Raw genomic sequence first — 449,327 nt, 5'->3', positions numbered from 1 at the left:
GACGACCTGCTCGGCGGCCTGGTCGCCGGTGGCCGGCTGACCGACGAGGAACTGGCCGTCATCGGCGGCATCCTGATGGGCGCCGGGTTCGAGACCACCGCGAACATGCTCGCCCTGGGCGCCTTCGCGCTGATGAGCCACCCCGACCAGCTCGCCGTCCTGCGCGCCGACCCGAGCGTCACCGACAAGGCCGTCGAGGAGCTGCTGCGCTACCTGAGCATCATCCCCGGCACGATCCGGACCGCGCTTGAGGACGTCGAGCTGGCCGGACAGCTGATCAAGGCCGGCCAGACGGTCACCGTCTCGATCCCGGCGGCCAACCGCGACCCGGAGCACTTTCCCGACCCCGACACGTTCGACCTGCGCAAGCCGACCGCCGGGCACGTGGCCTTCGGCCACGGCATCCACCAGTGCCTGGGCCAGCAGCTGGCACGCGTCGAAATGCAGGTCGGGATCCCCGCGCTGTTCGAGCGGTTCCCGACGTTGCGCCTGGCCGTACCGCCGGAGGAGGTGCCGCTCCGCACCGACATGCTGATCTACGGCGTGCACCGGCTCCCGGTCACCTGGGACGGGGCGTAACCGCTGCGACTCACCGCGGACCGGGAACGCCCGACCGGGCCAGGCCGTGTTTCACACGCTTCCAACCTTGATCGCCGGCTGCTGACGATCGGTGGGGTTCCCGCTGTTCACCTGGGCGATCAGGGGAGGATCAGATGGGTGTCGCCGAACTCGTGCCAGAGATAGCCCTCCCTGAGCGCCTCCGCGTAGGACGCGGAGAGCAGCTCGCCTCCGGCGATGGCGGACAGCATCAGCAGGTGGCTGGAGCGCGGCTCGTGCAGGCCGGTGACCATGCCGTGCACCGCCCGCACCCCGGTCGCGGGGGTCACCAGGTGGGAGGTCCAGCCCTGTGCCGCCCGGACACGGCCGTCGGGCAGGGCGGCCGTCTCCAGCGCCCGAACCACGGTCGTGCCCACCGCGATCACCCGGCCGCCGGACTCACGCGTGAACTCGACCTGCCGCGCGGTCGCCTCGGGCACCTCGAACCGCTCCGGGTAGGGCGGCTCGTCCTTCTCCGGGGAGGCCACCCCGGTGTGCAGGGTGATCGGCGCGATGCCGACTCCGTGCGAGACCAGCCGGGTCACCAGCCCGGTGGTGAACGGCCGCCCCGCGCTGGGCATCTCCGCGCTGCCGTACCGGATCCCGAACACGGTCTGGTAGTCGGCCGGCGGCCAGTCCCGCTTCACATAGGAGTAGCGGATCGGCATGCCGTACCGCCGTAGGTAGGAGGGGACCTCGCGGTCCAGCCGGGCACGCCACAGGCGCGGGGTCTCCCGTTCCAGCAGGTGCAGTGTGGCCCCGCCGGGTAACGGCAGCCATTCTCCGGGCACGCCCCCCGCGTAGGGCTCGCCGGCCGGGTCCGGGTCCGGGTCCGTTCCGGGCGCCTGCCGTTTCACGGTGCCGGCCGTGCTCGTCCCGGACTCCCGCGGGTTCCGCGCGTCCTGCGCGGCGTCCCCGCCTTCGGGTCCGGTTCGGCGTCCGGTCCGGTGGCGCAGTTCCACCAGCCAGGTTCCGTCCTCGCGCTCCGTGGAGAAGTGCACCGCCAGCCGGTCGAGCCGGACGGCGGCCGGAAGCGTGGCCGAGTTGTTGACCACCAGCAGGTCACCCGGCTGGAGCAGGCCGGGAAGATCGGCGAACGTGTGGTGGCCGATCCGCCCGGTGCCGTTGTACGAGACCAGGAGCCGCACCCCGTCGCGGGCCAGCCCCCGCGCCTCCGGCGGCTCGTGTGCCTCCAGGTCGTGCGGGAGGACGAACCCCGATGCCATCACGTCCGGTACGAGCGCGCTCACGGGTGGCTCACCCGGCCGCTCACCGGACGCTCCTCGATCAACCGCCGCAGGGTGGGCACGACCGTCTCCGCTCCCGGGGCGGAGGCCGCGTCCCCGGCGCCGATCGCGTCGGCCAGCATCGCCGTGTTCATCTCGCCCGGGTCGACCCACCAGACCGCGACCCCGGGCTCCTCGACGGCCAGCACGTTGGAGAGCTGGTCGAGGGCCGCCTTGGTCGCCCCGTACCCGCCCCACCCCTCGTAGGCCTGCGCGGCCGCGTCCGAGGAGATGTTGACGACTGCGCCCCGACGCTCCCTCAGCGTGGGCAGGAAGGCCTGGACCAGCGCCAGCGGGGCCAGCACGTTGACCCTGAACAGGTCCTCCAGCACGTCGAGCGGGTAGCCGGCCAGGGGTGGAAGCGGAACCGCGCCCAGCCCGGAGGCGTTGTTGACCAGCAGGTCCAGCCCCCCGTGGTCCCGTACGGCATGCGCCAGCCGGTCCCGGTGGGCCGGGTCCGCGACGTCTCCGGGGAGGGCGAGGGCGCCGAGTGCGTCGGCGACGGGTTCCAATGTGTCCGCGCCCCGCGCGGTGAGGAGCAGCCGCCAGCCGTCCGCGGCCAGGGAACGGGCCAGCGCCAGGCCGAGCCCTCGGGAGGCGCCGGTGATGAGTGCGGTTTTCGTCATACCCTCGACGGTAGGAACCAGCTGCCCCGCGCACATCGGTCGCAGGGCCCGGCCCCGGCTGGGCTGTTGGACCTAGGGCGCTGGACGGATCCGTCCGGTGCGCGCGGCGCCTAGGGTTTTTCATTGACGTCCTCCCTACGGCTGAAGCCCGGGGTCTCCCCGCTCAAGGAGATTCGATGAACGAAGACCGGGACGCCGTCCTGCAGGCCGTGAGCTCGGCCGTTCTCGCGGTGACCAGGCACCTGTCGGTCCGGGAGGTGCTCCAGGTCATCGTGCGGTCGGCGGGGCAGCTGCTGGACGCCCGCTACGCCGCACTCGGCGTGCCCGACGAGGAGGGGGCGTTCGCCGAGTTCGTCGCCGAGGGCATCTCGGCTGAGGAGTGGGAGGCGATCGGGCCGACGCCCCGCCAGCACGGCATGCTCGGCGCGATGCTGCGCGAGGGCGCGCCGGTCCGGCTGCCCGACATCCGCAGGGACGCGAGGTTCGAATACTGGCCGCGCGCCCATCCGGTGCTCAAGGACTTCCTCGGAGTCCCCGTCCTCGACGGTGACGAGGTGCTCGGCATCCTCTTCCTGTCCAACAAGCGGACCCCCGGCGGGTTCACCGAGGCCGACCAGCGGCTGCTCACCATGTTCGCCGCGCACGCCGCGATCGCGCTCACCAACGCCCGCCTCTACGAGCGCGGCCGGGAGCTGGCGTTGGTCGAGGAACGCACCCGCATGGCGCGGGAACTGCACGACGCGGTGACCCAGAAGCTGTTCTCGCTCCGGCTCACCGCGCAGGCCGCGGCCTCGCTGGTGCCCCGCGACCCCGCTCGGGCGCTGGCGGAGATCGAGCGGGTGGAACGGCTGGCGGGGGAGGCCCTGGCCGAGCTCCGCGCGGTGATCGTGGAGCTCCGCCCGGCCGAACTCGGCCGCCACGGACTGGCCGAGACGCTCCGCAAGCACGTGCGCCTGCTGGACCGGCTGCACCCGGCCTCGTTCACGTTCGACGAGTCCCCGGTGTGCGCGCTCGAACCGGCCACCGAGGTGGTCGTGCTGCGGGTGGCCCAGGAGGCGCTGCACAACGCCTCGCGGCACTCGGCGGCGCGGGCCGTCGGGGTGTGGCTGGGCTGCCGGGGAGACCGGGTGATCCTGGAGGTGCGCGATGACGGGGCCGGGTTCGACGTGACCGCGGCCACCGGGCGGGGACTGGGCATCCCGTCGATGCAGGACAGGGCGCAGGCCCTGGGCGGGAGCGTGTCGGTGACCTCGGAGCCGGGCCGTGGGACCCTGGTGCGGATGGAGGTGCCCACGTGATCCGCGTGCTGATCGCCGACGACCATCCGGTCGTCCGGCAGGGTCTGCGCACCTTCCTGAACCTGCAGGACGACGTCGACGTGGTCGGGGAGGCGGCCGACGGCGCCGAAGCGGTGGACCTCGTCGCGTCGCTCGCTCCCGACGTGCTGCTGCTCGACCTGAAGATGCCGGTCCTCGACGGCCTGGGCACGCTGGTCCGGCTGGGTGAGCGAGGCCTGCGCCCGCGCGTGCTGGTGCTGACCTCGGTCAGTGATCGGGAGGACGTCGCCCCGGCGATGCGGGCCGGCGCGTCCGGATTCCTCTACAAGGACATCGATCCGGCCGCACTCGTCCAGGCCGTCCGCGCGGTCCACAGCGGTCAGGTGCTGCTCGCCCCCGAGGCCGCCGAGGCGATGCTGTCCGGCCCCGTCCCCCCTCCCGCGGCGGCCGGGGCGGGCAGACATGTGGCACCGCTGACCGACCGGGAGCGCGAGGTGCTCACCCTGATCGCCTCGGGCCGGTCCAACCGCGAGATCGCCCGGGAGCTGGCGGTGGCGGAGAAGACCGTGAAGACCCATGTCTCCAATGTGCTGATGAAGCTGGGTGTGCAGGACAGGACCCAGGCGGCCCTCTACGCGGTACGGCACGGCCTGGCCTGAAGGGGACGCCATCGCGTAGCGGGTCGTCGCGCAGGTCCCGAGGTCACGGGCCTTCCTGGCCTGAGCGGGACGCCATCGCGTAGTGGGTCGTCGCGCGGCTCCCGATGTCACGGGACTTCCTCCTCCGGCGGTCGCCGGAGGGCCGGTCGCCGCGTCAGACGAGCTCGGTGATGGCGTGGTGGGCGGCTACCCGTGCCCGCCGTACCGCGCGGTCGAGATCGCGCAGGGCGTCACTCCGGGTGGTGATCTGGACCGAGGTGAGGCCCCGGTCGTCGGCGACCTGGAGCACCGCGGCGAGCCGGGCGGCGAGGGCGGCGACCCGGTGGGCGCGGGCCGGGTAGCCGGGGGCCAGGCCGTCGTCGACGGCTTGCACCCGCCGATGGCCCTGGGCCGGGCCCTCCACGGCGAGCAGGGCGTCGGTGGCGGCGCGCATCGTGAGCGTCAGGGTGTGCTCGGCCTCGGACAGGGAGGGGATGTCCGGAGCACTGAGGCCTGCCTCTGACACGCTCCAACGCACCCCGGCGTACGATGACCCGCGGCGGTCCCGCACGGGGACCAGGCCGAGGCACCTGCCCGGGAGCACGGCTATCGCCGCCTGTCCGGCCTCGATGGCCGCGGAGTTGAAGGAGGGCGGGCCGGTGAGTCCGAGCGGGTCGCCCGGGACGGGGAGGGCCAGGCGCAGGGATTTCATGCCCTCGACCCGCAGGTCGGCGAGGAAGGCACGGAGGGGCAGGTCGCCGGTCTCCCCGGCGACGAGTTGCGGGCCGGCCAGCCGCTCCACGCGGTCGCCGGCCTCGTCGAGGCCGGCCTGGCCGGTGAGCCAGGCGTTGCCCCAGCAGACCAGGGTGGCCGAGATCGGTGAATCAAGGTGCACCGATCCACGATATGCGCTTGTCCTGCAATAGGTTTTGTTCGAGCGATTAATGAGGAGGCGTAGGGGATGGGCGGTCAGGTGCTTCGGCTACAGGACGTCACCGTTCGCAGGGATGGGGCGGTCCTGCTGCGAGACATCGACTGGACCGTTCACGAGGACGAGCGGTGGGTCGTCATCGGCCCCAACGGTGCGGGAAAGACGACGCTGCTGCAGGTCGTCGGGGCGATGCTGTTCCCCTCCGAGGGCATCGTGGAGATCCTGGACGAGCGGCTCGGTCAGAGTGACGTGTTCGAGCTGCGATCCCGCGTCGGGCTCGCCAGCGCCGCGTTGGCCGAGAAGGTGCCGCCGGAGGAGAAGGTCATCGACCTGGTGCTCACCGCCTCCTACGCGATTCTGGGCCGTTGGACGGAGGAGTACGACTCGGACGACGTCACCCGCGCCGTCGAGTTGATCGACCAGTTCGGCGCCGCCCACCTGATCCGGCGCCGGTTCAACACGCTGTCGGAGGGCGAGCGCAAGCGGGTGCAGATCGCCCGGGCGCTCATGCCGGACCCCGAGCTGCTGCTGCTGGACGAGCCCGCCGCCGGGCTTGACCTGGGTGGCAGGGAGGATCTCGTCCGCCGCCTGTCGACGTTCGCGCACGATCCCAAGGCACCGACGATGGTGCTGGTCACCCACCATGTGGAGGAGGTGCCCAGCGGATTCACCCACGCGTTGCTGCTCCGGCACGGCTCGGTGGTCGCCCAGGGGGAGATCGACCAGGTGATGACCGCCGACAACCTGTCCCGGACCTTTGACATCCCCCTCAACCTGGAACGGGGACCCGACGGCCGCTGGTACGCACGGGCGAACCATCTCTGAGAGCCGAGGTCCGGCGGCCGTCCGGGCGGCGGCGGCCGGCCACGCCGTTCCGGTGGCCACCGTCGGCCTGGAATCGGCGCCGCGCGGCTGAGCCGCGGGTGCGGGGGTGTCGGGGACACCCCCGCCGCCGGTCGGGGTGCGCTCCTCTCCTAACATCCGGTGAGTGCCGTGCACCGTCGACGGGCGCGAGCCGGATGAACGAGAGGGGCGTCATGACGCCGTGGGAGATTATTGCGATCTTCGTGGCCGGAGTCGCGGCCGGGGGCATCAACGCGGTCGTCGGCTCGGGGTCGCTGATCACCTTCCCGACGATGGTGGCGCTGGGGATCCCGCCGATCGTCGCCAACGTCTCCAACAACATCGGGCTGGTGCCCGGGTCGCTGACCGGCGCGCTGGGTTACCGAGCCGAGCTCGGCGGTCAGCGTGACCGGCTGATCCGGCTGGGGGCCGCCTCGGTCGCGGGCTCCCTCATCGGCGGTGTGCTGCTGCTCTTCCTTCCCGGCGACACCTTCGACGTGGTGGTGCCGATCCTGATCGGTCTGGCCTGTGTGCTGGTGGTGATCCAGCCCCGGCTCAACAGGTGGCTGAGCGCCCGCAGAGAGGACCAGCACCCCCACGGCGGACCGTGGCTGTGGGTCGGGGTGTTCGCCGCCGGGATCTACGGGGGCTACTTCGGCGCGGCCCAAGGGGTGCTGCTCATCGGCCTGCTCGGCAGTTTCCTCGACGACGACCTGCAGCGGGTGAACGCCGCCAAGAACGTGCTCTCGCTGCTCGTCAACGGCACCGCCGCGATCCTGTTCATCGCGGTCGCGGAGGTGGACTGGCGGGCGGTGGCGATGGTGGCGCTGGGCGCCACGATCGGTGGTTTCCTCGGGGCGAAGGTCGGCCGGAAACTGCCCGCGCCCGTTCTTCGGGGCTTCATCGTATGTATCGGCATCCTGGCGATAGTCAAACTGGTGTACGGATGAAATCAGCCACTTATGGGCATAAAACAGTTATGAAGGGCGACAAGGTAGAGATCGTCATCGACGCGGGCGAAAGTTCGCGTACCTACGAAGTCGTCGCCACCAAGGCGGGCCGCCGGGTCGAAGTGGTCAACAGCCGGGGTGGCGTGGTCGAGGTGAGCGAGGTGACCCGCAGCGGTACGGCCGTACGCACCGCACGGTTCATGTCCAGCCGTATCCTCGCCCTGGTCGAGCACCCGGCCGACGGCAAGCCCGACTAGGTCGAGGGCCCCGCTGAGCGTCCGGACGCCGAGCCGCTGTGCTCACCTGCCGAGGCGTCCGGTCGCCCAGCCCGTTCAGCTCTGGGAGGGGCGGACCTGGAGCACGCCGTCACCGCGCACCCGGGTCTCGAAGGACGGCTGCGGAGCCGTGGCGGGGCCGTGCGCGACCGTTCCGTCCGACAGTCGGAACGTGCTCCCGTGCCAGGGGCACACCACGCAGGCGGAGCCGTTCTCGGAGACCAGGCGTCCTTGGTGCAGCGGTCCCGCCAGGTGGGAGCAGCCGTCGGCGAGCACGGTGACCTCATCGCCTCTGCGTAGTACGAAGAGGTCGATGTAGCCGAGCCGCCGGGTCACCGGGCGACCGTCCGGCAGGCCGCCGACCTCGCACAGGTTGTGCCAGCCCAGAGGGACCAGGTGGGTGACCGACTCGGCGTGGTTGGCCCCGGCCGCCTGCCGGTAGGCCAGATGTCCGCCGAGGTAGCCGCCCAGGCCCGCGGCGCTCAGCCCGGCGAACGACAGCAGTCTGCCGCGCCGCTCGTCTCCGGCGAGCCGGAAGGCCAGCGAGCCGGCGTAGAGCCCGAGGGCGGTCAGGTTGGTGATCGCGTGCACGAATCCGACCCGCTGCTGCTCCCTGTGGAGCACCGACCAGTCGGTGACGCCCGCCGCCGCCGCGGGGGCGGCGCTGGCGATCCCGCCGAAGAGCAGCGCGCGCGAGGCACGTGGATCCGCGCGGATCGTGTCGAGCACCGCCACCGCCGCCCAGAGGCCCAGGCTGATGTTGGCGATCGGTGGATGCATGGGTTTACCGAGGGGCACCCCGTGCAGCAGGTCGCGCAGCCGTCCCGGCCTCAGCCGCCGGCGCACGGCCCTGCTTATCACCTGGATCTGCCGGTCCATGCCGGTCGACCGCTCGATCCGGTCGGTGAGGTCTACCGGACCCATCAGGCGTCCGAAGGTCCGACGTCCTGTTTTCACTGTTTCCTTCACTCTCGCCCCCTTTTCGACCCATAGGGACTTACCCGGTAACGGGGTTATGCACGCGCCAAATGCCCCCGGCTGACGGAGAGTTCGATGATTTCGGTGGCGTAGGCGCCCAGTGTCGCCGACCCCTCCTCGATGATTTTCACCTTCTCCAGCACCTGTGGGGCCGTCACCTTGTAGAGCGACCAGGTGCCGCCCTCGTTGTGGTGGTTGGCCATGATCGGCGCGATCCTGTCCAGGGCCTTGGCGAACCTGGCCTCCGGAGTCTCACGCTCCTCGAACTCGTCCCACAGCGCGCGCAGCCGCGTCGCCTGGTCCGCCGGGAGCAGCCCGAAGATCCGGTCGGCGGCCTTGCGCTCGATCCCGAGCTGGGCCTCGACGGCGTGGGTGTCGTAGATGAAGGTGTCTCCGGCATCGATCTCGACGATGTCGTGGACGAGCAGCATCGCGACGACCTTGTCCAGGTCGGTGCCCGGCGGGGCGTGCTCGGCCAAGACCATCGCCAGCATGCCCACGTACCACGAATGCTCGGCGTCGTTCTCCCGCCGCGACCCGTCCATCAGGGTGTTGCGGCGGACGATGCGTCTGAGCTTGTCTATCTCCATGGCGAAGGCGAGCTGAGCGTGCAGACGGTCCTGTTCTGGAGGGGTGGTCACCTGCGCAAGCCTAATGCGCGTCGATCCCCATTTTCCGAACGATCATGTGATCATGCCGGACTGAGCGTGACCGGAACCCCGTTGAACACGGCGTTTCCGGAGGGGATATCGATCACGGTCTCGTCTGTCAGCGTGTTCGCGTTGACTCCGGCGTGTCCCGCCGCGACGCGTTGGACGGTCCCGGCGTGTCCCCACCCGTGGGGCAGGCTCACCACCCCCGGCATGATCGTTTCAGTGGGCTCCAGCGGGACGACGAGCTCCCCGCCGGCCGAGCGCACCAGCGCGCGCTCGCCGAGCCCGAGCCTGGCCACGTCGCCCGGGTTGATCTGCAGCGTGCACCGGTTGCTCCCGCCGACCAGCGGCTCCACGTTGTGCAGCCAGCTGTTGTTGGAGCGCAGGTGGCGCCGCCCGATCAGGACGAGCTCCGTGGGCCGTGCGGCCGGCCGCTCCCGCAGCCGTGCGAGGTCGGCGACCAGCGGGTGCGGAGCCAGCTCCACCCGTCCCGAGGCCGTGCACAGCACCTCTGCCAGCCGCGGCCGCAGCGCGCCCAGGTCGATCCCGTTCGGATGGGAGCGCAGCCCGGCCAGTGACAGATCGTAAGGACCGAGCTTGAGCATGGCGTCCAGCCGCCGCTCGGCCCCGGTGGCCCCGTCCAGCGAGGCGCGTAGCTCGGCCACATCCCGGCCCTCGACCGGCGAGCCGGGTGTCCCGACGGCCCTGCGGAGCATCCGGTCGATGATCAGTTCGTCGAGCGGGGCCGGGTCGGCGTCGGCTCCCTGCCCGGAGGCGATCATCGTCAGCCGCGCCAGGATCTCGGCCTCGGAGGGCCGCCCCGGCTCCAGCGGCAGGACCGGCGGGGAGAACCTCGCGTAGTTGCGCACCGCGAAGGAGAGCAGCGAGAAGTCGTAGTGCGGCGTCTGCAGCACGCGCGGCGGCGGCAGGATGACGTTCGCGTGCCTGGTCGTCTCGTTCAGGTACGGGTCCACGCAGACCATGAACGCAAGGTCGCGGAAGGCCCGGTCCAGGCGGGGACCGCCCGGCGCGGACAGCACCGGGTTGCCCGCCACCGTGACCAACGCCCTGACCTGCCCCGCGCCCGGGGTCTCGATCTCGTCGGCGAGAGTGGCCACCGGTAGCTCGCCGTTCGCCTCCGGCAGCGCGCGGACCCGGCTGTGCCAACGCCCCGCGGCGTACGGCTTGCGCCTGCGACCGGTCTCGACGGCGGGTTTGGCGAACATGACCCCGCCGGGCCGGTCGAGGTTGCCCGTCAGGACGTTGACCACGTCGACCAGCCACTGCGCGACGGTGCCGAACTCGGCGGTGCAGGTGCCGATGCGGGCGTAGACGGCGGCCGTGGGAGCCGCGGCCAGTTCGCGGGCCAGCCGTACGATCTCCTCGGCGGGCACACCGCACATCCGCGCCATGGCCTGCGGGGTGAACTCCTTGGCCAGCCGCCGGACCTCCTCCAGGCCGTCGACCTCGACGCCGACCGCGGTGAGGTCCTCCGCGAAGAGGGTGTGCACGACGCCGAGCAGCAGGTAGGCGTCGGTGCCGGGCCGTACGAACAGGTGCTCGTCGGCCAGGGCGGCGGTCCTGGTGCGGCGCGGGTCGACGACCACGAGCCTGCCGCCCCGCCTGCGCAGCGCCTTGAGGCGGCCGGCGAAGTCGGGGGCGGTGCAGAGCGAGCCGTTGGACTCCAGCGGGTTCGCACCGAGCATCAGCAGGTAGTCCGTGCGGTCCAGGTCGGGCACCGGGATGGCCATCGGATCGCCGAACATGAGACCGCAGGAGACGTGTTTCGGCATCTGGTCGGCGGTGCTGGCGGAGAACACGTTGCGGGTGCCGAGCGCCCTGATCAACGGCCCGCCGTACAGGGCTCCGGCCATGGAGTGGGCGTTCGGGTTGCCGAGGTAGACGGCCACGGACTGGCGGCCGTGGGTGTCGACGACGTCCCGGAGCCCCTGGTCGACCAGCCTGAACGCCTCATCCCAGGTGGCCTCGCGCCACTCGTCGCCGACGCGGACCATCGGGACGCGCAGCCGGTCGGGGTCCTCGTCGAGGCGGCCCAGACTCGCCCCCTTGGGACAGATGAACCCCTTGGAGAACGGGTCGTCCGGATCGCCCTTGACCGAGGTGACGTGCCCGTCACCGTCCAAGGTGAGCCGCAGGCCGCAGACGGCCTCGCAGAGGGGACAGGTCCGGTGCGCGGTCACCATCGGCACTCCCTGAGTTCGGTGGGTGAACTCATCATGGTCGTGGACCGGGGCGAAGGGAAGACCCGGCGCGGGAGACGGCCGAGACGCCGGCGTCACGGCCGGGCGGCGAGGCCCGTCCGGCGGGATGACGCGTCCTGCCCGCGCGGGACGGTCGGAGGCGGAGCTGATCACCCTGGAGGCCGACCTACGCGTCCCGCCCGCGCGCGAGGCGGTCGTCGCGGGGGTCACGCGGCGACGCCGCCGTCCACCTCCTCTTCGGGAACGGGTGCCAGGGCGAGTGCGGGAGCGGCGATCCGCTCGGCTCTGAGCAGGTCGAAACGGGGCTCGCGGTAGTGCCGGGCGCCGAACCCGGTCCTGGTCACGGTCCAGCCGAGCCGGTAGGCCCACTCGTCCTGATCCATGCAGAGTTCTCGGTCGGCGGTGTAGGTCAGATCGGCGACGAAGGCCCTGATTCCGTGGAGTGCGTAGGTACCGTGGAAGGACATAGGAGTCTCCTGTCGCGGCTCTGATGCGGAGTCCTTGGGCCGGCCGGGTCGCCTGCCGCCGACCCGCTCTCTCTGCGTCCGACCTCTCTGCGCCCGACCGGGCGCCCTTGGTCCGGGTGGCACCGAAGCGAGGTTTCGTGTCGCCGGCCGGTTCTCCGGCTCCCCCGTTCTGCTCCGGCGGGTGAAGACGGCGCCTTTGCCGATCGGATGCGCGCCCGTGCACCCCGCGCACGGTCCGTCGAGAATCCTCAGAACCACCCTCGGATGATCGCCGGTGGTCTCCCCGATCTTCCGGGAACCTTCCTGTTCCGATAGTCGCTCAGGAAAGATTTCCCTGCAAGGCTTGCCGTAAGGAAAACAGCAATAATCTTGCCCGGATGCACTGCAATGATCTGTGTAATTTGCACTACCATTTGTATGGGTTCCTGGTGGGGCCATACCGGCCCACCCGCCATGCTGTGCGGAGGTCGTGATGCCGGAACGTGGCAGTCCAGCGCTCCGTCGACGCCGACTGGGCATGGAACTGCGCCGGCTGCGTGAAGGCCTGGGCATGACGGGTGACGAGGTGTCCGACCGTCTCGGCTGGTCGACCGCCAAGATCAGCCGGATCGAGAACGCCAAGACGCTGGCCGGCCAGGTCGACGTCGAGGCGCTCGTCGAGCTTTACGGGGTCGACGGAGCCCTCCGGGGGGTCCTGGTCGCACTGCGGGACGACGCCGCCCAGAAGGGGTGGTGGGAGAAATATCGCAATTCCATTCCCGACGAATACATCACTCTCATCGGGATGGAGGCGGAAGCCACCGTGGTACGGAACTGGGAACCCCAGGTCGTGCCCGGCCTTCTGCAAACCGAGGAATATGTCCGATCGGTCGTTCAGGCGAACCAGCATGCCAGCCAGGTTCCGCCGAGCTGGCTTCAGAACCTGGTCAAGATCCGGATGACACGGCAGCGCACGCTGCTCCACGAATCCGACCCGCTGACCCACGTGAGCGTGTTCCACGAATCCGTGCTGAGGAACCAGTACGGCGATGCCCGCGTCATGCGGGATCAGCTCGGCTACCTGATCGAGGTCTCCGGGCTGCAGCACGTGGAGTTGAGAATCCTTCCCCAGGATGTTCCGCCTCCGGTGTCCACCGGGGCGTTCGTGCACCTGAAGTTTCCCGACTTCCCCGACGTGGTCTACACCGAGTCTCTCTTCGGCGGGCGATTCGTGGAGGACGCGGAAATGGTCTACGGGTATGAGCTGGCTTTCGGGCACCTGATGGAACGGGCTCTCGACGAAGTGGCGTCACAGGAACTGATCAGAGAGACGATCACATACTGGAACAAGTAGCGGCGGGCTGTCGCCCGTCGTTGTCACCGTCATTTTCGGAAAGAATGATGAACGCGAACAATCACAATGATGTGATGTGGAAGAAGAGCGCGCGAAGCGCCACCAACGGCAACTGCGTCGAGGTGGCGGCGCTGGACGGCGGGCAGGTAGGGGTCCGTGACAGCAAGCACCGCTCCGGTCCGGTCCTCGTCTTCACCCCCGACGAGTGGAACGCCTTCGTCGGGGGGGTGAAGGACGGGGAGTTCGACCTGTAGCAGAAGCGGCCCTGGCACTCAGGTAAGAGGACAAGAGCCGCCCCGCCGGGATTGCTGCGTTTTCATGCTCCTGCCCACCGGGTGGATTGACGGCCCACCGGTGGAACAGGGCAGAATCATTGCACGCCGGGGAGGCGCCCAGGCCACGGTGTCCTATCTCGCCATGTCCAATATCTTGCACGCTTTGCATCACCCCTTCATCCTTGAGGTGCCTTATGGTCCCCCGTGGGAGAAGAGGTGAGTTATGTCGGATATCGAGCTGTCCGGCGTGGTGTGGCGGAAGAGTCGGCGGAGTGCGGTCAACGGTAACTGCGTCGAGGTGGCCCGCCTGTCGGGGTGGGTGTTCGCGGTCAGGGACAGTAAGGACAGGACGGGACCGGTGTTGATCTTCGACGGTTCCGGGTGGGCCGCGTTCGTCGCCGGGGTGAAAGGGGGAGATTTCGATCTCTGAGTGGCTGTCCTTCGGGGCGGGGGCTTGCCCAATGGCGGGTCAGGCCCCTTTCGCGTCTCTGGAGACAGCCCTGCGGCCCGCACCTTCGGTGAGAAGACGTGGGCCGTACGGCGGATATGACTACTCGGCGGCGATGCCGAGTCCCTGGGCGACACCCTGGCCCAGGTCCTTGTGGATGTTGGTCCAGTACGCCACGACGCGCTTCTTCATCTCGGCCGTGACCTCCGGGGCGGAGGCGTGGCCGACGACGTTGCTCACCAGATGGGCGCGGTCGGTGTCGGACAGGACGTTCTCCCACAGGGCGCGGGGCTGGCCGTAGTCGTCGTCCTCGCGGTGCAGGGTGTAGGCGGAGCGGATGATCTCGCCGCTCACCTGGTAGTTCTCACCCTCGTACCGCGACCCGTCGGCAACGGGGCCACCTGCGGTGTTCGGCGCGTAGACCGGGTCGGCGGGGTTGTTGAAGGCCATCTGGCCGTCCTTGTTGTAGCTGTGGACGGGCGACAGCGGAGCGTTGATCGGCAGCTGCAGGTAGTTGGTGCCGATGCGGTAGCGGTGGGCGTCGGGGTAGGAGAACAGGCGGCCCTGGAGCATCTTGTCCGGGGACGGCCCGATGCCCGGCACCAGGTTGGCGGGTTCGAAGCTGGACTGCTCCACCTCGGCGAAGTAGTTGGCCGGGTTCCGGTTCAGGGTGAACCTGCCGATCGTGATCTCGGGGTAGTCGGAGTGCGGCCACACCTTGGTCAGGTCGAACGGGTTGAACCGGTAGCCGGCGGCGTCCTCGAACGGCATGACCTGCACGTTCACCGTCCAGGACGGGTGGTCGCCGGCCGCGATCGCGGTGTGCAGGTCACGGATGTGGTAGTCCGCGTCCTGCGCGATGACCGCACCGGCCTCGGCGTCGGTGAAGTTCTGGACGCCCTGATCGGTCTTGAAGTGGTATTTGACCCAGAACTTTTCGCCGGCCGCGTTGTACCAGAGGAAGGTGTGCGACCCGAAGCCGTGCATGTGGCGCCAGGACGCCGGGGTGCCGCGATCGGTCATCAGGAAGGTGACCTGGTGGGCGCTCTCCGGAGAGTTCGTCCAGAAGTCCCACTGCATGTTGTGGTCGCGCAGGTTGGTGTCCGCGCGGCGCTTCTGGCTGTGGATGAAGTCGGAGAACTTCTGCGGGTCGCGGATGAAGAAGATCGGCGTGTTGTTGCCGACGAGGTCGTAGTTGCCCTGCTCGGTGTAGAACTTGATCGCGAAGCCGCGCGGGTCGCGCTGGGTGTCCGGGCTGCCGAGCTCGCCGGCCACCGAGGAGAAGCGCAGGAAGAGCGGGGTCTCCTGGCCCTTCTGGAACAGTCCGGCCTTGGTGAACTGGCTGACGTCCTCGGTGATCTGGAGGATGCCGTGCGCGCCGCCGCCCTTGGCGTGGACCACCCGCTCGGGCACGCGCTCCCGGTTGAAGTGGGCCATCTTCTGGATCAGGTAATGGTCCTGCAGCAGCAGGGGCCCATTGGGGCCGACCGACTGCGAGTGCTCGTCGCTCGGAGCGGGGATGCCCGCGTCGGTCGTGGTGGTGGGCCTGGTGCTCATAGCTGGTCCTCCAAGGGTTCTCTTCGGAGAGCGTCTTCGGAACGGCAACCGGGACACGCGCCCCAGTAGATGACGTCGGCCTGGTCGACCAGGTATCCGGCGTCCGACACGGGGTCGAGACAGGGGGTGTGCCCGACGGCGCAGTCGACGTCCGTGACCTTCCCGCACCGCCGGCAGACGAGGTGGTGGTGGTTGTCACCGACCCGCGTCTCGTATCGGGCGGGACTGCCTGCGGGTTCGATCCGCCGGAGCAGTCCGCCGCGGTGCATGGCGTGCAGGGAGTCGTACACGGCCTGCAGGGAGACGTGACCGACCCGGTCCCGCACGCCGCGGTGCACGGCGTCCACATCCAGGTGGTCGCCCTCCCGCACGGTCTGCATGATCGCCAGGCGGGCCGCGGTCACTCGCAGGCCTGCTTCGCGGAGTCGGTCCTCGTCTTCCATGACCACACGCTATGTCCTAAACCAGAATGATTCAACTAAACAAGTCATCCAACTTTGGGGGAATTGGAGATTCAACGGCCAGGTTGTGCCACTTGCGGCGGTTCAGGTGTCATCCTCGGATACCGATGGACACGTATATCGCCCGCCGCCTCGGTGTGGCCGCCGCTACCGCCCTTTCCTTCCTGCTCCTGGCGGCCTGCGCGGCGGCCAAATCCTCCACCCCGGAGAAGACACCGGATGTCGCGGAGAAGCCCACCGCCACCGGTGACGCCGAACCCACCCCCGAGCGAAAGCCGTACACCTTCTCCTTCGGAGGTGACGTGCACTTCGAGGGGGTGCTCCGGACCCGGCTGGACGCCGACCCGCGGACCGCGCTCGGCCCGATCGCCAAGGTGCTCAGCCGTTCCGACCTCGCGATGGTCAACCTGGAGACCGCGATCACCACGGGCGGCTCCCGGGCCCCCGGCAAGCAGTACGCCTTCCGGGCCCCCGCCACCGCGCTGACCGCGCTCAAGGCGGCCGGGGTGGACGTCGCCTCGATGGCCAACAACCACGGCATGGACTACATGGAGAGCGGGCTGGCCGACTCGCTGGCCGCGATCAAGCGCGCGAGGTTCCCGGTCGTGGGCGTGGGCGGGAACGAGGCCCAGGCATACCGGCCGTGGCGGACGACGGTGAACGGCAACCGCGTCGCCGTCATCGGAGCGACCCAGGTGATGGACGCCGAGTTCATCCAGCCCTGGACGGCCTCCGGTGACAAGGGAGGGCTGGCCTCGGCCAAGAACGAGGCGCGGCTGATCCAGGAGGTGCGCAGGGCGCGGAAGAACTCCGACACGGTGATCGTCCACCTGCACTGGGGGACCGAGCTGCAGAAGTGCCCGAACGAGGCCCAGCGCGCCCTGGCGCCCAAGCTGATCGCGGCCGGAGCCGACGTCGTCGTGGGAGGCCACGCGCACATCCTGCTCGGCGGCGGCTACCTGAAGAACGGCTACGTCAACTACGGCATGGGCAACTTCGTCTTCTACAACTGGGGCCCGGAGACGGGCAGGACGGGCGTGCTCACCCTGACGATCAACGGTCGCAAGGTGCTCAAGCAGCAGTGGACCCCGGCCACCATCCAGGGCGGGGTGCCGATCCCGCTCACCGGGGCCAGCCGGCAGCAGGCCCTCGCCGGCTGGAAGGAACTGCGCGGCTGCACCGGACTGGCAGCCACGCCCGGCTAGGACGGTCGTGTCCGGCCAGCTAATGTTCAGCAAGTCCGTCCGGCAGGAGGCCGCCATGAGATGGGTCATATCCGGTGACGTACGGCTGGCATTGTCCGAGGAGGGTGACCCGGCCGCTCCCACGGTGCTGCTGGTGCACGGCTATCCCGACACGCACCGGGTCTGGGACGAGGTCGCCGGCCTGCTGGCGGACCGCTTCCACGTGGTCCGCTACGACGTCCGCGGCGCCGGGCGTTCCAGCGCTCCACGCGACGGGCGGGACTACACCTACGACCACCTGGCCGCCGACATGGCGGCCGTCCTCGACGCCGTGGGCAAGCCGCGCGCGCACCTGGTGGGGCACGACTGGGGCTCGGTCCAGGCATGGGAACTGCTCGGCAGGCCGGAGATCAGGGAGCGGATCGCCTCCTTCACCTCCTTCGGCGGCCCCGGGATGGATCAGGCCGCCCACTTCATGCGGGACGGCAGCCGGAGCGAGGTCGCCGGGCAGCTCCTGCGGTCCTGGTACATCGGGGCCTTCCAGCTCCCGGTGGTCCCCGAACTGGCCTGGCGCACCGTGATGCCGCGCGTCCTGGCGCGGACCATGCGGGTCTCCGGCGGGATCACCCCGCGTCCCGGACATCCCGCGGAGACCCTCGTCAAGGACGGGGTGAACGGTCTCGCCCTGTACCGGTCGAACATGCTCACCACCCGCCGCACGCCCCGGCCCGAGCCGATCGTCGAGACTCCGGTCCAGCTCATCGAGCCCACCCGGGACTCCTTCGTCTCCCCCGGGCTCCTGGCCTCCCTGCGCCGATGGGCGCCGGCGATGTGGCACCGGCGGATCCCCGCCGGGCACTGGGCGCAGCGCAGCCACCCCGGGACACTCGCCAGGATGATCACCGAGTTCGCCGAACACGTCGAGGGCGCGCCGCCGTCAAGGGAGCTGCGCCGCGCCCGGACGGGCGGGCACGGGCCGTACGCCGACCGGCTGGTGGTGGTCACGGGGGCGGGCAGCGGGATCGGGCGGGCCACCGCGCGGGCGTTCGCCGCGCACGGAGCCGAGGTGGTCTGTTCCGACATCGACCTCGCCGCCGCCCGGCGCACCGCCGACGGCATCTCCGGCACCTGGGGTACGGCGCACGCCTACCGGGTCGACGTCGCGGACGCCGCGGAGATGGAGCGTTTCGCCCGGACGGTCAGGGACGAGCACGGTGTGCCCGACATCGTGGTCAACAACGCGGGGATCGCGGTCGCCGGCCCGTTCCTGGACCACTCGGTCGAGGACTGGCGGCGGACCCTCGACGTGAATCTGTGGGGCGTCATTCACGGCTGCCGGCTGTTCGCCTCCCAGATGGCCGAGCGCGGCGAGGGCGGCCACATCGTGAACGTCGCCTCGCTCGCCGCGTTCGCCCCCAGCCGGTCGCTGCCCGCCTACTCGGTGTCGAAGGCCGCGGTGAAGATGCTCAGCGACTGCCTGCGGGCGGAACTGGCCGGGGACGGGATCGGCGTCACCGCGATCTGTCCCGGCTTCGTCTCCACGGCGATCGCGGGCAACGCGACCTACGTGGGCGGCGGCACGTCACCGGAGGCCCGGGCGGGTGCGGCCGCCGGCGCGCAGGCGGCGCTGACCAGGCGCGCGTACCCGCCGGAACGGGTGGCCGCGCACATTCTGCGGGCCGTCCACCGCAACCAGCCGGTCGTCGCCGTGAACGCCGAGGGAAAGATCGGTTACGCGCTCTCGCGGATCTCCCCGGCGGTCCTGCGGCGCCTGGCCAGGCTCTCCGGTGCGGGAGAAATCTCGCGATTGCTGAATAAGGACTGACCAGGAGGGGGTCATGCGGGCAAGATGAGAGGGTGCCCCCCCTGCCTGTCGAGGACCCCGACGAAGTCTTGCTGCGGCGTCAGCCCACCCAGCGGCGGAGCGCGCGGCGTGTCGAGAAGATGCTCGACGCGTGTGCCGACCTGTTGGACGAGGTCGGTTACGATGCGCTGTCCACCACCCGGATCGCCGAACGCGCCGGTGTCGCGATCGGTTCGGTCTACCAGTTCTTCCCTGACAAACGGGCCATCACCCAGGCGGTGACCCGGCGTCACGTGGAACGCTTCGTCTCCCGGATCGGGAGACGCTTCCTCTGGGAGGACTACGCCGGCTGGTGGGACGCGGTCGACGCGATCATCGACGAGTACGTGGAGATGCACAGGACCGTCCCCGGGTTCCGGTCCCTGCACTTCGGTGACGTGGTCGATCTCAACCTGCTCGATGGGATGTCCGACAACAACGCGGTGGTCGCGGGCCGGTTGCGCGGGCTCCTTCTCCAGGAGTACGGCCTGACCGACAGCGAGGAGCTCGACCTGGCCATCCTCGTGGCCGTCGAAGCCGGAGACGCGGTGCTCAAACTGGCCTTCCGGCGGGATCCCGGCGGTGCCCCGGAGATCGTGGCCGAGGCCAAACGACTGATCCGGGGCTATCTGAACCGTCAGTTCACCGGATCCTCCGCCTGACCGGGCTCCACGCGGTCCACCCCCCGATCGAGTCCGGGACCGCCGGTCTCCGGCTCCCCGTGGTCTACTCGCCGGTCGAGTCTGGGACCGCCGGTCTCCGACTCGGCGCCGGGACCGGTCTCCTGGCCGAAGGCCGGGTGATCCGCCTCCCGGTCGAGGCCGGGCCGGGCGAACCCCGAGGGAATCCGCCGGAGCGGGCCGATGGGGGGTGCCGCCTCCTGCTCGATCATGATCTTCCCAGGGCCGGTGTCCCGCTCCGGATGCGCCAGCCGGGCCCGCCCGCGTCCGGCCTCGGCCGGGGCGTAACGGCTCCCGATCCTCCGGCCCGGTCCGGCCGCCTCGGGGTCGGGTGGCAGGGGTTCGATCCGCAGCCCCTCGGTCGGCGGGGACGTGGCCGGGGGAGCCTCAGGTGGCAGTGGCTGGACCGGAACGGGGATGAGCGCGGCGGGTGTGCGCGCCTTCTTCCGCTTGGAATGGGAGCGCGAAGGGACCTGACAGGGCAACGCCGGTACGGCGATCGCCCGGATCTGCGGCTCCCTGGAGACCTGCGCGAGAAGCTGCTCATCGCGGAGCCGGCCCTCCAAGGAAACAAGATCGCGATAGGCCCGCTGGACGGCGTCCATCCTGGCGGACAGATATCCGGCCGACCCCGGAACGAGCACGGAGAGACCCACGAGGAACGTCAGTGTGAAGGCGGTCTGCTTGGACATGCCCATCGCAGCTCCTCCGAACAGTAGCGTCCCAATAGCAGGAGTCGCCTGTCATATGCCCGTTTTCCTGCAGAAACACGCGTAGCGTAGCCAATCGTTTACGTGCGGTTGCACAAGGAATACCTGCCGTTGTGCAGGCGGATTCGAGCGCCGCTCGGTACTCTCGCGATGTGGCGCATGTGACACATGAGCAAGTTGAGCGGTTGCTCGAGCAGACCCTTCTGGCTGACGATCATGAAGACCTCGCCCGGCGGCTGGAAGCGCTGGTAGAGGCATACGTGTCCGGTGATATCTCACGGGCGGCGATCCTCGTGCTCGCCGCGGAGGAGTGGCGGCAGTCCGGACAGCCCGGCCGCGCTCTTGACTGCTTCCAACGCGCGGTGGACGACGGCGGCGAGGTGAGCATCGACCCGCGGGCCGGCATCGCCGACACTCTCTTCGAGCTCGAACAGCCCGACGACGGGCGAGCGGTCATCGAGGCGATCCGGGCCGACGGCGGTGTCGCTCCCGCCACCGCACTCACGCTGGCCGAGACCCTGGTCGCCTACGGAGACCTGCGGGAGGCCCACTACTGGGCGACCGAGGGAGCTCAGGGGGCGGTGAAGGGCAGCGGGGAGCATACCGCGCTGCTCCGCACCCGCTACCGGATCCGGGTGGACCTGGGTCTCCCTGAAGACGAGCTCGACGCCCAACTCGACGCGTCCCACTGATCGCGACCTTCCGGAAGCCGGACCCGACGCCCGGTGGGACACGCTCACCGGCCCCGACGCCCGGTGAGCGTGTCCCACCGGTCCCGGGCTTCTGGAAGACGGGTCGCCGCCCGATCCGGCGTGACCCGGGCCGAAGGGCCGCGCTGATCACGAAGGGCCGCGCTGATCAGGGAGGCCCGCGCTGATCACGAAGAGTCGCGCCGATCACGAAGGGCCGCGCTGATGCGGTCAGAGTGCCCGTGGCGGCCGGAACGACCGGAGCGGTCGGGATGGACGGAACGGACGGGCGCCGTCGTGGGCGGGGTGGGCACCCCGGTGCCCGCTGCGACGCCTGTCGTGTCGGCGAAGCCGACCACCCCCGAAGCCTGAGCGAGTCCCGGCAGCCCGGCGATCCGTGCCAGCCGGTCCGCGGTGACCACAGCCGCACCGCCGGTCACCCCACCGGCCGAACGGCCGGCCGGGCCATGGGCCACCCGGCCGGAGCGGGTTCTGTCACAGACGGCCGTCGCGGACCCGGGCGCCCCCGCCGGGTCACGCACCTGGCAGGGCACGGTGGAGGCGGACGCCGAAGCGGTCACCACCCAACTCACGCCGGCGGTGAGCGCCGCCACCGCGAGAAGTCCCCGGATGTTCCGTGATGTGTTCGACATTCACGCCCCCCTGTTGTTTTCGGTAGCTTGTCGACTGCCGAACGTAACAGCGGGGGCTTGCCCGGGTAAGGGCTTGACCCAATGCCGGTCAAGCCCTTACCCGGGTGGGTCGGTCAGGCCTTCACCGGCCCGATCTCCAGGGTGTCGTTCGCCTTGTCGAGATCCACCAGGACCTCGTCGCCGTCCCGGACCTCGCCGGAGAGCACCTCCTTGGCCAGTTTGTCACCGATGGCCGACTGGACCAGTCGCCGGAGCGGCCGCGCGCCGTACATCGGGTCGTAGCCCGTCAGCGCCAGCCAGTCGCGTGCCGCCGGGGTCACGGTCAGGGTGAGCCGCCGGTCGGCCAGCCTCCTGGCCAGGTGCGTCACCTGCAGATCCACGATCCTGGACAGCTCCTCCACACCGAGCGCGTCGAACAGGATCACGTCGTCGAGCCGGTTGAGGAACTCCGGCTTGAAGGAGGCTCTGACCGCGTCCATCACGGCCTTCTGCTGAGCGTCCCGCTCCAGGTTCGGGTTCACCAGGAACTGCGAGCCGATGTTGGAGGTGAGGATCAGGATCACATTGCGGAAGTCGACGGTCCGGCCCTGCCCGTCGGTGAGCCGTCCGTCGTCCAGCACCTGGAGCAGGATGTCGAAGACCTCCGGATGGGCCTTCTCGACCTCGTCCAGCAGCACCACGGTGTACGGCCTGCGCCGCACGGCCTCGGTGAGCTGACCGCCCTCCTCGTAGCCGATATAGCCGGGAGGGGCCCCCACCAGACGCGCCACGCTGTGCTTCTCGCCGTACTCGCTCATGTCGATGCGGACCATCGCCCGCTCGTCGTCGAACAGGAAGTCGGCCAGCGACTTGGCCAGCTCGGTCTTGCCGACACCGGTGGGGCCGAGGAACAGGAAGCTGCCGGTCGGCCGGTCGGGGTCGGAGATGCCCGCCCGTGCTCGCCGTACGGCGTCGGAGACCGCCTGGACGGCCTGCCGCTGGCCGATCAGACGGGTGCCGAGCTCTTCCTCCATCCGCAGCAGCTTGGTGGTCTCGCCCTCAAGCAGACGCCCTGCGGGGATGCCGGTCCACGAGGAGATGACCTGGGCGATGTCATCCGGGCCGACCTCCTCCTTGACCATCGGGTCGTCGGGCTGGGCGGCGGTACTGGCCTCGGCGAGCTGGGCCTCCAGCTTGGGCACTTCGGCGTACATCAGCCGTGAGGCCGCCTCGAAGTCGCCGTCACGCTGAGCTCGTTCGGCGGCGCCACGCAGTTCGTCGAGCTTCTTCTTGAGGTCGCCGACCCGGTTGAGCCCCGCCTTCTCCCGCTCCCAGCGCCCGACCAGGCCGTTGAGGTCCTCTTGGCGGTCGGCGAGTTCCTTGCGGAGCCGCTCCAACCGCTGGAGGCTGCCCTGGTCGGTCTCCTTGGAGAGCGCCAGCTCCTCCATCTTCATCCGGTCCACGTTCCGCTGGAGCTGGTCGATCTCCACCGGGCGGGAGTCGATCTCCATGCGGAGCCGGGAGGCGGCCTCGTCGACAAGGTCGATCGCCTTGTCCGGCAGGAACCGGGAGGTGATGTAGCGGTCGGAGAGCGCGGCGGCGGCCACGAGCGCGCTGTCGGCGATCTGGACCTGGTGGTGCGCTTCGTAGCGGCCCTTGAGGCCCCGCAGGATCGCGATGGTGTCCTCGACCGTGGGCTCGCCCACGTAGACCTGCTGGAAGCGCCGCTCCAGCGCGGGGTCCTTCTCGATGCGCTCGCGGTATTCGTCCAGCGTGGTCGCGCCGATCATCCGCAGTTCGCCGCGGGCGAGCATGGGCTTGAGCATGTTGCCCGCGTCCATCGCGCCCTCGGCGGCTCCGGCGCCGACCATGGTGTGCAGCTCGTCGATGAAGGTGACGACCTGGCCGTCACTCTCCTTGATCTCGCCGAGTACGGCCTTGAGCCGCTCCTCGAACTCGCCCCGGTATTTCGCGCCGGCGACCATCGCGCTCAGGTCGAGTGCCACCAGGCGCTTGTCGCGCAGGCTGGAGGGCACGTCGCCGGCGACGATCCGCTGGGCCAGCCCCTCCACCACGGCGGTCTTGCCGACGCCGGGCTCGCCGATGAGCACCGGGTTGTTCTTGGTCCGGCGGCTGAGCACCTGGATGACCCTGCGGATCTCCGCGTCACGGCCGATCACCGGATCGAGTTTGCCCGCCCTGGCCCGCTCGGTCAGGTCGACGCCGTACTTCTCCAGCGCCTGGTAGGTGTCCTCGGGGGTCTCGCTGGTCACCCGGGCGTGCCCGCGCACCTTCTCGAAGGCGTCGAGCAGGGCGCTGGGGGTGGCTCCGCGTGACCTGAGCAGTTCGGCGACCGGGCCGCCGTCGGCGGCGAGGCCGACGAGCAGATGCTCGGTCGAGACGTATTCGTCCTCAAGCTGGCGGGCCCGCTGCGCCGCGGTGTTCAGCACGGTGAGCAACTGCCGGGAGCTCGACGGGGCGCCGACCGTCGCGCCCTGCGCCTTGGGCAGGGCCGCGAGTTGCTGCTCGGCCTCGGTGCGCACCTGCTTCCAGTCCGCGCCGACGGCCTCCAGAAGAGGTACGGCGGTGCCACCGCTCTGGCCGAGCAGCGAAGTGAACAGGTGCGCCGGTGCGACCTCGGGGTTGCCCTCGGCCGCGGCGCGCCTGATGGCGGAGGAGACCGCCTCCTGGCTCTTCTGGGTGAGCTTGTAGTCCATGCTTGTCTGCCCTCACTGCGTTCAGCGGCTGGGGCGCCGGTGACCGGTGCCCTCACTGGTCGCGGGTCGGCCCGGCTCTCGTGCCCCGCGAGTGAAGATCACTGGCGTGCCCCCGCGTATCGACTGCGACGTTCCGCGTCGCGGATCGCCCCCCGGCCTCCGTGAAGTCAGGCGGGTGGCAGTTGGTACTGGATCAGTGCACGAATCATGGTCATCTCCGAGCGCAGGCGGTGGTTCTCGTCGCGCAGCCGGAGAGCCTCGGTCTCCAGCACCAGGATGCGCTTGATGCCCGCGAGGTTGATGCCCTCCTCCTGGGAGAGCCGCTGAACCTCGCGGAGCATCACGATGTCGCGGGTGGAGTACAGCCGCCCGCGACCCGACGTGCGCCCCGGGCTGACCAGCCCGAGGCGGTCGTACTGCCGCAGGGTCTGCGGGTGCAGGCCCGACAGCTGGGCGGCTACCGAGATCACGTAGACGGGAGTGTCGTCCGACAGATCGAAGTAGTTGGCTTCCATGGCTACTCGCTTCTGGCCTGTTGGATGAGGTCGGCCCGCGGGTCACCGCCTGCCATGGCGTCGCGGAACTCCTCCAGCGCGTTTCTTGCCTTGTCCTCGAGCTGCTGGGGCACCAGGACCTCGACCGTGGCGAGCAGGTCGCCCTTGGTGCCGTCCTTGCGGGCCACGCCCCTGCCCCGCACCCGGAAGGTGCGGCCGTTCGGAGTGCCTTCGGGGATGCGCAGCGTGACCGGCAGCCCCTTGAGGATCGGCACCTTGATCTCGGCGCCGAGCGCGGCCTCGGTGAAGGTGACCGGCACGGTGATCGTCAGGTTCTCGCCGGTCCGGCCGAAGACCGGGTGCGGTTTCACGTGAATCTGGACGTACAGGTCACCGGCCGGGCCGCCGTTCTCACCGGGCGCCCCCTTGGCCTTGAGCTTGATGCGCTGGCCGTCACCGACCCCGGCCGGGATGCGCGCCTGGATCGTGCGGGTGCTCTTGCCCCGCCCGCTCCCCTCGCACACCGGGCACGGGTCGTCCACCAGCAGGCCGCGGCCCTTGCAGTCACGGCACGGTTCGGAGAAGGCGAAGTTGCCCAGGTTGCGGCTGGCCGCGCCGGTGCCCTCACAGGTCGGGCAGACCCGCGGGGTGGTCCCGGCCTTGGCGCCGGTGCCGCCGCACGCCGTACACGCCGACGAGCTGGTGAGGCGGAGTGAGACGGTGGCGCCGTCCACGGCCTCACCGAACGAGAGCGTGACCTCCGACTCGATGTCCTGGCCGCGCCGCGCCCTGGTGGTCGTCCCGCCGGCGCGGGGCGTGCCGGCGCCCCGGTTGAACAGGCCGCCGAAGATATCGCCGATGCGTTCCCCGGCGCCCCCCTGGTGCTGTTGCTGCTGGGTGCCGCCGAACAGGTCTCCCAGGTCGAAGGGGAACCCGCCCCCGCGGGGGGCGCCCCCGCCCCCCGCGTAACCGCCGAGCCCCGATCCGAACAGCGTCCGCGCCTCGTCGTACTCCTTGCGGCGCTTGGTGTCGGACAGGACGTCGTAGGCCTCGGAGACGTCCTTGAACTTGGCCGTGTTGGCCGAGGTCGCCGAGTCTCCGGGGTTGGCGTCCGGGTGGTACTGCCTGGCCAGTTTCCGGTATGCCTTCTTGATCTCTTCGGCGGTGGCGGTCTTGGGCACACCAAGGACGGCGTAGTAGTCCTTCTCCAGGTAGTCCTTGGTGCTCATCTGTCTTCCTTCTCAGATATGGGGGGTATCAGTTGTCGTCCGACGCGGGCTCTTCGGGCTCGGCGACCGCGACCCGCGCGGGACGGAGCACGCGCTCGCCGAGCCGGTAGCCGGACTGCAGGATCTCCACGCAGGTCGGTTCGGTGACGTCGGGGGAGTAGCTGTGCAGGAGCGCCTCGTGCACGGTCGGGTCGAAAGGCTCGCCCTTGGTGCCGAAGGTGCTCAGTCCCAGCTTCCCGGTGGCCGCCTCCAGCGACTCGCTCACCTTGGCGAAGCCGCCGGTGAGCTCGCCGTGGTCGCGGGCCCGGCCGATGTCGTCGAGGACGGGCAGCAGCTCGGCCAGCACGCCGGCCACCGCCTGCTCCTTGACCGCGACCCGGTCCCGCTCGACCCGCTTGCGGTAGTTGGAGTATTCGGCCTGGAGACGCTGCAGGTCCGCGGTGCGCTCGGCGAGCTGGGTGGCCAGCTCGACCGAGGCGAGGTCGGCCGCCGGAGCAGGCTGTTCGGCCTGCTCCGGTGCCGGTTCACGCACCTCGCCCGTCTCCGGGTCGATTTTGCGGTTGTCGCGGATCACCGGCTCCTCCCCGGAACCGTTCTCGCGCGTGTTCACGCTCGCGCTCCCCTCGGCTTCGCGGTCGTCACTTCTTGCCGTCTTCGCGCTTCGGCTCGTCGTCCACGATCTCGGCGTCGACCACGTCCTCGTCGCTCTTCGCGCCCGAGGTGTCCTCGGCGCCGGGAGCGCCGGAGGCGTCGGCCGGGGCCTCGGAGGCCTGCGACTGGGCGTAGATCGCCGAACCCATCTTCTGGCTGACGGTGGCGAGCTTCTCGGCGCCGGTGCGGATCTCGGCCGAGTCGGTGCCTTCGAGCGCCTTCTTGAGCTCGGCCAGGGCCTCGTTGACCTCGGTCTTGATGTCGTCCGGGACCTTCTCGGCGTTCTCGCCGAGGAACTTCTCGGTCTGGTAGACGAGCGAGTCGGCGTTGTTGCGCGTCTCGGCGTCCTCGCGGCGCTGCTTGTCCTCTTCGGCGTAGGACTCGGCCTCGCGCATCATGCGCTCGATGTCGTCCTTCGGCAGCGCGGAGCCGCCGGTGATCGTCATCGTCTGCTCCTTGCCGGTGCCGAGGTCCTTGGCGGAGACGTTGACGATGCCGTTGGCGTCGATGTCGAAGGTGACCTCGATCTGCGGGATGCCGCGCGGCGCCGGGGCGATGCCGGTCAGCTCGAAGGTGGCCAGCTTCTTGTTGTAGGCCGCGATCTCGCGCTCGCCCTGGTAGACCTGGATCTGCACGGACGGCTGGTTGTCCTCGGCCGTGGTGAAGACCTCGGAGCGCTTGGTCGGGATCGTGGTGTTGCGATCAATGATCTTGGTGAAGATGCCGCCCTTGGTCTCGATGCCCAGCGACAGCGGGGTCACGTCGAGCAGCAGGACGTCCTTGACCTCGCCCTTGAGCACACCGGCCTGGAGGGCGGCGCCGATGGCGACGACCTCGTCCGGGTTGACGCCCTTGTTGGGCTCCTTGCCGCCGGTCAGCTCCTTGACGAGCTCGGCGACCGCGGGCATGCGGGTCGAGCCGCCGACGAGCACCACGTGGGCGATGTCGGAGACCTTGATGCCGGCGTCCTTGATGACCTGGTTGAACGGGCCCTTGGTCCGCTCCAGGAGGTCGGCGGTGATCCGCTGGAACTCGGAGCGGGTGAGCTTCTCCTCCAGGTGGAGGGGGCCCTCGGCCGAGGCGGTGATGTAGGGCAGGTTGATGGAGGTCTCCGACTGGCTGGAGAGCTCGATCTTGGCCTTCTCCGCGGCCTCACGCAGGCGCTGGAGGGCCATCTTGTCCTTGGTCAGGTCCACGCCGTGGGCGTTCTTGAACCGGGTGGCGAGCTCGTCGACGACGCGCTGGTCCCAGTCGTCACCACCGAGGTGGTTGTCACCGCTGGTGGCCTTGACCTCGACGAAGCCGTGGCCGTCCTCCTGGCCGACGTCGAGCAGGGACACGTCGAAGGTGCCGCCGCCGAGGTCGAAGACGAGGATGGTCTCGTCCTTCTCCTTGTCCAGGCCGTAGGCGAGCGCGGCCGCGGTGGGCTCGTTGATGATGCGCAGCACGTTGAGGCCGGCGATGGTGCCGGCTTCCTGGGTCGCCTGACGCTGGGCGTCGTTGAAGTAGGCCGGGACGGTGATCACCGCGTCGGTGATCTTCTCACCCAGGTAGGCCTCGGCGTCCTGCTTGAGCTTCTGCAGGACGAAGGCGCTGATCTGCTGCGGGGAGAACTTCTTGCCGTCGATCTCGACGGACCAGTTGGTGCCCATCTCGCGCTTGACCGAGCGGATCGTGCGGTCCACGTTGGTGACGGCCTGCCGCTTGGCGACCTCACCGACGAGAACCTCGCCGTTCTTCGCGAAGGCGACGACGGACGGCGTGGTCCGCGAGCCTTGGGCGTTGGCGATGACGGTGGGCTCACCGCCCTCGAGGATCGAGACGACGGAGTTGGTCGTCCCCAGGTCGATACCTACCGCACGTGCCATGAGTACGTCCTTGTAGTCAAAGTTGAGTCGGTCGGACTCATATTGGAACCTCGCCTGACGTTTGTCAAACGACTTGAGCCTATGTCGCTCAACCCTGGGGTGCGTGAAAGCATTCCCGCCCTTCGGGAAACAAGGGATGTTCCCTGTCCCCCATCGAAGGAGGACGAGAAGAGATACGAGCCCGGCTGGGCGGCCCGCACGCACGCGGTCACGTTCTGGGTCTTCCCGCCCGACGCGCCGATCCTGAAGGGACCCGAATCGCGCGACCGCCGGGCGAAGGTCTGCGACGGGCGATACGTGCTCGACAGCCCCGAGAACGCCGACCGGCTGGCCGCCATGCTGGGCAGCAGGCCGGGAGCCTGGTCCGTCGCCGTCTACGACGCCCCGGCCGGTTAGCGGGCGCCGTCGACGACCTTGCGGCCGCCGAGGGGGGCCTTGAGCTTGACGGTCGTCACCTTCTGGACGGCGATGGCGATGCAGATGGGATTCTTGACCTTGCTGCTCGTGCCCTCCCAGAGGGTGACGGTCACCTGCTTGGCGGTCTCGCGGACGGTGACCCGGTCGAGGACGTGGCAGGGCTCCACCCCCGACCACCAGGTGACCCGGAGGCTCCGGCCGTCCTTGGACGGCTTCGCCGAGAGCCACCGCACCTTGCGGGGCTTGTCGGTGTGGCCCTGGGGCCTGGTCGGCTTGGGGACGCCGCCCGTGGGCTCGGTCCGGGGCGCCACGGTGTGGCTCACCGGCTGGGAGGGGTTGCCGGCGGTCGCCGAGCCGGTGCCCGCCGGGCCGGCGGTCGTGGCGCCGGGTTCGGCGCCGCAGCCCAGCGCCAGCAGCAGGGTCCCGGTCAGCAGCGGAATCGCGATCATACGCATAATTCTGACAACGGATCGGGGTCCGGGCCGGTTCAATGCATCCGGACGTCGCGCTGCATGACCTCGGTCATGACCGCTGAAACCGTGGCGAAGTCATCGTCGACGTGGAGCACGGTGAGACCGTGGTGGACGGCGGTGGCACACAGCAGAAGGTCGATCGGACCCGCAGCGCGATGCTGACCTTTCAGCGTGAGTTTGTACTGCGCGTTCTCGACCCAGCGCCACGCGGTCTTCGGGACGGTGGCGTACTGGCAGAGGTCATTGAGCTCCGCCTCCAGTTCGTCACGGTGCGCGGGACCGGTCGCCGAGTAGAGGAACTCCGTTCGGGTGGGTTCGCAGATGTTCAGCGCTCTCGTGACGATCCGGTCGGCCCACGCCTCCTGTGTCTCCGGCGTGCGTATCAGGTGCCACAACGCGGAGGTGTCGATGAGGTAGCGGGTCAAGAGAAGGCTTCCTTCCGAGCTCGCTTGGCGCCTTCATGAGCTGCGATCGCCTCGTCGAACTCGCCTCGGGCCGCACGGGCGGAGAGCTTCTCGAGTGCCTCGATGCGCTTGACGCGCGCCACGTACTCCCGCAGGGCGGCGTTCACCGTGTCTTTCTTGGTGGTAGTGCCCAGCATCCGCATGGCTTCGGCGAGGGCCTCGTCGTCAAGGTCGATCTGAGTGACGCTCATGTCGTACCTCCAATGTTGATAACCCCTAGATGTAGCATACATCGCCACCATGGCGCGGTTCCGGTCCGATTCCTTGAACGACCTCCTCGGAAGAGGAGGCGGATAGGCTGCGGGAAGCTTCCACTGTCCTGACTCCGAGGTGCTCATATGATCGCGATTCTGGGAACCGGCAAGATGGGCGAGGCCCTGCTGTCGGGGCTGCTCCGGGCCGGGTTCAGGCCGAGCGACGTGCTGGTGACCGCCCGGCGGGCCGAGCGGGCCGAGGCCCTCAGGGAGCAGTACGGCGTGCGGGCGGTGTCCAACGCCGAGGCGGCCAAGAGCGCCGAGACGATCATCCTGGCGGTCAAGCCGCAGGACATGGGGTCCCTGCTGGGCGAGATCGCGGCGCATCTCCCGGCCGACCGCCTGGTGATCTCGGCGGCGGCGGGGATCACGACCTCCTTCGTGGAGTCGCGCCTCGGCGCGGACGTCCCGGTGGTCCGGGTCATGTCCAACACGCCGGTGCTGGTGGACGAGGCGATGAGCGTGATCTCGGCGGGCGCGCACGCCTCGGAGGAGCACCTCAAACGCGCCGAGGGCCTGCTCCGGCCGGTCGGCAAGGTGCTGCGCATCCCCGAGTCGCAGCAGGACGCCGCCACCGCCCTGTCCGGCAGCGGTCCCGCCTACTTCTTCTACCTGGTCGAGGCCATGGTCGACGCCGGCATCCTGCTGGGCATGCCCCGCGCCGCCGCCCTCGACATGGTCACCCAGTCGATCGTCGGCGCGGCCATCATGCTCCGGGACTCCGGAGAGCATCCGGTGATCCTGCGCGAGGCCGTCACCTCTCCGGGCGGCACCACCATCGCGGCCATCGCCGAGTTGGAGCGGCACAGCGTCCGCGCCGCCTTCCTGGCGGCGATCGAGGCCGCCAGAGACCGCAGCCGTCAGCTCGCCGGCGGCTGACCGCGTCCCCGCCGCCGCGGCCGCTTCGCTGATCAAGGATTGATGCGAAGAAATTCGGATATTTCGCTCAGATGAAAACTGCCTTCTCCTCTGTGACGACCGTGTAAACCCTCTTCCATATACGTGCGGTAACGTCGGCCGAGGTGGGGAGATCATCGGCGAGCGCGCCGCGCCGCGATCAGACAGGGAGGGCCTATGAGCCGGTCCGTGCGGGTCGTCTGGGACGACGCGCTCACCTCGTACGACTTCGGGCCCGGACATCCGCTCGCGCCCGTGCGGGTCGCGCTGACCATGGCGCTGGCACGGGAGCTCGGCGTGCTGGACGCGGTGGAGGTGGTCGGCTGCGCCCCCGCCTCCGACGACGAACTGGCGCTGGTCCACAACCGTGACTACATCGAGGCCGTCAAGCGGGTCTCCGCGAGCGGGCGGCCCGATCTGGCCCACGGACTCGGCACCGAGGACAATCCCGCCTTCGTCGGGGTGCACGAGGCGTCCGCCCTCATCACCGGAGCGAGCATCGCCGCAGCCCGCGCGGTCTGGACCGGCGAGGCGGAGCACGCGGTGAACGTCGCGGGGGGCCTGCACCATGCGATGGCCGCCGCGGCGAGCGGGTTCTGCGTCTACAACGACCCTGCGGCCGCGATCGGCTGGCTGCTGTCCCAGGGAGCCTCCAGAGTCGCCTACGTGGACGTGGACGTCCATCACGGCGACGGCGTGCAGGCGCTGTTCTACGACGACCCCAGGGTCCTCACCATCAGCCTGCACGAGAGCCCCCGCACCCTCTTCCCGGGCACGGGTTTCCCCGGGGAACTGGGAGCGGAGGGCACCGCGGTCAATGTGGCGCTGCCCGCCGGATGCGGCGACAGCGGCTGGCTGAGGGCCTTCCACGCGGTGGTGCCGCCGCTGCTGCGGGAGTTCGCCCCCGAGATCCTGGTCACCCAGCACGGCTGTGACAGTCACGCGCTCGACCCGCTGGCCCACCTGATGCTCAGCCTGGACGGCCAGCGCGCCGCCTACGCCGCGCTGCACGGGCTGGCCCATGAGACCGCGGGCGGCCGGTGGGTGGTCACCGGTGGTGGGGGATACGAGCTGGTGCAGGTGGTGCCCCGGGCGTGGACCCATCTGATCGCCGAGGTCTCCGGGCACCCGCTCGATCCGGCCACCGCCACCCCGCAGGAATGGCGACGGTTGGTCAGGGAGCGGACCGGGCAGACACCGCCGTTGACCTTGACCGATGGGAGAGATCCGGAATTTAGTGATTTCTCCGCCGGTTATGATCCAGCAGACCCGATCGACCGGGCCATCATGGCGACCCGGAAGGCCGCGTTCCCCCTTCACGGGCTGGACCCCCTCCCGTGACCCGAGAGACCGCGCCGACGAGCCGGACCGAGAGGCGGGGAACGGACGGACGAGTGACGAGGGAGATCACAGGGTGGAAGTGCCGGAGCCGCGACGCGCGGTGCCGCCGTTGACGCGGGACGACCTCCGTGAGCACCTGGTCCGCACCCGGATCGCCGGTGAGGTGGCGACCAGCCGGGAGAACAACCTGGACCACTACAGGTCGCTGGCCAACCGGGACCCGCACTACATGTTCGGGCTGGTCCCGCGGGGCCAGTGGTCCTATCACGACGTGCTGGAGCTGATGGCCAAGTCCGCCGGGGTCGTGGCCGATCCGGACCATCGTGAGGGCCAGGACACCATCGACCCGGACCGCACGATCGACGCCGTCGAGGCGATGGGTGACACCATCGCCGGCGTGCTCCGGTCCGGCGGCGCCCGGATCCTCTTCGCCACCGGACACCCCACCGGCCTGCTCACCGTCCACATGGCCCTGGCGCGGCTCGCCCGCGAGTGCGGCGCGACCCTGATGGCCCCCGCCGAGGGCTGGTCCTACTGGAGCGCCGGGTTCGGCCGTAAGCGTGAGATCCGCTACATGGACGACGTAGCCATGCTGGCCGACCGGGGCGCCTTCGTGCACACGCACGATCCGGCTCCGATGCGGGCCATGCTCGACGAACTCGGTGACGACCGGCCCGATCTGGTGATCGCCGACCACGGCTGGGCCGGTGCCGCGGGTGAGGCGGGCATTCTCACGGTCGGGTTCGCCGACAGCAACGATCCGGCGCTCTTCGTGGGAGAGGCGGAGGACAAGATCGCTGTGACCGTCCCGCTCGATGACAACGTGCTACCCAGATATTACGATCCGCTGACGGGTCATCTGGTCGAGAGGGTCGTACGGGCCCTCTGAGACGGGGGATGCACAAAATGGGTCATCCCTATACGGGCTTTTCGCGCCTGCATTCCGCGCTGCGCGCCGACCGTTTGCCAACTTTTTGATGCTTGTGGGCGACTCTAATAAGAGATGGTTGGTCCGTTCCAAGATCAAGATGAGGGGTGCGTTCCGGCTGCTGGCCAGCGAGTTTCTCCGTTTCGCTGACGTATAGCAACAGAGGCTGAGAAAATAGGGGGTTTGCGCACTCGGAGTCCCGACTTACGCTGACGGCAGTACACGTGCGTGAGCAATGGCACCAGTGGGGATAACCCGGAAACACGTGCGGAAGAGGCGTCCGATGGGTGCAGGCGAAAGACCTCTCAGTGAGGTGAAGTTCCTGACCGTGGCAGAAGTGGCCACAGTCATGAGGGTGTCCAAGATGACTGTCTACCGACTCGTGCATTCGGGCGAGCTGCCGGCCATCCGGGTCGGTCGATCCTTCCGAGTGCCGGAACAGGCGGTGCATGACTATCTCAGGGATGCCTACATCGAGGCGGGTTGAAGCGATCGAGCCCGGCGCGACCAGCGGACGGACCGGTGAGAAACGGGTCGGCCGCGGGATCGGCGCGGAGCGGTGAGTGACCGATCCGTCCGAGTTTCCCGGTCATACCGGCATGCGGCGAGCTCCTGCTTCACCGAGGTAGCGGCGTGGTCGTCACGCCGTGAGTTCCAGTACCCGGGATCCCCCCAGGGGGAGATCTACCGTGGATCGCCGGTAGTCTGTTGAGCCGGTGTGTTGTTCGCGCACCGGTTTGACAATCTCGGCTACCAGCTACCTGGGGGTCCCGTGGGCTCTGTGATCAAGAAGCGTCGTAAGCGCATGGCGAAGAAGAAGCACCGCAAGCTTCTGAAGAAGACCCGCATCCAGCGGCGTAACAAGAAGTAGTAACGCGGATCTGCGAGGCGCCGATGACCCACACCGTGCTTGTCACCGGGGTCTCGCGCCACATCGGCGCCCGAGTGGCGAGCGTTCTCGCGGCTGACCCGGACATCGACCGGGTCATCGGAGTAGACACGGTGCCGCCGCCCTCGCTCTCACGTGATGGCGGCGTCCCTCTCGGCCGGACGGAGTTCGTCCGCGTCGATCTGCGCAGCCCCGACATCGCCCAGGTGATCGCGGCCGCCGACATCGACACAGTGGTTCACATGAGCCTGGTGAGCGCTCCCCCGCGGGGTGGTGGCCGGACTCTCATGAAAGAGCACAACGTCATCGGCACCATGCAACTGCTCGGTGCCTGTCAGCGGTCCGCGACGGTCCGCCGTGTCGTGGTCCGCTCCACCACCGCGGTGTACGGCTCGTCTCCACGCGATCCTGCGGTCTTCGACGAGGACGCCGAGCCGGGCGAGCCGCCGGCCCGGGGATATGCCAAGGACGCCTCGGAGGTCGAGGGTTACGTCCGCGGTTTCGCCAGACGGCGCCGGGACGTGGTCGTGTCGACGCTCAGATTCGCCAATTTCATGGGGCCCGGTGTCGACTCACCGCTGACCCGTTACTTCACCCAGCCCGTCCTGCCGACCGTGTTCGGCTTCGATCCCCGGCTGCAGTTCGTCCATGAGGACGACGCGGTCGAGGTGCTCAGGCGGATGGCGATGGAGGATCACCCCGGCACGTTCAACGTGGCCGGAGACGGCGTGCTGCTGCTTTCACAGTGCGCCCGCAGAGCGGGCCTGCTCTCCCTGCCCGTGCCCTCGGCCGCGTTCCGTCTTCTCGGGGACCTCGCCCGGGGCGCCGGACTGGTCGACTTCTCTCCTGAGCAGCTCCGCCTGATGTGCCATGGCCGCGTTGTGGACACCACCCGGCTGACCGGCCGTCTCGGCTGGAAGCCCGCCTACTCGACCTCCGCTGCCTTCGAGGATTTCGTCCGCGCACGGGATCTGGCCGGTGGACTCCCGATCGCCATGATGGACCTGATGACCCGCGGAGCGGCGGGATGACGGATCAGGACGGTGAGCACGGCCTCGCCGAACTGCTCGCCTTCCTGCGCCGTCGCGTCACGGGGCGGTACGAGGTCGACGAGTTCGGCTTCGACCCCGAACTCACCGACAAGGTGCTGCTCGAACTGATCCGCCCGCTGTATCGGCACTGGTTCCGCGTGGAGACCGTCGGCATGCACAACGTGCCCGGTGACTCCGGCGCCCTCGTCGTGGCCAACCATTCGGGCACCCTTCCACTGGACGGGCTCATGCTTCAGGTGGCGCTGCACGACGATCATCCCGAGCACCGGGCGGTCCGCCTGCTGGGCGCCGATCTGGTCTACCGGCTTCCACTGCTCGGTCACCTGTCCCGTAAGACCGGTCACACGCTGGCCTGTCGGGACGACGCCGACCGCCTGCTCCGTGGGGGCGAGTTGGTCGGCGTCTTCCCCGAGGGTTTCAAGGGGGTCGGCAAGCCGTTCTCCGAACGCTACAAGCTGCAGCGGTTCGGACGCGGGGGCTTCGTCGCCTCCGCCATCCGCGCCGGAGTGCCGATCGTTCCCTGTGCCATCGTGGGCGCCGAGGAGATCTATCCCAAGATCGGCGATTTACGTCTCCTGGCAAGGGCACTCGGCCTGCCGTACCTGCCGGTCACCCCGCTGTTCCCCTGGCTCGGTCCTCTCGGCCTGGTGCCGCTGCCGTCGAAGTGGATGATCGGTTTCGGTGAGCCCATCCGCACCGACCAGTTCGATCCCGCGGAGGCGGACGATCCCATGCTGGTCTTCAACCTCACCGACCAGGTCCGCGAGGTCATCCAGCAGCAGCTGAACAGTCTCCGCCTCCGACGTGGCCACGCCTTCCCGCCGCTCTTCTGACCGCCGGCCCGCTGCCCCGGGCGGCTATCTGGAGCGGTAGAGGCGCCGGAGGGCGATGGCGGCCGCCACACCCCCGGCGACGGCACCGGCGCCCGCGGCGATGGGCAGGGCGATCATGGTGGCCTTACGGCCGGTGCGGAAATCCTTGACGTCCCACTTGCTCTCCCGGGCGTAGTCGCGTAACTCGGCGTCGGGATTGATGGCGACGGCGTGGCCGACCAGGGAGAGCAGCGGCAGGTCGTTGGCCGAGTCGCTGTAGGCGAAACAGCGGGAAAGGTCCAGCCCCTCCCTGCGGGCCAGGGCCCGGACCGCCTCCGCCTTGGCGGGGCCGTGAAGCAGGTCCCCGACCAGGCGTCCGGTGTAGACGCCGTCCACGGTCTCGGAGACGGTGCCGAGCGCGCCGGTCAGGCCGAGACGCTGGGCGATCACGCGGGCCAGCTCCACGGGGGTCGCGGTGACCAGCCAGACCCGCTGCCCCGCGTCCAGGTGGCCCTGGGCGAGGGCACGGGTACCCGGCCAGATCCGGTCCGCCATGGCCTCGTCGAAGATCTCCTCGCCGAGCCGGACGATGTCCTCCACCCTGCTGCCCGCCACGAACGCCAGCGCGGTCTCCCTGGCCTGGGCGATGTGCTCGGGGTTCTCGTCGCCGCGGACCCGGAACACCGCCTGGCCGAGCGCGAACTTGAGCAGGTCCTTGGTGGTGAACAGGCCGCGCGAGGCCAGGCCCCGGGCGAAGTGGTAGATCGAGGCCCCGCGCATCATGGTGTTGTCGACGTCGAAGAAGGCGGCCGCGGCCGGGTCGGGGTCGGCCATCGGCATCGCGACGGCCGCCGCGGCCGCCACGTCCCCGGCCATCTCCGCGTTCTCAGCTGTCTCCGCGTCGTCCCGCCTTCGTATCAGCCGCCTCATAGCACCTCAGCTTAACCGGCGCAGGCGGGTGAAATCGGGTTACATCGCGTGGGCAGGCGGCGGTGTCCCGCAAGTGACGGGTGACCCCTATCCGGGCGGGGCCAGGCCGTCGATGTAGTTGAGGTAGTCGTGGGCCCGGCGTTGCTCTTCCACGTCCATCTTGGGGAGCATCCCCTCGATCTGGTGGCGCTGCTTCTGGACGAAACGCTTGAGTTGGCCGGCGCTCTTCGCGTCGCTTTTCGCGTCGCGGCGTCTCACCCGGGTGAGAGAGGTGACCGCGGAGCGGGTGGTGTCCTCCATGGCCTGGAGGGTCTCCTTGATCAGGTAGTTCTCGCGCCGGGTGGAACCGAGGAGCTCCTCGACCTCGTGGGCGCGGGTCTCCGCGTAGTCGAAGGAGCGGCCCGCACGCTCGGCGTCGTCGGTGCTCAGGTGGAACAGCGTGCTCTCGGCGGCGCGCTTGAGCGGGTAGAGCGTGTCCCCGGGCGTCGACCGGTAGGTCGCCAGCCCCGCCATGACCGTCGTGGCCGCCAGGCTCAGGCTGAGGAGCTGCGGCAACAGGATCAGGCGGAACCTCGGGCGGGGCCTCGGCCGGGTCCGGGCCGCCTGCCCGATGGGAGGATCCTCCTGCTCGGACGCGTCCATGAGGCGTTCGCGGAGCTCGGAGCGGAACTCCGGACGGGGGTTGCCGCCCATCCGGATGCCGAGCATCGACACACGATTCTGGATGCGCGCCTGCGATCTCCGTGAGATTCCGGGCAGCCACTTACCCATGAACGCTCCCTGCCGCCCCCAGATCATGACCCATCGGTGTCATCTGCCTAACGATGGCTCGGCGCGCCGGGTTACGCGCCAGATCGTCATCGGCATACCGGTCGAGTTCAGCCGAGGTCCGCGGGGAGGGCTCGGGCGAGAGCCCGGATCGCCCGGAACTGCAGCGCTTTGATCGCTCCACTCTTCTTGCCCATGATGAGCGCGGTCTCCGCCAGCGACATGCCGTGCAGGAACCGGAGGACCACGCACTCCTGCTGCTCGGCGCCGAGGCTTCTGACGGCGCTGAGAATCCGGTCGTTGACCATCGCCGCGACGACGGCGTTCTCCGGGATGTTGGCACCGTCGAGCGGTGTGTCGATCACCTCGGCCGTCGAGACCTCAAGACGGTATCTGCCGGATTTGAAGTGATCGGTGATCAGATTCCTGGCGATGGTCACCAGCCAGGCTCCGAAATCGCGCCCCTGCCAGGTGAAGTCGGCGATTCGGCGGAGCGCGCGGAGGAAGGTCTCGCTGGTGAGGTCCTCGGCCAGCGGATGGGAACCGACCCGGAAGTAGACGTAGCGGTAGACGAGGTCGAGATAGCGGTCGTAGAGCGTGCCGAATGCGTCCGCGTCCCCGGTTTTGGCGCGTAGAACGAGCCTCCGGAGATCCTCCGAGGCGTCCTCGCGTGGGGCGAGCTCGTTTCTGCGGACAGGCTGGGCCACCCCCGAAGCGTTGGGGAGAGGCCCGGCGAACGGCCACGTGTCTGGCATCCGGTATCCCTGTGGGGGGAGGGGGTGCAGCGTGCTCGATCACTCTAGAAATGAACCTGAAATTCCACAATCTACTTCGTAATGTCGTGACTACCGGTAATCGGCCGATAGCGTAGGAGGCCGGTCGTTTCTACCGGGCTGAGAGGGCGCCTACCAGTCCGGCTACCGGTTAAGGGGCAATGTCCGGCAGCATTGGAGCCACCATGGAAGTCCTCGTCGCTGTCATCGCGTTTGCCGGAGCGTTGCTCGCAGCCATAGCCACAGTCGCCCTAGTCAGCCGGCTCCGCGATGAGCCCAAGGGGTGGCTGATCGCCTGGAGCATTACGACGGCGGCGCTGTGCCTGTCACTCGCAGTAGTCGCCACCGGCTATTTAATCGGTTTTGGGTCAGTAACATTCCGTGTTTATCAGGTGACCGGTTCGTTGCTGGCCCCTCTATGGCTGGCCGTCGGGATCGTCCAGCTCGTGGCGCGCAGGCCCGGTGCCAGGTTCGCCTCCTGGCTGCTGGGCATCGCCCTCACCATCGTCGCCATAGTGATCATGGTTGTCGACCCGCTCCAGGAAGCACCGTTCACCAAGGCCCTCCCGCTCGCCCGCGACCAATGGGGACTGGCGCCGTCCTACGTGCTCTGGGCCACCCACGCGACCGTCGCGCTCATCCTGCTGGGCGGTATCGCCTTCGCGGTCGTGCGCTGGCGCGATGGCGACGACTACGACGCCGACAACATGCACGCCCTTCTGGCGCTCGGTCCGACGGGCCTGGCCCTGGTCGGAGCCATGAGCTTCACGGTGCCGGGGATGTTCGCCGCGTTGCTCCTCTGCGTGACCGCCGCCGCGGTCTGGTACGTCGTGCTCCGCCCGCTCGCGCCCTACGAGGACGACGACGAGGAGGAGGACGAGAAGGACTGGGAGGAGGAGCGCGGGCCGGTGGGCCGCCGCGCGGTCTCCGAGCCGCCCCGGGACGTGCAGGTCGCAGGGCGGCGTGCCCTGCCCGAGGAGTCTCCGCGCCGTTCGGGCCTCGGTGATCTGGTGGCCGAGTACCGGGCGGGAGAGCGGGACGTCGACTACGCGGCGCGCATGCAGCAACAGCCCGCCCCCCCGGGCGACCCGTTCGGCGGCCCCGCCACCGGCACCTTCATGGCAGGCGAGTACGGCATGCCGTCCGCCGACCAGCCCGTCGGCGGTAGCGAATACACCCGGGTGCCTCCCGGCACCGGCCAGTTCGGCATGCCGCCCACCAACCAGCCGACCGGCGAGTACGACATTCCGGTCAACGAGTACGGCAGGCCCGCTTCCGGCACCGGCGAGTACGGCAGGCCCGCCGATCCCGCCGCTCCCGCCGGTCCCAGTACCGGCGAGTTCGCCCTGCCCGACGCGGCATACAGGGCGCAGGGCGGCGGCAGCCTCCAGCCCATGCCCGCCGACCAGGCGTTCGGCAGCTCGGCCGGATACGGCCAGGACTTCGAGCGGCGGCACGGAGCCCCGGCACACGGACGGCCCCCGGGTCCGGGGGCCGGTGGCGTCTCCGGTCACGGTCAGGCTCCCGACCTAGGGGCCGGCCCTCCCGTGACCGGTGCCCTGTATCCGGGCGCGGCCGAACAGGGTGGATCCTCCCGCCCGTCGCCGAGCATCTTCGGCCTACTGACGGTCTTCACCCTGATCGACGGCACCGGGGAGTTGTTCGACCGGCTGGCCGAGGAGACGGTCGAGGCCGTCCGGCGTGCCGAGCCCGACACGCTGGTCTACGTGTGTCACTCGGTGAAGTCCGCCCCGCTCCAGCGCATCATCTACGAGCTCTACCGTGACGAGGTCGCCTACACCGACCACCAGCGCCAGCCGCATGTGGAGCGTTTTGTCGGCGAACGGCAGACCATGGTGCTCGCCACCAACGTGATCGAGCTCAAGGTGAACGCCGCGAAGGTGGTGCCGCTCCCGATGACCTTCAGGATCTGAGCGCGGCGCGGAGACGGTTCTCGTCGACGCGCCAGAAGTCGTGCTGGACCCCGTCGACGAGGGTGACCGGGATCATCTCCCCATATGCGGCCTGGTCATCCTCCGAGAGAGTGATGTCGCGTTCGTCCCAGGGGACGCCCAGTTCCGTGGCGACCCGGTCGATCACCTTCCGCGCGTCGTCGCACAGGTGACAGCCGGGCTTTCCGAGCAATGTGATGTGGTGATCCTGCGGTGCCATGCCCGTCACGGTAGCCGAGTCGCGGGCATGCGCAGGTGGGCTCCCTCGCCACTGTCTTCCCCCTAATCGCACGAAATCGATTGAGATCCGAGCGATTTACGCTTCTCATGGCAGATAGGTGTCCCACCGCAGGCCCGGGAGGGATCGCCATCCCCTCGGCCCCCACTTTGTGCACCGGTTCACAAAGGGACTAACCTGAAAGACAGTGGCCTCACCTCGTCATCCGTCGCGTCCGGGCCGCGCCGGCCGCCTGTCCCCCTGGAGCTTCGGCACGTGATTCGCCGTCTGTCCCAAGCTCGTGAACGTGGCATCCCCGAGGCGACCGTCGCCCGGCTGCCGCTCTATCTGCGAGCGCTGAACGGCATGGCCGAACGGAGTCTGGCCACCGTGAGCTCGGAGGATCTGGCGGTCGCCGCCGGAGTCAACTCCGCCAAACTCCGTAAGGACCTGTCCCATCTGGGCTCCTACGGCACCCGCGGGGTCGGCTACGACGTCGAATACCTCATCTACCAGATCTCCCGCGAGCTGGGCCTGACCCAGGACTGGGCCGTCGCCATCGTGGGAGTGGGTAACCTCGGTCGTGCACTGGCCAACTACGGCGGCTTCGTCTCCCGCGGATTCCGGGTCGCCGCTCTTCTGGATGCCGACCCTGAAGTTGTGGGCGACCATATCGCGGGATTGAATGTGGAGCACATCGACGAGTTGGAAGCCGTGATAAGGCGGCGGGGAGTGTCGATCGTGGTGCTCGCGACACCGGCGGCGGCGGCCCAGCAGGTGGCCGACCGGGTCATCGCCGTAGGGGTCACCAGCATCCTGAACTTCGCCCCCGTCGTGCTCACCGTGCCAGAAGGCGTCGATATCCGTAAAGTCGACCTATCTATTGAATTGCAGATCCTTGCGTTCCATGAGCAGCGCAAAACGGATCGGATGACTGGGGGGCCCGCGATGGCCGAGGAGTGGCCCGAGGCGGTGGACCTGTGAGCGAGCACAAGCGAGCCCGGGGACGCCACGTTTTCCGCAAGGGCGCGGGAGATCGGGCCTTTTCACGTCAGTGGCGGACAGGGGAGGGCCGATGAGCGTTCTCGTTGTCGGCCTCAGCCACCGCACGGCCCCGGTGGCCCTGCTGGAGCGGGTCTCCGTCTCCGGTGACGCGCTGGTCAAGTTGCTCCACGACGTCCAGCAGGACGACTGCGTCGCCGAGGTGATGGCCGTCTCGACCTGCAACCGGGTCGAGGTCTACGCCGAGGTGGACCGTTTCCACGCGGCGGTGACCGCCGTCTCCGAGCGGCTCAGCGTCCACTCGGGCGTCCCTTTGGAGCAGTTGTCGAACCATCTCTACGTGCACTACGAGGACCGGGCCGTCGAGCACCTGTTCTCGGTCGGTTCGGGGCTCGACTCGATGGTGCTGGGCGAGGGGCAGATCCTCGGTCAGGTCCGCTCCGCGCTCAAGCTCGCCCAGGAGCAGGGCACTCTCGGCCCGATTCTCAACGAGCTGGTCCAGCAGGCGTTGCGGGTGGGCAAGCGCTCTCACAGCGAGACCGGCATCGACCGGGCCGGAGCATCCCTCGTGGGCGTGGGACTCACTCTCGCCGAGCGCGCCCTCGGCCCGATCCAGGGCAGGCGCGCCCTGGTGGTCGGCGCGGGCTCGATGAGCGCCCTGTCGGCCGCGACCCTGCAGCGCGCGGGTGTGACCGACATCGTGGTGGTCAACCGGACCCACGACCGTGCGGTACGGCTGGCCCAGACGGTGGGCGGCCGGGCCGCCGAGTTCGGCGACCTGGCCCGTGAGCTGGCCGAGGCCGACCTGGTCATCTCGTGCACCGGGGCCACCGATGTGGTCATCACCGCCGACATGGTGGTGGCCAGGGAGATGTTCCTGCTGGATCTCGCCCTGCCGCACGACGTGGACCCCGCCGTACGGCGGCTGCCCGGCGTCACCCTCGTCGACCTGGAGTCGATGCAGGACGGCGCGATCGACGTCGAGACCGACGACGGCGGGCGCGCCGAGGCGGTCACCGCCGTACGCGGGATCGTCGCCGACGAGGTGGCGGCCTACCTGTCGGCCGAACGGGCCGCGCGGGTGACGCCGACCGTGGTCGCACTGCGGAGCAAGGCGGCGGACGTGGTCGAGGCGGAGCTCGAACGGCTCGTCGCCCGGCTCCCGGAGCTCGAAGGCCGGGCCCGGAACGAGGTCACGCAGACAATCAGGCGTGTGGTCGACAAACTCCTCCATGAGCCCACCGTGCGTGTCAAACAGCTCGCTGAGTCTCCGGCAGGCGATCATTATGCAGAGGCGTTGCGCGAGCTGTTCAACCTGAACCCGAAGGTCCCCCGTGCGGTGAGAAGCATCGAGAAGGTCGACATGGACACGGGCAAGGAGGTGGGCAGGTGAGCAGCGTCTCCCCTCCGCTCAGGCTGGGCACCCGGCGGAGCCTCATGGCGACGACCCAGTCAGGGCTGGTCGCCACGAGGCTCACCGAGCTGACCGGCCGGGCTGTCGAGCTCGTCGGCGTCACCACCTTCGGCGACGTGACCAAGGCCAGCCTCACCCAGCTCGGTGGGACAGGCGTCTTCGTCAGCGCGCTGCGCGACAAGCTGATCGAGGGAGCGATCGACTTCGCCGTCCACTCGCTCAAGGACCTCCCCACCGTCCAGGATCCGCGTGTGGTCATCGCGGCGATCCCGCCGCGCGACGACCCCAGGGACGCACTGGTGAGTACGGCGAAGCTCATCGACCTGCCGGCCGGTGCCAAGGTCGGCACGGGGTCGCCCCGTCGGATCGCCCAGCTCAGAGTGCTCCGCCCCGACCTCGACTACGTCCCCATCCGCGGCAACGCCGACACCCGGATCGGCAAGGTCGCCTCCGGCGAACTGCAGGGCGTCGTCCTGGCCGCGGCCGGACTCGGACGGCTGGGCCGGGTGGCCGAGATCTCCCAGATCTTCGAAGTGGAGGAGATGCTTCCGGCTCCCGGTCAGGGCGCGCTGGCCGTGGAGTGCCGGGCCGACCGGGACGACCTCATCGCCTTCCTGAGCGTGCTCGACGACGCCCGGACACGCGCCGCGGTGACCGCCGAACGCGCGGTGCTCAACGCCCTGGAGGCGGGGTGCGCGGCTCCGGTTGGTGCATACTCGGCCGATGACGGGCAAAATCTTATTCTGACCGCCGCTGTCGTCGCCGTCGACGGCAGACGGGCGGTGCGCAAGTCCACCGCCGGGACCCTTTCGGCGCCCATGGATCTCGGACGCGACCTCGCGGCCGAGATGATCGCCGAAGGGGCAGGCACGTTGATAGGGGAGCAAGCACCTTGAGCTCCGGAAGTACCACCTTCGAGCACCCCGCCGGGTCCGTCGCCTTCGTGGGCGCGGGGCCCGGTGACGAGGGCCTGCTCACCCTCCGTGGCGCCGAACTGCTCTCAAAAGCCGATGTCGTCGTTCTCGACCAGGAGGCGTACGGCGCGCTGCTGCGCCACTGCCGGCAGGACGTCGAGATCGTCGAAGCGGCCGAGGAGGACACCGTCTCGCTGAGGGCCGTCACGGCGGCCAAGGGCGGGCGTGACGTCGTGCGGCTCTGTGCCGGCGATCCGATGTTCTTCTCCTCGATCACCGACGAGGTCGCGGCCTGTGCCAAGGCGGAGGTGGACTTCGAGATCGTGCCGGGTGTCCCCCCGGCGACCGCGGTGCTCACCTACGCGGGCATCCCCGCGGCGGTGGCCGTACCGGAGTTCCGGGTCGTGGACGCGACCCAGGTGGACGACTGGGCGACCCACGCGGCGAGCGCCGGCACTCTGGTGATCTACAACGGAGTCTCCTGCGCCGTGGCGATCGGCAAGGCGCTCATCGCCGCAGGCCGTCCTGACTCGACGCCGGTCGCGATCAGCAGCGCGGGAACCACGACCGAGCAGTACACCGTGGTGACCACGCTCGGCCGGATGGCGCCCGACCTCAAGCACGCCGGGCTGACCGAGCCCGCGCTGATCGTGGTCGGTGCCGCCGTCGGCATGCGTGACCGGCTGTCGTGGTTCGAGACCAAGCCGCTGTTCGGCTGGCGGGTGCTCGTGCCCAGGACCAAGGAGCAGTCGGCCAGCCTGGTCGAGCAGCTGCGTTCCTACGGCGCGGTGCCCGAAGAGGTCCCCACGATCTCCGTCGAGCCGCCGCGCACCCCGCAGCAGATGGACAGGGCGATCAAGGGCCTGGTCACCGGCCGTTACGAGTGGGTGGCGTTCACCAGCGCGAACGCGGTGAAGGCCGTGCGCGAGAAGTTCGAGGAGTACGGCCTGGACGCCCGCGCGTTCGCCGGGCTCAAGGTCGCCGCCGTGGGTGAGGCCACCGCACGGGCGCTGGTGCAGTTCGGGGTCAAACCCGACCTGATGCCCGCCGAGGAGCAGTCGTCGGAGGGGCTGCTGGCCGAGTGGCCACCGTACGACTCGATGCTCGACCCGATCAACCGGGTGCTGCTGCCCCGCGCCGACATCGCGACCGAGACGCTGGTCGCGGGGCTGACCGAGCTCGGCTGGGAGTGTGACGACGTGACGGCCTACCGGACGGTCCGTGCGGCGCCGCCGCCCGCGCCGATCCGGGAGGCCATCAAGGGCGGCGGGTTCGACGCGGTGCTGTTCACCTCGTCGAGCACCGTGCGCAACCTGGTGGGCATCGCGGGCAAGCCCCACAACGTCACGGTCATCGCCGTCATCGGCCCCCAGACCGCCAAGACGGCCGAGGAGTTCGGGCTCCGCGTCGACGTGATGGCCGACAAACCGTCGACTTCGGCTCTCGCGGCCGTGCTGGCCGAGTATGGTGCCAGACAGCGGCAGGCCGCGCTCGTGGCCGGAGACGTCCCTCGCAGGCCCTCCCAGACCCGTCGAGGCGCCCGGCGCCGCGCCAAGTAACCTGGAACTGTCGGGACCGTCCGGCGAACGAGGCGGCCGCGACGGTTCCCGCGAGCTCAGTGAGCACATCCGAACAGGTCCCCCGGTCTCCGATCCCCTGTGGCCGGGGAGAGGGAGAGAGCCCATGACCGCCCAGTTCCCCGTCGCCCGTCCGCGCAGGCTCCGCCGTACGGCGGCGATGCGCCGGATGGTCGCCGGCACCAGGTTGCATCCGGCGGAGCTGGTGCTGCCGATGTTCGTCAAGGAGGGCATCGGCGAACCGCATCCGATCGGCTCGATGCCCGGGGTGTTCCAGCACACCCGTGACTCGTTGCGCAAGGCGGCCCACGAGGCGGCCGAGGCCGGGGTCGGCGGGTTGATCCTGTTCGGCGTACCCGCGGTGAAGGACGCCCGCGGGTCGGGGGCCGACGCCCCGGACGGGATCGTCCAGCAGGCCGTGGCCGACCTGGTCTCCGATGTGGGAGACGCGATGGTCGTGATGACCGATACGTGCCTGGACGAGTTCACCGACCATGGGCACTGCGGCATCCTGACGCCCGGCGGCGAGGTCGACAACGACGCCACCCTGGAGCGTTACGCGGCCGCCGCGGTCGCCCAGGCCCGAGCCGGGTCGCAGGTCATCGCGCCCAGCGGCATGATGGACGGCCAGGTCGCCGCCATCCGTGCGGCACTGGACGGCGACGGCTTCGAGCAGATCCCGATCCTGGCCTACTCGGCGAAGTACGCCTCGGCCTTCTACGGGCCGTTCCGCGAGGCGGCCGAGTGCGCGCCGCAGTTCGGTGACCGCAACGCCTACCAGCAGGACGGGGCGGGGCCGGTCGGCGAGGCGCTGCGTGAGGTCCGGCTGGACCTCGACGAGGGTGCCGACGCCGTGATGGTCAAGCCCGCACTGGCCTACCTCGACATCCTGCGCCAGGTCCGCGACGCGGTGGATGTGCCGGTGGCCGCCTACCAGGTCAGCGGTGAGTACGCCATGGTCGAGGCCGCGGCGGCGAACGGCTGGGTCGACCGGGACCGAGTGATCATGGAGTCACTGATCGCGATCCGCCGCGCCGGAGCCGACATGATCCTCACCTACTGGGCGACGGAGGTGGCGAGGAAACTCCAGTGAGACCAGCGGCACATGCCGAGAACTGGGGGTTTGCCGCTTACTCCGGTGGCCGGTGCGTTAGAGTGCGAATACCGGTGCGGATGTGTCCCAGGTGACGTGAACCCTGGCTGTCTGACTTCTCTTGCTGACCAGAATGTGGATACGTCATCGCATCCGGGGGCACCCGGGATGGGCAGACGACGGAGGACACAATGGTGGGGGTACCGCTGACTCGTCGTGGCAGACGACGCACTCATCCGAAGCAGACGATCGGGTCCGTGCTGGAGTACGCCGCTCTGGGCTGGGCGAGCTGTCCGGGGGCGCGGCCGCTGCAGAGCGGTTCCCGCGCCTGTTCCTGTGACCGGGTGGGCTGTCCCGACCCGGGCGCGCATCCGCTCTCACGGGCCTGGCAGATGCAGGCCACCACCGACCCCGCCGTGCTCACCCGCTGGTGGCAGCACGAGCCCGAGGCGAATGTGATCCTCCCCACCGGCCGGGTCTTCGACGTCTTCGACGTACCGGCCGCCGCGGGGCTCACCGCCCTCGCGAGCATGGACGCCGCCGGAGCGGCAACGGGCCCGGTCGCCGCCAACGGCGACCGGGTCCTCTTCTATGTGGCCACCCGCAACGTCGCCGAGGACGAGGACGAATGGTGGTCCTGCCCCCTCGACGTCGGCCCCTCGGCCATCGACGAGATGCCCGGCCTGCGCTGGCACTGCCGTGACAGCTACGTCCTCGCCCCGCCTTCGGTCCTGCCGTCCGGCCGGGTCGGCTCATGGCTCCGCCCCCCGGACGGCCGTCCGCTGCCCGACCCGCTCCGGGTCCTCGACCGGCTCGCCGACCTCTGCGACTAGTCAGGAGCAGGCGGCCACGATGATCTTCGGCGTTCTCGGCCTCTCGCTCTCGGACGCGGCGTCCACCGAGTCGTAGGAGCGGACGAGCGTGCGGGGCGGCTCCGGAGGCCTGCGCGCCCGCAAGGGTCTCGGCCGGTAGGCCGCCGGCGACGGCGGGGCCTGTCGCTTCCGTGGCTACCCTGGAGGGCGTGAGCCGTACTGAGAATTCCGAGGACCTGTTCGCCCGTGCACGTGAGATCGTCCCGGGAGGCGTGAACTCCCCGGTCCGTGCCTTCGGCGCCGTCGGTGGCACCCCCCGTTTCATGGCGTCGGGCCAGGGGCCCTACATCACCGACGTGGACGGCAACCGCTATGTGGACCTGGTCTGCTCCTGGGGGCCGATGATCCTCGGCCACCGGCACCCGGCCGTCATCGAGGCGTTGCAGGAGGCCCTCGCGGCGGGCACCTCGTTCGGTACCGCGACGCCCGGCGAGGTCGAGCTCGCCGAGGAGATCGTCGCCCTGGTAGACCCGGTGGAGAAGGTCCGCCTGGTCAGCTCGGGCACCGAGGCCACCATGTCCGCCGTACGGCTGGCCCGTGGCTTCACCGGCCGGTCCAAGGTCGTCAAGTTCGCCGGCTGCTACCACGGCCACGTTGACGCCCTGCTCGCCTCGGCCGGATCCGGCCTGGTCACCTTCGGCCTGCCCGACACCCCCGGCGTGACCGGCGCGTCGGCGGCCGACACCGTGGTCCTTCCGTACAACTCGGTCGAGGCCGTGACCGAGGCGTTCCAGACCTTCGGCGCCGAGATCGCCTGTGTGATCACCGAGGCCTGCCCGGCCAACATGGGCGTCGTCCCGCCGCTGGACGGGTTCAACGCCACCCTGCGCGAGCTCTGCACCGCACACGGCGCCCTGCTCATCGTCGACGAGGTGCTCACCGGCTTCCGGGTCTCGGAGTCCGGATGGTACGGGCTCGACCCGGTGGACGCCGACCTGATGACCTTCGGCAAGGTCATGGGCGGCGGTCTGCCCGCCGCCGCGTTCGGCGGCCGCGCCGACGTGATGGCCCACCTCGCCCCCGAGGGCCCGGTCTACCAGGCCGGCACCCTGTCCGGAAATCCACTGGCCTGCGCCGCCGGTCTGGCCACCCTGCGTGCCTGCGACGACGACGTCTACGACCGGATCGACGCCGCGGCCCTGATCATCGGCCGTGCCGCCGCCGACGCCCTGGCCGCCGCCGGTGTGCCGCACCGTCTGCAGCGCGCGGGCAGCCTGTTCTCCGTCTTCTTCACCGAGGACCAGGTCACCGACTTCGCCGGTGCCCAGAAGCAGAACACCGCGGCCTACCGGGCGTTCTTCCACGCCATGCTCGACCAGGGCGTCTACCTGCCTCCGTCGGCCTACGAGGCCTGGTTCCTGTCGGCCGCCCACGACGACGAGGCGCTGTCCCGCATCGCCGAGGCTCTCCCGCTCGCCGCCAAGGCCGCGGCGCAGGCGTCCTCCTAGCGGGGCAGCCTGTCCAGGTCGACATCGATGGGGAAAGGGACCGGGACGGTCAACCGTCCGTGGTGGATGCCGGTGAGGCCGTAGGCGCCGGTGGCGGGATCGAGCTCGTAGACGTAGACGACGGGGCTGCCGTCGTTGTTCTCGACCCGCCAGAAGTGCACGATCCCGGCCTCGGCGTAGCGGAACGGCTTGGTCTTGCGGTCGCGGTCCTCCGACTCCGGCGAGACCACCTCGACGACCAGGTGGACCTCGGCGGGGGTGTAGAACGTCCGCTCGTCGTCATCGGCCGCCACCGTGTCGATGACGACGACGTCGGGGCAGGGGCGCATCCGGTGCCCGAGCTTGACGTCCATCTCCATCACGGCCGTGACATGTTCGGGGATCTGGGCGTTCAACGCAACCCGGAGGCCGAACAGTATGCGCTCATGGAAGCGCTTCTGGGGGGACATGAAGACGAGAGCTCCATCGATCAGTTCGACGTGCTTGAAGAAGTCGGGTTCGCCGTTCGGTCCCTCTGCCGGAAGGCGATCGAGGTCGTCGGCGGTCCATCCCCACGGGGGTGGAGACGGCCAGTAGTCGAGTGCGCTACTCACGTCGGTCACTTTAATGTCTTCTCCGTCACCCGATGTGTTCATTCGCATCATCTCCGTTGCCATCAACTCATTCTCTCTCGCTTCCCCCCTTGGCGGCAGGGGTAGCCCGGTCCTGTCGGAGTGGGCGACGAGTTCATGTGAACAGATTGTTTGCTTTAATCTGTTGACAACAATTCATTTAAGAAGGCATGCTGGTCGTATGAGTACCGAAGCCGACCAGCCGTCCGATCCCTTCACCCCTCCCGACCCGGGCAAGGCGCGGGCGCACCGGGTGTACGCGTCCCTCTTCCGGATCGCCGAAAGGCACGCGGCCACCGGGGAGCAGCGTGCCCGGCAGGTCCACCCGGACGTTCTCGGTCCGCACGAGGCCATCAGGCTCGTGTCGCTCCTCGCGGGGGGTGGCGCGCTCCTGGAGGACGGTGAACCGGAGGTGGACAACGCCGACATCACCGCGGCTCTGACTCTCATCCCGCTGGCCCGTGGAGAGATGGACCAGTTGGAGGCGAGTCTCCTGCTGATGGCGCGGGGGCGTGGGCTCACCTGGCAGGAGATCGCGTTCGGCCTGGGGCTGGGCACGTCCCAGGCCGCCCGGCAGCGCTACGAACGGCTGGCGGGTCGCGTGGGTGCGGAGTAGTCGTAGAGCATTGCTCCGGGGGATTTGCACTGCGGTGGGTGTTCCGGGAGGGTGTCCATGCGCGCTGCTGTGGGGTGTTCGGGGGCCTGTCGCCGTTCGCGCTGCGGTGGGTGGGTGTTCCGGCCGGCCGTCGCAGTCGCCGTCTCGTTTTTCAGGCCTCCGGCCTGGCGGGCGCGGTGGTTACGGTTTTTTATAAGCCGGCCGGAACACCCACCCACCTCCGCGCCAGACGACCCCGCCGTACGGCGTGCAGACCGCAGTTGCTCACTCTCCGACCGCCCATGGATCTCATTGACGCTGAAGCAATCCGCGCGGGACGGTTCATGGTTACCCGCCGTAGCTGACGCGTTCCTCTCCGACCAGTGCAGGGCTGAGCGCCGTGCCGATCTGGGAGACGAGCATCAGTTGCCCGCCTAGTGCGGGGACTCGACAGAACTTGGCGAACAGTTCGGGCCACCGCCCGTCTGATCACCGAGGACTGGGTGGTCACTACGCTCTGCATCGAACGCGGCGGTGCTGTTCTCTCGGGCTTGCACTGCCACGTCGTTCTCGTCGTTCTCGAAGTCCTCGTTCAGATACCAGGGAGCAAGTAACCCGCCGGTAGGTTTTGACGGTTCAGATTCGCCGTTTCCCGACGTCGGCGGACGGGAGGGCTTTGGCTGCCAGAGCGGTGAGCAGGAGCAGCACGGCTCTGATGGTGGTGAGGCCCGCTCAGGCAGACGGTGTGGCGGGCGGTGCGGGCCGGTCGGCCGATGCGCACGCCAGGCAACGTTCGCCTGGCCCGTCGCCAGACAAGCCCGCGGAGGTCGTTCAGGGCCTGCGGCCGCGGAAGGTGCGGCGCAGGTCGTTCACCCAGGCGTCGGGGTTCTCCCAGGGAATGAAGTGGCCACCGTGGTCGTGGGCATTGACGTTGACGTGGTTGAACCAGTCGGCCTGCGGGCCGGTCTTGAACGCCTGGACGCGCTCGGTGGCGGTATGGATGCCGGGCGGGTTCTCGTACGTGACGAAGGTGAGGCCGACCGGGGCCTGCACGACCGGGGTGCGGTCGTGGGCGGGAGCCCAGGGGTAGCGGTTGGCGTTGGCGTAGTAGCGCATCGACGTGGCGATGGAGTTGTTCACCCAGTAGATCGTGGCGTGGGTGATCAGGTCGTCCTTGGTGAAGACGGATTCGACGTCGCCGCCGTTGTCGCTCCAGGCGTTCCAGCGCTCCAGTAGCCAGGCGAGCAGTCCGGCGGGTGAGTCGCTCAGCCCGTGGGCCAGGGTGGCGCCGTCGAGCATGTGCACGGTGAGGTGGCATGCCGAGCGGTGGTCCAGCTCGATGATCCGGGCGCGGATATCGGCGGGCTGGTCGTCGGTGAGGGGCCGATTCCGGGCGAAGTCCCAGGCCCGGGGTCCGGTGAAGAAGTCGAGCGGCAGCCCGGAGCCGATGTGGATGCCGTACAGCTCGTCGGCGTACTTGTGGCCGAGCTGGCTGGAGATGATCCCGCCGATGTCGCAGCCCCCGGCGGCGTACTTCTCGTACCCCAGGGTCTCGGTCATCAGGGTGTGCCAGAGGTCGGAGACCTTCCAGAAGTTGACGTCCGGAAAGCCGGTGAGCGGGCCGGGGAAACCGAAGCCGGGCAGCGACGGCACGATGACGTCGAAGGCGTCGGCGGGGTCACCGCCGAACGCGGCCGGGTCGGCGAGTGGGTCGATCACCTTCGACCAGTGCCAGAACGTCCACGGCCAGCCGTGGGTGAGGATCAACGGGATCGGACGGGGACCACGGCCGGGCTTGCGCATGAAGTGCACTGGGACACCGGCGACGCTCACCTGGTAGTGCTCGTAGGCGTTGATGGCGGCCTCGGCCTTGCGCCAGTCGTAGCCGTCCCGCCAGTAGGTGACCAGCTCACGGAGATAGCTGTCCGGGACGCCGTAGGACCAGTCCCCATTCCCCTCGTCCAGTGGCGGACGGGTCGATGTGAGACGCACGCGCAGGTCATCGAGGACCTCGTCGGATACATGGATCGGGGTGGGTTCCAGGGGGAAGGCGTGCGGGGTGGCCATGGCGTGGTCCTTACTGGGCAGGGGGAAACGGTGTCGTCGGCCTGTTGGGCGCCTATCGGGCGGTTGGGCGGCGAGCTGGGCCAATCAAGGGGTGCGGGCGGCGACGCGGCGAGTGCCTGCCTATGGTGCGGGTCGAGCCGGCCAACCAGGGCGCCAGACGTCCGATGCGCTCCTTTCGCCGCGACCCGACCACAACACGGCATTCGCTGTCTACAACATCTGCTCGACATACCAGAATTGGGCAGAGCGAATCAGCGCCGGGCCCTGCCAGCCCCGGTAGACCGTGAAATTCTGGCAGAACCCGCCGCCATGCGCTGTCGCCGCCCATCGACCCAGCCAACCCTGCACTGGTCGGAGAGGAACGCGTCAGCTACGGCGACCGGCCTGAACGGCCCCGCGCAGGTTGCTTCAGCGTCAGCGAGATCCATGGGCGGTCGGAGAGTGAGCGGCTACGGTCCGCACGCCGTACGGCGGGGCCGTCTGGCGCGGAGGTGGGTGGGTGTTCCGGCCGGCTTATAAAAAAGCGTAACCAGCGCGCCCGTCAGGCCGGAGGCCTGAAAAACGAGACGGTGACTGCGACGGCCGGCCGGAACACCCACCCACCGCAGCGCGCACGGCCACTTACCTTTCCGGAACACCCGCCCACCGCAGCGCGAACAGCGGCAGGTCCCGAAACACCCACCGCAGCGCGAACGGCCATCCACCCCTCTGGGACACCCGGCAGCAACACGAACAAGCCAGGCAATGATAGTTCAGTAAAAACGAGACTTTCCTGCCTATCTCGTTTAGAATCGCTTACATGTTGGACCTCAACCGTCTCAAAGCCCTGCATGCCGTATCCGTTTACGGGTCGGTCGGCGCGGCTGCCGACGCTCTCATGGTGACCCCGTCCGCAGTCTCGCAACAGCTTGCCAAACTGGAGCGGGAGACCGGCGCGACGCTGCTGGAGCGTAACGGGCGCGGGGTGCGGCTGACCGACGCGGCCGGGTTGCTCGCCGACCACGCCGAGCGCATTCTCGCGCTGGTGGAGACCGCCGAAGCCGACTTCGAGGCGTTGCGCGGGGAGGTGGTGGGGCGGTTGAGCATCGCGGCCTTTCCCACGGCGGCCCGGGGGCTGCTGCCCGTGGCGCTGAGCCATATGCGCGAGCGCCATCCCGACCTCCGGCTTGAGTTGTTCGAGCGGGAGCCTGAGCGGCAGGTCCGCGAGGTGGCCAGGGGAGAGCTCGACCTCGCGGTGATCCAGGACTGGGTGAACCGGCCGATGGCCCTCCCCGAAGGGCTGTCGCGGGCGTTGCTCTTCGACGACATCGCGGATGTGATCTTGCTTGAGTCCCATCCGCTGGCGTCCCGGACGGAGATCGAGCTGTCCGAGCTGTCCGGGGAGCGGTGGATCAGCTCCTCGCCCGGCACGGTCTGCCACGACTGGTTGGTTTATACGCTGCGTTCGGCCGGGTTGGAGCCCGACATCACCTGCAGGGCGGACGAGTATCCGACCCAGCTCGCCCTCGTCGCGGCCGGACAGGGATGCGCCATCATCCCCCGTCTCGGCCGCGACTTCGTCCCCGCGGGAGTGCGGATCATCCCGATTCTGCCGCGCCCGATCCGCAAGATCTACGCGCTCTGGCGGAGTGACGCGGCCCGCCGTCCGGCGATCCGGGCCGCCGTCGACGCGCTCAAGGTGGCCTCGGCCGTCCACCGGCCGCTCTAGGAACGGTTCCGAGGGTCTTCTGACCGGTGCACAGACCAGCGGAAGCCGGCCGCGCCGGGCCGCCGACGACTCCACCGGCCGGGTGACCGCCCGGGAACCACTGCCCATCCCCTAAAGTCGGGCAAATGCCCCCGACCCCCTCCCGGCTGGCCTGGCTGGACGCCCTGCGAGGACCCGCCGCGCTGGCCGTCGCGCTGCACCACTCCGGTTGGACCTTCCTTCCGGGCGTCTGGGCCGAGGTGGACCGCAGGATCGACGTCGGCACCTGGGGCGTCTTCGTGTTCTTCCTGGTCAGCGGATACATCATCCCGGCATCCCTGGAGCGCCGCGGTGACCTGCGGGTCTTCTGGATCGGCCGGGCCTTCCGTCTCCTGCCCCTGCTGCTCACCGCACTCGTCCTGGCGCTTTTCCTCTCGTACGGCGGCGCGTTCGCCCTCCACCCTGGACTGGGCGTGCGCCCCCTCCCTCTCGTCGTCCTCGGGAACGTGACGATGGTGCAGGAACTGCTCGGTGTGCCCGCCGTCATCGACGTGATGTGGACGCTCTCCTACGAGATGGCGTTCTACCTGCTGGCGGTCGGGCTGTTCACCACACGGCAGGCGCACCGGTCGGCCACGACCGCGATCGTCCTGGCGCTGGCGGCCGTACCCCTCGGGCTGCTGATGCCGGGCGCGACCATCAAGGGCCGCGCCGACCTGGTCGCCGCGCTCCTCGGTGCCGCGGTCGTGGTGGTCATCGCCGTGTCGGCGGGGGCACGCGGCCGGGCGCGCACGGCCGCCGCGGTGACGGGCGGTCTTCTCAGCCTGGCGCTGGTGATCCTGGGCAGCCGGATCGGCGCGTGGCAGGGTCTGACCGTCCTGGCCATGATGTTCGCCGGTACGGCCGTGTACCGGGCCGAACAGGGGACGATCCGGTGGCGTACCGCCGTCGGCGCCGTGCTGACGGTCCTGGCCTGCGGGGTCTTCGCCAAGGACGATCCCGGCTGGGCGCCGGCGATCCTGCTGGCCGCCGGTGCCTTCGCGGCCGCGTTCATGCTGCGGCACAGGCCGTTCCCCCGGTGGCTCGCCCACCTCGGGGTGATCAGCTTCTCCCTCTATCTGCTCCACCCGCTCCTGCTGCGGGTGAGTCCGAACCTTCCGCTGTTCTTCCTCGTCCTGGTGCCGCTCTGCTACCTGACCCACCGCCTGATCGAGGCACCCGCCCAGCGCCTCGGCAGGCGGCTGACCGGGCCACCCCCACGCGCGAGGCCCGGTACCGATCGGTAGGCTTGCGGCACCATGGCTGAGACCACCGTCGTTCACCTCCTGCGTCACGGTGAGGTGCACAATCCCGCGAACGTCCTGTACGGCAGGCTGCCCGGCTACCACCTTTCGGAGACCGGCAGGCAGATGGCCGAGACGGTCGCCAAGTCGGTCGCGGGGCGCGACGTCGTCGCCCTTTTCTCCTCCCCGCTGGAGCGGGCGCAGGAGACCGCGGCCCCGCTCGCCGCGACCTTCGGCCTGGAGGTCACGCTCGAGGAGCGTCTCATCGAGGCGGAGAACATCTTCGAGGGCGTCTCGGTCGGCAACGGCGACGGGGTCTTCCGCAGCCCGCGCCGCTACCGCTACCTGTGGAACCCGATGCGTCCCTCCTGGGGCGAGCCCTACGTCGACGTGGTCCGGCGGATGAAAGGCGCGATCGACACCGCTCGTGAGACGGCACGCGGCCATGAGGCGATCATGGTCAGCCACCAGCTCCCGATCTGGATCATCCGGCTCGCCGCCGAGGGCAGACGGCTCCCGCACGATCCCCGCCGCAGGCAGTGCGGTCTCGCCAGTCTCACCAGCTTCTCCTTCGAGGGAAACCGGCTGACCAGCGTGGGATACAGCGAGCCGGCGGGCGCGCTCGCCAAGCGCCCCACTGTGCCGGGCGCGTGACTCCGCCGGTAGAGTGACTGCTCTACCGGTTGTAGTACAGGGAGACGCTGCCTCACATGCGCGCACAATCCTTCGCCGCTGCCGTGCTGCTCTTGACCGTGGCCGGATGCGCCGGCAACCAGGGGACGCAACCGCAGTCGGGGGACACCCGCTTCGTGGCCGGCGACGGCAGGATCACCCTGTTCGAGGCCGCCGACCGCAGGCCCGCCCCCTCCGTCGAGGGGGAGACCCTCGACGGAGGCGCGGCGACGCTCGCCGCGCACAAGGGCAAGGTCGTCGTGCTGAACTTCTGGGCCTCCTGGTGCGCGCCCTGCCGGGCCGAGGCCCCGGTGCTCAAGGACATCGCGGCCAAGACCAAGGCCGACGGCGTGGAGTTTCTCGGCATCGACTTCAAGGATCGCAAGGCCGACGCGCTCGCTTTCGAGCGCAGCCAGCAGTCCGGCTATCCCAGCATCTTCGACCAGCCGGGCAAGGTCGCGCTCTCCTTCCAGGGAACGGTCCCCCCGGCGGCCATCCCGTCGACGCTGATCATCGACCGCCAGGGCCGGATCGCCGCCCGGGCGCTCGGCGCGGTCAAGTACAACGACCTGCTCAGCACCATCACCAAGGTCGGCGATGAGCGCTGATCTGGTGAGTACGGTGGCGAGCGGGTCGCTCGTCCTCGCGCTGCCGATCGCGGTGGCGGCCGGTCTGGTCTCCTTCCTGTCGCCCTGCGTCCTGCCGCTGGTCCCCGGTTACCTGTCGTATGTGACCGGGATGAGCGCCGACCCCAGGCGCGGGCGCATGGTCGCGGGCATCGCGCTGTTCGTTCTCGGCTTCGCCGTGGTCTTCGTGGCCGGCGGAGCGATCTTCGGCGGGCTCGGCGCGGCGCTGCTCGGCAACGCCGAGATCATCACGCGGGTGCTGGGCGCGCTCACCGTCGTCCTCGGGCTGGCCTTCATCGGTGTCATCCCCGGCTTGCAACGCGACTTCCGCATCCATCGCGTCCCGGCGGCCGGTCTTGCCGGGGCGCCGCTGCTCGGCGTGGTGTTCGGCCTCGGCTGGACACCCTGTATCGGCCCGACCCTCGGGGTCGTGCTCACCCTCGGTCTCACCGAGGGCAGCGCCGGGCGTGGCGCGCTGCTGGCCTTCGCCTACGCGCTCGGTCTCGGCCTGCCGTTCCTGCTGGCCGGTCTGGCGTACCGCAAGGCCCTGCAGACCTTCAAGGCGGTCCGCCGCCATTCGCAGCTGATCACCCGGGTGGGCGGGGCCATGCTGGTCGCGGTCGGCCTGCTGCTCGTCACCGGGCTCTGGGGAGAGCTCATCGTGACCATGCAGGGGTGGATCGGCGGATTCGAGCCGGTGATCTGATGGAGAGTGCCGAGCAGACCGCGAAGGAGCGAGCGGTGAGCGGAACCAGTCCGGAGCCGGTGAGCGACCAGGCGGGCGTCGCCGTGGACCCGGCCCTGGCCGAGAAGTCCGCCCCACGACCCGCGAAGCTCGGGCCGGTGGGGTGGGCGCGCTGGTTCTGGCGCACGCTGACTTCGATGAAGACCGCGCTGATCCTGCTGTTCCTGTTCGCGCTGGGCTCGGTCCCGGGATCGATCTGGCCGCAGCGCGGCGTCTCCGACGGCAAGGTCGCACAGTATTTCAGCGACGACCCGCAGCTCGCCGAGTGGCTGGACCGGTTCTGGCTGTTCGACGTGTTCAGGGCGCCGTGGTTCGCCGCCATCTACCTGCTGCTGTTCGTCTCCCTTGTCGGCTGCGTGCTCCCGCGCACCGCCGCTCACCTGCGTGAGCTGCGCAGGAAGCCGCCCGCGCCGCCGCGCAACCTGGTCCGGCTGCCGCAGAACGCTTCGTTCGACGGCGATCTGACCGTCGAGGAGGCGGCGGCCCGGCTGCGCGCGAAGCGGTTCCGGGTGACCACGGGCCCGGACTGGGTCGCAGCCGAGAAGGGCTACCTGCGCGAGACCGGCAACCTGGTGTTCCACGTCGCGCTGCTCGGGCTGCTGGTCGCGGTCGGGATGGGCACGCTGTTCGGTTACCGCGGCAACGTGCTGGTCGTGGAGGGTGACGGATTCGCCAACACGGTCGCCGCCTATGACCGCTACATGCCCGGTCAGCAGGTGAGTGCCGAGTCGCTGGAGCCGTTCTCCTTCACCGTCGACGATTTCCAGGCCACCTACATCGCCAGGGGCGAGCGGCAGGGACAGCCCTTGGACTTCGGAGCGAAGCTCAAGGTCACCGACGCCCCCGGGGCGCGGGAGCGCGACTACGAGCTCAAGGTCAACGAGCCGCTGGACGTCAACGGCACGCTGACCTATCTGATCGACCACGGGTACGCGCCCACCTTCAAGATCACGGATGGCAAGGGGCAGGTCGCCTTCGACGGTCCGGTGCCGTGCCTGGTCGCCCAGCCGGCCACCTTCACCTCCGAATGCGTGATCAAGGTGCCGGACGCCCAGCCGCAGCAACTCGGTCTCCTCGTGGCCTTCCTGCCGACCACCGTGCCGATGAACGGCCAGTGGGTGTCGGTCTTCCCCGGCGCGGCCAACCCCACCGCCCAGGTGTACGGCGCGTTCGCCGGAGACCTGGGCCTGAAGAGCGGCCGGCCCCAGTCGGTCTACGAACTCGACCCGGCGAGCCTGAAGAAGATGAAGCCGCTGGTCATGAAGGCCGACCCGCTGGCGGTGGGCAAGAAGCTCGACCTGCCGAACGGCACGGGGTCGATCGAGTTCACCGGGGTCAAGGAGTGGATCGCCCTCCAGATCACCTACGATCCGGGCCGGGTGCCCGCGTTCGTGTCCGCCGCCCTGGCCGTCCTCGGCCTCGTGCTCTCCCTGACCGTTCGACGCCGCAGGGTATGGGTACGGCTGAAGCCCCGGGCGGGACAGGAGCCGGACGGCGCCACGCCGCAGACGGAAGAACGTGACGGGCACGACCGTCGGCACATCGAGGTGGGCGGTCTCACACGTACCGAAGGAAGCGATTTCAGCGAGGAGTTCGACGAGATCGTCTCCGCTTTGAACACAGGAGAGAAGGATGACCGCTGAGGTCAATGCCGGCCTCGCCACGCTGAGCGATCAGCTCACCCTGGCGACGGTGCTGCTCTATGTCTTCGCAATGATCGGTTACGCCCTCGACCTCGGCTTCGGCAGGTCGAAGGCCAAGGTCGGCGCGCAGGCCAGGCGCGCGCTGGTCACGGCCGGCGCTGGTACGGCCGCCGCCCCGCCCGCCCCGGCGGAGGGGGGCCCGAGCGCCGCGGAGAAGGTGCCTCCGGCCTGGACGAGATGGGCCGGACCGGTCGCGGTCGGTCTGACCTGGATCGGCTGGGCCGCGCACCTGTCGGCCATCCTCACCCGGGGACTGGCCGTGGGCCGGTGGCCGTGGGGCAACATGTACGAGTTCGTGGTCGCGATGTGCTTCGCGGCGGTGAGCGCGTTCCTGTTCATGACCGTCCGTTACGGGACCCGTTTCCTCGGGGCGTTCGTCACGGTCGCGGCGGCTCTCGGGCTGGGCTTCGCCGTACGGTATCTGCACGTGCAGGCCGGTCCGGTGGTGCCCGCGCTCAACTCCTACTGGGTCGCGATCCACGTCACGGCGGCGATCATCGCCAGCGGCCTGTTCATCATGGCCGGTGTCTCCGGCATCCTCTACCTGGTCAGGAAGGACACCGCCGTCCGCCTGCCGTCGCGGGCGGATCTGGAGCGGGTGGCGCACCGGGCCATTGTGATCGGCTTCCCGATCTGGACCTTCGCCGTCATCGCGGGCGCGCTCTGGGCCGACAAGGCCTGGGGCCGTTACTGGGGCTGGGACCCCAAGGAGATCTGGGCCTTCATCACCTGGATCGCCTACGCCGCCTATCTGCACGCCCGGGCCACCGCGGGCTTCAAGGGCCGGGCCGCCATGATCGTGCAGCTCATCGCCTTCGGCTGCCTGATGTTCAACCTGGTCGGGGTGAACATCTTCCTCGGCGGCCTGCACTCCTACGCCGAGGTCCCCTGAGCACCGGGGACCTCCGTGAGGCGGGGGCCGCTTCCGCGTGCCCCCGCCTACTCCTCGTCGCGCAGCCGCCGGTCGAGGTCCTTGAGGAAGTCGGGGTCGTCGTCGGGGCCCTTGGGCGCCGGGGGGCGCGGGCGCGGCCGCCCTTCCCCGGGTGGGAACGTGCGGGCCTCGTAGGGGCCGGTGGGCCGGCCGAGCAGGAGCCAGAACAGGCCGCCGACGGGCGGCAGCAGCACAATGATGATCACCCACAGCAGTTTGGGCAGATTCCTCGCCTGCTCGTCCGGCGTGGTGATGACGTCGAACAAGCAGTAAAGCCAGAAGGCGAGCAGTGCCAGCGCGACAAGCAGGGGCATGCCCGAACTGTAAGCCATTCCAAGCGAGGGCGTGCCAAGGCACCCGTTCCGGGTGACGGGGGGAGGCCCACGTCGTACGGTGGGACCTGTTGCCACTTCCCCCGGGGGCGTGATGGCGAGTTCAGCGGACAAAGGCCGTCATCGACGGCGCTGGTGGCAGCGTGGTCCGGCCCAGCACACGGAGAGTGCCGTCAGAGATGCGCCGCGTGAGGTCCCGGCCGATCCCGAACGACGGTCCGGTGCCGTGACAGCCCCTGTGGTGGACCGCCCGCAGTACACCTGGCAGGACTTCGAGCTGGAGGACGAGCCTCTTCGGGCTCAGCCCAACGCCCCGGACCTCCCTGCGCTGGGCGACGGCCTGCGGCACTGCGGCAGCCTTGAGCGCATCCTGCACCGCCAGTGGGACTCCTGGCAGGGTCCGCCGTCTCCCGAGGTCGTACGGGCGGTGGAGAGCCTCGCCCGGCTGCCGGAGAGGCTGAAGGACAAGCTGGCCGAGGGCCTCGACGGCATCTACGTCGGCGCGGGCGGGGTGCCGGATTTGGACGACATGGGCTACCTGCGCGGGGTGCCGCTGCCGTCGGGCCGGGCCACCTGGGACATCTGCGCCGGGGCGTACGGCGACCGCAAGGTCGTGGTGGGAGACCGCCCCTCGCCCACCCCCGACGTGATGATGCACGAGATGGGGCACGCCCTGGACGACGTGGACGCGCCCCACGGCGACTGGGTCTCCGACTCCCCGGAGTTCGCCGCCCTCTACGACCAGTGCGTCCCCATCCTGGCCTCGTGCTTCCACCGGCAGCCGGGGGAGCTGGGGCGCAGGGAGTTCTTCGCCGACGCGTTCGCCGCCATCGCCTCCCGGCAGCGCCCCGCTCTGGTGGACATGCTCGGCGGCGACACGCGGATGGCGCTCAATGTCATGTTGTTCTTCAACCGGCGTTACGGAATCTAGGTGATCTGGGATGTACGTCATCCGGCTCGCTGACGGGACTCTGCGTGTGCCGCAGAGCCTGTCCAGCGATGACGGGCGTCTGATCGGCAACGCGTATGTGGAGCTCTCACCGGGGGATCCGGACTACGACCGCTGGTTGCCCGAGGCACTCACCGAGGAGGAGTCGGCGCGCCGTCGGCGGCGCTGGGTGGAGGAGAACGACGAGCTGGAGCGGGAGTTCCTGGCCTTCAAGGCCGAGCAGGACAGCTAGCGCGGCGACTCGGTCGCGGGGAGGCCACCGGCCGCGAAATCGGAGACGGTCGCTACGACTCCACGGTGACCCTGCGGCTTCCGGGTAAGGCGCGCAGGATCACCAGTGGTGTGACGTCATAAGTCGTCAAACGCGCGGGGACTCGCCTGCCGGCCGTTCGGCCGTCAAGACGTCCTCTCCACGCAGAAGGGCGTGCACTTCCGACTCGCGGAAACGCCGATGCCCTCCGGGGGTACGGATGCTGCTGATACGGCCTGCCGCGGCCCAGCGTGTAACCGTTTTTGGGTCGACCCGGAAGAGGGCGGCAACCTCTCCGGGCGTCAGCAGACGCTCGCTGCTACTCTCCACAATCTCTCCCCCTCGCATCCCGCTTCCTGCCAGCGGGCGGACAGGTAACCAGTGTGCCGAGCGAAGCCTGATTTATCCGTGCTTTTGAACAAAGATCACGGGTTGTTATCGACTGACTGCCCGATTGTTATATGATAGAGCCTCTTTGAGGCTCTCGTGGCTGTTTCTTTACGAAACTGATCTGTTGGGCACACTAGCATTACTCGCGCTTGGTGCGAAGAGCGTTGGCTCCGACTTCATGCCGCACTCATACGGGCAGAGTGACGTAACCTCGACGCTGTGCATCCCGTCTTCGTTTACACCGCGTCCCGGCTGGGCCTTCTGGCCGTGACCATCGGTGTCCTCTATCTTCTCGGCCTGCGTCAGCCGCTGATCCTGCTGGTCGCGGCATTCCTGATCAGCGGCGTGGCCAGTTACGTCCTGCTGTCCAAGCAGCGTGACGCGGTGAGCGCGCGGATCGCCAAGAAACGGGAGTGATCACGGCATCGGGAACATGCCGACTCGGGCATGGTACTCGCGGCCCAGCTGTGTTGTGTCACTACCAACGAGTAGCCCACCGGGATGGGCCAGGAATGCCTTGACGCCGATTCCGCGCTCCCTTGTCGGATTCCACTTCAGGGCCTTCCCGGTCTGCGGATGGATCGCCCCGATGCCGGGCCGTTCCACCGCGCCCGGTCCGGCCGAATCGTGCCCGAGGGGGTTGTCCAGCCAGCGCTGGTGGCCGCCCACGTAGACCGCCGCGCCGGTGACCGTCACCGAGTAGAGGGAGTCGCCGCCGGTGTGGTTCACCCATGTCGGCCGCACCTCTCCCCTGGTGCGGGTCTCGAAGCGTGCGGCGGTGTCGCACATCTTTCCGCTTCGCGCGCGACCGCCGGTCGTGACGACCGCGAAGTAGGACCCGTCGGGGGCGAAGTCCAGCCCCCGCACATAGCTGGGGAAGACGTCCATGCACTTGCCCGCGTAGGCGTCCGTCCGCCAGTCGGCGACCTTCGCCGGAAGGACGCCGACGTCGACCAGGCCGAGCTGGGGGCGCGACCGCCCGTCGAGGGTGGTGAAGTTGCCGTCGACCGCCAGCCGATCCCCGGCGAGGGCCATCGCCTGGATCCTGACCCGGTTCCCCCGGGGCGTGCCCGGTGTGATTGCGAAGCCCGGGTCGGCAACGCCGGTGGCGGCGTCCAGCCGGGCGAGGGCCGGGCGGGAGACGCGGCCCACCGCGGTGAAGTCGCCGCCCACATAGAGATGGGAGTCGCGCCGGACCAGGCTGGTGACCACCCCGCCGTGGACCTGGGCGTCGAAGCCGCGCACCTGGGCCCCGTCGGACAGCCGAAGCCGGGCCAGTCCACGGGTCCTCGCGTAGCCGATCGCCGCGAACTCGCCGCCGGCGTAGACGGTGCCGTCGGCTCCTGCGGCCAGAGCGTTGACCGGGCGGTCGAGGGACGGTTCGAAGCCGGGCACGATCCGCCCGGTGGCCAGGTCGTAGGCGAAGATGTTGTCGCGTTTCAGGGTGGTCGCGCTCCCGGCGTCGCGGACCTCGCCGAACGATCCGCCGACCACTACCGTGCCGCCCACCAGGGCGATGGCGTTGACGATCCCGTCGAGCACATGGGGGGTGGTGTTCACCGGGTCGGCCGAGACGATCTTGCCGTGCCCCGTGGTGCCGGCGGCTGCGACTCCGGCGGGGACCAGCATCAGGGCCGCGACCAGCGCGGAAGTAGGTCTGGCAAACATTCGGCAATTTTTAGCAGACTCTTGGTAATTGAGAGACTACTTTCCGTGGATTGTCCGAGCAGGCCTAGGCTTGTCCCCATGACGCGCGCTTCGCTGGACAAGCAACCGCATGAGGTCGCCGCGATGTTCGATCGCACGGCCCGGCGATATGACCTGGTCAATGACGTGATCTCGCTCGGGCAGGTCCGGCTGTGGCGCAAGGCGACCGCGGCGGCCGTCGACGCGGGGCCCGGTGAGCTGGTCCTGGACCTGGGAGCGGGGACCGGCACCTCCACCGATGCCTTCACCGCACTGGGTGCCCGTGCGATCGCCTCGGACTTCTCGCTCGGGATGCTGCGCACCGGCGTGCGCCGGCGAGGCGGCTCCGGCCTCTCCGGCGGCGGGGTGCGGGGCGTCAGTTTCATCGCCGGAGACGCGCTGAGGCTGCCCTTCGCCGACGGGGTCTTCGACGCGGTGACGATCTCGACCGCGCTGCGCAACGTCCAGGACACCGGCCAGGCCCTGCGCGAGATGTTCCGGGTCGCCAAGCCGGGGGCGCGCTTGGTGATCCTCGAGTTCTCCCATCCGACGGCCAGGTCCTTCGACCTCGTATACTCGCAGTACCTCATGAAGCTGATGCCGCAGGCCGCCAAGCTGGTCGGTTCCAACGACGACTCCTACGAGTACCTGGCGGAGTCGATCAGGGCGTGGCCGGACCAGGCCGCACTGGCGAAGATCATCCAGGGGGCGGGCTGGGAGCGGGTCGCCTGGCGCAACCTCGCCTTCGGCATCGTGGCGCTTCATCGTGCGTATAAGCCCGCATAGAAGATTCGTCGGCGATAGCCGTACCCGACTGACACTTCGCCTCGCAAAGGGGTTAGACTTCGGGCCGACAAGTTTGTGAAGACCTTCACAAAGGAACGAAGGGCCCCTCAACCCCGAGGCCGTCAAAGCTTGTAGGACAGGACAGGTCCCGTGACCGTGCCAGCCGCCATACAGCGGAATGTCGCTGAGGCTGACGCCGACGTCATCGTCGTCGGCGCCGGGCCCGCCGGTTCGACAACCGCTTTCCATCTCGCACAGGCCGGGCTCGACGTCCTGCTGCTCGAGAAGACCACGTTCCCCCGCGAGAAGGTGTGCGGCGACGGGCTGACGCCCCGAGCGGTCAAGCAGCTCATCGCCATGGGGATCGACATCGACGCTCCCGGCTGGGTCAGGAACAAGGGCCTGCGCGTGGTCGGCGGCGGAATGCGCTTCGAGCTCGACTGGCCCGAACTCTCCAACTATCCGGACTTCGGGCTGGTCCGCACCCGGCAGGACTTCGACGAGATCCTCGCCGACAACGCGGTGCGCGGCGGAGTCCGCCTGCTGCAGGGCGTCAACGTCACCGCCCCGATCCTCGACGACCGCAGCGGCCACATCGTGGGCGTGGTCGCGAAGAAGGACGGCGAGGAGGTCTCCTACCGGTCCCGTCTGGTGGTCGCCGCCGACGGCAACTCCACCCGGATCTCCCTGGCGATGGGGCTGCACAAGCGCGAGGACCGCCCGATGGGCGTCGCCGTCCGGACCTACTTCGAGAGTCCGCGGCACGACGACGACTACCTGGAGACCTGGCTGGAGTTGTGGGACGGCGACACCCTGCTGCCCGGCTACGGCTGGATCTTCGGGGTCGGCGACGGCACGTCCAACGTGGGCCTGGGCCTGCTGAACACCTCCGAGTCCTTCAAGGGCATGGACTACCGCGACCTGCTCAAGCGCTGGGTCAAGGGCATGCCCCCGGAGTGGGGCTACGTCGAGGAGAACATGACGGGCCCGATCAGGGGCGCGGCGCTGCCGATGGCCTTCAACCGCCAGCCGCACTACACGCGGGGCCTGGTGCTGGTCGGCGACGCGGGCGGCATGATCAACCCGTTCAACGGGGAGGGCATCGCCTACGCGATGGAGACCGGCCACATCGCGGCCGAGAGCATCGTCCAGGCGCTGGCCAGGACGACCCCCGCGCAGCGGGAGCGCGTGCTGCGCGCATATCCTCAGACGTTGAAGGACGCCTATGGTGGCTATTTCACCCTGGGCAGGGGCTTCGTGGAGCTCATCGGGCACCGCGGCGTGATGGACTTCTTCACCCGGCACGCACTGCCGCACCCCGGCCTGATGCGTTTCGCGCTCAAGCTTCTTGCTAACCTCACCGACCGGCGAGGCGACGCGTCAGACCGCATCATCAATGCTCTGTCGAAGGTCGCGCCACCGGCATGATCGCATCAGACGTCCTCGCACCTGGAACAGAGCGATGATCCCCCTGCATAAACTTGCACGACAAAACAACGTGATGAGCTACGCGCCGGCGCGCGTGGAGATGGGAGAGGAGGCGTAGCGATGGAGCTGTACGCACCCATCCTGGTGCTCGCCGTTCTCGCGGCGGGATTTGCGATCTTCTCAGTGACGATCGCGCCCTTCACCGGTCCCAGGCGCTGGAACCGCGCGAAACTCGACGCCTACGAATGCGGTATCGAGCCGACACCTCAACCTGTCGGCGGTGGTCGCTTCCCGCTGAAGTACATGATCACCGCGATGCTCTTCATCGTGTTCGACATCGAGATCATCTTCCTCTACCCGTGGGCGGTCTCGTTCGACCAGCTCGGCATGTTCGGGTTGGTCGAGATGGTGCTGTTCATCGTCACCGTGCTCGTGGCCTACGCGTACGTGTGGCGCCGCAAGGGTCTGGACTGGGACTAGATATGGGACTTGAAGAGAAACTTCCGAGCGGGTTCATGCTCAGCACGGTCGAGCAGGTCGCCGGTTGGGCGCGTAAGAACTCCGTGTGGCCGGCGACCTTCGGTCTCGCCTGCTGCGCCATCGAGCTCATGTCCACCGGCGGTCCCAAGCACGACCTGGCGCGCTTCGGCATGGAGCGCGCCTCGGCGTCTCCGCGCCAGGCCGATCTGATGATCGTGGCGGGCCGGCTGTCCCAGAAGATGGCCCCGGTGCTGCGCCAGATCTACGACCAGATGGCCGAGCCCAAGTGGGTCATCGCCATGGGCGTCTGCGCCTCCAGCGGCGGCATGTTCAACAACTACGCCATCGTGCAGGGCGTGGACCACGTCGTTCCCGTCGACATCTACCTCCCCGGCTGCCCGCCGCGGCCCGAGATGCTCATCGACGCGATCGTGAAGCTGCACGACAAGATCCAGAACACGAAGTTCGGCGCGCATCGTGCCAAGCAGATCGACGAGCTCGAACTGCAGGCGCTGCGGACACTGCCGCTGATCGACCAGGGAACCGCCAAATGAGAAGCGGTGAACGGCTGATGAGCCGGCGCGGACCCGACGCGGTGAGCGCAGCGGTCCGCGAGGTAAGAGTGGCCCGCGCAGCGGATGAGGAGCGGTGAGCGACTGATGACTGCGGACAATCTCCCCGAGGTTCCGGAGGAGCCGATCGCCCATCTGGGGATGTTCGGCGCCTCAGGATCCGGTGACACCTCCGGTTACGGAGGCCTGGTCGTACGGCGCAAGCCCCAGCTGTCCTCCGCCCGCCCCTACGGCGGTTACTTCGACGTCGTCGCCGACGAGCTGGAGCGGGCACTGGGCGGCGATCTCGGCGACGCGGTCGAGCGCGTGGTCGTGGACCGCGGCGAGCTGACCTTCCACGTCAAGCGCGAACGCCTGCTGGAGGTCGCCAGGATCCTGCGCGACGACCCGGCCCTGCGTTTCGAGCTCTCGCTCGGCGTCTCCGGCGTGCACTATCCCCACCTGGAGGGTGAGGAGCTGCGCGCGGTGATCCACCTGTGCTCGATCACGCACAACCGGCGCCTGCGCGTCGAGGTGTCCTGCCCCGACGCCGACCCGCACATTCCCTCCACCGTTCCGGTCTACCCGACCCACGACTGGCACGAGCGGGAAACCTGGGACTTCTTCGGGATCGTCTTCGACGGCCACCCGGCGCTGACCCGCATCATGATGCCCGACGACTGGGATGGTCACCCTCAGCGCAAGGACTACCCGCTGGGCGGCATCCCGGTCGAATACCGCGGCGCCCAGGTTCCCGCGCCGGACGAGAGGAGGTCGTACAAGTGACCGCTCCCCATGAGGAAGCAACCGAAGGCAAGGTCTACACCGTCTCCGGCAACGACTGGACGGAGCTGGTCGAGACCCTCTCCGGCCAGCAGGACGAGCAGCTCGTCATCAACATGGGCCCGCAGCACCCGTCCACGCACGGCGTGCTCCGCCTGATCCTGAACCTGGACGGCGAGACGGTCACCGAGGCCCGCACGGTCATCGGCTACCTGCACACCGGCATCGAGAAGAACATCGAGTTCCGGACGTGGACCCAGGGGACGACGTTCGTCACCCGGATGGACTACCTCGCGCCGATCTTCAACGAGACCGCCTACTGCATGGGCGTCGAGAAGCTGCTCGGCATCACCGACCGGGTCCCCGAGCGGGCCCAGGCCATCCGCGTGATGATGATGGAGCTCACCCGCATCTCCTCGCACATGGTGGCCATCGGCACCTTCGGCATGGAGCTGGGCGCGACCACGCCGTTCCTCTTCGGGTCCCGCGAGCGCGAGATGGTGCTCGACGTGATGGAGTACATCACCGGCCTGCGGATGAACATGGCCTACATCCGGCCCGGCGGCGTCTCGGTCGACCTCCCGGCCGGCGCCGTGGACAAGGTCGGCGAGCTGCTCAAGGTCATGCCGGGGCGTATCAAGGACATGCGCAAGATGCTCGACGCGAACCCGGTCTACCTGGCCCGCACCAAGGACGTCGCCTACCTCGACCTCACCGGCTGCATGGCGCTGGGGGTCACCGGCCCGATGCTGCGGGCCGCGGGCCTGCCCTGGGACCTGCGCAAGTCGCAGCCCTACTGCGGGTACGAGACCTACGACTTCGACGTCCCGACCGAGAAGACCGCCGACGTCTACGGCCGCTACCTCGTGCGCATGGCCGAGATGGAGGAGTCGCTCAAGATCATCGAGCAGGCTCTGGACCGTCTGTCCGGGCCGCTCAAGGGCGGCCGGGTGATGGTGGACGACAAGAAGATCGGCTGGCCCGCGCAGCTCGCGCTCGGCCCCGACGGTCTCGGTAACTCGCCCGACCACATCGCGCACATCATGAGCGGTTCGATGGAAGCGCTGATCCACCACTTCAAGCTGGTGACCGAGGGCTTCCGGGTGCCGGCCGGGCAGGCCTTCGCCTCGGTCGAGTCGCCCCGCGGCGAGCTCGGCGCCCACGTGGTCAGCGACGGCGGCACCCGGCCCTACCGGGTGCACTTCCGCGACCCGTCCTTCACGAACCTGCAGGCCATGCCCGCGACGTGCGAGGGCGGCATGGTCGCCGACGTCATCTCGGCAGTGGCTTCGATCGACCCTGTCATGGGAGGTGTGGACCGGTGAGCGGCGAGCCGACGAGTGAGCGCAGTGGCCGGCCGAGGAACGAGGCCGTCCGCGTAGCGAATGAGGAGGGGAGCGCGACCATGAGCACGGGCTATACACCGGAAGTCCGGGAGCGTCTGGAACGAGACGCCAAGGAGATCATCGGCCGCTATCCCAAGCCCCGGTCGGCGCTGCTGCCCCTGCTGCACCTGGTGCAGTCGGAGGACGGCTACGTCTCCGACGACGGCCAGGAGTTCTGCGCCGAGATGCTCGGCCTGAGCAAGGCCGAGGTCGTGGGCGTGTCGACCTTCTACACGATGTACAAGCGCAAGCCGATGGGCGACTACCACGTCGGCGTGTGCATCAACACGCTGTGCGCGGTCATGGGCGGCGACCAGATCTGGGACGAGCTGTCGGAGCACGTCGGCGTCGGCCACGACGAGGCGACCCCGGACGGGAAGGTCTCGCTGGAGCGGCTCGAGTGCAACGCCGCCTGCGACTTCGCCCCGGTGATGATGGTCAACTGGGAGTTCTTCGACAACCAGACCCCCGACTCGGCCAAGCAGCTCGTCGACGACCTGCGGGACGGCAAGGAGATCTCGCCGACCCGCGGGCCCAAGAGGCTCTGCACCTTCAAGGAGGCCTCGCGGGTGCTGTCCGGTCTGCCCGACGGTCTGGCCGGTGACGGCCCCTCGGCGAACGGTCCCTCCCTCGAAGGACTCAAGGTCGCTAAGGCCAACGGATGGAAGGCCCCAGAGGCACCATGACGACTCTCACTCCGGTCCTCACCGCGAACTGGGACCAGCCCAACTCCTTCACCCTGGAGGGCTACGGCGACTACGCGGCGGCCAGGAAGGCGCTGGGCATGGATCCCGACGCCGTCATCCAGGCCGTCAAGGACTCGGGCCTGCGCGGCCGTGGCGGCGCGGGCTTCCCCACCGGCATGAAGTGGGGCTTCATCCCCCAGGGCGACGGCAAGCCGCACTACCTGGTGGTCAACGCCGACGAGTCCGAGCCGGGCACCTGCAAGGACATCCCGCTCATGATGGCCAACCCGCACGCGCTGGTCGAGGGCATCATCATCACCTCGTACGCGATCCGTGCCAGCCACGCCTTCATCTACGTCCGCGGCGAGGTGCTGCACGTCATCCGCCGCCTGCAGGCGGCCGTGGCCGAGGCCTACGAGGCGGGCCTGCTCGGCAAGGACCTCTTCGGTTCCGGCTTCGACCTGGAGCTCGTGGTCCACAGCGGGGCGGGCGCCTACATCTGCGGCGAGGAGACGGCGCTGCTGGACTCGCTGGAGGGCTATCGCGGCCAACCTCGGCTCAAGCCTCCCTTCCCGGCCGTGGCGGGCCTCTACGCCTCGCCCACCGTCGTGAACAACGTCGAGTCCGTGGCCAGCGTTCCCTCGATCATCTCCAACGGGGCCGACTGGTTCGCGGGGATGGGCACCGAGAAGTCCAAGGGTTTCGGCATCTTCTCGCTGAGCGGCCACGTCACCCGTCCCGGCCAGTACGAGGCTCCGCTCGGCATCACACTGCGCGAGCTGCTCGACATGGCGGGCGGGATCCGCGAGGGGCACCGGATCAAGTTCTGGACCCCGGGCGGATCGAGCACCCCGATCTTCACCGACGAGCACCTGGACGTCCCGCTCGACTTCGAGTCGGTTGGCGCCAAGGGCTCCATGCTCGGCACCCGGGCGCTGCAGATCTTCGACGAGACCACCTGCGTGGTCCGCGCCGTACTGCGGTGGACCGAGTTCTACGCGCACGAGTCCTGCGGCAAGTGCACTCCCTGCCGGGAGGGCACCTACTGGCTCAAGCAGGTGCTCAAGCGGCTGGAGAAGGGTCAGGGCACCGAGGAGGACCTGACCACGATCACCGACATCGCCGACAACATCCTGGGCCGCTCCTTCTGCGCCCTGGGCGACGGTGCCACCAGCCCCATCCACTCCTCGGTGAAATACTTCCGCGACGAATACCTCAAGCACTTCGAGATCGGCGGCTGCCCGTTCGATCACGCTCCGTCCACGGTGTGGGGGGACAAGTGAGCGAGGCAACCAGCAAGCACAGCACCGTCTCGGTCCCGGGGCCGACGGAGGAGGCGCCATGACCGTCGAAGCGACGACACCGGCCCAGGTGCCGGTAGATCTGGTGACCGTCACGATCGACGGTTTCCAGGTGAGCGTCCCGAAGGGCACGTTGATCATCCGGGCCGCCGAGCTGCTCGGAATCCAGATCCCCCGGTTCTGCGACCACCCGCTGCTGGAGCCGGCCGCCAACTGCCGCCAGTGCCTGGTGGACATCACCGACGCGGGCAACGGCCGGGGCTTCCCGAAGCCGCAGCCCTCCTGCGCCATCGAGGTCGCTCCGGGCATGGTCATCCAGACCCAGCTCACCTCCCCGGTCGCGGAGAAGGCCCAGCGCGGGGTGATGGAGCTGCTGCTCCTGAACCACCCGCTGGACTGCCCGGTCTGCGACAAGGGCGGCGAGTGCCCGCTGCAGAACCAGGCCATGTCCAACGGCCAGGGCGAGAGCCGCTTCGAGGAGAAGAAGCGCACCTTCGAGAAGCCGGTCGCGCTCTCCACCGAGGTGCTGCTCGACCGCGAGCGCTGCGTCCAGTGCGCCCGCTGCATCCGCTTCTCCGATGAGATCGCCGGAGACCCGCTCATCGACTTCTTCGAGCGCGGGGCCAAGGAGCAGGTCGGCGCCGCCAACGGGCAGCCGTTCGAGTCCTACTTCTCCGGCAACACCATCCAGATCTGCCCGGTGGGCGCGCTGACCGGCGCCGCCTACCGGTTCCAGGCCCGTCCGTTCGACCTGGTCTCCACGCCCAGCGCGTGCGAGCACTGCGCCAGCGGCTGCTCGCTCCGCACCGACCACCGCCGCGGCAAGGTCACCCGGCGGCTGGCCGGGGACGACCCGGAGGTCAACGAGGAGTGGAACTGCGACAAGGGCCGCTGGGCCTTCAGCTACGCGACCCAGCCCGACCGGCTGAAGACCCCCCTCGTCCGTGACGAGGAGGGCCACCTGGTGCCGGCCTCCTGGCCCGAGGCGCTCGCCGCCGCGGCCAAGGGCCTGGCCGCCGCCCGCGGCAGCGCCGGTGTGCTCGTCGGCGGTCGGGTCACCGTCGAAGAGGCCTATGGCTACGCCAAGTTCGCCCGGATCGCGCTCGGCACCAACGACGTCGACTTCCGGTCCAGGCCGCACTCCGCGGAGGAGGCGCAGTTCCTGGCGCACGCCGTCGCGGGCAAGGGCATCGAGATCCGCTACCGCGACCTGGAGAAGGCTCCGGCCGTGCTCCTGGTGGGCTTCGAGCCCGAGGACGAGTCGCCGATCGTCTTCCTGCGCCTGCGCAAGGCGTGGCGGAAGAAGGGCCTGAAGGTCTTCTCGATCGCGCCGTTCGCCACCGAGTCGCTGGCCAAGATGGGCGGCACGCTGGTACGCACGCTGCCCGGCGCCGAGGCCGCGGCGGTCGAGGATCTGATCTCCGGCGTCTCGCCGCTCTCCGAGGCGGTCAGGCAGCCGGGCACGATCATCCTCGCCGGTGAGCGGCTCGCCACGGCTCCGGGCGCACTGTCCGCGCTGGTACGGCTGGCCGAGGCCGGCGGCGCCCGCCTGGCCTGGGTCCCGCGCCGGGCCGGTGAGCGCGGCGCGATCGAGGCCGGAGCGCTGCCGAACCTGCTGCCGATCGGCCGTCCGGCCGCCGACGAGACCGCCCGCGCCGAAGTGGCCAGGGCATGGAACGTCGCCTCGCTTCCCGATACACCGGGCCGCGACACCTCCGCCATCCTGGCGGCGGCGCTGAACGGGGAGCTCGACGCCCTCGTCGTCGCCGGTGTCGACCCCTACGACCTGGCCGACCCCGAGGCCGCCCTGGCGGCCCTGGAGAACACCCCGTTCATCGTGAGCCTGGAGCAGCGCGCCAGCGCGGTCACCGACCGCGCCGACGTGGTGCTGCCGGTCGCCACGGTGACCGAGAAGGCCGGAACGTTCGTCAACTGGGAGGGCCGCGGCCGTACGTTCGCGGAGGCGCTCCCGGTCCCCGGGATCATGAGCGACCTGCGGGCCGTCTCCGCCATCGCCGACCACATGGACGTGCACCTCGGTCTGCCGGACCCGGCCGCCGCCCGCCGCGAGCTCAGCTCGATCGGCGCGTGGCGCGGTTCCCGGGCCGCGGCCCCGACCGCGCGCGGCCGGGCGACCGCCGCCCCGAAGGCGGGCGAGGCGGTCCTGGCCACCTGGCACCTGCTGCTCGACGACGGTCGCCTGCAGGACGGCGAGCCGTACCTCGCGGGCACGTCCCGGACGTCCGAGGCCCTGATCTCGGCCGCCACCGCGGCCGAGTCCGGGGTCGTCGACGGCGACAAGGTCACCATCACCACGGGGCAGGGCTCGCTGAGCCTGCCGGTCCGGATCGCCGACCTGCCCGACAGGGTGGTCTGGCTGCCGGCGAACTCCGCGGGCCGCTCGGTGACCCGCGACCTGTGCGCCACGGCCGGGGACATCGTCAGGATCGGGAGTGTCCTCGCGAGCGGACCCGACGCAATGAGCGCAGTGGCCGGCGAGACGGCGTCTCCGGAGCGAGCCTCCGGCCCGGCGGCCGCCCACGACGCGAACGAGGAACGGTGAGCGACCAATGAATGCCCGGACTCTTCTAGCGGCGGCCGATCCGACCCTTGCCGACTTCGGCAAGGACCCCGTCTGGATCAGCATCATCAAGGCCGTCGTCATCTTCGCCGTCCTGATGCTGGGCGTGCTCTTCGGCGTGTGGTTCGAGCGCAAGCTCATCTCCCGCATGCAGAACCGCTACGGTCCCAACCGGGCCGGTAAGTTCGGCCTGCTCCAGTCGGTGGCCGACGGCCTGAAGATGGGGCTCAAGGAAGACCTGATGCCGCGGACCGTGGACAAGGTGATCTACTTCATCGCCCCGGTCGTCCTCGCGGTCCCCGCCTTCCTGGCCTTCTCCGTCATCCCGATGGGGCCGATCGTCTCGATGTTCGGCGTCAAGACGCCGCTGCAGCTCACCGACCTGCCGGTCGCCGTGCTGCTGGTGCTGGCGATGGCCTCGATCGGCGTGTACGGCATCGTGCTCGCGGGCTGGGGCTCGCGCTCTCCGTACACGATCCTGGGCGGCCTGCGGGCCAGTGCGCAGGTGGTCTCCTACGAGATCGCGATGGGCCTGTCGTTCGTGGGCGTGTTCCTGTACGCCGGGACGCTGTCCACCTCGGAGATCGTGGCCGCTCAGGCGAACGGCAGCACGCTCACGCTGGGCGGCCTCAGCATCCCGATGCCCTCGTGGTACATGATCCTGCTGATCCCGTCCTTCCTGATCTACATCGTCACGATGCTGGGCGAGACCAACCGGGTCCCCTTCGACCTGCCCGAGGGCGAGGGCGAGCTGGTCGGCGGCTTCCAGACCGAGTACTCCAACTCGCTGAAGTTCGCCGTCATCATGCTCGCCGAGTACGTCAACGTCTTCGTGGTGTCCGCCGTGTCGATCACCCTGTTCATGGGCGGCTGGCGGGCCCCGTGGCCGATCTCCATGTGGGACGGGGCGAACACCGGCTGGTGGCCGCTGCTGTGGTTCTTCCTGAAGATGGTGCTGGTCTTCTCCTTCTTCGTCTGGTGCCGCGCCTCGCTGCCGCGCGTCCGCTACGACCAGCTCATGGCCCTGGGATGGAAGGTCCTCATCCCGCTCAACCTGGGCTGGATCCTGCTGGTCGCCACCGTCAGGGCCATGCAGACGGACGGCGCCAACCGGTCGTTGGTGATGATCCTGGCCGCGCTCGTGCTCGTCGGCTGCATCGTCATCTGGTGGCGTTTCGACAGCGTGCTGCAGAAGCGCAAGGACGAAAAGGCCGCTCAGGTCCAAGCCGAGTTCGAGCGGCTCGACGCCGAGCCGGCCGCGGGTGGTTTCCCTGTGCCGCCGCTCGACCTGCCGCACTACCACGGGGTAGAGCGCAAGGAGGTTCCCAGTGGGACTAACTGATTGGCTGAACCCCGTCAAGGGGTTCGGCGTGACCTTCCACACCATGTTCAAGAAGGTCGAGACGGTCAACTACCCTGAGGAGAAGCGGCCCACGGCTCCGCGCTTCCACGGCCGGCACCAGCTCAACCGCTGGCCCGACGGCCTGGAGAAGTGCGTCGGCTGTGAGCTCTGCGCCTGGGCGTGTCCGGCCGACGCGATCTTCGTCGAAGGTGCGGACAACACCGACGAGGAGCGGTTCTCGCCGGGTGAGCGATACGGGCGCACGTACCAGATCAACTATCTGCGGTGCATCCTGTGCGGCCTCTGCATCGAGGCCTGCCCCACCCGCGCGCTGACCATGACCAACGAGTACGAGCTCGCCGACTCAAGCCGCGAGAGCCTCATCTACACCAAGGAGATGCTCCTCGCGCCGCTCGGTCCCGGCATGGAGGTCCCTCCGCACGCGATGCGGCTGGGCGAGACCGAAGAGGACTACTACCGGCTGGGACGTAACAATGGGTGAGACCATCACGTTCTGGGTGCTGGCGGTCGTCTCGGTGGCGGCCGCCCTCGGGCTCGTCTTCAGCCGCAAGGCCGTCTATTCGGCCCTCATGCTGGGTGTCGTCATGCTGTCCCTCGCGGTGCTCTACGCCGTCCAGGACGCGCCCTTCCTCGCCGCGGTGCAGATCATCGTCTACACCGGCGCGGTCATGATGCTCTTCCTGTTCGTCCTGATGCTCGTCGGCGTGGACTCCGCCGACTCGCTGGTGGAGACGATCAAGGGGCAGCGCTTCTGGGCGGCCGTCGCGGGCCTGGGCTTCGCCGCCCTGCTGGCCCTGGGCGTCGGCAACACGGTGTTCACCCCGGCGGTGGGCATGGACGGCGCCGTGAAGGGGGCGGGCGGCAACGTTCCGGCTCTGGCGCAGCTCATCTTCACCAGGCACGTCTTCGCCTTCGAGGTCACCTCGGCGCTGCTGATCACCGCCGCGCTCGGTGCGATGGTCCTGGCCCACCGTGAGCGGACCCAGCCCAAGGCCACCCAGCGCGACCTGGCCCGCGCCCGGTTCACCGGTCCGCAGCCGTCGCCGCTGCCCGGCCCGGGCACCTACGCCCTGCACAACGCGATCGACATGCCGGCCCTGCTGCCCGACGGCTCGGTCTCGGTCAAGTCGATCAACCGGGTGCTCGCCCGGCACGAGATCGAGGACGGTTTCGCGCCCACCGACCCGGCGAAGGCGGCACTCATCAGGCAGGTCCTGGACAAGGACACCGCGCAGGATGAGGAGCCCGACCTGGCCGACAAGCCCGTCCAGGCCAAGGACGCGCTTCAGCAGGAGGACAGCAAGTGACCACTCACTACCTGGTGCTCTCCGCGCTGCTGTTCGCGATCGGCGCCGTCGGCGTGCTGGTGCGACGCAACGCGATCGTGGTGTTCATGTGCGTGGAGCTCATGCTCAACGCCTGCAACCTCGCGTTCGTCACCTTCGCCAGGCAGCACGGCAACCTGGACGGCCAGCTCATCGCGTTCTTCGTGATGGTGGTGGCCGCGGCGGAGGTCGTTATCGGCCTTGCCATCATCGTGATGATCTTCCGAACCCGCAGGTCCGCGTCGGTGGACGACGCCAACCTGCTGAAGTACTAAGAGGTGGCCGGTGCAATCTCCTGTTGAGATCGTCCCGCACTCCGGTGGAGTGATCGGGGTCTCCTGGCTGATGATCGCGCTGCCGCTGCTCGGTGCCGCGATCCTGTTGCTGTTCGGACGCCGTACCGACCGCTGGGGTCACTTCCTCGGTGTCGCCATGGTGGTGGCCTCCTTCGTGGTGGCCGTTCTCTCCTTCTTGGAGATGCTCGGCCTGCCCGAGGACCAACGTCGCCAGGCGGTCGATCTCTCCGAGCGTTTCATCTTCATCCCCGGCGTCGTCGACATGAACCTGCTGATCGACCCGCTGTCGATCAGCTTCGCGCTGCTGATCACCGGTGTGGGATCGCTGATCCACATCTACTCGATCGGCTACATGTCGCACGACCCCGACCGGCGCCGGTTCTTCGCCTACCTGAACCTGTTCGTCGCGGCGATGCTCCTGCTGGTGCTGTCCGACAACTACGTCGGCCTGTTCGTCGGCTGGGAGGGCGTGGGTCTCGCGTCCTACCTGCTGATCGGGTTCTGGCAGTTCAAGCCCACCGCGGCGGCGGCCGCCAAGAAGGCGTTCATCGTCAACCGGGTCGGCGACTTCGGCCTGCTGATCGCGATCTTCACGGTCTGGACGACGTTCGGCTCGGTCGCCTTCAAGGAGGTCTTCCCGCTCGCGGGCGAGGCCCCCAACGGCACGATGACCGCCATCGGCCTGCTGCTGCTCCTCGGTGCCTGCGGCAAGTCGGCCCAGCTCCCGCTGCAGTCGTGGCTGCTGGACGCGATGGAGGGCCCGACCCCGGTCTCGGCCCTCATCCACGCCGCGACCATGGTCACCGCCGGTGTCTACCTGGTCGTCCGCTCCGGCGCGTTCTTCGAGGTCGCCCCGACCGCGCAGCTCGTCGTGACGATCGTCGGCGTGGCCACGCTGCTCGCGGGTGCGATCATCGGTTGCGCCAAGGACGACATCAAGAAGGGCCTGGCCGGCTCGACGATGTCGCAGATCGGCTACATGATGCTCGCCGCGGGCATCGGCCCGGCGGGTTACGCCTTCGCCATCGCGCACCTGATCACGCACGGCTTCTTCAAGGCCAACATGTTCCTCGGTGCCGGCTCCGTCATGCACGCCATGAACGACGAGGTCGACATGCGCCGGTACGGCGGGCTGTTCCCGGTGATGAAGGTCACCGCGATCACCTTCATCGTCGGCTACCTGGCGATCATCGGCTTCCCGCTGCTGTCCGGTTACTTCACCAAGGACGGCATCATCGAGACGGCCATGGAGCACAACGAGATCCTGGGCTGGCTCGCGGTCGTGGGCGCCGGCATCACCGGCTTCTACATGTCGCGGATGATCTTCATGACCTTCTTCGGCAAGAAGCGCTGGGCCGACGACGCGCACCCGCACGAGTCGCCCTCGGTCATGACCGTGCCGCTGATCATCCTGTCCATCGGCTCGGTCTTCCTGGGCGCCTTCCTGATCCTGGGCAACCGGTTCATGAAGTTCCTCGCCCCGGCCGTCGGCCTGCCCGAGGAGCTGCCCGGCTTCCACGCCTTCAGCGTCCCCGGTCTGGCCACGCTCGCCCTGGTCGCGGTCGGCGTCGTCTTCGCCTGGTTCCGGTACGGCTCCGCCGAGGTGCCCCAGGTCGCCCCCCGCGGCTCGTTCCTCACCACGTTCGCCCGTCGTGACCTGTACGGCGACGCCCTGAACGAGACGCTGTTCATGCGCCCCGGCCAGTGGCTGGCCCGGATCGCGGTGTTCGTGGACAACCGCGGCATCGACGGCCTGGTCAACGGGCTGGCCGCGGGGATCGGCGGGACCTCCGGACGGCTGCGTCGCATCCAGACCGGCTACGTGCGGTCCTACGCGTTGTCCATCCTCTTCGGTGCCGCCGTGGTCGTTGGCGCGCTGCTCTACGTAGGGAACATGTGATGCCCTGGCTCTCGATCCTGATGGCCGTGCCCGTGCTGGGCGCGGTCGGGGTCTCCCTCACCAAGAGTGACAAGCTCGCCAAGCAGGCGGCCCTGGTGGTCTCGCTGGTCGTGCTGGTACTGACCGGTGTGGTGGCGGCCCAGTTCAACCCCACCTCGGCGACGCGCTTCCAGTTCGCCGAGGTCTACGACTGGATTCCCCGGTTCGGCGTGCACTACGGCGTCGGCGTGGACGGCATCGCCCTGGTGCTGATCGCGCTGTCGGTGGTGCTCGTGCCGATCGTGATCCTGGCCTCCTGGCACGACGCCGACGGCACCGGGGCCGCGGCCCCGCCCAAGCGGTCGGTGAAGACCTACTTCGCGCTGCTGCTGGTGCTGGAAGCGATGATGATCGGCGTCTTCGCGGCGACCGACGTCTTCCTCTTCTACGTCTTCTTCGAAGCCATGCTGATCCCGATGTACTTCATGATCGGATCGTACGGCGGCGCCCAGCGGTCCTACGCGGCTGTGAAGTTCCTGCTCTACTCGCTGTTCGGCGGGCTGCTCATGCTGGTCGCGGTGATCGCGCTCTACGTGATCGCCGAAAAGGGCACGTTCATGTTCCCCGAGCTGATCGGGGTCATCCAGGACCCGACCACGCAGAAGTGGCTGTTCCTCGGCTTCTTCGTCGCGTTCGCGGTCAAGGCGCCGCTCTGGCCGTTCCACACCTGGCTGCCCGACGCGGCCGCGCAGGCCCCGGCCGGCGCCGCGGTGCTGCTGGTCGGCGTGCTGGACAAGGTCGGAACCTACGGCATGCTCCGCTTCTGCCTGGAGCTGTTCCCGGACGCGGCGAAGTTCTTCACCCCGCTGGTGATCGTCCTGGCGGTCGTGGGCATCGTCTACGGCGCGATCGTGGCGATCGGCCAGACCGACATCAAGCGCCTGATCGCCTACACCTCCATCTCGCACTTCGGCTTCATCGCGCTGGGCGTCTTCGCGATGACCTCGCACGGAGGCGCGGGCGCCACGCTCTACATGGTCAACCACGGCTTCTCGACCGGTGCGCTGTTCCTGATCGCCGGATTCCTGATCTACCGCCGGGGTTCCAGCCAGATAGCCGACTACGGCGGCGTGCAGAAGGTCGCTCCGCTCCTCGCCGGCACCTTCCTGATCGCCGGACTGTCGGGCCTCTCCCTGCCGGGCCTGTCCTCGTTCGTCAGCGAGTTCATGGTCCTGATGGGCACCTACGAGCGCTACGCGGTCCCGGCGATCATCGCCACCAGCGGTGTGGTCCTGGCGGCCGTCTACATCCTGTGGATGTACCAGCGGACGATGAACGGCCCGACAGCCGAGTCGGTCAAGGGCTTCACCGACCTGAACGCGCGGGAGCGGTGGGTGGTGGCACCGCTGGTCGCGGTGATCATCGCCCTCGGCTTCTTCCCCGCGCCGGTGCTCAACGTGATCAACCCGGCGGTGGACCAGACTCTGTCCAACGTCCACGTGAGCCAGTTCACCCCAGCCGTCGCTGACAAGAAGGGGGCCGGGCAGTGAACGGCACCATCCAAGCTCCGACGATCGAATACGCGCTGCTCTCCCCGATGCTGGTGGTGTTCGGCGCGGCGATCATCGGTGTGCTGGTCGAGGCGTTCGCGCCCCGCTACCTGCGCAAGTCGATCCATGTGCCGCTCACGCTGCTGGCGTTGGTCGGCGCGTTCGTCACGACCATCCTGACGGCCGCGAACGGCCTGCCGGACAAGGCCGCCGCCATGGGCGCGGTCGCGGTCGACGGACCCTCCCTGTTCATCTGGGGCATCATCCTCATCCTGGCCTTCGTCAGTGTGCTGCTGGTCAACGACGACGAGCAGTTCGTCGCGCAGGCGGCGGCCGTACCGGGGAGCGCCGACGAGGAGGAGGCGGTCCGCAACGGGTACGTCCAGACCGAGGTCTACCCGCTGCTGCTCTTCGCGGTCGGCGGCATGCTGCTCTTCGCCGCGGCCAACGACCTGCTGGTCATGTTCGTCGCCCTTGAGGTCATGTCCCTGCCGCTGTACCTGCTCTGCGGCCTGGCCCGCCGTCGCCGCCTGCTCTCGCAGGAGGCCTCGGTCAAATACTTCCTGCTGGGCGCGTTCTCCTCGGCCTTCTTCCTGTACGGCATGGCCCTGGTGTACGGCTACGCCGGTTCGGTCGACCTGAAGGCCATCTCCGACGCGCTCAGCACGGTCACCGGCCAGGACACGCTGCTGTACATCGGCGTCGCGATGCTCGGTGTCGGCCTGCTGTTCAAGATCGGTGCCGCGCCGTTCCAGGCGTGGAAGCCCGACGTCTACCAGGGCGCGCCCACCGCCGTCACCGCCCTGATGGCCTCCACCGTGCTGGTGGCTGCCTTCGGCGCCGTGCTCCGGGTCTTCTGGGTCGCCCTGGGCGGCCTGGAGTGGAACTGGCAGCCGGTCATGTGGGGCGTCGCGATCCTGACCATGATCGTCGGTGCGATCCTGGCCATCACCCAGACCGACATCAAGCGCATGCTGGCCTACTCCTCGGTCGCGCACGCGGGCTTCCTGCTCACCGGCGTGATCGCGATCGGCACCTTCGCGCAGAACACCCAGTCGCTGTCGGCCATCCTGTTCTACCTGGCCGCGTACGGCTTCACCACGGTCGGCGCCTTCGCGATCGTCACGATGGTCCGCGACGCGGGTGGCGAGGCCGGGCATCTGTCCCGGTGGGCCGGGCTCGGCAAGCGGTCCCCGGTGCTGGCCGGCATCTTCGCCTTCTTCCTGCTGGCCTTCGCGGGTATCCCGCTGACCAGCGGCTTCTTCGGGAAGTACGCCGTGTTCGCCGCCGCGGTCTCCGGAGGGGCGCTGCCGCTGGTCATCGTGGGTGTGGTGAGCTCGGCGATCGCCGCGTTCTTCTACGTCCGCGTGATCGTGCTGATGTTCTTCAACGAGCCGGCCGCCGACGGTCCGACCATCGCCGCACCCACCGTGGGCACCTCAGCTGTGGTCGCCCTCGCGGCAGCGGCTACCGTAGTGCTGGGGGTTTTCCCGCAGCCGGTGCTCGATCTGGCGGACCAGGCTGCGTCCGCGCTGTTCATTCGTTAGAGGAGTAAGGCTTCATGGCTGCGCCACCGGTTGTTGACCTGCCGTTCGTCGACGAGCGGTTGGCGCAGGACGTCGCCAGTGGACTGGCCGAGGTGGAGAAGTTGCTCCGGACCTCGGTGGAGAGCGAGGACGCCTTCGTCACGGAGGCGTCCAAGCACCTCATCGATGCGGGCGGCAAGCGGTTCCGCGCCATGCTCGTGCTGCTCGCCGCCCAGTTCGGCTCGCCGGACGCCGCCGGAGTGGTTCCCGGGGCGGTGGTCATCGAACTGACCCACCTGGCGACGCTCTACCACGACGACGTCATGGACGAGGCCCCGGTGCGCCGGGGCTCCCCGTCGGCCAACGCCCGCTGGGGTAACACCGTGGCCATCCTGACCGGCGACTACCTGTTCGCCCAGGCCTCGGAGATCCTCGCCGAACTCGGCGCCGACATCATCCGGATCCAGGCCCAGACGTTCTCCCGCCTGGTCCGGGGGCAGATCCGCGAGACCATCGGGCCCCGCCCCGACGAGGACCTCGTGGCCCACTACATCGATGTCCTGGCCGACAAGACCGGCTCCCTGATCGCCACCTCCGGCCGGTTCGGTGCCCTGCTGAGCGGCGCCTCGCCCGAGGTCGTCAACCGGCTGACCCGCGCCTGCGAGGCCATCGGCGTCGGCTGGCAGCTCGGCGACGACCTGCTGGACGTCGCCTCCGACTCGGTTGAGTCCGGCAAGACGCCCGGCACCGATCTGCGTGAGGGCATCCGGACCCTGCCGGTGCTGTACGCCCTGTCATCCGACGCGCCGCAGGACGCCCGCCTGCGCGAGCTGCTGGCCGGACCGGTGGCCGAGGACGACATCGACGAGGCCCTCCGGCTGCTGCGCGCGAACCCGGCCATGGCACGCGCCCGCGCCGAGCTGGACGCCTGGATGGACCGCGCCCGTGCGGACCTGTCGGGCCTTCCCGACATTCCCGCCCGTGCCGCCTACCTCGCACTCTGCGACTACGTCGTCGAGCGCTCCGGCTGAGCTCGCCTCTGCACGTCACAAGCGTCGTGCGGCCCTTACAGCCCCGGAGAGAGCGACTGCCCGCCTCCCTGCCCGCGGAGGCGGCAGCCCGGCCCCGACCGGTCCGAACGGGTAAACCATAACAGGGCCGGGCCGCTCTCATCCGGTAAACGTGACAGTCCGTACGCCCAGTGTGACGGAGCCCTCCGTGCTAGACGGCCACGGTCTCCAGTGCCGTACGGCGGGCCCGGTGGGCGGCGCGGAGACTGTCCCAGGTGAAGACCGAAAGGGCCAGCCAGACGATGGCGAACCCGGTCCAGCGGCTGGACGGCATGTCCTCGTGGATGACGAACACGCCGACGAGGAACTGCAGCACGGGGGCGATGTACTGGAGCAGTCCGATCGTGGTGAGCGGCACCCGGAGCGCCGCGGAGGTGAAGCAGAGCAGCGGAATGGCCGTGATCACACCGCTGCCGGCCAGCAGGAGGGCGTGGCCCGCACTGATGCTCCCGAAGGTCCCGGTGCCCTGTCCTTGCAGGTAGAGCAGGTAGCCGAGGGCGGGCAGCAGCAGCACCAGCGTCTCGATGGTCATGCTCTCCGCAGCGCCGACCTGTGCGATCTTCTTGATCAACCCGTAGGTGCCGAAGGTGACCGCCAGGACCAGCGCGATCCACGGCGGCCGGCCGTAGTCGACGGTGAGGACGACCACGGCCAGGGCGCCCAGTCCGACCGCGCCCCACTGCCACGGGCGTAGGCGCTCCTTGAGGAGGAAGACGCCGAAGAGCACGCTGACCAGGGGGTTGATGAAGTAGCCGAGGGCGCTCTCGACCACATGCCCGCTGTTCACGGCGTAGATGTAGACGCCCCAGTTGACCGTGACGATCACTGCGGCCAGGGCGAGGAGGCCGAGCTTCTTCGGGGTGCGCAGCAGCTCACGGAACCAGGACCAGTGACGCCGTACCGCGAGAATGGCGACGACGGCGACCAGGGACCACGCGATGCGGTGGGCCAGGATCTCCCAGGCGGTCGAGGGCTTCAGGAGCGGCCAGTACAGCGGGAAGAGGCCCCACATGGTGTAGGCGGCGATGCCGTACAGGACTCCACGGCGCGATTCAGGCATGTAGCTTATTTTGACTGCTTACCTTATTTAATACAATTTAGCAGTTCTTTCGCAATTGTTAAGCATTGCTTACGGGAACATCGGGGCTCCTCCGATGGTTTCCACTGGCAGAAAGCTCGCAGAGGAGGTCCGCAATGGGCTGGCTGTTCGGCACGGACAAGACTTCCATGGTGTCTCCGGAGAACGCGCTTCCGGGCCGCTCCACCCGTATGGCGGTGCCCGCCCGTCATGCGGTGCTCGACGCCCCGCTGGCTCCGCCGTACCCCGAGGGGAGCGAGATCGCCGACTTCGGCCTCGGCTGCTTCTGGGGTGCCGAGCGCATTTTCTGGCAGACCCCCGGCGTGGTGTCCACCTCGGTCGGCTACGAGGGCGGTCACACCCGGAATCCGACCTACGAAGAGGTCTGCACCGGCCAGACCGGACACACCGAGGCCGTCCGGGTGGTCTTCGATCCGTCCAAGGTGTCCTACGAGGAGCTGCTCCGCGTCTTCTGGGAGGCTCACAACCCCACCCAGGGCATGCGTCAGGGCAACGACGTAGGCACCCAGTACCGCTCGGCGGTCTACTTCCACTCGCCGGAGCAGGAGAAGTCCGCCCTGGCCTCACGTGACACCTACCAGAAGGTGCTCAACGAGGCCGGCCACGGCCAGATCACCACCGAGATCGCCCCGGCCGGGGACTACTTCTTCGCGGAGGAGTATCACCAGCAGTACCTTTTCAAGAATCCCGGGGGCTACTGTGGGATCGGCGGGACCGGCGTCTCGTGCCCGGTTGGCCTGACCTCCGGCGACGCGTAGACCTGCGGGTTTAACTAGATCCTGGCCCTTGATCACCCGGAGCATCCGGTGTCGATCTTGGGCCAGAGCCGTTTTCGGCGACAAGTATCACTACAGGGTTAAAGCGGTCCGCCTACGGCGGCCCGCGTCGCGCGCCGGTCGGCCCGCCGGCCGGGCTGCGGCTCTTCGGCCGGTCCCGGCCGGCGCCGTCCGCGCCTCAGCGAAGACGGGCCGCCAGACGATCGATGACTACCACGATCCAAGGCAACGAGCAGGTGCGTTGACGACAACTGTGACGACAACGTCCACCACCACAGGCGGTCACCGACAGCCGTTCAGCACCCTCTGACCTCGCCTCGAAGGGGCCCAACAGGGTGATTGGTCCACCTGAAAATTTGTGCCGGGCCGTTGCTCAGCCGTGGGCGGGGCCGAGGTCGTGGATCGTCTGGGCGAGTGCTCGGATCAGGTCGGTTTCGGCCTCGGTCTGCCATATCAGGGCGTAGGTCAGGCGTGGCATGTCCGGCATGGGTAGCCACTGCAGGTGCGCCATCGCCCAATATCGGGTGACGTGGGCGGGGAAGTTGTGGACGATCTCGCCGGTGCTGACCAGGTTGATCAGCTCGTCGGGGTTGGCGATGGGTTCGATCCGTTCGATGGTCTGGCCACGCGGGGTGTGGAAGGGGAGGTAGCTGTTCTCCCAATAGTCCGGCATGTGGGGGGCGGTGGCGTGTCGGAAGCCGCCGAGCGCTTCCAGGGGTATGGAGGACCGGCCGGCCAATTCGTGCTCGGCGGAGACGGCGAGGACTCGTGGGTCGGTGAACAGGATCGGGCCCACGGTGAGATCGGGTTCTTCCACGGGTAGCCAGGCGATCAGTACGTCCATGTCGCCGTCGCGGAGCCCGGCGAACGGGTCGATGAAGGGGGTGCGGCGCAACTGCAGCTCCCATTGCGGGTGCCGGTCGCGGAATGCCCGCCAGTAGGGATGCAGGTCGGGGACGTTGAAGGGCAGCATGCCCACCCGCAGCCGTGCGTTGATACCGCGGGATGCCATCCGGGCGCGTTCGAGGCTTTCGCGTAGGCCCGCGTAAACCGGGAGCAGGTCGTCGCGCAACTGTCGGCCGACCGGGGTCAGGCGGACCTGGCGGCGGTTGGAGCGGTCGAACAACGGGGTCCCGATGCGGCGTTCCTGCTGGCTGATCGCCTGGCTGACCCGCGCCTGGGACACGTGGAGCCGGGCGGCCGTTCGGCCGAAGTGCAGCTCCTCGGCCAGGGTCAGAAAGATCTCGATGTCCCTAAGTTCCATGTTGTTCCTAGTTGCGTTATAAGCGCCAAGTTATCGGATCGCTCGGAATCTCACGTTGATGCTGGCACGCCGCCACTCCACAGTAGGAGACGTCCAAAACCGCACGTGGTGGCCCCGTCGAAGGAGTTGGCCGTGAGCGACACGCTCGACATGACGGCGATGTATGCGATGCATGACGCGCTGCGCCGGGAAGCCGAGCACCTGGCCAGAGTCACCACCCGGGTCGGCGCCGACCCGGGCGCCGTCCTGCGCACAGCCGCCGGCTGGGAGCTGTTCAAGACCTCCCTGCACATCCACCACACCGCTGAGGACGACGTGCTGTGGCCCATGCTGCGCCAGATCCTGGCCGACCGGCCAGCCGATCTGACGCTGCTGGAGGCGATGGAGGCGGAACACGCCGCCATCGACCAGGTCATCGAGGCGATCGATGAGGTACTGGCCGCGTCCGAGGACGGGTTGGACCGGCTCGGGGATCTCACCGATTCCCTGGTCACCGGCCTCACCGGACACCTCAGGCACGAGGAGGACCAGGCGCTTCCGCTGATTCAGGCGGCCGTCACCCAGGAGCAGTGGAATCGCTTCGGGTGGATCCACGCCCAGCGGATCGGTCCCGCCGTACCCAGAATCCTGCCGTGGCTCCTGGACGGCGCGAGCGACCAGACCGTCGCCGCAATGCTGGCGCGACTCACCGAACCGGCGCGCCAGGCCTACCAGCACCAGTGGCGACCCGCCTATGCGGCCCTCGACCGCTGGCATCAACGGAAGGAACGATCATCACCGGCGGCATCGGTCAGGTTTGAAGAAGCACCGGTCGGGCCGCCGCTTCTACCGTTAAGTGACACACGCGCCGGGGTGGCGTCCGGGCCCTGCCTGGATGCCCGGCCGGGCACATGACCACCCATGCACCACATAACCATATCTGTAAAGGAATAAGACATGAAGGCACACGTCAGCTCGATCCTTCTGGGCGTCCGGGACATGGATCGGGCCAAGCAGTTCTACACCGAGGGGCTCGGCTGGAAGATCCAGAGCGACTTCGGTATCTCGGTGTTCTTCGAATCGGACGGCGCCTCGCCCGTCGGCTTCTACAGCCGTGAAGGCCTGGCCGCTCAGGTGGGTACGGACCAGGAAGGCAGCGGCTTCAGCGGACTGGTCCTGACCTACGTCGTCCGCAGCGAGACGCGGGTCGACGAGGTCATGGCGGAGGCCGAGAAGGCCGGCGCCACGATCCTCAAGCCCGCCGGCGCTCTGCCGTGGGGCGGGTACGGCGGCACCTTCGCCGACCCGGACGGCTACATCTGGAGCCTCGGCTACAGCGCCGAGGGCACCGACCAGCCCTACGCGGAGTAGCCGCGAACTTTGTCACACAGCCGTCCGGGATGGTGGGGCGCGTTGTCGCTACCGTCCCGGATGGCTGTGACCCCGAGTGCCGGTGAACCGGCAGGACGAACAGGAGAAGATCATGAAATTTCGAGCCCACGTTGAGCCACCTGAGCCCATGCGGGGCTTAGAAGTTCCGTCCGAGGTGGTAGCAGCGCTCGGCGGGGGCCCGCGGCCGCACGCGACGATCACAGTCAACGGGCACTCCTGGAAGAGTCGGATCGCCCTCCTGCGTGGCCGCCACCTGCTCGGTCTCAGCAATGCCAACCGGCGGGCCGCAGGTGTTGCGATCGGCGACGAGGTCGAGGTCGAATTGGAGCTCGACACCGAGCCGCGCGTCGTCGTCGAGCCAGAGGACTTCGGACAGGCTCTGGACGCCGACCCCGTCACCCGCGCTGCGTACGACGCTCTCGCGTACAGCCACAAACGTGAGCATGTACGCGCCATCGAGGGCGCGAAGAAGCCCGAGACGCGCCGGCAGCGTATCGAGAAGGCTATCGCCACCCTGCGGGGCTGACCCCCGAAGTCAAGACTCCGGCGGCAATGCAATCACCGACATCCCCTGCATCGGCAAGCGATACCTGAAGGCAGCGCCGAACGAGGAGGTCACCGCCGACCAGGTGCGCGGTGTTCCGGAGCCGGTGGCGGAGATGGTGAGCGGTGCGGTCGGTGAGTATGAGGAGAAGACCAGCCTCGAAGCGGTCTGCGCCCGGGACGCCGACAAGCTCGAACGTTGCCACCGGTCGAAGTCCGGCATGGCTGCGCGCTGTACGGCGGCGAGCACGTCAGGGGAGAAGGAGGGGCCGTTGCTCATGCGGCATCCCTCCCGCCGTTCTCCGGGATGGCGTCGGAGTCTGCCACTGGTTCGCGATCGAATGCAGCGAGCACCCACTGACCAGATCCGTGATGGCCTGCCGTACGAGAGGCGCTTCCCGAGGATCGAGCCTGTGCCATGGGGACATCCACAGGAATTGTTGCCTGAGTGAGAGGCCTACCACCAGCAGTACCTTTTCAAGAACCCCGGGGGCTACTGCGGGATCGGGGGCACCAACGTCAAGCCGGGTGACCCGTCCGAGTGATCCTGTCCGACCGGGCCAACGACCGCAGGGGAGTAGGCTCAACATCAGGAAGAATTGCTACTTCGAGTAGTAAACTAGTCGTATGAGCACGCCTGAGCGGGACTTCGGGCCGGGGGACGGTCCGGCGGCCAAGGTGAGCGTCTCCCTGCGCTCGGGGAACATCCGGGCGGTCAGGGAACGTGTTGGAGCGCGCGGATTCTCCGCGTACGTGGATGCGGCGGTGGAACGTCAGATTGAGCGTGATCTGCTGGAGGAGGCACTGCAGGCGAACGAGGCAGCCTCAGGGCCGATCCCGCAGGCGTTTCGCGATGAGGCGGCTGAGCTGTTCCGCAGCGTGAAGTCCGCGCCCGAGTTTCTGGAGGAGGATGGGTGGCGCACGCACGAAGCAAGCTGAGTGCGGGCACCGTCGTCCTGGACTGCGAGGGGCTCGTCAAGTGGTGTGAGGCCAACCAGCGGGTGACCGCGATCGTACGGGAGGCGCAGGACAACGACTTCCGGGTCGTCGTCAGCGCGATGACGCAGATCGAGGCTCAAGATGTACGCGTGAAAAGTGATCGCCTCAGGTGGTATCTGTCGCGGCTGAGGATCGAACCGGTGACCGAGGAGATCTGTTCGCGTGCGATCGAGTTGCTGCGTGGCAGTCGGCTTCACGGCCATAAGTACGCCATCGACGCTGTCGTAGCCGCTACGGCGCTCCGTGCGGTGAAGCCGGTTCTCATCCTCACCTCCGACGAAGACGACATGAGCAAGCTCTGCGGGAAAACCGTCAAGATCGTCGGGCTTTGAGGGCCACCTGGCAGTGCACGATGGGCGGCACCGGCGTCTCATGTCCGATCGGCCTGACCTCCGGCGACGCGTAGACCTGCGGAGATGGTCGAATCCTGGTCCAGGACCGCCCGGCTCGCCCGGTGTCGGTCTTGGACCTGAGTCGTTTCCGGCGACAAGTTTCATCCCTGGGGCAAAGCGGCCCGCTGCTACGGAAGAGTCATATCGACGGCGTTGCGCGTCGCGAGCCGTACCCAGTCGGCGAATCGTGGGCCGTACTCGTTCATGGCCGGCCAGGTGATGTCGTCGGCGTGGTCAGGCGGGGCGAGCCCGAAGTTCTGGTTCAGCCATGCGAGATACTCCTGGCGCCCTGGGCGGCGGTCCTCCGGGTCCTCCGGCTCGCAGGCGAGCAACCGGAACAACTCTCGCAGGCCACGCGCGTCGACACGGAGGTCGCCCTCGTCGCCGAAGAAGATGACGGGCAGGGTGGCGAGGTCAGTGCGGTCGTCGCAGCGCCACAGCGCATAGTACGAACCGGAACTGGTGGCATAGGCGAAGTAAATCAGCCGGTCCAGGTACTCCGGATCCGCCATTCCGCAGAACCAGTCGAGGTCGTCGTCGTAGTCGAACAGCTCGAAGCCTGCAGCGAAGTACTGTCCCGCGAGCCGCTCCTGCAGTTCCTTGAGCAAGTTCAGCTCGGGGATGGGTGAGTACGCGTCGCTCATGGAGCCTCCACCGGAAAGGGTCAGGTCGGGTGAGGACCATAACCGCCGGCTGTGACATCCGTGCCTCGGCAGCGGATCGAGGAGTTTCGTGAGCGTGTCTCCGGTCTGGAGTCGCGGTTGAAGACCTGAGGTGAAGGCGAATGTGTCGTACCCCTGTGCTCTGATGATCCTCATGGGCTACCGGGAGAGCCTGGCGAGGGTCGAAGCGCAGTGTATCGAGCAGCTCGGCGAACACCTGAGCAGGCACCTCGCCGCCCTCGCACGACCGGGTTTCGGCCTGTACGACTCCGGACACGACGTCGACGCTCGGCGAGTCCTGTCCGCTGGATCCAGCGTGACGAGGGTGAGCCCGGTCTCGGCTGGACTCTCCCACGGTGGGAGGCCTCATGCTGCTTCCGGTGGCCGATCATGAAGGTGTCAGGGACGGGGACGGTGTGACCGTTCGCCGCGTCAACGTGAGGAGAGCCACGCATGACCATCGTGGAGGACGTCGAGGCCCGCGGCATGCAGCACTGCGAGACGACGGCACTGGGGGTGCTGTTGCGGCATGAGGGACTTGATCTGTCCGAGCCCATGCTGTTCGGGCTGGGCTCGGGCCTGTCCTTCATCTATTGGGACAGCAAGGCCATGGCGTTCCCCTTTCTCGGAGGCCGCGTCAAGCCTTTCGACCTCACCAGGAACCTGGCCGCCAGGCTGGGGCTGACGTTGACGGTCGAGGAGACCACCTCACCGCGCAAGGCGTGGGAGAACGTGGCCGCCCCCATCGACGCCGGTCGGCCGGTCGGCCTCCAGCTCGACTGCTACCACCTGGACTATTTCCGCTCCAAGGTGCACTTCGGCGGTCATGTCGTCGCCATGTACGGCTACGACGAGCACGACGTCCACCTTGTGGACACCGACCAGCAGGGAGGAGCGGTGCGCACCAGCCGGGCCGGCCTCGCCATGGCGCGGGCCGAACGCGGCCCGATGACCGCCAGGAACCGATCCTTCACCATCACCCTGCCGGCTCACCCGCTTTCCTGGCAGGACCAGATCATCCCCGCCATCAGAGACTGCGCCGACGCCTTCCTCGCCGCTCCCATCGCGAACCTGGGCCACCGCGGCATCGAGAAAGCCGGCAAACAGGTGCCCAACTGGCTGCTGCGCGCCGGCGATCCGCAGCAGGACCTGCCGCAGGCCGCCCTCCTCATGGAGAAGGGCGGCACCGGCGGTGCCTTGTTTCGCGCCCTCTATCGCGACTTCCTCGACGAGTGCACCCGGTTGGTCGACGACGGCAACCTCCGCGCCGGTCACCGGCTGTACGCCGATGCCGCCATCCTGTGGACGGACGTGTCCACCTTGATCGCGAAGGCTGGGGAGAGCGGCGACGCGGGGTACCTCGAACAGGCCGGCGTCATCCTCCACGATCTTTCGCGCATCGAGAAGGACGCCATGCAGGTGCTGCGTCAGTTGTAGCTCAAAGGGACAGCCGGCTGTACGGGTGTCGAGTTCCCGACGGCACCGAAGAGTTCTGCGGCCTTACGCTCTACACCGGCAGCGCTGAACCGCCGTCGGACCCACGGCCGGAGCCTGACAGGCATGCAACGGGCACGCGACGGGCGTTCAGTCGGCCTCGCGCATCGCCTTCGCGATCTCGTCGGGCGCAAGGCGGCGGGAACCGACGTAATAGAGTACGGATCCCGCCGGCAACCGGGTCTGCCAGCTGGGGTTGACCAGCAGCCTGTCACCGGCGCGCGCGGCGAGCATCGTGGCGCCGTACCGCCGGCCGAGTGAGGTCTGGCAGCGGTCGACCGACACCGGGCCCAGGGATTCCGGCAACCGCACCGAGAAGGTGTCGGCGCCCCCGTGGGTCATCAGTTGTGTGTAGATCTCGGTGATACCGGGATCCTTCAACTCCTCGGTGATCATGTGAGGATTGTGCCACTGGACACAGCGCGTGGCCTCGTTGACATAGCGCAGCTGCCGGGCCCTGCCGATGTCACGCAACGCGACGACGAGATGAGCGCCCTCGGCGACGTGGTCGGCGGTGACCGCGACCGCCAGGGCCTCGTTGTCGTCGCGAGCATCGACCAGCACGCTGTACGACCGCTGCACGCCGGCCCGGCGCAGCACGTCGTCGTCGGTCAGATCGCCGCGCACGAACGTGACGTCACGGTCGGGCATCGGATGTGTCAGCACGTCGTCCCAGGCACACAGCACGATGCGGCTTGAACCGTCGGCGGTCAGCTCGTCCACCATCTGCTCGGTCCGTCCCGGTGTGTAGCCGAGCAGCACGATGTGGTTCGAGGCCTGCACCGTGATGGCGCCCTGCATGCGTCGTCCCTTCGCTTGTTCCAGCGCCTTGGCCAGCCGGGCGAACACCGCCGTCAGCGTCGCGATGCCGCCGACGATGACGTACGCGCCGACGGCGTGGCCCGCGGCCGACTCCGGATACAGGTCGCCATATCCGACGGTCGCGGCGGTGACCACGAAATACCACCAGTAGTTGGCCGCCTCGACGATCGCGCTGTCCGCAGGCTCCGCGAGGATCATCAGGGGCCAGCTCGTGACGAATACCAGGCTGAAGACGAGAACCGGGGTCCACCACGTTCCCAGCGTCGCGATTCGGGTCAGTAAGCGAGCCAGTAGGATCAGCACGCTTCCTCCTGTTCGGCACGCTTCGGTGCGGCCACCCTAACCGGACAAACCAGCTAAAGCATCACGCATAGCACTATCCGGGTGAAGAAGGAATGCCTAGCTGCCTGGCGGTGCTCAGTCCGCAGGAAGCCGTCGGAGCTGGAGGCTCGCGGATCATCTGACGCCGACCGCGGGGCGGCACCAGCGTCAAGCCAGTGGCCCGTCACGCAACCTTGACGGGCTGGACTACGTCACCCCGGACGGCGAGCGCGAGGGCCGTGGACCGGCGATTTGCAAAGCCCGGCAAGCAGGTCTTGAAGAACCTCGGCGACGACGACTGGAATGGCACCGCGTGAACCAGGGCAGACCATCCACACGGGGAGCCGGCGACGCTGGCGGAAAGAATCGCGATCTTCATCAAGCCGAAAAACGCTTCATCGCATGCTTCTCCGACGGAGGCTGGATGCCTACCAACTGGTGGAAGCGAGGATTCTCGATGGCAAAGTTCATGGACGTCCACAGCGGCTTCGTCGGCGTCACCGAAGAACAGCTGCGAGAGGCGCACGAGCGTGATCTGGCGATCGAGGGGGGCGAGGACGTGCACTTCGAACGCGCATGGCTCGACCCGGAGTCGGGCAAGGTCTTCTGCCTGTCGTCCGGTCCGTCGAAGGAAGCGGTGCTGCGAGTGCACGACAAGGCCGGTCACCCCACGACGGAGATCTACGAGCTGCCGATCGAGGTCGAGTAGCCGCTGTGCCGCGGTGTCGTTGAGGCGGCACAGCATGGGCGGCGGCCTGGCGCGCGGCCGGCTGGACTCGAACGCACCGTTCCGACGCAGGTGTGCTGGTAGATCGGTGCTTTCCAGGTCGGCTGGCGTAGACTCCGGCTATGACCGCTGCTCCTGAAGAGTACGAGGACATGCATCGGCTGGTTGATCGGCTGACGCCGGACCAGCTTCATGAGGTGCGCGCGCACACCCTGCGTCTCGTCCACTCCAATGAGGGAGAGTCGGGCCAGGAGTGGCCGCCGGCCTGGTTCGGGTCGGTGACCACCGAGCAGGACGACATCGCGGAACGCGCTGAGGAGATCCTGCGCCAAGGGTATGGTCGCGAAGTGTGATCGTCGTTGACACCGGCCCCATTGTTGCCGCTGCCATCCGGAATGACCGTAAACACGATGTCTGCGTTGAGGTGTTCAACCAGCTCCGTAAAGAGCGACGTGAGCTGCTTGTTCCGGCCTTTGTGGCCGGCGAGGTCTCCTACATGCTCGGCAAGATCGGCGGAGCCAAGGTGGAGGCCGGCTTCCTGCGCTCGCTGACGTCTGGGGTCTTTCACCTGGTCGAACTCACAGATGATGATCTCGACCGCATCGCCGACCTGGTGGAGCGCTATTCAGATCTTCCGCTCGGATCGGCTGACGCCTCGGTGGTCGCCGTCGCCGAGCGTCTTCGAATCACCGAGGTGTTCACCCTGGACACCAGGGACTTTTCCGTGGTCCGGCCTGCGCACGTCGCCGCCTTTACGCTGGTACCCGGTTGACCTCCCTACGTCATCGGCCACATCACGTTGGTAGGCACCAACGTCAAGCTAGGTGACCCGTCCGAGTGGAGCGCCTGCCAGCCGGGCTTGGGGCCCACTGAGGGATAGTTCTTCGCGTGCCCCCATAGGCTGCGCCGATCTTTCGGACGTAGGTCGTTTCACTGCGTCGGCCTGGGCGCGGTTCGGCGATTGCTGTTCTGTATAGTTGCCTATATAGTTTTTGTATGACTGTTCTCCATGCTGTGACCGAGCTCACGGTCACTGAGGCCGCGCAGCGCGGGGTGGCTCGTCTGGTAGCCGACGCGGAGCAGGGGGCGGATCTGGTGGTGACCCGTCGGCATCAGCCGGTCGCGGCGGTCGTGAGCATGCGGCGTCTCAACGAGATGGAAGAGGCTGCAGCCGATCTGCGTGACCTGGCGCTGGTTCTCGTACGGGCGGCGACCGACAGCGGCCGGCGAACGCCGATCGACGATGTCCTTTCCGCTTTCGGGCATACCCGTGAGTCGCTAGCCGCGCTCCCGGATGACGACGAGTAACGGTGTCCGACGTCGTATTCACCGACCCGGCCATTGACGATCTCCGCAGGATCGGTCCGGACGCCGTACCCAAGGTCCTGAAAAAGATCCTTCTGCTGCTGGAGAACGCCGAGGCCGGTTACCCGCTCGGTGGGGAACTGACCGGATTCCGCAAACTTGTCGTCGGCCGGAACACCTGGCGAGTCGTCTACCGGATCACCGACGACAAAGCGGTCGAGATCTGCGAGATCTGGGCGGTCGGTGAGAGGGCCGACGCGGAGGTCTACGCCGAGGCCAAAGCGCGAGTCCAGGCGGCTGGCGGTTCGCGTCCCGATGTCGTTCGCCTCGGTGAGGTCATCGACCGTCTCGGAGCTCTGACCGATCACATCCACATCGGCGAGGTCCCCGCACGGGAGCCGGTTCCTGATTGGCTCGCCAGTCGGTTAATCTACACGGTCGGCATGGCCCGTGAGGATGTGGCGGCACTCGACTTGGAGGAAGCCGTCGATCTCTGGACGGAGTTTCGGGCGGGGTCGCGTTAGCCGTAGTCGCCGTTCACGGGCTGGAACCGCGCGTGGCGAGAATCGTTCGGGGTTGGGTTACTGCGGCCTCGGTGGCACCAACGTCAAGCCAGGTGACCCATCTCAGTGGGGCACCTGCCAGGCAGGTCTGGTCACGACCGAGGAGTAGCACCGAGCTTCGCTTGCATCTTTCGCGCCCGGCTTCTGGGCGCGAACCGTGTCCGTCCGCGCGACTTCGTCGTCGCCCTTCGGACGACCGGAATCGAACACTCCGTGGCAGGCGCCGGTCTCGACGCGGCTGACTTCCAGCCTGGTGTCCGACGAGGCTGAGGACCTCTTTCGGGGAGCGGTCGAGAGTGCTGGAGCCTCCGGGCGACGGTCGGCCTGCTCGGAGATCTCGTTCGCCCGTCGGGCATGGAGCCCATGCGGTCGGCAGGAGGCTCAGCGGCTTCGATGCTTTGTCCTCCTTGGCCGCGACATCGGATCACCGGGCAAGTTGTTCGGTTCGCTTTTTTTGTTTGAAGCGAACAAAGTAGATTGATTTTGTTCGGTACATTTATATCGACTCAGCCGAACAAAATCATGGGGGGGCCGGTGTCAGGACCGGGCAGGCCGTCCAGGGCGACTGTGTATCAGCGCCTCGACGAGGCCGTTCGAGAGCTTCGTGACCGCTTGGGCGGACTGCCTTCGCCCGCTGAGGCAGAGGACATCTGGTCTGACATCTGGCACCAGGAGGCGTACAACAGCACTGCGATCGAGGGCAACACGCTCGTGTTGCAAGAGGTGGAGAAGCTTCTTGAGGAGGGCAGGGCGGTAGGCGCGAAGCCTCTCAGGGACTACATGGAGGTGAGAGGGTACGGCGACGCTGCGAAGTGGGTGTATGGGCAGGCGCTGGAGCCGGGAGACTGGCAGAACGGAGATCTCACCACGCTCCAGGAAATTCGTCAGATACACCACACCGCTATGTCGCTCGTGTGGGCTGTGGATCCCCATCCACATGCCACCCCCGCCGAAGGCCCGGGGAACTTCCGGCAGCATGAGATCGCCAAATTCCCGGGAGGTATGAAGCCGCCGTCATGGCCGGAAGTCGACTCCCAGATGCGGGACTGGGTAAAGATCGTCGATGACCTTCGCAGCGAGTCCGAGGAGCCTCTCCCTGAACGCTTGGCCCACGTTCACAGCCGGTTCGAACAGATACACCCGTTCCTCGACGGCAACGGACGGACGGGCCGTTTGGTGCTCAACTTGGTACTTGGCAGGATTGGATATCCACCGGCGATCATCTACAAGCGCGACCGCGACAAGTACCTTCAGGCGATGCGCCGAGCCGACAATGACGAGTTCGGCCCGTTGGGTGAACTCATCGCACGCAGCGTGACGACGAATCTGTATCGCTTCGTCATGCCGGCGGTGGCCGGTCCGGTCAAGCTTGTCCCCCTGCCTGCTCTCGCGACACGCGACGTCACCGAAAACGCCCTCCGGGTGGCAGCCGCACGGGGGCGCCTTCGTGCGGTCAAGGGCGATGACGGCATGTGGCGCAGCAGCAAGAAGTGGGTAAACGACTACCTCAAGTCAAGGCACCGCAGGTCGTGATGCATCTGCCATGGATGAAAAGTAGTCTGAGTGGCAAGGCCGCACCAACAGCCTCTCTTCTACCTCAATGGTTACTGGGGCATTGGCGGCACCAGCGTCAAGCTAGGTGACCCATCAGAGTGGGCCGCCTGCCAGACGGGCTTGGTCTCCGGGGAGGAGTAATCCTCTAGGTCGCGCTTGTACGGCTCACACTTACGTTCCAGGTGTGAGCCGTCTTGCTGTTGGGCGTGGTCGAGCTGTTGATCTCCCGCGTCCCGGACGGAATCACCGCTTCATAGCGTTCCTGCACCCCCTTCATTACGAGTCGACGGTAGGAGCATGGTCGAGGGCTTGTGCGGCTGCTCGGGAGGGTGCCGGCGTACGAGGCGACCCGGTGCTGTGTGACGACGTTGCTGTACTTGTGCGCTGTACAGCAGAAAACAGCAACCGTCATGACCGGTGGCAACCCGACCCGGACCGCAGGGCCGCCAGGCCCGAGGACCGGAAGCGGGGCGGCAGAGGCTTTCGACACCCGCATTAGACAACGGCGCTCCTGTGGTCCGGCGTACTGGGTGACCTGCGGGGATGCTAAGCATCGATAGATGCCATACCTTGATCATCTCGCGTATGTCCCACACCTGGAGGTTATCGGGAGGGGCAGCCCTAGCTTTGTGCTGCACGTGCAGCAGCCACTCGAAACGGGAGATCTTCTTCACAATGAGTGCTCAGTACGCATGGTCTGAACGCTTCCCTGCACGGCATCCGGTGACCGAGGGTTCTGGTCACCCGGCGGTCAGTCCACTGGGCGATCTGTATCCTCCGGCTACCGAAGCAGAGGTCCGCCGACTTGAAGAGCGGCTGGGCGTGGAGCTGCCGCCGAGTTACCGGCAGTTTCTCCTGTTCGCCAACGGGTGGGGCAGCGACGATGACTGCCGCCTGCTGCGCATCGAGGAAGTCGGCTGGCTCCGTGATGTCGATCCCTCGATCGCCGAGAGCTGGTCAGAACCCAAGCCCGAGAACTCATGGAGCGTGCCCGACGAGCTCTACTTCGTCTACGGACACGAGCAAGTCTCCGGAAACATGAGAGGGGAGTATGTAGCTAACACCCTTCTGGCCGGGTATTGGGACGATGGAGTCGCTCTCCTCAACACCCACGTCAAAACTCCTGAAGGTGAGTGGGAAGCCTGGTATCTCGCGCCATGGCTGGCTGGCGCTAGGCGCTACAGGTCCTTCTGGGACCTCGCAATGGACGAGCTGAGAATGAGATACCCGAGTTGATGTCCCATTCGTCGTTGAGCTTCGCCGACTCGGGTCCTTCGTGGTGGTGGTCATGCGCGTGGGCGGCGCCGGCCGCGACCGGCCGAAGAGCCGCAGCGCGGCCAGCGACCGCCCCGACGCGCGGCGAGACGCCGCAGGCGGATCGCCTTTAAAGACGTAGAGAAAGTTCTCATTCAGTCGGGTGCTGACTGTGCTGAGCTGGCCTTATGTGGCGTTGTGGTTGAGGCCGGAGTATCGGTTGATGCTTGACACTTCAGGCCGTGCGCCTCGCCAGTGGTCCTCGGGGCTGCTGGGCTATTCGGCGGTGTCCTGGTCGCCGTCGGGTTGGCCGGCGAAACTGCCGAGTCCTCGGACGGTGTAGATGGAGCCCTCGGCGCGGAGCGCCTTCATCACCTTGTGGGCGGTCATGCGGGCGATGCCGAACTCCTGCATCAGGTCGTTCTCGCTGGGGACGCGTGAGCCGGGGCGGTAGGTGCCGGAGGCGATGCGCTCGCGGATGATGTCCGCCACCTGCTGCCACCTGGGCTGATCCTCGCGCCATTCGATCATGAGACCACTGTAGGAACCTCTGCTCGACCATCGGTCTCTGGATGGCTCTACAGTGCCCTATAGACATCCATGAACCGCCTTCTCTACGCTCGACCCATGACAACGACGGGATACGACCTCGATGCGCTCCGTGTGACGTTCCCCCGCTGGGCGATCTTCCGCAGCGACGCAGGAACGTTCTACGCCACCAGACGCGGAGTCGCGCTCAGCGCAGCAGAAATCAACGCCGGGATTCAGCAGACAGTCTGCGCCGATGACCTCGACGGCCTCGTCACCGCGCTCCAAGAGCAGGACGCCTGGCGGTGAGACCATGACCAACCGCTCTCCTGACATCGGGACGTATCACGGGGTCCATCCCGCCGCCCCGCAAGCAGACTACGAACGGCTCATGTGGCGCGACTGCGCGCCGCGCGCCGACCGAGTGCGGATTCGCGAACACACCTGTGAGTGCCGGACGGTCGTCTACGAACTCTGCCAAGCGGGCGGGCTGCTGTTCATCCGGCGCACGTATCGCTCCGATGCCGTGCTCGTACACGAGAGCGAGTGGTTGCGGACCGCCGAAGGAGAGCGGCTGTGGCTACGGGTCCTGCTCGGCCAGGCACGCTGACCAGTCCAAACGGCCATGACCTGGGTGGCCGAAGCGGCCGGACAGGCGTCGGGACGGGTCGGCGGTCGTCGGCTGACTCCGGCAACGCGTGTGTAAGCACTCGTGTAGATCACATCCAGCTGGCGGTGTAAAAGCCCGGCTAGATCAGCGTGATACCGAATCTCCCTTGCTCGCGGTGAACTTGCGGCATCCCGAAAAGCGATCCGACGCCTCGGGAGAGCAGGGGAGACCGCCGTGAACGTAGCCACCGGAGACACGCGGTGGCCTGCTGACGAGTATCTCCGGTCGTGGAGTCGTCGTCCCATCCGGCGGCCGTCATGAATGACGAGATGCGGGCGCGGGTCGCCGCCTCCCGCGCCGCACAAGGACTACCACCGATCGTGGAAGACCTGGCCGTGATCGAACGCGTCGCCGCCGTCTTCCGCCTCGTCGATGTCTCTGAGCCGCCTGCCGTGCCGGAGGCGGCGGCTTAGGCAATCCAGTCGAAACTGAACCGGTCGGGGTCCCAGCGCTTGCGCGGGTTGGCCGGTCCGACCGCGACCGTGCGAACGGCTGAGGCGATGATCGCCCGTTGCTGGGAGACGTTCATCGCCTCCCAGCGGCTCAGCATCTCCCCGGCCGTGCCGATAAAGCCCAGCAGCGGCGACGTGCGCGACATGCGGGCCAGTTGGGCGCGGGACCTCTCCAACCGCGCGTCGATCGGGGCGCGGGCGGCCATCCACTCCTTACGGCTGATCTCCCGTGCCGCCCACGCCTGGGCCAGCTCCTCCAACTGCTCCTCATCCGCTCGCACCTCCTCGGCCAGGCCGTCATCGTCTCCGGCCTGGTGCCGTACCCGCTTGGCCAACTCGGGAGAGTCCAGCGCGGTCAGCACCATGTCCCGCACATGCTCATCAGTGCGGACGGCGTTGGTGGCCACCCCACCGCAGGCCGCGGTGCCCGGCACGTTCGGGCATACGTAGCGCGGCACGCCGGAGCGCGGGCGGCCGTTCATCCGCCACCCGCATCGGCCGCACCGCAGGATCCCGGACAGCAGATAGGTCCGTCCGGTGGCGGCCTGGGCGCGGAAGTCACGGGCCGGATCGCTCAACAGGCTGCGCAGCCGATCCGAATCGGTGGCACTGATGATCGCGGGCCAGACGGCGTCGGCCACGATCTCACCCAGCAGCGGGCGCGTGGTCTTAGCAGCGCTACGGGGTGTGTGCTCGCGTCGTCCGCTGATCCGTGCTGAGGCCAGCAGCCGGCGCAACGTCGTCGGGACCCAGTGACCTCCGGCCGGAGTCGTGACCTCACGTGCGCGGAAGTCCCGGCACACGCTCGACAGCGACTCCCCGGCGAGCAAGCGCCGGGCGGCCTCCCGGATCACCTCGGCCTCCTCGCCGATGACCGTGATGCGGTCCTCGGCGTAGCCGTACGGGCGCATCCCACCGCCGGAGACCTTCCCCGCTTCGGCGCTCTGACGACGCTGACGCTTCTGCCGTTCGGCCTTGTGCTCGGCCTCATGCCGAGCGGCGGCCCCGAGCATCCGGGCGATCAGACGCCCGGTCGGGGTGGCGAGGTCGATCTCCCCGGTGACGGTGGCCAACTCGACGCCGCGCCGGTCGGCCAGATCGATCACGTCTTCCAGCTCGCGCGGGGAGCGGGTCAGCCGGTCGACATGCCAGCAGACGATGGCATCGATAGCTCCGCCTTCGATGTCGGCCAACAAGCGCTTCCACGCGGGACGCGGGGCTCCCGAGTAGGCGCTGACGTCGTTGTCGGGGTAGACGTCCACGACAGTCCACCCTTTGCGTTCGATCAGGGCTCGGCAGTCGGCCTCCTGGCGGGCGACGCCCAACCCTGCGCCCTCGCGGTCCTGGCTGATCCGGCAGTAAATCGCGGCTCGTCGCATGGGTCACATAGATACACGTTGGTAGGCACCGGGGTCTCGTGACCGGTCGGTCTGATCGCGGGCGAGGCGTAACGCCGCCGGAGACCATGGCGATGGAGCCGTCGACCCCTCTCCGATCTCCCATGAACCCCGCCGGCAGTCGACTCGAAGAAGTCCGCGAGCTTTCACCCGTCGAGGAAGTCCGCCTCCGGTCCGGGGAACACGCATTCCGGTGGATCTCAGAGCGTCCACATGACCGCGGTCTCATACGAGTAGGTGGTTCGTCCTGCGAAAATGGACCGTCATGAGGACGCTCTATCCACCGACTGAGCCGTACGACTCCGGTCTGCTCGATGTCGGCGACGGTAACCAGATCTATTGGGAAGTCTCCGGCAGCCCCGAGGGCAAGCCCGTGGTCATGGTGCACGGGGGGCCCGGTGGCGGCTGCACCCCCGGCCACCGCCGCCAGTTCGACCCGCAGGCGTACCGCATCGTGCTGTTCGACCAGCGCAACTGCGGGCGCAGCAGGCCACATGCCAGCGACCCGGCCGTGTCGCTGGAGCACAACACGACGTGGCATCTCGTCGCCGATATGGAGCGGCTGCGTGAGCACCTGGGCATCGACCGCTGGATGGTGTTCGGCGGGTCGTGGGGGAGCACGCTGTCGCTCGCGTACGCGCAGACCCACCCTGACAGGGTCACTGAACTCGTGCTGCGCGGCATCTTCATGCTGCGGCCCTTCGAGCTCCGGTGGTTCTACCAGGAAGGGGCGTCGCTGATCTTCCCTGATGTCTGGGAGAGCTATGTCGCACCGATTCCGGAGGAGGAGCGCAAAGATCTGATCGCCGCGTTCCACGCTCGGCTCAACGACCCGGATCCGGAGGTACGGCTGCCCGCGGCACGCGCATGGAGTGTCTGGGAGGGCTCGACCATCACCCTGCGGCCGGACCCCGAGATCGTTGCCACCCATTCCGACGATGACTACGCGGTCGCCTTCGCCAGGATCGAAAGCCACTACTTCCGCAACGGCGGGTTCTTCGAGGAGGAGCAGCTCATCCGGGACGTCGGCAAGGTCCGGCACATTCCCTGTGTCATCGTGCAGGGCCGGTACGACGTGTGTACTCCGGCCAGGACCGCCTGGGATCTTCATCGTGCCTGGCCGGAAGCCGAATTCCACATCGTCGACGACGCGGGGCACGCCTACTCGGAGCCCGGCATCCTTGATCGCCTCATCGAGACAACCGATCGCTTCGCCTTTCGCCGGAACTGACCCGGAACCGACCCGGAACCGATCGGCCTCGCCTTCTCGGTCCGATCGGACGGTACGCCTTCCCGGGACAGAGGAGGTCACTGCATCGAGGCGAGGAGTTTCTCCGTGATCTCGGCCAGGCGGCGGGCGTCGCCCGGGTCGAAGGTCTTCAACGTGAGAGGGACGGGTCTGCCACGGTCGATCGCCGTGAGCGGCTCGTGGGGAGGATGGTCGAGCAGCCGGCTCATCGGGGGAACGACCTGGTCGATCGAGCGGGCTGCGAGCTTGGCGAACAACGTGATGAAGCCCCTGAGCGGCTGGGGGAACTGGGAAAAATCCCCGTTGTCGGTGAAACCGGGGTGGTACATCACATATTTAATATTTCCGCCCGTCTTCTCGGTGAAGGCCACGCCCAGCAGATCGTTGGCCCGGCCGCCCTGGAGCTGGCCGCGCATCATGCTGTAACGGCGTTCCAGCTGCATGTCGTCCCACACGACCGCGCCTGCGGTGTTCCCCGCCCCTGCCACGTTGAGGATGACGGGGGCCGGGCTCGCCTCCAGCGCCTCTCGCAGGCCGTACCCGAGCAGGTAGCGGCTCAGGTAGTAGAGCGAGAAGGTGAACTCCAGCCCTTCGGCCGTCTCCTGCCGCTTGGGGCTCTGCCGGTTGGCGGTCAGAATCAGGGCGTCAACCACGGGATGCCCCGCTGTCACGTGCTCGATGACCCGCATATTCTCCGCGATCGAACTGAGGTCGGCTCGCAGGAAGTGAAGGCGGTCTCCCGCTCCCATCCGCTCGGCCTCCTCGCGTAGCCGGGCGCCTCTGGTCGCATTGCTGCCGATGGCCACCACCACGTCTCCCCGTCGCAGACGGTCCAGGGCCATCCCCTTCCCCATACCGTTGGTGGCGCCCGCGATGACGATGGTCTTGGACATGTGTCCCCCCGTGAGTGACTGTGTGACCTCATCATCGATAACCTTCGGGGAGCCGCGTAAGGAGGCACTTTGATGTCGGGTGCGCACACCGATGTGCCCAGCATGCTGGTGTACGATCTGCCGCTTCCGGTGACGGCGCAAGAGCATGGGGCATGTACGGTCACCGACGTGCTGCGCAGAGTGGGCGACAAATGGAGCGTGCTCATCGTGGTGCTGCTCGGCCGTGGCCCCCGCCGGTTCAACGAACTCCACCGGATGATCGAGGAGATCAGCCAGCGGATGCTCACCCGTACTCTGCGCGGTCTCGAACGCGACGGACTGGTCATGCGCACCGTTCACCCCACGGTTCCGCCGAGCGTCGAATACGCCCTCACCGACCTGGGGATGACGCTCCTGGGCCCGCTGTCGGCCGTCGCGGACTGGGCGGTCGACCACGGCGCCGACATCGCATCGGCCCGAGCCGGTTACGACACCGCGGAACAGCGGTAACCCACCGGCCGCGGTCCGGTCTTTCCGACGTGGACAGCTCAGGTTCCGGGAGCGGCTCCCAGGGTGCGGACGCAGCTGAGCGTCAGGACGTTCCGCCTCGCGTGTGGACTCAGCTGGGTGTCAGGACGTTCCGCCTCCTGGCGAAAGCACGCCCTGAGCGGGGGAACGGCCGAGCATGGCGAGGATCCGGTCGAAGCGGTCCGCGTCATCGGGGATGGTCAGCATCGGCTGGAACGCGGCCCCCGGCCTGCGGCGGCGCTCGTCATCCGGGATCGCCAGGGCGATAGGCCAGGCGGCCTCCACCAGTTCCGGCGCCGCGGTGAACCCGACGCCGAGCGACCGGGCGACGTCCCAGCCGTGCACCAGGTAGTCGATGAAGTGGAAGCCGATGGCCTGTGGCGCGGGGAAGGTCAGGCCCCTGCCGAACTCGGGCAGCGCGAACTCGCGATCCAGCACACCGTCTTCCGCGAACGCCGTCATCACGCGTTCGGCGGACCTGACATAGGCCGAGACGGCATCGCCGCCGAGCGGCGGAACCCGCCACGCCGCCAGGTCGGCCCCGTCTCCCCTGGCCGCGGCGGCGAAGCCGTGGTGCTGGGCGGTCATGTGGCCGAGCAGGTCGGCCAGTGTCCAGCCGGCACACGGCGTCGGCCGGCCGAGGTCCTCGGCCGTCGCCTTGGCGACCAGGTCCACACTCGTGCGCACCACACGCCTGTCCAGTTCCCGGATGTCCATGAACAACCTCTCAGATTGATAAGCTCACGCATATAGTCTACGACTGCATATCATCTGTCAATACGTATAGGGTGACGTCGTGACCGACCGTCCCGACCTGGCCGCGATGATCAGTCCGCTGAGCCGGGCGTTGATCGAGGCTGAGCTCCCCGTGCTGCGGGAGCACGGCCTGTCGATGTGGGCCTACTCGGTCCTGCTGGCGTTGGACGAACGGCCGCTGCGGACCCAGGCCGCACTCGCGGAGTCCATCGGCGCGGACAAGACCCGCATCATCGGGTTCCTCGACGATCTTCAGCAGAAAGGTCTCATCGAACGGGTCCCCGACCCCGCCGATCGACGTGCCCGGGTCCTGTCGCTGACCGCCGAGGGCCGCCGGGTACGCGACTCCGCGCAGGCGGGCATCCGGCGCAATGAGGAACGCCTGCTGGCGCGTCTTCCCGACGAGGACCGGCACGGTTTCCTGCGTGCCCTGCAGATGCTCGCCGCCCTGCCCCACGAAGAGATCGCGGGACCCCGGCAGGCGTGACGCCGTAGGAGGAGGGCGGCCACCATATGATCCGCTGAACGCGAGGCCCGTGATCGGGTGGGGCGGGTGAAACCCGGCGCGTCCGCCTTCCCAGGGCTATTCGCGGGCGCCGACGACGTCGGCGGGCCGGCCCCTGAGGGCGAAACGGGCGGGCACGATGGTCGCTGCGAGGGCGAGCGCGCCCGCTGCGGCGATCACCGCGAGGTAGGTGAGCGGCGGGATGTGCGGCTGGACGGAGCCTGTCATGCCGAGGCTGAACGCGGCCAGCGTCACCAGGGAGATCACCGTGCCGAGGCTTACCGCGATCAGCACGGCGGTCAGGGTCTCCAGCCACAGCATCCGCAGGATCTGACGCCGGGTGGTGCCGACAAGGCGGAGCAGGGCGAACTCACGGGAGCGGTCCGAGGTGGACATGGCCAGCGTGTTGACCACGGCGATCGCGGTGAAGGCGATGATCAGGCCCATCGCCACGTAGTTCACCTCGGCGTTGGGCGCGCTCACCTCGGCGGCCTGCGCTTGGTCGAGGATCGCGACGCCGGGGGCGGCGCGTTCGACGGCCCCGCGCGGCACGGAGGGGGCGGAGACCAGGAGGGTGCCGAGCGGGTTGTCCACGTGCCCGGCGACCAGGTCGTGGGGGAGGGTGAGCTCGCCGAACCCGAGGCCCCTGGAGTAGACCGCGGCCACCCTGACCGCGGCGGGAGTGCCGTCGCCGAGTGTGAGGTCGACCCGGCTGCCCACCGACACGTCCAGCCGGGCAGCCGCCGTGTCACTGACCGCGATCACCTCCCCGCCGAAGTCCCGGAACGAGCCCGAGGTGACTCCGAGATCGAGGGTGCGGTCGAGCCCCGCCGGGGTGACGGCCTGCGCGCCGTACTTCTCAAGCCCGATCCTGACGGAGGTGCGCAGTACCTCGGTCACCGCCACGACCCCGGGCACCTTCCGCACAACGGCGGCGGTGACACCGGAGACTCGCGGCCCGAGCACGTAGTCGGCCCTGCCGCCCTCGGCCGCCTGCTGCCCGGCGGCATACCCCATCGTGGTCTGTACGAACAGGATCGTGCAGGTCATCGCCAGCATCAAGCTGAGCGGGGTGATGACGGAGGCGAGCCGCCGAGACCCGGCACGCAGGTTCGCGGCGGCCAGGTGGCCGCCCACCCGCGAAACGCGCAGCGGCACGCTCAGCACCGCGATCGCCGCCTGTGCGAGGACCGGGCCGAGTAGAGCCACGGCGACCGTCCACACCAGTGCGGTCAGCATGGTGACCGGGCTGGACGCGGCCTCGGTAGACAGCGCCGACAGCACAAGGGTCAGTGCGACGCCGGCACCGGTGAAGACCAGTCCCGCGACCAACCGGCCCCACGGCAGGCGCGCGGCCGGCAGCGCCGCGTCGCCGAGCGCCTCCACCGGCCGGATGCGCGCCGTACGGCGGGCCGAGACGCGCGCCGCCGCCCATGCCGCCACCACGGTGGCCAGCAGGGCCGCGAAGATCGGGAACGGGCTGACGGCCAGCGTGAGGTTCTCCGGCATTGCGCCCAGGGCGACGAAGCGGGAACGCAGCCAGAAGCCCAGGCCGACGCCCACGGCGGAGCCGATGACGCCGGCCGCCAGGCTGACCATGAGAGCCTCGCCGCCGAGCAGCCCGCGGATCTGCCGGGGCGTCGCGGCGACGGCCCGCAGCAGGGCGAGTTCGCGCTGGCGCTGCTGGATGGAGAGCGCGAACGTCCCCACCACGACGAGGATGGCGACAAGCAGTGACGTGCCGCCCAGGGCGCCGCCGAGGCTGATCAACTTCACCCGCGACTTCTCCACGTCGAGGAACTCGATCGTGCCGCGCTCGTCGCCGCGGTAGGCGACCGTACCGTCGACGGAGATGTCCACCTGGGGGAAGACGCCGATGGCACTGACCATCCCGGGCCTGTCGGCCAGTCGCCGGGCTTCCTGTGTCGAGAAGAACAGGCTGCCCAGTGTCTTGTCGGTCACCCCGACCACCCGGTAGCGGCGCGGGGCGGCCGTGGACCGGACCGTGATGAGTGTTCCCGGTTTCAGCCCGCTGCTCGCCTCCGCCACGATCTCGTCGTCGGCCTGGGGCGCACGCCCCTCGACCAGCGTGTAGGGAGTGAGCGCGGCCGACTCCCAGCCGTGACCGGTGAGCTCGCCGTGCGCTGTGTAGGCGGGGAAGGTCACCTCGGTGACAACCTTCTCCACCCCGGGCGTCCGCCGGAGCCGCTCGGCGACGGACACACTGATCCAGGCGCGTTCCGACAGCGGTTTGGCCTTCGTCTTGATCTTCTCCGCCGACTTGCGGACGGTCTGGCGAACGGACTGGTCGGCCGCGACGACCACGGGGGTGCCCGCGTAGCGTTGGGGTGCCACCTTCCCGCGCAGCCCGGTCTCCAGCAGCATGCCGCAGGCGCACACCAGGGCGGCGGCGCAGAGCAGGGCGACGAACGCGCCCGCGAACCCGGCCTTACGGTGCCGCAACGTCTTCAGGGCAAGCCAGATCATCACACCCACGCTCCAAGCCGGGTCATCCGCTCGGCGACCTTCTCCGAGGTCGGTGTGGTCATCGAGTCCACGATCCGGCCGTCGGCCAGGTACAGGACGGTGTCGGCGTAGGAGGCGGCCACCGGGTCGTGCGTCACCATCACGACCGTCTGGCCCATCCCGTCCACCACCTCGCGCAGCAGGGTCAGCACGTCACGTGCGGTCATCGTGTCGAGCGCGCCGGTCGGTTCGTCACCGAACACCACCTCGGGCCTGGTCACCAGGGCCCTGGCGATCGCCACGCGCTGCTGCTGGCCGCCGGAGAGCTGAGCCGGGCGGTGCCCGGTGCGTCCTTCGAGACCGACCCTGGACACGATCTCCGCCAGCCACGTCCGGTCGATGTCGGCGGCCGCCAGCCGCAGCGGCAGCGTGATGTTCTCAAGGACCGTCAGCGACGAAACCAGGTTGAACGCCTGGAACACGAACCCGATCCGCTGCCTGCGCAGTTCGGTCAGCCGGGTCTCGTTCATGCCGTCCAGCGCGGTGCCACCAAGCTGGACGGAGCCCGACGAAGGCACGTCCAGCCCCGCCGCGCAGTGCAGGAACGTACTCTTTCCCGAGCCCGACGGGCCCATCACGGCGGTGAAGCTCCCCCGGGGTATGCCCACCGTGACCTCGCGCAGGGCCGCCACCGCTCCCTGGCCCTTCCCGTAGACCTTGCTCACCGCGTCCAATCGCACCACGTCTGTCATGTCTTCGAGTCTGCTGATCTGCTGTTTCGCCGACCAGAGACGTGATCATCGGTCGGGCATGACATCATCATGATTCGGACACTGGTAGACATGTCACCGTGATCCGTGTGCTTCTGGCTGAAGATCAGCACATCATCAGGGGTGCCCTCGTCGCACTGCTCGGACTCGAAGCGGACCTGGAAATCGTCGCCGCCGTGGAGTCCGGTGACGCCGTGGTGCCGGCCGCACTGGCCGAGCGTCCGGATGTGGCGGTGCTCGACATCGACATGCCCGGCACGCTCGACGGGCTCGCCGCCGCGGCCGAGCTCCGCGCCCGACTGCCCGTCTGCCGCACGCTCATGCTGACCGGGTACGGCAAACCGGGTCACCTACGTCGCGCGCTCACCGCCGGAGTGGACGGATTCCTACTGAAGACCGCGCCGCCCGACGACCTGATCGCGGCGATCCGCAAGGTGGCCAGGGGCGAGCGCGTGCTGGATCCGTCGCTGGCGGTCACCGCCTGGGACCTGGCGGACAATCCGCTGACGGCCCGTGAGGTCGAGGTGTTGCGCCTCGCGGGCGAGGGGGCGGACGCGGCCGAGATCGCGGGCACGCTGTTCGTGACGGCCGGTACGGCCCGCAACTACCTTACCGCCGTGGTCGCCAAGCTCAATGCCCGTAACCGGACGGACGCGGTGCGGATCGCCCGGGAAGCGGGCTGGATCTAGGAGCCGGTCACCGGGCGATCCCGGCGCCGGGCCGGCGGGCCGGTGGGCTCGGCTCGCCGAGGCTCCCAGCCGGGACGTGGGCGTCGAGCTCGAACCAGCCGTGCTTCGCTCCGGCGCTCATCAGGCCGCCGAGGGACGTCAGCCGCGTGGTGAGGTTTCCGATGCCGGACGAGCCCCGGCGCCCCTCCGGTGAACGCACGCCGTCGTTGCGTACGCGCAGCCGTACCCCGCCCGCCTCCGGCAGCGTCTCGATGACGCAGCGGCGGGCGGCGCTGTGCCGCAGGACGTTGGTCACCGCCTCCCTGAGCACGATGCTCAGCACGGTCTCGACCTCGGGGGGAAGCGCGTCGTGGGCCAGCCCCAGGGAGACCTCGATCCCCGCGGCGGTGAGCACCGAGTGGGCGGATTCGGCTTCGGCGGTGAGGGAGAGGTCGTGGTGCTCACCGGAGACGGCCCGTAGGTCGGCCTCGGCCTGGGCGGTCATGGCGAGGACGTCGAGGAGTTCGGCGCGGGCGCGCTCCGGGTCGAGACGGCGGGCCAGCTCGCATTTGAGCAGGATCGCGGCGAGGCTGTGGCCGAGCAGGTCGTGCAGATCCCGAGCGGCGCGCAGTCGCTCCTCCAGTACCGCCGAACGGGCCAGCTCCTCCCTGGCGTTCTGGAGCCCCTTGACGAGCTGGGCCAGGCGGACGAGGCCGTAGACGACCAGTCCGGTGACCAGCGTGCTCACCGTGAAGTTGACCGTGTCGGGAAGCGGCAGGCCGAGGGCGGAGCCGATCACGGCGATGCTCGCCATCACGCAGGCGACGAGCGGCCAGGCGATCGTCGCGGGGAAGGCGAGGAGGATCGGGCCCGCGAGAAAACCCGCGACTCCGAGCCACGCTCGGCCGAACGCGAGAATCGGCAGGTAGGCGAGGAGGGCCATCAGTGCCAGCGCCCACATGTGACGGCCGGTGACCAGTCGCAGTTGCATAACGACGATGACCGCGAGGCAGACGACCGCCGGCACCACGTTTCCCGGCACGTACAGGAGGGCCTTGACGCTGAATCCCATGACGACGGAGGTCAGCAGGGCGACGGAGACGGTGTAGGCGGCCTGGCCGCCGTGGCGGAACGCCTGCCATCCCCGCACGCCGGCTCGCCCGTCCGGCGGCGGGACGGGCGCGAGCCGTGCCTCCGGATGGACGGGAAGGGTGACGGTGACCGTGTGGTGTCCGCCGGGAGTGAGGCCGGTGGCGAGGACGCCACCGGCGTCGGCCACCTGGCGGGGGAGGTCGCCCAGGCCGTCGTCGGCGGCGGTACGCGCGCCGTCGTTCGTGACGCGCAGGCTCATCCGGCCGTCCGCCTCCTCCGTCTCGATCACGCAGGTCCCGGCCGTGCCTCGCCGCACGATCTCCGTCACCGACTCCCGCAGCACGGTGGCGAGCAGCGCGCCTGCGAGACCCAGCGGCTCGGTGTGGCCGACACGCACCTCCGCCACGACTCCCGCGCTCGACAGCATCGCGCGAGCGGTCGTGATCTCGGGGGCCAGTGACATCGCTCGGTATCCCGCCGAGGCGGTACGGGCGTCAGCCAGCGCGGCGCGGGCCGTGCTCACGACCTCGCCGATCACTTCGGCGGCACGCGGCGGCTCGGTGAGGGCGAGCTCCGTGCCACGGGCGATCACGGCCAGTCCACGGCCGAGACCGTCGTTCAGCTCGGCGGCGATCCGCAGTCGCTCCTCCGCGACGGCGGCCATCGCCAGCGCCAGCCGGGTGGCGTGCGCCTCGTCGACACGTTCGGTCAGGCGGGTCAGGCCGTAGATCACGAGTGAACCCAGGATCATGCTGATCGTGACGTCCACGGTGTCGAACGCGTCACCCGAGCGCACGAAATCGAGCACCGCCGCACTGACCGCTACCAACGGCGCCAGCGTCCATAGGCGCGTGAGCAGCAATGAGCCACCGAGGAAGCCGAGGATGCCGACGGAGGTGCCGTAACAGAGCACCGCCGCATAACCGGCACAGGCCTGTACGGCGAGCAGCGGCATCCCTCTGAACCGGCTCAGGGAGGGCATCACCCAGACGAGCTGCAGGCCGAGCACCAGCAGGCTCGTCATGAAGCTGGGCGGTATGGCCAGCAGATAGACGATCGTGAAAGCCGCAAGCACCACGACGACGATTCCCCGCGCGCGGCGAGGTATCGGAAAACGCGACAAATCAACCCCCTGGTCGAGATCAGGGGCAAGCCTAGGCGAGCCGCGCAGCGCGAGACTCCACCCCACCTGGTCATCGCCGCCGATGAGGCGGGCCTTCTGGACCAGGGCGGCCCGCAGCGCCCACATCCGCGCCGACCTGGGAGCGGAGCGCAGTGGACACGGCGGAACGGCGCGCCATGGGCTCCTGCCGGGGAGAAGACCGGGTTATTCGAGGCAGCGGCGGAGCAGTCGCAGTCCGTCCTCGATCCGCTCCGGGGGAATCGCCCCGTAGCCGAGGACCAGCCCGGCCCGGTCGGGCCGGCCCGCGTAGAAACGCGACAGCGGGTAGGCGGCGACGCCGGCCGCGCGGAGCCGCCGGACCAGCGTCGCCGTATCGAGGGGTTCCGCCTCCGGGAGAAGGGCGCTCAGGTGGATCCCCGCTGTGGAGGGGATCGGTCGCAGCCAGCCGTCCTGACGGGTGAGCAGGTCGGTGATGCGCCGGTGCCTGTCCTGATACTCGTTACGCATCCTGCGGATGTGCCTGACGAACAGGCCCTCGTCGACGAAGCGGGCGAGCGCGGCCTGTGCCGGGAGCGAGGCGTGCCAGTCGGAGAGATACTTCGCCGCCCGTAACGCCTGTCGCAACGGGGGCGGAGCCACCAGGAAGCCAAGCCGGAGCGTCGGCAGCATCGTCTTGGAGAACGTGCCGACATAGATGACGTGTCCACCCGCGTCGAGGCTTTTCAGGGTGTCGAGTGGGCGTCCGCCGAAGCGGAACTCGCTGTCGTAGTCGTCCTCGACCACTGCGGCGCCCCGCCGTTCCGCCCAGGAGAGCAGCGCGATCCTCCGCGACAGCGACATCGGCATCCCCAGGGGGAACTGGTGGGACGGGGAGACGTACACCATCCGGGCCTCGTCCGGGAGCGCCTCCACGACCAGGCCTTCGGCGTCCACGGGTACGGGGACCACGCGTGCGCCGAGGGACCGGAGCAGCTGCCGAGGGGGCGGGTAGCCCGGTTCCTCGACGGCCACGCAGTCGCCCGGCTCCAGCAGGACGCGTCCGATGAGGTCGATCGCCTGCTGCGCCCCGTTCGTGATGACGAGGTCGTCCGCGCCGGTCCGCACGGCCCGGGAGACCCCGATGTGGCGGGCGATCGCGGTACGCAGGCCCAGGTGGCCGGCGGGCTCGCCGTACATCGCGGTCCGTACGGCCGAAGGCCGCAGTTCCCGGGACATGAGGCGGCGCCAGCTCTCGAAGGGGAAGAGGCGGGCGTCCGGTATGCCGGCCCGGAAGTCGTATGCCGGTTCGGCCGTCGGCGCGGGCGGCCGGGGGACGTCGTCCCAGCCCGCGCGGGGGCGCAGGGCCTGCCCGGGGGAGGGCTCCTGCCGGCCGGACCCCTTCCCGGTGACTCCGCGCCCAGGGTGCCGGCTCCGGCCCGCGAGCGCATCCACATAGGTCCCCGCGCCGACCCTGCTCGCCAGGAAGCCTTCACCGGTCAGCCGGTCATAGGCGACGCCGACGGTGCTGCGGGAGACCTCAAGGCGCCGTGCCAGCTCACGGGTGGGCGGCAGCGGCTCTCCCGGCTGCAGCCGGCCGTCGAGGATCGCGGTCCTGATCTGCCGGTAGATCTGCCCGGAGAGATCATGGCGCCCGTCCAGGCTCACATGGAATTCCATCGCTCCGAACTTAGATTGGTCCGGTGCAAATCGTCAATTTTGGACCTTCCACTGGACCTCTGGGCTTTCTACGATCCGGAGGACCAACGATTCAAGGAGGAGTTTTGGACATCCGGGACCTCGACCGGCGGTCACTTCAGACCGCCGATACGGCCGTCGCCCAGGTTGGAACCGATCATCTCGGCCTTCCCACTCCAGGTGGGGACCGCTCGCCCCGCCGGTCGTCACCGTGCTGAGAACCGACTGGAGACCGGGGCCGGCCGCCGACGGACGGGGCCCGGTCCTGGTCAGCGTCACCGACTTCACCGCGAGCAGGCCGCTGGACATGCCGTGGATCTTCCGGGACGGTCTCCGGCTGCGCCGCGAATGGCCGGAGCTGGGAGGGGCGGTCGGCATGTGGTTGTGGGCCGAACCCCGGCAGCTGAGGTGCGGCTCGGTATCGGTCTGGGAGGGCGAGGAGGCTCTCCGCCGGTTCGTGGCCCTGCCTCTGCACGTGGGCATCATGCGCAGGTATCGGGGCCGGGGACGGATGGTGTCGTCCACCTGGGTGGCCGAGCGGTTCGACGCCGGGGAGGTCTGGAGACAGGCCCGCCACCTCCTCGCCCGGCACCGGGATCTCGACGCCTCCGGCCGGACCGGCGAGGACCGGCCGTCGTGATCTCCGCCGGCGGGTCTCGGGGCCGCCGTCGGTCTCCGGTCGATCCTGGCCGACGGGGAAGGCGAAGAGCCGGAGGTGCATGGCGCGCCCGCCGGGGCCTGTCCGTTGAAAGGCGGGACCGGCGGATGGAGGTCCCACCCGCCGGTGCCGCCTCCGGTCACCCGGCCGCCGCGGCTCCCTCGGCTGCGTCGGCGTCGAGCCAGATCGGGCGCCAGCCGTCCAGCTCGTGGAAGCGGCGCAGCTCGGCGATGCCGCTGAGCCAGCCCATCCACCCCGCGTAGGGCGGCCGCCCGGTGTCGAACCCGCTCTGCACGAAGGTGAGCCGGGTGCCGCCGCCGGACCCCTCCAGCTCCCAGGTGGTGACGCCGGAGTCGCCCCAGTCGACGGTCATCGCACGGCCGGGGTCCAGATCGATGATCTTCGCGGCGTGTCCCGCGTCGAAGCCGCCCAGGGCGTAGCGTCCGCCGACCTGCGGTTCGATCTCGATGGGGAAGTTGAACCACCGGCTGACCTTCTCCGAGTCGACGAGCGAGTCGAACACCGCCTCGGGTGAGGCGTCGATGGCGAACTCGCCCTTCAGCTCCGGTGAGGTGAAGTCGGGCCGGGGGGTGAGCTCGCGGCCCTCAAGGTGGTCGGCCAGGTTGGCGATCGCCAGCGACCAGTACGTCTCCAGCACGCCGCGGATGCTGCTGCCGGTGATCATCTCCTGGTAGTCGAAGTGGGACTGCGACAGTGTCAGGACGGTCGAGTCCGGGCTCTCCTCCGCAAGCCGGATCTCAACCGTGGTGTCCTCGCCGTCCAGCAGCCACGAGAAGCGCAGCGTCCGGTCGTCGGCGTGTAGCGGGCGCTGGTGGGGCGCGTCCCCTTCAGGGGTGTCGCGGCCCCAGAACGCGTAGCGGTGCGGCAGGTCGACCTCGGCGTGCTCGGCCAGCCAGATCCGCAGGGATCCGGCGTCGGTCAGGGCGTGGTGGACGTCTTTGATCGGTGCGGCCATGCGGGCGTGCAGCTTCAACGGTTCTCTCCCTTGGGGTAGCAGGCTACGGCGAGTTTGAAGGCGTCGCCCTCCGCGCCGCCGTAGCGGGTGAAAAGGTCCTGCAGGGTGGTCTGGAGTTCGGTGAGGAACTCCTGGCGGCGCTCCGGCGGCACGTGGATCTCGCCGGACACGCCCACCGAGGGCAGTTCGGGTGCGGTCCGGTCGAGCGCGGCGATGTCGGCCTGGACCTCCTCCATGAGGTCGAGCAGATAGCCGAGGCTCATCTCGTCCTGCGCCTTGCGCAGGCCGAGCCGGCCGACGAGGCGGGGTGACATCCAGTAGGCGCGGGCGCTCGCCTGGTAGACGCCCTCGTGGATGCCCCGCACCTTGCGTTCCGACACCTGGTCCACCAGGCCCGCGTCCACCAGGCGTTTCACGTGGTAGTAGACCCGCTGTGCGGTCTGGCCGAGCAGGCCCGCCACTTCGGTGCACGACCGGGGCTCGGCGAGTTGCCGCAGCACCTCGATGCGCTGCGGTTTGAGCAGGGCTTCCGCCTGCTCGATCTCTTCTAGGTACAGGACGTCTCTCATCGCAAAATCAATTTTTTACGTACAAGATAGTTTTGTCAATAGGGTGCGGGCCTTCCCCGGAGAAAGTCCGGCGGCGACCACCCCCGGTGCGGGCGCCGGGCCGTCGTTCAATATGGTCCGAACATGAGCACTCACTATGACGTCGTCGTCCTCGGCGCGGGTCCGGGCGGATACGTGGCCGCCATCCGAGCCGCACAGCTGGGACTCAGCACTGCGATCGTGGAGGAACGTTATTGGGGCGGCGTATGCCTCAACGTGGGATGTATCCCTTCAAAGGCGCTGCTGCGCAACGCTGAACTCGCCCACCTGTTCACCCACGAGGCCAAGACGTACGGCATCCGCGTCGACGGCCAGGTCACCTTCGACTACGGTGCGGCCTTCACACGCAGCCGCAAGGTCGCCGACGGGCGCGTCAAGGGCGTGCACTACCTGATGAAGAAGAATGGCATCACCGAGTACGACGGCCGGGGCACCTTCTCCGACGCCAACACGCTCCAGGTGGCCCGCCGGGACGGTGGCACGGAGACGGTGACGTTCGACCACTGCATCATCGCGGCGGGCGCGACCACGAAACTGCTGCCGGGGACGTCGCTGACCGAGCGGGTCGTGACGTACGAGGAGCAGATCATGAGCGAGAGGCTCCCCGGCAGCATCGTCATCGCGGGGGCGGGCGCGATCGGCGTCGAGTTCGCCTACGTGCTGCACAACTACGGCGTCAAGGTGACGATCGTGGAGTTCCTCGACCGCATCGTCCCCCTGGAGGACGAGGAGGTGTCGGTCGAGTTGGCGAAGCGCTACAAGCGGCTCGGCATCGAGGTGCTGACCTCCACCCGGGTGGAGGCCATCGACGACTCCGGCGACAAGGTGCGGGTGACGGTCTCAAGCGAGGGGCGGCAGCAGGTCCTCGAGGCTGACAAGGTGATGCAGGCGATCGGTTTCCAGCCCCGGGTCGAGGGCTACGGCCTGGAGCACACCGGGGTGGCCCTGACCGACCGCGGCGCCATCGACATCGACGGCCGGGGCCGGACGAGCGTGCCGCACATCTTCGCCATCGGCGACGTGACCGCCAAGCTGATGCTCGCGCACGCGGCCGAGTCGATGGGCGTCATCGCCGCGGAGACCATCGCGGGTGCGGAGACGATGGAACTCGACTACGTGATGATCCCGCGGGCGACGTACTGCCAGCCGCAGATCGCGAGCTTCGGCTTCACCGAGGCACAGGCCCGTGAGCTGGGCTACGACGTGCAGGTGGCCAAGTTCCCGTTCACCGCCAACGGCAAGGCCCATGGCCTGGGCGACGTCACGGGGTTCGTCAAGCTCCTCAGTGACGGCGAACACGGAGAGCTGATCGGCGCCCACCTGATCGGGCCCGAGGTGACCGAGTTGCTGCCCGAGCTGACGCTGGCCCAGCAGTGGGATCTGACGGTCCACGAGGTGGCACGTAACGTGCACGCCCACCCCACGCTGGGCGAGGCGGTCAAGGAGGCGGTCCACGGCCTGGCGGGCCACATGATCAACATGTGAGTCCGGCTCCGCCGGGTCTCCGGCGGGCGGTCGCGGGTCTGGTCTGCGTGTCGAAGGCCCGGAGCGGTCCCGGAGACGGCACCATCGCCTGGGCCGACCCGGCGACGCTCGACCTGACGGGATACCGCGGGCGGGGGAGGGTGGGCCGGGCCCGGAACCGCCCCGCCGGCGGGCACCGCTCAGGGATTCGTACTCCGCCTGGCCGGAGTCCGCTGGTCCGCCTCTTCGGCGAGCTGATTCTCCACGATCGCGCACCAGCGATGCCAGCGCGCCAGATCGAGGTGCTCGTCGACGTCGCCCACCCCCGCGTCGGCCATCCGCTCATGGTTGTCGGCCGCACCCTCGTGCGCGTTGACCAGCGCGTGGTGGCCGTGATTGGCGAGTGCCTCACTGACCGCCAGGTTCACCGCGATCTCGCCCATCGTCCGGGGCCTGCGCAGAGGTCCGTCTCCGAAGTCGGTCTCGTGGAAGTCGTGGCTTCGCGAATCGTCACTCATAGAGTGCTGAGTGCCCAGCTATCCATAGATCTATCTGGGACTTTCGATCGGATGAGGATGATTCTCCGGTGCGGAACCCGCCGGGGGTGACGGCTGCCCGGCGGCGCGGCCGTACGGTCCGTTCCCCATGCCCATAGTGGGAGCGCTCTCACAATTTCTGCGGTGGGGCGATGCCGCCTCCGGCGGGGGAGACGCCCTTCCCGCGTCCCGTACCGGCGCACTACCCTGCACGACATGATCGAGGTGGAACTCCGGGGCTGGCGGCCCGATGACGCGCCGGTCCTGCTCGACGCGTTCAGCTCCCCGGACATGGCACAGCAGGCGGCGCGGCGGATCGACACGCGGGAGGCGGCGCTGGAGTGGATGGGGGTGTGGGGGTTCCGGGAGGACGCCCAGGCCTTCGCCGTGGTGGTGGACGGCCGGGTGGTGGGGAACGTCGCGGTGAGCAACATCGACGCGCACGCCATCGGCTGGGTGTCCTACTGGACGTCACCGCACGCCAGAGGCCGCGGGGTGGCGGTGGCCGCGGTACGGCGGCTGGCCGGCTGGGCGTTCCGGGAGCGAGGGTTGTTCCGTCTCGAACTGGGACACCGACTGAACAATCCGGCCTCCTGCGCGGTGGCGACCAGAGCCGGGTTCCTGACCGAGGGGATCGAGCGGGCCAAGCTCAGCTACGACGGCGTGCGATACGACGTGGAACGGCACGCCCGACTGGCCACCGACTGACCTGCCGGGCGGATCGCGGAGGGCGGGTCAGAGCGCTCTGAGCCCCGCGAGCACGTCGCGGAGCACGCTCTCGCGGGGGAGGGCGACGGTGGTGGCGGGGATCCGCACGGTGATCATGCCGGACGCCCGCAGGTCGTCGAGGAGCACCCGGAGCACCCCGATCGGCATCCCGGTCTCCGACGCCAGTTCGGCGACCGAGACCGGCATGCGACAGGCGTTCATGATCAGTACGTGCTCGGGTGGCAGGTCATGGAGTGGGGCCCTGACCGCGCCCACGAGGGCGATCAGGTCGAACGGAGCCCCCGCGGTCCGGGTCCGGCCGCCGGTGAGCGTGTAGGGGCGGACGATGGGGCCGGCGTCCTGATCGAGCCAGCGTTCGGTCATCAGGTCCCGCCTTCCTGCTCCGCACGGCGCCATCCGTCGCGGAACGACGTCATCACGCTGCCCGGAACCGGCTGCGGCGCCTCCGACGGCACGACCCGCCGTTCGGGCACGGCCTGCCGTACCCGCTTGGGAAGCCCGCTGCCGGTGGCGATCCACTCGACCTCGGCCGAGTAGGTGACCTGCGGGTCCGGTGCCTCGACCACCAGCTCGCCCGGCAGGAGGACGATCGCCGTGGTGCCGCCGAAGGGGGACGGGCGCAGCGACACGCAGATGCCGTGCCGGGCGGCGAGCTGCGTCACGACGAACAGTCCGAGCCGGTCGCTGCCGGCCAGGTCGAACTCGGGAGGGCCGGCCAGCCGCTCGTTGAGCCGGGCCATCTCGGCCGTGGTGATGCCGAGCCCGCGGTCCTCGACCTCGATGGCGTAGCCCCTGGCCACCATCTCACCGCGGACGCTCACCGTCGTGTGCGGGGGCGAGAACATGGTGGCGTTCTCCACCAGCTCGGCCACGAGGTGGATGACGTCGGTCACGACCGTACCGGTCAGGCAGGGGCCCGGCGCCACGTGCACCGCCACGCGCCGGTAGTTCTCGATCTCCTCGACGGCGCCGCGGACCACGTCGTAGATCGTGACGGGTGTCCGCCAGCCCCGTCCGGGGACCGCTCCGGACAGGATGATCAGGCCCTCGGAGTGGCGGCGCATGCGGGTGGTCAGGTGGTCCAGGTCGAACAGGCCGTCGAGGGTCTCCGGGTCGCCGGCCCGCTGCTCCATCGCCTCCAGCATGGTGAGCTGCCGGTGCAGGAGCGACTGGCTGCGCCTGGCCAGGTTCACGAAGACCTTGTTGACGCTCCTGCGCATCTGGGCCTGCCCTGCGGCGGCCTCGACGGCGGTCCGCTGGACGGTGGTGAACGCCCTGCCGACGTTCACGATCTCGGTGGTGGTGCCGTAGTTCCGTTGCTCGACCTCGGTGCAGACGTCCTCGCCCCGGTGGAGCCGCTCGACGACGTCCGGCAGCCGGTCGTTCGCCAGGTGAAGGGCGACCTGCTCCAGGCCGACGAGTTCGGAGCTCATCCGGCGGCCGAAGCGTACCGAGATGAATATGGACGCCGCGACCGCGAGCAGACCGAGCCCGCCGGCGACGCCGATCCGGACCAGGATGCCGGTGGCGAGCGTCTCGGACCGTTCGGTGATGCCCTCGCTGACCTCTCCGCCGAGCTTGTCGAAGGTGTCGGAGAGCTTCGCCGCGACCGTCGCCCAGGAGGGATCCGGTCTGCCCGCGGTGGCGACGCCGTCCTCGATCCGCTCGAACGAGGCGTACGCGGCGGAGCCCCGCAGGTTCCGGTAGAGCCCCTGGAACTCCTCGTTGAACAGGTTGAACCCCATGGAGTACAGCAGCCTGCGGCCGGTGACGAGCTCGCCGAACCTGGTACGTTCCTCGATGCTCATGCTGCCTTCGGACACGGCGCCGGCGATCAGCGCGGCCTGCTGGCTGAGCATCTCCCTGCTCCGTCCCACCATGACGACGGCGCGGGTCTGGTCGTTCTGCTCGCCGTCCGAATACGTGGGAATCTTGTCGTAGACCCTGAAGGCCGACTCGATCATCGAGGCGTACTCGTCGAGGGTCCGTGTCTGGCCGGCGGTGCGGGCGTCCACCCCGTTCCGCACCTCGGTCAGCCGGTCCATGGCGTTCATCAGCTGGAGCAGGTTGTTCCACAAGGCCGGGGTCGTGTCGCCCTGGAACAGAGGAGCCGTCCGTTCCAGCTCCGCTCGCGCGGTGTTCGTCCGGATCCGCTGATCGGCGAGTTCGGCGCGCGAGGCTGCGGGATTACCCAGGACGGGCAGGGACAGCAGCCGCTCGTGCTGGAGCGCGGTGGTCAGCGCGCGGATGGGAACGATGCCGTGCTCGTAACCGTCACGGGCCCGGAGCAGGTCCCTGCCACTCTGAAAGGTAAGGGATGCCGCAAATGCCCAAATTGCCACAAGGGAGACAATAGGTACCAATAGGAGGGTGAATATTTTTACCCTGATCGCATGTCTGCGGCCGGCCATCGTACCTCGCACTACGGATATGTGCGCTAACAGTGGCGAAACCCTAGCAACCTAGGACATCCGCGACCAGAGATGCGAGCGATTCATATCAAGAAACGATTTATGGCCTTCAGGTAACTGCAGGCCGTCGTCTCTCCGGGCACGTCTTCCCTGCGGGGCAACCCACGCGGGAGGGAAGGGCGCCCATGGCGACGATCGCGGAACTGGTCGGCCCGGAGATGGACCGTGCGGCGCGGGCGACGGTGATCCGCGGCGACGAACTGGAACGGTCGGGTGCCGTGCAACTGGTCAGGTTCAGTCCGTCGTTGGTCATGGCGGAGGTGGACGACGGCGCCGCGCACGTGGAACTCCGCGCCGTCGACGGTGTCATGCACTGGCGTTGCACCTGCGCCCAGGGCCGGGAAGGAGCCTTCTGCGTGCACTGCGTGGCGACGGTCCGGTCACTCACGAGGAGGACGGGCGGGAGGTCATCGCAGCGGGAACCCGTATGAGCGTTTGACTATATTGTCTGGTTGTCAGACAATCGAACGGTGAAACTCGCCGTCGTCGCCGCCGCCGTGCTCTGGGGTACCGCCGGCACCGCCGGACTGCTCGTCGCCGGTGTCGATCCCGTCTCCCTGGCCGCCGCCCGCCTGGTGATCGGTGGCCTGGTGCTCGCGGTCGCCACCGGGCCGGCCATCAGGGCCCTGCCGCGCAAGGGTCTGCTCCTGCCGGCTGCGGTGGCCGTGGCCGCCTACCAGCTCTGCTTCTTCGCTTCGGTCGACCGGACCGGTGTGGCCATCGGCACCGTGGTCGCCATCGGCAGCGGTCCCGTCTTCACCGGCCTGCTGTCCTGGCTGTTCGACCGGGTGCCACCCACCCGGCGCTGGGCCGGGGCGACCGCGGTGGCGATCACGGGCTGCGCCGCGCTGATCGGCGGGGGAGGCGAGGCGCGGCTGGACGGGATCCTGCTCGCGCTGCTCGGCGGCCTGCTCTACGCGTTCTACGCGGTGACAGCGGCCCGGATGATCGGCGCGGGCGCCCCCTCCGACGCGGTGATGGGCGCGATGTTCGGCGGGGCCGGGATCGTCATGCTCCCCGTCCTGCTGTGGACGGGCACCGCCTGGCTCGCCGATCCGCGGGGTCTGCTCACCGCCCTCTACCTCGGCTGCGCCACCACCGCCCTGGCCTACATCCTGTACGGCAGGGGCCTGCGCACCACTCCCGTCGCGACCGCCGCCACCCTCGCTTTGGCCGAGCCGGCGGTGGCCGCCCTGCTCGGTGTCGTGGTGCTCGGCGAGCGGCTCACGCCCACCTCGGTCGCGGGACTGGTGCTGCTGGGCGCGAGCCTGGCCGTGGTGGCCCTCCCCGAACGCCGCCGGGGCCGCCGGTCCGGAGCTCCGGCAATAGAGTCGTCGGCGTGACCACTCCGCTCCGCACTCTCTCCGCCGTCAACGCCCTCGCCGACGCCCTGCGCCGCCGGGTGCTGTCCGGCGAGATGGCCCCGGGCACCCCGCTGCCGGAACAGGAGCTCTCCGCCCAGTACGGCGTGGCCCGGCCGACCGTGCGGGAGGCGCTGGCCGTCCTGGTGAACGAGGGCCTGCTCCGGCGGGAACGGCACCGCAGCGCCCAGGTGGCCGAGGTGACCCCGGCCGATCTGGACGATCTCATGTTCGTGCGGCGCCCGCTGGAGGACCTGATGGCCACCACCCTCGCCGGGCGGCGGATCGAGGAGGCCGACGGGGCGCTGGCACGGATGGCGGCGCTGTCCGCCGACGCCCCCTGGTCCGACGCGGTCGCCGAGCACATGGCACTGCACCAGGCGCTGATCGTCGCGGTCGGCAGCCCCCGTCTGGAGCGGCTCTACGCCACGCTGGCCGCCGAGACCCGCCTTGGTCTGGTGCGGCTGCGGACCGTCTACACCGACAGGGACCTGCTGGTCGCCGAGCACCGGGACCTGCTCGACGCGATCGGCCGGGGGCCGGTAGAGGCCGCGAGGCAGGCCGTCGCCACCCATCTGGACCACGGCTGGGGCGCGGACTGACGGTCCCTGCGGGCCGTACGGGCTCCGCCGGTCCCGGCCATCTCGGGCGCCGGACTTGCGCTCTTCTCTTGCACCCGAGGCCCTGGAGTGGTCACAATCGCGGCCATGCACGGCAATTCAGTGCCGGACTCCTACGTGTACGTCACCGAAGAGGGCGTGGCCCGCCACTACGCGGACGGCAGCGTTGACGCCCTCGCGTGGGAGGACGTCGTCGAGGTGCGCGTAGGGGGCGATCCGGACTCGGACATTTTGTACATACTTCTCGATCGTGAAGGTCAGGGGTGCGTGGTGCCTGAGTCGGCCACGGACACCGCCTTCCTCGCCCGCCTCCGTTACCTTCCGGATTTCGACGTCGACAGACTCGGTGAGGCTGTGGACGCCGCCCGCGACGATTACGTCGTCGTCTGGCGTAGCCCTGAGCCGCCCCCCATGCCGCCGGATTTTGAATACGACTAATCCCCCCATATCCGCCTAATGCGGGCGACCAAACCTACATGTTTGGATCGTTCCGTCAAGATGGTGCGTCTACCCCACTTAGGCCAGTAGTGGCCAGTAAGCCGCTATTCCCCTCCCCAATCTTGATCACTAGGATTTTCATGGGTATCCACGCTCCTGATGCATTAGCGAAAGCTGTCAACCATTGAAACGCGTTGAGCGTCCCATTACCTGTTAGCGCTGGGGCGTCTTGGGTGGGGTGGTATGAGGGTGGGGACAGAGGGGCCCGCTATCGCGCTCCTCAACAACGGTTCGGTACGCACCGCTCCGAGCATCTGGACACGTTCCTATGCACGGATCCTGCTGGCAGGAGACCTCGCGTGTGCGGTGATCGCCTGTGAGTCGGTCCTGGGAGTCCGGCTCTGGTTCGGTGCCTACATTCCGGGAACGGAGGCGTTGCTGGGGCTCGGTCTCGCCTTGGCGTGGCCGTTCTCGCTGGCGGTGGGGGGCGCTTATCGTAAACGCGCCCACGGAGAGGGGACGGAAGAGTTCCGGGCGGTTTTCGACGGAGGGGTCGGCCTGACGGCCGCCGTGGCGATCGGGGCTTATGCCACGCAGACCACTATTGCCCGCAGTTTTGTCATGGCGATGTTCCCATTGGCTCTCATGCTCACCGTCGTCTTCCGATACCGGATGCGCAAGCGGCTGCACCGGCGCCGGTCCTCCGGTGAGTACATGCGCCAGGTGGTCGCCGTCGGGCACCGGGAGTCGGTGCTGGACCTGGTGATGCAGCTCCGGCGGCAGCCGCACCACGGCATGACGGTGGTCGCCGCCTGCCTGCCGGCCGGACCGGAGATCCTCGACGTCGACGGAGTGCCGGTGCTCGGCGGCTTCGCCGACGTCGCCGACGTGGTGACCGAGGTCAACGCCGACACCGTCGCCATCCTGGCCTGCCCCGAGCTGGACGGCGCCGCGCTGCGCCGGATCGCCTGGGGACTGGAGGACGCCCGTACCGACCTGTTCGTCGCACCCGCGCTCATGGACGTGGCGGGTCCGCGCATCAGCATCCGGCCGGTGGCCGGAATGCCGCTGCTGCACGTCGAGCATCCCGAGTTCGACGGGGCCAAGCACCTCGCCAAGAGCCTGTTCGACAGGGTCGGCGCGGGGCTGGCCCTGCTGGCGCTGGCGGTGCCCATGCTGGTCATCACCGTGCTGATCCGCCTGACCAGTCCGGGACCGGCACTGTTCCGGCAGGTCAGAGTGGGCAAAGGCGGGCGGGAGTTCAAGGTCGTGAAGTTCCGCACCATGGTCGACGACGCGGAGCGGCTCAAGATCGACCTTCAGCGGCTCAACGAGTTCGACGGTGTCCTCTTCAAGATGAGGAACGATCCAAGGATCACCCGCGTGGGCGCCTTCCTGCGCCGTTACTCCCTCGACGAGCTGCCGCAGCTGCTCAACGTGTTTCACGGAGAGATGTCACTCGTCGGGCCGCGGCCACCGCTGCCCGAAGAGGTCAAGCAGTACGGCGAGGACGTGCGCCGCCGCCTGGTCGTCAGACCCGGCATGACCGGTCTCTGGCAGGTGAGCGGCCGCTCCGATCTGACCTGGGAGGAGTCGGTCCGCCTCGACCTGCGTTACGTCGAGAACTGGTCGCTCTTCCTGGACCTGCAGATCCTCTGGAAAACCTGGAGCGCCGTCACCGGCGGAGAAGGGGCTTACTGACCGTGAAAGCACTCGTGCTCGCGGGGGGATCGGGCACCCGGCTCCGGCCGATCACCCACACCTCCGCGAAGCAGCTCGTCCCGGTGGCCAACAAGCCCGTGCTCTTCTACGGGCTCGAGGCCATCGCGGCCGCCGGGATCCGGGAGATCGGGATCGTGGTGGGCGACACGCAGGCCGAGATCGAGGCCGCGGTCGGCGACGGTTCCTCGTTCGGCCTGCAGGTCACCTATCTCCGTCAGCACGCTCCGCTCGGGCTCGCCCACGCGGTACTGATCGCCCGCGACTACCTCGGCGACGACGACTTCGTCATGTACCTCGGTGACAATTTCATCGTCGGCGGCATCCGCGACATCGTCGACCGGTTCGTCCGGGAGCGGCCGTCCGCCCAGATCATGCTCACCCAGGTCGGCGATCCCCGGCAGTTCGGCGTCGCCGAGCTCGACGCCGCAGGACGCGTGGTCGGCCTGGAGGAGAAACCCGCCCGGCCCAAGAGCGATCTCGCGCTTGTCGGGGTCTACCTGTTCACCTCCGCCATCCACGAGGCGGTGGCCGAGCTCAAGCCGTCGTGGCGGGGCGAGCTGGAGATCACCGACGCGATCCAGTGGCTGATCCAGGAAGGGCACGGGGTCGAGTCCACCGTGGTATCCGGTTACTGGAAGGACACCGGGAACGTCACCGACATGCTCGAGGTCAACCGGCTGGTGCTGGAGTCCCTGGACGGCCGGGTCGGCGGCCGGGTGGACGGTGCCAGCGAGCTGATCGGCCGGGTGGTCGTCGAGCCGGGCGCGGTGGTCGAGCGCTCCCGCATCGTCGGCCCGGTGATCATCGGTGCCGGGGCCCGGGTCCTGGACAGCTACCTCGGCCCCTTCACCTCCATCGCGGCCGACTGCGTGATCAGCTCCAGCGAGATCGAATACTCGATCGTGCTGCCCCGGGCCTCGATCTCCGGGGTGTCCCGGATCGAGGCCTCGCTCATCGGCCACGACGTCGAGGTCACCCCCGCCCCCACCACCCCCCGAGCCCACCGCCTCGTGCTGGGCGATCACAGCAAGGTCCAGATAAGTTCATGAAGATCCTGGTCATCGGGGGGGCCGGATTCATCGGCTCCCACTACGTCCGCATGCTCGGCGCGGACGACGTCGCTGTGACCGTGCTCGACAGACTCACCTACGCCGGCAACCCGGCGAACCTGGAGGGCACCGCCCACGACTTCGTGCACGGCGACATATGCGACGCGGGGCTGCTGGCCGATCTGGTGCCGGGCCACGACCTCGTCGTCAACTTCGCGGCCGAGTCCCACGTGGATCGCTCCATCGACGGCGCCGGGGAGTTCGTCCGGACCAACGTGCTCGGCACGCAGACCCTGATGCAGGCGTGCCTCGACGCGGGGACCCCGAAGGTGGTGCAGGTGTCCACCGACGAGGTCTACGGGTCGATCGACGTCGGCTCCTGGAAGGAGGACGCGCCGGTACGGCCGCGCTCGCCGTACTCCGCGGCCAAGGCGGGCGGCGACATGATCGCCCTGGCCTACGCGGTCACCCACGGCCTGCCGGTCTCCATCACCCGCTGCGGCAACAACTACGGGCCCCGCCAGTATCCGGAGAAGGTGATCCCGTTCTTCGTCACCAATCTCCTCCAGGGACGCAGGGTCCCGCTCTACGGCGACGGCGGCAACATCCGGGACTGGATCCACGTCGACGACCACTGCGCCGGCATCCGGCTCGTCGCCGAGCGGGGTGAACCCGGGGAGATCTACCACATCGCCGGTACGGCGGAGCTGACCAACACCGAGCTCACCACCCGGCTGCTGGCGGCCTGCGGCGCCGGCTGGGACATGGTCGACCATGTCGAGGACCGCAAGGGGCACGACCGCCGCTACTCCCTGGACGACTCCCGGCTGCGGGCCCTCGGCTACCGGCCAGCCGTCCCGTTCGAGCAGGGCCTGGCGGACACGGTCCGCTGGTACGCCGACAACCCGGACTGGTGGAAGGCGGCCACGGATCGGCGAGGCGGGGAGATCGCATGAGCCGGTGGCTGGTCACCGGCGCCTCCGGCATGCTCGCGACCGAGCTGCTCGGCCGGCTGAGAGCGGCGGGTGAGCCCGTGCTCGCACTGAGCAGGGACGACCTCGACCTCCGTGACGGGCCCGCGGTCCGGCATCTGGTGTCGGCGTGCCGTCCGGACATCGTGGTCAACTGCGCGGCGTGGACGGGAGTGGACGACGCCGAGACCCGCGAGGCCGAGGCGCTCGCGGTCAACGGGCACGGGGTGCGGGCCCTGGCCGAGGCGTGCGAGCGCATCGGCGCGCGGATGATCCAGCCCTCCACGGACTACGTCTTCGACGGGACCGCGCTGAACCCCTATCCCGAGGACGCGCCGACCTGTCCGGCCAACGCCTACGGGCGTACCAAGCTCGCCGGCGAGCACGCCGTGCTGGAGGTGCTCCCCGATTCCGGCTACGTCGTGCGGACCGCGTGGCTGTACGGCGCGACCGGGAAGAACTTCGTCCGCACGATGGCCGCCATCGAGCGGAGCAGACCGGTCCTGGACGTCGTCGACGATCAGATCGGCCCTCCCACCTGGGCCGGCGACCTGGCCGACGGGATCGTCGAACTGGGGCGCACCGAGCCGCCGCCGGGGATCTACCACGCCACCAACTCCGGCCAGACGAGCTGGTACGGCTTCGCCCGGGAGATCTTCAAGCTGGTCGGCGCGGACCCCGGCAGGGTCACCCCCGTCTCCACCAAGGAGTTCGCGCGTCCCGCACCGCGGCCGGCCTACAGCGTGCTCGGACACGAGCGCTGGGGCCGGGCGGGGCTGCCGCCGATGCGGGACTGGCGAGAGGCGTTGCGGGCGTCCGATGTGCTCGTCAGTGGCTAGGCGCGGTGAAGCTCCGGCCGGTCGCGGTGAGGCCGTCGTAGTGGGCCGCGCACGTGCGGTGGTCGGGCAGCAGCCCCGCGTCCAACGCCTCCTTGAGGGTGGGGGCCGCGGCGTCCTTCTCCGACAGGAGCGGCTCCAGGCCGGCCGGCCAGTCGATCCCGACGGCCGGGTCGAGGGGGTGGATCCCGTGCTCGCGTCCGGGGGCGTAGGGCTGCGAGCACAGGTAGACGATCGTGGCCTGCTCACTGAGCGCCATGAACGCGTGGCCGAGCCCCTCGGCGATGTAGAGGCCGCGCCGGGACTCGTCGTCCAGGCGTACGGCGTCCCACCGGCCGAAGGTGGGCGAGCCGACGCGAATGTCCACGACGACGTCGAGGACGACGCCGGAGACGCAGGTGACGTACTTGGCCTGGCCGGGGGGCACGTCGGCGAAGTGGACGCCGCGCAGGACACCCCTGGCGGAGACCGAGCAGTTGACCTGGGCGAGATCCAGCCGGTGCCCGACGGCCTCCTCCAGATCGGCGGAGCGGTAGCTCTCCAAAAACGCGCCGCGGGAGTCGAGGTGGACGCGGGGAGTGTGGCACCAGGCTCCGCCGATGCTGAGAGGTTCCATGGGCCGAAGCATGCCACAGCGGCCACGTGTAACACGGCCGAAGGAACGCGCGAAATCCTAGGGTTCGCGCTCGGTGTAATGATCTTGAGAGAGACCGGTCGAGCCGCGTTCCGCGGCGAGGGAGCTTACTGATGACAACCTGCCGACTGTGCGGTTCGACGAGCCTTGCCAGTGTCGTCGACCTCGGAGCGACACCCCCCTGCGAGCGGTTCCTCACCGTCGGGCAGCTCGACGAGCCCGAGGTCACCTACCCGCTGCACCTGAGGGTGTGCACCGGCTGCTGGCTGGCGCAGATCCCGCCGCTGATCACGCCGGAGGACACCTTCACCGAGTACGCCTACTTCTCGTCGTACTCGACCTCGTGGGTGGAGCACGCGCGGGAGTTCGTGAAGGAGGCGGTCGACCGGCTGGCGCTGGACGACGGCTCGTTCGTGGTCGAGGTGGCCAGCAACGACGGATACCTGCTGCGGCACGTGGTCGATCGGGGGATTCGGTGCCTGGGCATCGAGCCGTCGAAGAACGTCGGCCAGGCGGCCAGGGACAGCGGTGTCCCGACGGTCACGGCGTTCCTCGGCCCCGAGGTCGGCACCACGGTGCGCGCGGAGCACGGGCCCGCCGACCTCGTGGTGGCCAACAACGTCTACGCCCACATCCCCGACGTGGTGGGGTTCACCAAGGGCCTGCGCGCGCTCGTGGCCGACGACGGCTGGGTCTCCATCGAGGTCCAGCACCTGCTGACCCTGATGGAGCACAACCAGTACGACACGATCTACCACGAGCACTTCCAGTACTACACGGTCGCCTCCGCGCAGCGCGCCCTGGCCGCCGGTGGGCTGTCCCTCGTGGACGTCGAGCTGCTGCCGACCCATGGGGGCTCGATCCGCCTGTGGGCGCGACCGCAGGAGGCGGCCGGCGAGCCGGGCGAGCGGGTGGGCCGGGTGCTCGCCGCGGAGGAGGCGGCGGGACTGCACGAGCTGTCCGGATACACCGAGTTCGCCGCCCGGGTGGCCCGGGTCCGGCGGGACCTGCTGGCGTTCCTCGTCGAGGCCGCCGAGCAGGGCAGGACGGTGGTTGGCTACGGCGCTCCCGGCAAGGGCAACACGCTGCTCAACCACTGCGGGATCCGCGCCGACCTGCTCCGGTACACGGTCGACCGCAACCCCTACAAGCACGGCAGGTTCACCCCGGGCACCCGGATCCCGATCCTGCCGCCGGAGCAGATCGCCGCGGACCGGCCCGACTACGTGCTGGTCCTGCCGTGGAACCTCCGCCGGGAGCTCACCGAACAGCTGTCCTTCGTGCACGCCTGGGGAGGCCGGCTGGTCTTCCCCATCCCCACCCTGGAGATCGTGGAGGTGAGTCGATGAAGGTCGTCCTCTTCTGCGGCGGGTACGGAACGCGGATGCGCACCGGCACCCCCGGCGACGCGCCCAAGCCCATGCAGCTCGTGGGCCCCCGGCCGCTCATCTGGCATGTGATGCGCTACTACGCGCACTTCGGGCACACGGAGTTCATCCTCTGCCTCGGTTATGGAGCGCACCACATCAAGGACTTCTTCCTGAACTACCAGGAGACCATCTCCAACGACTTCGTGCTGCGCGGCGGCCAGGTCGAGCTGCTGTCGACCGACATCTCCGAGTGGTCGATCTCCTTCGTGCAGACCGGTATCGAGTCGCCGATCGGCGAACGGCTGCGCCGGGTCCGCGACCACCTCGACGGCGAGGAGATGTTCCTGGCCAACTACGCCGACGTGCTCACCGACGCACCGCTGCCGGAGATCGTCGACCGGTTCGCCGCGTCCGGCGCGGGCGCCTCCATGATGGTCGTCCCGCCGTCGGACACCTTCCATTGCGTCGAGCTCGGCGAGGGCGGGATGGTCGGCGGGATCACGCCGGTCAGCCAGATGCCGCTCTGGGTCAACGGCGGCTACTTCGTGCTCCGCCAGGAGGTCTTCGACCACATCCCACCGGGTGGCGACCTCGTCGCGGACGGCTGCGCCGAGCTCGCCAAGCGCGGCCGGATGCTGGCCTACCCCCACCGCGGTTACTGGCGGCCGACCGACACGGTCAAGGAGCGGGTCGCCCTCGACGAGGCCTACTCGCGCGGCGACCGGCCGTGGGCCCTCTGGGAACGGGAACCGGCGGTGCGGACCGCATGATCGGATTCAGGGCACCGGCGGTCGGCCGGATCGCGCTGCTCGCCGCCCACTGCGACGACCTGGCGATCGGCGCGGGCGGCAGCCTGCTGACCGTCTGCTCCGCCCGCCCCGGCACACAGGTGGACGCGCTCGTGCTCTCCGGCGGCGGCACCGAGCGGGAGGACGAGGAGCACGCGGCGCTGGCCGCCTTCTGCCCCGGTGCCGACCTGCGGCTCACCGTTCTGAAGCTGCCCGACGGGCGGCTGCCGGCGCACTGGGACGAGGCGAAGGGCGCCGTGGAGGAGCTGCGCGCGCGGACCGACCCGGACCTGCTGTTCGCGCCGCACCCCGGGGACGCCCACCAGGACCACCGCGGGCTGGCGCGGCTGGTGCCCACGGCCTTCCGCGACCACCAGGTGCTCGGCTACGAGATCGTCAAGTGGGACGGCGACCTCGGGCGGCCGTCGGTCTACCAGCCGCTCACGCCCGAGGTGGCCGAGGCGAAGGCGGCCCTGCTCCAACGGCACTACCCCTCACAGCGGGCCCGCCCCTGGTACGACCGCGAGGCGTTCCTCGGGCTGGCCCGCATCCGCGGAATCGAGTGCCATGCGCGCTACGCGGAGGCGTTCCACGTCAACAAGTTGACTCTCGATCTGGCTGGAGGATGAACCGGATGCGCGTGCTGCTGACCGGGCACCAGGGCTACCTGGGAAGTGTGATGGCCCCGGCGCTCGCCGAGGCGGGCCACGAGGTGATCGGCCTGGACTCCGGGCTGTTCGCCGACTGCGTCCTGGGGCCCGTGCCCGACGATCCCCGCGGTCACGCGATCGACCTGCGGGACGTCACCGCCGGTGAGCTGGCGGGGGTGGACGCCGTGGTGCACCTCGCCGCGCTGTCCAACGATCCGCTCGGCTCGCTGACGCCCCAGCTCACCTACGACATCAACCACCACGCCTCGGTGCGGCTGGCCCGGCTGGCCCGCGAGGCGGGGGTGCGCCGGTTCCTGTACGCCTCCACCTGCTCGGTCTACGGCGCCTCCGGCGGTGGCGACCTGGTCGGCGAGGACGCGCCGCTGCGCCCGGTGACCCCCTACGCCGAGTCCAAGGTCCGGGTGGAGGACGATCTGGCCGAGCTGGCGGACGACGACTTCACTCCGGTGTTCCTGCGCAACGCCACCGCGTTCGGGTTCTCGCCGCGGCTGCGTGCGGACATCGTGCTGAACAACCTCGTCGGGCACGCGCTGCTCTCCGGTGAGGTGCGCGTGCTGTCCGACGGCACCCCGTGGCGGCCGCTGGTGCACGCCGAGGACATCGCGGACGCCTTCGTCCTGGCCCTGGCCGCTCCCCGGGACGCCGTGCACGCCAGGGCGTTCAACGTGGGCACCGAGCGGAACAACGTGACCGTGGCGGAGATCGCCGCCGAGGTGGTCGAGGCGGTTCCCGGGTCCACGCTGGTGGTCACCGGTGAGGCCGGCGCCGACCCGCGCTCCTACCGGGTGGACTTCTCCCGCATCCGTGCCGCGCTCCCCGGCTACGAGGCCCGCTGGACGGTCAAGGACGGCGCGGTCGAGCTGGTCGACGCGTACCGCCGGTTCGGCCTGACCGAGCGGGACTTCCAGCACCGCTTCACCCGTCTCGCCCGGCTGTCGGCCCGGCGCGCCGAGGGCACCGTCGACGACGCGCTGCGACCGCACGGAACGGTCGCCGGTGACTGAGCCGACGACGGCCGGACCGGCGGCGGCCGACGCGGTGGGGCGGGAGATGCACGCCCTGGTCGAGCGGCTCTACCCGCTCTGCCGGAGCATCACCGGCGACGGGGTGCGCCGCACGCTGGAGATCGTCGGAGAGTCCGTCCCGCTGCGGATCCGCGAGGTGCCGACGGGGACCGAGGTCCTCGACTGGACGGTGCCCAAGGAGTGGAACATCCGCGACGCCTACATCAAGGACCCCTCGGGTGCCCGGGTGGTCGACTTCGCCGAGTCCAACCTCCACGTGGTCGGCTACAGCGTCCCGGTGGCGGCCACCATGCCCCTCACGGAGCTCCGCCGCCACCTGCACACGCTGCCCGAGCAGCCCGATCTGATCCCGTACCGGACCAGCTACTACGCGGAGACCTGGGGTTTCTGCCTGCGGGAGAACACCCTGGCCGGTCTCCCGGACGGCGACTACGAGGTCCGGATCGACTCCACCCTGGCCGACGGGCACCTGACCTACGGCGAGCACGTGGTGCCGGGCCGGGTCACCGACGAGGTGCTCGTCTCCTGTCACGTCTGCCACCCCTCGCTGGCCAACGACAATCTGGCGGGCATCGCCGTGGCGACCCGGCTCGCTCAGCGGCTGGCCGGGGCCGACCCGTGGTACACCTACCGCTTCCTGTTCATGCCGGGCACCATCGGCGCGATCACCTGGCTGGCGGGTAACCGCGAACGTGCCGCCCGGGTCAGGCACGGGCTCGTGCTGGCCTGCGCGGGAGACAGCGGCGCGCTGACCTACAAGCGCAGCAGGCGCGGGGACGCGGAGATCGACCGGGCGGTACGGCACGTGCTGCGGACCTCGGGACGCGACCACGAGATCGTGGACTTCTCACCGTACGGCTACGACGAACGGCAGTTCTGCTCACCCGGGTTCGACCTGCCGGTCGGCTCCTTGACCCGCACGCCGTACGCCGGTTATCCGGAGTACCACACCTCGGCGGACAACCCGGACTTCGTCTCACCCGAGGCGATGGCGGACACCCTGGAGACCTGCTGGGAGATCACCCGGGTGCTGGAACGCGACCGTCGCTACCTCAACCTCAGCCCGTACGGCGAGCCGCAACTGGGCAGGCGGGGGCTGTACGGGTCACTGGGCGGTCGCAGCGACACCAAGCAGGCGCAGATGGCGATGTTGTGGGTGCTGAACCTCTCCGACGGGGAGAACAGCCTGCTCGACATCGCGGAACGGTCCGACCTGCCCTTCGCCGTCGTGGCGGATGCGGCACAAGCCCTGCGTGGTGCAGGACTGGTCAAGGAGCAGCAGAAAAGATGACACGGGTCCAGACCACGGGGAATCCGGGGGTGCTCAACCTCCGGGTCGGCGAGACGGTGGAGGTGCTCAGCGAGGCCGAGATCCTGGCCACTCTGGACGAGCGGGGCGAGCTGGAGGAACTGCCCTTCATGCCGGAGATGCTGGCCTACTGCGGGCAGCGGCTCACCGTGCACAAGGTGGCGCACAAACTCTGCGACACGATCAGCCGCACCGGCATGCGGCGGATGGAGCGCGCCGTACACCTGACCGGGGCGCGCTGTGACGGTCAAGCGCACGGCGGCTGCCAGACGGCCTGCCTGATGTATTGGAAAGAGGCGTGGCTCAAGCGGGTGGACCCCGGTGATCCGGCCCCCGCGGTGAACGGCGCGGCTCAGGGCCTCGGGGCGCCCGCCGGTCCGGGCGGGCCGGCGGCGGGCCGTCGCCTGCTGCCGATCGTCGAGGTCGCCGCCAGGAAGGACCCCGGGCCGGACGGCGAGGAGCGCTTCTCCTGCCAGGCCACCGAGCTGCTGCGGGCCGCGCCCACCTGCCTGCCGCTCAAGGACATGAGGCAGTACGTCATGGACGTGCGCACCGGCAACGCCGGCATGTTCTTCATGCTCCGCGCCTTCCTCGTCGGGCTCTTCAACCGCTTCCAGGACCGCAGCAGGCGCGTGCTGCCAAGCCGGCTGCGGATCAGGGGAGGCCTGCGATGGGGGTTCGTCAAGGGCCGGCTCGTCGGCGCGACGCCGAGCGCCACCCTGGACCTCCGGCCGGGGGAGCTCGTCCGGATCAAGTCCAAGGAGGAGATCGTCAAGACCCTCAACCAGGACCTGCTCAACCGCGGGATGGGGTTCGAGGAGGAGATGTCGCGTTACTGCGGGCAGACGGCACGGGTGCTCTCCCGGGTCGATCGGTGCATCGACGAGAAGACCGGCCGGATGCTCCAGATGAAGAGCTCGTGCATCGTCCTGGAAGGCGTCGTCTGCGCGGGCGCGTACACCGTCAGCTGCCCCCGGGAGTTCATCCCGTTCTGGCGGGAGATCTGGCTGGAACGGATCGAGGAGCCCGCCTGACCCGACCCCGGCGCTGAGACGGCGGTGGCGGTAGGGCGGGCGGGCTGTGAAAGGTACGAGATGGAAGACAGACAGGGCGAGGAACCGGTGGCGGCGGACGAGGAGCCCGGCCGGCCGGACACGGCCGCCTCCCAGGTCGGGGAGATCGGCCGGCAGGCCGGTCGCGGGCTGCGCTGGAGCGTGCTGGGCAACCTGGTCATGAGGGCCGGGTCGTTCGCCGTGAGCCTGGTCCTCGCCCGTCTGCTGGCGCCGGAGGACTTCGGCGTCTACGCCATCGCGATGGCCGCCAGCCAGTTCGTCATCCACATCAACGACGCCGGCATCATCGCGGCGACGGTGCAGTGGCGGGGCAGGCTGGAGGACATGGCGCCCACGGCGACGATCGTGGCCATCGCCTCCAGCACCGCCCTGTACGGGGTGTTCTGGGTCATCGCCCCTTACTTCGCGGACGCGTCCGGGAGCGAGGACGCCACCTGGGTGATCCGGGTGCTCAGCGCCACCAACCTCGTCTACGGTCTGACCGCGGTGCGCAGCGCGGCCCTGCTCCGCCGGTTCGAGCAGGACAAGCTCACCAAGGCCAACCTGGTGGGCTTCCTGGTGAACGCCCCGGTGTCCATCGTGCTCGCCGCCGGCGGCGCGGGAGCCTTCAGTTTCGCCTGGGGGCAGCTCTGCGGCGCCGCGGTCACCGGAGTGCTGGTGGTCGCCTACGCCAGGGTGCGCGTCAAGTTCGGGATGAACCGTGCGATCGCCAGGAAGCTGCTGGTGTTCGGGCTGCCGCTCTGTGTCAGCCTCGGTATCGAGGGATTGCTGCTGAACGCCGACTACGTGATCGTCGGCGACGCCCTCGGCCTCCATCTGCTCGGCTTCTACCTGCTGGCCTTCAACATCTCCAGCTGGGTGCCCGGTCTCATCGGCACCGCCGTCCGCTATGTGGCGCTGCCCAGCTTCTCCCGGCTCGCCGAGGAGGACGAGGAGTCGCTGTCCCTCGGGGTGCAGCGCGCGGTGCCGCTGCTGTTCTCCATCGTGGTGCCGGTCGCCGTCCTGATGGGGACGCTCGCCCCCGCCGTGGTGGTGTTCCTGTACGGCGCGCGCTGGGCGCCCGCCGCCGAGGTGCTGCGGTTCCTGGCGATCCTGATGGTGGTGCGGATGCTGACCGCCTTGGCGTTCGACATCCTGGCCGCGATGGGCGCCACCAGGGCCACCGTCTGGCTCAACCTGGGCTGGGCGGTGGCTCTGATCCCGGCCCTGATGGTCGGCGCGCGCGTCGACGGCATCCGCGGCGCGGCGATCGGGCACGCGGTCGTCGCCGTCCTGGTCGCGCTGCCGCTGGCCACCCTGGCCCTGCACCGGGCGGGAGTGGTGCTGGCCCCGGTCGCCGCCGCCCTGGTCCGCCCGCTGCTGGGCGGTGTGCTCGCGGCGGCCGTCATGACGGTGCTGGCCCGGACCGTCGGCGGGGTTCCGCTGATCCAGCTGTGCGTGGCGGGTGGCACGGGGCTGCTCGCCTACGTCCTCGTCGTCGTGCCGCAGGCCGTACTCAAGCAACTGGGCGGCCGGGTGACCGATCTGATCCCCGCGCGCTCCCGCTGACTCACCAAGGAGACCGGATGGCTGGAACCGACACGCTGGTGTCCGTCGGACTGCCGGTGCGCAACGGCGCCGACAGGTTGGAGGGCGTGGTCAGGTCGGTGCTGGCGCAGGACCACGCGGACATCGAGCTGGTGATCTGCGACAACGCCTCGACCGACGACACCGAGGAGTTCTGCCGGGAACTGGCGCGGTCCGACAGCCGGATCGTCTACCACCGGCAGCCGCGGAACGTGGGACTGCTCAACAACTTCATCCACGCGGGACGGATCGCCCGGGGGACGTTCTTCCGCTGGGTCGGTGACGACGACTGGCTGGCGCCCGAATGCGTCTCCCGGTCCCTGCGCGCCTTCGAGCAGGACGAACGGCTCATCCTGGTCACCACGCAGGTGGCCTACACCGATCCCGACGGCACCACCCGGACCGGCGTCTACGAGGGGACGGGACTGCGCTCCGACGATCCGGTCGAGCGGTTCGCCGAGATGCTGCGCATGCTCAACGAGAGTCACCTGCTGATCGACCCGTTGTACGGCCTGATGCGCAGGGACCGCGTCGTGGAGATCCCCCGGCGCAACATGCTGCGCGAGGACGAGGTGTTCGCCGCCAAGCTCGCGCTGGCCGGGCCGTGGGGCCACGTGCCGGAGGTGCTCGCCCACCGCAACTGGAAGCACGAGCGTATCGGGGTGGTCGGGCGCCGGCTCGGGGTGCCCGCCTGGCAGGCGCACTTCTCCTCCACCCTGGAATACCTCGAACTCCTGAACTGGGTGCGCGGGTCCGGCCTCACCGGCGAGCAGAGCCGCCGCGCGCGCGCCGCCGCGCACCGGATGTACGCCCGCCGCCAGCGGCGTACGGCCTCCCACCGCGGCCGCAAGCTGATGCGGCTGGCCGGTGAGCTGGTCCGCGGCGGCCGGTTCGCCGAACGCTCCGCGACCGGCCGCTGAACGGCGGCCGTTCCCGCCGGGGACGGCCGCCCGCCCGTGCACGACGGACCGCGGGCACGGAACGACAGACCAACAGGAGAGGAGTCAGGATGACCACCGTCTTTTCCAACAGCGTGGTGGACGACGACACCCGGCGCGGCCTGATCTATGAGGGGAAGGTGTTCACCTACTCCGCGACACCGGCCTCCAAGGAGCTCGTCGGCCTCGCCCACCAGCTGATCGCCGAGGCGTTCGGCGGCCTTGACCCGGAGACCGCCCAGTTCGTGATGCCGGTCGAGGAGTTCGCGACCCTGCTCGCCGAGCTGAAGCCGAGGTTCATCCACCATCCCCGGTGCAAGGAACTGCTGCCGGCCGTCCTCGCCGGCCTCGGCTGCGATCTCGACCGGACCTACTTCGACGTCCCCCGGCTGCGCACCTCCACTTCCAACGACTACCTCACCTCGGGCATCTCCTACGCCTTCCACCCGCACCGTGACTGCTGGTATTCCGCGCCGTTCAACCAGCTCAACTGGTGGATGCCCATCTACCCGGTGGTGCCGGAGAACGTGATGGCCTTCCATCCGCAGTATTTCGACCGCCCGGTGCGCAACGGCAGCGCCCGCTACGACTACGCCGAGTGGAACCAGACCAGCCGGCTCAGTGCGGCCCAGCATGTGCGCAGCGACACCAGGGAGCAGCCGAGGCCCGAGGAGCCGGTCGAGCTCGACCCACAGGTCCGGGTGGTGCCCGAGCCGGGCGGGGTGATGCTGTTCTCCGGGGCGCAACTGCACTCGACGGTCCCCAACACCTCGGGCCGGACCCGGTTCAGCATCGACTTCCGGACCGTGAACATCGACGACGTGCGCGCCCGCCGGGGTGCGGCGAACGTGGACGCGGCCTGCACGGGCACCACGCTGCGCGACTTCGTGCGCTGCACGGACCTGGACCCGATGCCGGAGGAGCTGGCGCTGGCGTACGAGGCCGAAGCCCTGGCCCGGCTGGGCTGACCGGCCCGGCCACCCGTTACGGCGCGGGGCGCAGGGCCGCGCGCATCCGCGCCGCCCTGGCCCGGGCCGCCGTACGCAGCGCGGGCCAGCTGCGGTGACGCTGGAAGGGAAGCTCGAAGACCGCGGCGAACGACCAGGCCGTCAGCAGGCTCACCGGTACGGCCAGCACGAGGACGGTCAGGAACGACGGAAGCCCGGCCGGCAGGTGCGGAGCGACGACCAGCTGGAACAGCACCACGACGATCGGGGCGTGGACCAGGTAGAGCGTGTAGGAGAAGGAACCCAGGCTCCTGACCGGTCGCAGGTCCAGCAGCCGTACCAGCGCCGCCGGCCGGCCCGTCGCCACCGCCCCCAGCAGCAGGCCGACGGCGGGGCCGAGCGCCATGTCGATCCAGAAGTAGTTTCCCACCGTCCACACGGAGCCCTGCGCCACGACCACGGCGAACACCGGGACCGCGGCGAGCAGCGCCATCCAGTGCCACGGCAGCCGCCGTACGTGATCTTCGGCGCCGATGACGCCCGCGGCGACCACCCCCATCGCGAACAGCACGGCGAACTGGGGGGTCAGCCGCATCAGCATGCCCACCAGGGGCACGCCGGGTGCCAGCAGCCCGATGGCCGTCACGATCACGATGACGACCGCCAGCATCACGGCCGCGCCCGCCCGGCGGAGGATCAGCAGCAGGAGCGGGAAGACCAGGTAGAGCTGGGCCTCGACGGCGATGGACCAGAAGGCCCCGTTGGGACTCGGCGCACCGAACAGGTCCTGGAGCAGCAGGCCGTAGACGGCCACGGATTTCGCGGTGGGCGCCCCCTCCCCCGGCTGGGGGACCAGTGTCCAGGCGATCACCAGGCTGAAGACCAGGGCGGCCCAGTACGGCGGGAGGATGCGCCAGGCGCGGCGCCGGGCGAACCGGCGCACGCCCCCGAGCTGCCATGCCGTCCGGGCGGGGGAGGCGGCCAGCGAGAAGCCGGACAGGACGATGAACACGACCACCGCGAAGTGCCCGTACACCAGCCAGCCGAGCCATCCCGGACCGGTGGTGGCCGGATACCCGGGAAAGGACAGCAGCCAGCAGTGGTGCACCATGACGAAAAGGGCCGCTACACCGCGGATCCCGTCGAGCCCCGCGATCCTGCTGCGTTTCGCGGAACCGGGGGTGATGGCGGGCAAGCCGTCCCGGATGTCCTCTTCGGAGGACGTCATCCGATCAACCCCCGTCTCGGGCCGGTGCGGGCCCTGGTATCCGCCCTTTTTTGGGCTGTCCACGGGTCTATCGTTGTATGGTCGCCAGACGTAACATCCCATGTGGGGATGAGACCGGTCTGGAGCCTTGTCCGTCCGATGTAACGAGAAGCACATACTTCTCGATTGGTAACTGTATTGCCTTGGGGGTTGGCGGTGCCCCGGCATAAATAGGGGGCGGAGACATATGGACTTCTGGAAAGCCATTTTCGGCCTCATCAAACGAAAACTCGTCGGCCTCCCGCTGCTGGGGCTCTCGCTCGCCACCGCCCTCCTGGCCTTCTTCCTGGTGCCGACGTATTACGTGTCGACCGCGTCCATGGTGCTGACCACCCCGGCCACCGGTGGAACGCTCTCATCCGACCCCACCCGGCCGATCGGGCTGACCAACCCGCTGCTCCAGTTCAGCGACGGCCTCCGCGTCACCGCCGGCATCCTCATCCTGTCCATGAACACTCCGGAGGTCGCCGCCGACCTCGGCGTGGTGAAGGACGGTCCCACCGAGGTCACCATCAACGACGGCCGTACCAACCCGGATCTGCTGGGCATCAGCACCAACGGTCCCTTCGTCTACGTCGAGGTCCAGAGCAGATCCGCCGCCGCGGCCCAGGACGTGGTACTCAAGGCGAAGCAGCGCATCCGCAAGGAGCTGACGGAGCGCCAGCAGGCGCTCAGGGCCCCGCGCTCCACCTTCATATCGGTCGTCGACGTGGTGCCCTCGTCCACTCCCGAGGCCAAGATGTCCGGCAAGCTGACGGCGGCCGGCGGGGCGCTGTTCGCCGTGCTCTTCGTCGGTCTGGGGGCGGCGTACGGCGTGACACAGGTCCGGGCGAGCCGGCGGCGGGTCGTCACCGACGTTCCTCCGCCCGCCCCGCGCGCCGCGGACGGATTCCCCCACGACGACCATTGGGCCGAGCCGATGCCCGTGCCGCCTCCGCAAGACGTCCGCCCGGCGCCGGAGACGGACGAGTCCGGGGAAGGACCGTTCCACGACGACTCCATGCAGCTCGTCGTCGTGGTGGACGACGACGAGGAGGAGGAGGAGCCGTTCGGGCACCGCGAGGAGCAGAGCAGGGACACCATCGTGTTCATGCGCGCCGGCGGCCGGGACGAGCACGACAAGTAAGAGCATCGGCCACCACCATTGGCAGGCTTCGGTCCGGTTGACCGCTGTCCGGTTCGGGGAGGAAGCGCATGGACTTCTGGGGGACGGTTCTCGTCCTGTTGCGGCGTTGGTACATCGTCATGCCGACGTTCGCGCTGTCCCTCGCCGTCGCCGCGGGCATCTACTCGACGATCCCCACCACCTACATCTCCAGCGCGGTGCTCATCCTGACCACGCCGACCACCGGTGGCAGTCTGCCGAGCAATCCGGACGTTCCGAACGGCCTGACCAACCCCATGCTCAACTTCGACAACGGGCTCAACGTCTCCGCCTCGATCCTCATCGCGGTGATGGGGACGCCGGACATGGCGGTCGAGCTCGGTGCGGTGGAGGGCGGGGACACCTCCTACAAGGTGACCAACGGTGGCAACAACCTGGAGTCGCTGGCCACCGGGCCTTTCCTGTTCATCGAGGGAGAGAGCGCGTCGGCACAGGGGGCGCTGGACATCGTGACCCAGGTCATCGCCCGGGCGAGGCGCGAGCTGTTCGAGCGTCAGGAGGCGGTGAAGGCGCCTCGGGCCACCTACATCACCACCTACGAGGCGGTGCCGCCGACCAACCCGGCGGCCCAGCGCGGCCGGAAGCTGCGCGCCGTCGCCGCGGCGGTGGGTGTCGGCGCCGTGGCGAGCCTGTGCGCCGCGTTCGCGGCCGAGAGCTTCGCCCGGACGCGCCGGACCCGGCGCCGCGACGACGAGCGGGACGGTGCCGCAGCCGTCCCTGACCACGTCGACGCGGCGGAGTCGGGCCGGCCCTCGGCTGAGGCGTCCGCGCTCAACGGCAGCATGCCGGCCCCGGGCCCGGCGGTGCGGCGCTGATGACGACCGTGCCTGCCGACCTCGTCCTCCCGGTCCGTCAGCGTGCCGACGGGGCGACCCTGGTCTGCTTCTTCGTCGCGGCCTTGATGATCATCCCTGCCCGCCTGGTGTTCCGGGTGCTGCCACTGTCGATCACCCCGGCCAACCTCGTCGCCCTCGTCGCCACCCTCTGCTGGCTGTGCGCGCACTTCACGCTCACCCTGGGGATGGCGAAAGGGCGCACCCCGGTGCGCACCGCGCTGTTCGTCTTCGTGACCGCGATGGTGGCGACCTTCGGGTACGCCACCTACGGTTACCTCCCCGCCGACGAGCTCAAACTCGCCGATCACGCCCTGATCCTGCTGGTGGCCGGTGCCGGCCTCGCGCTCATGGTCTGCGACGGGGTCCGCGGCCCCGAGCGCCTGGACCTCGTGCTCAAGGCCGTCGTGGTGGCGGGCGCGGTCATCGCGGTGATCGGGGCCTGCCAGTTCCTGTTCGACCTCGATCTCACCCGCTATCTGGAGCTTCCCGGTCTCCGTTACACCTCCGAGGACGGATTCGTCAGCGAGAGATCCGACTTCCGCCGGGTCGCCGCGACGACCGGCCATCCCATCGAGTTCGGTGTCGTGTGCGCGATGCTCCTCCCGATCGCCGCGCACTACGGGTTCCAGGCCCGCGAGCGCGGTGCGCCGGCCCTGCGGTGGTGGCTGTGCTCGGCTCTGATCGGGATGGGCCTGATGTTCTCGGTCTCCCGGTCGGCGGTGCTGAGCCTGATGGGCGTCGCCTTCGTGATGTTCCTCGGCTGGCCCGGCCGGCGACGGATCCAGGCGCTGCTCGTCGCGCTCGGATTCCTGGCCGTGATGAGGTTCGTGGCTCCCGGGCTCATCAACACCTTCTACAACCTGTTCGCCAACGCCGGCACCGACGACAGCGTCCGCTACCGCACGCACGACTACGCCGTCGCCAGCTACGAGGTCGCCAAGCATCTGTGGCTGGGGCGCGGGGCCGGCACCTGGTACGCGCCCAAGCACCAGGTCTTCGACAACCAGTACCTTCTCTCCGCGGTGGAGACCGGGCTGATCGGCATCGCGACGGTCGTCGCGCTGTTCGTGTGCGGGATCTACTCGGCCCTGCGGGCCCGCCACCTGAGCACCGACCCCGGCGCCCGTGATCTCGGTCTCACCCTCGCCGCCTGCCTGGTCGTCCCGCTGATCGGGGCGGCGACCTTCGACCTGCTGTCCTTCGCCACTGTCACCGGCCTGTCGTTCCTGCTGGTCGGCGCCGCCGGGTCGCTGCTGCGCGACGCGGTCGAGACGGCCCGGCGGAACCGCGAGTCCGGCACCCCCTGGCGGGCCCGTGTCGGCGAGGCCGCCAGGGACCTGATCCGCCGACCGGGCAGGGCGGGCGGTTAGCCGCCCTACCCGGTCCGCCGACCGGGCAGGCCGGCTCCGTCAGTAGTTCATGCAGGGCAGCGGGCCGACGGTCGAGGTGATGCGGTAGTTCGCGTCGATCGTCACCAGCGAGTTGTCCGCCCAGTCGATCTTGGCGCAGTCGGCCTCCACCGGACCGTAGACCCAGGATTTGTCGACCAGTTTGTTGCCGCGCATGATCAGGTTTCCGCGTCCGTTTCTCAGTTGGATGCTGTAGGTGCCGCCCATGATGAGGTTGTCGGTGATGACGGCGTCGACGATCTGTTTGTCGACGAGGAAGATCGGTGCGGTGATGTCCTTGGCGTGGCGCTGGTCGACGGTGTTGTGGTCGAAGATCAGGCCTTTTCCGGTGTTGTAGGTCTGGATGCCGTCGGAGTGGTCGCCCGGGTTGGAGCACAGGTCGACGTAGGAGTCCCGGATGACGATGTCGTCGCCGGCGGCCCGGAAGCCGTCGCCGTGCCCGCGGATGAGCACCCGGGTGGCGGTGTACTTGTCCTGTCCGATGCCGGGCAGGGTCTGGCAGCCCTTGGCGGTTCCGATGGTGGAGTCGGTGATGGTGAACGAGAAGGTGTCGTCGCCGTCGGCGTTGATGACACGCCCGTCGATCTGGCTGTTCCTGACCTTGACGCCGTTGGCGTTGATCAACAGGTCGCCGGGGATGTGCACGCCGTTCAGCTCCGCGCCGGGAGCGGTCACCCGGTAGGCGGCGCCGTCCTCGTTGAGGGCGCTCATGGCCAGTTTGGTGCCGGGCGGCACGCCGGTGCAGGCCGGGGTCGGGTAGGCGGGGCAGCCCTTGCCGTCCGGTTCGGGAGTCGGCGTCGGTCCCGCGGTCAGCGTCGGCTTCGGCGTGGGCTTCGGCGTGGGGAGCTTGGTCGGAGCGGGGCCGGGATCATCGGTCCCGGTGGCGCTGGGCCTGGGTGTCCCGGTCGGCTTGGGACCGGAAGTGCCGGTGGGGGTGGGTGTCCCGGTCGGCTTGGGATCGGGGGTTCCGGTGCCGGTGGGGCCGGGGGGCCCGGTCGGATCGGGCGTGGCGCTCGGCTCCGGTGTACGGCTCGGGCCGGGGGTGGCGCTGGGGCCCGGACCATCGGTCTGGCCCGGAGTGGCCTCAGGATCCGCGGTCCGGGTCGGGCCGGGACTGGCATCCGGCTCCGCCGTCCGGTCCGGGCCGGTGGTGCCGGTGCTCGGCGTCCCGTCCGGGCTCTCGGTGGGCGGCGCCGACGTGGGGGGCGCCGATGCGGGGGGCGCCGATGCGGGGGGCGCCGATGCGGGGGGCCCGGTGGGGACCGGTGACGGAGGCCGGTGGTGCCAGCGGAAGATCACGTCCACCCAGTAGTTGTAGCCCCTGGGATGCGACCGGCGAGGGAAGGAGCTCTGGCCGTACCCGAACACTCCCGCACCGCGGGAGGTCGTGGCCAGCGGACCCGAGCGGGTGGCGTCGAAGCCCTTGGTGCCCACGTAGTTGCCGTCTTCGCTGTGGTAGGAGACCGTGTAGGGCTCCTCGGCCGTCAGCCGCACCGGCGAGGCGAAGCGGGCCTCCTGCCAGCCCGACGCGCTCTCTCCGGCGAACGTGACACCGGCCAGCCGCTTGCCGTCCGCGTTCCACAGGCTCCCCGTGTGCCTGCCCTTGTCGTCACGGGCCTTGTAGAAGCGGACGCCTGTCACCACGCCGCTCTGGGCGGCGGTGAATCGCATCCCCAGTTCGACGGGGGCGTGGTCGGCCCGTGGTGAGGCTTTCACCTCGGCGTCCGGCGACCAGAAGCTCGTCTCCTCGGGCTCCTGCGGTTCGGCGGCGGGCGCGGGCCGGGCTGCGGCCGCCTGTTCGACGGTGACGTCGCTACGGGTGATGAACCAGACAGTGGGCACGGTAACCGCCACAAGGGCCGCTATCAGGGCTGTCGCCGGCCCTGAGCGCGACCTCCGGCGGCGGGGTAACCCGCCTTCGCTGTTTCCACCACGGCGTGGGGAGCGTGCACTGGCCATTTCTCTGACCTCCGCGCCGATTTGTGATCGGCTTGACAATGTGTCCGTTTGGTCCTCGCGCAGAGGCCATTGTTGCGGTTGAGGTCATAGCGACGCATCAGTTTCGCGAGTATTGCCCAGAAGCGTTATCAACTAACGATTGTCTGGTATGTCGTTACTCGACCTTTCGAGCAGGTGAGGGTGTGCGGGCCGATGGCCCAACAATGGGGAAATTCGGCCGTGAGGTCATCCTGTGCAGGTCAGCGGGCCGACGGTCGAGGTGATGCGGTAGTTCGCGTCGATCGTCACCAGCCAGTTGTCCGCCCAGTCGATCATTTTGCACTCGGAATCGACCGGACCGTAAACCCAGGATTTGTCGACCAGTTTGTTGCCGCGCATGATCAGCTTTCCGCGTCCGTTTCTCAGTTGGATGCTGTAGGTGCCGCCCATGACGAGGTTGTCGGTGATGACGGCGTCGACGATCTGTTTGTCGACGAGGAAGATCGGTGCGGTGATGTCCTTGGCGTGGCGCTGGTCGACGGTGTTGTGGTCGAAGATCAGGCCTTTTCCGGTGTTGTAGGTCTGGATGCCGTCGGAGTGGTCGCCCGGGTTGGAGCAAAGGTCGACGTAGGAGTCCCGGATGACGATGTCGTCCCCGGAGGCCCGGAAGCCGTCGCCGTGCCCGCGGATGAGCACCCGGGTGGCGGTGTACTTGTCCTGTCCGATGCCGGGCAGGGTCTGGCAGCCCTTGGCGGGCCCGATGGTGGAGTCGGTGATGGTGAACCGGAACGATCTGGGCCCGTCGGCGTTGATCACGAGCCCGTCGATCCGGCTGTTCCTGATCGTGACGTCGTCGGCGTGGACGAGCAGGTCCCCGGGGATGTGCACGCCGTCCAGCACGGTGCCGGGGGTCCTCACCCGGTAGGCGGCGCCGTCCTCGTTGAGGGCCCGCACGGTCAGCTTGGTGCCGGGCGGCACGCCGGTGCAGGCCGGGGTCGGATGCTCGGGGCACGTGCCGGCGCCGGTGGTGGGCCTACCGGGGGTGCCGGTGGGTGTGCTCGTCGGACCCTCGGGCGGAGAGGTGGTGCATCCTGCCAGGAACGTCAGGGTGACCGCCGAGACGGCGGCGAACAGACTGACCCATCGCATCGTCGTTCACTCCATCGCGCCGGGACGGCATAGCCGGTCCCGCAGTTGTGCCCATGATCCGGCGGAAAGATCCCGCTCGCTGATCGCCGACACGGGAAGCGGCCAGTGGATCTCCAGGCCGGGGGCGTCGTAGCGTACGGAGAGGTCCTCGGTGGGGTCGTGCTCCCGGTCGATGCGGTAGCAGACGTCGGTCTGCTCGGTCAGCGCCTGGAAGCCGTGCAGCATCCCCGGCGGAACGTAGAGGGTCACGAATGTCTCGTCGTCGAGCAGCACGGAGGTCTGCTCACCGAAGGTGGGCGAATGGGGGCGGGCGTCGACCAGCACGTCGTGCACCGCTCCACGCGCGCAGCGCACCAGCTTGGCCTCACCCCGGCCGGAGCGGCCGTGCATCCCGCGGATCGTCCCCCGCCGCGAGCGGGACTGGCTGTCCTGCACGAAGCGTGCGGGGTCCAGCCCGGACTCCTCGGCGGCGGCCGTGTCGAAGGTCCTGGTGAACAGCCCACGGTCGTCACGGTGCGGCGTCGGTATGAACAACAGCACACCGTCGATTTTGCTTCGTTCTACTCTCAACTCGTCAGCCCTTTCTCAAGGTGGTCGGGAGGCGTTCGGCGTGAACGACGCTGCGGATGAGGACGTTCCGCCGGAGTCCGGGCGGCCTGGCAGGCGGCAGCCGATCGCCTGCGTCGTCGTGCCCGCGCACAATGAGGAGGCCGTCATCGCGAGCGGTCTGCGACGGCTGCTCGCGGGAACGGCCCCGGGCGAGTTCGACGTGGTGGTGGTGGCGAACGCCTGCGCCGACCGCACGGCGGAGGCCGCCAGACAGGCCGGTGTCCGCGTCGTGGAGACGCCGGTGCCGGGTAAGGCCAACGCGCTGCGACTCGGCGACGGGACCTGCCGGACCTTCCCCCGCGTGTATCTGGACGCCGACGTCGGGCTGAGCGCCGACTCGGTACGCGCGCTCGTCGCCGCCGCGGACCGGCCCGGCGTGCTGGCCTGCGCCCCCGTCCCGGTCTGGGATCTGGACGGGGTCGGCTGGGTGGCCCGGCGCCTGCACAAGGTGCACGACCAGCTGATCGCACCGTTCCGGGCGCTGGCGGGGGTGGGGGTCTACGTGCTCACCGAGCAGGGGCACGCCAGGGTCTTCCCGCTGCCGGATGTGATCTCCGACGACGGCTGGGCGCACGGCGGCTTCGCGCCGCACGAGCGGGTGGTGGTGACCGAGGCGCAGTCGCTGGTGCGCCCGGCCCGGACCGTCTCGGCCCATCTGAGCCGCCGGGTGCGGGTGCGCCTGGGCAACCGGCAGCTCGCCGAGCTGGGCCGGTCCGCCGCAGAGGGGCGGCTGCGGCTGAGCTCCCTGGTCTCCCTGGTGGCGAGGCGGAAGGTGAGCCCGCTCGACGCGGGCTGCTACCTCACCGTCCTGCTCATGGACCGGACGTTGACCCGGGTGCGCGCCTCGCGGGGCGGACCGGTGGCCTGGGGCGGTGACACGGGCAGCCGGTCCCAGCCGGGCGGTTAGTCCGTGCGGGCCCGCCGAAGGGCCGGCCCGGGCCACGACGGCCGCCCGGCCGGTACGGCGAGGCGGCCCGCCGCTCCTGCGGCCGGTGGGATCAGGCACCGGCCCGCTCGGTGATCGCATACACCCGGACCGAGCCGAACGGGCCCTCCTGCGCCGCCCTGCGGCCCAGCGTCACCGTGCGCAGGTGCCGGAACCGGCCGGTGCGGAGCAGGAACTCCTCTTCGACCGGGTTGAAGTAGATCACCGTGACCGCGCGCGGGTTCCGGTCCACGGTCGCGATCAGCTTCCCGATCGCGGCGGCGAAGGTGTCGCCCCGGAAGGGGTTGTTGAGGAACACCACGCTGACGTCGTCGGGGATCTCGTAGTCGAGCACGTCCGACCGGACGAGCCGGACGTCCTCGCAGCGCAGCCGGAGGCGGGTGCCCGCGATGTTCTTCCGTGCGATGTCGTTGAGCTCTTCGGACAGCTCGACACCGATCACCTTCCGGAACGGGTAGCGGGCCGCCGCCTCCAGCACCATGCGCCCCATGCCGGAGCCGAGGTCGATGAACACGTCGTGCTCGCCGACGTCACCCCGGGGCAGCACGCGTCGCAGGGTCTGCCAGTTCGCCGCCGAGTAGTAGACCCTGTCCTGCCGCGCGAGCCCGAACTCCTCAAGGCTCACGACCTCCGAGGTCCGTACTCCGTACCGGCGCTCGAACAGCAACTGGCCGGTGGTACGGCGCAGCCATCGGTAGGAGCGCCGCAGCCCCTCGGTCAGTCCGGCCGCGGCGGCCGCACCCGTGGCGGCGCAGCTCTCCAGCAGGGAGGTGAGCTCCGTGGTGACGGCGGTCTCGATGAAGACGCTCACGGCATTCGTTCCTTTCGCTCGGTTGTCAGGAACAGGCGGCCTCGTAGGCGGCCAGCAGCGCGGCCCTGGAGCGTTCCCAGGACAGCGGGCCGGTGACGCGGGCCTTGCCGGCCTCGCCCATCCTGCGGCGCTCCTGTGGATCGTCGAGCAGCCGGGCGATCAGCTTGGCGAACTCCGGCTCGTCGTTGGCCGGTGCGTACACCGCGGCGTCTCCGGCCGACACCCGCGCCTCCCGGAGGTCGAAGGAGACGATCGGGCGGGCCATCGCCATGTACTCCATGATCTTGTTCATGGTGGACACGTCGTTGAGCGGGTTGAGCGGGTCCGGTGCCAGGCAGACGTCCGCCGCGGACAGGTAGCGCAGCAGATCCTCGTCCGGGATCCGGCCGGTGAACTCGACCGAGTCCGACAGGCCGAGCTCGCGGGAGAAGGCGACCATGTCCTCGAAGGTGTCGCCGCCGCCGACGAACACCGCGTGCCAGTCCGTGCGGCCCAGGTCGTCGCGGAGGCTGGCCAGCGACCGTAGCGCGTAGTCCACGCCGTCCTGCGGACCCATCACCCCGAGGTAGCAGAGCAGATGCGGCTTCCCCCGTTTGATCGACTCCTCGACGGGGACCCGGTGGAACCGTTCGACCGCCGGTGCGCTGCGCACCACGAACACCTCTCCGGGCTGCTTGCCGCCCCTGGTGATCGCGACCTCGCGGTAGCTCTCATTGGTCGCGATGACCACGTCGGCCGCCCGGTAGGTGAGCCGTTCCAACCGGCACACGGCGCGGTAGAGGAAGTCCTCGCCACGGTCGAACCGGGACAGGTAGAGCTCGGGCACCAGGTCGTGCTGGTCGAACACGAACCGCGCCCCCCGCCGCTTGAGCATCCTCGCCACCAGGAACAGGAGGTCCGGCGGATTGCACGCGTGCACGACGTCCACCGGCCCGATCCGCCGGGCGAGCCGGAAGGTGTGCCAGAGCGCGGAGCCGTACTCCTGCAGATAGCCGAGCGGGCCGCCGGTCGCCGCCCGCAGCGGGTAGCGGTGGATCTTCACCCCGTCCGTCTCGACGTACGGCTCGGTGTCCCGCTTGGTGCCCCGGGGGCAGATGACGTGCACGTCCCAGCCGGCGTCACGCAGCGTGGTGCTCTCCTGCCACACCCGTCGGTCGAACGGTACGGAGAGGTTCTCGACGAGAATGAGTGCTTTACCAGCCAAGGCCCACGTATCCAGGATGTGCCCGGCGCGTGTCGGCGTCGGGAAGGCGGACGAGATCGATGATCGTACGGTCGCCCGCGCCGTCGAGCGCGCTCAGCACGGCCGGGTCCTTGCAACCGACGACGCACACGTCGGCGTGCGAGAGCACGTCGTCGGCGGAGTTGCTCAGCAGGTCGCCCAGGTGCGGCAGCCTGCTCTCGATGTAGTCGCGGTTCGCCCCCATCAGCCGGGACAGGGAGACGTTGGCGTCGTAGATGCGCAGGTCGTACCCCTTGCCGAGGAGCCGTTCCGCCAGCTCCACCAGCGGGCTCTCCCGCAGGTCGTCGGTACCCGGCTTGAACGACAGCCCGAACAGCCCGATCCGGCGGCTGCCGGCCGCCGCCACCAGTTCGAAGGCGCGCCGCAGGTGGTCCTCGTTGGACGGCAGGACGTGGGAGAGCAGCGGCACCGAGACATCGGCCCGCCGGGCCGCGTAGACCAGCCCCCGGAGGTCCTTGGGCAGGCACGAGCCGCCGAAGGCGAAGCCCGGCCGCAGGTAGGCCGGGCTGATGTTGAGCTTGCGGTCGGCGAGGAAGACGTCCATGACCCGGTGCGAGTCCAGCCCGATCGCCTGGCAGATCGCCCCGATCTCGTTGGCGAAGCTGATCTTCAGGCCGTGGAAGGCGTTGTCGGCGTACTTGGTCATCTCGGCGACCGCCATGGGGACCCGGAAGACCTCGCCCGGAATGCCGGAGTACAGTGCGGCGACCGCGTCGCCGCTCGCGGTGTCGAACTCGCCGATGACGGTCTTGGGCGGCTCGAAGAAGTCGCGCACACTCGTGCCCTCGCGCAGGAACTCCGGGTTGACCGCCACGCCGAAGTCCGTCCCGGCCCGCAGCCCCGATGCCCGTTCGAGGATCGGGATGAGCAGGTCGGCGCAGGTGCCGGGGAGCATGGTGCTGCGGAAGACGATCGTGTGCCGGTCACTCTTGCCGACCAGCACGTGGCCGATCTGCTCGGCCACCCGCTCCAGGTAGGTGGTGGAGAGGCTGCCGTTCGGCGCGGACGGCGTGCCCACACAGATCAGCGAGATCTCGGTCGCGTCGACCGCCTCGGCGACGTCGGTGGTGGCCCGCAGGGCTCCGCTCCGCACGACCTCGGCGGTCAGCTCGCCGATCCGCTCCTCGACGACCGGAGCCTGGCCCCGCGAGATGAGATCGATCTTCGTGGGGTTGACGTCGACCCCGATCACCTCGTGGCCGCTGGCCGCGAGACAGGCCGCGGAGACGCAGCCGACATAGCCGAGCCCGAACACGCTGATTCTCATCGACTGCCTCCATCGCATCACTTTCCGGCTGATTACGGAGCAGGAGGCGTTTTGCTAAGCCTCGCCTGGCTCACCCGTTAGTCGGGTGATTTCTTGCGATCGTTACGATTTCGAGAAGTGCTCACCCGATGGGCCGAGCGTGATTATTGATTGAAGGTGCGGATTTTTCGCGCTATATGTCGCAAACTAGGGCCGAGTACGGAGGATTTCGCCGTGGTGACCACGGAGTCCCGTGCCCGCCGCAGCGCCTGCCGCGCCGAACTCCGGGTCACGATCCCCTGGCACACCTGGGTCTCACCGGTCTTGGCGCGCCGTTTGTACTCGTCGTCGCCCCGCCCGAGGTCGATACGGGTGATGCCCAGGGCCGGAGCCGCCGCGGCGAGCTCGCGCAGCAACATCCATCCGGGGGCGAGTCCCGCGAAAGCCGGATCGTAGACCGGAAACCACCAGTGCAGGACATTCTCCGACCGAATCCCGAAATGCGCCGCGACCAGGTGGGGACCGGCATGCAGTGTGGACAGAATTCCTCCGAACGAGGAATCACGGGTGTGCAGCAGCCGGGTCAACAGATCATGGCGGTCCGGTTCGGCGAAATAGTCTCTGGCCCCCGTGGCGGCGTACTGCGCTCGTTTGAGCTCGACCACCCGGTCCAGAATCTCCGTGTCGACCACGTCGGCGACGAACCGGACCGTGCCGTGGGTCCGCTCGGCCTTGGCGGCGCGGCGGCGGGCCTGGCCCATGTTGTCCTTACCGCTCCGCGACGCCCGGCCCAGGTATCCCGCCAAGCCTCCGGAGACGTCCAGGAACGGTGACGGGCGCCGGGACTCCACCCAGGGCCCGAAGTCCGCGCAGCTCTCCACCAGATGGTCGAACGCGAAGCCGCGCACCCCGCCGGTGAGCAGCGTCAACGGGGAGAAGGAGGAACCGGGGGCGAGCACGGGCCCCTGGAAGTCCGCGGCCGGCCAGCCCGCGGGCCTGATCAGTGAGCGCTCGCGGTGGTGGGGCAGCAGGGCGCAGACGTCACCCGCCCGGTCCCTGCCCACGGCGACCCGCACCTCGCGGCCACTGCCGTGCACGGCCGCGGCGAAGCCGGGGTGGAAGTACGGGCTGTCGAGCAGGGGGTTGGCCGCGCGGAGCCGGTGCCAGGCGTCCAGTTCCTCCGCGGTGAGCGCGCCGAACCCCACGGTCCGCACCGTCTCCACGGCCCGTACCACCGGTACCGGCTGGGCGCTCCGGGCCGGCACGGGCCGGGGATCGGTGGAGGCGTCCGGCTCCCCGGACTCCTCGCTGGCGGGCATGCTCATCGTCGTTCCCCTCGTCGGCGGCCGGGTCAGTCCGCGAGTTTCTGGAGCCGGCGCGACGGCCGCAGCAGTGCCACGACCGACGCCCTTGACGTACGGCGCCCCGCCAGCGCCCGTACTCCCTCGCCGAGGACGACCGCGAGATAGTAGACGAACGCCGCCGATGTGCTCCGGCGGCGGCGGAACAACTTCACCTTGTTGACGATGAGCAGGGCGGCGAGAGTCGGGTTGACCCCCGAGTCGCCGCCGATGTGCTCGACCACCGACGCCGGCTCGTACCAGAGCGCCCAGCCGCGGTCGGCGGCCCGGAGCGCGAACTCGGTCTCCTCGCTGTAGAGCAGGAAGGACTCGTCCCACGGGCCGATCTCCCTGATGACGTCGGTGGAGACGAGCATGGCCGCGCCGGTCGCCCAGGCCGCGGCGCCGGGCCGTTCGTACTCCCGGGGGTCGGTGACCAACTCGCCCAGAGTGCCGATCCGGCCGGCGAGGCCTCCGCCGATCACCGCCTCCACCAGTGCCCTGCGCACGGTGGGAGTCCGGCGCAGGGAAGGCTGCAGGCTGCCGTCCGGGTTGGTCAGGCGTGGTACGGCGATGCCGCGCCCCGGCTGCCGCAGGGCGTCGGCGAGCGGGGCGAGCGCGCCCGGCCGCAACCTGCAGTCGGGATTGATCACGAACACCGCGTCGAGCTCCTGGATGTCCAGTGCCTCGACTCCGGCGTTGACCGCCGCCGCGTAACCGGCGTTCCGGCCGAGCTGGACGATCCGGAGCGGCAGGCCGGTCGCCTTCCCGGCGATCCCGAGGGAGTCGTCCTTCGAGGCGTTGTCGGCCACGACGACGTCTGCCAGGCGCACGCCCCGCGAGCCGTCGAGGAGGGAACGCAGACAGCCTTCGAGTACCTCCGCGCTGTTGTACGTGACGATCACTACGGCGATCCGAGGGGTACCAGGCGTCATATATTCGACATCGTCGGGTGCCGGGGCGCCGTTACCACGTTCCAAGTCCCGCACTCAGCCGCGGGCGCGTTTGAACGCCCGCGCGGCGATCCGGCGGACGCGGAGCGGCAGCGGCGGGGTCCCGTCCATGACCTGGGAAGCCCAGGTGGCGTCGATGTCATGGCGCAGGCTGTTGCGCGGCTGCAGCCAGGAGCCCGGCCGAGCCCGGCCGCCGTCGCTGGTGTACGCGCGCGTCACCTCCGCCCGCCGCAGCCTGCCGAGCACGTGCCGGTCATAGGAGCCGAAGGGGATGGCCACCCTCGACACCCGCCGGCCGGTCAGGTCACTGAGGAGCCGGTGGGCGTCGGAGATCTCCTCGTCCGCCTGCTCTCCGTCCAGCCGCCGCCAGTCGCGGTGCGCCCAGCCGTGCGAACCGACCAGCATGCCCGCCGCGACCAGTTCCCGTACGCCGTCCGCGTCCAGCCTGCCCGGCTCGCCGAGAAGTCCGGCCAGCACGAAGAACTCCGCGGTGAGGCCGCGTTCGAGCAGCCGGGGGAGGGCGATCTCCACATCCGAGGCGTTGCCGTCGTCGAAGGTGATGCGGACGTCCTGGCGGCCCACCGCCGCGTCGAGGACCTGCTCGAACTGCTCGACGCCGACCCAGGTCGCGTCTTCACCCGGGTCGAGCTCACGTTCGGTCGGACCGATCCCGTGCACCGTGAGGTTGACGACCGAATCCACCAGCGTCCTCGTTTCCGGCCCGGCGCCCGGTTACCCGAGGGCGCCGCGCGATGTCCGGCTCTCGGTGGTTATCGGTTCCCGCCGCGTCCCGTTACAGCAACGCGTCGCGCCGCAGGCGGTCGGCGTACCAGGCCGCGGTCAGCTTGAGGCCCTCCTCCAGCCCGGTGGCGGGACGCCAGCCGAGCACCTCGGCGGCGGGAGCGATGTCGGCGATCCGGGCGCTGTCCAGCGGGCGGTCGTCGAGCGCGCCGTACCGGGGGCGCAAGGAGCTGCCGATGACCTGGCCCAGCAGTTCCACGGTGTCCCGGATGGACGTCCGGGTGCCCGTGCCGATGTCGAGACTCAGACCGGCCGCCCCGGCGGACCCGCCGGCGGCGAGGAAGGCCTCGACCACGTCGTCGACGTACACCCAGTCGAGTTGCCGCGTTCCACTGCTGAGACCGGGCGCCTCGCCCCGGAGCAGCGAGAGCGTCACGTAGGGCACCAGCTTCCTGGTGTCGCGCTGGCCCGGCCCGTAGACCATGCCGATGCGCAGGGTCGTCACGGGGACGTCCCAGAGGTGATGGAACATCCGGGCGTAACCGTTGGCGGCCCACTTGGCGACCGCGTAGGGCGAGGAAGGCGCCGCCTCGCCCTCACCCGGACGGGGTTCCTCAAGTGATCCGGCGAGCACCACCCGGGTGCCCGGGGTGTCGGCGACCGCGGTGAGCAGGTTGACCACGCTCGCGAGGTTGCTCTGCAGCATCGGCCGGACGAGCCGCGGGTCCCTGGCACCGGCGACCTCGCTGGCGAGATGGAACACGACGGCGGGACGGGTGGAACGGACGAGGTCCTCGATCACGTCCGCGTCGCCGACGTCGGCGACGTGCCAGTTCTCGCCCTGACCGGCCCGCGCCCGGGGGTTCCTGCTGACGGCGTGCACCTCGGCGCCGAGCGAGCCCAGGCGGCGCACCAGATGGGCTCCGATGAACCCGGTGGCGCCCGTCACCAGCACGCGGGAGCCGTACCAACCGGGATCTTCCCGTCGCGGGGCAGGCGGGTCCTGGGGCGCAGGGACGGTGAGCATGGGCGTTCTCCTCGTGTGTCTACGAGTTGTTTCGGACGCTCTCGCTGGCATACCTGGCAGATAGGCCCATGCATTTCATACCTTGTCACGCGCTGCGCGGCAGCCGATATCCGGCTCCTCACCGGAAAAAGCGATGGGACCGCTCGGTTGAGCGGTCCCATCGTCGTCGTCTCGGCCGGTCAGCCGATGCGCCAGGTGTCCCCGGCGAGCAGCAGGTCGTCCAGGTCGCCCCGGCCCCGCTCGCCGGCGGCCTCCTCCAGCTGCGCGGCCATCAGCTCGTCGTAGGACGGGCGCTGCACGCTCCGGAAGACGCCGATCGGGACGTGCTCGAAGGCGGGCTCGTCGAGCCGGGACAGCGCGAACGCCAGGGACGGGTCGGCGCGGTGGGCGTCGTGGACGAGGATCTCGTCCTCGCGCACCGCTGATCTCGCGACGACCTCGATGCCGCCGTCGGCCGCGCGCCGTACCGCCTTGGAGGCCGAGACGATCGGCTGGCCGTGCTCCAGGCGCAGCGTGATGTCGTCACGCTGCTCGGGGTCCTTCAGCTGCTCGAAGGCGTTGTCGTTGAAGATGTTGCAGTTCTGGTAGATCTCGACCAGCGAGGTGCCCCGGTGCTCGGCGGCCTCGCGCAGCACCGACTGCAGGTGCTTGCGGTCGGAGTCGATGGTCCGGGCCACGAAGGAGGCCTCGGCGCCGATCGCCAGCGAGACCGGGTTGAACGGCTTGTCCAGTGAGCCCATCGGGGTGGACTTGGTGATCTTGCCGACCTCGGAGGTGGGGGAGTACTGGCCCTTGGTCAGACCGTAGATCCTGTTGTTGAAGAGCAGGATGTTCAGGTTGACGTTGCGGCGCAGCGCGTGGATCAGGTGGTTGCCGCCGATGGACAGCGCGTCGCCGTCACCGGTGATCACCCAGACCGACAGGTCGGGACGCGAGGCGGCCAGGCCCGTCGCGATCGCCGGCGCGCGGCCGTGGATCGAGTGGAACCCGTAGGTGTCCATGTAGTACGGGAACCGGGAGGAGCAGCCGATGCCCGAGACGAACACCATGTTCTCGCGCTTGAGGCCGAGTTCGGGAACGAAGGACTGGACCGCGGCCAGGATCGCGTAGTCGCCGCAGCCCGGGCACCAGCGGACCTCCTGGTCGGACTTGAAGTCCTTCATGCCCAGCTTGACGTCGGACTTGGGGACCAGGGACAGGCCCCTGCCGTTCTGGATCTCACTCACTGTCGATCACGTCCTGGATCACGCCGGCCAGCTCCTCGGCCTTGAACGGAAGTCCGCGCACGCGGTTGTAGCTGATGATGTCGACCAGGAAACGGGCGCGGAGCAGAAGCGCGAGCTGGCCGAGGTTGATCTCGGGGAGCAACACCTTGTCGTAGGCCCGCAGCACCTCGCCGGTGTTGGCCGGGAGCGGGTTGAGGTGTCGCAGGTGGGCCTGGGCGACCTTGCCGCCGGACTTCCTGATCCGCCGTACGGCCGCCGCGATCGGGCCGTAGGTCGAGCCCCAGCCGAGGACCAGCACCCGGGCGTCGCCGTCGGGGTCGTCGACCTCCAGCGGCGGGATGTCCTGGGCGATCCCGTCGATCTTCGCCTGGCGGAGCCGGACCATCCGGTCGTGGTTGTTGGGGTCGTAGGAGATGTTGCCGGTGTTTTCGGCCTTCTCGATGCCGCCGATCCGGTGCTCCAGCCCTGCGGTGCCCGGAATCGCCCAGGGGCGGGCCAGGGTCTCGGCATCGCGCTTGAAAGGCAGGAAGGTCACCCCGTCCTCGTCGTTGGGGCTGGTGGCGAACGCGACGGAGATGTCCGGCAGCTCGGCCGCGCTGGGCACCTTCCACGGCTCGGAGCCGTTGGCGAGGTAGCCGTCGGACAGCAGCATGACCGGGGTGCGGTACTTCACCGCGAGGCGGGCCGCCTCGATGGCCGCGTCGAAGCAGTCGGACGGGGTGGAGGGCGCCACGATCGGCAGCGGCGACTCGCCGTTGCGGCCGAACATGGCCATCAGGAGGTCGGTCTGCTCGGTCTTGGTGGGCATGCCGGTGCTCGGCCCCGCGCGCTGCACGTCGACTATGAGCAGCGGAAGCTCGGTGGTCACCGCCAGGCCGACGGTCTCGGCCTTCAGCGCCACTCCGGGCCCGGAGGTCGTGGTGACGCCGAGCGCCCCGCCGAAGGCGGCACCGAGCGCCGCGCCGACGCCGGCGATCTCGTCCTCGGCCTGGAAGGTGCGGATGCCGAACCGCTTGTGCTTGGACAGCTCGTGCAGGATGTCGCTGGCCGGGGTGATCGGGTAGGAGCCGAGGAACAGCGGCAGCCTCGACTGCACGGAGGCGGCGATCAGGCCGTAGGCGAGCGCCTGGTTACCGGAGATGTTGCGGTAGACGCCCGGGGGCAGCTTGGCCGGCTTGACCTCATAGGAGACCGAGAAGGACTCGGTGGTCTCCCCGTAGTTCCAGCCTGCCTGGAAGGCCGCGATGTTCGCCTTGGCGATGTCGGGCTTCTTGGCGAACTTGTTCTCCAGGAACTGGATCGTCGCCTCGGTCGGCCGGTGGTAGAGCCAGCTCAGCAGCCCGAGGGCGAACATGTTCTTGGACCGCTCGGCGTCCTTCTTCGACAGCGCGAAGCCTTCGAGCGCCTTGACCGTCAGCGAGGTCAGCGGCACCGGGTGGAGGCGCCACTCGGCGAGAGAGTCGTCCTCCAGGGGGTTGCCGTCGTAGCCCACCTTCTGCAGGTTCCGCTTGGTGAACTCGTCGGTGTTGGCGATGATGTCGGCCCCGCGCGGCAGGTCGCCGAGGTTGGCCTTCAGCGCGGCCGGGTTCATCGCGACCAGCACGTTCGGGGCGTCGCCCGGCGTGAGGATGTCGTGGTCGGCGAAGTGGAGCTGGAAGCTCGACACACCCGGCAGGGTCCCTGCGGGGGCCCGGATCTCGGCGGGGAAGTTGGGCAGGGTCGACAGGTCGTTGCCGAACTCGGCGGTGCCGGCGGTGAAGCGGTCGCCGGTGAGCTGCATGCCGTCGCCGGAGTCTCCGGCGAACCGGATGATCACGCGATCGAGTTGCTGAACCTGCTTGGTCACAGCTCGGTCCTCCTCGACGCGATAGGGCGCCGTTGCTGGTTGCGCGTTGTTGGTTCCATGCTAGATCCCTTGGAGTGACGCGTAATCTCTCGCGTGGCCGAATCCTCCGGGGTGACGTAGGACTTCCGCGTTTCACGTGGCGTCTTGCGCGTTGCGCCCCATGGAGGAATGTGACGTATGTCGCACATTGTCGCTCGGTAGCCGCAGAACCGGGGTACGGGCACGGGTGTCGCGGGTGCTACACAGGGGTCACGGTTGTGAACGGCCGATCCGACACAGCCCGGCAGCGAGCCGGCACAGGTCAACGTGCAGGCGGCCGAAGAGGACAGTTGGCATCACGATGCTCCACTATATGTCTCACCTGGGCTCCGGGCTCATCGCCTGCGGCTATGGGCTCATAGCCGCAGGTTATGACATCGCCTGCTTCTCCAGTGCGCGCTGGATGCTGCCGGTCGCGCCGGGGCTGTCAGCGGATGCGGCGGAATCATAGGTCTTGCCGGGATCCATGCCGCGCGAGCCGTACAGTTCGGGGACGGTGACGAGGGTGTATCCCTTCGCCTGCAGGCGCCGCAGGATCTCGGGAGTCGCGTCGACGGTCGAGCCGTGGACGTCGTGCATGAGGATGATCGCCCCCGGTCTGGCCCCGGAGACGGCCCGATCGGCGATCACCTTGGGGTCGGTGGGGCGTAGATCGTCGGCGTCCACGTTCCAGCGGACCACCGACAGGCCCAGCCCGCGCGCCACCGAGGCGACCTGGGGGTCGCTCGCGCCGTACGGCGGGCGCACCAGCGTCGGCACCTGCCAGATCGCCTGGGTGATGGCGTACTGCCCGCGGTTGAGCTGGTCGGCGATCTTGCTGATGGGCATGGCGGTCAGGTCGCGATGGGACCAGGTGTGGTTGGCGACCAGATGGCCTTCCTGACGCATCCGCCGGAGCAGCTCGGGATGGGCCGTGGCGTTGGAGCCGACCACGAAGAAGGTCGCCCTGGCGCCCTTGTGGGCGAGGATGTCCAGCAGCCGTCCGGTCTCCGGTCCGGGTCCGTCGTCGTAGGTCAGCGCGACGCACTTCGCCTTCGCACAGTCCACGCTGCCGGCCTTGGAGCTCTGCGCCGGGAGCTTGGTCGTGTCCGCCGCCTTGATGGCCTCCGTGGACCCCATCGCCGGCGGTGTCTCCGGCGTCTCCGTGGCCGCCTGCTGCGCCCGCAGCCCCGTCGCCGACAGCAGCGGCCTCGCCTCGGAGGCGGGTACGGCGACCGCCACCCGGCCGAGGGGGGCCGCTGTCAGCTGTGCGTCGTCGAACTCCACGACGAGCTCGCCGTGGGGGTTGAAGCTGAGCGAGTCGAACGTCTTCGGATCCGTGCCGACCGCATGCGGGTTCACCCGCGACCCCTGGTCGCTCAACCCCGCCCTGACGAGCCGGGACAGCTCGGCGAGCGCGGAGCCGTCCTTGAGGAGGGCTCCGGAGTCCAGGGCACGTCTGTTCACCCGGTCGTACCAGACGGTGGTGCGCTCCTCGGACCAGCCGGTCGCGAGGGACTCGCCGATGCGGAGCCGGACGCCGATCACCTGGTTGGACGCGGCGGCGAGCTGCCAGTCCACGTTGAACTCGGGATGGGAGCGGGTGGGGTCGGCGGTGGCGTGCTTGTCGAACCGGCCGAGGTGTTCGGCGACCGTCCGGCGGAGCTTCTCCGTGAGACGGGGGGCGTCGTCGATCGAGGGGTAGGTGATGTGTACACGGCGGGCATCATGCTCGTTCTTGCCCAGTTCCTGGATGTTCAGCCCGTGAACCCGAGACGGGTCCACATAGTTGATCATCGTGGGATCGGAGGGCAGGGGGTGCTCCGCCAAGGGGGAAGGGGCGGTCATGCCGCAGCCTGTTGCGATGGCGGCAATCAGCGCGATTCCTCCGGTGAATCGCAATTTAGGCATAAATGACACATTAAACGTTGATTGTCAGTATTTGCCCAGCTTTGGGGGTAATCGGGCAGAGGTTTTGGCTGCGACGGTGCAACCGCTTCACCCGGCGCTGCGAATGCCGGATACTGCTGGAGACGGGGAGAGGTGCGTCCGACGGGGCTCTCAGGGAGGATCCATCCATGGGCGGATATTTCGGCTCCTACGGCCTGGTTCTCGCCCTGCTCGCGATCGGGGTCCTGATCGTCGCGGGGGCGCTGTCGGTCAGCCGGCTGCTCCGCCCCCATCGCCCGACCCCCGAGAAGCTGATGACCTACGAGTGCGGTGTCGACCCGGTCGGCGGCGACTGGGCCCAGTCCCAGATCCGCTACTACGTCTTCACCTATCTCTACGTGGTGTTCGCGGTGGACGCGGTCTTCCTCTTCCCGTGGGCGACGATCTTCGCCGCCCCGGGCTTCGGGATGACCACCCTGGTGGAGATGCTCGTCTTCCTGGGCTTCATCGCGCTCGGGATCCTCTACGCCTGGCGCAAACGCGTGCTGGCCTGGACCTGAGAACCGGGATCGCTGACCCAGGAGGAGAATGGAGCCATGGCGGACCTTCCGATGCCCACGGTGGGGCCGGTCTCCCGGCTGGCTCCCAAACCCATGCGCTTCATCCTCAACTGGGGGCGCCGCTACTCGTTGTGGGCGTTCAACTTCGGCCTGGCCTGCTGCGCCATCGAGTTCATCGCGACCTCGATGAGCCGGCACGACTTCATCAGGTTCGGGGTCATCCCGTTCGCCAACGGCCCCCGGCAGGCCGATCTGATGATCGTCTCGGGCACGGTGACCGACAAGATGGCCCCCGCCGTCAAGCGGCTGTACGAGCAGATGCCCGATCCCAAATATGTGATCTCCTTCGGTGCCTGCTCCAACTCCGGAGGCCCGTACTGGGACTCCTACTGCGTCACCAAGGGCGTCGACCAGATCATCCCGGTGGACGTCTACGTCCCGGGCTGCCCGCCCCGGCCGGAGGCGCTGCTCCACGGCATCATGATGCTCCAGGAGAAGATCGCCGCCGAGAACCTGAGCGACCGATATGTCTGATCCCGTGAGGAGCCGAGCACATGGACGGCGGTGAGGGGCGCGTGGACGGCGGTGAGGGGCGCGGCCATGCCGCCGCCATCCGGCAGCGGTACGGCTCGCGCGCCCAGGTGTCGGAGTCGTTCGGCGAGGTCACGGTCGACGTCCAGCCCGCCGACTGGATCGACCTGCTGGAGTTCGCCCGCTCCGGGGGATACGCGTTCTTCGACTGGCTGACCGCGGTGGACGACCCGCCCGACGGGTTCTCGGTGGTCGCCCACGTGTTCGACCCCGGCGCGCACAGGCACCTGCTGCTGCGCACCCGCGTCCCGCGCGCCGACCCCCGACTGCCCAGCGCGGTCGGCGTCTTCCGGGGCGCCGACTGGCACGAGCGCGAGACCTTCGAGATGTTCGGGGTGGTCTTCGAGGGCCACCCCAACCTGGTCCCGCTGCTGCTGCCCGACGGTTTCGAGGGCTTCCCGCTCCGCAAGGACTTCGTGCTGGCCGCCCGGGTCGCGAAGGCCTGGCCGGGGGCCAAGGAGCCCGGTGAGTCCGACCACGGCTCGCCGAGCCGCCGCAAAACCCTCCCGCCCGGCGTGCCCGCCGACTGGGGGCGTGATGGCTGAGCCGCTCGACGGTTGGAGGGCGTGATGGCCGGAGTGCTCGACGTCGTGGTCCGCCTCGTCGCGATCGTCGTGGTCTTCCTCGTGCTGCCGCTGGTGGCAGGGCAGGCCGAGCACAAGATCATGGCGCACATGCAGGCGCGACTGGGCCCGATGTACGCCGGAGGCTTCCACGGCTGGGCCCAGCTGATCGCGGACGGGGTCAAGTTCGTCCAGAAGGAGGACGTGATCCCGGCCGCCGCCGACCGCCGGGTCTTCGCCCTGGCACCCGGGGTGGCACTGATCCCCTATCTCGTGGTGATGGCCGTCATCCCGGTCGGCCCCGGCCTCGTCGGGGCCGACCTGGACGCCGGGCTGTTCTTCGTCCTGGCCGTGCTGGGGGTCGGCGTGCTCGGCTCGATCATGGCCGGATGGTCCTCGGGGAACAAATACTCCGTCCTGGGCGGGATACGCTCGGCGGCCCAGCTCATGTCCTATGAGCTGCCGCTGGTGCTGGCGGCCTCCAGCGTCGCGATGGCCGCGGGCACCCTCTCCCTGCCGGGTATCGTGGCGGCCTGGCAGTGGTGGTGGCTGCCCTGGCAGGCGATCGGCGGCGTGATCTTCTTCGTGGCCGGGCTCGCCGAGCTGCGCCGCCCGCCGTTCGACATGCCGATCGCGGAATCCGAGATCATCATGGGCCCGCTGACCGAATACACCGGGATCAGGTTCGCCCTGTTCATGCTGGCCGAGTACGCCGGGATCATCGTGATATCCGCGCTCACCAGCGTGCTGTTCCTGGGCGGATGGCACGGCCCCTTCCTGCCGGGGCCCCTGTGGATGCTTGTCAAGGTGGCCGCCCTGGTGTTCGTGGTGATCTGGGTCCGGGTGAGCTTCCCCCGGCTCCGCGAGGACCAGCTCCAGCGGCTCGCCTGGGTGGGCCTGGTGCCGCTGGCCCTGGCCCAGCTCGCGCTGACGGGGGTCGTCAGGGTCCTCGCGGGCTGACTCCGGTGCCCCTCCGGACGGGTGCGGGCGCCGCACCGCCGTACGGGACAGGGCCGAAGCATCCGCGCCGGGTACGTTCGAAGCGTGCGCGCCGGGCAAGAAGGAAGACCGGTACGTGACATCACAGGCCAAGGACGGAACCGCATGACCCTCGCGCTCGCCGTGGAGAACGACGACCTGGTCGTCGAGGTACCGGAGCACCCGCCGGTACGGCTGCCGCTCACCGGCCGGGACCGGGTGGGCACCCTGCTCGTCTTCGGCTACCCGGGCAGGAAAAGGACGAGGTACGGCCTGGCGGTGCTGGACGAGTCCGGCCTGGTGATGATGGAGGCGCCCGGTTCCCGCTCGCGCCGCGAGGTGGAGGCGTTCGCGCGGGAGCACGGCCTGGGGTTCGAGCTACGGCGGTTCGAAACGGGGGAGGAGGCCCGGATCGCACTCGCCCGCAGGTCGCCGGGGTGGCACGTGGTGACCTGGGGCCGGCCGCCCTCACCGCTGCCCCGGCTCCGCGTGCCGGGCGTGCGGAGCCTGTGGCCGCCCGTGGGCTCGCCGAAGATCTGGTGGCGCGAACAGCTGCTCTACGTGCTCATGTGGCTGGTGCTCGCCTACGGCGTCACCTTCGCGGTCCTGGTGGTCCTCACCATGACGGATCCCGGCCGTGGCGTCACCCGAGGTCTTGAGCTGCTCGGGATCGCGGCCCTGGCCCTGGCCGCGGTGACCGTCGCCGGTGCCGCCGTCGTCGTCGGGACGGACCGGCGCCGGACCCGCAGGCAGATCGCCGACACCCGCGTGCTGCGGCGGCGGGGGGCGCCGCGCTGCCGGCTGGTGGTCGTCCACGACCGGCTGCTGCTGGAGACCGAGCGCCGGACCCGCGAGATCGACGCGTCCCGGCTGACGCTCTACTCGGTCGAGTCGGGGGTGGGCGGGCTGATCGCCGGAGAGGAGCTCCTTCACCTGCCCGGGCACTGGGATCCCGAGGAGGTGGAGCGCTTCGCCGTACGGAACGGGCTGGATCTCCGGATCCGGACGCTGAGCCGCGAGGAGTACCTCGACCTGACGGAGCAGGTCCGCGACGCGGTGCCCTAGTTGACGATCCGCAACATGACGTCGGCGGCGGTGGGCCGGTTGCCGGGCTGCTTCTCCAGGCAGGCGGCCGCCAGCGGGCGCAGTGACCGGGGCAGGGCCGTCAGGTCGGGATGGTGGTTGATCACCCTGTTGAGGATGGCGGGGATGGTGTCCTCGCCGAAGGCCACCCGGCCGGAAGCGGCGAAGATCATGGTGGCCGCCCAGCTGAACACGTCGGACTCCGGACCGACGGAGCCGCCGGCCAGTTGCTCGGGAGACATGTAGGCAGGAGTGCCCATGATGGCGCTCGATGTCGCGGTGGCCTGGTCGAGGGCACGGGCGATGCCGAAATCGATCACACGCGGTCCGTCGGCGCCGATGAGCACGTTGGCCGGTTTGAAATCGCGGTGCACCACACCTGCCCGGTGGATCGCGGCCAGCGCGCCCGCGGTGGCCAGGGCCAGCCGGGTCAGCCCGTCCTCGTTGTGCGGTCCCTGGTCGCGGATCAGCTGCTCAAGGGAGGCGCCGTCCACGTACTCGCTGACGACGTAGGCCTGGTCGTCGTTGATGCTGACATCCAGCACCCGGGCGGTGGAGAACGTCGCGACCCTGCGCGTCGCCTCCACCTCCCGCAGGAACCGGTCACGGACCGTCGGATCGCCGTTGAAATGCTCGTGCAGAACCTTGATCGCGACCTTCTGCCCCTGCGGGGTGAGAGCGAGGTGGACCGTCCCCTGGCCGCCCCGGCCCAGGGTGCCGAGGAGCCGGTACGGCCCCAGCCACCCCTGGGACGTCCGTTCGGCCTGGTCGCGATGGGCCCGGGGGCGGTATGCCGAAGCGCCGGGACCGGGCGGGTACGGCGTGTGGGTGCCGGGGCCGGGCGGGTACGGCGTGTGGGAGGCAGGGGGGCCGGACGGGTGTGCTAGGTGGGTGGCGCCGAGCGGGTACGGCGTGTGGGTGGGGGCGCCGGGGCCGGGCGGGTACGGCGTGTGGGGTGTCGCGGGCGCTCGGAACGGAGCCGGAGCCGGACCCGGTGCGTGGTGTGGATACCGGCCCGGGACCGGAGTCGCGGCGGGGGTCGCGGCCGGGTACGGACCCGGCTGCGGATGCGGCCGGAACACCGTCCCCCTGATGATCAGCGCGTGGCCGAGGCCACCGAGCCAGTTGCCGAACAGCCCGATCATCATCGTGGCGTCCAGCCAGACCGGGATCAGCTCGGAGTCCCCGTAGGTCCCGGCGCCGACGACGAACACCCCGATGCCGAACCCGTAGAGCACGGTGACGAGGGCCAGCGCGGTGCTCCGCAGCCGGTACGCGGCGTGACCCATGATGAACGGCGTGCCGATACCGCAGGTGAACAGGGGCACCAGTGCCCACACCACGCTCAACCCCGTAGTGGAACGCAGGGGTGGCTGGGGGTGCCAGGCAGGGCCGTACTGGTGGGACATGTCGCGAAACAATACGTATTTATCAACCTGGGCGCAGGTCTCTTCCACATCGGTTCCACAGCCGACCCGTTAATCGAACACACAGTCTGTGGATAACTGCTGTGGATAACTTAGGGCGCCCGATTCCACCTCCGCCGGACCACCGCATTCCCGAGCGCGGTCCCATGCGTCATGATGTTGAGTTGTGGCACGGATACCAGGAGTGGGACTGGCGAGGGGACTCTCCGTCACCCTTCGCCACATGCTGAGCAGGTCGGTGACCCAGCAGTACCCCGAGGTCAGGCCGGACCTTCCGCCCCGGAGCCGGGGGGTGATCGCCCTGGTCGAGGAGAACTGCACGGTGTGCATGCTCTGCGCCCGCGAGTGTCCTGACTGGTGCATCTACATCGACTCCCACAAGGAGACCCTCCCCGCTCCCGAGGGGGGCCGTCCTCGTGCCCGCAACATGCTCGACCGCTTCGCGATCGACTTCTCCCTGTGCATGTACTGCGGGATCTGCATCGAGGTCTGCCCGTTCGACGCCCTGTTCTGGTCTCCGGAGTTCGAGTACGCCGAAGGGGACATCCGCAACCTCGTCCATGAGAAGGACAAGCTGGCCGCCTGGGCCCAGACCGTCCCCCCGCCGCCGGCTCACGAGCCCAACGCCGACCCCCCGAAGGAACTGGCCGCGGCCTCCCGGCCCCCCCGCCCCCGCCCCGGCGGTCCCGGCGGCGGTTCGGGCCCCGCCTCTGGCGCGGCCCGGGCCGCGCCCGGTGCCGGACACGCCGGCGTCCGGGCCATCCGGCCGCCGGGTGCCCTTCCCAAGAAGGGCGACGACCCGTCCACAGGTAGGCCGCCGACCGGAAAGTTGTCCACAGGGGAAAGCGACACGCCCCCGGCGGGTGGCGAACAGGAGCAGACTTCCGCCACGGATCCGAGTGGGGAGCCCGAGAAGGGGGTCTCCACGGATCCGGGCGGAGAGCCGGAGGAGGGGAAGTGACCGAGGTGCCGTCCTATCTGTCGCCGACCGGGCAGGAGATCGTCTTCCTGCTGCTGGGCGCGGTGGCCGTCGGGTCGGCGCTGCTGGTGGTGACCACCAAACAGCTCGTCCACGCAGCCTTGTGGCTGGTCGTCTGCTTCGGCGCGCTCGCCGGGGGCTACCTGGTCCTGACGGCTGAGTTCGTCGCCTGGGTCCAGGTCCTGATCTATGTCGGCGCGATCGTGGTCCTGCTCCTGTTCGGCATCATGCTCACCCGCGCCCCGATCGGCGCGACCGCCGACCTCGACAGCCGCAACCGGCCGGCCGCCACGCTTGTGGCGATCGCCACCGCCGTCGTGCTGGTCACCGTGGTCGTCGACGGCTTCCGCACGGCCTATACCCCGCTGGAGCCCGGCAGCGGCTCGGCGAAGGAGCTCGGCTCCAGCATCTTCCGCAACTGGGTGCTCCCGTTCGAGGCGCTGTCCGTCCTCCTGCTCGCCGCCCTGATCGGCGCCATCGTCCTGTCCCGCACCGACATCCGTGGGAGGGACTGACGTTGCACGTCGTCTATCCGGCCGTCGTCTCTGCGCTGCTGTTCTCCATCGGGGTGTACGGCGTGCTCGCCCGCCGGAACACGATCCTCATCCTGATGTCCGTCGAGCTCATGCTCAACGCGGTCAACCTCAACCTGGTCGCGTTCGACGTATGGCTCCGTGACCGGTTGCACAGCGGCCAGGTCCTCACCCTGTTCGTCATCGTGATCGCCGCCGCCGAGGTCGGCCTCGGCCTCGCGATCATCCTCGCGCTCTACCGCAACCGCCAGACCGTGGACCTCGACCGGCTCCGCAGCCTGGCCGAGCCCTCCGGCTCCGGCGACGGGCCGACCCCGTCCAGGGACTCCTCGCTCAGCGAGCCCTCCGGAGTCGCCACCGGTCCGGCCCGATCCGCCTCCGAGGCGGCCGTCGGGCCGGGTGACGCGCCATGATCACTCTTGCCGCGCTCGCCATCCTGCTGCCGTTCCTCGCGGCGGCCTGCGGGCTGCTGGGATCCCGGCTCCCCCGGGGACTGCGGGGCGGCGCCGCCGACGTGGCCGCGGGCCGCCGGGCCGCCTGGATCGCGGTCGTGCCCACCGCGATCTCCACAGCACTCGCGATCTGGCTCGCCTACACCGGCTGGACCGGCACGGGCGCGACGCCCGGCGGGCCGTTCACCCTCCCCGACAGCGCCGCGGGCCGGTCAGGGGGCGCCACCGTCACCGGGACACTCGACGTCATCGACACGGGCTCGGTGCCGATCTCGGTCGGCCTGCTCGTCGACGGCCTCTCCGCCTCGATCGCGGTGCTGGTCACCGTGGTCGCCCTGGCCGTGCAGATCTACTCGATCGGCTACCTGGGCGGCGACCGGCGCTATCCGTCCTACAGCGCGTTCATCAGCCTGTTCACCAGCGCCATGCTCCTGGTCGTCTACGCGGCCGACCTCCTCATGCTCTATGTCGGCTGGGAGATCATGGGGCTCTGCTCCTACCTGCTGATCGGGCACTGGTGGGAGGACCGGGCCAACTCGCGGGCGGCGGTCAAGGCGTTCCTGGTCACCCGGCTCGGCGACGTGGGGTTCCTGTTCGGCGTCTTCGTCCTCGGCACGGCGGCCGGCAGCTTCAAAATCGCCGACGTCATCGCCGCAGTGCCCCAGATGTCCTCCGGCACGGTCACCGCCGCCGGCCTGCTGCTGCTCGCCGGGGTCGCCGGAAAGAGCGCCCAGGTGCCGCTGCACGTCTGGCTCCCCGACGCGATGGCCGGCCCGACGCCGATCAGTGCCCTCATCCACGCGGCGACCATGGTCGCGGCCGGGATCTTCGTCGTCGCCCGCCTCTATCCCGTCTTCCTCGGCTCCGGTCCCACCCTGGACGTGCTCGCGGTCCTCGCCGCACTCGGCATGCTGGGCGCCGCCCTGGCCGCTCTGGCACAGGACGACCTGAAACGTGTCCTCGCCTACTCCACGATCAGCCAGCTCGCCTACATGGCCGGTGCCCTGGCCGCCGGATCCGAGAGCGCGGCGATCTTCCATCTGGTCACCCACGGCGCCTTCAAGGCCCTGCTCTTCCTCTGCGCCGGAGCGGTGATCCACGCCGTCGGCTCCAACCTGATGAGCGCGATGGGAGGGCTCCGCAAGGGGCTCCCCGTCGTATTCGTCACGATGACGATCGGGTTCGCGGCCCTGATGGGCCTGCCGCCGGCGAGTGGCTTCTTCAGCAAGGACGAGGTGCTGGTGGCCATCGAGCGGGCCCTGTCCGCCGGACCGCTCACTGACGCGGCGGCCCTGCTGCTGTACGGCTGCGCGCTGGCCACGGTAGCGGTGACCGGCGCCTACGCCACCCGCGCGTGGCTGCGGACCTTCTTCGGGGAACGTCCGGTCAGCGCTCTTCCCTCCGGGCCGGCCACCGCCCGCACGGCCACTGCTCACGTGGGCACCGTCCATGCGGCCGCCGCCCACACGGGCACCGTCCACGCGGGTGACGTTCACGCGGTGCCGGCCGTCATGCGCTGGCCGATCCTCTTGCTCGCCGTTCCCGCCCTGCTCCTGGGCTTCGTGGGCGCCGCCGACGTCCACTGGGCCACGGCCGCCCTCAGCGTCGTGGTGGCGCTGCTGGGCGCCGGCGTGGTCTACGCGATGTGGCGCAGCGATCCATCGGCTGATCCGGCCCGTGTGCTCGGCCCCCTCCGGATCCCCTGTGAGCGGGCCTTCTACGCCGACTCTCTTTACGCCGCACTGTTCGTCCGGCCCGTGCTCCTCTTCGCCCGGGCGGTCGCCCGTACCGACGACCGCGTGGTCGACGGCGCGGTGCGCGGCTCGGGGCGGGCGACCGTGGGACTGGCGGGCATGGTCCGCCTGGCACAGAACGGCAACGCCCAGCTCTACATCACCGGACTGCTCGCCGGGGTCCTCCTCCTCGCGGTCGGGGTGGTGGTCTTCGGATGATTTCCCGGTCGCCGCTCCCGGTCGTCCTCGTGGTGCCGCTGGTGATCCGCCTGGCGGTGGTGCGACGTTGACTTCCTTCCCACGGCTGAAGCCCGAGGTCTCCACGCTCAAGGAGATTCGATGAGCGCGGTCCCGACCATGCCGTCCGGGTGCGGCGGACGGCTCACGACTCTGACCCCGGGCGAGGTGGCCGGACCATGAACTGGGTGTTGATCGCACTTCTCGGGGTGCCGTTGGCAGGTGCGGCCACGCTGCTCGCACCGTTCTGGCAGGATGCCGCGTCCAGAGGACGTCGGCTCCGGGTGCACGCCCTGGCCGTGTCCGGGGTCACGTTCGCCCTGGCGGTGGTGCTGGCCGCCGGGTTCGACTACGGCGACGCTGCCCGGGTGCAGTTCTCGACCGACCTGGCCTGGGTCCCGGGGCTGGACCTCAGACTCCACCTCGGGATGGACGGGATCTCGCTGCCGCTGGTCGTGCTGACCGCGCTGCTGACCTTCCTGTGCGCGGTCTATCTCTGCTGGGGCCGCGCCGACGGTCCCGGACAGCTGCTGCGGCCCAAGCCGGGCGGCAACCGGCCCCGTGCCCTGGTGTTCACGCTGCTCGTCCTCGAAGTAGGCATGATCGGCACGTTCCTCGCGCTCGATCTGCTGCTGTTCTTCGTGTTCTTCGAGATCGTCCTCATCCCGATGTACTTCGTGATCGCCGTCTGGGGCGGGAGAGGCCGGCGGGCGGCGGCGGCCAAGTTCATCCTCTACACGCTGCTCGGCTCCGTCGTGCTCCTGCTCGGCCTCCTGCTCATCTGGGCGCAGACCGGGACCTTGGACATGACCGACCTCGCCCGTGCCCGGGGATCGGGGATGTCCCCCTCGGTGCAGATCCTCGCCTTTGTCGCGGTGGGCATCGGCCTGGCGGTCAAGACCCCCATGTGGCCGCTGCACACCTGGCTGCCCGCCGCCCACACCGAGGCGCCCACCGTCGGCTCGGTGCTCCTCGCGGGCGTTCTGCTCAAGATGGGCACCTACGGCTTCGCCCGTATCGCCATCCCGATCCTGCCCGGCGGCGCCTCGGCGGTGGCCCCGTGGCTCGGCGCCTTCGCGGTGATCGGCATCGTCTACGGCTCTCTCGCCTGCCTGGCCCAGCGCGATCTCAAACGCATGATCGCCTATTCCTCGATCGGCCACATGGGCTTCGTCCTGCTGGGCTTCGCCACGCTCACCCCGGTCGGCGTCAACGGCGCCCTCTTCGGCAACGTCGCTCACGGCCTGATCACCGCCCTGCTGTTCTTCGTCGCCGGGGCGATCAAGGATCGTTACGGCACCACCGACATGCCCTCCCTCGGTGGCGGCATGCTGTCGCGTCTGCCCCACCTCGGCTCCGTGCTCACCTTCGCCTGCGTCGCCTCCCTCGGGCTGCCCGGCCTGGCGGGGTTCTGGGGAGAGATGCTGGCCCTCCTCGGCGCTTTCGATCCTGCCGCGGGACTGTCCCGCCCGCTCTACCTGCTCTTCATGGCCGCAGGGGGTCTCGGCACCGTGCTGACCGCCGCCTACTTCCTGCTCATGCTCTCCCGCGTCACCCATGGCCGGCCCACCGACACCGTCCACGCCCCGGTGCTCGCCGCGGTGGGTGGTGGCGGCGGCCGCCGGCCGGGGATCGCGGTGAGCACCGGAACCGCGGGCATGCGGGACGCCACCCGCTACGAGCTGGCCACCTGGGCGCCGCTGATCGTGTTGATCCTGCTCTTCGGCCTCTGGCCGAAGACGCTTCTCCTCGTCACCGAGCCGGTGGTCCAGAGCCTCCTGGGGGCGCCGTGATCCAGTCGATCGACTACTACGCGGTCGCGCCGCTGCTGGTTCTCGCGCTCACCGCCGGCCTCGTGCTGCTTCTCGACGCCTTCCTGCCCCGCGCACCGTACACACGGCCGCTGCTCGGCGCGGTCACTCTGGCCGGGGTGCTGGGAGCCCTGGGCGTGGTCATCGCACAGGCCGTTCGGGGCGGCGATCCGCTGCGGACCTTCTGTGTGCCCGCCGGGCTGCCCGGCCCCGCCAGGGCCGGCATCGGCCCGCTGAACCTCGGAACCCTCGCATCAGGGCCGGGCGGGCCGGCCGGGGACTCCTCGACGCTGTGCTCGTTCGTGGTCGACGACTTCACCTTGGTCTTCGCGGGTCTCGCGCTGGCCGCCGGAGTCGTCGTGGTGCTGCTGTCGATGGCGGAGCTCTCCTTCGGAGACATCCCCGTCGGCGAGTGGTACTTCCTGCTGCTCTGCACGCTGATCGGTGCGGTCGCCCTGCCCGCCTCCCGTGATCTGATCATGCTCGTGGTCGCGCTGGAGCTGGTCTCTCTGCCGGTCTTCGCGCTCACGGCGCTGCGGCGCTACGACGGCCGGAGTTCGGAGGCGGCGGTCAAGCTCTTCCTGGTCTCCGTGGTCTCCACCGCGGTGATGCTCTTCGGGGTCTCCCTGCTGTACGGCATGACCGGGACCGTCTACCTCGACCGGCTGGCCCAGGTGCTGCGGGAGCCCATCACGGCTCTTCCCGCCGGTTCCGGTCCGGAACCGGCGGGAGCCACCGGCGCCTACGCCTCCACGCTCCAAATCGCCTACGACCTGCCGCCGGTGCTCACCGTCGCCATGGTCCTGGTGCTCGCCGGATTCGCCTTCAAGGTCGCGGCGGTCCCCTTCCACGCGTGGGCGGGCGACGTCTACCAGGGGGCTCCGGTCCCGGTCGCCGCCCTGCTCTCGGTGATCTCCAAGGCCGCCGGGTTCGCCGGACTGATCCTCATCCTGATCGCCGCCCTCGGCGGTCAGGTCGCCGTCTGGGCCCCACTGGTCGCGATCATCGCCGCGCTGACCATGACCGTCGGCAACCTGCTGGCTCTGCGCCAGCATCATGCCGTGCGCCTGCTCGCCTGGTCCTCGGTCGCCCAGTCGGGCTACATCCTGGCGCCACTCGGGGTCCGCGACGCCGAGGCGATGAGCGCCTCCATCGCCTACCTGGTGTTCTACGCGGCGATGAACCTCGGGGCGTTCGCGGTGGTCATGCTGGTGTCGCGGCGCGGTGTCCGCGGCGAGCTGGACGACTACCGGGGGCTGGCGTTCCGCAATCCGGCGGCGGGACTGGCGCTGGCCTTCTTTCTGATCTGCCTGGCAGGCCTGCCACCCGGACTGGCCGGGCTGTTCGCCAAGATCGTGGTGTTCCGTGAGATCGTCGGCGGCGGCGGCGCATGGCTGGCCGTGGTGATGGCCGTCAACACGGTCGTCGGCCTCTACTACTACCTCGCCTGGGCCGTACGGATCTTCACCCCGGTTCCGGCGGCCGAGGGCGCCGGCATCCCTCCTGCCGAGGACGGCGGCGGCCGTAGCGGATGGGTGCCGGTAGGTGTGGCGATCACGTTAGCTGCGGTCGTCGCGGTGATCTTCTCAGTCGCCCCCCAGACGGTGCTCGGCCTCCTGCCGGAAGCATTCGTCGCTTCCGGCTGACCGCCACGGGAACGTTCAGCCTGGCCGGAGACGTTGTCACTGGTGAATCGGCATCAACCGAAAGGGGGGTGCAGTGCACCACAACGGTCTGCGTACCGCGGTCCTTCTCGGCGCACTGTCCGCGGTGATCATCGCGGTAGGGGCATGGCTGGGTGGCGGGGCCGGCGTGCAGATCGCGGTTCTGATCGCGCTGGTGACCAATGGTGTCGCCTACTTCTTCTCCGACCGGATCGCGCTGTCCGCGATGCGGGCCCGGCCGGTGGGCGAGGTCGAGCAGCCCGTCCTCTACCGGATCGTGCGTGAGCTCTCCACGGAGGCACGCCAGCCCATGCCCCGGCTCTACGTCTCGCCGACCATGCAGCCCAACGCCTTCGCGACCGGCCGCAACCCCCGCAACGCCGCGGTCTGCGTGACCTACGGCATCACCCAGCTCCTCGACGAACGCGAGCTGCGCGGGGTCATCGGACACGAGCTGTCCCATGTCTACAACCGTGACATCCTGGTCTCCTCGGTGGCGGGTGCGCTTGCCACGATGATCACTTATCTCGGTTACGTCGGCTTGTTCTTCGGCGGTGGGGACGACGACGAGGGCCCCGGGTTCATCGGTGTCCTGCTCATGATGGTGCTCGGCCCGGTCGCCGCCGGGATGATCCAGATGGCCATCTCCCGGTCCCGCGAATATCAGGCGGACGAGTCCGGGGCACGGTTGACCGGTGACCCGCTGGCACTCGCCTCCGCACTGAGAAAGATCGAGATGGGCACCCGGCAGTTGCCGCTGCCGGAGAACGGCCGTATCGCCTCCGCCTCCCATCTCATGATCGCAAATCCCTTCCGCGGCGCTGGAATCGGCCGGATCTTCTCCACCCACCCGCCCACTTCTGAACGTGTCGCCCGGCTGGAGCGGATGGCCGGCTATCGCCGCTGAGCTCGGCTCTGAGGCTGGGCCCGATTCAGGCTCTGAGGCCGGGCCTGACTCAAGGGCTGAGCCCGGCGACGATCGGGTTGTGCACGGTGCCGGGCACGGTGAAGGTGTCCACCGGTTGGGCGGTGCCCGATCCCAGGTCCAGCCGGTACCAGCTGTAGACGGCGTCGGCCCCGTTGCCGGCCTTGCCGGGGAGGACCATCTGCAGGTCGAGGTGGCCGGCACCGTCCCAGCGAAGCCGGACGGGGATCTTCGCGGCGGGAAGGGGGATCGGCTGCCGACCGCCCGACCTTCCCGCCGCCACGTCCCACAGGCTGATGGCCGAGTCATCGGAGGTGAAATGGGCGACGGTCGTGCCGTCCGGGCTGAGAGCGCCCCCTATGGGGGCGCGGCCTTTCTCGGCCAGGGTGACCGTGGAGTAGATCCCCGCCCCGAACTCGCCGTCGACCGCGAGCATCAGCTTGGCGCCTGGGCTGAAGCTCCATGGTTGCAACCCTGGTGGCACCACCGTGCTCTTCCCGCTTCGCGCATCGAGAACCTGCTCATCCTGCTCGCTGCCCAGAACCAGGTAGCGCCCGGTCGGGGCGAGATCGATCCGCGTGGAGCGCAGTCGGCGCGACCACCGCACCCCGGGGACCTCACGCACCCTTCCGGTGGACATGTTCCGGATGGCGAGCGCCCCGTCCCCACGACGGAAGTAGGCGACATGCCTCCCGTCGGGAGACAGCGCGAGCGGCGCCCGCTGCTTCCCCGTCTTGTCGGTGAACACCCGGGCGTCGGTGAGCTTGATCACCTGGCCGTCCCAGGTCCAGAGCGTCCAGGGAGCACAGAAGCAGCCGTCCAGCCCCGCATAGCGGACCAGAGGCCCGGTGGTCTCCGTCGCCGTACCCGCCTCTACCGGAGCCCCCGCTCCCATGAGCACGGCGAGCACGCCGGTGAGAAGGGCAGGCCGACGTAACACCTTCACCGTGGGACCCCCTGAACTCGTCGGCAGGGGGATGATCGGCGCGTACGGGCCACTGTACGTGCCGTATAAGGCTTTCCACCGGTATGACCGTCCGTGTCACCAGGAAGTAGTCCAGGAGGTACTTCCGGGACCTTGCCTCGCGTGACACCCGTCGACGGTGTCAAGAACAGTGAGCGTGCACGGACTCACCAGAGCCGTCATGGCGCTCCGATCCGGCCTCCTCTCGCCCGTCGGTAACGTGTGGGCCCAGTGGAGTCAGGGACCTCAAGAATGCAGGGTGACCGGGGCGGTCTCCTCCGGAGAGAGGCCGGGGATGCCGTCGATGCTCTGGCGGTTGTTCTTGGCGCGGTAGGCGCGCTTCTGCTGGACGTCCTTACGGTCCGTCCATTCGTCCAGCAGGGTCCGGTCCTCATCGAAGGACATGAACGGAACCGAGTATCCGCAGGAGTCGGAGATGCGGTCGCAGTCGACGACGATGATCGACCGAGTGCCCGGATGCGGACCGAACTTTTTGATCATCTCGGGGAAGTCGGGGCTCTCCGGGACGACGACCCGGCCCGTGCCGTACAGCCGGACAATGTTGGGAGGCCCGGAGAAAGCGCAGAACATGATGGTGATGCGGCCGTTCTGACGAAGATGGGAGATCGTCTCCACGCCGCTGCCGTCCAGGTCGAGATAGGCCACCGTGGTGTCCCCGAGAACGGCGAAGGTGTCGGCATATCCCTTGGGGGAGACGTTGACATGACCGCCCCGCTCAGGAGCCGTCGCGACGAAGTAAACCGGCTGCGCTTCGATGAACGCCCGTAACCGGTCGTCGATCTTGTCATGAATTTTCCCCATAAAAGGAAGATAGACGGTCAATGTTGACCGGTCAGCTACCAGACTCAGGGTCGTTTCTGATCTTGAAGGAGTCCGGTCTGCGGATGGTCCCGGCGCCGGAGTCCACCGTTCCGGCCACGTCGCGGACGAGGAGCTCGGCACCTCTGATGCGATTCGCGGAACGGCCGCCGCTACGGACAGGAGGGCGAATTCCTCGTCCACTCCGCCCTCGGATTCCTTCGGAAGGACTCGCGGACAACCGCCGTGGCGGCAAGTACGACACGTATCCGTAAAGACTTCACCAGTGTTCCGCTCATCTTTCGGACGGATGTGGTTCGAATGATGAGAGGCCCCATGCGGACCGGCGGTGTCGCCGGGGAGATCCAGCCTGGACAAGGCTTGGGCTTTCGCGGGAGAGCCCTGGAGCCACCTTCGCCTACCGTGGGATTCAGGTCCCGCGCCGTGCCGGTGTCGTTTCTGACGGCAATCCAGCGTCCGGTCAGTCCAGGCATCGTCCAGGGCGCACCGATCCGACATGGAGTGATGTGTGATGATCAAGCTCAGGAACGCCCTGGTGGCCGGAACGATGCTGGCCTCCGCTCTTGTCGCACCCATGGCGATGCAGATCCAGTCTGCAGGTGCCGCCACCGCGACCGAGACCGTCTCTGTCACGTCCGCCCAGAAGCCCTGCTGGAAGCACCGGAATCCCGAAGAGTGCTATGCCCGTAACCACGGTGGCGGTGGCGGGGGCGGGGGCGGGCATCACGGCGGCGGCGGCGACAGCAGCGACTTCGACGACGACTTCAGCCCCGGCGGTGGCGGCTCCGGCATCAACAACTGATATGCCGGGGAGCGGTCCGGGAAACCCCCGCTTACCTTCCACGTCCGTGTACGCCTGAACCAACCGGGCGGGCCTGTACGGCCCATGAGCCCGGGGCGGCCGGGGCACAGGTGAGGGCGAATGCCTTCAGCCATGTGCCCCGCGTGCGCCTCTGTAGCCGACAAGGCCCTGATCCGCAGGTCGGGGCCCTGATCGTCCGTCTGCTAGCGGTAGTTCGTGAACTGAAGAGCGATCTCCAGCTCCTTGCCCTTGAGCAGGGCGATGACCTCTTGTAGTTCGTCTCTCTTCTTGGAACTCACCCGCAGTTCCTCACCCTGGATCTGGGCCTTGATCCCCTTGGGGCCCTCATCCCGGATGATCTTCGAGATTTTCTTGGCGTGCTCCTGGTCGATACCCTCCTTGAGGGTGACCACCAGGCGGTATTCCTTGCCGGACAACTTGGGCTCATCTGCGTCCAGGACCTTGAGCGAGAGCCCTCGCTTGACCAGCTTGTCCTTGAACACGTCAAGGACGGCATTGGCCCGCTCCTCGCTGTTGGCCTTGATCTCGACAGCCTTCTGGCCGCCCGACCAGGCGATGCTCGCGCCGGTGCCCTTGAAGTCGAATCGGTGCCCGACCTCCTTGACCGTCTGGTTCAGCGCGTTGTCGGCCTCCTGATGGTCGATCTTGCTGACGATGTCAAAACTGCTGTCGGCCATGCGTCGACTATCCTTTCTAGCTCTCATGCCGACCCTAGCGCTTCGCCTATCGGCTCACGATGAGCGTGACCGTCAACGCTGACGCGACGGTGTTCAAACAAGCGGGAAACGCCGCTGGACCGGCGCCCGGCCGCACACCCGCTACGGCGCGGGATCTTCAACGTCCTGTCGGACTCCCTACGCGAGATGCGGTCATAAGACACGAACGTCCTGGTCCGACTGGCTGCCGACGAGGGCGCCTCGCCGATGTCACGTCACGTGCCGAAGTCCGCTATTCTTCTTCATGTCACCGCCTCGCGCGGATGGCGCGGCAGGTTGCCCGAGTGGTCAAAGGGAGCGGTCTGTAAAACCGTCGGCTCAGCCTACGCAGGTTCAAGTCCTGCACCTGCCACACCAGCAGAAACAGCCCTCTCACCAGCGGAAACGCGGCGAGGGGGCTGTTCTCGTATGTCCGGCTGTCTACGGCGATCACCGGGCATCTGCGGGGAGCTGTGCCAAATACGTGCCCATGATCGTTGGCGGTCCAGCAGGGTTGCCGGCCGAGGCGATCGGTTCCGATGGGGGAGCGAGTTGAGGATTCGGATGGCTAGTCTCTCGCTGGTTCGGTAGATCAACTCTTCTGGCTTCTCAGCCATATGCGCATGGCAACGAGCTATGCGAGTTGTCGTCAAGGCACATGCGGAGCTGAGCTGCGCTGCTCTCCCCATCCCGCTGCTCCTCCATGGACGGATGCGAGGCACGCTAGGAGACCGCAGGTGGGAGCGTAGATCGCCCCGTGGGGAAGCGTCGGTATGTGAGGTCAACAGCGGACCGCAAGCCGCTAAAACGACCGAACTCGTCCAGTCCGGGAGTCCGGTTCCGCGAGGAAGCATCTGGTGTTTCCTCTCCGGGGGGTACGAGGTTTCCGTGCCTATCGCCACGTTTGATGTTCCTTGCGACGATCACTTTCTCCTTGTGGCTGTAAGCCTTTCGAACCCCTGAGATCGACATCTGGGTGGCGCTTGCAAGAGTTGCCAGCTTGTAGGGCTCTGGCCTTACGAACTCTCGGGCGTACGCGAGGAGGAGCCGAATCTGCTCCTCGATCTGCTTCTTAAGGTCCGATAGTTCGCGTAGTTCGTGAAGAAGTGGGTCGAAATTTCCTTTAACACTATTTTGCTCATCCATGAGATATTTCAGCCTGATCTCGCGATCCTCCTGGACCAGGAAGACCTGCTGGTGATATCGCACCAAATCCTCTACCTCCTCCTGGATGGGAAGAGGGTGGAGTACGCGGACTACGTCATTGGTGATCTCTATCATTTTTTGTGCCTCGTCGCTCTCGATTGCACTCGGCGCAACAGCTAAGCGCATTGCGTCGCGTAGGGAAGAAAATGTGAAATAGCAGAGTGGGATATTTACTCCTGAGGGGGTGATCACGCCTACTCAAGACGGATGACAGAAATGCGATCATGTGGAAGCGTACGATCACGTGAGATCGGCAATTCGGGTCGTTCGGTAAAAACGAACGGCCTCCCGAGGCAACGGGAGGCCGTTCTCGCGGTTCCGACGTCGGCTTAAGAGGAAGGAGACCGCTGTCGTGAGACTACCTGCACAGCGTCCGAAGAAGGAAGGTCGCAGCACGTCAAAGGAGCCAGAGCGACTCTCTCAGCGATGGGCGATCATTCTTACGTCTGCCACGACAGTTGGCGTGGCACTCGGGATTACCGTTGAAGCCCCTGCAGGTTTTGCCTGTGCAGTGGCTGTCGCTGGCCTGCTCCATAAGATCATGAAGTAGGTCATAACCGTTGATGGTTGGGGCTGGGAGGGCGTGTGCACCGATTGCTCTCCCAGCTCCTTAGCCTCACCTCAGGCTGGCGTCAGGATGGTGCGGCGACTCTGCGAAGAGGTCAGGGTTCGCTACATCGATGAGCGAGTAGCTTCCCATATTCGGCTCATAGCCTCGCTTTGTTGGCCATAGATGCACTTTGCGTAAACGCGAAGCAAAACATCTACACTGTGTCCCGCCCACTCGGCGACCTGAGGGGCAGGAACTCCGGCGTTGAGCCAGGTAGAGACGGCAGCGTGCCGAAGTGTGTACGGCACATCCATCAACGGTGAGGATGCCTCTTCCGAGGTGAACGCCTTTTTCCTGGCCTCATGGAAGACCTTGAGATAAGCCCGATCGGTCATCAGCCCGCCGCGGGGACCGATGAAGACACGCCCCTCGGGGCCGGTGCCAAAGCGGCCCAGATGTGCCCGCAGCAGTGAGACAAGCTCGGGATGAATGGGGATCGGGCGCGTGTCCCCCTCCGCGCGGTGCTTGAGCCCGCGGCGCTCTCGCGGCTTCCCGCTGTTCGTCCATCGGCTCCCGGCACGCGGTTCGGCATTGGTGAGCCGCATCTCTCCCCACCCCTCTTCGGGCAGGCTATGAAGGTGCACCCGACGCAGGTCCACCACCTCCTCGGGACGTAAGGCGGCGTAATACATGCAGCCGAAGAACGCTTCCATTCGCTCACCGCGCTTGCTGTCCAGCCGAACGGCGGTAAGGAATCGTCGGGCCTGCTCGGAGTTGATGACGGCGCGGGGGTCCACCGTGCTCAGCGTCCGCGGCCTGGTCCACTTCACGGTCTTGAACGGGTTGGCCTTCAAGAGCCCGATCTCCTGGCCGTACTCCATCGCGCTGTTGAGGACCATGCGCTTGCGATTGGCAGTGTTCGCGGCGGCAGGCTTCCCATCCATGGTCTGGCTGATCCTGGTCAGGATGGCACGAGCTAGAACCGCGCCCCTGCCTTGCTCGTCGAAGTCCGCGAGGGCGACGGTGTTGTCTTCGAGCCAGCGAAGCACTTTCTCCAGATCGGCCGGCGCTTTCTCGCCATCGCGAATTCGAGTGCTGTAGGCCCATCGCAGTGCGGTACGCCGGACATCACGCGAGGGAACTCCGCTCTCCGTACTCAGCAAAGCCTCGGTTGCATCCACCAGTGCTTCGGCGATCCCGCGCCGGTGGTTCGGCGACGCGTGCGGCCATTTCGCCTCCACGAACGCCAGTGTGAAGCCGTACCAGCTCAGCGCGGTTTCCTCACGCTTCCACGAGACGGGACGGCCCGTAGCCATGCTGAATGCTTCACCTCGGCGAGCCGCGGTCATCAACTCGGAGCGGAAGACGTCGGCCTGAGCAGCGTTGCGGTACGGCTCTTTCCAGGGCTTTCCGCCGGTGCTCCATCGCACGTAGTACGTGGTGACCTTCTTACCCTTGTAGACCTCGGTCTTGTAAATTCGCGCGTCGTAGGTGATGTCCTTCATCAGGATGCGTCCTCCAGGCTGGCCAGCCAGCGGTCATAGTCGGCGCGGCGGACACGAAGGTCTCCGTTGGGCAGCCTCATGCACTTGGGGGCGCGGCCCTTCTGGCGCCAGTCGTAGAAGGTGGATCGGCTGATGTCGAGGTCTTCGCAGATGTCGGCGATGGTGAGCTTCTCGCCCTTGGGCATGGATGTCTCCTGGCGGGTCTGCGGTAGGTCGGAGCAGTTTGGCGAGGGGTAGCCGTCCCAGCCGTCCCAGCCTCATTTGTGCTGGTCAGGCTGGGACGGCTTGCTTGACTGGGACGGCTAAGCCGTCCCACGGATGGAAGGCGTCCCGCGCTGACCTGCGATAACAAGGCTGGGACGGCTGGGACGGCTACCCCCCTCAAACAGGGGAAGTTCGGTGTTCTGCGGGGAGTCGGGAAGAGCCGGCGCAGGGCAGTAGCGCGCCCAGGCGTCGAGGAAGTCGGCACGCTGGTAGCCCTTGGCCTGGGTGCCGTCCAGGAAGCGGATGTTGGCCGAACGAATGTCGTACTCGCGCAAGATCACGCCAAGCTTCATCGCAGTCAGACCGGTCGGCCCGTAGTCGGCCCAAGGCGCTTCGGTGTCGCTCTTGAGCCGTTCCAGCAGGGTCGCAGTGGGCAAAGCCGGCTCGGTGCCGAACACGGTGCGGCAGTCAGCCAGGAGCCGGACCCGAGTTGAGGTCTCGCCGTTGTCGTCGGCCTCAGCGGTGAGCGCGAGCACCGCGGCGCGGGCGCGCTTGGGCCAATGGCTTCCGGCGTAGTCGGCCACCGCCACAAGCGGTTCCCAGGTGTCGGCGGCGCGGTCTTCCACCGGCATGGACGGTTCGGCCTGCTCCAGAGTGGCCAAGTCGGCGCGCAACCAGGCCGCGAGGTCCTCGGCGAGCTGGCGCAGCAGGGGTCGGTCACGGCGGTGCCGGTAAGGAGCGACGATTTCGCCAGGGCCACGCCGGCGCATCCGCACCACCACGGCGCGGTCCTCGATCGTGTCGGGCATCGCGCCGATACCGGCGAGCGCAGCCATGGCGAAGGTCGGGATGGATTCCACCCGGCCGGTGTTGGCGTCGTAGCGCTTTGCGGGGCGGTTGCGCTGATGTCCGGCGTTCAGCAACCCGCGCAGGTCCTCGTTCCCGTCCGCCTTCGGGCCGAAGATCGTGTCGGCCTCGTCCACGAGCATGGTGGGCGGGTCCTCGCTGATGGACCGGTAGACCGCGGCGCTGCTGGAGTTGACGGTGATGAATGGCTCGTGACAGGTGGCCTCCACCACATCGAGAAGCCGGGACTTGCCGCACCGCTTCTCCGGGGCGCGGATGACCAGGCGTGGGGCGTGTGCCCACGCGGGTTGGGCGTGGCTGGCGGCGATCCACAACACCACCGCATCGGCGGCCTGTGGGGTCGGCAGGATGACGTAGCGGGTGAGTGCGGCCAGCAGCGCGTCAAGCAGCAGCGCGCCGTGGCCGGCGGGTTCGGTCTGGGACATGGGTTCGGCTCTCCTGTGAGTGGGTTGGGTGGTCATGCGGCGACCGTTCGGGGTCGCTTGGCACCGGCTTTGAGGCCGGAGGCGACGGTGTGGAGGGTCTCGGTGCGGCTCAGCCCGGCATCGACCCCCTGTTGTTCCAGCAGGATTGACACCTCGGTCTCGGCGAGCGCGCCCCCGGCGACGAGTTGGCCCAGGGCGATCGCGGCGAGGTAGAGGGTGCCGTTGCGCTGGCCGGTCGGGGCGGTGGCCACGCGCTCCAACTCGCGGGTGATCGCCGCGTGCAGGTAGGCGCCTCGTCGGGTGTCGGGCAGCGCCAGGTGCACGGGTGTGGGCGCCGGACGGGGCGGGGGCAAGAGCTGCTGGAACAGGGAGGGGGGCAGCGGGGCCGGGGTCGTGTTGTGCAGCACCTCGTAGGCGCCGGTGCCGTCCGGCCGGTCCACGTAGCTGCCGGGACCAAGCACGTAGCCACCGTTCGCTCGGGTGTCGATCAGCCAGCCCAGCCCGTTGCCCTTGTCACCTTCGGTGTTGCCGAGCTGGGGACCGTCCGGCGCGGCGAAGTACAGGTGCGTGCCACCGCGGCGGGTGCGGACGGTGAAGGTCTCGAACGGCAGGGGCTCTCCGGCGCGCTCGCATAGGACGGCCAGCACGTCGGCGCCCTCGGTGACCCCCGGCAGGTCCCAAGGGGGCGGGGGGCGAAGCCCCTCCTTCCCGGGTTTGGGGGTATCAAGGTCGATCACGACCAGACCGGAGGGGCCGCAGGCGATGCCGATGTTGTACGGCGCCCGTGCCCACCACCGTCGGATCAGGTCGGGGTCGGTGGTGGCGTTGCTCTCCCAGTCGGCAAAGCCCTTGACGGGGGGCTTGTCAGCGATGGCGACGGGGAAGACGTGCCAGCCGCGGGCGGCGGCGGCCAGCGCGTAGCGCAGCGGGTGGTGTGTGGGCATGGCGAACTCGCTTTCGCGGTGCGAAGGACAGGAAGCGGGGGCATGCGCGAGGGGTGTCAGCGCGGGTGTCAGGCGGAGCGTCAGACACCGTCTGACACCCCTCGCGGGCGCGCGTTACCTGGGGAAATAGGGGGTTGCCGTCAGACGGTGTCTGACGTCAGACACCGGCCAGAACCCGCTGATCCTGCGGGATGATCCGGTAACGGCCGGGTCGATCGGTCTCCTGTAGGCGGCCACTGAGGACCATCGCGGCGACCTGTCCGGAGACCCATCCGCGGGTGCGGCCGTGCCGGTCGCAGTGGTCCATGAACTCCTTCGGCCCGACCTCGGCCATCCCGGCGGCCTCGAACTCCTCCAGCAGATCGGTCATGGCCTGGCGGGCCTCGTCGGTGCTGACCGTGCGGCGCGTACGCCCGTCGGGGGTGCCGAAGCGGATCACGGACTTGACCGGCGCCAAGGGCTGTTCGGGGTCGATGCCGTCGAGCCCTTCGGCCTCGTCTGTCTCGTCGTCGGCGTCGTCGAGGCCGTCAGGGTCGGGGGCGGTGGTGAGGCGGCTGTTTCCGGCGGGCCGGGCCGCGGCGGGCGTGCTGGGGGTGAGGGGGTGGCGGGTGCGGTCGGTGAAGACGCTTCCGGCTACCTGCCGGGCAGCGGCGGCGGTGGTCGCGTCCACCTCGGCGCGCACGCCAGCGAAGGTGGCCACGACCCAGTCAAGTGCCTCGCGGCTGGTCAGGTAGGAGCGGGCCGGGGTTGCCCACAGGTCTTCGGGGACGCCGTTGGCGGCCAGGTAGTTGTAGCCGGGCCGCTTGTCGCGCCAGGCATGCGGACTCGCTCCTGCGTCCAAGGCTTCGTCGGGCAGGGCGAATCCGGCGTCGCGGTCGTCGCGTACCCCGAAGCACCAGGAGGAGCCCAGCGAGGCGCGGGTGTCGGTGCTGATCTGGGTGCCTGAGGCGCGCTGCAGGGACACCACCAGGGAGACGCCCGCGGAGCGGGCTTCTTGGCCGATGCCGGTGAACACGTCGTCGTCGGTCTCGCGGATGGTCTTGGCCGCTTCTTCGAACCAGCACACCAGGTATGGCATGCCGGGCGAGCCGTCAGCCTGAACTTCGGCGCAGGCCGGTTCCCACTGCTTGTAGCCGTACTTGGCCAGCCACTTGGTGCGGGCCGGGATGGCCGCGGTGATCGCCTCGATCATCGCGACCGTGGACGGCATGTCGAGCGCGGCCCAGTCCAGCGCGGGTAGCAGCGGCCCCAAGGTCTGGTCAGCCTTGGCCGGGTCGGATGCCCAGACCACCACATCCTTGCGGCTGACGAGTTCGGCCAGGGCGACCAACGCGGCCTCGGACTTGCCGGAGCCGGTCATGCCCATGACGAGCAGGTGCATGGCGTTGCGCGCCTGCTCGGTGTCGCCGGGGAAGTACAGCACGGCCGGAGTGCCGTCCTCATATACGCCGACCACGACCGGGCCGGCGACGGAGCCGCCGGGCGCGGACGGGCCGGGCCACGGCGTGGTGGTCTTGAGCAGATCCCGCGGAACGATGGTGACTTGGGCGCGGGCGTGGGAATCGGGGTCGGGGTGCACCCGCACCGCGGTGGGTGAGACGTCCAAGGCGGAGGCCAGGCGCGGCGCGGCTTTGGCCACGTCATCGGCGGTGAGCTCGCCGGGCGGTAACTGCAGTTGGAAGGTGGCTTTGTTCGGCGCCACGGTCGAGCCGGTGACCATGGTCTTGGCCAGGCCGACCTTTTCCAGCAGCCCGCCGGCCCCTTCGCCCTCGCCGTCGGCGTGGTCGTTGCGGTTGGTGCGCAGCAGGTGGCGGATGTTCCAGGAGGCGGCCAGCGCGGGACCGCCGATCAGATACAGGCTCTGCAGCGGGCCGGTAGTGGGTCCGGCCAGCGCGGCGGCGGTCAGCCAGGAGGTGGCCGCGGCGACCGTGGCGGCCGAGTGCATGCGCCGTTGCGGGGTGGTGGACTTGCCCGCCCACCAGGTGCTTGCGGTCAGCGCGGCCGACGCCAGGGTGAGACCGGCTGAGGCGGCGGCCGAGTCAGCCCACAGGCTGTGGGCGGGCAGCGAGGCCAGGCCGGTTCCGGCGGTCAGCAGCCAGGGTGGCAGGTACGGGGCGGCGCGCTGCAGCAGGTAGCCACCGACCCCGCCCCCGCGGGAGTGGTAGACCATGGGCAGTTGCGGCAGGTCACGTTGTGCGGACATCGCTTTTCTCCTTTCCACGGGTTAGGCGCCGAAGTCGAAGCGGCGCCGTGCCCGGCGGGGACGGGTGCGGGAAGTGGCCGACAGTTCGGGGTCGAACTCGCGTTGGAACGCGGCGTAGGTGCGGGCGGCGTTCTTGGCCGCGTCTCGGGCTTCGGTGGCGGTGCGCTTGAGGTGGCGGGCCACCCGGCGGGCGCGTGCCCCCGCGCCGAAGGGGCGCCCGGTGGGGTCGGGTACCTCCTTGAGCACGGCTTGGAGTACCTCGGCGGCCATGGACAGCTCGAACGACAGTTTCAGGAATTCGGTGCGGGCCTTTTCGCAGTAGTTGCGGATGTCGGCGTTGGTGAAGAACTCCGGGTCGGCCAGCGGCGAGTAGCCGATCTGGGCGGCATATGGGTGTCCGCCGGCCTTGTGGCCACCGCGATGCTGGCCGGTGAAGGGGTCTCCGTGGCGCTCAGCCATGAATGTCTCCTGAGTCGGTGAGAGCGGTCGTGCGGACGGCAAGGTCGGTGATGGCGGGGGCGGTCGGACCGCCTGTCTCGTCCGCCGGGTCGGCGGGGGGTGCGGTCGAGGTGGTCGGGGCGGGGTCGGCCGGGGGGTCGGTCCGCAGTCGGGCCAGCAGTCGCCCGGCGCGGTCGGTTGAAATCGACTGACCGGTTTGGCGGACGGCGTCCTTGAGCCGGTCGCGGGTCAGCGGGATGCCGCGTGTCTCGTGGTCGGCGGCGATGCGCCATCCCAGCGGCATCAATCCGTCCACGTCCGCCGGATCAGCCGCCCGGCGGGTCCGCGCGGTCGGAGCGGTCTTGTTCGGGCGGGGCTTGGTCGGACCGATCGCCGTGGGCGCGGGGTCGGGAGCCGGGATCGGTCCGACAGCGGTCGGGGTCGGCAGGGGCGCGGCCGGGGCGGTCGGACCGGCTTCGTCCATCTGCCGGTGCAGCCGGACCGTGGTAGCGGCGATGCCGCGTTGCACGGACGCGGACGCCTCAGCGACGACCAGCAGCAGCACCGGGCCGCAGGAGTGAATCAGCACCCCGACCGCGTCCACCCCGCCGGGCGCCAGGGCCGGACCGGCGACGTTCAGCGACCACGTCATCAGTCCGGCGGTCCAGCGCAGCATGGTCAGCCACCCGGCGCGCACCCCGTAGCGGTCCAGCGCCCGACCGCCGACCAACGCGACGATCAGGCCCAAGTCGACCATCGGCGACAGCATCCACGCGATCGCCGCGTGCACGCCGTGGGCGACCAGCAGGCCGGTCACGTTGCCGGCGCCGTAGACCATCACCCCGACCGCAACCCCCCACACCGCGCGGTTGACGTTGCGGCTGGTGCGCCGCAACCCCTCCAACTCGGCGAGGAGGTCGGCACGGGTCATCGGAGCGGCACTCATGCGGGCACCTCCGCTCTTAGGGTGATCTCGCAGCGGATGACCTCGAACTTCCGGCCATTGCACCCGCGGGCGATCTCGTTGAGCAGGTAGGCGCGCACGACCTCCACCGAAACGGGAACCATCACCTGGATGTGACCGGACCCTTCCCAGTACGCGACGCCGTCGACGGGATCGCGATCCTCGGGAAACTCGATCTCGATGTCGTAGTCGTAGAAGTCGCTCACGAGGGCTGAACCTCCAGGTAGAGGCGGACGTGGGCGGAGGTGTGGCGACTGGGGTAGGGACCGCGGAAGCCGGTGACGATGAATGCCTCCCGGACGATCAGGGCGGCCTCGGCGACCTCAGCGGGCGTGCCGATCAGGCGGATACCGATCACGCGGCGACCCCCGCCGTCTCCGCGCAGTCCAGGCAGGTGCCCAGGTGGCGCGGCAGCACGTACCCGGCATCCCGGCAGCACTCGGGGCAGATGCGGCGGGCAGCGTTGGCCTTAGCCAGCGCCTCCAACTGCGCCGGGGTCGCGGTGCGCTTCGGCAGCGCGAAGCGGGTGTCGTAGAGGTAGGCGGCGCGCACGCCGGGAGCGCCGTACCGGCGCGAGGCCCACAGGATTTGGGCCTGCACGCCCTGTCCGCCGGGCCGCAGCCCTTCAGCGATGAGCTGGCGGCGGGTGAGCAGGTGCGGCGGGGCCATCCGCCACGGGTAGGTGGGGATGCCGTACCGGGTGCCGGTGGGGTCCCAGAAGCGGGCGCGGATGCGGCTCACTGCCGGCACCCCCTACGGCAGGCGGGGCAGGAGGGCCGGGCGCACCGGTTACCGGGGAAGCCTGCCCAGATCTGGGCGGCGGTGTCCGGGGTCCAGCCCGACAGCGACGCGACGGCCAGCAGCAGCCGGGCGTGCAACGACGCGGTCAGGTCGGCCAGGGCAACGCGAAGGGTGATCAGGTGAGAAGTCATGCCCGCACCCCCGGCTTGCCCGCGGTCGTCGCGGTGGCGGTGGCGGTGGCGGGGATGTGCTGCCAGATCAGTGCCCAGCGCAGCCGACGAGCCGGGCGCCCGGCGGCCAGGGTACGGCGACGGGCACGGGAGGTGGGATGACTACTGAAGACCCACCCGGCCAGACGGTAGGCGGGGGGCTCGTCGGGCAGGTCGGCCAGGGCGGCGGCGACGATCCGCCGGCCGGGCAGACCGGCGGCGTCCAGCAGCCGCACCGCGTGGGCGTCGGCGTCGTACTCCTGCAGCCGCTCCCGCCGGGCGCCCATCGCGGCGGTGATGAACACCGCCACCGCGAGGACGCCCAGGACGGGCAGCGGCAGATGCGCGATCAGACCGGCCAGGAAACAGGCTTTGGCCAGCCATGCCGGGTTGCGCCAGCAGACGGGGCGATAGCCGTGCTTGAGCGTGTGGTGGGCGATCTCGTGAGCCATGGCCCCCTGCAGGACGGTCGAGCGGTGATCAGCCAGCAGGTCGGTGCCGATCTCCACGAGCGGCGCGGGGTCGCACTTGCGGGTGACGGCGCAGGCGTTGTCGCCCAGATCGGGGGTGATGTGCACCAGCAGGCCGGGCAGGCGGGCGGCGCGGCGCAGCGCTCCGGCCAGATCGGCCAGGTCGGCCACATCCGCGGGGGTCGTAGGAGCGGGGGCGGGGATGGTCATGGTCGGCCTCTCAGATTCCGGAGTAGGAGCGGGCCAGGGAGCGGCAGGCGCGGCAGCCGGACAAGGGCCGGGTGCCGTGGGAGTGGCAGCGCTGGATCTGCGGGCCGGTGCTGCCGCAGCGCGGGCAGCCGGTCGCGGTGCTGTGACGGCGGTTGCAGCCGGCGCACTGAAAGCGGGCCATCAGCGGCCACCCTCGCACGGGGTCTGGTTGACTACGGCGCGGCAACCGCCACACGCGGAGTCGTAGCCGAAAGTGTGGGCGGAGCAGCGCGGCAGGTCCTCGCTGCGGTGGATGCCCTGGCACAGCGGGCACTGGTAACGGCCCATGAGTTAGGCCACCTGCCGTTCGATGCCGGTCGCCAGCAGATCGGCCAGCACGAGCGCGTGAACCTCGGCGGTGGTCAGTCCAGCCCAGACGCCTTCGGTGGGGCAGGTGGCCAGCGCGTAGGCCAGGCACTCGGGACGGGCCGGACAGGCAGTGCAAACCTGCTTGGCGGCGCTCTCGCGTTCCTGGCGGGTCGTGGGGTGCTCGGTGGCGAAGGCGTCCGGGCCGGTGAACAGTTCCGGGTCGAGATCGGCGCACGCGGGGCCGGCCTTCAGCATCGCCGTGTGCAGCTCAGCCGCTTCGACGGAGAGGGCCGCGTCGGTGAACAGGTCGCTGAGGTCCATCATGCGGCCTTCCTGGCGTGGCAGATGGGGCAGGGGTAGGGGCCGGAGCCGGGGTTCCAGATCTGGCCGTTGCGGCAGTCCGACGTACACACGTCGGACTTGGCCGGGATGGACGGGCGGGTCATGATGAGGTGTCTCCTTCTGCGAGGGAGTCGAGGGGCGGCCCGTGTCTTGGCGGATGGGGGTCGCCCCGTTTGCGTTGATAAGAGTCAGCCGAGGTTCCCGACGAAGGTCATCAGCGAGTCAGCCGCAGCCATCAAGCCGTTGATGGCATGGGTGGTGAAGACCGCAGCCTTGGCCGGCTCCCGGATGACAAAGAACAAGGCGAGGACCGCCAAGAGGATCAGCAGGAAGCGGAGGGGTTTGCGGTCGGAGTACATCGGGCGTTCCCTTCGGGTCGGTTCCGTGTAGGGGGTGCTACACGAATGACCGTACAGAGGCCCCTGTACGAACGTCAAGGGGGTACTACACGAAAGATGTATAGGGGGTCCTTGACGAATCCGCGTACGCTGGATCTCATGACGGAGGAGGATGTGACCGAGGTCGTCGCTGCTGCCCTGACGGCTCTGGATCGCGACTTCGAAGCGGCTGTGGGCATCGTTCGGAAGATCGGTGACCCTAACCAGGCGTTCCAACAGGCGACCGAACTGGGAGAGATCCTGCGGAAGCTCTATGAAGCCTCGGCAGACCTGCGAGCAGAGCAGGCGGCCCGGATCTTCGAGACGGAGCGGATGTCGTTGGCTGGCCTGGCGGACCGCATCGGGGTGTCAAAGGCGAGGGCGGCTCAGTTGGTCAAGACGGCTAAGAGCGCAAACAGGCCGAAGCACACATCGGAGGATGAGCATGTCTGACCGCGCAGGGGTCCGCGTAGAAGTCTGGCCGGTGACGGCGGACTCCATCGGGCTCTGGCTGATCAGCGGGGCCGACGCATGGCGCTCGGACCCCATCTCCCAGGACAGCGATCCCCACACCACCGTCGAGATGCTCTTAGCGGATCACTCGGCGTCGGCCGGAGTGACCCTTCTGCACTCCACCTCGTGGCGCGCGGAGGACGGCGACGTGATCGTTACGTATGTGGCGGTCATCGGCTGTTCGGACCTGGCTCGTGAGCAGTGGCCAGATGCCGCGCCGATCAATCCCGCACTGCCCGAGGCGGTCGGTAAACCCATCCCCGTGGAGGCGACCGAGGCGCCGATTCCCCGCTACATCGACGTACTGATGCACGGTCTGAGGCACCTTCGGTTCCTGCTCTACACCGACTCTGCCGCGCGGTCCGCTCTCTGCGACAGGTGGAAGACGCACCTTCAGGCGTTCGTACCGGCTCTCGCCGGCATGTACGACCACGAGCGCGAAGAGGCGCCGATCACGCTCCCTGATACGAGCGTGCTGTCATGAGCAGGACGAGCATAGACACGGAGGTAGGCATGAACGGCGTTCTTGGTGAGCGGCGCGGTTCTCAGCAGCGGGCATACGCAACTCTGGGCGCGCTTCTGGACCGTGCGGGTGCGGAACAGCTTCCGGTCATCTCGTGGACGATCACGGATGGCGGCTCCGGTCCCACGCTGGTAGGGGAGTGCAACGCGACTGATCCCATCCAGCGGCAAGACGACTTCGAGGTATGGCGGCATGCTCTCGGCGCGGAAGCGTGGCCAAATGGCCTTCGCCGAGAAGGGCGCGTGCATCTCCATGCCGCAACTACCAACGAAGAAGGAGTCGTCATTAACATCGCGGCCGACGTCTTCGATGAAGAGACGTAGTCCACTGGACGCGAGGCTTACCCACAGGGTGCCCAGGCAGGCCAGGCAGTGCTACTCCTGTGCCTGCAGGTCCTAAATATCGCCTCGGTGCTCCCACCGAAATTGATCGTCCCCTTTTATCTCTAGGGCATCGTGATAAGCGGGATGGATATAAAATACTTCAACTTCGCTAAGGTTTCTGTGGCTATCAGCAAATCCTGGGCGATCATAAGAGTAGATAATATTATTTACCCCTTTTCGCGCCATGCCAATAAAGCCTATATCATAGAGAAGGGATGCTAGGGGCTGGTACAAATCAGTCCATTCAGAATTACTATTGGCGCTCCACATGGCTTCTGATAGTTTTGACACCCATTCGCCCCCCCGAAAATCCCTTTCAGCCACTAGAAGCATTATCTCGTCTAGATGCTGCGTGAAGGCTTCTTTTTGTAGCGGAAGTGTGATTCTCCTAAATACATTAAGTGCTTTTTGAATATCCGGATAAGTGGGCTTCCATTCATCTCGCAGTGCTAGTAGGCGCTTCTCCGAATATTCGCGCTCTGCCGACTGGATATCGGCCCAAGATATGCGGTCCTTGCCCGATGACAACGCGAAGCACTCATTAAGAAATGAGATGATATCGCGAGGGCGCATCAAAGTTTTACTTAGCATGTACTGAAGTGCATCACCTCGGGATTTATTAGAAGCGGGTAGAAGTTCGCGAATCGATTGAACTTGCATTCCAAACTGATCGCCCGCAATGCGGGCCCTTTCATTCAGCATATTTTCGAGATCATTTGCGCTCCAGCGAATCGTGAGCGCCATAGATCGAAATTTCTCCTCCTGGCCTCCTGTGCGTGTTCCAAAGTCTAGCTCTCGAAATATATTTGTTCTAAGCGCAACAAGGACTTTTAGATGTTGTACTTTTTTCAGATCAAGGACCGTTCTAAATAGACATCTTATTAGGTCGTTCGATAGCCTCTCGTCGACCCAGTCTCGGTCTAAGTCGTCGATCACAACGTAGGTTTGATGCTGGGATGAATTTAGGATGTCATCGTCCAGGACATCTATCATCTTGTTGAGACGAGCAAGCTGTGTCTGGTTAACTATTCTTTGATAACGATCTGTCATTTCGGCTTTTGATTCGTTGCCGAAGGTCGTGTCAGCACCAGCACTAGCATCGATCGATGACTTTGAGAGACCCAGGTGTGCCTTTTGCTCAGCCTTTATTTTCTGTTCGAATCGCTCAGTTATTTCCTTAACTCTTTCGTCGGCTTCGCACCAGAATTTTTCGCCGAACTCGTCCAAATACTCCAAAGCTGCTGCTTTACCTGAATCGCGCTTGATTTTTTCTCTTAGTGTAGAGAGAAAATTCTGCTTCGCCGCTGGTGAGTCGACTTTATATCTATGTCGAATAAGCTCAACCAAGAGCACATGCTTCCACAGCGCGATAAATAGAAGATCGAGATTTACATCAAGAGAACCTAGATATTTTATTACCTGAAGGTCAACGATATATGGTAGTGAAAGGTCTTCGGGGTCTATACGAACAACTTTACCGGGGTGACTTTCATCAAGATGCTTTAGGGCTGCTGATTTTCCGCTGCCGGTTCGACCTATTAAGAAGCAGCGCGTATCGAATTTTGAGGCTATTGTAGAGTAATCGCTAGACTCGTAAAATGCGTGCTCCAATAGCGGATCTGCCTCTGCCTGTTCGCCCCCCAGATTGAAATTGCTTCTGAGGCGTCCTTGCTTATCGGCCATTGGCAACTCTTCCCGCTTGATCAAATTCGAATTTTGGGTGCGCCGAAACTGATGCTTCATCCTCATGATGTGTGCAAGAGACTGTATGCCCGGAGCGTAGGGCGCGCCAAGGGGTCTTCACATTTGGTTCACATCGGAAGTTTTGATTGAAGCTTAATCGACACAAGCCCGACATACTTCACAAAAGATACTTTTAGGTTCGGCGATGGGAGTGACGCGACCGAGGGGCGTGGTGAGGGTGGTGGCCGGGATTTGGGATCGGTCAGGTCGCGCGCCTCTGAAGGTTCCTAGGCTTGACGATGCCGAATGCGTGCCGAAATCGCTCCTCAGGAATGCATCCCTGCTGGTCAAAGCGGTTTCGTGGCAGGTCTGTAAAACCGTCGGCTCAGCCTACGCAGGTTCAAGTCCTGCACCTGCCACCAGAGATTTTCCTAGCTCAGAGCCCCGCAAGGGGCTCTTTTGCTTTTCCGGGACATGCAGCCGAATGCCGCTCTGAGCGGCCCCATGTCGGTGGTCGCGCAATATACGTGTAATGATCTTGAGAGTGTTTTCCCAGGTCGCCTCAGGCTTTCCGGGCGACTCCCGAGCGAGAACCGGTCATGGAATGCCGAAGGGTCCCGGGGGTGTCCGGGACCCTGGTCGTACGGCGTGCGTCTCATGCGGTCAGCGTGTCACTGATCCGCTTGCTGGCGATCTCTTTCTGCCCGTCGAGGCACTTGGCGTAGACCCTCAGCAGGACGTCCACACCATGGCCCGCCCTCAGCCACATCGGGAGCGGAGACACCCGCGTTGAGCCACAGCGAGACCGCCGCGTGCCGCAGGTCGTACGGCCGCCGGGCGAGGGGAGAGGCCACCTGAGCCGGAGTGAGGGGGAGTGCCCGCGCGTCCTGCCAGACCTCGGTGTAGGCCGTCGAGCCGATCACGCCACCGCGCTCGCTACGGAAGACGCGGCCGTCCTCACCGGTCCCGTGCTCGTCGATGTGCTGCCGGAGGATCTTCACGAGTTCGGGAGGAATCGGCACCGGACGCACGTCGGCACGGCCCCGATGCTTGAGGCCCCGTTCCTCGTGGGCGTTCCCGCTGTCAGTCCACTTCGTGTTGACCTCCGACCGGGAAACATCGACCGTCAGCCGTCCCCAGCTCTTGAGCGGCAGATGGCAGTCCTGGAGCCGTAGGCCGACTTCTTCCGCCGGGCGCAGCGCCGCGTAGTACATGCAGGCGAACAGAGCCATGAGCCGCTGGCCCCGTCCGCACCCACCCACGTAGGTGACCATGGTCAGGAGTTCTTGAGCCTGCTGCGGATTGACCGCCACAGGAGGGTCCACGGTCTCGGTGACCTTGGGCGGCTTCCACTTGACCTTGTGCAGCGGGTTGGAGTTCCTCCAGTTCCACCGCGTACTCAAGCACGGCATGGAAGACGGCTCGCTTGCGAGCGATCGTGTTAGGAGCAGCCGCCTTGCCGTCAAGCGGCGGCGCGCCGCGCCGCCGTACCCGGCCCTCTGCCGCACGCCGACCGGGCGTGCGGCGTGGGCGCCGGTCCCGGCCGGCGGCGATCCGGGCCGTCCACCGACCCGCGCACCGCCGTACCCAATCAACGCACCGACCACCGGCACGCCGCCGTATAAGTTCTAGGCTCGCGAGTCGACAGCACCGCCCAGCAGCGGGCCGTTCAAGACCTCCTGAGTTAACACAACACCAGTCAACCGGGCCGCGAGTAGCAGAGCCCCATCGGTCGCCGGGTGATAGACGTTCTCGTCTTCGTCTTCGTCCTCGTCTCCCGGTGTATGTCCGGGATCGAAGCCTGCCTCCCTCATCACGTCCACCAAACGATCCGGATCGCTCCCATACCGCCATGCGGGGATGTTGGGGTTGAAGGAAGTCATCGTCTCTCCGTCACGGGCATACACGAAGTAGTTGGACGCGTGGTCGTGCCGCAAGACCGATACGACCTCTGTTCCGGCAGACAGTGCTCGCAAGGCATCGAGTTCTGTCGCCTGCCAGCCGTACACCTCGATAAGCACAGTCCAACCGCCCAGACGTCCAGCCAGAACCGTGTCAGGGAAAAGTCCTTCGTCCATTAGCTCGCTGTGAGCTTCCCCCCGTAGCACGGCCACCTCACCTGAGTTGACCCTGTGTCGGCTGGGAAGGAAGTGCTTCGTGCCTGCACCTCACCCGATCGAGTTCCGTCAGCGTGCCGTCGAACTTGCCCGTAAGGGTGATAAACCGGTCTCTGTCCTTGCTGAAAACCTGGGTATCAGCGATTCCTGTCTGCGGAGTTGGATGCGCCAGGCCGACACCGATGACAACGGCGGTGCGCAGCTGACCAGCGCGGAGAAGAAGGAGCTCTCCGATCTGCGGCGCCGAACCCGGCAGCTTGAGCTGGAGAATGAGATCCTCAAGCGGGCGGCTGCGTATTTCGCCCGGGAGAACGTGCTCCCAAAATAGGGTACGCGCTGGTCCGTGAACTCGCCGATGACGACTTTCCTGTCGCGGTGGCCTGCCGGGTGTTGAACATTTCCAGATCGGGCTACAAAGACTGGGTTGGCCGGCCGCAGTCACCACGCGACCAAAGAAACACCGAACTACTGAAGCTGATCCGTGACATCCATGAGACGTCACGTTACAGCTACGGCTCGCCGCGGATCCACGCGGAGCTGACGCTCGGCCTGGACCTGGAGGTCAACCGCAAGCGCGTCGAACGGCTCATGCGTGAGGCCGGCATCCAGGGCATCTACCGGCGCAAGGGCCGCCGCAACCTCGTCAACGCCGCCACCGAGGAGGATCTGGTCCGCCGGGCCTTCACGGTGCAAGCGCCGGACCGGCTGTGGGTCAGCGACATCACCGAGCACCCCACCGACGAAGGGAAACTGTATTGCGCCGCTGTCATGGACGCCTATTCTCGTCGCATCATCGGCCATTCTATCGACATACGCCAGACCAGCGCTCTGGTCGTCGACGCGATGGTCATGGCCGTCGCCCGCCGTAACCCGCCCAGCAGGAAGACGATCCTGCATTCTGACCACGGAACACAGTACACATCGTTCTCGTACGGGAAACGGCTCCGTGATGCTGAACTCCTCGGCTCGATGGGAACCGTCGGCGATTGCTACGACAATGCCATGATGGAATCGTTCTGGGGAACGATGCAGCTCGAACTGCTCGACGTTGACAAATAGTCAACAAGAGCCGAGTTGGCCAGCGCGATGTTTGAATGGATCGAGTGCTGGTATAACCCGTATAGGCGTCATTCCAGCATCGGCATGAACAGCCCAATCGCGTTCGAGGAGCTCTACAAGCCCTCAGACGCAACCTCGTGATCCCACACCATCGGTGGCTGTAGTACGGGGGGAACCTCACTGTAGGTAAGCGGCCGAATGCTCTCCTCGCTGGCACCCAAGCGTCGAAGCACCTCGGCCTCGTCGAGCCCCCATACGAAGGTCAGACACCACAGGTCACCTAATTCATGGTCGTCGGCCAGCCAGGCGACATCGGCGTAAGTGATCTCCACTCGCAGCACTCCCCTTCTGTCGTCCCCTCAGGTATGCCGCCAAGGTAGCGATCAGTCCTGACATTCGTGATCCCCTACGGGTTCTACGGTTCTTGAACACCATTTGCCTCCGGCGGGGGCACTCCAGTTCCGGGATGATCGTCAGGAGCAAGAGACCGGTTGGTAGGTGGCTGGGGGCTGGCTCTTCCCGTCGCCATCGCCCCAGGACAAGCCGAGCAGACCAGGGCCAGTTCCCCGGAGGGTGGGACGACAGCGACGGGAAGATCCAGCGGAGGTGCGTGCGTCCGCACGAGGTGCTCAGGCCGTGCCATTCGCGTGCCAGTAGGGCCGGAAACAAGGGGGAATCACAGGGCCTCACGGACAGGGTGAGACCGCCTCTGACCAGCTCCGCAACAGCTCACAGGATCGTGTACCGAGATCTTCCAAACTGGCGGTCATGCATGGAGCGGGATGTGCTGATCAAGTGCGTCACAGCAGACGTCGAAGCCACTGTGACGGGGGCATTCGACCTCTCTGGATTGCGGACAGTAGTAGACATCCGAGCAGCCGCAGTCAAAGAACTCGGGCAGAGGATCGGGAAGGCTGTTCATGATCGTGGACATGTGAGTCCCGGCGCCGTCGTTCAAGGCCCCGTGCAGTCCAGGGCCAGTAAGGCTCGCGTAAGTGCACCTACGGGGCTAATCTCCCGGCTATGAAGCGATCTCCACTGATCACTCACATCTCTTGGGGCCGCATAGTCGTCAAGGGGGTGGGTGAAGGAAAGGACTTCAAGCTGTACCCGGGCGGCGGTCGAGCCTGGGACTGGAACGAGACGGGTACGCGTCACACTCCAGGCATCCAGCCCACCGACGTTACCGAGCTACTCGACCACGGCAGCGAGGTGGTTGTCCTCTCCCGAGGGATGGACTTGGTCCTTCAGACGTGCCCGGAGACCCTGGACCTGCTGAAGCAGAAGGGCATCGAGGTCTTCGTAGAAGAGACGAGGGTCGCGGTTCAGCGCTACAACGCATTGGCTGAGACAACCGCAGTGGGGGGCCTGTTCCATTCGACATGTTGACCCGCGCAAGCTACAGGCAATGATCAGCGCAGCACGAGTCGTGTGGATGCGCCCGTTCCGTACCCGTCAGCACTGACAGGGCTTGAGATGTTCGTCGAGCACCACGTCTACCGGACCGACGAAGGACGCCTATCCGCAGTGTGCGGCCGGCCGAAGGCGAGCACCGGATGGTCATCCCCGGGGAAGGCTACGACGGCGTAGCAGGAGTCCGGTGGCGGCGGCGAAGGTCAGCAGGAAGCCGGTCGATATGAGCATTCGTCCGTCGGGGCCGGACTCGCCGCCGCCTCCGGTCGCGGCTCCCCCTGATGGGGTCTTGAGCACCTTGCTGTTCCCGTCCGTTGAGGCCTTGGTCACGGTTGCCGTGATGGTATGGGTCGGCTGCGGGTCCGAAGTCACCGGTACGGAGCCGGTTGACTGATCGTCCGTGGTCGCCGTGACGGTAGGGGTCGGCTGCGGACTCGGCATTACCGGGGCAGGATCGGTTGGCCGGCCGTCTGCGGAGGAGACGGTGAGGGGGTAGGTCGTCAGGGCGTCGGCGTTCTGCACCTCGCACTCGATCGACTTTTCATCGGTTCTGGTCCCGAAGTTGATGGCGGCCGGCTTCACCGTCGCGGTGCCCGCGTTGGAAGGTGTGGTCTTCAGGGGGACCGTGTCCCTTGGCAGGGGAATGGTCTGACCCGCGCTGAAGGGAGCGGGCTCGCCCACTCCGTTGGCGGAGGTCAGCCCGGGGAGCCTGCTGATGGACGCGTAGGCGTACAGCTTGATGCCACTGGCCAGTCCCGTGGCAGGCGCCCGCAGCGCGGTGCCGTCGACGTAGGTTCCGTGCCAGCCGATGGTCATCTGCTGGCCCGTCACGGCGCTGTCCGGCATCGTCAGCTCGACCTTGACCTTGATGTCTTGTTTCTCGGCCATACCGGTCACGGTGCACTGGTACTCGACGATGTCGGTGACGGCGACCGCGTCCTGTCGCAGCTCGGAGACGGCGGCATGGGCTGGTTGACAGAGCAGTGCCAAGCTGCCGGCCAGGGCGGCGACCGAGAGAATCGAGCGGATGCGCAAGGGGACTCCTGTTGCGACAGATGGGGCACAGGAGAGACGGACTATGAGGGCATCCGGTTGACACCACTGCGCCCTTTTCGTCCCGCTGACGTCAACTGAAGCTCTCGGAATTCATGGAGGCCCGGGACGCACCACTCCAATGTGGGGTGGAGCCCAGGAGTTCGAACTCCTGACATCCTGCTTGAAAAGCCGCATGCCGATCTTGCTAAACCTGCGAAGACACAGCTCACGGCACTGATCGCGTGGTGAGCGCGTCTCCGCCGTGTTCGCCGACGAGTACGATCAGCGGCAGTAGGAATGCTCCACCCAGCAGGTTGAGGATCATCACCGCCGCGATGACCTCCTGCAGCCCTCGTCGGCACCACAGCCAGGCGGCGGCCTCACCAGCTTTCCGGCGCAGGCTGCGCCTAGTCGGCCGCTGCTCCTCGCCATCCGCGTGAGTGGAGGCGGCGGTCGGCCCTCTGAGCGGTGCGGCACCTTCTTCAGGACGTAGAAGATTGCGGCGGCTAGGAAGGTGACGGCGTCGACGACGAAGGGCGCCGCCCGTCCCAGGCCGTACAGCAGGCCGCCGAGCGGAGGGCCGATCAGCCCGGCGGCGTGAGTGCGGGCCTTCTCCTGCGCGTAGGTGGTGTGCAGCTGGCCGAAGGGGACGATCCCGCAGATCGCTCTGATTTCAAAGGCCAAGTAAGGCCCACTCAGCGACACATCGCTTCGATGAGATCCGAAAAATGCGGGAACTCCGCTCGTGCGGCAGCCACGATCTGGGTGGGGGAACGGCGGCCGCCGGGTGCATGTCGCTCGGCGATGGTACGGAAGGCCTCGTTCGGCTGTGCCGTGGAGTCGGGGTCCGTGAAAGCCTCGGCGGGCCCCAGGCCGGCGGCGAACAGCCAGAGGAGGTCGCCGAGATTGCGGGCGATCACACCGCGCTCGCCCTCGGAACCGATGTAGACGACGGGCTGGTCAGTGATCGCCGCATCGGGCCGTACCAGCCAGAAGCCGGTGTAGTCACCCGCCCCGGTCGTACCGAAGAAGCGGAACTCGCTGCCGTCGACCTCTTGGTTGCCAGTCCACAGGCGAAACCACCGCGCCGTCCGGTCGGGCTCCTCGAACTGGTTGTATGGCTCGAAGTCACAGCCGCGGGCCTCGTCGGTCTCCTCGTCCCACTCCCACTCGAAGCCGACTTCGGCCACCTCTGCCAGGGCAGGGGGCAATGCGAGATCTTCAGACATGTTCGCCACCCCGAAAGATTAGATGGTCACCGGAAGCTGCTGGAAACGTGGTGATGCATGCAAGCTCGGACGCGTTTACCCGCAAGTAGCGGGAGACGCCAGAAGGGGCCCGCCGGTCGTCTGACCGGCAGGCCCCTTCTTTTTCACCTTGTTCGGCGCCGAGCCGTCCGCCACCGCTTCCCGGTCCGGTAGTTGATCCCGACGATCCGGCACGTTTCCGTACTACTGAAGCCTTGATCCATAAGCTGGAAGTATTCCTCCCGCTCACGGGTCAGCTTCCGTCGCCCCTGAGAGGAACGGATCTCGCGGATCTCGAACTCCATCGCACTCCCTGAGCCGGGGTGTTGCGATGACCGCTGGAAGGGAGGGCGGAACACGGTGAGGGGGCTCTTCTCGTATGTCCGGCTGTTCATGGTCGTCAACGGCGATCTACGGGTGGCTGTGCCGAATACGTGCCCAGGTTTAGCGGCTGTTTCCGCAAGTAGGGCTTATCAAAGGGACGCTGGTCCCCACGGACGTGACCGCAAACGGCAGGTCTGATCAGTGTTCGCCGGTGGTTCGACTGCGTCGTGATGATGAGCTGCGGTTGCTCGCGGTTTCCGGCGGGCAGGGATCGTTGGGAACGAAGGCCCGGGTCGTTGATCGCCCCCGACCACCCGCAAAGCTCAGCCGTCATCAGGCGATCGTGAGAAACCGGCCTGGAAGCTCGTACAACCCCCTGACCGGCCCCTGAACGGTGTGCTCGTGCAGATGCAACCGGCTGATGCGTAGACCTCGCCAGAGCCGGTACCGTCACCGGTATGGGGCTGCTGTTGGTATTGCGTCCTCCGCAGCCTGGTCCGAAGAGCTTGCGTCGGGCTACTCGGGCGCAGCGGCGTGAGCGTCACCGTGCCGACGCCGAGGAGTGGCGGACGGCGCAGCAGCGGGGCTGGCTGCTGGACGTGGCGGTGGAGGAGCTGTTGCCGCTGGTGAACAGCGCCGGGGGCGGCAGGCTACCGATTCTCGGGCAACTCAACCCGTGGTCGGACACGGTTCTCGATCACCGCGACCTACCCCGGCTTGAGGCTGATGTCGATCGTTTGGAGGCGGTTGCCGGCGATGATGTACAGCGCGAGTTGGTGGCGGCCCTTCGGAGGCTGTTGATGAGCTGGCGTGCAGAGCCCGATCTGCTGTTGCACTGCTACGGGGATTGACCACGTGTCGGCACGCCCCGTCGTCGCCACGGCCGGTCATTGCGTGTACGACCCCCGGCGCGATGGCGCCCTACCACCGTGCACCGTCGCACCCGCCCACCCGGGCGGGTGCGACAGGGGCCTCATTCGCCGAAGCGGGCCAGATGGCCCCGCGCCCTGGGCCTGGTGCCGAATACGTGCCGAAACTCCTACCGGGAAACACGTTGCTGCCGGGCCGGTGATCGGAGGCCTCAAGGCGGAGGTGGGCACCGAGTGCCAGGAGTCGGTCTAGGCCGCAGAGCGGTCCGCGAGCGGGCGGCGGCGTCGGGCGGCGTCGGTCAGCACCGGCGGGCGCCAGGCGCCGTCCGGGTGATAGGCGTTGGTCCCGGGCGGCACGATTTCGTCGATCCGGTCCAGGGTCGCGTCATCGAGGGTGAGTGAGGCGCCCTTCAGCAGCGCCTCCAGCTGGTTCATCGTCCGCGGCCCTACGATCACCGAGGTGACGCCGGGATGCGCCACGGTGAAGGCCACGGCCAGCTCGGGCAGCGAGCAGCCGATCCCGTCCGCGACCTCGACAAGCTGTTCGACGATGTCCAGCTTGGCGGCGTTCACCGGGAGCGAGGGATCGAAGCGCGCCGGCGTCAGTGCCGCGCGGCCGGTGGTGAGATCGATGGGCTGCCCCTTGCGGTACCTGCCGGTCAGAAAGCCCGAGGCCAGTGGGCTCCAGGTCAGCACACCCATGCCCAACCGCTGGCAGACCGGCAGCACGGAGGTCTCGATGCCCCGGGCCAGCAGCGAATACGGCGGCTGCTCGGTCCTGAAGCGCAGCAGGCCGCGGCGCTCGGCGACGTGATTCGCCTCGACGATCTCCTCGGCTGGGAATGTGGAGCAGCCGAAGGCGCGGATCTTCCCCTGGTGCACGAGGTCGCTCAGCGTGGAGAGCGTCTCCTCGATGTCGGTTGTGTGGTCGGGGCGATGAATCTGGTAGAGGTCGATCCAGTCGGTCTGCAGGCGCTTGAGGCTCTCCTCGACCTCCTTGATGATCCAGCGTCGGGAGTTGCCACTGCGGTTCGGGCCCTCGCCCATCCGGAAGTGCACCTTGGTGGCGAGCACGATGTCGTCACGGCGACCGCGCAGCGCCTTTCCCACGATCTCCTCCGACTCGCCCGCCGAGTACATGTCCGCGGTGTCGACGAAGTTGATCCCCTGATCGAAGGCAGTGTGGATGATGCGGACACACTCGTCATGGTCGGGGTTGCCTGCGGCGCCGAACATCATGGCTCCGAGGCAGTGGGCGCTTACTTCGATGCCGGTACCGCCGAGGATGCGGTAGTGCATGGTCGTGCTCCCTTAGCGGTCGTGGATAGGGGTGATCATGCGGCGTACTCTAGGTTCTAGAGTCGGCTCTAGGGCAACCCCCTAATCTGGAGGGCATGCCTGAAGTCGAACAGGATCTGAGCATCGGACAGGTCGCCGAACGCACCGGTTTGAGCGTGCACACGCTGCGCTTCTATGAGCGTGAAGGCATCCTGGCCAATCCCGTAAGCCGTGGACCCGGCGGACGTCGCTGCTACAGCGAGGACGACGTGGAGTGGCTGCGGCTCTGCATCCTCCTCCGCGCCTCCGGGATGCCTCTCCCCGCGATCCGCCAGTACACCGACCTCGTCAGGCGGGGTTCCGGCACCGAGGAAGAGCGGCTGGCGCTGCTGCGCCGGCACCAGGAGCACGTGAACGCCCAGATCGACCGGCTGACCCAATGCCTGGACCTGATCGCCTTCAAGGTCAGGGTGTACGAAGACCACCTCGAACACGGTCCCGTCGAGCACATGTGCAGCGTGTCGTCATTGCCGGAGCACGCGAAACGGGCTTAGCGCGATGCGGCGAGTGCACGGCAGGCGTCCCGTGTGCGGGTCCGGTCTGGAGGACGGCGCAGGTCTTGCGGGCGGCCAGACCGGTATTTCCGACCTGGAACGCTTTCAACGCTGCGGGGAAGTAGGGGAAGTAAGCGCCGCGGGGAAGCACTCGCTCAGTAGAGAGCGCAGCCGGTTGGCCGGCTGCCGGCGGCTCCAGGTCACGTCATGCCGGGTGCGGGCCGGCATGGTGATCGCCCGGACCGGCTCGGAGCCGGTCGCCGATGTCCTGCTCAGTCCGCTTCGGCGGGTCGCCCCCGGCGCCGGCGCGTTCTGGGAGAGCTCCGACCAGAAGCCGACGTGCGTACGGCCTCTGGTCGGATACCTCGAATCGGTGTCAGCGCTACCGAACGCAGCCGGCGAGCTCGGGCTGCGACGGCGGGGTGTTCTGGGTGCCGAAGAAGAGGTTTGCGCAAGCGCTCAGGAAGGTCGGGTTCTCCTCGGGGACGTAGTGACCGGAGTCGGGCACGACGGCCGCGCGGACGTCGTCGGCGACCTGGTGGAACGAGTCGGCGACGCCGGTTCCGAACGAGTACTGCCCGCCTATCGCCAGCACCGGCATGGCCAGCCGCCTCGCCGCGTTGGCCTTGTTGTTCTCCGCGTCCCCGGCGAACGCCCGGTAGTACCCGTAGCCCGCGGTGCGCCTGGCCGGATCCGAATAGGCCCTGAAATAGGGCTCGCGCTCTATCGCGTCCGGACGATGGGCGAGGTCGTACATCATGCCGAGGTAGGTGCTGACGTCGTCGTTGTCCATGATCCGCTCGGGGATCGGCGCCGGGGACATGTTGAACCGGAAGTGCCAGCTCAATCCGTAGAGCTCCTCAAGGCCGAAGCCGGACAGCGGCGCCTCGATCACGGCGAGGCGGGTCACCTCGTTGGGGAAGTCGCGTGCGTAGGGGTAGGCGATCAGGGTGCCGAGGTCATGGCCGATGAGCTGCACCTGGCGGAAGCCCAGCTGGTTCACGGCCTGGCGGATCCGCCGTGCGGTGGTGACCTTGTCGAAGCCGCCGGTCGGTACGGTGGAGTCTCCCAGCCCCGGCAGGTCGAACGCGATCACGGTGTGGTTGCGGGCGAGCGCAGGCATGACGTCACGCCACATCAACCACGTCTCCGGCCAGCCGTGCAGGAGCACGATGGCTGGGCCCGATCCGCCGATGACGTAGTGGAGATTGCTGCCTTCGACAGCGGTCTTCCCATGCCTGAACCCAGGGGCGAAGAGTGCCTTGCCCTCGGAGGGCTCCTTAGGCGTCACACCCGCGCCGGCGCCGGCAGTCATGGTGAACAGGGCCACCAGGGCGACAGCCACGCTGATGGCGGCTCGCCCCAGTCTCCTGACGTGCGGCGTTGTTCTCGGTGCTGGTACGGCGACGCGCGCGGTTGTTTCCTCTAGCGGCATACCCAGTTCCCTTCCTGGAGCAGAGAGCCACAGGACGATCCAGCTTTTGGCGGTATGGGCCCATTCTAGAAATGCACCAATTGCCGATCGGCGTACGCGGCCAGTACCAAAGCTGTTGGCGGCGGTAGCAGAGGCGGCCGATGGCTGGGACGTCAGGTGGTCGAGTGCATCCTGCACGACCGGAGATCTGGCCGTCTTCTTCGATCGTGCTCTTTTCCCAGCGTGCGAACTCGCTACAGCGTCTCACCAGTGAGACGGGGCACTCGTCGGAGCCTGACAGTACCGGGGGCGTCGATGCTGTTTTAGTCCTCTTCGTTCGCTCCGAATTTGCAAATCATTGCTTTCTCCGCCTCGACCCCCTTCTCATTCTCCTCGGGCTGATATTTGATTTCCCGATCGATTTCCCTCCGAATGGCGTCCGAAGATTTCGGGGCCTTTTGAAAGGCTGCACCAGCCTGCCGATTCGACGAACGCCGAGAAGCGCCGTACGTGGAGCCCGTTGTTCTCGTCCCTCTTTGGCCGCCCGTCTCGCTGCTCCAGCGTCCCGGACGAGTCCGCCAGGCCGAGAGCGCCCGCGGTGGCGCTTCGCGATCGGCTTCGTCGGCCCTTGACGCGGCGGCCCGGTCCGGGGGATCGGCGGCTACGAGGAGGGCGGGGATGGAACCAGGGGACGGATGTGTGCCACGCCCGTGGCGCCGAGCTGGACTGATTCGGATAAGCCGAATTAAATCGCTATTAATGCCGAAATGCCGTATCGATCTTGCGTGTAGCGGGAAAGATGCTTAAAGATGAGCGACTATGTGCCGTTTGTCGATGTCGATGTCGATGTCGATGTCGATGTCCTGGCCGTGGGAGTCGTCACCGGATGGCGAAAGGTTCGAGAACGGTGCCGGGCAGGGCCTGCACCGTACCTCCTCAAGGAGGCTCAAGGACGCTCCCGGCGGTGACCTCATTCACCGTCTCACCCCCGATCGACCGCCCTGCCGACCGAGCCGACAGCGGAGCCTGACACACCACCGTGCGCCAGTGACCGAGCCGACAGCGGGCCCTGACACACCATCGTGCGCCAGGACCCGCTACCTTCTGCTCGGTCACTCACCGATCTTCGGATCAGGTCAGAACAGTCCGCCGAGACCGCCGAAGAAGTCGTCCAGCCCGCTCTGGTCGAAGAAACGGACCGCCCGGGTCGCGGTCTCGGCGATGGCGCCCGGCCTCGTCAGCTCCGCCTCCTGCTCCATCGGCTTGTAGTCCTGTCTGATGCCCCGCCCCGAACCCGAGGGTCGCAACATGTTCGGTGGCGGCGCTCCGTCCGGGTACATCTTCCCGTTGCGGAACACCGAGACGGACTGGGTCGGTTGCGACACACCGTTGTTGCCGTACACCTGCCCGTCCCTCACGGCGGGCGAGCGGGTCACCTTGGGTGGCGACTGCCGTTGGGTCGCTCTGTGACTGGTCGGCCGGCTGGCGGGACGTGGGCGGGAGGCCCTGGTCGGGAGCTTGGTCACGCGCCCGCCGGTCACCTTCTTCACGTGCGCCCTGGTCCGCCTGGCGGCCTTCCTGGCCTCGCGCGCGGCCTTCGCGGCCCTGCGCTTGCGCGCCGCCTCGGCGGCCTTCTTGCGCATCTCCTCCGCCTTCTTCTTGGCCTCCTCCGCCTTCTTCCTCTTGGCGAGCTCCTTCGCCTTCCTCTTGGCCGCATCCGCGGCCTTCTTCCTGGCGGCCGCGAGGGCCCTTCTCTTGGCCGCCTCCGCGGCTTTCTTCTTGGCCAGGGCGATGGCCCGCTGCCTGGCCAGGCGGATCGCGGCTCGCCTGGCTGCCTGCTGGGCGAGCTTCTTGGCCAGTTGCCGCGCCGCGATCCGGGCCGCGATCCCGATGACGATCCAGAAGAGCTGCCCGTCGGGGTCGCTCATGGTGACGGGGCTGTTGTTGGCGTAGGCGTAGGCGTTGAGCTGCTGCGGATCGTCCTCGTCGATGACGGGGTCGACGGACAGGAACCGCCCGTTCCTGGGGTCGTACTCGCGGGCCCCGAGCTGGACGAGCCCGATCGTCTGATCCTTGACGCCTCCGACGAATCCGCGCTGGCCCGGCCACCACGGCGGTGGGGAGCCGCGATCCTCGCCGAACGGTGTCGTCCTCCGTACGGCCAGCTCTCCCGTACCGGCGTTGACGGCGGCCTGAGCCGTGCCCTGGTGGTCGGAGGCCAGGAAGTAGACCTTGTTGTCGGGCGTGCGCACCGCCACCGGCTCGCCGTTGACGGTGTAGTAGCGGGTGCACTCGACGACGTCCTTGGCGGTGTCGAGCCGCAGCTCCATGTCGTCGATGTAGAGGGTCGAGTCCGTCGGCGTCTTGCGGAGCAGCCGGCCGCCGTCGGCGTCGTACACGAACGAGGTGGTCTTGCCCGCCTCGGTCACCGACTCGAGGTTGCCCTCGATGTCCCAGACCAGGGTCTGGTCGGCGGTTCCGACCTTGCGACTGGTGGTGTTCCCCGCTTCGTCATAGGTGAACGTGTCCGTCCCCACCGACTGGAGGGCGTGCGGCCGCTTCTCGCCGGGCTTGGGGTAGATGGAGGTGCGGACGGACTCCGGGCGCCCGCTGAACGCGTGCTGGGTCTCCTTGATCCGGTTTCCGGTGACGTCGTAGGTGTAGCTGGTCGCGTACGGCGCCACACCGCCGATCTTGTCCGACTGCGGGGAACCGCTCGCGCAGTCGTCGGTGGCCGTCCACGCCGAGGTCAGGCGGCGCAGATTGTCGTAGGCGAAGCACTGGGTGTCCCTCGACTGGCCGCCCGCCATATCGGTGATCTTGGTGATGTTGCCGATGGCGTCGTAGGTGTAGTTGAGATCCAGGTCGGTCGCCGGGGCGGTCTCACGGTCCAGCCGCGTCCGGGTCAGCCGCTGGGAGCTCTCGTCGTGGGTGTAGGTGAGCCAGCTCTTCTTGCCGCCCGTGCTCAGCTCGTACTGCAGGGTCTCACCGAGCTTGGAGTAGCGGGCGGCCGTGACGTACGACGACAGGCCGGTGACCTTGGTCGGCTGGCTCAGTTCGTCGTAGGAGTAGACGACCGACTCCTCGGCCAGCCCTCCCACGGCCGGGAAGCTGACGGACTGGACCTGGTCGTCGAGGGTGTAGCGGGAGTTGAGCACATACGATCCGGCCAGCTTGCCTTCCCGCGCCGGGACGGTGACGGTCTGCCGCAGGGCGCGGTAGTCGGCGTCGATCGCGTTGATCTCAGCCTTGTACGCCTGGCCGCCGAGGTAGCGGATGCTGGCGTTCAGGTGCCCCCTGGCCAGCGCGTCGTACTTCCACTCCGCGAGCAGCGGGCCGTCCTTGGAGCCCTCGCGGGTCTCCAGCTTGCGGCCCAGTGCGTCGTAGACGTACGCGAGGGTCTTGCCGCGGGCGTCGGTGGAGGTGAGCACCTCGTCGGCGTCGTTGTAGGTGAACGTGGTGACGCCCTTGTCGGGGTCCTCGGTCTTGATCTCCCGGCCGCGCAGGTCGTAGGTGTGCCGCCACACGTTGCCGGCGGGGTCGGTCACGCTGGCCAGCCGGCCCGCGTGGTCGTAGGTGTACTTGGTCGAGTCGTACTCGCCGGTCGGCGTGGCGCCCTTGTACTGCCGCAGCTCGATGAGCCGGTCCTCGGCGTCGCCGATGCGGGTGGTGGCGGTGCCACCGGGGGGAGGCGTGATGTGCATCCGCTCGCCCTGCTGCGTGGCCGTGGCCCGCCACTTCTCCACGCCCTTGACCCGGAAGGTCTGGGCGTTCACCTCACCGACCCCGTCGTAGACGTAGCCGATCTGGCTGGGTACGTCCGTGTCCGCCACGCCGAGCAGGGTGGTGGACGGCTCGCCGGGGCTGAAGTAGCCGCTGTTGCTCTTGGCCGTCTCGCCGAGCGAGTTGTAGAAGGTGTCGGTGATCGTGCGCCCGTCGCGCAGCGCGGGGTCCTGCGTCTGGTCGTCGCGCGGCGCGGGCTCCTGGGTCTGCCGGCTGCGCAGCAGGCCGTCGTAGAGCTCGTAGCTGGTGGTGTAGCCGCCGTCGGCCCGCAGGGTCTTGGTGGTGACGACGTTGGGGCCGTCGGTCCGCGTCAGGTAGGAGTATTCGGTGTTGGGCGGCTGGCCTGCCGCCTTGCTCCGGTCGTTCTGCCAGACCTTGACGAGGCGGCCCAGCGCGTCGTGCTCCATGTCGGTGCGCCGGTTGTTGGCGTCGATCTCGGCCACCGGCTCACCCCAGGCCGGTTCGAGGAAGGTGCGTTCCTCGTGCCCGAGAGGGTTGGTCTCCTTGATCTCGGTCGCCGGGGCACCGGAGGCCGGCGCGTAGGTGGTGGTGACCGTGGTGCCGACCGCGTCGGTCTCGCTGGTCGTGCGCCCGTAGACGTCGTAGGTCAGGATGGAGTTGGTGACGGTCGAGCCGTCTCCGGACGCGACCTCCTGGATCGTGGTGACGTCGCCCTTGACCGGCCCCTGGCCGTACGGCTTGCTGTCGTACTGCACCCGCTCGTCGGAGATCACGTCGTCGGCGGCCAGCTTGGCCACCGCGGTGCCGCACCCGGCGGCGACCTTCTGGATCCTGCTGGTGTAGTCCAGCATCCAGGCCGTGCTGTTGCGGGCGTAGGTGTAGCGCGTGCACTGGTCGTCGTCGGCGGTCGCCAGGTCGTTCTGCTCGTTCACCTGGGTGAGCAGGCCGTGCTCGTCGTAGTCGCGGGTCTCTCCGGTCCGCCGCCACTTGCCGCCCTCCAGGGCCGTGCGGGTGACCATCGACTTGTCCTCGACGATGTACGCGGCCTTGGTGACGCCGCCCTGCGTCGACTCGGCGGTCTTCAGCGACCACGGTTCCTCTGCCGACGCGGTCAGGATCGCTCCGCCGTCGCCGTCGTAGAGGATCTCCTCCCGCTGGAAACCGGCCAGCTGGTCGAGGTCGTCCAGCTTGCCGCCTTCGGAGTCCACGACCTGCGCGCTGCGCTTGGAGCCGTCGGCCAGGCGGTCGCCGTTCATGCCGCGGAAGTATCTGAACTCGGTGAGTGTGCGCTTGCTGTCCTGCCCGTCGCCCTGGCGGATGCGCACCCTGCCGAACCCGCGCCAGTCGGCCCAGGTGCGATGCTCGGGCTTCACCAGGATGTTGTCGGCGTAATGCCAGGCGGCGCCGTCGAGGTACTCGTAGTCGGTGACCACCCACGGCGACCCGGCGACCCGGTCCACCTCGACGGTCTGCTTCACGACGTACTTGTGGAACCAGTCGGTGACCTCGCTCTCGTTCTCCGGCGCCCACCGCTGCGGGAAGCAGAGCCGGGCGTTGCGGTCGGCGGCCGGCACGTCTCCCGGCTTGCAGTCGGCGGGGGCGTAGTTGACCCGGAGCTCCCCGCCGGTCTCGTTGTTCACCGTCTGGACCCGCCACTTGACGAGCGGTGCGCGGCCCTCGTCCGTGTCCACCCGGTTGGGCAGCTGGACGCCGGTGAACGTGATCTTCGGCAGCGTGATCGTGCCGCCCACGAGCCCGCTCTGCTGGAGGGACGCCAGCCAGAGCGAGGGGCTGAGCCCGTCACCCGGCGCCGGGAACGACTGCGTCAGCGTCCAGGAGTCGACGGCGCAGTACGGCTTGGCCGAGCACTTGGCCGTGTCGGTGTTCACCACCTGGGTGGTGACCTTCGCCAGGCGCTTGCGGGTGAAGAACGTCGGCGCCAGCCGGTTGGTGCACTTCTCTCCCGACCCGCAGAGCTGGTCGAAGGGGACGTCGGGCCAGTAACTCGCCGTCTCCTTCTTGAGCTGGTCGGTGGCGCAGGTGACCGTCCCGCCGGGGATGCACCGTTCGGCGACGTCGAAGACGACCTGGGCCGCGGGCGACCTGGTGAACAGCTCATTCTGCAGGTAGCCGTAGTCGATCCGCTTGAGGTATCCGCCGCGCACGTACTCCGTGCCCAGCTCGGGCTTCATGTTCCGGCCGTAGAAGTTCTTCTCGACCTCGTACCAGTAGGTGGTGGCGTTGCCGTGCGTGTCGACGGCGAGGTCGAGGTTCCACCGGTACGCCTGCTGGCACCAGGCGTTGGCCGGGGTGCTGGAGTAGCAGGGCTCGCCGCTGTTGTTGCCGAACACCGGCGTCGTCCAGGTGGACTTCGTCTCCGGCTTGCCCGACACCCATCCGGGCAGGCGGTTGAGCCCGAAGGTGTACTGGGTGCCGTCGGCGGTGGTGACGCGCCAGTACTCGCCGTCGTTGTCGCCGTTGACGGCCCCCTTCAGGTATTCGACGCGGGTCCCGTCATCGTGCTTGGGCAGCCACTGCTTGGTCGTGGCGTCCTTGATCAGTTCGACGGACGACTCGCCGAGGGCCAGTGTCGCGTTCTCCTGGTCCCAGCACAGGTCGCCGGTCTTCTTGCCGTCGAGCATGCACGACTTGTAGCGGCGCTCGATGTAGCCGCCCGGGTTCAGCTCGAAACCCTCACCCACCCAGGACGACTGGTTGTTGGTGGAGGCGGTGCGGCCGTCCACGCTCTGCGAGGAGTAGGAGATCGACATGTCCGGCTCGTCGCCGCCCAGCGCCGGTGGCGCCCGCAGTTCGTAGCCCCAGCTGAAGTCGCCCGACTGGGCGCCGACGCTCCAGTCGGCCGATGGGGAGAGCGAGGTGGCCCCGTGATCGCCCGACGGACCCGAGGCCGCGGCCGTCACCGCGTACAGCGCGGGCATGTCGACGTCGGCGGTCAGGGTGCCCGCCTTCGTGTCGTTGTCGCCGGGCACCGGCACTGGCTGCGGACAGCCGGTCCCGGCCGCGGCGGCGGTCAGGGCGCACTCCGCCAACCGCACCATCCGCAGCCTGGCCCCGTAGTCGCCGCCGAAGGCGTAGCGGAATCCGGAGTAGTCGATCTCCAGGCGGGATTTCCCCTCCGCGGCCGTCAGCCCCTGCCCCGGCGTCACCCGCATCGCGAGACCGAGCAGACCCGTCTGCGCGGTGTCGAGCAGTTCGACGCGGACCCGCTCGGGAGCGGACGCCTTGGCCGCCGCCTTCGGGGCGGCGAGCCGTACGGGGAAGTCGGTCGTCAGGGACCGCGCCTGCGTGTCACCGGTCGCGTCCAGCTCGACCGCCTGCGGTTTCGGCCAGACGGTGCCCGGCGGTGCCTTCCACGCCTGTTTCTCCGCCGGATCGGCCAGCTTGGGTAGCACGGGGACCGGCTTCCCGAGGACCGGGGTCGCCTTCTGGACGGCCGGGGCGGCACGCGGCGCGGCACTCGCGGGCGTCGCGTGCACCAACGGCATCACCACGACGACGGCCAGCGTGGCCGCCAGCCGCCGGGGCCACGGCGATTTCCGTACGGGTTTCAGTAAACGATTCCAGTGGGAATCCGGGGGGGTTGACTCGGGCGGCAGATCCATTGACTTCACCCAATCTGTGGACAGGTCGAACGGGGGGTGACGGGTTGGACGAGTCGAACGGGGGTGACGGGTCGGACAGGTCGGACCGCGGGGTGATCGGTCGGACGAGCCGTACGGGGGTGATCGATCGGACACGTCGAATCGGGGGTGACTGGTCGGACGGGCCGTATGGGGGTGACGGGTCGGACAGGTCGGACCGCGGGGTGATCGGTCGGGCGAGCCGTACGGGGGGCGATGGGTTGGACGAGTCGAGCGGGGGGGGGGGGTGATCGGTCGGACGAGCTCTACTGGGCGGCTAGTTGGGAGATCTGCTCGGCGCTCAGCACACCGTCATAGGTGCGGACGTCGTCCACGGTCCCCGGCCAGTAGCCGGTGAAGACGCCTGCGGACTTGGTGCGGCCCAGCTGCAGCGGGCCGGTGGCGTTCCACGCGCTCACGTGGTCGGTGATGGTGCTGTCCGACAGCTGGCCGTTGACATAGACGCGCAGTTCGCCTTGGAGGGGGTCGTAGACCCCGGCGACATGGGTCCACTCCAACGGCGCGGGGACGGCGTCGGAGCGTGTCCGTACCAGCGCGGCGGTGTCGGTGTCGGCGGCGGCCATGCCGAGGACCCACCGCCCCTGTTCCTTGTCGTAGCCGAGCTGGAATCCGCTGGCCCTGCTCCCGGACTGGGAGACGGCGGACGCGTCGCGGGTGGGCAGGTAGTCGAGCTGGGTCCAGGCGGCGACGGTGAATCCCGCCCTGGTGTTGACGGCCGGGACGGGGACCTGCGCGTGACCGCCTGCGCCGTCGAGGGCGAGCGCCTCGTCCAGCCAGCCCTCGGTCCAGAACGCGTTGCCGCCCAGCGCCGCCGCCGATGCCCGTCCGGAGGAGTCGGCGGCGACGGCACCGGTCCCCTCGTCCAGCTTCCAGTGCCCGACCAGCGTCGCGGCGCTGTTCACCAGGTCGGCGACCTCGTCACCGAACATCGCCCGGCCGTGGACGCGGACGTCGTCGATGTCGCCCGGCCAGAACTCCGCCGCCACTCCGTTCACCTTCGCCCGGCCGATCGCCAGGGGTCCGGTCGCGTCCCACGGCTGGGTGAACGGGACCGTCGACTCCAGGCGCCCGTTGACGTACAGGGCCAACGTCCCCGCGGCCGCGTCGTGGACGCCGGTGAGGTGGGTCCACTCGCCGAGCCGCGGCGCGGCCTCCGACAGCGCGCGGACAGCCGACGCCCCGTCGGCGTCCGTATTGGTACGGCTCAGCGCCCAGCGGTTGTCGGTCTTGGAGTACTGCAGGGAGAAGCCGCCGGCCCGCCCGCCATCCTGGCTGACCGCGGTCGCTGCGGCATTGACGCCGGTCAACCGCACCCAGGCGGCGACCGTGAAGTTGCGCAGGGTGGACACGACAGGCCCGGTGGTCTGCGCGTGGCCGGCGGTGCCGTCGAGCCGCAGGCCCAGGCCGGTCCTGCCGGTGGTCCAGGCGGCCGGGCCGGACAGGGTGGCCTGGTGGGCGCCCGTGCGGTCGGCGGCCACGGTGCCCTGCCCCTCGTCCAGGGTCCAGTGCCCGTCCGGGCCGGTGCCCGCGTTGACGTTGAACACGTAGGTGCGGATCGGGCCCTGGTGCCCCGCGCGGTCCTTGCTGCGCACCGAGAGCACGTTGGGGCCGTCGTGGCGAGGGGTGATCCGGATCGTCGCCGACCCGTCCTGCTGACCGGCGGCGACCTCCGTCTTGGGCGTGGTGTCCAGCCCGTAGACGTAGCCGGCGATGTCGGCGACGCCGTTGGCGGTGAAGGTGAAAGCGCCGGCCCGGCCGACGCCGTCGTTCCAGCTGTTCTCGGTGTACTCCGGCGAGGTCACCCCCGGTTCCCTGCCGGGGGCGGTGGCGTCGACGGTCGCCTCACACCAGGGGCTCCACGCGCTGCTGGCCCTGCCGTCCTCGCCGCGGACCCGCCAGCGGATCACGGAGCCGTCGCCGAAGGCGCCCTGCGGGATGACCGCGTAGAAGGCACTGCCCGTTCCCTGCAGTTCGGTGAGACGCTCGCCCACCTTCGTGCCGGCGGCGTTCCACCACTCGAACCGGCCCTTGACCGAGTTGTCCGCGTCACGCAGCTTGGCCCACAGCTTCGGCGTGGTGCTGCCGATGATCGGCCGCCCCTCACCGGTGACGCAGCCGCCTCCGGGGTCCGCCCAGGCGTCGGCGGCGACGGGCGCGGCAGGCAGCGAGTTGTACTCGATCACCAGGCTGGGGTTGTTCTTGAACTTCTTCCAGCCGTAGTTGTCCGTCTCGCTCGTGGCTCTGATTCCGATGGTTATGTTGGGCCAGCTCTTCGCCGCGGCGTCCACGACCTGGCTGGTGACGTCGAACTCGACACCGCCGGGCAGGCAGGCCGATCCCCAGCCCTTCGCGACGTTCACGGTGTCGAGGAGCTTGACCCACGTGGGCTGCTTGTTCCAGGTGGTGCTCTTGCTGATCGTATTGGTCGACCAGGCTTCGACCTTCCGCGCGCTGCACGAGTAGGACCATGTCTCGTACGTCCGCAGCGTCGCCTTGATGATCTGCTTTCCGTGGATGGTCGAGCCGGTGTTCATCTGGAAGAACGACCTGTTGGTCTGCCCGGGGACGTGTCCCGCCCTGGCGACGTCGTTGGCGTTCAGGAAGTTGGAGCTGGGATTGTTGCTCCAGACGGACGTCCACGCGCCGCGAGCCGCCGAGAAGAAGGGGTCGAGGTAGACGGGGAACGTGGTCTTCGGATCCTCGATCATGCCCCGGTCCGGCCTGAGCACCATTTTCCGGCCGGTGAGTTCGAGGCCCATCACCTCGTGGCGGGCCTCCGCGGGCGAGCCTTCCCCCGCGGCCAGCGTGCGCGCGGTCGAGGCCCCCGAGGAGTCCCACATCATCGGCGGCGAGGCCGTGAAGATCGTTCCCCCGCTCCCGTCGACCGCTTCGAGGTTGCCGCCCTTGGTGGATTTCATCGACAGCCCGCTGGTCGAGAGCGGGAAGGTCAGCTCGGCCAGTGCCTTGTTCTCGGCCGCCGCCCGCGTCTTGACCACGAGGAGGTGGGAGAAACCGTCGACGTCCGCCTTCACCTGGAGGTCCACTCCGGGCAGCACCTCAGGGTAGGTCGCGGTGTCACCGTTCAGCGCGGGCTTCGGCAACGCGCCCGACCACCCCAGCTCCAGTGTCTTGCCGCCGCGTGCCATCCGGGCGAGCGGCGCGTTCCCACCGCCCGAGAAGGTCAGGCCGACCGCTGTCGCAACCGGGGCGATCGCGCCGTCGGGCCGGAGCCGGAGCGTCGGGTCCACGGACACCCATCGGCCGGCCTGACGTACGCGTACCGGGCGGGCGTTCTGCTCCAGCACGAAGGTGCCGTCCGGCTGGGCGAAGACCTGGCGCGTCTCCGTGCGCATCGCGTCCACTTCGACCGGCTGCCTCGTCCGGCGGGCGAGAGCGAGAGCGGACTCCTCCGCGGGTTCCGCGCTCCGTTGCCGCGTGACGGTGTCCGTGCTCTGCTGCCGGGCTCCGGCAACGGCTTCCGAATGATCAAGGGGCGCTGTCGCGATCGCGCCTGTCAACATCACCGCGACCAACCCACGAGCTACGCGCATCGGCCCTCGCCATTGTCGAGCTGGGACACCGCGCGGACCAGCGCCCGACCGACATCTCCATGATCTTCGTTTGACGAATCGGATTGTCACCCGGGTAAAGCTGTCCGTCCAGATTGTGTGGCAATTTCCTTCAGAATTTCCTTCTGTCTGGAGAAAACTGTCAACGGCGGGCCGGGCGGCTTCCCGTCGCGGGCACGGGCACCGGTCGCACCCGCCCACGCGACATCGACCCGACGGCGCCCACGGGGCACCGTTCCTGAAGCCCTCACCCCCAGTCAAGGCAGGTGGAAAGGGTGGCATTCATCATGAAGTGTCGCGATCATGGGAGTGTTGGCCTTGGGAACGGTACAGACGGCGAGGACGCTGATGGCGATGGAGCAGGCACCCCCGGGAGTGGACCCGCATATTCCGAACGCGGCGCGGATGTACGACTACTTCCTTGACGGTAAGGACAACTTCCGGGCCGACCGGGAGCTCGCCGAGCTGGTGCTGAGCGTCCTGCCCGAGACACGGGACGGCGCCAGGGAGAACCGCAAGCTGATCGGCCGGGTGGTGGAGTATCTCATCGGCCAGGGCATCAGGCAGTTCGTCGATCTCGGCTCGGGGCTGCCCGCGCAGCAGAACGTCCACGAGGTCGCCTTCCGGCTGGCGCCGGACGCCCGCGTGGTCTATGTGGACAACGACGCGGTGGTCTGTACCCACGGCCGCGCCCTGCTGGCCGGGGGCGACAACGTGGCCATGGTGCAGGGGGACGTGAGAAAGCCCGGGAGCATCCTCGACAACCCGGAGGTCCGGGGGCTCATCGACTTCGAGCAGCCCGTCGCGGTCCTCATGATGTTCCTGCTGCATCTCATCTCCGACGAGGACGACCCCCAGGGATTCGTCACCGCCTACCGCGACGCGATGGCCCCCGGAAGCCACCTGGTCATCTCCCATGTCGGCAGCGACGCCGCACCCGAGCGCACAGCCCGGATCAGCGAGTTCTACCAGCAGGCCAACGCGCCGTTCTGCCCCCGCACAGGTGAGGAGATCGCCCGCTTCTTCGGCGACTTCGAGCTCATCCCCCCGGGCCTCGCCAACGGGCGGAAGGAGGAGAACGTGTGGCCGTTCACCGATCCCGCGTCGGAGATGTTCGTCGACGAGGAGATGGCCCGCATGGGGTACGTGGGGGTCGCGCGCAAGCCCTGACGGTTCCGTCGCGCACCGGTCGCGTCTTCCCGGCGGCCGCACTCCCGTAGTGACCAAAACGAAGGGCGGCCGCGGGGCTTCGGCGGGAGCGGCCGACCGCGGAGCCGTCGGCCGCCTTCAGCCCCGGACGCGTCCACGATCGGATGCCGGTGGCGGCAAGGGCGGCCTCATCGGCTGATCGCCGCCCACAGGGTGGCGAACTCCTCCTCGGTCAGGGAGTTCAGGCCGAAGTCGTCCGGATAGATCGGGCCCTCGGCCAGGAAGCCGTGCTCGTCCTGGAGGTGCCGCCACGAATACCGGCGGGCGAGGCCGTCCGATCCCAGCTCGGCGTGCCGGACGGGCCAGTATTCCCCGCCGTCGTCGATGACGGTCTCGAACAGCCAGATGCGGCCGTCGTCGTCCAGTCCGTGCCAGTAGAGATGTGGCCGGTCGCTCTCGTCGAGCGCCTGGATCGCGGCCCTGAGCCGGTCCTGCAGCATTGTGCCCCTTGATGCCGGTCGATCGGTACGGCGTGCCGCCCGACACGATACGGCGGTTCGGGCACGGCCTGCGTGGTGGTTCCTCCTATGAGCGTGCCGGGTGTGTCACCGGTGAACCCGGGCGGGCCCGGCGAGGACCCGCCGTACAGGACGCCCGGCACGCCGTAGGGGACGCCCGGCACGCCGTACGGGATGCCCGGCACGCCCGTACATGACGCCTGCCGCGGGGCGGGCCCGGACCGTCGGTATGGGCCGGTTTTCCGGGGCGTCAGCGGCGGAGGTGTGGTGATCCGGGTGGTCCTCGTTTGATTTCGCATCGCGCCGCTGAGGCGTGTATGGTTACACCTGTCCGCAGCACGAAAGCGCAGAGCGGGCAGGCCCCTTTAGCTCAGTCGGCAGAGCGTCTCCATGGTAAGGAGAAGGTCTACGGTTCGATTCCGTAAAGGGGCTCTACAGCCTAAAGGCCCTGACCATTCGGTTGGGGCTTTCGGCTTGGGTAGGCCCTGACGGCCGCCCAGAAATGCTCAAGGTTCCCGCCGAGCGAATGGGCATACTGGGGAAACTCAGAAGCGACAGCCCTGACCTGCACAAGTACGTAGGCACTCAGCGCGTCGGGTATCCTTGCGGGGGTCGGTCTGTTCAGTCGGCCCAAGGCGGAGTAGCTCAGTCAGGCAGAGCAAACGGCTCATAATCGTTGTGTCGCCGGTTCAAGTCCGGCCTCCGCTACTACCCTCCCGGGTTCCTCGTCATAGGGGGAGCCGGCGTGGGTTGTCCCAGTCCCGAACGTAGAAAGGCACTCCCAAGTGGCTGCCACCGACGTTAGGCCGAAGATCACGCTGGCCTGCCAGGAGTGCAAGCACCGCAACTACATCACGCGGAAGAACCGGCGCAACGACCCGGATCGGCTTGAGCTGAAGAAGTACTGCCCCAACTGCAAGACGCACCAGGCGCACCGCGAGACCCGCTAAGTCTCTGCGAAGCCTTCCGGTTCTCTCCGGAAGATGGGTACTTCAGCAGCACTCACATACTCAACGCAGACCGGCGTCCCCGTTCGGGGCGCCGGTCTGTCGTATCTGTACAGCTTTCGCGCCCAGGTGTTGACCATGCCCGACAGTCGCCGCCGGGCGCGGGCGGGCTACGGTTTCCTGGTGGCCGATCCCGGGGACGTACGCCCCGGAATCTTGTTCTGCCCAGGTCGGCCGCACCAGCTCGATATCCGTAAGGGAGCACGATGGCTCTGAACCGCGATTTCGTCGGGCGGGCGTCCGCGCCTTCCGCGCCCTACGAGGTCAGCCGCGTGAAGATCACAGAATTCGCGACGGCGATCGGCGACGACAACCCGATCTACCGGGACCGGGAGGCCGCCCAGGCCGCCGGTCATCCGGATGTGATCGCACCGCCGACCTTCCCCATCGTGTTCAGCCTGGCCGGCGGGTCGATCCTGGCCGACCCCGAACTCGGCCTGAACTACGCCATGGTGGTCCACGGTGAGCAGCGCTTCGAATACCACCGGCCCGTCCACGCCGGTGACGAGCTGGTCAGCGTCTCCACGGTGACCGACATCCGCAGTGTCGGCCGCAACGAGCTCATCACCGTCAAGAGCGACGTCACCACCGTCGACGGCGAGCCCGTCTGCACGACCTACAACACCATCGTCGAGCGTGGAGGGGCGGCCTGAGATGGCAGCGACTGTGAAATACGACGAGGTCGAGGTCGGCCAGCAGCTCCCGTCCGCCGACTACCAGGTCCGCCGCGCCAACCTGGTGATGTACGCCGGCGCCTCCGGAGACTTCAACCCCATCCACTGGAACGAGCGATTCGCCAAGTCCGTCGGCCTTCCCGACGTCATCGCGCACGGCATGTTCACCATGGCCCAGGGCGGCCGGTACGTCACCGACTGGGCGGGCGACCCGGGCGCGGTCGTCGACTACGGCGTGCGGTTCTCCTCCATGGTGGTCGTCCCCGACGACGAGCAGGGCGCCGTCATCACGGTGAGCGGCGTCATCGAGGAGAAGCTGGAGGACAAGCGGGTGGTGGTCGCGCTGAACGCCAGGTCCGACGACTCCCGGGTCCTGTCCAGGGCCCGTGCGACGGTCCAGCTCTCCTAGGACCCGTTCGCGGATCCGCACCGTCGTGAGGATCCGCAGGCCGGCGGTGAGTCCGCAGCTCATGGGCCGGGTGCTGATTCTTCCCCCGGTCCGTGGGTAGCGTCCGAAGATGAACGAAGTACCACCTCACGTGACCGGGCTCGCCGAGCGGCGGGCCGAGGCACGCAGCAACCGTGACTACGCCGGGGCCGACGCGCTCCGTGGCGAGATCGAGGCCGAGGGCTGGGTCGTCCGCGACACCGGGGACGGTTTCGAGCTCACCCCGAGGCCGTCTTTCGACGTGTGGCCCACGGTGGGCTCCGTTCCCGTGCCGGGGGAGCGTGACCGGCCGGGTGGCCGGGCCGGTTCCGCGGGCACCGAGTCCGCCGGCCGTGACACCGCCGCCATGGACGCCGGACGGGTCGCCGAGGCGGCCGACCCCGCCGCCCGGCCCGAGCGGCTCGGCGACCTGGACGCCGGGCGGGTCGCCGAGGCCGAGGCGGCGCCCAAGCAGAAGCCCGAGGGCGCGGAGCTCGTGGGCCGTTCGGACGAGAACGAGGGCGATCCCGCACGGATGGTCTTCTCCCAGCTGCTCTGGGACGCGAGCCTGTCCGTTTCGCGGCTCGACGAGACGATCACTCCAGCCGAGCACAAGGACTCGCCGGCGCCGCCGACCGTGACGGTCGGGCTCGTGGTCGACGGCTGGCCCGACGACCTGCGCGACTGCGTCCGCGCCCTGGTGGCCCGGACCGAGGCCACGATCATCTGCCTGGATCTGGGGGACGTCGACGGCGCCGGCGCCGTCCTGGAGCAGTTGGTCGAGGAGTTCCCCCACCGGGTGAAGGCCTGGCACGTGGCCGAGACCCCGCACTGGCGGGGAGGCTCGGCGGGGTGGGGCGAGAGCCGTACGAAACTGCTGGAGCTCGACACCTCCGACGTGCACGTCGTGATGGAGACCTCCACGATCCTGGACGGCGACGCGATCACCCCGCTGGTCAGGGAGCTGGCCGACGACGACGTGGCCGCGGCGGGCTGGCAGGGGGTGAACCCCGGGGCGGACGGCCGCGACTGGCATGACGCGGAGCCCGGCGAGGTCCGCGGGCTGCTCGGCCACCTGTTCGCGGTCAGGCGAGACGCCGCGCTCGCGGCGGGCGCGTTTCCCGAGGAGGCCCGTTACTACCGCAACGCCGATCTGGAGTTCTCTCTCCGGCTCCCCGGAACCCTCGTCGCCCTGGGCAAGGACCTGCCGGTCCACCAGGAACGGCACCGCGGCTATCACGACGTCGATCCCGGTTACCGCGACAAGGAGTCCCGCAGGACCTATGACCGGGTGCTGAAGCTGCTCCGCGACACGTAGTCTGGTTCGGGATTTCGGCCAGGTGGTGGGGAAGCGCATGACTGAGCGGGTTGCAGGGGTACGGCTGGCGCCGTACACGACGTTGGGGCTGGGCGGGCCGGCCAGGGCGTTCGTCACGGCGACGTCGGCGGAGGAGATCGTCGAGTTGGTGGGCGCGGCGGACCGGGCCGGCGAGCCGGTGCTCGTGCTCGGCGGAGGCAGCAACCTGGTGGTGGCGGACGAGGGCTTCGACGGGCTGGTCGTGCGCGTCGCCTCGCGGGGGATCGAGTTCGCCGGGGACCGGGTCACCGTGCAGGCGGGGGAGGACTGGGACGGCCTGGTCGCCCGCATGGTCGCGGAGGGGCGCTCGGGGATCGAGTGCCTGTCCGGGATCCCGGGCCTGGTCGGGTCCACGCCGATCCAGAATGTCGGCGCCTACGGGCAGGAAGTCTCACAGACGATCACCGGGGTGCGGGTCTACGACCGCAAGACCGGCGCGGTGAGCGACCTGCCGACGCGGGAGTGCGGGTTCGCCTACCGGCACAGCGCGTTCAAGGAGGAGGCCGGGCGGCACGTCGTCCTGGCGGTCACCTATGGGCTGGCCAAGGACGGGATGTCCGGTCCGGTCGCCTACCAGGAACTGGCCGCCAGGCTGGGCGTCGCGCTCGGTGAGCGGGTGCCGCCGGCAGAAGCCCGCGCGGCGGTGCTGGAGCTGCGCCGCGGCAAGGGGATGGTGCTCGATCCCGACGACCCCGACTCCAGGAGCGCGGGCTCCTTCTTCACCAACCCGCTCCTCACCGCCGGCGAGGCGGCCGAGTTGGAGCTGCGCACCCCTGGTTTCCCCCGCTGGGACATGCCGGACGGCTCCGTCAAGGTTCCGGCGGCCTGGCTGATCGAGAACGCCGGGTTCCCCAAGGGCTACCGGCGTGGTCCGGCCCGCATCTCCACCAAACACACCCTTGCGATGACAAATCCCGAAATGTCGGCGACAACCGCCGATCTTCTGGACCTGGCCCGTGAGGTCCGCGACGGCGTGCGGGAGAAGTTCGGTGTCACCCTCGTCAACGAGCCCGTGATGGTCGGCACCCACCTCTGAACCGGGAATCCCCCAAAGACATCGGGGGGCCGGCGTCACCAGGCCCGCGGCGCGCTGCCGAGCCGCTGTGCGGGTCTGGCGCGGGAGACGGGGAAGCGCCCGAGGTGAGGGGCGCCGGCCGGGATCGCCCTTCACACCGGGAGCACCCGGACTCAGATCTCCTTGAGGAACCCGGCGTCGACCGCGAAGTCCGCGCCGGTCGTACTCGCCGAGCGCGGCGAGGCGAGCAGGGCGATCACGTCGGCGACCTCCTGCGGCTCGACGAGGCGCCCGGTCGACAGCTTCATCATCTCCGGTGCGACGTTGTTTATCACGCTGTCGCGGTCGGTGCCCGCCTGGGCGGCGATGATGTCGGCCGCGCCGCCCTCCTCGGTCCACCACGCCGTCCGCACGGGCCCGAGGGAGAGGGTGTTCACCCTGATGCCCTGCGGCGCGAACTCCTCCGACAGCGCCTTGGTCAGGTTGTTCAGGCCCGCCTTGGCGGCGTTGTAGTCGACGTTCATCGGGGCGGGCAGCTTGGCGCCACCCGAGGAGACGTTGACGATCGAACCGCCGCCCCGCGTCAGCATCGCCGGGATGGCGGCCCGGACGGCCCGCACCACCGAGAACAGGTTGAACTCGAACATCATCCGCCAGTCCGCGTCGTCCGGGGTAAGGAACCCGAACCTGGGCAGCGACACGCCGGGCGGCGGGCCGCCGGCGTTGTTGACCAGGATGTCGAGCCCGCCGAACTCCTCCACGGCCCGCGCCACGACCTGGCCGGGTGCTTCGGGGTCCATCAGGTCGACCGGTACGTGGAGCAGGTTGTCGCCGCCGAGCGCCTCCAGCGCCGGAGTGCTCTTACGCGAGGCGGCCACGACGCGGACTCCCTCGTCGAGCAGGGTGCGGGTGACGGCCAGGCCGATGCCCTTGGAGGCGCCGGTGACGACCGCGACACGACCGGAAAGCTGCAGATCCATGAATGTCCTTCAGGTGGTTGTCTCGACCCCGCCCGATCGGCGGGAGTTCTTGATGGGAACAAACGTATGACCAGCGTGCGGCCCGGACCCGGCGGAATTCGGACTGACAGTTCCAGCTGAATTCGGACCTGCAATCCGGCATGACCGCTTCGGTACATCGGCGGCCGAAATGCGCCAGCGTCGTGAGTTGCCGATGGCCAGGGTGGGGCGTCGCCGGTACGGGCCGGCGATCACACGCTGGAGATCCTCACATGTCGACCACCACGCCGTATGCCTCCCCGCCGTGCCCTCCCGGCTCGCGCGGGACACCGGACAGGGACAAGGGCCACCGGTGGGCTCTGCCGGTGGTCCTGGTCGCGGTCTTCATGACCACACTCGATTTCTTCATCGTCACCGTGGCGATCCCCTCCATCCGGGGGGACCTGCGGGCCGGTACGGCCGCGATGCAGTTCGTGATCGCCGGATACGGTCTGGCCTACGCGGCCGGGCTGATCCTGGCCGGACGACTGGGCGACCGGGAAGGACCCCGGCGCGTCTTCAGCGCCGGTCTGGCGCTGTTCACCCTGGCCTCGGCGGTCTGCGGAACGGCGCCCACCACGGGTGTGCTGGTGACCGCCCGGATCGGCCAGGGCCTGGCCGCGGCGCTGCTGGCGCCGCAGGTGCTGGCGTTGGTGGCGGCGCTCTATCCTGGTGCCGGCCGGGCCCGCGCGTTCGGCTGGTACGGCACCACGGTCGGCCTGGCCGGGGTGAGCGGCCAGTTGATCGGCGGTCTGCTGGTCGCCGCCGACCCGGCTGGGCTGGGCTGGCGCACCTGTTTCCTGGTCAACCTGCCGCTCGGGCTGGCCGCGCTGGCGCTGGTCCCCCGCCTGCTGCCCGAGGTGAGCGGCTCCGGCCCCGACGGGAAGCACCCGGGTCGGCCGGGGCTGGACGGGGCCGGGGCGCTGCTGCTGGCCGCTGGGCTGCTCGCGCTGGCCGGACCGCTGAGCGTGGGGCGTGAGCAGGGCTGGCCGGCCTGGACGTGGCCCGCTCTGGCGGCCGCCGTACCGTTGCTGGCCGGGTTCGTCCGGCGGCAGCGCCGGCGGACCGCGGCGGGCCGGACCCCCTTGCTGGACCTGAAGATCTTCCGGGAGCCGGGATTCGCACTGGGGCTGGCCGCGGTGCTGGCGCTGTTCGCCGGCTCGGCCGGGCTGTCGTTCGTGCTGACGCTCTACCTGCAGGACGGCCGGGGGCTGGCGCCGGCCGCCGCCGGCGGGCTGGTCACCGCGCTCAACGCCGGATTCCTGGTGGGCTCGGCGGTCATCGGGCGGCTGACCGGCCGGTTGGGTCGGCGGCTGCCGATCGTCGGCGGCCTGGTACTGACCGCTGGACTGGCCCTGCTGCACTACGCCGCCGCCGGTCCGGTCGAGTGGCTGGCAGCCGGCCTGGCGGTGGCCGGGACGGGTATGGGGTGGGTGATGTCGCCGCTGATCGCGTCGGTACTGGCCGAGGTCCGTGGCCGCCACGCCGGCCTGGCGGCCGGGGTGCTCGGCACCGTCCAGGAGATGGCGGGCGTGCTCGGCGTCACGGCCGTCGGCACGGTCTTCTTCACAACCCTCGACGGCGGGGGCGCCGCGACCAGAGGGGTCCAGCCGGGCCTGATGGACTGGACAGACGCTCTGCGGAGCAGCCTCGCCCTGCTGATCGTCTTCGCCCTCGCCATCCCGGTCCTGGTCAGATCGCACTCCCGGGCGCACGCCAGGCGTCACAGCCGGGGTTGAAGCGCCGAGGAGTCGAGAAAGGTCCCGTTCCGGGGAATCAGCGGGCGCCTGTGGCTGTTAAGGTCAGGTGGAAACACCCGAAGGGGAGTAGTCCCAATCGCGTGATCGACATACTGGCGCTCTCTGGGCGCCCGGTTACGCGGGCCTGGTATCCAGGCGGACGAGACCTTCGGTTCGGCAGTCGTACATCGATGCTGCCGGACCGAAGCCGTGCCCGACTCCCCGGGTGCTCCCCTTCCGGTCCGGCCGCGCGCGGAAGGACCCCCCGTTGGAAGCATTCTGGATCAGTCTCGCCGTCATCTTCGTCGCCGAGCTCGGTGACAAGAGCCAGCTCATGGCGATGACCTTCGCCACCCGATTCAAACCGTGGCCGGTCCTGGCCGGAATCACCCTGGCCACCGCCGTCGTCCACCTGGTCAGCGTCGGCCTGGGCAACCTCGTCGGTGACCTGATCCCCACCACGGCCATCACCATCATCGCGGGCATCGCGTTCCTCGGCTTCGCCCTGTGGACGCTGCGCGGTGACGAACTGACCGACGAGGAGTCGCAGAAGGCCCAGCGCACCACCCGGTCGGCCATCATCGCCGTGACCGTCGCCTTCTTCCTCGCCGAACTCGGCGACAAGACCATGCTCGCCACCATCACCCTCGCCACCCAGCACGGCTGGTTCGGCACCTGGCTCGGCTCGACCGTCGGCATGGTCGCCGCCGACGCGCTGGCCATCATGGTCGGCCGGATGCTCGGCAAGCACCTCCCCGAGAAGGTCATCCGGTACGGCGCCGCCGCCGCGTTCGCCGTCTTCGGCGTCATCCTGCTGCTCGAACCGCTGCTGGCCTGACCGGGCACGGCGATCCGCCCCGGAACCGGCCTGTAAACCGTCCGGCCTGGCCGTCCCACCGGGCCGCCGTTCGGCCTGGCCGTACCGCTGGCCCGGCTGCTCAGGCCAGGCGGGCTTCGATCTCCTGGACGCTGGGGTTGACCAGGGCCGATCCGTCGGGCAGGACCACGGTCGGGATCAGCCAGGAGCCGTTGTTGAGTTCGGTGATGAGCTCGATCGCGCCCGGCGTCCGGTCGACGTCCACCTCGGTGAAAGGGATGTCCGCGCGGGTGAGCCCCTCCTTCAGCCGGTGGCAGTGGCCGCACCAGGGGGCGCTGTAGACGGTGAGGGAGGCCATGAATTCCCCATTCAACAGGTGGGTTTGACCGGGATGCTACCTAGCGAATACTCTCATGTGCCAAGTGGATAGTAATGGTAGACGCAGCAGCTAGGTGAGCTGGCTGTCGCATGAAAGTGGGTCCCCCGTGGCCGATCTCCCCGATGCCGCCCTCACCCGACGCTCTCTTCTGAGATCCATCGCCATCGTGGGAGGCCTGGCCGTGGTCCCGGCCTTCGTCACGGCCTGCGGCTCGGACGGCCCGGCAGCCACGTCCGGGGACGCCGGCGGAGCGGCGAAGTCCCTCGACGTCCTGAAGGTCGCGCTGCCCGCCTCCATCAGCTCGCTGGACGCGAGCAAGGAGGCGGGCATCATGAACTACGTCGTCGCCCTCCTCTGCCAGGAGGCGCTCGTCGGAGTCGGCCAGGACGGCAGCCTCCAGCCGGCCCTGGCCGAGTCGTGGAGCCGTAAGGACCCGAAGACCTACGTCTACAAGATCCGCAGTGGCGTGACCTTCGCCGACGGGACGCCGCTGACCGCCGACGACATCGTGGCCAGCCTCGACCTGCACGCCAAGAAGGGCTCCACCTCGGCCTTCGCCTACGCCTACGCCAACGTCGACAAGATCGAGGCCGGCGGTCCCGCCGAGGTGACCATCACGCTGAAGCAGCCCGACGCGTCCTTCGCCTGGACCCCGTCACCGGGGACCCTTCTCGTGACGAGCCGCAAGTTCATCGAGGCCACCGGCCAGGACATCGGCACCCCCACCGGGAAGATCCTCGGGACCGGGCCGTACCGGGTGACCGAGTTCGCGCCCGACTCGCACGTGACGCTGGAGCGCAACGACGCCTGGTGGGGCGGCAAGGCGCCGTACCGCCAGATCAGGCTCGACTTCATCCCCGAGGAGTCCACCCGGCTGCTCGCCATGCGGGGCGGCTCGGTCGACGTCGCGCTGAACGTGCCCGCCGAGCAGATCGACCAGTGGAAGGCGATCTCCGGCGTCGAGCTGAAGACGGCCAGTGACCGTTCCCTGGTCACACTCGCCTTCAACACCGCCAAGAAGCCGTGGGACGACATCCACGTCCGCAAGGCGGTCGCCCACGCGGTCGACCGGGACGGCATCGTGCGCAGCGTCCTGCGCGGCCACGGCCAGGTCGCCACCACCGTCACCGACCCCGCCCAGTGGGGCGGCGTGCTCGGCGAAGCCGAGGTCAAGAGCCTGTACGAGAGCATCCCGCAGTACGGCTTCGACCTCGCCGAGGCCCGGGCCGAGTTGGCCCAGTCGTCGGTTCCCGGCGGCTTCAGCGACGTGCTGACCTACCCCGGCAGCGGACCGCAGCTCGGCAGGGCCGCGCTCACCCTCGCGCAGAACCTCAAGACCATCGGGATCACCCTGGAGGTCAAGGAGGTCCCGCTGGAGCAGTGGATCGCCGAGCTCGGCAAGCACGCCTCCGGCGTCTACCTCGGCTGGTACTTCGCGACGACGGGCGATCCGTCGGAGTACATCCAGCAGCTTCTCAACGGCGCCTTCGTCGGCGAGAACGGTTCCAACATCGCCGAGTACGCCGACGAGGAGGTGACCGGGCTGCTCGACCAGGCCAAGAAGGGCACCGATGAGGCGGCCCGGGGCAAGCTCCTCGGGGAGGCACTGGTCAAGGCCGCCGCCGACGTCCCCTACCAGCCGCTGTGGTGGGGAGAGGCGGCGACCGCGTTCGGTCCCGGCGTCGGCGCCGCGGACTTCGGGCCCTACTTCTTCGTCGGCCCCTGGGCCGCCGAGCTCTCCACCCGCTCGTGACCGGTCCGGAGGCGCCGGAAGGTCCGGCGGCACCGGAGACGCCCATGACGCAGCCGGACGTGCGCCGGACGTCGTCGGAGGCGCCGCCGGGAGCGCCGCCGGACGCGCGTCGGCCGTCCCCGGGAGCGCCGCAGGCGTCGCCGGAGGCGCGGACCGCGCTGCTGGAGGCGCACGACGCGCTGACCGGGCTGCGGGTGCCCGAGAGCGTGGCGCTGGACCCGGCAGGCGGTCGCGTCGCCTGCGTCCTGCCGCTCGCGGGCGCGGGACCGGTCGCGCACGTGCTCGACCTCGCGCGGGCGGGCGCGCCCGTCCCGGTGCCCGAGGCGCCGGAGCGGTGGCACGCGCTGACACGCTGGCTGCCGGACGGGCGGTTGCTGCTCGCCTCCGGTGAGGGGCCCGATCTCGGCCACGTCGAGGTCCGCGCCGGCGACGATCTCACCCCCGTCTGGCGGGTCCGGGCGGACGGCGAGATCGAGGACCTGGTCGCGGGCGACGACGGGACCGTGCTCGTACGGACCGCCGACCCCGGTAGCGAGCGCGACGGCAGCCATCTCGGACTCCGGGTCCACGACGGGTCCGACCCCTTGGTCCGCACCCCGGGCGGGCGGTTGCGGCGGCTGGCCTGGGCCGAGGTCGGCGACGCCCGCCTGCGGCCGATCCCGGTCGAAGGGCTGACCGTCTGGGACGCCGACTGGCGGGACGGAGTCGCGCTCGCCGTGACCTCGGCCGACGAGACACCGGCGGGGTACTACCGGCCCAGGCTCGACCTGATCGACCGCGAGACCGGCGCCACCCGGACCCTCCTGAGCACCACCTGGCAGCTCAGCCGCCCCCGGCTGGCCCCCGGCGGGCGCGCCGCCGTGGTGGTCGAGGGGCTGTCCATCGTGTCCGGGCGGATCATCCACGTCGACCTGGCCACCGGCGAGGCGACGGCGCTGGCCGCCGTCGACGACGTCACCGACCTCGGCTGGCTGGACGCGGACACCCTGTGGTTCACCGGCTGGTCGGGCACCGGGACGCACGGCGGCACGCTGACCGCCGACGGCCGTACGCTGACCCGCTGGACGGCCTGGGGCACCCTGGGCGGGCGGGACGGGCAGCCGTCGCTCTCGGTGGACCGCACCGGCACGCTCGCCGCCGCAGTCTGGGAGACGGCCGGACGGCCCCCGGAGATCGCGGTCGCGGACGTCGCCGGGGGCGAGTGGCGTCAGATCACCGGTCTCAACGACGACCTGGTGTGGCTCGCCGTACACCAGGAGGAGGTGACCTGGACCGGCCCCGGCGGGCTCGCCGTCCACGGGCTCCTGCTGACCCGGCGCGAGCCCGCACCGCCGTCGCCGGCGGGCCCGTACGGCCCGGAGGCGCGGCAGGGGCCGTCGCCGCTCGTCGTCATCGCGCACGGCGGGCCGACCTGGCTGTGGTCCAGCGCCTTCGCCCCGGCCGAGTCCGGGCAGCTCGCGCTGCCGCTCGTGCACGCGGGCGCCGCCGTGCTGCTGCCCAATCCCCGGGGCAGCAGCGGGCGCGGCCAGGACTACGCACGCCGCGTCATCGGGCACGTCGGCGAGGAGGACCTGGACGACGTCCTGGCGGGTGCGGACCACCTCGTCGCGGCCGGCGTGGCCGATCCCGGCCGCATGGCCGTTCTGGGGCTGAGCTACGGCGGCTATCTCAGCGCGTGGGCGGTGACCCGCACCGGCCGGTTCCGGGCGGCGGTGGTGATGTCCGGGGTCGCCAACTGGCTCAGCTTCGCCAACGCCAGCAACCTCGCCCACGGCTACGACCCGCTCTACCACGGCGGTGCCGGCATCACCACGTCCGAGGGCAGGGACTTCCTGGCGGCCCGCTCGCCGGTCTGCCACGCCGCGAAGGTCACCACCCCGACGCTGATCCTGCACGGCGCCGAGGACCGCACGACCCCGGCCGGCCAGGCCGAGGAGCTCTATCGTGCCTGGTCAGCGGCTGGAGTCCGGACCCAGCTGGTCGTCTACCCTCGGGAGGGCCACGAGCTGACCGAGCCGGAGCACCGCCGGGACGCGGCGGAGCGCGTGCTCGGCTGGCTGGCGGGGAACGGGGTGCTGTGATGACGGGGCGGAGCTGGGGCGTGTTCCTGCTGCGCAGGCTCGCGGGCACCGCCGTGGTCGTCGCGCTGCTGTCGATCGGCGTGTTCGGCCTGCTCTACCTCGCCCCGGGGTCGGTCCAGCAGACCCTCCTGGGCACCCGTCCCGCCACCCCGGAGACCATCGCCGCCATCCAGGCCCGCTACCACCTGAACGACCCGCTGCCCGTGCAGTACCTGAGCTGGCTCGGCGGCGTCCTGCGGGGCGACCTCGGCACCTCCATCAGGACCGGGATGCCGGTCGCCGACATGCTCGGGCAGCGGCTCCCGCTCACCCTGGCGCTCACCGGGTACGGCACGCTGCTGGCCGTGCTCGCGGGCATCCCGCTGGGCGTGGCCGGGGCCCTGCGACGGGGCCGGGCCGCCGACCGGCTCGTCGTCACCGCCGGGGTGGTGGGGCTGAGCGCCCCGCCGTTCGCCGTCGGGCTGCTGCTGCTGGTGGTGTTCGCCGCCGGGCTGGGCTGGTTCCCCGTCTACGGCGTCGGCGAGGGCTTCGCCGATCAGGTCCTGCACCTCACGCTGCCCGCCGGCGCGCTGGCCGTCGGCGCGGTGGGCATGCTCGTCCGGTTCAGCCGGGCCGCGCTCATCCGCGAGCTGGACCAGGACTACGTGGTCTTCGCGCGGGCGCGCGGCCTCGACGCCCCCGCCGTCCTCGGCTACGCGCTGCGCAACTCGCTGGTGCCGATCCTCACCGCCGCCGGGCTCATCGTGACCGGCATGCTGGCCGGGACCGTGCTGGTCGAGGTGACCTTCGCGCTGCCGGGCCTCGGCTCCCTGCTCGTCGACTCGGTCACCTTCAAGGACGTGCCGGTCGTCCAGGCGCTGGCACTGCTGCTCACCCTGCTCATCGCCGCCGTCAACCTCCTGGTCGACGTCGGCTACTCGGCCGCGGACCCGCGTGTCCGGATCGGTGGGAGGCCGTCGTGACGCGTCCATCGAGAGTCGTGACGCGTCCGCCGGTGAGCGTGGTCACCGCGCTCGCCATCCTCCTGGCGGTCGCGGTCGCCGCCGCGTTCGCCCCCTGGCTGGTGCCGGACGCGACCGGCCAGGATCTGATGCTGGGCATCTCCGGCCCGGGACCCGGCCACCCGCTGGGCACCGACGACCTCGGCCGCGACGTGCTGGAACTGCTGGTCGCCGGAGCCCGTACGGCCGTGCCGGGGGCGTTGTGCGTCGCCGCCGGGTCGATGCTCATCGGCAACCTCGTGGGCCTGCCCGCCGGCTACCTCGGCGGCTGGGTGGACGCGCTGGCCATGCGCTGGGCGGACCTGATGTTCTCCCTGCCCGCCCTCCTCGTGGCGATCGTCGTCGCCGGGGTCCTGGGCGGCGGGTACGGCCTGGCGATCGCCGTGCTGGTGGTGCTGTTCGCGCCCACCGACACGCGGGTGGTGCGCGGGGCCGTGCTGGAGCAGCGGCACCGGCCCTACGTGGAGGCGGCGCAGCTGAAGAACCTCTCCGCCTGGCGGATCATGACGAGGCACGTGTGGCCGAACATCGCCCCCGTGGCGCTGGCCAACGCGTTCCTCAACTTCGCCTACGCGCTGGTGTCGCTGGCCTCACTGTCCTTCCTCGGCCTCGGCGTCCCCGCCGGCTCGCCCGACTGGGGACGCACCCTGTCGGACAACCGCACCCAGCTCCTCGCCAACCCCTGGGCCGTGATCGCTCCCGGCCTCGCCGTCATCGCCACCGCCGCCGCGCTCAACATCGTGGGCGACTGGCTGTATGAACGCGTCGACCGGCGCGGAAGGACACGCTGACATGGGAGAGCGCGAGGCCCGCTCCAGCGGGCGAGCCGGGGCGGATGCGTCCGGGGCTCAGGGCATCGGATCGACCGGGGCGGGCGTGCCCGAGGCGGGCAGCGGGCGGGCCGGGGCGGGGATCGCCGTCGAGGGGCTGACCGTGCGCCAGCCCGCGACCGGGCGGACCCTGCTGTCGGGGGTGGGCTTCGAGGTCGCGCCGGGGGAGTCCGTCGCGATCGTGGGGGAGTCCGGTTCGGGCAAGTCGCTCACGGTCCGGGCCGTGCTGGGCCTGCTGCCGCGAGGGCTGGAGGCCACCGGAACGGTCCGTATCGCGGGTGAGCGGGTGGACGACGACCCCCGCGCCCGGGCGCGGCAGCGCGGCGGCGTGGTCTCCTTCCTCATGCAGGACCCGTTCACCCTGCTCAACCCGTTGCGCAAGGTCGGGCGGCAGATCGCCGACGGGCTGCCCCGGGGGGCCGACGCCAAGGCCGAGGTGCCCCGGCTGCTGGCGGAGGTCGGGCTGCCCGCCGATGTGGCCGGGCGCTACCCCTTCCAGCTCTCCGGCGGCATGCGGCAGCGCGTCGGGCTGGCCGCCGCGCTGGCCGGCGGGCCGAGCGTGCTGGTGGCGGACGAGCCGACGACCGCGCTCGACGCCACCACCCAGCGCGAGGTGCTCGCCCTCGTCCGGCGTGTCCAGCGCGAGCGGCACATGGCGTTCGTGCTCATCACCCACGACCTGCGCCTGGCGTTCTCCACCTGCGACCGGGTCATGGTGATGTACGCGGGACGGCTCATGGAGGCGGGCGGGGCGGCGGCCGTACGGCGGGAGCAGCTTCACCCCTACACCCGGGCCCTGCTGGCCGCCGAGCCGCCCGCGGACCGGCGGCTCGCCGTCATCCCCGCCGTCGCCGGTTCCGTGCCCGCCCACGACGCGGTGGCCGACCGGTGCGCCTTCGCCGACCGGTGCGCCCTCGCCGTGGCCGAGTGTCGCGACGGCGTCCCGGAGCTGCGCGCCGTACGGCACGAGCCCGGCGCGCCCGCTGATGTGTCCGCCGTGCGGGGTGAGTCCGGCCCGTCCGCCGGTGTGCCTGCCGTACGGCATGAGCCCGGCGCGCTCGCCGTGCGGGACGTGCGGCTGTCGGCGTGCCTGCGGGCCATGGAGCTTCCCGCGCCTCCCGCGCCCGAACCGGGTGTCGCGCCCGCGCTCCCCGTCACCGCCGACCCGGTGCTGCGGGTGCGGGACCTGCGCAGGACGTTCGCCGGGGCGCGGCGACCGGCGCTGGCCGGGGTGAGCCTGACCGTCGCCCCGGGCGAGGTCGTCGGCGTGGTCGGCGAGTCGGGCTCGGGCAAGACCACGCTGGCCCGGTGCGTCGCCGGGCTGGAGCGGCCGGACGCGGGCACGATCCTGCTCGGCGGCGCCGACTGCTCCGACTACGGCCGGATGAGTCATGGCGCCGTACGCCAGGCCCGCCGCACGGCGCAAATGATCTTCCAGGACCCCTATTCGACGCTCAACCCCGCCCGGACCGTCGGCGCGGCCCTGGGCGAGGCGCTGTGGGCCGACGGCCGTCCCGCCGCACCGGACGACGTCGCCCGGCTGCTGGAGTCGGTCGGCCTGGGCCGGGACATGGCCGGGATGCGCCCGGCCGGCCTGTCCGGGGGCGAGCGGCAGCGGGTGGCGATAGCCCGCGCGGTGGCGGGCGAGCCCCGCCTGCTGATCTGCGACGAGCCGGTGTCGGCGCTCGACGTCTCGGTGCAGGCGCAGATCCTCGGCCTCCTGGCCGAGCTGCGGGAACGGCTGTCCATGGCGATGCTGTTCATCACCCACGATCTGGCCGTGGTGCGGCAGATCGCCGACCGGATCTACGTGCTGGAGGCCGGTGAGTGCGTGGAGACCGGCCCGGCGGAGCAGGTCCTCGACGCGCCCACCCACCCCTACACCCGGGCACTGCTGGCGAGCGTCCCCGACGGCTCCAGCGGCTGGCTGGCCTGACCGGCAGGGCCCTTTTCTTTCTCCCGGCCGGACGCCGGATGGCCGCTTTGGCGATCAGGTGGAGAAAACGGCCCGACTGTGGAAGCGGCCGGCTCGGCTGGCCGAATCCCCGTCACCCCAGGTCGTCGAACTCCCCGCGCTTGACTGCGCCGGTGAAGGCGCGCCAGCCGTCAGGAGTGAAGACCAGCGCCGGGCCGTGCGGGTCCTTGCTGTCGCGGACGGCCACGACGCCGGACAGATTGTCGGCCACCTCGACGCAGTTGTTGCCGCTGCCACTCAAGCTGCTCTTGCGCCAGTTGGCTTTTGAGAGATCAGTCATGGGTGAGCCGTTCTTTGATGTCGGCGATCAGCTTCATGGAGTCCTCCGGGGACAGAGCTGCATCACAGATGCTCGTAAATGCCATTTTATAGCGATCTACGTGATCTGAACTCTCGACATATACATCACCGGCGGTACCTTCCACGTAGGCGATGTCGGGATCGACCTCTTCCGAGAAAGACAGGACGGTAAACGCTCCCTCCAGCCCCGCGTGCTCTCCAGCGCTGTAAGGAAGCACGCGGATCGTCACGTTGGGGCGCCGGGCTGCAACCAGCAGAGCTTCCAGCTGGTCGCGCATCAGCTGGTGGCCGCCGATCGGGCGCCGAACGACACCTTCGTCCATCACGGCGCAGAGCTGCGGCGCGTCAGGGCGGCTGAGTAACGTGCGTCGGGCCATACGGGCCATGACCCGCCGCTGAATATCATCGGCGTCGTACGGTTCCGGCCTTCCGGCGCTGATCACCGTGCGGGCGTAGTCCTCGGTCTGCAGCAAGCCGGGAACGAGTTGCACCTCCCATTGGTGGATCAGGGCCGCTTCATCTTCCAGGCCGATGTAGGAGCCGGTGAACACGTCGGCGTAGGCGGTCCACCATCCCCGCTGACGTACTTCTTTAGCCAGTTGGATCAGTCCGGCGCGAACCGATGAGTCGGCGCCGTACAGGTCGCAGGCATTGGCGATGTCGGTGGCACTGGCACGGGTGCGACCCGTTTCGATCCGGCTCACCTTGCTGCGACTCCATCCGAGTCGAGCGGCCGCGTCCTCGGGGTTCAGCCCGCTTGCCTCCCGCATCCTGCGTAGCTCCCGAGCGAGACGCCGGAGCCGAACGGTAGGGCTGTAGGTCGGTGTCATGCACCCAGTGTGATGTGACGATCAACAGAGTGCTACGGGTAAGCAGATTAGCCTGAATCTGCACAGTGCATTGACAGGTCGCATCATGCGGACTCACTATGACGAGGCACTTACTTTCTGTTGCCATTGGTCACTCTCGGTGGGCAACCTCTGAGGTTGGCAAGGCTGACGCTCTTTCCCACATACACGTATGAGTGCACCTACCAAGCACGTCGCGAAACGACTCCACAGCAGGAGGCCAGTGTCATGAGCACAAGCGATCCGGAAGAGCGGTTCACCCGTCTGGTGCGGCTGGGGCGGGACTTGCGCCGGCTGGGAGTGGGCACCTCCCTGGTGCTGCCCCCGACCGGTCACCCGGTCCTGGAAATCAGGTTGGCGGGCGAGACCCGTGCCCGCATCACCGCCGTCCACCGCTCCCGCGGATGGGTCTTCACCGGCCGGTCAGGGCGGGCACGGCCTTGGCGATCCGGCGCGTGGGTGTGGGCCGAGGCCGACAACGTCGCCGACGTCATCGCCTCGGCGGTGACTCCATGATCGCGTCCTCGCAGACCGCCTGCCGCTACGAACGGCACCAGGCAGCCTTCCCCCGTTGGAGCGCGCTGCGTCTGCTGGCCCACGCCGAGTTCTCCGCCACCCCCGGCTCGGTGGCCACCGTTCGCCAGTGGGCCCGAGAGCTGCTCACCGGCACGGCTTCCGACACCACCGTCGACGACCTGGTGCTGCTGCTCAGCGAAGTGGTGACCAACGCGGTCGTCCACTCCGACTCCGGACGCGCCCCCGGCGGATCGGTGATGGTGTGCCTGGGGTTCGGCGGCGGTTTCGTCCACGTCGAGGTCATCGACGACGGTTCGGCGACCAGCGTGCCCTTCGTCCGTGCCGCCGATGCCGACAGCGACGGCGGACGCGGCCTGCTCCTGGTCGACCTCATCGCCACGGGCTGGGGAGCCTGCCGCGACACGACGGGCAACATCGTCTGGTTCCGCCTGCCCGTCACCGCTCCCGGGCCCTGCCTGCCTCGGTGACCGTCCGCCGGGAAGCACATCCTCATCGGGGATGTGGCCGCGCCCCGGCGTACGGCGCGTCGCGCTGCGCGGAGCCGTACGGAGGTGTCAGTCCTCGGAGAAGGAGATCAGCGTCAGGACCCGGCAGGGAGCGGTGCCGGTGGTGTAGACGTGGTCGGACTCCGAGGCGAACCGCAGGGCGTCGCCCGTGGTGAGGGTCACCGACCACTCGTCGGTCTCGACGGTCACCTCGCCCTCGACGACGTAGGCGTGCTCCACCGAGCCCCGTCCGTGCGAGCTCTTGGCGCTGCGGGTGCCCGCCGGGATGTCGCCCTCGGCCAGCTCGAAGCGGCGCCGGTCCGGAGCGGCGAACAGGGTCCGGATCGCGGTGTCGCCGACCGCCAGGGGGACGCTCTCGCTCCTGCGGATCACCTCGGGCCCCACCAGGTGGATCCGGGTCAGCTCGCCGAAGGTCAGCTCCAGCGAGGCCGCCAGCCGCGACAGCACCTCCACCGTCGGGTTGGCCACGCCCCGCTCGACCTGGGAGATCAGCGCCTTGCTCACCCCGGTCAGCTCGGCCAGCTCGCGGACGCTGAGACCGCGGGCCAGGCGGGCGCGGCGCAGGTTGGCGGCGATCGCGCCGCGCACTCCCACCGCCTCGGAGGGGGACGGGACCATGCCGACGGCGATGCCGTTTTCGCCCTGCACGCGCTTCCCCTCTCGCCGGTTCCGACCGGTCCAATGATGCAGCACGTCAACCGATCAGGGCCAGCCGGTGGGCGGCCGCGGCGGCCTCGCCCCGGGTGGAGACTCCGAGTTTGCCCAGGATGGAACACCGGCTCCGCGGCGCGGCCGACCGGCAGCCGGGCCTTAACCGGGCAGGTCGGCGATGCGGTAGCCCACGCCGGGTGTGGTGGTGATGATCGAGGGGGCGCCGAGTTTGCGGCGTAGCCGGCCGACGGTGACGGTGACGGTGTTGGTGAACGGGTCGGCGTGTTCGTCCCAGACCTGTTCGAGCAGGTCCTCGGTGCTGAGAAAGGCCGGGGTGGCGCGTAGCAGGGCTTCGAGGAGGGCGAATTCCTTGACCGACAGGTCGAGCTTACGGCCGTCGCGGGTGGCGGTGCGGTGCGTGGGGTCGAGCTCGATGCCCGCCGCGCGCAGGGTGCGGGCACGGGCGAAGGGCCGTCGACGGGCCAGGGAGCGGATGCGCACGACCAGTTCGGGGAAGTGGAAGGGCTTGGCGAGATAGTCGTCGGCCCCCAGAGTCAGGCCGCTGACCCGGTCGCCGGGCGAGCCGGACGCGGTCAGCATCAGGACCATGACGTGGTCGTCGCGTTCAGTGATCATCTGGCAGAGGGTGTCACCGTGGATCCCCGGCAGGTCGCGGTCGAGGACGACCACGTCGTAGGCGTTGAGGTCGAGTTTGGCCGCGGCCTCCAGGCCGTCGTGCGCCACGTCCACGGCCATGCCCTGATCGCGTAGACCCTCGACCAGGACGGCGGCGAGGGAGCGCGCGTCCTCGACCACCAGCACCCTCACGCCGGGCCACCTGCCAGCGGCAGGGACACGGCGACCCGGAGACCGCCTTCGGGCCGGGCATGCAGGTCCAGGTTGCCGCCGTGCGCCGTGGCGACGGCCGAGACGATCGACAGTCCGAGCCCGGAGCCGTGGTCGGAGCCGGTCCGGTCCGCGCCGAGCCGCTGGAACGGCTGGGCCAGCCTCGCGAGCTGCTCCTGGTCGAGAACCTGCCCGCCGGTCTCCACGATGACTCGCGCCGTCGTGCCGTCGGCCGTGGTGGCGACCCGGATCCAGCCGCCGTCGTGGTTGTGGGTGACCGCGTTGTCGATCACGTTGTCGACCATACGGGACAGGAGCGTGCGACTGCCCTGCGTCCAGGCACTATCCTGGACGTCGCCGTCGTGGACAGTCAGGCCCTTGTCCGTGATGTCGGCGGCTCGGGCCTCCAAGGCCGCGGACACCACGCGGCCGAGCGAGATCGTCGCACGGTCGGACAGGGCGCCGTGCTGGGTGCGGGCGAGCATGAGGAAGCCGTCCAGAAGCCGGTCCACCCGGTCGAGTTCGGTGCGGAGCCGGTCGGCGAGCGCGATCGTCTGCGCCGGTACGGGCTCCGGCTTGGCGACGGCCACGTCCAGCGACGCCCGCATGGTCGCCAGCGGGGTGCGCAGTTCGTGGGAGGCGTCGGCGACGAATCTGCGCTGCGCGGCGAAGGAGCCCTCCAGGCGTTCCAGCAGCCCGTCGACGGTGTCGGCGAGGTCCTTCACCTCGTCGGCGGGGCCCGGTACGGCGAGCCGCTCGTGCAGGTTGTCGGCGGAGATCCGCCGGGTGGCCGCGGTGATCGTCCGCAACGGGCGCAGCACCCGGCCTGCGACGATCCGGCCCAGTACGACCGACACCACCGCCATGACGGCAAGCGCGACCACCGAGCTGATCAGGAGTTGGCGCGACTGGAGCGTCTGCATCTCCGAGAGCCGAACCTGGAGCAGGCCGATGAGCTCCTGGGCGGCCGCGAGCGTGGGCCGCTGGAGTGAAGGGTTCCCGGCAGGCACTGAGACCGTCGACGACCCGAGGGTCACCAGGTTGGCGACGGTCAGCAGTCCGACGCCGGACAGCAGGAACAGGGCACCGTACAGGGCGGTGAAGCGCAGCCGTACGGTGCGGCCCGGCAGCGCCAGACGCCGCAGATTCTTCATCGGTCTTCTCCCGTTCCGTGTCGCCCTCCAGGATGCCGTCCCGGACCTAACAACGGCATGACGGCCTCCGTTCGGCCCACGTTATGGCCGTGTCCGTACAACCGAACCCATGCAAGCAACCATCGAAGTCAACGGCCTGCGCAAACGCTTCGGGCCGACCCTGGCATTGGACGGGATGTCCTTCACCGTCAGACCGGGGCAGGTCACCGGCTTCGTCGGGCCCAACGGCGCGGGCAAATCCACCACGATGCGGGTGATCCTCGGCCTGGACGCGGCCGACGAGGGCAGCGCGCTGGTCGGCGGGCGGCCGTACAAGAGCCTGCGCGACCCGATGCGTCACATCGGGGCGCTGCTGGACGCCGCCGCGCTGCAGCCGAGCCGCAGCGCCCGCAACCACCTGCTGTGGCTCGCGCACTCCCAGGGGCTGACCACGAGGCGGGTCGACGAGGTGATCGAGCAGGTCGGGCTGACCTCGGTGGCCCGGCGCAGGGCGGGTGGCTTCTCACTGGGCATGCGCCAGCGGCTGGGGATCGCCTCCGCGCTGCTCGGCGACCCACCGGTGCTCATGCTGGACGAGCCGGTCAACGGCCTCGACCCCGAGGGCATCGTGTGGATCCGCGGCTTCCTGCGCTCGCTGGCCGCCGAAGGACGTGCCGTGCTGATCTCCAGCCACCTGATGAGCGAACTGCAGGATGCCGCCGACCATCTCGTGGTGGTCGGCCGCGGTCGGGTCATCACCGACACCGGCGTGGCCGACCTGATCGCCGCCACCTCCGACGGCCGGGTCACGCTGCGCACGACGGCCCGAGAGCCCGCGATGTCGGCGCTGACCCGCGCCGGTGCCACCGTGGCCGTCACCGGACGCGACACGCTCACCGTCTCGGGGCTGCCGGCCGAGCACGTCGTGGCGCTGCTCAACGCCGCCGCGGTGCCGTTCTCCGAGGTGTCCGCGCACCGCGCGACGCTGGAGGAGGCGTACCTGGAGCTCACCAAGGACGCGGTCGAATTCCGGGGGGCGCGATGACCGCCACCGTGAACCGTGCTGGACCTGGCGGTCCGGTCCGGCTGCTGCGTGCCGAGTGGACCAAGTTCAGGACGGTCCGCGGCTGGGTGATCGCCATGACGGCGGGAGCGCTGGTCATCGTGCTGCTCGGCCTGTCGTCCGCCTCAGGCAGCCATGCCTCGTGCGCCGGCGGGCCGACCGAGGTCGCCTGTCCCGCGGTTCCTGTGGGGCCGGGTGGCGAAGCCGTGGAAGACAAGTTCTTCTTCGTGCATCGGACGCTGGCCGGTGACGGCGGCATCACCGCCCGGGTGACCTCCATGACCGGCCAGATCCGCAAGCCCGACGTCACCCCCGGCGTCCGGAACGTCGTTTCCGGGCTCGTGCCGTGGGCGAAGGCCGGGGTCATGGTCAAGCAGAGCACGGAGCAGGGTTCGGCCTACGCGGCGGTGATGGTCACCGGTGCGCACGGGGTGCGGATGCAGCACAACTTCACCCACGATGTGGCCGGCCGTCCGGGAGGGGTGTCGAAGAACTCCCCGCGCTGGCTGCGACTGACCCGCTCCGGTGACACCCTCACCGGGTACGAGTCCACCGACGGCACCGACTGGGCCGAGGTCGGCACCGCCCGCCTGTCCGGGCTGCCGGCCACGGTCGAGATCGGGCTCTTCGCCACCTCGCCCGGCGATCTGACGGTGACGCAGGGAGATCTCGGCGGGTCCGTCTCGGCAGCGCGCTTCACCGAGGCCACGGCCGTCGTGGACCGGGTCGACCTGGCGGGCGAGACAGCCGGCGGCGCCTGGCGCAACGACGACATAGGCGTCACGAAAGAGCCCGACGGGTCGTCCCACCACCCAGGCCGCGCCGGCGAATCCGGTGGCATGTTCAGCGTCACCGGAGTCGGCGACATCGCCCCGTCCACCGAAGGCCAGACCGTCGAGCGCACCCTCACCGGCCTGCTGGCCGGGCTGATCGTGGTGATCGTGGTGGCGGTGATGTTCGTCACTGCCGAATACCGGAGCGGGCTCATCCGCACCACCCTGATCGCTGTCCCGCACCGCGGCCGGATGCTGGCGGCCAAAGCCCTCACGATCGCCGCGGTCACCTTCGTCGCCGGACTCGCCGCCACCGCGAGCACGCTCACGTTCGGTGCTCGGATTCTGCGCGCCAACGGCAACCACATCCTTCCGGTGTCCTGGCTCACCGAGGTGCGCATCGTCGTCGGCACGGCGGCGCTGCTCGCCGTCGCCGCCGTGCTCGCCCTCGCCCTCGGTGCCCTGTTCCGGCGCGGCGTCGGGGCGGTCATCGCCGCCATCGTGATGATCGTGGTCCCGCATGTCCTCGCGACCACCTCCGCCCTGCCCGACACCGCGGCGCAGTGGCTACTGCGCGTCACTCCGGCCGCCGGTTTCGCGATCCAGCAGAGCATCCCGGAGTACGCCCACGTGCTCGGTCACTACGCGCCGATCGCCGGTTTCTACCCGCTGGCGCCGTGGGCCGGCTTCGCCGTGCCGGCCGGCTACGCCGCGCTCGCCCTCGGCCTGGCCGTCTTCCGGCTACGCCGGAGGGACGCATGAGACAGCACCTGCATGCGGAATGGACGAAACTACGCACACTGCCAGGAACCGGCTGGCTCCTGCTCGCTCTTGTCGCACTGACCGTCGCCGTGAGCGTCGCGGCGGCCGCCGTCGTGTCCTGCACCCCGGCCGACTGCGGCCACGACCCCGCCAAGATCAGCCTCTTCGGGATCCAGGCGGGCCAGGCGGTCGTCGCCATCCTGGCCGTACCGGCGATCAGCGGAGAGTTCGGCACCGGCATGATCCGCACCACCCTGGCGGCGCTGCCGGGACGGATCACCGTCCTGTCCGCCAAGGCCGTCATCCTCACCGGGCTGACGCTGACCGCGGGAAGCGTCGCGGTGCTCGCGTCCGCGCTGGCCGGGCGGGTCATCCTGCTCGACAACGGCTTCGCCCCTGAGCTGCCGGCCCTCACCGACGGGCCGATGCTGCGCGCCGCCGTCGGCTCGGTGCTCTACCTCGCGCTGATCGCCCTGTTCAGCCTGGGCATCGCCACCGCCGTACGGGACTCCGCGACCGCGATCGGCGTCGTCCTCGGTCTGCTCTACCTCTTCCCGGCCATCATTCTCATGATCCCCGACGAGGACGCCGCCAAGCTCCTGTGGCAGATCTCGCCGATGAACGCGGGGCTCGCCATCCAGGCGACCACCCACCTCTCCAGCCTGCCCCTCAGCCCGTGGGCGGGCCTCGGCGTGCTCGCAGCCTGGGCCGCCGCGGCGCTCCTGGGCGGTGGCCTGCTGTTACGGCTACGCGATGCGTGAGCGACACCTCCTCGGAGTGGCGACCTCACCCCGTTTGAAGATCGTTCGTTGGGAAGTGCACGCCTCTCAAGCGAATCAGCCGTGCGCTTCCCAACAAACGATCACTCGCCAGGGAGCACCACCATGAGAAAACGCACTCGGCCCTCCATCCCCAGGGCGCTCGGCCCTGCACTGGTCGGAGAGGAACGCGTCAGCTACGGCGACCGGCCCTGAACGGCCCCGCACGGATCGCTTCAGCGTCAAAGAGCCCGATGGGCGGTCCGGAAGCAAGCAACTGCGGTCCGCACGCCGTACGGCGCGGCAGCCTGGCGCGGAGGTGGGTGGGTGTTCCGGCCGGCTTATAAAAAACCGCAACCGTCGCGCCCGTCAGGCCGGAGGCCTGAAAAACGAGACGGCGACTGCGACGGCCGGCCGGAACACCCACCCACCGCAGCGCGCACCGCGAAACCCCCACCCAGACCGCCGCCCCACCGTACGCGGACCAGCCGGCCCGTGGACCAGCCGACCCGCCGTACGTGAATCAGCCGATCAGGGCCAGCCGATGCGCCGCCGCCGCGGCCTCGCCCCGGGTGGAGACCCCGAGCTTGCCCAGGATGTTCGAGACGTGCACGCTCACCGTCTTGGCGGAGATGAACAGCTCGGTGGCGATGTCGCGGTTCGACCGTCCCTGGGCGACCAGTCGGAGCACCTCCTGCTCGCGCGGAGTCAGCATCGGGACGAGCGCGGGGGAGCTCTCCGGAGACGGCTCCTGCTCCAGCGGGGCCCCGACCCGGCGGGCCAGGGACTCGATCTCCGTGATCAACGGCTGCGCCGACAGCGCGACCGCGAGGGGATGGGCCGTGCGCAGCCGTACGGCGGCGCCATCGCGGTCACCGGCGCCGGCCGCGGCCCGCCCCGCGTGGAGCAGCGACTTGACGCGCATGAAGGGCCGGTCCAGCCGTTCCCAGGCGGTGGCCGCGGCGTCGTGGTCGCGGTTGAAGCAGAGGCGGTAGGCCTCGGCCACCGGGCTGTCCGCCGTCATCGTGGCCCCGGCGTCTTCGATCTGGCCGCGCAGTGCCGCCGCCCGCTCGGGCGCGAGTGTCTCGGTGGCCTCGCAGATTCCGGACAGCAGGGCGAGTATCCGCCAGCCCAGCATGGGCTTGCTGAGGATCTGCGCCATGTGGACGGCCTCCTCGGCCACTCCCAGGGCGGCGAGCGGCTCGCCGCTCAGCAGGTGCAGGCCTATCCTGAGCCGGGCGTTGGCGGACAGCTCCTGGGTGAACTCCTCCTGGACAGAGAAGGCGTCCACCTCGTTCAGCACGGATCTGACCACGTCGATCTCGCCTCGCGCGATCGCCACGTCGGCGCGGATGCGACGCAGGTGGTGGCGGGTGCGCAGGGTGGGATCCATCATCAGCGCCCGGTCGGCCAGTTCGGCCGCCTCGTCGAACCGGCCCAGCGCCTCCAGGGCCTCCGCCCTGTTGTTGGCCAGGAACGTGCCCTGGACGCGGTAGCGGCCGTAGTCCCGGGCGAGCCGCTCGCCTTCGAGCGCCAGCTCGATCGCCTCGGCCGAGCGGCCCATGTTGTTCAGCGTGTCCACGGTGTTGGCGAGGGCGCGGAGGATGATCCGGCCGGAGCCGACGCGCTCGCCGATCGCCTGGGCGGTCGAGTTGACGGCGATCGTGGTGTCGAGGCGTCCGGCGATCGAGTGGCCCAGGGCGAGGTTGAGCAGCAGGTCGGCCTCCAGGCACTCGTCGCCGTGCTCGCGGGCGATCCGCAGCGCCTCCTCGGTGAGCGTCGTCCCCTCGGTCACCTCGCCGCTGAACATCAGGTAGGAGCCGAGCCTGGACAGCACGTTGGCGCGGTCCAGCCCCGGTTCGGGGACGAGCCGCTCGGCGTAGCGGAGGTCGTCCAGCGCGCCCGGCTTCCGCTTGGACATCTTGAACTGCGACCGCCGTACGACCAGCTCGGCCACCCGTGCGGGCGAGGTCCGCTCGTCGAGCTCCTCCAGCGCGGCCTTGACGAACCGGCCGCCCCGCTCGACCTCGCCGCAGGCGTGGGCCGCCTCCGACGCCTGTTCCAGAACCGTGGTGTGGTCCACGCCGATCCGCTCCGCGGCGTCGGGGACCTTGCTCCACAGGGTGAGCACCCGCTCCAGGAGCTGGAGCTTCTCGTTGTAGGCGAAGGTCTTCGCGGCCTTGCCCGCCGCCTCCCAGGCGGAGATGAGGGCCCAGAGGTCGTCGCGGGCGGAGTACCAGTGGTGGGCGATCTCGACGGCGGCCCGGCCTCGCGGCACCAGCCCGCGGTCCCTGCCGATCTCCTCGGCGAAGCGGGCGTGCATCCGTACGTGCTCGCCGGGCAGCAGCTCGTCGTGTACGGCCTCGCGGATCAGCGAGTGGCGGAAGGCGTAGGCGCGGCCGTCGGCGATCTGCAGCACGTTGGCGGAGATGGCGGGACGCAGCGCGTCCTCCAGGTCGACGTCGGACAGCCCGCTGACCGCGGCGAGCAGTTCGTGACCCACCCGGATCCCGCCGGCCGCGGCGATGCGCAGCACCCGCTGGGTCTCGTCGGGGAGCTGCTCGACGGAACCGATGATCAGGTCGTGCAGGGATTCGGGGAAGGAGCACTCGCCCCCGCAGTCGACCAGCGCCTCGACGAACAGCGGGATGCCCTCGCTGCGCTGGAAAACCTTGTCGACCTGGGAGAATTCGGGGTTGATGCCGAGGATGCCGGCCATCTGGGCGGCCACCTCGTCCTGGGTGAGCCGGGGCAGGTCCAGCCTGAGGACCCCGTCGACCCGGTTGAGCTCGGCGAGCACCGGCCGGAGCGGATGCTGGCGGTGCAGGTCGTCGGAGCGGTAGGTGAGGACCATCAGGACCGGTGTGGTGCGCAGGTTCCGGCTGAGGAAGGCGATCAGGTCGCGGCTGGAACGGTCGGCCCAGTGGATGTCCTCGATGACGAGGATCACCGGGCGGCGTTCGGCCAGCCGCTCCAGGAGCGTGAGGATCTGTTCGAAGAGCCGGGCGCGTGCGGTGTCGCTCTCGACGTCGCCGCTGGGCTCGCCGAACTCGGGCAGCAGCCGGGCCAGGTCGCGTGCGCCGCCGTCCGGCAGCATCGCCGCGACCTTCTCGGCGCCGCACTCGCGGACGAGCTGACGGATGGCCGCGGTGAACGGGGCGTAGGCGAGGCCTTCCGTGGACAGTTCCACGCAGCCGCCGATGAGCACATGAGCCCCGTCGGCCGCGGCCCGCTCGGCGAAGGACCCGATCAGCCGGGTCTTGCCGACCCCCGCCTCGCCGCCGAGCAGGACGGCCGCGGCCGCGTTGTCACGTGCCTGCTCGAAGGCCTCGGCCAGGCCCGCGAGCTCCGTCTCCCGCCCCACGAAGACGGGGCTTACCGCCCGACCCATCATGTCGTCCAGCATGCCATGCCCTTTGGGGGTTATTGCCCTATTTATCGTTCGGCGAAAAGGCTTACGGGGGCTGAGAGGCCCGGCCGGGCGAGCGGAGGCGGCCGGGCTCTCGTGACAGGGTCATGCCGGGATGATTTTGCCGAAGAGGCTCCGGCGGAGACCTCCCGCAGAGCGGCGCTTCTTGGCGGCCTCGGCCTGGCGGGCGAGGCGGTAGTCGGCCGCCGCCCTGCGGAGCTCGGTGGTGCGGCTGTCGATCATCTGGAGGTGCAGTTCGGGACTCATGTCGAGTTCTCCTTGAGTGGTGCGGTTCCTTACACACTCAAGATTCGTCCTAAGACCCCCACCCTCACATCGGGCGGATGCCTTATCTACCGGACGAGCCCCGCCGTAGGACTACCTAGGTCCCACCGGCCACCGTCCTAGGCATGCCGGAACACGCCCTCCCGGCCTGCTCCCCGGGCCCGCGGACGATCCGCCGGACGACACATCGGCGCTCGGCAGGAGGAGGTCGCGGGGCCGTGGGTACGGCACCCCGCCATGACCGCCGCTCACGTCGGCGAATGTTGACGAAAAGGAGTGGTGGGGCTGGGCAGTGTCCAGTTTGGAACTAATCACACCAGTCGGCATGCTGGAGAGGTGTCAACTATGACTACTCCGCTCGCCGACGTGGCCGCGTCCAACGTCACGCTGCGAGCTTTCCTGCACGGCCTGCCCGGTGTCGACCGTGTGGGCGCCGACCAGCGGGCTGCGATGCTCGGCACCCGATCGATCAAGACGACGGCCAAGGCGGAGGCCATCGACCTGGCCATCCGCATGGTGGACCTGACAACCCTCGAAGGCGCCGACACGCCGGGCAAGGTCAGGGCGATGTGCGCCAAGGCGGTCCGTCCCGACCCGAGTGACCCGACCGTGCCCTCGGTGGCCGCGGTCTGCGTCTACCCCGACCTGGTGGCCCAGGCGGTCGCCGCACTCGGCGGCTCCGGCGTGAAGGTGGCCAGCGTGGCCACCGCGTTCCCCAGCGGGCGCTCGTCCCTGGAGGTCAAGGTCGCCGACACCGCCTTCGCGGTGGCGGCCGGGGCCGACGAGATCGACATGGTGATCGACCGGGGCGCGTTCCTCGCGGGCGACTACCTGAAGGTCTTCGAGGAGATCGCCGCGATCAAGGCCGCCTGCGGTCGTTCCGGAGACAAGCAAGGTGCGCACCTGAAGGTGATCCTGGAGACCGGCGAGCTCGCGACCTACGACAACGTACGGCGTGCGTCCTGGCTGGCCATGCTGGCCGGGGGCGACTTCATCAAGACCTCCACCGGCAAGGTGCAGCCCGCCGCGACCCTCCCGGTGACGCTGGTCATGCTGGAGGCGGTGCGTGACTTCCTCGCCGCGACCGGCCGCAAGGTCGGCGTGAAGCCGGCGGGTGGCATCCGGACCACCAAGGACGCCGTCAAGATGCTCGTCCTGGTCAACGAGACCGTCGGCGAGGGCTGGCTGGACCCCGACTGGTTCCGTCTCGGCGCGTCCAGTGTGCTCAACGACCTGCTCATGCAGCGGCAGAAGATGGCAACCGGCCGGTACGCGGGCCCCGACTACTTCACCCTGGACTGATCGATGTTCGAATACGCACCGGCTCCCGAATCCCGCGACGTCGTCGACATCAAGTCGTCCTACGGCCTCTTCATCGGCGGTGAGTTCACCGACGGGTCGGGCACGTCCCTCAAGACGATCAACCCCGCTTCCGAGGAGGTCCTGGCCGAGGTGGCCGTCGCCTCCGCCGACGACGTCGACCGGGCCGTCCGGGCCGCCCGCGAGGCGTTCACCACCTGGTCGGCGATGCCCGGCTCCGAACGGGCGAAATACCTTTTCCGGATCGCCCGCATCATCCAGGAGCGTGCGCGCGAACTCGCCGTGCTGGAGACCCTGGACAACGGAAAGCCGATCCGCGAGTCCCGCGACGTCGACCTGCCGCTGGTCGCGGCGCACTTCTTCTACTACGCGGGCTGGGCCGACAAGCTCGGCTACGCCGGGTACGGTCCGGATCCGCGGCCGCTCGGCGTCGCCGGCCAGGTCATCCCGTGGAACTTCCCGCTGCTCATGCTCGCGTGGAAGATCGCGCCCGCGCTGGCCGCCGGCAACACGGTCGTCCTCAAGCCGGCCGAGACCACCCCGCTGAGCGCGCTGCTGTTCGCGGAGATCTGCCGGCAGGCCGACCTCCCGCCGGGCGTGGTCAACATCGTGACCGGCGCGGGCGAGACCGGCGCGGCCCTGGTGAACCACCCGGACGTGAACAAGGTCGCCTTCACCGGTTCCACCGAGGTCGGCCGTCTGATCGCCCGCTCCGTCGCCGGGTCGGGCAAGAAGGTCACCCTGGAGCTCGGCGGCAAGGCCGCCAACATCGTGTTCGACGACGCCGCGCTCGACCAGGCCGTCGAGGGCATCGTCAACGGGATCTTCTTCAACCAGGGGCACGTCTGCTGTGCGGGCTCCCGCCTGCTGGTCCAGGAGTCGATCGCCACGGAGCTGCTCGACGCGCTGAAGCGGCGGCTGGGCACACTGCGCCTGGGCGACCCGCTGGACAAGAACACCGACATCGGGGCGATCAACTCCGCCGCCCAGCTTGCCAGGATCCGCGAGCTGTCGGACCTCGGAGAGGCGGAGGGCGCCGAGCGCTGGTCCCCGGTGTGCCCGCTGCCCGACAAGGGCTTCTGGTTCCCGCCGACGATCTTCACCGGCGTCGCCCAGTCGCACCGGATCGCCCGCGAGGAGGTCTTCGGCCCGGTCCTGTCCGTGCTGACCTTCCGTACCCCCGCCGAGGCCGTCGAGAAGGCCAACAACACCCCCTTCGGCCTGTCCGCCGGTGTGTGGACGGAGAAGGGCTCGCGCATCCTGTGGATGGCGGACCGGCTCCGCGCGGGGGTCGTCTGGGCCAACACCTTCAACAAGTTCGACCCCACTTCCCCGTTCGGAGGTTACAAGGAGTCCGGATACGGCAGGGAAGGCGGACGCCATGGGTTGGAGGCGTATCTCGATGTGTGAGCAGCACGCGGCCAGGCGCCGCGACCGCCGGGCCCAGAGCACCCGGGACCATGACTACGCCCGTGCCGGCCGTCCCGCGCCGAGGGGCTGGTTCGCCCACCGGTGCGGGGTGAGCCGCTGCGGTCAGATCTTCGTGCCGGCCCGGCTGGCGCAGCAGGAGAGCATGTGGAGAGGGCAGGGAGATGAGTAAGGCCGAGCGGCCGAGTGGCCGCGAGCCCGTACGGCTGGCCGTACGCAAGACCTACAAGCTGTACATCGGCGGGGCGTTCCCGCGGTCGGAGAGCGGAAGGTCCTACGTCGTGACCTCCTCCAAGGGTGACTTCCTGGCCAACGCGTCGAAGGCCTCCCGCAAGGACGCCCGCGACGCCGTCTCCGCCGCGCGCAAGGCCTTCGGCGGCTGGTCGGGCGCGACCCCGTACAACCGGGGGCAGATCCTCTACCGCGTCGCCGAGATGCTGGAGAGCCGCCGGGCGCAGTTCGTCGCCGAGCTGGCCGAGACGGGCACGAAGAAGGCCGGGGACGTCGTGGACGCGGCCGTCGACCGGCTGGTCTGGTACGCCGGCTGGACCGACAAGATCGCCTCGGTGGCCGGGGCGACCAACCCGGTCGCCGGTCCCTACTTCAACGTCTCCTCGCCGGAGCCGACCGGCGTGGTCGCGGTGGTCGCCCCGGACGAGCCCCTGCTCGGGCTCGTCTCGGTGATCGCCCCGGTGATCGCCACGGGCAACACCTGCGTCGTGATCGCCAGCGAGCGGGCCCCGCTGCCCTCCATCACCCTGGCCGAGGTGCTCGCCACCTCCGACCTGCCCGGTGGCGTGGTCAACATCCTCACCGGCTCGGTCAAGGAGATCGCGCCCTGGCTGGCCGCGCACATGGACGTCAACGCCATCGACCTGACCGGGGTCGCCGACCCGGAGCTGGCGGTCAGGTGCGAGCAGGAGGCGGCGGAGAACCTCAAGCGCGTCCTGCGCCCCGCCGTGACCGACTGGTCGGCTGATCCCGGTACCAAGCGCCTGACGGCCTTCCTGGAGACCAAGACCGTCTGGCACCCCACCGGCGTCTGACCGGCCCGCCGGTCCTGGGACAGGGGCCAGGAAGACCCGGTACTGGGACGAGGGCAGGAAGCCCCGGTACCGGGACGAGGGCAGGAAGGCCTGGTCCCGGGACGAGGGCCGGGGTCTGGTCGCGCTGCGGTGGGCGGGTGTTCCGGCCGGCGTGGTGGTTGCCGCCTGGTGATCCCGGCCTCCGGCCTGGGCGCGGGCGCGACGGTTCCTGGCTTTTTTCCAAGCCGGCCGGAACACCCGCCCACCTCCGCGCCAGGCTGTCCGGCCGTACGGCGTGCCCGTCGTAGCCGCTCGCTTACGGGCCGCCCAGCGGTCCCGCCGACGCTGAAGCCATCTTTTGGGTGCTGCTCAGGGTGGGCCGCCGTCGCCTGCGGCCACCCTCTCCCACCACTTCAGGGCCGCTCGCCGTGGAACCTCTTCGGGGTTCGGTACGCGCGCTCAGTCGGACTCGCCGTTCCTGATGCCGCCGAGGAACGCACGCCACGCACTCGGGGTGAAGAGCGGTGCCGGCTCTCGTCCTTGCTGTCGCGGACGGCCACGATGCGATGCGACCGAAGGCGAACCGGCGACAACCGAGCCTGGAAGACCAGGTCAACCGCCCTGCATCAGTTCTGGCACCGGACGCGCTGGTATAGGCCGGCAACACATTCGCCCTCCGGTGAACATTCCACGTTCACGATCTATTTAACATCCTACGTTGGACGTAGGATGTCTCCTCGTAACTTCTCCCGTCAGGAAGGGCGAGGACATGCACGATGCTTATCCCCCGGAGGGCGGCCGTACCGGGCGCTTCCGTCGCCGCCGGGCGGGCGCCGTAATGGTGCTCGCCGGCTTACTCGTCAGTGCGTTCGGCGCGCCGGCGACCGCGGCGCCGACGGAGACCTTCGAGGCTCGCGCGACCGGCGGCACCGCACCGTTCGTGGACGAGCAGGTGCTCTACAAGCAGGGCGACTTCGGATACGGCTGCTTCCGGATCCCCGCCGTGGTGCGGGCCACGAACGGCATGGTCCTGGCGTTCGCCGAGGGGCGGGTGAAGGACTGCGGCGACGACGAGGACATCGACCTCGTGCTGCGCCGTTCCGCCGACGGCGGGCGGACCTGGGGGCCACTGCAGGTGATCTCGGAGGGCAACGGCACGACCCACGGCAACCCGGTGCCGATCGTCGACGAGCGCACCGGGCGGGTCGTGCTGGTGAGCACCCACAACGGTGCGGAGCCGTGCCCGAACGGCTGTGACCGTGACCCCTGGGTGCAGTTCAGCGACGACCACGGGACGACCTGGTCGGCCGCCAGGGAGATGACCGAGGGCAAGCGTCCGGAGTGGAACTTCTGGTACGCCACCGGCCCGATGCACGGCATCCAGCTCAAGCTCGGCCCGCACGCCGGCCGGCTGGTCGTCGGGGCGGGTTTCGAGAGCCTGGACCAGGCCGGCAAGCACGTCTACGGCACGCACCTGCTCTACAGCGACGACAGCGGGACGACCTGGAACATCGGCGCCGAGACGTCCCGCGACGACGGCACGGTCATCGCCCAGGAGGTCACCGTCGTCGAGCTCACCGACGGGCGGATCTACGCCTCGGCCCGCGAGCGCGGCACCGACGAGGGCAGCCGGGGGTACGCGACCAGCGGTGACGGCGGCGAGACGTGGGACGCGCCGTTCCGCACCATGCCGGCGCCGGCGACGACCGACGTCCAGGCGTCGCTGCTGCGGTTCGGCGACGAGCGACTCCTCTTCTCCTCGCCGATGCACCCGGGCGCCCGGGAGGCGATGGGGATCCGGTCGTCCTACGACGAGGGGCGCCGCTTCGAGACCTGGGACGAGGGCAAGGTCTTCTACTGGGGGCCGTCGGCGTACTCGGACATGGTGCGTCTGGACGGCGACGAGGCGGCCCTGATGTACGAGGCCGGCACCGTCACGCCGTACGAGCAGATCCGGTTCGCGCGGTTCAACGAGGCGTACCTGGAGACGCCGAACGGCACCCCGCCCGGCATCCCCGGACCTCCGGCGCCGGGCCCGACGACGCCGGACACGTCGCCGTACCGCAACGAGGCGTATGTCCGCGGTGGGGCGCAGACCACCGACGGGCGGTTCGGCGACGGGCTGGCCCTGGACCGGGTGGACGACCGGGTGGAGGTGCCGTTCGACGACTCCGTCGACCTCGGCGCGAAGGACTTCACGCTGACCTCCTGGATCCGGTACTCGGACCGGGTCGGCGCGCACTCGATCCTCTGGTTCCACCGGGTGGACCGGGGCACCAACCCGCCGGCACTGTGGCTGCGGGCCGAACCGGCCGGCAACCGCATCCGGGCGGTCCTCTCCGTCGACCGGTTCGACGTGACCGTACAGTCGCCGAGCGCGTACAACGACGGGCAGTGGCACTTCGTGGCGCTCCAGCGGGTACGCGGCGAGCTCCGACTCCTGGTGGACGGCGTGCAGGTCTCGGCGGCGGCGGCGCCGGCCGGTTCGCTGACCCTCGGCAAGGAGTTCGGGCTTGAGGGCATCCACATCGGACAGCGGCTGGACGGGGTGGACCGCTTCCGCGGGACGCTGGATGAGGTACGCGTCTACCGGCGCGCTCTCACCGGCACCGAGCTGGACCTGATCCGGCAGCGGAACCTTCCGATCGGCGGTCAGCTCGGGCTGCGGCTGCCGTTCGACGACGTCGGCTGAAGGGACACGAACCGCTTGGCGATGGTGCTCACGGGCCCCCGGTGGGCGCCATCGCCGCGCCTTGACGGCATCCGGATGCCGGTCGTGGATCATCCGGCAGTGGAGGACATCCTACGTCTTGACCGGGTGGGAACAAATCACGTCCGTCCGGTGGCCCATCCATGTCGTCGGCGTAAAATTTCCTGCCCCGCCTGGCCTTCCAGGACCGAGAGGTGGGATGTTTGGACGCAAAGTCTTCGACGAGCCGGGAGGCAGCATGCGTATGCGTGACGGCGTGTCGCTTCAAGAGCGCATCGTCGCCCTGATCCACGAGCGCGGACTGGCCCCCGGGTCACCGATGCCGACCGAAGTGCAGTTGATGGATCTGCTCGGGGCGAGCCGCAACAGCGTCCGCGAGGCCGTGCGGGCCCTGCGGGCGTTGGGCATCGTCGAGATCCGGCACGGTCATGGGACGTTCGTCGGGCACGCCTCGCTCGACGTGCTGACCCCGTCGCTCGCCTTCCAGGTGCGTTCGGGGCCGGGCGGCGGGATCCGCGCGCTGCACGAGCTGGTCGAGGTCCGCGAGTTGCTCGAGACCGGGCTGATCGGCCAGGTGGCCCAGAGCACCAGCGCTCCCCGGCTCGCCGCGTTGGACGCCCTGGTCAACGCCATGGATCGGGACCGGGAGGCCGACCGGGCGTTCCACGCGCTGCTATACGAGTCGTGCGGCAACGAGCTGGTGCTGCAGCTGATCGGCCTGTTCTGGGACGTCTACCACGAGGTCGAGCCGACGCTCGGCCCGCCGGAGGAGCGGACCGCGGAGATCCTCGTCAACCACCACCGGATCGTGGCGGCGCTTCGCGCTCGGGACGCCGAGGCCGCCCGGGAGGCGATGCGGCTGCACTTCCGCGACGTCAAGGCGCGCATCGCGCGGGCGGAGGCCCGGCCGGTGCCCGCGCCGACCTGACCCGGCCGCCCCCCGTACCCGGCCACCCGGCCCCTTACTTGGTCACCTCAGGTCGACGGCGGCGAGGTACCCCCTCCGGGGCGATGACCGGCTACTCCACGAGGCGCATGCCGTACGGCGCGCGGCGCGGCGGCGCCGGGCGCCGGGGGACCGTCAGTCGAGTGGGGCATGGCGGAGCCAGGGGTGGGCGCTCTCCAGCTGGGCGGCCAGGGCCAGGAGCTGGGACTCGCCACCCGGAGCGGCGACGAGCTGGACGCCGATGGGCATGCCGGTGGAGTGCCAGCCGTACGGGACCGTCATCGCGGGCCAGCCGGCCATGTTCCAGGCCGCGGTGGCGGGGGCGTACGTCACGTTGGTGCGCACGTTGGGCAGCAGCCCGCGCCGGCCCCAGCGCCCGACGGGCGGGGGGACGGCGGCGAGTGTCGGGGTGATGAGCACGTCGGCGTTGCCGAACCACTGGTCGGCACCGTAGGCGCGCCAGCGGTCGCGGCCCGCCGAGCCGTCCATCCCGATCCGGGCGAGCAGCCGGCCCATCTTCGCCAGGGATCTGGTGCGCTGCTCCAGCCTGCGCGGGTCGAGCCCCTCGGTCTCCTGCCGGGCGCAGGCCAGCCAGGCGGCGATCGCCGCGGAGCCGAGCCAGCCGGGCATCCGGGCGTCGTGCTCCACCACGGTGTGGCCGGCGGCGCCGAGCGTGTCCGCGGCCTCGACCACCGCCCTCTGGAATTCGGCGTCCACCGCGAACCCCGGGGGCAGCGGCGCGGGAGCCATCGCGATCCGCAGCTTCACCGGCTCCGCCGGGGTGAGCCCGCCCGGATAGTCGTCGATGGCGCTGCCGAATTCGAGGGACTCGCTCTCGCCGGGGGTCGCCAGGGACATGTCACCGGCCATCACCGCCAGCGCCAGGGCGAGGTCGGTCACGGTGGTGGCCAGCGGGCCGTTCTCCGACATCCCGTGCCAGTCGCGCTCGGGCGCGGGGACCACCTCCTGCCCCGGCTTGATCGAGACGAGCCCGCAGCAGGCGGCCGGGATGCGCAGTGAGCCGAGCCCGTCGCTGCCGTGGGCCAGCGGGACCATCCCCGCCGCGACGGCCGCCGCGCTTCCGCTCGACGACCCGCCGGGTGTGCGTTTCAGGTCCCAGGGATTGCGCGTCACGCCGTACACGCTGTCGGAGAACCCCACCAGGCACAGCTCCGGCACGTTGGTGATCCCCACGATCACCGCGCCCGCCGCTCTGAGCCTGCTCACCACCGGATGGTCCTCGGTGGCGGCGGAGTTGGACGTCGCCGCGGATCCGTTGCGCATCGCCTCGCCCCGGATCGCGACGTTGTCCTTGATCGCGACGGGCACTCCGGCGAGTGGCAGCGCCTCCAGGTCGGCCCGCCCCTGTACGGCCCGCGCCTCGGCGAGTGCCCGCTCGGTGCGGACCTTGCGGAACGCCCCGATGCGCTCGTCGTACTTGGCGATCGTCTGGAGGTGCGCCTCGACGACCGCCGGCGCGGTGACCCTTCCCCGTCGTACGGCCTCCGCGATCTCCGCTGCGGACTTTCCCACCCACGACATGCACTGAGTGTCGTCCGGCGAATGCGTTAACGGAAGCTTCTCACGTCTCAATCAGATGACTTGTCCGGCTCGTCGGCGTTATCCCGCTCTGTTGCGTCGTCTCGCCCGGCCGATTCCGGCTCGGTCCGTTTGACGTCGCGGCCCGTTCCCCGCAGGGCCAGGCGCAGCGCGTACTCGAGTTGGGCGTTGACGCTCCGCAGGTCGTCGGCCGCCCACCTGGCGATCGCCTCGTAGACGGCCGGATCAAGCCTGAGCAGGACCTTTTTGCGCTCAGGCATACAGACTGCCGGCGTTGACCACCGGCTGGGTCGCCCGGTCACCGCATAGGACGACCAGCAGGTTGGACACCATCTGTGCCTTGCGCTCCTCGTCGAGCTCCACGACGCCCTCCTCGGCCAGCCTGTTCAATGCGAGCTGCACCATTCCTACCGCGCCCGCGACGATCTGCGTGCGCGCCGCGACGACCTGGGTGGCCTGCTGGCGGACCAGCATCGCCTGGGCGATCTCCGGCGCGTAGGCGAGGTGGGTGATCCGGGCCTCCAGCACCTGCACCCCGGCCAGTTGGGTGCGCTCGCTCAGTTCGGTGGTGAGCTCGGCGGCCACCTCGGCGCCGTCACGCAGGCTGGTGCCGTCCTCCTCGTGGTTGTCGTAGGGGTGGGTGGTGGCCAGGTGCCGGACGGCCGCCTCAGACTGGATCGCCACGTAGTTCTCGTAGTCGTCGACGGAGAACGCGGCCGTGGCGGTGTCGATCACCTTGTAGACGACGACGGCCGCGATCTCCACGGGGTTGCCGTTGGCGTCGTTCACCTTGAGCTTGGCCGTCTCGAAGTTGCGCACCCGCAGGGTGATCCGCCGCCTGCTGGTGAGCGGCGGCACCCACTGGAAGCCCGCGTCGTTCACCGACCCGATGTAGCGGCCCAGGAACTGCACCACCTTCGCCTCGTTCGGGTTGATCACCACGAAGCCGGTGGCCACGATCATCGCGATGATCCCCCACAGGATCGCGGCGTAGGGCAGCAGTGCCGGGTCGGCCGCCTGCGCGGCCAGGGCCAGGGCGATCCCGAGGACCACCAGCCCGGCCAGCACGGCGAATCCGTTGACTCGGAGAGCGCGTCGTTCCATGAGCTCCGCCTTTGCTATCGAAGTGATATCACTAAGATATCCCACGGGAGGCGGGCGTGCGCAAGCGAAAAGGCCCGCGGACGGGGGGTTCACCGGGTGGCGCGTCTGTCTCTCGACGGGCCTGTCGACGCCGGGGCCGGCTGCTGAGGTTCAGCGGTGCGGGCGGTTGGTCCGGCGGGTGGCGACGGCGGACAGGGGGTCCTCGGGCCAGGGATGCTTGGGATAGCGGCCCCGCAGCTCGGCGCGGACCGAGCGGTAGCCGTCGCCCCGCCAGAAGGAGGCCAGGTCGGCGGTCACCGCCGCCGGGCGGCCCGCCGGGGAGAGCAGGTGGACGACCAGCGGGACCCCGGCCACGCGTGGCGCCTCGTCCCAGCCGAACAGCTCCTGCAGCTTGACGGCGAGGACCGGCTGGTCACCGGAGTAGTCGACCCTGATCCGCGAGCCGCTCGGGACCTCGATCCGCTCGGGGGCCGTCTCCGCAAGACGCGCGCTCCACGGGACCAGGCGGTGCAGCGCCGAGGCCACGTCGATCCGTTCCAGGTCGGAGCGGCGGCGGGCATGGGACAGCTCGGGCTCCAGCCACCGGTCGGCCGCCTCGGTCAGGGCCTCGTCGTCCATCGCCTGCCACGGATCGCCGAGCGTCCGGTGGCAGAAGGCCAGGCGCTCGCGCAGCGCGACGGCCTCGGGCGTCCAGCGCAGGATCGCCAGGCCCTCGACACGCAGCCCGTCCAGTACGGCGGGCCTGACGTCGGCGTCGCGGAGCCGGGCCGAGGACAGCTCGATGGCGCCGAGGCGCTCCACTCGGCGTGCCGAGACGTCGCCCCGCCGCTCACCGGGCGGGACGTGCCACACCACCTCCTCGCCGGAACGGTGCAGGGGGGCGGCGGCGAGCCGGGCCGTCTCCTCGTCGATCACGACGGCCTGCCTGATCCGGGCCGAGGCGGCTCCGGCGGGCCGGTCCGCCACTGCGACGGCCAGCCACTCCGCGCTTCCCAGCCGCGATCCCTGCGGGAGCTCCGCGGCCGTCCCCGACGCCATGAGGTAGGAGCCGCCCCGCCGTCTGGCCACCCGCTCCGGGTATGCCAGCGCCACCACCAGCCCGGCCAGCGCGTCGTCGCCCTGCTTCTGTTCCTGGCCGCGCGGGGTCCGGGCGCCGTTCTCCCCGGGGACGGTCCGGGACAGCCGCCTCGCCTCCTGACGCCAGCGCGCGGAGAAACCGTCCCCACCCCGCCGGGCGGCACGCCAGGCCTCGACCAGGTCGTCGCCCGCGTCCCGGGGGAGCTGCTCGGACAGCAGCGCCACCACCTCCGCCGCACGGGGGCCGACGTCGATCAGAGCCCGGGCCAGCCGGGGATGGACCCCGGCGGCGGCCATCCGCCGACCCCGGGCGGTGACCCGGCCGTCGAGGGCGCCCAGCGCTTGCAGGGTCCGCCGCGCGGCCTCCATCGCCGCGGGCGGCGGCGGGTCGAGCAGGGCCAGGCCGGCCGCGGAGGGGTCGCCCCAGCAGGCTGCCTGGAGGGCGAAGCCGGTCAGGTCGGCGAGGGCGATCTCGGGCTGGGCGTGCTCGGGGAGCCGATCGTGCTCGGCCTGCGACCAGCATCGGTACACCACTCCCGGCGCCTCGCGCCCCGCCCGGCCGGCGCGCTGGACGGCGGAGGCCCTGGACGCGCGGACGGTGGTGAGCGAACCGAGGCCGCGGGCGTGGTCGGTGCGAGGCTCGCGGGCGAGACCGGAGTCGACCACGATCCGGACACCCGGGACGGTCAGGCTCGACTCGGCGACCGAGGTGGCGAGCACCACCCGCCGACCCGCACCGGGCGAGAGCACCGCGTCCTGCACGCGGGCCGGGGCCTGGCCGTGGACCTGCAGGATCTCGACGCCGTCGACGCCGCCGAGCATCCCGGCGACCCTGCCGATCTCGCCGACCCCCGGCAGGAAGCACAGTACGTCCCCCTCGTGCTCGTCCAGCGCACGCCGTACGACGTCGGCGACGTGGGACAGGAACGCGGGGTCCACCCGCAGGCCGCGCGGGGGCGTCACCGCCCGGGGCGGCGGGGCCCAGAGCGGCGTGACCGGGTGCATGGTGCCGGAGGCGTGCACGGTCGGCGCCGCCTCCGGAGCGTCCGGCCCGGCTACGGCGCTCGCCGGGGACCCGCCGGGCACGCCGGACCGGAGTGCGGTGCTCGCGGGGAGGCCGGCCGTGCCGGAGCCGAGCAGCCCGGCCCAGGACGCGGCGTCGGCGGTGGCGGAGGTGGCGATGATCCGCAGGTCGGGGCGGAGGGTGGCGCGGACGTCGAGGAGGAAGGCCAGGGCGGTGTCGGCGTCCAGGTGGCGTTCGTGGCACTCGTCCATCAACACCGCGTCCACGCCACCGAGTTCGGCGTCGCGCTGGAGCCGCTGGAGCAGGACCCCGGTGGTGACGACCTCGACGAGGGTGTCCGGGCCCACTCTGCGCTCGCCGCGGACGGAGAACCCGACCTCCGCGCCCACTTCCGACTCCAGCAGCCACGCCATCCGCCGGGCCGCCGCCCGCACCGCCATCCGGCGGGGCTCGGCTACGATCACCCGCTTCGGGGCGGAGCCGCCGAGCAGCCCGGCCAGCGCCAGCGGGACGAGCGTGGTCTTGCCCGTGCCGGGCGGCGCGGTGAGCACGGCGACGCCGTGCTCCTCCAGGGCGGTGAGCAGCTCGGGCAGAACATGGCGGACGGGAAGGCCTGACCAGTCGGAACGCACCTCGCCAGTCTCCCCGAGATCGGAGACGACGGGTAACGGGGCCGGTCCTCCGTTCTCGATGTGCCCGCCGTTCTCGATGCGTCGGGCCCCCCGTATCGTGGGCGCACGACGACCTCGTGATCACCCCGGACCGAAAGGCACGCCCTGTGCGCCCACCGACCGACGACCCGGCGGCCCCCTCGATGGTCCATGTCCCCGGCGGCGAGGTGGAGCTTCGCGACGACCGGCGCGGCACCCGCTGGCGGGTCGAGATCGCTCCCTTCCTGTTCGGCCGATATCCCGTCACGGCGGACCTCCACCGTGCCGTCACGGGGGCGGCTCCCCATCCCTCCGCGAGCGGCGCCTCGCCGGCGACGAACGTCAGCTGGCTCGACGCGATCGACGTGTGCAACCGGCTCTCGGCCCGGTCCGGACTGAACCAGGCCTACTCCCGCGACGCGCAGAGCGGGGCGGTGGTCTGCGACTGGGCGTCCGACGGCTACCGCCTGCCGACCGAGGCGGAGTGGCAGTACGCCTGCAAGGCGGGTACCGGCGGGTACCGGTACGGGGAGATCGACGACATCGCCTGGTACGCGGACAACTCCGGGGACCGGGTCCACGACGTGGGCGGCAAGGCCGCCAACCCGTGGGGGCTGCACGACATGCTGGGCAACGTCTGGGAGTGGTGCTGGGACCTCTACGACGAGGAGGTCTACGGCTCCTATCGCATCTTCCGCGGTGGGAGCTGGGCCGAGTCGGCGCGGGGCTGCGGGGCCTCGGTGCGTCGCCGCAGCCATCCCACGTTCGCGATCGACGACCTCGGCTTCCGGCTCGCTCGAACCGTGTCCTGAGGTCCGGTGACCTCGCCCCGGCCGGCCGCCGGAGGTGACCGGCCCCCTTCGGGGCCGGGAGCTCGGTCAGGCCATCGGGTCGAGGACGCCGAAGCTCACCAGGGCGATGATGGCGATGCCGAGGAGGACCCGGTAGATCACGAACCCGGTGAAGCGGTGGGTGCTGATGTACTTCAGGAACCACGCCACCGCGGCATAGCCGACGACGAACGAGATCACGGTGGCCAGGATCGTCGGGCCCCAGGCGGGGGAGTCGGCTTCACCGATCTTGACCAGCTCCAGGAAGCCCGCGCCCAGCACGGCCGGAATGGCCAGCAGGAAGGAGTACTTCGCGGCCTCCTCACGGCGGTAGTCGAGCAGCAGACCGGCGCTGACCGTGCCGCCGGAGCGGGAGACGCCTGGGATCAGGGCCAGCGACTGGGCGAAGCCGTACACCAGGGCGTGCGCGAAGCTGAGGTTCTTCTGCAGCGTGAGCTTGGTGCGCGCGGTGCGGTCGGCCAGCCAGAGGATCAGACCGAAGACGATCAGCGTGGTGCCGATCAGGCGCAGGTCGCGGAAGACGGTCTCGATGCTGTCCTTGAACAGCAGGCCGAGCACGACGATCGGCAGGGTGCCGACGATGATGTACCAGCCCATCCGCGCGGCGTGGTGCGAACGCAGCTCGCGGTTCCACAGCGACCGGACCCAGGTGGAGATGATCTCCCAGATCTCCCTGCGGAAGTAGATGACCACCGCCGCCTCGGTGCCGATCTGGATCACCGCGGTGAACGCGGCACCGGGATCCTGCCAGCCGAAGAACGCCGAGACGACCCTGATGTGGGCACTGGAGGAGATCGGCAGGAACTCCGTCAACCCCTGAACGAGCCCGAGGACCACCGCTTCGAACCAGCCGATCAACTTGGGCACCTTCCGTCCCAGCGCGTGCGTGACGTACGCGAGGCTAGCGGAGCCCGGGGGTTCCCGTGACCCGGCCGCCCGGCTGAGATCGGTGTCAACCGTCCGGCGGGCCCCGGCGGTAGTCATCCGCGAAGCTTCACGTTGGAGGCAAAAGGGATGACTGACTTCGCGGAATACGTCGCGCAGCGGCACGAACGGCTGCGAAGAACGGCGTATCTCCTCACCAGGGACTGGGCGACCGCCGAGGACCTGGTCCAGACGGCGCTGGCCAGGGCCTGGCTCGCCTGGCGGCGGATCGACGGCAACCCCGATCCGTACGTCTACCGGATCATCGCCAACACGCATGCCTCCTGGTGGCGGCGGCGCTGGCGGGGGGAGATCCCCACCGAGGTCCTGCCGGACCGGGCGGTCGCGGGGGACTTCACCGACGGCGTCGGTGACCGGGACGTGCTGTGGACGGCGATCGGCGCGCTGTCGGGCCGCCAGCGGGCGGTGGTCGTCCTGCACTACTTCGAGGGGATGACCCTGGCCCAGGTGGCCGAGGTGCTGAGGTGCTCGGTCGGGGCGGTGAAGAGCCAGCTCGGCAGGGCGCTGGCCCGGCTACGGGTCGACCAGGGGGTTCGGACGATGACGGAGGCGAAGCGATGACCCACACCGAGCACGATCTGCGGGAGCTGCTCACGGAGCGCAGCGGGGGCGGCAGCGGGGGCGCCGCCCGGCTGGAGGAGATCCTCCGCAGGGGCAGGGCGGTCCGGCGGAGGCGCAGGGCGGTGCGCGCGGTCCTCGCCGTGGGAGCGGTGGCGGTCGCGGTGACGGTGCCGTCGTCGCTTCTCAGGGGCGGAGATGGGCAGCTCACCACGGCCGTCGCCGCCGAGCCCACCGCACCCGCCGTGTCCCGAGCGCCCGACCTCCCCCGGCCGGGCAAGGACCTGCCCGCCTCTGTGAACGATGCGTTGAGAGAGAAAATGTCCTTGATCGAGGCGTACCGGTCGGAGACGACAGGGGCACCGTACAGACTGACGTTCCAGCCGACCAGCCGCTTCACCGGGATCCGGGTCGCCTGCGCCGACCCCAGGTCGTGGGTGGTCTTCATCAGGGGGGAGGGGGCCGGACGTTCGTCCTCGGTCACCGACTCCTGCCCGTCCGACGTACGGCCCTCGCGGCGCGACGACTCCGACCGGCTGTCCGCCAAGTATGACGAGAGCTCGACCCCCGCCGACTGGACCCAGAAGGAGCAGACCATCACCGTCTGGGTGCTCCCCTCCGACGCTCCCGTCATCAGCATGTCTGATATGTCACGTAAGGGATGCGAGGTGCCGGGCAGTAAGAGCGGTAAGTGTGACGGGAAGTACTCCATGAGAGCCCTCGTGGATCCGAAGGTCGTCGACCGGCTGACCGCCGAGCTGGGGACCCGGCCGGGGCGCTGGGCGGTGGGGGTCTACGACCGGGCCGCTTCCTGACCTCCGTGACGGGTACGGCTCCCGCCTCGCGGGCGGGAGCCGTACGTGCGTCTACCGGGTGATCTTGACGTCGTCGACGCCGGCCTCGACGAGCGAGGCGCCGGAGGCGTCGGCGGCCTCGATCAGGACGCGGACGGTCTGCCCGGCGTAGGAGGAGATGTCCACGCTGGCGGCGGCCCAGGCGCCGTTGCGGTTGGCGGCCGCGCCGAGCTGCTGGAACACCTGGGTCGTGGTGGAGCCGACGACCTTGACGCGCAGGTAGTCGGCACTGGAGGCGTTGGAGCCGTGCGCCAGATACCAGGAGAAGCCCAGCTTGAGCGTCCCGCCCGACGGCAGGGTGACGGCCGGCGACTGGATGGTCGTGGTGCCGCCGTCGACGTCGTGATCGCCGGCGGCGGCGCCCGCCAGCGGACCGGTGACCAGGTCGTTGACGCCGCTGACGGTGGTGCCGAGCTGCTTGGCGCCGCTGGAGGTGGTGGCCGCGGGGTCACCGCGCTCCCACCGGCCGAGAGTGGCGGTGTCGGTGCCGCCGGGGTTGGCGGTCCAGCCGGTCGCCGTCTCGAAGGTGTCCTGCCAGACGGTCACCGGCGGGGTGGCCGTGGCGGTCGTCCACACCGCGTAGGCGATCGCGTCGGCGTTGCGGTTCAGCGCGGTGTCGTCGATGTTCGCCGTGGTGTCGCACACGCGGTGGTAGCAGGGGTCGAACGCCTGCCCCGCCGTACCGCCCCAGAGGGTGGCCTGGGCGCTGGACTTGATGCCCTCGGCCCCGGTGAACGTGCCGCCGGCCGGGATGCCGACGCTGATGAACGGCCCGTAGTCGGAGCGGCCGTCGAAGTCGGTGCCCCGGGTGGGCACGCCGATCGAGGAGAAGTAGGCCGCGAGCGTCGCCTCCAGCTGGGCGGAGCCCGCCGGGCCGGGGCCCGAGCCGACGCCGTCGGAGTTGTCGCCGTCGTAGAGGAAGTAGCCGGCGTTGGGCGAACCGACCATGTCGAAGTTCAGGTAGCCCTTGATCTTGGACCGTTCGGCGGCCGGGAGGTTGTTGACGTAGTACTGCGAGCCGCGCAGACCCAGCTCCTCGGCGCCCCACCAGGCGAAGCGCAGGTGCTTGGTGGGCGCCAGGGACTGGCGGGAGACCTCCAGGGCGGTCTCCAGGATGGCGGCGCTGCCGGAGCCGTTGTCGTTGATGCCCGGCCCCGCGGTCACGCTGTCGAGGTGTCCGCCGACCATGAGGATGTCGTCGGGGTCGCCCCCCGGCCAGTCGGCGATGACGTTGTAACCGGTCGCGCCGTTGTAGGAGAACGACTGCAGGGTGGTGGTGAACCCGGCGCCGTCGAGGAGGCCCTTGACGTAGTTCGCCGAGGCCAGGTAGCCGGGCCGGCCGTGGGCGCGGTTGCCGCTGTTGGCGGTAGCGATGGACTGGAGCTGGGCGAGGTGCGCCTTCACGTTGGTCAGCGAGATGTCCGGTGGGACGGCCGCCGACGCGGCCGGTGCGGTGAGCGCCAGGGGGATGGCCAGGATCGCCGTCATCCCGATGGTCCACAGGTTGCGCATCATGCTCCTCGGGTCGGAGGGTGTGGGGGGTCCCCGAGCGGCGCGCACCCCGGCCGGGATGCGCGCCGTACAGCGTGGTGGTGCGCAGGGCGATGTCCCGCGGATCCGCCGCCTGCCGCGGTCGGCGGGGCGGGATCCGCGGGACGGGCCTAACGGGCCGAGCCCTCGGGCGCGGGAGCGACGGTGGCGGACTTCATGAGGGTCGTCGCGTCACGGTCGGGAATGCCGGAGAGGTCGTAGGCGTAGCGCGCGGTGGCGTAACCGATCGCCCGGGAGTTGCGGTCGAGCGCGGCGGCGTTGATGTTGGTGATGGTGTCGCAGGCGGAGTGGTAGCAGACGTCGTAGGGAACGTCCGCGGTGCCGCCGAACCTGGCGGCCTCCTCGGCGGTCTTGATGCCCTCGGCGCCGGTGAAGATGCCGCCGGCCGGGATGCCGTTGGCGATGAACGCGCCGTAGTCGGAGCGGCCGTCGAAGTCGGTGCCCTTGAAGCCCAGGCCCCGCCTGCCGTAGAACTTCTCCAACAGCTTCTCGATCGCGGCCGAGCCCGCCGGGCCCGCTCCGGCGCCCTCGGCGTCGGAGTCGTCGCCGTCGTAGAGGAAGGTGACGTCGTTCGGCGAGGCGACCATGTCGAAGTTCAGGTAGAGCCGGATCTTGTCCCGTTCCGCCTGGGACAGGCCCGCGACATACTGGTCGGAGCCGAGCAGACCGAGCTCCTCGGCGCTCCAGAAGGCGAACCGCACCTTGTTCTGCGTGGGCAGGTGGGCCAGCTTCAGCGCGGTCTCCAGGATGGCGGCGCTGCCGGAGCCGTTGTCGTTGATGCCGGGGCCCTCGGGGACGCTGTCCAGGTGGGCGCCCACCATCACGACCTCGTCCCGATCACCCCAACGGGAGTCGGCGATGAGGTTCCTGCTCCGGCCGACCGTGGTCTTGGCGTCGACCTTCAGGTGGACGGTCGTGCCGGGGGTGTCGGCCAGGTCGAGGCCGACGGCGGCGCTGGTGATCACGATGGGGAAGCCGAAGCGCCACTCGCGGATGTCGAACACGAGCGGGTCGGTACGGCCCGGCTGGCCCTCGTTGAAGAAGATCACGCCGGCCGCGCCCGCCGCCTTGGCGTTCGTGGCCTTGTCGACGAACGGGCAGGTGCCGCGCTGGATGAGGGCGATCCGGCCGGGCACGAACCCGGCGAAGTCGGCGGCCTCGCACCCCGCGGTGGAGGTGTTGGGAGTCGGGGGCACCGGGATCACCGCGTCGACCACCTGGACCTGCGCGGTGACGTCCCCGCCGCTGGAGGAGACGACGGTGACGAAGTCGGCGGGGTTGGCATAAGTCCTGGCCTCCGGCGTGACCTGCTGCAGGACCGAGGGAGAGGACTCCTCCCAGCTCACCGGGAACTCCACGTCGGTGGTGGAGACCTTGTATCCGGCCCTGCTCAGCTTGTCCTTGACGTAGGCGAGGGACGCGTCGTATCCGGGCGTGCCCACGGCGCGCGTGCCGCCGTTGGCATCGGCGATCTGCTGGAACTTCTCCAGGTGCTTCTGGACGTTCTTGCCCTTGACCTGGGTGGACAGGGCGGTGGCCAGGACGTCGGAGAGGCCGGGCGTGGCCGCGCTCGCAGGCGGGGTGAAGACGAGCGGAAGGGCGATGGCCGTGACCAGGGTGGTGGTCCGGACAAGGCTGCGTCGTAGGTGCAGGCGCATAACGCTCCTTGGGAGGGGAACTCGGGGGGATCCCGTGCCGGTGAGGGCTTCCGTGCTAAGGCGGAACGTACCGTGACCGATCGACTTCGCCTAGACCCACTGACCCGGGGTCACACGGGTGGTTACCCGGCGTGTCGGGCCGGAGGCGGCGACCCTGTCAGGGTTTTCTCAGGGGTGTCCCGGGAACGTGGGTGTCTTCGCCCTTCGTTCATACAGGTGAGAAACCACGATCCGGGGAGAAGAAAATGCGTCGTTCGAGAAACCACAAGATAATCGCCGGCGTCTGCGGCGGGATCGCCGACAGCCTCGGCTGGTCGCCCACGGTCGTCCGGGTGCTGTGGCTGCTGCTCTCCCTCATCCCGGGGCCGCTCTGGGTCGCCTACGTGCTGATGTGGATCTTCATCCCCAAGGCTCCGGCAGTCCGGTATTGAAAATATGCTGGGGGATATGAGGCGACGTCCCCTGTCACTGGTCCAGGACGACCTGGTCGACTACGAGAAGGCCATGGAGCGGATGACCGACCTGGTCGGTCGGCGGCAACGGGACGAGTGTCCCGACACGCTCTGGCTGCTCAGCCATCCCCAGGTCTACACCGTCGGCAGGCGGACGCTTGAGCAGCACCTGCCCGACCCGTCCCACGGCATCCCGGTCGTGAGCACGGGTCGCGGCGGGCAGCTCACCTACCACGGCCCCGGCCAGCTGGTCGGTTATCTGATCGTCAAGCTCGGCGAGGACGAGGGGATCGTCGACTACGTCCGCGAGGTCGAGCTCCGGCTGGTCCGCGCGCTCGGCGCGTTGGGCGTCCCGGCCGAGCGCAGGGACACCCCGCCCGGTTCCGAGCTGCTCACGGGGGTGTGGACGGCGGAGACCGGCCGGAAGATCGTATCGATCGGCATGCGGCAGAGCCGGAGCGTGACCAGCCACGGGTTCGCCCTCAACGTCGAGGGCGACCTGACCCCGTGGGACTGGGCGGTGCCCTGCGGCATGCCCGAGGTCGACATGACCTCACTGAGCCGGGAGGCTCCCGCCGCCGCGGGCATGGAACGGGTCCGGGCCGCGGTGGCGGAGGCCTTCGAGGCGAGCTGACCCGTGGGACCGCCTCCGGGGTGAGCCGGTGGCGGTTCCTACGGCGTGCCCGCGGCCGTACGGCCCCGCGATCCGCTCCTGGCGGGGAACGGTCAGCCGATCGGTTCTCCACCCAGTTGTACGGTCCTGTGATCCGCTCCCTGGCGGGGAACGGTCAGCCGATCGGTTCTCCGCCCGCCCGTACGGCTCTGCGATCCGCTCCCCGCCGGAGGGCGGTCAGCCGATCGGCTCGTCCGCGTCGACCGTACGGCGTGGCCCGGTGAACCAGTGCCGGGCCGACAGCGCCCACCACAGGCCCACGCCGAGGACCATCAGTCCGACCACGATCGGCGCGTAGTTGACCGCCGTCCAGGTGAACGTCTCGTCCCCCGGGGTGGCGGGGTCGTCCTTGTTGAACGGCACTCCCGCCGGGGCCAGCGGCATGATGAAGTAGACCGAGACCACCGCGATCTCGATGACCGCGATCCAGCACATGACCTTGTACTTCGCGCCCAGCGTCCACGGGCCCGGTTCGAAGCGGTCTCCCATCCTCAGCCGCAGCCAGATCGGGATGGCGAAGGCGATGTAGAGGCCGATGACCGCGACCGACACCACCGCGTAGAAGGCCAGCGGAGTCCCGGTCGGGGCCTTGTAGAGGGCGGGAAGGGTCAGCAGGAGCGCCGCGCCGCAGCCGAACATGATCGCGTTGACCGGGGTCCGGTTCCTGTCCACCTTCGACCAGAGCCGCCAGCCGGGGATGCCGCCGTCCCGCGAGAACGCGTAGGTCATCCGCGACATCGAGGTCACGCAGCTCATCCCGCAGAAGAACTGCCCGATCGTGGAGATGCCGAAGATCACCGTGGCCAGGACCGGGGTGAGCGACGAGGTGAAGACGGCCCCGACGAAGCCGAACTCCTTGTTGACCGCGTCCACGTCATTGGCCGCGAACAGGAACGCCAGCAGGAGGACCCAGCCGCCGATCGCGGAGTAGAAGATCGACTGCCAGAGCCCCCGGGCCGCGGCCGTCGAGGCCCCCTGGGTCTCCTCCGAGACGTGCGCGCAGGCGTCGAACCCGGTGATCGTGTACTGGGTCAGCAGGAAGCCGAGCGGCAGCACGTAGAACCAGAACGACGTGTCGGAGAAGCCGGAGTTGTTGAAGTGCTCGGTGAACACGAACGACAGCGACTGGTGCCGTTCGGGGCCGAAGATCAGGATCGCCACCACCACGGCCGCGCCGAACACGTGCCACCACACCGAGACGTTCTGCAGCACCGAGATCAGCCGGTGGCTGAAGATGTTGATCAAGGCGTGCAGCACCAGGATGATCACGAAGAGGACGAAGGTGTTGCCGAGGGAGACCTCGAAGCCCTCGGCGAACCGGTTGACGGTGATGTTCATGAACGTCGCGCAGCCGTAGTCCACCGAGGCGGTCACCGCGATCAGCCCGATGAGGTTGAACCAGCCGGTGAACCAGCCGTGGACCGGTCTGCCCAGCTTGGCCGCCCACCAGTAGATGCCGCCGGCGGTCGGGTAGGCCGACACCAGCTCTGACATGCACAGGCCAATGATCAGGATGAAGACCGAGATCAGCGGCCAGCCCAGCGAGATCGCGATCGGCCCGCCGTTGTTCCACGCCTGGCCGAAGGTGGTGAAGCAGCCGGCCAGGATGGAGATGATCGAGAAGGAGATGGCGAAGTTGGAGAAGCCGCTCCACGATCGGGAGAGCTCCTGTCGGTAGCCGAGTTCGGCGAGTCTTCTAGTGTCGTCGTCCACGGGTGGCACTGGCTTGGGCATGCAAGCCTCCTCGCGTCTTACCTGGGGGGTTTCGTCCCGGGAGCCGGGGGTGGGGAACCCGGGGTGACCGGCGTGCGCCCACCCCGGACGTCGTCGACGAGCCGCCCGAACCCCGGGTCGTCCAGGTCCCGTACGGCCCGCTCGAACTTGCCGGCGGCCTCCGCGTCGTAGTCGAAGTCGGCCGCCGCCGCCTGCTCGCCCAGCAGCCCGTGGTGCACGGCGAACCAGAGGGACCAGGCGAGGTTGGAAACGATCAGGTTGATCCGGACCCTGGCGATCAGCCGCCGGTCGTCCCGGCCGAAGTAGGCGCGGGTGAGCCGGGCGGTCAGATCCGGGTCGTAGTCCGCCTCGGCGGCGATGTCGCCCAGCTCGAAGGCCGGGTCGTTGTTCCCGGAGAGCTGGTAGTCCACGATCCTGATCTCCGGGCCGCAGCGGATGAGGTTGCCCGGCAGCAGGTCGTTGTGGCAGGGCACGGCCGGCAGCGGGTCGGCGGCCAGTGCCTGCTCGATCTCCGCCACCACCGGCACCCTGTCCTGGTAGCCGTCGGGTATCGGCAGCGCGTGGGTATGGCAGAGGGTGAGGAACTCGCCGAGCTTGCGGAAGATGGAGAAGTCGTTGACGAACCGGGGCCCGGCGTGCAGCCGGCGGCAGGCGGCCGCGATCGGCCCGGGAAGTGTCCGCACGCCGTGCGCGTCCAGGGTGGTGCCGTCGAGATACTCCAGGAGCAGGGCGTCGGGCATCCGGCGCAGGACCCGGGGACCGACCCCGGTCTCGGCCGCGCGGAGCGTGTTGGCGATCTCCTGGTCGAGCGGGATGCCGAGCCCGGCGTCCGCGACCCTCGGGTCGAGCACCCGGAGCAGCCACCGCTGCCCGTCGGCCGTGTCCAGCCGGGCGATCCGGTGGCTGAGCCCGCCCTTGATCGGCGTCGCGGCGACGGGCTGCCCGGCCCATTCACGGACGTCTGCGAGAGCATCTGGCATGCCACACTCCTTTGGCCTACCTTCAGACCATTGATCCGATTTTGCGGGCGAGTTGTTACAGAGGGGTTGCCGACCTTGAAACTTCCCAACTCCGCGCGGGCCGTCGTGATCGGCGGTGGGGTGGCCGGCTGCAGCGTGGCCTACCATCTGGCCCGGCTCGGCTGGAGCGAGGTGATCCTGGTGGAGCGGCACGAGCTGACCGAGGGCACCACCTGGCATTCGGCCGGATTCGTGGGGCAGCTCCGCTCGACCGTCACCCAGACAAAAATGATCATGTATTCGGCCGGTCTCTATCCCGAACTGGCCGAGCTGACCGGCATGGACCCCGGCTGGCGCGGGGTGGGCGGCCTCCGCCTGGCGACCACACCCGATCGGGTGGAGGAGTCGCTGCGGCTGGCGGGGGCGGGGGAGACCTACGGCCTGGACCTCTCGGTGATCTCCGGCGCCGAGGCGAAGGAGATGCTGCCGCTGCTGGACGTGCGCGACGTGCGGGCCGCGCTCTGGCTGCCCGGCGACGGCTGGCTCGATCCGGCGCTGCTGGCCGGGGCGCTGGCCGCCGGAGCAGAGAAGTCGGGCGTGCAGATCTTCACCGGGACCCGGGTGACAGGCCTCGACGTGGTGGGCGGTGAGGTCTCCGGGGTCCGCCTCGCGTCGGGTGCCGAGGAGTGGTCGGTGCAGGCCGACACCGTGGTCATCGCGGCGGGCGCGGCCAGCGGACAGGTCGGGCGGCTGGCCGGAGTGGACATTCCGGTTGTGCCGATCAAGCACCAGTATGTCGTCACCGAACCTTTCGAGGTTCCCTCTTCTATGCCCACGGTCCGGGACCCGGACAACATCGTCTACTTCCGCCAGGAGGATGGCGGCATCCTGGTCGGGGGGTACATCCGGACTCCGGAGACGTGGGACACGGACCGTCCGCTGGCGGAGCCCCGGACGTTGTTCGACCCCGATATGCCGAAATTTCAGGAATCGTGGGAGTCGGCGGTGCGGCGCGTCCCCGCGCTGGGCCGTACCGGGATCGTGAAGGTCGTCCACGGCCCGGAGGCGTTCACCCCGGATGGCGAGTTCCTGCTCGGTGAGACCGCGGTCCGCGGCCTGTGGGCGGCGGCCGGGTTCTGCGTCCACGGCCTGGCCGCCGCGGGCGGCGTGGGCAAGGTCATGGCCGAGTGGATCGTGGACGGCTCGCCCGAGTACGACGTGTTCGGCATGGACCTGCGCCGGTTCGGGGCCCATGCCCGGTCCGCGTCATGGGCCCGAGCCAGGGCGCTCGACTCCTATTCGACGTACTACGACATCGTCTACCCCGGCGAGGAGCGCACCGCCGCCCGGCCGCTGCGCCGCTCCCCGGCGTGGGTACGGCATGCGGAACTGGGGGCGGTGTTCGGCGAGAAGGCGGGCTGGGAGCGGGTCAACTGGTTCGAGTCCGACGCGGACCCGTCGCCCGGGGCGGAGGGGCGGCCGGACGGGTGGGCCGGGCGGATCTGGTCTCCGGCCATCCGGCGGGAGTGCCTGGCCACCCGGGACGCGGCGGGGCTCTTCGACCAGACCTCGTTCTCAAAGCTCGAAATATCAGGACATCAGGCCCTGGTGCGGCTGCAGCGTGTCTGCGCAGGGCAGCTCGACCGGCCTCCCGGCTCGATCGTCTACACCCAGCTCCTGAACGACCGCGGCGGCATCGAGGCCGACCTGACCGTCACCCGGCTGGCCGAGGACCGCTTCCGCCTGGTCACCGGCACCGCCTTCGGCGTCCACGACGCGGCCTGGCTCCGTGGCCACGGCCTCGACGTCCGGGATGTCACCTCCGCGCACGCCTGCTACTGCCTGTGGGGCCCGCGCGCCCTGGACATCCTCGGCACCCTGTCGGACGACGATCTGACCTTCGGATACATGCAGGCCAGGGAGATCAGCGTGGGGAACGTCCCGGTGCTGGCCCAGCGGGTGACCTTCGTGGGCGAGTTCGGCTGGGAGCTGTACTGCCCGTCGGAGTACGGGCTCACGCTCTGGGACACGCTCATGGCGGTGGGCACGCCGTACGGCATGCGCCCGGCCGGCTACCGGGCGATCGACTCGATGCGGCTGGAGAAGGGCTACCGCGTCTGGGGCATGGACATCACCCCGGAGACCACCCCGATCGAGGCGGGTCTCGGTTTCGCGGTGGCCCGTGACAAGGACTTCCTGGGCCGGTCCGCGCTGGCGGCCGCCACCCGGCCCTCCCGTCCGGACGGTCCCGACGGTGCTCCGCACGGTGGCGCACCCACCCGCCGCCTGGTCTGCCTCGTCCTGGACGACCCCCGCCAGGTGTGCCTGGGCGGGGAACCGGTCCGTGCCGGTGGCGAGCCGGCCTCCCGGGTGACCAGCGGCGGATACGGCCATCGGGTGGAGCGCTCGATCGCCTACGCCTACCTGCCCGCCGACACCACTCCCGGTGACCGGGTCGAGGTGGGCGTCACCGGCGCCTGGATCGGCGCCACCGTCACCGCCGAGCCCCTCTACGACCCGGCCGCGGACCGCGTCAGGCGCCTCCCGGCCTGATGCGCCCGATGGGATGCGACTCCCACCGGACGGCCCTCCGCAGGCGATCACACGTGCCGCCGGCAGCCGGGCCGCGGCCTTCCTGCCAGCGGGCTGATTGTTGCGGGCCAGGACGTTGACGATGTGCTCGAATGGCTCGTCGCCGGGAGGAGGACCGATGTGCGCAGCGTGGTTCGACTGAGTATTGTGCTTGCCATGTCGAGCCCAGAGGCATCCAAGGTGGGGGCTTTCGGTCACCCGTCAGCCCCCTGAACCACTGAACGGTCCTGTGCCGCTGCATGATGGCGGCGAATGACAGGAGTAGTCGGGCCGCTGACCGCGGTGACGAGACGTCTCAGCTGATCTCTCATCGCCTCGGAGTTCCTCGATGCCTCTACCTCTCTATCTGCTTGCCGTGGCGCTCTTCGCCATGGGCACGTCAGAATTCATGCTCGCCGGCCTGCTGCCGGACATCGCCGCAGACTTCGGCGTTCCGGTTGCGACGGCAGGACTGCTCACCTCGGCTTTCGCCATCGGAATGGTGGTGGGCGCCCCGCTCATGGCGGGGCTTGCGCGCCGGTGGCCACGGCGATCCAGCCTGCTGGGCTTTCTCGGCCTGTTCCTGGCCGCACACGTCCTCGGTGCCTGCACCGGCAGCTTCACCGTTCTGCTCGCCACCCGGATCATCGCGGCGCTCGCCAACGCCGGCTTTCTGGCGGTCGCCCTCACCGCCGCCGCCGACCTGGTCCCTGCCGACCGGAAGGGCCGGGCCCTGGCCGTCCTGCTGGCGGGCACCACGGTCGCCACCATCGCAGGGGTCCCCGGTGGCGCCTTGCTGGGGACCCTGCTCGACTGGCGCGCCGCCTTCTGGGGAATGGTGATGTTGTGCCTACCCTCGGCGCTCGGCGTAGTGCGTGGCGTTCCCGCCGCGACAGGACGGCCGGACGAGCCGGCAGGCCCGGAGCTACGTCGGGAGCTCACCGAACTACGGCGTCCGCGACTGGTCCTGGTCCTGCTGCTGGGCGCGCTGGTGAATGCCGCAACTTTCGGCACTTTCACCTTCCTCGCTCCGATCGTCACCGATGTCGCCGAGCTGGATCCGCTGTGGGTCTCTGTGGTGCTGGTGCTGTTCGGCCTGGGGTCCTTCGTCGGCGTCACCGTCGCCGGGCGGTTGTCCGACCAGCGGCCCGGTGTCGTCGTCGCAGTCGGTGGGCCGCTGCTGCTCGGCGGCTGGGTCGCCCTCGGCCTCACCGCGGTCAACCCGATCGCGCTGCTGCTCCTTGCGTTCACCCAGGGTGCGCTCTCCTTCGGCCTCGGAAGCACGCTGATCGCCCGCGTGCTGTATGAGGCTGCGGGAGCGCCGACCATGGCGGGCTCCTACGCCACCGCTGCTCTCAACATCGGTGCTACCGCCGGTCCTGTCATCGCCGCCGCCACGTTGAACACCTGGTTGGCCGAACGGGGACCCGTCTGGGCCAGTGGTGCCCTGGTCGCCGTCGCACTCCTCCTCGCGCTGCCCTTCCGTCGGGCCCTCGAACACCGCAAGCACGAGGGGAGGATGCGATGACGCACCGCACCGCGCCATTGAACATCGAGGATTAACGGATCTTCGATTGCTCGCCGCGGCGGGGCTGCACGGTCACGAACATGCGCTCGACGCCATGGTGTGCGCCACCGCGTTGTGCCTTCCCGGGCCGGTGACCGTGCTGACCTCCGACGTCGGAGACATCACGACGATCAGCCAGAACCGCCTGCGCATCGTGAAGGTCTGACTTCGGCCGTTTCTCCCGGCGAAATCGCTAGACGGTCTCCAGGCAGGTGGCGGTCCGGTGGACGGGGATGCCGGGAGCGGACGGCGCCCGCGTACGGTTCACCCAGCAGAAATCCACCCCGGCGGCCTGCGCGCAGCCGCCGTCGCTCGCCGGGGAGTCGCCGACCATGAGCGCGTCACCGGTCTTGGCCTCCAGCAGGCTCAGGGTGTGGTGGAGCAGCTCTCCGTCGGGTTTGCGCAGGCCCACCTCGGGCGCGATCACCACGTGTTCGAAGAATCCGCCGATCCGGGTACGGCGGAGCTTGGCCCGCTGGACGTGGGCGATGCCGTCGGTCACCAGGGCCAGCCGGAAGCGCCGGGAGAGCCGCCGCAGGGCGGCCCTGGCCTCGGGGAACAGGGACACGTTCCGGCCGAGTGCCTCCTCGAAGGCGACCGCGACCGACGGGAGGGCGCCCAGCTGGGCCCAGCGTTCCAGCCGCAGCTCGGCGAGGGTGATCCGGTGTTCGCGGTAGGCCGCCCAGAGCGGCTCGTTGGCGGAGTGGAACCGCGCCAGGAACTCGGCGCGGCCCATCCGGAAGAAGCGATGGTGGATCTCATGAAGCGCGCCGCGCTCCGTCCGGGCGTAGTCGACCACGGTCCCGTCCAGATCGACCAGCAGGACCTGGTAACGCTGCTCCCTCGCCGGGCCCATCGCGCTCCGACAGCCGGAGGATCTCCTCGACCGTCGCCGCGTCCACGGCATAGATGTGAGGAACGTCGACGAAGACCCTCATTGGTCCACAACCCACTCCGAGGTCGTCGGCGACCTCGCTCTGGATACTACGCAGCGGCACGTAGTTCAGATAGGAGGTGAACACGTTCTGCGACCGGAAGGCCGCGGTCATCACCAGCCGCCCGTCGCGGAGCCGGAAGGCCAGACTGGTCAGGCAGGGCACCGCGTCGGGGGGCTCGCCCGGGACGGTGAGGGAGATCCAGCCGCTCTTGCTGTACGGCTTGGCGCGCAACACCTCGGCCACCCAGTGGAGCTGGTCGACATCGAGGAGCCGGCGGAGCCGGCCGCCGTAGCTGTATTTGAAAGGAGGGACGATCGCGCACTCGCTGAACTTGCTGGCGTAGAGCGGGATCTTCCCCGGGTCGCCGTAGGTCTCCAGGATCGGATCGTCCCAGCCGAGCTCGGCGATTTCGAACAGCACCGCCTGGGTTTCGACGATCGGGCCCCGGTCGTCCTCGGCGGGCCTGCCGTTGGTCCTTACGTGTCGCATCAGCCAGATCCACGTCTCCCCACAAGACGTGAATCTGAGGAGGTCGGGCATTCAGGTCTCCACGTTGGGGAAATGGAATGGGTTGTGTGGGAGCCGGCGCTGCCGGGAGACGTTGGCGCGGACGTAGTAGACGAAGTAGTGCACCAGCGCGAGCAGTCCGATGATCACCAGGAGCAGGGCGGTGTTGGGGGTGGAGCCGACCATGCCGAGCACGCCGACCGCGAGGTAGGCGCTGTTGACCAGGGCCAGCATCATCACGTTGGTCCCCGGCCAGGCGAGCGGCGCGTAGGTCTCCGGGTAGCGGGGGTCCACCGGCAGGTTGGGGGTCCAGCCGAGGGCCGAGAAATGGTCCTTGAGCTGGACCACGTAGAGCAGGCGGAAGTTGTTGAGGGCGCGCGCCGTCCGCATGTGCGCGTTGACCGCCTCGATCAGCCGCAGGAACGGCAGGATGTTCAGTAGTCCGAACGCGGCGACCATCGCGAACAGATACCACGGCACCCCGCCCCAGGAGGTCAGTGCCGCCGGGTTGATCACTTTTGCGCTCGCCAGCGCTATGGCGGCGGCGAACGGGGCGGCGAGCAGGCTCATGGATAGCCTGGTCATTTTGAGCCGTTCGTCCTTGGCGGCGAGGTAGACATGGTAGGTCCCGCTGAAATCCACGGCTACGAGCTGGAGGAAGTCCTTCGGCTCCACGGGCAGGTTGTCGAGCCTCTCGGGCAGCGACTCCGCGGTCATACGCGGCAACATCTTCCGCATCGGAACCCACTCTCGGGGCTGGCGGACGTGCGCAGTAAGCCAATTTTGACGCACTTGTTGGCTTTTTGGGCGTTATTCGGCAGATCTCCGGCAACTTCGCGGAATCCACTCCCGATCGAACCGGTGACGTCGAGAGGCCCTGCTCTCCAGGGAGCCGTCCGTCATCCGGTCCGCTCCGGAGACCGGAACGACCATCCGCCTGCACGTCGTCATCCCGCCTGCCGAATCCCGGGCCCTGCGTCACCCGTCCCGCAGTGCCTCCTCCACGGAGGCGGACACCGTGAAGCGGGACAGGAGCCCGGTCATGGCCAGCATGTGGCGCAGCGTGCGGCTCACCCCGGTCAGCACCAGGCGGGTGCTGCCCTCCTGGCTCCGCCGCAGGATCCACAGCAGTTCGGCGAGCCCGGTGGAGTCGCAGAAGGTGAGTCCGGCGAGATCGAGGATGAGCGGCGGCATGGGATCGGTGCCGCTCCACACCTGCGTGAGCTCCCGCCGCAGCATGGGCGCGTAGCCGTAGTCGAGATCTCCGGCCGCGTGGATGACCATGGCGGTGCCATGCGAGCCGGACGAGATGGAAAGCGCACCCGCGCCTTCGGTTGACATCGGGAACTCCTTAGACCCGCAGTTCACAGGGCGGGCGTTCCCTCCGTCCTATCAGGTATACGAGCTCGTCGGGTCCCGATGGCCGGAGAACCATGAGAACCGACATGTTTTCGATGCACGGAAAGCGTTTCAGCGGTACTCGCGGTGGGGGAGACGGCAGATGCCGCCGGGAGGTCGAACCTCCCGGCGGCACCTGTTTCCCGCCGATCCGGACTTCCTAGGGGTTGGTGGTGATGGTGAAGGTCGACGTGGTGTTCTTCACGTTCGTCGCGTTGTTGCTCAGCTTCAGGTTGTTGAAGGTCACCGAACCGACCGCCGGCCCCTGGCCGGGCTCCGGCAGCTCGTTGGCCCAGATGCCGAACCCGGACTTGGCGTCGTAGGCGTCACCGCTCTTCTGAGCACCCGAGATCGAGATGTTCGTGAAGACCGTGTCCTTGACCGGGAACTGCGGCTGGCCTCCCACGTAGTTCGTCTGGAACATGATGCCGCTGTAGGTCGGGTCCACGATGTCCACGTCGCTGACGCGGATGCCCTGGAAGACCTTCGAGGCGGAGAAGACCCAGATCGCCGGGAAGGTCTGCGCGCCCCAGAAGTGGCCGCCGGCCCGGACGATGGAGATGTTCTCGAACTTCGTCGGCGGGTCGGCGCCGAAGCCGTTCATCGGGTAGCCGAAGTCGAGCGAGCTGATCGTGATGCCGGAGTAGACCAGCGTGTCGGCGATGTAGATGTTCCGGAAGACGTTGTCGTATCCGCCGTAGACCGCGACACCAGCGGCGCGCCAGGTCAGGATGGACGTCAGGTTCTCGTAGACGTTGCCCTTCATGTCGGCTCCGCCGGCGTCGATGGCCGAGAACAGCGCGAAGCTGTCGTCGCCCGTCGCGCGGGCCTCGTTGTTGACGACGTGGTTGTCCGTGCTGCCGTTCGTCATGTTGATGCCGTCGGCGAACATGTTGCGGATGCGGGAGTTCTTGATCGTCACACGGTCGGTGTTCGCCCCCCAGTAGAGGCAGACCATGTGCTCGTTCCAGATGTTGTCGATCACCACGTCGGCGACGTTGGCGAAGTCGAACACCTTGCCCGGGCCGTCGATGCGCGAGGTGTAGTTACCGAAGTAGGCGAAGTTCGCGAACGAGGAGCCGTTCGCCGTTCCCTCGGCACGGAATCCGATGTCGGTGTTGTCCTGGGTCGTCGGAGCGCGGAACTGGGTGTACCACGGACCGGCGCCGACCACCTTGACCGCCTTGCCGTACACCTGGAACTTGCTCGCCGTCTGGTAGGTGCCCGGCGGCAGGTAGACGCCGACCAGGGCGCCCGTGGTGTCCATCCGCACCTTGTCGAGCGCGTTCTGCACGTCCTGGTGGGTGAAGCCCGCGGGGACCGTGTACTTGGCGGGATCGGGGTTGGCGATGGGCGCGACCTGTTCGAGGTTGATGAAGTCGATCGCGTACGTCGTCGTGTTGGCGGGGTCCTTCTGCAGCCTGATCTTGCTGCCGGCCGGGACGGTCGTCCCGAGCATGACGTTGGCCTCGTCGTAGATGTGGCGCGGTCCGCCCGCCCCCGGCGAGTTGCCCGGGCCCGCCTCGTTCCCGTACAGCCAGGCGTACTTGGAGGTCAGGTTCACGGGCTTGAGGAAGGTGCCGTTGACGTAGATGTTGAGCGTCGAGTCGATCCCGCCGCCGCCCGCCGAGTCGGGGATGGAGAAGCGGGTGACGAGGGTGTTCGTGCTGGCCCTGGTCGTGAACTCGACGTAGCTGCCGTTGGAGTTCAGCGTCACCGCCCTGCGGCCGGAGGCCTCGCCCGCCGGGCTGCCGATGTCCCTGTTCGGGCCGACGACGGCCGCGCCGCCGCCGACGACGGCGTCCTCGGCCTCGTACATGTCGTAGGGCATGTTGGCGCCGCGCCCGACGAAGAACGACTGGGTGCCGGTGTTGTTCTGCCGTTTCACCGGCAGTTCGTTGGCGTCGTCGGCCAGCACCGTCTTGACGGTGTACTTGCCGTTGGCGGCCGTCCAGGTGCCCAGGGTGACGGGGCCGGCGGTGGCGCCGGCCGCGATGACGCCGCTGGAGGAGCCGGTCAGAGTGCGGACGACGGTGCCCGCGTCGTTGACGACCGTCAGCGTGATGCCGTGGGCGCCGCTCGCGGACGCCACGGTGCCCTGGTTCTTGATCACCGTGGAGAAGGTGACGACGTTGCCGCTCGCCGGGGTACCCGGCGTCCAGCTGGTCGTCGCGACGAGGTCCGAGCTGGCGACGGGCCTGACGACGAGCGAGGACGGGTTCGTGTAGCCGTTGTTCGTCTCGTTCTGCTCGATGACGCTGCCGGCCTCGTCGACCTTGGCGCTCAGCGGGTAGGTGCCGGCGTCACGGGGGCCGATATCGGCGGTGACGGTGGCGGACGCTCCGGCCGCCAGCGCGCCGACGGAGGCGGTGCCGGCCTTGGTGGTGCCCAGGTAGAAGTTGACGCTCGTCGCACCGGAGGCCGCCGTCCCGGCGTTCTTGACCGTGGCCGAAAGGGTGACGGAGTCGGTCTCGACCGGAGCCGTGGGAGACGACGACATGCCGGTGATCGTCAGGTCCGGGTTCGGCGCCGCCGTACCGATGACCTGGAACTCGGCGACCTGGCCTGCGGGCGCACCGGAGTTCGTGGTGATCTTGAGTTGGACGTCGGCGGCCGTGCCGGCGACCGGGATCGTCACGGTGTTACCGGAGGCGGGATTGAAGGTGTAGACCGCCGCCGACGACAGGTTGGTGAAGGAGGACGAGCTCTGCTCGCGCCCGAGCACCTGGATGGTCTGCGTGCGGGTCGCCCAGGCGCTGTCGGGGTTCAGCTTCAGCACCACCGAGCTGACGGAGGCGTTCGCTCCGAGCTGCACGGTCAGCGTGTTGGGGTAGCCGCCGCCGTTGCCCTCCCAGTAGGTCGTCACGTTGTTGTCGTTGGCGTTCGCGGCCACGAAGGTGTGGACCGTGCCCGACGCGGTGATCGGCTTGCCGACGGCCAGGTTGGAGCCGCCTCCGCCGCTGCCGGTACGGGTGACGGTGTTGCTGTTGGACGACTGCTTGCCCGAGGCGTCCTTGGCCCTGACGTAGTAGGACACCGTCGCGGTGGCCGGCTGGGTGTCCGTGTAGGTCAGGACGTTGCCCGCCACGCTCGCGCGCAGGGCGTTGTTGGCGTAGACGTCGTAGCCGGTCACGCCCACGTCATCGGTGGAGGCGTTCCAGGTCAGCCTGATCTGGCCCGAGGCGGGCTCGGTGTAGGCCAGGTTCGACGGCGCGGTCGGCGCCTGCGTGTCGCCGCCGGTGGGGCCGTACACCTCGAACTCGGACAGCTGGCCGGCCGGCCAGCCCGTGTTGGCGGTGATGTTCAGCCGTATGTACCGGAGGGCGGTCGCGGTGAAGTTGATCGTCACCGTGTTGCCGGTCGCCGGGTTGAAGCTGTAGCCCGCGGACGCCACGACGACGGAGGTGGGCGAGGAGTCGTTCGTGCTTCCCAGCACCATGAGGGTCTGCGTCCTGGTGGCCCAGTCCGTCGCCGGCGGCAGCTTCAGGACGATCCTGTTGACGTTGGCCGCGGCCCCGAGGTCCACCTGGGTCCACTGCGGGAAGGCGTTGTTGGCGCTCTCCCAGTAGGTGGACGCGTTTCCGTCGTTGAGGTTGCCGGCCGTGTAGGGGGCGTTGACGCTGGCCGCCGAGGCCGGCTTGCCCACTGCCAGGTTGGTGTCGGCCGAGGCCGGGGAGGCCGCCCCGAACAGGGCGAGCAGGCTGGCCGCGAGCACTGCCGCCGTCAGCCGTAACAACGTTGCGTGCCTACTTCTCATCGCTTTCAACTGCCTCTTGTCTGGAAGGACAGGTGCGGTGCGGAGGCCACGACCTCCGGGGGCCGCCTTCGGCGGCGGCGTCAGCTGTTTCCGACCGGGCCGCGGAGGCCGTGCCGGGGTCGTTGCGAAGGTCCTAGTAGGGGGCGCCTACGCCGTCGGCGTCTGCTGCTCGCAGTCGTCGCGGCGGCGACCGCATGCTCAATGCCGTAGCCGACATCGCCTGAGGCCTCTCCGTGGGGGGCGGAGTGGTGCGTGGACACGGCGCGTCCCTGCGCCAAATTGCAAGGAGCGGCGAGAAAGTAACTATGTTCTGCAAAAATCTTGCAGCGCGATGGCCAAATGTTAACTACGTGCTACAGCCGCGTCAACGGCTGGAAAAGATTGTTTGTTATGGATATCGCCCCGATGGCGACCCTGGTCGGCGAAGGGCCGGTCGAGGGCCCGGCGGGGACCGGGCGGGGATCGGTCGAGGGCCGGGCAGGGACCCGGTGGGGCCGCCGACGATCACGGGCGGGCGGCCGCCGGAAGCTCCACGTCCTCGGTGAGGATGCCTCCGGCTTCACAGTGAGGGCCGATCACGGTCGGCTGCGACTCCAGATCTTGCTCAAGGACGCACATCACGCGGCCTGAGAGGAGGTCCGGGGCATCGTCCCGGCGGGGTCGATCACGATGCCGGTGACGTCCAGATCGTTGATCATGCGTCGGAGCGCGGGCTCACTGAGGCGGATCCAGTGCTGGTCGGCGCCGAGCACCTTGGTCAGGCGCATCGGGGAAGAGAACGCCGCCGCCGTCCTTGCGCCAGAGGGGCTCCGGAACAGGCGCAGCGACAGGGCGAAAGCGCCTTCGCGGACCGGGACGTACAACGGGGTTTCCGACATGACTTCCTCCTGCTGACAACTCATGCAACAGGAACGTTAGGCCCGGCCGGAAGTCGATGACGTGATCACTACGCGATCCATATGGGAAGGGCGGAAGAGCTGACGCTGTTCTGACGTGAACTGCGCTGACCTGCGAACACATGGTCCCGGCCCGCGCCCGGTCCTGGTCGGCGCGCCGTACCGGACGGGCTGCCCGCCCATGGCCGGCGGCCTGCCGGGAGGATCGCGGGCAGAGCACGAGAGAACCGGCTCCGGACTTTCGTCGCGATCGTTCGATGACCGGAACGGGGCGGGCGGCGGCTTTCCTCGATCGACCCCACCGGCTGCCACCTCCGCGAACCGGACATCGGGCTCGTCAACGCCGCTGTGCCGAGGTCCTGCCTAGATCCCGAGGACTGTGCGGATGACGTCGCGATCTTTCTCCTTCTCCGCATGAGAAAGCAGTTCGTAGGGGAGGCGCTGTTCCTTGCTGGCCCAGGAACCGTTGCGGTCGAACCACCTGTCGTGCACTACCGAACTCGCCTCCTCCATGAACTCCTCGCTCCGGATGTTCCTGCCGCTCGCACGTGCCTCGTCGACGAGCTGGACACCGATGCGCGCGGACTCCCGGTTCTCGTGCTTCCAGTCGGCGGGCAGAGAACGGTAGCGGGTGTTGGCGATGTCGACCTGATCGGTGCCGTGCTTCTTGATCCAGGCTGCGTCCGTGGTGGTCTTCACCCTGGGATCGTAGGTGTTGTCGGAAAGCTTGCGTGGCGCACGCCATTTGTCGTGGAAGCGGCTGGCGATCTTTTCGACCCTGCGGTTGGTCAAGGTCGTGGACATGCCTCGCATCAGTGCGCCGATGCGGGCGATGATCTCACGCAACCTGAACGAGAATTTGGCGGCCAGCGCTCTCAGCCTGGGCAGGAGCTGAGGCGCGTATACGAGGGCTGCGATGGCAAGCAGTGCCAACCCGGCCAGCGATCCGCCGACCCAGACCAGTACGCCTCGGGTGAACCGCAGGGTGTCGGCGGTGGCCGACAGGCGGTGGGCGAGGTCTTCAGCGGTGCTGGCGGTTCCATCGCGGCCGGTCACGTGGGCGTTCGCCGCGTCGGCGGCCGGACCGCTGTTCGCCGAGGCGAGCCGGAGGGCTTGCCTGCTCTCGGTGGCAAGGGCCTGGTGACGTGCGGCGGCCTCGTCCAGTTCGGTGATGTGCCGATCGATGGCATCCAGGTCAGGCAGGGGCGGGACACCCAGCAACGCCAGCCCGCCTGCTACGGCCTGCTCAGTCACGCGTGCCCGCCGTCGCGCGTGAGCTGTCGGTGAGCTCGCCGTTGGCGAGTTCGGTTTCCATGTTGACCACCGCCATGGCGATCTGTCCGGCTCCGGCGTGATCGAGCGAGTCGGCGAGCTGTTCGCACGAGGCGTGGAGACTTGCCCTGAGCTCGCGGTAGCCGGCGGCGAATTCTTCGTACGGCAGTGGCGCCTCGTCGGCGAAGCTCAGCCCATTGACATACGCCGTATGCTCGCCGGCCAATCTGCTCATCGCCCTGCCGGAGGAGTCACGCCCGTCCGCGTCGATCGTGATTCCGGTTGTGCGCCCGGTCATCCCGAGATCCTCTTGAGAACGTCCCAGTTCGTTCAAGGGGCACCTCCTTTTAGCATGATCGCAGCGAGTGTAGACGAGCGAAGAGTCACAGTCGATGGCGAGTGGTGGCGGAGGTGCAGGGTCGCGGATGCATGACCTCTCTGGCTGGGCTGCCGGCCTCGCCGCCCTGGACACTTGGATCCGCGGCCACTGGGCGATCGAAAACCGGCTCCACTACGTCCGCGACGTCACCCGCAGCCTGACCTCCTCGGCCTCACGTGATCAGAGAACCGGACGAACCTCCACCACGCCGGGGCCCTGGGAGCTGCCGATCAATAACTCCTCGATCTTGGTGAGGATTACGGGAGCGTGAGGTCGTGTCCGGCGATCGCGGCGAGTTGTTGTGCCGTGGTCACGGTGAGGGCGCCGGCCGGGACCGTGTGCCCGAGCGCGGTGAGCACGGGGGTGACTTCCTGGAGGGTCGCGCCGATTCTGCTCTTGGCCAGGTCGGTCGCTTTGGCGAGAGCGGTATTCGTCATGGACCAGCGCTTCTTGAGGAGAAAGACGACGAACTGGTCGGCGACGGAGAGTCGTCTGCTGCCAGCGCCGGGGCCTCCGTCGGGACGTTTCCCGGGCAGGAAGATCGGTGGGTGCTCGGTGCACCAGGCTTGGTAACGGGCGGCGAGATCGTCGAAGGCGGCGGGCTCGAGTCCGGTGAGGTCGGGAATGGTGGTGCGGACGCGTCGGCGCAGGCGGATACCCATGATGGAGAACTTGCGCATCACGCGGGCCACCCGCTTTTCGTTGATCTTTCGGCCGTCGGCACGCAGCTCGGCGGTCACCCGAGGTGAGCCGTAGGCGCCGTCGGAGTCGGCGTGGACGGTACGGATCTCGCCGGCCAGCGTCTGATCGGCTGCCTCACGCGCGGCACGGGCCTCGGCGCTGTCTCGCCACTTGTAGTAGCTGGAACGGTTCAGGCCTAGGACCCGGCACAGCCGCTTCACGCCGAAGGCGAGATGGTGGTCGTCAACGAACTGGAAGCGGTTCACCAGTTTGTCTTCCCGGCGAAATACTTGGCCGCCTTGCGCAGGATGTCCCGTTCGGCGGCCAGCTTCCGCTCGCTGGCCTCCAGTTGACGGACCGCTCTTCTAGTTCCCGGATCCGCTTGGCAGCCGCGTCGCCGCCGCCGACCGGCAACGGGTCCCGTGCAGCGGCCCGGGCTGGCGCCGGTGGGACGCCGCTCCTCTCACGCGCCCGCAGCACCCACGCGCGCAGGCTGCCCCGGCTCACGCCCAGGTCGGCGGCGATGCCCTTGTAGGTTGCCCCCTCAGTGGACTCGTACAAGGCCACGGCATCGGCCCTGAACTCGTCCGAGTAGTCCTTTAACGCCATCGGCGGTGTCTCGCTTCCTCTGGATCAAGCAAGATCCAGTATCAGCGTGTCCACCAAGCGGGGGGAGGTCCCGTGCAGGGCTGTGAGCTGCCTGTTCCTGCTCAGGCTGGAACAGCGGGACAGGCGGAGGCCCCGCGTTGTGTACTGAATCCGTGCCTACCTCAGGTACGGGCGGAGATCACACCGCAAGAGTGACGAGAGGTGACGACATGACCAAGACGACGCTCAAACTCGCCGCGATCGGGTTGCTGATCGCAGCCGGAGTCGCCCTGACCGCTGGCCCGGCAGCCGCCAAGGACGACTACTACCCCAGCACGGGCGGGATCGCCCCCATGGGCGACGACTACTGGCCCCATACCGGCGGAATCGCCCCGAAAGACGACTACTACCCCAGCCACGGCGGGTGAGCGCCGGGCTGCATTCGCGGCCTGGGGCTTGAGCAAGGCCAGGCTCGCGCCCTGTCAAAAGGAGTGCGAGCCTGGCGCGCAAGGCATGAGCGGCCCTTGACACCCCTACCGGTACGCGAAATATGCGTGCTCAAACACGTTCATTGACCGTCCTTCAATTACGGAGGTTCGATGCTCTACATCGCAGGCGATCGGCTCGAAATCGTCGGGAGGATCGGGGCATTAGCATGCTGAACTCTGGGGTGGGAGGACAGGTGGAGTTCCGGCTATTGGGTGCCATGGAAGTGCTCAAGGACGGTACTCGCGTCAACCTCGGTGGGGCACGAGAGCAAACCCTGCTTGGTGTGCTGCTATTACATGCGAACGAGCCCGTGAGCGTCGGGTATCTCGTCGAATCTGTGTGGGATCGCCCGCTGGCATCTCCGGAAACGAACCTGCGGAGCTATGTGTCCAGGCTGCGCCGCCGCCTGCATGCGGTCCTGGATGGCGGAGACCGGCTGCTCACCCGCAGTGGTGGCTACCTGTTCGTGGTTCAGTCCGGTGAACTGGACGCCGAAGTCTTCGAGAGGTTGCTGGACGATGCCGAGCGCGAGCTCGCTGCCGATGACTTGCCTCGGGCGGTGACGGCACTGCGGCAGGCGGTAGGACTGTGGCAGGGCGCACCCATGCAAGGCGGCCGAGCGGGGCCTGCGCTGCGTTCGGAGCTCACCCGGCTGAGCGAGCGGAGGTTGTGGGCGTTAGAGCAGTACCACCATACGAGAATCCGGCTCGGCGAGCACGCGGCGGCCTCCGACGACCTGCACTGGCTCGTCACGCATCACCCCCTGCGCGAGGAACTCTGGGCCCTGCTCATGGTCGCGCTCTACCGGTCCGGTCGCCGCGCCGAGGCACTGGATGCTTACACGCGCGTTCGAAGGCGGCTGGCCGACGAGCTTGGCATCGCTCCAGGGCCCCGGCTTCGGCAACTCCACGCCGCGGTCCTGCACGACGATCCCGTGCTCGCGCTTCGTCGGCCGATCGGTGACCTGGCGGAGCCCGAACCACAGCCGACATACCTCTCCAGACAATCACAGCCGACGTAGCTCCCCAGACCTGCCTCAGTCCAGCTCATAGTCGATCTCTAGGATTGATCGCCGTCCTCGGTGACGCTGCTGTTCATCGATTCTGCGCCAACCGCTTAGGGCGTCGATCCGATGCCGATCATTGGGGCGGTGCCGCTCGTTCCCGTCCCGGCTATCGGTGTGAGCACCGTGGTCGCGATCCGGCTGTCCCGGCCCGTGCGGACGCTCACCTACGCGACCCGGCCCATCCACGAAGGCGATGGCTCGGCCTACAGAGCCACAGCGAGATCGGCCGGTTGGCCTCCGCGTTCAACGAGATGGCCGACCAGCTGGAGCGGATGGGGCAGCACGCAAGGACATGGTGAGCAACATCTCACACGAGTTGCGCACGCCACGCAGCAACCTTTTGTCGGCAGGCTCGAGGCCGTACAGGGCGGCCTGGCCCGATCCGCCTGCATCTCGGAACGACTGGCCGTCGGGACCTCATCGGCCAGGTGGTGCGGATCTACGGCGGCCGGGCCGAGGCGGCCGGGATCGGGGGTTCCACCAAGGCCGGATAGTCAAGGTCTTTGAGGTGCTTCAACGTCGTCGGCGGGTCGTTGTTGGCGGTGTAGCGGGCGGGGCCGGTTTTGCGGATGAGTCCGGTGGCGGCCCAGCGGAAGAGTTGCCGGTACATGGTGTGCAAGGTGATGTCGCCGAGGTGACGGGCCAGGTCGCGGGCACGCCAGGTGCGGCCGGGGCGTTGCTGAAGCAGGCCAGGGCTGTGACGCTGCGGCGGTCGGCTGGTGAGCTGTAGCGGTCATCGCGGGAGGTTGTGGGCAGCGGGGGCTGGTCGGGTGGGGGTTCGATCACGGTGATGGCCAGATGGGTGACGGTGTGGCTGGTGTTGGATCCCCCGTCGGGGAATCGCTCGTTGTAGCGGGAGATCGGCGATTTGACCTTGCGGATGCTGACACGCGGGCGGCGGGGTGGGAGCAGATCGACCAGGGTCTGCGCTCCGATCACTCCGATGGTGGTGGTGTGGCTGATGATGCCGCTGGCGTGGATCACGTGGTCGCGGGCGGTTCGGAAGGCGATGGTGAAGGAGCAACGGTCGGGGTCGGTGCCTGGGCGTGATTCGGCGGCCTCGACCATGACGGTGCGCAGCAGTTCGTAGAGCGCCAGCAGCGCCCACATCTCCCGGTGGATGCCGGCTGGGTCACCTGAGCGCAGTACCCGCCCGCCGAGGATGGTTGGTGCGGCGCAGCGCGTGATAGGCCGACTTGTGCTCCCATCGCTGGTGACACTGGCCGACCAGGGCTGTGGCCGGGAACCGGCGGGCGTTGGTCAAGGTGGTGGCCAGCCGGTAGGCGCTGGTGAAGGTGGTGCCGTCGGCGTAGGTCACGCTGATCTGCGCGTCGATGACGCGCACGGCGACGGTTCCGATCATCGACAGGTAGGAGCCGTCGGCCAGGCGACATGAGATCAGGGTGCGTCGGTTGCTGCGTAGTCGGCCCAACACCTGGGCGCCGGTGCCGGTCACCGCGGCGAGGAAGTCGTTGCCGTTGAAGCCCTTGTCCCACAGCACCAGCGTGTCGCTGGTCAGTAGGTGCAGCAGGCGGTGGGCCTAGCTGGCCTCGCCTCGGCCGTGGGGCCGAACACCGCGCCGATCACCGCCCGTGTCCCGATCTCCATCAGCGTCATCAGCTCCAGCAGCGGATATCCGCCGTGGCCGACCGAAGCCAGCCACGCCCGGTTACGGTCGGTGTCTGGGACCTTGGTTGAACTGCAGCCGTCGAAGGAGACCGTCCGGTATCTGCCGAAACGAGCACCTGGCGTCCTGGGCTGCGCGAGCGGACCGGCCAGCACCCCGAACATGGTCTTCATCGGCCCAACGCCCACCCGTCGGCGCAAGTCACGCAAGGCGTTGCCGGTCGGGCACGCCACCGGGAGCTCCGGTAATCCCGTCAATGCTGTAGTACTAGGAGGGCGAGGCGGATTGTCCGATTTCACGCCCCGGCCAGGGCCTCGTCCGGCCCAGGAGCAGCGGTACGGTCCTTCCTCCGAAGCCGCCGCGGCTTCTGCTGTACTCCGCTGTGTCGTTCATCCGGGGGAACGGCTCAGCCGGCACCGGTACATCGAGAAATTCGCAGAGGGGCTCCCAGCCCGCGCGGACGTCGAGAACCAGTAACCGGCTGGGGGGTACGGTCTCCTGAATCTGAGCTGTGTGCTCCTGGAACAGCTCGATAGCGCGTTGCGGCTTCTGCTCGGCCACCAGTCGCTGGGCCTGCGCTTCGAGCGTCATCTGAAAGAGCCTGACCAATGGAGCGAGATCCGTACCGAACATCGACGACAGGAGGACGGCGGCCCTACCTGGTAGCGAATTGACGCGCCTGCGCCGTTTGAAGAGCGTCTTCTGCATGCTGTCCAGCCAGCGCTCGGGGTCGCGCACCGTGTGGACTACCTTTGCCTCCGGATAATTGTGGAAAATCTTCTGCCAGCAGACGGAGGCCGGTTCGCCGAGAAGTGATTCATAGCCGGTGAGGATGTCCCCCCAATGCGCCGAGTCATTTTTCATGATCCCAAGAAGCGGCCGGATCAACTCAGTTCTGCTAAATATCTCCCCCGCGCTGAAGCATGGTCCGAACCCAAGCCGTACCAGCGCAACCTCAAGGGAGGTTGTTCCCGTACGGCCGAGCCCGGTAGCTATGACTTGCATCGTGCCTGCTCCTTTCTCGTCGTGCGAGCGTCGATATCTCGTCGGCCGCTCTGGCCTTGGTCACGAGGGATGGGGAACGCTTATGCTGAACTGCTGGGCCAGATGGTCTGAGAAAGCCCCTCCGCCGGCGAGCTGATAGTTCGAGACGGCCACGTCGCCCTTGGTGTACAGCCAATCGAGGCGCCACAGCGGGGGCAACGAGTAGTCGCGGATAGGCCACGTGTGAGGTGGTGCCAGGGAACTCCCGGGCCAATGCGCCTCCGTACCGACTCCGAGGGGGTACAGCTCCATCCAGGGCGTGTTGAAATCACCTGCCAGCACCGCCGGGTTGGGATTGTCGGCAACGTCCGTCCGCAACCTGTGCAACTCCTTGAGCCGCCATTTCGCCTGTTCCTCGAGGAGCGGGAGGGTCTGCTTCGTGAAGACGCCGGAGAGATTTCCGCGAAAGGGGTTATCCCCCAGCCGGAAGGGCGTCGGCAGATGGACGTTGTAGAAGGAGACGATGCGCCCGTCAACCCGGATGTCGGTGCGCTGCGCCTTTGCTGCCTTCCAGAACCAATCCGAACCAGTATTGGGAAGTTGCTGATGGTGCGTTGCAACGATGGGCAGCCGAGAAATTGTGACAAATGTACTGTCAACGGACAGTTGGTAGCCCGGGAACTCTGCGCGCAGCCGAGCCGATTCGTCGATGCGAAATACGTGATTGTACGGCGCAGCCTCTTTCGCATAGAGGTATTCCTGCAAGAGATAAACATCGGCATTCTGTCGGCGCAGGAAGGCGTAGAAGGCGTCCTTGTCATCCCACATCTGCCAATATCCGGTGTTCCAAGAGAACACCTTGATCCCCCCGGGGACGCTTGTGGTGGTACCCGACCATCCGCGGCCATAGCCAGCCAGGTATCCCCCGATCGCCAGCAGGCAAACCAGGACAACCGAGAGCCAGCGGCGAACCGGGCGCGCGAACCACACGAATACGAGGAGCAGCAGCGGCACCACCACCGCCGCCATCGGCGGGGTGGCCTCAAAAATGGACCACACCCACCAGCGCCCGGCGAACAGGATGAGCAAGACGAGGTAAGTGATCCACGCTGCCGTGGCGGCTACGAGGAGTCGTGTTCCCTTACACCAGCGGCCGGCGGTCGGGATTTCTTGCGGATCCCCGGTGGTGTCTCCTTCGGTCGAGGACAAGGACGAATCACCTTCTTGCGCCTGCGCGTTTTCCATCGGAACGTGCGTCCTAACTAACCTGTCGATAGCGTGTCTGACGGTTTCTCGCTGTTCTGCCGCCCTTCACATAGCGAATTCCGGCCAGCAACCCCAAAACGCCCAGGGTCGCGGCCACGTGACCCAAGGTTGTGATGGCTCGACTCAACAACAACAGAGTGACCAGATCCGGACCACCGAGCAGAACGCCGAAGGTGAGGCTGAGCACGGCCTCACGTACCCCCAAGCCGGCAGGCGCGAACGACAACCCTCCGGCAACGGCGCTCAGCGCGAAGCCCCCAATGCCAAGCGTCATGGCAGACATCGCGGGCGCACCAAGGGCGATCCCGATGATCGCCGCATGCAGGCCTGTGCACCACCATCCAAGGACACTCAGGGCGATCACCGCCATTGACACCTTGCCGGTGGGAAGCGTGATTTCACGCTCGCCACGTCGTAATATCCGCTGGCCGAGGCCGATCAGTCGCCTTAGCAGCGGCGGCGCCAGCATGACCACACAGGCGCAGAGCAAAAGTGGCAATATCAGCCACCATTGAGGACTGTTCGACACCAGCTGCGGGAGGGCGAGCACCCCGACCGCGGTGCCGCCGATCGCTGTCATGATCATCATCACCAGGCCCGCACCGAGAAGCCTGGTTGCCGACACCCCAACCCGCCGTGCTAGCGCGGCTTGGGTAACAGTGGGCCACATCGCTCCGGGAAGATAGATCGTCGCTCCGGAGACGAAAAATAGCCATGCCGCATCGGAAATAGTAAGGCGACCACAGGTACGCGTTACCAGTAACCGCCATCCGAAGAATCCGGGAAAATTTCCTATTACGGTGAGCCCTCCCGCGAGAACCACGGCGCTCAAGCCCACGGAACTCAGACTGTCTTCAAGTTCATGTCGTACACGCCATACTTGCGAGCACAAAAAAATGGCGACGGCCAAATAGATGACCATCCTGAGAAGCTTGAGTGCACTCTTCGATGAACGCACCACTAGCGCACCATCGTAGTTTGACGACGCGAACCAATCAAGGAGGGACGATCCTGGAGGGGAATAAGCTGATTGAACAGCTCTTCGTAAGCCTTGAAGCAGTTTTCTTTGTCGTAGAGTTCCCGAGCCCTACGCCCTCCCTCTGCGCGCTCTTCAGGAGTCAGCGCTGCAAGTTCGGTGATCGCGCGGGCCAGCGCGTCCGGATCATGCATAGGAACCCGGCGGCCGAACCCCGTTTCCATAACGGGCGAACGCCCTCCAGGAAGGTCCGTGGTGACCGACGGGACGCCAACCATCATCGCTTCTGCCTGGACGATACCGAAGGACTCCCAAATAGACGGCAGAGCGAAGACGTCGATGGACGCATAGAAGTCGTCGATCTGGGCTCCTCTCAGCATGCCGAGCATCCGCACCCGATTGTCGTCGCCGATGCGTGGGCGAAGCCGATCTTCAATTCCGCCGCCAGCCACCTCGACCCAATCGCCACCGATCAGCAATCGAGCATTTGGATCACCAAGCAGCTGAAAAGCACGGATCAAATATTCGATCCCCTTTTCTTCTACAATGCGGCCAAGGAATCCGACATGTAGCCCAGGTCCATCACGGTAACTCGGCTCAGCACCCCGCCGATCAAGGCACGGTGGAGCGATCCCGCGCCAGTGTCTCCGCCTGATCATGGACCACAGTTTGGAGCCATGTGCCTGATCGGCGCTGTTCAGTACGATGGCGTCGGCAAGCCGCATGGCTAACCACGTGGAACGATCAACTGCGGACGTCGCAACCGAATTTACCATTCCTGATGGCAGCCATAGGTCGGTGTGGTGCGTTATCACCAACGGCCGATCTCGCACGCTCAGCGTGATCGGTGCCACTTCAAGCATCGGTACATGCAGGTTGACGATGGCTGACCGGCGAGCGACACGTCGAGCAAGTGGCACGAACTGTGGACTCACTGGCCCTCTTCCGATTCTGCAGCGGACGGGGCTGCGAAAGATCGAGACACCGGCTCGGAGCTCTCGAAGGGGCAGCGACTCGTCGTGCTGGACGGCCACCACCGCCACTCGACTCCCTCGCTTGGCCAATCCCTCAGCCAGCGTCTGGGCATATATCGTCAGTCCGCTGACGTATGGCGCGTAATAGTTGATGATTATCGCTATGTCGAACTCATTGACACTCATAACAGTCATCGGTTCCTAATTCAGGACGCGACGAAGGCGTGGGATTTACAGCAAGGTAGGATTGTGACGAAGCATGAATGGGATGCTGAGCGTAATCGCCCACAGCACACAGGCGCACAGCAGGGCGCGGTCACGAAGCAGGTTCCGTACCGGATCGCTGTTGTTTCGGTCCATAAGCTGGATCTGCAGGTACCGGAAGACGATGAAGAGCGCGAACGGGGCGGATAGCACCATCGCCGTCTGGCCGTAGTCGCGGCTCAACGGAGCGCCGGTCCCCAGATACATGAGACCGGAGATGAGGGCGAACACCGCTGTGACCTGCATCAGCCAGCTGGTCAGCTCCACCGTATAACCGTGCAGAGCCGGCCGGTGCGTGGCTCCTGCACCCAATAATTCCTGGCGTCGCTTGCCGATGAGAAACAGTACGGATATGGCGAACACCGTGACCAGTAGCCAGCCGGCGATAGGTCCGCCTATCGCCAGGTAGCCCTGGACGACCCGGAGTACGAAGCCCAGCCCCACCGTGCCCAGGTCCACGAGCGGAACGTGCTTGAGAACCAGGCTGTAGGCCATGTTGAGCCCCAGGTACACCAACACCGGCCAGCTCGGAAAGGGTGTGAAGGCCAACACTACGCCAAGCGAGGCGAGCAATCCGACGCAGTAGAGGTACCCCACCGATACCCGAACCCGGCCGGAGGCGATGGGGCGATGGCGCTTAACCTCATGGCGGCCGTCACGGTGCCGGTCGATGATGTCGTTGCCGACGTACACCGCGGCGGAGGCCAGCATGAACGCGGTCACAGCCCACACGATCCTGCCGACCGCTGTTACATTCCAGGGCGAAGCATCGATAAGCGCGAGCGGCACGAAGATCAGCGCCTTGACAGAGTGCAGCGGCCGCGCCAAGCGGACAAGATCCACGACCCCCTGCAGCCGACCGCCCGCGGCTTGTTCCGGCGGTGAGTCCGGGTGCTCCGAGTTTCTTGGCACACCGGTAGATCCCATGACATGCATGTCGCAACCTCCGGCTTGGCTCAGAAGAAGATCTTCGCGAGTGACAATGCTCCCTGCCCCCAGGCATCGCGGCTGGTCCGGCCTGCGCGCCCAGACGCCCCTTCCCTGCGCTGCTCTTGCCACCATTCGTAAGTGCGGAGGATCGCTTCTCGGTTGGACAGCCGGGGCCGGAAGCCGAGCCGGTCACGGGCCTTGTCGATGCTGACGTAGGAGTCGTCGAGCAATTTGTGGGCCAGGCGCCCGTACACAGGAGAGAGCCGCATCCGCTCCAGAATGCGGAGCGCACCCAGCGCCGGCCGAGCCGGGAGCGAGACCACCCGCTTGCCATGGCCGGCGGCGTCGAGCACCGCCTGGAAATTCTCCCGCACCGTGTCGAACTCCGCAGCGGCGATGTTGTACGTGTCATCCGCTACGTCAGCCGGAGCAGACAGGACGCCGACGACAGCGTCCACCAGATCCTCGATGGCCAGCATCTGGTTGCGTGTATTGCCATCGCCCAGAACAGGAAAGTTGCGTCCCTCGTCGGCCCACTCGAAGAGCATCGCAAACAGGCCCATCCGGCCGGGGCCGACGAAGGTCTTGGGACGCAGGATCGGAATGCACATTCCGTCCGCCCGGTATTTTTCTGCCGCCTCCTCCGCCGCGCTCTTGGCCCGGGTGTACGGATCAACCGGCTCGCGTGGATGATCCTCCGGGGTGGGCACCAGCTTGGGCAGCCCGTAGACGGCGGTCGACGATATGTGAACGACTCGCTCTACGCCAGCGCGGCGACCGGCCTCAAGCACACTGCGGGTGCCCTGGACGATCAAGTCATGGATCTGGGCAGCCGGGTAGGTCGGCAGTGCACCGGCGCAGTGTACGACGGCATCAGCCCCCGCCGTCGCCTTGGTCAACATCGCGGTGTCGCGGATGTCGCCGATCCGCTGTTGCCAGCCCTCCTCAGAGCCGGACGATGGACGCAGGTCCACGCCGAGAACGTCACGGCCCTCCCCGACGAAATGCCGGACCAATTCGCCGCCGAGCATTCCGGCGCTTCCTGTCACTACGATCCGCTCGGCCATCGTGGCGACACCTTCTCCCGTACGAACCGGGCGAGGAGCCGCGACAGGCCCTTGGCCAAGGTCTGGTCCAGTGCGTCCAGGACGTACTCGACATCCGCGGGCTCTGCCACCAAGGGGGGTGCCACGACGAGCGGGTTACGGCCGTTCAGGGTGTAATAGGCGTAGACGTCGTGATCATGATATAAGGCGTCGATGACCGCGCAGGTGATCAGCTTGACGCGGAAGTTCGGGTCGCGAGCCAGGCCGCTGGGGGCCAACTTGGCCACGAGATCGAGGATCTTCGGCCCACCGTCCAAGAAGACACCGTATAGCGCACCGGCGCCACGCACGTCGGCCACCGAATTGCTATGCTCTTTGCGGATCCGATCCAGACCTGGCGCAAGTATTTGCTCGATGGCTCTCGCCCGTTTCGGATAGTCGTCCTCTACAGCGATATTAATGGCCTCTATGGCGGTGACATTCTCCTCTCCGAACCCATAATAAGTCGTGCTCGTACTGAGCAGGAGGGAGTCGGTGAGATTGTCGTACGCCTTGCGAAATATCGACTCTCTTGCAATATATGCCGAGATCGAGGATTTACCACCGCCAAAAGATTTCGACGTCGTAAGAACGTCTGGGACGAGATCGGGATAACGCATGAAGTAGAACAGGCTCCCGGCCTTGCCCCATCCAGTGTAAATCTCGTCGAAAATCAGAATAATTTCTTCTTTGGTGCAGAGCTCTCGCAGCCCACGAAGGAACTCTTCTGAGCACAGCTGCATGGTTGACGCGCTGAACGGCTCGACAAGAATGGCATATACATCGCAGGCGCCGTCCTGGCGGCGGGCCCGAGCAACCGCATCCCTTACCGAGTCGAGGTCGTTGTATCGAAAACTTCCGATGCCGGGGATCGTGGGAAAGGCGAAATGCTTCTGTGCCCCGCCTGTGAGGCCGGAGGATCCGAGCAGCTTGCCATGAAAGCTGATGTCGGCGTGGAGGATTTGACCTCTTCTGCCCTCATGGTATTTATACGCCAACTTGACCGCGCCCTCGACGGCCTCGGCACCGGAGTTCGGGAAGAACGACATATTCAGATCGCCGGGCAGCAACTGGGCGAGGTTGTGGCTGAGCGCGGCGACGTAGGGAGAAAAATAGGTCTTGTGCACCTCCATGCGCTGTCGGTCGGCGAAGCGACGCCGAGCGGCCAGAATGCGTGGATGGTTGTGCCCGTGGTTGAGGACTCCGACCCCTCCCGTGACATCAAGAATACGGCGGCCGTCACGCGTCCAGATCCACGCGCCCTCGGCCCGTTCGACCAGTTCGCGACCGAAACCGAACGAGGTCATGAGGGATACCTGACTGCGGCTGACGTATCTCCGGTACAGGTCATGAACTTGGCTTGCAGTAAGGCGCTCACATTCGTCGATAGTGATCAGCTCAGACACGTGGATGTTTCCTTTCCCAGGCGCGAAGACCGCATTCTTGTCGGTAATCACTCACGGATGCGCGCCATTGATGGCGCGTCATGTCTGCTCCCTGACTGGTGTTGGTCTCCTCCCGTGCGTGGCGTTTCTAGGCTGACAGATGCGCCGTCCAATTCCCGCCCATTTTCCGCCCAAGGCGCAGGGCCCCGGCGTTGATTCGCTTTGTCGGTCTCTGCCCTGTTGATCAGATGCCGTAGACGGCGAAGGCGGCATCATGGTCGAGGAGATCGCGGCGGGCGTGGGCGATGTTGGCCCGACCGGCCAGCCGGATGGTGCTGATCGCCAGGTTCCGGAAGGCGGCCAGCGCTCTGGGCGCGGTGCCTGTCCTGAGCTGGGAGTTGTCTTCCCGGAAGGTGACGTCTCTGACCCAGTGGAGCCGGTTTTCCACTGTCCAGTGCGCTCTTTCGTACTGAGCGTGAAAGCTGGGGGTTATGCCGGTTCAGGGATCACTATCAGTCCGGTCTCGGAGATGAAGCCGTTCAGCAGGTCGGGCTGGTACTGCAGGGATTTGAGCCGGCTCTTGATCAGACCGGCGAGTTCGTCGATGCCGTGAACGGTGAAGTTGAACAGCTTGGTGCGTAGGTTGGACCACACGCCCTCGGCCGGGTTCAGTTCCGGGGCATACGCCGGGAATCGGTAGACCAGCAACCAGTCCTGGCGGGCGGCGATCCACGCGCGCATCTGGGCGCTGACGTGCTCGGGCAGGCTGTCCCATACCAGCGAGATCGGACCGCCCAGCTGAGTGTGTGCGGCCTGGAGCAGCGCTTGGAAGTCGGCCACCGTGAAGCCCTTCGGCTCGTGCCTGCGGTGGTGGTAGGTGCGGGTGCGGTAGATCAGCCGCGTCCGCATCCCCGGTTTAGCGCAGATCAGCGCGGCGATCGAGACCCGCCCATGGCCGCGGCAGGACACCTGCAACACCGGGGTGCGCCCCTTGGGAGCCCAGGTCCTGCCCTTGGGCGGTCTCAGGTTCTGGCCGGACTCGTCGGCGAAGACGAGCCAGGAGCCCCAGGCCGCCCGGGTGCTTTTAAAGCGGGCAGCACCCGTCGCCTCCAGCCGGCGAGTTCCTCCTCATCACGCCGGGCCGCCCGGTGCGCCGGCACTTGAAACGACCACCCCAGCCGCTCCATCAGGTAGGCCGCCCCGCGCGGGGTATAGCGGACGTGGAACCTCTCGGCGATCAGAGCGGCGATACGCGCGCTCGTCCAGCGCTGATCGTCCCACCCGTGCGCGATCGCGCCCTGGTCCAAGAGCGCCTCCAGCCGTGCCAGCTGCGCCTCGGTGAGTTTGCAGCCGGTCCCGGCCGCACCTTTGGAGGCCAGCGCGGCCTTGTCGCCCTTCAGCCAGGCCCGGTGCCACTCGCAGGCGGACTTGCGTGTCACGCCCAGCAGGTGGGCCACCCGCGGTGGTTTGATTCCTCCGCAGAACATGTCCGCCGCTCGAAGCCGCAGCGCTTCACGCCGCTCCCGCTCCGTGCCAGACAGTCCTCCGCTTCTGTCTGAGTACCTCATACCTCCAGGCTGTCACCTGGGCAAACAGTGCAGACAAGCACCCCGGACAGCCCGTGACGCCCAACTTTCTTCGTCAGTAGTGGTTGAGGTGGACCGGGCCGGCTGTTTCGGCGGGCAGGCTGGTAATACCGAACACGATCTCCTTGCTGGTCCATGCGCCGTCCAGATCGCCGACGTCGCGGCGGAGCCGGAAGACTTGCCGGGCGCCGGGGAAGAGACCGTCGTCGGTGGGGGCGGTGCGGATGGTCCGCCGTTCGATGCGGCCGTGCCCGTGATCGTCATCGATGGCGGTGGTTTTTCGTCCAGTCGGCGTCCGGGCCGGTCAGCAGGGCATGCGCGGCGGCGTGGGCCAGCGATTGGTTGCCTTTGAGGATGAGCACGTAGTGGCTGCCCAGGTGCTGGGTGATCAGGCGGGCGGTGGCCTTGGTGGTGTGCAGCGCATCCAAGGTCAAGACCATTGCGGCGACCTGTAGGTGGGGCAGTAGTGCGCGGGCCGCGGGCCCCTCGCCTTTCTTGCCGGCGACCTGGCACTGGTCCAGGATCACTCCGTGCTCGTGGCTGATCGCCGCGACCAGGAACACCCGCCCGCCGTCGCCGTTCGGGCGCCTCAGCAGGCTTTGCCGTCCAGCGCCGCGCCGGGCAGCAGCCCGTCCGGAGCCGGGTGGGTGAGCTGTCGCGAGGCTGCGCGGCGCTGTTCGCGTTCGGCAGGACCGGGGGTGTCGGGGATCTGCGGGACGGGGGCATCGTGGCGCAGGACGTCGGCCACGTAGCCGCTGATCGCGGTGTCCAGGGCGTCGGCGTCCAGGTCCGCCAGGACCCGGCGGAAGGTCCGTTCGCTGGGGGCGAGGTAGCGCCCGGTGAGGGGATCGCGATAGGCGCCCAGGTGTTGCAGGACGTCTTGGGAGGTCCGGGTGGCCCACTGCCAGATCGCGGCCACGCTGTCGCCGCCGATCACCAGGGTCGCACACGCCGTCAGCGTCAAGATGACCGCCAGCCGGTGGCGCCGCCCGCAGGTCGAGCGCCGGTCCGGTACCGCTGCCAGCCGACCCATCAGCGTCGATTCCACAGCGATCGGGTCGGCCGTCAGTTCCGCTTCCCACAATGCCAGGTCGGCGAGCTGGTCAAGAGGCGAGCGAAGATGGGGGCTGGTGGGGGAGGATGTGGGCACGAGCGCGACTCCTGTGACGATCTTTGGATTTCAACACCCGAAAGATCACCACGAGTCGCGCTCTTTCACGTTCTACCTGGCCAAACACTCATCGCCGCCATACCGCATCAGAACCCAGGAACGCCGGGGCCCTGGGAGCTGCCGATCAATAACTCCTCGATCTTGGTGAGGATTACGGGAGCGTGAGGTCGTGTCCGGCGATCGCGGCGAGTTGTTGTGCCGTGGTCACGGTGAGGGCGCCGGCCGGGACCGTGTGCCCGAGCGCGGTGAGCACGGGGGTGACTTCCTGGAGGGTCGCGCCGATTCTGCTCTTGGCCAGGTCGGTCGCTTTGGCGAGAGCGGTATTCGTCATGGACCAGCGCTTCTTGAGGAGAAAGACGACGAACTGGTCGGCGACGGGGAAGCGCCCGAACTCACTGCTGGGCGGGGGTGGTTCAGGAGCGAGGGGTTCGGGACGCAGGGTGTAGTTCTACGTGCCGTGCCACTCGTGCAGCGTGAGGGGCAGGCGGTCCATGACGGCGTCGGGGACGGTGACACCGGTGGGGTAAGCGCCGGGGTCGAGCTCGGCATGGATGGACAGCCCGCTGCGTGTCGTGGTCGCTCCGATGGTACTGACGACGACTCCGACGTTAGGGATCGTCCGGACCGAGCTGGAAGTACGCACTAAAAAGTGCCCTAGGCACGCGAAGGGATGCTGTGACCACCCAGACGAGCGCTCAGCGTCGTGAACGAGTCCGAACCCTCCACCAAGCCGCGGTGGCCCGCTGCCCGACCCATCGGGTTCTGGACCGTCTGGGCGACAAGTGGGTGAGCCTTCTCCTCAAAGAGCTGGGGGAGGGGCCGAAACGACACAGTGACCTGGCGCACGCCCTCGCCGGGGCGAGCCAGAAGATGCTCACCCAGACGCTGCGGGGTCTGGAGAGGGACGGTTTCGTCTCACGATTTGTCACACCGTCCGTCCCGGTCCGGGTCGACTACGCCCTCACCCCGCTCGGAGAGCGCCTGCTGCCCGTCATACACGCGATGACGTTGTGGGCGGAGCGGCACATCGAGGAGATCGACGCCGCGCAGCAGGCCTACGACCTGCTGGAGAACAGCGCTCCTTGAGATGGCGGCAGCATGCCCCGTGCCGGGTGAAAGGGTTCGCCGTGCGTCACCGCGCACCGCACCGCACCGCGCCGACCGTCGGCGGATCGTGGCCGGCCGCAGGCCGTCAGCCGCCGCCGGCCGCCCGGCCGAGGAAGAGGGCCCGTTCGCGCTCGTTGCGGGTAAGTTCGGCCGCCCGGCCGAACTCCTCGCGCGCCTCACCGTGGCGGCCCAGCTTCGCGAGCAGATCGCCCCGTACGGCGGGCAGTTGCGGATAGCCACCGAGCGCCCGCTCCGTCACCAGCCGGTCCACGATCTCCAGGCCCCGCGCCGGGCCGTACGCCATGCCCACCGCGACGGCGCGGTTCAACTCCACGACGGGGGAGGGGGCGACGTGGGCGAGCACCCGGTAGAGGGCGGCCATCCGTTCCCAGTCGGTGTCCCCGGCGGACGGCGCGCGGACGTGGCAGGCGGCGATCGCGGCCTGCAGGCCGTACGGGCCCAGTGTGCCGAGCGCCTCGGCCCGCCCGAGCGCGTCCAGCCCACGGCGGATGAGCAGCCGGTCCCACAGGCCGCGGTCCTGGTCGAGGAGCAGGACGGCCTTGCCGTCCGGGCCCGTCCTCGCACGGGTACGGGACGCCTGGATCTCCATCAGGGCGACGAGGCCGTGCACCTCGGCCTCCCCCGGCATGAGGGCCGCCAGGATCCGGCCCAGGCGCAGCGCCTCCTCGCAGAGGGACGGGCGCATCCAGTCGTCGCCGGCGGTCGCCGAGTAGCCCTCGTTGAAGATGAGGTAGACGACCTCCAGGACCGATGAGAGCCGGTCGCCCAGCTCGGCCGGCGCGGGCATCTCGATCCGCACCCGCTTCTCGGCGAGGGTGCGCTTGGCCCGGAAGATCCGCTGCCCGACGGTCGGTTCGGGCACCAGGAAGGCGCGCGCGATCTCCTCCGTCGTCAGGCCGCCGAGCAGGCGGAGGGTGAGCGCCAGGCGCCCCTCGGTGGACAGCACAGGGTGGCAGGCGGTGAAGAGAAGGCGCAGCAGGTCGTCACCGATGTGGTCGTCGAGGGCGTCGTCCAGCTCGGCCTCGGCCGACTCCTGGCGGATCTCCATGTCCCGGCCGACCTCTTCGAGCTTCTGCTCGTAGCGGCTCCTGCGGCGCAGCAGGTCGATCGCCCGGTGCTTGGCGGTGAGCATGAGCCAGCCGCCTGGATTGTCCGGCACGCCCGACGTCGGCCACTGCTCCAGTGCGATGACCAGGGCATCCTGCGCCAGCTCCTCGGCCAGCCCGACATCATGCACCATCCGGGCAAGTCCCGCGATCACCCGGGCGGACTCGATCCGCCAGACCGCCTCGACCACCCGATGAGGATCACCAACCGTCATGACCACCGATCCAAGCACTCCGTCCCCGTCCGCGACACCCCGGTCCGTCCCCGGGAGGCCGGAGCAGGACGCGCGTGCGTCTCGGGAGGGCCGGAGCAGGACGCGCGTGCGCCCCGGGGAGGCCGGAGCAGGACGCGCGGATGCCCCGGCCGGGAGTCTCCTGTCGGAGTCCCGGCCGGGGCGCTGCCGTAGGTCACGGCCGGTGGCGGGTCACGCGGGAGCGGCGAAGTCCTCGGGGCCGAAGACACGGAGGATGTCGGCCTCGCCCTCCCAGCCCTCCCAGTGATCGCGGTGGACCTTCAGGAAACGGGAGGTCCACTCGGTGGCCTCCTCCTTCGACCGGACCTGGAAGAGGGAGTAGCTGACCAGCTCCTTCGCCTCGGCGAACGGGCCGTCGGTGACGCTCAGCTTCCCGCCGACGAGCTCGACCCGTGCGCCCTGGGCACTCGGAGCCAGCCCGGCGGTGTCGAGCAGGGCACCGGCTCCGGTGGCCTCCTCCCCGAGCTTGGCGATGGCCTGCATCAGCTCGGCGGGCGGCGGGGTGGCGGGCTGGCTGGTGACCTTGAGGATGATCATGTATCGCATCGCTGTCTCCTTGGTTTCTTTTCCTGGACGACGGTGTGGCCGGGTAGGTCTACGCGTGCCGGGGCGCGGGGCGCCGGCAGGGGTGGAGCGGGTCGGGGGCCGGCTCTCGGGTTCCTCCCGGCCCTTCACCTACGCATCGAACGGGACCGCCCCGATTCGACAGTCCGGCGGAATCTTTTTCAAGATTCTTTTGGTGGTGCGTTCTCACAGGTCAACGCCGGTTGGAGTGCTCGCCCACGGTACGGGTGTTCCGCTCACGGGTCGCGTCGGGGCGAGCGGGCTTCGCGCCCAAGGGTTGCCGCGCGAGCGCCGGCTCACCGGTCGCACCCATGCGCCGCGCGGCGGGACCGGAGAGGTGCCGGCGGCGGACGAGCACGTGTTCCCCACCGACTCCCATTCGGCGCGGGATCCGGCTCCGATGTTCTTCGGACCTCCGACCGGAGCCGGCCGGTGGGGCTTGACGTATTCCCATATAGGAATACGATTGACCCATGGCAAGAGCGGCTACCACAACGGACGCGTTCAACGCGGTGGCCGAGCCCCGGCGGCGGCAGATCCTGGACGTCCTCGCCGACGGGGAACGGTCCGTGAACGACCTCGTCATGCTGCTCGGCCTGGCGCAGCCACTGGTGTCCAAACACCTGCGGGTGCTGAGGGAGGTGGGGCTGGTGGAGGTGCGAGACGAAGGGCGGCAGCGCATGTACCGGCTCAACGGTCACTCCCTCAAGCCCATCTACGACTGGGTGAAGAACTACGAGCAGTCGTGGTCGCAGCGCTTCGAACGGCTGGATGTCGTGCTGGAGGAACTCAAGGAAAGGGAGGATGGAGATGACGGCGGTAACGAGTAGCGGTACGGCTGTGGTGACGCTCCCGACGGACACACAGATCCTGATCACGCGGGAGTTCGCCGCGCCCAGGCACCTGGTCTACCGGGCGTGGACCACGCCCGAGCTCATCAAGCGCTGGTGGAGCGGCGGCAAGGGCGAGGTCGTCAGCGCCGAAGTCGATCTGCGGGTCGGTGGCACCTGGCGCTACGTGATGGCGGCGGACGGCGGATTCGAGGTCGGCTTCCACGGTGAATACCAGGAGATCGTCCCGAACGAGCTCATCGTCTGCACCGAGGTCTACGAGGGCGTTCCGGAAGGGGAAGGTGAAGCGGCGGTGTGCACGCACACGTTCACCGAGAAAGACGGGCGCACCACCCTCACCCTGCTCACCCAACTCTCGAGCAGGGAGGACCGTGACGCGATCATCAGCTCCGGCATGGAGACCGGCATGCAGGAAGGGTGGGACCTCCTCGAGCGGATCGCGGTCTCGCTCCGCTGAGCGCGCTCGTGCCTGACCACCCGTCAGGGCACGCCGACGGCCCCGGGGCGGATGACGCCCCGGGGCCGTACGGGCCGTGGGTCAGGGCAGCAGGAATGCCCCGTTCACACGGCGGGGGAGCCGCCACGGGTTGTCGTCCCGCAGCGCCTCGGGCAACAGGTGCGCCGGGCAGTTCTGGTAGACGACCGGCCGCAGGAACCGGAAGATCGCCGCGGCGCCGACTGAGGTGGTCGACGGTTCGGTGGTCGCCGGGTATGGCCCACCGTGCTGCTGCGCCCACCCGACCGCGACGCCGGTCGGGTAGGCGTCGAAGACCAGCCGTCCCGCCCTGTCCCGCATCACCGTCACCAGCCGGGCGGCCAGCTTCTCCTCCTCGGGCTCGCTGTGCAGGGTCGCGGTCAGGTTGCCGGGGGTGGCGGCCAGCGCCTGGACCAGCTCGTCCTCGGTGTCGTAGGTGAGCACGACGGTCATCGGACCGAAGCACTCCTCCAGCAGCAGCTCGGAGGCGTCCAGCGCGGAGATGGGCCCGGTCAGCAGCCGCGCCGTCACCTGCCGCTCACCCCCCGCCTGCCCGGTGGCCACCACCCGCACGCCCGGGATGGCCTCCCGCTCGTCCGCGCCCGTCTCGAAACTCTCCCTGATGCCGTCGCCGAGCAGCACCTGCGGGCCGAGCTCGGCGAAGTGCCGTGCCGCCGCCTCGACCAGCGTGCCGCCCGCCGGGGCCAGGACCAGCCCCGGCTTGACGCAGAACTGCCCCGCGCCCAGCGCCGCCGACGCCACCAGCCCTGCCGCGATCTCCTCGGTGCGGCGGGCCGCCGCGCCGGGGGTGATGACGAGCGGGTTGAGGCTGCCCAGCTCGCCGTAGAACGGGATCGGCTCGGGCCGGGCCTTGGCCACATCGTGCAGGAAGCGCCCGCCGGGGATCGATCCGGTGAACCCGACCGCCTTGACCAGAGGGTGCCCGACCAGCGCGGTCCCCGCCTCGCGGCCGTGGACGAGCTGGACGACCTCGGCGGGGAAGCCCGCGGTGCGGGCTCCCTCCTGGAGGGCGGCCAGGGTCAGCTCGGAGGTCTCCGGGTGCAGGGAGTGAGCCTTGACGATGACCGGGCAGCCCGCGGCCAGGGCGCTGGCGGTGTCACCGCCGCCGACGCTGAAGGCGAAGGGGAAGTTGCTGGCGGAGAAGACGCCGACCACACCGGTCGCGATGTTCATCCGCCGCAGGTCCGGCTTGACCTCATCGGCGCTGTCGAGCCGTACGTCGAGGAAGGAGCCTTCGGCCAGCACCTCGGCGAACAGCCGCAGCTGGCCGCTGGTCCTGGCGACCTCCCCGGTCAGGCGGGGAAGGCCGAGTGCGGTTTCGGCGTCGGCGACGGCGGCCAGGGTGTCCGTCCGCGCGTCCAGCGCGTCGGCCATGGCCTTCAGCAGAGCGGCCCGCCCCAGTGGCCCGGCCCCTTCCAGGAGGGGGAGCAGCGCGTGGGCGCGGCGGCAGGCGAGGTCGACCTCCTCCGCGCCGTCGGCGGTGAACTCGCGGCGGTGTTCGCCCGAGCGGGCGTCAATGCTCCAGACGGGCATGGCGTCTCTCCAATCCATGAGGTCGGTGGCGGGTGGTCGCGGTCGGGTCTCCCGCGCTGAGGGCGCTCACGGCGCCGCGCCCGCCAGCTTCGCGGCGGCGGCCCTGTCGAGCCGCCCGTCCGCCACGACCGTGACCACCCGCCTGGTCAGCGTGTCGGCGACGGCCAGCGGCCGGTCCCAGGCCAGCGCGGGACCGACGCCGGGATATTCGGACACCCGCACGAACCACGGGTCCACGGGTCCGGCCTGGACGAAGACCAGGCTCCACGCGTCGGACACCAGCGCCAGCCAGGGGCTGCGGCTGCCGTGCACGTCCTGCTCACCCTCGGCCTCGCCGGTGAACACGGCCAGGTTCGCCGAGTCCCGGGGAGCGCGCCAGAAGAACCCGCCGTAGCCCGCACCCGGTCGTCCCTTGCACGCCGAGCTCCTGATCTCCAGCGGTTCGCGCACGACGAGCGTGAAGGCGAAGTCCAGTGCCCACGCCTCACCCGCCGGTCTGGCCAGCACGGTCCGCTCCTCGCGGGCAACGGCCGTGCCGTCCGGGCCGAGCCAGGTCAGCGCCTCCCTGAACCCGTCTTCGAGCTCGGTGAAGACGTCATGCCGCTGCCGGCCGTGGTCGCCCAGCCAGGTCGGGCCCTGGTCGCGGACGAAGGTCCGGCCGCCCCAGAAGTTCACCGCGCCGACGTCCGCGACGGCCAGGCTGACGCCCAGATGGTGGACGTGGTCGGCGGGCCGGAACTCGGTCACCTCCGTGCCGGTGAGCGTCCGCACCGGGTGCAGGTACGGCCGCGGCGCATCGGTCACCGGCAAGTCGGGCCGCCACACGTAGGAGGCCACCGGCGTCCCCGCCACCCGCAGCTCCCGGGTGGCCGCCCAGGCCACGTCCAGCTCCGAGAACAGCGCCAGCCGCTCAGCGCTCAGGTCCGTCAGCTCCTTGATACCGGGCAGTTCGCGCCGGTCGGCGTGGACCCGCTGGTGCTCCTCCGCGATCGGCAGCGGGTCGGGCGCCAGCCGTACCGCTTCGAGGAACTCCATGAAGGCGCGGGTGCGGGCCGGCGGCACCAGCAGCTCCTCGCCGGTCCTGATGTGCGCGACCAGGTTCTCCAGCAGGTTCGCCCTGGGGTGGACGGTGCCGTCGAGGTCGTCGGTGGTGTAGGTCAGCCGGGCGGTGCCCGCCGAGCCGTGCACGATCAGGTATGGCTCGGTCCGCCCGGTCGAGCACAGCGTCACCGCCACCGTGATCACCTGGCCGTTCACGAGACGGATCCTGGCCGCGGAGGTGTCGTCCGACTCGATCGGGTTGGCGTGGAACAGCTCCAGCTCGACCGAGTCGATCGCGCCGTGCTCCTCGGCTCCGGCGACCGCCAGCGCGGTGGCGATCGCGTGCGCGAACGGGTTGGTGAGCGCGCCGTCCGCCATGTCCTGGCCGTCCAGCCGCCGGCGGCCCGACCAGGTCGACCGGGTGAAGTACTCGGCGGGCCGCTCCCACGCGCCCGCCACCCCGATGCCGCGGATCTCGCCGAGCTCGCCGGAGGCGATCCGCTTGCGCAGCGCGGGGATCGCGGCGGAGCCGAGGCTCTGGAAGCCGACCTGACAGGCCAGCCCGCTCTCCCCGACCGCCGCGGCGATCCGTTCGAAATCGGCCAGCGACGCCGCGGGCGGCTTCTCCAGCAGCAGGTGAGAGCCTGCGCGCAGCGCGGTCACCGCGAGGTCGGCGTGGGTGTTGATGGGCGTGCACAGGATCGTGATCTCCGCGCCCGTGCGTTCGATCAGCTCAGCGAGGCCGTCGGGGCGTGCCTGCTCGGGAGTGCCCAGGCCGTGCAGCCGGTCCGCCTCCACCGGCCGTACGTCGCAGACCCCCGCCAGCTCGACCAGCCCCCGCGCGGCCAGCCCGCGCAGGTTCTCCAGGTGCGAGCGGCCATGGCCGTACGCGCCGGCGAGCACGATCTTGGTCACTCCGCCCATGTCAGCCCCAGTCCCGGATTGCCCGCCGAGCGCAGCTCCGCGCCGTTGATCTCCACCGGATACGGCTCGGCCAGCAGCCCGAGGTCGGCGAAGGAGGCGTCCTCGACCGCCTCCACCATGACCGGGTGGTGCAGGGTGAGAGCCAGTTGCCCCGACAGCTCGATCAGCAGGTGCGGGTAGACCGGGACGTCGAAGGCGCGGGCCAGTTCGGCGATGCGCAGGAACGGGGTGATCCCGCCGACCCGGACCACGTTGGGCTGGATCACGTCGCACGCGCCCGCGGTCAGCAGGTCGCGGAAGCCGTGGGTGGTGTAGACGTTCTCCCCCACCGCCACCGGCACGTCGATGCTGCGCCGCAGCTCCACGTGGGCGGCGACGTCGTCGGCGGGCAGCGGCTCCTCGATCCAGTGCAGGCCGTACGGCTCCAGCGCGGCGATCGCGCGGCGGGCCCGGTGCAGGTCCCAGCGCTGGTTGGCGTCGATCATCAGGATCGTGCCGGGGCCGACGGCCTCCCGGACCGCCGCCACCCGCTCGACGTCCTCGGCCAGGTCGGGCCTGCCCACCTTGATCTTGACGGCCGGGTGGCCCGCGGCTCTCCAGCGTCCGGCCTGCTCGACCAACTCCTGCAGGGAGTAGTGCAGGTTGACGCCGCTGCCGTACACCGGGACGCTGGCACGGCGCGGCCCGAGCACCTCCACCAGGGAGGACTCCCCGCAGCGCAGGTCCCACAGCGCCAGGTCGACCCCGGCCATCGCGACCGTGGTCAGCCCGCCGCGCCCGGCTTCGCTCAGGTGCTTCGAGAGCCGGTCCCACACCGGCTCCGGATGGGCGGGCAGGCCGATCAGCACCTCGCGGATATCGTGGTCCAGCAGGGCCTGTACAGCTTTCGCCCCGATCTGAGGGGTCCAGCAGAAGCCGGTGCCGGCCCGTCCGTCCTCCAGCGTGACCTCGCACACGATCACATGGTTGTACGGCACGTCGGCACCCCACGGGCGGCGCAGCGGCACCGACCGCAGCGTGGTCCGCAGATCCTTGATCATGCGGCCACCAGGGCGAGGCCGCTCCTGATGAGCTCGTCGAGCTCGGCCAGGTGCTCGGGGGTGAGGTCGGTCAGCGGAGCCCTGACCGGTCCGACCTCCAGGCCGCGCAGCCGCAGCCCTGCCTTGACCAGCGAGACCGCGTACCCCGGTGCCTTGCTGCGCAACTCGACCAGCGGTGCGTAGAACTCCGCCAGCAGCCGGTCGTGGCCGTTGAAGTACGCGGTGGCGATCTCGGGGGCGAAGGCGAACACGGCCGAGGAGTACAGCTCCACGCCGAGGCCGCGGTAGGCGGGCATGGTGAGCTCGGCGGTCGGCAGGCCGTTGAAGAAGGTGAAGTCCGGACCGATCTCCCGCCGGACCGCCAGGATGATGCGCTGCATCCGGTCCACATCGCCCAGACCGTCCTTCAGCCCGATCACGCCGGGGATGCGGGCCAGCTCCACCACCGCGGCGGGGTCGAGCACCACCGAGCCGCGCTGATAGATGATCACGGGCAGCTCGGCGGCGATCCTGCGCACGTACTCGGCGAACCCGGCCCTGGTGCCCTGCGTCAGGTAGGGCGGCATGAGCAGCAGGCCGTCCGCGCCCGCGGCACGGGCCGCGCGGGCCTGGTCCAGGGCGGCACCGAGCGGGCCGCCCGCTCCCGCCAGCACCGGCACTCCGCCCTGGGCCACCTTGACCGCCACCTGTACGGCACGGGCGTGCTCGGTCTGCGACAACGCGGAGAACTCACCCGTGCCACAGGCCACGAAGACGGCACCGGGGTTGTGCGCGAGGCCCCGCTGGATGTGCTCGGCCAGCACGTCCTCGGCGAGCTCGCCCTCCCCGTCGAAAGGGGTCACGGGGAAGAACAGGACTCCGCTGAGATTCATGGTCAACGCTCCTTAGGAAAGTTCGGTGCGCCAGCTGCGCTTGGCCTGCCAGCCGAGGAGCCGCTCGGCCTTGGCGGAGGAGAAGGCGGGGGCGGTGCCCGTGAGGGTGGCCGCGAAGTCCGCGGTGGAGGGGATGATCCGCGGCAGCAGTTCCGACAGCGGCTCGCGGGCCAATGCGTCGGCGGCCCCGGCGAAGAAGACCTCGCCGTTGGGCAGGGCGGGCAGCTGGTCGAGCAGGGTGAGCAGCAGGTCGGCCGCGTCGCGGGCGTCGATGTAGTTGAACAGCGAGACTCCGGCGATGTCGGGCCGGTCCAGCCGCTCGGAGACCGTGTGTCCCGACTGGGTCGGCGCCCCCTGCCACTCCTCCGGCGCGATCACGAAGCAGGGGCGCACCGCCGCCAGCTTCGTCTCGGCGGTGCGGGCGAAGGACCGCATCGTCTCCTCGGCGACCAGCTTGGACAGGCTGTAGGCGTTCCACGGCTGGGCCGGGTGGTCCTCGTCGATGGGCAGGTAGGCAGGGGTCCAGCCGTTCGGCGAGCCGTACCCGATCACGGTCGGGCTGCTGGCCACGATCACTTTGGCCACGCCCAGCGCCACCGCCGCGTCGCACATGTTGAAGGCCAGTTGCGTGTTGGTGCGGAAGGTCACCAGGTCGCTGTGGCTGAACGGGGTGGCGATGGCGGCCAGGTGCACGACGGCGTCCGGCCGGAACCGCGCGATCACCTCGTACGCCTCGCCGAGGTCGGTCAGGTCGGCGGGGAGGCTGGCGGCGGCGTCGGAGGGGGTGCCTGGCGCCCGGTCCACGCCGATGACCTCGTGCCCCGCTGCGGCGAGCGCGGACACGACGCTGCGCCCGAGGCGCCCGGCGCTCCCGGTGACAAGAGTTCTGCTCACGGGTGTCTTTCCCTTCTGGCAGTCATGAGCGAACTCAATGACTGCAACCAGTTGCATAAACAGTGTCGGCATCCGATCGAAACGTCAAGAGATCATTTCTGAATATGTCTATGAGCTGTGACTTTGCTCCATCGACCGCCTGATGGCACTCGCAACCGGTCGCAGAATTTCGGGAGTTACCCCTGGTAAAGGCGCAACCGGTTGCGTTAGGGTGCAGCCGGAGCACGGGAGGCGAGCCGTGACGGTGACGATCAGGGACGTGGCGCGGGCGCCGGGGACGCATGTCTCGGCGGTTCCGCGGACGTTTTCGGCGCCGTCCGGTGACCGCCGAGCCGGGTGACCGGGTGCCGGCGGTGGCCGGCTCGGGCGGCGCGGGCGTCGACGACGGGGCGGACGCCCGACCCGGGGTCGACGGTGGCGGATATCGCTGATCCGTTTCTTCCTCCATCGGTCAGGGCGGCTCAGGCGCAGGCGCCGTCCGTGGTGGTCGATCGGCGGATGAAGGGGTCGACCACGGCGCTGACGGAGGTGGGACAGGCGGCGGCCTGCCGGCGGCCGTCGCCGCGGGCGAGGGGCCCCACGCGTCACCACCGGGCTGGAGACCAGCCTGGTGATCAGGAATCGACTCAGAGAGTGAGGCCACCGTGAGATTTGGGTCCGCACCCACCGGAGAAGCCGTGGACCGGCACGTCCTGTCGAACGGCCGGATACGCATAGGGATCCTGACCCTCGGTGCGATCATCCAGTCGGTCGAGCTGGCCGACGGGACCGACGTCGTCCTCGGCCTGCCCACCGTGGCCGACTACTTCCGGCGCAGCCGCTACTTCGGCGCGCTGGTCGGCCGGTACGGCAACCGCATCGCGGGCGGCCGCTTCACCCTTGACGGCAGCACCTACCAGCTGCCCCGCAACAACAACAGGCACAGCCTGCACGGCGGGGAGATCGGATTCGACAGACGGATCTGGCAGGCCGAAGGGGGCGACGAGCGGGCCGTCCGGCTGACCTATGTCAGCAAGGACGGAGAGGAGGGCTATCCGGGCACGCTCACCACGTCGGTCACCTACACCCTCACCGAGCACGACGAACTGCGGATCGGCTACCACGCCGTCACCGACGCGCCCACCGTGCTCAACCTGACCAACCACTCCTACTTCAACCTCGCGGGCTCGGGCGACGTGCGCGGACACGTCGTCACCATCGAGGCCGACCACTACCTGCCGGTCGACGAGGGCAAGATCCCCCTGCCCGGGGCACCCACGCCGGTGGCGGGCACGCCGTACGACTTCACCCGGCCCGCGGCGGTGGGCGCGCGGCTGGAGGGCCGCTACGACCACTGCTACGTGCTGCGCCCCGGCGGCGCGATGCGGGTGGAGGAGCCGGTGAGCGGCCGGGTGATGGAGGTGACGACCACCGAGCCGGGGGTCCAGTTCTACACCGGGCACATGCTGGACGGCGTCGCCACGCCGTACGGCTCGCACGCCGGGCTCTGCCTGGAGACGCAGCACTTCCCCGACTCGCCGAACCGCCCCGACTTCCCCTCCACCGTGCTCAGGCCGGGGGAGGAGCACATCTCGACCACGACCTACCGATTCACGGCCTGATTCAGGTCCGGCTTTCCTCGGGAATCGTGTCGTGATTGATATTCCGGGCGAAGCGGTCCTTGAATCTCACCCGGATATTCAAATCATCCTATGACTGGTTGTATCGCTCTCTGGCTCTGCAACCGTTTGTAGCAACTCGGCCATCTTTGCAAGATTATTTACCTGGCGAAATCTGTTGTTAACGCGCCTACCTGCGAAAACGCTGATGGCGATATATCGGTAACGGCGAGGTAACACCTGCAAAGGGTTGACGTAACTTCCTCTGGCGCTATAGGAAAGCGCCATCCAATCACGTCGCATCGGGAGGTCCCGTGATGACGGCTCAATCAAGAAATGTCCGGACCCGATCGATGCAGGGGGTTCCGCCGTGGTTGATTCGCTGGCGTTGAAATCCACAGTCGCCGCCGAACTCCCGGCTCCCGGAAGAGGGCCTCGGGCCGCCAACCGGTCCCGCCGTGAGGCACGGACGGCGTATGTCTTCCTCGCGCCATGGTTCGTGGGCATGTTCCTGGTCACGATCGGTCCGATCGCCGCCTCGCTCTACCTGTCCTTCACCGACTACAGCCTCCTGGACACGGCCAAGTGGGTCGGGCTGGACAACTACACCAGGATATTCAGCGAGGACCCCCGGTTCTGGACCTCGCTGAAGGTCACCACGATCTACGTGGTGGTCTCGGTGCCGCTGCAGCTCGGGTTCGCTCTCGGCCTGGCGCTGCTGCTGGACCGCGGACTGCGGGGCATGTCCTTCTACCGGTCGATCTACTACCTGCCCTCGCTGCTGGGCGGCAGCGTCGCGATCGCCATCCTGTGGCGGAAGATCTTCGGCGCCGACGGCCTGGTCAACGGGATACTCGGCGTGTTCGGCATCCAGGGCACCAGCTACGTCAACAACCCCGACACCGCGCTGGGCACCCTGATCCTGCTGCACGTCTGGACGTTCGGCGCCCCGATGGTCATCTTCCTCGCCGGCCTGCGGCAGATCCCGCGCAGCTACTACGAGGCCGCCTCGGTGGACGGCGCGACCACCCTGCGGCGGTTCAGGTCGATCACGCTGCCGCTGCTCACGCCGATCATCTTCTTCAATCTCGTACTTGAAGTGATCAAGTCCTTCCAGTCGTTCACGCAGTCGTTCATCGTGAGCAACGGCTCGGGCGGCCCCAACGACTCCACCCTCTTCTACACGCTCTACCTCTACGTCAACGGGTTCAAGGAGTACGAGATGGGCTACGCCACGGCGCTGGCCTGGGTCCTCGTCCTCATCATCGCCGGTCTGACCGGGGTCAACTTCCTCGCGTCCAAGTATTGGGTCTTCTATGGCGACGACAGCAAGTAAGCGGCTGCCGGTCCTGTACCGGCGCCGCGTCACCAGGGGTGCCAAGCACCTGATGCTGATCGGCTTCGGCCTGATCATGCTCTACCCGCTGCTGTGGATGATCTCCAGCGCGCTCAAACCCGAAGAGCTGATCTTCCGCGAGCCCGGTCTGATCCCCAGCGAGATCACCCTGGAGAACTTCACCGAGGGCTGGAACGCGCTCGCCCACCCGTTCGGCTACTACCTGTGGAACTCCGCGGTCGTGACGGCACTGTCGATCGTCGGCAACCTGACCGCGTGTTCGATGGCCGCCTACGCCTTCGCCCGGCTGAACTTCCCGATGAAGAAGTTCTGGTTCTCGATCATGCTCGGCTCGATCATGCTGCCCCTGCACGTGGTGATCGTCCCGCAGTACATCATGTTCTCCAAGCTCGACATGATCAACACGATCTGGCCGCTGGTCCTGCCGAAGTTCCTGGCCCACGACTCGTTCTTCATCTTCCTGATGGTCCAGTTCATCAGGACGCTGCCGCGCGAGCTGGACGAGGCCGCCTCGATCGACGGGGCCGGGCACTGGCGCACGTTCCTGCGCGTCATCCTCCCGCTCTGCACGCCCGCACTGGCCACTACGGCGATCTTCACGTTCATCTGGACGTGGAACGACTTCCTCAGCCAGCTGCTCTACCTGAACAACCCGGACAACTTCACCGTCCCGGTCGCGTTGCGCACGTTCCTGGACTCCAGCGGTGAGTCGTCCTGGGGGCCGATGTTCGCCATGTCGATCATCGCACTTGGGCCGATCTTCGGTTTCTTCCTGGCCGGCCAGAAATACCTGATCCAAGGTGTCGCCACCACGGGTCTCAAGTAGTCCTCTTCAACCCCCCCTGCGAAAGATCAAGAGGAAGGACCGAGAGATGCGATCTCTCAAGACTGCGGCACTGCTCGCGGCGGCTGCCCTGGCCCTGACGGCCTGTGGCGGCGGCGGTGGTGGCGAAGCCGGAGACGACAAGGTCAAGCTGCGCTTCTCCTACTGGGGCAGCGACTCCCGGCAGAAACTCACCGAACAGGTCATCGCCGCGTTCGAGAAGAAGAACCCGACCATCGACGTGGTCGGCGAGTTCTCCGACTGGCCCAGCTACTACGAGTCGCTGGCCACCAAGGTCGCCGCCAGCGACGCGCCGGACGTGATGACCCTGGAGATCCGCGGCCTGGCCGAGTACGCGGGCAGAGGGGCCCTCGCCGACCTCACCGGCAAGGTCAACGTCGCCGACCTCGACCCGCAGGTGCTGCCCTCCGGCACCGTCGACGGCAAGCAGTACGCCATCCCCACCGGTGTCAACACCTTCGCGGTCGTCGCCAACAAGTCCGTCCTGGACAAGGCCGGCGAGAAGCTCCCCGACGACAAGACCTGGACCTGGGACGACTACGTCGCGCTGGCCGGAAAGATCACCAAGGCGGGGGGCGACTCGGTCCACGGCGCCGAGTTCAACTTCAACCCGGCATACCTGACCAGCTTCGCCGCGCAGCGCGGCGAGAAGTTCTACGAGGGCAACAAGATCGGGATCAGCCCCGACACGCTCAAGGCCTGGTGGGCGACCATCAACAAGCTGATCGAGACCAAGGGCTCGCCCGACGCCGCCAAGAGCGGTGAGATCGCCGCCGCCGGCCCGGAGCAGTCGCTGATCGCCACCAACGCCGGCGGGTTCGCCATGTGGTGGAGCAACCAGCTCGGTGCCCTGTCCAAGGCGTCGGGGCAGGAGCTGGCCCTGCTCCGCCTGCCGAAGCTGCCCGACGCCGCCAACGCGGGCATGTTCCTCCAGCCCGCCATGCACTGGAGCATCTCCAGCAAGAGCGAGCACCCGGCCGAGGCGCAGAAGTTCGTCGAATTCCTGCTCAACGACCCCGAGGCCGGCGGCATCCTGCTCAGCGACCGGGGCCTGCCGATCAACTCCAAGGTCCTGGAGGCGATCAAGGGCAAGCTTCCCCCGGCCGACCAGCAGAGCCTGGCCTTCATCGACTCGATCAAGAGTGAGCTGGCGCCGGTGATCGTGCCCCCGAAGGGCGGTACGAAGATGGAGGACATCTTCAAGCGCTACTCCGAGGCGGTGACCTCCGGACAGCAGAGCCCTGACGAGGCGGCCACCAAGCTCCTCGAAGAGGCCAACGCCGCCATCGCCGGCTGAGAGACGCCTTCGCTGCCGTACGGCTCGCATGAGCCGTACGGCATACCATCGGGGAGATGAGATGAGATACGCCTTTGTCGGACTCGGCCACCGCGCGTCGATGTATGTCGACGCGCTGCTCGGCGACTGGCGGGACACCGGCACCATCGTCGCCTTCTGCGACACCAACCAGACCCGGATGGACTACTACAACGAGCTCGTCGGGGAACGGGTGCCCTGCTTCGCGCCGGACGACTTCGCCGCGATGCTGGAGCTGTGCGACGCGGTGATCGTCACCACGATGGACAGCACGCACGCCCACTACATCGTCGCGGCGCTGGACGCGGGCAAGCGTGTGATCGTGGAGAAGCCGCTGACCATCGACGCCGAGGGCTGCGCCGCGATCGCCGCCGCGGCCGAGCGGAGCACCGGCTCGCTGGTCGTCACCTTCAACTACCGCTACTCGCCTCGCAACTCCGCGGTCCGCCGCCTCATCGTGGAAGGCGCGATCGGCGAGATCACCTCCGTCCACTTCGAGTGGGCGCTGGACACCATCCACGGCGCCGACTACTTCCGCCGCTGGCACCGCCGCAAGGCCGACTCCGGCGGTCTGCTGGTGCACAAGTCCAGCCACCACTTCGACCTGGTCAACTGGTGGCTGGGCGCCGCGGCGCGGAGCGTCTACGCCCACGGGGAGCTGCGTTTCTACGGCGCGGAGAACGCCAAGGCCCGCGGCCTGGCCCCGCGGTCCGAACGCGGCCAGGGCGCGCCCGGCCTCGGTACCGATCCGTTCATCCTGGACATCTCCATCGACCCGCGGCTCAAGCGCCTCTACCTGGAAGCCGAGCACGAGGACGGGTACATTCGCGACCAGGACGTCTTCACCGAGGGCATCACCATCGAGGACAACATGGCGGTCCTGGTCCGCTACGACAACCAGGCCATGCTCACCTACTCGCTCAACGCGCACGCGCCCGCCGAGGGCTACCGGGTCGTGTTCAACGGCCTCGGCGGGCGGATCGAGCTGGAGGTGTGCGAGCGGTCCTGGACGCCGCCGCACGCCGCGATCGATCCGAGCGCCGCCTCCAAGGAGCACGCGGCCGGCTCCTGGGAGCGGCTCACCCTGCACCGGCACTGGCAGGAGGCACGGGAGGTCCCGATCGAACAGGGTGACGGCGCCCACGGCGGCGGCGACAGGTTGCTGCTGAACGACGTGTTCCGCGGGCCTGACGGCGACCCGCTGGCCAGGCAGGCCGGCTACCTCGACGGGATCCGCAGCGTGCTGGTGGGCGCCTCGGCCAACGAGTCGATGCGCACCGGCCGGCCGGTCCACCTGGTCGACGGCGGCACCCGCATAGCGGACAGCTGAGTCGTGCCGCCCGACCCCGCTGACGCCCCGCGCCGCCTGCGGCACCTCGGTGAGTTCTCCGCCCTGGCCGAGATCGCCGCCGCGCAGCGCGGGCTGTTCCCCCCGTCCGGTCCGGAGCTGCGCGAACAGGCGCGCGGGCTCCTGGGCGTCCTCGACCTCACCGCCGCGAGCGTCCGCACCGAGCGGACCTGGACGGCGGGCGACCTCTCCGGCGAGGAGGTCTCCTGGGACGTCGGGTTCGGTCCCAGGACCCGCGCCTATGTGCTGCGCCCCCGCGAGGCGGGCGACGCGGTGCTGCCGGGCGTCCTCGCGCTGCACTGCCACGCCGGGATGAAGTGGGCGGGCAAGGAGAAGATCGCCGACGGTCCGGAAGATCCCTCGCCCGAAGTCGCCAAGTTGCGGGCCGTACTCTACGGCGGCCGGGCCTGGGCGGGGGAGCTGGCCAGGCGCGGGTTCACCGTACTGGTGCCCGACGTGCTGGGCTGGGGCAGCCGCAGGGTCCCGCTCGCCGACATGCCCGAGAGCGTCCGCGGGGACCCCGACCCGGAGCTCAGCGAGGCCGACCGCTACGACGCCGCGGCCGCCCGGTACGAGCAGGTGCTGGCCAAGTACTGCACCGTGCTCGGCACCTCCTACGCGGGCGTCGTGGTGGCAGAGGATCTGGCCGCGGCCGCCTACCTGCGCTCGCGTCCCGACGTCGGGCCCGTCGGCTGCGCCGGACTGTCGGGCGGCGGCCTGCGCGCGGCCCTGCTCGGCGCCTTCGACCCCGGGCAGGCGGCGGTCGCCGTGGTCGCGATGATCTCCTCCTACCGGGACCTGCTGGATGGGTATGTCGCGAGCCACACATGGATGCTGTACCCTCCGGGCCTGTCCAGGCTGTGCGACCTGCCCGACCTGGTGGCCTGCGCCGCCCCCCGGCCGCTGCTGGTCTGGTACGGCGAGCACGACGAGATCCTTCCGCTGAGCGGGATGCGCCGTGCCCATGCGATGATCGCGGCACACTATCGGCAGGCTCCGGCGGGCTATACGGGCGTGTTCGCTGACGCGGGGCACAGCTTCGGCCGCTCCGCGCAGGAGCGGGTCTTCGGCTGGCTCGCCCGCCACTTGAGAGCAGATGGAGGTGAGCCGTGGCGGTGACGATCAGGGATGTGGCGCGGGCGTCGGGGGTGCATGTCTCGACGGTTTCGCGGACGTTTTCGGCGCCGCATCTGGTGAACGCCGAGACGCGTAACCGGGTGCTGGCGGTGGCTGAGGGGTTGGGCTACCGGCCGAATCGGGCGGCGCGGGCGTTGACGACGGGGCGGACGCACAATCTGGGGTTGATTGTGGCGGATATCGCCAATCCGTTTTTTCCTCCGTTGATCAAGGCGGCTCAGGCGCAGGCGCGGGCGCGGGACTATCACGTGTTCGTGGCGGACACCGACGAGGATCCGTTGCTGGAGCAGGAGCTGATCGAGACGTTGTGCAAGCAGGTGGACGGGGTGTTGTTGTGCAGCCCGCGGTTGTCGAACCGGGTGATCGAGCGGTTGCGGACGCAGGTGCCGTTCGTGGTGGTCAACCGGCGGGTGAAGGGGTTGACCACGGTGCTGATGGACGTGGGGCAGGGGGCGCGGGTGGCGGTGGGGCATCTGGCGGGTCTGGGCCATCGCCGGGTGGCGCTGCTGTCGGGGCCGCCGGGGTCGTGGACCAGTGAGGAGATGCATGCCGCCGTCACCGCCGCGGTGGTCGAGTTCGGTGTGGAGCTGACCGTGCTGGGTCCGAACGGGCCGACCGAGCAGGGTGGGCTGGCCGCCGCGGAGGCGGTGGTGGCGGCGGGGGTGACGGGGGTGCTCTGCTACAACGACCTGGTCGCGCTGGGGCTGATCGAGGGATTGCGTGAACGGGGCGTGGGGGTGCCGGATGATGTGAGTGTCATCGGGGTGGACGACAGCCTGCCCGGCCGGTTGAACAGGCCGAAGCTGACCACGATCACGATGCCGACCGCGGACGCCGGGCGGATGGCGGTCGACCTGCTGCTGGCGGCCGTCAGCGCCGGGGACTCGGGAACGCCCACGCTGGCTCGGCTGGAGACCAACCTCCTCGTGCGCGAGTCGACCGGGGCCGCCAACCGGGCCACCGGCGCGGTCCAGCCGAGCCTGCGCGGGTAAGCGGGCAAGCGGTAAGCGGGCAAGCGGCGGGCGGGCGAGCGGTGGGCGTGCGAGCGGTGAGCAGGCGAGCGGTGGGCAGGCGAGCGGTGGGCACCTGACCAGCGGATCGAGACCAGCAGTAGATCTCTTGCGCGATACCGGTGTTCAGCCGTTGTCGCGATCGTAAAGGGCCTGGGCGGTGGAGATCGTGTCCCGGTACCGCTCCGTCCACGCTGTCAGCGCCAACAAGGCGTCGTGAAGCGCTCTCCCCGCTTCCGTGACGGTGTACTCGACCTTCGGCGGCACGCTCGGGTGCACGGTGCGGACAAGGAGCCCGTCGCGCTCCAGCTTGCGGAGGTTCAGGGTGAGCATGCGGCGACTGACGCCGGTGAGGGAGCGCTCCAGCTCGCTGAAACGGACCGGCCCATGCGCCGCGGCCATCAGGATCCCGATGCTCCACTTGCCCGCGACCCGATCGAGCACTTCGGAGACCGGGCACGCCGTGCTGACCAGGGACGGTACATCGCTGTTTCTATGGGACAAAATACTGCCTTCTTCCATTGGCATCCATGGTCACCGACCATGTCCTCCGTGACAACTCAGCATCAAGCCGCAACGGAGGTTGACCCTATGACGAACGTCGACGGTGCCCTGGTGGACAGGATTCACCGCCTGGAGATCCGAACCGAACTCTCCGACCTGGTCGCCCGCTACGGGCACCTCCTTGACGCCAGGGACTGGGACGGGATCACCACGTGCTTCACGAGGGAGGGGATCCTGAGCTTCCACGGAGGCTCCGTGACCGGCCATGCGGCGCTGAGAGACTTCTACGCCGAAAAGGTGGGCGCGTACGAGTTCACGTTCCACTACCCCCACTCGCAGGTCGTCGAGATCACCGGTGACCTCACCGCCACCGGAGTCGTGAGCGCCCATGCCGAACACGGCGTGGACGGGACCTGCCTGCTCGCCGCCGTGCACTATCACGACGACTACCTCCATGAGGACGGGCGCTGGCGCATCTCCCGCCGGGAGATCAGGTCCCGTTACTTCCTCCCATGGCCCGGCCTCGGGACGGACTTCCACCCGTCGTAGAACTCCGACTGGCGGACGTCCCCCCGAAAGGTCGCCTCTCCTCAAAGGTGGCACAGGTCACTACGCTGTCCAGAAGTTTCGTCTGCTGCAGCCGTTGGAGAAGCTCATGTCTTTCACCGGGTTTTCGGCAACCTCCGAACCGGCGCGGGTGGATGTCGCACTCGCCCGTAGCCAGTCTCTCGCCGACCTGCTGCGGCGGTCCGCCAGACGTCATCCCGGCCGGCTCGCCGTGGCGGACGGGAGGAACACCCGTACCTTCGCCCAGCTTGACGAGGACGCCTCCCGGGTCGCCGGCGCGCTCGCCGTGAGAGGGGTGCGTCCGGGCGAGCGGGTGGCGGTGCTCTCGCGGAACAGCGTGGACTACGTCCAGACCATCTTCGGTGTCGCCCGCGCGGGCGCCGTCCTCGTCCCGATCAACTTCATGCTCGGGGCCGACGAGATCGGCTACGTGCTCGCCCACTCCTCGGTGGTCGCCCTGCTCGCGCAGGACGCCCTCCTTCCGGTGGCGCAGGACGCGGTCAAGGCGGCCGGGCACATCCGGACCCGGGTGGTGTACGGCGAGGCGGCCGGGGACGTCGCGGGGACCGAGGGCTGGGAACCGTTCGCGTCGCTGCTCGGCCACGAGGGCGCGGGCGACCCGGCTCCGCTCATCGCCGCGGACGATCCGGCGCAGATCCTCTACACCTCCGGCACCGAATCGCGCCCCAAGGGCGCCGTGCTGTCCCACGCAGCGCTGATCGCCCAGTACGGCAGCTGCATCATCGACGGCGGCATGGACCGGCACGACATCGAACTGCACGCCCTGCCGCTGTTCCACTGCGCCCAGCAACACTGCTTCCTGGTGCCCGACATCCAGCTCGGCGCCTCCAGCCACATCCTGTCCGGCCCCGACCCCGCCGCGGTGCTGGAGGCGATCGAGCGTCACCGGGTGACGAAGTTCTTCGCCCCACCCACGGTGTGGATCTCCCTCCTGCGCCATCCGGACTTCGACCGGCGGGACCTCTCCTCGCTCCGGAAGGGCTACTACGGGGCGGCGATCATGCCGGTCGAGGTGCTCCGCGAGATCGGCGAGCGACTGCCGGGCGTGCGGCTGTGGAACTTCTACGGACAGACGGAGATGGCGCCGGTCGCCGTCATGCTCCAGCCGGAGGACCAGATCCGAAAGGCGGGCTCGGCCGGGCAGGCCGCCCTGAACGTCGAGACCCGGGTGGTGGACTCCCAGGGTGACGACGTTGCTCCGGGCGAGATCGGCGAGATCGTCCACCGTAGCCCGCATGCCATCCTCGGCTACCTGGACGATCCCGAGAAGACGGCCGAAGCCTTCCGCGGCGGCTGGTTCCACTCGGGCGACCTGGGGGTGATGGACGAGGAGGGTTACCTCACGGTCGTCGACCGGATCAAGGACATGATCAAGACCGGTGGCGAGAACGTCGCCAGCCGGGAGGTCGAGGAGACCATCTACGAGCACCCCGCCGTCGCGGAGGTGGCAGTCGTCGGGATCCGGCATCCGAGCTGGATCGAGGCGGTCGTCGCGATCGTGGCGACCAAGCCCGGCGCGTCCGTGACCGAGGAGGAACTACGCGCGCACACCCGTGCGCGCCTGGCCCCCTTCAAGGTGCCCAAGGCGATCGCCTTCGTCGACGGGCTCCCGAAGAACCCGAGCGGCAAGATCCTCAAGCGGGAGCTGCGGGAACTGCATGCCGGTCTCGCCGAGCGGATCCCGGGCGTGAGCCCCGGCCGCTGACGGTCCCGAGGCGTCCCCGCCGGAGACGTGCCCCGGGGGGTGGTCGAGGCCGGACGGGTGGCGTGCTAGCGTCGCGGCTCGTGCTGGAGAACGTATACGTGGGCAGTGCGGACGTGGACGCGGCCGGTGACCGTGGTTGGCTACTCGGGCACTTCAAGCCGGTCGACGACGTCCGGCACAGCGACGACGTCGAGATCAAGTGGGGTGTGCACCCGCGTGGCGACGAGCGTGCGCAATGGGTCACCGAGGAGAAGCGCACGGCGCTGCTCATACTGATCAGCGGCCGTTTCCGGGTGGAGCTGCCGGGCCGTAGCGTGCTGCTGGCCAAGCAAGGTGACTACGTCGTGTGGGGCCACGGCGTCGATCACTCCTGGTACGCCGAGGAGGAGTCGGTGGTGCTCACCGTCCGCTGGCCGTCGGTCCCGGGTTACGCGGTCCCCGGCCCGGGGCTCACAGCCGCTGCCGAGTCGCCGGTGAGCGACTGACGCAGAGCCGCCGAAAGCCCCGGCCGGCCCGGTCCGCCTGTTGACGGGCGGTACGGCATTTCGTATGTTCCGCGTAGGCCGTCTTCTGGGCGCCCCCGGACCCGAAGGGGTTGCGATGACCACCGAACCGGATCCGGACGGGGCGTGGCCGGACATCGTGCCGGGGCCACTTGCCACGCCGCCACCGGAGTTCGCCCACCGGCGCGAGTCAGGGCCGCTGAAGCCGGCGACCATGCCCAGCGGCGACCGCGTCCCGGTGGCCGTCAGGTACGAGGACGTCCGCGCGCTGCTGGCCTCGCCGACCTCCAGCCGCAACCTGCGCCTGCCGGGGCTGCCGCGGTTGGTGAGCGGCATCGGCATCGACGACGACCCGGACGCGCTGATCAATCAGGATCCGCCGGAGCACACCCGCTACCGCCGGATCATGCACGGCACCTTCACCCCGCGCCAGATCGAACCGTGGCGCCCCCGCATCGCGAAGATCGCCCAAGAACTCCTCGACGGCCTGGGTGACGACTTCGACCTGGTCCAGGGATACGCGCTGCAGTTACCCGGCCAGGTCATCTGCGAGATGCTCGGCGTGCCGATGGACCACTACGAACGGTTCGTCCGGTGGACGGACATGTTCCTGACCACCTCCACGGCCACCGAGCAGGCGCGTTACGAGGGCTACACCGACTTCATGGCCTATGCCGCGGAACTGGTCGCCCAGCATCGCGCCGCGCCCGGCGAGGACCTTGTCGACCTGCTCGTCCAGGCCAGGGACGAGGATGACCGGCTGTCGGAGGGCGAGCTGGTCAACACCGTGTTCTCGCTCATCACGGCCGGCCACGAGACGACGGCCTCGATGATCGCCCGCGGTGTCTTCCGGCTGCTTCTGTACCCCGGCCAATGGGCCGAGCTGGTCGCGGACCCGACTCTGACGGCCACCGCCGTCGAGGAGATCCTGCGCTTCGACGGGCCGCCCGCCAGCGCCTTCATGCGCCGGATCACCGAGGACACCGACCTGCCCAGCGGCCCGCTGAGCGCGGGGACGGTCGTCATGCCGAACCTGAACGCGGCCAACCACGATCCGCAGGCGTTTCCCGAGCCCGGCCGATTCGACATTCACCGTTTCACCGACCACCCGCCCCACCCGCATGTGGCATTCGGTTACGGCCCGCACCGCTGCCTGGCCGCCAGCCTCGCCAGGGTCGAGCTCACCGAGGCGATCAGAGCCCTGGTCGCTCAGCGACCCGCTCTCCGGCTGACCGCCTCGCCCGAGTCGGTGGCCTGGACCGACGGCCTGGTCTTCCGGCCGGTCGCCATGCACGTCACCGCAGCTGGAAGACGTGCATGACGAAGACCGCGGGTCCACCTGGTCCGTCGGTGCCGCGGCCGATCGCGGAACCCCACGAGTGATGCGGTCGCCCATCCGGCCAGTCCGCTGAGTGCCGCGTGGCACGCCGGAGATTCCCCGTCACCGTGCACCTTGTAGGTTCGAGAGATGAGCACTGACGACCGACGGCCTCCGCTTTTCGAGGTCATCCCGGACCAGGACGAGCGGCCTGAGCCGCTCATCGTGCACACCTCCGAGGGCACCCTGAGCGTGGCGGCCGACCTGACGGCCGAGGAGTTCGAGATCCTCGACGAGCTCAGACGAGTGGCCGCCAAAAAGCGGGGCTGATGTTTTGGGCGAGTTGTAAGATTAAATTGTGACAAATGATGACAAAGATGTGTGATGGACCACGGCTATAGCGCGCAGCCCCGGAAGATCCAGCAGCACGGGCGTGCTGCAGCCGAAGAGGTCGAGCGCATCCACGGCGTGCTGCGCGATGTGAGAGAGGCCTTCGTGGCGGCCGGGCGGCCGATGGGCGACGACCAGTACGGCGCCGAGATGGAGAAGAGCTACCCGGTCATGCGCGACGACATCTTCAACGCCTTCAACGCCTACCTCGACGAGCTCGATGGCGTCGGCGAGGGGCTGCACGTCACCGGGGCGACCTACCGGGCTGCAGAGCACCCGGAGACCTGACGAGCGGTGTGGCTCGACGGGGAGATACCCGGCTGGATACGGCCGTGGATCGGCTGGGTGGTCGGCATGGACTGGCCCCTGGCCGAAGAGTCCAAGCTGTTCGCCCTGGCCGACGCGCTGGCGGACGCGGCCTACCGGGTCGCGGACGGCACCGGCGTCTCCGTCCCTGACCGGGAGGCATGGGACGGCGCGGCGCTCGAAGCCTTCGTCGAACACACCTCACGCAAAGTCGGCAGTCGCCAGGCGGAGGTGCTGGCCCGTCTGGTGACGATGGCGATGGCGCTGAACGACCTCGGTGTGCAGGTCCAGTACACCAAGCGGATGATCAAGCTGTCGATCGTGTTTCTGACCTCCCAGCTGATCACGCTGCTGCCGGTCATCATGAACCCGGCCACGAGCGGCCCGGGGCTGGCGGCGGCGGGGTTGCGAGCCCGCTTCACCAAGGCGATCGTCACGGAGCTGGCCAAACGGTTGCTGTTCAACATCGCCCTTTTCGGCGGCTTGATGGGTGGGATGGATCTGTATGTGCAGGCCACCCAGACCCGGCGTGACCGGATCGACTGGAACCAGGTGCTGGCCTCGATAGGCTCCGGTGCGCTCAACGGGGTGTTCCTGACGGGTGCGATCTGGCTGAGGCCGCCGCGGACGCTGCTGGACTTCATGATCACCTCTGGTGTGGCAGGTGGCCTGACCGACGCGACCATGCAGGCCTTCGACGACCAGCCGTTCGATCTGGAGCGGTTGCTGAAGGGCCTCTTCGGGGGGGGGGGGGGGGGGGCCGTCAGCGCCGCGGACGCGCGCTGGGCCGGCGGGAACCCTCACTTCGGCCGGTCGGACGGCGACGGAGCGGCTCCACCCGGAGTACGCGAGGGCGACGGTCCGCCGCCGTCTGATCCGTTCGGCGGTCCACGGCGCGACGGTCCGCCGCCGTCCGATCCGTTCGGCGGTCCACGGCGCGACGACTCCACGACGCTCGCCGGGTATGTGCCGGAGAGCCACGGAGCGCGGCCGCACCCGGAGAACCAGACCATGCCCACAGGCCAGGACGGCATGCGAACAGGGGAAGAGGGTACGCGGCTCGCGCAGGGAACCGAGGCCGACGGCCGCATCCCCCCGCGGCTGCCCGACGCCGACCTCGTCGGCACCCGCTCGCGGCATGGGGGCCCCGGGATCGTCCCGGACACTCCCGGGACAGGCCATGTCGGAAACAGGGGCAGAGACCTCATAGCCGGACCGGCTCGTGACCCGCGGCCGGAACCGCTCGCCGTACGCGGATCCGAGCCCAGCCTGATCGAGAGCAAGCTCAACTGGGGCCAGGAGCGGCCCGCAGCCGGCCCGCCGCGACCGCCGCACGCATTCGGCCGGGTGGCCGCCGAAGGGACGGTCGGTGCCTGGGAGCCCGCCGGCCTCGACAGCGCCAGAGTCACCCTCACCGACGGCTCGCACGCCATGCTCACCGACCTGCCCACCTCGCAGGCCAGAGATGCCAAGGTGCTGGTCGCCCAGCTCGGCCAGGAGCTCGGGCTGAAGATGCCCTCGATCCACCCGGTCGGTGACGCCCGGCTGCTGGTCGACTGGGTGTACGGCGATCCCGGCCGGATGAGCTGGAGCGGCGAGGCCTGGAACCTGCCCGGAACCATGGCCACCCGCGACGGTGTTCTCGCCGGCTTGCTCGGCGCCCTGCTCAGAGATGAGCCCGTCCTGCTGGACGCCCTCTCCGGTGAGGCGGCCCTCATGCCCGAGCCCGCCACGGCGAAGCTGATGAGCAGGTTGTTCATCCGCGACCTGGGTGCCGGCCAGGAGGTGTGGGCGCCCAACCCGCTCTCGCCGGTGGACGCCGTCAGAATCCAGCACTTCCTGAAGGCCATGCGGCTCGACTTCGCCGACGCCGGCCTGGCGGACGCGCACCGGCGGATGACCGCCGCCCTGCAGAAGATCACGGATAACGCGGTCAGCACCGACTCCATCCTGAAAGCCGACCCCGCCGAGACCGTGCCCGATATCACCGTCCAGCGGCTCAACAGCCGGGGGGAGCAGATCGCCGACGTGGCCGCCGACCTCATGGACTCCACCCCGCCCGGCGTCGGCCGTCCCCTCATGGACCCGGCTCGGCGGCTGGCGGACAACCTCGACGACATCGTGGCCTCACGCAAGTCCGACCTCGGCAGTGTCGTCACCTTCGGTGATGAGTCGCAGGCGCTGGCGTTGACCGGCAGGGCCGCCGCCGAGGCGCTGGAGGCCGCGCTGACCCGACAGGTTCTCGGCCTGGACGGCCCCGCGGTCCACCAGGCGGCCGACGGCACCGTCTACCAGACGTACGGCAGCGAGCACCTTCGCGCCGCCCTGGCCACCGGCATCCGCGACAGCGATCTGATGCCGCTGGCCGGGGACAGGTCGGAGGTGGTGACGTTCAACGACGGCACCAGGGCATTCCGCCACGAGTTCGACAGCATCGGCAAGGCCGACGAGTTCGAGGCGCAGGCCCACGCGGCGCATGGCATCAGGGACGGCGTCCAGGGCACCTATCGGGCTGCGCCCACCGTCGTCTACGAGCACCGCATCGGTCCGTGGCACTGGACCGATGAGGAGCGCGCCGTGCCCGCCACGCTGCGACCGGAGCTGGACAGGCGCGCGCTGCACGCCTGGCTCACCCACGCCGACCTGTCCACAGCGCCGGCCAGGGAGAACCCACGCCTGGAGCACCTCGTGCCGGGCAAGGGACTGCTCACCGAGGCCGACAGCGCCGTGCTGCGCTCCAGATACGAGGGGCTGCGGCCGGAGTTCGAGAGGTACGGCCTGGCCACCCGCTACCAGGAGCATCTGAAGCTGATCAGCCACGTCGATCCGCATGCCGCACTCGACCTGGGCCCGCTGCACGACCGCTCCCCGTTGGTCCCCGATTTCCGCGAGACGTCGTGGCGGCCGCCGGGCAACCAGGTGCCCGCGCTGCCGCACCTCCTGGAGGGAAGCAACCTGCGCCAAGTGAACGAGTTGGCCGTCGGGCGCGCCGCCGACCCCGCGCTCATCCCGATGGCTGAGACACAGCTCGACAGGGCGGACGCCGAGCTCGCCGGCCGGCTCACCGCGGCGGGCCACGTCTCCGTGCGGGTGCCCATCAACTGGCTGCCGGGCGACGTCCGGCCCCGCAGCGAGATCGTCTTCCGCGGGATGCTGGAAGGCGTCGAGAACCCCGCCCACCTGGGTGACCTACCCGACAGCGTGCGGCTGACCATCAGGGCGAGCCGGTATGCCAACGTCGAAGACCTGTCGGGCAAGCCCGCCCACGCGCTGTTCGGAGCCGGAGCCCGGCTGAAGGTGCTGGCCGTCCAGGAGTCCTTCGGTGAACGGCACCTGCTGGCCGTACAGGTGCCTGACGGGCGTAAGGCCGACTCGATCGCGCTCCGGGTGCCGCGGATGAAGCCTCCGCTCACTTCCGAACTGCGTCACCACCTCAAGGAGCACGTTGAGAAGACGCCCGCCGGTGTATGGCTGCGCGATCTCGACAACGAGCACGACCGCGTCCTGACCACCTCCGCCCGCAAGGCGCAGCCCATCGACGGCGCCTTCTACGTGGACGGGCACGGCTCGGAACGCGGCAACGCGATCGGCGACCAGACCCTGGACGCCAGGCTGACGGCGGCCCTGCTGCTGCACAGCCCAGGGCTGTCGCCGCATGACGTCATCCTGCTGGCCAACTGCCGCATCGGAGCCGGCCGGCACCCGGCGGCCGTCGCCAGGCTCACCGGACACGTCGTCATCGCCGCCGACTCCGCGATCGAGGTGACGGAGGGCGGCCACATGCGCGCGGTCTCCAGTGAGCTCGGCCATCTGGGCGGCCGTGGCCGGCTGCGCATCTACTTTCCGGACGACCCGGTCTCCGGTCAGGTGGTCAAAACAGTCGCGGCCTGGTTCCAAGCGCCGTGAGCACCAGACGGAAAGGTGCCAAATTCCGCGGCATTTCAGTTGACCGATTGGGTGGGTTTTGTGCACGTTCTGTTTATTGAGAGGGGTGACAACCCGCTGCCGTGGTGTTTACGTTTACTCAGTTCAACGTAGGGCGGGTGACCGCCTGGTCGGCTCGCCGGTAGGGGCCGATGCCGGCGGTCACGGGTTCCTGTCGTTTGTTCCCAACGTGTCCTTGCGCGGTAAGGAGAACATCATGACTGTTCCGCAAGTGGTGTCCCGTGACGAGTGGCTGGCGGCCCGGCTGGATTTGCTCGCACAGGAGAAGGAAGCCACGCGAATGCAGGACGCGGTCGCCGCCCGCCGCCGCGAACTGCCGATGGTCCGGATCGATAAGGAATACACGTTCGAAGGCCCGGCGGGCCGGGTGCGTCTGGTCGATCTGTTCGAAGGCCGTCGCCAGCTCATCGTCTACCACTTCATGTTCGACCCGAGCTGGGAGGACGGCTGCACGAGCTGCTCGTTCGCGGTCGACAACGTGGGTCGTCTGGGTCACCTGCACGCCAGCGACACCGCGTTCGTGCTCGTCTCCCGCGCGCCGTTGACGAAACTCGAGAAGTTCCAGGCGCGGCTGGGGTGGACGATCCCGTGGTACTCCTCGGCCGGGACCGACTTCAACTACGACTTCCACGTCACCAATGACGAATCCGTCGCACCCGTCGAGTACAACTACAAGGACAAGGCGACACTGGAACGCGAGGGCATCGCATTCCTGGGGGAAGGCGACGCGCACGGCCTGAGCGTCTTCTTTCGGGAGGATGACGCCGTCTTTCACACCTATTCGACGTACGGGCGCGGCCCCGAGGCCTTGTTGAGCACATACCACTACCTGGACCTGACACCGCTTGGCCGGCAGCGCTATGTCAACGAGTTCCCCCACTACGACGGGTACGGCGAGGAAGCGGGCCATTCGCACCACGACCCCGAGTGCCACTGAGTGATCGAGTCGATCCCGCCACGGCGCACCGACCCGGACCGCTGACCGGATCCCATCGATCAGCCGCTGGCCGCCCCGACGTCACCGCACCCGAGGACCGAAGTTGCCAAGCCGGTGACCGGCGGCTTCGATGAACCCCGTGTCCCGTCCATCCTCCCTGACCGTACGCCGACGCCGGTCGGCCATCCGTACGATCATGATCGCCTGGATGATCGTGATCCTCGGCCCGTTCGCGCTGACCGGCTGCACCCGATCGGCCGAGCCGCCGTCGCTGCCGCCAGGCGGTGTGTACGACCACGACGCGGTGGGTGAGAACTCACGGGCCGAACCCGTCCCGACCGACGGCACGGCCGCCTCCGTCACCCGGCCGTTGACGGCGGCCGGCTGGTTCTGTGCGCAGGTCCGCGCCAATGCGGACGGCCGTGCCCTGTGGTGCCGGATCGGTCACCGCGACCAGGCGGACACGGTCCATCCGCAGGTCGCGCAGTTCCTGCTCGACCACGACGACCGGCTTGCCTGGGCGTGGTTCCCGTCCACCGAGCAGCCGGCGGACCAGAGGAGAGGCGATCATGTGGCCGATGCCGCAGCGTCGGCGCTCGCCGCGATCTGGTCGGATGCCGGTGGCCGCGTACGGCAGGAGATCGACGATTTCGATCGTGTCCTCCGGAACCGGCTGGTGGGGCGGCGCGACGAGATCCCCCGGACCGGGTGGCGGGACGAGCATGCGGACTACAGCTATTCCGCGATCGACGGACTGGTCGTCACCGCACAGGACGACTCCGTGCGGCGCTGGCCGTTCGGCGCCGAGCACTATGCGACCACGATGAGCTCCGCCGTGGATGATCTCCGGGCCGGCGGCTACGACTGCGCCTACCCGCCCCAGGAGAACTGCAACCGCCCCCGGTCGAACGGCTACTTCCGTGTCACGCTCCGCGATGATCAGATCGTCTCGGCCCGGTTCGGCATCGGCAGCCGGATCGAGTCGGGGCGGCAACGGCATCTGCTCAGCGAGGAGTTTCCGCACGGACTCACCTTTCTGACCGAGGCGGTGCGCGGCCCGGTCACCGAGCGCATCGAACAAGCTCGGCGGTCCGGCACCGGCTTCGCCGGCATCGTGGCCGGGACGGTGGTAATCATCGACGCGCGTCGGGGCGCCGCCGGCGGAGACGATTTTGCGGCCTATTTCGACATCCAGATCGGCGCGCCGCTGGCTGCGACCCTGCCCGTGTAGACCAGGTGCTCGGCGGAAGAAGGCCTGATGTGCGATGGATGGCCGGACTCGTTCGGCTCTGCGGGGATGCTCGTCCAGGCCTCCGGTGAGCGCCGATCCGGCTCGGCAACGCAGGCCGGGCGACAACTCAGGTGATCTCCTGAGGTTCGGGTTCGGCGGCGGGCGTGGTGGTGAAGCTGGCCAGCAGGTGTAGGGAGGCGGCGGCTTCGGAGCCCGATGGGGCGCTGTAGATCATCATCGTCATGTCGGGGTCATCGGGCGCGCGCATGGCCACGTAGTCAAGGGCGAGCTCGCCGAGCAGGGGGTGGGCGAAGCGTTTGCGGCCGCGGGTCTTGCCGTGCACGGCATGGTCGGCCCACAACCGGCGGAAGTCGGCGCTGCGCAGCGACAGATCGCCGACCAGGGCGGCCAGTTCGGGGTCGTCAGGGTGGCGGCCGGCGTCGAAACGGAGGTTGGAGACCGTGTCGCGGGCCTTGGTCTGCCAGTCGGGGTAGAGGTCCTTGGCCGTCTCGTCGAGGAAGACCAGGCGGGCCATGTTCCGCTCGGCCGTCGGCAGGGCGGGGAAGTCGGCGACCAGCAGCCGGGCGAGCTCGTTCCAGGCCAGGACGTCCAACCGGCGGCCGATGATGTAGGCGGGCACGGTGACCAGCGCCTCCAGCGCCTGCCGCAGCTCCAGGCCCACCTTCTGGGGCCGGGCCGGACGCCTGCGGGCCGCGGCGGGTTTGGCGAGATTGTTCAGGTAGGCGCGTTCGTCGGCGTCCAAACCGAGCGCGTCGGCGACGGCGGACAGCACCTCGGAGGAGACGTTGCGAGCCCGGCCCTGTTCCAGCCGGGTGTAGTAATCGACGCTCACGCCCGCCAGCAGGGCCAACTCCTCCCGGCGCAGGCCGGGCACCCGCCGTTGCCCGCCGAAACCGTTCGCCCCCACCGCGTCGGGACTGAGCCGGGCGCGCCGGGTCTTGAGAAACTCGCTGAGCTGCCGTGCACGATCCATGCCATCCAGTATTGCGATGTTTGTGGGCTTTTACCTGGTTCTGTCAGACCCAGGCAGGAGCGACCCCGGTTGAACGGAGCTCTGGGCGGCTTTCGGCCCGGCCCGCATGATGGACATCGTTCGCTCCGGCGAACACCACAACGATCACTGTCTGAGCAGGAGTCACACCATGTCGAACACGCTCACCATCGTCGCCGGATTCCGCGCCAAGCCGGGCCAGGAGGAGCGGCTGCGCCAGGAGTTGAACGCGATGATCGAGCCCTCCCTGGCGGAGGAGGGCTGCCGGGGCTACCAGCCGTACTCCGACCCCGAGCGGCCCGACCGTATGATCATCGTGGAGGAGTGGGCCGACAGCGCCGCGTTGGAGTACCACTTCTCGCTGCCGCACTTCAAGCGCGTGGCCCAGGCGCTGGACGAGATCCTGGCAGAGCCGTTCACGCTGCGCCGTCTGACCGACATACCCGCCTGAGCCGGAGGCGTCATACCCGCCTGAGCCGACGGCGTTCCCAGTCGGCTCTCAGTAGCTCGTATCCCACCGCCCCCTGTTTGGATCCTGGGATCTCCGGCCTGTCGACGTGAAACGAGCGCACGTACTGCAGGCCGGCCTTCTCCATCACCCGCCGGGACCCGAGGTTGACCGCCAAAGTCTCCGCGTAGACGCGGCGGACTCCCAGCTCGCTGAAGGCTTTCCGGATCAGCGCCACCGACCCCTCGGTGGCGTAACCCTTCCCCCAAGCGATCTTGCGCAACCGGTAGCCCAGCTCAGGCTCGTCCTCGGGCTCACCGTGCTTGGCCCGCAGGAGAAACCATCCGAGGAACTCCCCGGTCGACCTCTCGATCGCGGCGAAGAAACCCTGGTTGCCGGTGTAGCTCAAGATGCGGGGGAGGATCTCGCCGATGATCTTCTCTCGCGACGTCGGCTCACCACCACTCAGATAGCGCATGACCTCGGGATCGCTGTCAAGCTCCACCAGGTTGTCGGCGTCGTCTTCGGTGATGCGGCGCAGTACCAGCCGCTCGGTTTCCACACAAATCTGCACCGCGTCACCTTAGCCGCGTACCGGGGACCTGATGCGGCGGCACCGCTCGCCGCGAGCGTCTCGGGGCTCGTGGGACCTTTGGCCTTCGTGACCTGCGCGGGCCGAGCGGCGGGCGGGCGCGAGAACGGTCCCCAGACCGCACGAGCAGCGTGTGGCCAAGGCGTACCGGCTGCTCAAAGCGATCATGAACACGGCGGTGGAGGACAGGCCGAGAACCGCCGCAGTCCACCCCGATCAGACGTGATCCTTCGATGAACCGGTCGTCCTGCTCCTGCCCGAGATGCCGGCGGTGGCCGCGCTGACCACGGCGAGCGCCGTGCCCACCCACATCACCGCGGAGATCGACACGCTGTCCACGACCCGGCCGCCGGCGAACGAGCCGAGCGCGATGGAGACGTTGAAGGCACCGACGAAGAGCGCCGTACCCATTTCGCCGCCGCCCGACCGCATGATCCAGAGCTGCAGGGTCACCCCCACGCCGCCGTAGCCCAGGCCCCACACCATGAGCACGATCAGGGGCAGGCCGATCAGGGGCAGCGCCGCCATGGAGAGTGCCATCAGCACGGCCAGCGTGACCAGGACCGGCTTGGGGTTCCTGGCCGCCCATGCGCCTGCCGCGAAGTTGCCGGCCACACCCGCGGCGCCGTACAGCAGGAGGGCGGTGCTGACGAGGGCGGGACCGGCGTGCGAGACCTGCTCCAGGAACGGCCGGACGTAGGTGTAGGCCGCGAACTGGCCGGACACGATCAAGACGGTCAGGACGAGGACGATCTTGAGCGGGCCGGAGAGCCACGCGAGTCGCCCCTCCGACACGTGGGCCGGGGCCTCACGGGGCAACGGCTCGGACGCGTGGGCTCGGGGTTCACCGGGTAGGGACGGCAGGGTTGCGGCCAGCAGCGCGAGTAGGGCCAGGGCCAGCACTCCCATGGCGACGAACGCGGTCCGCCACCCCGCGAACGACGAGATGAACGTCGCCGCGGGCACCCCCAGTACCGACGCCACCGACACCCCGGCCAAGATGATCGACGTGGCCCGCCCGACGGACCTTTCGGGCACCAGCCGCGGGCCGAGTCCGGCCGCGAAGGCCCAGAACCCGCCGATGCTCACCCCGGTCAGCACCCGGGCGGCCAGCATGACGGGGTAGTTCGGCGCGAACGCGCCCGCCAGGTTGGCCACCGCCAGCAGCGCCATCAGCCCCAGCAGCGTGATGCGCCGGTCAAGCCGCCGGGTGGTGATCGCCAGCACGGGTGCGGAGACGGCGGCGACCAGTCCGGGCGCCGACATCATCAGCCCGGCCGTCCCGTCGGAGACGCCGAGGGTGGCGGCGATCGAGGTCAGCAGGCCGACGGGCAGCATCTCGCTGGTCACGATGGTGAAGGTGCCCACCGCGACCGAGGACACGGCGAGCCAGCGCGCCCGGGTGGCGGCGGAAGCATCAGTCATGGTCATACCAGCCAGCTTTCTGCCGGCCAGCAGCGGGAACAATGGCGAAGATCGAAGGCTTGGTTTAGGTGGACTAAGCGATCGGACGGAGATGGGGATGGAGTTCAGGGAACTGGAGTGCTTCATCGTGCTCAGCGAGGAGCTGCACTTCGCACGTACGGCCGAGCGCCTCTACCTGTCACCCGGCAGGGTGAGTCAGCTCATGCGCTCGCTGGAGACCAGGGTCGGTGGCCGGCTCTTCCACCGGACCAGCAGGCGCGTGCGCCTCACGCCCCTGGGCGAACGTTTCCTGGCCGACCTGCGCCCCTCCTACGACGGCCTCGCGAACGCGGTCGGCCGGGCCAAGGCGGCCGCCCGCGAGGTGACAGGCGTGATCAGGCTCGGCTTCCTGGCCACACCCACGGATGTCGTCACCGGCAGTGTGCGTGCCTTCGAGCGCCGGTACCCGGGGTGCAAGACGGAGTTGGTGGAGATTCCGCTCTCCGACCCCTTCGGCAAGTTGCGGGCCGAGCAGGTGGACATCGCGTTCACGCTGCTCCCGGTGGACGAGCCCGATCTGGCGACGGGTGAAGGGCTGAACCAGGTCTCGTACCAGCTCGGTGTCTCCTCACGACACCCGTGGGCCGCCCGTACGAGCATCGGCGTGGAGGAGCTGGCCGGCATATCCCTGATCGGCCTGGACGGCCCGGCTCCGCGCACGTGGCGCGAGCGGGTGGCACCGTCCGCAACCCCTTCCGGCCGTCCCATTCCCCTGGCCGGTACGGTGGCCACCAGCCAGGAGGGACTGACCCAGGTGGCGCTCAACCGGGGCGGCATGTTGTTCTGCACCCCCACGGCGGCTCAGCACAGGCGGCCGGATGTCAGCTTCGTCCCCGTCATGGGGTTGCCTCCCTCGATCCTCGGTCTGGCTTGGGTGAAGGCGGCGGAGACGGCGGCCATCCGGGCGTTCAACGAGGCGGCTGTCGGGCACGCGCTCGGGGCGGCGGTCCTGGTGGCGTAAGACATGACAGCAGACAAAATCCCCAGAAAACGCCGGGGGAAGTCATCGCCGAGAGCGTTGACCTGTGCGACTACGGCTTGGCTTGCTGGGAAGTCTCCAGCGCACCTGGTCCGCTGACCTGGGGAAGGGCCGGCCTGCGAGGGAAGGCTCCGATCACCCGTGAGTCCCCCTGATCACCCTCCTGACGGGCACGCGACGGGCACGCCGAGCACCGAGCGTCGAAATGATGGAGCGGTTTGTAGGCGGCGCCTGGCAAGGTTTGCGTGTGGACGCACCGACAGGGCCGGCCGAGTTGGAGGATCGCTGGCTTCTGCCCTACCGGGAGATGCAGGTGATTCACGTCCGAGTGAGTTATCAACTGACGCTGCTTCTGGACAGCGGCGCTCACGTGGACATAGGGGCGGAGGCGATGCTCAGCCGCGGTCCACTGAGCGCTCCAGGCGCGCCGATGGACCGACTCGTCCCCGCGCGTCAGGAAGTAGCACCGGCTCTGGCTCTCTTCGGTGCAACGGTTCTCTCATCGGTCGCCTTCAAGTCTGGCGCGCTGCGGTTGGTCTTCGACACCGGCGCACATCTGAACGTGAAACCTGACCATCGGTACGAGGCGTGGAGCGCACATGGTCCGGGTGCCCTGCTCCTCGTTTGCCGACCGGGCGGTGATCTCGCGGTTCGGCGATGACCAGAGACGCCGGTTCGGAAGACTTCGGCTCTCCCGCTCTGTGATCAGGCGATCTCGCCGGCAGCGACCTACCCGATTCGGCCCCGGTGAACTGTCGGCCTTAGTAGTGCGGTTGTCGCGGTGACTGCAAGAGGCGACAGAAGCGGTAGGCCTTCGACTGGATCGGCGAACTCGCCGCGATCGTGAACGAGCTTGTCGGTGGCGATCTTTATGCTTTCCGCTCGTGAACAACGATGAACCTTGCACCGTACGCCTGACAATCGAAGTGGAGGACTGCGGTATCGCCTATCTGGCGGACAAGGAACCCAACGGATATGCCGAACAACCGGCCCAGTCCATTGGGATCATCGAGGTCGAGGGGGGCTACGCCACCCTCCATATCGCCCACCAGTGGGGACCGGCCAACTTCACCGTGACGGTCGCCGACCGAGATCCAGGGGCAGATCTCGCCGGTTATGAGGACATCGTGGAAATCAGCTTCGGATGCATGTCGGGCCGAATGGAGATGACAGGGTTCAGCTTCGACGAGCACGTGATGCATCCCCTTCCCCCTCTCCCTGCCGGGCCTGGGACCTACCGCATCCGGTATCACGTCAAGGGTATGGACACGGAGGGCACAGATGACGCCGTCGATGACCATTGCCTTCAGATCTGGCCTGCGCCCCTTGAGGACCCCGTGGTCGTCAAGGCGACGCCTGAAGCCGTTCAGCACCATCTCGACCCAGAGAAGCACGAGCGGAGCGGCAAAGAAGAGGAACCGCTGGCGGGTCCGCCGGGTCAGGCCCCTTGACCAACCGCCCCCGACCGCATCGCCTCCCTGCTCGGCCTCACCCCGAAAGCAAGGCGTTCCTGCGCCGACGGCTGGTCAGCCGGGACGGTGAATCGACGACGCCGTCACCGGGAGCTTCTTCGCCTTGCCGGAATGCGAACTGATCGATTGGCGCACCTTCCGCACCAGGTCTGAGGCCGAGCGCGCGGTCTTCGCCTACATCGAGGAGTCCTACAACCCACGCCGCCGCCATTCTGTCCAACGGACAACTCAGCCCTGCCGAATACGAGCGACACCAAGCTCTCAAACCCATTCACGAAGATGGTTATGCTGCCGCGTAGCCGAAAGCCCTGATGTGTCTACCAAACCGGGATAACTCCACCTTCACCTGCTCCTGAACACGCTTCCTTGAGTCCTTTCGCGGCGACCGGTGCATCACGCGGCCCGAAGACCGGCAGCCGCGTCAGGCCTCGGGGGCCGCCGCGGCCAGGAGCCGGGCGAGCTCGGCCGGCTCGGTGATCATGGGCCAGTGGCCCGAGTCGATGTCCACAAGATCAAGGTGCTTGGCCCTGGCCAGCTCTGGCACATCACCGGCGGCTATCCACTCCTGAGCCTGGGCAGGGGTGAACTCGGGGCACACGACCAGGACGGGGACGTCGAACCGCCGCTCGTCGGTCAGGCGCACCACGCCCTTCGTCACCCCCGCGGGGACGGGGATCGCCGCGGACGCGAAGTCCCGTCTGGCCTCCGCGCCGAGGTCGGCGGAGTCCGGCCCTTCGAACGGACCCCAGCCGGGGAAGGGCATGACACCGTCCTTCAGCTCGAAGAAGTCGGCGTAGGGCTGCCCGTCGGCGGCCGGGAAGCCGCCGATGAACGCGACCTTGGCGACCCGCTCCGGGCACGCGTCGGCGGCCAGCCAGGCCAGGGTGCACGCGGCGGAATGCCCCACCAGCATGGGCTTTCCTGACGCTGAGTCCACGGCGGCGAGCACCGCTGCCGCCTGGTCGTCGAGAGTGGCCGAGGCGGATCCGTCGCCCTGCCCGGGCAGGGCGATCGGTACGGGGCGGTGGCCGAGCGCCTCAAGGGCGGGCACGACGTCGTCCCACGCGGATCCGTCGAGCCACAGGCCGGCGATGAGCAGGATATCCATGATCGGTTCTCTTTCTTCAGCGCGCTCCGGCGAGGTCCTGCCCGCGGAACCTGGTCAGGACGTCAGGCTAGGACCGATTCCGGACGTTCTACTTCCTGTTCATCCCGTGACCTCCTAATGTGCTTCGTGTGCCGACCGATCTCAGTCCCACCGCACGAGCTCTGCGCGCCATGGAGATCCTCCAGACCCGCCCTGGCGTGACGGCCGGCGAGCTCGCCGCCTGTCTGGGCGTCACGGAGCGAGCCGCGCGCCGCTACGTCGGGATCCTCCGTGAGGCGGGCATCCCCGTCGAGTCGGCCCGCGGCCCCTATGGGGGGTACCGGCTCGGGCGCGGGACGCGACTGCCGCCGGTCGCCTTCACCGAGCCCGAGGCGCTTGGCCTGGTCATGGCGGTGCTCGACGGCCGGCCGGCGGCCACCGACGTCGGCGACCTCGTCGGCGCCGCCCTGGGCAAGGTCATCCGGGCTCTGCCCGAGAGCGTCGGACGGCAAGCGGCGACGCTGCGCGAGCATGCGTCGGCGGCGCCCGACCGGTTCTCAGCCCGTCCGGATCCCGCCACCACCAGCGCGCTCGTGGCCGCCATCGCGGACCGGCGGTGCGTGATGGTCGCCTACCGGAGCGAGTCCGGCAACGAGTGGGAGGCCGAGGTGGACCCCTGGGCGGTCGTCGTCCGCCACGGGCGCTGGTACCTGCTGTGCTACTCCCACCGCGCGGATGCCATCCGCACCTACCGGGTCGACCGCATCCGCCAGGTCCAGCGGAGCACGCACGCGTTCGAGCCGCCCGACGGCCTCGACCCGGTGGCGGCGTTGGAGGAGAACCTGGGCACCGGGTGGGAGTTCGCCACGCGCGTCGTGTTCGACGCTCCCCTCGCCGAGGTGGCGCCCTGGATCCGGCCGCCCATGGGGCGGCTCGAACCGTCGGGGGACGGGTGTGTGCTCGTCGGCAGCACGAGCAATCCGACGATGTACGCGCAGGAGTGGCTGCCGAATGTGCCGTTCCCCTTCCGCGTCGAGGGTGGGCCGGAACTGCGCGCCGCGGTCACGATGCTCGCTTCGCGTCTCGCCGCCGCTCTGGCGGGCCCGCCCATGGACGACGCCACACCGGATCCGGGTCGAAAATCTATCCCTGACCTGGTCCTTCACTCTTGGAGCGGGTGACGGGGATCGAACCCACGCTGTCAGCTTGGGAATCATCTACTGATCTTGGCGCTCTGAACTGGGAAAAACGGAGGGCAGGTCAGGATGGATCGAGTGGCCGTGAGTCACGGTAGTTCCCCGCCTGTTCTGGCACGAAGTCTCGATGTCGAGAGATCCCTGCCAACGTGAGCTCCTGGGACATGCTCAACCGGTTGTTCGCAGGACATGCTTTACGGCTGCTCGGCTTGTCCTGGGCGATGGCGACGTAATGATCAAGCACCCTCTGAGCTTCCCCCCGTAGCACGGCCACCTATGGTCCCGACGTTGGAACCGCGGTCATCCTGGAGTCGGAGCCCCCGCCGGAGGCCACGGGTGGCCGATGTGACAATGGGACCGACTATTTCCACAGGTAGTCATAGCGCGGTGGGGCTGGGCTGATGAAGACTTCGCCGTCGCGGATCTGCCATTCGGCTTGGCCGTCTACCTCATGGAAGGCGAAGAAGAGTCCACAGACGCGGTCGTTGTCTTCATCAGCGGCAGGGAGGGCGGCGATCTGACGGACCTGGTCGAGCACGTCAGTGACATATTTTTCACGTACGGCTCGGGCATAACCGGCCGCATCGAGCCATCCCCCATCGGGGAAGGTCCAGCCTTCGGTTTCTCCTGCGCGGATGATGCGTTCTGCCGCTGCTCGCTGTCCGTAGAACTCCAGCCAGCCGCGTATGTAGACCCACGTGCCCATGACGCCATCATGACGGCCGCCCCGGCAGTGAGGTGATGGAGATGTGCTTGGACGTTGATGCAGTGATGCGACTGCCATGCACCGTGGGACGACCAAGGTATCGAGAGTCGACCGCTCCTGCGGCCAGGTCATGAGCGCAGCAACGCCCATCTTTGTACTCGGTGGGAATCTCCGCTCCATGGGTCGATCCCACGTTGCTCCAGCTCCCCGAACCAGCCGCCATAGGGGGTCAGGATTCAGACATCGGTGGCTGTAGTACGGGGGGAACCTCACCCGCACCGTCATTGGGAACGAAGTCCCAGAGCTTCGATCGTCCCGACTCTGAACGGAGATCAGGGACTGTACGGTTTACTGGACAGACCCGCCTAGCACGTAGTCGACACCATGCGCTTCACCGTGATCGCCTGCCCATACCCCCTGCCTCCGATAGCTGCGAGAGCGTGCGACTGTCAGCCGGACCGGGGCAACCGCGGTTTCGCGTGTTCCAAGGTCCCGGTGACCTTCCGCGCTCGCTGGTTGTCCTGCGGTCACAGCCATGATTGATGCGGGCCGACCGTCGCGCATGATCGCCGGTTCGGGGCAGGAGAGCAGGGATCATCCACTGGCCTTGCCACCATGAACTGGGAAAATAGGGGCGCAGGTCAGGGCGGGTCGAGTGACCATGAGTCCCCGTGAGCGATCGTGGTTCCCCGCCCGTTCTGGCACGAATCTGGCACGTGACCAAGGCTCCGCGTGTGAAAACGCTGGATTTTCCAGCGGCGCTTGATGGCCTGCTCCTTGCGCTCGGCGCAGCGCTGCCCATCGCTCGCTGAAGGAGAATGAACAAGATCGAACCATGGCAGGAGGACGAATGGCTACCCGCTATCTATACCTCGCTCGCCACGGCGAGGCTTCGCCGGACGAGAGCGGCCTGACGGAGAACGGCCGCCGTCAGGCCGTCCTACTCGGAAAGAGGTTGCAAGGCATCCCCATCTCAGCCATCCACCATGGCCCGCTGCCTCGGGCAACGCAAACTGCACATTTGATCGGTGAGTATCTGGACGGCGTTCCCTTGCACGTTTCGGAAGTCGCCGGCGACTACATCCCGTACTTTCCCGGCAAAGAAGAGTTGTCGCCGGATTTTGCCGACTTCCTGCTTCGATTTCTCGACCAATGCACGCCGGAGGAACGTCGAAAAGGTCCCGTGCTCGCTCGGGAAGCTTTAGAGCGGTTCTCCGGCCCGGTAGACGGTGACGAGACTCGCCATGAGCTGGTCGTCACGCACAATTTCCTGATCGGATGGCTTGTCCGGGCGGCGCAGGACGCCCCGGAATGGCGCTGGCTTGGCCTCAATCAATGCAACGCGGCTTTGACCGCTATCCGATACACGCCTGGTCGCCCGGCGTCCGTGCTCTTCTACAACGACATGGGGCACTTGCCCCTCGAGCTGCGATGGACGGGCTTCCCGCCTGAACTGCGCATGTGAGGACCATGCGTGAGGTCGGCGCATCGACGCTATGGAGGCAAGCGGGAAAGATCAAGGCCCGGGTCCGGAAACCATCCGTGGCCTGGGCCTTCAAGCGTGGAGCGGGTGACGGGAGTCGAACCCGCGCGGTCAGCTTGGGGATCGTCTACTGGCCTTGATGGGCTGAGCTGGGAAAACAGGGGTGCAGGCCAAGGCGGGTCGAGTGACCGCGAGTCCCCGTGGATGACCGGGGTTCCCCGCCTGTTCTGGCACGGATCCGGCACGTGATCAAGATCAGATTACATGGAGCGGACAAGCTGGGAACCGTTGCAGTCCACCCCGATCAAGGTCCTGGCCTACGACCGGCGCATCCCGTGAGTGGCCCCTATCGGCCCTTGTTCACCTCGGCCCTTGTTCACCCTGGTCAATGACGCGGTCGCCCCGCTTGCCTCAGTCGGCTAACCGGCCAGGAGATCGATCTGTTCAGCTTGGTCGTCTCCCACGGAGATGGTGAATCGAACCCCCATCGCTCTGCCCATCCGGTCAAGCATCTCCAGCGTCGGCACTCCACCGCCCAGCTCGATACGCGACAGAGCCGGTTGGGAGATCCCGGCTCGCCTGGCGACCTCAGCCTGAGTCAGGTTCCTCGCCACACGAACCTCGCGAAGCCTGTCTCCCAGATCCATGTCCCGGACGGCTCGCGTGTACTCGGGGTGCTCTTCGGCCGCGGCTTCCAGAAGCCGCTTGGCCTTCAAGGTCTTCCACGTACTGTGTCCAGCCATCACGACCTCCTGTCGAACACGTGGGTGACGGTCATGTCATGTTCGAGTTGGCAAGTCTTCTTCGCCTTGACCGCACGCTCCACGTCATCATGCTGTGGCCCGTTGCGGGACTTGGCAAACACCGTGAGTAGAACGATCGCCCTTCCCCCAGGCCTCCAGAACGTGATTCGCCAGGACGTTCTCCCAGGGGCAACCTCAGCTCGCTAACGCCATCACGCAGACTCTTGATGTGATCACCGTCTGGCAGACCGCCTCTCTCCATGAGATACCGGTCCACCTTCGCCATCACACGCTGGAACTGCCCGAACGGCAACTCCGTCAACCATGCCTCCACCTCGGGCTCCCACGCGATCTCGAACATACCCTTGATGGTATATACCTTCGATGGTAAGTCAGCGGAACGAGAAAACCAGCCCTCAGGCCTCGAAAACGATCAAGGCCCGGCTCGGGATCATGATCCTGAGCCGGGCCTTCGTACTTGGAGCGGGTGACGGGGATCGAACCCGCGCTGTCAGCTTGGGAAGTGCATGGATCACGCCTCGTAGGGGCGCTGAGCTGGGCTTCGGGGCGGTCGTGAGTGACCGTGATTGACTCCTCGTCACCCTGGTTAATGGCCCGCTAACGGCCCGACGATCAGCCCGTGGTCTCCTTTGCGGGGCGCGGGCCTCACCAGCCTGATGATCACTGTCTGCCGTCCAGTTGGGAAACGCCTACTCGCTCTGAGTGGGTTCCTGCACTGCGTCGGGACTCACGTAGTAGTGCACCAGGGCGCGTTTACCCGCTGTGTTCAGCCAGTCGGCGTGGGCGCTTGCCACACGTCTCCATCCGACACGCTCATACAGGGCGATGGCCGCGTGGCCTTCGTCGGACACGTCGAGCATGAGAGTTACCCCCAGGTTGGCCGCCTCCTTGCGGACCACGTCAAGTAGATGAGTGGCGTGTCCGTGGCCTCGCCCCTGAGGGGTGACGAAGAGCCGTGTGATCGATCCGACGCGACCGACCGGCGTGCCGATGGCCGTGGCCAGGGACGGTTCAAGGGTTGCCGCGTCAAGCTGTGAGAGCCCCACGTGTCCGACGACGTCGGAACCCTCAACGGCCACCCATGCCTGAAGAAGGTCAGACGGTGTCAGCCATCGTCCGGGATCGGCGGGCCAGTCCACTGGGTAGCGGTCGGACCTATGCACGGAGGCGAGAGCATCGATACAGGCGCGCAGATCCTCGGTGGATCTCGGACGGATGAAGGGGGTCTTCACCCGATGATTTTCTCATAGGCAGCTAAAAAAAGATCGAGGACCGAGTCCGGAAGCCATCCGCCGGCCTTCGTGTGTGGAGCGGGTGACGGGAATCGAACCCGCGCTGTCAGCTTGGGAATCATCTACTGACCTTGGTGCTCTGAGCTGGGGAAACGGGGGTGCAGGCCAAGGCGGGTCGGTTGACCGTGAGTCCCCGTGAGTGACCGTGGTTCCCCGCCTGTTCTGGCACGCATCTGGCACGAAGTCTCGACGTCGAGAGATCTCCTGGCGATTCGGAGGACAGCGGGTCGGCCCGTACCAGGCCGTTGGGTGTAGCGGTGTCGCTGTCGCAAGTGGAACCGCTTGCGTAGACTCGTGGTCATGAGCGCCGGACATGCGCATGAGGAGCTTCATCACCTGGTGGACCGGCTTTCGCCGGACCAGGCGCGTCGTCTCCTGCGCTTGGTGAAGACAGATCCAGAACTGGCTGAGACGACTGACGAAGAACTGTCTGAGCCGGTTCGACGTCGTCGTCTGTCGATCGCTGGAATTGGCGCATCCGGCGAAGGCGATCTGTCGGAACGGGTCGAAGATCTGCTGGCGGAGCGGTTCAATCGGTCAGTATGACCGCCACGCTCCTGGACACCGGCCCTCTGATAGCTGTCGTCGATCGAGATGACAAGCACCATGCCTCATGTGTGCGGCTCCTGGAGGAGCTGGAGGGACCACTCCTCCTGCCCTCGACGGTCTTGATTGAAGCTGGTTGGACGATCAACAGGCACATGGGGCCTGCCGTACATGCACAGTTTCTTGATCTCGTGACCGAAGAGTTCGAGTTGGTCGATCTGCTTGCTGCCGATGTACGGCGCATGGCTGAACTCGTCCGGCTTTACAAGGACGCTCGTCTCGACCCGGCTGATGTGTCCGTGGTTGCCATCGCGGAGCGTCTAGGCGTCACGCAGGTTGCCACGATCGACCGCCGTGACTTCACGCTGATCCGGCCTCGGCATGTGTCGGCGTTCAGACTGTTGCCAGATGTGCTTGTCTGAGAAATCGTGGAGCGGGTGACGGGAATCGAACCCGCGCTGTCAGCTTGGGAAGTCTCTAACGCACCTGGCCGCTGAGCTGGGGAGACGCTGACCTGCGGGGGAGTGCTTCGGTTACCCGTGATTCCCCGTGAGTCCCCCTTGCTCCCTCTGCTGACGGGCACGCAACGGGCACGGCCTGAGAACCCCGTGCGGACGCACCCACCCCGCCGGATCTTCCCGTCTGCCTCGTCCCACCCCGGAGGGGCAACAGCTCGGGGACGGAGGATCAAGGCCGTCTTCGCGTGTACGCCGGCCGGTAGACGTTCCTCGGCCATGGGATGCCAACGGTCACAGACGGCCTTGATCCGGAGGAGTCGAGATGTTGGGCTTGCCTGGGACGTGGCAGGCGGGAAGATCCGGCTTCCACCTCAACCATCTACGGCCTTCATGGTGCGACGTCGATCATCCCGGAGCCGAAGTGCCCCCGCCGGAGGCTTAGCGGTTTTCAAGACCGCTAGGAGCTATCAGAACAGCAGCCCATGACCTGGACTTATTGCCCTGCGATCAGCCTCGAAGCGGAGATCATCGCGTAGATATCGCGCAACCCGCGCATGACCCCTCGACTGCCGCGCCTTCCCACATCGATGCGCGCGCAAAGACACCGGGTTTAGGAAGCGCACCCTCACACGTCCGGAGAAAAGTCTCTGACCAGCGGATACGTCATTCGTAATCGGCCCTGGGCTGTCGGTTGGGCGAGCATTGGGCAGAGACACACTTGGGGCGAGATCTTCCTCCAAGGTGACAAGCCTGTGACCTGTCGGCTGTGATGGTTACAGGCGCCTTCTGATGGCTGCAGTCGGCCCCGTGCGCTCCTACTGTCGGTGCCTCGATGAGCAGGTCACGGGGGCGGAAATGCGAGCGTGTGCAGCACAGGTCGCTATGGATAAGTTGATCGCGCTCCCGGAGCGGCACGTTTCTGTCGGCGGCGACTGCCACCATGACGACATGATCATGCAGCCCATCGATGTCTCCTGGCTCTGCGGCGAATACGGCGAGGAGTGCTACGGCTTCATCTACCTCCGCACCACACCCGAACAGGCCATTGCCCGCCTCGGCGGCCACTACGCAGACTTCGAACCCGCCCGCCTGCCCGACGAACCCGACGACTGGCCACGCCCGGGGGAACCCCTCGGAGTCGCCTCCGTAGGTGACTGGAGCATCATCTTCTACCCCGATTGGATCAGCATCGAGGAAAAACTGATCACCCGGCTCTCCGAAGGCACCCGCCTCGTCTTCCACACCGCCCTCGGCGTCGAGGACACAGACGACTTCTACTGGTGCGAAGACGGCGAGATCAAATACCTCTACGGAGGCGACGACGCCTTCGTCATGGATCCCCCGGACGAACTCGCCGACGCCATGGAGGAGATCGACAAGCTCTATCCGTCGATTCCCCGTCTCTACAGAGGGCCGGCATTCCTCCTCATCGAATACCTGACCGGAATCAGGCCGACCGAGGAACTCCTGAAAAGCCTCACCTTCAGGTGGGCACCGTGAAGCGGTCCGGGTCTGATGGAGGCTTGATCCCCTGAGAGGATCGAGTCATACGAAAATCAGCTCATGATCGACCTCCTACAATTTCTCCACGCCCGTAACCAGGCGGACAACCACGCCTATGCCGAGGTGGCCTACCGCTTCGGCGGTGACGCTCTCCTCGACAGCCACCTGCCGATGCTCGACCTGATCGACATGCTGGCACGGGAGTACGCGGCAATGGATCCCGCAGACGCGCGCTTCGCCGGTCTCACATACACCCTTCGAGTGCTCGCCCAGTCGTACTTTGAGCACCCTGAATACCGTGAGGAGTGGCGACCCTAGAACCTGTTCATTGCCACGGCTGTCTTGGTGATGCGATCCCTGTGCCGATAGGTAAGCCGTGCTTATCGGTGAGCCGGGGTGAGGAACGAATCCCGGATCTTCGATCGCCCCCGACCACGGCAGACTCGGCCACCCCGTGGCGATCGTCGTGCTGCATGAGGGCGGCGGCGCGACCAGTGGCCGGCGGATGACGTGGGTGCGGCGCAGCGGGCGTGCGGCGACGGCCCGGAGTCCTGCGCGCGTGCCGGGACCGGCCCCCAGGCCGCATGCCCGGCATGCGCTGGTAGGCGCAGGGCCGGGCGACGGCGCGCAGCGCCGCCGCCTCTTGATATCCATAAGAACAATTCGGCAACTGTCTAGGAGCGCAACAGGCCGATCGTCCGCTTTCCAGGCGGACCAATCACCCTGCTGAGCTAACGGAGACCGTGCTGAGACGCGTGTGGGCGGTAGCGCGGATGCGTCGGTATGTGGGGAGGTTGCTGTCAGGGTCGCTGTCACCTCAGCCATGGTCACCCGGTGCTGGGGCCCGACGAAGGAGGACCTCGGCGTCAATCGCCCCAGTCATGGTCGGCGAGTGGCGAACTGAGCGATCGTCACGGCCCTGACCATTCAATGTGAACAAGGGCCCGGGCAGCCTTCAAGGCCGTCGCTCATCAACCTCACAGGAATCTGCATCTAGATTTACGGCAGAGACCCTCGGTAATCTGGCATGCCTCATGACCACAAAATGGGCATTCGGGCGACGGAGGACCTGTGAGAGATTTTGACTATAAGCGCTCGGCTGCAATAACTAGATCCGCGCTCGCCGCCCTGTTCGCATTAATCATGCTCTCCGGCTGTGGCAACCTATGGTTCCATGAGACGTTCAAGGTTGACGGGGCCGCTGTCAAAGAAGTTCGCAGTTTGGGCAGAGTGATATTACAGGTCCAGTCAGATTGGACTTGGAAGAGCACTACGCAAATTGATGAAATCCTACTGATGGACGTCGGAGCTTCGACTTTTGAAGCATCTCAGGATATAGCATACAAGCGGTTGCGTCAGCTCGGATGGTCTAAACATGGAAATCACAGCTTAGAATCGTGCAAATGGGGCCACGTAGTTGTTTCGTTTGATTCACTAGACAACCTAGAAGCATATGGCTCCCTGGAGCAGCCCATATGGAGCGCGGTTCGGGCGGGCCCGGCAAAACCTACTGCGCTTATGCTTATTGTTCTCGCCCCCTTGGGCTAAAACCTCCGCTCATCGCAACATTTAGTCGAAGAGAAAAATCGATGGGCTCTCACGAACAACACCCGCCATATGATTACCTCGTATCTGTCGACTCTCGGCATGGCGTAGTGGGACAGTAGTGTTGATCCGGCCAATTGCTAGTCCGACCGCCCGACGCGCGCAGGCCGCCGCAGGCGGGCTGCCTCGACGACGTGGAGAAGGTTCTCATCCGGTGGGATGCGGCGTTATATATCCTGCTCCGGGACATGTTTGACGCATCGGTCCTGGGACATGTTTGACAGGTGCCGCTGGTGGTCGCTTTAAAGCAGTCAATCAAGGAGTTCGGGGCGGCGAGTGGTTAGGGCGCGGCGGGCGGTCACATAGCGTTCGTGGAACTCCTCGGCGAGAGCTTCGCGACGGTAGCGCTGTCGGATGACACGGTCCAGATCTGCGGCGCGGTTGACGAGGTCGGTGAGAGATTTGCGGTCGATGTCGAACGCTGTCATCCCCTGCTCTACGGCGGCGTCAAGATCGCCGCGTCGGGCATGAATGATGCCAAGGTCGATGTGAGCGTCGGCGACGCGCATAGGGGCGTTGGACGTGCCGTCCGGGCGGGTGTGCATCTGGATCGTCTCGCGGGCGTGTTCTTCTGCCCGGTCGTTGTCCTCAAGCCAGGTGTAGGCGGTGGCGGCGTAGAAGACCCACTTGGCGTGGTCGAACACGAAGTGGTGGTCAGGGTTGCCGGGGAGTGGGAGTTTGGCGAGTGCGTCGGCTCCGCGAGTGAGAGCCTTGTCGGCTTCGCGGCGGTCGCCGATGCGGGCCAGTCCGCGGGCTTCTTGGAGGGTGAGTTGGACCATGGCGCTGGAGTGGCCGGCGACGGCCTGGCCCATGCGGGCGGCGGTGACCACGTCTTCGTAACGGCCTTCGACCAGGGCGAACCAGGCGGACATCTCGTGTGCCCAGCCCATGAGCTCGCCATGACCGACCTGGCGGCCCATCTCGTAGGCGGCGCGGCGGGCGGTCTCGGCCTCCTCGCGCTCTCCCAGGTCGTAGTGAACGCATCCAAGCAATGCGGTCAGCCATCCGGTGATGACCAACAGTTCTCGATGTTGATCGAGAGTGATCCGCCCGCCGAGTAGGCCGTTGACCTGGGCGAGGCGTTTCTGCGTCCGGTCGCGCAACGTGGCGGCCGAAACAACCGGGTAGGCGCGGCAGAGCAGATCGACGGCCTCGGCGAGAGCTTCGAGCGTTCCGGTCCCGACGTCGGATGCCTGGAGTTGCTGGGCGAGTTCCATGGTGCCGTACAGGTCGGCTTCGGCCCGGAGCGCATCTACGGGCATCACGGTGGCCTCAATCAGGCGGCTCTGACCACGCCGATTCTGGCGGAACCCCAGCGCTTCGGGCTGCAAGCCGGTCAACTGCGTCAGGGCGAGCCGGTAGGAGGTATGCGGCCAGGAGACCTCGCCCGCTTCCCAACGCCTGATGCGTTCCTCATCGCACGTCAGACGTCCGGTGATACCGCTCGGGGTGGCGTTGATCCGGTCGGCCATCTCGGCACGCGTCAGACGGTGCTCGTTACGCCACGCCCTGAGTTGGACGTTGGGGATGTTGTCGGGCATCTGGGGGCCTTCCTCCCGGCTGGGGGCTCAAGAGGGGGGAATGAGGGGGGCCTTTCGGGGGTCCTGTCGCTCTCGGTTTGCCGGTGGACTTGCCATCAAGCAACCACGGTACGTCAGCCCGCCTTCCGCCGCAGGGAGCGCGGATCAAAACGAGGAGATGGCGACGGTGACCCGGCCAGACGAGAACAGCGAGACACGCCCTTGCCCTGCGTGCCGGGGTCGTGGAACCAAGCTGCGCAGCTCGCGCCGTGCCCTTCTCCTTGGCGAGAGCAGCGATGACCACGAGACAAACGGAGAACAGGAATGTCTCGACTGCCTCGCAAGCGGCCGGGCCGAAAGGAACGCGAGATGAATCCGATCATGCAGGTCGCTGCGGCCCGTCTGTACGAACAGCAGCGACAGAACGAGGTCCTCGCCCTGACCACCCTGAGGGATGAGCTTCTGCGGCTCGGGGTCCGGGCTGAGTTACGCGACAACGACAGCGCGCTGATGATCCACCGTCCGCAGGTGGGGCTTCCGGTGTGGGTGTTCGTCGGCTACGGCGGCTCCTACTACTCCTGGCAGTCCGCCGAGAAGCGCCACCCGGTCAACGACCTGGAAGGCGCGGCCCACGTCCTGGCCGACTACGTCGGTCGCTGAGACGGGCGCGGCGAGGCAGGGTCCTCTGGCGTGGAGGGGACCGGAGAGCGTCGCCCCTGCCTCGTCGCGCTCCTCGTCTCCCGGCAGGTAGCCAGACCGGTACGTGCAGTCCGCCCCCGCATCGCACGTCTTTCCCCCGGTTCTCTGCCTGCCGGGCTCTGCTTGCCGGCCTCCCTGTCCGCCCGTCGCGTGACAGGTGAGGAAAGCCAAGTTACGCTCTAACTTGGTAAAACAACCTGTCGGGTGATGGACGGTCGTAATGTCGCTAGAGTCCGTGCCGCCGAAGTATGCACAACTGGTGCAGGCGCTTCAACGGCGCATCGAGTCGGGGGACTACCCTCCGGGCTCGCTGCTGCCCAGTGAGAACCAGCTCATCAACGAGTTCGGCGTCTCCCGGCCCACCGTCGTCGCCGCCCTCCGTGTGCTGCGCGAACAGGGCTGGATCGACTCCCAGCAGGGCAAGGGCCGGTTCGTGCGCGGCCGCCCGGCGATGGCCTCGGCGGAACAGCCCCGCCCCGGACAGGCCTACCTGACCGCCCCCGAGACCGCCTCGGCCGGCGAGGTGATCGAAGCGGCGGCGCTGGCCGCACCCAACCGGATCGCCGCCCTGCTCGGACTCGCTCCGAAGACCAAGGCGTTCCTGCGCCGGCGACTGGTCAGCCGAGACGGCGAACCCACCGAGGTCGTCTCGGTGTGGGTGCCGCTGGAACTGTCCGAGGGCACCGACCTGACCAGCGCCGAACCGCTCCCACAAGGCCTTCGCGAGCACCTCCAGGCCCGTAAGGGCGTGCGCTTCGACCACATCGTGGAACAGATCACCGCCCGCATGCCCGCCACCGACGAGGCCAAGCGGCTCGGCATGCCGAAGAACACGCCGCTGCTGGCTGTCTACGGCGCGGTCCGGGACGCCTCCGGTCAGGCACTGGCCGTCGTAGAGGTTCTGTTCCCCGCCGACCGCCACGAGTTGGAAGACGCCTACCCGATCACGTAGGAAGCCATCAACCTCTGTACACGGGTCAGCGATTTGTTGCGCGTTAGTAGCAGCGCCAATCCCCGTCCCAGTCATGGGAGTCGTACGCCTCGACGATGACTCGGCGGCCGCCAGCGGGCCCCTCATCTTCGAAGTACAGGGAGATCATCGCTTTTGACTCGGCTCCCGCGATCGATGCGCTGCCGTAGTGGCGGTGGATCTCCTGGGGCGTCAGCGCTGTTTGGAGCGTGATCCTGACGCGATAGTCGCAGTAGCGTCCGCTGCCCATGGCCAGATTCTTCCCGAAGATCACATCGCGATCCATCGGGAAGACGTCTCGGGTCCGTGGCGGAAGAGGGAAGTCGAGGACACGCCCGTAGAAGGCTTCGAGACGGGCGTTGTCCCGCCAGACGGGCATCATCACCAAGCCGAACGCTAGGGCGATCGGCGCAAACACAGCCGCCAGAGGGATCCACACGCTTCGGCTCACGAGGTCGAACCATAAGGGCAGCGGCAGTTAGATCTAGGCCAAATCGGTATCTTCCGCGCTGGCCGCCCTGTTCCTCGCTCCAGCGTTCACTTCACCGATGGCCCCAACTCTTAGGCACTTGACCTACCAAGCTAAGGCGTCGTACTCTCAAAGCACTTGATAGGTTAAGTGCCTATCGCTCGATAAGAGGAGTGCCATCATGGCTCTGCAAGGTCCCATCCCCGTCGGCTTCGACCAGGTCTTCCCGCACGGCTGCTACGTCGTCGGAGAGGTCGAGGCGGTCAAGGACTTTGACGCCTCCACCAACGGCCGCTTCGTCCAGTCCCGCGACAAGTCCACTGGGGAACTGGTGTGGCAAGTCGCGGTCATGGACGCCGACCCCACCGTCAAGCCCGGACAGAAGACCGTAGCCGTCAAGATCCTCGCCCCGGTCCAGCCCGTGCCCCCGGCCCCCATGCCGGGCCTGCCCTTTACCCCGGTCGAGTTCGACCACCTCACCGTCACCCCCTACGTCAACGGCACCGGACGCCTCGCTTACTCGATCAAGGTCCGCGCGATGCGTGCTCCCCGCATCGGTGCCGCTCCCGCCAAGAACACCGCCACCCCCGCAAAGGACGTCGCCTGATGACACGCCGTAGGAACCACCGAGTCAGCATCATCAACCTCAACACCGGTCGCGGTGCCCGCGCGACCAGCTATCCCTACCCGACCCGCACGCCGGTCCTGGCACTCGACTTCGGGGCCGTCTCAGTCTTGGTCACCACCTCGGCCGGCGACCTGGTGACCGGCGCCGACGTCGAGTTCGCCCGCCAGCTCGCCCATGAGGCCCATGCCTTCGCGCGGTTGGTTGAACGCTCCTTCCACGGTCTGGCCAACGGCAAGGGCATCGCGGCCTGACGCATGCAGCGGGGCCGCTGGAACTGGTACTTCCGGCGGCCCCTCATCTCCCCGGATGTGAATCAAGAGAGGGCTCAAGCCTAATGTTCAAAAAACTGCCCGGTGACGAGGCACAGCACCTCGTCTCCACCACCCCCGACACGGCTGTGGTGTTCCGCCCGGCCGTCGTCCAGACCCCGGCCATCATCACCATCGTCATCTTCGCCTGGCGGCTGCTGGCCGGTCTCGTCCGGCTGACCTGGCGGCACCCCGTAGCCCTGACCGTCGCTCTCGCGCCTGGTGCGCTCTGCTGGCTGTACGGCTGGCGCGTCGCCCTGGTCACGGTCACCATTCCGGTCTCGGTCCTCATTCCGTGGGCGTTCTTCGACCGGGCCTCGTTCAATCGCTGGATGGGCTGGCGACTGTTGGCCTGGTGGCGGCTGATCTGGGTCTACCGGCGGCACTGGCAACCGGTGATGATCGTCTCCGGGCTCGGCCGTCACCTCCGAGGCCGGGACTACCTACCCCGCATCGTCCGTATCTGCTGCACCTCGTGGGCCGACGTGCTCACGGTGAAGATGATCAGCGGACAGTCGGTTAAGGACTGGTCCGACCGGATCGAGAACCTCGCTCACGGCTTCGGGGCGATCTCCTGCCGGGTCACTGTGGAGCGGTCGGGCCTTCTACGGCTGACCTTTCCCCGGTGTGATCCGCTGGCCGTCCCGCTGCCGGCTGTTGCCATCCCCGCGGAACCTTCGGTCGGGCCGGTCGAGATCGGCAAACGAGAGGACGGCTCCCCGTACCGGCTCAAGGTCCACGGGACGCATGTCCTCATCGCCGGGGCGACAGGGGCCGGCAAGGGATCGTTCCTGTGGTCGGCCGTCCGTGGCCTCCTCCCGGCGATGCGGGCGGGCCTGGTCCAGGTGTGGGCGCTGGATCCCAAGCTCATGGAACTGTCCTTCGGCCGGGCGATCTTCGGCGACCGATATGCCGCTGACCCGGCCGCGTGTGCCGACCTCCTGGAAGCAGCGGTCAGGGTCATGCAGGAGAGGGCGGACCGGTTCGCCGGAGTCCAGCGCAACCACGTTCCGACCGTGGCTGACCCGTTCGTCCTGGTGCTCGTCGACGAGGTCGCGTTCCTGACCGCCTACCAGTCAGACAAGGGCCTCAAGGTCCGCATCTCCGCCGCGCTGGCGACCCTGACCACGCAGGGCCGTGCGGTCGGTGTCGGCGTCATGGCGGCGTTGCAGGACCCGCGCAAGGAGGTCATGAACATCCGCAACCTGTTCCCCGACAAGATCGCGCTCCGCCTCGATGAGTCCGAACAGGTGGACATGGTCCTCGGCGACGGCGCTCGGGATCGGGGCGCCCTGGCCGACCTGATCTCCCCACGCCCGGAGCAGGGCGCGGGCGTCGCCTACGTCCGACTCGAATCCTCACCCGACCCGATCCGGGTCCGCGCGGCCTACGTCTCCGACACCGACATCCGCGACATGGCGGCCTTGTTCACCGGCGACACCATGCCGATCGAGATGGAAGGCGCAGCCTGATGAAGATCACCATTCACGGCACCCCGGACGAGATCGACGGCCTGCCGTTCCGGCGCCTGCGGACGCTCGACGGCTCCGACCTCGCAGAGCTGGTGCTGATCGTTGACCTCGACACCGCAGGGCTTCGTAAGGACCCCTACGGCGACGCCTACCGGCTCTGCGCTGATCTGGTCAGCCGAGAGGAGGCCATGTGACCGACACCCTCACAGACTCCTTCGCCGCTTCGGCCGATGCCCCCGCCGACGCCTCCGATCGCACGCTTCCCCGACTCATCCGTCAGACCCTCCCTCTGGCGCTGGACGTCGCCGTGGAGGTCGCCAAGAACAACGGCGTCTGCATCCGGCCCATCGAACTGCGACGGCTCGACATCCACACCGGCAAGACCGAAGCGTTCGACCTCCCCTGTGGTGCCACCCAAGAGGCGAAGTGCCCGCCGTGTGCCAAGCGCAACAGACAGCTCCGGATGGCCCAGTGTCGCGAGGGCTGGCACCTGGATCACGAACCGATCGCCGAACCCAACCCCTCCACCGAAGAACAGCGGTGGCTGATCGAATTCCGGGCCGATGTGCAGGCCAAGCGCGACCAGGCCGAACGCGATGGCGAGGACGTCGCCGACTGGGACGAGGCGATAGCCGGGATCGACACGGAGATCAACGCTGCTGGGATGCGTGGCAACGTCCTGGGCGGCCGGTCGGCTCCCAAGCGCTCGCGCTCGACCAGGCGACGCCAGGATGCCCCGGACCTGCCCAAGCGGGCCAGGACAGACACCACGCTCGGCCGGACCTTCACCGGCTCTGATGGCAAGATCTACCGGCCATCGTTGTTCGTCACCCTGACCCTGCCGTCCTACGGCCGCATCCGGGCCGGGCAGGGTGTGCCGGTCGATCCGAGCACGTACGACTACGCGCGGGCGGCTCGTGATGCGCTGCACTTCTCCAAGCTTGTCGACCGCTTTGTGCAGAACCTGCGCCGGGTGGCCGGCTACGACGTCCAGTACTTCGCCACCGTCGAACCGCAGAAGCGGCTCGCTCCACATCTGCATATGGCGATCCGCGGGACGCTGCCCCGCGCGGAGATCAAGGCCATCGCCGCCGCGACCTACCACCAGGTGTGGTGGCCTCAGGTGGATGAGGTCCGCTTCGACGGTGACCACCTGCCGGTATGGACTGCGCGAGATGAACTCGCTGAGCCGTACCCGGACGGGCAGGCAGGCGACTACCTTGATCCTGCCACGGGGGAGCTGCTGCCCACCTGGGATGAGGCGCTCGACGAGCTTGACCAGGACGGCGAGGCGGAACCGCTGCACGTGCTCCGCTTCGGCGATCAGGTCGATGTTCAGGGCATCGTCGCCGGGTCGCCGGACGCTCACAAGCGCATCGGCTACCTGACGAAGTACCTGACCAAGAGTCTGGGGGAGACTCTCGATCCCGACGACATCGGCTACCACGCGCGGCGTGATCACGCTGCTCGGATGGTTGAGGCGCTGCGCTACGAGCCGTGCTCGCCGACGTGTCCGAACTGGCTGCGCTACGGCGTGCAGCCCAAGGGCGCCAAGGCGGGCATGCTCCCGGGCCGGTGTCGCAGCAAGGCGCACAAGCCCGAACACCTCGGCTACGCCGGTCGTCGGGTCCTGGTCTCCCGCAAGTGGTCGAACAAGACTCTGCGCGAACACAAGCAAGATCGCCGGGCCTGGGTGCTCGATGCGCTCGGCCTGCCCGACGAGACCGTCACCGACCCGCACCGCTACGTCTGGCGGCCGGTCTCCACCAAGGACCCGACCCGTACTCCGCTGGCCAAGCGCCTCCTCCGGGGCGTCGCCAACCGGCACCGCACCCGAAAACGCCTCCTCGAACTCCAAGCGAGAGCGGACGGGCGATCCATCGAAGACCTTTCGGCAACTTCACCGCCGGGGGTGGCCGCATGACCAGGAAGATCAATCAAGAGCCCGTCTCGCTCCTTCCCGAACTGGCGCAGGGCCGGTTACTCACCGTCGAAGAGGCCGCCGAACGGTTGAACACCTCGGTCCGCTTCCCTCGTCGCCTGATCGAGGAACGCCGGATCACTTTCATTCATGTTGGGCGCAACGTCCGTATCCCCGAAGCGGCGCTTGAGGCGTTCATCGCGGCGGGACTGGTCGAACCGATCACCACCACACGACGCAGGAGGGCCGCGTGATGGCCAAGACCGCTGTTTCCACCCCTGGAGAAGAGTCCCGGCGTTCGGCTGGAAGGAAGACGGCCAAGAGGCGTTTCGGACGCGTTCGGCAACTCCCGTCCGGCCGGTTTCAGGCTCGTTACAGGGGACCGGATGACATCGACCGGGCGGCCCCCGAGACCTTCGCGACCAAGCGCGATGCCGAGGTCTGGCTGACCAAGAAGGAGGCCGAGATCCTCGCCGAGGACTGGAGCAATCCGGACCTCGGGAAGGTGTCCTTCAAGGAGTACGGTTCCGACTGGGTGGACGAGCGCCCCGGCCTGCGGCCCAAGACGGTCCAGCTCTATGAGGGCCTTCTCCGCCTGCACCTGGTCCCGACTTTCGGCAGTCTGGCCGTGAGCGAGATCAAGGCGGCTCACGTGCGCAAGTGGCGCAAGACCATCCTGGACGGGGGAGTCGGACCGGTCACCGTCGCCAAGGCGTATCGGCTGCTCAAGGCGATCATGAACACGGCGGTGGAGGACAAGATGATCAAGTCCAACCCGTGCCAGATCAAGAGCGGCGGCAAGGAGGAGTCCCCTGAGCGGCCGACGCTGACCATGGAACAGCTCTTCGCCTTGGCCGGCGCGATCGAACCACGATTCCGGGCGCTGGTGCTCCTGGCCACATTCGGCAGTCTGCGCTGGGGCGAGCTGGCGGCACTCCAGCGCAAGAACCTCGACCTGGACGCCCGGACGGTCCGGGTCGTGGCCTCCACCACCGAGCTCAAGGACGGATCGGTGACCGTCGGCCCACCCAAGTCCGCGGCGGGCAGGCGCACCGTGGCCCTGCCCGAAGTCGTGATCTCCGAGCTCCGCGTGCACCTGGACAGGTACACCGATGATCACGAAGAGGCGTATGTCTTCCTAGGTGCGAAGGGGGCCATGCTGCGGCGGTCGGCCTTCACCCGCATCTGGACCAAGGCGCTCAAGGAGGCGAAGATCTCGGGCGTTCACTTCCACGATCTCCGCCACACGGGCAACATGTTCGCCTCCCGGTCGGGCGCGACGCTCCGGGAGCTGATGAACCGGATGGGGCACTCGACCACGCGGGCGGCGCTGATCTATCTGCACACCGAGGAGGAGCGAGACAAGATGATCGCCGACAGCATGGGCAGGCTCGCCGAGGAGGTCCTGTGGAAGAACGAAGATCGAGAGGGATCGGGCACGTAACGGGCACGGAAGATCGAAATGAGCCCCGGAGAGAACGGAAGCCAGGTCGGAAAACCATTCCTGACCTGGCTTTTCTTGTATGGAGCGGGTGACGGGAATCGAACCCGCGCTGTCAGCTTGGGAAGCTGATGTTCTGCCATTGAACTACACCCGCAGCGGTCTGCCGCGCCCACTACTGTAGCGGAACTTCGCGCAACTCTTGCAGTCCACCGGCCATGGTTTCCTGGTCGGCCCGCGACGTGGCGTTGGTAGGTTGCCTCACGTGCTGCTTTCCGATCGTGACATCGTCGCCGAGATCGAGTCCGGCAGGGTCAGACTCGACCCCTTCCAGCCGGAGATGATCCAGCCGTCCAGCGTCGACGTACGTCTGGACCGTTACTTCAGGGTCTTCGAGAACCACCGCTATCCGCACATCGATCCGGCGGTCGAGCAGCCCGATCTCACGCGGATGGTCGAACCCGACGGGGACGAGCCGTTCATCCTGCATCCCGGTGAGTTCGTGCTGGCCAGCACCTACGAGATCATCAGCCTTCCGGACGACATCGCCTCGCGGCTGGAGGGAAAGAGCTCGCTGGGGAGGCTCGGGCTGCTCACCCACTCCACCGCGGGGTTCATCGACCCCGGCTTCAGCGGGCACGTCACCCTTGAGCTCTCCAATGTCGCGACGCTGCCCATCAAGCTCTGGCCCGGGATGAAGATCGGCCAGCTGTGCATGTTCCGGCTCAGCTCGCCCTCCGAGTACCCCTACGGTTCGCAGAAGTACGGCTCGCGGTACCAGGGGCAGCGGGGGCCGACGCCGAGCCGTTCCTATCTGAACTTTCACCGGACCCGGATCTGAGAGGTCCGCAGAGGCCCGTCTGCCGAGATGGGCTCACCGGACCGCCGTGATGGAAATCACTGCGTCTACGGCGTTTCTGGGCGCTGTGGGATTTACCGGGGCTCCGAATCCCGGCGGGACCGGCCTCCGCGGGTAACGGCGAACCGGTCATCCCTCCCAGGAGGAACCACATCTATGCTCAGTTTCCGCATAGCATGTGCCAAAACCAGCAAAACGGTCATCGGAAAGATGCCGCCAACGCTGCCTCAAGCCGGGTGTCGCCAGGTATACGTCGGGTAGCGACACCTGGAAGAGTAGGCGTCTAGCGGGCGAAGTTCGTATTTCCGCTGGTAACCCGTACCCTTCTCTGCGGACCATCCCCGCACATCTGGAGAACGACGTGCGCCTGCGTCTCACGCCTAGTGAGGACAGCTACTACGACTTGTTCGCCGACTCGGCGAACAACCTCGTCACAGCGTCCCGTCTGTTGGTAGAGATCATCAGCGACGGATCGGACAGGGAAGCCCTGGCCGAGAAGATGCGCGCCTGCGAGCACGCCGGTGACGAACGCACCCACGCGATCATGAACCGGCTGAACGAGAGCTTCATCACGCCCTTCGACCGGGAGGACATCTACCGCCTCGCGTCGAATCTCGACGACGTGATGGACTACATGGAGGCCGCTGCCGACCTCATCGTCCTGTACCAGATCGACCACCTTCCCAAGGAGGTCGTCCGTCAGGTCGAGGTCCTGGAGCGCGCCGCCGAGCTGACCGCCGAGGCCATGCCCCGGCTGCGCTCGATGCGGAACCTGAACGAGTACTGGATCGAGATCAACCGGCTGGAGAACCAGGCCGATCAGGTCTACCGCCGCCTTCTCGCCAAGCTCTTCGGCGGGGAGTACGACGCGTTGACCGTCCTCAAGATGAAGGAGGTCATCGATCAGCTCGAGATGGCCGCCGACGCCTTCGAGCACGTGGCCAACACGATCGAGTCGATCGCGGTCAAGGAAAGCTAAGTGGACCTCACGCTCGCACTCGTCATCGGCGTGGTGGTCGTGGCGTTGGCGTTCGACTACACCAACGGCTTCCACGACGCCGCCAACGCGATCGCCACCTCGGTCTCGACGCGTGCGCTGACCCCCCGGGCCGCTCTGTTCATGGCCGCGGCCATGAACTTCCTGGGTGCCCACCTCGGCACACAGGTGGCGGCGACCGTCGGCAAGGGCATCATCGACGCTCCACAGGGCAGCCACGGACTGGTGATCGTGGGGGCCGCCCTGGTCGGCGCGATCACCTGGAACCTCATCACCTGGTACTTCGGCCTGCCCTCCTCCAGCAGCCACGCGCTGATCGGCGGTCTGGTCGGTTCGGCGATCGCCTCGTCCAGCAACGTCCACTGGGACGGGGTGGTGGACAAGGTCGTCATTCCGATGGTCCTGTCCCCGGTGCTCGGTTTCTTCCTGGCCGCGATCATCATGATCGCCATCCTGTGGGGTTTCCGGCACTCCCAGCCGGCGAAGACCAACCGGGGTTTCCGCCACGCGCAGACCATCTCGGCCGCCGCCATGGCGCTGGGCCACGGCCTGCAGGACGCGCAGAAGACCATGGGTGTGATCTTCCTGGCACTCGTGGTCGGGGGATACCAGAACGACGGCGACCCGATCCCCCAGTGGGTCATCCTGTCCGCCGCGACGGCCATCTCCCTGGGCACCTACGCGGGTGGCTGGCGGATCATGCGGACACTCGGCCGCCGGATCATCGCGCTCACCCCTCCGCAGGGATTCGCCGCCGAGGCGGCCGCGGCCACCGTTCTCTACACCGCGGCCATCGGGTTCGGCGCTCCCATCTCCACCACGCACACGATCACCAGCGCGATCATGGGTGTGGGCGCGACCAAGCGCCTGTCCGCCGTGCGATGGGGCGTCGCGGGGAACATCGTGACCGGCTGGATCCTGACGATCCCGGCCGCCGCGCTGGTCGCCGCGCTGACCTACTACGCGCTCCACTGGATGGTCGAGTAACCACCGCGGGACACCGGCCGGGGACTCCCGGCCGGCGTCCCGCCCATCGCATCTCCTTGATCGTGGAGGCTCCGGCCTTCAGGCGCGGGACGGAAGCCGACTCAGCGCGCGACCGCCCCGTCGCGCGAGGTCACCGGCGACAGCGGTCACCGGCGGTACATGACGTCGACGTCCCACCGGGTGAATCCCAGCTTCTCGTAGAGATGGATCGCGGCGGGGTTGCTCTCGTCCACATACAACATGACCTGGGCCAGGCCCCGTGCCCTGAGGTGGGACAGGCCCGCCAGGGTGAGCGACCTGCCCAGCCCGCCACCCTGCTCGGCGGGATCCACACCGACCACGTAGACCTCGCCGATCGGCTCGTGACCGTGGCCGTCGTCGCCGTGCACCTTGGTCCAGTGGAAGCCGACCAGCCGCCCGCCGCCGGCCGTACCGCTCTCGCCGGCCGCATCGCTCTCGCCTGCCGTGCCGCCACCGGCCGTACCGCCGTCGCCGCCGGACCTCGGGTCGCCGCCGGACCTCGGGTCGCCACCGTCGCTCCCGGCCGGCCGTTCCGCGAGGAAGAAACCCGCCGGATCGAACCACGGCTCCCGTTCGCGCCGTTTCAGGTCGTCCACGGTCCACCCGCCCTGTTCGGGGTGGTGGGCGAAGGCCTTGGCGTTGAGCGCCACCCAGGCCTCCTCGTCGGAGGACCCGGGCACGAAACTGCGCAGCCGTACGCCTTCGGGTAGTTGGAAGGCGGGGATCGCCGCGAACAGCGAGCGGCGCATCTGCCAGAGTGACCTGATCTTGGTGAACCCCGCGGACCGGGCGAGGGCTTCGGCCCCCGGGTGCCCGCCGTGTGCCCACAGGCGCAGCCGGCCCTCCGTCCGGTCCAGTACGGCCCGCAACAGGTGTCGTCCGTGGCCCTGACCGCGGAACGCGGGGTGGACCACCAGTTCCCCGCTGGGCCCCTCGACCGGATCGGTCGGGTCCACGTGTGCGTAGCCGGCCAGGTCGTCTCCGACGTACAGGAGCACGGCTCCCGCCCGGTCGTCGCCGCCGTAGCGCAGGTGCAGCATCACGTGTTCGTTGAGCGGTCTGACGCCGTCGGTCTCCGTGGCGGCCTCGACCACCGCGAGAACGGCGGCCACTTCCCGCTCGTCAAGTCGTCCCCGGTGTTCCACACGAACGTTCATGTTCTGGACTCTAGGCGGGCCGGTGCGTCAGCAGACCTCCGGGTACTGGCAAAAAGCGCCAGCCTCTCGTCAGGTGAATCGTTACCTCTCAGACATTCTCTGCATAGATTGCCGCCCTAATGTCGTGATCCATGATGTCTCGTTCCCTCCAGCGGCTGGCTCTCGCCGGTGCTCTCGCCAGTGTCGGTCTCGCGCTCGCGACGACCCCGGCCGAGGCCGGCCGCAAGCCTGCCAAACCTGTCGCCAAGACCGTTCCGGTCCGTCTGCTCTCCCTGAACGACTTCCACGGCAACCTGGAGCCGCCGACCGGCTCGTCCGGCCGCATGGTCGACGAGAACGGTGCCACGGTGGACGCCGGCGGGGCCGCCTACATCGCCACGCACCTCAAGCAGCTCTCGGACGGGAACACGCTCAAGGTCGCCCAGGGCGACCTCATCGGTGCCAGCCCCCTGCTCTCCGCGGCTTACCACGACGAGCCGTCCGTCGAGTTCCTCGGCAAGATCGGCGTCACCGCCTCCGCTGTGGGCAACCACGAGTTCGACGAGGGCTACTCCGAGCTCAGCCGCATCATGCACGGCGGCTGCCACCCGGTGGACGGCTGCTCGCCCGCGGGTAAGTGGAAGGGCGCGGACTACAGCTACCTCGGCGCCAACGTGATCTTCAAGCGGCCGACCGCGGCCTCCGGGAAGGCGGAGAAGGAGGCGCTCGCCGCGCTCGGCGGCCAGAACACGGCTTCGCTGCGCGGCCTGCTGAAGGAGTACGGCATCCCCGCGCTGCCCCCGGTCACCGTCCGCTGGATGAACGGTGTGCCGATCGGCTTCATCGGCCTGGTCACCCAGACCACCCCCGGCATCGTCACCTCCGAGGGCATCAAGGACCTGGAGTTCATCGACGAGGTCAAGGCCGCGAACGTCGCCTCCAAGCTGCTGAAGCTGGTCGGCGTCAAGGCCCAGGTCGTGCTGGTGCACGAGGGCGACCAGGTCACCCCCAACCAGTCGCCCGACGCCTGCAGCACCCAGCCGGGCGCGGGCAACCGGATCGCCACCCAGGTGGATGCCGAGATCGACATGATCCTCAGCGGTCACTCCCACCAGGCCTACCTGTGCAAGGTGTCCGACCCCAAGGGCGGCACGCGCCTGTACAGCCAGGGCGGCTCGTTCGGCCGGGTGATCACCAAGGTCGACTTCCAGGTGGACGTCAAGACCCGTGACGTGGTGCGCTCCTCGGTCGTGGCCGACAACCAGGTGGTGACCAGGACCGTCACCCCGGACCCGGAGATCTCCGCCTTCGTCCAGACGTGGAAGGACCGCGTCGCGCCGGTGGCCAACAAGCCGATCGGCAAGATCACCGCCGACCTCACCAACACCGCGGCCGCCTCCGGTGAGTCCCCGCTGGGCAACCTCATCGCCGACGGCCAGCTCGCCGCCACCAAGACCGGCGGAAACGCCCAGATCGCCCTGATGAACCCGGGCGGCGTGCGCGCCACCCTCACCTACGCGGGTTCGCCCGCCGGAGAGGGCGACGGCGTGGTGACCTACGGCGAGGCCTTCACGGTGCAGCCGTTCAACAACCTCGTGCAGGTCGTCACGCTCACCGGCGCGCAGCTCAAGACCGTCCTGGAGCAGCAGTTCACCGGCGGGCCCAACAACCAGGCCTTCACCAAGATCCTGCAGCCGTCGTCGAACTTCACTTACACCTACAGCACAGGTGCGGCGTGGGGTTCGAAGGTCTCCAACCTGAAGATCGACGGTACCGACGTCACGGACACCCAGACGATCCGGGTCGCCGCCAACAACTTCCTCGTCGGCGGCGGTGACGCCTTCCTGGCCTTCACGGAGGGCACGGACGTGTGGAGCGGCCCGCTCGACATCGACGCCTTCGCCGCCTACTTCGCCGCGAACCCGTCGATCACGCCTCCGGCTCCCACCCACATCACCGTCACCCCGTAGCCCGGCTCCACCCCGTTCATACGGAAGGCCCACCAGAGATCTCTGGTGGGCCTTCCGCTGTGACGGGGTGCGCCGGCGGCGGGCGGCCTCGTGCCCGTACACGGGCACGTTTCCGCGCCGTTACGGGCCGACTGCCGTGCAGCCGGCGCCAGGAGCGATCGCCGCCTAACTCCGGGCGGGCTCGCGCTCCTCGGCGGGCTCGTTGCCGCGCTCGGGGACGAACCGGTAGCCGACGTTGCGCACGGTGCCGATCAGCGACTCGTACTCGGCGCCGAGCTTGGCGCGCAGCCGCCGGACGTGGACGTCCACGGTCCGGGTGCCGCCGAAGTAGTCGTAGCCCCAGACCTCCTGAAGGAGCTGGGCGCGGGTGAAGACCCTGCCGGGATGCTGCGCCAGATACTTCAGGAGCTCGAACTCCTTGAAGGTCAGGTCCAGCGCGCGGCCACGCAGCCGGGCGGTGTAGGTGGCCTCGTCGATCGACAGGTCGCCGCTGCGGATCTCGTCGGGGACGTCCTCGGTGACCGAGAGGTTCAGCCGGCCCACGGCCAGCCTGAGCCGCGCCTCGACCTCGGCGGGACCGGAGCTGTCGAGGATCACGTCGTCGGCACCCCACTCGGCGGTCATCGCCGCCAGGCCGCCCTCGGTGACGATCACGAGGAGGGGACAGGAGACGCCCGTGGTCCGCAGCAGCCTGCACAGGCTCTTGGCGTGGACGAGCTCCCGGCGCGCGTCCACCAGGATGGCGTCGGCCGGTGGGGCGTCGATCAGTGCGGACGCCTCAGCGGGAGCGACCCGGACCGAGTGCAGCAGCAGCCCCAACGCCGGAAGCACCTCGGTTGAGGGCTCAAGGGCGTTGGTGAGCAGCAGGAGATTGCTCACTATGCTCCTTCCCGCGTCATGTCGGCGATAGCCGTACAAACACGTAAGGACCCGGGGGCTACGTCGCCCAGGTCCCGTAGTAGGTGAGGATAGCCCACAAGGCTGAAGCGTCCACTGAGCGTCCACCTAGTGAACAACCGTTTTCCCGGTGAATTCATAGTAATGGTGCGGTAACCGTAAGTGTGTCGGAGGGGTTGGTCCACAGATGGCAAGGGGAATGATCCGCTACTGGGCGGCCGCCAAAGACGCGGCGGGAGTCGCCGAGGAGCCGTTCGAGGCGGCGACGCTGGCCGAGTTGATGACGAAGGTCACAGTGGGCCGCGAGCGGCTGGCCCGCGTCGTTCTGCGGTCATCCTTCCTGGTGGACGGGGATCCGGTGGGCAGGCGGGCCCATGACACCGTCGTGCTCGCCGACGGGGCGACGGTCGAGGTCCTTCCCCCCTTCGCGGGAGGTTGATCATCGCGGCGGGCGGAGCCGGTGCGGGCCGTGGGGGGGCGGTGGCCGGCTCGCCGGGTGGATGATCCTTGGCACCGCGTTTTGAAAAAAATTACCGGGGAATGTGCTCGGATGGCACGCTGGCCCAGACCAGGGAACGAACAGGGGGCCGGATGCGCAAGCTGGTCGCTTTTCTGATTCTGCTGCTCGTTCTTCTCGCGATCCTGGACAGGGTCGCGGTCGCCGGGGTGCAGCGGGAGATCGCCACGCGGGTGACCGCCAGATACGACCTCGCGGCCCCACCCGAGGTGACGATCGACGGCATCCCGTTCCTGACCCAGGCGGTCGCCGGGCGGTACGACGAGGTCGAGGTCGCCGCCGGCGCCATGACCGTCGCCGGGCTCCGGCTGTCCAGCGTGGACTTCGTCCTCCGCGGCGTCACCGCCCCGCTGGAGGATCTGGTGCTCCACGCCGACCAGGTGGACGTACGCGCCGAGCGGGTGACGGGTACCGTGGTGGTGCCCGTGGAGACGCTGAACCAGAAGGCTCCGGACGGGATCAAGGTCCAGGTCGACGGTGACGCCTTCAACGTCAGCGGGGAGATCACCGTGCTCGGTCGGAAGGTGCCGGTGAAGGCCAAGATGAAGATCGAATTGATCAAGGACGGCGTCCGGTTCGTCCCTGAGCAGGTCACTTTGGGGGGCGGCATCACGGTGCCCCGGCCGGAGAGGTTCATCTCCTACCAGATTCCGATCAAGAATCTGCCGTTCGATCTCAAGCTGACCGAGGTGAAGACCTCTCCGGGAGGACTCCAGATCTCCGGCGAGGCGTCCAACGTCCCCCTGCAGGGCTGAGGGGGCCGCGCTCCCATGCCCGGACCCCTGGACCGCCCCCGTGCCCGGAGCGTCCTCATGGCCGGGCCGGTCTCAGGGCCGAGGCGGTCCGGTGACCTGGCCGCCCTCGTCGCCGGGCCGATCCCGTGACTGAACCGATCCGCCGCGCCGTACGTCGTGAGGAAGTGAGTCAAGCCGGAACCGCCGACGAGCAACTCGTCAGGGCGCTCTTCGACGAACACGGCGGGCCACTCTACGGCTACGTGCTGCGGCTGACGGGCGACTCGGGGAGAGCGGAGGACATCGTGCAGGAGACGCTACTGCGGGCCTGGCGCCATCCTGACGCTCTCAGCGGGCGGCCGATCCGCGCCTGGCTGTTCAGGGTGGCCCGCAACCTGGTCGTCGACCAGCATCGGGCCCGCAAGTCGCGTCCTCCGGAGACGGGCGCGGAGGCACTCGCCGTACTGCCCGCCGACGACGAGCTTGAGCGGGCGGTGGACTCCTGGGCGGTCGCCGAGGCACTGGCCACGCTACGGCCCGAGCACCGCGAGGTGCTCGCCGAGGTCTACTACCAGGGAAAGTCGGTCAAAGAGGCATCCGCGGCGCTCGGCATCCCGGCGGGGACGGTGAAGTCGCGCACGTATTACGCGCTTCGGGCGCTCAAGCTGGCGCTGGAAGAGCGGGGGCTCGCGCCATGACGACATGCGATGAAGTACGGATCTCGCTGGGGGCGTACGTTCTCGGCGCGCTGGAGTCCGAGGAGTGCGTGCTCGTCGAGGCCCATCTCGCCGAGTGCGCCGGCTGCCAGGCGGAGTTCGACGAGCTGACCGGGGTGGCCGCGTTCCTCGGACGGGTGTCCGAGGCGGACGTGGCGCAGGTGGCCAGCCCGCCTCAGGCGGTGCTCGACCGGCTGCTCAACGCCAAGGTCAAGCGGCGCCGGGTGGCCAGGGCGCTGCTCTCCCTGGCGGCCTCGGTCCTGCTGGTCGGGCTCGGCGGCACGCTGTGGGTCACCCAGTCCACGCCGCCCGAGCAGGGCGCCTCAGTGGCGTCCGCGCCCCGGTCGTCCGCCGCCGACGGCGGGAGTCCCTCCCTGGCGGAGAGGAGGGCCGCCCCCACGCCGGCCCGTTCACCGGCGCAGGACGACGACCCGCAGCTCATGCTGAAGGAGGACACCGGTGAGCGGACGGCCCGGGGTGACCGTGGCAGCGTCCACGCCACGGTGACCGCGGTGCCGGGTGCGGAGGCGACCAAGATCAAGGTCATGCTCACCGGGGTCGCCCAGGGCACCCGCTGCCGGGTGGACGTGGTCGCCGTCGGCGGAGGCCGGGAGACGGCCGGGAACTGGATCGTCGACAAGGCCGCCTACGACAGGGCGGGCGCCTTCAACGGCACCACCACGATCTCTCCCGCGAGCATCTCCAGGTTCGAGATCGTCACCTCCCAGGGCCGGATGCTGGTCAGCGTCCCCTTCCCCTGAGCGGGGACGCCCGGGGAATGGCGCGGTGCGGCCGGGCGTTGTCGTGCTCTGTGACCGGATTGGCAGTGGTGCTCGTCACGCTGGGCGCGGCCACGCTGGTGGGCGTGATGATGCGCCGGCGCAGCGGTGTGCCGCGTGAGGTTGGGGGAGACGTGGAGCGGCTGACCTCTGGTGACCTGGAGGCCGAGCTGGGACGGCGGGCCACGCTCGTCCAGTTCTCCAGCGCCTTCTGCCAGCCGTGCCGGGCGACCCGCCGGGTCCTCGCCGAGGTGACGGAGATGGTGCCGGGGGTGGCGCACGTGGAGATCGACGCGGAGTCCCGTCTCGATCTGGTCCGCTCACTGAACATCCTGCGCACCCCGACCGTGCTGATCCTCGACGCGTCGGGGCAGGTGGTGAAACGCGCCTCCGGCCAGCCGCGGAAGGCCGACGTGATCGGGGCGCTGGGTCTCGCGGTGGGTGAGTGAGCCGCGAACCCTACCGCCCGTAAAACAACCTTGTCTCAGGAACTGGACGAGGATGTGACAGATCCCGGAACGTCGGGGTAGTGTCATCGGCATGATGCCTACGACAGAGCTGCTGACGAAGCGGCGCGCGGTGGATTTCTGCCGTGTGACCACCGCGCTCTGTCGCGTTTCCTAAAGGGCGATCTCAAGCGGCCCTGAGCCGCACCGATCTGCACAACCCTTCAGGAGCATCGAGTGATGCAGGCTGATCCCAGGGCTCTCCGCTTCGCGGCAACGGTGACGACCGTCGTCCTCGCGCTCGTTCTGATCACGGACAGCGCGTGGCTGCTGGCCGCACAGGCGGTGGTGTTCGCACTGAGTGTCTTCGGCGCCTCGCCGTACGGGATGATTTTCAAAGGGATAGTGAAGAGCCCTCCCAGGGAGTTGGAGGACGCCGCCCCGCCGCGCTTCGCGCAGGGGGTCGGTCTGGTCTTCGCCCTGGTGGGCCTGGTCGGATACGTCACGCAGATCACGCCGCTGGCCCTCGGCGCCACCGCCGCGGCTCTCTTCGCCGCCTTCCTCAACGCAGCTTTCGGCTTCTGTCTGGGCTGCGAGATGTTCCTTGTCATTCGCCGTTTACTGCCCGCCGCAAGATAATCCCGGAGGATCCCATGAGCCGCTCCGCCGTCCTGGTGGACGCTGACTGGGTCGAGGCCAACCTCGACACCGATGGCATCGTCCTCGTCGAAGTCGACGAAGACGCCAGTGCATATGACAAGGGCCACATCCGTGGCGCCGTGAAGATCGACTGGAGGCAGGACCTCCAGGACCCGGTCCGCCGTGACTTCGTGGACCGCGAGGGCTTCCAGGCGCTGCTGTCCTCCCGGGGCATCGGCAACGACGACACCGTGATCCTCTACGGCGGCAACAACAACTGGTTCGCCTCCTACGCCTACTGGTACTTCAAGCTCTACGGCCACGAGAACGTCAAGCTTCTCGACGGCGGCCGCAAGAAGTGGGAGCTCGAGTCCCGCGAGCTGGTCAAGGACGTCCCCAGCCGCCCCACCACCGCCTACCAGGCCAAGGACCAGGACCTGTCCATCCGGGCCTTCCGTGACGACGTCGTCGCCGCGATCGGCAAGCTCAACCTGGTCGACGTGCGTTCGCCCGACGAGTTCACCGGCAAGCTGCTCGCCCCCGCGCACCTCCCGCAGGAGCAGGCCCAGCGCGCCGGTCACGTGCCGACCGCCCGCAACATCCCGTGGTCCAAGGCGGCCAACGACGACGGCACCTTCAAGTCCGACGAGGACCTGAAGTCCCTCTACGAGGGCGAGGGCGTCGACTTCGGCAAGGACACCATCGCCTACTGCCGCATCGGCGAGCGCTCGGCCCACTCCTGGTTCGTGCTGCACGAGCTGCTGGGCCAGGCCAGCGTCAAGAACTACGACGGTTCATGGACAGAGTACGGCTCGCTCGTGGGCGTGCCGATCGAACTGGGAGAGGCACGATAATGACCGACGGTTGCGCTGCTCCGGAACAGACGATCGCCTTCCCGGCCGGGATCGACCTTTCGACCCAGGCCGTCATCCAGGGAGTGGTGTCCGGCGCGGGTACGGCATACGCCCGCCTGCTGGACCACTCCGGCGAGTTCACCGGCGAGGTCGTGGTGTCCGACGAGGGCATCTTCCGCTTCTTCGCCGCTCCCGGTGACTGGACCGTCCGCATCATCGCGGGCGGCGGCGTCACCAAGGACATCAAGGCCCAGGCCCGTCTGGGCGAGGTCACCCAGCTCGCCGTGGCTGTCTGACCCGAGAATCACGGCTGAGGGCCGGCACCCCGTCACGGGGTGTCGGCCCTCATCGTTTCACCGGATCCGGCCGTCACCGGACCCGGCTCTCGACGCGGTGGAGCGCGTCGGTGTAGCCGGGGTCGGCGGACATGGCCGCCGCCAGCCGGAGATGCGGCAGAGCCTCGGCCGGGCGGTTGGCCCGCTCCAGGGTCCTGCCGAGCAGGAACCTGGCGTAGTGGTCGCCGGGCGACCGGTCGAGCAGCGACTCCAGGGTCTCCCGCGCCCGGCCGAGCTGAGCCGAGCCGAAGTAGGCGCGGGCGGCCAGCAGGCGGACGGCGGGGTCGTCGCCGTGGTCGGCCAGCAGCGGCTCCAGGGTCCGCAGGGCGCCGAGGGAGTCCCGGCCGTCCAGCAGGGACTCGGCCTGGCGCAGCAGCCTGACCTCGTCGGGGAGCTCGCGCTCGGGCTCGGCCTGCCGTACCAGCTCCGCCAGGGTCTCCGGCGGCTGCGCACCGGCGACCGCCGTACGGCCCACGACGTAGGTCGGCGAGGTGGCCACACCGATGGCCTTGCCGCGCAGGAGCTGGGAGCGGACCTCGCCCGCTCCCTCTCCGGCGTCGAGCGCCTCGGCCATGCCGTCCAGGCCCGCCTCGGCGGCGAGCGCCGTCAGGGTGGCCCGGTCGCCGATGTCGGAGGCCTCGACGAAGTGGGCGCGCAGGATCCGCTCCACGACGGCGTCCTGCAGGGCCGGGCCGCCCCGCTGGTAGGCGAGGGCGATCACCCGGTGGGCGTCGAACGTGTTCGGGCGCCAGACGGCGCCCCAGGGCGGGCCGAGTCCCTCCTCGGCCGCGATGAGCGAGACGCGGACCCGGTTCTCCGCGGGGGTCAGGCCGGGGTGGCAGGCCTGCAGGGCGCCGTCGGCGATCGGGTCGCGCAGCGCCTCGTACAGCGGTTCGGTCGTGGCCGGGGCCATCGGGTCGATCTGGAAGGGGCACCAGACGATCTCCACGTCCTCGCCGAACCCGGCCTTCTCCAGGCGTCGCTTGCCGATGTAGGCCCAGGCGCAGACCATGTCGGCCCAGACTTCGATGCGCTTCATGTCCGATGCAACAAACGACACCCGTCGTTTATTCGACGGATGTCGTCTATCTTTGGATTCATGACCGAAGACGAGGTCTCATGACCGAAGACGATCCGAGGGTCCGCCGGACCCGTGCCCGCCTGCGTGCCGCGGTCCTGGAGCTCGCCGCCGGCCGCGACCCCGATTCGATCACGGTCGCCGAGATCGCCCAGCGGGCCGAGGTCAACCGGGCCACGGTCTACGTCCACTACCGCGACCGCGACGACCTGGTGCTGGACGCGATGGAGGCCGCCGTCGGCGAGCTGGCCGCGGAGGCCGCGCGCTGCCCCTACCGGGAGGATGGCCCGGTCCCGGCGTCGCTGGTCGCCCTGTTCGAGCACGTCGGCGCGCGGGCCCCGCTGTACCGGCGGATGCTCGGGCCGTACGGCAGCGCCCGCTTCTGCGCCCGCCTGCGCGAGGCGCTGGTCGCGGAGCTGCGCGGCCCGTTCGCGACGGGCTCCCGGCCCCCCGGCCACGACGACGTGCCCCCGGAGGTCCACGCCCACTACCTGGCGGGCGCGCTCATCGGGGTGGTCACCTACTGGCTGGAGGAGCACCCTCCCCGCCCGGCCGAGGAGATCGCGGCGTTCACCTGGAGCCTGGTCCGCTGAACGGGGCCGGGCGGGCGCACCCGGCGGACGAGCTGCCCCGGACGTTTCACTGTGGCCGGTGACAGCGGGTCGCTACGATTCATCGAGTGTCCGGAACGTCTGCTATGCCCCTGCCCCCGCCCCCTGCCCCGCCGTCGCTCCCGCCCGCATCCTCGCCGCAGGCCGCGCTCAGCGCGTACGCACTGCCCGTGCACGCGCTCAGGATCTTCGGCGCCTGTGCGATCTCGCTGGTGCTCTGGTTCTCCGCGGGCAAAGCGGTCCGTGCCGCGCTGATGTGGGCGGGCTCGGAGGTCTCGCACGGCGACTACCGGCAGGCACGGCTCGCCGTCACGATGCTGATCTTCACATTGATCGTGCTGAACGAGCTCGTGGTCATGGTCGGCATGCTGCACTCCGTGCGCGGCGCGCTCCGGGAGATCCAGGCGCGGAGAGAGGGGGGCGAGGCCGACGAGGGCATGTTCGGTGCGCTCAACCGGGCCACGCTGGTGTTCGCCACGATCTATCTGGCCTGGAGCTTCCATGCGGAGGACGCCCGCGAGTTCGCCTCGCTCGACCTGATGAAGCGCGCCGACCAGGACCTCATGGGATCCCTGGCCGGTATCCAGGGGGAGGGGGCCACCGGCCTCATCGCGCTGGACGTGCGGCTGTCCCTCGCGATCGCGGTGGTGGCCTACCTGCTCAGGACGCTGTTCGGCTGGTGGCACGCCAACGGCAAGGTCAGGGGCAGCGGTGTCCTCACCACCTTCTTCGAGCTGGCCTTCGCCTTCTACGGCCTCAACGCGATGTTCACCTTCACCTCCGCGCGATCCGAATGGCTGTCGCACCGGACCGCCATGACCACGATCGGCGACTGGATCGAGGCGGCCGAGAAGGCCGTGCCGGGCTGGCGGGCGTTCTGGACATGGGTCGGAGACGCCTGGCCGTACGTGGTGGACGGGCTGATCGTCCCGCTCACCTGGCTGACGATCGCCGCGCTGGTCTACGGGGCGTTCGCCGAGGACACCCGGGCGATCGTGCGCGGGACCCGGCTGGACGCGGTGGCCGACCGGATGGAGCGGACCCACTCGCTCACCCGCTCCACCATGACCCGGGCCACCGGAGGGTTCCAGGAACGCTGGGTCCCGCCCGCGAACGCCTTCCGGCTCGCCGTCCGCGGCGGCGCGGCCCTGTTCGGCATGTTCTGCCTCTGCTATGTCGCGCTCCGGGTGGGCACCGACTACGGGGAGCGGGGTGTGCGGACGCTGATCGGCAGCGAGGAGCCCTACCTCTGGCTGGTCATCGGCCCGCCGCTGACGTTCGTCAGGGATCTGATCGTGACGGTGCTGACCACCTGCCTGCTGGCGGCCACGTTCGACATCGCGGCCACCCGCAGCCGTACGGCGGGCCAGACGCTCACCGTCTGAACAGCAGCACCTGGTCCTGCGGTTCGGTCTTCTCGGTGCCCGCCCGCTTGAACAGCTCCTCCACGGTCTCCTCCACCAGCGGCACCCGGATCGTGCTCGGTATGACGTTGACCTGGACCTGGCCGGCGACGGCTCGGGGCACCAGGCTGATCAGGTCGTAGTCGTAACCGACACCGATCTTGTGGTCCTCGACCTCCAGGGGCATGGTCTTCTCGACGACCTCGGCCTGCCACGTGCGGCCGTCGGGGTGCTTGACCTTGATCTCGGGGTCGCCGCGCCGGATCACCCCCTCGGTGTTCAGGGACGTCCTGGTCACTTTGATCTTCAGCCACTGCTGGTCGGGCTTGATGGGGCGGCTGCCCGGGAGCGTGTCCACCTGCTCGACCTGGACCTTCCAGGACACGTTCATGAGCGTCCCGGTTCCTCCGGCGGCCACGGTGTGGATCCGGTAGTCGAGTCTGCCGGTCCGGTAGAACAGGTAACCGTCCACGGTGGGGATCCCCATGCCCAGCGCCACGGCGAGGACCAGGGCGCCGACCCGCAGCGCCGTACGGCGTCGCGGTGCCGGGGCGGCCCCGGCGGGTTCCTGCCCGGACCTGACCGGTCCCGTCCCGGCGGGGAGCACGGCTCCGGCTCCGAAGGCGCCGGGGTGCGGGGATCTGGGCAGCGGGGGTGTCGGGAAGGCGGGGAACGGCTGGGTCGAGGCTCCCGGCGGCTCGCTCACCGGCCTCGGCGCGGGCGGCCAGACCTGCTCGTCCGGGAAGGACTGCCGGGGACCGGGTGCCCAGCCGGCGACGGGTGGCGTAGGCCGGGGGGTGAAAGCGGGACGCCCGGCACGGGGCCTCGGGCGCCGTCCGGGGGCGTCAGGAGGGCCGCCCGGGGCGGAAGGCCGTGCGGGGGCGTCGGGAGGACTTCCTGCGGTGGGAGGCCGACCGTCGGATGCGGCGGGGACGCCACCCGGGGCGACGGGTCGCGGGCCGGGGGCGGGTGGCGCCGGATGCGGGGGAGCCGGCCAGGTGCCGGTGGCGGGCCACTGCGCGTCCTGACGAGGCTGCTCCTCGGTGGGCCGGCCGTCCCCGGGAGTTCGCGCTCCCTCAGGGGCCTCCGAGGGGGTGAACCAGCCGCGCCGATCCTCGCCGGGCGGACGCGGCGTGCCCGTCACTTCTTGCTCGCCAACTGGTAGACATCCTTCGCGTTCGAGATCAGGCGCTGTGCGGCGGCGTCGTCGAGCCCGAGGTCGATCTCCACCTCGGGCAGCAGCGCCTCTCCCATGAATCCGTTCTTCGGGGCGAGCACGATCCGGGAGCCCGCCAGGGCGGCGGCCGGGATCTCGAACACCGCCGTCCGCTCGGCCCACCAGCCCACCTGGATGAAGGGCTCGGTGATGCCCAGCGAGGAGGGGACCTTGTCGGTGGCCGTGTAGCGCTTGCCGTCCTCGGTGAGCAGCACCGGCGGGGCGAGCTTCTGCGGCTCCCGGCGGGCCGTCGCCCCCACATCGGCGATCAGGAAGATCCCGGAGGCGGTGGCCCGCCGAACCTTGTCGCTCGGATCGGTGCTCTCGACGACCCTGGCGGCCTGCACGGCCTTCACCCGCGCGGAGAACCGGGAGGCGGCGACCTCCTCCCCGACGCCGCCGGTCCAGGTCAGATGGGCCATGCGCGCCTGCTGATCCAGGCCGAGCGTCTGCAGGCCCACCGCCGCGACGGCCAGGGCCGCGCCGGCGACCAGGACGCCCGCCCGGCGCAGCCGGCCCGGCGGCCGGGGAGCGCGGCGGCGGACGGCCGTCCCGGTCCTGACCGGAGTCGCGCTGCTCATCACACGGTCCCCCCCTGCCGCACGGGGAGGGTGACCTGTGCGGCGACCTCGGGCGGAGCGTCGGCCGCGTCGCCGTCGGCCACCAGGGTCCAGGCCGGGTCGAGGTTGAACCCCTCGGAGAGCTCGAAGGCGCCGACGTCGAACTGGACCTTCTTCGGCGGGCGCGAGCCCCGGGGCAGCTCGTACCTGATCACGACGGTGGACGTCGTTCCCGGATGGAGTTGCGTGCTGGACACGTCCCCGTCGGGGATCGAGAGCACCGCACCGAGGTCGCTCTTGATCTCCGGGGTCATCTTCAGCAGGGAGGCCGCGAAGAAGAAGCCGGGTGTCTTCCCCTGGGGAGGGCTCCCCAGCTCGGTGGTCTCCTCCCCCTTGTTCGTCACCTTCAGCACGACCTCAAGGAAACGCTTGCCGGGGATGCCGAACCGGCCCGGCTCGGCGGCCGTGCGGGACTCCACGAAGGTGGTCGTGAACTCGCCCTGGTCCAGGCTCGAACCCGGGCCGAGTTGTTTGGGAGGCTTTTCGGGGGTTTCGCCGAGGCCCCCGAGGGCGGCGGTGACTCCCAGGCCGGTGGCGGCGAGCAGGGCGGCGATCGGCACCGCGACCGGGCGCCGGGGCCGGGTTTCGCCACCGGGGGGAGACGTCATGACAAAGGATGGTAATAGCTAGCCTCCAGCCAACCCGACTCGTCCATCCCATAAGTGGCATTGAAACTGGGGAAAATACAGCAGATTGACGGGAACGGCGCCCGAATGGGAGATCTAACTCTTACGCTGTCACCGAGGCGGCGAGAGCCCTATGGCGGAGGTTCCGTGGCGGACGTGCATCCCGAGCATGCGCAGCTCCAGGCGGACCGGATCTACCTGGGCTGGCAGTATGCCCTGCTGCAACCTGATCCGGGTCCGGCTCCCCGACGGCCCTCCCCGGCTGAGGAGGCCGCCGAGCAGGCCGATGTCGATCCCGAGTGGGTGCGCAGGGAACGGCTCAACGAAGCCATGCTGAACCGGCCGGTGAAGATCTTCAGGGTGTTCATGACCGGTCTCGCCGGGCTGATCCTCCTGCTCGGCCTCACCGAGATGTTGAGCTGGTCGTTCGCCGCCCTGGGGCTGATCGCCACCGGCGGGGTGGCCGGCTACTGCACGTACGCGGTCCACCAGGGCAACCGGACGGTCCGGCACCGGATCCGGGAGCGTCAGGCGGTCGGCGACCGGCAGCGGCAGCAGCGGGACAGGGACCTCTTCCTGGCCCAGGAGGAGCACGCCGTCCGCTACCGGGAGTGGGCCGGGAAGAAGGAGCTCTACGACCGCCAGCTCACCTGGTACGCGGTCACCGTGCCGGACGAGATCGACCGGATCGACGTCGCCGGAGGCACGCTGCCGGGCTGGTCGGCGCTGATCACCCTGCTCGGCGCGACCCGCCTCTACAGCGGAGGTCATCTGACCGTCCTGGACCTGTCCGAGGGGGCGATCGCCAAGGACCTGATCGAGCTGGCGCGCAGGGGCGGCGACGAACCGCTGGTCTGGGTGCTGCCGGTGGACCTCCCCAAGCTCGATCTGGGCGCCACCCTGCCCCCCGAGGCCTTCGCCGACGTGCTCGCCCACGTGGTGAGCGTCAGCGAGGAGCACCGCACGACCAGGGATCTATCGTTCGACAACGCGATCCTGGAACGGGTCCTGGAGGTCCTCGGCGAGAACGCCACGATCAACCAGGTCACCGCGGCCCTGCGGGCACTGGCCCAGGTCGGCGACCCGCGCGACGATCTCAGGTTCGGCCTGCTCAGCGCGGCTCAGCTGGAGCGGATCGGCACGCTGTTCGGCCGGGGCGTCAGTGACCGGGTGGTGATCGAGCGTGCCTGGGCACTGGAGTCGCAGTTGCGCAAGCTGGAGACCCTCGGCTCGGAGGCCGTACGGCTGCCGCCCGCGCGCCTGCGGGTCGTGTCCATGGACCGTCAGGCGGGTGTGTTCGGCAACCGGGTCCTCGGCACCTATGTGGCCACCGCGCTCACCCACATCCTGCGGCAGTCTCCTTCGTCCGAGCGGCCCTGGTACCACACGATCATCGTCGCGGGCGCGGACAAGCTCCGCGGCGACGTGCTCGACCGGCTGATGGACGCCTGCGAGACCTCCCGGACGGGGCTGGTGCTCACCTACCGGTCGCTCACCCCCACCGTGCGGGAACGGCTCGGCCGGGGGCACGCGGCGGTGACGTTCATGCGGCTGGGCAACGCCGAGGACGCCCGGATCGCCAGCGAGCACGTCGGCACCGAGCACCGCCTGGAGCTCGCCCAGCTCACCGAGACCGTCAGCGCGGCCGGGACCGGGGCCGGGCTGGACGGCGGCTACGTCTCCACCGTCGGCCTGGCGGAGGAGGGCGAGGACGAGCGGGACGTCAGCCGCGCCGACCTCAGGGAGGACATCACCTCCTCCACCGAGTGGGGCCGCCGCGCGACCAAGGCGATGGGGGAGACCGAACGGGTGCTGCACCGGTCCCGGGAGTTCCTCGTCGAACCGCACCAGCTCCAGCAGCTCCCCACCACCTCGGTGATCGTCACCGACGCCACCGCCCAGGGGCGCAGGGTCCGCCTCGCCGACGCCAACCCGGCGATCCTGACCTTCCCGAAGACGACGCTGGGGGAGTTCGACGAGATCAAGGAGGCCGCGCTGGAGCGCGTCGAGGAGGAAGAGGAAGAGGAGCCCCGGACACCCGGGATCTTCGAGGACGCGCCGCCGAACCTCGGCCCGCCGCCACCCCGGCTGGACTGGCGCAGACGCCAATGAACCGTCCGTTTGTGGCAATGACCTGGTCAATGGGGATGTGCGTCCCACTCGGAAGGTTCGATCTTGGTTGCTGGGGTGACCCGACTCCGGGCCCCCGCCGGCCTGTACGGCGGAGCGATCCGTGAAGCGTCAACCCCCCGGCCTTGAGCCGGGACCCCTGGGTGGAGACCAAATGCAGCCAAGCGTTTCCCGTCCGCAGGCCACCTTGACCGGCCCCTGGTATCGGATCCAGGCGATCACCGCGCCCTCACGCAGCTCCTCGGCGGAATGGGATTTCGTCACCGTCCTGCCGGCCGTACTCTCCGCGGCCCAGCGCAACCGGCCCTTCGTCACCGGCTGGCTCTCCCGGGGTTCGGGGGCCCCGCTGGAGCTGATCACCAATGCCGGCCCGCTGACCCCGCCCCGACCGCCCCGCCGGGCCGCCGCCGAGAGCGGCCCGATCCCGACCGGTCCCGAGCCGCTGCTGTTCCCCGGCGGCGCCCGGGGCGTCCGGATCGGCGACGAGTGGCTCCGCGACCTGTCCGACCTGGCCTGGACGACCTGTCCGGGACGGCAGGCCCCACCCCTCGGTGGCCGCCGCGAGCCGGACGCCGACGAGGTCAAGCGGCCCACGCTCTTCGAGTCCACCCTGGTCACGCTCATGTCCCGGCCGTTCGCCTGGCTGGTCGTCGCCGAGCGGACCGACCTGCTGGACGCCGAGGTGGCGCACCTGCGGACCCAGCTCAACGTGCTGAGGCAGTACGGCGACGCCTCCGAACGCTCCCGTTACGACGCCGAGCGGGCCGAACGCCGCATGCAGGAGCTGGACGCCTTCCGTGAGGCCGGGCTCTGGAGCGTGCGGGTGCTGGCCGGTGCCGCCGGTCCCGAGGAGCTACGCCAGATCGCCCCCGTGCTGGTCGGCTCGGCCGAGATGAGCCACCACCCCTACCGCCTGCGCAGCGCGCTGTCCGGCCCGGTGTACGACTTCGCCGACGCGCTCTCGGTGACCCTGCAGGATCCCGCCGACGGTGCCGCCGCTCCGTTCGCCGCCACCGCGGGGGCGCTCGCCGCGCTCGCCGGGCTGCCCCGCCGGGAGGTGCCCGGAGTCCGGGTGCTGGACGCCGGTTTCTTCGACGTGACCAGCGAGGCGGACGTCACCCCGGGCGCGCTGACCGTCGACCTCGGGTCGATCCTGGACGGGCAGGACAGGGCGGTCGGCTCCTTCAAAATCCCCCTCGCCACCCTGAACCGGCACGCCTTCGTCACCGGCGCCACCGGCTCGGGCAAGTCCCAGACCGTCAGGCACCTGCTGGAGCAGCTCACCGGGGCCGGCATCCCCTGGCTGGCGATCGAGCCGGCCAAGTCCGAGTACGCCGCGATGGGCGGCCGGATCGAGCACCTCGCCCCGGTGACCGTGATCAACCCGTCGGCGCCGGACAGCGTGCCGTTCAGCGTCAACCCGCTCGCTCCGGAGCCCGGTTACCCGGTCCAGGCCCACATCGACATGGTGCGGGCGCTGTTCATGGCGGCCTTCGACGCCGAGGAGCCGTTCCCGCAGATCATGTCGCTGGCCCTGCAGCGGGTCTACGAGGCCAACGGCTGGGACGTGGTGACCGGCTGGGCCGCTCCCGGGGCCGCCGTGCGGCCCGCCGTACCGACCCTTGAGCAGTTGCAGCGGCACGCGATGGACGTGATCAAGGAGATCGGCTACGGCAGGGAGGTCCAGGCCGACGTCGAGGGCTTCATCTCGCTGCGGCTGCGTTCGCTCCGGGTCGGCTCGGCCGGCCGGTTCTTCGAGGGCGGGCACCCCGCCGACATCGGCGACCTGCTCCAGCGCAACGTGGTGTTCGCCATCGAGGACGTGGCCAACGACGAGGACAAGGCGTTCCTGATGGGCACGCTGATCATCCGGATCGTGGAGCACCTGCGGATGCGGGCCAGGAAGGAGCGGACCAACGGGCTCCGGCACGTCATCGTGATCGAGGAGGCGCACCGGCTGCTCCGCGACCGCGGCGCCGGGCGGGCCAGCACGCACGCGGTGGAGCTCCTCGCGGGCATGCTCGCGGAGATCAGGGCGTACGGCGAGGGCATCGTGGTGGCCGAGCAGATCCCCACCAAACTGGTCTCCGACGTCGTGAAGAACACCGCGCTGAAGGTCGTGCACCGGCTCCCCGCCGAGGACGACCGGCAGCTCGTGGGCGCCGCGATGAACCTGAGCGAGGAGCAGTCCCGGCAGGTCGTCTCGTTGCAGCCGGGCGTCGCGGCCGTCTTCGCGGACGGGATGGACCGGCCGCTCCGCATCCAGGTGCCGCTGGGCGAGGACCGCGAGCACCCGATCCCCGGCCACATGCCACCGATCTGCGGCCGTCGTTCCGCGGCGTGCGGACAGGAGTGCAGGACCGGCCGGGCGTGCACGCTCGTCGAGCTCCGCGAGGCCGACCTGCTCGCCGACGCGCCCGAGTGGGCCTGGCTGCGCATCTGGGCCGACACCCTGGTGCTGGCGTTCTGCACCAACCGGCCCGTCCCCGGAGCCCCCCGGGTGCTGGCCGACCTGTGGGCCGAGCTGCCGATACGGCGGCGCGAGTGCCTGCTGGCCACCACGGTGGAACGCGGTGTGGAACGCCGGGCGTGGTCGCTGCGGACCGTCAGCGACCCGGCGAAGCTGACCGAGCAGGTCGCCGGGACCGCGACCCGGCTGCTGGGGCCCGACCGCGAGGTCATCGAGCGGCCCGGCACCGCCTGGGTCATCCCGCAGGTCCGCTGGCTGCACGAAGTGGACAGGCTGTTCCCGCACGGCCAGCCCGCGCCCAATCCGCGCGGCCCCGCGCCGGCCATGGACTACGCGCTGTTCAACCGTCCGTCCGGCACCAACGAGCTGCTCGGGCACCGTGCCAGGGCGCTGCGTCACCATCCCCTCTCCATGGAGGTGGACCGCAACCGGGCGCTGGCCTGGCGGGTGATCCTCGGCGACGACGAGCACGAGGGCGTGGCACAGGACATCCTCACGGTGACGATCGGCGTCGACCCGGCCGAGCGGCTCCGGCACGTGGCCCAGACGATGGGGGCGAACTGGCTGGAGAGCGTGCTGTCCTGGCCGCACCGGTTCGTGCTGCCGTTCGACGCCACGTCGTCGGAGCCCGCGGAGCTCGCCTTCAGCGAGTAGGGACCGCCGCACCGGGGAGCGGACCATGCCGGCCGCCTCCGCCGCACCGGCGACGCACCGCACCCTGCCGCGCCGGCGACGTAACCGCGGCGACGACGTACCGCGCCCGCCGCACCGGCGACGCACCGCACCGGCGACGCACCGCACCGGCGACGCACCGCGCCCGCCGGGCCGTCGCCGGACGGGGACAGGACCCGGTGACGGCTAGGATCTGCGGCATGAACGATTCGGCGAACCAGGCCCGGCTGCGACTCGGCGAACCAGGTCCGGCCGCTGACCCGTCCCGCGACAGGCTGCCAGGCGAGGAGACGGCATGACTCAGCTTCCGCTGCGGGCGCAGCTCGCGAGCGCCCTCGGCCGTACGGCCGCGACCCTCTCCAGGGCGACCGGCCGCGGCGACGGCTCGGTGATCGGCGGCCGGATCGGCCTGGCACTGGAGCCCGACCTGCTGCGCAAGCTCGCCCTGGACCGCAAACTGGCGCTGGTGAGCGCGACCAACGGCAAGACCACCACGACCCGGCTGATCACCTCCGCGCTGCAGGAGCTCGGCGACGTCGCCACCAACGCCTTCGGCGCCAACATGCCCGCCGGGCACGTCTCGGCGCTGTCGTCGGCCAAGCACGCCCCGTACGGCGTGCTGGAGGTCGACGAGAAATACCTGCCCGAGGTGATCAACACCACCGGCGCGGGCGTGATCGTCCTGATGAACCTCAGCCGCGACCAGATGGACCGGGCCGGGGAGATCTGGCTGCTGGCCCAGAAGTGGCGCCGGGCGCTCGCCGGGAAGAACACCCACGTGATCGCCAACGCCGACGACCCGCTGGTGACCTGGGGCGCCTCCACGGCCACCAGGGTCACCTGGGTGTCGGCCGGGCAGCCGTGGAAGGAGGACTCCTGGTGCTGCCCTGAGTGCGGCGGCCCGCTGGACCGCAAGGGGATGGACTACACCCCGCCCGGCGGCCACGTCTCAGGGATGGTCCCCCCTCGCACGGCTGACAACGACTGGGCCTGCCGCGAGTGCACCTTCCGGCGGCCCGAGCCGTCCTGGGCCCTCGACGACGACGCGGCGATCGACCCGCGCAGGCAGCGCTGGGTGCTGGACATCCAGCTCCCCGGCCGGGCCAACCGGGCCAACGCCGTGATGGCGCTGGCCACCGCCGAGACGTTCGGCCTGCCGGTCCAGCGGGCCCTGCCCCGGCTGCGTGAGGTCAGATCCGTCGCCGGCCGCTACACCACCGTGGAGCGCGACGGGCGGCATGCCCGGCTGCTGCTCGCCAAGAACCCGGCGGGCTGGCTGGAGGCGTTCGACGTGCTCGACCGCTCGCTGCCGGTGATCCTGTCGGTGAACGCCCAGGGCCCCGACGGCCGCGACACCTCCTGGCTGTGGGACGTCGACTACCGCGTCCTGCGCGGCAGACCGGTCTACGTGGCCGGGGAGCGGCGGCTCGACCTCGCCCTCCGGCTCGACGTGGCGGGCGTGCCGTTCCAGCTCGCAGACTCCTTCGGGCAGGCACTCGCCGCCCAACCGCCCGGCAAGGTCGACGTGATCGCCAACTACACCGCCTTCCAGCAGATTCGATCGGAGTTCGGTCGTGCAGTCTGACAGCGCCCTGCGACTCGTCTGGATCTACCCGGACCTGTTGAGCACCTACGGGGACCAGGGCAACGTCCTGGTCCTGGAGCAGCGCGCCCAGCGCCGCGGCATCCCGGTCGAGACCGTGCACGTGCGCTCGGCCGACCCGGTGCCGGAGGGCGGCGACATCTACCTGATCGGCGGCGGCGAGGACCGGCCGCAGATCCTGGCCGCCGAACGGCTGCGCCGCGACGGCGGCCTGCACCGGGCCATGGCACGCGGCGCCTCCCTGCTGGCCGTCTGCGCGGGCTACCAGATCATGGGCACCACGTTCGGCGGCGAGGAGGGACAGCCGGTCGACGGCATCGGCCTGGTCGACATCTCCAGCGGCCGGGGCACGGGCCGCGCGGTCGGCGAACTGGCCGGCGAGGCCGACCCGGCGCTCGGCATCCCGACGCTGACCGGCTTCGAGAACCACATGGGCGTCACCCGGCTGGGCCCCGGCGTCCGGCCGCTGGCCCGTACGGCGGTCGGCACCGGCAACGGCGACGGCACCGAGGGCTGCCACATCGGCAAGATGGTCGGAACCTACCTGCACGGTCCTGCGCTCGCCCGCAACCCCGGGCTCGCCGACCTCCTGCTGACCTGGGCGGTCGGTGCCCAGCTCCCGCCGATCGACGACTCCTGGTTCGAGCGGCTCCGCCGGGAGCGGCTGGCCGCCGTGCTGCCCGGCTGAGGAGCGGGCCTTCCCGCCGTGGGCACTCGTCTACGTCGACACTGTCAGTAGACGAGTGCCTGGACGCCCTCGCCGAGGACCTCCTCGACGAAGGTGGAGGCGCCCGCGATGCGCACCCCTTCGATCACGTCGTCCACCGTGATGTCGCGCCGGGCCGCGCACTGCGTGCACAGTGTCACCCGGCCCGCGGCCAGCACCGCGTCGAGCAGGTCGCCGAGCTGGGCGGCGTGCTGCAGCGTGAACTCCTTCGCCCGGCCGGGAAGGGCGAACCACGCCGACTCGCCGGTCAGCCAGAGAGAGACGGGAACCCCGCTTGCCAACGCCGCCGCGGCCACCGTGAACGCCTGGTTGCAGCGCTCGGGTGCGTCCTCGCCGGCGGTCACCTTGATCACCAGTGATCGTGCCATGCCTGCAGCCTATGCGGCTCCGCACCACGGGCGCGAGCCGTATCGGGGCGGCTCTAGGCTCGGATTCATGGACGTTCCCGAACTGCATCCCGACCTTGAGCCGATCGCCTTCCTCGTGGGCCGGTGGGAAGGTGCCGGAGTGGGCGGATACCCGACGATCGAGAGCTTCAACTTCGGTCAGGAGATCGTCTTCGGCCACAACGGCAAGCCCTTCCTGACCTACACCAGCCGCACCTGGCTGCTCGACGAGGCGGGCGACAGGGTCCGCCCGCTGGCCGTCGAGACCGGATTCTGGCGCCAGCTGCCCGACCGCCGGCTGGAGGTGTGCCTGTCGCATCCGACCGGCATCGTGGAGATCTACTACGGCGAGGTCGTCTTCAAGAAGATCGAGCTCCACACCGACGTGGTCGCCCGCACCGCCACCGCCAAGGAGTACACCGGCGGCCACCGTCTCTACGGCCTGGTCAACGGCAACCTGATGTGGGCCTATGACATGGCGGCGGTGGAGCAGCCGCTCCAGTCGCACATCTCCGCCGAGCTCAAGCGGGTGGGGGACTTCGTGCCCGGAGTGGACTGACCAGGCTCCAGGGATCGCACTCCCCTTCCATCCCGATGCCGTCGCGGCCCTCGGCGTACCCGCCGGGGGGCTGTCGGCGGTGCGCGGGAGAAGGGGTGGAAAGGGAAGAACCCCGGGCCTGTTCCTCCTGCCGTGCGGGAGGGCCAGATGGACCAAAGGCGGGATGACCCGCCCTCTGGCAGCCCGGGGTTCCGGTGAGTGTATGGATTCGCCGAACGTCGCCAGACGCCCGGACAGAGTCCGGAGTCGCGGCGTCCTAGCGGACAGCCACCTCGCTAGTCCACTTATGATCAACCATTGTTCGGACCACCTCCTTTCGGCGTGCCCCGAGACTACAAACCCGGCTCGGCGCGAGGCAAATGTTTTTTCGCCCCGCCCGCCCAGGGCTGCTCCGACCTGCCGGCACCCTGCTCAGCGGGCTGATGGGAGCAGCATGGGGACACGGCGTGGGCGATCAAGCTTCCTTCGTCTCCGGCGCCAGGATCGGCACCGCTCTGCTGCGTCATCGGTAACCGCCGGACGCACGCCGGAACGGCGGCTGTCCACGTTGCATGTGTCCATCGCAACGGCGGACCGCCGGTCGTGACGGGGCTGGGTGACGGCCTGCCGACCGTATTCCGTTGAAGGGTGCCGCTGGTTTGACCTTGACGCTGCGTCAACTTCTAGCATCGGGGCCATGACGATCACCGTTCTCGACACCTGCTCCGCCATGAGGGAAATCCTGCGGGCGCCGGTCGCGGACCGCGTCGACCTGCTGCGTTCGATGCTGGAGCCCATCAAGGGCATGTACCGCTACCACCCCGGCGAGATCGACCTGGCGGCCGTGCACTTCCAAACGTCCGGGTTCCCCATCGACCGCGACGAGCAGCGCTGCCTCGACGCGCTCGAAACCCTGGCGGCGGCCGGGGCCTGGGAGCGGATGCAACGCGCGCTCGACGACGCTCTCGCCGTACTGCTGGAGGCGACGCCGGGCCTGGCGGCCCCGGACATCACCGTGCTGTTCGTGCTCGGCGATCCGGGTGACGAGCACTTCATGGGCCCCTGCAAAGGATTGACCGGGTTCGGCGGCATCTCGGGCCAGATCGCCATCACGCTCTGGCCCTTCCCCGAGAACGTGGCGCGGCTGGAGGCCACCGCCGTGCACGAACTGCACCACAACCTGCGGTGGAGCCCGGGCGGGGTCGTGTGGGACCCGATGACCGTCACGGTCGGCGAGCACATCGTCGGCGAGGGCCTGGCCGACGCCTTCGCCCGCCAACTCTACGGCGACGAGCTCGGCCCCGCCCGCATCGGTGTGCCGCACCTGCACGACGACGAGGTCTTCGCCAAGGTGCTCACCGGGCTCGACGTGACAGGCATGCAGAACTTCACCGCCTGGGTGCACGGCGACCCCGGCGCCGAGCACCTCGGCGTCACCCCGGTGGGACTGCCGATGGGCGCCGGGTACGCCGCAGGCAACCGGCTGGTCGACACCTACCTGGCGGCGACCGGGCAGACGGCGGCGCAGGCCCTGCACGCCGACAGCTCGGAGATCATCGCGACCACGCTCCGCCGCGGCTAACATCTGGAACGATGGAGTGGACGATCCAGGAACTCGCGGCGAGGGCCGGCATCACCAGCCGCACCCTGCGGCACTACGACCGAGTCGGGCTCTTGGCCCCGTCCCGGGTCGGCGCGAACGGGTACCGCTACTACGACCCCATCGCGGTCGCCCGGCTGCAGCGGATCCTGCTCATGCGCCGGTTCGGGATGGGCTTGCCGGCCATCGCCCAGGTCCTGGCCGACGAGGTGGACACGGGCGACGGGCTCCGCGCCCACATCGCCGCCCTGGAAGAGGAACGGGACCGCATCGAACGGCAGATCCGGTCTGTGCGTCACACGCTCGAGGCCCTGCAGGCGGGGGCGGAACCGCAGATGGACGTCATGTTGGCGGGGTTCAACGACCACTACAAGGATGAGGTGATCTCACGCTGGGGCGAGCGCGCGTTCCAGGTGAGCAACGACTGGTGGCACGGCAAGACCCTTGACCAGCAGCGGGCCTGGAAGCAGGACAGCGAGGACCTCGTCGCCGCCTGGGTCGCCGCGGCGAAGGCCGGGATCTCTCCGACTTCGGTGCGTGCCCAGACGCTGGCCGCCCGGCACGTCCGGTGGCTGAGCCGGATCCCGGGTACCCCCACGGCCGAGGGCGACCGGGAACGCTCGATCGCGATGGTGAAGGGCGTGGGGGACATGTTCGTCGACGACCCCCGCTTCGCCGGCATGTACGACGACGCCGCGGGGGCGGCGTTCGTCCGCGACGCACTGCACGCGTACGCGCGGACCCGGATGTAACTCGTGCCGCAAGAGCTCTTGTCCTCCCCGGAGGTGGGCGAGAGCTCACGACCGCTCGGCTACTTCGGGTACTTGCAGACGGTGTCGCCGCGGTGGCTGTCGGATCGGCCCGACCGGACGCTGTCGACGATGACGGCGGACACCCCATCAGTTCGCCGTCACCTGATCCGGCTCGCCGAACCAGCGATACAGCGCGGTCCTGAGTGTGGACGCGTCGCCCGGGGCGCTCCAGGCCGCGTAGCCGTCGGGGCGGACCAGGATCGGCTCGCATGAGACTTCCACGGTGTCCACCCGATGGGCCCATCGCGCCACGACGTCCAGGAGATCGTCGCGGTCACCGAGGAAGAGCGGCCTGCCGGCGCGGAGCAGCTCCACCAGGGTGACGACGCCGCCCGCGGTCGTGAGCTCCAGGTCCGGGACAAGCCGTCCGGCCCCGGGATGGCCGACGTCGTAGGCCGTGCCGGTGCCGCTGATCATGCTGCCGAGGTAGTCGTTGACCTGATCGAGTCCCATGAGGTCGGCGAACAGTTCCCGCAGGGGGTCGATCCGGGGATCGGGATCGGCCAGGGCGGTCTGCGCGCGGACGTTCCACAGGACCCGCGCCGCCACCGGATACCGCTCGTCGTGGTAGCTGTCGAGCAACCCGTCCGGAGCCCATCCGCGCACGTGGGCGGCGAGCTTCCAGCCCAGGTTCGCCGCGTCCTCCAGACCGGTGTTGAGGCCCTGCCCTCCCCAGGGGAAATGCACGTGGGCGGCGTCCCCGGCGACGAGCACGCGCCCCAGGCGATACGTCTCGGCCTGGAGTGCCGCGTCACCGTATCGGGTCAGCGTGCGGGGTTCGGCCATCCGGATCGGGCGCCCGGCGATGTGCTCGGCCGTCGAGCGCAGCTCCTCCATGGTCACCGGCGCCTCCCTGTCGGGGTGCGGGCCGCGGAAGTCGTAGGTGCCGATCCTGCTGTGGCCGTACCCTCCCCAGATCATGAGCCAGCCGCGCGAAGTTCGGTGCCACCCTCCCGGCAAGGGGTCGAGCAGCCGGACCTCGCCCATCAGCGCCGCGACGCCGGCCTTCGTGCCGGTGAACGGGATGCCGGCCAGCCTGCGGACCGCGCTGCGGGCTCCGTCCGTGCCGACCACGTAACGGGCGGTCAGCTCGTACGGCCCCGCCGGGCCGTGCACGGTCAGTGTGACGCGATCGGCGTCCTGGGCGAGGCCCGCGACCTCGTGCCCGCGCCGGATCTCCGCACCCAGTTCCGTGGCGCGGTCGGCGAAAATCTGCTCCGCCCGGGCCTGCGGGCTGCCGACGAGGGTGGGACCCTCCCCGGCCACCGTACCGAGGTCCAGCTCGAACATGCCGGAGAAGTGGAACCGTACGCTCCCGTATGAGGATCTTCCCACCGCGTCGAGCAGACCGCGGCGGTTCAGGGTCTGGGCGGTCCTGGCGTGCAAGGTTCCGGCCTTGGACTCTCCGGATGGTGTGGGGAGCCGTTCGAGAACCACGGGAGGGGTGCCTTGAAGGGCGAGTTCGGCGGCGAGCAGCATGCCCACCGGGCCACCGCCGACCACGACGACGTCGACCATGGCGGCGCCGGCCACGGAGGTGTCGACCTCCGCGACACGAAAGGTCTCATCAGGCATCGGCGTGGACTTTCTCGGTCTCGGTCTCGGTCTCGGTCTCGGTCTCGGTCTGGCGTCGCTTGAAGGTCAGGGCGATGAGGGCGCTCAGCAGGATGCCCGCGGCGGCGGCGAAGACCGCGATCCGAAGGCCGTCCGCGACCTCGCCGTGCAGGGCTTCGCCGGTCAGCCAGCCCAGGCCCTCACCGATCCGGGGAAGGGCGACGAAGACGATGTTGAAGTCGAGCGAGGTGATCAGCTGGGCGAAGGCCAGCAGGGCCAGGGTCCAGCCGAGGTGCCGGCTCCGTGACGGGGAGAGGGACGACATGACTTCCTTCGGATTGTTCGGTAAACGCGAACAGTTTGACTGTTCGGGATCCTCGTACAGTTACGGTCGCGGCGTCAAGTTCGCTTTTTCCGTACAATCGCCCTATGGCTGTGCTTCACCCGTCGCCCGAGCAGTTCCGGCTGGAAGAGGTTCTCGCCGCGCTCGGTCACCCGGTCCGGGCTGCGATCGTCCGGACGCTCGCCCATGGTGAGGAGATGTTCTGCGGTGTGATCGTGCCCGGCGTCCCGAAGTCGACCCTCACCCACCACTGGCGGGTGCTGCGCGAGAGCGGCGTCATCTGGCAGCGTCCGTCCGGACGCAAGCTCTACATCACCCTCCGGCGGGACGACCTCGATACCCGCTTCCCCGGCTTCCTCGACCTCGTCCTGTCCGAAGAATCCTTCGGGAGGGTCTCCGTCTGACCGTAGGGTCGGAAGCCGGCTCCGACGCCCTCATCCGGCGGACCGGGGTTTCGCGCGCGTGAGCCCCGTCACGCCGCAATGCTCCTAGACTCTGGGCATGACCGAGACGTCGTGGCATGAGCAACTGCGGGCGCGCGGTTACCGGGTCACCCCGCAACGCCAGCTGGTGCTTGAGGCGGTCAAGGCCGCGGAGCATGCCACTCCCGAGGAGATCTGCGCCCGGGTGCGGGAGACCGCCCGCGGGGTGAACATCTCGACCGTCTACCGGACCCTCGAACTGCTCGAAGAGCTCGGCATGGTCACCCACACCCACCTCGGGCACGGCGCCCCCACCTATCACCTGGCGGCCGACGCGGACCACGTGCACGTGGTCTGCCACCAGTGCGGAGAGATCGCCGAGGTCCGCCCGGAGCTGGTGGGCGACTTCGCGGCCAAGCTCGACCAGGAGCTCGGATTCGCCGTCGACGTGCACCATCTGACGGTCTTCGGGCGGTGCCGTAACTGCCGCTGAGGCCTCGTAGGCTGGGGTACATGCGAAGCCCTCTGCTGGACACTCCCGGCGCGGTCGCGGCCGGGACCCCTGACGCCGACGTCGCCGGACACTACGGTGACCCGTTCGCCGAGCAGCGTGCGTTCCTCGCCGGTGAGGCGATGGTCGACCGGAGCAACCGCGGAGTCGTCCGGATCTCCGGACCCGACCGGCTGAGCTGGCTCAACAGCCTGAGCTCACAGAAGCTCGACGACCTGAAACCCGGCCAGGCCACCCAGACGCTGTTCCTGGACGCCCAGGGCAGGGTCGAGCACCACCTCGCGCTCGTCGACGACGGCGAGGCCGTCTGGGCGCACGTGGAGCCGGGCACGTCGCCCGAACTGGTCGTGTTCCTGGACAAGATGCGGTTCATGCTCCGGGTGGAGGTCACCGACCTGACGGACGGCTACGCGGTGGTCTCCGTGGCCGACGCCGCACGGCTCACCCCGGTCCCGGGAGCGGTCCTCGTCGGAGACGACGTGCTGCTCCCGCGCGAGCTGCTGGCCGACCGGCTCGGCGGACTGCGGCTCGCCGGGCTCTGGGCCTACGAGGCGCTGCGGATCGAGGGCCACCGCCCCCGGCTGGGCTTCGAGACCGATCACAAGACGATCCCGCACGAGGTGGGCTGGATCGGCCCGGCCCTCCACCTGAGCAAGGGCTGCTACAAGGGCCAGGAGACCGTGGCGCGGGTGCACAACCTCGGCCACCCCCCGCGCCGCCTGGTCTTCCTGCACCTGGACGGCAGCGTCGACACGCTGCCCGGACACGGTGCCCCGGTGATCCTCGACGACGTGGAGGTCGGCTCCGTCGGCAGCTCCGCCCGGCACCACGAGCTCGGCCCGGTCGCGTTGGCCGTGGTCAAACGGACCGTGCCGGTGGACGCCACGCTGCAGGCCGGCGGGGTGGCGGCGACCCAGGAGGTCATCGTGCCGCCGGACGCCGGGCGCAACGTCGCCATCGACCCGGCCCTGCGCCGCCGCATCCGCTGAGATCGCACCGCCCGTGTCTCCCACCCGGTGGGAGGCACGGGTCGGATCAACCTCCGGTGAAGATCAGCGCTTCGTCCGGACGGCCACGTAGGTGCCCTCCACATCGAGCTTCGAGGGCAGGAAGCCCTTGGCCTTCAGCTCGTCGAATCGCTTCTGGTAACCGCTCCCGCTCATGCCGGTGTACTCGTACCAGGCGGAGCCGCCGTCCTTGACCCGGGCGGCCGGGTAGATGCCGTCGGGGCCGGCACACCGAGCCCGCATAGCAGTGGGTCCGGCACGCCGACGCTCCGGCGGGGAGGAATTCCGAGCGTATGCTCGGCCGCATGAGAGAACACACCACTCAAAACATGACAAAGGGGGTCACTCTTCGTCAGCTCCTCGCTTTCGACGAGGGCGGCATTCTGCAGCTGTTACTGGCGCCCGCGGGCCGGGACGTCAACGTCGAGGGAATGATCATCGGTGATGAGGGGCCTGCTCATCCCCACGAAGGCCGGATCGTTCTGGCGGCAGGACCGTTCCACTCCGGCGGGGCCGCCACGGCCTCGATCCGCGAAGCGGCCCGGCGGGGTGCCACCGCGGTGATCGTGCGGGTTGACGACGCGTTTCCGGCCGACGCGATCGCCGCCGCCAGAGAGGCCGGCATCGCGCTGCTTGCCCGCGCCGACTGGACCGACTGGGACGATGTCGCGACTCTGCTGCGGTCGGCGGCGGCCTACACCGAAGCCGGCCGCGGCGATCGCATGGCCGACGCCACGGCGGGTGGCGGCCTTGCCGCCCTGGCCTCGGTCGTCGCCGAATTCACCGGCGGCTCGATCACCATCGAGGACACCCAGTTCCGGGTGCTCGCGCATTCCGCCACCGGCCCCGAGGCGGACGAGCTGCGCCGATCCACCATCCTCGGTGGCCGGGTTCCCGACTGGCGCGTCGAGGAACTGCGACGTAGCGGCCTGCTCCGTGCCCTGTGGACCTCTGACGATGTCATTCACCGTCCCGCGGACGGCGGCATTCCGGAACGGCTGATCGTCGCCATCAGGAGCGGTCGTGAGATGCTCGGGTCCATCTGGGTCGCGGCGGACGGCCGCAGCCTGACCGCGAACGCGGCGAAAGCCCTGAGCCGCGCCGCCGAGGTCGCCGTGCCGTACCTGGTCCAGCACCGGCTGCGCGAGAGCTGCGCCGTACGCCGTGAGGAGCACGCGCTGCGCGGTCTGCTGGGCGGGCATGGCGACCGGAGCGTGCACGCGTGGTCTCTCGGACTCTCATCGGAGGCGTCGTGCGCCGTGGTGGTCGCCGAGCACGACGGCCCGTACGACGCGCTCGCCGATCGCACCCTGGACGTGCTCGCCATGCAGGCCGCCTCCTACCGCCGCACGGTCCGCGTGCTGCGGGAGAGCGACCGGGTGCTGGCGCTGCTGCCCGTGGACGGCGGCAACGACCGCGAGGCGCTCGGCCTGGCTCGTGAGCTGGACGTCCTGGCCGCGTCGATGCCGGGGGGCGGCACGGTCTGGGCCGGTGCGGGGTCCGTTGTCCCCTCCCCGCTGCTGGCGGCCGTTTCGCGGGAGGAGGCCACGCTGGTCGTACGCGTCCTGCGCGACCGTGAGGCGGCCGGCCGGAACCCGCAGCGGGTACGGCACGGCGGGGTCGCCGAGGCCGGGCTGACGCTGGACGTCCTGCGGGTCCTGGACGTGGTGCGCCCGGTGTGGGAGAAGGGCTGTGGACCGGTGCACGAGCTCATCCACACCGATCTCGCAGCGGGCGGCGACCTGGTCCGCTCGATCTCCGCCTACCTCGACGCCTCGGGGGACATCGGCCGGGCGGCCCGGCGGCTCGTACTGCATCCGAACACCCTGCGGTACCGGCTGCGCCGTGCCCGGGAACGGTTCGGCGTCGATCTCGACGACCCCGACACGCGGTTGATCATCACCTTGGCCGTGCGCCTCGTCGGGCGGTTCTGACCACGCGACCTTGAATGCGCGGACAAAGGTCACCGCCCGCTTTGGAGCCTGGGACAAAGACGCAGAGGGGTGCTGTGGCTGAATCTCGTCCTAGTCGGTTCCGAAATTGCTTCTGTCCATCTTTATATGGATACGTGGCGTGATGATGTCAGGAGACTCGGACGTGATCCCCAGCAGTGCCACGGTTCCCCCCGACCAGGCCCGGCCGCCCGCCGACCGGGTCGCCGACGTGGTCCGCCACGCCGTTCACGCCGGGCTCCTGGGGGAGTCCCAGCCCGTCGCCGGTTTCGTCGACGCCGACGGCGTACGCGAGTCGGTCGCGGCCCTGCAGGGCGCCTTCGCCGGAACGCCGCAGGTGCTCCACACCTTCGCCGCCAAGGCCGCCTCCCTGATACCCGTTCTGCGGCTGCTCGCCGACTGCGGCATGGGATGCGAGGTGGCGAGTCCCGGCGAGCTCCGGATCGCCCTTGACGCCGGATTCGCGCCCTCGCAGATCGTCTTCGACTCCCCCGCCAAGACGCGTGAGGAGATCCGGCAGGCCCTCGTCCTCGGTGTGGCGCTCAACGCCGACAGCTTCGCCGAGTTGCGCCGGATCGACGAGCTGCGGCCGGAGGACTCGGCCTCCGTCATCGGGCTCCGCGTCAACCCGCAGGTCGGCACCGGCTCCATCGGCGCGATGAGCACCGCCACCGCCACCTCCAAGTTCGGTGTGGCGCTACGCGACCCCGGGGTGCGCGAGGACATCGTGCGAGCCTTCGCCGAGCGCCCCTGGCTGACCCGACTGCACGCTCATGTCGGCTCCCAGGGCTGCCCGCTGGAGCTCATCGCGGCGGGCATCGCGGAGACGTACCGGCTCGCCGAGGACGTCAACAGCGCACTGGGGACCCGGCGGATCACGAGCCTCGACATCGGAGGCGGGCTTCCCGTCAACTTCGCCGACGACGGCGTCCGGCCGACCTTCGCCGCGTATGTGACGGCATTGCGAGCCGCCGTCCCCGGCCTCTTCGACGGCCGATACGCGCTGGTCACGGAGTTCGGGCGGTCCCTGCTGGCCAAGAACGGCTTCATCGGCGCGCTGGTGGAGTACACCAAGGACGCGGGCAGCCGCCGCATCGCCATCACTCACGCGGGTGCGCAGGTCGCCACCCGGACCGTCCTCATGCCGGACTCCTGGCCGCTGCGGGTCGGAACGTTCGACGCCGGCGGCAGGCCCAAGGACGGTCCCCGGCTGGCACAGGACATCGCGGGACCGTGCTGTTTCGCCGGCGACGTGGTGGCGCACGCCCGGGAGCTTCCGGAACTGCGGGAGGGCGACATCGTCGTGCTGTACGACACCGGGGCGTACTACTTCTCCACGCCCTGGTCCTACAACAGCCTGCCGCGACCGGCCGTCCACGGCTTCACGATCTCGCAGGGCGGCGCCGTACGGCTGGCGCCGGTACGGCAGGCCGAGTCGCTCGACGACATCGCGGCGGCGAGCGGGCTGGCGTACGCCGACTCGCTGCGCGAACTCCACGACGACCGGAGCCCGCGTGACGAATCCCCGATCCTCCTGAAGGATCTGCGATGAGGCCGGCCGACACCGGGCCGGCCCCGGTGAAGGCTCCGGAGAAGGGGCCTGCCACGATCGCCCGGCGAGTCGTCCCCGCGGCGGTCGCCCTCGTCCTCAGCCTCGTCGTGGGCATCGTCACGGACGGCCCCACCGTGTGGGGCCTCCTGCCGGTCGCCCTGTACGCCGTGCTCTCACTGACCGGCACGGACCTGGTGGCGGTCACCGCGGTCTCGCTCGTCAGCGCCGTGCTCGTGGCCCTTCCCCCGGTGGCGGACGCCGCCGGTGTCCTCGGCGCGTCCGTCAGCGACCCTGTCACGATCATCGGCCTGATCATCGTGCTCGGTTCGGCGGTCGGCGAGATCCTGCGCGTCACCGGGGTGGCCGACGCCATGGTGCGCGGGATTCTGCGGGTCGCCGGAGGCCGCGGCCACACGGCGCTCATGTACGCCATGATGATCGCCTGCCTGGTCCTGGTCACCAGCCTCGGCACCCTCGCCGGAGCCCTGGCGATCGCTGCACCGCTGCTCATCCCGGTGGCCGCCCGCGCGGGCTTCACCCGGTCGGCCACCGCGGTGACCATGTTCCTGGGCGGCTGCGCGGGGCTGGCACTGGCGCCCTTCGCGGGCTCCAACGTCGCCATCATGAAGGTTGCCGACACCGACTACCTCACCTACCTCATGGTCGGCGCCGGCCCGCTGGCCCTGCTGTCTCTGCTGCTCGCCGCCGTGGTCGTGCCGCGGGTGCAGCGCCTCAGCGCCGCCCGGGACGACTTCTACGGTCCCGACGAGGCCGCCGAACAGGAGCCGAACGGGCGGACGGCGGCCGGAACCCGCCGGGCCACCTACGCCTTCCTGATCACCCTCATCGGAACCGTCGTCTACGCTACCTGGACCAAGGCGGGTACGACCTTCCCGCTCATCGCCCTGCCCCTGATGGCGGTCGTCACCGCGGTGGCCGCCCGCCTCTCGCTCCGACACGCCCTGCGGGCCGTCGTCACCGGTGGCCGTCGCATGCTGCCCACGCTGCTGCTGTTCTGGATGCTCGCCGCCCTCTTCGGGTTCATCGAGCTTCTCCATCCGTACGACGTGGTTCTGGACACCTTCGGTCCGGGCCTGCGCGAGATGTCACCGCTGCCCTTCGCACTCGCGATCGCCGCGCTCGGCTGGGTCGGCGTGCCCGGTGCGACCGCGGCCCAGGTGGTCCTGATCGGCGAGGTGTTCGGCCCGCTGGGCACCGGCCTCGGCATCGGCCCGGCGGCATGGGTGATCATCCTGCTCTGGGCCTCCAAGGCGGACACATACGGTCCGCTCCCCAACGCGAACATGGTCGGCGCCATGGGGGTGGCCCGGGCCACCCGCCTGCCGTACCTGCTGGGAGCGGGATGGGCGCTCCTGGTGCCGGCATGCGCCCTTTACACGGTGCTGCTCGCGCTGCTGCTGTGACACCGGGCGCCCGCCGGAACCCGACACTTCAAAGGAGAGAGCAATGCCGAACCCGAACGCCCCCTACGACGTCCTGATCACAGGTGGGTCGCTGATCGACGGCACCGGCGCAGCGCCCCGCCGAGCAGACGTCGGCGTGCGTTCGGGCCGCATCGTCCGTGTCGGCGACCACGTGCCGGGGGCCGCCGCCCGCCACGTCATCGACGCCTCCGGGCTGACCGTCGCCCCCGGCTTCGTCGACCTGCACTCGCACGCGGATTTCAGCGTGCTGGACGCGCCGGACGCCGAGGCGTGCCTGCGTCAGGGCGTCACCACCGTGGTCACCGGAAACTGCGGGATGTCACCTTTCCCCGACGCCGGAGAGAACGCCAGTCCGCTGTACGCCGGCCGGGAGACGCAGTGGGATGATCTCGACGGCTTCGCCGCCGCCGTGGACGCCGCGCGCCCCGCTCTCAACGTCGCGCCGCTGATCGGTCACGGCGCACTGCGCGCCGCGGTACTGGGCCAGGACCGCCGGGCGGCGGACCCCGGCGAACTGGCGCTGATGTGCGGGCTCCTGGCCTCGGCCGCCGCACAGGGTGTGTTCGGCATGTCCACCGGCCTGATCTACGCGCCCGGATCGTTCGCCGACACGGCCGAGGTCACCGCCCTGGCCACCGAGGCCGCCCGGCACGGTCTGCTGTACACGACCCACATGCGCGACGAGGGCGACCGCGTCATCGAGGCCGTCGAGGAAGCCCTGACCGTCGCGCGCGCCGCCGGGGTACGGCTGCAGATCTCCCACCTGAAGGCCATGGGGCCGGCCAACCACGGCAAGGTCGCCGACGCGCTCGACCTGATCGACGCCGCGGTGGCCGAGGGGCTCGACGTGGCCTGCGACGTCTATCCCTACACCGCGTCGTCGACCAGGCTGACCTCGCGGCTGCCCGACTGGGCGATGGACGGAGGACCCGCCGCCCTGCTCGACCGGCTCGCGGACCCGGACAGCCGGGAACGCATCCTGGCGGAGGTGCGGTCGGCGGTCGGGCGCACGTTCCTTCCCGAGGGGGTCGTCATCGCGATGCTCTCGCCCGGCCCGTACGCCGACCGCATCGGCGACAGCGTCGCGGACATCGCCCGGGACCGGGGGGTGGAGCCGGCGGCCGCCGTACTCGACGTCCTGGCGGCGCACAACGGCGAAGTGATGATCGTCAACCACGCGATGGCGGAGGCGGATGTGGACACCGTGCTGCGTCACCGCATCAGCGCCGTGGCCAGCGACGGCTGGGTGCTGCACGCCCCCGGGGAGGGCCATCCGCATCCCCGGAGCTTCGGCACGTTCGCCCGCGTGCTGGGCCGCTACGTGCGCGAACGCAACGTCATCCAGCTCGTCGACGCCGTGCGGAAGATGACGTCCCTGCCCGCCTCCCGCCTGGCGCTGCCGGATCGCGGCACCGTGGCCGCCGGGCGGATCGCGGATCTGGCGATCTTCGATCCGGAGGCGGTCACCGACCTGGCGACCTTCGCCGAGCCATGGCAGTACGCGACGGGAGTACGGCACGTGCTCGTGGCCGGCGAACTCGTGCTCCAGGACGGTGAGACCACCGGACGCCGGCCCGGCCGGACGCTGCGCCGTACCGCGGCGTCCTGACCTCCGCCCGCCCAGACGGCTTGAGGGCCGCGCTCATCCCGTCCTGGGGACGCGGACCTGCCCTGTCCGGGTCAGACTTCCACGATCAGGGTGATCGGGCCGTCGTTGGTCAGCCCGACCTTCATGTCGGCGCCGAACACCCCGGTCTCCACGTGCGCGCCCAGCGCGCGCAGCTCGGCGCACACGGCCTCCACCAGCGGTTCGGCCACCGGTCCGGGCGCCGCCGCCTGCCAGGTGGGGCGGCGGCCCTTACGGGCGTCGCCGTACAGGGTGAACTGGCTGACCACGAGCAGGGGTGCGCCGACGTCCGAGCAGGACTTCTCGCCGGACAGGATCCGCAGGCCCCAGAGTTTGGCGGCGAGCCTGCCCGCCTCCGCCGGGGTGTCGGTGTGGGTCACCCCGACCAGCACCAGAAGTCCGGGCTCGTCGATCGCCCCGACCGTTGCACCGTCCACCGTCACCGAAGCGGAACTCACCCGCTGAACAACCGCACGCATGCCCCCCATCATCTCGCGATCCCCGGCCTCCCTAGAATCCTGGCGAAAGGAGACAAAGGTGTCTGCTGAGTCATTGGTTGTTGAGGTCGTCCGTTCGGGGTTCGTGGAATCCACCCATCGGGCGCGGATGCTGGCCGTCGGTGCCGACGGCTCCCCGGTGCGGGTGCACGGCGCCGTGGACGCCCTGGTCTCGCCCCGCTCGTCGATGAAGCCGCTGCAGGCGCTCGGCATGGTGCGCTCCGGGCTCGCCCTGGAAGGGGAGCTCCTCGCGCTGTCGGGTGCCAGCCACGCGGGGGAGCCGTTCCATGTCGAGGGGGCCCGGCGGATCCTTTCCGGCGCGGGGCTGGACGAGGGCGCCCTGCGCTGTCCCGAGGACCTGCCCGAGCATGTCGCCTCCCGTGAGGAGGTGCTGCGCTCGGGCGGCGGCCGGGCCAGGATCTACATGAACTGCTCGGGGAAGCACGCGGCGATGCTCGCCACCTGCGCGGCCAACGACTGGCCGCTGGAGACCTACCTCGACCCGGCGCACCCGCTGCAGCGGACCATCCGCCACACGGTCGAGGAGCTGACCGGTGAGCGCGTCGCCGCCACGGGGGTGGACGGCTGCGGCGCCCCGCTGTTCTTCGTGTCGATGGTGGGCGTCACCCGGGCGTTCCGCTCACTGGTCCTGGCCGAACCCGGTACTCCGGAGCGCCGCATCGCCGACGCCTTCCGCGCCCACCCGGAGTGGACGTCCGGCACGACCCGTCCTGAGGCGCGGTTGATGCGCGCGGTCCCCGGTCTGATGGTCAAGGCGGGTGCCGAGGCGTTCGACGCCTTCGCCTTCGCCGACGGCCGCGCCGGCACCGTCAAGATCGAGGACGGCGGCCAGCGGGCCCGGGTCCCGGTCACCGTCGCGGCCCTGCGCGCCCTCGGCCTGGCGGCCGCGGAGCCTGCGGAGGCCGCGGAGCTCGACGAGCTGGCGACCGGTGTGCTGCTCGGCGGCGGCCGGCCCGTCGGCGAGGTCCGCCTGCGCGAGGACGAGGCCGCCTGAGGCGGTCCGGACGGGGATCGGAGCCACCCGGCGGACGGGATGTCCAGGGCCGTCCAGCCGGGTCACCCTGCGGCGGATCACCATCCGCCGGTCCGCCATCGTCTGTCCGAAGGAGGGTCAGGCGACCGAGACTGCGGCTGCCTCGGCGGGCGGTGCCGTCGTCTCCGCGGCCCCGGTCTCGGCCGTGGGCTTCCTGAGCACCACTACGGTGAGGACGATCGCGGCGGTCAGCAGCACGGCGCCGACGCTGAACGCCAGCTGGAAGCCGTCGGTCAGCGCGGACGCCATGCGCTGCCCCTCAGCCGCCAGGTGCTCCGTGCGGGAGGCCGCCAGGGTGGACAGGGCCGCCACCCCGAGGGCCGCGCCGATCTGCTGGGTGGTGTTGAACAGGCCGGAGGCGGCCCCGGCGTCCGCCGGCCGGGCACCCGACATGCCCAGCGCGGTGAGCGCGGGCATCGCCAGGCCGAACCCGCCGGACAGCAGCATCACCGGCAACAGGTCCACGGCGTACGCGCCGTCCACCGGCACGCGGATCAGCAGCAGGCGTGCCGCCAGCAGCAGCACCAGGCCGGTCAGCAGGATCGTCCGCTCGCCGAAGCGGGAGATGAGGCGCGCCGAGAACCCGAGTGAGAGCGCGCCGATGGCAAGGGCGGCGGGGAGCATCGCCAGACCGGTCGCGGACGCCCCGTACGCGAGCACGTTCTGCATGTAGAGGGCGATGAGGATCTGGAAGCTGAACATGGCGGCCAGCATCAGCATCTGGATCAGGTTGGCTCCCCAGACGTTGCGGGAGCGGAACACGCGCAGCGGCAGCAGCGGGCGCGCCGCGGTGGCCTGGCGGACGACGAACCCGACGATCAGGGCGAGGGCGAGGGCGGCGAGGCCGAGGGTGCGTCCCGAGGTCCAGCCGTACTGCTCGGTCTGGACGATGGCGTAGACACCGAGCATCACCCCGCCGGTGACCAGGACGGCACCGAGGGCGTCGGCGCCCTTGCCGAGCCCGAGTCCGCGGTCGCCCTTCAGGACGGGTACGGCCAGCAGTACCGCGGCCACGCCGATCGGCAGGTTGATGAGGAACACCCAGTGCCAGCTGAGCGCGTCGGTGAGCGCGCCGCCGAGGACCTGGCCGATCGAGGCACCGGCGGAACCGGTGAAGGCGAACACTCCGATCGCCTTGGCGCGCTCACGCGGCTCGGTGAACAGCGTGACGATCATGCCGAGGCTGACCGCCGAGGTCATCGCTCCTCCGACGCCTTGCAGGAATCGGGCCGCGATCAGCATCTCGGGGCTGCCCGCCATCCCGCAGAGCAGCGAGGCGACGGTGAAGACGACGAGACCGGCGATGAACAGGCGCTTACGTCCGACCAGGTCGCCGAGCCGCCCGGCCAGCAGCAGCAGGCCGCCCAACGTGATCATGTAGGCGTTGACGATCCAGGTCAGGCCGGAGGGGGAGAAGTGCAGATCCTGCTGGATGGCCGGCAGCGCCACGGTGACGATGCTGCCGTCCAGGATGATCATCAGCATTCCGGCGCAGAGCACGGTGAGGGCGAGCCAGGGCGATCGGGGTGCGGAGGTGGAGGACATGTGGGTTACTCCTGTCGAAGGACAACAGGAGAAACCATAGCAGATAGTTTTTTAGTAGACGATCCCTTGCGGACCTAACTTGCCCGCTGGCGCGCCCGCCGGATCGGCTGCGGGTTCTCGGCGGGGGTGGCCAGATAGCCGGTGACCAGGCGGTTCATCGCCCGGAGGAGAGTTTCGCGCTCATCGTCGGGGAGCGCTGCCAGCGCCTCCCGGTGTACGCGGTCCACGATCTCCTGGCTCTGCCTGGCGACCCGGGCACCCTCCTCGGTGACCGAGATGATCCGGGCCCGCCGGTCGGTGCTGGAGGGGCGGCGCTCGGCGAGTCCGGCCTTCTCCAGGGCGTCGACCGTCACCACCATCGTGGTCTTGTCCATGTCGCCGATCTCGGCGAGCTGGATCTGGGTGCGTTCCTCCTCCAGGGCGTGGACCAGCACGCAGTGCATGCGTGCCGTGAGCCCGATCTCGGCGAGTGCCGCCGACATCCTGGATCTCAGGACATGGCTGGTGTGGTCCAGCAGGAACGACAGGTCCGGTTGGGTGCGCGAGGATGCCATGGCAGTCATATCACCCAGGGTAGCAATTAGATCCGTGGCGGATTATCCAGCAGAGGTCTAATGCGGAGCCGCCGGATGCCGGATGCGAGCACGGCTGGCGATCGAAGGTGGTGCCGGCTTCCTCTTCCCGGCCCTGTCCGGAGCGCGCCGAGGCCTTCCGGGCGCGCTCCAGCGCTCTTCAGAACTCTCAGAGAGAGCGGAACTGGCGGGTGGAGGAGATGGCGCCCGAGGTCGTCATGGTGAAGGTTCGCATCGAGTCGGCGAACTTGGACAGGTCCCATTCGGCCGGACCGTGGTACCAGTACAGGTTGTCGGCCTGCTGGCCGTTGCCGTTGACCGAGGAGACCACGCGGGCCCAGCGCTCGACGCTGTCGAAGATCACGGCGTAGGGCAGGTAGCGGGAGAAGAGTTCCACCCGCTGGGCCGGGGGGATGTTCCCGCCGACGTCACCGGAGGCCAGATACTCCCGGAAGCCGAGGGTGTGGGCGAGGGCTCCCGCGCCCTTGGCGGTCTTGGCCGGCATGTACTGACCGCCGACGGCCATGGCGGCGCCCGCGATGATCAGGGCCAGGCCGAGCAGGCCGTACGTGGTGAACCAGGCCAGCGCGACGGTGCCGAGGACCCCGGCCACGGTGAGCACGACGCCGACGGTCGTCCAGCGGGTGCGCACGGTGTCGGGGCGGCGGGCGAACCAGCCCTGGGTGACCACGTCACGGTAGAGCGCGTCGCGGACCTTGCCGAGGTTGGCCGCGAACGAACCCTGGAGGTGGGAGAGCAGGACCGCGTCGCGGCCGTCGAAGATGGCGTCGTAGAGGGCGCGCTCGTAGGTCAGCAGCGAGCCGACCGGGGCGTCGGCCAGCCGGACCAGGGTCCAGTCGGGTGAGTCGTAGGCCTGCCGGGGCTGCTCGTCGATCCGGATGAAGCCCCGGACGGCCAGGTCCACGATCGTGGCGGTCACGTCGACCACGTCGGCCTGCTCGTCCATGAGCGTGCCGATCTGACCGGGACGCACCCCGTCCGGTGGGGCGAAGTGGCCGTTCTCGACCGCGCTGAGCGAACCGGACTCGTGGCCGACCACCCGGGCGTCGCGGCCGCGCGTCCAGTAGACCAGGCCGAGGCCGCCGAGCATCAGGACCAGCAGACCGGCCAGCGCGCCGCCGGTGACGGCGTTCAGGGCGAAGGCGTTGGACAGCTCGAAACGGCGCTCCAGGATCGGGCCGCCCTTGGTGGCGCCCGGCGGGTAGCCGATGACCACCGTGAGCACCTCGCCCGGGCCCAGTTCCTGCTGCTCGAACTCCGCGGTGGTCCCGGTGTGGTCCGGTGACGCGGTGGTGCAGCCGATCGCGGAGGTCAGCACACCCGCGAAGCAGGACAGGTTCTGCAGCTGACCCGGACCGGCCACCGTGACCTTGGCCTGGGTGACCGGGACGGACCAGGCCCCCACGGCGTACCAGCGCAGCTCCTGGGCGTCGGCCAGCGGGGTCACCGCGCCCTTGACGTCATACTCCAGCTTGGCGGCGCCCGAGCCCTTCAGCGTGATTGAGTCACCCTGCAGCGTCGCGTCCCCCTTGAGGTTGACGACCTGGTAGAGACGGTCGCTGCCGTCGTCGTAGCGGGTGCGGTCGACCAGTTTCCGGGTCGGCGCGCTGCCTTCGAAGGTCACGCTCTCGGTGACGTGCAGTACGCCGTCCTGCCGTAGTTCGAGAGTGACCGTGTCGTCGGTCACCCTGCCCGCCTGGGTGGCCGACATGGCCGCCGTACCGGCTGCGAGGGCCGGAGAGGCGCTCAGGGCCAGTGTGAGTGCGGCAACCGCGGCAACGCTCCCGGCCGCTCGGTGTAAAACAGATCCCGCCATGGCTCGGGAGCCTATCGAGAACCACCCGCCGCTGACTGCCACCCTTCGTCCCTATTTTTCGGTCAGTAAACCTAATTAGGTCAATATCCGCTAGATTGCCGCCCGGAGATCTTCACTCTGAAGAAGGCGGAAACATGCGCCCACGCGGATCGAGCCCTCTGGCCTTCGGGGTCTTCGGTGTCCTGGCCATGACCTTCGCCGCGGTCGTGGTGATCGCCGGTCTGGCGGGGGACGACGGGGTGGAGGTTCCGGCCACCCCGGGCGCCGGGCCCGTAGCGACCAGAAATACCGAACTCCCACCGGCCGAGGACGCGGAGGTCACTCCGCCGAGATTCGGGCCGCCGCCCACCCTGAAGCTCGACTCGATGGGCGAGACCGAGATCACGCCGGCCGCCCGGCAGAAGATGCTCGTCGACCTCCGGGCCATGCGACGCTCCGACACCGCAGCCAGACTGAAGCGCAACCCGCTGTACGGCACCGGCACCATGCGCCCCACCGCCTGCCGCGCCCCCCGGCCCTCGACCAGGCCCGCCGCCATGCTGGCCTATCTCACCGCCGTCACCGACTGCCTGGACCGGGCCTGGTCGGGGAAGTTCTCCCAGGCCGGAGCGGTCTTCCTGCAGCCGCGCCGGGTCTACTGGTCCCGTCCGGGCCGGGGGCCCTGCGGCACCTACCCCAACCCCCGGTTCGCCGCCTACTACTGCCCGTCCAACCGGGGCATGTACATCGGCCTGACCCATCTCGTCGAGCAGACCGGCCGGACCGACCCGGCCGCCAACCACGTTCCGTACCTGACCGTGCTCGCCCATGAGTACGGCCATCACGTGCAGACGATGGCGGGGATCGGCGGAGCCTGGTGGTGGGAGGTCGCAGACCGGTCCAAGATCGCTCAGAACGCGTACTCCCGCCGCAACGAACTCCAGGCTCAGTGCATGGCGGGAGTCTTCGCCCGCACCGTCCAGACCTCGCTCGGCGTCACCGGCGCCCGCTGGAACCAGGCGCTGCAGATGGAGTACAGCCGCGGCGACGACCAGGGCGGCGGGGGCGCCCGTGACCACGGCACCGGCGACCACTACGCCGGATGGCTCCAGCAGGGCTGGAAGTACGCCAAGGTCGGCTACTGCAACACCTGGGCCGTCTCCGCCTCGCAGGTCAGCTGAGGCCGGTCCCGGGCACCGGCGCGGGCTGGGAACCGGGCCCGCCACCGGCGGCCGGGGGCCTCGCCCTCTCCGGTGCGGATCACGAGGAGAGCGACCCGGTTCGGGTATGTAAGTGCCGACTCCGGCGCTCCCGGCTGGGTAGAATGCCCACCTGTTCACGATGATCCCGCCGGGCACCGCGTCCGACGGGATCGGTACCCATGTCGGCAGCCGAGAGCCTCCCGAGGTGGCATGCGCGGGCCTGTGCCTGGACGACCCCGAGCAGGTATGGCCGCCGCTGTTATGGCGATTTGTTGCCTTATATCAGGATGTAGCGCGCAGGGCGGTGGGCCCGCGCCGACCAGTGACCCCATGACGGTCCGCCGGAGTCCGGCTCCGCTGGTCATGATCATCGGAGACAGTTTCACCGTGGGGTCGGGCCCGGTCGAGCGGTGGGACACCTACGCCTCGAAGGCCGCCCGCGAGCTGGGCTGGCAGCTCGTCACCGCGGGGGCGGCGGGGACGGGTTTCGTCAACCCCGGTCCGGCGAAGCGGACCTTTCAGGAGTCCTTCACCGAGGAGCTCTCCTGGCGGCCCGCCCCCGACCTGCTGATCGTCTCCGGCGGGCACAACGACCGCCGTACCGGCTTCGGCAAGGTGAACAAGGCCGCCCGGCGGCTGCTCGAACTCGCCCGCACCACCTGGCCGCACACCAGGATCATCGTGATCGGCCCCCTCTGGATGGCCAAGCCTCCCCGGTGGGCCTACGGCGTCAGGGACGCCGTGGCGGTCGCCGCCGACACCGAGGGGGCGACCTTCCTGGACCCGCTCGGTGAGCACTGGCGCCGGGAGACGATCCTGCCCGACGGCGTCCATCCCACGCTCGCCGGGCACGGGCAGGTCGCGCGATGGCTGGTCACGGCACTCCGCGAGCACGGGATCGGACCGGCGCCGGGCAGACCGGGACCGGACCGCCGCAGCGGCTGAGGCGAAGCGGCCGCCGGCGCGGTGCGCACGCCGGCGGCCTCCGCCGCGATGCGGCCGGGTGTGTTCGACGGGTCCCCCGGCGCGGAGAGGACCTGTCGAACAGGCCTCAGGAGAGGGTGGGGGTGGGTGGGGTGCCGGTGCCGTTCCATGAGCCGATGAAGCCGTAGGTGGCGGTGCCGCCTGCGGGGATGGTGCCGTTCCAGGCGGCGTTGGTGAAGGTGAAGACGGTGCCGGTGGCGGTGTGGGTGGCGTTCCAGGCTTGGGTGATGTTCACGCCGGCGGGGTAGGTCAGCACGCTCTTCCAGGTGGTGACGGCGGTGGTGCATTTGACGGTGACTTCGCCTTGGAAGCCGCCTTGCCAGGAGTTGGTGGTTTTGTAGGTGGAGGTGCAGCCGTTGGGTGGGGCGGTGGTGGTGGTGAAGGTGGTGGTGGCGGAGGCGGGGGAGGTGTTTGCGGCGGCGTCCCTGGCCACCACGTGGACGGTGTAGGCGGTCGCGGGGTTCAGGCCGGTGAGGGTGAGGGTGTTGGTGGTGGCGGAGCCGAGTTTGGTGGTGCCGGCGTAGACGTCGTAGCCGGTGACGGCCCGGTTGTCGGTGGCGGCGGTCCAGGTGAGTTTGGCGCCGCTGCCGGTGATGTCGGAGACGGTGGGTTTGCCCGGAGCCGTCGGAGCCTCGGTGTCAGGAGTGGTGCTGCCGCCGGCCAGCGCGTCGTGGATCGCGGTGTAGGCGGGCTTCCGGCCGTAGTTCTCGTCGTACGGCAGAGCCGCACCCTGACCTGAGAAGGTGTCCGGGACCCAGGAGTACTTGTCGGTGAAGCCCCAGATCGTGATGCCGGCGCACTGGCTCACCGCGAGACAGGCGTTGACGACGTTGGTGTAGTAGCCGGCCTGCTGGGCGTCCTTGGTCGCGTCGCGGGGCATGGTCATCCGGATGTCGATCTCGGTGAACCTGACCTGGACGCCGAGGTCGGCGAAGCGCTGCAGGTTCTGCTGGACCTGGCCCGGGAAGCCGTACTGGATGGCCAGGTGGCCCTGGAAGCCGACGCAGTCGACCGGCACGCCCTGCGAGCGCAGCGTCTTCACCAGGTTGTACATCGCGGTGCTCTTGGCGTTGACGCCCTCGACGTTGTAGTCGTTGATGCAGAGCCTGGCGTCGGGGTCGGCCGTCCGCGCGGCCCGGAAGGCGTCGGCGATGTAGTCGTCCCCCAGCTTCTGGCGCCAGAACGAGTCACGCATGTTGCCGTTGTCGTCGAAGACCTCGTTCACGACGTCCCAGGACACGACGGTCGGGTTGGCGGCGTAGCGGCCGACGACCTGCGCGATGTGGTTGCGCATCGCCGAGCGCATGGCGTCGGCCCCGAGGTTCTGCACCCAGCTCGGCGTCTGGCTGTGCCACACCAGCGTGTGTCCGTGGACCTGCTGGTTGTTCTGCGTGGCGAAGTTGACGATCGCATCCGCTCCGGACCAGTTGAACTGGTTCTGGCTCGGTTCGGTGGCATCCCATTTCAGCGCGTTCTCCGGGGTTACCTGGCTGAATTCGGTGCCCGCGATGGTGCGGTAGGACGCCTCGCCTGCCAGCGGAGAGGTGGCGAGCGCGGTGCCGATGAACTTGCCGTGCGCCGCAGCGTGGGCGCGCAAAGGCTCCGAGGCGTGGGCCGGGGTGACCGGAAGAACGGTCGCGATGATCGGGAGGACGGCGAGCGCCCCGATCGAGATCGCGCTGCGGAGTCTGGACATGGGAGTCCTCTCTACGAGGTCATGGAAACTTGTTGCTGTTAGCCGAAACTTTCAAAGACCGACCGGGCTAAGGGGTACGGCCGCGGGCCGTACCCCTTGGCTACCGGGTCAGGAGAGGGTGGGGGTGGGTGGGGTGCCGGTGCCGTTCCAGGAGCCGATGAAGCCGTAGGTGGCGGTGCCGCCTGCGGGGATGGTGCCGTTCCAGGCGGCGTTGGTGAAGGTGAAGACGGTGCCGGTGGCGGTGTGGGTGGCGTTCCAGGCTTGGGTGATGTTCACGCCGGCGGGGTAGGTCAGCACGCTCTTCCAGGTGGTGACGGCGGTGGTGCATTTGACGGTGACTTCGCCTTGGAAGCCGCCTTGCCAGGAGTTGGTGGTTTTGTAGGTGGAGGTGCAGCCGTTGGGTGGGGCGGTGGTGGTGGTGAAGGTGGTGGTGGCGGAGGCGGGGGAGGTGTTTGCGGCGGCGTCCCTGGCCACCACGTGGACGGTGTAGGCGGTCGCGGGGTTCAGGCCGGTCAGGGTGACGGAGTTGGTGGTGGCGGAGGCCAGCTTGCTCGTGCCGGCGTAGACGTCGTAGCCGGTGACGGCCCGGTTGTCGGTGGCGGCGGTCCAGGTGAGTTTGGCGCCGCCGCCGGTGATGTCGGAGACGGTGGGCTTGCCCGGAGCCGTCGGAGCCTCGGTGTCAGGAGTGCCGCCCCCGCCGTAGATCGTGGCCTGCACGGAGGTCTGGGCGATGCCGTTCGCACCGTTGAAGAGCCGCTGGCCCCAGCTGGTCAGGCTGGAGACGTCGAAATTGGTCACCTGGTCGAGGTATTCGACGCCGCCGCCGTTGCCGCTCCAGGACCAGCCGAGGTAGCCGAGGCCCCGGGCCTGCGCCTGGGCCATGATCGTGTCCTCGTCCGGGTTGCCGTCGGAGTGGTTGAAGCCGAACTCGCCGACCACCAGGGGCAGCCCGGCGCTCTGGAAGCTCTGCATGTAGCCGGTGACCTCGGCGGCCGTGTCGAACACCCCGTACATGTGGACGGAGAAGACGGTGTTGCGCTGCGGGTCGGCGGCGAAGACTGTCGCCGCGTTGTCGCGCATGGTGAAGCCCCAGTCCTGGCCCCAGTTGGGCGCGTCCACCATGATCAGGTGCTGGAAGCCGTTGCTGCGCAGCCGGGAGATCGCCGACGAGGTGGCCTGGGTCCAGCCGGGGGTGGTCGCGTTGTTGCCGAAGGGCTCGTTGCCGATGTTGAGGACGACGTAGTCCTCCTGGCCGACGATCGCGCTCTTCACACTGATCCAGTAGTCGACGGCCTGGTCGAGGGTGTAGGCGCCGCTCTGCTCGCCGTACCCGGTGGTGTCGTGGTTCTCCAGCACGCAGATGAGCTTGTTCTGCTTGCACAGCGAGACGACGTTCGCCACGTCGGCGGCGCCGTTGGCGGTCCACCGGCCGCCGCTCAGCACCACCCGCACCGTGTTCGCGCCGAGGGACTTGATGCCGGCGAAGGAGGCGGTCTGGGACGCGTACCAGGTGTGTGCGTGGCTGGTGCCGCGCATGACGAACGGCGTGCCGTTCGCTTCAACGATCTTCGTGCCGCTCACGTGCAGGCCGGTGGCGGCGTGGGCGGCGGGCATCGAGATGAAGAACGACAGGAAGAGCGCGACGAGCATCGCGAATCGTGTTCTCATGAGCTACCTCGGTTGGGGGGGAGGGGCCGGCCGGGTGGAGGGGTCGTCGCACCCGGCCGGGGTTCTGGGGGAAGATCACTGGCGGGTCAGCTCGCGGTGCAGGTCACCGGGGTGGGGACGCCGTTGGTGCCGTTCTGGCTCGCGCTGAACCCGAAGGCCGCCGAGGCGCCGGGGGCGAGGTTGCCGTTCCACCCGACGTTCCTGACCGACACGTCCGCTCCCGTCTGGGTGTGCGTGCCGTTCCAGAGCTGGGTGACGGTCTGGCCGTTCGGGAACTTCCAGGTCACCGTCCAGCCGTTGACGGCCGAGCCGCCCTCGTTCTTGACGGTCACATCCCCCTGGAAGGCGCCCTGCCAGGAATTGGTGATCTTGTAGGTGGCGGTGCAGCCGCCGGCCGGGGGCGTCGTGGTGGTGAAGGGGGTGCTCTCGGAGTCCGCCGAGGAGTTGCCGGCGGCGTCCCTGGCCACCACGTGGACGGTGTAGGCGGTGGTGGGGGTGAGGCCGGTGAGGTCGTAGCTCGTCGTGGTGGCGGTCCCGGCCTTCGTGCTGCCCCGGTAGACGTCGTAGCCGGTGACGCCGACGTTGTCGGTGGCGGCGGTCCAGGTCAGCCTGGCGGTGGTCCCGGTGATCGCGGAGACGGCGGGCTTGCCGGGCCGGCTCGGCGCGACCTCGTCCTCCACCGGCGGCGGCTCGTCACCCGGGGGGTTGCCCCAGATCTTCGCGGTGCCCGCGTAGAGGGTCATGTTCGAGACGCGGACCGGAGTCGCGCCGGGGGTGGTGGCGACGCCGTCGTACGACCAGTCGTTGGACGGGTCCCAGGTGCCCGAGCTGGCGATCCGGAACTGGACCTCGCGCCGGTGCTGTGACTGGCCCGCGGGGGCGATGGACGTACCCGAGCAGTCGACGGTGACGTAGTAGGTCTTTCCGGACAGCAGGGTCGGTCCGGTGGGGGGCTTGCACTGGTTGTAGGCGGACGAGACCGTGATCTGGCTCGCGGTGGTGGCGCCGTCAAGGGTGAAGTAGTAGCGGAACGAGCCGTTGGTCAGGGTGCGCGCGGGCCAGCCGGACTGGTTCCGGACGATCGCCTTGATCTCGGTGAACGTCGAGCCCGAGGCGTTCACCCCGGCCTCCACGAAGATCTCCGGGCCGTCGGGGGTCTCCGGAGCGGGGAAGTTCGCCGCCGGGGCTCCGCCGTACTCCTTGTAGAGGCGGGCGAGCGCGCCGGTGAAGCCCGCGTTGTAGTCGGTGGCGACCTCGTTCATCACGTAGTCGTCACGCTTGTCGGTGTAGGCGTCGTCGGGGTCGGGCGGACCGCCGACGAGCGCGCCGTACAGGGTGTGGCGGGTCTCGACCGGATTGGTCATCTGGTCGGTCCAGGAACCGTGCGCGGTGCGGTGGTGCGGGTTCTTGGGTGGGTTGGCGCCGAAACCGATCATGTAGGAGGACTTGCGGGGGTTGTCACCGAGCGCGTAGTTGATCTGCCTGACCGCGAAGTCGTGATATCGCGTCTTGCGCGTCGCATCGGTGATCGAGTCGGCGTGGACCAGCGCCGCGAACGAGGTGTTGGCGGCGTAGCGCAGCGACCCCCATCGGTCCAGTACGGCCTGGCCGCCCGGTGAGTACTTCACCCGCTGTCCGTCGACCCCGACCGACCAGTAGTCGAGCCAGCGGTTGGCGTCGTCGAGGTAGCGCTGCTTGCCGGTCAACTTGTGCAGCAGCACGTAGGCGCCGTAGGACTTGTCGTCCCAGGCGATCGTCCACTTGTAGGACTTGGTCGACGACTGCGGCTCGGTGCCGAGGTTGTCGTAGCCGGCCTCGGCCTTGGCCAGGTAGGAGGCGTCCTGGGTGGCGCGGTTCAGCCAGATCGCGCCCCAGACCAGCTCGTCGTTGTAGCCGCTCCAGGAGTTGTAGTAGCCCTGGGCGTCGGAGATGCAGTCGCTGTACTTCTTCCGCACCGTGTCGGCGAAGGCGTAGAGCTGCTTCGCGTGCGTCACCAGGGTGTCGGCGTAGGACGGATCCGTCGGGCGGAAGACGATCGACGAGGCGGCCATCGCCGCCGCGGTCTCTCCGGCCAGGTCCGACCCGCCGCAGGAGGCGTCGATCTTGTAGGCGGGCCGCTCCATCTGCATCGCCTCGGCCGGACCCCACCAGGCGTGGTCCTTGCCGCCGTTGCCGACCTGCCCGTAGAGCACGTTCGGCGACGGGTGGGCCCTGATGAAGTAGTCGTTGACGAACTTGAGGTTGTTCAGCAGATGGGGGAGCTGCCCCGACGAGGTGTAGGCGTCGCGGTACTCCACCGCACCCCAGGCCAGCATCGTCGCGCTGGCCGCCATCGGCAGGCCGAACTTGACGTGGTCACCCGCGTCGTACCAGCCGCCGGTCAGGTCGAGCCCGACGTCCTTGCCGTCGTCGAGGCCGGAGTCGCCGCGCCAGCCGACGCGGTTCCAGCTCGGCAGCTTCCCCGACTGCTGGGCCTCGTAGAACCACAGGGACTTCTGCAGCGCCTCGCCGTAGCTGAACTGCGGCGCCGCGGCGGCCTGAGCGACCGGTACCGGCACGGCCACCAGGGCCAGCAGGGCCAGTGCCGCCAGGGATTTCTTCATGGGGGGTGCCTCTCGGAGGTGGTGCTCGGGGCGTGACGGCAGGTCAGGGGTGCCGTCACGCCCCGAGGTCTCAGGGGAGGGGTGAGCTGGTCGGCGCCCGGTCGGACGGGGCGGACCGGATGGGCTGTCCGCCCGGTCCGACCGGCCAAGGCCGGTCGGATCGGGCGGATGGGCCGGTCAGGGGAAGAGCCGGCCGTACTCGGCGAGGGCGACGGCCACGTCGACCTGCGCCCAGAACCGGTGGTAGTTGAAGGTCGGCGCGGGGCCGGTGCCCTTCAGGAACGAGTCGACCTTCGGCCAGTCCGGGTCGTTCTTGTAGAAGGACCGGATCGACATGAAGGTGGAGTTGGAGTCGATCACGTCGCCGTTGGGCATCTTGCCCGTCCAGCCCGCGGGGACGTAGACCGGGTCGTTGAGCCGGCTGTAGTCGGCCTTGGTCTCCGGCACCGAGACGCCCTTGGCGTCCTGGTTGTTCTTCCAGATGCCGTCCAGCAGGCCCTTGGCGATGGTCTTGGCCGTGGCGTTACCGGACTTGGCGGCGTAGTAGGTGAGCACCTTGGCGTAGGAGCCCGCGACACCGATGTCGCTGGTGTAGTCCCGGATGCTGACGTGCAGCCCGGCGTTGCTGCCCGGGGAGCTCGCGTTCCAGGTGTCCGGCTGGCCGGTCCACACCAGGGTCGAGGGGATCTGGAAGGTGCCGTCGGCGTTGACCGTGGTGTTGTCGGTCGCCCACTTGACCCACTTGTCCAGCACCAGCTTGGCGTCGGCGTTGCCGGTCGCGTAGTAGAGCTCCGCGACCCGCTCCATCGACCAGGCCTGGAAGCCGAACCACTGGTTCGACGGCGGGTCGTGGTAGACCGGCTGCCAGTCGTAGGCCATGCCGTAGAAGGTGGGCAGCGTGGACGGCGGGGCCGCGTAGTGGCCCTGCCAGCTGTTGGTGGCGCCACCGGCGATCGCGCCCTCGGTCGACTGCAGCCAGCGGTAGAACTCCAGCTGCCGCTTGGTGCTGGTGGTCCAGTCCTGTACGGCGGTCGCCCCCTTGGGCTTGAGCGCGTCCACGCTGGACAGCGCCCAGGCGGCCATCGGGTTCTGGTAGCCGGAGTGGTTGTGGCTGGAGCCGATCCGCCAGGCCCAGCCGGCGGAGGTGTCGTTGGCGCCGCCCCAGGCGTAGTACCAGCTCAGCAGGTAGGCCGAGCTGTCCTTGCCGGTGCCGGCCGCGCACGAGGTGCTGGTGCAGCCCTGCTTCTTGAAGTACTTGTCGTACATCGCGTAGCGCAGGTAGTCACCCATCTTCGCGGCCTTGGAGACCGAGGTGGCGACCTGCGACTCCTTGCCCTGCTCCTTGGCCCAGGTGTGCGCCCAGTAGGCGGCCTGGACGGCGCGGGCGTCCGCGTCGGGGGCGTTGGTGTACTTCCACTGCTTGGCGTAGGCGCTGTCCCCGGTGAACAGGTCCAGGTAGCCGTTCTTGCCGCCGTGCTTGAAGGTGTCGCAGGACGGCTGGGGGATGGTCTCGAAGACCGACTCCTCCGGGCCGCGCTGGTAGGTGTTGATGTAGGCGGGCTTGGTGGTGCCGTCGCCGCAGCGGCCGAAGCCGTAGGTGTTGTCCACGTCGAGCAGCCAGTGCATGCCGTACACGTCGCTGGTGCCGTAGGCGCTCTTCAGCTCGCCCGCGATCGGGTCGGTGCCGACGCTGACACCGCTGTCCAGCTTGGACGGGTACTGCTTGATGTCGTCCCACTCACCGGCGTAGGTGGCGGGCTTGGACGCGTTGTAGAAGGAGTTGGTCGGCTGGTCGGCGGTGGAGGGGATGATGTACTTCTCCATCGAGGCCCAGGCGGCGTTGAACTTGCTCCAGTCGCCGGTCACCTTGCCATAGGCCGCCTCCAGCCACAGGTAGTAGCTGTACGCCTCGGAGGTGGTCTCGTGCCCGTGGTCCGGGGCCTCGACCATGAAGGTCTCCACCGAGTGGTACGGCACGCCCTCCGGTGAGAAGTAGCCGTTCGCCGGGTCCTTGAGCTTGTTGTACATCGTGGTGAAGCGCTTGATGTACTCGTTGTCGCCACCCGCGCTGTCGTTGTCCACCTCGGTGGCGGTCGCCTTGGCCGAGGTGTGGCCGGTGGCGGTCGAGGTGAACTCCGCGCTGCCCGAGGTCTGGTCGGCGTCCTCGGCGGCGGCGATCTTCACGGTCTGGGCGGTGTTCCAGTTGGCCGTGGTGAAGGTCAGCGAGCCGCCCGAGGAGACGGTCAGGTCGGCGTCGCCACTGGTCCTGGCGGTCGTCACGGTGACGTTCGCGGACGGGGCCTTGGAGAGTTTGACCGAGAGGTCCGCGCTGCCGCCCTCGGGGACGGCGACCGTGGCCGGGGTGAGGAGTACCGCGGGGGCGGCGTTGGCCTGAACGCTGATCCCGATCGGGGAGGAGGTCGTACTCGCGCCCTTGTCGTCGGTCGCCTTCGCGGTGAGCGAGTAGTCGCCGGCCGCCACGTTCGCCCAGCTGTAGGCGTACGGCGCGGTGGTGTCGGTGCCCAGCAGGGTCGTGCCGTTGAAGAACTCGACCTTGGCGACCGTGCCGTCGCTGTCGGCGGCGTTGGCGGTGATGTCCACCGTGGCGGGCGCGGTGAAGGTGGCCCCCGCGAGCGGCTTGGTGATGCCCACGGTCGGGGCCTGGTTGACGGGGCCGGTCCCACCGCAGGTGACGCCGTTGATCGTGAAGCTGGTCGGCTTGGGGTTGGACCCGGACCAGTTTCCGTTGAAGCCGATGCTGGTCGAGGCCCCGGTGGCCAGGTTGCCGTTCCAGTCCAGGTTCTTGGCGGTGACGTTCTGGCCGCTCTGCGCCCAGGTGGCACTCCAGCCCTGGGTGAGCTTCTGCGACGCGTTGGGGAAGGCGAACCCGAGGGTCCAGCCGTTCAGCGGGTCACCCAGGTTCTTGATCGACACGTTGGCGGTGAAGCCGCCCTGCCAGTCGTTGGTCGCGTAGGTGACATCACAGGAGACCGCGGCGAATGCGGGCGAGGCTGCCAGCGCGGTGGTCGTTCCGGCCGCCAGGCTGAGCAGCGCCAGCGCGGTGACCCGTCTCCGGAAGCGTGGGAGCGCTCCCGTTTTGGCAGGAATCTGAGGCATCGAAAGGGTCCTCCAGGGATGATTCCGAGGTAAATCCCCTGGTAGGGGGCTCACGTCGGACGGAGCGGGGAAGAAGGGGGGTGGGAGCGCTCCCAAACAAGATTCTGGAGACAGTCCTCAGGATGTCAATGGCATGTGTTCCGCGTTACGTCCAGGTTTCGCTGGACATGGCGTCAGGCTGCTGCGATCCGCCCGGATGAATTCTCCGATTGTGAAAGTTTCAGATTTCCGGTGTCCACGGGGCCGGTTGTTCGCGCCGTACGCGCCTCTTCGGGGTGTGGTGCGCCCGGCCGCCGGGTGGCCGCCCATCGGAGCCGGGGCGGAGAAAGATCAAGGTGTTTCCGGCGACGCCGCTGCCGCAGGGCCTCGTTGGCAGTGTGATATATCCCGCTACGAATAGGGGTGACTGGTTTGCTGGGTGGGTAGAGGCTGGAGCCATGAACAGAGCCGACCCGAGAAACCTGAGCGTGCGAGATCTGCGCGATGAGCTGAACCAGCTCGAGGAGACCTGGTTGGAGACCATCCTGAGCGGTTCGGAGGATGCCCTCGACAACCACGCGTCGCGGACACATGAGCTGGAGGAAGAGGTTGACCGCCGTCAGCGGGGCGACGACGGCCCCCCGCCGGCCCCGGAGGAGACGGACCGCCCCTGAAGGCGCAGGATCGCCTGCCCATCCGAAGAGCCGGGGAAGCCGATGTCCCGTCGGAGCGGGGCCCGTCTGAACGGACAGACGGGCCCCGCGAGCCGTCAGGCGGCCGGCGCCGATGTCGTGGGCGGGTGATCCGGTGTGGTGCCCTCCAGGGTCACCTGTCTGCGTTCACCGTCCCCGTCCGCGGGTCACAGCCATTGGTACGAGTGATTCTTCGCGTGCTCCGAGCGCTGCCTGTCCGTGCGTTCCGTGGTGGGCCTGCTCTCGCGCTCCGCGTCGTGCCTGGCGACGCCGCGCGGAGCACGACGGATGGTCTCCACGGCGCCGCCCGTCTCCGCCTGCTCCGGCCTGGACCTGGTGATCCTGACCGGCCGCGAACCGTCGTGCTTCCTCGAGAGCCTGTTCTGGCCTTCCTCCTGGCGCTCCCGGCCTCTGCTGTTCGACTCTTGGCGCTCCCGGCCCCTGCTGTCCGACTCCTGGTGCTCCCTGCCCCTGTTGTTCCCGGTCCTCGCGGGGCAGAGACCGCCGGCGCCGATCCGCTGGGTCAACAGCGCCGAGACGCTGGGCCTCAGCCGGTTGGTGCCCGGATATCTGGCGACGATCTGGTGCACACCCTTGGAGAGGGTGGGGGCGGCCAGCGCCGCGTGGCCGGCGGCGTCGAGTCGGTCCCTGCCCAGCCTCCCCTGGTCGGTGGCGAATCCGACCGTGCCGGTGGGAGTGGTCCGTCCTGAGGAGGTGACCGCCGCGAAGAAGATGACCGGACCCACCTGCCCCATGTCGCACGACGAGGTCAGCGTCGTTGTGGTCGTCTCATGTGGGATCCCGCGATCGGACCGGGGGACGGTGCCCGCGACCAGAGTCCCGCCCGGGGCCGTGGAGTGCGCCGCCGTGCCGAGCGCCGCCGGCGTCGATGCCGCTGCGCTCGCGATCTGTGGTGCCGTGACGATGCCCCCCGTCGCGACCGTGGCGATGAGTCCTCCCACCAGCCAGGAACGGGCGATGTTTCGCGACACGATATGAGAATGACTGGCTTTTATCATCAAGCTGTCCCTCTTCTTCTGGTGCTACTCCGTTCTGGCGCATTGCCGATGATGCGCCATTATCGCTGAGTCTACTGATCGGCGGAGGCGCCATTGCCGTACGACATGCGGGGCATTTAATTTGGCCGTCCATGTCAAGAAATAAAGGTAATACGGCTCTGCTGTCGAATAAGTGTGGTCGTTTTCTGAACGCCTCCGGGCCGGGGACGCGCCATGCCACGGAGGTCCGGGACCACCTCGCACGGCGCCGCACTTCCGTCCCCGCCCCCGCCTCGCCCCCGTCGACGCGGCGAGGGCGCGCCGCATGCGGCACGCCCTCGGTAGGAGTCGGCGGACGGACTGGCCCGCCGTGGGACCCGGCTCGGAATCAGGTCCGGGGATTCGGCTCGGGACCTAGTCCGGGGACCCGGCTCAGGACCGGGTCCGGGAAGCGGGGTCAGGAGCAGGTGACGGCCTCCGGGCCCGGAGTGGAGGGGCCGTTGGCGGTGAAGCCGATGGTGACCGACTGCCCGGCGGGAAGGTTCCTGGCCCAGTCGGGCCCCTTCGCCGTCCAGGTGGTGCCGCTGGTCGTGACGACGGCGTTCCAGGCGCTGGCGAGCGTCACACCCGACGGCATCGACCAGGTGGCCGTCCAGTTGCCGAGTGCCGAGCCGCCGGTGTTCTTGACCGTCAGCTCACCCTGGAAGCCGCCCTGCCAGGAGTTCACGAGCTTGTAGGACGAGGTGCACGAGGCCGGCCCCGCCGTCGGGGTGGGGGTCGGAGTGGGCGTCGGATTGCCGCCCCCGCCCCCGCCGACCGGCGGGATCAGGTAGGGCTGCAGGATGTCCTGCTTGTCCTGGTTGATCGAGGTCCAGTCGTCCTTGGCGATGCCGCCGGTGTCTCCGGAGTTGGGGTTCCACGACCAATAGGTGAACGACATGCCGTTCACTCCGGTGCCCGTGTACTTCATCAGCTCCTGGAGCCAGATTTTGTCCACGGACGCCTGAAGTGTGGTTCCGAACTCGCCCATCATGATCGGGGCAATGTTCTGCTTGTACAGATAGCCCCAATATTTGTCCCATATCGCGGGCATGTTCGCCGGGTAATTCGGCGCGTCGAACCACGTCTGGTGATAAACCGAGGTGGCGTATTCGTGGGGAGAATAGACCAGCCGGTCCGGCACGCTGAGTCGTACCGGGAACTGGCCGGCTTTGGACAGGTTGCCGCCCCACCAGCCGCAGTCCTCGTCGTTGCTGGGGTCGTTGTCCCAGACGTTGGACAGGCCGCCGCTCGGGCAGCTCACACCCTCGACGAAGATCAGCCAGTTGGGGTTGACCGACAGCACCGCGTTGCCTGCCCGCTCGGCGGCCAGCCGCCAGTCGCGGGTGGTGTCGCCGCAGCCCCAGCAGGCGCCGGTGGCGGCCGGGTTGGTGCCCTCGGCGTGCGGCTCGTTGTGCAGGTCGGCGCCGATGACGGTGGTGTTGCCGGCGTAGCGCTGGGCGAGCATCTTCCAGTCGTCGATCCACTTGCTCTCCGGCGTCGCGGCGACGTACCAGAGGGCGGACTGCCCGGCGGCGGTCGGGCGGTGGCGGTCCAGGATGATCCGCATGCCCTTGCTGCCGGCGTAGTCGATGACCTTGTCGAGGATCTGCAGCGGGGTGTTGCCCACCAGGTCGGGGTTGACGTAGTCGTTCACACCGGTGGCGACCGCACCCGGCTTGAGCGCGTCGTTGGAGAACGGCACCCGCAGCGTGTTGTAGCCGAGTGAGGCCATCTTGTCGATCTGGCCCTTCCACGGATTGCTCGACCACAGCCCGTGGAACGTCTTGTTGTCGGTCTCCATGCCGAACCAGTTGATGCCGGTCAGCCGGACGGTCGCCCCCGTGCTGTCGACGATCTTGTTGCCGGAGGTGTGCAGGTAGCCGGTGCCGGTTCCGCCCGCCGCAGCCGCGGGGGAGGAGCCGAGCGCGACCGCCAGCGCCGAGGTGGTCACGAGCGCCGCAAACGCCGCCGACCACCTGCGAAAACGCAGGACTTTCATCAAAGGGTGCCCTTCGAGGACGGGATCTGTTCGCGGGGTGGGCCCCCGCGATCGAAAGTTGCGGCCGGTCGCGTCCGTCATGTTTCGGCGCCGGTGGGGCGCACGTCAACCACGCGCCGAGGCGTTTCCCGCCTCCGGGGGAGGAGAGACGCCCGCTAGCTCGGTCTTGTACGGTTTGCGCACTTCTCGTTTCGTGAAAGTTTCACGGCTCTCACAGCCGTCCGGCGGCCCGGGAAAGGGAGATTTCCCACGTCGCGCTCCCGTGCTCCGGTCGGGCGGAGAGCGGAACCCGGGGACCGTCCTTGCGCATTCCCTCGCGGTCACGAATATGGGAGCGCTCCCACATTCCCCCGGAAGGACCAGCATGAGACTCAACCGGCGTGATCACCGCCGCTGGCGAAAAGTCGCGGCGGCCACGGCGACCGCGTTGCTCGGCGCGGGTCTGGCCGTCTCTCCCGGCCTGACCGGCACGGCCGCCGCGGCGGGCTCGACCGTCAAGGTCAACCAGGTCGCCTACGTCCCCGGCGTGCCCAAGCAGGCGACCGTGGTCACCTCGGCGGGCACCCAGCAGACCTGGACGTTGAAGAACTCCGCGGGCGCCGCGGTCGCCACCGGCCAGACCACGGTCAAGGGCGCCGACGCGCTGTCCGGCGACACCGTCCACACCGTCGACTTCTCCTCCTACGACACCGCCGGGACCGGCTACACGCTGTCGGTAGGCGGCGAGACCAGCTATCCCTTCGACATCTCCGCCGACCCGCTCAAGAAGCTCCGCTACGACGCGCTGGCCTTCTACTACCATCAGCGCAGCGGTATCCCGATCGAGGCCCAGCACGTCGGCTCGGCCTACGCCCGCCCCGCCGGTCACCTCAACGTCTCGCCCAACCAGGGCGACAACAACGTGCCGTGCCGTACGAGCTGCGGCTACACCCTCGACGTGCGCGGCGGCTGGTACGACGCGGGCGACCACGGCAAGTACGTGGTCAACGGGGGCATCTCCGCCTGGCAGCTGCTCGACGAGTACGAGCGGGCGGTCTCCTTCGGCGACAAGGCGGCCCTGGGCGACGGCAGACTGAACATCCCGGAGAAGTCCAACGGCGTGCCCGACATCCTGGACGAGGCCCGCTGGGAGGTCGACTTCCTGCTCAAGATGCAGGCGCCCGGCGGCCTGGTCCACCACAAGGTGGCCGACGCCGCCTGGACCGGTCTGCCGACCATCCCGCACCAGGACTCCCAGCCCCGCCAGCTGGCCCCGGTCAGCACCGCGGCCACGCTCAACACCGCCGCGGTGGCCGCCCAGTGCGCCCGGCTGTGGAAGACGATCGACGCGGCCTTCGCCGACCGCTGCCTCACCGCCGCGGAGAAGGCCTACACCGCGGCCAAGGCCAACCCGGCCCTCTACGCCCCCGCCTCCGACGGCACCGGCTCCGGCCCCTACAACGACAACAAGGTCACCGACGAGTTCTACTGGGCCGCGGCCGAGCTCTACCTCACCACCGGAAAGTCCGCCTACCGCTCCGACCTGACCGGCTCGCCCCTGTACCGGGGAGCCGGCCTCAGCACACGCGGCTTCGACTGGGCCGAGGTCGGCGCGCTCGGCGACATCAGCCTCACCGTGGTCCCCAGCGACCTGCCGGCCGCCGACATCGCGGCCACCCGCTCGAAGATCGCGAGTACGGCCGACGGTCTCCTCACCCAGATGGCCGGGCAGGGCTACCCGGCGCCCTTCGTGTCCACCGACGGCTCCTACTACTGGGGCTCCAACGGGATCATCGGCAACAACGGCGTCCTGCTCGCCCTGGCCCACGACTTCACCGGCCAGGCGAAGTACCGCAACGGCGTCTACGCCGTGATGGACTACTTCCTGGGCCGCAACCCGCTCAACCAGTCCTACGTCTCCGGGTACGGCGAGCAGGCCATGCGCAACGCCCACCACCGCTTCTGGGCCAACCAGCTCGACGGCTCACTGCCGATCACACCGCCCGGCGTGCTCTCCGGCGGGCCGAACAGCCACCTGGACGATCCGACCGCGGCCGCTCGGCTCAGCGGGTGCAAGCCCCAGAAGTGCTACCTCGACGACATCAACGCCTACTCGGTGAACGAGGTCACGGTCAACTGGAACGCCCCGCTGGCCTGGCTGGCCAACTGGGCGGCCGAGAAGTCCGGGAGCACCCCGCCCGCCGACACCACCCCGCCGACCGTGCCCGGCAAGCCGGCGGCCTCGGCGGTCACCTCGACCGGCGTCACCCTCACCTGGACGGCCTCGGCGGACCCGGAGAGCGGCGTGGCCGGCTACGACGTCTACCGAGGCAGTACGAAGATCGCCTCGACGACGGCCGGGACCTACCAGGTGACCGGTCTGATCCCCGACACCTCCTACACCTTCTCGGTGGTGGCCAGGAACGGCGCCGGGCTGGCCTCGGAGCGCTCACCCGGTACCGAGGTGACCACCTCCGGGACTCCGGCGGACACCCCGCCCACCGCTCCCGGCACCCCGCAGGCGAGCGGGGTGACCACCACCGGTCTGAAGCTGACCTGGGCCGCCGCCACCGATGACCAGGGGGTGGCCGGCTACGACGTCTACCAGGGCAGCACGAAGATCGCCTCGACGACGGCCGCGACCTACCAGGTGACCGGCCTGACCCCCGACACCTCCTACACCTTCTCGGTCGAGGCCCGGGACACCGCGGGGCAGACCTCGCCGCGGTCGGGGAGCGTCACGGTCCGGACGGAGGCCGGGAGCCAGACCGGGACCTGCAAGGTCACCTACGCGGCCAACTCCTGGGGCAACGGGATGTCGGTCAACGTCTCGCTGACCAACACCGGCACCTCGGCCGTCTCCGGCTGGACGCTGAAGTGGGCCTTCGGCGACCCCGGTCAGAAGATCACCCAGTTCTGGTCGGCCGAGGTGGTCCAGAGCGGAACCGACGTGACCGCCAGGAACCTCGCCTGGAACGGGAACCTGGCCCCGGGCCAGTCGACGAACTTCGGCTTCAACGGCACCCACAACGGGGCCAACCCGTCGCCGGCGGCCTTCACCGTCAACGGCTCGGCCTGCGTCCCGGGCTGATCCACTCAAGAGGCTCGGCCCGTACTCCGGGCTGACCAAGAGGCTCGGCCCGCACCCCGGGCTGACCCACGGGAGGCGGCGGTCGCCGGAACCCCGGCGACCGCCGCCTCCGCGCTGTCCGGCGTCCAACCGGGCCGTTCAACCGGCGAGCGCGACCGCCACGAGCCTGAGCTGCGACTCCAGCACCTGGCGGAAGTCGTCGGACAGCGTGCCCTCCCGGTGCCGATCGGCGATCTTCCCCCGGATCGGGGTGAGGTCGCGGGAGCAGCAGACGCTGCCGGCCAGCACCTGCCGCAGGTCCAGTGCCACGTCGGGACGGATCCAGCCCGCGCTCGCCCCCTCGGCCAGCAGCGCGTTGAAGCGCCGCACGCTCTGGCCGAGGCTCGGCACCGACGACCGGACCGTCTTCGCCCGGGGAGGGGCGGTCGGGGCGTTCTCCGTCCGGACGGTCCGTGGCTCGGGCAGCTCGTGCCCGCCTCCGGTGGACGTACGCGATGGAGGACTCCCGGTGGGGCCGGGAGCCGTGCTTGACACGGTCGCCGGGGCGCTGTGCAGGGGGACGGCGGGTACGGTCGCCCGCACCGTACCGGATGCGCCGGGCAGGGACGTGCCGACGACGGCCGAAGGGGTGGCGGGCCCGGCCCGCCGCCCCTGGGCGGTGCCGGAACCCGGCCGCGGGTCCGCGCCGACGGCGAGCTGGTTCCAGGTGAGAGCCCCCAGGACCAGCACCGCGACCGCGGTCACCGTCCAGCGCAGAAGGAGGGTTCCTCCGGTTCCGGAGGCTCCGGTCAGTGCCGCGGTGAGGCCGTCCGCCACGTCCTGCGCCTTCGGCCGCGCTCCCGGTTCCTGCGACAGGCAGCTCCGGCAGAGCGCGGCCACCGCGGGGGGCAGCCCCGGGGCGCAGACAGTGGGTGGAGGCCCCAGCCGCCGGACGTTCTCGATCTCCTCCCAGGTCCGTTCCGGGTACGGCGTGCCACCGGTGAGCATCTCGAAGAGCAGCACCCCGAGTGCGTAGACGTCGCTCGCCGGGTCGGCGGTCACGCCGGTGAGCCGCTCGGGCGCGAGGTAGGGGGGCGTGCCGTAGTCGGAGACGTGGTCCTCGCCGTCCTCCCCGATGAACGCCGCGATGCCGAAGTCGAGCAGCTTGGCGCCGGTCGCGGTCAGCAGCACGTTCTCGGCGGTGACGTCCCGGTGGACGATGCCCCGCTCGTGGGCGGCGGCCAGCACGTTGGCCAGCCGGGCGGCGATCAGTGCCGCGTCCGCCCAGGGCAGCGGCCCCTCGGAGATCCGGTCGGACAGCGGGCGCCCCTCCAGCAGGCGCATGACCACATAGGCGGCGAGGCGGCCGTAGGAGGTGACGGCCTCCCCGTAGTCGTACACCTCGATCGCGTCGGGATGGATGAGCCGTGCGGTGGCGCGGGCCTCACGGCGGATGAGTTCGCGGCCTCCCCGGTCGGCGCCGATCTCGCCGTCCAGCAGCTTGACCGCGACCATCCGCTGCAGCGACTGGTCGAAGGCCCGCCAGATGACGCTCATGCCTCCCCACGCGATCGGTTCCAGCAACAGGTATCGGCGGGTGAGCACGTCACCCGCGCGGAGTCCGCCGTGCTCAGGCGGACTCACGGACCACCAGCTCAGTGGGGAGCATCGGATTGTTCCTCGGCAGGTCGGAAGAGGTCATCGAGAGCAGGAGCAACCGGGTGGCCAGTGCGGCGAACTCCTCCACGGGCTGGCGGACGGTGGTGAGCGTGGGAGAGGTCCGCCGGGCGACGGGTGCGTCGTCGAAGCCGATCACGGCCACGTCGTCCGGTACCCGGCGGCCGGTGCGGCGCAGGGTCTGCACGGCCGCCGCGGCCATCACGTCGGAGGCGGCGAACACGGCGTCCACATGCGGCATACGGCGCAGCAGCCACTGCATGCCGTGCACCCCCGAGGAGTGGGTGAAGTCGCCGTAGGCCACCGGCACGCCGGTCATCCCGGCCAGGTTGAGCGTCTGGACGAAGCCGTCGAGCCGGTCCCGCGCCGCGGGCAGCCCGGGTGGTCCCGCGATGACACCGATGGCCCGTCGGCCGCCGAGGAGGAAGTGCTCGGCGGCCTGCCTGCCGCCGTCGCGGTTGTCCATGTCGATGTGCGGGAGGTCGATGCCGTCCGGCGGTCGGCCCGCGCACCGTACGGGAATGCCGGACGCGGCCAGGGTCACCGCGAGCGGATGCCGGTCCCGCGCGCTGATCAGCAGGACGCCGTCGACTCCTCCGGCGACGAGCGGTGGTGTGGCGATGGTGGACGTGGCGGCGGTGGCCGTCATCACGGCGAGTGGCACGCCGTGACCGGTGAGCACCTCCTCCGCCGCAGTGATCATCCTTGCGTAGAAGGGTTCGGTGAACAGCCGGTGCGCGGGCTCGCAGACCACGATGGCCACGACTTGATCGGATCGGCGTCCGGTTCCGCCACGGGGCGCGCGATGCCGTACATAACCGAGACGCGAGATCGCGTCATGCACCTGTCTGCGGGTCGAGGTACTGACCCTGACTGAACCGGTGATTACCCGGGATGCGGTGGCAGGAGAAACTCCTGCCTCTGCCGCGACCTGGGCAAGTGTGGGTAGATCAGACATAACTTCCTCCACACCAAGATTCCGCACAGGTGGGAGCGCTCCCAGTGAACGTAGCATTGTTTCGAAAGTGTCAAAAGATGTTTCCGGAAAATCACTACACGTATGTCAAATTCACCTGACATTTCAGTCAGGGATGACGACGGACATGGTGTCCGAATCGGACTAATGGCTATCTCAGTAGGGGAGTTCCGGTCGTCCGGGACCGGGGAGAGATCAAGAGCGCTCAGCGGCCCTTGACATGCCCGGGTCCGAGGAGGCGGAGTGTCACGCACTCCCCGGACGGGGCGGGCCTGTCCGGGCGCACCGCCGGGAGCGTCGGGCGCGGGGACAGGATCATCGGCTCACCAGGGGCCGTAGGGGCCCTGGTTCCCGCCCTTGCCGACCTCGCTGACGGCCGGCTTCACGTCCGCCAGGTAGATGCCGGCGGCGATGACGGAGGCGATGGCGAAGAGGTTGAGCTGGCCCATCCCGATCCCGAAGTAGCCCACCGCCGTGGTGAAGGAGAACAGCGCGGCCAGCCCCAGGATGATCAGCCAGAGCTTCTTGCTCTGCTTGCCGGTGATCGCGAACGCGCGCGCCGGAGTCCGTACGGCGTGGAAGAGGGCCCACGCCGACATGATGAACGCGGCGATCGACAGGATCCAGAAGATCAGATCCAGGACACCGTGGATCTCAAGCATCGTCTCTCCAAAACGCTCGCCTCGCTGGTGTATCTGTCAGCCTAATGCCGAAAGCCGCCCCCGCGTCGTCCCCGGACGCGTGCGCGTCCGTCAGACGGACGGCATCCGGCGCTCCGGCTCCGCCGCGGGCGCGAGGACGGCCGCCCGGAACGAAGGCCCGCGTGTCATGGCACCAGGGGCGGACGGGACCGGTGCCCTCATTCCAGAAATCCGATCATGGAATTCTGCGACCATGCCGATATGACACAGAATGCTCAAGGCACGGGTGAAAGACTGAGCCGCCTGGAGATCTCCGACGCGGTCGGCGATCTGGGGTGGCGCTACATCCTGGGGGTCGTGCGCGCGTCGGTGCCCGTGGCGTCGCTGACGCAGGGGTGCGAGGTCGCCGCGCGGGTGGCGGTCGTGGCCGGCGACGACGCCGACGGCAGTCTGTGGATGGACGTCCGCCGGGATCAGGTGATCATCACGCTGCAGTCCCTCGCCGCCGCCCGGGTGACCCCGCTGGAGATCGAGCTCGCCCACCGGATCTCCTCGACCGTGGACGGGCTCGGACTACGCCTCGACGCCGGAGCCGGTGAGCGGGGAGCACGGTCCGCCCAGCTCATCGAGATCGCCGTCGACGCGCTCGACATCGCCGCCGTCCGCCCGTTCTGGAAGGCCGTGCTGGGCTACGGCGACGAGGCCGGTGCGTCGGGGCCCGAGGACCCGCTTATCGACCCCGCCGGTCAGGGGCCGGCGATCTGGTTCCAGCAGATGGACGCGCCGCGGCCGCAGCGCAACCGGATCCACTTCGACGTCTCGGTCCCGCACGACGAGGCACCCCATCGCATCAAAGCCGCGCTGGCCGCGGGCGGAGTGCTGCTGTCCGACGCCGCGGCCCCCGCCTTCTGGGTGCTGGCGGACGCGGAGGGCAACGAGGTCTGCGTGACGACCTGGCAGGGCAGGGACTGACCCCGGCGAGTCGTCCTCGGCCGGCTTATCGGCGGCCGGCGCGGACGGTGACGCCGACGTCGACATCGACATCGACATCGACGCCGCGGTGCGGAGTGCGGAGGATCATGGGGGGGGGTCCCTTCTGTCGGGGGGTGATGCGGAGCCGCGGCAGATGCCTGGCCACTCCCCATTGGGTACCCGGACGGCCGTATCCGCAAGAGGGCACGGGCCGCGTCGGTTTCCCGCCGGGACACCGCGATCGTCCGCCCGGGCCTCCTCCTGACAGCGTTCTTGCCGGCACGATCGAGCGCGATCACGGTGATCACAGCCTTGTCCATGATCACCGTTGTGGCGCTGATCTGACGGTTTTTCGCCTGCCGTCCCGCCGGCTGACGAAAACATCGTCATCTTCTCGGTGCGGACGGTGAGTTGCCGGGCCGGGAACGCGCTGCGCCTCTCTATATTCTCCGGAGAGTGGGCGTGCGTCGTGCCCGAAAGCGTGAGTCCAGCGACTCGCCCCGATGGCTGGTGCCGAGCGGTTGGAGTGGACATGGTCGGTGGGGCCTCGCGCGAGCCCAGCCCGAAAGGGAAGCAGGCTTTCCCCGAGGTCGACCCCACGCTCCGGGCCACCGCGGCAGCGACGGCGGGTGGCACGCTCGTCATCTTGTGGCCCGCGTTCACACTGGGCGCGTACGGCGCCATCTTCTTCGACGCCGTGCTGGGAATCTGGGCCGTGGCCACGGCGGTGCTGCTCTCGGGCCTGATGCTGCACACCAGAGGCGCGCTGCCCTGGGGAGGCTGGGTCGCGCTGGCACTGCCCTCGGTCTGGATCGTGCTGGCCGTCATGGCACGGAGAACCCATGGGGCTCACTACCTGCACTACTTCGAGGTGGTGCTCACCCTGGTCGGCGCGCCGACCCTGACGTGGCTGCTGTCGAGGATCCTGCTGCCCGACTACGCCGAGCTCCCCGAACTGCACCGGCTGCGGGCAGTCCTCGTCACGGTCGCCGTCGGAATCCTGGCCTTCCTGCTCGGCAAATTCAACTACCTGTTCCTCACCTGCGCTGATTTCGACATCAGCGGCAACAACACTCCTCCCGGCTGCGCACCCGGCCCGCCTTTCCACCTCCTTTGAGAAGCTCTTACCCGGACGACTCCGCTGTCCGCCCATCCCTTCCCGCCGATAAGATGATCATGGATGCTTTTCCCTGCATCCCGGCTGAAGCCGAGCCGGGTGGCGCCGGTCTTGTCGGCCACCAAGCTCCCGGGCATCGTCCAGCAGCGTCCACGCCGCGATCAGCTCTTCCGGTTCCCACTCCCGCCGTACCGGCGCGCTCTCTCGTCCGACCGGCCCCGAGGCCGGGAACACCGTCGAACCTCGAAACACCGCTACCGGCTGGTATGGCCGACTCCTGACGATCGCGAACCGCGACCGTGATCTATCGCAGAGCTGTTCAGCGGCTGGGACCGTTCCATGACCTTGCTGTGTGGCCATGAGCCGGCTGGGGGTGCCGCGGTTGCTGCGCTGTCGGTGGCCGGATGAGGCCATTCGACAGCACTGTTTGCGACGGTCTTCTTCCGAGCCCGGCAGGGCGGGAGCACCGGGGCTGGTGTGATGCGCCTCTTGGCGGACGGGTCGGGGCTCGTAGGCACGGGCGCTTTCGAGCCGGACCTGCGGATTCGCGCCGGACGGGAAAGGCGGTGCGGGCCATGCCCGGTTCGGGCCGAGTGAATAACCGAGGAATAACGAGCGGTCCCCAATTAAATGGGGTATTCGCCCTCTTTGTTTTGGCCTGACCGGACATGTTGGGCTTCTTGTAAGTATTGGCGCGGACGCTTAACGTCATCGGCGCGGGCCCTCAAGGCCCAGCGCTGGAAGCGCAACCCCACCTGGGCATCCTGGTCCCGTATCTGACCTACACCCTGATCGCCCACAACACCGGCCCGGATCCGGTCACCTCCGCCATCTTGCCGGCGGGTAGGACCGCCACCAACCCGGCGAGCGGATGCACCGGCGTCGCGGGCTCGGTCACCTGCCCTGAGCGCCGAAAGGCCCGGCGGGTCGCAGCACGCCGACCCGCCGGGCACCGCGGTCATGACCGCCCTCACGCTCGAAGCGCGCACCGCCGGCACACGGGACGAGCTCACCCGGTCGTGGCGAGTCTCAGGCCTTGCGGGTGGAGGTGTTCTTCGGGGTGCGGTTGTTCTTCCTGGTGGCCTGGGTGGCGATGGCGGGCTCGGCCTTCTCGGAGATCTCCTCCAGCTCCAGGGCCGCTTCGCCGCTGCTCTTGGAGACGACCTTGCGGCCGCGGCTGGCGAACTCCTCGTAGAGCTCGACGGCCCTGCCGGTGAAGTGGTCGGCGTAGCCGCGAGCCTTGTCGGGGAAGTCCTTGGCGTAGCCCTCGGCCTTGCCGCTGAAGTCCTTGGCATAGACCTCGGCCTTGCCGGCGAACTCCCTGGCCTTCTCCGGCAGGTCCTTGGCGGCCTCGCGGATCTCCTCGCGGCGGCCCTGCAGCCTCTGGAGCTGCTCCGGAAGCTCACGGAGCTTCTCGGCGGCGAAGTCGCCGACGCCGGCCACGGCGTAGAACGGCTTGGACTCGGCGAGCTTCTTGACTTCGGTGGCGAGAGTCATTGGATCAACCTTCCTTGGTTTCCGATGTGGCGTCGCCGTTGGCCGAAGGTGCCCCGTAGGGCTTCAGCGCGGCGAGATATCCCTCGGGCAGCGGTGCGTCGTCGTTCGGCGAGGAGCCGGCGTCGCCTCCCTGCGGCTCCGGTGCGGGACGTGCCTCCTGGAAGGTGTCCCCGTCCCCGTCCGCCTCCGCGGCCCGGTTCTCCTTGCGGAACGACTCGTAGATGTCGATCAGCACCTGGCGCTGGCGCTCCGTGATGAGGCGGTCGGTCCTGATCGCGCTCAGCACGTCGTTGTCCGGCTCGCGCTCCTCGATGAGACCGGCCTGGACGTACAGCGCCTGCGACGAGATGTGCAGCCCCTTGGCGATCTGGTTCAGGATCTCCGCACTGGGCTTGCGCAGTCCCCGCTCGATCTGGCTGAGGTAGGGGTTGGAGACCCCCGCCGCGCTGGCGAGCTGGCGCAGGGAGATCTTCGCCTGCGTGCGCTGCTCGCGGATGTACTCGCCGATCGAGCCGACCTTGGGTAATGCCATGGCTTCAGTCTGCCCGATAGTGCTTGCAATTGCAAACGCTTCGGTTAACAGTTGCAAGCAAAGAAAGGGTCAGTGCGGAATCAACCAGAGCAAAGGCGCGGAAGCGGTCAGGGTGACGGAGAAGGCGACGATGCTGTAGCGGACCCCGAGGGGCAGGTACGGGCCGGGGGTGATGAGGCGCTCGACCCGGGCCATCACCGCCGAGGAGGAGCCGGCCGCGCCGAGCGCTCCGTTCGGGGTCGGCACCGCGCCCGCCGTACCGAAGCGGAGCAGGGCGGTGGCCAGCCGGCGCGGGGAGCAGTAGCGGCGGGCCACGTCGTCGGCGGCCATCTCCACCAGCAGGCTGACCTCGTTCTGCACGGTCGCGATGAATCGCGACCAGGGCAGCGCCCGGCGCAGCGCGGCGAAGGGGAGCAGCACCAGGTCGTGGCGCTCGCGGACGTGCGCGGTCTCGTGGGCGAGCACCGCGGTCAGCTCGTCGGCGGACAGCAGCTTCAGGGTGCCCGCGCTGACGACGACCTGGGAGCGGAGGCCGGGTACGCAGTAGGCGGTGGCCCCCGGGTGGTCGACCACCCGCACGCCGGGGACCCCGGGATCCTCGCGGGCGATGAGGGTGAGCAGGACGCGGTGGCGGTGCCGGGCGCGGAGCGTCTGCACGCCCGCGCTCAGCAGCACCATGACGAGCACGGTGAGCGCGGTCAGCCCGGCGACGAGGGCCAGGATGCGCGGCAGGTCGTAGGGTTCGAGCGGGCCGTCCCCGGCGCCGAGCGCGGAGGAGGCGAAGGCGGCGAGACCGTGCAGCACGCCCTGGCCGTAGGGCTCCAGGGCGTAGGCGAGCAGCGCGCCGGTCCCGGCCAGGCCCCAGGTGACGCCGAGCGCCTGCCACAGGACGATGGCGACATGCGGGGCCCGGTAGGTCCACCGCGCCCGGGTGAACCGCCAGGCTCCAACCGCGCAGACCAAGGCGAGTGTCGCCAGGGCTGCCGCGGTTATCACTCGTCCTCCAGCTCCGTCAGGGCTCTGCGCAGGATCTCCGCCTCGTTGCCGGAGACGGTCTGTGCGAATCGGGTAAGTGCGGCCGACCGGTCTCCGGTCAGGTCGAGTGCTTCAAGCATAAGCTCCGCGATGTATGCGTCGCGGCTCTCCGCTGGTTCGTACCGCCACGCGCGCCCGTCACGGGTGCGGTGCAGGAACCCCTTGCGGGTGAGCCGGTCGAGCACGGTCATCACGGTCGTGGGCGCGAGATCCCGGTCGGCGATGAGACGCCCGACCTCGCGCGCGGTGACCGCGGATGGCTGTGCCCAGATGATGTCCATGATGCTGCGTTCCAGCTCGCCGAGACCCTTCACAGGGACAAGCCTAACTCCCGCACCACGAGGGGTAGTACTACGGGCTGTCGAGTTTCCCGGATCGCCGGGAATCCCGGGGCGGACGGCATCCCGGAGCGGCGGGGGGCAGACTCGGTGGAGAAGCCGTCAGCCGTGAAAGGGCGCATCGCCATGGAGATCAGACTGATCCAGGGGGACATCACCGGACAGGAGGTCGACGCGGTGGTCAACGCGGCGAACTCCTCGCTGTTGGGTGGCGGGGGCGTCGACGGGGCCATCCACCGCCGGGGCGGCCCGGAGATCCTGCAGGAGTGCCGGGCCCTGCGGGCGTCGCGCTACGGCCGGGGCCTGCCCACCGGGAAGGCGGTCGCCACCACCGCCGGCCACCTCCCCGCCCGCTGGGTGATCCACACCGTCGGCCCGGTCCACTCGGCGGCGGAGGACCGCTCGGCGCTGCTCGCCTCGTGCTATCGCGAGTCGTTGCGGGTCGCCGACGAGCTGGGGGCCGCCACCGTGGCCTTCCCCGCGATCTCGACCGGGATCTACGGCTGGCCGATGGACGACGGCGCCCGCATCGCGCTGTCGACCGTACGGCGGACGCCCACGAGCGTCACCGAGGTCAGGTTCGTGCTGTTCGACGCGGTGGCCTACGCCACCTTCGAGAGCGCGCTCGTTTAGCGGGTTCTCGTCGGGGAGATCTCGTCGCGGTCGTCGTCCCGGTCGGTCGCCACCTTCGAGAGCGTGCTCGCCTGGCAGGATCCCGTCTCGGTCGGTCGGGCCCGCGATGAACTCGGGCCCGCGATGAAGTCGGGCCCGCGATGAGCGGGAGGCCGGGCGGGTAAAGCCGATGTCCCGCGGTCAGCCCGTCCTCGGGTGCGATTCCGGGAGCAGGGGGGCGACGGCCGACCAGGGGAGGGTGAGCTCGCCGAGCCTCCAGCGGGCGGGGCCGCCCAGCGAGGGGCGTTCCGCCACGGGCCAGGCCCCGGCGAGCGTCCGCACGGCGGCGATCCACCGCTGGCGGGAGCCGTACGGGCTCAGGGGGGCGTTGACCGCCCACGCGTGGTCGAAGTCGCGGAGGAAGGCGTGGATGGGCTCGCCGGGGACATTGCGGTGGATCAGCGTCTTGGGCAGGCGTTCGGCCAGGTCGGAGGGGCGTTCGAAGGCGTCGAACCGGGCGGAGAAGGTCAGCGTCCGGGGGCCGGAGCCGTCCAGCCCGGCCCAGACCGCGCGGTGGCCCACCTCCGAGCAGGTGCCCTCGACGATCACCCCGCCCGAGGCGATCCGCCCGCGGAGCATCGTCCAGTAGTCCCACGCCTCGGCCTCGCCGTACTGCCGCAGCACGTTGAACGCCCGGACCAGCAGGGGCGGCCGGCTCACCGGCAGTTCGAAGCCGCCCAGCGCGAAGGACAGCCCCGGACGTTCGTACGGCTTCGCCGCCGCCACCCTGGCCGGGTCGATCTCGATGCCGACGACCTCGACCGACGGGCAGATCCTCTGCAGCCGCAGGAACAGCTCCAGGGTCGTGGTGTGCGAGGCCCCGTAGCCGAGGTCGACCACCAGCGGGCGGTCCGCGATGCGCAGGAGACGGCCGTGGACGGCGGCGATCCACCGGTCGGCCCGCCGCAGCCGGTTGTGTCCCGTCGTCCCCCTGGTGATCGCCCCGATCGGTCTCCCCATGTCAGACGCGGTGGATCTTGTACTGGGCGGCCTGGGCGCGGGGACGGATGACCAGGCGGTCGATGTTCACGTGGGCGGGACGGGTGACGCACCACGCCACGGCGTCGGCCACGTCGTCGGCCGACAGCGGATCGGGGACGCCCTGGTAGACGCGGTCGGCGGCGGCGGAGTCACCGCGGAAGCGGTTGAGGGCGAACTCCTCGGTGTGGACCATGCCGGGGGCGATCTCGACGATCCGGACCGGCTCGCCGCACAGCTCCAGCCGGAGCACCTCGGTCATGGAGCTCTGGGCGTGCTTGGCCGCGTTGTAACCGCCGCCGCCCTCATAGGAGACCAGCCCGGCGACCGAGGTCAGCATCACCAGCACCCCGTCGCCCGACTCGACGAGCCGGGGCAGCAGCGCCTGGGTGACACGGAGCGAGCCCAGCACGTTGATGTCGTACATCTTCTGCCAGTCGGCCGCGTCCCCGCTCGCCACCGGCTCCAGGCCGATCGCGCCGCCCGCGTTGTTGACCAGCACGTCGCAACGGTCCAGAGAGGCGGCGAGCTCGTCGACCGACTCCTGGGAGGTCACGTCCAGGGTCACCGCGCGGATCCCGGGAACCTCGGCGGCCAGCCCGTCCAGCCGGTCCCGGCGCCGCGCGGCGGCCACCACGTCGAAACCCTCAGCCGCCAGCCGGCGCGCCGTCGCCTCGCCGATCCCGCTGCTGGCACCTGTCACCACTGCTGTCCTGTTCATGGCCCTCAATCCTGCCAGGGCGGTGCTCGGCCCGGCCTGGTGCATCCATATGACGGGAATATTACGAAGTGGTGGAGGGTTGCATCCCCCTCGGAGGTGATGTCGGTGAGGCGACGACGGGTCAACCGAGTCGCGACGATCAGCATGCACACGTCTCCCCTCGACCAGCCGGGGACCGGAGACGCGGGCGGCATGAACGTCTACATCGTCGAGGTGGCCAAACGCCTCGCCACGCTGGGTGTGGAGGTCGAGATCTTCACCCGGCAGACCTCCCGCGAGCTGCCACCGGTCGCCGAACTCGCCCCGGGCGTCTCGGTCCGCCACGTCACCGCCGGGCCGTACGAGGAGCTCGACAAGGGCGACCTGCCCGGCCAGCTCTGCGGTTTCCTGTCGGGTGTGCTGCGCACCGAGGCCATGTACGACCCGGGCCGCTACGACGTGATCCACTCCCACTACTGGCTCTCCGGCCAGGTGGGCTGGCTGGCCAAGGAGCGCTGGGGCGTGCCGCTGGTGCACACCATGCACACCATGGCCAAGGTCAAGAACCTCCTGCTCGCCAAGGGCGACAGACCCGAGCCGACCGCCCGCGTGCTGGGCGAGGAGCAGGTTGTCCAGGTGGCAGACCGACTGGTGGCCAACACCCCGACCGAGGCCCGGGAGCTCATCGAGCTGTACGGCGCCGCCCCCGGCCGCGTCGAGGTCGTCAACCCCGGCGTGAACCTCACGGTCTTCCAGCCCGCGTCCAAGGGCGCGGCCCGCCACCGGCTCGCGCTGCCGCAGGACGCCCACGTGCTGCTGTTCGTGGGCCGCGTACAGCCGCTCAAGGGCCCCGACGTACTGCTGCGCGCCGCGGCCCGGATGCTCGTCGACGATCCCTCGCTCCGTTCCAGGCTCGTCGTCGCCTGCGTCGGAGGCCTCAGCGGCAACGGACGGGCCCAGCCCTCCTACCTCACCGACCTCGCCGCCTCCCTGGGCATCTCCGACGTGGTCAGGATCGTCCCACCGGCGCCCCAGTACGGCCTGGCCGACTGGTACCGCGCGGCAGACGTGACGGTGGTCCCCTCGCACAACGAGTCGTTCGGCCTGGTCGCCCTGGAGTCCCAGGCCTGCGGCACGCCGGTCGCCGCGGCATCCGTGGGCGGCCTGCGCACCGCCGTACGCGACGGGGTCTCCGGCGTGCTCGTCGACGGTCACGACCCGCATGACTGGGCGCAGGTGCTCAGCCGGTTCGTGCGCCGCCCGGCCTGGCGCGACACGCTCTCGACGGGGGCGGTGACCCATGCCGCGGCCTTCGGCTGGTCGGCCACCGCGGCCCGGCTCGCGGACGTCTACGTGGGGGCGATGGCGAATCTTCACCACACCCCGATCGCGGTCGGCTCGTAGGCTGGGCGCATGCGTGAAACGATCGAGGCGGCGCTGAAAGGCGCGGAGGTCTCCTACGAGGAGCCCCGGCCGGGGGCCTTCCTGGCGAAGCTCCCCGGCCAGCACAAGCTCGCGACCATGACGTGGCTGATCCTGGGGGACCAGGCCCTGCACGTGGAGGCGTTCTTCTGCCGCCAGCCCGACGAGAACCACGCCGACTTCTACCGCTGGCTGCTGACCAAGAACGGCTCCACGTACGGCGTGCACTTCGCCCTCGACCCGATCGGCGACGTCTACCTCGTCGGCCGGATCCCGCTGGCGGCGATCTCCGAAGGTGAGATCGACCGGCTGCTCGGCTGCGTGCTCACCTACTCCGACGAGGGCTTCGACCGGGCGCTGGAGCTGGGTTTCGCCTCCTCGATCCGGCGTGAGTGGGAGTGGCGCGCCAAGCGCGGCGAGTCGCTCGCCAACCTGCAGGCGTTCGCCCGGTTCGCCGACCCCGACCGCTGAGGCCCCCACCTCTCCGTCCGGGGCGCTGAAGACCCTGGTTCTCCGGTCCGGGGTGCCGAGGACCTCTTCGCTTCTCCGGTCCGGGGTGTTGAAGACCCCGCTTCTCCGGTTCTGGGCGCCCAGGTCCGCCCGCCGGTCCACGGCGCCGAGGCCTCTCCGGCCTCGGGATGCTGCGCGGGCCGCCCACTAAGCTTGTCCGTATGGCGACTTTGGTGCTGCTGCGGCACGGTGAGAGCGAGTGGAACGCTAAGGGTCTGTTCACCGGATGGGTGGACGCGGGGCTCTCGGCCACGGGCGAGGAGGAGGCGCGGCGCGGCGGCCGGCTGCTGCTGGAGGCCGGAGTGCGGCCCGACGTGGTCCACACCTCGGTGCTGACCCGGGCGATCCAGACGGCCAACCTCGCACTGGGCGCCGCCGACCTGCTCTGGCTGCCCGTCACCCGCTCCTGGCGGCTCAACGAGCGCCACTACGGCGCGCTGCAGGGCAAGGACAAGGCGCAGACGCGCGCCGAGTTCGGCGACGAGCAGTTCATGCTCTGGCGCCGTTCCTACGACACCCCGCCGCCCCCGATCGCCGACGATGACGAGTTCTCGCAGATCGGCGACCCGCGCTACGCGGCGCTGCCGGACGAGCTGCTGCCGAGGACCGAGTGCCTCAAGGACGTCGTCGACCGTATGCTCCCCTACTGGTACGACCAGATCGTGCCGGACCTGTCGGCGGGCAGGACCGTCCTGGTCGTCGCGCACGGCAACTCGCTGCGCGCGCTGGTCAAGCATCTCGACGGGATCGGCGACGACGAGATCGCCGGGCTCAACATCCCCACCGGCATCCCGCTCCGCTACGAGCTGGACGACGACTTCCGCCCGGTCACCAAGGGCGGCCTGTATCTCGACCCCGAGGCCGCCGAGGCCGCCATCAAGGCCGTGGCCAACCAGGGCAAGTAGGCACCGGCCAGGCCGGCCCCTGTGACAGAACCGGCCCTGGTGACAGAACCGGCCCTGGTGGCAGCGGAGTCGCCGGGGCCGGCTCGCGTTCCCGGGTCTCCCCGTACGGTCTCCGGGAGACCGTACGGGGAGGGGCCCCGCCCGAGCCGGCGGGTCCCTCGACCGTCCTCGCCCGTTCCCGGGGCACGCTCCGGCGGGTCCCTCGACCGTCCTCGCACGCTCCGGCGGTCTCCGGCCGTTCCGCGGGCCTCACAGCAGGTCGGGATCCTTCGTCCGGGAACCGGTCACCAGATAGACCACGTCCTGGGCGACGCGGACCGCGTGGTCGGCGTAGCGCTCGTAGTAGCGGCCGATCAGCGTCACGTCGATGGCCGGCTCGACCCCGTACTTCCAGTCGTCGGCCATCAGCACCTTGAACAGCCTGCGGTGCAGCTTATCCATCGCGTCGTCGTCGGCCTCCAGCTCCAGGGCGGACTCCACGTCGCGCGAGGCGATGCAGCTGCCCGTCTTGGTGATCAGACGCTCGGCGATCTGCCCCATCTCCAGGATGGTGGCGCGGATCTCCGGCGGGATCGCCGACTCCGGGTGGCGCAGCCGGGCGACCTTGGCCACGTGCTCGGCCAGGTCTCCCATCCGTTCCAGGTCGGTGCCCATCCGCAGGGCCACGACGATCGTCCGGAGGTCCACGGCCACCGGCTGCTGCCTGGCCATCAGGTCGAAGATCGACGCCTCGATCTCCGCGAAGATCCGGTCGACCTCCTCGTCCTGGGAGATGACGGTCTCCGCGAGCTGGAGGTCGGAGTCGAGCAGGGCCGTGGTGGCCCTGGAGATCGCCGACCTCACCAGGCGGGTCATCTCGACCAGCCGGTCGGTGAGGGAATCGAGTTCTTCGTGGTAGGCGTCGCGCATGGCACTCAACGTACGCGCGCGACGGTGAACGAACCTCGACCGTAAAGTGAACTTTGTGGGAAAGGCAATGGTCGTACCCTGATGAGCAGCCTGAACGGCAAAACCCCCGCCTACCATCAAGGGCGTGAAGCCGACAGGAGGATCACGTGAGTGAGCTGATGGCGAGCCTGGCCGCGCTGGCCGGTTTCGTCGTGGGGGCGCTGGCCGTGATGGTCGTCCGCCATAACATGGGCCAGCAGAGAACGATGACGCCGGTGGACGACGTCGAGCCCGGTGCGCTGCCCCAAGGGGTCGCCTCGGTGCTGGCCGTACTGCCGTCCTCGGCGGTCGTGCTCGACAAGGAGGACCGGGTGCTGCGGGCCAGTTCGGCCGCGCGGGCGTTCGGCCTGGTCAAGGGGGATCACCTGATGGCGGCCGAGCTGCTCGCGCTGGCCAGGCAGGTGCGCAGGGACGGCGAGATCCGCGAGAGCGAGATCGAGGTGGCCGGATTCAAGTTCGGCCAGGACTCGACCAACTTCGCGGTCAGGGTCGCCCCGCTGGGCTCCTACGGCCAGGTGCTCGTGCTCGCCGAGGACCAGACCGAGCACCGGCGCGTCGAGGCGGTCCGCCGTGACTTCGTCGCCAACGTGAGCCATGAACTCAAGACACCGGTGGGGGCACTGTCACTGCTGGCGGAGACCATCCAGGACGCCGCCGACGACCCCGAGGCGGTCACCCGCTTCGCTGGGCGCATGCAGCACGAGGCCGCCCGCCTCACCTACCTGGTCCAGGACCTCATCACGCTCTCCCGGATCCAGGGAGCCGAGCCCATCCCCACTCCCGGCCCGGTCCCGATCGACGAGGCCGTGCACGAGGCCATCGACCGCTGCAACACCACGGCGGCGGCCAAGGACATCACGCTCGTGGCCGGCGGCGCCGAGGGCCTGCAGATCTGGGGCGACGACGAGCTCCTCGTCACCGCGCTGCGCAACCTCATCGACAACGCGGTGGCCTACAGCCCCGAGCACACCCGGGTCGTGGTCAGCGCGCGCCCGGCGGGCCCGCACACCGAGTCCGTCGAGATCAGCGTGAGCGACCAGGGCATCGGCATCCCCGAGAACGCCCAGGAACGGATCTTCGAGCGGTTCTTCCGCGTCGACGCCGCCCGCTCACGCGCCACCGGTGGCACCGGCCTCGGTCTGGCCATCGTCAAGCACGTCGCCGCCGCCCACAACGGCGCGGTCACCGTGTGGAGCAAGGAGGGCTCCGGCTCCACCTTCACCCTCCGCCTGCCCGCCTTCGGCGGCATGGCGGTAGCCGTACCCGCTACCACCACCATCTCCCTGGAGGCCGCGCAGTGACTCGCGTGCTTGTTGTCGAGGACGAGGAGTCGTTCTCCGACGCCCTGTCCTACATGCTGCGCAAGGAGGGCTTCGAGGTCGCGGTCGCGGCCACCGGCCCCGAGGCGCTGGAGACGTTCGACCGCAACGGGGCCGACCTGGTGCTGCTCGACCTGATGCTGCCGGGCCTGCCCGGCACCGAGGTCTGCCGCTCCCTCCGCCAGCGTTCCAGCGTTCCCGTGATCATGCTCACCGCCAAGGACAGCGAGATCGACAAGGTCGTCGGGCTCGAACTCGGCGCGGACGACTACGTGACCAAGCCGTTCTCGTCGCGTGAGCTGGTGGCCCGGATCCGCGCGGTGCTGCGCCGCCAGGGCGACGTGGAGGAGCCGGAGACGGCCGTGCTGAGCGCGGGACCGGTCCGGATGGACGTGGACAGGCACATCGTCGCGGTCCGCGGCGCGCAGGTGCAGCTTCCGTTGAAGGAGTTCGAGCTCCTGGAGGTGCTGCTGCGCAACGCCGGCCGGGTGCTCACCCGCGGCCAGCTCATCGACCGCGTCTGGGGCGCCGACTACGTGGGCGACACCAAGACCCTGGACGTGCACGTCAAGCGGCTGCGCGCCAAGGTCGAGTCCGACCCCTCCAACCCGCGCTGCATCCTCACCGTCCGGGGGTTGGGGTACAAGTTCGACCCCGCCGAGGGCTGAGGGATCTGGGCGGCTGGGGGATCCCGGGAGACTCCGGGGACGTCGTAGCGTGCGGGCTACTTGAGCCAGTCCGCGTAGCGGGTGGGGGCGATGCGGGCGCCGTCCCCGGCGGTGAGGACGTCGCCGTGGGCGGCGGCGAACATGCCGGCGGTGTCGTCGGTGGTCACCGAGCGCCTGTCACCCTTGGCGGCGAGGGTGATCCGGCCGAGTTCGTCCAGCGGGTAGACCTCGGGCCCGGCCACGTCGAGGGTGCCGCTCAGGGGTGATCCGGCCGCGACGTCGGCGACAGCGGCGGCGACGTCCGCCGCGGCGATCGGCTGGATGGGGGTGCGGGGCAGGCGGACGGTGTCGCCGTCGGCGGTCCAGGACAGGACGGCGTCGATGAACTCCATGAACTGGGTGGCGCGGACGATGGAGTAGGGGATGGGGCCGGCCTTGAGCAGGTCTTCCTGGAGGGTCTTGGCACGGTAGTAGTCGAGCTCGGGCACCTGGTCGACGCCGACGATGGACAGGATGACGAAGTGCCCGGCGCCTGCCCGCCGGGCCGCAGCCAGAAGGTTGTCCATCGAGGTCTGGAAGAACGCGGGGGAGTCGGCGTCGAAGGTCGGGGAGTTGGTCAGGTTGACGACCACGTCCGCGTCGGCCAGCGCCGCGTCCACGCCCTGACCGGTGAGGACGTCGACCCCGGTGGACAGCGAGTGCGGCACCGCCTCGTGCCCGGCGGCGTTCAGGTTCTGTACGACCTGTGACCCGATCAGCCCGGTCCCGCCGATGACTGCGAACTTCATGGCATGCCTGCCTTTCCTCGATGAGCTGTGTCCGTTGCCGAGCTTGTGCGGTCTTCGCACACTTCGCCCATCGCCCCGGCCTCCCGCCGGGATACATACCCTTCGTTGTCGGGGAGCGGCACCGAGGCACCCGCCGCGAGGGCGGTCCGTGTCGTTGAGTCCGTCGAGCGAATCGAACCGGGTGCCTTCGGAGGGGTCGTTCTCGCTGTCGGCGCAGTGGGGCGACTGCGCCCTCCACCGGCAGCCGGTGACGGCGCTGCGGCCAGGGGCCCGTGGTCAGGACGGCCGAGGGGCACGGCGGTCCTTGCGCCGGGCGAGCTCCTCGTCGTCCACCAGGGTGAGCATCGGCTTGCCGGGTTCGCACAGCATCGTGACGGTGAAACGGAGCGGGACGTCGTCGCGGTTGTTGCCGTCCTGGTAGTGAATGACGTCGCCACCCGGCTCCCAGAACGTCTCTCCGGCGCGCACGACCCGCTCCGGCTCGCCTTCCAGCTCCAGCACCATCTCGCCTTCCAGCACGTAGCCGAACGCCGGGCCGGAGTGCCGGTGCGGCGGCGTACCGGGATCACCGGGGGGATAGGAGATGACCACGGTCATCGCGTGCGCCCCCGCCGGGATGAAGGGCGGTTCCGCCTCCTGCAAGACGGTGAGCGCCGTCTGCCACGCGGTCGATCTCGGCTGCTGTTCGTCGGTGGTCCGATCGGTGTCCGGCATGGGAAACACCCTTCCTGTCTCCCGGCATCCGTTGCCATCCGGTCACCGGCTGAAACAGGGCCGCCCGCCGGCCTGTGACAAATTTGCCGAAATTCTTTCTGGCTGCTGATCGGCCGGGCCGAAGCGGTACCGACCGGTGCATGAGCTCATCGCCTGCGGTCGGCCTCGACCTCCGTACCCTGATCAGTCTCGGACCGACCCGCGCGAACGACACCTGGGCACAGCGAAGAGGGGCGTCCCGGCCGCGAGACACCCCTCCACCAGCAAGTTGTTCAGCGGCCTTTCAGTGGTCGCCCTCCGCGTGCTCCGTGGTGGCGGACGGCGTCGGTGTCGGCGTCGGGGCCGCGGTGGCGCCCGGAGCCTGCGGCAACTGGGTGAACTCACGGCTGCGGGTGATGACCGGGACCGTGATCGGGATGACGCCCGCGTTCGCGAACTGCAGCTGCACCGGGATGCTCTCACCGCCGGTGAGAGCCTTCTTGAGCCCTTCGATCACGATCGTGGGGGTGGGCTTGCCGACGTTCACCCGCTGCCTGACGGGGAGGTCGACCGGTGCGGTGACCTTGGCGGTGCCGACGGCCGGGTCGACGCCGACTCCGAGGAGCCGGTCGGCTGCCTGGTTGTTGTTCACCATCGACAGGTAGAGCGGGGTCGATCCGCCCACGGGCAGGGTCGCGCCGGAGTCCGGGCCCAGGAAGAACCCCTGGGAGATGTCGATCCCCTTGACGTTGGCGACGAGCGCCTCGGTGGGCGCGTAGGGCTTGTTGGTGTTCGCGTCGGATCCGGCACCACAGCCGGCCAGGACCGGAGCGGCTGCGAGGAACGCGGCGGCGGCGATCGCCCAGTGACGGCGGTTGCGGGTCACGGCGTGCATTCTCCTTGTCACACAAGAGGTGGGGCAGAGCCAACCCTATCCGTGAGCTTTGCCGGGTTTTCCGGCGGCCCGCCTGATCATCGGGAGGCGGGTAACGCAGGTCATGAACCCTTTTATCCCCCTTGATTCATAGAGTCCAGCTCTTGTCAAGCCCTTAAATGCCGCTTTGACCTGCAGTTATGGTGATTTCACTGTTCCGGGAGGCTGTGGATACGTGGTACTCTTGAGTACAGCGGAAGGGGTACTTGTCACATGACTTTCCAGGTCGGCGACACTGTCGTCTACCCCCACCACGGGGCTGCTCGGATCGAGGCAATCACGACCCGAACCATCAAAGGTGAGGAAAGGACCTACCTGGTTCTCAAGGTCGACAAGGGCGACCTTACCGTCCAGGTGCCGGCTGACAACGCAGAACTCGTAGGTGTTCGCGATGTCGTCGGTCAAGAGGGCCTTGAGCGCGTTTTCGACGTGCTTCGCATGCCTCACACCGAAGAGCCCACGAACTGGTCCCGCCGCTACAAGGCCAACCTGGAGAAGCTGGCGTCCGGTGACGTCAACAAGGTGGCCGAGGTCGTTCGCGACCTGTGGCGACGAGACAAGGAGCGCGGACTCTCCGCAGGAGAGAAGCGAATGCTGGCGAAAGCCCGGCAGATCCTGGTCAGTGAGCTCGCGCTCGCCGAGAAGACCAACGAGGACAAGGCCGAGGCCCTGCTCGATGAGGTTCTCAACTCCTGAATACGACATTTCCACGGGTGGGCGTCGGAGTCGACGTCCACCCGTTCGCATCCGGGCGCGAGCTGCACCTCGCGGGCCTGTACTGGCCGGGCGAGACCGGCCTTGCCGGGCACTCCGACGGCGACGCCGCCGCCCACGCCGCCTGTGACGCGCTGCTGTCCGCAGCGGGTCTCGGCGACCTCGGTGCCCTGTTCGGCACCTCCGATCCCCGCTGGGCAGGGGCCTCCGGCGCCACCCTCCTGGCGGAGGCCGCCCGCAAGGTGCGCGCCGCCGGTTTCGAGATCGGCAACGTGGCCGTCCAGGTCATCGGGAACCGGCCGAAGCTGGCGCCCCGCCGCGCAGAGGCCGAGAAGGCCCTCAGCGCGGCCGTAGGGGCTCCTGTGAGCATCAGCGCCACCACGACCGACGGCCTGGGGCTCACCGGGCGTGGCGAGGGCGTGGCGGCCATGGCGACCGCGATCGTGGTGAACCGGATCCCGGGTTCAGACGTCTCCTGATACGGAACGCGTAAGCGCTCCGGCAGGCGGAGTGAACCGGCTGTCGACACATTCGAGGCGGTGGCCCGTCACTGGCGCGGTACGGGCCACCTCCTTTTTTGGATGATCTGTGAATGTCTGGGTAACTCCCTGGAGACCATGTCTCGTCACCGGGGGGAGCAGGGCATGATCGGTTCGATTGTTTCCGCGATTGTCATCGGGGCCATCGTCGGAGCACTGGCACGCCTTCTCATTCCTGGCCGGCAGAAGCTCTCGATAGGGCTGACGCTCATCGTCGGCATCGTCGCCGCACTCGTCGGCACACTCATCGCCGGTCTCCTCGGCTTCGCCGACACCCGGGGAATCGACTGGTGGGAGCACGTCCTGCAACTGGTGCTGGCAGTGGCCGCGGTGCTGGTCGTGGTCCAGATGCGCGCGAACAAGGCGCGCTGACGAGAAAATTTTCCGTTCCCAGGAATATCCTTTACCTGAAGGGTATCCATCTCCTCGTGAGAGTGAAGGTCACCTCACTGGGAGGTTGATGATATGACCATCGCATCCATTCTGGGGGCTATCGTCATCGGCGCCGTAGTCGGCGTTCTCGGCCGTCTCCTGCTTCCCGGCAAGCAGCCGATCGGGTTGATCCTGACCATCGTCGTCGGCATCGTCGCCGCCCTTATCGGTACCGCGATCGCCCAGGTTCTCGGCGTCGCCACCACGAACGGCATCGACTGGATCGAGCTTGTCATGCAGCTCGTCCTGGCCATGGTCGGTGTCGGCCTCGTCGCCGGTCTCAAGCGGTCCAGGGTCTAGACAGCGGGGTTGTGAACCACCCCGGCGACTTCACCGAGGCTCAGGAGACCACCTCAACGCGGAGACATGAGCGTTGACGAGGCCACGGTCTGTGACGGAAGGCCCGCTCGGTCGTCATGCACGCCGGGCGGGCCCGGCCGTATCCGGACACGTCCTGCGCCGGCACGGGGCCTGCCCTGATCGGCCCCGAGGTGAGCAGATCGCCGGCCCGCAGCGGGGCGCCGCTCACCGAGATGTGAGCGAATAGCTGCGGGCCGGTCCACCGCCGGACGGAGATTGCGGGACGGAGATTGCGGGACGGAGACCGCCGGATGGAGAGCGCCGGACAGAAAACGCGGGACGGAGACCGCCGGCCGTGATGTGCCCGGCCACTCCGGTTTCCTCTCCGGCCTGACGCCGAGATCCCACCCCTCGGCCTCTGCGGAGAGAGACGCGACGCCAAGGTCCCACTGTCTCGGGACAGGGGCGCGGACGGGCGGTCGGTCAGAGGTCGAACGGCGGCGCCTGCGAATGCCGCTCGGCGGCTCACTCCTCCGGTGGGGTGGGTGTACTGCGCACACGCATCGAGGGCGGGGGCGTCGTGTCCTTGTCCTCGCCGATCGGGTCGGATCCACCGTCGGTCTGCCTGGTCTGCCTGGTCTGCCTGGTCTGCCCGGTCTGCCCGGTCTGTTCGGTCCGCCCGGCCTGCTTGGTCCGCCCGGCCTGCTCGGTCTGTGGCTCCGGCCGGGCCGCCGTCCGCGGGAGGCTCTCCTCGCGATCGGCGAGCTCGACCCCGTGCGCCGGGTCCGGCGACGACTCGTCCGGTGCCTCCTTCAGGGTCTCCCCTGTCATCGCCGGAATCGGCTGGGTGTCGACGTCGCGGTCGCCGACCTCGCCCCTCCGCTTCCGCTCCTTCTTCTGGATGGGCCCGGCCTTCTGGATGGGCCCGGCGCTCCTCTGCGGGGGCTCCGCGCTCTCCTGTGAGGGTTCCGTGCCCGCGCCCCAGGTCTCCACCCGCTCGCTGACCCGGCCTTCGGGCGCGGGCTGTTCCTCCTGCGCCGCTTCGTCCTGTACGGCGGCGCGGGGGGGATGGACCAGCAGGTCCCCCTGACGGGGCCGGACCAGGTCGCCCCAGCGAACGGGCTTGGCCGGCAGCGGAGCGGGTTCGGGGACAGCAGCCGGTTCAGGCGTGGCGGGGCGCTCGGAGGACGCGGAGGCGGGGTGCTTGGCGGCCACGGGGCGTTCAGACGACGCGGAGGCAGGGCGCTCTGCGGCCGCGGGTTGTTCAGAGGACTCGGGGGCAGGGCGTTCGGCGGCCACGGGGCGCCCAGAGGACGCGGAGGCGGGACGTTCGGGGGCCACAGGACGTTCGGGAAGTTCCTCGACCTCCGGTGTCTCCGGAGCGGCTGTGGGACCGACCACCGGTACGCCTGACGGGAGGTCGTGATGCGGCGCCGACTCCAGCGGCGGAGCGGCCTGCGGGTCGAGCACGACCTCGGCGTGGGAGAGCAGGACGGGCTGGGCGGGATCCGCCGCCGGGGGCACCGGCCGGACGGGCTGCACGGGGCGCACTGCCGGGGACGTGGGCCGGGCGGGATCCGCCGCCGGCCGCGCGGGCAGGCCGCGATGGGCCGGATACTCCGCAGTCGGCACCTCGGCCTCCGAGAACGGCACGATGTCGCGGACGCGGTCCGCCGCCACCGCGTCGGCGGCGGCTCGCCGGGCGGCGGCATGCTTGATCAGCAGAAGCCAGAGCCACAGGGCCATGGCCAGCATCACCCACGGGACCACGGCCACCACGACGGCCGCCTGCCGTACGTCCACGGTGGTCCGGGTGGCGGTGGCCACCTCGGCGGTGGCGGCGGTGAGGAACAGCAGGGTCAGGACCACTCCCGCCTGCAGGCGGGCCGGCCACCGTCCGCCCCGCAGCAGCAGGACCCCGATCATCGCGATGACGAGCAGTGCGTCGAAGGCCGCCGGGTAGAGGTACGCGAGTCTCCGGTCGGCCTCGCCGGTGATGGCGAAAGCGCGCAGGTCCTCGAAGGACAGCACGCACGCGGCGGCGGTGAGCGCGGCCACGCCGACTCCGGCGACAACGATCCCGGCACCGCGCAGGGTGCGGGCGAGCCGGTCCGGCCTGGCGGACGGGGGCAGGGGTGCGGACGGGCGGGAGACCGGGTCTACCGCCGCGGGGGATTTGGCGTCCATGGCCCCTTGAGCCTACAGAATCGGCAGCTGGCATGATCGACGGAGCCGCACCGGATCCTGCGCGTCATCCCGGGCGGGTCTACCTGCCCTGTTGATCCTTCGAGGGCCGCCGTGGCACGCGCCGCCCAAGGATGATCACTAGCGGCATTCGCCGTTAATGACTACAAAAGACACCCCTGGGCAACTTCAACGTCTGGCAACCCGGCTTGTGAGGTGGGGTGAGGCGTTAGCCTTTCTTTCGTGAGCCTGCACCTATACGACACCAGCGTACGTACGGTCCGTGAATTCGTTCCGGTCGAATCCGGCCGGGCGTCGATCTACCTGTGTGGTGCCACCGTGCAGGCTCCCCCGCATATCGGACATATCCGCTCTGGCGTCAACTTCGACGTGCTACGCCGCTGGATGGTCCGTTCGGGTTACCAGGTGACCTTCTGCCGGAACGTCACCGACATCGACGACAAGATCATCCGGGTTGCGGCAGCCGAGGGTGTGCCGTGGTTCGTCGTCGCAGAGCGCAACCAGCGCGCCTTCACCTGGGCCTACGAGGTGCTCGGCTGCCTTCCGCCGACCGTGGAGCCGAGGGCCACCGGCCACGTGCCCGAGATGATCGAGTTGATGGAGCGGCTGATCGAGGTCGGCCACGCCTACGCCGCGGACGGCGACGTCTACTTCGACGTCATGTCCTACGCCGACCGGTACGGCTCGCTGTCCAACCAGAGGCTCGAGAACATGCGAGCCGCCGGAGACACCGACACCGACTCCTGCAAGCGGGACCCGCGCGACTTCGCCCTGTGGAAGGGCGAGAAGCCCGGTGAGCCCACCTGGCCCACCCCCTGGGGGCGCGGCCGTCCCGGCTGGCACCTGGAGTGCTCGGCCATGGCGACCAAATATCTCGGGTCGACCTTCGACATCCACGGCGGCGGCGTCGACCTGATCTTCCCGCACCACGAGAACGAGCTGACCCAGTCGCAGGCGGCCGGCGACGGCTTCGCCCGCTACTGGATGCACAACGGCATGCTCAAGATCGGCGCGGAGAAGATGAGCAAGTCGCTCGGCAACTCCCTGCTCATCCCCGAGGTGACCAAGAAGGTCCGCCCGGTCGAGCTCCGCTACTACCTCGCGGCCCCGCACTACCGTTCGGCGATCGAATACTCCGAGGAGGCGCTGCTCGAGGCCGCCTCGGCCTACCAGCGGATCGAGGGCTTCGTCACCAGGGCGGCCGAGGTCATCCACGACGTGGACGCGCACGCGCCGCTGCCCCAGGCGTTCGTGGACGCGCTCGACGACGACCTGGGCACTCCGCAGGCGCTCGCCGTGGTGCACGAGGTGGTCCGCGAGGGCAATGTCGCCCTCGCCGACGGCAACAAGGAGCAGGTCGCCAGATTGCTGGCCGAGACGCAGAACATGCTCGACGTGCTCGGACTGGACCCGCGCTCGGAGCAGTGGCGCTCGTCGGGCGGCGACGCCGGAGGGCTGCGCTCGACCATCGACGCGCTGGTCAGCGTGGCCCTGGAGCAGCGTCAGGCGGCCCGTGCCCGTAAGGACTTCGCGGCGGCCGACGGCATCCGCGACCAGCTCACCGGAGCCGGGATCCTTGTGGAGGACACCCCCCAAGGTCCTCGTTGGGAACTGTCGCGCTGAAAGCAGGCCGTACCCTAGACAGCATGGCTGGTGGGGGTAAAGGGTCCGGGCGACCCGCGAAGAAGAAGAGTCCGACCAAGGGCACCGGCGGCAACGTCCGCCGTGGTCTGGAGGGCAAGGGGGCGACCCCGCCGGCGCACATGCGGCACTGGCACAAAGACAAGGCACGCACGGAGCGGATCGAGCGCGAGGACAGGACCGGCGGCCGGTCCGCCTCGCCGCGCACCCCGGTCCGCGCCAGACGCGGCGAGGACGCCCCCGAATACATCGGCGGCCGCAACCCCGTCCTGGAGGCGCTGCGGGCCGGTGTGCCCGCCAGCACCCTCTACGTCGCCATGCGCATCGACAACGACGACCGGGTCAAGGAGTCCGTCCGGATCGCCGCCGACCGTGGCATCGCGATGTTGGAGGTCGGCAGGGAGAAGCTCGACCGGCTCACCGAAGGGGCGATCCACCAGGGCATGGCCCTGCAGATCCCGGCGTACGAATACGCCCACCCCGAGGACCTGGTCACCATCGCCCAGGACGCCGCCGAAGTGCCGCTGATCGTGGCCCTCGACAGCGTCACCGACCCGCGCAACCTCGGCGCCATCGCCCGTTCCGCCACCGCCTTCGGCGCGCACGGGCTGCTCATCCCCTCCCGCCGTTCGGCCGGGGTGACGGGCGGCGCCTGGAAGACCTCCGCGGGCACGCTGGCCAATCTGACGGTCGCCCGTGCGGCCAACCTGACCGCGGCCCTGCGCGACTACCGTGAGGCCGGCCTGTTCGTGATCGGCCTGGACGGCGAGGGCACGGTCGAGCTCGGCGACGCCAACCTCCTCGACGGCCCACTGGTCGTCGTCGTGGGTTCCGAGGGGAAGGGTCTGTCTCGCCTGGTCCGCGAATCCTGCGACCTGGTCGTCCGCATCCCCATGAACGCCGCGGCCGAGTCCCTCAACGCGGGCGTCGCCGCGGGCATCGCCCTCTACGAGGTCTCCCGCCACCGCAAGCGCTGAGGCGCGTCACCTGGATCCTCGCCTGCCGACCATGGCGGGGGTCCGGTGGGATGTCAGCTGCCGGGGCGTTTCAACGTGGACACGCCCCACAGTTCGGCGATGCGTCCGTCCCGCACCCGGAAGATCTCCATCATCGTGGGTGGACGCTCTTCCCCGGCGGTTGCCGGGATCCCGTGCAGGGCCGTACGGACGGCGGCCCTGTCCCCGTCGACGAGCATGTCCTCGACGACCACCCGGACGTCGGGGAACATCGTGTGGAGACCCGTCCAGGCCTTCCTGACGCTCTCGGCGCCGGTGGTTCCCATCGCGTGACTGACGAAATCCACGGAGAAGATCGTCTCGGTTGCGGCGATGTCGCGGGCGTTGAACGCCTCGTACATGCGCCGCCCGATGGCCCTCACGTCGTCTGTCATCTGATCGCCTCGCTCTTTCTCGGATTTTCTGCGGGTTCCGCCGGGCTATCGGTCTTGCGGATCGTGTTCGATGCGGTTCACGTTGGCGCACACGCGAGCCAGGGCGCGCAGGACGATTTCCTGCTCTTCCGCGGTGACACCGTCGAGCAGTCGCACCTGGTACGTCTGGTGGGACCGGGTGAGCTCGGCGGCGGCCCGTGCGCCGGCAGGAGTCAGGCGAGCCAGCGTGTAGCGGTTGTCCTCCGGGTCGATGCGGCGGCTGATCAGCCCCTCGGTCTCGAACTCCTTGATCAGGCGCGTGATGCTCGCCCCGTCAAGGGACAGTGCCCGGCGCAGGTCGCTGTGGCTGGTCTCTCCGTCCCTCCACAACCACATCAACACCCGGAGCCGGGGCGCGCTCATCCCCACGTGCCGCGCGAACGCCTGCCGTATCTCGGCGTAGGCGCCACCCAGTTCGCCGAAGAACCTGTCCTCGGGAGTCTCCATGGCCGATCTCCCCACCGTCGATGCCCCATCCCGTCAGCGAGATGCCTCTTGATTGAGTCAACTGTTGACATTATCAAGAGTATCTCACGTCAAGAATCTGGCGAACGGAGGGGAGGTGCCCCAGGGCCATCGCGGAGGGAAGAGCAGAACGAACCTTTTCCGATGCGGCACCGGGCCGGTGACGTCCGGGGCGTAAGCCGACTACACTCATCAGACGACCACGCCGACGTAGCTCAATCGGCAGAGCATCTGTCTTGTAAACAGAAGGTCAGGGGTTCGATTCCCCTCGTCGGCTCGCAGCTCAAAGGCCACTTCCAAGCATCGGGAGTGGCCTTTTGATCTCCGTACAGCAGCTTCGTACAGCAACGGCTTCCGATGCTCTCTGCTGTGCCATGTTCTGTCGCACTCGTCTGAAAAGATCTCGACCTCACACCCGGTGGCGATGGAGCTTCAAGACGTGAATGATGGACGGCCCGCGGCCTCTGACGTGTACCACCACTACCAGCGTCTCCTAGAGGGGAACTGGATGGAGGGGGCGCTCTGTTGGAGCGTCGTCGTTCCTCACGACGGGAAACCGCTGACACTCACCGAGATCGGAGACCGGGTGAGCGGCGGCGCCGGCTACGAGGCTTACGAGACAGCACCCTTTGAAGACGGGGAGGACTATCTTGTTTCCTCCGGGGATTCCGATTGGGCGATGCTGGTGGATCGCACGAGTCCTGTGGTCATGCTGCTCGAATACAACGGGTTCCAGGGAGTTCATGATCCGGTGCTTCCGCGGCTGAGCGTCGGGGCGCGAGCGTACAGCGCCTTCTGGAACGTCAATACCAACAACCGGATCAGCTTCGCCGCCGACGAAGAGATGGTTCTGTCGTTCGACACCACGTTCGTCGAAGACTGGATAGACCACCCGGGCCTGGTGCGATGGCCCGAACTGCGGACCATGGTGCCCTACTTCGATTGGCAGCACGGAAAGAGCTGGCGGGCGGCGATGCTGGCGGCGATTGAGCTGGCCACCGGGGCACGGTTGACGGAGGAGTGGATCGAGGAAGAGCGGTCGTATCTGACCTCGCAGGAACCTACGGCGGACTGATCGCAGGGCTGACACTTGCCAGTCGTGGCAAAGGCCCTCAAGAAGAACCTGAGGGTGTCAGGACTCAGGACCTGTGCGACAGATCCGACCCGGGAGGTGAGTGACACTCCGGCTAGATGATCTGTTGTTCTCCTGATGCTTATTGAATCGGAAACTTGTAGTCCGGTCCCTGCCAGTCGGACGGGAGCTCTTCGATCTGCAGGTCCGAAAAGATCAGGGTCAGGTCGTGAGCGTTGGTTTGGATCCGGACCTCGTGGAAGTCGATGCCGATGGCTGCAGCCCAGTCCCGGGCGGTCGGCGAGTCAGCGACGAGTGTGGCCCCGGGATAAAGCAGCTGCCAGTTGACGCCCCAGACGTATCCGTCGAGATCGACGCCGGTTTCATAAGTGATCAGCCGGTCGTCAAGGGAATCGCGCCAGGTGTCGGCTCGCACGGTTGTGGTGCAGTCGGCCTGCACACAGTAGCGGAACAGGTAGCGCAGCGTCGCCGGCGCGATCCCGGTTCGAGGGTCGGCGGTCGCGTGGATCACGAGCTGGTAGTCGCGCATGTACTCCGTGAAGCCATGGCGGAGCAGGGCCTGGTCGCAGACGTCGTCCAGGGCTTGTTGCAGCTTCACCGGGTCCATGCACGCAGTTCTACCCGACCGGTGTGATCTTCTGTTGGCGCTGGGGCTTGCGGACTTTGAACCGGCTCCCGCTGTGGCGCCCTCAGCGTGAATCCGAGTCCATGTGCGGCTGGCCGGCAGCCGGCACGATGAGCGGAATGGTGACCTTACCCTGGGCGAGGTCGGTCTCCGCGCGTATCGTGATCTTATGGCACTGATCATGACATGTCATTTGATCAACGGGTCTAGGGTTGTTCGGGCGGCGATCACCGGGCTGGCCGCGACGGTGGGAGTCTTCGCCCTCCTCATGCTGTCCACCACCATCCCCACCCTGAACTGGCTCGCGCTCCCCTTGATGCCGGCCTACCTCCTGCTGGCGTTGCCGCTCGGCGCGCTCGCCGGTCGCCTCGCGGGGCTGTCCCGTCCCTGTCTGACGGTGGCCAACGGCTGGCTTCTCGCCCTGGTCGCCGGGGAGGCACTCGCCTGGCTGCCCTCCGGCTACGACGTCGGCGCCAGGGCCTTCGTCATAGGCCCCTACCTGGCGCTGTTCGCTCTGCCGGTCGGGCTCGCCGTCGTGGCCGGGCTCACGTCCGGGTCCGAGTGATCGGCGTACGGCATGGGCGCCGGTCCCGGACGGCGGTACTGCGGGCCGTAGCCGTACCGCAGGCCCGCCGTATCTAACGTGCGCACCACACCCAGCGCCGCGCCTCCGCCCGGTCGACCCTCAGTCGGCACTCAGCGTTCCCTGATGGAAGTACAGTCGCCATCCCTGCGCCGAACGCCGCCATATGGAGCTCCGGCGCGCCCGGCGGCCATTGTTGTCAGAGACATAGGTCAGATGAACGATCCCAGGAGCAAGAAGCCTGCCCTCCATGTCGCTCACCGCGATCGGAACCACCGATGGATCCGGATCTTGAGAGAGCGCGGTGATGAGGGAGAGACGATCCCAGCGACGCCCAGAGGCCCCGATCTCGGTGAATTCAGGGTCCATAAGCTCACCCATGAGCACCGCCGAGGAGCGAACCTCCGGATCAAGGAGGCGGATCTCTCCGGCGATCGCAGCCTGGATCGGATCATCTTGTTCGCCGGCCATGCTGATCAACCTATAAGGCGATGCCTCCGGCGAGGAGCTCCGGCTCCGGGATGAGCAGGCGGGCGCAGCATGCGCTTGGAGCGCACCCCTGATCGGACGTAGCCGGTCAGGAAAGACGCCCGATAAGCTCCTGTTCTCGTTCGCTCGACAAAAAGGCACGTGAGCATGTCGTCCGACCGCACGCATGAACTCTGCATCGAGATCGGACGGGCCGTGAAGGCTGACGCCCCGGACGGCTGGCAGGAGGTCGATGTCCGTCGCTGCCAGCTCGGCACCTTCAGCACAACCGTGATCACCTATCAGATGGCAGATGGATCGCGGCAGATTCGACCTGTCGAGGGCCTTGACGGCCTTTTCCACCAGTTGAAGATGGCCGAGTACAAGCCGGACGAGGGGACATGGTTCGTCTGTCGACTCGATTACAGCCCGCGCGGTAAGTCGTATAACTCCATGATGCACACCTTCGTTGCGGAGTCGCCCTTCGCCCAGGACATCGAGGTGCCCGCTTCGGCCTACATGGAGGAACTGACCATGTTCCCGCGCAAGCCATCCCTCACACCGCCATGGATGCGCGCCGCTTGGCCCGAAGACGTGCCCCTGCCAGAAGTCAGCTCCGCCCCCGCCCCACCGGTGGACAGGGCACCCGGCCCTGTCTGGCCTCCTCTGGGAACTATGGTCGTGCGAACCGTCGGTCGAGACGACGACTCGGAGACGATCGTTTTCGGAATGGCCGAACACGAGGACGGCACCGGGAACGCCTTGATCTTCATGATGTCCACCGAGACGCCGGACGAGCAGGAGACCGGGCCGGACCTGGACACGTACTGCGTCCTCCGGGAAGACCAGGCAGGTACCACCTATGGCGGCGTTACGCACGGCGAGATCGCCGCCGGCCGTTTGATGCTCCACTTCACCGAGGAGGCCGCGAAGGAACTGAACGTGGAACCGATCGTCCGGGTCGATCTCCAGATCGATGACAAGGACGTCGATCTCCTCCGGAGCAGCCTGCGAGAGATCTTGCTGTCTGGCCGTCACAACCAGCATCCCCACCGCATGCGCCTCTGACCGTCACGCCATCAGCGTGCCGTCAGCCGGCAAGGCTTCCGCCAATGGGTGTGGGCCGAACAGAGCCTTTGCCACATCTCGTGGCCGGGTGGTGACCGGCTCAGGATGCTCTTCCGCTTCGCGAGTTCGACGATGAATCGGTGCGGCACGTCGACATCACCCGGACCCGGCGGGCGGAAAAAGTCGCTGACGGCTGCGCGGTCGTACAACAGTGGATCGTCTAGGTCGTGGAACTCTAGGATGCCGTTTCATGCCCTCCGTGATCTTAGGCGGCCTCGCTGCCGCCCTTTTGCTGGTCTCCACCACTCCCGCCGGGGCCGCCGCCCCGGCCAAGCCGCTGAGTCCAGCCCAGTTGCGCGCTGCCCTCATCACACCTGAGGATCTGGGCGATGGTTTCACCCCCAACATGAAGCGCTACCGCGAGGCGCTGGACTCTAGAGCGGCACGTACAAAGAAGTGCGTGAAAGCCATCAAAGCGCTGAAACCCCTCCTCGCAAGTAAGGCGGCGGTCTTCATCGACAAGGAGGGAAAGCCGTCAGGCGTCCAGCAGTTCGCCATAAGCGGCGCCCCCACCAAGATGGCCCCCTGGCAGACGGTGGGCAAAGTCATGGTTCGTGACTGTGCAAGGGGCAGTGCGAGTGCCGATGACGGCAAGGAGACCATCACCAAGCTCTCCATCGGCAAGCTCGGGGACTGGGCGTACGGGATCAGGTACAGCAAGACGGTTCCCGAGGCGAACCTCAGTCCGGTCCACGCGGCGGATGTTGTGCTCGTCAGAGTCAAGAACACCGTCATGCTGCTGGTGAGCGACGGTTTCTTCGCAACATTCGATCCCGGCCTGAGCAAGCGGGCCGCGAGGGTGGCAGTGCCAAAGCTGCGGGACGCCCAGTAAACGGTCTCGGAGTAAGGGCGGCCGTTTCGTAGCAGATTCGCCGTGCTCGGGGTTGGAGCCCTCTGTGTCAAGCTCAAGTGGGACACGTGCCAGACCATGTCGTCACGGAGGTGCTTCAGCCAATGGAGATCGTGCACGCGAAACGGTGACCGGGCCAGTCGGCCGGGCGGCGCAAGAAATGACCTGGCCAACTCGGATGCCGACAACAGCCCCGGACGGATCCGGACGACCATGCACCGAAAGACCCCGCAGAGTCCGCCCGACCAGGCACGCAAGGCAGCCATGGACGGTCCTGGACGATCATCCCTTAACTCGTAATGAAGGGGTCTGGGGTTCGATTCCCCAAGGCGGCTCCAGCTCGGAGGCCCTCGCCGGATATCCGTGAGGGCTTTTGCCGGCAGCGCCGTGGGAGCCGATGGCTCCGGCATATGTGGATGATCCGACCCTCCTGCCATGAGCGACGCTCGCTCGCCGATACCGCGGGCCTTTCAGAGCCCGAGTTCGTCCAGTTCCTTGAGCAGTGCGGCTTTGGAGTCCTGCTGCGGGGAGGTCGGGGTCGGCCGAGGGCGATTGCGGTCGCGGAACAGCCAGCCGCCCAGTAGGCCGGCGAGGAAGCCGAAGAGGTGAGCCTGCCAGCCGATGCCCTGCTGGGGCAGCAGCCCGGTGAATTGATAGGCGAAGGACAGGGCCATGATCACGCCTACGACGATGTCGATCAGATGCCGGTCGAATGCGCCGCGCACCAGTATGTAGCCGAAGTAGCCGAAGACGATGCCGCTCGCGCCGGCGCCTGTGCTCTGCGGGTCAGAGGTGAACCAGGCGCCGAGGCCACTGACCAGGATGATGAGTCCCGTCACACCGAAGAACTTGGCGACGCCCCGATAAGCGGACAGGAAGCCGAAGATGAACAGGGGGCCCGAGTTGGCCTCGATGTGTTCCCAGCTCCAGTGGAGGAATGGCGCCGATACGATGTCGGGCAGGCTTGCGGGGTTCCACGCCTGCACGCCGTGCTGATAGCTCAGTGCGTAGCCCGATGCCCAGTTGGCGATCTGCATCATCCAGATGACGGCCAGGAACCCGGCCATTGTCCAGAACGCCTTGCGGGCCTCAGCGATCATAATTTCGGCCGCACGCCCTTTGTCCTCCATCTGCTTCCTCCATGTCTCTCCGCGTCTATGCGCGGGATCAGTATCGGAGTGAAAGATCACAAATGTAGTAGCAGGGCGCGGCCACCCTCGATTCGAACGCTCTGTTCCGCCTGCCAATCGAAGTCCGCGGCCACCTGCCTGATCGACCGGTCACCCCGCTGGCACAACTCGACGATCTCGGCCTTGAACTCCGGCGTGAACGAACGGCGAGGCCGAGGCTTCTTCTTCCCCATGCTCATCCATGACGGACATCCTTCCGGGGACGAACCCCTGATCTCAGATGTCCGTCAAACCGGGTGAACCGCTCCGGTTTCGATGGAGACCTTGATGTACCCCGAGTTCAGTGGAGTCAGCCGAACGGGGCATCGCTCAAATCTTGATGACGGTGACGCGTGCACCGCACAGTGCGGCGAGGTCGTCGGGGTCAGAGGTGAGGACCGTGACGGGGCCTGGGGCAGCAAGGGCGGTGGCGCTGAGCATGGCATCGATGGCGTACTTGTGCCCGTGCAGGCCGGCGTTGGACAAGAGTGTGGCGGCGTGGCGGGCGATTGGTTCGGTGACCGGCTCGATGACAAGGCGGGACAGGGTCCACTCCAGAGCCGGCCGGTTGACACGAGGGTGGACCACCTCGACGAGGATGGCGGCAGAGGTGATGACGCGGAGGTCGTCGGCACGGGCGAGAGCAAGCCATGCGGTGACCGTACGGTCGCGTAGGACGGCCATGGCCAGTCCTTCGCTGTCGAGCACAAGAGTGCCGCCGGGAGCAGCGGGAAAACGGGTCACGCGGCCGCCCCGCCACTGGCCTGTCCTCGCCGGGCCTGGTGGAGTTGGTCGCGCAGCGCCTGGACCTCGTCGTCGGTGATGGGGCCGTGCTCGGCCTCGGCGACTTGGATGAGTTCGCTGAGGTTGTCGCGCTCGATCTGACGGGCGACGGCAGCGGCGACATAGGCGGACAGGCCGGAAGGGCCGCTCCGGGATCGGGCTGCCTCAGCGATGTCGCGCGGCATGGTGATCGAATACTTACCGGTAGGCTCGCTCATGCTCTCTATCCTACCTCTCATCCTCCTGCGGTCGCCGGCGGTAGATGATGCATTGGTAAGAGCTGATCGATCTCCTGTGTTCCCTCGCAGCGTCCCGCCAGATGTGCCCGCTGCATGCCCGTGCCGGGTAAGAACTCCTGGCAGTTGGCCGATCATCTCGGGCATCCGACTGCTAACCCGATCGAGTGGCTGTTGTCGCGGGCTGCGTGGGACGCCGGAGTGTTGCGTGATGAGGTGTGCGCGTATGTGGTGGAGCATCTGGGGATCCTGGAGGGGTGCTGATCGCTGATGACACGCAAGCGATCAAAAAGGGTGACAGGTCGGTCGGGGTGGCCCGCCAGTACTGCGGGCTGACCGGCCAGGGCGAGAACTGCCAGGTGATGCCGATGCTCACCTACGCTTCCGAGGCGGGGCACGCCTTCATCAACCGGCGGCTGTATATGCCCGAAGGCTGGCTGGTGATGGGCGACGGCGCAGGGCGGCGGGAGTGCGGAGCAGGTGGCTTTCGCGACCAAGCCTCAGCAGGTGGTCGACATGCTCACCGAGGAGCGGCAGGCGGGCATGTCGTTTCGCTACCTGGCTGCAAACTCCGGCTATGGCCGGGATCCGGGCCTGCGTGCCTTCTGCCACACCAACAAGATCGCCTATGTGATGGCCGTCCCGGTTGATCTGCCGTGCCGGCTGTCCGGGGCGGCGGTGAGCCGGTCGGACATGTGCTGGATCGCTTGCCGGCCCAGGGCAGCCCGGGCCTGTGGGAGCGCCGCTCGTGCGGTGAGGGGACGAAGGGCGCACGCGCCTACGACGGGCGGCGGTCGCGGTGATGCTGGTCGGACAGCTGCCCGCTGACGGTCACACCCTGCTGATTCGCCGGAGCGTCAGCGACCCTGCCGAGGTCGAGTTCTTCTTGGCCCACGCCCTGGCCGGTACGCCCGTCACCGAGCTCATCGGTGTCGCCGGGCTGTGCTGGAAGATCGAGGAGAACAATGAGACCGGCAAGGATCTGCTCGGCCTGACCGAGTACCGGGTCCGCAAGCGGGATGGCTGGCACCGTCATGTCACTACGGCCATGCTCGCGCTGGCCTTCTCGCTGTCAGCCGCGCACAGCCGGCTGATCAGATCACCCCTGAGCCGGTCCTGCTCGCCGTCGACCAGGGAAAAGGCCCTCGCCGCCTGGCCGGGGGAGCAGAGCCCCGAACACCAAGAAGGACTCTCCGACGAGGGAGAGTTTTGGGGGAGAACGGGGTCTCAGGCTGAGCTCTTGACGGCCTGGGCGAAGACGTCCGCGGCGGTGGCGGCCTGCTCGCGGATGACGTGAGCATAGACGCGGAGGGTGATCGCCGGATCGGCGTGCCCGAGCCGGGCCGCCACGACGTGAACGGGGACGCCGGCCAGGAGGACTAAAGAGATCCTTGGTCTCGTCGGCATCGAACCCACGGTGTGAGCAGTCACCGACCTCGAAAAGGTCGAGATCGGACGACATGCCCTTCGAACTCGCCTGCACCCTTCCGGTTTGAGTCCGCCACACCCCGGCGGCCCGCCGCGTCCGTCCATCCATCCATCCGGCGGTTTCATGGAGCGCGGCGATTGCTTCACCTTCCATATCGAGTTATTGTTTTTCGATAATATCGAATATCGATAAGGGGACTGAGATGGGACAGTCGACATCCGGGTCCGACTCGGCGCGGGCGCGGCACGGTTCCTGGCTGAAATGGCTGTACGCGGCGCTTCTGGCGGCGCTTCTCGCCGCCACCCTTCTTTCGATGCGGCAACTCGTCGAGAGCGTCACCCTGGCGTTCGGCCAGGGGGCCACGGTCTCGGTGGCGATCCCGGTCGACAGGATCCGCATCGACCCTCCGTTGCCGCCGAACGTGGAACTCGCCGGCGACCACCTCCAGGCCGTGGTCCGCTCGGCGAACGGGAGTCTCGCCACCGGGGTCTACCACCTCTTCACCTGGCTTCCCCCGGTCGCGGTCAACATCCTGTCCTGCTGGTGGATGGTGCGGCTTCTCGCTGCCGGACGCGGGAGCGACCGATCCCTGTTCTCTGCGAGGACGACCCGCAACCTCCGTCTGGTCGGTGTGCTTCAACTCGCCGGCGCGTTGGTGATCCCGCTCGCCGAGAACATGATTCAGGGCACCCTCTCCATCCACGTGATCAGCGCGGGCGCCTACTACG

The 449,327-nt window shown here is 68.8% G+C and carries 447 protein-coding genes, 6 tRNA genes and 6 pseudogenes (2 of these 459 only partly in view); 259 read left to right on the top strand and 200 right to left on the bottom strand.

Annotated features, from left to right (window positions below; all coding sequences use genetic code 11):
• Positions 1-579, top strand: partial view of a cytochrome P450 gene (locus OHA77_RS18685; RefSeq protein ID WP_406319291.1) — the end only. It extends 636 nt beyond the left edge of the window; 579 of the gene's 1,215 nt are visible here — the last part of the coding sequence; its start codon lies off the left edge, out of view; the stop codon is at positions 577-579.
• Between the two features lie 119 nt (positions 580-698).
• Here OHA77_RS18685 and OHA77_RS18680 read toward each other — a convergent pair whose 3' ends face one another.
• Positions 699-1,847, bottom strand: a complete 1,149-nt coding sequence (locus tag OHA77_RS18680) for an S-adenosylmethionine:tRNA ribosyltransferase-isomerase (protein WP_406319290.1) — start codon at positions 1,845-1,847, stop codon at positions 699-701.
• Positions 1,844-2,509 (bottom strand): SDR family NAD(P)-dependent oxidoreductase, encoded by a 666-nt coding sequence (locus OHA77_RS18675; protein ID WP_406319289.1) that lies wholly within the window; start codon positions 2,507-2,509, stop codon positions 1,844-1,846. Before OHA77_RS18675 ends, OHA77_RS18680 begins: the two co-directional genes overlap by 4 nt.
• A gap of 176 nt (positions 2,510-2,685) precedes the next feature.
• Between OHA77_RS18675 and OHA77_RS18670 the strand changes: the two genes are divergently transcribed.
• A complete protein-coding gene (locus OHA77_RS18670; protein ID WP_326819391.1) occupies positions 2,686-3,807 on the top strand; it encodes a GAF domain-containing sensor histidine kinase in 1,122 nt (373 codons plus the stop codon).
• Positions 3,804-4,445: a response regulator gene (locus OHA77_RS18665; protein WP_406319288.1), complete on the top strand. Its 642-nt coding sequence runs from the start codon at positions 3,804-3,806 to the stop codon at positions 4,443-4,445. Before OHA77_RS18670 ends, OHA77_RS18665 begins: the two co-directional genes overlap by 4 nt.
• Before the next feature lie 154 nt (positions 4,446-4,599).
• Here the strand turns inward: OHA77_RS18665 and OHA77_RS18660 are convergent, their stop codons facing one another.
• Positions 4,600-5,319: a hypothetical protein gene (locus OHA77_RS18660; protein ID WP_406319287.1), complete on the bottom strand. Its 720-nt coding sequence runs from the start codon at positions 5,317-5,319 to the stop codon at positions 4,600-4,602.
• Between the two features lie 66 nt (positions 5,320-5,385).
• Between OHA77_RS18660 and OHA77_RS18655 the strand changes: the two genes are divergently transcribed.
• The 3 genes from OHA77_RS18655 (at position 5,386) to OHA77_RS18645 (ending at position 7,405) form a co-directional block, all read left to right on the top strand.
• Positions 5,386-6,180, top strand: coding sequence for an ABC transporter ATP-binding protein (locus OHA77_RS18655; RefSeq protein ID WP_406319286.1), 795 nt, complete (start codon positions 5,386-5,388; stop codon positions 6,178-6,180).
• A gap of 212 nt (positions 6,181-6,392) precedes the next feature.
• Positions 6,393-7,148, top strand: coding sequence for a sulfite exporter TauE/SafE family protein (locus tag OHA77_RS18650; RefSeq protein WP_406319842.1), 756 nt, complete (start codon positions 6,393-6,395; stop codon positions 7,146-7,148).
• 29 nt (positions 7,149-7,177) lie between these two features.
• On the top strand, positions 7,178-7,405 hold the full coding sequence (locus tag OHA77_RS18645; RefSeq protein ID WP_326819395.1) for a hypothetical protein: 228 nt from the start codon (positions 7,178-7,180) through the stop codon (positions 7,403-7,405).
• 75 nt (positions 7,406-7,480) lie between these two features.
• Here the strand turns inward: OHA77_RS18645 and OHA77_RS18640 are convergent, their stop codons facing one another.
• From OHA77_RS18640 to OHA77_RS18625, 4 genes are all read right to left on the bottom strand, one after another.
• Positions 7,481-8,347, bottom strand: coding sequence for a Rieske (2Fe-2S) protein (locus OHA77_RS18640; protein ID WP_406319285.1), 867 nt, complete (start codon positions 8,345-8,347; stop codon positions 7,481-7,483).
• Positions 8,348-8,436: 89 nt separating this feature from the next.
• Positions 8,437-8,991, bottom strand: a complete 555-nt coding sequence (locus tag OHA77_RS18635) for an HD domain-containing protein (RefSeq protein ID WP_326826970.1) — start codon at positions 8,989-8,991, stop codon at positions 8,437-8,439.
• Positions 8,992-9,092: 101 nt separating this feature from the next.
• Entirely contained in the window at positions 9,093-11,258 is a 2,166-nt protein-coding gene (locus tag OHA77_RS18630) for a molybdopterin-dependent oxidoreductase (RefSeq protein ID WP_406319284.1), read from the bottom strand.
• Positions 11,259-11,482: 224 nt separating this feature from the next.
• A complete protein-coding gene (locus OHA77_RS18625; RefSeq protein WP_406319283.1) occupies positions 11,483-11,743 on the bottom strand; it encodes a hypothetical protein in 261 nt (86 codons plus the stop codon).
• Positions 11,744-12,215: 472 nt separating this feature from the next.
• On the opposite strand from OHA77_RS18625, the gene OHA77_RS18620 reads away from it, so the two are divergent.
• From OHA77_RS18620 to OHA77_RS18610, 3 genes are all read left to right on the top strand, one after another.
• Positions 12,216-13,076: a helix-turn-helix domain-containing protein gene (locus OHA77_RS18620; RefSeq protein ID WP_406319282.1), complete on the top strand. Its 861-nt coding sequence runs from the start codon at positions 12,216-12,218 to the stop codon at positions 13,074-13,076.
• A 74-nt stretch (positions 13,077-13,150) separates the two neighbouring features.
• The gene (locus tag OHA77_RS18615; RefSeq protein WP_406319280.1) at positions 13,151-13,330 is read left to right on the top strand and encodes a DUF397 domain-containing protein; all 180 of its coding nucleotides are present in this window, start codon (positions 13,151-13,153) and stop codon (positions 13,328-13,330) included.
• Positions 13,331-13,574: 244 nt separating this feature from the next.
• A complete protein-coding gene (locus tag OHA77_RS18610) occupies positions 13,575-13,781 on the top strand; it encodes a DUF397 domain-containing protein (protein WP_406319279.1) in 207 nt (68 codons plus the stop codon).
• Positions 13,782-13,901: 120 nt separating this feature from the next.
• On the opposite strand, the gene OHA77_RS18605 is transcribed toward OHA77_RS18610, so the two are convergent.
• Complete coding sequence (locus OHA77_RS18605) at positions 13,902-15,356, bottom strand: catalase (protein ID WP_406319278.1); 1,455 nt, start codon at positions 15,354-15,356, stop codon at positions 13,902-13,904.
• Positions 15,353-15,799 carry a Fur family transcriptional regulator gene (locus tag OHA77_RS18600; RefSeq protein WP_406319277.1) on the bottom strand — a complete coding sequence of 149 codons (447 nt, stop codon included), beginning with the start codon at positions 15,797-15,799 and terminating at the stop codon, positions 15,353-15,355. Before OHA77_RS18600 ends, OHA77_RS18605 begins: the two co-directional genes overlap by 4 nt.
• Positions 15,800-15,924: 125 nt before the next feature.
• Between OHA77_RS18600 and OHA77_RS18595 the strand changes: the two genes are divergently transcribed.
• From OHA77_RS18595 to OHA77_RS18585, 3 genes are read left to right on the top strand one after another with little or no spacing between them, the layout of a single operon-like run.
• Positions 15,925-17,022 carry a CapA family protein gene (locus tag OHA77_RS18595; RefSeq protein WP_406319276.1) on the top strand — a complete coding sequence of 366 codons (1,098 nt, stop codon included), beginning with the start codon at positions 15,925-15,927 and terminating at the stop codon, positions 17,020-17,022.
• 55 nt (positions 17,023-17,077) lie between these two features.
• The gene (locus OHA77_RS18590; protein WP_406319275.1) at positions 17,078-18,826 is read left to right on the top strand and encodes an SDR family oxidoreductase; all 1,749 of its coding nucleotides are present in this window, start codon (positions 17,078-17,080) and stop codon (positions 18,824-18,826) included.
• A gap of 32 nt (positions 18,827-18,858) precedes the next feature.
• A complete protein-coding gene (locus OHA77_RS18585; protein WP_326819410.1) occupies positions 18,859-19,506 on the top strand; it encodes a TetR family transcriptional regulator in 648 nt (215 codons plus the stop codon).
• On the opposite strand, the gene OHA77_RS18580 is transcribed toward OHA77_RS18585, so the two are convergent.
• Positions 19,482-20,216: a hypothetical protein gene (locus tag OHA77_RS18580; RefSeq protein ID WP_406319274.1), complete on the bottom strand. Its 735-nt coding sequence runs from the start codon at positions 20,214-20,216 to the stop codon at positions 19,482-19,484. The two genes, OHA77_RS18585 and OHA77_RS18580, sit on opposite strands and share 25 nt — an antisense overlap.
• A gap of 170 nt (positions 20,217-20,386) precedes the next feature.
• Here OHA77_RS18580 and OHA77_RS18575 point away from each other — a divergent pair, with 170 nt between their 5' ends.
• Entirely contained in the window at positions 20,387-20,926 is a 540-nt protein-coding gene (locus OHA77_RS18575; RefSeq protein WP_406319273.1) for a hypothetical protein, read from the top strand.
• Between the two features lie 185 nt (positions 20,927-21,111).
• On the opposite strand, the gene OHA77_RS18570 is transcribed toward OHA77_RS18575, so the two are convergent.
• From OHA77_RS18570 to dnaK, 6 genes and pseudogenes are all read right to left on the bottom strand, one after another.
• A complete protein-coding gene (locus OHA77_RS18570) occupies positions 21,112-21,576 on the bottom strand; it encodes a hypothetical protein (RefSeq protein ID WP_406319271.1) in 465 nt (154 codons plus the stop codon).
• Positions 21,577-21,689: 113 nt separating this feature from the next.
• Positions 21,690-24,272, bottom strand: coding sequence for an ATP-dependent chaperone ClpB (gene clpB, locus OHA77_RS18565; RefSeq protein ID WP_406319270.1), 2,583 nt, complete (start codon positions 24,270-24,272; stop codon positions 21,690-21,692).
• 262 nt (positions 24,273-24,534) lie between these two features.
• Positions 24,535-24,787, bottom strand: a pseudogene (locus OHA77_RS18560) (heat shock protein transcriptional repressor HspR); the annotation flags it as partial.
• Positions 24,788-24,789: 2 nt separating this feature from the next.
• On the bottom strand, positions 24,790-25,995 hold the full coding sequence (dnaJ, locus tag OHA77_RS18555) for a molecular chaperone DnaJ (RefSeq protein ID WP_406319269.1): 1,206 nt from the start codon (positions 25,993-25,995) through the stop codon (positions 24,790-24,792).
• A 28-nt stretch (positions 25,996-26,023) separates the two neighbouring features.
• Entirely contained in the window at positions 26,024-26,605 is a 582-nt protein-coding gene (grpE, locus tag OHA77_RS18550) for a nucleotide exchange factor GrpE (RefSeq protein ID WP_326819416.1), read from the bottom strand.
• Positions 26,606-26,633: 28 nt separating this feature from the next.
• Positions 26,634-28,514: a molecular chaperone DnaK gene (gene dnaK / locus OHA77_RS18545; RefSeq protein ID WP_406319268.1), complete on the bottom strand. Its 1,881-nt coding sequence runs from the start codon at positions 28,512-28,514 to the stop codon at positions 26,634-26,636.
• A gap of 81 nt (positions 28,515-28,595) precedes the next feature.
• Between dnaK and OHA77_RS18540 the strand changes: the two genes are divergently transcribed.
• Positions 28,596-28,910 (top strand): hypothetical protein, encoded by a 315-nt coding sequence (locus tag OHA77_RS18540; protein WP_406319267.1) that lies wholly within the window; start codon positions 28,596-28,598, stop codon positions 28,908-28,910.
• Here OHA77_RS18540 and OHA77_RS18535 read toward each other — a convergent pair.
• From OHA77_RS18535 to OHA77_RS18525, 3 genes are read right to left on the bottom strand one after another with little or no spacing between them, the layout of a single operon-like run.
• Positions 28,907-29,380, bottom strand: a complete 474-nt coding sequence (locus tag OHA77_RS18535) for a hypothetical protein (protein WP_406319266.1) — start codon at positions 29,378-29,380, stop codon at positions 28,907-28,909. The two genes, OHA77_RS18540 and OHA77_RS18535, sit on opposite strands and share 4 nt — an antisense overlap.
• A gap of 38 nt (positions 29,381-29,418) precedes the next feature.
• Positions 29,419-29,829: a PIN domain-containing protein gene (locus tag OHA77_RS18530; protein WP_406319265.1), complete on the bottom strand. Its 411-nt coding sequence runs from the start codon at positions 29,827-29,829 to the stop codon at positions 29,419-29,421.
• On the bottom strand, positions 29,826-30,059 hold the full coding sequence (locus OHA77_RS18525) for a type II toxin-antitoxin system VapB family antitoxin (protein WP_406319264.1): 234 nt from the start codon (positions 30,057-30,059) through the stop codon (positions 29,826-29,828). The genes OHA77_RS18530 and OHA77_RS18525 overlap by 4 nt, the downstream gene beginning before the upstream one ends.
• Positions 30,060-30,206: 147 nt before the next feature.
• On the opposite strand from OHA77_RS18525, the gene proC reads away from it, so the two are divergent.
• The 7 genes from proC to OHA77_RS18490 all read left to right on the top strand — a co-directional run bounded on the left by proC (position 30,207) and on the right by OHA77_RS18490 (position 36,062).
• Positions 30,207-31,001, top strand: coding sequence for a pyrroline-5-carboxylate reductase (gene proC / locus OHA77_RS18520; protein WP_326819421.1), 795 nt, complete (start codon positions 30,207-30,209; stop codon positions 30,999-31,001).
• 195 nt (positions 31,002-31,196) lie between these two features.
• Positions 31,197-32,360 (top strand): acetoin utilization protein AcuC, encoded by a 1,164-nt coding sequence (locus OHA77_RS18515; protein ID WP_406319263.1) that lies wholly within the window; start codon positions 31,197-31,199, stop codon positions 32,358-32,360.
• A 73-nt stretch (positions 32,361-32,433) separates the two neighbouring features.
• The gene (locus tag OHA77_RS18510) at positions 32,434-33,249 is read left to right on the top strand and encodes a phosphatase (protein WP_326819423.1); all 816 of its coding nucleotides are present in this window, start codon (positions 32,434-32,436) and stop codon (positions 33,247-33,249) included.
• Positions 33,250-33,571: 322 nt separating this feature from the next.
• The gene (locus tag OHA77_RS18505; protein ID WP_012887307.1) at positions 33,572-33,775 is read left to right on the top strand and encodes a helix-turn-helix domain-containing protein; all 204 of its coding nucleotides are present in this window, start codon (positions 33,572-33,574) and stop codon (positions 33,773-33,775) included.
• A gap of 285 nt (positions 33,776-34,060) precedes the next feature.
• On the top strand, positions 34,061-34,159 hold the full coding sequence (locus tag OHA77_RS18500; protein WP_018654693.1) for a 30S ribosomal protein bS22: 99 nt from the start codon (positions 34,061-34,063) through the stop codon (positions 34,157-34,159).
• A gap of 23 nt (positions 34,160-34,182) precedes the next feature.
• On the top strand, positions 34,183-35,208 hold the full coding sequence (locus OHA77_RS18495) for an NAD-dependent epimerase/dehydratase family protein (RefSeq protein ID WP_406319262.1): 1,026 nt from the start codon (positions 34,183-34,185) through the stop codon (positions 35,206-35,208).
• Entirely contained in the window at positions 35,205-36,062 is an 858-nt protein-coding gene (locus tag OHA77_RS18490; protein WP_326819425.1) for a lysophospholipid acyltransferase family protein, read from the top strand. The genes OHA77_RS18495 and OHA77_RS18490 overlap by 4 nt, the downstream gene beginning before the upstream one ends.
• A gap of 24 nt (positions 36,063-36,086) precedes the next feature.
• Here OHA77_RS18490 and OHA77_RS18485 read toward each other — a convergent pair whose 3' ends face one another.
• The 3 genes from OHA77_RS18485 to OHA77_RS18475 form a co-directional block, all read right to left on the bottom strand.
• Positions 36,087-36,971, bottom strand: coding sequence for an HAD family hydrolase (locus OHA77_RS18485; RefSeq protein WP_406319261.1), 885 nt, complete (start codon positions 36,969-36,971; stop codon positions 36,087-36,089).
• Positions 36,972-37,058: 87 nt separating this feature from the next.
• The gene (locus OHA77_RS18480) at positions 37,059-37,742 is read right to left on the bottom strand and encodes a DUF5667 domain-containing protein (protein ID WP_406319260.1); all 684 of its coding nucleotides are present in this window, start codon (positions 37,740-37,742) and stop codon (positions 37,059-37,061) included.
• 107 nt (positions 37,743-37,849) lie between these two features.
• On the bottom strand, positions 37,850-38,494 hold the full coding sequence (locus OHA77_RS18475; RefSeq protein ID WP_326819428.1) for a sigma-70 family RNA polymerase sigma factor: 645 nt from the start codon (positions 38,492-38,494) through the stop codon (positions 37,850-37,852).
• Between the two features lie 422 nt (positions 38,495-38,916).
• Here OHA77_RS18475 and OHA77_RS18470 point away from each other — a divergent pair, with 422 nt between their 5' ends.
• Positions 38,917-40,446 carry a putative quinol monooxygenase gene (locus tag OHA77_RS18470; RefSeq protein WP_406319259.1) on the top strand — a complete coding sequence of 510 codons (1,530 nt, stop codon included), beginning with the start codon at positions 38,917-38,919 and terminating at the stop codon, positions 40,444-40,446.
• Here OHA77_RS18470 and OHA77_RS18465 read toward each other — a convergent pair.
• Positions 40,436-40,684 (bottom strand): glutaredoxin family protein, encoded by a 249-nt coding sequence (locus tag OHA77_RS18465; RefSeq protein ID WP_326819430.1) that lies wholly within the window; start codon positions 40,682-40,684, stop codon positions 40,436-40,438. The genes OHA77_RS18470 and OHA77_RS18465 overlap by 11 nt on opposite strands.
• 273 nt (positions 40,685-40,957) lie before the next feature.
• Between OHA77_RS18465 and OHA77_RS18460 the strand changes: the two genes are divergently transcribed.
• From OHA77_RS18460 to hemL, 7 genes are all read left to right on the top strand, one after another.
• Positions 40,958-41,665 (top strand): redox-sensing transcriptional repressor Rex, encoded by a 708-nt coding sequence (locus OHA77_RS18460; protein ID WP_326819431.1) that lies wholly within the window; start codon positions 40,958-40,960, stop codon positions 41,663-41,665.
• 91 nt (positions 41,666-41,756) lie between these two features.
• Positions 41,757-43,076, top strand: coding sequence for a glutamyl-tRNA reductase (locus OHA77_RS18455; RefSeq protein WP_406319258.1), 1,320 nt, complete (start codon positions 41,757-41,759; stop codon positions 43,074-43,076).
• Positions 43,073-43,993, top strand: a complete 921-nt coding sequence (gene hemC / locus OHA77_RS18450) for a hydroxymethylbilane synthase (RefSeq protein ID WP_406319257.1) — start codon at positions 43,073-43,075, stop codon at positions 43,991-43,993. Before OHA77_RS18455 ends, hemC begins: the two co-directional genes overlap by 4 nt.
• Positions 43,990-45,570 (top strand): uroporphyrinogen-III synthase, encoded by a 1,581-nt coding sequence (locus tag OHA77_RS18445; protein ID WP_326819433.1) that lies wholly within the window; start codon positions 43,990-43,992, stop codon positions 45,568-45,570. The genes hemC and OHA77_RS18445 overlap by 4 nt, the downstream gene beginning before the upstream one ends.
• A 124-nt stretch (positions 45,571-45,694) precedes the next feature.
• Positions 45,695-46,681 carry a porphobilinogen synthase gene (gene hemB, locus OHA77_RS18440; RefSeq protein ID WP_406319256.1) on the top strand — a complete coding sequence of 329 codons (987 nt, stop codon included), beginning with the start codon at positions 45,695-45,697 and terminating at the stop codon, positions 46,679-46,681.
• 191 nt (positions 46,682-46,872) lie between these two features.
• Entirely contained in the window at positions 46,873-47,514 is a 642-nt protein-coding gene (locus OHA77_RS18435) for a bifunctional DNA primase/polymerase (RefSeq protein WP_406319255.1), read from the top strand.
• 188 nt (positions 47,515-47,702) lie between these two features.
• Positions 47,703-49,001: a glutamate-1-semialdehyde 2,1-aminomutase gene (gene hemL / locus OHA77_RS18430; protein WP_406319254.1), complete on the top strand. Its 1,299-nt coding sequence runs from the start codon at positions 47,703-47,705 to the stop codon at positions 48,999-49,001.
• Here the strand turns inward: hemL and OHA77_RS18425 are convergent.
• Positions 48,998-49,594 (bottom strand): Uma2 family endonuclease, encoded by a 597-nt coding sequence (locus tag OHA77_RS18425; RefSeq protein WP_406319253.1) that lies wholly within the window; start codon positions 49,592-49,594, stop codon positions 48,998-49,000. The two genes, hemL and OHA77_RS18425, sit on opposite strands and share 4 nt — an antisense overlap.
• A gap of 199 nt (positions 49,595-49,793) precedes the next feature.
• Here OHA77_RS18425 and OHA77_RS18420 point away from each other — a divergent pair, with 199 nt between their 5' ends.
• On the top strand, positions 49,794-50,228 hold the full coding sequence (locus OHA77_RS18420; protein ID WP_406319252.1) for a DNA-binding protein: 435 nt from the start codon (positions 49,794-49,796) through the stop codon (positions 50,226-50,228).
• 810 nt (positions 50,229-51,038) lie between these two features.
• Here OHA77_RS18420 and OHA77_RS18415 read toward each other — a convergent pair.
• On the bottom strand, positions 51,039-52,274 hold the full coding sequence (locus OHA77_RS18415) for an epoxide hydrolase family protein (RefSeq protein WP_406319251.1): 1,236 nt from the start codon (positions 52,272-52,274) through the stop codon (positions 51,039-51,041).
• A gap of 799 nt (positions 52,275-53,073) precedes the next feature.
• Between OHA77_RS18415 and OHA77_RS18410 the strand changes: the two genes are divergently transcribed.
• The 7 genes from OHA77_RS18410 to ccsB all read left to right on the top strand — a co-directional run bounded on the left by OHA77_RS18410 (position 53,074) and on the right by ccsB (position 59,882).
• Positions 53,074-53,982, top strand: coding sequence for a LysR family transcriptional regulator (locus OHA77_RS18410; RefSeq protein ID WP_326819441.1), 909 nt, complete (start codon positions 53,074-53,076; stop codon positions 53,980-53,982).
• Positions 53,983-54,107: 125 nt separating this feature from the next.
• The gene (locus OHA77_RS18405; protein WP_406319250.1) at positions 54,108-55,247 is read left to right on the top strand and encodes an acyltransferase family protein; all 1,140 of its coding nucleotides are present in this window, start codon (positions 54,108-54,110) and stop codon (positions 55,245-55,247) included.
• 12 nt (positions 55,248-55,259) lie between these two features.
• Positions 55,260-55,898 (top strand): histidine phosphatase family protein, encoded by a 639-nt coding sequence (locus OHA77_RS18400; RefSeq protein WP_326819443.1) that lies wholly within the window; start codon positions 55,260-55,262, stop codon positions 55,896-55,898.
• Positions 55,899-55,954: 56 nt separating this feature from the next.
• The gene (locus OHA77_RS18395; protein ID WP_326819444.1) at positions 55,955-56,524 is read left to right on the top strand and encodes a TlpA disulfide reductase family protein; all 570 of its coding nucleotides are present in this window, start codon (positions 55,955-55,957) and stop codon (positions 56,522-56,524) included.
• Entirely contained in the window at positions 56,514-57,248 is a 735-nt protein-coding gene (locus OHA77_RS18390; protein WP_406319249.1) for a cytochrome c biogenesis CcdA family protein, read from the top strand. The genes OHA77_RS18395 and OHA77_RS18390 overlap by 11 nt, the downstream gene beginning before the upstream one ends.
• A gap of 35 nt (positions 57,249-57,283) precedes the next feature.
• Positions 57,284-58,930 carry a cytochrome c biogenesis protein ResB gene (locus OHA77_RS18385; protein ID WP_406319248.1) on the top strand — a complete coding sequence of 549 codons (1,647 nt, stop codon included), beginning with the start codon at positions 57,284-57,286 and terminating at the stop codon, positions 58,928-58,930.
• Positions 58,920-59,882 carry a c-type cytochrome biogenesis protein CcsB gene (gene ccsB, locus OHA77_RS18380; protein WP_406319246.1) on the top strand — a complete coding sequence of 321 codons (963 nt, stop codon included), beginning with the start codon at positions 58,920-58,922 and terminating at the stop codon, positions 59,880-59,882. The genes OHA77_RS18385 and ccsB overlap by 11 nt, the downstream gene beginning before the upstream one ends.
• 47 nt (positions 59,883-59,929) lie before the next feature.
• On the opposite strand, the gene OHA77_RS18375 is transcribed toward ccsB, so the two are convergent.
• Positions 59,930-60,235: a PLD nuclease N-terminal domain-containing protein gene (locus tag OHA77_RS18375; RefSeq protein ID WP_406319245.1), complete on the bottom strand. Its 306-nt coding sequence runs from the start codon at positions 60,233-60,235 to the stop codon at positions 59,930-59,932.
• A 244-nt stretch (positions 60,236-60,479) separates the two neighbouring features.
• Between OHA77_RS18375 and OHA77_RS18370 the strand changes: the two genes are divergently transcribed.
• Both OHA77_RS18370 and OHA77_RS18365 read left to right on the top strand, forming a co-directional pair.
• Complete coding sequence (locus OHA77_RS18370; RefSeq protein WP_326819449.1) at positions 60,480-61,184, top strand: hypothetical protein; 705 nt, start codon at positions 60,480-60,482, stop codon at positions 61,182-61,184.
• Positions 61,185-61,194: 10 nt separating this feature from the next.
• Positions 61,195-61,434 carry a hypothetical protein gene (locus OHA77_RS18365; RefSeq protein WP_406319244.1) on the top strand — a complete coding sequence of 80 codons (240 nt, stop codon included), beginning with the start codon at positions 61,195-61,197 and terminating at the stop codon, positions 61,432-61,434.
• Positions 61,435-61,560: 126 nt separating this feature from the next.
• Here OHA77_RS18365 and OHA77_RS18360 read toward each other — a convergent pair whose 3' ends face one another.
• On the bottom strand, positions 61,561-61,800 hold the full coding sequence (locus OHA77_RS18360; RefSeq protein WP_012887349.1) for a BldC family transcriptional regulator: 240 nt from the start codon (positions 61,798-61,800) through the stop codon (positions 61,561-61,563).
• A gap of 261 nt (positions 61,801-62,061) precedes the next feature.
• On the opposite strand from OHA77_RS18360, the gene OHA77_RS18355 reads away from it, so the two are divergent.
• Positions 62,062-62,259 (top strand): DUF4229 domain-containing protein, encoded by a 198-nt coding sequence (locus tag OHA77_RS18355; RefSeq protein ID WP_406319243.1) that lies wholly within the window; start codon positions 62,062-62,064, stop codon positions 62,257-62,259.
• On the opposite strand, the gene OHA77_RS18350 is transcribed toward OHA77_RS18355, so the two are convergent.
• Positions 62,260-63,510 carry a hypothetical protein gene (locus tag OHA77_RS18350; protein ID WP_406319242.1) on the bottom strand — a complete coding sequence of 417 codons (1,251 nt, stop codon included), beginning with the start codon at positions 63,508-63,510 and terminating at the stop codon, positions 62,260-62,262.
• Positions 63,511-63,588: 78 nt separating this feature from the next.
• Here OHA77_RS18350 and OHA77_RS18345 point away from each other — a divergent pair, with 78 nt between their 5' ends.
• The 17 genes from OHA77_RS18345 to OHA77_RS18265 all read left to right on the top strand — a co-directional run bounded on the left by OHA77_RS18345 (position 63,589) and on the right by OHA77_RS18265 (position 82,479).
• Entirely contained in the window at positions 63,589-64,314 is a 726-nt protein-coding gene (locus tag OHA77_RS18345) for a demethylmenaquinone methyltransferase (RefSeq protein WP_326819453.1), read from the top strand.
• Positions 64,315-64,464: 150 nt separating this feature from the next.
• Positions 64,465-65,742 (top strand): geranylgeranyl reductase family protein, encoded by a 1,278-nt coding sequence (locus tag OHA77_RS18340; RefSeq protein WP_326819454.1) that lies wholly within the window; start codon positions 64,465-64,467, stop codon positions 65,740-65,742.
• 120 nt (positions 65,743-65,862) lie between these two features.
• Positions 65,863-66,222, top strand: a complete 360-nt coding sequence (locus OHA77_RS18335) for an NADH-quinone oxidoreductase subunit A (RefSeq protein WP_406319241.1) — start codon at positions 65,863-65,865, stop codon at positions 66,220-66,222.
• A gap of 2 nt (positions 66,223-66,224) precedes the next feature.
• Positions 66,225-66,776: an NADH-quinone oxidoreductase subunit B family protein gene (locus OHA77_RS18330; protein ID WP_030916695.1), complete on the top strand. Its 552-nt coding sequence runs from the start codon at positions 66,225-66,227 to the stop codon at positions 66,774-66,776.
• A 105-nt stretch (positions 66,777-66,881) separates the two neighbouring features.
• Positions 66,882-67,559: an NADH-quinone oxidoreductase subunit C gene (locus OHA77_RS18325; protein ID WP_326819456.1), complete on the top strand. Its 678-nt coding sequence runs from the start codon at positions 66,882-66,884 to the stop codon at positions 67,557-67,559.
• Complete coding sequence (locus OHA77_RS18320) at positions 67,556-68,881, top strand: NADH-quinone oxidoreductase subunit D (protein ID WP_406319240.1); 1,326 nt, start codon at positions 67,556-67,558, stop codon at positions 68,879-68,881. The genes OHA77_RS18325 and OHA77_RS18320 overlap by 4 nt, the downstream gene beginning before the upstream one ends.
• A gap of 80 nt (positions 68,882-68,961) precedes the next feature.
• Complete coding sequence (gene nuoE, locus OHA77_RS18315) at positions 68,962-69,627, top strand: NADH-quinone oxidoreductase subunit NuoE (RefSeq protein ID WP_406319239.1); 666 nt, start codon at positions 68,962-68,964, stop codon at positions 69,625-69,627.
• Positions 69,624-70,910: an NADH-quinone oxidoreductase subunit NuoF gene (gene nuoF, locus OHA77_RS18310; protein WP_406319238.1), complete on the top strand. Its 1,287-nt coding sequence runs from the start codon at positions 69,624-69,626 to the stop codon at positions 70,908-70,910. Before nuoE ends, nuoF begins: the two co-directional genes overlap by 4 nt.
• A gap of 58 nt (positions 70,911-70,968) precedes the next feature.
• Complete coding sequence (locus OHA77_RS18305) at positions 70,969-73,491, top strand: NADH-quinone oxidoreductase subunit G (RefSeq protein WP_406319237.1); 2,523 nt, start codon at positions 70,969-70,971, stop codon at positions 73,489-73,491.
• A gap of 7 nt (positions 73,492-73,498) precedes the next feature.
• Positions 73,499-74,851: an NADH-quinone oxidoreductase subunit NuoH gene (nuoH, locus tag OHA77_RS18300; protein ID WP_326819460.1), complete on the top strand. Its 1,353-nt coding sequence runs from the start codon at positions 73,499-73,501 to the stop codon at positions 74,849-74,851.
• 43 nt (positions 74,852-74,894) lie between these two features.
• Positions 74,895-75,353 carry an NADH-quinone oxidoreductase subunit NuoI gene (gene nuoI / locus OHA77_RS18295; protein WP_246467002.1) on the top strand — a complete coding sequence of 153 codons (459 nt, stop codon included), beginning with the start codon at positions 74,895-74,897 and terminating at the stop codon, positions 75,351-75,353.
• Positions 75,346-76,179, top strand: a complete 834-nt coding sequence (locus tag OHA77_RS18290) for an NADH-quinone oxidoreductase subunit J (RefSeq protein WP_406319235.1) — start codon at positions 75,346-75,348, stop codon at positions 76,177-76,179. Before nuoI ends, OHA77_RS18290 begins: the two co-directional genes overlap by 8 nt.
• Positions 76,176-76,472 (top strand): NADH-quinone oxidoreductase subunit NuoK, encoded by a 297-nt coding sequence (nuoK, locus tag OHA77_RS18285; protein ID WP_326819462.1) that lies wholly within the window; start codon positions 76,176-76,178, stop codon positions 76,470-76,472. The genes OHA77_RS18290 and nuoK (OHA77_RS18285) overlap by 4 nt, the downstream gene beginning before the upstream one ends.
• Positions 76,473-76,542: 70 nt before the next feature.
• Positions 76,543-78,393 carry an NADH-quinone oxidoreductase subunit L gene (gene nuoL / locus OHA77_RS18280; RefSeq protein WP_406319841.1) on the top strand — a complete coding sequence of 617 codons (1,851 nt, stop codon included), beginning with the start codon at positions 76,543-76,545 and terminating at the stop codon, positions 78,391-78,393.
• Positions 78,393-79,922, top strand: coding sequence for an NADH-quinone oxidoreductase subunit M (locus tag OHA77_RS18275; RefSeq protein ID WP_326819463.1), 1,530 nt, complete (start codon positions 78,393-78,395; stop codon positions 79,920-79,922). The genes nuoL and OHA77_RS18275 overlap by 1 nt, the downstream gene beginning before the upstream one ends.
• Before the next feature lie 47 nt (positions 79,923-79,969).
• Positions 79,970-81,469 carry an NADH-quinone oxidoreductase subunit NuoN gene (gene nuoN, locus OHA77_RS18270; protein ID WP_326826974.1) on the top strand — a complete coding sequence of 500 codons (1,500 nt, stop codon included), beginning with the start codon at positions 79,970-79,972 and terminating at the stop codon, positions 81,467-81,469.
• 14 nt (positions 81,470-81,483) lie between these two features.
• Positions 81,484-82,479, top strand: coding sequence for a polyprenyl synthetase family protein (locus tag OHA77_RS18265; protein WP_326819464.1), 996 nt, complete (start codon positions 81,484-81,486; stop codon positions 82,477-82,479).
• Between the two features lie 190 nt (positions 82,480-82,669).
• On the opposite strand, the gene rarD is transcribed toward OHA77_RS18265, so the two are convergent.
• On the bottom strand, positions 82,670-83,578 hold the full coding sequence (rarD, locus tag OHA77_RS18260) for an EamA family transporter RarD (RefSeq protein ID WP_406319234.1): 909 nt from the start codon (positions 83,576-83,578) through the stop codon (positions 82,670-82,672).
• Positions 83,579-83,712: 134 nt separating this feature from the next.
• On the opposite strand from rarD, the gene msrA reads away from it, so the two are divergent.
• The gene (msrA, locus tag OHA77_RS18255) at positions 83,713-84,375 is read left to right on the top strand and encodes a peptide-methionine (S)-S-oxide reductase MsrA (RefSeq protein WP_406319233.1); all 663 of its coding nucleotides are present in this window, start codon (positions 83,713-83,715) and stop codon (positions 84,373-84,375) included.
• Positions 84,376-84,766: 391 nt separating this feature from the next.
• On the opposite strand, the gene OHA77_RS18250 is transcribed toward msrA, so the two are convergent.
• A complete protein-coding gene (locus OHA77_RS18250; RefSeq protein WP_406319232.1) occupies positions 84,767-85,657 on the bottom strand; it encodes a LysR family transcriptional regulator in 891 nt (296 codons plus the stop codon).
• Positions 85,658-85,789: 132 nt separating this feature from the next.
• Between OHA77_RS18250 and OHA77_RS18245 the strand changes: the two genes are divergently transcribed.
• From OHA77_RS18245 to OHA77_RS18235, 3 genes are all read left to right on the top strand, one after another.
• Complete coding sequence (locus tag OHA77_RS18245) at positions 85,790-86,551, top strand: hemerythrin domain-containing protein (RefSeq protein WP_406319231.1); 762 nt, start codon at positions 85,790-85,792, stop codon at positions 86,549-86,551.
• Between the two features lie 42 nt (positions 86,552-86,593).
• On the top strand, positions 86,594-87,007 hold the full coding sequence (locus OHA77_RS18240) for a VOC family protein (protein WP_326819469.1): 414 nt from the start codon (positions 86,594-86,596) through the stop codon (positions 87,005-87,007).
• Between the two features lie 82 nt (positions 87,008-87,089).
• Positions 87,090-87,554, top strand: a complete 465-nt coding sequence (locus OHA77_RS18235; protein ID WP_406319230.1) for a YdeI/OmpD-associated family protein — start codon at positions 87,090-87,092, stop codon at positions 87,552-87,554.
• Between the two features lie 9 nt (positions 87,555-87,563).
• On the opposite strand, the gene OHA77_RS18230 is transcribed toward OHA77_RS18235, so the two are convergent.
• Complete coding sequence (locus tag OHA77_RS18230; RefSeq protein ID WP_406319229.1) at positions 87,564-87,851, bottom strand: hypothetical protein; 288 nt, start codon at positions 87,849-87,851, stop codon at positions 87,564-87,566.
• A gap of 347 nt (positions 87,852-88,198) precedes the next feature.
• Between OHA77_RS18230 and OHA77_RS18225 the strand changes: the two genes are divergently transcribed.
• Positions 88,199-88,510 carry a hypothetical protein gene (locus tag OHA77_RS18225; RefSeq protein ID WP_406319228.1) on the top strand — a complete coding sequence of 104 codons (312 nt, stop codon included), beginning with the start codon at positions 88,199-88,201 and terminating at the stop codon, positions 88,508-88,510.
• Positions 88,486-88,902, top strand: coding sequence for a type II toxin-antitoxin system VapC family toxin (locus tag OHA77_RS18220; protein WP_406319227.1), 417 nt, complete (start codon positions 88,486-88,488; stop codon positions 88,900-88,902). The genes OHA77_RS18225 and OHA77_RS18220 overlap by 25 nt, the downstream gene beginning before the upstream one ends.
• 188 nt (positions 88,903-89,090) lie before the next feature.
• On the opposite strand, the gene OHA77_RS18215 is transcribed toward OHA77_RS18220, so the two are convergent.
• Positions 89,091-89,606, bottom strand: a complete 516-nt coding sequence (locus OHA77_RS18215; RefSeq protein ID WP_326819474.1) for a hypothetical protein — start codon at positions 89,604-89,606, stop codon at positions 89,091-89,093.
• 471 nt (positions 89,607-90,077) lie between these two features.
• Between OHA77_RS18215 and OHA77_RS18210 the strand changes: the two genes are divergently transcribed.
• Entirely contained in the window at positions 90,078-91,061 is a 984-nt protein-coding gene (locus OHA77_RS18210; RefSeq protein ID WP_406319225.1) for a BtrH N-terminal domain-containing protein, read from the top strand.
• A gap of 147 nt (positions 91,062-91,208) precedes the next feature.
• Here the strand turns inward: OHA77_RS18210 and OHA77_RS18205 are convergent, their stop codons facing one another.
• Entirely contained in the window at positions 91,209-92,243 is a 1,035-nt protein-coding gene (locus OHA77_RS18205) for an ion channel (protein ID WP_406319224.1), read from the bottom strand.
• Positions 92,244-92,718: 475 nt separating this feature from the next.
• Between OHA77_RS18205 and OHA77_RS18200 the strand changes: the two genes are divergently transcribed.
• From OHA77_RS18200 to OHA77_RS18170, 7 genes are all read left to right on the top strand, one after another.
• A complete protein-coding gene (locus OHA77_RS18200; RefSeq protein WP_326819477.1) occupies positions 92,719-92,970 on the top strand; it encodes an SCO4226 family nickel-binding protein in 252 nt (83 codons plus the stop codon).
• A 140-nt stretch (positions 92,971-93,110) separates the two neighbouring features.
• Positions 93,111-93,341 carry a hypothetical protein gene (locus OHA77_RS18195; protein ID WP_406319223.1) on the top strand — a complete coding sequence of 77 codons (231 nt, stop codon included), beginning with the start codon at positions 93,111-93,113 and terminating at the stop codon, positions 93,339-93,341.
• Positions 93,338-93,760, top strand: a complete 423-nt coding sequence (locus OHA77_RS18190; protein WP_406319222.1) for a type II toxin-antitoxin system VapC family toxin — start codon at positions 93,338-93,340, stop codon at positions 93,758-93,760. The genes OHA77_RS18195 and OHA77_RS18190 overlap by 4 nt, the downstream gene beginning before the upstream one ends.
• Before the next feature lie 242 nt (positions 93,761-94,002).
• Positions 94,003-94,296 carry a type II toxin-antitoxin system Phd/YefM family antitoxin gene (locus tag OHA77_RS18185; RefSeq protein WP_406319221.1) on the top strand — a complete coding sequence of 98 codons (294 nt, stop codon included), beginning with the start codon at positions 94,003-94,005 and terminating at the stop codon, positions 94,294-94,296.
• Between the two features lie 2 nt (positions 94,297-94,298).
• Positions 94,299-94,817, top strand: coding sequence for a type II toxin-antitoxin system RelE/ParE family toxin (locus tag OHA77_RS18180; protein WP_406319220.1), 519 nt, complete (start codon positions 94,299-94,301; stop codon positions 94,815-94,817).
• 606 nt (positions 94,818-95,423) lie between these two features.
• Entirely contained in the window at positions 95,424-96,389 is a 966-nt protein-coding gene (locus OHA77_RS18175) for a Fic family protein (protein ID WP_406319219.1), read from the top strand.
• Positions 96,390-97,232: 843 nt separating this feature from the next.
• Complete coding sequence (locus tag OHA77_RS18170) at positions 97,233-97,646, top strand: hypothetical protein (RefSeq protein WP_406319218.1); 414 nt, start codon at positions 97,233-97,235, stop codon at positions 97,644-97,646.
• 294 nt (positions 97,647-97,940) lie between these two features.
• Here OHA77_RS18170 and OHA77_RS18165 read toward each other — a convergent pair whose 3' ends face one another.
• Positions 97,941-98,195, bottom strand: a complete 255-nt coding sequence (locus OHA77_RS18165; RefSeq protein ID WP_406319217.1) for a GntR family transcriptional regulator — start codon at positions 98,193-98,195, stop codon at positions 97,941-97,943.
• A 96-nt stretch (positions 98,196-98,291) separates the two neighbouring features.
• On the opposite strand from OHA77_RS18165, the gene OHA77_RS18160 reads away from it, so the two are divergent.
• The 3 genes from OHA77_RS18160 to OHA77_RS18150 all read left to right on the top strand — a co-directional run bounded on the left by OHA77_RS18160 (position 98,292) and on the right by OHA77_RS18150 (position 99,275).
• Complete coding sequence (locus tag OHA77_RS18160) at positions 98,292-98,501, top strand: hypothetical protein (RefSeq protein WP_406319216.1); 210 nt, start codon at positions 98,292-98,294, stop codon at positions 98,499-98,501.
• 4 nt (positions 98,502-98,505) lie between these two features.
• A complete protein-coding gene (locus OHA77_RS18155) occupies positions 98,506-98,802 on the top strand; it encodes a hypothetical protein (RefSeq protein ID WP_406319215.1) in 297 nt (98 codons plus the stop codon).
• Between the two features lie 317 nt (positions 98,803-99,119).
• The gene (locus OHA77_RS18150) at positions 99,120-99,275 is read left to right on the top strand and encodes a hypothetical protein (RefSeq protein WP_406319214.1); all 156 of its coding nucleotides are present in this window, start codon (positions 99,120-99,122) and stop codon (positions 99,273-99,275) included.
• Here OHA77_RS18150 and OHA77_RS18145 read toward each other — a convergent pair.
• Positions 99,272-100,693, bottom strand: coding sequence for a recombinase family protein (locus tag OHA77_RS18145; protein ID WP_406319212.1), 1,422 nt, complete (start codon positions 100,691-100,693; stop codon positions 99,272-99,274). The two genes, OHA77_RS18150 and OHA77_RS18145, sit on opposite strands and share 4 nt — an antisense overlap.
• 283 nt (positions 100,694-100,976) lie before the next feature.
• On the opposite strand from OHA77_RS18145, the gene pip reads away from it, so the two are divergent.
• Positions 100,977-101,942 (top strand): prolyl aminopeptidase, encoded by a 966-nt coding sequence (pip, locus tag OHA77_RS18140; RefSeq protein ID WP_406319211.1) that lies wholly within the window; start codon positions 100,977-100,979, stop codon positions 101,940-101,942.
• Positions 101,943-102,019: 77 nt separating this feature from the next.
• On the opposite strand, the gene OHA77_RS18135 is transcribed toward pip, so the two are convergent.
• On the bottom strand, positions 102,020-102,853 hold the full coding sequence (locus OHA77_RS18135; protein WP_406319210.1) for an SDR family NAD(P)-dependent oxidoreductase: 834 nt from the start codon (positions 102,851-102,853) through the stop codon (positions 102,020-102,022).
• A 72-nt stretch (positions 102,854-102,925) separates the two neighbouring features.
• Here OHA77_RS18135 and OHA77_RS18130 point away from each other — a divergent pair, with 72 nt between their 5' ends.
• Positions 102,926-103,342 carry a winged helix-turn-helix transcriptional regulator gene (locus tag OHA77_RS18130; protein WP_406319208.1) on the top strand — a complete coding sequence of 139 codons (417 nt, stop codon included), beginning with the start codon at positions 102,926-102,928 and terminating at the stop codon, positions 103,340-103,342.
• 120 nt (positions 103,343-103,462) lie between these two features.
• Here OHA77_RS18130 and OHA77_RS18125 read toward each other — a convergent pair whose 3' ends face one another.
• Positions 103,463-104,077: a TIGR03086 family metal-binding protein gene (locus OHA77_RS18125; protein WP_406319207.1), complete on the bottom strand. Its 615-nt coding sequence runs from the start codon at positions 104,075-104,077 to the stop codon at positions 103,463-103,465.
• Positions 104,078-104,156: 79 nt separating this feature from the next.
• On the opposite strand from OHA77_RS18125, the gene OHA77_RS18120 reads away from it, so the two are divergent.
• Positions 104,157-104,603: a MarR family transcriptional regulator gene (locus OHA77_RS18120; protein ID WP_326819491.1), complete on the top strand. Its 447-nt coding sequence runs from the start codon at positions 104,157-104,159 to the stop codon at positions 104,601-104,603.
• A gap of 96 nt (positions 104,604-104,699) precedes the next feature.
• Here OHA77_RS18120 and OHA77_RS18115 read toward each other — a convergent pair whose 3' ends face one another.
• Complete coding sequence (locus OHA77_RS18115; RefSeq protein WP_406319206.1) at positions 104,700-107,108, bottom strand: FtsX-like permease family protein; 2,409 nt, start codon at positions 107,106-107,108, stop codon at positions 104,700-104,702.
• Entirely contained in the window at positions 107,108-107,839 is a 732-nt protein-coding gene (locus OHA77_RS18110) for an ABC transporter ATP-binding protein (protein WP_406319205.1), read from the bottom strand. Before OHA77_RS18110 ends, OHA77_RS18115 begins: the two co-directional genes overlap by 1 nt.
• A 98-nt stretch (positions 107,840-107,937) precedes the next feature.
• Between OHA77_RS18110 and OHA77_RS18105 the strand changes: the two genes are divergently transcribed.
• Positions 107,938-108,546 carry a response regulator gene (locus tag OHA77_RS18105; RefSeq protein ID WP_406319204.1) on the top strand — a complete coding sequence of 203 codons (609 nt, stop codon included), beginning with the start codon at positions 107,938-107,940 and terminating at the stop codon, positions 108,544-108,546.
• Positions 108,547-108,553: 7 nt separating this feature from the next.
• Here the strand turns inward: OHA77_RS18105 and OHA77_RS18100 are convergent, their stop codons facing one another.
• Together OHA77_RS18100 and OHA77_RS18095 are read right to left on the bottom strand one after the other, a co-directional pair.
• The gene (locus OHA77_RS18100) at positions 108,554-110,692 is read right to left on the bottom strand and encodes a sensor histidine kinase (RefSeq protein ID WP_406319202.1); all 2,139 of its coding nucleotides are present in this window, start codon (positions 110,690-110,692) and stop codon (positions 108,554-108,556) included.
• Between the two features lie 252 nt (positions 110,693-110,944).
• Positions 110,945-112,396, bottom strand: a complete 1,452-nt coding sequence (locus tag OHA77_RS18095) for a PLP-dependent aminotransferase family protein (protein ID WP_406319200.1) — start codon at positions 112,394-112,396, stop codon at positions 110,945-110,947.
• Positions 112,397-112,625: 229 nt separating this feature from the next.
• Between OHA77_RS18095 and OHA77_RS18090 the strand changes: the two genes are divergently transcribed.
• The gene (locus tag OHA77_RS18090; RefSeq protein ID WP_326819497.1) at positions 112,626-113,054 is read left to right on the top strand and encodes a hypothetical protein; all 429 of its coding nucleotides are present in this window, start codon (positions 112,626-112,628) and stop codon (positions 113,052-113,054) included.
• Positions 113,055-113,211: 157 nt separating this feature from the next.
• Here the strand turns inward: OHA77_RS18090 and OHA77_RS18085 are convergent, their stop codons facing one another.
• Both OHA77_RS18085 and OHA77_RS18080 read right to left on the bottom strand, forming a co-directional pair.
• Positions 113,212-114,066 carry an SRPBCC domain-containing protein gene (locus tag OHA77_RS18085; RefSeq protein ID WP_406319199.1) on the bottom strand — a complete coding sequence of 285 codons (855 nt, stop codon included), beginning with the start codon at positions 114,064-114,066 and terminating at the stop codon, positions 113,212-113,214.
• Positions 114,063-114,617, bottom strand: a complete 555-nt coding sequence (locus OHA77_RS18080) for a helix-turn-helix domain-containing protein (protein ID WP_326819499.1) — start codon at positions 114,615-114,617, stop codon at positions 114,063-114,065. Before OHA77_RS18080 ends, OHA77_RS18085 begins: the two co-directional genes overlap by 4 nt.
• A 123-nt stretch (positions 114,618-114,740) precedes the next feature.
• Between OHA77_RS18080 and lpdA the strand changes: the two genes are divergently transcribed.
• Positions 114,741-116,141 carry a dihydrolipoyl dehydrogenase gene (lpdA, locus tag OHA77_RS18075; RefSeq protein WP_406319198.1) on the top strand — a complete coding sequence of 467 codons (1,401 nt, stop codon included), beginning with the start codon at positions 114,741-114,743 and terminating at the stop codon, positions 116,139-116,141.
• A gap of 179 nt (positions 116,142-116,320) precedes the next feature.
• On the opposite strand, the gene OHA77_RS18070 is transcribed toward lpdA, so the two are convergent.
• Entirely contained in the window at positions 116,321-116,638 is a 318-nt protein-coding gene (locus OHA77_RS18070; RefSeq protein WP_406319196.1) for a hypothetical protein, read from the bottom strand.
• 234 nt (positions 116,639-116,872) lie between these two features.
• Between OHA77_RS18070 and OHA77_RS18065 the strand changes: the two genes are divergently transcribed.
• Complete coding sequence (locus OHA77_RS18065; RefSeq protein WP_406319195.1) at positions 116,873-117,364, top strand: GNAT family N-acetyltransferase; 492 nt, start codon at positions 116,873-116,875, stop codon at positions 117,362-117,364.
• Between the two features lie 27 nt (positions 117,365-117,391).
• Here OHA77_RS18065 and OHA77_RS18060 read toward each other — a convergent pair whose 3' ends face one another.
• Positions 117,392-117,748, bottom strand: a complete 357-nt coding sequence (locus tag OHA77_RS18060; protein ID WP_326819503.1) for a DUF742 domain-containing protein — start codon at positions 117,746-117,748, stop codon at positions 117,392-117,394.
• Positions 117,748-119,727, bottom strand: a complete 1,980-nt coding sequence (locus OHA77_RS18055) for a nitrate- and nitrite sensing domain-containing protein (RefSeq protein ID WP_406319194.1) — start codon at positions 119,725-119,727, stop codon at positions 117,748-117,750. The genes OHA77_RS18060 and OHA77_RS18055 overlap by 1 nt, the downstream gene beginning before the upstream one ends.
• A 254-nt stretch (positions 119,728-119,981) precedes the next feature.
• Between OHA77_RS18055 and OHA77_RS18050 the strand changes: the two genes are divergently transcribed.
• From OHA77_RS18050 to rfbD, 8 genes are all read left to right on the top strand, one after another.
• On the top strand, positions 119,982-120,287 hold the full coding sequence (locus OHA77_RS18050; RefSeq protein WP_406319193.1) for a hypothetical protein: 306 nt from the start codon (positions 119,982-119,984) through the stop codon (positions 120,285-120,287).
• A 21-nt stretch (positions 120,288-120,308) separates the two neighbouring features.
• Positions 120,309-121,199, top strand: coding sequence for a DMT family transporter (locus OHA77_RS18045; RefSeq protein WP_406319192.1), 891 nt, complete (start codon positions 120,309-120,311; stop codon positions 121,197-121,199).
• The gene (locus OHA77_RS18040; protein ID WP_406319191.1) at positions 121,196-121,819 is read left to right on the top strand and encodes a GntR family transcriptional regulator; all 624 of its coding nucleotides are present in this window, start codon (positions 121,196-121,198) and stop codon (positions 121,817-121,819) included. The genes OHA77_RS18045 and OHA77_RS18040 overlap by 4 nt, the downstream gene beginning before the upstream one ends.
• A gap of 105 nt (positions 121,820-121,924) precedes the next feature.
• Positions 121,925-122,275, top strand: coding sequence for a hypothetical protein (locus tag OHA77_RS18035; protein WP_326819508.1), 351 nt, complete (start codon positions 121,925-121,927; stop codon positions 122,273-122,275).
• Between the two features lie 243 nt (positions 122,276-122,518).
• Positions 122,519-123,976 (top strand): sugar transferase, encoded by a 1,458-nt coding sequence (locus OHA77_RS18030; RefSeq protein WP_406319190.1) that lies wholly within the window; start codon positions 122,519-122,521, stop codon positions 123,974-123,976.
• Between the two features lie 2 nt (positions 123,977-123,978).
• Positions 123,979-125,046: a glucose-1-phosphate thymidylyltransferase gene (locus OHA77_RS18025; protein WP_406319188.1), complete on the top strand. Its 1,068-nt coding sequence runs from the start codon at positions 123,979-123,981 to the stop codon at positions 125,044-125,046.
• Complete coding sequence (gene rfbB / locus OHA77_RS18020; protein ID WP_326819511.1) at positions 125,043-126,002, top strand: dTDP-glucose 4,6-dehydratase; 960 nt, start codon at positions 125,043-125,045, stop codon at positions 126,000-126,002. The genes OHA77_RS18025 and rfbB overlap by 4 nt, the downstream gene beginning before the upstream one ends.
• Entirely contained in the window at positions 125,999-126,856 is an 858-nt protein-coding gene (rfbD, locus tag OHA77_RS18015) for a dTDP-4-dehydrorhamnose reductase (RefSeq protein WP_406319187.1), read from the top strand. Before rfbB ends, rfbD begins: the two co-directional genes overlap by 4 nt.
• Here the strand turns inward: rfbD and rfbC are convergent.
• On the bottom strand, positions 126,846-127,469 hold the full coding sequence (gene rfbC / locus OHA77_RS18010; RefSeq protein WP_406319186.1) for a dTDP-4-dehydrorhamnose 3,5-epimerase: 624 nt from the start codon (positions 127,467-127,469) through the stop codon (positions 126,846-126,848). The two genes, rfbD and rfbC, sit on opposite strands and share 11 nt — an antisense overlap.
• Positions 127,470-127,600: 131 nt before the next feature.
• On the opposite strand from rfbC, the gene OHA77_RS18005 reads away from it, so the two are divergent.
• From OHA77_RS18005 to OHA77_RS17965, 9 genes are all read left to right on the top strand, one after another.
• Positions 127,601-128,836, top strand: coding sequence for a class I SAM-dependent methyltransferase (locus tag OHA77_RS18005; RefSeq protein ID WP_406319184.1), 1,236 nt, complete (start codon positions 127,601-127,603; stop codon positions 128,834-128,836).
• Entirely contained in the window at positions 128,833-129,627 is a 795-nt protein-coding gene (locus OHA77_RS18000; protein ID WP_326819515.1) for a sugar phosphate nucleotidyltransferase, read from the top strand. Before OHA77_RS18005 ends, OHA77_RS18000 begins: the two co-directional genes overlap by 4 nt.
• The gene (locus OHA77_RS17995) at positions 129,624-130,274 is read left to right on the top strand and encodes a PIG-L deacetylase family protein (protein ID WP_406319182.1); all 651 of its coding nucleotides are present in this window, start codon (positions 129,624-129,626) and stop codon (positions 130,272-130,274) included. Before OHA77_RS18000 ends, OHA77_RS17995 begins: the two co-directional genes overlap by 4 nt.
• Positions 130,275-130,279: 5 nt before the next feature.
• Positions 130,280-131,320, top strand: a complete 1,041-nt coding sequence (locus tag OHA77_RS17990) for an SDR family oxidoreductase (RefSeq protein WP_326819517.1) — start codon at positions 130,280-130,282, stop codon at positions 131,318-131,320.
• On the top strand, positions 131,313-132,632 hold the full coding sequence (locus OHA77_RS17985) for a DUF4910 domain-containing protein (RefSeq protein ID WP_406319181.1): 1,320 nt from the start codon (positions 131,313-131,315) through the stop codon (positions 132,630-132,632). Before OHA77_RS17990 ends, OHA77_RS17985 begins: the two co-directional genes overlap by 8 nt.
• Positions 132,629-133,684: a hypothetical protein gene (locus OHA77_RS17980; RefSeq protein WP_406319180.1), complete on the top strand. Its 1,056-nt coding sequence runs from the start codon at positions 132,629-132,631 to the stop codon at positions 133,682-133,684. Before OHA77_RS17985 ends, OHA77_RS17980 begins: the two co-directional genes overlap by 4 nt.
• A 60-nt stretch (positions 133,685-133,744) precedes the next feature.
• On the top strand, positions 133,745-135,271 hold the full coding sequence (locus OHA77_RS17975; RefSeq protein ID WP_406319179.1) for a lipopolysaccharide biosynthesis protein: 1,527 nt from the start codon (positions 133,745-133,747) through the stop codon (positions 135,269-135,271).
• A gap of 17 nt (positions 135,272-135,288) precedes the next feature.
• Positions 135,289-136,209, top strand: a complete 921-nt coding sequence (locus OHA77_RS17970) for a glycosyltransferase family 2 protein (RefSeq protein ID WP_406319178.1) — start codon at positions 135,289-135,291, stop codon at positions 136,207-136,209.
• 89 nt (positions 136,210-136,298) lie between these two features.
• Positions 136,299-137,195, top strand: coding sequence for a hypothetical protein (locus OHA77_RS17965; protein ID WP_406319177.1), 897 nt, complete (start codon positions 136,299-136,301; stop codon positions 137,193-137,195).
• Between the two features lie 16 nt (positions 137,196-137,211).
• Here the strand turns inward: OHA77_RS17965 and OHA77_RS17960 are convergent, their stop codons facing one another.
• A complete protein-coding gene (locus OHA77_RS17960; protein ID WP_406319176.1) occupies positions 137,212-138,402 on the bottom strand; it encodes an acyltransferase family protein in 1,191 nt (396 codons plus the stop codon).
• Between the two features lie 226 nt (positions 138,403-138,628).
• Here OHA77_RS17960 and OHA77_RS17955 point away from each other — a divergent pair, with 226 nt between their 5' ends.
• From OHA77_RS17955 to OHA77_RS17945, 3 genes are all read left to right on the top strand, one after another.
• Positions 138,629-139,567 (top strand): hypothetical protein, encoded by a 939-nt coding sequence (locus OHA77_RS17955; RefSeq protein ID WP_406319175.1) that lies wholly within the window; start codon positions 138,629-138,631, stop codon positions 139,565-139,567.
• Positions 139,568-139,635: 68 nt separating this feature from the next.
• Entirely contained in the window at positions 139,636-140,421 is a 786-nt protein-coding gene (locus OHA77_RS17950) for a hypothetical protein (protein WP_406319174.1), read from the top strand.
• On the top strand, positions 140,421-141,812 hold the full coding sequence (locus OHA77_RS17945; RefSeq protein WP_406319173.1) for an O-antigen ligase family protein: 1,392 nt from the start codon (positions 140,421-140,423) through the stop codon (positions 141,810-141,812). The genes OHA77_RS17950 and OHA77_RS17945 overlap by 1 nt, the downstream gene beginning before the upstream one ends.
• Positions 141,813-141,851: 39 nt before the next feature.
• Here the strand turns inward: OHA77_RS17945 and OHA77_RS17940 are convergent, their stop codons facing one another.
• From OHA77_RS17940 to OHA77_RS17930, 3 genes are all read right to left on the bottom strand, one after another.
• The gene (locus OHA77_RS17940; protein ID WP_406319172.1) at positions 141,852-143,693 is read right to left on the bottom strand and encodes a DUF4082 domain-containing protein; all 1,842 of its coding nucleotides are present in this window, start codon (positions 143,691-143,693) and stop codon (positions 141,852-141,854) included.
• A 342-nt stretch (positions 143,694-144,035) separates the two neighbouring features.
• Positions 144,036-144,938 (bottom strand): hypothetical protein, encoded by a 903-nt coding sequence (locus OHA77_RS17935; protein WP_406319171.1) that lies wholly within the window; start codon positions 144,936-144,938, stop codon positions 144,036-144,038.
• Between the two features lie 6 nt (positions 144,939-144,944).
• A complete protein-coding gene (locus OHA77_RS17930) occupies positions 144,945-145,478 on the bottom strand; it encodes a dTDP-4-dehydrorhamnose 3,5-epimerase family protein (protein WP_406319170.1) in 534 nt (177 codons plus the stop codon).
• Positions 145,479-145,548: 70 nt separating this feature from the next.
• Here OHA77_RS17930 and OHA77_RS17925 point away from each other — a divergent pair, with 70 nt between their 5' ends.
• Positions 145,549-146,454 (top strand): glycosyltransferase, encoded by a 906-nt coding sequence (locus OHA77_RS17925; protein ID WP_406319169.1) that lies wholly within the window; start codon positions 145,549-145,551, stop codon positions 146,452-146,454.
• Positions 146,455-146,545: 91 nt separating this feature from the next.
• Here the strand turns inward: OHA77_RS17925 and OHA77_RS17920 are convergent, their stop codons facing one another.
• The 11 genes from OHA77_RS17920 to OHA77_RS17870 all read right to left on the bottom strand — a co-directional run bounded on the left by OHA77_RS17920 (position 146,546) and on the right by OHA77_RS17870 (position 158,855).
• Positions 146,546-147,304 carry a methyltransferase domain-containing protein gene (locus OHA77_RS17920; protein ID WP_406319168.1) on the bottom strand — a complete coding sequence of 253 codons (759 nt, stop codon included), beginning with the start codon at positions 147,302-147,304 and terminating at the stop codon, positions 146,546-146,548.
• Positions 147,305-147,329: 25 nt separating this feature from the next.
• Positions 147,330-148,508: a glycosyltransferase family 4 protein gene (locus OHA77_RS17915; protein ID WP_326819532.1), complete on the bottom strand. Its 1,179-nt coding sequence runs from the start codon at positions 148,506-148,508 to the stop codon at positions 147,330-147,332.
• The gene (locus tag OHA77_RS17910; RefSeq protein WP_406319167.1) at positions 148,498-149,814 is read right to left on the bottom strand and encodes a nucleotide sugar dehydrogenase; all 1,317 of its coding nucleotides are present in this window, start codon (positions 149,812-149,814) and stop codon (positions 148,498-148,500) included. The genes OHA77_RS17915 and OHA77_RS17910 overlap by 11 nt, the downstream gene beginning before the upstream one ends.
• A 143-nt stretch (positions 149,815-149,957) precedes the next feature.
• A complete protein-coding gene (locus tag OHA77_RS17905; protein ID WP_406319166.1) occupies positions 149,958-151,118 on the bottom strand; it encodes a GNAT family N-acetyltransferase in 1,161 nt (386 codons plus the stop codon).
• Between the two features lie 26 nt (positions 151,119-151,144).
• Positions 151,145-152,068, bottom strand: a complete 924-nt coding sequence (locus OHA77_RS17900; RefSeq protein WP_406319165.1) for a glycosyltransferase family 2 protein — start codon at positions 152,066-152,068, stop codon at positions 151,145-151,147.
• A gap of 54 nt (positions 152,069-152,122) precedes the next feature.
• On the bottom strand, positions 152,123-152,788 hold the full coding sequence (locus OHA77_RS17895; protein ID WP_326819536.1) for a polysaccharide deacetylase family protein: 666 nt from the start codon (positions 152,786-152,788) through the stop codon (positions 152,123-152,125).
• A gap of 91 nt (positions 152,789-152,879) precedes the next feature.
• Entirely contained in the window at positions 152,880-153,854 is a 975-nt protein-coding gene (locus OHA77_RS17890) for an NAD-dependent epimerase/dehydratase family protein (protein ID WP_406319164.1), read from the bottom strand.
• Between the two features lie 179 nt (positions 153,855-154,033).
• Complete coding sequence (locus OHA77_RS17885; RefSeq protein ID WP_406319163.1) at positions 154,034-155,080, bottom strand: 2-oxoacid:ferredoxin oxidoreductase subunit beta; 1,047 nt, start codon at positions 155,078-155,080, stop codon at positions 154,034-154,036.
• Positions 155,073-156,926: a 2-oxoacid:acceptor oxidoreductase subunit alpha gene (locus OHA77_RS17880; RefSeq protein WP_326819538.1), complete on the bottom strand. Its 1,854-nt coding sequence runs from the start codon at positions 156,924-156,926 to the stop codon at positions 155,073-155,075. Before OHA77_RS17880 ends, OHA77_RS17885 begins: the two co-directional genes overlap by 8 nt.
• 249 nt (positions 156,927-157,175) lie before the next feature.
• On the bottom strand, positions 157,176-157,262 hold the full coding sequence (locus OHA77_RS17875) for a putative leader peptide (RefSeq protein ID WP_406319840.1): 87 nt from the start codon (positions 157,260-157,262) through the stop codon (positions 157,176-157,178).
• Between the two features lie 72 nt (positions 157,263-157,334).
• Complete coding sequence (locus OHA77_RS17870; RefSeq protein ID WP_406319162.1) at positions 157,335-158,855, bottom strand: polysaccharide deacetylase family protein; 1,521 nt, start codon at positions 158,853-158,855, stop codon at positions 157,335-157,337.
• Positions 158,856-159,022: 167 nt separating this feature from the next.
• On the opposite strand from OHA77_RS17870, the gene OHA77_RS17865 reads away from it, so the two are divergent.
• The 5 genes from OHA77_RS17865 (at position 159,023) to OHA77_RS17845 (ending at position 162,591) form a co-directional block, all read left to right on the top strand.
• Positions 159,023-159,394, top strand: coding sequence for an NADH-quinone oxidoreductase subunit A (locus tag OHA77_RS17865; RefSeq protein ID WP_406319161.1), 372 nt, complete (start codon positions 159,023-159,025; stop codon positions 159,392-159,394).
• Positions 159,395-159,445: 51 nt separating this feature from the next.
• Positions 159,446-159,928: an NADH-quinone oxidoreductase subunit B gene (locus OHA77_RS17860; RefSeq protein ID WP_221465986.1), complete on the top strand. Its 483-nt coding sequence runs from the start codon at positions 159,446-159,448 to the stop codon at positions 159,926-159,928.
• A 20-nt stretch (positions 159,929-159,948) separates the two neighbouring features.
• Positions 159,949-160,530 carry an NADH-quinone oxidoreductase subunit C gene (locus tag OHA77_RS17855; RefSeq protein WP_406319160.1) on the top strand — a complete coding sequence of 194 codons (582 nt, stop codon included), beginning with the start codon at positions 159,949-159,951 and terminating at the stop codon, positions 160,528-160,530.
• Between the two features lie 24 nt (positions 160,531-160,554).
• A complete protein-coding gene (gene nuoH / locus OHA77_RS17850; protein ID WP_406319159.1) occupies positions 160,555-161,508 on the top strand; it encodes an NADH-quinone oxidoreductase subunit NuoH in 954 nt (317 codons plus the stop codon).
• Between the two features lie 144 nt (positions 161,509-161,652).
• Entirely contained in the window at positions 161,653-162,591 is a 939-nt protein-coding gene (locus OHA77_RS17845; RefSeq protein ID WP_326819543.1) for a hypothetical protein, read from the top strand.
• Here OHA77_RS17845 and OHA77_RS17840 read toward each other — a convergent pair.
• On the bottom strand, positions 162,588-164,018 hold the full coding sequence (locus OHA77_RS17840; protein WP_406319157.1) for a protein kinase domain-containing protein: 1,431 nt from the start codon (positions 164,016-164,018) through the stop codon (positions 162,588-162,590). The genes OHA77_RS17845 and OHA77_RS17840 overlap by 4 nt on opposite strands.
• A 241-nt stretch (positions 164,019-164,259) precedes the next feature.
• On the opposite strand from OHA77_RS17840, the gene OHA77_RS17835 reads away from it, so the two are divergent.
• From OHA77_RS17835 to htpX, 7 genes and pseudogenes are all read left to right on the top strand, one after another.
• Positions 164,260-164,997 (top strand): NuoI/complex I 23 kDa subunit family protein, encoded by a 738-nt coding sequence (locus OHA77_RS17835; RefSeq protein WP_406319156.1) that lies wholly within the window; start codon positions 164,260-164,262, stop codon positions 164,995-164,997.
• A complete protein-coding gene (locus OHA77_RS17830) occupies positions 164,994-165,530 on the top strand; it encodes an NADH-quinone oxidoreductase subunit J (RefSeq protein WP_406319155.1) in 537 nt (178 codons plus the stop codon). Before OHA77_RS17835 ends, OHA77_RS17830 begins: the two co-directional genes overlap by 4 nt.
• 2 nt (positions 165,531-165,532) lie before the next feature.
• Positions 165,533-165,829, top strand: a pseudogene (gene nuoK / locus OHA77_RS17825) (NADH-quinone oxidoreductase subunit NuoK); the annotation flags it as partial.
• A 128-nt stretch (positions 165,830-165,957) separates the two neighbouring features.
• On the top strand, positions 165,958-167,952 hold the full coding sequence (locus tag OHA77_RS17820; protein ID WP_406319154.1) for an NADH-quinone oxidoreductase subunit L: 1,995 nt from the start codon (positions 165,958-165,960) through the stop codon (positions 167,950-167,952).
• Positions 167,953-168,149: 197 nt separating this feature from the next.
• Complete coding sequence (locus tag OHA77_RS17815) at positions 168,150-169,763, top strand: NuoM family protein (RefSeq protein WP_406319153.1); 1,614 nt, start codon at positions 168,150-168,152, stop codon at positions 169,761-169,763.
• Complete coding sequence (locus OHA77_RS17810; protein ID WP_406319152.1) at positions 169,760-171,427, top strand: NADH-quinone oxidoreductase subunit N; 1,668 nt, start codon at positions 169,760-169,762, stop codon at positions 171,425-171,427. The genes OHA77_RS17815 and OHA77_RS17810 overlap by 4 nt, the downstream gene beginning before the upstream one ends.
• Positions 171,428-171,500: 73 nt before the next feature.
• The gene (gene htpX, locus OHA77_RS17805) at positions 171,501-172,352 is read left to right on the top strand and encodes a zinc metalloprotease HtpX (protein ID WP_326819551.1); all 852 of its coding nucleotides are present in this window, start codon (positions 171,501-171,503) and stop codon (positions 172,350-172,352) included.
• Positions 172,353-172,401: 49 nt separating this feature from the next.
• Here htpX and OHA77_RS17800 read toward each other — a convergent pair whose 3' ends face one another.
• Positions 172,402-173,316: a WD40 repeat domain-containing protein gene (locus tag OHA77_RS17800; protein WP_406319151.1), complete on the bottom strand. Its 915-nt coding sequence runs from the start codon at positions 173,314-173,316 to the stop codon at positions 172,402-172,404.
• Positions 173,317-173,580: 264 nt separating this feature from the next.
• Positions 173,581-174,156: a pyridoxamine 5'-phosphate oxidase family protein gene (locus OHA77_RS17795; protein WP_406319150.1), complete on the bottom strand. Its 576-nt coding sequence runs from the start codon at positions 174,154-174,156 to the stop codon at positions 173,581-173,583.
• A gap of 529 nt (positions 174,157-174,685) precedes the next feature.
• On the opposite strand from OHA77_RS17795, the gene OHA77_RS17790 reads away from it, so the two are divergent.
• The gene (locus OHA77_RS17790) at positions 174,686-174,976 is read left to right on the top strand and encodes a hypothetical protein (protein ID WP_406319149.1); all 291 of its coding nucleotides are present in this window, start codon (positions 174,686-174,688) and stop codon (positions 174,974-174,976) included.
• A 203-nt stretch (positions 174,977-175,179) separates the two neighbouring features.
• Here OHA77_RS17790 and OHA77_RS17785 read toward each other — a convergent pair whose 3' ends face one another.
• Entirely contained in the window at positions 175,180-175,674 is a 495-nt protein-coding gene (locus OHA77_RS17785; RefSeq protein ID WP_406319148.1) for a YajQ family cyclic di-GMP-binding protein, read from the bottom strand.
• A 309-nt stretch (positions 175,675-175,983) separates the two neighbouring features.
• Between OHA77_RS17785 and OHA77_RS17780 the strand changes: the two genes are divergently transcribed.
• Positions 175,984-176,065: transfer RNA gene (locus OHA77_RS17780), tRNA-Tyr, on the top strand.
• A 350-nt stretch (positions 176,066-176,415) separates the two neighbouring features.
• Here the strand turns inward: OHA77_RS17780 and OHA77_RS17775 are convergent.
• From OHA77_RS17775 to OHA77_RS17695, 17 genes are all read right to left on the bottom strand, one after another.
• The gene (locus OHA77_RS17775; protein WP_406319147.1) at positions 176,416-177,090 is read right to left on the bottom strand and encodes a hypothetical protein; all 675 of its coding nucleotides are present in this window, start codon (positions 177,088-177,090) and stop codon (positions 176,416-176,418) included.
• A gap of 480 nt (positions 177,091-177,570) precedes the next feature.
• Positions 177,571-178,953: a tyrosine-type recombinase/integrase gene (locus OHA77_RS17770; protein ID WP_406319146.1), complete on the bottom strand. Its 1,383-nt coding sequence runs from the start codon at positions 178,951-178,953 to the stop codon at positions 177,571-177,573.
• On the bottom strand, positions 178,953-179,138 hold the full coding sequence (locus OHA77_RS17765) for a helix-turn-helix transcriptional regulator (RefSeq protein WP_406319145.1): 186 nt from the start codon (positions 179,136-179,138) through the stop codon (positions 178,953-178,955). Before OHA77_RS17765 ends, OHA77_RS17770 begins: the two co-directional genes overlap by 1 nt.
• 117 nt (positions 179,139-179,255) lie before the next feature.
• Positions 179,256-180,449 carry a DUF3631 domain-containing protein gene (locus OHA77_RS17760; RefSeq protein ID WP_406319144.1) on the bottom strand — a complete coding sequence of 398 codons (1,194 nt, stop codon included), beginning with the start codon at positions 180,447-180,449 and terminating at the stop codon, positions 179,256-179,258.
• A 32-nt stretch (positions 180,450-180,481) separates the two neighbouring features.
• The gene (locus OHA77_RS17755) at positions 180,482-181,393 is read right to left on the bottom strand and encodes a bifunctional DNA primase/polymerase (protein ID WP_406319143.1); all 912 of its coding nucleotides are present in this window, start codon (positions 181,391-181,393) and stop codon (positions 180,482-180,484) included.
• A 157-nt stretch (positions 181,394-181,550) separates the two neighbouring features.
• The gene (gene traB / locus OHA77_RS17750; protein WP_406319142.1) at positions 181,551-183,596 is read right to left on the bottom strand and encodes a plasmid transfer protein TraB; all 2,046 of its coding nucleotides are present in this window, start codon (positions 183,594-183,596) and stop codon (positions 181,551-181,553) included.
• Positions 183,597-183,617: 21 nt separating this feature from the next.
• A complete protein-coding gene (gene traA / locus OHA77_RS17745; RefSeq protein ID WP_406319141.1) occupies positions 183,618-184,055 on the bottom strand; it encodes a plasmid transfer protein TraA in 438 nt (145 codons plus the stop codon).
• On the bottom strand, positions 184,048-184,980 hold the full coding sequence (locus OHA77_RS17740) for a hypothetical protein (protein ID WP_406319140.1): 933 nt from the start codon (positions 184,978-184,980) through the stop codon (positions 184,048-184,050). Before OHA77_RS17740 ends, traA begins: the two co-directional genes overlap by 8 nt.
• Positions 184,977-185,204, bottom strand: coding sequence for a hypothetical protein (locus OHA77_RS17735; RefSeq protein WP_406319139.1), 228 nt, complete (start codon positions 185,202-185,204; stop codon positions 184,977-184,979). The genes OHA77_RS17740 and OHA77_RS17735 overlap by 4 nt, the downstream gene beginning before the upstream one ends.
• Positions 185,201-185,356 (bottom strand): hypothetical protein, encoded by a 156-nt coding sequence (locus OHA77_RS17730; protein ID WP_406319138.1) that lies wholly within the window; start codon positions 185,354-185,356, stop codon positions 185,201-185,203. The genes OHA77_RS17735 and OHA77_RS17730 overlap by 4 nt, the downstream gene beginning before the upstream one ends.
• A complete protein-coding gene (locus OHA77_RS17725) occupies positions 185,353-185,739 on the bottom strand; it encodes an RRQRL motif-containing zinc-binding protein (RefSeq protein ID WP_406319137.1) in 387 nt (128 codons plus the stop codon). The genes OHA77_RS17730 and OHA77_RS17725 overlap by 4 nt, the downstream gene beginning before the upstream one ends.
• A complete protein-coding gene (locus OHA77_RS17720; RefSeq protein WP_406319136.1) occupies positions 185,736-185,930 on the bottom strand; it encodes a hypothetical protein in 195 nt (64 codons plus the stop codon). Before OHA77_RS17720 ends, OHA77_RS17725 begins: the two co-directional genes overlap by 4 nt.
• Positions 185,927-186,628: a M48 family metalloprotease gene (locus tag OHA77_RS17715; protein ID WP_406319135.1), complete on the bottom strand. Its 702-nt coding sequence runs from the start codon at positions 186,626-186,628 to the stop codon at positions 185,927-185,929. The genes OHA77_RS17720 and OHA77_RS17715 overlap by 4 nt, the downstream gene beginning before the upstream one ends.
• Positions 186,629-186,638: 10 nt before the next feature.
• On the bottom strand, positions 186,639-186,809 hold the full coding sequence (locus OHA77_RS17710; RefSeq protein WP_406319134.1) for a hypothetical protein: 171 nt from the start codon (positions 186,807-186,809) through the stop codon (positions 186,639-186,641).
• Positions 186,810-186,958: 149 nt separating this feature from the next.
• Entirely contained in the window at positions 186,959-187,300 is a 342-nt protein-coding gene (locus tag OHA77_RS17705; protein WP_406319133.1) for a WhiB family transcriptional regulator, read from the bottom strand.
• Positions 187,297-187,422 (bottom strand): hypothetical protein, encoded by a 126-nt coding sequence (locus OHA77_RS17700; RefSeq protein ID WP_406319132.1) that lies wholly within the window; start codon positions 187,420-187,422, stop codon positions 187,297-187,299. The genes OHA77_RS17705 and OHA77_RS17700 overlap by 4 nt, the downstream gene beginning before the upstream one ends.
• Positions 187,423-187,506: 84 nt before the next feature.
• Positions 187,507-187,677, bottom strand: coding sequence for a hypothetical protein (locus OHA77_RS17695; RefSeq protein ID WP_406319131.1), 171 nt, complete (start codon positions 187,675-187,677; stop codon positions 187,507-187,509).
• Between the two features lie 138 nt (positions 187,678-187,815).
• Between OHA77_RS17695 and OHA77_RS17690 the strand changes: the two genes are divergently transcribed.
• From OHA77_RS17690 to OHA77_RS17680, 3 genes are read left to right on the top strand one after another with little or no spacing between them, the layout of a single operon-like run.
• Complete coding sequence (locus OHA77_RS17690; protein WP_406319130.1) at positions 187,816-188,148, top strand: hypothetical protein; 333 nt, start codon at positions 187,816-187,818, stop codon at positions 188,146-188,148.
• The gene (locus OHA77_RS17685) at positions 188,141-188,692 is read left to right on the top strand and encodes a hypothetical protein (RefSeq protein WP_406319129.1); all 552 of its coding nucleotides are present in this window, start codon (positions 188,141-188,143) and stop codon (positions 188,690-188,692) included. The genes OHA77_RS17690 and OHA77_RS17685 overlap by 8 nt, the downstream gene beginning before the upstream one ends.
• A gap of 29 nt (positions 188,693-188,721) precedes the next feature.
• On the top strand, positions 188,722-189,054 hold the full coding sequence (locus OHA77_RS17680) for a hypothetical protein (protein WP_406319128.1): 333 nt from the start codon (positions 188,722-188,724) through the stop codon (positions 189,052-189,054).
• 72 nt (positions 189,055-189,126) lie between these two features.
• Here OHA77_RS17680 and OHA77_RS17675 read toward each other — a convergent pair whose 3' ends face one another.
• The 3 genes from OHA77_RS17675 to OHA77_RS17665 form a co-directional block, all read right to left on the bottom strand.
• Complete coding sequence (locus tag OHA77_RS17675; protein WP_406319127.1) at positions 189,127-190,821, bottom strand: P-loop ATPase, Sll1717 family; 1,695 nt, start codon at positions 190,819-190,821, stop codon at positions 189,127-189,129.
• 647 nt (positions 190,822-191,468) lie between these two features.
• On the bottom strand, positions 191,469-192,200 hold the full coding sequence (locus OHA77_RS17670) for a tyrosine-type recombinase/integrase (protein WP_406319126.1): 732 nt from the start codon (positions 192,198-192,200) through the stop codon (positions 191,469-191,471).
• Between the two features lie 225 nt (positions 192,201-192,425).
• A complete protein-coding gene (locus tag OHA77_RS17665; protein ID WP_406319125.1) occupies positions 192,426-192,875 on the bottom strand; it encodes a DUF6461 domain-containing protein in 450 nt (149 codons plus the stop codon).
• 79 nt (positions 192,876-192,954) lie between these two features.
• Between OHA77_RS17665 and OHA77_RS17660 the strand changes: the two genes are divergently transcribed.
• The 4 genes from OHA77_RS17660 (at position 192,955) to OHA77_RS17645 (ending at position 195,362) form a co-directional block, all read left to right on the top strand.
• Positions 192,955-193,242, top strand: coding sequence for a transposase (locus tag OHA77_RS17660; RefSeq protein ID WP_406312792.1), 288 nt, complete (start codon positions 192,955-192,957; stop codon positions 193,240-193,242).
• A 47-nt stretch (positions 193,243-193,289) separates the two neighbouring features.
• A complete protein-coding gene (locus tag OHA77_RS17655) occupies positions 193,290-193,973 on the top strand; it encodes an IS3 family transposase (protein ID WP_406313256.1) in 684 nt (227 codons plus the stop codon).
• 27 nt (positions 193,974-194,000) lie between these two features.
• Positions 194,001-194,114 (top strand): hypothetical protein, encoded by a 114-nt coding sequence (locus OHA77_RS17650; RefSeq protein ID WP_406319839.1) that lies wholly within the window; start codon positions 194,001-194,003, stop codon positions 194,112-194,114.
• 882 nt (positions 194,115-194,996) lie between these two features.
• A complete protein-coding gene (locus OHA77_RS17645; RefSeq protein WP_326819558.1) occupies positions 194,997-195,362 on the top strand; it encodes an Mth938-like domain-containing protein in 366 nt (121 codons plus the stop codon).
• Positions 195,363-195,533: 171 nt separating this feature from the next.
• Here OHA77_RS17645 and OHA77_RS17640 read toward each other — a convergent pair whose 3' ends face one another.
• The 3 genes from OHA77_RS17640 to OHA77_RS17630 form a co-directional block, all read right to left on the bottom strand.
• The gene (locus tag OHA77_RS17640) at positions 195,534-196,421 is read right to left on the bottom strand and encodes a hypothetical protein (protein WP_406319124.1); all 888 of its coding nucleotides are present in this window, start codon (positions 196,419-196,421) and stop codon (positions 195,534-195,536) included.
• A gap of 324 nt (positions 196,422-196,745) precedes the next feature.
• A complete protein-coding gene (locus OHA77_RS17635) occupies positions 196,746-197,126 on the bottom strand; it encodes a hypothetical protein (protein ID WP_406319123.1) in 381 nt (126 codons plus the stop codon).
• Entirely contained in the window at positions 197,117-197,650 is a 534-nt protein-coding gene (locus tag OHA77_RS17630) for an SMI1/KNR4 family protein (RefSeq protein ID WP_406319122.1), read from the bottom strand. The genes OHA77_RS17635 and OHA77_RS17630 overlap by 10 nt, the downstream gene beginning before the upstream one ends.
• Before the next feature lie 800 nt (positions 197,651-198,450).
• Between OHA77_RS17630 and OHA77_RS17625 the strand changes: the two genes are divergently transcribed.
• Positions 198,451-198,843: a hypothetical protein gene (locus OHA77_RS17625; RefSeq protein ID WP_406319121.1), complete on the top strand. Its 393-nt coding sequence runs from the start codon at positions 198,451-198,453 to the stop codon at positions 198,841-198,843.
• 267 nt (positions 198,844-199,110) lie between these two features.
• Here OHA77_RS17625 and OHA77_RS17620 read toward each other — a convergent pair whose 3' ends face one another.
• The gene (locus tag OHA77_RS17620; RefSeq protein ID WP_326819563.1) at positions 199,111-200,160 is read right to left on the bottom strand and encodes an aldo/keto reductase; all 1,050 of its coding nucleotides are present in this window, start codon (positions 200,158-200,160) and stop codon (positions 199,111-199,113) included.
• A gap of 95 nt (positions 200,161-200,255) precedes the next feature.
• On the opposite strand from OHA77_RS17620, the gene OHA77_RS17615 reads away from it, so the two are divergent.
• A complete protein-coding gene (locus tag OHA77_RS17615) occupies positions 200,256-200,693 on the top strand; it encodes a MerR family transcriptional regulator (protein WP_326819564.1) in 438 nt (145 codons plus the stop codon).
• Positions 200,694-201,075: 382 nt separating this feature from the next.
• On the opposite strand, the gene OHA77_RS17610 is transcribed toward OHA77_RS17615, so the two are convergent.
• The 3 genes from OHA77_RS17610 to OHA77_RS17600 form a co-directional block, all read right to left on the bottom strand.
• Positions 201,076-202,038 carry an alpha/beta fold hydrolase gene (locus tag OHA77_RS17610; RefSeq protein ID WP_406319120.1) on the bottom strand — a complete coding sequence of 321 codons (963 nt, stop codon included), beginning with the start codon at positions 202,036-202,038 and terminating at the stop codon, positions 201,076-201,078.
• Positions 202,039-203,243: 1,205 nt separating this feature from the next.
• Positions 203,244-209,357 (bottom strand): RHS repeat-associated core domain-containing protein, encoded by a 6,114-nt coding sequence (locus tag OHA77_RS17605; RefSeq protein WP_406319838.1) that lies wholly within the window; start codon positions 209,355-209,357, stop codon positions 203,244-203,246.
• A gap of 401 nt (positions 209,358-209,758) precedes the next feature.
• Positions 209,759-212,866, bottom strand: coding sequence for a LamG-like jellyroll fold domain-containing protein (locus OHA77_RS17600; RefSeq protein ID WP_406319119.1), 3,108 nt, complete (start codon positions 212,864-212,866; stop codon positions 209,759-209,761).
• Between the two features lie 534 nt (positions 212,867-213,400).
• Here OHA77_RS17600 and OHA77_RS17595 point away from each other — a divergent pair.
• The gene (locus tag OHA77_RS17595; protein ID WP_406319118.1) at positions 213,401-214,252 is read left to right on the top strand and encodes an SAM-dependent methyltransferase; all 852 of its coding nucleotides are present in this window, start codon (positions 213,401-213,403) and stop codon (positions 214,250-214,252) included.
• A gap of 167 nt (positions 214,253-214,419) precedes the next feature.
• On the opposite strand, the gene OHA77_RS17590 is transcribed toward OHA77_RS17595, so the two are convergent.
• Positions 214,420-214,731, bottom strand: coding sequence for a hypothetical protein (locus OHA77_RS17590; protein WP_406319117.1), 312 nt, complete (start codon positions 214,729-214,731; stop codon positions 214,420-214,422).
• A gap of 11 nt (positions 214,732-214,742) precedes the next feature.
• On the opposite strand from OHA77_RS17590, the gene OHA77_RS17585 reads away from it, so the two are divergent.
• From OHA77_RS17585 to OHA77_RS17550, 8 genes are all read left to right on the top strand, one after another.
• Positions 214,743-214,946, top strand: a complete 204-nt coding sequence (locus OHA77_RS17585; RefSeq protein ID WP_406319116.1) for a hypothetical protein — start codon at positions 214,743-214,745, stop codon at positions 214,944-214,946.
• Positions 214,947-215,108: 162 nt separating this feature from the next.
• A tRNA-Thr gene (locus OHA77_RS17580) sits at positions 215,109-215,181 on the top strand.
• Positions 215,182-215,383: 202 nt separating this feature from the next.
• Positions 215,384-215,457 (top strand) — tRNA-Met (locus OHA77_RS17575).
• 77 nt (positions 215,458-215,534) lie between these two features.
• Positions 215,535-215,699, top strand: a complete 165-nt coding sequence (gene rpmG / locus OHA77_RS17570) for a 50S ribosomal protein L33 (RefSeq protein ID WP_030921771.1) — start codon at positions 215,535-215,537, stop codon at positions 215,697-215,699.
• A 263-nt stretch (positions 215,700-215,962) separates the two neighbouring features.
• Positions 215,963-216,409, top strand: a complete 447-nt coding sequence (locus tag OHA77_RS17565) for a MaoC family dehydratase N-terminal domain-containing protein (protein ID WP_406319115.1) — start codon at positions 215,963-215,965, stop codon at positions 216,407-216,409.
• A 1-nt stretch (position 216,410) separates the two neighbouring features.
• Positions 216,411-216,839 carry a MaoC family dehydratase gene (locus OHA77_RS17560; protein ID WP_326819571.1) on the top strand — a complete coding sequence of 143 codons (429 nt, stop codon included), beginning with the start codon at positions 216,411-216,413 and terminating at the stop codon, positions 216,837-216,839.
• Positions 216,840-216,948: 109 nt separating this feature from the next.
• The gene (locus tag OHA77_RS17555; protein WP_406319114.1) at positions 216,949-218,175 is read left to right on the top strand and encodes a hypothetical protein; all 1,227 of its coding nucleotides are present in this window, start codon (positions 216,949-216,951) and stop codon (positions 218,173-218,175) included.
• Positions 218,176-218,212: 37 nt separating this feature from the next.
• Positions 218,213-219,250, top strand: a complete 1,038-nt coding sequence (locus OHA77_RS17550) for a UDP-N-acetylmuramate dehydrogenase (protein WP_406319113.1) — start codon at positions 218,213-218,215, stop codon at positions 219,248-219,250.
• Positions 219,251-219,402: 152 nt separating this feature from the next.
• On the opposite strand, the gene OHA77_RS17545 is transcribed toward OHA77_RS17550, so the two are convergent.
• Positions 219,403-220,209 carry an SDR family NAD(P)-dependent oxidoreductase gene (locus tag OHA77_RS17545; protein WP_326819574.1) on the bottom strand — a complete coding sequence of 269 codons (807 nt, stop codon included), beginning with the start codon at positions 220,207-220,209 and terminating at the stop codon, positions 219,403-219,405.
• A 251-nt stretch (positions 220,210-220,460) separates the two neighbouring features.
• On the opposite strand from OHA77_RS17545, the gene OHA77_RS17540 reads away from it, so the two are divergent.
• Positions 220,461-221,966, top strand: coding sequence for an MFS transporter (locus tag OHA77_RS17540; RefSeq protein WP_406319112.1), 1,506 nt, complete (start codon positions 220,461-220,463; stop codon positions 221,964-221,966).
• A 268-nt stretch (positions 221,967-222,234) separates the two neighbouring features.
• Positions 222,235-222,804 carry a TMEM165/GDT1 family protein gene (locus OHA77_RS17535; RefSeq protein ID WP_406319111.1) on the top strand — a complete coding sequence of 190 codons (570 nt, stop codon included), beginning with the start codon at positions 222,235-222,237 and terminating at the stop codon, positions 222,802-222,804.
• Between the two features lie 100 nt (positions 222,805-222,904).
• Here the strand turns inward: OHA77_RS17535 and OHA77_RS17530 are convergent, their stop codons facing one another.
• Positions 222,905-223,141 (bottom strand): glutaredoxin domain-containing protein, encoded by a 237-nt coding sequence (locus OHA77_RS17530; protein ID WP_352031909.1) that lies wholly within the window; start codon positions 223,139-223,141, stop codon positions 222,905-222,907.
• Positions 223,142-223,268: 127 nt separating this feature from the next.
• On the opposite strand from OHA77_RS17530, the gene OHA77_RS17525 reads away from it, so the two are divergent.
• The 5 genes from OHA77_RS17525 to OHA77_RS17505 are packed head-to-tail and all read left to right on the top strand — an operon-like array spanning position 223,269 to position 230,763.
• Positions 223,269-224,915 carry an ABC transporter substrate-binding protein gene (locus OHA77_RS17525; RefSeq protein ID WP_406319110.1) on the top strand — a complete coding sequence of 549 codons (1,647 nt, stop codon included), beginning with the start codon at positions 223,269-223,271 and terminating at the stop codon, positions 224,913-224,915.
• Positions 224,916-224,959: 44 nt separating this feature from the next.
• Complete coding sequence (locus OHA77_RS17520) at positions 224,960-226,996, top strand: prolyl oligopeptidase family serine peptidase (protein WP_406319109.1); 2,037 nt, start codon at positions 224,960-224,962, stop codon at positions 226,994-226,996.
• On the top strand, positions 226,996-227,958 hold the full coding sequence (locus OHA77_RS17515) for an ABC transporter permease (protein WP_406319108.1): 963 nt from the start codon (positions 226,996-226,998) through the stop codon (positions 227,956-227,958). Before OHA77_RS17520 ends, OHA77_RS17515 begins: the two co-directional genes overlap by 1 nt.
• On the top strand, positions 227,955-228,788 hold the full coding sequence (locus OHA77_RS17510) for an ABC transporter permease (protein ID WP_406319107.1): 834 nt from the start codon (positions 227,955-227,957) through the stop codon (positions 228,786-228,788). Before OHA77_RS17515 ends, OHA77_RS17510 begins: the two co-directional genes overlap by 4 nt.
• A 1-nt stretch (position 228,789) precedes the next feature.
• Positions 228,790-230,763: an ABC transporter ATP-binding protein gene (locus OHA77_RS17505; RefSeq protein ID WP_406319105.1), complete on the top strand. Its 1,974-nt coding sequence runs from the start codon at positions 228,790-228,792 to the stop codon at positions 230,761-230,763.
• Between the two features lie 112 nt (positions 230,764-230,875).
• On the opposite strand, the gene OHA77_RS17500 is transcribed toward OHA77_RS17505, so the two are convergent.
• Together OHA77_RS17500 and OHA77_RS17495 are read right to left on the bottom strand one after the other, a co-directional pair.
• A complete protein-coding gene (locus OHA77_RS17500) occupies positions 230,876-231,082 on the bottom strand; it encodes a DUF397 domain-containing protein (protein WP_406319104.1) in 207 nt (68 codons plus the stop codon).
• Entirely contained in the window at positions 231,075-231,872 is a 798-nt protein-coding gene (locus OHA77_RS17495) for a helix-turn-helix domain-containing protein (protein ID WP_406319103.1), read from the bottom strand. Before OHA77_RS17495 ends, OHA77_RS17500 begins: the two co-directional genes overlap by 8 nt.
• Before the next feature lie 306 nt (positions 231,873-232,178).
• On the opposite strand from OHA77_RS17495, the gene OHA77_RS17490 reads away from it, so the two are divergent.
• Positions 232,179-232,466, top strand: coding sequence for a hypothetical protein (locus OHA77_RS17490; protein ID WP_406319102.1), 288 nt, complete (start codon positions 232,179-232,181; stop codon positions 232,464-232,466).
• Positions 232,463-232,954: an ATP-binding protein gene (locus OHA77_RS17485; protein ID WP_406319101.1), complete on the top strand. Its 492-nt coding sequence runs from the start codon at positions 232,463-232,465 to the stop codon at positions 232,952-232,954. Before OHA77_RS17490 ends, OHA77_RS17485 begins: the two co-directional genes overlap by 4 nt.
• 87 nt (positions 232,955-233,041) lie before the next feature.
• Here the strand turns inward: OHA77_RS17485 and OHA77_RS17480 are convergent, their stop codons facing one another.
• The 3 genes from OHA77_RS17480 to OHA77_RS17470 form a co-directional block, all read right to left on the bottom strand.
• On the bottom strand, positions 233,042-233,641 hold the full coding sequence (locus tag OHA77_RS17480) for a helix-turn-helix domain-containing protein (protein ID WP_406319100.1): 600 nt from the start codon (positions 233,639-233,641) through the stop codon (positions 233,042-233,044).
• Positions 233,642-233,803: 162 nt separating this feature from the next.
• Positions 233,804-234,472, bottom strand: a complete 669-nt coding sequence (locus OHA77_RS17475; RefSeq protein ID WP_406319099.1) for a response regulator transcription factor — start codon at positions 234,470-234,472, stop codon at positions 233,804-233,806.
• Positions 234,469-235,644, bottom strand: a complete 1,176-nt coding sequence (locus OHA77_RS17470; RefSeq protein ID WP_406319098.1) for a sensor histidine kinase — start codon at positions 235,642-235,644, stop codon at positions 234,469-234,471. The genes OHA77_RS17475 and OHA77_RS17470 overlap by 4 nt, the downstream gene beginning before the upstream one ends.
• Positions 235,645-235,753: 109 nt before the next feature.
• Between OHA77_RS17470 and OHA77_RS17465 the strand changes: the two genes are divergently transcribed.
• Genes OHA77_RS17465 through OHA77_RS17455 form a run of 3 tightly spaced genes read left to right on the top strand, consistent with a single transcriptional unit; the run spans position 235,754 to position 238,982 of the window.
• Positions 235,754-236,668 (top strand): ATP-binding cassette domain-containing protein, encoded by a 915-nt coding sequence (locus OHA77_RS17465; protein ID WP_406319096.1) that lies wholly within the window; start codon positions 235,754-235,756, stop codon positions 236,666-236,668.
• Positions 236,665-238,221, top strand: coding sequence for a hypothetical protein (locus tag OHA77_RS17460; RefSeq protein ID WP_406319095.1), 1,557 nt, complete (start codon positions 236,665-236,667; stop codon positions 238,219-238,221). The genes OHA77_RS17465 and OHA77_RS17460 overlap by 4 nt, the downstream gene beginning before the upstream one ends.
• Complete coding sequence (locus tag OHA77_RS17455; protein WP_406319093.1) at positions 238,218-238,982, top strand: ABC transporter permease; 765 nt, start codon at positions 238,218-238,220, stop codon at positions 238,980-238,982. The genes OHA77_RS17460 and OHA77_RS17455 overlap by 4 nt, the downstream gene beginning before the upstream one ends.
• A gap of 520 nt (positions 238,983-239,502) precedes the next feature.
• Here OHA77_RS17455 and OHA77_RS17450 read toward each other — a convergent pair.
• Entirely contained in the window at positions 239,503-242,385 is a 2,883-nt protein-coding gene (locus OHA77_RS17450; RefSeq protein WP_406319092.1) for a helix-turn-helix transcriptional regulator, read from the bottom strand.
• 108 nt (positions 242,386-242,493) lie between these two features.
• Positions 242,494-242,655 carry a hypothetical protein gene (locus OHA77_RS17445; protein ID WP_406319091.1) on the bottom strand — a complete coding sequence of 54 codons (162 nt, stop codon included), beginning with the start codon at positions 242,653-242,655 and terminating at the stop codon, positions 242,494-242,496.
• Between the two features lie 363 nt (positions 242,656-243,018).
• Between OHA77_RS17445 and deoC the strand changes: the two genes are divergently transcribed.
• The 6 genes from deoC to OHA77_RS17415 all read left to right on the top strand — a co-directional run bounded on the left by deoC (position 243,019) and on the right by OHA77_RS17415 (position 250,084).
• Positions 243,019-243,975 carry a deoxyribose-phosphate aldolase gene (deoC, locus tag OHA77_RS17440; RefSeq protein ID WP_406319090.1) on the top strand — a complete coding sequence of 319 codons (957 nt, stop codon included), beginning with the start codon at positions 243,019-243,021 and terminating at the stop codon, positions 243,973-243,975.
• Between the two features lie 3 nt (positions 243,976-243,978).
• Positions 243,979-245,403, top strand: a complete 1,425-nt coding sequence (locus OHA77_RS17435; RefSeq protein WP_326819586.1) for an aldehyde dehydrogenase family protein — start codon at positions 243,979-243,981, stop codon at positions 245,401-245,403.
• Positions 245,396-245,593: a hypothetical protein gene (locus tag OHA77_RS17430; protein ID WP_326819587.1), complete on the top strand. Its 198-nt coding sequence runs from the start codon at positions 245,396-245,398 to the stop codon at positions 245,591-245,593. The genes OHA77_RS17435 and OHA77_RS17430 overlap by 8 nt, the downstream gene beginning before the upstream one ends.
• Positions 245,586-246,467, top strand: coding sequence for an aldehyde dehydrogenase family protein (locus OHA77_RS17425; RefSeq protein ID WP_406319089.1), 882 nt, complete (start codon positions 245,586-245,588; stop codon positions 246,465-246,467). Before OHA77_RS17430 ends, OHA77_RS17425 begins: the two co-directional genes overlap by 8 nt.
• Positions 246,468-247,215: 748 nt before the next feature.
• Entirely contained in the window at positions 247,216-249,138 is a 1,923-nt protein-coding gene (locus OHA77_RS17420; RefSeq protein WP_406319088.1) for an exo-alpha-sialidase, read from the top strand.
• Positions 249,139-249,394: 256 nt separating this feature from the next.
• Positions 249,395-250,084, top strand: a complete 690-nt coding sequence (locus OHA77_RS17415) for an FCD domain-containing protein (protein ID WP_326819590.1) — start codon at positions 249,395-249,397, stop codon at positions 250,082-250,084.
• A gap of 153 nt (positions 250,085-250,237) precedes the next feature.
• On the opposite strand, the gene OHA77_RS17410 is transcribed toward OHA77_RS17415, so the two are convergent.
• From OHA77_RS17410 to OHA77_RS17395, 4 genes are all read right to left on the bottom strand, one after another.
• Entirely contained in the window at positions 250,238-251,644 is a 1,407-nt protein-coding gene (locus OHA77_RS17410; RefSeq protein WP_406319087.1) for an amidase, read from the bottom strand.
• Between the two features lie 47 nt (positions 251,645-251,691).
• Positions 251,692-251,922 carry a hypothetical protein gene (locus OHA77_RS17405; protein ID WP_406319086.1) on the bottom strand — a complete coding sequence of 77 codons (231 nt, stop codon included), beginning with the start codon at positions 251,920-251,922 and terminating at the stop codon, positions 251,692-251,694.
• Positions 251,915-252,766: an SPFH domain-containing protein gene (locus OHA77_RS17400; protein ID WP_406319084.1), complete on the bottom strand. Its 852-nt coding sequence runs from the start codon at positions 252,764-252,766 to the stop codon at positions 251,915-251,917. Before OHA77_RS17400 ends, OHA77_RS17405 begins: the two co-directional genes overlap by 8 nt.
• Before the next feature lie 150 nt (positions 252,767-252,916).
• Positions 252,917-255,499 (bottom strand): ATP-dependent RNA helicase, encoded by a 2,583-nt coding sequence (locus OHA77_RS17395; protein WP_406319083.1) that lies wholly within the window; start codon positions 255,497-255,499, stop codon positions 252,917-252,919.
• Positions 255,500-255,645: 146 nt separating this feature from the next.
• On the opposite strand from OHA77_RS17395, the gene OHA77_RS17390 reads away from it, so the two are divergent.
• Complete coding sequence (locus OHA77_RS17390) at positions 255,646-256,329, top strand: formylglycine-generating enzyme family protein (RefSeq protein ID WP_406319082.1); 684 nt, start codon at positions 255,646-255,648, stop codon at positions 256,327-256,329.
• Between the two features lie 66 nt (positions 256,330-256,395).
• Here the strand turns inward: OHA77_RS17390 and OHA77_RS17385 are convergent, their stop codons facing one another.
• Positions 256,396-257,235, bottom strand: coding sequence for an undecaprenyl-diphosphate phosphatase (locus OHA77_RS17385; RefSeq protein ID WP_406319081.1), 840 nt, complete (start codon positions 257,233-257,235; stop codon positions 256,396-256,398).
• Positions 257,236-257,382: 147 nt separating this feature from the next.
• Here OHA77_RS17385 and OHA77_RS17380 point away from each other — a divergent pair, with 147 nt between their 5' ends.
• Both OHA77_RS17380 and OHA77_RS17375 read left to right on the top strand, forming a co-directional pair.
• Entirely contained in the window at positions 257,383-257,874 is a 492-nt protein-coding gene (locus OHA77_RS17380; protein ID WP_406319080.1) for a SigE family RNA polymerase sigma factor, read from the top strand.
• Positions 257,871-258,686, top strand: coding sequence for a hypothetical protein (locus OHA77_RS17375; protein WP_406319079.1), 816 nt, complete (start codon positions 257,871-257,873; stop codon positions 258,684-258,686). The genes OHA77_RS17380 and OHA77_RS17375 overlap by 4 nt, the downstream gene beginning before the upstream one ends.
• 51 nt (positions 258,687-258,737) lie before the next feature.
• On the opposite strand, the gene OHA77_RS17370 is transcribed toward OHA77_RS17375, so the two are convergent.
• Both OHA77_RS17370 and OHA77_RS17365 read right to left on the bottom strand, forming a co-directional pair.
• Positions 258,738-260,237: a M28 family peptidase gene (locus OHA77_RS17370; protein WP_406319078.1), complete on the bottom strand. Its 1,500-nt coding sequence runs from the start codon at positions 260,235-260,237 to the stop codon at positions 258,738-258,740.
• A 149-nt stretch (positions 260,238-260,386) separates the two neighbouring features.
• Positions 260,387-261,934 (bottom strand): M28 family metallopeptidase, encoded by a 1,548-nt coding sequence (locus OHA77_RS17365; protein WP_406319077.1) that lies wholly within the window; start codon positions 261,932-261,934, stop codon positions 260,387-260,389.
• A 245-nt stretch (positions 261,935-262,179) separates the two neighbouring features.
• On the opposite strand from OHA77_RS17365, the gene OHA77_RS17360 reads away from it, so the two are divergent.
• Positions 262,180-262,365 (top strand): PspC domain-containing protein, encoded by a 186-nt coding sequence (locus tag OHA77_RS17360; protein ID WP_326819604.1) that lies wholly within the window; start codon positions 262,180-262,182, stop codon positions 262,363-262,365.
• Between the two features lie 16 nt (positions 262,366-262,381).
• Complete coding sequence (lipB, locus tag OHA77_RS17355) at positions 262,382-263,020, top strand: lipoyl(octanoyl) transferase LipB (RefSeq protein WP_406319076.1); 639 nt, start codon at positions 262,382-262,384, stop codon at positions 263,018-263,020.
• 216 nt (positions 263,021-263,236) lie between these two features.
• Here the strand turns inward: lipB and OHA77_RS17350 are convergent, their stop codons facing one another.
• Complete coding sequence (locus tag OHA77_RS17350) at positions 263,237-264,793, bottom strand: amino acid permease (RefSeq protein ID WP_406319075.1); 1,557 nt, start codon at positions 264,791-264,793, stop codon at positions 263,237-263,239.
• Between the two features lie 17 nt (positions 264,794-264,810).
• Complete coding sequence (locus OHA77_RS17345; RefSeq protein WP_406319074.1) at positions 264,811-265,773, bottom strand: phosphotransferase family protein; 963 nt, start codon at positions 265,771-265,773, stop codon at positions 264,811-264,813.
• 75 nt (positions 265,774-265,848) lie between these two features.
• On the opposite strand from OHA77_RS17345, the gene OHA77_RS17340 reads away from it, so the two are divergent.
• The 3 genes from OHA77_RS17340 (at position 265,849) to OHA77_RS17330 (ending at position 270,056) form a co-directional block, all read left to right on the top strand.
• On the top strand, positions 265,849-268,305 hold the full coding sequence (locus OHA77_RS17340; RefSeq protein ID WP_406319073.1) for an FAD-dependent oxidoreductase: 2,457 nt from the start codon (positions 265,849-265,851) through the stop codon (positions 268,303-268,305).
• A 367-nt stretch (positions 268,306-268,672) separates the two neighbouring features.
• Positions 268,673-269,851 carry a Cmx/CmrA family chloramphenicol efflux MFS transporter gene (locus tag OHA77_RS17335; RefSeq protein ID WP_406319072.1) on the top strand — a complete coding sequence of 393 codons (1,179 nt, stop codon included), beginning with the start codon at positions 268,673-268,675 and terminating at the stop codon, positions 269,849-269,851.
• A 46-nt stretch (positions 269,852-269,897) separates the two neighbouring features.
• Positions 269,898-270,056: a hypothetical protein gene (locus tag OHA77_RS17330; RefSeq protein WP_406319071.1), complete on the top strand. Its 159-nt coding sequence runs from the start codon at positions 269,898-269,900 to the stop codon at positions 270,054-270,056.
• 27 nt (positions 270,057-270,083) lie between these two features.
• On the opposite strand, the gene OHA77_RS17325 is transcribed toward OHA77_RS17330, so the two are convergent.
• The 11 genes and pseudogenes from OHA77_RS17325 to OHA77_RS17275 form a co-directional block, all read right to left on the bottom strand.
• Complete coding sequence (locus OHA77_RS17325; protein WP_406319070.1) at positions 270,084-270,689, bottom strand: HAD hydrolase-like protein; 606 nt, start codon at positions 270,687-270,689, stop codon at positions 270,084-270,086.
• Positions 270,649-271,317 (bottom strand): thymidylate synthase, encoded by a 669-nt coding sequence (locus tag OHA77_RS17320; RefSeq protein ID WP_406319069.1) that lies wholly within the window; start codon positions 271,315-271,317, stop codon positions 270,649-270,651. The genes OHA77_RS17325 and OHA77_RS17320 overlap by 41 nt, the downstream gene beginning before the upstream one ends.
• 51 nt (positions 271,318-271,368) lie before the next feature.
• On the bottom strand, positions 271,369-272,073 hold the full coding sequence (locus OHA77_RS17315; protein ID WP_406319068.1) for a hypothetical protein: 705 nt from the start codon (positions 272,071-272,073) through the stop codon (positions 271,369-271,371).
• Positions 272,074-272,313: 240 nt separating this feature from the next.
• Positions 272,314-272,676 (bottom strand): anti-sigma factor antagonist, encoded by a 363-nt coding sequence (locus OHA77_RS17310; protein ID WP_406319067.1) that lies wholly within the window; start codon positions 272,674-272,676, stop codon positions 272,314-272,316.
• 217 nt (positions 272,677-272,893) lie between these two features.
• Positions 272,894-276,490: a discoidin domain-containing protein gene (locus tag OHA77_RS17305; RefSeq protein WP_406319066.1), complete on the bottom strand. Its 3,597-nt coding sequence runs from the start codon at positions 276,488-276,490 to the stop codon at positions 272,894-272,896.
• 617 nt (positions 276,491-277,107) lie between these two features.
• Positions 277,108-277,368, bottom strand: a complete 261-nt coding sequence (locus OHA77_RS17300; RefSeq protein WP_326819616.1) for an SAV_915 family protein — start codon at positions 277,366-277,368, stop codon at positions 277,108-277,110.
• A gap of 381 nt (positions 277,369-277,749) precedes the next feature.
• Complete coding sequence (locus OHA77_RS17295; RefSeq protein ID WP_406319065.1) at positions 277,750-278,640, bottom strand: hypothetical protein; 891 nt, start codon at positions 278,638-278,640, stop codon at positions 277,750-277,752.
• Complete coding sequence (locus OHA77_RS17290) at positions 278,633-278,956, bottom strand: hypothetical protein (RefSeq protein WP_406319064.1); 324 nt, start codon at positions 278,954-278,956, stop codon at positions 278,633-278,635. The genes OHA77_RS17295 and OHA77_RS17290 overlap by 8 nt, the downstream gene beginning before the upstream one ends.
• Before the next feature lie 338 nt (positions 278,957-279,294).
• A pseudogene (locus tag OHA77_RS17285) lies at positions 279,295-279,660 on the bottom strand (ISAzo13 family transposase); the annotation flags it as partial.
• Positions 279,661-279,735: 75 nt separating this feature from the next.
• A pseudogene (locus OHA77_RS17280) lies at positions 279,736-279,939 on the bottom strand (IS3 family transposase); the annotation flags it as partial.
• Between the two features lie 22 nt (positions 279,940-279,961).
• The gene (locus OHA77_RS17275) at positions 279,962-280,327 is read right to left on the bottom strand and encodes a transposase (protein WP_406319063.1); all 366 of its coding nucleotides are present in this window, start codon (positions 280,325-280,327) and stop codon (positions 279,962-279,964) included.
• A 209-nt stretch (positions 280,328-280,536) separates the two neighbouring features.
• Between OHA77_RS17275 and OHA77_RS17270 the strand changes: the two genes are divergently transcribed.
• Together OHA77_RS17270 and OHA77_RS17265 are read left to right on the top strand one after the other, a co-directional pair.
• Positions 280,537-280,734: a hypothetical protein gene (locus OHA77_RS17270; RefSeq protein ID WP_326819620.1), complete on the top strand. Its 198-nt coding sequence runs from the start codon at positions 280,537-280,539 to the stop codon at positions 280,732-280,734.
• Between the two features lie 227 nt (positions 280,735-280,961).
• Positions 280,962-281,816 carry a BTAD domain-containing putative transcriptional regulator gene (locus tag OHA77_RS17265; protein ID WP_406319062.1) on the top strand — a complete coding sequence of 285 codons (855 nt, stop codon included), beginning with the start codon at positions 280,962-280,964 and terminating at the stop codon, positions 281,814-281,816.
• A 558-nt stretch (positions 281,817-282,374) separates the two neighbouring features.
• Here OHA77_RS17265 and OHA77_RS17260 read toward each other — a convergent pair.
• The 16 genes and pseudogenes from OHA77_RS17260 to OHA77_RS17185 form a co-directional block, all read right to left on the bottom strand.
• Complete coding sequence (locus OHA77_RS17260; protein WP_406319061.1) at positions 282,375-282,971, bottom strand: hypothetical protein; 597 nt, start codon at positions 282,969-282,971, stop codon at positions 282,375-282,377.
• A gap of 22 nt (positions 282,972-282,993) precedes the next feature.
• Entirely contained in the window at positions 282,994-283,362 is a 369-nt protein-coding gene (locus OHA77_RS17255) for a hypothetical protein (protein WP_406319060.1), read from the bottom strand.
• A 14-nt stretch (positions 283,363-283,376) separates the two neighbouring features.
• Complete coding sequence (locus tag OHA77_RS17250; RefSeq protein ID WP_326819624.1) at positions 283,377-283,661, bottom strand: hypothetical protein; 285 nt, start codon at positions 283,659-283,661, stop codon at positions 283,377-283,379.
• A gap of 94 nt (positions 283,662-283,755) precedes the next feature.
• Positions 283,756-284,493, bottom strand: a complete 738-nt coding sequence (locus OHA77_RS17245; RefSeq protein WP_406319059.1) for a sulfotransferase family protein — start codon at positions 284,491-284,493, stop codon at positions 283,756-283,758.
• A gap of 60 nt (positions 284,494-284,553) precedes the next feature.
• Positions 284,554-285,717, bottom strand: coding sequence for an endonuclease/exonuclease/phosphatase family protein (locus OHA77_RS17240; protein WP_406319058.1), 1,164 nt, complete (start codon positions 285,715-285,717; stop codon positions 284,554-284,556).
• Positions 285,718-285,730: 13 nt separating this feature from the next.
• Entirely contained in the window at positions 285,731-286,660 is a 930-nt protein-coding gene (locus tag OHA77_RS17235) for a lysylphosphatidylglycerol synthase domain-containing protein (protein ID WP_406319057.1), read from the bottom strand.
• Positions 286,661-286,698: 38 nt separating this feature from the next.
• The gene (locus OHA77_RS17230) at positions 286,699-287,874 is read right to left on the bottom strand and encodes a glycosyltransferase family 4 protein (protein ID WP_406319056.1); all 1,176 of its coding nucleotides are present in this window, start codon (positions 287,872-287,874) and stop codon (positions 286,699-286,701) included.
• A gap of 45 nt (positions 287,875-287,919) precedes the next feature.
• On the bottom strand, positions 287,920-288,795 hold the full coding sequence (locus OHA77_RS17225; protein ID WP_406319054.1) for a UbiA prenyltransferase family protein: 876 nt from the start codon (positions 288,793-288,795) through the stop codon (positions 287,920-287,922).
• Between the two features lie 113 nt (positions 288,796-288,908).
• Positions 288,909-289,949: an NAD-dependent epimerase/dehydratase family protein gene (locus tag OHA77_RS17220; RefSeq protein ID WP_406319053.1), complete on the bottom strand. Its 1,041-nt coding sequence runs from the start codon at positions 289,947-289,949 to the stop codon at positions 288,909-288,911.
• A complete protein-coding gene (locus OHA77_RS17215) occupies positions 289,931-291,373 on the bottom strand; it encodes an aspartate aminotransferase family protein (RefSeq protein ID WP_406319052.1) in 1,443 nt (480 codons plus the stop codon). The genes OHA77_RS17220 and OHA77_RS17215 overlap by 19 nt, the downstream gene beginning before the upstream one ends.
• Positions 291,374-291,596: 223 nt before the next feature.
• Positions 291,597-291,800, bottom strand: a complete 204-nt coding sequence (locus OHA77_RS17210; RefSeq protein WP_326819632.1) for a hypothetical protein — start codon at positions 291,798-291,800, stop codon at positions 291,597-291,599.
• 41 nt (positions 291,801-291,841) lie between these two features.
• Positions 291,842-292,378, bottom strand: coding sequence for a transposase (locus OHA77_RS17205; protein ID WP_406319837.1), 537 nt, complete (start codon positions 292,376-292,378; stop codon positions 291,842-291,844).
• Positions 292,375-292,839, bottom strand: coding sequence for a transposase (locus tag OHA77_RS17200; protein WP_406319051.1), 465 nt, complete (start codon positions 292,837-292,839; stop codon positions 292,375-292,377). Before OHA77_RS17200 ends, OHA77_RS17205 begins: the two co-directional genes overlap by 4 nt.
• Before the next feature lie 359 nt (positions 292,840-293,198).
• Positions 293,199-293,501, bottom strand: coding sequence for a hypothetical protein (locus OHA77_RS17195; RefSeq protein ID WP_406319050.1), 303 nt, complete (start codon positions 293,499-293,501; stop codon positions 293,199-293,201).
• Positions 293,502-293,527: 26 nt separating this feature from the next.
• Entirely contained in the window at positions 293,528-294,088 is a 561-nt protein-coding gene (locus OHA77_RS17190) for a transposase family protein (RefSeq protein ID WP_406319049.1), read from the bottom strand.
• Between the two features lie 172 nt (positions 294,089-294,260).
• Positions 294,261-294,731, bottom strand: a pseudogene (locus OHA77_RS17185) (ISAzo13-like element transposase-related protein); the annotation flags it as partial.
• A gap of 113 nt (positions 294,732-294,844) precedes the next feature.
• Between OHA77_RS17185 and OHA77_RS17180 the strand changes: the two are divergent.
• Positions 294,845-295,195 (top strand): winged helix-turn-helix transcriptional regulator, encoded by a 351-nt coding sequence (locus OHA77_RS17180; protein ID WP_406319048.1) that lies wholly within the window; start codon positions 294,845-294,847, stop codon positions 295,193-295,195.
• Between the two features lie 106 nt (positions 295,196-295,301).
• Here the strand turns inward: OHA77_RS17180 and OHA77_RS17175 are convergent, their stop codons facing one another.
• Together OHA77_RS17175 and OHA77_RS17170 are read right to left on the bottom strand one after the other, a co-directional pair.
• Positions 295,302-296,558 (bottom strand): RNA polymerase sigma factor, encoded by a 1,257-nt coding sequence (locus OHA77_RS17175; protein WP_406319047.1) that lies wholly within the window; start codon positions 296,556-296,558, stop codon positions 295,302-295,304.
• 210 nt (positions 296,559-296,768) lie between these two features.
• Positions 296,769-297,143 (bottom strand): YciI family protein, encoded by a 375-nt coding sequence (locus OHA77_RS17170; protein WP_326819637.1) that lies wholly within the window; start codon positions 297,141-297,143, stop codon positions 296,769-296,771.
• Between the two features lie 491 nt (positions 297,144-297,634).
• On the opposite strand from OHA77_RS17170, the gene OHA77_RS17165 reads away from it, so the two are divergent.
• Both OHA77_RS17165 and OHA77_RS17160 read left to right on the top strand, forming a co-directional pair.
• A complete protein-coding gene (locus tag OHA77_RS17165; protein ID WP_406319046.1) occupies positions 297,635-297,991 on the top strand; it encodes an ArsR/SmtB family transcription factor in 357 nt (118 codons plus the stop codon).
• Positions 297,972-298,469, top strand: coding sequence for an SRPBCC family protein (locus tag OHA77_RS17160; RefSeq protein ID WP_406319045.1), 498 nt, complete (start codon positions 297,972-297,974; stop codon positions 298,467-298,469). The genes OHA77_RS17165 and OHA77_RS17160 overlap by 20 nt, the downstream gene beginning before the upstream one ends.
• Before the next feature lie 81 nt (positions 298,470-298,550).
• On the opposite strand, the gene OHA77_RS17155 is transcribed toward OHA77_RS17160, so the two are convergent.
• The 5 genes from OHA77_RS17155 to OHA77_RS17135 all read right to left on the bottom strand — a co-directional run bounded on the left by OHA77_RS17155 (position 298,551) and on the right by OHA77_RS17135 (position 304,812).
• Positions 298,551-300,041: an aldehyde dehydrogenase (NADP(+)) gene (locus OHA77_RS17155; protein WP_406319043.1), complete on the bottom strand. Its 1,491-nt coding sequence runs from the start codon at positions 300,039-300,041 to the stop codon at positions 298,551-298,553.
• A gap of 66 nt (positions 300,042-300,107) precedes the next feature.
• A complete protein-coding gene (locus OHA77_RS17150) occupies positions 300,108-302,006 on the bottom strand; it encodes a DUF6807 family protein (RefSeq protein ID WP_406319042.1) in 1,899 nt (632 codons plus the stop codon).
• Positions 301,994-303,046 carry a mandelate racemase/muconate lactonizing enzyme family protein gene (locus tag OHA77_RS17145; RefSeq protein ID WP_406319041.1) on the bottom strand — a complete coding sequence of 351 codons (1,053 nt, stop codon included), beginning with the start codon at positions 303,044-303,046 and terminating at the stop codon, positions 301,994-301,996. Before OHA77_RS17145 ends, OHA77_RS17150 begins: the two co-directional genes overlap by 13 nt.
• Positions 303,043-303,918, bottom strand: coding sequence for a 5-dehydro-4-deoxyglucarate dehydratase (locus OHA77_RS17140; RefSeq protein WP_326819643.1), 876 nt, complete (start codon positions 303,916-303,918; stop codon positions 303,043-303,045). Before OHA77_RS17140 ends, OHA77_RS17145 begins: the two co-directional genes overlap by 4 nt.
• A gap of 12 nt (positions 303,919-303,930) precedes the next feature.
• The gene (locus tag OHA77_RS17135; RefSeq protein ID WP_326819644.1) at positions 303,931-304,812 is read right to left on the bottom strand and encodes an NAD(P)-dependent oxidoreductase; all 882 of its coding nucleotides are present in this window, start codon (positions 304,810-304,812) and stop codon (positions 303,931-303,933) included.
• A gap of 644 nt (positions 304,813-305,456) precedes the next feature.
• On the opposite strand from OHA77_RS17135, the gene OHA77_RS17130 reads away from it, so the two are divergent.
• The 7 genes from OHA77_RS17130 (at position 305,457) to OHA77_RS17100 (ending at position 313,403) form a co-directional block, all read left to right on the top strand.
• A complete protein-coding gene (locus tag OHA77_RS17130) occupies positions 305,457-306,413 on the top strand; it encodes an aldose epimerase family protein (RefSeq protein ID WP_406319040.1) in 957 nt (318 codons plus the stop codon).
• Positions 306,414-306,780: 367 nt separating this feature from the next.
• On the top strand, positions 306,781-307,746 hold the full coding sequence (locus tag OHA77_RS17125) for a sugar ABC transporter permease (protein ID WP_326819646.1): 966 nt from the start codon (positions 306,781-306,783) through the stop codon (positions 307,744-307,746).
• Positions 307,727-308,593 (top strand): carbohydrate ABC transporter permease, encoded by an 867-nt coding sequence (locus OHA77_RS17120; protein ID WP_406319039.1) that lies wholly within the window; start codon positions 307,727-307,729, stop codon positions 308,591-308,593. Before OHA77_RS17125 ends, OHA77_RS17120 begins: the two co-directional genes overlap by 20 nt.
• 46 nt (positions 308,594-308,639) lie before the next feature.
• A complete protein-coding gene (locus OHA77_RS17115) occupies positions 308,640-309,908 on the top strand; it encodes an extracellular solute-binding protein (RefSeq protein WP_326819647.1) in 1,269 nt (422 codons plus the stop codon).
• A 61-nt stretch (positions 309,909-309,969) separates the two neighbouring features.
• Positions 309,970-311,256 carry a Gfo/Idh/MocA family oxidoreductase gene (locus OHA77_RS17110; protein ID WP_406319038.1) on the top strand — a complete coding sequence of 429 codons (1,287 nt, stop codon included), beginning with the start codon at positions 309,970-309,972 and terminating at the stop codon, positions 311,254-311,256.
• Between the two features lie 3 nt (positions 311,257-311,259).
• Entirely contained in the window at positions 311,260-312,393 is a 1,134-nt protein-coding gene (locus tag OHA77_RS17105) for an alpha/beta hydrolase family protein (protein ID WP_406319037.1), read from the top strand.
• Complete coding sequence (locus tag OHA77_RS17100; protein ID WP_406319036.1) at positions 312,384-313,403, top strand: LacI family DNA-binding transcriptional regulator; 1,020 nt, start codon at positions 312,384-312,386, stop codon at positions 313,401-313,403. The genes OHA77_RS17105 and OHA77_RS17100 overlap by 10 nt, the downstream gene beginning before the upstream one ends.
• A 144-nt stretch (positions 313,404-313,547) precedes the next feature.
• Here the strand turns inward: OHA77_RS17100 and OHA77_RS17095 are convergent, their stop codons facing one another.
• Entirely contained in the window at positions 313,548-313,943 is a 396-nt protein-coding gene (locus OHA77_RS17095) for a winged helix-turn-helix transcriptional regulator (RefSeq protein WP_406319035.1), read from the bottom strand.
• Between the two features lie 69 nt (positions 313,944-314,012).
• Here OHA77_RS17095 and OHA77_RS17090 point away from each other — a divergent pair, with 69 nt between their 5' ends.
• The 9 genes from OHA77_RS17090 to OHA77_RS17050 all read left to right on the top strand — a co-directional run bounded on the left by OHA77_RS17090 (position 314,013) and on the right by OHA77_RS17050 (position 324,848).
• Entirely contained in the window at positions 314,013-314,474 is a 462-nt protein-coding gene (locus OHA77_RS17090) for a nuclear transport factor 2 family protein (protein ID WP_406319034.1), read from the top strand.
• Positions 314,475-314,580: 106 nt separating this feature from the next.
• Positions 314,581-316,218 carry an acyl-CoA synthetase gene (locus OHA77_RS17085; protein WP_406319033.1) on the top strand — a complete coding sequence of 546 codons (1,638 nt, stop codon included), beginning with the start codon at positions 314,581-314,583 and terminating at the stop codon, positions 316,216-316,218.
• 83 nt (positions 316,219-316,301) lie between these two features.
• A complete protein-coding gene (locus tag OHA77_RS17080) occupies positions 316,302-316,703 on the top strand; it encodes a signal peptidase I (protein ID WP_406319836.1) in 402 nt (133 codons plus the stop codon).
• A gap of 115 nt (positions 316,704-316,818) precedes the next feature.
• Positions 316,819-318,042, top strand: coding sequence for a cytochrome P450 (locus OHA77_RS17075; RefSeq protein WP_406319032.1), 1,224 nt, complete (start codon positions 316,819-316,821; stop codon positions 318,040-318,042).
• A 147-nt stretch (positions 318,043-318,189) separates the two neighbouring features.
• Positions 318,190-318,369: a hypothetical protein gene (locus tag OHA77_RS17070; RefSeq protein WP_326819658.1), complete on the top strand. Its 180-nt coding sequence runs from the start codon at positions 318,190-318,192 to the stop codon at positions 318,367-318,369.
• Positions 318,370-318,423: 54 nt separating this feature from the next.
• The gene (locus OHA77_RS17065; protein ID WP_406319031.1) at positions 318,424-318,717 is read left to right on the top strand and encodes a hypothetical protein; all 294 of its coding nucleotides are present in this window, start codon (positions 318,424-318,426) and stop codon (positions 318,715-318,717) included.
• A 66-nt stretch (positions 318,718-318,783) separates the two neighbouring features.
• Positions 318,784-322,641: a hypothetical protein gene (locus OHA77_RS17060; protein ID WP_406319029.1), complete on the top strand. Its 3,858-nt coding sequence runs from the start codon at positions 318,784-318,786 to the stop codon at positions 322,639-322,641.
• 235 nt (positions 322,642-322,876) lie between these two features.
• Positions 322,877-323,617: a DUF899 domain-containing protein gene (locus OHA77_RS17055; RefSeq protein WP_406319028.1), complete on the top strand. Its 741-nt coding sequence runs from the start codon at positions 322,877-322,879 to the stop codon at positions 323,615-323,617.
• A 139-nt stretch (positions 323,618-323,756) separates the two neighbouring features.
• Positions 323,757-324,848, top strand: a complete 1,092-nt coding sequence (locus tag OHA77_RS17050; RefSeq protein ID WP_406319027.1) for a hypothetical protein — start codon at positions 323,757-323,759, stop codon at positions 324,846-324,848.
• 127 nt (positions 324,849-324,975) lie between these two features.
• On the opposite strand, the gene OHA77_RS17045 is transcribed toward OHA77_RS17050, so the two are convergent.
• The gene (locus OHA77_RS17045; RefSeq protein WP_406319026.1) at positions 324,976-325,842 is read right to left on the bottom strand and encodes a helix-turn-helix domain-containing protein; all 867 of its coding nucleotides are present in this window, start codon (positions 325,840-325,842) and stop codon (positions 324,976-324,978) included.
• Between the two features lie 169 nt (positions 325,843-326,011).
• Here OHA77_RS17045 and OHA77_RS17040 point away from each other — a divergent pair, with 169 nt between their 5' ends.
• Positions 326,012-326,311: a putative quinol monooxygenase gene (locus OHA77_RS17040; RefSeq protein ID WP_326819664.1), complete on the top strand. Its 300-nt coding sequence runs from the start codon at positions 326,012-326,014 to the stop codon at positions 326,309-326,311.
• 10 nt (positions 326,312-326,321) lie between these two features.
• Here OHA77_RS17040 and OHA77_RS17035 read toward each other — a convergent pair whose 3' ends face one another.
• Complete coding sequence (locus OHA77_RS17035) at positions 326,322-326,882, bottom strand: GNAT family N-acetyltransferase; N-acetyltransferase (RefSeq protein ID WP_406319025.1); 561 nt, start codon at positions 326,880-326,882, stop codon at positions 326,322-326,324.
• Positions 326,883-327,116: 234 nt separating this feature from the next.
• Positions 327,117-328,325, bottom strand: a complete 1,209-nt coding sequence (locus OHA77_RS17030; protein WP_406319024.1) for an MFS transporter — start codon at positions 328,323-328,325, stop codon at positions 327,117-327,119.
• Positions 328,326-328,422: 97 nt separating this feature from the next.
• On the opposite strand from OHA77_RS17030, the gene OHA77_RS17025 reads away from it, so the two are divergent.
• From OHA77_RS17025 to OHA77_RS17010, 4 genes are all read left to right on the top strand, one after another.
• The gene (locus OHA77_RS17025) at positions 328,423-329,325 is read left to right on the top strand and encodes a LysR family transcriptional regulator (protein WP_406319023.1); all 903 of its coding nucleotides are present in this window, start codon (positions 328,423-328,425) and stop codon (positions 329,323-329,325) included.
• A gap of 265 nt (positions 329,326-329,590) precedes the next feature.
• Positions 329,591-330,004 carry a DUF6188 family protein gene (locus tag OHA77_RS17020; protein WP_406319022.1) on the top strand — a complete coding sequence of 138 codons (414 nt, stop codon included), beginning with the start codon at positions 329,591-329,593 and terminating at the stop codon, positions 330,002-330,004.
• Between the two features lie 223 nt (positions 330,005-330,227).
• The gene (locus tag OHA77_RS17015; protein ID WP_406319021.1) at positions 330,228-330,794 is read left to right on the top strand and encodes a hypothetical protein; all 567 of its coding nucleotides are present in this window, start codon (positions 330,228-330,230) and stop codon (positions 330,792-330,794) included.
• Between the two features lie 124 nt (positions 330,795-330,918).
• On the top strand, positions 330,919-331,149 hold the full coding sequence (locus tag OHA77_RS17010; RefSeq protein ID WP_406319020.1) for a hypothetical protein: 231 nt from the start codon (positions 330,919-330,921) through the stop codon (positions 331,147-331,149).
• Positions 331,150-331,236: 87 nt separating this feature from the next.
• Here OHA77_RS17010 and OHA77_RS17005 read toward each other — a convergent pair whose 3' ends face one another.
• On the bottom strand, positions 331,237-331,923 hold the full coding sequence (locus OHA77_RS17005) for an alpha/beta fold hydrolase (protein WP_406319019.1): 687 nt from the start codon (positions 331,921-331,923) through the stop codon (positions 331,237-331,239).
• Positions 331,924-332,051: 128 nt separating this feature from the next.
• Here OHA77_RS17005 and OHA77_RS17000 point away from each other — a divergent pair, with 128 nt between their 5' ends.
• Positions 332,052-333,083, top strand: coding sequence for a helix-turn-helix transcriptional regulator (locus OHA77_RS17000; protein ID WP_406319018.1), 1,032 nt, complete (start codon positions 332,052-332,054; stop codon positions 333,081-333,083).
• 376 nt (positions 333,084-333,459) lie between these two features.
• On the opposite strand, the gene OHA77_RS16995 is transcribed toward OHA77_RS17000, so the two are convergent.
• Positions 333,460-333,804: a hypothetical protein gene (locus OHA77_RS16995; RefSeq protein ID WP_406319017.1), complete on the bottom strand. Its 345-nt coding sequence runs from the start codon at positions 333,802-333,804 to the stop codon at positions 333,460-333,462.
• 850 nt (positions 333,805-334,654) lie between these two features.
• Here OHA77_RS16995 and OHA77_RS16990 point away from each other — a divergent pair.
• Positions 334,655-335,269, top strand: coding sequence for a histidine phosphatase family protein (locus OHA77_RS16990; RefSeq protein ID WP_406319016.1), 615 nt, complete (start codon positions 334,655-334,657; stop codon positions 335,267-335,269).
• A gap of 437 nt (positions 335,270-335,706) precedes the next feature.
• On the opposite strand, the gene OHA77_RS16985 is transcribed toward OHA77_RS16990, so the two are convergent.
• Positions 335,707-336,030: a helix-turn-helix domain-containing protein gene (locus OHA77_RS16985; RefSeq protein ID WP_406319015.1), complete on the bottom strand. Its 324-nt coding sequence runs from the start codon at positions 336,028-336,030 to the stop codon at positions 335,707-335,709.
• Between the two features lie 710 nt (positions 336,031-336,740).
• Positions 336,741-337,283 (bottom strand): GNAT family N-acetyltransferase, encoded by a 543-nt coding sequence (locus OHA77_RS16980; protein WP_406319014.1) that lies wholly within the window; start codon positions 337,281-337,283, stop codon positions 336,741-336,743.
• Between the two features lie 360 nt (positions 337,284-337,643).
• Between OHA77_RS16980 and OHA77_RS16975 the strand changes: the two genes are divergently transcribed.
• From OHA77_RS16975 to OHA77_RS16960, 4 genes are all read left to right on the top strand, one after another.
• Positions 337,644-337,889: a hypothetical protein gene (locus OHA77_RS16975; protein ID WP_406319013.1), complete on the top strand. Its 246-nt coding sequence runs from the start codon at positions 337,644-337,646 to the stop codon at positions 337,887-337,889.
• Positions 337,886-338,311, top strand: coding sequence for a type II toxin-antitoxin system VapC family toxin (locus OHA77_RS16970; RefSeq protein ID WP_406319012.1), 426 nt, complete (start codon positions 337,886-337,888; stop codon positions 338,309-338,311). The genes OHA77_RS16975 and OHA77_RS16970 overlap by 4 nt, the downstream gene beginning before the upstream one ends.
• A gap of 825 nt (positions 338,312-339,136) precedes the next feature.
• Entirely contained in the window at positions 339,137-339,847 is a 711-nt protein-coding gene (locus OHA77_RS16965; RefSeq protein WP_406319011.1) for a DUF6461 domain-containing protein, read from the top strand.
• Between the two features lie 63 nt (positions 339,848-339,910).
• Complete coding sequence (locus OHA77_RS16960) at positions 339,911-340,168, top strand: DUF6221 family protein (protein ID WP_350911119.1); 258 nt, start codon at positions 339,911-339,913, stop codon at positions 340,166-340,168.
• 1,538 nt (positions 340,169-341,706) lie between these two features.
• On the opposite strand, the gene OHA77_RS16955 is transcribed toward OHA77_RS16960, so the two are convergent.
• Positions 341,707-342,927, bottom strand: a complete 1,221-nt coding sequence (locus tag OHA77_RS16955; RefSeq protein WP_406319010.1) for a hypothetical protein — start codon at positions 342,925-342,927, stop codon at positions 341,707-341,709.
• 417 nt (positions 342,928-343,344) lie between these two features.
• Between OHA77_RS16955 and OHA77_RS16950 the strand changes: the two genes are divergently transcribed.
• Positions 343,345-343,635, top strand: coding sequence for a hypothetical protein (locus OHA77_RS16950; protein ID WP_406319009.1), 291 nt, complete (start codon positions 343,345-343,347; stop codon positions 343,633-343,635).
• 298 nt (positions 343,636-343,933) lie between these two features.
• Positions 343,934-344,626, top strand: coding sequence for a GntR family transcriptional regulator (locus OHA77_RS16945; RefSeq protein ID WP_406319008.1), 693 nt, complete (start codon positions 343,934-343,936; stop codon positions 344,624-344,626).
• A gap of 43 nt (positions 344,627-344,669) precedes the next feature.
• On the opposite strand, the gene OHA77_RS16940 is transcribed toward OHA77_RS16945, so the two are convergent.
• Complete coding sequence (locus tag OHA77_RS16940; RefSeq protein ID WP_406319007.1) at positions 344,670-345,095, bottom strand: hypothetical protein; 426 nt, start codon at positions 345,093-345,095, stop codon at positions 344,670-344,672.
• 199 nt (positions 345,096-345,294) lie between these two features.
• On the opposite strand from OHA77_RS16940, the gene OHA77_RS16935 reads away from it, so the two are divergent.
• The 7 genes from OHA77_RS16935 to OHA77_RS16905 all read left to right on the top strand — a co-directional run bounded on the left by OHA77_RS16935 (position 345,295) and on the right by OHA77_RS16905 (position 350,886).
• The gene (locus OHA77_RS16935; RefSeq protein WP_406319006.1) at positions 345,295-345,720 is read left to right on the top strand and encodes a plasmid replication, integration and excision activator; all 426 of its coding nucleotides are present in this window, start codon (positions 345,295-345,297) and stop codon (positions 345,718-345,720) included.
• Positions 345,720-345,992, top strand: a complete 273-nt coding sequence (locus OHA77_RS16930) for a hypothetical protein (RefSeq protein ID WP_406319005.1) — start codon at positions 345,720-345,722, stop codon at positions 345,990-345,992. The genes OHA77_RS16935 and OHA77_RS16930 overlap by 1 nt, the downstream gene beginning before the upstream one ends.
• An 83-nt stretch (positions 345,993-346,075) precedes the next feature.
• The gene (locus OHA77_RS16925) at positions 346,076-347,521 is read left to right on the top strand and encodes an FtsK/SpoIIIE domain-containing protein (RefSeq protein WP_406319004.1); all 1,446 of its coding nucleotides are present in this window, start codon (positions 346,076-346,078) and stop codon (positions 347,519-347,521) included.
• A complete protein-coding gene (locus OHA77_RS16920; RefSeq protein WP_406319003.1) occupies positions 347,521-347,715 on the top strand; it encodes a hypothetical protein in 195 nt (64 codons plus the stop codon). The genes OHA77_RS16925 and OHA77_RS16920 overlap by 1 nt, the downstream gene beginning before the upstream one ends.
• Positions 347,712-349,445, top strand: a complete 1,734-nt coding sequence (locus tag OHA77_RS16915) for a replication initiator (RefSeq protein ID WP_406319002.1) — start codon at positions 347,712-347,714, stop codon at positions 349,443-349,445. The genes OHA77_RS16920 and OHA77_RS16915 overlap by 4 nt, the downstream gene beginning before the upstream one ends.
• Positions 349,442-349,696 carry an excisionase family DNA-binding protein gene (locus OHA77_RS16910; protein WP_406319001.1) on the top strand — a complete coding sequence of 85 codons (255 nt, stop codon included), beginning with the start codon at positions 349,442-349,444 and terminating at the stop codon, positions 349,694-349,696. The genes OHA77_RS16915 and OHA77_RS16910 overlap by 4 nt, the downstream gene beginning before the upstream one ends.
• Complete coding sequence (locus OHA77_RS16905; RefSeq protein ID WP_406319000.1) at positions 349,696-350,886, top strand: tyrosine-type recombinase/integrase; 1,191 nt, start codon at positions 349,696-349,698, stop codon at positions 350,884-350,886. Before OHA77_RS16910 ends, OHA77_RS16905 begins: the two co-directional genes overlap by 1 nt.
• Before the next feature lie 80 nt (positions 350,887-350,966).
• Here OHA77_RS16905 and OHA77_RS16900 read toward each other — a convergent pair.
• Positions 350,967-351,040: transfer RNA gene (locus tag OHA77_RS16900), tRNA-Gly, on the bottom strand.
• A gap of 108 nt (positions 351,041-351,148) precedes the next feature.
• Between OHA77_RS16900 and dcd the strand changes: the two genes are divergently transcribed.
• From dcd to OHA77_RS16885, 3 genes are all read left to right on the top strand, one after another.
• On the top strand, positions 351,149-351,724 hold the full coding sequence (gene dcd / locus OHA77_RS16895; RefSeq protein WP_326819691.1) for a dCTP deaminase: 576 nt from the start codon (positions 351,149-351,151) through the stop codon (positions 351,722-351,724).
• A gap of 379 nt (positions 351,725-352,103) precedes the next feature.
• Positions 352,104-352,721 (top strand): DUF47 domain-containing protein, encoded by a 618-nt coding sequence (locus tag OHA77_RS16890; RefSeq protein ID WP_012887642.1) that lies wholly within the window; start codon positions 352,104-352,106, stop codon positions 352,719-352,721.
• Positions 352,722-353,726, top strand: coding sequence for an anion permease (locus tag OHA77_RS16885; RefSeq protein WP_406318999.1), 1,005 nt, complete (start codon positions 352,722-352,724; stop codon positions 353,724-353,726).
• A gap of 146 nt (positions 353,727-353,872) precedes the next feature.
• Here OHA77_RS16885 and OHA77_RS16880 read toward each other — a convergent pair whose 3' ends face one another.
• Positions 353,873-354,115, bottom strand: coding sequence for a GNAT family N-acetyltransferase (locus OHA77_RS16880; RefSeq protein WP_406319835.1), 243 nt, complete (start codon positions 354,113-354,115; stop codon positions 353,873-353,875).
• A 162-nt stretch (positions 354,116-354,277) separates the two neighbouring features.
• Positions 354,278-354,904, bottom strand: a pseudogene (gene mshD / locus OHA77_RS16875) (mycothiol synthase); the annotation flags it as partial.
• A gap of 131 nt (positions 354,905-355,035) precedes the next feature.
• Here mshD and OHA77_RS16870 point away from each other — a divergent pair.
• Complete coding sequence (locus tag OHA77_RS16870; protein WP_406318998.1) at positions 355,036-356,853, top strand: bifunctional metallophosphatase/5'-nucleotidase; 1,818 nt, start codon at positions 355,036-355,038, stop codon at positions 356,851-356,853.
• A gap of 165 nt (positions 356,854-357,018) precedes the next feature.
• On the opposite strand, the gene OHA77_RS16865 is transcribed toward OHA77_RS16870, so the two are convergent.
• On the bottom strand, positions 357,019-357,732 hold the full coding sequence (locus OHA77_RS16865; protein WP_406318997.1) for a response regulator transcription factor: 714 nt from the start codon (positions 357,730-357,732) through the stop codon (positions 357,019-357,021).
• Positions 357,733-357,937: 205 nt separating this feature from the next.
• On the opposite strand from OHA77_RS16865, the gene OHA77_RS16860 reads away from it, so the two are divergent.
• The 9 genes from OHA77_RS16860 to OHA77_RS16820 all read left to right on the top strand — a co-directional run bounded on the left by OHA77_RS16860 (position 357,938) and on the right by OHA77_RS16820 (position 362,731).
• A complete protein-coding gene (locus tag OHA77_RS16860) occupies positions 357,938-358,189 on the top strand; it encodes a MoaD/ThiS family protein (RefSeq protein WP_326819696.1) in 252 nt (83 codons plus the stop codon).
• A gap of 152 nt (positions 358,190-358,341) precedes the next feature.
• Complete coding sequence (locus OHA77_RS16855; RefSeq protein WP_406318996.1) at positions 358,342-359,022, top strand: DUF2993 domain-containing protein; 681 nt, start codon at positions 358,342-358,344, stop codon at positions 359,020-359,022.
• A 164-nt stretch (positions 359,023-359,186) separates the two neighbouring features.
• Positions 359,187-359,699, top strand: coding sequence for a sigma-70 family RNA polymerase sigma factor (locus tag OHA77_RS16850; RefSeq protein ID WP_406318995.1), 513 nt, complete (start codon positions 359,187-359,189; stop codon positions 359,697-359,699).
• Complete coding sequence (locus tag OHA77_RS16845; RefSeq protein WP_406318994.1) at positions 359,696-360,478, top strand: anti-sigma factor family protein; 783 nt, start codon at positions 359,696-359,698, stop codon at positions 360,476-360,478. Before OHA77_RS16850 ends, OHA77_RS16845 begins: the two co-directional genes overlap by 4 nt.
• A gap of 50 nt (positions 360,479-360,528) precedes the next feature.
• The gene (locus OHA77_RS16840) at positions 360,529-360,945 is read left to right on the top strand and encodes a thioredoxin family protein (protein WP_406318993.1); all 417 of its coding nucleotides are present in this window, start codon (positions 360,529-360,531) and stop codon (positions 360,943-360,945) included.
• Positions 360,946-361,036: 91 nt separating this feature from the next.
• Positions 361,037-361,120, top strand: coding sequence for a putative leader peptide (locus OHA77_RS16835; RefSeq protein WP_406319834.1), 84 nt, complete (start codon positions 361,037-361,039; stop codon positions 361,118-361,120).
• 62 nt (positions 361,121-361,182) lie between these two features.
• Positions 361,183-361,581 (top strand): DUF4395 domain-containing protein, encoded by a 399-nt coding sequence (locus OHA77_RS16830; protein WP_326826978.1) that lies wholly within the window; start codon positions 361,183-361,185, stop codon positions 361,579-361,581.
• A 14-nt stretch (positions 361,582-361,595) separates the two neighbouring features.
• Positions 361,596-362,435, top strand: a complete 840-nt coding sequence (locus tag OHA77_RS16825; protein ID WP_326819701.1) for a sulfurtransferase — start codon at positions 361,596-361,598, stop codon at positions 362,433-362,435.
• Positions 362,435-362,731: a DUF1416 domain-containing protein gene (locus tag OHA77_RS16820; protein ID WP_326819702.1), complete on the top strand. Its 297-nt coding sequence runs from the start codon at positions 362,435-362,437 to the stop codon at positions 362,729-362,731. The genes OHA77_RS16825 and OHA77_RS16820 overlap by 1 nt, the downstream gene beginning before the upstream one ends.
• A gap of 73 nt (positions 362,732-362,804) precedes the next feature.
• On the opposite strand, the gene OHA77_RS16815 is transcribed toward OHA77_RS16820, so the two are convergent.
• Positions 362,805-363,809, bottom strand: coding sequence for a DsbA family protein (locus OHA77_RS16815; RefSeq protein ID WP_406318992.1), 1,005 nt, complete (start codon positions 363,807-363,809; stop codon positions 362,805-362,807).
• Positions 363,810-363,889: 80 nt separating this feature from the next.
• Between OHA77_RS16815 and OHA77_RS16810 the strand changes: the two genes are divergently transcribed.
• On the top strand, positions 363,890-364,441 hold the full coding sequence (locus tag OHA77_RS16810) for a TetR/AcrR family transcriptional regulator (RefSeq protein ID WP_406318991.1): 552 nt from the start codon (positions 363,890-363,892) through the stop codon (positions 364,439-364,441).
• A gap of 86 nt (positions 364,442-364,527) precedes the next feature.
• Positions 364,528-365,844 (top strand): hypothetical protein, encoded by a 1,317-nt coding sequence (locus OHA77_RS16805; RefSeq protein WP_406318989.1) that lies wholly within the window; start codon positions 364,528-364,530, stop codon positions 365,842-365,844.
• Here OHA77_RS16805 and OHA77_RS16800 read toward each other — a convergent pair.
• From OHA77_RS16800 to OHA77_RS16790, 3 genes are all read right to left on the bottom strand, one after another.
• A complete protein-coding gene (locus tag OHA77_RS16800) occupies positions 365,834-366,568 on the bottom strand; it encodes a hypothetical protein (protein WP_406318988.1) in 735 nt (244 codons plus the stop codon). The two genes, OHA77_RS16805 and OHA77_RS16800, sit on opposite strands and share 11 nt — an antisense overlap.
• A 434-nt stretch (positions 366,569-367,002) precedes the next feature.
• Entirely contained in the window at positions 367,003-367,659 is a 657-nt protein-coding gene (locus tag OHA77_RS16795; RefSeq protein ID WP_406318987.1) for a hypothetical protein, read from the bottom strand.
• Positions 367,659-368,306, bottom strand: coding sequence for a hypothetical protein (locus OHA77_RS16790; protein ID WP_406318986.1), 648 nt, complete (start codon positions 368,304-368,306; stop codon positions 367,659-367,661). The genes OHA77_RS16795 and OHA77_RS16790 overlap by 1 nt, the downstream gene beginning before the upstream one ends.
• A 165-nt stretch (positions 368,307-368,471) precedes the next feature.
• Here OHA77_RS16790 and OHA77_RS16785 point away from each other — a divergent pair, with 165 nt between their 5' ends.
• The 4 genes from OHA77_RS16785 to OHA77_RS16770 all read left to right on the top strand — a co-directional run bounded on the left by OHA77_RS16785 (position 368,472) and on the right by OHA77_RS16770 (position 375,887).
• The gene (locus OHA77_RS16785; protein WP_326819709.1) at positions 368,472-370,436 is read left to right on the top strand and encodes a hypothetical protein; all 1,965 of its coding nucleotides are present in this window, start codon (positions 368,472-368,474) and stop codon (positions 370,434-370,436) included.
• Positions 370,437-370,641: 205 nt separating this feature from the next.
• The gene (locus OHA77_RS16780) at positions 370,642-373,578 is read left to right on the top strand and encodes an ATP-binding protein (protein WP_406319833.1); all 2,937 of its coding nucleotides are present in this window, start codon (positions 370,642-370,644) and stop codon (positions 373,576-373,578) included.
• A gap of 313 nt (positions 373,579-373,891) precedes the next feature.
• Positions 373,892-375,181, top strand: coding sequence for a MurT ligase domain-containing protein (locus OHA77_RS16775; RefSeq protein ID WP_326819711.1), 1,290 nt, complete (start codon positions 373,892-373,894; stop codon positions 375,179-375,181).
• Positions 375,171-375,887 carry a glutamine amidotransferase gene (locus OHA77_RS16770; protein WP_326819712.1) on the top strand — a complete coding sequence of 239 codons (717 nt, stop codon included), beginning with the start codon at positions 375,171-375,173 and terminating at the stop codon, positions 375,885-375,887. Before OHA77_RS16775 ends, OHA77_RS16770 begins: the two co-directional genes overlap by 11 nt.
• Before the next feature lie 44 nt (positions 375,888-375,931).
• Here the strand turns inward: OHA77_RS16770 and OHA77_RS16765 are convergent, their stop codons facing one another.
• Entirely contained in the window at positions 375,932-376,294 is a 363-nt protein-coding gene (locus tag OHA77_RS16765) for a DsrE family protein (protein ID WP_406318985.1), read from the bottom strand.
• A gap of 67 nt (positions 376,295-376,361) precedes the next feature.
• On the opposite strand from OHA77_RS16765, the gene OHA77_RS16760 reads away from it, so the two are divergent.
• The 3 genes from OHA77_RS16760 (at position 376,362) to OHA77_RS16750 (ending at position 379,202) form a co-directional block, all read left to right on the top strand.
• A complete protein-coding gene (locus OHA77_RS16760; RefSeq protein WP_406318984.1) occupies positions 376,362-376,871 on the top strand; it encodes an FABP family protein in 510 nt (169 codons plus the stop codon).
• Between the two features lie 676 nt (positions 376,872-377,547).
• Positions 377,548-378,432, top strand: coding sequence for a DUF2268 domain-containing protein (locus OHA77_RS16755; protein ID WP_406318983.1), 885 nt, complete (start codon positions 377,548-377,550; stop codon positions 378,430-378,432).
• A gap of 11 nt (positions 378,433-378,443) precedes the next feature.
• Positions 378,444-379,202 (top strand): MerR family transcriptional regulator, encoded by a 759-nt coding sequence (locus OHA77_RS16750; RefSeq protein WP_406318982.1) that lies wholly within the window; start codon positions 378,444-378,446, stop codon positions 379,200-379,202.
• Between the two features lie 147 nt (positions 379,203-379,349).
• On the opposite strand, the gene OHA77_RS16745 is transcribed toward OHA77_RS16750, so the two are convergent.
• Both OHA77_RS16745 and OHA77_RS16740 read right to left on the bottom strand, forming a co-directional pair.
• Positions 379,350-380,837 carry an FAD-dependent monooxygenase gene (locus OHA77_RS16745; RefSeq protein ID WP_406318981.1) on the bottom strand — a complete coding sequence of 496 codons (1,488 nt, stop codon included), beginning with the start codon at positions 380,835-380,837 and terminating at the stop codon, positions 379,350-379,352.
• Positions 380,830-381,141, bottom strand: coding sequence for a hypothetical protein (locus tag OHA77_RS16740; protein ID WP_406318980.1), 312 nt, complete (start codon positions 381,139-381,141; stop codon positions 380,830-380,832). Before OHA77_RS16740 ends, OHA77_RS16745 begins: the two co-directional genes overlap by 8 nt.
• Positions 381,142-381,245: 104 nt before the next feature.
• Here OHA77_RS16740 and OHA77_RS16735 point away from each other — a divergent pair, with 104 nt between their 5' ends.
• The 3 genes from OHA77_RS16735 to OHA77_RS16725 all read left to right on the top strand — a co-directional run bounded on the left by OHA77_RS16735 (position 381,246) and on the right by OHA77_RS16725 (position 383,081).
• Positions 381,246-381,563 (top strand): ArsR/SmtB family transcription factor, encoded by a 318-nt coding sequence (locus OHA77_RS16735; protein WP_406318979.1) that lies wholly within the window; start codon positions 381,246-381,248, stop codon positions 381,561-381,563.
• A 97-nt stretch (positions 381,564-381,660) separates the two neighbouring features.
• Complete coding sequence (locus OHA77_RS16730; protein WP_406318978.1) at positions 381,661-382,074, top strand: Fur family transcriptional regulator; 414 nt, start codon at positions 381,661-381,663, stop codon at positions 382,072-382,074.
• Between the two features lie 20 nt (positions 382,075-382,094).
• Positions 382,095-383,081, top strand: coding sequence for a YgfZ/GcvT domain-containing protein (locus OHA77_RS16725; RefSeq protein ID WP_406318977.1), 987 nt, complete (start codon positions 382,095-382,097; stop codon positions 383,079-383,081).
• A gap of 63 nt (positions 383,082-383,144) precedes the next feature.
• Here the strand turns inward: OHA77_RS16725 and OHA77_RS16720 are convergent, their stop codons facing one another.
• On the bottom strand, positions 383,145-383,342 hold the full coding sequence (locus OHA77_RS16720; protein ID WP_406318976.1) for a hypothetical protein: 198 nt from the start codon (positions 383,340-383,342) through the stop codon (positions 383,145-383,147).
• An 86-nt stretch (positions 383,343-383,428) separates the two neighbouring features.
• Between OHA77_RS16720 and OHA77_RS16715 the strand changes: the two genes are divergently transcribed.
• The 4 genes from OHA77_RS16715 to OHA77_RS16700 all read left to right on the top strand — a co-directional run bounded on the left by OHA77_RS16715 (position 383,429) and on the right by OHA77_RS16700 (position 389,657).
• Positions 383,429-385,033, top strand: a complete 1,605-nt coding sequence (locus OHA77_RS16715) for a PucR family transcriptional regulator (RefSeq protein WP_406318975.1) — start codon at positions 383,429-383,431, stop codon at positions 385,031-385,033.
• A gap of 163 nt (positions 385,034-385,196) precedes the next feature.
• Positions 385,197-386,603 carry a diaminopimelate decarboxylase gene (locus tag OHA77_RS16710; protein ID WP_406318974.1) on the top strand — a complete coding sequence of 469 codons (1,407 nt, stop codon included), beginning with the start codon at positions 385,197-385,199 and terminating at the stop codon, positions 386,601-386,603.
• Positions 386,600-388,027 (top strand): Na+/H+ antiporter NhaC family protein, encoded by a 1,428-nt coding sequence (locus tag OHA77_RS16705; RefSeq protein ID WP_406318973.1) that lies wholly within the window; start codon positions 386,600-386,602, stop codon positions 388,025-388,027. The genes OHA77_RS16710 and OHA77_RS16705 overlap by 4 nt, the downstream gene beginning before the upstream one ends.
• 43 nt (positions 388,028-388,070) lie before the next feature.
• The gene (locus OHA77_RS16700) at positions 388,071-389,657 is read left to right on the top strand and encodes an amidohydrolase family protein (protein WP_406318972.1); all 1,587 of its coding nucleotides are present in this window, start codon (positions 388,071-388,073) and stop codon (positions 389,655-389,657) included.
• Between the two features lie 71 nt (positions 389,658-389,728).
• On the opposite strand, the gene dtd is transcribed toward OHA77_RS16700, so the two are convergent.
• Positions 389,729-390,154 (bottom strand): D-aminoacyl-tRNA deacylase, encoded by a 426-nt coding sequence (gene dtd, locus OHA77_RS16695; RefSeq protein WP_326819727.1) that lies wholly within the window; start codon positions 390,152-390,154, stop codon positions 389,729-389,731.
• 58 nt (positions 390,155-390,212) lie between these two features.
• Between dtd and OHA77_RS16690 the strand changes: the two genes are divergently transcribed.
• Positions 390,213-391,187 carry an asparaginase gene (locus OHA77_RS16690; protein WP_406318971.1) on the top strand — a complete coding sequence of 325 codons (975 nt, stop codon included), beginning with the start codon at positions 390,213-390,215 and terminating at the stop codon, positions 391,185-391,187.
• Positions 391,188-391,304: 117 nt separating this feature from the next.
• On the opposite strand, the gene OHA77_RS16685 is transcribed toward OHA77_RS16690, so the two are convergent.
• The 3 genes from OHA77_RS16685 to OHA77_RS16675 form a co-directional block, all read right to left on the bottom strand.
• Entirely contained in the window at positions 391,305-392,771 is a 1,467-nt protein-coding gene (locus OHA77_RS16685; RefSeq protein WP_406318970.1) for an MFS transporter, read from the bottom strand.
• Between the two features lie 74 nt (positions 392,772-392,845).
• The gene (locus OHA77_RS16680) at positions 392,846-393,334 is read right to left on the bottom strand and encodes a MarR family winged helix-turn-helix transcriptional regulator (RefSeq protein ID WP_406318969.1); all 489 of its coding nucleotides are present in this window, start codon (positions 393,332-393,334) and stop codon (positions 392,846-392,848) included.
• A 178-nt stretch (positions 393,335-393,512) separates the two neighbouring features.
• On the bottom strand, positions 393,513-395,180 hold the full coding sequence (locus tag OHA77_RS16675; protein ID WP_406318967.1) for a DUF2207 domain-containing protein: 1,668 nt from the start codon (positions 395,178-395,180) through the stop codon (positions 393,513-393,515).
• Between the two features lie 134 nt (positions 395,181-395,314).
• Between OHA77_RS16675 and OHA77_RS16670 the strand changes: the two genes are divergently transcribed.
• Together OHA77_RS16670 and OHA77_RS16665 are read left to right on the top strand one after the other, a co-directional pair.
• Positions 395,315-396,340, top strand: coding sequence for a neutral zinc metallopeptidase (locus OHA77_RS16670; protein ID WP_406318966.1), 1,026 nt, complete (start codon positions 395,315-395,317; stop codon positions 396,338-396,340).
• Between the two features lie 351 nt (positions 396,341-396,691).
• Positions 396,692-397,306, top strand: coding sequence for an SGNH/GDSL hydrolase family protein (locus tag OHA77_RS16665; protein WP_406318965.1), 615 nt, complete (start codon positions 396,692-396,694; stop codon positions 397,304-397,306).
• A gap of 106 nt (positions 397,307-397,412) precedes the next feature.
• On the opposite strand, the gene OHA77_RS16660 is transcribed toward OHA77_RS16665, so the two are convergent.
• The 4 genes from OHA77_RS16660 to OHA77_RS16645 form a co-directional block, all read right to left on the bottom strand.
• Positions 397,413-399,041 carry an endo-1,4-beta-xylanase gene (locus OHA77_RS16660; RefSeq protein ID WP_406318964.1) on the bottom strand — a complete coding sequence of 543 codons (1,629 nt, stop codon included), beginning with the start codon at positions 399,039-399,041 and terminating at the stop codon, positions 397,413-397,415.
• Between the two features lie 108 nt (positions 399,042-399,149).
• Positions 399,150-400,709 carry a cellulase family glycosylhydrolase gene (locus tag OHA77_RS16655; protein ID WP_406318963.1) on the bottom strand — a complete coding sequence of 520 codons (1,560 nt, stop codon included), beginning with the start codon at positions 400,707-400,709 and terminating at the stop codon, positions 399,150-399,152.
• An 86-nt stretch (positions 400,710-400,795) separates the two neighbouring features.
• Positions 400,796-403,312, bottom strand: a complete 2,517-nt coding sequence (locus tag OHA77_RS16650; protein ID WP_406318962.1) for a glycoside hydrolase family 9 protein — start codon at positions 403,310-403,312, stop codon at positions 400,796-400,798.
• Between the two features lie 177 nt (positions 403,313-403,489).
• Positions 403,490-406,429: a glycoside hydrolase family 48 protein gene (locus OHA77_RS16645; protein ID WP_406318961.1), complete on the bottom strand. Its 2,940-nt coding sequence runs from the start codon at positions 406,427-406,429 to the stop codon at positions 403,490-403,492.
• A gap of 437 nt (positions 406,430-406,866) precedes the next feature.
• On the opposite strand from OHA77_RS16645, the gene OHA77_RS16640 reads away from it, so the two are divergent.
• Complete coding sequence (locus tag OHA77_RS16640; protein WP_406318960.1) at positions 406,867-407,082, top strand: DUF6158 family protein; 216 nt, start codon at positions 406,867-406,869, stop codon at positions 407,080-407,082.
• Positions 407,083-407,267: 185 nt separating this feature from the next.
• Here OHA77_RS16640 and OHA77_RS16635 read toward each other — a convergent pair whose 3' ends face one another.
• Together OHA77_RS16635 and OHA77_RS16630 are read right to left on the bottom strand one after the other, a co-directional pair.
• Positions 407,268-408,092 carry an Ig-like domain repeat protein gene (locus tag OHA77_RS16635; protein ID WP_406318959.1) on the bottom strand — a complete coding sequence of 275 codons (825 nt, stop codon included), beginning with the start codon at positions 408,090-408,092 and terminating at the stop codon, positions 407,268-407,270.
• A 463-nt stretch (positions 408,093-408,555) separates the two neighbouring features.
• The gene (locus OHA77_RS16630) at positions 408,556-410,139 is read right to left on the bottom strand and encodes a cellulase family glycosylhydrolase (RefSeq protein ID WP_406318958.1); all 1,584 of its coding nucleotides are present in this window, start codon (positions 410,137-410,139) and stop codon (positions 408,556-408,558) included.
• A gap of 364 nt (positions 410,140-410,503) precedes the next feature.
• Between OHA77_RS16630 and OHA77_RS16625 the strand changes: the two genes are divergently transcribed.
• Positions 410,504-413,209: a glycoside hydrolase family 9 protein gene (locus OHA77_RS16625; RefSeq protein WP_406318957.1), complete on the top strand. Its 2,706-nt coding sequence runs from the start codon at positions 410,504-410,506 to the stop codon at positions 413,207-413,209.
• 138 nt (positions 413,210-413,347) lie between these two features.
• Here OHA77_RS16625 and OHA77_RS16620 read toward each other — a convergent pair whose 3' ends face one another.
• From OHA77_RS16620 to OHA77_RS16610, 3 genes are all read right to left on the bottom strand, one after another.
• A complete protein-coding gene (locus OHA77_RS16620; protein WP_406318956.1) occupies positions 413,348-414,832 on the bottom strand; it encodes a protein kinase domain-containing protein in 1,485 nt (494 codons plus the stop codon).
• Entirely contained in the window at positions 414,819-415,823 is a 1,005-nt protein-coding gene (locus OHA77_RS16615; protein ID WP_406318955.1) for a LacI family DNA-binding transcriptional regulator, read from the bottom strand. Before OHA77_RS16615 ends, OHA77_RS16620 begins: the two co-directional genes overlap by 14 nt.
• 341 nt (positions 415,824-416,164) lie before the next feature.
• Positions 416,165-416,503 (bottom strand): DUF2516 family protein, encoded by a 339-nt coding sequence (locus OHA77_RS16610; RefSeq protein WP_326819744.1) that lies wholly within the window; start codon positions 416,501-416,503, stop codon positions 416,165-416,167.
• Positions 416,504-416,743: 240 nt separating this feature from the next.
• Between OHA77_RS16610 and OHA77_RS16605 the strand changes: the two genes are divergently transcribed.
• Positions 416,744-417,454, top strand: a complete 711-nt coding sequence (locus tag OHA77_RS16605; RefSeq protein ID WP_406318954.1) for a VOC family protein — start codon at positions 416,744-416,746, stop codon at positions 417,452-417,454.
• Positions 417,455-417,986: 532 nt separating this feature from the next.
• Positions 417,987-418,571: a hypothetical protein gene (locus OHA77_RS16600; RefSeq protein WP_406318953.1), complete on the top strand. Its 585-nt coding sequence runs from the start codon at positions 417,987-417,989 to the stop codon at positions 418,569-418,571.
• A 1,029-nt stretch (positions 418,572-419,600) separates the two neighbouring features.
• Here OHA77_RS16600 and OHA77_RS16595 read toward each other — a convergent pair.
• The 4 genes from OHA77_RS16595 to OHA77_RS16580 form a co-directional block, all read right to left on the bottom strand.
• Positions 419,601-420,068, bottom strand: coding sequence for a hypothetical protein (locus OHA77_RS16595; protein ID WP_326819747.1), 468 nt, complete (start codon positions 420,066-420,068; stop codon positions 419,601-419,603).
• A gap of 4 nt (positions 420,069-420,072) precedes the next feature.
• Positions 420,073-420,600 (bottom strand): helix-turn-helix domain-containing protein, encoded by a 528-nt coding sequence (locus tag OHA77_RS16590; RefSeq protein ID WP_406318952.1) that lies wholly within the window; start codon positions 420,598-420,600, stop codon positions 420,073-420,075.
• Positions 420,601-420,669: 69 nt separating this feature from the next.
• On the bottom strand, positions 420,670-421,596 hold the full coding sequence (locus tag OHA77_RS16585; protein ID WP_326819749.1) for a M56 family metallopeptidase: 927 nt from the start codon (positions 421,594-421,596) through the stop codon (positions 420,670-420,672).
• Positions 421,593-421,949: a BlaI/MecI/CopY family transcriptional regulator gene (locus OHA77_RS16580; RefSeq protein WP_326819750.1), complete on the bottom strand. Its 357-nt coding sequence runs from the start codon at positions 421,947-421,949 to the stop codon at positions 421,593-421,595. The genes OHA77_RS16585 and OHA77_RS16580 overlap by 4 nt, the downstream gene beginning before the upstream one ends.
• 150 nt (positions 421,950-422,099) lie before the next feature.
• Here OHA77_RS16580 and OHA77_RS16575 point away from each other — a divergent pair, with 150 nt between their 5' ends.
• The gene (locus OHA77_RS16575; RefSeq protein ID WP_406318951.1) at positions 422,100-422,606 is read left to right on the top strand and encodes an O-acetyl-ADP-ribose deacetylase; all 507 of its coding nucleotides are present in this window, start codon (positions 422,100-422,102) and stop codon (positions 422,604-422,606) included.
• Positions 422,607-422,786: 180 nt separating this feature from the next.
• Here OHA77_RS16575 and OHA77_RS16570 read toward each other — a convergent pair whose 3' ends face one another.
• Both OHA77_RS16570 and OHA77_RS16565 read right to left on the bottom strand, forming a co-directional pair.
• Complete coding sequence (locus OHA77_RS16570; protein ID WP_406318950.1) at positions 422,787-423,605, bottom strand: class I SAM-dependent methyltransferase; 819 nt, start codon at positions 423,603-423,605, stop codon at positions 422,787-422,789.
• Between the two features lies 1 nt (position 423,606).
• Positions 423,607-424,344 carry an SDR family oxidoreductase gene (locus OHA77_RS16565; protein ID WP_406318949.1) on the bottom strand — a complete coding sequence of 246 codons (738 nt, stop codon included), beginning with the start codon at positions 424,342-424,344 and terminating at the stop codon, positions 423,607-423,609.
• Between the two features lie 99 nt (positions 424,345-424,443).
• Here OHA77_RS16565 and mshA point away from each other — a divergent pair, with 99 nt between their 5' ends.
• The 3 genes from mshA to OHA77_RS16550 all read left to right on the top strand — a co-directional run bounded on the left by mshA (position 424,444) and on the right by OHA77_RS16550 (position 427,160).
• Positions 424,444-425,727: a D-inositol-3-phosphate glycosyltransferase gene (mshA, locus tag OHA77_RS16560; protein ID WP_326819755.1), complete on the top strand. Its 1,284-nt coding sequence runs from the start codon at positions 424,444-424,446 to the stop codon at positions 425,725-425,727.
• 9 nt (positions 425,728-425,736) lie between these two features.
• A complete protein-coding gene (locus OHA77_RS16555) occupies positions 425,737-426,216 on the top strand; it encodes a YbjN domain-containing protein (protein WP_326819756.1) in 480 nt (159 codons plus the stop codon).
• 200 nt (positions 426,217-426,416) lie between these two features.
• Positions 426,417-427,160, top strand: coding sequence for a phosphoglyceromutase (locus OHA77_RS16550; RefSeq protein WP_406318948.1), 744 nt, complete (start codon positions 426,417-426,419; stop codon positions 427,158-427,160).
• A gap of 249 nt (positions 427,161-427,409) precedes the next feature.
• Here OHA77_RS16550 and phoU read toward each other — a convergent pair whose 3' ends face one another.
• Positions 427,410-428,069, bottom strand: a complete 660-nt coding sequence (phoU, locus tag OHA77_RS16545) for a phosphate signaling complex protein PhoU (protein ID WP_406318947.1) — start codon at positions 428,067-428,069, stop codon at positions 427,410-427,412.
• Between the two features lie 158 nt (positions 428,070-428,227).
• On the opposite strand from phoU, the gene OHA77_RS16540 reads away from it, so the two are divergent.
• Positions 428,228-429,409, top strand: coding sequence for a sensor histidine kinase (locus tag OHA77_RS16540; RefSeq protein ID WP_406319832.1), 1,182 nt, complete (start codon positions 428,228-428,230; stop codon positions 429,407-429,409).
• On the top strand, positions 429,406-430,095 hold the full coding sequence (locus OHA77_RS16535; protein WP_326819759.1) for a response regulator transcription factor: 690 nt from the start codon (positions 429,406-429,408) through the stop codon (positions 430,093-430,095). The genes OHA77_RS16540 and OHA77_RS16535 overlap by 4 nt, the downstream gene beginning before the upstream one ends.
• A 56-nt stretch (positions 430,096-430,151) precedes the next feature.
• Here the strand turns inward: OHA77_RS16535 and OHA77_RS16530 are convergent, their stop codons facing one another.
• From OHA77_RS16530 to OHA77_RS16520, 3 genes are all read right to left on the bottom strand, one after another.
• Entirely contained in the window at positions 430,152-430,883 is a 732-nt protein-coding gene (locus OHA77_RS16530) for an SDR family oxidoreductase (protein ID WP_406318946.1), read from the bottom strand.
• Positions 430,884-431,159: 276 nt separating this feature from the next.
• Positions 431,160-431,597 (bottom strand): cupin domain-containing protein, encoded by a 438-nt coding sequence (locus OHA77_RS16525; protein WP_406318945.1) that lies wholly within the window; start codon positions 431,595-431,597, stop codon positions 431,160-431,162.
• Between the two features lie 283 nt (positions 431,598-431,880).
• Complete coding sequence (locus OHA77_RS16520) at positions 431,881-432,471, bottom strand: copper chaperone PCu(A)C (protein WP_406318944.1); 591 nt, start codon at positions 432,469-432,471, stop codon at positions 431,881-431,883.
• Between the two features lie 252 nt (positions 432,472-432,723).
• Here OHA77_RS16520 and OHA77_RS16515 point away from each other — a divergent pair, with 252 nt between their 5' ends.
• The 4 genes from OHA77_RS16515 to OHA77_RS16500 all read left to right on the top strand — a co-directional run bounded on the left by OHA77_RS16515 (position 432,724) and on the right by OHA77_RS16500 (position 434,495).
• Positions 432,724-433,206, top strand: coding sequence for a CarD family transcriptional regulator (locus tag OHA77_RS16515; RefSeq protein ID WP_012887713.1), 483 nt, complete (start codon positions 432,724-432,726; stop codon positions 433,204-433,206).
• Between the two features lie 17 nt (positions 433,207-433,223).
• On the top strand, positions 433,224-433,703 hold the full coding sequence (ispF, locus tag OHA77_RS16510; protein WP_406318943.1) for a 2-C-methyl-D-erythritol 2,4-cyclodiphosphate synthase: 480 nt from the start codon (positions 433,224-433,226) through the stop codon (positions 433,701-433,703).
• A 165-nt stretch (positions 433,704-433,868) separates the two neighbouring features.
• Positions 433,869-434,135, top strand: coding sequence for a GlsB/YeaQ/YmgE family stress response membrane protein (locus OHA77_RS16505; protein ID WP_326819764.1), 267 nt, complete (start codon positions 433,869-433,871; stop codon positions 434,133-434,135).
• Between the two features lie 93 nt (positions 434,136-434,228).
• On the top strand, positions 434,229-434,495 hold the full coding sequence (locus OHA77_RS16500) for a GlsB/YeaQ/YmgE family stress response membrane protein (protein WP_406318942.1): 267 nt from the start codon (positions 434,229-434,231) through the stop codon (positions 434,493-434,495).
• 525 nt (positions 434,496-435,020) lie between these two features.
• Here the strand turns inward: OHA77_RS16500 and OHA77_RS16495 are convergent.
• Positions 435,021-436,682, bottom strand: a complete 1,662-nt coding sequence (locus tag OHA77_RS16495; protein WP_406318941.1) for a DUF2637 domain-containing protein — start codon at positions 436,680-436,682, stop codon at positions 435,021-435,023.
• A gap of 240 nt (positions 436,683-436,922) precedes the next feature.
• Here OHA77_RS16495 and cysS point away from each other — a divergent pair, with 240 nt between their 5' ends.
• Together cysS and rlmB are read left to right on the top strand one after the other, a co-directional pair.
• The gene (gene cysS, locus OHA77_RS16490; protein ID WP_406318940.1) at positions 436,923-438,323 is read left to right on the top strand and encodes a cysteine--tRNA ligase; all 1,401 of its coding nucleotides are present in this window, start codon (positions 436,923-436,925) and stop codon (positions 438,321-438,323) included.
• A gap of 23 nt (positions 438,324-438,346) precedes the next feature.
• A complete protein-coding gene (rlmB, locus tag OHA77_RS16485) occupies positions 438,347-439,318 on the top strand; it encodes a 23S rRNA (guanosine(2251)-2'-O)-methyltransferase RlmB (RefSeq protein ID WP_406318939.1) in 972 nt (323 codons plus the stop codon).
• A 53-nt stretch (positions 439,319-439,371) separates the two neighbouring features.
• On the opposite strand, the gene OHA77_RS16480 is transcribed toward rlmB, so the two are convergent.
• Both OHA77_RS16480 and OHA77_RS16475 read right to left on the bottom strand, forming a co-directional pair.
• Positions 439,372-439,731 (bottom strand): nuclear transport factor 2 family protein, encoded by a 360-nt coding sequence (locus OHA77_RS16480; RefSeq protein WP_326819769.1) that lies wholly within the window; start codon positions 439,729-439,731, stop codon positions 439,372-439,374.
• Positions 439,732-439,776: 45 nt separating this feature from the next.
• Entirely contained in the window at positions 439,777-440,217 is a 441-nt protein-coding gene (locus tag OHA77_RS16475) for a MarR family winged helix-turn-helix transcriptional regulator (protein ID WP_406318938.1), read from the bottom strand.
• A gap of 222 nt (positions 440,218-440,439) precedes the next feature.
• Here OHA77_RS16475 and OHA77_RS16470 point away from each other — a divergent pair.
• Together OHA77_RS16470 and OHA77_RS16465 are read left to right on the top strand one after the other, a co-directional pair.
• A tRNA-Thr gene (locus OHA77_RS16470) sits at positions 440,440-440,512 on the top strand.
• A gap of 231 nt (positions 440,513-440,743) precedes the next feature.
• On the top strand, positions 440,744-441,310 hold the full coding sequence (locus OHA77_RS16465) for a hypothetical protein (RefSeq protein WP_406318937.1): 567 nt from the start codon (positions 440,744-440,746) through the stop codon (positions 441,308-441,310).
• A 139-nt stretch (positions 441,311-441,449) separates the two neighbouring features.
• Here the strand turns inward: OHA77_RS16465 and OHA77_RS16460 are convergent, their stop codons facing one another.
• Entirely contained in the window at positions 441,450-441,935 is a 486-nt protein-coding gene (locus OHA77_RS16460) for a hypothetical protein (RefSeq protein ID WP_406318936.1), read from the bottom strand.
• A 187-nt stretch (positions 441,936-442,122) separates the two neighbouring features.
• Between OHA77_RS16460 and OHA77_RS16455 the strand changes: the two genes are divergently transcribed.
• Positions 442,123-442,518: a hypothetical protein gene (locus OHA77_RS16455; RefSeq protein WP_406318935.1), complete on the top strand. Its 396-nt coding sequence runs from the start codon at positions 442,123-442,125 to the stop codon at positions 442,516-442,518.
• Between the two features lie 120 nt (positions 442,519-442,638).
• Here OHA77_RS16455 and OHA77_RS16450 read toward each other — a convergent pair whose 3' ends face one another.
• Positions 442,639-443,007, bottom strand: a complete 369-nt coding sequence (locus OHA77_RS16450; protein ID WP_406318934.1) for a DUF4440 domain-containing protein — start codon at positions 443,005-443,007, stop codon at positions 442,639-442,641.
• 165 nt (positions 443,008-443,172) lie between these two features.
• Here OHA77_RS16450 and OHA77_RS16445 point away from each other — a divergent pair, with 165 nt between their 5' ends.
• The 3 genes from OHA77_RS16445 to OHA77_RS16435 all read left to right on the top strand — a co-directional run bounded on the left by OHA77_RS16445 (position 443,173) and on the right by OHA77_RS16435 (position 445,320).
• Entirely contained in the window at positions 443,173-444,072 is a 900-nt protein-coding gene (locus OHA77_RS16445; RefSeq protein WP_406319831.1) for an Imm10 family immunity protein, read from the top strand.
• A gap of 250 nt (positions 444,073-444,322) precedes the next feature.
• A complete protein-coding gene (locus OHA77_RS16440; RefSeq protein ID WP_406318933.1) occupies positions 444,323-444,964 on the top strand; it encodes a hypothetical protein in 642 nt (213 codons plus the stop codon).
• Positions 444,965-445,240: 276 nt separating this feature from the next.
• Positions 445,241-445,320 (top strand) — tRNA-Thr (locus OHA77_RS16435).
• Between the two features lie 132 nt (positions 445,321-445,452).
• Here OHA77_RS16435 and OHA77_RS16430 read toward each other — a convergent pair.
• From OHA77_RS16430 to OHA77_RS16415, 4 genes are all read right to left on the bottom strand, one after another.
• A complete protein-coding gene (locus tag OHA77_RS16430; protein ID WP_406318932.1) occupies positions 445,453-446,112 on the bottom strand; it encodes a rhomboid family intramembrane serine protease in 660 nt (219 codons plus the stop codon).
• Between the two features lie 56 nt (positions 446,113-446,168).
• On the bottom strand, positions 446,169-446,351 hold the full coding sequence (locus OHA77_RS16425) for a transposase (protein ID WP_406318931.1): 183 nt from the start codon (positions 446,349-446,351) through the stop codon (positions 446,169-446,171).
• A 130-nt stretch (positions 446,352-446,481) separates the two neighbouring features.
• On the bottom strand, positions 446,482-446,895 hold the full coding sequence (locus OHA77_RS16420) for a type II toxin-antitoxin system VapC family toxin (protein WP_406318930.1): 414 nt from the start codon (positions 446,893-446,895) through the stop codon (positions 446,482-446,484).
• Positions 446,892-447,152, bottom strand: coding sequence for a CopG family transcriptional regulator (locus tag OHA77_RS16415; protein ID WP_326819780.1), 261 nt, complete (start codon positions 447,150-447,152; stop codon positions 446,892-446,894). The genes OHA77_RS16420 and OHA77_RS16415 overlap by 4 nt, the downstream gene beginning before the upstream one ends.
• Before the next feature lie 114 nt (positions 447,153-447,266).
• On the opposite strand from OHA77_RS16415, the gene OHA77_RS16410 reads away from it, so the two are divergent.
• The 4 genes from OHA77_RS16410 to OHA77_RS16395 form a co-directional block, all read left to right on the top strand.
• The gene (locus OHA77_RS16410) at positions 447,267-447,434 is read left to right on the top strand and encodes a hypothetical protein (protein WP_406319985.1); all 168 of its coding nucleotides are present in this window, start codon (positions 447,267-447,269) and stop codon (positions 447,432-447,434) included.
• On the top strand, positions 447,389-447,820 hold the full coding sequence (locus OHA77_RS16405) for a transposase (RefSeq protein WP_406318929.1): 432 nt from the start codon (positions 447,389-447,391) through the stop codon (positions 447,818-447,820). Before OHA77_RS16410 ends, OHA77_RS16405 begins: the two co-directional genes overlap by 46 nt.
• 152 nt (positions 447,821-447,972) lie before the next feature.
• Positions 447,973-448,467: a hypothetical protein gene (locus OHA77_RS16400; protein WP_406318928.1), complete on the top strand. Its 495-nt coding sequence runs from the start codon at positions 447,973-447,975 to the stop codon at positions 448,465-448,467.
• A 334-nt stretch (positions 448,468-448,801) separates the two neighbouring features.
• Positions 448,802-449,327 carry the 5' portion of a hypothetical protein gene (locus tag OHA77_RS16395; RefSeq protein WP_406318927.1) on the top strand. It continues 119 nt past the right edge of the window, so the window shows 526 of its 645 coding nt (coding positions 1-526); its start codon is at positions 448,802-448,804; its stop codon lies off the right edge, out of view.

The sequence above is a fragment of the Streptosporangium sp. NBC_01639 genome, assembly GCF_045209755.1.
Lineage (GTDB): Bacteria > Actinomycetota > Actinomycetes > Streptosporangiales > Streptosporangiaceae > Streptosporangium.
The sequence above is the reverse complement of the archived record's forward strand: the minus strand, read 5'-3'. Positions and strand labels throughout refer to the sequence as shown.

Coding starts and splice junctions, on each gene's coding strand:
- OHA77_RS17910 (WP_406319167.1), bottom strand. CDS start 149,814: ATGAGAATCAGCGTGTTCGGGCTCGGCTATGTCGGCTGCGTCTCCGCG.
- OHA77_RS17045 (WP_406319026.1), bottom strand. CDS start 325,842: ATGGATCGTGCACGGCAGCTCAGCGAGTTTCTCAAGACCCGGCGCGCC.
- OHA77_RS18590 (WP_406319275.1), top strand. CDS start 17,078: ATGAGATGGGTCATATCCGGTGACGTACGGCTGGCATTGTCCGAGGAG.
- OHA77_RS17240 (WP_406319058.1), bottom strand. CDS start 285,717: ATGGAAAACGCGCAGGCGCAAGAAGGTGATTCGTCCTTGTCCTCGACC.
- OHA77_RS17865 (WP_406319161.1), top strand. CDS start 159,023: ATGGGCGGATATTTCGGCTCCTACGGCCTGGTTCTCGCCCTGCTCGCG.
- OHA77_RS16465 (WP_406318937.1), top strand. CDS start 440,744: ATGGAGGGGGCGCTCTGTTGGAGCGTCGTCGTTCCTCACGACGGGAAA.
- OHA77_RS16425 (WP_406318931.1), bottom strand. CDS start 446,351: ATGAGCATGGGGAAGAAGAAGCCTCGGCCTCGCCGTTCGTTCACGCCG.
- OHA77_RS18240 (WP_326819469.1), top strand. CDS start 86,594: ATGAAGGCACACGTCAGCTCGATCCTTCTGGGCGTCCGGGACATGGAT.
- OHA77_RS17025 (WP_406319023.1), top strand. CDS start 328,423: ATGGAGTTCAGGGAACTGGAGTGCTTCATCGTGCTCAGCGAGGAGCTG.
- OHA77_RS18110 (WP_406319205.1), bottom strand. CDS start 107,839: ATGACAGACGTGGTGCGATTGGACGCGGTGAGCAAGGTCTACGGGAAG.
- OHA77_RS16540 (WP_406319832.1), top strand. CDS start 428,228: ATGGCGAGCCTGGCCGCGCTGGCCGGTTTCGTCGTGGGGGCGCTGGCC.
- OHA77_RS18230 (WP_406319229.1), bottom strand. CDS start 87,851: ATGAGCAACGGCCCCTCCTTCTCCCCTGACGTGCTCGCCGCCGTACAG.
- OHA77_RS17845 (WP_326819543.1), top strand. CDS start 161,653: ATGACCCTCGCGCTCGCCGTGGAGAACGACGACCTGGTCGTCGAGGTA.
- OHA77_RS18250 (WP_406319232.1), bottom strand. CDS start 85,657: ATGGAACTTAGGGACATCGAGATCTTTCTGACCCTGGCCGAGGAGCTG.
- OHA77_RS18375 (WP_406319245.1), bottom strand. CDS start 60,235: ATGCCCCTGCTTGTCGCGCTGGCACTGCTCGCCTTCTGGCTTTACTGC.
- OHA77_RS18145 (WP_406319212.1), bottom strand. CDS start 100,693: ATGCGACGAGCCGCGATTTACTGCCGGATCAGCCAGGACCGCGAGGGC.
- OHA77_RS17785 (WP_406319148.1), bottom strand. CDS start 175,674: ATGGCCGACAGCAGTTTTGACATCGTCAGCAAGATCGACCATCAGGAG.
- traA (WP_406319141.1), bottom strand. CDS start 184,055: ATGGCTGAGCGCCACGGAGACCCCTTCACCGGCCAGCATCGCGGTGGC.
- OHA77_RS16910 (WP_406319001.1), top strand. CDS start 349,442: ATGACCAGGAAGATCAATCAAGAGCCCGTCTCGCTCCTTCCCGAACTG.
- OHA77_RS17685 (WP_406319129.1), top strand. CDS start 188,141: ATGTCTGACCGCGCAGGGGTCCGCGTAGAAGTCTGGCCGGTGACGGCG.
- OHA77_RS18350 (WP_406319242.1), bottom strand. CDS start 63,510: ATGTTTGCCAGACCTACTTCCGCGCTGGTCGCGGCCCTGATGCTGGTC.
- OHA77_RS17070 (WP_326819658.1), top strand. CDS start 318,190: ATGAGCACTGACGACCGACGGCCTCCGCTTTTCGAGGTCATCCCGGAC.
- OHA77_RS18325 (WP_326819456.1), top strand. CDS start 66,882: ATGACTGCGGACAATCTCCCCGAGGTTCCGGAGGAGCCGATCGCCCAT.
- nuoH (WP_406319159.1), top strand. CDS start 160,555: ATGGCCGGAGTGCTCGACGTCGTGGTCCGCCTCGTCGCGATCGTCGTG.
- nuoI (WP_246467002.1), top strand. CDS start 74,895: ATGTTCAAGAAGGTCGAGACGGTCAACTACCCTGAGGAGAAGCGGCCC.
- OHA77_RS18455 (WP_406319258.1), top strand. CDS start 41,757: ATGAGCGTTCTCGTTGTCGGCCTCAGCCACCGCACGGCCCCGGTGGCC.
- OHA77_RS16995 (WP_406319017.1), bottom strand. CDS start 333,804: ATGGGCACGTGGGTCTACATACGCGGCTGGCTGGAGTTCTACGGACAG.
- OHA77_RS17450 (WP_406319092.1), bottom strand. CDS start 242,385: ATGCTGGACGACATGATGGGTCGGGCGGTAAGCCCCGTCTTCGTGGGG.
- OHA77_RS17565 (WP_406319115.1), top strand. CDS start 215,963: ATGGCTCTGAACCGCGATTTCGTCGGGCGGGCGTCCGCGCCTTCCGCG.
- OHA77_RS16475 (WP_406318938.1), bottom strand. CDS start 440,217: ATGGAGACTCCCGAGGACAGGTTCTTCGGCGAACTGGGTGGCGCCTAC.
- OHA77_RS16985 (WP_406319015.1), bottom strand. CDS start 336,030: ATGGCTGGACACAGTACGTGGAAGACCTTGAAGGCCAAGCGGCTTCTG.
- OHA77_RS17560 (WP_326819571.1), top strand. CDS start 216,411: ATGGCAGCGACTGTGAAATACGACGAGGTCGAGGTCGGCCAGCAGCTC.
- OHA77_RS18150 (WP_406319214.1), top strand. CDS start 99,120: ATGAATGACGAGATGCGGGCGCGGGTCGCCGCCTCCCGCGCCGCACAA.
- OHA77_RS17110 (WP_406319038.1), top strand. CDS start 309,970: ATGAGATACGCCTTTGTCGGACTCGGCCACCGCGCGTCGATGTATGTC.
- OHA77_RS17220 (WP_406319053.1), bottom strand. CDS start 289,949: ATGGCCGAGCGGATCGTAGTGACAGGAAGCGCCGGAATGCTCGGCGGC.
- OHA77_RS17380 (WP_406319080.1), top strand. CDS start 257,383: ATGACTGACTTCGCGGAATACGTCGCGCAGCGGCACGAACGGCTGCGA.
- OHA77_RS18675 (WP_406319289.1), bottom strand. CDS start 2,509: ATGACGAAAACCGCACTCATCACCGGCGCCTCCCGAGGGCTCGGCCTG.
- OHA77_RS18195 (WP_406319223.1), top strand. CDS start 93,111: ATGACCGCTGCTCCTGAAGAGTACGAGGACATGCATCGGCTGGTTGAT.
- OHA77_RS17840 (WP_406319157.1), bottom strand. CDS start 164,018: ATGTCCCACCAGTACGGCCCTGCCTGGCACCCCCAGCCACCCCTGCGT.
- OHA77_RS18600 (WP_406319277.1), bottom strand. CDS start 15,799: ATGGAAGACGAGGACCGACTCCGCGAAGCAGGCCTGCGAGTGACCGCG.
- OHA77_RS17505 (WP_406319105.1), top strand. CDS start 228,790: ATGGGAGAGCGCGAGGCCCGCTCCAGCGGGCGAGCCGGGGCGGATGCG.
- OHA77_RS18005 (WP_406319184.1), top strand. CDS start 127,601: ATGACAACCTGCCGACTGTGCGGTTCGACGAGCCTTGCCAGTGTCGTC.
- OHA77_RS17235 (WP_406319057.1), bottom strand. CDS start 286,660: ATGGTCATCTATTTGGCCGTCGCCATTTTTTTGTGCTCGCAAGTATGG.
- lipB (WP_406319076.1), top strand. CDS start 262,382: ATGAGGCGACGTCCCCTGTCACTGGTCCAGGACGACCTGGTCGACTAC.
- OHA77_RS16450 (WP_406318934.1), bottom strand. CDS start 443,007: ATGGCCGGCGAACAAGATGATCCGATCCAGGCTGCGATCGCCGGAGAG.
- OHA77_RS18610 (WP_406319279.1), top strand. CDS start 13,575: ATGTCGGATATCGAGCTGTCCGGCGTGGTGTGGCGGAAGAGTCGGCGG.
- OHA77_RS17030 (WP_406319024.1), bottom strand. CDS start 328,325: ATGACTGATGCTTCCGCCGCCACCCGGGCGCGCTGGCTCGCCGTGTCC.
- OHA77_RS16855 (WP_406318996.1), top strand. CDS start 358,342: ATGCGCAAGCTGGTCGCTTTTCTGATTCTGCTGCTCGTTCTTCTCGCG.
- OHA77_RS16430 (WP_406318932.1), bottom strand. CDS start 446,112: ATGGAGGACAAAGGGCGTGCGGCCGAAATTATGATCGCTGAGGCCCGC.
- OHA77_RS16720 (WP_406318976.1), bottom strand. CDS start 383,342: ATGCGGGCTCGGTGTGCCGGCCCCGACGGCATCTACCCGGCCGCCCGG.
- rfbD (WP_406319187.1), top strand. CDS start 125,999: ATGAGCCGGTGGCTGGTCACCGGCGCCTCCGGCATGCTCGCGACCGAG.
- OHA77_RS17515 (WP_406319108.1), top strand. CDS start 226,996: ATGACGGGGCGGAGCTGGGGCGTGTTCCTGCTGCGCAGGCTCGCGGGC.
- OHA77_RS17765 (WP_406319145.1), bottom strand. CDS start 179,138: ATGCCCAAGGGCGAGAAGCTCACCATCGCCGACATCTGCGAAGACCTC.
- OHA77_RS16790 (WP_406318986.1), bottom strand. CDS start 368,306: ATGACGTCTCCCCCCGGTGGCGAAACCCGGCCCCGGCGCCCGGTCGCG.
- OHA77_RS17155 (WP_406319043.1), bottom strand. CDS start 300,041: ATGCCCGTCTGGAGCATTGACGCCCGCTCGGGCGAACACCGCCGCGAG.
- OHA77_RS16525 (WP_406318945.1), bottom strand. CDS start 431,597: ATGCCGGACACCGATCGGACCACCGACGAACAGCAGCCGAGATCGACC.
- OHA77_RS17165 (WP_406319046.1), top strand. CDS start 297,635: ATGGCAAGAGCGGCTACCACAACGGACGCGTTCAACGCGGTGGCCGAG.
- OHA77_RS17315 (WP_406319068.1), bottom strand. CDS start 272,073: ATGCGGAAGATGTTGCCGCGTATGACCGCGGAGTCGCTGCCCGAGAGG.
- OHA77_RS16555 (WP_326819756.1), top strand. CDS start 425,737: ATGCGTGAAACGATCGAGGCGGCGCTGAAAGGCGCGGAGGTCTCCTAC.
- OHA77_RS18480 (WP_406319260.1), bottom strand. CDS start 37,742: ATGGGTAAGTGGCTGCCCGGAATCTCACGGAGATCGCAGGCGCGCATC.
- OHA77_RS18625 (WP_406319283.1), bottom strand. CDS start 11,743: ATGTCCTTCCACGGTACCTACGCACTCCACGGAATCAGGGCCTTCGTC.
- OHA77_RS16830 (WP_326826978.1), top strand. CDS start 361,183: ATGCAGGCTGATCCCAGGGCTCTCCGCTTCGCGGCAACGGTGACGACC.
- OHA77_RS17150 (WP_406319042.1), bottom strand. CDS start 302,006: ATGGGCGGAGTGACCAAGATCGTGCTCGCCGGCGCGTACGGCCATGGC.
- OHA77_RS18645 (WP_326819395.1), top strand. CDS start 7,178: ATGAAGGGCGACAAGGTAGAGATCGTCATCGACGCGGGCGAAAGTTCG.
- OHA77_RS17540 (WP_406319112.1), top strand. CDS start 220,461: ATGTCGACCACCACGCCGTATGCCTCCCCGCCGTGCCCTCCCGGCTCG.
- OHA77_RS18030 (WP_406319190.1), top strand. CDS start 122,519: ATGAGGGTGGGGACAGAGGGGCCCGCTATCGCGCTCCTCAACAACGGT.
- OHA77_RS18330 (WP_030916695.1), top strand. CDS start 66,225: ATGGGACTTGAAGAGAAACTTCCGAGCGGGTTCATGCTCAGCACGGTC.
- OHA77_RS17485 (WP_406319101.1), top strand. CDS start 232,463: ATGATCGCGTCCTCGCAGACCGCCTGCCGCTACGAACGGCACCAGGCA.
- OHA77_RS16960 (WP_350911119.1), top strand. CDS start 339,911: ATGATCGACCTCCTACAATTTCTCCACGCCCGTAACCAGGCGGACAAC.
- nuoN (WP_326826974.1), top strand. CDS start 79,970: ATGCTGGTGGTGTTCGGCGCGGCGATCATCGGTGTGCTGGTCGAGGCG.
- OHA77_RS17935 (WP_406319171.1), bottom strand. CDS start 144,938: ATGCGATGGGTCAGTCTGTTCGCCGCCGTCTCGGCGGTCACCCTGACG.
- OHA77_RS18485 (WP_406319261.1), bottom strand. CDS start 36,971: ATGAGGCGGCTGATACGAAGGCGGGACGACGCGGAGACAGCTGAGAAC.
- OHA77_RS18060 (WP_326819503.1), bottom strand. CDS start 117,748: ATGACCGAACGCTGGCTCGATCAGGACGCCGGCCCCATCGTCCGCCCC.
- OHA77_RS18540 (WP_406319267.1), top strand. CDS start 28,596: ATGTCGCTCAACCCTGGGGTGCGTGAAAGCATTCCCGCCCTTCGGGAA.
- OHA77_RS17265 (WP_406319062.1), top strand. CDS start 280,962: ATGCTGAACTCTGGGGTGGGAGGACAGGTGGAGTTCCGGCTATTGGGT.
- OHA77_RS17490 (WP_406319102.1), top strand. CDS start 232,179: ATGAGCACAAGCGATCCGGAAGAGCGGTTCACCCGTCTGGTGCGGCTG.
- OHA77_RS17620 (WP_326819563.1), bottom strand. CDS start 200,160: ATGCACTACCGCATCCTCGGCGGTACCGGCATCGAAGTAAGCGCCCAC.
- OHA77_RS17975 (WP_406319179.1), top strand. CDS start 133,745: ATGGAAGACAGACAGGGCGAGGAACCGGTGGCGGCGGACGAGGAGCCC.
- OHA77_RS18505 (WP_012887307.1), top strand. CDS start 33,572: ATGGGTGCAGGCGAAAGACCTCTCAGTGAGGTGAAGTTCCTGACCGTG.
- OHA77_RS18525 (WP_406319264.1), bottom strand. CDS start 30,059: ATGAGCGTCACTCAGATCGACCTTGACGACGAGGCCCTCGCCGAAGCC.
- OHA77_RS16715 (WP_406318975.1), top strand. CDS start 383,429: ATGACAAAGGGGGTCACTCTTCGTCAGCTCCTCGCTTTCGACGAGGGC.
- OHA77_RS17950 (WP_406319174.1), top strand. CDS start 139,636: ATGGACTTCTGGGGGACGGTTCTCGTCCTGTTGCGGCGTTGGTACATC.
- OHA77_RS16615 (WP_406318955.1), bottom strand. CDS start 415,823: ATGTCTGATCTACCCACACTTGCCCAGGTCGCGGCAGAGGCAGGAGTT.
- OHA77_RS16515 (WP_012887713.1), top strand. CDS start 432,724: ATGACTTTCCAGGTCGGCGACACTGTCGTCTACCCCCACCACGGGGCT.
- OHA77_RS16775 (WP_326819711.1), top strand. CDS start 373,892: ATGACTCAGCTTCCGCTGCGGGCGCAGCTCGCGAGCGCCCTCGGCCGT.
- OHA77_RS16575 (WP_406318951.1), top strand. CDS start 422,100: ATGGAGATCAGACTGATCCAGGGGGACATCACCGGACAGGAGGTCGAC.
- OHA77_RS18050 (WP_406319193.1), top strand. CDS start 119,982: ATGGCGACGATCGCGGAACTGGTCGGCCCGGAGATGGACCGTGCGGCG.
- OHA77_RS16725 (WP_406318977.1), top strand. CDS start 382,095: ATGCGAAGCCCTCTGCTGGACACTCCCGGCGCGGTCGCGGCCGGGACC.
- OHA77_RS16460 (WP_406318936.1), bottom strand. CDS start 441,935: ATGGACCCGGTGAAGCTGCAACAAGCCCTGGACGACGTCTGCGACCAG.
- OHA77_RS17445 (WP_406319091.1), bottom strand. CDS start 242,655: ATGAGTCCCGAACTGCACCTCCAGATGATCGACAGCCGCACCACCGAG.
- OHA77_RS17290 (WP_406319064.1), bottom strand. CDS start 278,956: ATGACCGGGCGCACAACCGGAATCACGATCGACGCGGACGGGCGTGAC.
- OHA77_RS17835 (WP_406319156.1), top strand. CDS start 164,260: ATGCTGAGCAGGTCGGTGACCCAGCAGTACCCCGAGGTCAGGCCGGAC.
- OHA77_RS18365 (WP_406319244.1), top strand. CDS start 61,195: ATGTACGTCATCCGGCTCGCTGACGGGACTCTGCGTGTGCCGCAGAGC.
- OHA77_RS18095 (WP_406319200.1), bottom strand. CDS start 112,396: ATGGAATTCCATGTGAGCCTGGACGGGCGCCATGATCTCTCCGGGCAG.
- OHA77_RS16970 (WP_406319012.1), top strand. CDS start 337,886: ATGACCGCCACGCTCCTGGACACCGGCCCTCTGATAGCTGTCGTCGAT.
- OHA77_RS17405 (WP_406319086.1), bottom strand. CDS start 251,922: ATGCCTGAGCGCAAAAAGGTCCTGCTCAGGCTTGATCCGGCCGTCTAC.
- OHA77_RS18135 (WP_406319210.1), bottom strand. CDS start 102,853: ATGTCCAAGACCATCGTCATCGCGGGCGCCACCAACGGTATGGGGAAG.
- OHA77_RS16925 (WP_406319004.1), top strand. CDS start 346,076: ATGTTCAAAAAACTGCCCGGTGACGAGGCACAGCACCTCGTCTCCACC.
- OHA77_RS16845 (WP_406318994.1), top strand. CDS start 359,696: ATGACGACATGCGATGAAGTACGGATCTCGCTGGGGGCGTACGTTCTC.
- OHA77_RS17820 (WP_406319154.1), top strand. CDS start 165,958: ATGATCACTCTTGCCGCGCTCGCCATCCTGCTGCCGTTCCTCGCGGCG.
- OHA77_RS17705 (WP_406319133.1), bottom strand. CDS start 187,300: ATGATGGACCTCAGCGACCTGTTCACCGACGCGGCCCTCTCCGTCGAA.
- OHA77_RS18155 (WP_406319215.1), top strand. CDS start 98,506: ATGACCAACCGCTCTCCTGACATCGGGACGTATCACGGGGTCCATCCC.
- OHA77_RS16550 (WP_406318948.1), top strand. CDS start 426,417: ATGGCGACTTTGGTGCTGCTGCGGCACGGTGAGAGCGAGTGGAACGCT.
- OHA77_RS18670 (WP_326819391.1), top strand. CDS start 2,686: ATGAACGAAGACCGGGACGCCGTCCTGCAGGCCGTGAGCTCGGCCGTT.
- OHA77_RS16765 (WP_406318985.1), bottom strand. CDS start 376,294: ATGGCACGATCACTGGTGATCAAGGTGACCGCCGGCGAGGACGCACCC.
- OHA77_RS17605 (WP_406319838.1), bottom strand. CDS start 209,357: ATGCCGTTGGTGCACGCGACGCCCGCGAGTGCCGCGCCGCGTGCCGCC.
- OHA77_RS17160 (WP_406319045.1), top strand. CDS start 297,972: ATGACGGCGGTAACGAGTAGCGGTACGGCTGTGGTGACGCTCCCGACG.
- OHA77_RS16455 (WP_406318935.1), top strand. CDS start 442,123: ATGGCACTGATCATGACATGTCATTTGATCAACGGGTCTAGGGTTGTT.
- OHA77_RS17245 (WP_406319059.1), bottom strand. CDS start 284,493: ATGCAAGTCATAGCTACCGGGCTCGGCCGTACGGGAACAACCTCCCTT.
- OHA77_RS18580 (WP_406319274.1), bottom strand. CDS start 20,216: ATGTCCAAGCAGACCGCCTTCACACTGACGTTCCTCGTGGGTCTCTCC.
- OHA77_RS18160 (WP_406319216.1), top strand. CDS start 98,292: ATGACAACGACGGGATACGACCTCGATGCGCTCCGTGTGACGTTCCCC.
- OHA77_RS17085 (WP_406319033.1), top strand. CDS start 314,581: ATGTCTTTCACCGGGTTTTCGGCAACCTCCGAACCGGCGCGGGTGGAT.
- OHA77_RS18360 (WP_012887349.1), bottom strand. CDS start 61,800: ATGCGAGGGGGAGAGATTGTGGAGAGTAGCAGCGAGCGTCTGCTGACG.
- OHA77_RS16680 (WP_406318969.1), bottom strand. CDS start 393,334: ATGACTGCCATGGCATCCTCGCGCACCCAACCGGACCTGTCGTTCCTG.
- OHA77_RS16440 (WP_406318933.1), top strand. CDS start 444,323: ATGCCCTCCGTGATCTTAGGCGGCCTCGCTGCCGCCCTTTTGCTGGTC.
- OHA77_RS17545 (WP_326819574.1), bottom strand. CDS start 220,209: ATGGATCTGCAGCTTTCCGGTCGTGTCGCGGTCGTCACCGGCGCCTCC.
- OHA77_RS17115 (WP_326819647.1), top strand. CDS start 308,640: ATGCGATCTCTCAAGACTGCGGCACTGCTCGCGGCGGCTGCCCTGGCC.
- OHA77_RS18615 (WP_406319280.1), top strand. CDS start 13,151: ATGTGGAAGAAGAGCGCGCGAAGCGCCACCAACGGCAACTGCGTCGAG.
- phoU (WP_406318947.1), bottom strand. CDS start 428,069: ATGCGCGACGCCTACCACGAAGAACTCGATTCCCTCACCGACCGGCTG.
- OHA77_RS17335 (WP_406319072.1), top strand. CDS start 268,673: ATGCCTCTACCTCTCTATCTGCTTGCCGTGGCGCTCTTCGCCATGGGC.
- OHA77_RS17005 (WP_406319019.1), bottom strand. CDS start 331,923: ATGGATATCCTGCTCATCGCCGGCCTGTGGCTCGACGGATCCGCGTGG.
- OHA77_RS16630 (WP_406318958.1), bottom strand. CDS start 410,139: ATGAAAGTCCTGCGTTTTCGCAGGTGGTCGGCGGCGTTTGCGGCGCTC.
- OHA77_RS16570 (WP_406318950.1), bottom strand. CDS start 423,605: ATGGGGAGACCGATCGGGGCGATCACCAGGGGGACGACGGGACACAAC.
- deoC (WP_406319090.1), top strand. CDS start 243,019: ATGACTACTCCGCTCGCCGACGTGGCCGCGTCCAACGTCACGCTGCGA.
- nuoH (WP_326819460.1), top strand. CDS start 73,499: ATGAATGCCCGGACTCTTCTAGCGGCGGCCGATCCGACCCTTGCCGAC.
- OHA77_RS17790 (WP_406319149.1), top strand. CDS start 174,686: ATGATCAAGCTCAGGAACGCCCTGGTGGCCGGAACGATGCTGGCCTCC.
- OHA77_RS18275 (WP_326819463.1), top strand. CDS start 78,393: ATGCCCTGGCTCTCGATCCTGATGGCCGTGCCCGTGCTGGGCGCGGTC.
- OHA77_RS17680 (WP_406319128.1), top strand. CDS start 188,722: ATGAACGGCGTTCTTGGTGAGCGGCGCGGTTCTCAGCAGCGGGCATAC.
- OHA77_RS17230 (WP_406319056.1), bottom strand. CDS start 287,874: ATGAGTGTCAATGAGTTCGACATAGCGATAATCATCAACTATTACGCG.
- OHA77_RS17615 (WP_326819564.1), top strand. CDS start 200,256: ATGCCTGAAGTCGAACAGGATCTGAGCATCGGACAGGTCGCCGAACGC.
- OHA77_RS18125 (WP_406319207.1), bottom strand. CDS start 104,077: ATGGACATCCGGGAACTGGACAGGCGTGTGGTGCGCACGAGTGTGGAC.
- OHA77_RS17075 (WP_406319032.1), top strand. CDS start 316,819: ATGACCACCGAACCGGATCCGGACGGGGCGTGGCCGGACATCGTGCCG.
- OHA77_RS18225 (WP_406319228.1), top strand. CDS start 88,199: ATGAGCACGCCTGAGCGGGACTTCGGGCCGGGGGACGGTCCGGCGGCC.
- OHA77_RS17755 (WP_406319143.1), bottom strand. CDS start 181,393: ATGCCCACACACCACCCGCTGCGCTACGCGCTGGCCGCCGCCGCCCGC.
- OHA77_RS17665 (WP_406319125.1), bottom strand. CDS start 192,875: ATGGACGAAGGACTTTTCCCTGACACGGTTCTGGCTGGACGTCTGGGC.
- OHA77_RS16860 (WP_326819696.1), top strand. CDS start 357,938: ATGGCAAGGGGAATGATCCGCTACTGGGCGGCCGCCAAAGACGCGGCG.
- OHA77_RS16740 (WP_406318980.1), bottom strand. CDS start 381,141: ATGTCGTCCCTCTCCCCGTCACGGAGCCGGCACCTCGGCTGGACCCTG.
- OHA77_RS17320 (WP_406319069.1), bottom strand. CDS start 271,317: ATGCGACACGTAAGGACCAACGGCAGGCCCGCCGAGGACGACCGGGGC.
- OHA77_RS17760 (WP_406319144.1), bottom strand. CDS start 180,449: ATGTCCCAGACCGAACCCGCCGGCCACGGCGCGCTGCTGCTTGACGCG.
- OHA77_RS18650 (WP_406319842.1), top strand. CDS start 6,393: ATGACGCCGTGGGAGATTATTGCGATCTTCGTGGCCGGAGTCGCGGCC.
- OHA77_RS18265 (WP_326819464.1), top strand. CDS start 81,484: ATGGCTGCGCCACCGGTTGTTGACCTGCCGTTCGTCGACGAGCGGTTG.
- OHA77_RS17365 (WP_406319077.1), bottom strand. CDS start 261,934: ATGCGCCTGCACCTACGACGCAGCCTTGTCCGGACCACCACCCTGGTC.
- OHA77_RS18400 (WP_326819443.1), top strand. CDS start 55,260: ATGGCTGAGACCACCGTCGTTCACCTCCTGCGTCACGGTGAGGTGCAC.
- OHA77_RS17090 (WP_406319034.1), top strand. CDS start 314,013: ATGACGAACGTCGACGGTGCCCTGGTGGACAGGATTCACCGCCTGGAG.
- OHA77_RS16930 (WP_406319005.1), top strand. CDS start 345,720: ATGACACGCCGTAGGAACCACCGAGTCAGCATCATCAACCTCAACACC.
- OHA77_RS17370 (WP_406319078.1), bottom strand. CDS start 260,237: ATGCGCAACCTGTGGACCATCGGGATGACGGCGATCCTGGCCATCCCC.
- OHA77_RS17715 (WP_406319135.1), bottom strand. CDS start 186,628: ATGACCATCCCCGCCCCCGCTCCTACGACCCCCGCGGATGTGGCCGAC.
- OHA77_RS18410 (WP_326819441.1), top strand. CDS start 53,074: ATGTTGGACCTCAACCGTCTCAAAGCCCTGCATGCCGTATCCGTTTAC.
- OHA77_RS17120 (WP_406319039.1), top strand. CDS start 307,727: ATGGCGACGACAGCAAGTAAGCGGCTGCCGGTCCTGTACCGGCGCCGC.
- OHA77_RS17460 (WP_406319095.1), top strand. CDS start 236,665: ATGACCGCCACCGTGAACCGTGCTGGACCTGGCGGTCCGGTCCGGCTG.
- rfbC (WP_406319186.1), bottom strand. CDS start 127,469: ATGGAACCTCTCAGCATCGGCGGAGCCTGGTGCCACACTCCCCGCGTC.
- OHA77_RS17970 (WP_406319178.1), top strand. CDS start 135,289: ATGGCTGGAACCGACACGCTGGTGTCCGTCGGACTGCCGGTGCGCAAC.
- ccsB (WP_406319246.1), top strand. CDS start 58,920: ATGACCGCTGAGGTCAATGCCGGCCTCGCCACGCTGAGCGATCAGCTC.
- OHA77_RS16835 (WP_406319834.1), top strand. CDS start 361,037: ATGATGCCTACGACAGAGCTGCTGACGAAGCGGCGCGCGGTGGATTTC.
- OHA77_RS18215 (WP_326819474.1), bottom strand. CDS start 89,606: ATGAGCGACGCGTACTCACCCATCCCCGAGCTGAACTTGCTCAAGGAA.
- OHA77_RS18515 (WP_406319263.1), top strand. CDS start 31,197: ATGAGCCGGTCCGTGCGGGTCGTCTGGGACGACGCGCTCACCTCGTAC.
- nuoE (WP_406319239.1), top strand. CDS start 68,962: ATGAGCACGGGCTATACACCGGAAGTCCGGGAGCGTCTGGAACGAGAC.
- OHA77_RS16935 (WP_406319006.1), top strand. CDS start 345,295: ATGGCTCTGCAAGGTCCCATCCCCGTCGGCTTCGACCAGGTCTTCCCG.
- OHA77_RS16810 (WP_406318991.1), top strand. CDS start 363,890: ATGACCGAAGACGATCCGAGGGTCCGCCGGACCCGTGCCCGCCTGCGT.
- proC (WP_326819421.1), top strand. CDS start 30,207: ATGATCGCGATTCTGGGAACCGGCAAGATGGGCGAGGCCCTGCTGTCG.
- OHA77_RS17140 (WP_326819643.1), bottom strand. CDS start 303,918: ATGAATCTCAGCGGAGTCCTGTTCTTCCCCGTGACCCCTTTCGACGGG.
- lpdA (WP_406319198.1), top strand. CDS start 114,741: ATGAGCACTCACTATGACGTCGTCGTCCTCGGCGCGGGTCCGGGCGGA.
- OHA77_RS17420 (WP_406319088.1), top strand. CDS start 247,216: ATGCACGATGCTTATCCCCCGGAGGGCGGCCGTACCGGGCGCTTCCGT.
- OHA77_RS16415 (WP_326819780.1), bottom strand. CDS start 447,152: ATGAGCGAGCCTACCGGTAAGTATTCGATCACCATGCCGCGCGACATC.
- OHA77_RS17500 (WP_406319104.1), bottom strand. CDS start 231,082: ATGACTGATCTCTCAAAAGCCAACTGGCGCAAGAGCAGCTTGAGTGGC.
- OHA77_RS18345 (WP_326819453.1), top strand. CDS start 63,589: ATGACGCGCGCTTCGCTGGACAAGCAACCGCATGAGGTCGCCGCGATG.
- OHA77_RS17860 (WP_221465986.1), top strand. CDS start 159,446: ATGCCCACGGTGGGGCCGGTCTCCCGGCTGGCTCCCAAACCCATGCGC.
- OHA77_RS17310 (WP_406319067.1), bottom strand. CDS start 272,676: ATGTCAACCGAAGGCGCGGGTGCGCTTTCCATCTCGTCCGGCTCGCAT.
- OHA77_RS16965 (WP_406319011.1), top strand. CDS start 339,137: ATGGCTGCAGTCGGCCCCGTGCGCTCCTACTGTCGGTGCCTCGATGAG.
- OHA77_RS17435 (WP_326819586.1), top strand. CDS start 243,979: ATGTTCGAATACGCACCGGCTCCCGAATCCCGCGACGTCGTCGACATC.
- OHA77_RS17470 (WP_406319098.1), bottom strand. CDS start 235,644: ATGAAGAATCTGCGGCGTCTGGCGCTGCCGGGCCGCACCGTACGGCTG.
- OHA77_RS16920 (WP_406319003.1), top strand. CDS start 347,521: ATGAAGATCACCATTCACGGCACCCCGGACGAGATCGACGGCCTGCCG.
- OHA77_RS18000 (WP_326819515.1), top strand. CDS start 128,833: ATGAAGGTCGTCCTCTTCTGCGGCGGGTACGGAACGCGGATGCGCACC.
- rlmB (WP_406318939.1), top strand. CDS start 438,347: ATGGCTGGTGGGGGTAAAGGGTCCGGGCGACCCGCGAAGAAGAAGAGT.
- OHA77_RS17770 (WP_406319146.1), bottom strand. CDS start 178,953: ATGAAGGACATCACCTACGACGCGCGAATTTACAAGACCGAGGTCTAC.
- OHA77_RS17040 (WP_326819664.1), top strand. CDS start 326,012: ATGTCGAACACGCTCACCATCGTCGCCGGATTCCGCGCCAAGCCGGGC.
- OHA77_RS18475 (WP_326819428.1), bottom strand. CDS start 38,494: ATGCCAGACACGTGGCCGTTCGCCGGGCCTCTCCCCAACGCTTCGGGG.
- OHA77_RS18395 (WP_326819444.1), top strand. CDS start 55,955: ATGCGCGCACAATCCTTCGCCGCTGCCGTGCTGCTCTTGACCGTGGCC.
- OHA77_RS17600 (WP_406319119.1), bottom strand. CDS start 212,866: ATGCGCACGGAGACGCGCCAGGTCTTCGCCCAGCCGGACGGCACCTTC.
- OHA77_RS18200 (WP_326819477.1), top strand. CDS start 92,719: ATGGCAAAGTTCATGGACGTCCACAGCGGCTTCGTCGGCGTCACCGAA.
- OHA77_RS17425 (WP_406319089.1), top strand. CDS start 245,586: ATGAGTAAGGCCGAGCGGCCGAGTGGCCGCGAGCCCGTACGGCTGGCC.
- OHA77_RS17875 (WP_406319840.1), bottom strand. CDS start 157,262: ATGCCAACTGTCCTCTTCGGCCGCCTGCACGTTGACCTGTGCCGGCTC.
- dtd (WP_326819727.1), bottom strand. CDS start 390,154: ATGCGTGCGGTTGTTCAGCGGGTGAGTTCCGCTTCGGTGACGGTGGAC.
- OHA77_RS17980 (WP_406319180.1), top strand. CDS start 132,629: ATGACACGGGTCCAGACCACGGGGAATCCGGGGGTGCTCAACCTCCGG.
- OHA77_RS17695 (WP_406319131.1), bottom strand. CDS start 187,677: ATGTACTCCGACCGCAAACCCCTCCGCTTCCTGCTGATCCTCTTGGCG.
- OHA77_RS17740 (WP_406319140.1), bottom strand. CDS start 184,980: ATGAGTGCCGCTCCGATGACCCGTGCCGACCTCCTCGCCGAGTTGGAG.
- OHA77_RS17650 (WP_406319839.1), top strand. CDS start 194,001: ATGTTTGAATGGATCGAGTGCTGGTATAACCCGTATAGGCGTCATTCC.
- OHA77_RS16820 (WP_326819702.1), top strand. CDS start 362,435: ATGACCGACGGTTGCGCTGCTCCGGAACAGACGATCGCCTTCCCGGCC.
- OHA77_RS18490 (WP_326819425.1), top strand. CDS start 35,205: ATGACGGATCAGGACGGTGAGCACGGCCTCGCCGAACTGCTCGCCTTC.
- OHA77_RS16640 (WP_406318960.1), top strand. CDS start 406,867: ATGAACAGAGCCGACCCGAGAAACCTGAGCGTGCGAGATCTGCGCGAT.
- OHA77_RS17060 (WP_406319029.1), top strand. CDS start 318,784: ATGGACTGGCCCCTGGCCGAAGAGTCCAAGCTGTTCGCCCTGGCCGAC.
- rarD (WP_406319234.1), bottom strand. CDS start 83,578: ATGCCTGAATCGCGCCGTGGAGTCCTGTACGGCATCGCCGCCTACACC.
- OHA77_RS17625 (WP_406319121.1), top strand. CDS start 198,451: ATGGGGCTGCTGTTGGTATTGCGTCCTCCGCAGCCTGGTCCGAAGAGC.
- OHA77_RS17890 (WP_406319164.1), bottom strand. CDS start 153,854: ATGCTCACCGTCCCTGCGCCCCAGGACCCGCCTGCCCCGCGACGGGAA.
- OHA77_RS16530 (WP_406318946.1), bottom strand. CDS start 430,883: ATGAAGTTCGCAGTCATCGGCGGGACCGGGCTGATCGGGTCACAGGTC.
- OHA77_RS16905 (WP_406319000.1), top strand. CDS start 349,696: ATGGCCAAGACCGCTGTTTCCACCCCTGGAGAAGAGTCCCGGCGTTCG.
- OHA77_RS17720 (WP_406319136.1), bottom strand. CDS start 185,930: ATGACTTCTCACCTGATCACCCTTCGCGTTGCCCTGGCCGACCTGACC.
- OHA77_RS18130 (WP_406319208.1), top strand. CDS start 102,926: ATGTCGGGTGCGCACACCGATGTGCCCAGCATGCTGGTGTACGATCTG.
- OHA77_RS17905 (WP_406319166.1), bottom strand. CDS start 151,118: ATGAGCATGCCCGCCAGCGAGGAGTCCGGGGAGCCGGACGCCTCCACC.
- OHA77_RS18605 (WP_406319278.1), bottom strand. CDS start 15,356: ATGAGCACCAGGCCCACCACCACGACCGACGCGGGCATCCCCGCTCCG.
- OHA77_RS17645 (WP_326819558.1), top strand. CDS start 194,997: ATGAAGCGATCTCCACTGATCACTCACATCTCTTGGGGCCGCATAGTC.
- OHA77_RS17400 (WP_406319084.1), bottom strand. CDS start 252,766: ATGGAACGACGCGCTCTCCGAGTCAACGGATTCGCCGTGCTGGCCGGG.
- OHA77_RS16670 (WP_406318966.1), top strand. CDS start 395,315: ATGCGCCCACGCGGATCGAGCCCTCTGGCCTTCGGGGTCTTCGGTGTC.
- OHA77_RS16815 (WP_406318992.1), bottom strand. CDS start 363,809: ATGAAGCGCATCGAAGTCTGGGCCGACATGGTCTGCGCCTGGGCCTAC.
- OHA77_RS16400 (WP_406318928.1), top strand. CDS start 447,973: ATGCTGGTCGGACAGCTGCCCGCTGACGGTCACACCCTGCTGATTCGC.
- OHA77_RS16955 (WP_406319010.1), bottom strand. CDS start 342,927: ATGGCCGACCGGATCAACGCCACCCCGAGCGGTATCACCGGACGTCTG.
- OHA77_RS16735 (WP_406318979.1), top strand. CDS start 381,246: ATGGCTGTGCTTCACCCGTCGCCCGAGCAGTTCCGGCTGGAAGAGGTT.
- pip (WP_406319211.1), top strand. CDS start 100,977: ATGAGGACGCTCTATCCACCGACTGAGCCGTACGACTCCGGTCTGCTC.
- OHA77_RS16595 (WP_326819747.1), bottom strand. CDS start 420,068: ATGACTCTCGCCACCGAAGTCAAGAAGCTCGCCGAGTCCAAGCCGTTC.
- mshA (WP_326819755.1), top strand. CDS start 424,444: ATGTCGGTGAGGCGACGACGGGTCAACCGAGTCGCGACGATCAGCATG.
- OHA77_RS17145 (WP_406319041.1), bottom strand. CDS start 303,046: ATGATCAAGGATCTGCGGACCACGCTGCGGTCGGTGCCGCTGCGCCGC.
- OHA77_RS17175 (WP_406319047.1), bottom strand. CDS start 296,558: ATGACGGTTGGTGATCCTCATCGGGTGGTCGAGGCGGTCTGGCGGATC.
- OHA77_RS17410 (WP_406319087.1), bottom strand. CDS start 251,644: ATGTCGTGGGTGGGAAAGTCCGCAGCGGAGATCGCGGAGGCCGTACGA.
- OHA77_RS17585 (WP_406319116.1), top strand. CDS start 214,743: ATGCCGGTCGATCGGTACGGCGTGCCGCCCGACACGATACGGCGGTTC.
- OHA77_RS17275 (WP_406319063.1), bottom strand. CDS start 280,327: ATGGCGTTAAAGGACTACTCGGACGAGTTCAGGGCCGATGCCGTGGCC.
- OHA77_RS18415 (WP_406319251.1), bottom strand. CDS start 52,274: ATGGCCACCCCGCACGCCTTCCCCCTGGAACCCACCCCGATCCATGTA.
- OHA77_RS18305 (WP_406319237.1), top strand. CDS start 70,969: ATGACCGTCGAAGCGACGACACCGGCCCAGGTGCCGGTAGATCTGGTG.
- OHA77_RS17945 (WP_406319173.1), top strand. CDS start 140,421: ATGACGACCGTGCCTGCCGACCTCGTCCTCCCGGTCCGTCAGCGTGCC.
- OHA77_RS18535 (WP_406319266.1), bottom strand. CDS start 29,380: ATGATCGCGATTCCGCTGCTGACCGGGACCCTGCTGCTGGCGCTGGGC.
- OHA77_RS17430 (WP_326819587.1), top strand. CDS start 245,396: ATGTGTGAGCAGCACGCGGCCAGGCGCCGCGACCGCCGGGCCCAGAGC.
- OHA77_RS17990 (WP_326819517.1), top strand. CDS start 130,280: ATGCGCGTGCTGCTGACCGGGCACCAGGGCTACCTGGGAAGTGTGATG.
- OHA77_RS18080 (WP_326819499.1), bottom strand. CDS start 114,617: ATGAGAGACGTCCTGTACCTAGAAGAGATCGAGCAGGCGGAAGCCCTG.
- OHA77_RS18620 (WP_406319282.1), top strand. CDS start 12,216: ATGCCGGAACGTGGCAGTCCAGCGCTCCGTCGACGCCGACTGGGCATG.
- OHA77_RS16410 (WP_406319985.1), top strand. CDS start 447,267: ATGCCCGTGCCGGGTAAGAACTCCTGGCAGTTGGCCGATCATCTCGGG.
- OHA77_RS17455 (WP_406319093.1), top strand. CDS start 238,218: ATGAGACAGCACCTGCATGCGGAATGGACGAAACTACGCACACTGCCA.
- OHA77_RS16480 (WP_326819769.1), bottom strand. CDS start 439,731: ATGACAGACGACGTGAGGGCCATCGGGCGGCGCATGTACGAGGCGTTC.
- OHA77_RS18635 (WP_326826970.1), bottom strand. CDS start 8,991: ATGGAGATAGACAAGCTCAGACGCATCGTCCGCCGCAACACCCTGATG.
- hemB (WP_406319256.1), top strand. CDS start 45,695: ATGACCGCCCAGTTCCCCGTCGCCCGTCCGCGCAGGCTCCGCCGTACG.
- OHA77_RS17250 (WP_326819624.1), bottom strand. CDS start 283,661: ATGAAGACCATGTTCGGGGTGCTGGCCGGTCCGCTCGCGCAGCCCAGG.
- OHA77_RS16990 (WP_406319016.1), top strand. CDS start 334,655: ATGGCTACCCGCTATCTATACCTCGCTCGCCACGGCGAGGCTTCGCCG.
- OHA77_RS16975 (WP_406319013.1), top strand. CDS start 337,644: ATGAGCGCCGGACATGCGCATGAGGAGCTTCATCACCTGGTGGACCGG.
- OHA77_RS18435 (WP_406319255.1), top strand. CDS start 46,873: ATGGTGGGGGTACCGCTGACTCGTCGTGGCAGACGACGCACTCATCCG.
- OHA77_RS18630 (WP_406319284.1), bottom strand. CDS start 11,258: ATGGTGACCGCGCACCGGACCTGTCCCCTCTGCGAGGCCGTCTGCGGC.
- OHA77_RS17300 (WP_326819616.1), bottom strand. CDS start 277,368: ATGTCGGAAACCCCGTTGTACGTCCCGGTCCGCGAAGGCGCTTTCGCC.
- OHA77_RS16700 (WP_406318972.1), top strand. CDS start 388,071: ATGCCGAACCCGAACGCCCCCTACGACGTCCTGATCACAGGTGGGTCG.
- dnaJ (WP_406319269.1), bottom strand. CDS start 25,995: ATGAGCACCAAGGACTACCTGGAGAAGGACTACTACGCCGTCCTTGGT.
- OHA77_RS16500 (WP_406318942.1), top strand. CDS start 434,229: ATGACCATCGCATCCATTCTGGGGGCTATCGTCATCGGCGCCGTAGTC.
- OHA77_RS16610 (WP_326819744.1), bottom strand. CDS start 416,503: ATGCTTGAGATCCACGGTGTCCTGGATCTGATCTTCTGGATCCTGTCG.
- OHA77_RS16730 (WP_406318978.1), top strand. CDS start 381,661: ATGACCGAGACGTCGTGGCATGAGCAACTGCGGGCGCGCGGTTACCGG.
- OHA77_RS17630 (WP_406319122.1), bottom strand. CDS start 197,650: ATGTCTGAAGATCTCGCATTGCCCCCTGCCCTGGCAGAGGTGGCCGAA.
- nuoL (WP_406319841.1), top strand. CDS start 76,543: ATGATCGCGCTGCCGCTGCTCGGTGCCGCGATCCTGTTGCTGTTCGGA.
- OHA77_RS18420 (WP_406319252.1), top strand. CDS start 49,794: ATGAGTACCGAAGCCGACCAGCCGTCCGATCCCTTCACCCCTCCCGAC.
- OHA77_RS16505 (WP_326819764.1), top strand. CDS start 433,869: ATGATCGGTTCGATTGTTTCCGCGATTGTCATCGGGGCCATCGTCGGA.
- OHA77_RS16495 (WP_406318941.1), bottom strand. CDS start 436,682: ATGGACGCCAAATCCCCCGCGGCGGTAGACCCGGTCTCCCGCCCGTCC.
- OHA77_RS18405 (WP_406319250.1), top strand. CDS start 54,108: ATGCCCCCGACCCCCTCCCGGCTGGCCTGGCTGGACGCCCTGCGAGGA.
- OHA77_RS18495 (WP_406319262.1), top strand. CDS start 34,183: ATGACCCACACCGTGCTTGTCACCGGGGTCTCGCGCCACATCGGCGCC.
- OHA77_RS17855 (WP_406319160.1), top strand. CDS start 159,949: ATGGACGGCGGTGAGGGGCGCGTGGACGGCGGTGAGGGGCGCGGCCAT.
- OHA77_RS16755 (WP_406318983.1), top strand. CDS start 377,548: ATGACGATCACCGTTCTCGACACCTGCTCCGCCATGAGGGAAATCCTG.
- OHA77_RS16760 (WP_406318984.1), top strand. CDS start 376,362: ATGGACGTTCCCGAACTGCATCCCGACCTTGAGCCGATCGCCTTCCTC.
- rfbB (WP_326819511.1), top strand. CDS start 125,043: ATGAAGATCCTGGTCATCGGGGGGGCCGGATTCATCGGCTCCCACTAC.
- OHA77_RS16750 (WP_406318982.1), top strand. CDS start 378,444: ATGGAGTGGACGATCCAGGAACTCGCGGCGAGGGCCGGCATCACCAGC.
- OHA77_RS18070 (WP_406319196.1), bottom strand. CDS start 116,638: ATGAGTGACGATTCGCGAAGCCACGACTTCCACGAGACCGACTTCGGA.
- OHA77_RS17350 (WP_406319075.1), bottom strand. CDS start 264,793: ATGCCCAAGCCAGTGCCACCCGTGGACGACGACACTAGAAGACTCGCC.
- OHA77_RS16665 (WP_406318965.1), top strand. CDS start 396,692: ATGACGGTCCGCCGGAGTCCGGCTCCGCTGGTCATGATCATCGGAGAC.
- OHA77_RS17995 (WP_406319182.1), top strand. CDS start 129,624: ATGATCGGATTCAGGGCACCGGCGGTCGGCCGGATCGCGCTGCTCGCC.
- clpB (WP_406319270.1), bottom strand. CDS start 24,272: ATGGACTACAAGCTCACCCAGAAGAGCCAGGAGGCGGTCTCCTCCGCC.
- OHA77_RS18115 (WP_406319206.1), bottom strand. CDS start 107,108: ATGATCTGGCTTGCCCTGAAGACGTTGCGGCACCGTAAGGCCGGGTTC.
- OHA77_RS18595 (WP_406319276.1), top strand. CDS start 15,925: ATGGACACGTATATCGCCCGCCGCCTCGGTGTGGCCGCCGCTACCGCC.
- OHA77_RS17260 (WP_406319061.1), bottom strand. CDS start 282,971: ATGTGGGCGCTGCTGGCGCTCTACGAACTGCTGCGCACCGTCATGGTC.
- OHA77_RS16675 (WP_406318967.1), bottom strand. CDS start 395,180: ATGGCGGGATCTGTTTTACACCGAGCGGCCGGGAGCGTTGCCGCGGTT.
- OHA77_RS17870 (WP_406319162.1), bottom strand. CDS start 158,855: ATGCCTAAATTGCGATTCACCGGAGGAATCGCGCTGATTGCCGCCATC.
- OHA77_RS17065 (WP_406319031.1), top strand. CDS start 318,424: ATGGACCACGGCTATAGCGCGCAGCCCCGGAAGATCCAGCAGCACGGG.
- OHA77_RS18655 (WP_406319286.1), top strand. CDS start 5,386: ATGGGCGGTCAGGTGCTTCGGCTACAGGACGTCACCGTTCGCAGGGAT.
- OHA77_RS17170 (WP_326819637.1), bottom strand. CDS start 297,143: ATGCGATACATGATCATCCTCAAGGTCACCAGCCAGCCCGCCACCCCG.
- OHA77_RS17690 (WP_406319130.1), top strand. CDS start 187,816: ATGACGGAGGAGGATGTGACCGAGGTCGTCGCTGCTGCCCTGACGGCT.
- OHA77_RS17055 (WP_406319028.1), top strand. CDS start 322,877: ATGACTGTTCCGCAAGTGGTGTCCCGTGACGAGTGGCTGGCGGCCCGG.
- OHA77_RS18335 (WP_406319241.1), top strand. CDS start 65,863: ATGGAGCTGTACGCACCCATCCTGGTGCTCGCCGTTCTCGCGGCGGGA.
- OHA77_RS17375 (WP_406319079.1), top strand. CDS start 257,871: ATGACCCACACCGAGCACGATCTGCGGGAGCTGCTCACGGAGCGCAGC.
- OHA77_RS16825 (WP_326819701.1), top strand. CDS start 361,596: ATGAGCCGCTCCGCCGTCCTGGTGGACGCTGACTGGGTCGAGGCCAAC.
- OHA77_RS18570 (WP_406319271.1), bottom strand. CDS start 21,576: ATGTCGAACACATCACGGAACATCCGGGGACTTCTCGCGGTGGCGGCG.
- OHA77_RS16605 (WP_406318954.1), top strand. CDS start 416,744: ATGACACAGAATGCTCAAGGCACGGGTGAAAGACTGAGCCGCCTGGAG.
- OHA77_RS18390 (WP_406319249.1), top strand. CDS start 56,514: ATGAGCGCTGATCTGGTGAGTACGGTGGCGAGCGGGTCGCTCGTCCTC.
- OHA77_RS18210 (WP_406319225.1), top strand. CDS start 90,078: ATGACCATCGTGGAGGACGTCGAGGCCCGCGGCATGCAGCACTGCGAG.
- OHA77_RS17550 (WP_406319113.1), top strand. CDS start 218,213: ATGACTGAGCGGGTTGCAGGGGTACGGCTGGCGCCGTACACGACGTTG.
- OHA77_RS17530 (WP_352031909.1), bottom strand. CDS start 223,141: ATGGCCTCCCTCACCGTCTACAGCGCCCCCTGGTGCGGCCACTGCCAC.
- OHA77_RS17965 (WP_406319177.1), top strand. CDS start 136,299: ATGACCACCGTCTTTTCCAACAGCGTGGTGGACGACGACACCCGGCGC.
- OHA77_RS16795 (WP_406318987.1), bottom strand. CDS start 367,659: ATGAGCAGCGCGACTCCGGTCAGGACCGGGACGGCCGTCCGCCGCCGC.
- OHA77_RS17555 (WP_406319114.1), top strand. CDS start 216,949: ATGAACGAAGTACCACCTCACGTGACCGGGCTCGCCGAGCGGCGGGCC.
- OHA77_RS17815 (WP_406319153.1), top strand. CDS start 168,150: ATGAACTGGGTGTTGATCGCACTTCTCGGGGTGCCGTTGGCAGGTGCG.
- OHA77_RS16685 (WP_406318970.1), bottom strand. CDS start 392,771: ATGTCCTCCACCTCCGCACCCCGATCGCCCTGGCTCGCCCTCACCGTG.
- OHA77_RS16655 (WP_406318963.1), bottom strand. CDS start 400,709: ATGAGAACACGATTCGCGATGCTCGTCGCGCTCTTCCTGTCGTTCTTC.
- OHA77_RS16565 (WP_406318949.1), bottom strand. CDS start 424,344: ATGAACAGGACAGCAGTGGTGACAGGTGCCAGCAGCGGGATCGGCGAG.
- OHA77_RS17415 (WP_326819590.1), top strand. CDS start 249,395: ATGCGTATGCGTGACGGCGTGTCGCTTCAAGAGCGCATCGTCGCCCTG.
- OHA77_RS17700 (WP_406319132.1), bottom strand. CDS start 187,422: ATGACCCGCCCGTCCATCCCGGCCAAGTCCGACGTGTGTACGTCGGAC.
- OHA77_RS17270 (WP_326819620.1), top strand. CDS start 280,537: ATGACCAAGACGACGCTCAAACTCGCCGCGATCGGGTTGCTGATCGCA.
- OHA77_RS16650 (WP_406318962.1), bottom strand. CDS start 403,312: ATGAAGAAATCCCTGGCGGCACTGGCCCTGCTGGCCCTGGTGGCCGTG.
- OHA77_RS16870 (WP_406318998.1), top strand. CDS start 355,036: ATGATGTCTCGTTCCCTCCAGCGGCTGGCTCTCGCCGGTGCTCTCGCC.
- OHA77_RS17200 (WP_406319051.1), bottom strand. CDS start 292,839: ATGTTCTGCGGAGGAATCAAACCACCGCGGGTGGCCCACCTGCTGGGC.
- OHA77_RS18035 (WP_326819508.1), top strand. CDS start 121,925: ATGCACGGCAATTCAGTGCCGGACTCCTACGTGTACGTCACCGAAGAG.
- OHA77_RS17520 (WP_406319109.1), top strand. CDS start 224,960: ATGACGCAGCCGGACGTGCGCCGGACGTCGTCGGAGGCGCCGCCGGGA.
- OHA77_RS16445 (WP_406319831.1), top strand. CDS start 443,173: ATGTCGTCCGACCGCACGCATGAACTCTGCATCGAGATCGGACGGGCC.
- OHA77_RS18165 (WP_406319217.1), bottom strand. CDS start 98,195: ATGATCGAATGGCGCGAGGATCAGCCCAGGTGGCAGCAGGTGGCGGAC.
- OHA77_RS17960 (WP_406319176.1), bottom strand. CDS start 138,402: ATGACGTCCTCCGAAGAGGACATCCGGGACGGCTTGCCCGCCATCACC.
- OHA77_RS17795 (WP_406319150.1), bottom strand. CDS start 174,156: ATGGGGAAAATTCATGACAAGATCGACGACCGGTTACGGGCGTTCATC.
- traB (WP_406319142.1), bottom strand. CDS start 183,596: ATGTCCGCACAACGTGACCTGCCGCAACTGCCCATGGTCTACCACTCC.
- OHA77_RS16625 (WP_406318957.1), top strand. CDS start 410,504: ATGAGACTCAACCGGCGTGATCACCGCCGCTGGCGAAAAGTCGCGGCG.
- OHA77_RS17900 (WP_406319165.1), bottom strand. CDS start 152,068: ATGACGCCTGGTACCCCTCGGATCGCCGTAGTGATCGTCACGTACAAC.
- OHA77_RS17495 (WP_406319103.1), bottom strand. CDS start 231,872: ATGCGGGAGGCAAGCGGGCTGAACCCCGAGGACGCGGCCGCTCGACTC.
- OHA77_RS17465 (WP_406319096.1), top strand. CDS start 235,754: ATGCAAGCAACCATCGAAGTCAACGGCCTGCGCAAACGCTTCGGGCCG.
- OHA77_RS16600 (WP_406318953.1), top strand. CDS start 417,987: ATGGTCGGTGGGGCCTCGCGCGAGCCCAGCCCGAAAGGGAAGCAGGCT.
- OHA77_RS17095 (WP_406319035.1), bottom strand. CDS start 313,943: ATGGAAGAAGGCAGTATTTTGTCCCATAGAAACAGCGATGTACCGTCC.
- OHA77_RS18065 (WP_406319195.1), top strand. CDS start 116,873: ATGATCGAGGTGGAACTCCGGGGCTGGCGGCCCGATGACGCGCCGGTC.
- OHA77_RS17955 (WP_406319175.1), top strand. CDS start 138,629: ATGGACTTCTGGAAAGCCATTTTCGGCCTCATCAAACGAAAACTCGTC.
- OHA77_RS18640 (WP_406319285.1), bottom strand. CDS start 8,347: ATGGGTCCGGTAGACCTCACCGACCGGATCGAGCGGTCGACCGGCATG.
- msrA (WP_406319233.1), top strand. CDS start 83,713: ATGGGCTGGCTGTTCGGCACGGACAAGACTTCCATGGTGTCTCCGGAG.
- dnaK (WP_406319268.1), bottom strand. CDS start 28,514: ATGGCACGTGCGGTAGGTATCGACCTGGGGACGACCAACTCCGTCGTC.
- OHA77_RS17345 (WP_406319074.1), bottom strand. CDS start 265,773: ATGCCAGATGCTCTCGCAGACGTCCGTGAATGGGCCGGGCAGCCCGTC.
- OHA77_RS16705 (WP_406318973.1), top strand. CDS start 386,600: ATGAGGCCGGCCGACACCGGGCCGGCCCCGGTGAAGGCTCCGGAGAAG.
- OHA77_RS16950 (WP_406319009.1), top strand. CDS start 343,345: ATGAATCCGATCATGCAGGTCGCTGCGGCCCGTCTGTACGAACAGCAG.
- OHA77_RS18465 (WP_326819430.1), bottom strand. CDS start 40,684: ATGGCACCGCAGGATCACCACATCACATTGCTCGGAAAGCCCGGCTGT.
- OHA77_RS16660 (WP_406318964.1), bottom strand. CDS start 399,041: ATGTCCAGACTCCGCAGCGCGATCTCGATCGGGGCGCTCGCCGTCCTC.
- OHA77_RS17710 (WP_406319134.1), bottom strand. CDS start 186,809: ATGGCCCGCTTTCAGTGCGCCGGCTGCAACCGCCGTCACAGCACCGCG.
- OHA77_RS16745 (WP_406318981.1), bottom strand. CDS start 380,837: ATGCCTGATGAGACCTTTCGTGTCGCGGAGGTCGACACCTCCGTGGCC.
- nuoF (WP_406319238.1), top strand. CDS start 69,624: ATGACGACTCTCACTCCGGTCCTCACCGCGAACTGGGACCAGCCCAAC.
- OHA77_RS16590 (WP_406318952.1), bottom strand. CDS start 420,600: ATGGCATTACCCAAGGTCGGCTCGATCGGCGAGTACATCCGCGAGCAG.
- OHA77_RS17360 (WP_326819604.1), top strand. CDS start 262,180: ATGCGTCGTTCGAGAAACCACAAGATAATCGCCGGCGTCTGCGGCGGG.
- OHA77_RS16520 (WP_406318944.1), bottom strand. CDS start 432,471: ATGCACGCCGTGACCCGCAACCGCCGTCACTGGGCGATCGCCGCCGCC.
- OHA77_RS18290 (WP_406319235.1), top strand. CDS start 75,346: ATGGGTGAGACCATCACGTTCTGGGTGCTGGCGGTCGTCTCGGTGGCG.
- OHA77_RS17590 (WP_406319117.1), bottom strand. CDS start 214,731: ATGCTGCAGGACCGGCTCAGGGCCGCGATCCAGGCGCTCGACGAGAGC.
- OHA77_RS16645 (WP_406318961.1), bottom strand. CDS start 406,429: ATGCCTCAGATTCCTGCCAAAACGGGAGCGCTCCCACGCTTCCGGAGA.
- OHA77_RS17305 (WP_406319066.1), bottom strand. CDS start 276,490: ATGAGAAGTAGGCACGCAACGTTGTTACGGCTGACGGCGGCAGTGCTC.